The organism is Ideonella lacteola (genome assembly GCF_038066555.1).
GTDB lineage: Bacteria > Pseudomonadota > Gammaproteobacteria > Burkholderiales > Burkholderiaceae_C > Ideonella > Ideonella lacteola.
The window spans coordinates 112,628-501,639 of the sequence record NZ_JBBUTG010000002.1; the positions used below are offsets into that span (position 1 = coordinate 112,628).

At 67.1% G+C, this 389,012-nt stretch carries 352 protein-coding genes, 2 tRNA genes, 1 other RNA gene and 1 pseudogene (1 of these 356 cut by a window edge); 207 read left to right on the forward strand and 149 right to left on the reverse strand.

From position 1 onward, the window contains the following. The 4 genes from sctV to AACH06_RS04015 all read left to right on the forward strand — a co-directional run. A protein-coding gene (sctV, locus tag AACH06_RS04000) for a type III secretion system export apparatus subunit SctV (protein ID WP_341424338.1) crosses the window boundary here: on the forward strand, positions 1-609 show its end. It extends 1,509 nt beyond the left edge of the window; only the last 609 of its 2,118 coding nucleotides appear in the window; the start codon falls outside the window, past its left edge; its stop codon occupies positions 607-609. A gap of 265 nt (positions 610-874) precedes the next feature. Next, positions 875-4,402: an ATP-binding protein gene (locus tag AACH06_RS04005; RefSeq protein WP_341424339.1), complete on the forward strand. Its 3,528-nt coding sequence runs from the start codon at positions 875-877 to the stop codon at positions 4,400-4,402. 527 nt (positions 4,403-4,929) lie between these two features. Then, positions 4,930-6,504 (forward strand): methyl-accepting chemotaxis protein, encoded by a 1,575-nt coding sequence (locus AACH06_RS04010; protein WP_341424340.1) that lies wholly within the window; start codon positions 4,930-4,932, stop codon positions 6,502-6,504. 150 nt (positions 6,505-6,654) lie between these two features. Continuing rightward, positions 6,655-7,572, forward strand: coding sequence for a substrate-binding domain-containing protein (locus AACH06_RS04015; protein ID WP_341424341.1), 918 nt, complete (start codon positions 6,655-6,657; stop codon positions 7,570-7,572). A gap of 200 nt (positions 7,573-7,772) precedes the next feature. Here AACH06_RS04015 and AACH06_RS04020 read toward each other — a convergent pair whose 3' ends face one another. The 13 genes from AACH06_RS04020 to hemP all read right to left on the reverse strand — a co-directional run bounded on the left by AACH06_RS04020 (position 7,773) and on the right by hemP (position 21,235). Beyond that, a complete protein-coding gene (locus tag AACH06_RS04020; protein ID WP_341424342.1) occupies positions 7,773-8,939 on the reverse strand; it encodes a hypothetical protein in 1,167 nt (388 codons plus the stop codon). 389 nt (positions 8,940-9,328) lie between these two features. Then, positions 9,329-10,030: a phytanoyl-CoA dioxygenase family protein gene (locus AACH06_RS04025; RefSeq protein ID WP_341424343.1), complete on the reverse strand. Its 702-nt coding sequence runs from the start codon at positions 10,028-10,030 to the stop codon at positions 9,329-9,331. Continuing rightward, entirely contained in the window at positions 10,027-11,091 is a 1,065-nt protein-coding gene (locus AACH06_RS04030; RefSeq protein WP_341424344.1) for a DUF2157 domain-containing protein, read from the reverse strand. Before AACH06_RS04030 ends, AACH06_RS04025 begins: the two co-directional genes overlap by 4 nt. 8 nt (positions 11,092-11,099) lie before the next feature. Further along, a complete protein-coding gene (locus tag AACH06_RS04035) occupies positions 11,100-11,645 on the reverse strand; it encodes a GNAT family N-acetyltransferase (protein WP_341424345.1) in 546 nt (181 codons plus the stop codon). Positions 11,646-11,743: 98 nt separating this feature from the next. Next, positions 11,744-12,580 (reverse strand): ChaN family lipoprotein, encoded by an 837-nt coding sequence (locus AACH06_RS04040; protein WP_341424346.1) that lies wholly within the window; start codon positions 12,578-12,580, stop codon positions 11,744-11,746. Beyond that, complete coding sequence (locus tag AACH06_RS04045; RefSeq protein WP_341424347.1) at positions 12,577-13,377, reverse strand: ATP-binding cassette domain-containing protein; 801 nt, start codon at positions 13,375-13,377, stop codon at positions 12,577-12,579. Before AACH06_RS04045 ends, AACH06_RS04040 begins: the two co-directional genes overlap by 4 nt. A gap of 14 nt (positions 13,378-13,391) precedes the next feature. Then, the gene (locus AACH06_RS04050) at positions 13,392-14,450 is read right to left on the reverse strand and encodes a FecCD family ABC transporter permease (RefSeq protein ID WP_341424348.1); all 1,059 of its coding nucleotides are present in this window, start codon (positions 14,448-14,450) and stop codon (positions 13,392-13,394) included. Further along, positions 14,447-15,367, reverse strand: coding sequence for a heme/hemin ABC transporter substrate-binding protein (locus AACH06_RS04055; RefSeq protein WP_341424349.1), 921 nt, complete (start codon positions 15,365-15,367; stop codon positions 14,447-14,449). Before AACH06_RS04055 ends, AACH06_RS04050 begins: the two co-directional genes overlap by 4 nt. Beyond that, a complete protein-coding gene (locus AACH06_RS04060; RefSeq protein WP_341424350.1) occupies positions 15,355-16,482 on the reverse strand; it encodes a hemin-degrading factor in 1,128 nt (375 codons plus the stop codon). The genes AACH06_RS04055 and AACH06_RS04060 overlap by 13 nt, the downstream gene beginning before the upstream one ends. 25 nt (positions 16,483-16,507) lie before the next feature. Next, on the reverse strand, positions 16,508-18,784 hold the full coding sequence (locus tag AACH06_RS04065) for a TonB-dependent hemoglobin/transferrin/lactoferrin family receptor (protein ID WP_341424351.1): 2,277 nt from the start codon (positions 18,782-18,784) through the stop codon (positions 16,508-16,510). A 135-nt stretch (positions 18,785-18,919) separates the two neighbouring features. Then, a complete protein-coding gene (locus AACH06_RS04070; protein ID WP_341424352.1) occupies positions 18,920-19,531 on the reverse strand; it encodes a DUF3501 family protein in 612 nt (203 codons plus the stop codon). Then, on the reverse strand, positions 19,528-20,895 hold the full coding sequence (locus AACH06_RS04075) for a DUF2325 domain-containing protein (RefSeq protein WP_341424353.1): 1,368 nt from the start codon (positions 20,893-20,895) through the stop codon (positions 19,528-19,530). Before AACH06_RS04075 ends, AACH06_RS04070 begins: the two co-directional genes overlap by 4 nt. 139 nt (positions 20,896-21,034) lie before the next feature. Further along, positions 21,035-21,235, reverse strand: coding sequence for a hemin uptake protein HemP (gene hemP / locus AACH06_RS04080; RefSeq protein ID WP_341424354.1), 201 nt, complete (start codon positions 21,233-21,235; stop codon positions 21,035-21,037). Positions 21,236-21,479: 244 nt separating this feature from the next. Here hemP and AACH06_RS04085 point away from each other — a divergent pair, with 244 nt between their 5' ends. The 4 genes from AACH06_RS04085 to fabB all read left to right on the forward strand — a co-directional run bounded on the left by AACH06_RS04085 (position 21,480) and on the right by fabB (position 26,033). Further along, positions 21,480-21,602 (forward strand): hypothetical protein, encoded by a 123-nt coding sequence (locus AACH06_RS04085; RefSeq protein ID WP_341424355.1) that lies wholly within the window; start codon positions 21,480-21,482, stop codon positions 21,600-21,602. A gap of 250 nt (positions 21,603-21,852) precedes the next feature. Further along, the gene (locus tag AACH06_RS04090) at positions 21,853-24,060 is read left to right on the forward strand and encodes a TonB-dependent siderophore receptor (protein ID WP_341424356.1); all 2,208 of its coding nucleotides are present in this window, start codon (positions 21,853-21,855) and stop codon (positions 24,058-24,060) included. 186 nt (positions 24,061-24,246) lie between these two features. Then, positions 24,247-24,816, forward strand: coding sequence for a 3-hydroxyacyl-[acyl-carrier-protein] dehydratase FabA (gene fabA, locus AACH06_RS04095; protein ID WP_341424357.1), 570 nt, complete (start codon positions 24,247-24,249; stop codon positions 24,814-24,816). Beyond that, on the forward strand, positions 24,813-26,033 hold the full coding sequence (gene fabB / locus AACH06_RS04100) for a beta-ketoacyl-ACP synthase I (RefSeq protein WP_341424676.1): 1,221 nt from the start codon (positions 24,813-24,815) through the stop codon (positions 26,031-26,033). The genes fabA and fabB overlap by 4 nt, the downstream gene beginning before the upstream one ends. 18 nt (positions 26,034-26,051) lie before the next feature. On the opposite strand, the gene AACH06_RS04105 is transcribed toward fabB, so the two are convergent. From AACH06_RS04105 to nhaR, 3 genes are read right to left on the reverse strand one after another with little or no spacing between them, the layout of a single operon-like run. Then, positions 26,052-28,205: a DUF6630 family protein gene (locus tag AACH06_RS04105; RefSeq protein ID WP_341424358.1), complete on the reverse strand. Its 2,154-nt coding sequence runs from the start codon at positions 28,203-28,205 to the stop codon at positions 26,052-26,054. A gap of 33 nt (positions 28,206-28,238) precedes the next feature. Continuing rightward, on the reverse strand, positions 28,239-30,524 hold the full coding sequence (locus tag AACH06_RS04110; RefSeq protein WP_341424359.1) for a helicase-related protein: 2,286 nt from the start codon (positions 30,522-30,524) through the stop codon (positions 28,239-28,241). 49 nt (positions 30,525-30,573) lie between these two features. Next, complete coding sequence (nhaR, locus tag AACH06_RS04115; RefSeq protein WP_341424677.1) at positions 30,574-31,470, reverse strand: transcriptional activator NhaR; 897 nt, start codon at positions 31,468-31,470, stop codon at positions 30,574-30,576. Positions 31,471-31,579: 109 nt separating this feature from the next. Here nhaR and AACH06_RS04120 point away from each other — a divergent pair, with 109 nt between their 5' ends. From AACH06_RS04120 to AACH06_RS04130, 3 genes are all read left to right on the forward strand, one after another. Beyond that, positions 31,580-32,347, forward strand: a complete 768-nt coding sequence (locus AACH06_RS04120) for a TerC family protein (protein WP_341424360.1) — start codon at positions 31,580-31,582, stop codon at positions 32,345-32,347. 95 nt (positions 32,348-32,442) lie between these two features. Then, complete coding sequence (locus tag AACH06_RS04125; RefSeq protein WP_341424361.1) at positions 32,443-33,147, forward strand: Bax inhibitor-1 family protein; 705 nt, start codon at positions 32,443-32,445, stop codon at positions 33,145-33,147. A 34-nt stretch (positions 33,148-33,181) separates the two neighbouring features. Continuing rightward, the gene (locus AACH06_RS04130) at positions 33,182-33,460 is read left to right on the forward strand and encodes a hypothetical protein (protein ID WP_341424362.1); all 279 of its coding nucleotides are present in this window, start codon (positions 33,182-33,184) and stop codon (positions 33,458-33,460) included. A gap of 106 nt (positions 33,461-33,566) precedes the next feature. On the opposite strand, the gene AACH06_RS04135 is transcribed toward AACH06_RS04130, so the two are convergent. Beyond that, entirely contained in the window at positions 33,567-35,069 is a 1,503-nt protein-coding gene (locus AACH06_RS04135; protein WP_341424363.1) for a DUF4139 domain-containing protein, read from the reverse strand. A 420-nt stretch (positions 35,070-35,489) separates the two neighbouring features. Between AACH06_RS04135 and AACH06_RS04140 the strand changes: the two genes are divergently transcribed. The 9 genes from AACH06_RS04140 (at position 35,490) to AACH06_RS04180 (ending at position 43,651) form a co-directional block, all read left to right on the forward strand. Beyond that, positions 35,490-36,242, forward strand: a complete 753-nt coding sequence (locus AACH06_RS04140) for an energy transducer TonB (protein WP_341424364.1) — start codon at positions 35,490-35,492, stop codon at positions 36,240-36,242. Further along, complete coding sequence (locus AACH06_RS04145; RefSeq protein ID WP_341424365.1) at positions 36,239-36,982, forward strand: MotA/TolQ/ExbB proton channel family protein; 744 nt, start codon at positions 36,239-36,241, stop codon at positions 36,980-36,982. The genes AACH06_RS04140 and AACH06_RS04145 overlap by 4 nt, the downstream gene beginning before the upstream one ends. A gap of 1 nt (position 36,983) precedes the next feature. Next, positions 36,984-37,403: an ExbD/TolR family protein gene (locus AACH06_RS04150; protein ID WP_341424366.1), complete on the forward strand. Its 420-nt coding sequence runs from the start codon at positions 36,984-36,986 to the stop codon at positions 37,401-37,403. Between the two features lie 87 nt (positions 37,404-37,490). After that, the gene (locus AACH06_RS04155) at positions 37,491-39,770 is read left to right on the forward strand and encodes a TonB-dependent receptor (RefSeq protein WP_341424367.1); all 2,280 of its coding nucleotides are present in this window, start codon (positions 37,491-37,493) and stop codon (positions 39,768-39,770) included. Between the two features lie 30 nt (positions 39,771-39,800). Further along, complete coding sequence (locus AACH06_RS04160) at positions 39,801-40,481, forward strand: Fe2+-dependent dioxygenase (protein WP_341424368.1); 681 nt, start codon at positions 39,801-39,803, stop codon at positions 40,479-40,481. Continuing rightward, a complete protein-coding gene (locus AACH06_RS04165) occupies positions 40,466-41,146 on the forward strand; it encodes a PepSY-associated TM helix domain-containing protein (RefSeq protein ID WP_341424369.1) in 681 nt (226 codons plus the stop codon). Before AACH06_RS04160 ends, AACH06_RS04165 begins: the two co-directional genes overlap by 16 nt. A 90-nt stretch (positions 41,147-41,236) precedes the next feature. Beyond that, positions 41,237-41,758: a DUF2271 domain-containing protein gene (locus AACH06_RS04170; protein WP_341424370.1), complete on the forward strand. Its 522-nt coding sequence runs from the start codon at positions 41,237-41,239 to the stop codon at positions 41,756-41,758. A 16-nt stretch (positions 41,759-41,774) separates the two neighbouring features. Then, the gene (locus tag AACH06_RS04175; protein ID WP_341424371.1) at positions 41,775-42,605 is read left to right on the forward strand and encodes a DUF4198 domain-containing protein; all 831 of its coding nucleotides are present in this window, start codon (positions 41,775-41,777) and stop codon (positions 42,603-42,605) included. After that, complete coding sequence (locus AACH06_RS04180; protein ID WP_341424372.1) at positions 42,602-43,651, forward strand: FAD:protein FMN transferase; 1,050 nt, start codon at positions 42,602-42,604, stop codon at positions 43,649-43,651. Before AACH06_RS04175 ends, AACH06_RS04180 begins: the two co-directional genes overlap by 4 nt. Positions 43,652-43,836: 185 nt before the next feature. On the opposite strand, the gene AACH06_RS04185 is transcribed toward AACH06_RS04180, so the two are convergent. Together AACH06_RS04185 and AACH06_RS04190 are read right to left on the reverse strand one after the other, a co-directional pair. Continuing rightward, the gene (locus AACH06_RS04185; protein ID WP_341424373.1) at positions 43,837-44,118 is read right to left on the reverse strand and encodes a hypothetical protein; all 282 of its coding nucleotides are present in this window, start codon (positions 44,116-44,118) and stop codon (positions 43,837-43,839) included. Positions 44,119-44,199: 81 nt separating this feature from the next. Further along, entirely contained in the window at positions 44,200-44,760 is a 561-nt protein-coding gene (locus AACH06_RS04190) for an NADPH-dependent FMN reductase (RefSeq protein ID WP_341424374.1), read from the reverse strand. A gap of 139 nt (positions 44,761-44,899) precedes the next feature. Here AACH06_RS04190 and bfr point away from each other — a divergent pair, with 139 nt between their 5' ends. From bfr to AACH06_RS04235, 9 genes and pseudogenes are all read left to right on the forward strand, one after another. After that, complete coding sequence (gene bfr, locus AACH06_RS04195; RefSeq protein WP_341424375.1) at positions 44,900-45,379, forward strand: bacterioferritin; 480 nt, start codon at positions 44,900-44,902, stop codon at positions 45,377-45,379. A 151-nt stretch (positions 45,380-45,530) separates the two neighbouring features. Next, positions 45,531-45,770 (forward strand): (2Fe-2S)-binding protein, encoded by a 240-nt coding sequence (locus AACH06_RS04200; protein ID WP_341424376.1) that lies wholly within the window; start codon positions 45,531-45,533, stop codon positions 45,768-45,770. 161 nt (positions 45,771-45,931) lie between these two features. Beyond that, on the forward strand, positions 45,932-47,545 hold the full coding sequence (locus AACH06_RS04205; protein WP_341424377.1) for a DUF2138 family protein: 1,614 nt from the start codon (positions 45,932-45,934) through the stop codon (positions 47,543-47,545). Next, positions 47,542-48,246, forward strand: coding sequence for a DUF1175 family protein (locus tag AACH06_RS04210; protein WP_341424378.1), 705 nt, complete (start codon positions 47,542-47,544; stop codon positions 48,244-48,246). Before AACH06_RS04205 ends, AACH06_RS04210 begins: the two co-directional genes overlap by 4 nt. After that, entirely contained in the window at positions 48,243-52,850 is a 4,608-nt protein-coding gene (locus AACH06_RS04215; protein ID WP_341424379.1) for an alpha-2-macroglobulin family protein, read from the forward strand. Before AACH06_RS04210 ends, AACH06_RS04215 begins: the two co-directional genes overlap by 4 nt. Before the next feature lie 5 nt (positions 52,851-52,855). Next, on the forward strand, positions 52,856-54,592 hold the full coding sequence (locus AACH06_RS04220) for a DUF2300 domain-containing protein (RefSeq protein WP_341424678.1): 1,737 nt from the start codon (positions 52,856-52,858) through the stop codon (positions 54,590-54,592). Continuing rightward, the gene (locus tag AACH06_RS04225) at positions 54,589-55,416 is read left to right on the forward strand and encodes a YfaP family protein (protein WP_341424380.1); all 828 of its coding nucleotides are present in this window, start codon (positions 54,589-54,591) and stop codon (positions 55,414-55,416) included. The genes AACH06_RS04220 and AACH06_RS04225 overlap by 4 nt, the downstream gene beginning before the upstream one ends. Before the next feature lie 80 nt (positions 55,417-55,496). Beyond that, on the forward strand, positions 55,497-56,264 hold the full coding sequence (locus tag AACH06_RS04230; RefSeq protein WP_341424679.1) for a YfaP family protein: 768 nt from the start codon (positions 55,497-55,499) through the stop codon (positions 56,262-56,264). A gap of 74 nt (positions 56,265-56,338) precedes the next feature. Beyond that, positions 56,339-57,083 (forward strand): annotated as a pseudogene (locus tag AACH06_RS04235) (transposase). 186 nt (positions 57,084-57,269) lie between these two features. On the opposite strand, the gene AACH06_RS04240 reads toward AACH06_RS04235, so the two are convergent. Beyond that, positions 57,270-57,725, reverse strand: a complete 456-nt coding sequence (locus AACH06_RS04240) for an acyl-CoA thioesterase (RefSeq protein ID WP_423221984.1) — start codon at positions 57,723-57,725, stop codon at positions 57,270-57,272. Between the two features lie 49 nt (positions 57,726-57,774). On the opposite strand from AACH06_RS04240, the gene AACH06_RS04245 reads away from it, so the two are divergent. From AACH06_RS04245 to AACH06_RS04270, 6 genes are all read left to right on the forward strand, one after another. Then, positions 57,775-59,619: an ABCB family ABC transporter ATP-binding protein/permease gene (locus AACH06_RS04245; RefSeq protein ID WP_341424381.1), complete on the forward strand. Its 1,845-nt coding sequence runs from the start codon at positions 57,775-57,777 to the stop codon at positions 59,617-59,619. 21 nt (positions 59,620-59,640) lie between these two features. After that, positions 59,641-60,555: a LysR substrate-binding domain-containing protein gene (locus tag AACH06_RS04250; RefSeq protein WP_341424382.1), complete on the forward strand. Its 915-nt coding sequence runs from the start codon at positions 59,641-59,643 to the stop codon at positions 60,553-60,555. 231 nt (positions 60,556-60,786) lie between these two features. Continuing rightward, the gene (locus tag AACH06_RS04255; RefSeq protein WP_341424383.1) at positions 60,787-61,683 is read left to right on the forward strand and encodes an amino acid ABC transporter substrate-binding protein; all 897 of its coding nucleotides are present in this window, start codon (positions 60,787-60,789) and stop codon (positions 61,681-61,683) included. A 108-nt stretch (positions 61,684-61,791) separates the two neighbouring features. Then, a complete protein-coding gene (locus tag AACH06_RS04260; protein WP_341424384.1) occupies positions 61,792-62,535 on the forward strand; it encodes an amino acid ABC transporter permease in 744 nt (247 codons plus the stop codon). Between the two features lies 1 nt (position 62,536). After that, positions 62,537-63,202 carry an amino acid ABC transporter permease gene (locus tag AACH06_RS04265; RefSeq protein ID WP_341424385.1) on the forward strand — a complete coding sequence of 222 codons (666 nt, stop codon included), beginning with the start codon at positions 62,537-62,539 and terminating at the stop codon, positions 63,200-63,202. A gap of 12 nt (positions 63,203-63,214) precedes the next feature. Next, positions 63,215-63,949 (forward strand): amino acid ABC transporter ATP-binding protein, encoded by a 735-nt coding sequence (locus AACH06_RS04270; RefSeq protein ID WP_341424386.1) that lies wholly within the window; start codon positions 63,215-63,217, stop codon positions 63,947-63,949. Positions 63,950-64,011: 62 nt separating this feature from the next. Here AACH06_RS04270 and AACH06_RS04275 read toward each other — a convergent pair whose 3' ends face one another. Both AACH06_RS04275 and AACH06_RS04280 read right to left on the reverse strand, forming a co-directional pair. After that, a complete protein-coding gene (locus AACH06_RS04275; protein ID WP_341424387.1) occupies positions 64,012-66,090 on the reverse strand; it encodes a putative bifunctional diguanylate cyclase/phosphodiesterase in 2,079 nt (692 codons plus the stop codon). 126 nt (positions 66,091-66,216) lie between these two features. Next, positions 66,217-66,624, reverse strand: a complete 408-nt coding sequence (locus AACH06_RS04280; RefSeq protein ID WP_341424388.1) for a nuclear transport factor 2 family protein — start codon at positions 66,622-66,624, stop codon at positions 66,217-66,219. Between the two features lie 117 nt (positions 66,625-66,741). Between AACH06_RS04280 and pyrC the strand changes: the two genes are divergently transcribed. The 3 genes from pyrC (at position 66,742) to rnpB (ending at position 68,629) form a co-directional block, all read left to right on the forward strand. Beyond that, positions 66,742-67,782 (forward strand): dihydroorotase, encoded by a 1,041-nt coding sequence (pyrC, locus tag AACH06_RS04285; RefSeq protein ID WP_341424682.1) that lies wholly within the window; start codon positions 66,742-66,744, stop codon positions 67,780-67,782. 149 nt (positions 67,783-67,931) lie between these two features. Further along, the gene (locus AACH06_RS04290; RefSeq protein WP_341424389.1) at positions 67,932-68,126 is read left to right on the forward strand and encodes a hypothetical protein; all 195 of its coding nucleotides are present in this window, start codon (positions 67,932-67,934) and stop codon (positions 68,124-68,126) included. 52 nt (positions 68,127-68,178) lie between these two features. Next, an RNA gene (gene rnpB / locus AACH06_RS04295) (RNase P RNA component class A) lies at positions 68,179-68,629 on the forward strand. A 46-nt stretch (positions 68,630-68,675) separates the two neighbouring features. Here the strand turns inward: rnpB and AACH06_RS04300 are convergent. Next, positions 68,676-69,233: a carboxymuconolactone decarboxylase family protein gene (locus AACH06_RS04300; protein ID WP_341424390.1), complete on the reverse strand. Its 558-nt coding sequence runs from the start codon at positions 69,231-69,233 to the stop codon at positions 68,676-68,678. 102 nt (positions 69,234-69,335) lie between these two features. On the opposite strand from AACH06_RS04300, the gene AACH06_RS04305 reads away from it, so the two are divergent. The 6 genes from AACH06_RS04305 to AACH06_RS04330 all read left to right on the forward strand — a co-directional run bounded on the left by AACH06_RS04305 (position 69,336) and on the right by AACH06_RS04330 (position 76,693). After that, positions 69,336-69,638: a winged helix-turn-helix transcriptional regulator gene (locus AACH06_RS04305; RefSeq protein WP_341424391.1), complete on the forward strand. Its 303-nt coding sequence runs from the start codon at positions 69,336-69,338 to the stop codon at positions 69,636-69,638. 32 nt (positions 69,639-69,670) lie between these two features. Next, positions 69,671-70,888 carry a multidrug effflux MFS transporter gene (locus tag AACH06_RS04310; protein WP_341424392.1) on the forward strand — a complete coding sequence of 406 codons (1,218 nt, stop codon included), beginning with the start codon at positions 69,671-69,673 and terminating at the stop codon, positions 70,886-70,888. Positions 70,889-70,967: 79 nt separating this feature from the next. Next, positions 70,968-72,095 (forward strand): carbonic anhydrase, encoded by a 1,128-nt coding sequence (locus tag AACH06_RS04315; RefSeq protein WP_341424393.1) that lies wholly within the window; start codon positions 70,968-70,970, stop codon positions 72,093-72,095. Positions 72,096-72,271: 176 nt separating this feature from the next. Beyond that, positions 72,272-73,924: a methyl-accepting chemotaxis protein gene (locus AACH06_RS04320; protein ID WP_341424394.1), complete on the forward strand. Its 1,653-nt coding sequence runs from the start codon at positions 72,272-72,274 to the stop codon at positions 73,922-73,924. 96 nt (positions 73,925-74,020) lie between these two features. Further along, entirely contained in the window at positions 74,021-75,376 is a 1,356-nt protein-coding gene (locus AACH06_RS04325; RefSeq protein ID WP_341424395.1) for an MBL fold metallo-hydrolase RNA specificity domain-containing protein, read from the forward strand. Between the two features lie 21 nt (positions 75,377-75,397). Continuing rightward, positions 75,398-76,693 carry an MgtC/SapB family protein gene (locus tag AACH06_RS04330; protein WP_341424396.1) on the forward strand — a complete coding sequence of 432 codons (1,296 nt, stop codon included), beginning with the start codon at positions 75,398-75,400 and terminating at the stop codon, positions 76,691-76,693. 94 nt (positions 76,694-76,787) lie between these two features. On the opposite strand, the gene AACH06_RS04335 is transcribed toward AACH06_RS04330, so the two are convergent. Then, positions 76,788-79,460: a bifunctional acetate--CoA ligase family protein/GNAT family N-acetyltransferase gene (locus AACH06_RS04335; protein ID WP_341424397.1), complete on the reverse strand. Its 2,673-nt coding sequence runs from the start codon at positions 79,458-79,460 to the stop codon at positions 76,788-76,790. Between the two features lie 18 nt (positions 79,461-79,478). Next, positions 79,479-80,030: a Rossmann-fold NAD(P)-binding domain-containing protein gene (locus AACH06_RS04340; RefSeq protein ID WP_341424398.1), complete on the reverse strand. Its 552-nt coding sequence runs from the start codon at positions 80,028-80,030 to the stop codon at positions 79,479-79,481. 188 nt (positions 80,031-80,218) lie between these two features. On the opposite strand from AACH06_RS04340, the gene AACH06_RS04345 reads away from it, so the two are divergent. Continuing rightward, positions 80,219-81,013, forward strand: coding sequence for a Crp/Fnr family transcriptional regulator (locus AACH06_RS04345; protein WP_341424399.1), 795 nt, complete (start codon positions 80,219-80,221; stop codon positions 81,011-81,013). A gap of 13 nt (positions 81,014-81,026) precedes the next feature. Here the strand turns inward: AACH06_RS04345 and AACH06_RS04350 are convergent, their stop codons facing one another. The 4 genes from AACH06_RS04350 to AACH06_RS04365 form a co-directional block, all read right to left on the reverse strand. Beyond that, positions 81,027-83,132, reverse strand: coding sequence for a PAS domain S-box protein (locus AACH06_RS04350; protein WP_341424400.1), 2,106 nt, complete (start codon positions 83,130-83,132; stop codon positions 81,027-81,029). A gap of 72 nt (positions 83,133-83,204) precedes the next feature. Continuing rightward, on the reverse strand, positions 83,205-83,942 hold the full coding sequence (locus AACH06_RS04355) for a winged helix-turn-helix domain-containing protein (RefSeq protein ID WP_341424401.1): 738 nt from the start codon (positions 83,940-83,942) through the stop codon (positions 83,205-83,207). Between the two features lie 110 nt (positions 83,943-84,052). Then, positions 84,053-84,409, reverse strand: a complete 357-nt coding sequence (locus AACH06_RS04360; RefSeq protein WP_341424402.1) for a TraR/DksA family transcriptional regulator — start codon at positions 84,407-84,409, stop codon at positions 84,053-84,055. A 34-nt stretch (positions 84,410-84,443) separates the two neighbouring features. Further along, entirely contained in the window at positions 84,444-84,647 is a 204-nt protein-coding gene (locus tag AACH06_RS04365) for a hypothetical protein (protein WP_341424403.1), read from the reverse strand. 224 nt (positions 84,648-84,871) lie between these two features. Here AACH06_RS04365 and AACH06_RS04370 point away from each other — a divergent pair, with 224 nt between their 5' ends. From AACH06_RS04370 to AACH06_RS04415, 10 genes are all read left to right on the forward strand, one after another. Further along, on the forward strand, positions 84,872-87,679 hold the full coding sequence (locus AACH06_RS04370) for a TonB-dependent receptor (RefSeq protein ID WP_341424404.1): 2,808 nt from the start codon (positions 84,872-84,874) through the stop codon (positions 87,677-87,679). Positions 87,680-87,690: 11 nt separating this feature from the next. Next, positions 87,691-88,980: a glycoside hydrolase family 27 protein gene (locus tag AACH06_RS04375; protein WP_341424405.1), complete on the forward strand. Its 1,290-nt coding sequence runs from the start codon at positions 87,691-87,693 to the stop codon at positions 88,978-88,980. 10 nt (positions 88,981-88,990) lie between these two features. After that, positions 88,991-89,914: an EamA family transporter gene (locus tag AACH06_RS04380; RefSeq protein WP_341424406.1), complete on the forward strand. Its 924-nt coding sequence runs from the start codon at positions 88,991-88,993 to the stop codon at positions 89,912-89,914. After that, complete coding sequence (locus AACH06_RS04385) at positions 89,911-91,227, forward strand: D-tagatose-bisphosphate aldolase, class II, non-catalytic subunit (RefSeq protein ID WP_341424407.1); 1,317 nt, start codon at positions 89,911-89,913, stop codon at positions 91,225-91,227. Before AACH06_RS04380 ends, AACH06_RS04385 begins: the two co-directional genes overlap by 4 nt. Positions 91,228-91,267: 40 nt before the next feature. After that, a complete protein-coding gene (locus AACH06_RS04390; protein WP_341424408.1) occupies positions 91,268-92,476 on the forward strand; it encodes an SIS domain-containing protein in 1,209 nt (402 codons plus the stop codon). Continuing rightward, positions 92,460-93,458 carry an N-acetylglucosamine kinase gene (locus AACH06_RS04395; protein WP_341424409.1) on the forward strand — a complete coding sequence of 333 codons (999 nt, stop codon included), beginning with the start codon at positions 92,460-92,462 and terminating at the stop codon, positions 93,456-93,458. Before AACH06_RS04390 ends, AACH06_RS04395 begins: the two co-directional genes overlap by 17 nt. A 174-nt stretch (positions 93,459-93,632) precedes the next feature. Next, positions 93,633-94,679: an amidohydrolase family protein gene (locus AACH06_RS04400; RefSeq protein WP_341424410.1), complete on the forward strand. Its 1,047-nt coding sequence runs from the start codon at positions 93,633-93,635 to the stop codon at positions 94,677-94,679. Then, complete coding sequence (locus AACH06_RS04405; RefSeq protein WP_341424411.1) at positions 94,676-95,518, forward strand: DeoR/GlpR family DNA-binding transcription regulator; 843 nt, start codon at positions 94,676-94,678, stop codon at positions 95,516-95,518. The genes AACH06_RS04400 and AACH06_RS04405 overlap by 4 nt, the downstream gene beginning before the upstream one ends. 60 nt (positions 95,519-95,578) lie before the next feature. Continuing rightward, positions 95,579-96,250 (forward strand): response regulator transcription factor, encoded by a 672-nt coding sequence (locus AACH06_RS04410; RefSeq protein WP_341424412.1) that lies wholly within the window; start codon positions 95,579-95,581, stop codon positions 96,248-96,250. A gap of 4 nt (positions 96,251-96,254) precedes the next feature. After that, the gene (locus AACH06_RS04415) at positions 96,255-97,589 is read left to right on the forward strand and encodes a sensor histidine kinase (protein WP_341424413.1); all 1,335 of its coding nucleotides are present in this window, start codon (positions 96,255-96,257) and stop codon (positions 97,587-97,589) included. A gap of 23 nt (positions 97,590-97,612) precedes the next feature. Here AACH06_RS04415 and AACH06_RS04420 read toward each other — a convergent pair whose 3' ends face one another. From AACH06_RS04420 to AACH06_RS04430, 3 genes are all read right to left on the reverse strand, one after another. Beyond that, positions 97,613-99,178 carry a hybrid sensor histidine kinase/response regulator gene (locus AACH06_RS04420; RefSeq protein WP_341424414.1) on the reverse strand — a complete coding sequence of 522 codons (1,566 nt, stop codon included), beginning with the start codon at positions 99,176-99,178 and terminating at the stop codon, positions 97,613-97,615. Beyond that, a complete protein-coding gene (locus AACH06_RS04425) occupies positions 99,175-99,957 on the reverse strand; it encodes a response regulator (RefSeq protein WP_341424415.1) in 783 nt (260 codons plus the stop codon). Before AACH06_RS04425 ends, AACH06_RS04420 begins: the two co-directional genes overlap by 4 nt. A 109-nt stretch (positions 99,958-100,066) precedes the next feature. Continuing rightward, positions 100,067-100,939 (reverse strand): alpha/beta fold hydrolase, encoded by an 873-nt coding sequence (locus AACH06_RS04430; RefSeq protein ID WP_341424416.1) that lies wholly within the window; start codon positions 100,937-100,939, stop codon positions 100,067-100,069. A 305-nt stretch (positions 100,940-101,244) separates the two neighbouring features. Between AACH06_RS04430 and AACH06_RS04435 the strand changes: the two genes are divergently transcribed. From AACH06_RS04435 to ftsZ, 15 genes are all read left to right on the forward strand, one after another. Next, complete coding sequence (locus AACH06_RS04435) at positions 101,245-101,685, forward strand: division/cell wall cluster transcriptional repressor MraZ (RefSeq protein ID WP_423221985.1); 441 nt, start codon at positions 101,245-101,247, stop codon at positions 101,683-101,685. A gap of 8 nt (positions 101,686-101,693) precedes the next feature. Next, entirely contained in the window at positions 101,694-102,626 is a 933-nt protein-coding gene (rsmH, locus tag AACH06_RS04440; RefSeq protein WP_341424417.1) for a 16S rRNA (cytosine(1402)-N(4))-methyltransferase RsmH, read from the forward strand. A gap of 76 nt (positions 102,627-102,702) precedes the next feature. Then, the gene (gene ftsL / locus AACH06_RS04445) at positions 102,703-103,038 is read left to right on the forward strand and encodes a cell division protein FtsL (protein ID WP_341424418.1); all 336 of its coding nucleotides are present in this window, start codon (positions 102,703-102,705) and stop codon (positions 103,036-103,038) included. After that, on the forward strand, positions 103,035-104,861 hold the full coding sequence (locus tag AACH06_RS04450) for a peptidoglycan D,D-transpeptidase FtsI family protein (RefSeq protein WP_341424419.1): 1,827 nt from the start codon (positions 103,035-103,037) through the stop codon (positions 104,859-104,861). Before ftsL ends, AACH06_RS04450 begins: the two co-directional genes overlap by 4 nt. Before the next feature lie 14 nt (positions 104,862-104,875). Further along, a complete protein-coding gene (locus AACH06_RS04455) occupies positions 104,876-106,390 on the forward strand; it encodes a UDP-N-acetylmuramoyl-L-alanyl-D-glutamate--2,6-diaminopimelate ligase (protein WP_341424420.1) in 1,515 nt (504 codons plus the stop codon). A 5-nt stretch (positions 106,391-106,395) separates the two neighbouring features. Continuing rightward, the gene (locus AACH06_RS04460; RefSeq protein WP_341424685.1) at positions 106,396-107,760 is read left to right on the forward strand and encodes a UDP-N-acetylmuramoyl-tripeptide--D-alanyl-D-alanine ligase; all 1,365 of its coding nucleotides are present in this window, start codon (positions 106,396-106,398) and stop codon (positions 107,758-107,760) included. Then, the gene (gene mraY, locus AACH06_RS04465; RefSeq protein ID WP_341424421.1) at positions 107,750-108,931 is read left to right on the forward strand and encodes a phospho-N-acetylmuramoyl-pentapeptide-transferase; all 1,182 of its coding nucleotides are present in this window, start codon (positions 107,750-107,752) and stop codon (positions 108,929-108,931) included. The genes AACH06_RS04460 and mraY overlap by 11 nt, the downstream gene beginning before the upstream one ends. 106 nt (positions 108,932-109,037) lie before the next feature. After that, positions 109,038-111,056: a UDP-N-acetylmuramoyl-L-alanine--D-glutamate ligase gene (gene murD, locus AACH06_RS04470; protein ID WP_341424422.1), complete on the forward strand. Its 2,019-nt coding sequence runs from the start codon at positions 109,038-109,040 to the stop codon at positions 111,054-111,056. Positions 111,057-111,132: 76 nt separating this feature from the next. Further along, positions 111,133-112,407, forward strand: coding sequence for a putative lipid II flippase FtsW (ftsW, locus tag AACH06_RS04475; protein WP_341424423.1), 1,275 nt, complete (start codon positions 111,133-111,135; stop codon positions 112,405-112,407). Positions 112,408-112,543: 136 nt separating this feature from the next. Next, complete coding sequence (gene murG, locus AACH06_RS04480; RefSeq protein ID WP_341424424.1) at positions 112,544-113,617, forward strand: undecaprenyldiphospho-muramoylpentapeptide beta-N-acetylglucosaminyltransferase; 1,074 nt, start codon at positions 112,544-112,546, stop codon at positions 113,615-113,617. A 58-nt stretch (positions 113,618-113,675) separates the two neighbouring features. Continuing rightward, entirely contained in the window at positions 113,676-115,085 is a 1,410-nt protein-coding gene (murC, locus tag AACH06_RS04485) for a UDP-N-acetylmuramate--L-alanine ligase (RefSeq protein ID WP_341424425.1), read from the forward strand. Beyond that, positions 115,082-116,089, forward strand: coding sequence for a D-alanine--D-alanine ligase (locus AACH06_RS04490; RefSeq protein WP_341424426.1), 1,008 nt, complete (start codon positions 115,082-115,084; stop codon positions 116,087-116,089). The genes murC and AACH06_RS04490 overlap by 4 nt, the downstream gene beginning before the upstream one ends. Positions 116,090-116,094: 5 nt before the next feature. Then, entirely contained in the window at positions 116,095-116,889 is a 795-nt protein-coding gene (locus AACH06_RS04495; protein WP_341424427.1) for a cell division protein FtsQ/DivIB, read from the forward strand. A gap of 13 nt (positions 116,890-116,902) precedes the next feature. Then, positions 116,903-118,135, forward strand: coding sequence for a cell division protein FtsA (gene ftsA / locus AACH06_RS04500; protein WP_341424428.1), 1,233 nt, complete (start codon positions 116,903-116,905; stop codon positions 118,133-118,135). Positions 118,136-118,247: 112 nt separating this feature from the next. Next, positions 118,248-119,486, forward strand: coding sequence for a cell division protein FtsZ (gene ftsZ / locus AACH06_RS04505; protein ID WP_341424429.1), 1,239 nt, complete (start codon positions 118,248-118,250; stop codon positions 119,484-119,486). Positions 119,487-119,632: 146 nt separating this feature from the next. Here the strand turns inward: ftsZ and AACH06_RS04510 are convergent, their stop codons facing one another. The 7 genes from AACH06_RS04510 to cyoA all read right to left on the reverse strand — a co-directional run bounded on the left by AACH06_RS04510 (position 119,633) and on the right by cyoA (position 126,923). Beyond that, the gene (locus tag AACH06_RS04510; RefSeq protein WP_341424430.1) at positions 119,633-120,172 is read right to left on the reverse strand and encodes a response regulator transcription factor; all 540 of its coding nucleotides are present in this window, start codon (positions 120,170-120,172) and stop codon (positions 119,633-119,635) included. After that, entirely contained in the window at positions 120,165-121,508 is a 1,344-nt protein-coding gene (locus AACH06_RS04515; RefSeq protein ID WP_341424431.1) for an ATP-binding protein, read from the reverse strand. Before AACH06_RS04515 ends, AACH06_RS04510 begins: the two co-directional genes overlap by 8 nt. Before the next feature lie 203 nt (positions 121,509-121,711). Beyond that, positions 121,712-122,488: an SURF1 family protein gene (locus AACH06_RS04520; RefSeq protein WP_341424432.1), complete on the reverse strand. Its 777-nt coding sequence runs from the start codon at positions 122,486-122,488 to the stop codon at positions 121,712-121,714. 80 nt (positions 122,489-122,568) lie between these two features. Beyond that, the gene (cyoD, locus tag AACH06_RS04525) at positions 122,569-122,955 is read right to left on the reverse strand and encodes a cytochrome o ubiquinol oxidase subunit IV (protein ID WP_341424433.1); all 387 of its coding nucleotides are present in this window, start codon (positions 122,953-122,955) and stop codon (positions 122,569-122,571) included. A gap of 220 nt (positions 122,956-123,175) precedes the next feature. Continuing rightward, positions 123,176-123,805: a cytochrome o ubiquinol oxidase subunit III gene (cyoC, locus tag AACH06_RS04530; protein WP_341424434.1), complete on the reverse strand. Its 630-nt coding sequence runs from the start codon at positions 123,803-123,805 to the stop codon at positions 123,176-123,178. A 20-nt stretch (positions 123,806-123,825) separates the two neighbouring features. Then, positions 123,826-125,820 (reverse strand): cytochrome o ubiquinol oxidase subunit I, encoded by a 1,995-nt coding sequence (gene cyoB / locus AACH06_RS04535; protein WP_341424435.1) that lies wholly within the window; start codon positions 125,818-125,820, stop codon positions 123,826-123,828. Between the two features lie 53 nt (positions 125,821-125,873). Continuing rightward, entirely contained in the window at positions 125,874-126,923 is a 1,050-nt protein-coding gene (gene cyoA / locus AACH06_RS04540; protein ID WP_341424436.1) for a ubiquinol oxidase subunit II, read from the reverse strand. Between the two features lie 139 nt (positions 126,924-127,062). Here cyoA and AACH06_RS04545 point away from each other — a divergent pair, with 139 nt between their 5' ends. Then, positions 127,063-128,379 carry an MFS transporter gene (locus AACH06_RS04545; RefSeq protein ID WP_341424686.1) on the forward strand — a complete coding sequence of 439 codons (1,317 nt, stop codon included), beginning with the start codon at positions 127,063-127,065 and terminating at the stop codon, positions 128,377-128,379. A gap of 97 nt (positions 128,380-128,476) precedes the next feature. Here AACH06_RS04545 and AACH06_RS04550 read toward each other — a convergent pair whose 3' ends face one another. The 5 genes from AACH06_RS04550 to AACH06_RS04570 form a co-directional block, all read right to left on the reverse strand. Then, complete coding sequence (locus tag AACH06_RS04550) at positions 128,477-128,827, reverse strand: YkgJ family cysteine cluster protein (RefSeq protein ID WP_341424437.1); 351 nt, start codon at positions 128,825-128,827, stop codon at positions 128,477-128,479. Next, the gene (locus AACH06_RS04555; protein WP_341424438.1) at positions 128,824-130,326 is read right to left on the reverse strand and encodes a serine/threonine protein kinase; all 1,503 of its coding nucleotides are present in this window, start codon (positions 130,324-130,326) and stop codon (positions 128,824-128,826) included. The genes AACH06_RS04550 and AACH06_RS04555 overlap by 4 nt, the downstream gene beginning before the upstream one ends. Before the next feature lie 10 nt (positions 130,327-130,336). Next, positions 130,337-131,080, reverse strand: a complete 744-nt coding sequence (locus AACH06_RS04560) for a metallophosphoesterase family protein (RefSeq protein ID WP_341424439.1) — start codon at positions 131,078-131,080, stop codon at positions 130,337-130,339. A 423-nt stretch (positions 131,081-131,503) separates the two neighbouring features. Further along, positions 131,504-132,445: an ornithine carbamoyltransferase gene (gene argF / locus AACH06_RS04565; RefSeq protein WP_341424440.1), complete on the reverse strand. Its 942-nt coding sequence runs from the start codon at positions 132,443-132,445 to the stop codon at positions 131,504-131,506. Positions 132,446-132,462: 17 nt separating this feature from the next. After that, the gene (locus AACH06_RS04570) at positions 132,463-133,668 is read right to left on the reverse strand and encodes an aspartate aminotransferase family protein (protein WP_341424441.1); all 1,206 of its coding nucleotides are present in this window, start codon (positions 133,666-133,668) and stop codon (positions 132,463-132,465) included. 270 nt (positions 133,669-133,938) lie between these two features. On the opposite strand from AACH06_RS04570, the gene AACH06_RS04575 reads away from it, so the two are divergent. Beyond that, positions 133,939-134,274 carry a DUF3579 domain-containing protein gene (locus AACH06_RS04575; protein WP_341424442.1) on the forward strand — a complete coding sequence of 112 codons (336 nt, stop codon included), beginning with the start codon at positions 133,939-133,941 and terminating at the stop codon, positions 134,272-134,274. A 303-nt stretch (positions 134,275-134,577) separates the two neighbouring features. Here AACH06_RS04575 and rpsT read toward each other — a convergent pair whose 3' ends face one another. Next, positions 134,578-134,874, reverse strand: a complete 297-nt coding sequence (rpsT, locus tag AACH06_RS04580) for a 30S ribosomal protein S20 (RefSeq protein WP_341424443.1) — start codon at positions 134,872-134,874, stop codon at positions 134,578-134,580. Between the two features lie 269 nt (positions 134,875-135,143). Here rpsT and murJ point away from each other — a divergent pair, with 269 nt between their 5' ends. Further along, complete coding sequence (gene murJ, locus AACH06_RS04585) at positions 135,144-136,700, forward strand: murein biosynthesis integral membrane protein MurJ (protein WP_341424444.1); 1,557 nt, start codon at positions 135,144-135,146, stop codon at positions 136,698-136,700. 85 nt (positions 136,701-136,785) lie between these two features. Next, a complete protein-coding gene (locus AACH06_RS04590) occupies positions 136,786-137,655 on the forward strand; it encodes a SirB1 family protein (protein WP_341424445.1) in 870 nt (289 codons plus the stop codon). A gap of 53 nt (positions 137,656-137,708) precedes the next feature. On the opposite strand, the gene AACH06_RS04595 is transcribed toward AACH06_RS04590, so the two are convergent. Next, positions 137,709-139,031 carry a GNAT family N-acetyltransferase gene (locus tag AACH06_RS04595; protein ID WP_341424446.1) on the reverse strand — a complete coding sequence of 441 codons (1,323 nt, stop codon included), beginning with the start codon at positions 139,029-139,031 and terminating at the stop codon, positions 137,709-137,711. A gap of 157 nt (positions 139,032-139,188) precedes the next feature. On the opposite strand from AACH06_RS04595, the gene AACH06_RS04600 reads away from it, so the two are divergent. The 8 genes from AACH06_RS04600 (at position 139,189) to AACH06_RS04635 (ending at position 145,973) form a co-directional block, all read left to right on the forward strand. After that, positions 139,189-140,250: an AI-2E family transporter gene (locus AACH06_RS04600; protein WP_341424447.1), complete on the forward strand. Its 1,062-nt coding sequence runs from the start codon at positions 139,189-139,191 to the stop codon at positions 140,248-140,250. Beyond that, positions 140,250-140,924: a DnaA regulatory inactivator Hda gene (hda, locus tag AACH06_RS04605; RefSeq protein WP_341424448.1), complete on the forward strand. Its 675-nt coding sequence runs from the start codon at positions 140,250-140,252 to the stop codon at positions 140,922-140,924. The genes AACH06_RS04600 and hda overlap by 1 nt, the downstream gene beginning before the upstream one ends. Positions 140,925-140,949: 25 nt before the next feature. Beyond that, the gene (locus AACH06_RS04610) at positions 140,950-141,624 is read left to right on the forward strand and encodes a histidinol-phosphatase (protein ID WP_341424449.1); all 675 of its coding nucleotides are present in this window, start codon (positions 140,950-140,952) and stop codon (positions 141,622-141,624) included. After that, entirely contained in the window at positions 141,621-143,246 is a 1,626-nt protein-coding gene (gene pcnB / locus AACH06_RS04615; RefSeq protein WP_341424450.1) for a polynucleotide adenylyltransferase PcnB, read from the forward strand. Before AACH06_RS04610 ends, pcnB begins: the two co-directional genes overlap by 4 nt. A gap of 26 nt (positions 143,247-143,272) precedes the next feature. Continuing rightward, positions 143,273-143,770: a 2-amino-4-hydroxy-6-hydroxymethyldihydropteridine diphosphokinase gene (gene folK, locus AACH06_RS04620; RefSeq protein WP_341424451.1), complete on the forward strand. Its 498-nt coding sequence runs from the start codon at positions 143,273-143,275 to the stop codon at positions 143,768-143,770. Between the two features lie 69 nt (positions 143,771-143,839). After that, positions 143,840-144,202, forward strand: coding sequence for a DMT family protein (locus tag AACH06_RS04625; RefSeq protein WP_341424452.1), 363 nt, complete (start codon positions 143,840-143,842; stop codon positions 144,200-144,202). Between the two features lie 100 nt (positions 144,203-144,302). Continuing rightward, a complete protein-coding gene (locus AACH06_RS04630) occupies positions 144,303-144,950 on the forward strand; it encodes a DUF47 domain-containing protein (RefSeq protein ID WP_341424453.1) in 648 nt (215 codons plus the stop codon). Positions 144,951-144,962: 12 nt separating this feature from the next. Further along, positions 144,963-145,973 (forward strand): inorganic phosphate transporter, encoded by a 1,011-nt coding sequence (locus AACH06_RS04635; protein WP_341424454.1) that lies wholly within the window; start codon positions 144,963-144,965, stop codon positions 145,971-145,973. A 3-nt stretch (positions 145,974-145,976) separates the two neighbouring features. On the opposite strand, the gene AACH06_RS04640 is transcribed toward AACH06_RS04635, so the two are convergent. Continuing rightward, positions 145,977-146,423 carry a TM2 domain-containing protein gene (locus AACH06_RS04640; RefSeq protein WP_341424455.1) on the reverse strand — a complete coding sequence of 149 codons (447 nt, stop codon included), beginning with the start codon at positions 146,421-146,423 and terminating at the stop codon, positions 145,977-145,979. A 20-nt stretch (positions 146,424-146,443) separates the two neighbouring features. After that, positions 146,444-146,989 (reverse strand): GNAT family N-acetyltransferase, encoded by a 546-nt coding sequence (locus AACH06_RS04645; protein WP_341424456.1) that lies wholly within the window; start codon positions 146,987-146,989, stop codon positions 146,444-146,446. Between the two features lie 238 nt (positions 146,990-147,227). On the opposite strand from AACH06_RS04645, the gene rpsP reads away from it, so the two are divergent. The 7 genes from rpsP to AACH06_RS04680 all read left to right on the forward strand — a co-directional run bounded on the left by rpsP (position 147,228) and on the right by AACH06_RS04680 (position 151,579). Then, positions 147,228-147,479, forward strand: a complete 252-nt coding sequence (rpsP, locus tag AACH06_RS04650) for a 30S ribosomal protein S16 (RefSeq protein ID WP_341424457.1) — start codon at positions 147,228-147,230, stop codon at positions 147,477-147,479. Between the two features lie 31 nt (positions 147,480-147,510). Next, complete coding sequence (gene rimM / locus AACH06_RS04655) at positions 147,511-148,128, forward strand: ribosome maturation factor RimM (protein ID WP_341424458.1); 618 nt, start codon at positions 147,511-147,513, stop codon at positions 148,126-148,128. 20 nt (positions 148,129-148,148) lie between these two features. Beyond that, positions 148,149-148,919, forward strand: coding sequence for a tRNA (guanosine(37)-N1)-methyltransferase TrmD (trmD, locus tag AACH06_RS04660; protein WP_341424459.1), 771 nt, complete (start codon positions 148,149-148,151; stop codon positions 148,917-148,919). A gap of 100 nt (positions 148,920-149,019) precedes the next feature. Then, the gene (rplS, locus tag AACH06_RS04665; RefSeq protein ID WP_341424460.1) at positions 149,020-149,373 is read left to right on the forward strand and encodes a 50S ribosomal protein L19; all 354 of its coding nucleotides are present in this window, start codon (positions 149,020-149,022) and stop codon (positions 149,371-149,373) included. A 210-nt stretch (positions 149,374-149,583) separates the two neighbouring features. Continuing rightward, positions 149,584-150,315, forward strand: coding sequence for a CoA pyrophosphatase (locus AACH06_RS04670; protein WP_341424461.1), 732 nt, complete (start codon positions 149,584-149,586; stop codon positions 150,313-150,315). A gap of 21 nt (positions 150,316-150,336) precedes the next feature. Continuing rightward, entirely contained in the window at positions 150,337-150,477 is a 141-nt protein-coding gene (locus tag AACH06_RS04675) for a hypothetical protein (protein ID WP_341424462.1), read from the forward strand. 112 nt (positions 150,478-150,589) lie between these two features. Then, the gene (locus tag AACH06_RS04680; protein ID WP_341424463.1) at positions 150,590-151,579 is read left to right on the forward strand and encodes a CobD/CbiB family protein; all 990 of its coding nucleotides are present in this window, start codon (positions 150,590-150,592) and stop codon (positions 151,577-151,579) included. Positions 151,580-151,604: 25 nt separating this feature from the next. On the opposite strand, the gene rsgA is transcribed toward AACH06_RS04680, so the two are convergent. Together rsgA and AACH06_RS04690 are read right to left on the reverse strand one after the other, a co-directional pair. Next, on the reverse strand, positions 151,605-152,516 hold the full coding sequence (gene rsgA, locus AACH06_RS04685) for a ribosome small subunit-dependent GTPase A (protein WP_341424464.1): 912 nt from the start codon (positions 152,514-152,516) through the stop codon (positions 151,605-151,607). Between the two features lie 18 nt (positions 152,517-152,534). Continuing rightward, positions 152,535-153,797: a M48 family metallopeptidase gene (locus AACH06_RS04690; protein ID WP_341424465.1), complete on the reverse strand. Its 1,263-nt coding sequence runs from the start codon at positions 153,795-153,797 to the stop codon at positions 152,535-152,537. Positions 153,798-153,873: 76 nt separating this feature from the next. Between AACH06_RS04690 and orn the strand changes: the two genes are divergently transcribed. Further along, positions 153,874-154,434 carry an oligoribonuclease gene (gene orn / locus AACH06_RS04695; protein WP_341424466.1) on the forward strand — a complete coding sequence of 187 codons (561 nt, stop codon included), beginning with the start codon at positions 153,874-153,876 and terminating at the stop codon, positions 154,432-154,434. Between the two features lie 70 nt (positions 154,435-154,504). Here the strand turns inward: orn and AACH06_RS04700 are convergent, their stop codons facing one another. After that, the gene (locus AACH06_RS04700; protein WP_341424467.1) at positions 154,505-154,798 is read right to left on the reverse strand and encodes a copper-binding protein; all 294 of its coding nucleotides are present in this window, start codon (positions 154,796-154,798) and stop codon (positions 154,505-154,507) included. Between the two features lie 128 nt (positions 154,799-154,926). On the opposite strand from AACH06_RS04700, the gene argB reads away from it, so the two are divergent. From argB to AACH06_RS04740, 8 genes are all read left to right on the forward strand, one after another. After that, entirely contained in the window at positions 154,927-155,835 is a 909-nt protein-coding gene (gene argB / locus AACH06_RS04705; RefSeq protein WP_341424468.1) for an acetylglutamate kinase, read from the forward strand. A gap of 58 nt (positions 155,836-155,893) precedes the next feature. After that, on the forward strand, positions 155,894-156,811 hold the full coding sequence (locus AACH06_RS04710) for a DMT family transporter (protein ID WP_341424469.1): 918 nt from the start codon (positions 155,894-155,896) through the stop codon (positions 156,809-156,811). Continuing rightward, entirely contained in the window at positions 156,801-157,487 is a 687-nt protein-coding gene (locus tag AACH06_RS04715) for a pyrimidine 5'-nucleotidase (RefSeq protein ID WP_341424470.1), read from the forward strand. Before AACH06_RS04710 ends, AACH06_RS04715 begins: the two co-directional genes overlap by 11 nt. Next, positions 157,487-158,158, forward strand: a complete 672-nt coding sequence (gene slmA / locus AACH06_RS04720; RefSeq protein WP_341424471.1) for a nucleoid occlusion factor SlmA — start codon at positions 157,487-157,489, stop codon at positions 158,156-158,158. Before AACH06_RS04715 ends, slmA begins: the two co-directional genes overlap by 1 nt. Before the next feature lie 41 nt (positions 158,159-158,199). Then, entirely contained in the window at positions 158,200-158,838 is a 639-nt protein-coding gene (gene pdeM / locus AACH06_RS04725) for a ligase-associated DNA damage response endonuclease PdeM (protein ID WP_341424687.1), read from the forward strand. Positions 158,839-159,002: 164 nt separating this feature from the next. After that, on the forward strand, positions 159,003-160,859 hold the full coding sequence (locus tag AACH06_RS04730) for a bifunctional metallophosphatase/5'-nucleotidase (protein WP_341424472.1): 1,857 nt from the start codon (positions 159,003-159,005) through the stop codon (positions 160,857-160,859). A gap of 175 nt (positions 160,860-161,034) precedes the next feature. After that, positions 161,035-161,922, forward strand: coding sequence for an ATP-binding protein (locus AACH06_RS04735; RefSeq protein WP_341424473.1), 888 nt, complete (start codon positions 161,035-161,037; stop codon positions 161,920-161,922). Continuing rightward, a complete protein-coding gene (locus tag AACH06_RS04740) occupies positions 161,919-162,371 on the forward strand; it encodes an NUDIX domain-containing protein (RefSeq protein ID WP_341424474.1) in 453 nt (150 codons plus the stop codon). The genes AACH06_RS04735 and AACH06_RS04740 overlap by 4 nt, the downstream gene beginning before the upstream one ends. Positions 162,372-162,488: 117 nt before the next feature. Here the strand turns inward: AACH06_RS04740 and AACH06_RS04745 are convergent, their stop codons facing one another. Further along, positions 162,489-162,923 carry a hypothetical protein gene (locus tag AACH06_RS04745; RefSeq protein WP_341424475.1) on the reverse strand — a complete coding sequence of 145 codons (435 nt, stop codon included), beginning with the start codon at positions 162,921-162,923 and terminating at the stop codon, positions 162,489-162,491. 146 nt (positions 162,924-163,069) lie between these two features. Here AACH06_RS04745 and hisI point away from each other — a divergent pair, with 146 nt between their 5' ends. The 7 genes from hisI (at position 163,070) to tatC (ending at position 166,277) form a co-directional block, all read left to right on the forward strand. After that, positions 163,070-163,489, forward strand: coding sequence for a phosphoribosyl-AMP cyclohydrolase (hisI, locus tag AACH06_RS04750; protein ID WP_341424476.1), 420 nt, complete (start codon positions 163,070-163,072; stop codon positions 163,487-163,489). A gap of 7 nt (positions 163,490-163,496) precedes the next feature. After that, a complete protein-coding gene (locus AACH06_RS04755) occupies positions 163,497-163,859 on the forward strand; it encodes a phosphoribosyl-ATP diphosphatase (protein WP_341424477.1) in 363 nt (120 codons plus the stop codon). Continuing rightward, complete coding sequence (locus tag AACH06_RS04760; RefSeq protein ID WP_341424478.1) at positions 163,856-164,236, forward strand: DUF4870 family protein; 381 nt, start codon at positions 163,856-163,858, stop codon at positions 164,234-164,236. The genes AACH06_RS04755 and AACH06_RS04760 overlap by 4 nt, the downstream gene beginning before the upstream one ends. Positions 164,237-164,261: 25 nt before the next feature. Continuing rightward, positions 164,262-164,609, forward strand: coding sequence for a histidine triad nucleotide-binding protein (locus AACH06_RS04765; RefSeq protein ID WP_341424479.1), 348 nt, complete (start codon positions 164,262-164,264; stop codon positions 164,607-164,609). A gap of 103 nt (positions 164,610-164,712) precedes the next feature. Further along, entirely contained in the window at positions 164,713-164,949 is a 237-nt protein-coding gene (tatA, locus tag AACH06_RS04770) for a Sec-independent protein translocase subunit TatA (protein ID WP_341424480.1), read from the forward strand. A 63-nt stretch (positions 164,950-165,012) separates the two neighbouring features. After that, the gene (gene tatB / locus AACH06_RS04775) at positions 165,013-165,510 is read left to right on the forward strand and encodes a Sec-independent protein translocase protein TatB (protein WP_341424481.1); all 498 of its coding nucleotides are present in this window, start codon (positions 165,013-165,015) and stop codon (positions 165,508-165,510) included. Continuing rightward, a complete protein-coding gene (tatC, locus tag AACH06_RS04780) occupies positions 165,507-166,277 on the forward strand; it encodes a twin-arginine translocase subunit TatC (protein ID WP_341424482.1) in 771 nt (256 codons plus the stop codon). The genes tatB and tatC overlap by 4 nt, the downstream gene beginning before the upstream one ends. Positions 166,278-166,393: 116 nt before the next feature. Here tatC and AACH06_RS04785 read toward each other — a convergent pair whose 3' ends face one another. Next, positions 166,394-167,575: a Do family serine endopeptidase gene (locus tag AACH06_RS04785; RefSeq protein ID WP_341424483.1), complete on the reverse strand. Its 1,182-nt coding sequence runs from the start codon at positions 167,573-167,575 to the stop codon at positions 166,394-166,396. A gap of 23 nt (positions 167,576-167,598) precedes the next feature. Here AACH06_RS04785 and AACH06_RS04790 point away from each other — a divergent pair, with 23 nt between their 5' ends. Together AACH06_RS04790 and pdxA are read left to right on the forward strand one after the other, a co-directional pair. Next, positions 167,599-168,348 (forward strand): Nif3-like dinuclear metal center hexameric protein, encoded by a 750-nt coding sequence (locus AACH06_RS04790; protein WP_341424484.1) that lies wholly within the window; start codon positions 167,599-167,601, stop codon positions 168,346-168,348. 35 nt (positions 168,349-168,383) lie between these two features. Next, entirely contained in the window at positions 168,384-169,394 is a 1,011-nt protein-coding gene (gene pdxA, locus AACH06_RS04795; protein WP_341424485.1) for a 4-hydroxythreonine-4-phosphate dehydrogenase PdxA, read from the forward strand. On the opposite strand, the gene mscL is transcribed toward pdxA, so the two are convergent. Continuing rightward, positions 169,385-169,816, reverse strand: a complete 432-nt coding sequence (gene mscL, locus AACH06_RS04800; RefSeq protein WP_341424486.1) for a large conductance mechanosensitive channel protein MscL — start codon at positions 169,814-169,816, stop codon at positions 169,385-169,387. The two genes, pdxA and mscL, sit on opposite strands and share 10 nt — an antisense overlap. Positions 169,817-170,102: 286 nt before the next feature. On the opposite strand from mscL, the gene petA reads away from it, so the two are divergent. From petA to AACH06_RS04830, 6 genes are all read left to right on the forward strand, one after another. Continuing rightward, positions 170,103-170,699: a ubiquinol-cytochrome c reductase iron-sulfur subunit gene (gene petA / locus AACH06_RS04805; protein WP_341424487.1), complete on the forward strand. Its 597-nt coding sequence runs from the start codon at positions 170,103-170,105 to the stop codon at positions 170,697-170,699. A 31-nt stretch (positions 170,700-170,730) separates the two neighbouring features. Then, a complete protein-coding gene (locus tag AACH06_RS04810) occupies positions 170,731-172,158 on the forward strand; it encodes a cytochrome b (protein ID WP_341424488.1) in 1,428 nt (475 codons plus the stop codon). A 25-nt stretch (positions 172,159-172,183) separates the two neighbouring features. Next, the gene (locus tag AACH06_RS04815; RefSeq protein WP_341424688.1) at positions 172,184-172,948 is read left to right on the forward strand and encodes a cytochrome c1; all 765 of its coding nucleotides are present in this window, start codon (positions 172,184-172,186) and stop codon (positions 172,946-172,948) included. 130 nt (positions 172,949-173,078) lie between these two features. Then, positions 173,079-173,690, forward strand: a complete 612-nt coding sequence (locus AACH06_RS04820; RefSeq protein ID WP_341424489.1) for a glutathione S-transferase N-terminal domain-containing protein — start codon at positions 173,079-173,081, stop codon at positions 173,688-173,690. A 33-nt stretch (positions 173,691-173,723) separates the two neighbouring features. Further along, positions 173,724-174,284: a ClpXP protease specificity-enhancing factor gene (locus tag AACH06_RS04825; RefSeq protein ID WP_341424490.1), complete on the forward strand. Its 561-nt coding sequence runs from the start codon at positions 173,724-173,726 to the stop codon at positions 174,282-174,284. 91 nt (positions 174,285-174,375) lie between these two features. After that, positions 174,376-174,451 (forward strand) — tRNA-Thr (locus AACH06_RS04830). A 41-nt stretch (positions 174,452-174,492) separates the two neighbouring features. Here the strand turns inward: AACH06_RS04830 and AACH06_RS04835 are convergent. Beyond that, the gene (locus AACH06_RS04835) at positions 174,493-174,822 is read right to left on the reverse strand and encodes a hypothetical protein (protein WP_341424491.1); all 330 of its coding nucleotides are present in this window, start codon (positions 174,820-174,822) and stop codon (positions 174,493-174,495) included. Positions 174,823-174,841: 19 nt separating this feature from the next. Here AACH06_RS04835 and AACH06_RS04840 point away from each other — a divergent pair, with 19 nt between their 5' ends. The 6 genes from AACH06_RS04840 to AACH06_RS04865 all read left to right on the forward strand — a co-directional run bounded on the left by AACH06_RS04840 (position 174,842) and on the right by AACH06_RS04865 (position 183,359). Next, complete coding sequence (locus tag AACH06_RS04840; RefSeq protein ID WP_341424492.1) at positions 174,842-175,882, forward strand: M23 family metallopeptidase; 1,041 nt, start codon at positions 174,842-174,844, stop codon at positions 175,880-175,882. A gap of 515 nt (positions 175,883-176,397) precedes the next feature. Continuing rightward, positions 176,398-179,133, forward strand: coding sequence for a preprotein translocase subunit SecA (secA, locus tag AACH06_RS04845; protein ID WP_341424493.1), 2,736 nt, complete (start codon positions 176,398-176,400; stop codon positions 179,131-179,133). A 7-nt stretch (positions 179,134-179,140) separates the two neighbouring features. After that, positions 179,141-179,284 (forward strand): hypothetical protein, encoded by a 144-nt coding sequence (locus tag AACH06_RS04850; RefSeq protein WP_341424494.1) that lies wholly within the window; start codon positions 179,141-179,143, stop codon positions 179,282-179,284. Next, entirely contained in the window at positions 179,281-179,853 is a 573-nt protein-coding gene (locus AACH06_RS04855) for a GNAT family N-acetyltransferase (RefSeq protein WP_341424495.1), read from the forward strand. Before AACH06_RS04850 ends, AACH06_RS04855 begins: the two co-directional genes overlap by 4 nt. A 110-nt stretch (positions 179,854-179,963) precedes the next feature. After that, a complete protein-coding gene (locus AACH06_RS04860) occupies positions 179,964-181,226 on the forward strand; it encodes an HlyD family secretion protein (protein ID WP_341424496.1) in 1,263 nt (420 codons plus the stop codon). 9 nt (positions 181,227-181,235) lie between these two features. Further along, a complete protein-coding gene (locus tag AACH06_RS04865; protein ID WP_341424497.1) occupies positions 181,236-183,359 on the forward strand; it encodes a peptidase domain-containing ABC transporter in 2,124 nt (707 codons plus the stop codon). Between the two features lie 326 nt (positions 183,360-183,685). Here the strand turns inward: AACH06_RS04865 and AACH06_RS04870 are convergent, their stop codons facing one another. After that, on the reverse strand, positions 183,686-185,914 hold the full coding sequence (locus AACH06_RS04870) for a tetratricopeptide repeat protein (protein ID WP_341424498.1): 2,229 nt from the start codon (positions 185,912-185,914) through the stop codon (positions 183,686-183,688). Between the two features lie 139 nt (positions 185,915-186,053). Here AACH06_RS04870 and AACH06_RS04875 point away from each other — a divergent pair, with 139 nt between their 5' ends. The 4 genes from AACH06_RS04875 (at position 186,054) to argJ (ending at position 189,762) form a co-directional block, all read left to right on the forward strand. Then, entirely contained in the window at positions 186,054-187,688 is a 1,635-nt protein-coding gene (locus AACH06_RS04875; protein ID WP_341424499.1) for a clostripain-related cysteine peptidase, read from the forward strand. 204 nt (positions 187,689-187,892) lie between these two features. Further along, positions 187,893-188,222 (forward strand): hypothetical protein, encoded by a 330-nt coding sequence (locus tag AACH06_RS04880; RefSeq protein ID WP_341424500.1) that lies wholly within the window; start codon positions 187,893-187,895, stop codon positions 188,220-188,222. Then, positions 188,219-188,416: a hypothetical protein gene (locus AACH06_RS04885; RefSeq protein ID WP_341424501.1), complete on the forward strand. Its 198-nt coding sequence runs from the start codon at positions 188,219-188,221 to the stop codon at positions 188,414-188,416. Before AACH06_RS04880 ends, AACH06_RS04885 begins: the two co-directional genes overlap by 4 nt. 113 nt (positions 188,417-188,529) lie before the next feature. Next, positions 188,530-189,762 (forward strand): bifunctional glutamate N-acetyltransferase/amino-acid acetyltransferase ArgJ, encoded by a 1,233-nt coding sequence (gene argJ, locus AACH06_RS04890; protein WP_341424502.1) that lies wholly within the window; start codon positions 188,530-188,532, stop codon positions 189,760-189,762. Positions 189,763-189,843: 81 nt separating this feature from the next. On the opposite strand, the gene AACH06_RS04895 is transcribed toward argJ, so the two are convergent. Genes AACH06_RS04895 through AACH06_RS04915 form a run of 5 tightly spaced genes read right to left on the reverse strand, consistent with a single transcriptional unit; the run spans position 189,844 to position 191,957 of the window. Then, positions 189,844-190,245, reverse strand: coding sequence for a bactofilin family protein (locus AACH06_RS04895; protein WP_341424503.1), 402 nt, complete (start codon positions 190,243-190,245; stop codon positions 189,844-189,846). Position 190,246: 1 nt separating this feature from the next. Continuing rightward, positions 190,247-190,606: a hypothetical protein gene (locus AACH06_RS04900; RefSeq protein WP_341424504.1), complete on the reverse strand. Its 360-nt coding sequence runs from the start codon at positions 190,604-190,606 to the stop codon at positions 190,247-190,249. Next, on the reverse strand, positions 190,581-191,117 hold the full coding sequence (locus AACH06_RS04905; protein WP_341424505.1) for a bactofilin family protein: 537 nt from the start codon (positions 191,115-191,117) through the stop codon (positions 190,581-190,583). The genes AACH06_RS04900 and AACH06_RS04905 overlap by 26 nt, the downstream gene beginning before the upstream one ends. A gap of 50 nt (positions 191,118-191,167) precedes the next feature. Continuing rightward, complete coding sequence (locus AACH06_RS04910; RefSeq protein ID WP_341424506.1) at positions 191,168-191,602, reverse strand: polymer-forming cytoskeletal protein; 435 nt, start codon at positions 191,600-191,602, stop codon at positions 191,168-191,170. 28 nt (positions 191,603-191,630) lie between these two features. Further along, positions 191,631-191,957 (reverse strand): hypothetical protein, encoded by a 327-nt coding sequence (locus AACH06_RS04915; protein ID WP_341424507.1) that lies wholly within the window; start codon positions 191,955-191,957, stop codon positions 191,631-191,633. Between the two features lie 382 nt (positions 191,958-192,339). Here AACH06_RS04915 and AACH06_RS04920 point away from each other — a divergent pair, with 382 nt between their 5' ends. Next, on the forward strand, positions 192,340-193,656 hold the full coding sequence (locus AACH06_RS04920; RefSeq protein WP_341424508.1) for an MFS transporter: 1,317 nt from the start codon (positions 192,340-192,342) through the stop codon (positions 193,654-193,656). A gap of 140 nt (positions 193,657-193,796) precedes the next feature. Here the strand turns inward: AACH06_RS04920 and AACH06_RS04925 are convergent, their stop codons facing one another. The 6 genes from AACH06_RS04925 to ugpB form a co-directional block, all read right to left on the reverse strand. After that, positions 193,797-194,978 carry a choice-of-anchor tandem repeat GloVer-containing protein gene (locus AACH06_RS04925; protein WP_341424509.1) on the reverse strand — a complete coding sequence of 394 codons (1,182 nt, stop codon included), beginning with the start codon at positions 194,976-194,978 and terminating at the stop codon, positions 193,797-193,799. Between the two features lie 200 nt (positions 194,979-195,178). Next, entirely contained in the window at positions 195,179-195,922 is a 744-nt protein-coding gene (ugpQ, locus tag AACH06_RS04930; RefSeq protein WP_341424510.1) for a glycerophosphodiester phosphodiesterase, read from the reverse strand. Positions 195,923-195,961: 39 nt separating this feature from the next. Then, positions 195,962-197,026 carry a sn-glycerol-3-phosphate import ATP-binding protein UgpC gene (locus AACH06_RS04935; RefSeq protein WP_341424511.1) on the reverse strand — a complete coding sequence of 355 codons (1,065 nt, stop codon included), beginning with the start codon at positions 197,024-197,026 and terminating at the stop codon, positions 195,962-195,964. Between the two features lie 14 nt (positions 197,027-197,040). Next, positions 197,041-197,895, reverse strand: a complete 855-nt coding sequence (gene ugpE, locus AACH06_RS04940) for a sn-glycerol-3-phosphate ABC transporter permease UgpE (RefSeq protein ID WP_341424512.1) — start codon at positions 197,893-197,895, stop codon at positions 197,041-197,043. A gap of 12 nt (positions 197,896-197,907) precedes the next feature. Then, on the reverse strand, positions 197,908-198,789 hold the full coding sequence (gene ugpA, locus AACH06_RS04945; protein ID WP_341424513.1) for a sn-glycerol-3-phosphate ABC transporter permease UgpA: 882 nt from the start codon (positions 198,787-198,789) through the stop codon (positions 197,908-197,910). Positions 198,790-198,905: 116 nt separating this feature from the next. After that, a complete protein-coding gene (gene ugpB / locus AACH06_RS04950; protein ID WP_341424514.1) occupies positions 198,906-200,219 on the reverse strand; it encodes a sn-glycerol-3-phosphate ABC transporter substrate-binding protein UgpB in 1,314 nt (437 codons plus the stop codon). A gap of 272 nt (positions 200,220-200,491) precedes the next feature. On the opposite strand from ugpB, the gene AACH06_RS04955 reads away from it, so the two are divergent. The 14 genes from AACH06_RS04955 (at position 200,492) to aspS (ending at position 217,495) form a co-directional block, all read left to right on the forward strand. Then, positions 200,492-204,427: a DUF3683 domain-containing protein gene (locus AACH06_RS04955; protein ID WP_341424515.1), complete on the forward strand. Its 3,936-nt coding sequence runs from the start codon at positions 200,492-200,494 to the stop codon at positions 204,425-204,427. Then, complete coding sequence (locus AACH06_RS04960) at positions 204,427-204,900, forward strand: HIT family protein (protein WP_341424516.1); 474 nt, start codon at positions 204,427-204,429, stop codon at positions 204,898-204,900. Before AACH06_RS04955 ends, AACH06_RS04960 begins: the two co-directional genes overlap by 1 nt. A 38-nt stretch (positions 204,901-204,938) precedes the next feature. Beyond that, positions 204,939-206,309 carry a hypothetical protein gene (locus AACH06_RS04965; RefSeq protein ID WP_341424517.1) on the forward strand — a complete coding sequence of 457 codons (1,371 nt, stop codon included), beginning with the start codon at positions 204,939-204,941 and terminating at the stop codon, positions 206,307-206,309. A 14-nt stretch (positions 206,310-206,323) separates the two neighbouring features. Further along, complete coding sequence (locus AACH06_RS04970; protein ID WP_341424689.1) at positions 206,324-206,737, forward strand: gamma-butyrobetaine hydroxylase family protein; 414 nt, start codon at positions 206,324-206,326, stop codon at positions 206,735-206,737. A gap of 39 nt (positions 206,738-206,776) precedes the next feature. Next, positions 206,777-207,508 (forward strand): bifunctional demethylmenaquinone methyltransferase/2-methoxy-6-polyprenyl-1,4-benzoquinol methylase UbiE, encoded by a 732-nt coding sequence (gene ubiE, locus AACH06_RS04975; RefSeq protein ID WP_341424518.1) that lies wholly within the window; start codon positions 206,777-206,779, stop codon positions 207,506-207,508. Between the two features lie 56 nt (positions 207,509-207,564). Beyond that, positions 207,565-208,551, forward strand: a complete 987-nt coding sequence (locus AACH06_RS04980) for a VirK/YbjX family protein (RefSeq protein WP_341424519.1) — start codon at positions 207,565-207,567, stop codon at positions 208,549-208,551. A gap of 24 nt (positions 208,552-208,575) precedes the next feature. Next, entirely contained in the window at positions 208,576-209,592 is a 1,017-nt protein-coding gene (gene galE / locus AACH06_RS04985) for a UDP-glucose 4-epimerase GalE (RefSeq protein ID WP_341424520.1), read from the forward strand. 115 nt (positions 209,593-209,707) lie between these two features. Beyond that, complete coding sequence (locus tag AACH06_RS04990; RefSeq protein ID WP_341424521.1) at positions 209,708-210,685, forward strand: alkaline phosphatase family protein; 978 nt, start codon at positions 209,708-209,710, stop codon at positions 210,683-210,685. Positions 210,686-210,725: 40 nt separating this feature from the next. Then, on the forward strand, positions 210,726-211,244 hold the full coding sequence (locus tag AACH06_RS04995) for a hypothetical protein (RefSeq protein WP_341424522.1): 519 nt from the start codon (positions 210,726-210,728) through the stop codon (positions 211,242-211,244). 60 nt (positions 211,245-211,304) lie between these two features. After that, complete coding sequence (ubiB, locus tag AACH06_RS05000) at positions 211,305-212,870, forward strand: ubiquinone biosynthesis regulatory protein kinase UbiB (RefSeq protein WP_341424523.1); 1,566 nt, start codon at positions 211,305-211,307, stop codon at positions 212,868-212,870. A gap of 111 nt (positions 212,871-212,981) precedes the next feature. Next, positions 212,982-214,436: a high affinity choline transporter 1 gene (locus AACH06_RS05005; protein ID WP_341424524.1), complete on the forward strand. Its 1,455-nt coding sequence runs from the start codon at positions 212,982-212,984 to the stop codon at positions 214,434-214,436. A gap of 96 nt (positions 214,437-214,532) precedes the next feature. Beyond that, entirely contained in the window at positions 214,533-214,868 is a 336-nt protein-coding gene (locus AACH06_RS05010; protein ID WP_341424525.1) for an FmdB family zinc ribbon protein, read from the forward strand. 27 nt (positions 214,869-214,895) lie between these two features. Further along, positions 214,896-215,570, forward strand: a complete 675-nt coding sequence (locus AACH06_RS05015; RefSeq protein ID WP_341424526.1) for a DUF502 domain-containing protein — start codon at positions 214,896-214,898, stop codon at positions 215,568-215,570. 134 nt (positions 215,571-215,704) lie between these two features. Further along, positions 215,705-217,495, forward strand: coding sequence for an aspartate--tRNA ligase (aspS, locus tag AACH06_RS05020; RefSeq protein ID WP_341424527.1), 1,791 nt, complete (start codon positions 215,705-215,707; stop codon positions 217,493-217,495). A 57-nt stretch (positions 217,496-217,552) separates the two neighbouring features. Here aspS and AACH06_RS05025 read toward each other — a convergent pair whose 3' ends face one another. The 14 genes from AACH06_RS05025 to AACH06_RS05090 are packed head-to-tail and all read right to left on the reverse strand — an operon-like array spanning position 217,553 to position 233,430. Next, positions 217,553-218,857, reverse strand: a complete 1,305-nt coding sequence (locus AACH06_RS05025) for an NAD(P)-binding domain-containing protein (protein WP_341424528.1) — start codon at positions 218,855-218,857, stop codon at positions 217,553-217,555. Continuing rightward, positions 218,854-219,915 (reverse strand): tetratricopeptide repeat protein, encoded by a 1,062-nt coding sequence (locus tag AACH06_RS05030; RefSeq protein WP_341424529.1) that lies wholly within the window; start codon positions 219,913-219,915, stop codon positions 218,854-218,856. The genes AACH06_RS05025 and AACH06_RS05030 overlap by 4 nt, the downstream gene beginning before the upstream one ends. Then, positions 219,908-220,342 carry a cytochrome c-type biogenesis protein gene (locus tag AACH06_RS05035; RefSeq protein ID WP_423221986.1) on the reverse strand — a complete coding sequence of 145 codons (435 nt, stop codon included), beginning with the start codon at positions 220,340-220,342 and terminating at the stop codon, positions 219,908-219,910. The genes AACH06_RS05030 and AACH06_RS05035 overlap by 8 nt, the downstream gene beginning before the upstream one ends. Beyond that, entirely contained in the window at positions 220,339-220,869 is a 531-nt protein-coding gene (locus tag AACH06_RS05040) for a DsbE family thiol:disulfide interchange protein (RefSeq protein WP_341424530.1), read from the reverse strand. The genes AACH06_RS05035 and AACH06_RS05040 overlap by 4 nt, the downstream gene beginning before the upstream one ends. Continuing rightward, positions 220,866-222,812: a heme lyase CcmF/NrfE family subunit gene (locus AACH06_RS05045; RefSeq protein WP_341424531.1), complete on the reverse strand. Its 1,947-nt coding sequence runs from the start codon at positions 222,810-222,812 to the stop codon at positions 220,866-220,868. The genes AACH06_RS05040 and AACH06_RS05045 overlap by 4 nt, the downstream gene beginning before the upstream one ends. After that, the gene (gene ccmE, locus AACH06_RS05050) at positions 222,809-223,303 is read right to left on the reverse strand and encodes a cytochrome c maturation protein CcmE (RefSeq protein ID WP_341424532.1); all 495 of its coding nucleotides are present in this window, start codon (positions 223,301-223,303) and stop codon (positions 222,809-222,811) included. Before ccmE ends, AACH06_RS05045 begins: the two co-directional genes overlap by 4 nt. After that, a complete protein-coding gene (ccmD, locus tag AACH06_RS05055) occupies positions 223,300-223,467 on the reverse strand; it encodes a heme exporter protein CcmD (RefSeq protein WP_341424533.1) in 168 nt (55 codons plus the stop codon). Before ccmD ends, ccmE begins: the two co-directional genes overlap by 4 nt. Positions 223,468-223,473: 6 nt before the next feature. Beyond that, positions 223,474-224,232: a heme ABC transporter permease CcmC gene (ccmC, locus tag AACH06_RS05060; protein ID WP_341424534.1), complete on the reverse strand. Its 759-nt coding sequence runs from the start codon at positions 224,230-224,232 to the stop codon at positions 223,474-223,476. A gap of 4 nt (positions 224,233-224,236) precedes the next feature. Continuing rightward, positions 224,237-224,890 (reverse strand): heme exporter protein CcmB, encoded by a 654-nt coding sequence (gene ccmB / locus AACH06_RS05065; RefSeq protein WP_341424535.1) that lies wholly within the window; start codon positions 224,888-224,890, stop codon positions 224,237-224,239. Beyond that, complete coding sequence (ccmA, locus tag AACH06_RS05070) at positions 224,887-225,579, reverse strand: heme ABC exporter ATP-binding protein CcmA (RefSeq protein WP_341424536.1); 693 nt, start codon at positions 225,577-225,579, stop codon at positions 224,887-224,889. Before ccmA ends, ccmB begins: the two co-directional genes overlap by 4 nt. Further along, complete coding sequence (gene bamD, locus AACH06_RS05075) at positions 225,569-227,794, reverse strand: outer membrane protein assembly factor BamD (RefSeq protein WP_341424537.1); 2,226 nt, start codon at positions 227,792-227,794, stop codon at positions 225,569-225,571. The genes ccmA and bamD overlap by 11 nt, the downstream gene beginning before the upstream one ends. A gap of 14 nt (positions 227,795-227,808) precedes the next feature. Beyond that, positions 227,809-230,742 (reverse strand): hypothetical protein, encoded by a 2,934-nt coding sequence (locus AACH06_RS05080; protein ID WP_341424538.1) that lies wholly within the window; start codon positions 230,740-230,742, stop codon positions 227,809-227,811. Next, positions 230,739-232,538 carry a cytochrome c3 family protein gene (locus AACH06_RS05085; RefSeq protein WP_341424539.1) on the reverse strand — a complete coding sequence of 600 codons (1,800 nt, stop codon included), beginning with the start codon at positions 232,536-232,538 and terminating at the stop codon, positions 230,739-230,741. Before AACH06_RS05085 ends, AACH06_RS05080 begins: the two co-directional genes overlap by 4 nt. Before the next feature lie 7 nt (positions 232,539-232,545). After that, positions 232,546-233,430: a hypothetical protein gene (locus tag AACH06_RS05090; RefSeq protein ID WP_341424540.1), complete on the reverse strand. Its 885-nt coding sequence runs from the start codon at positions 233,428-233,430 to the stop codon at positions 232,546-232,548. 246 nt (positions 233,431-233,676) lie between these two features. Between AACH06_RS05090 and nudB the strand changes: the two genes are divergently transcribed. The 8 genes from nudB to AACH06_RS05130 all read left to right on the forward strand — a co-directional run bounded on the left by nudB (position 233,677) and on the right by AACH06_RS05130 (position 243,815). Continuing rightward, on the forward strand, positions 233,677-234,174 hold the full coding sequence (gene nudB, locus AACH06_RS05095; protein ID WP_341424541.1) for a dihydroneopterin triphosphate diphosphatase: 498 nt from the start codon (positions 233,677-233,679) through the stop codon (positions 234,172-234,174). Next, on the forward strand, positions 234,171-234,983 hold the full coding sequence (locus AACH06_RS05100; RefSeq protein WP_341424542.1) for an endonuclease/exonuclease/phosphatase family protein: 813 nt from the start codon (positions 234,171-234,173) through the stop codon (positions 234,981-234,983). Before nudB ends, AACH06_RS05100 begins: the two co-directional genes overlap by 4 nt. After that, on the forward strand, positions 234,980-236,266 hold the full coding sequence (gene clsB / locus AACH06_RS05105; RefSeq protein WP_341424543.1) for a cardiolipin synthase ClsB: 1,287 nt from the start codon (positions 234,980-234,982) through the stop codon (positions 236,264-236,266). The genes AACH06_RS05100 and clsB overlap by 4 nt, the downstream gene beginning before the upstream one ends. Positions 236,267-236,727: 461 nt before the next feature. Next, positions 236,728-236,970 carry a hypothetical protein gene (locus AACH06_RS05110; protein ID WP_341424544.1) on the forward strand — a complete coding sequence of 81 codons (243 nt, stop codon included), beginning with the start codon at positions 236,728-236,730 and terminating at the stop codon, positions 236,968-236,970. Then, on the forward strand, positions 236,963-238,858 hold the full coding sequence (locus AACH06_RS05115) for an AAA family ATPase (RefSeq protein ID WP_341424545.1): 1,896 nt from the start codon (positions 236,963-236,965) through the stop codon (positions 238,856-238,858). Before AACH06_RS05110 ends, AACH06_RS05115 begins: the two co-directional genes overlap by 8 nt. Positions 238,859-238,950: 92 nt before the next feature. After that, the gene (locus AACH06_RS05120) at positions 238,951-239,481 is read left to right on the forward strand and encodes a class IV adenylate cyclase (protein ID WP_341424546.1); all 531 of its coding nucleotides are present in this window, start codon (positions 238,951-238,953) and stop codon (positions 239,479-239,481) included. 46 nt (positions 239,482-239,527) lie between these two features. Next, the gene (locus AACH06_RS05125; protein ID WP_341424547.1) at positions 239,528-240,094 is read left to right on the forward strand and encodes a polyhydroxyalkanoate granule-associated phasin; all 567 of its coding nucleotides are present in this window, start codon (positions 239,528-239,530) and stop codon (positions 240,092-240,094) included. 127 nt (positions 240,095-240,221) lie between these two features. Next, a complete protein-coding gene (locus tag AACH06_RS05130) occupies positions 240,222-243,815 on the forward strand; it encodes an SUMF1/EgtB/PvdO family nonheme iron enzyme (protein WP_341424548.1) in 3,594 nt (1,197 codons plus the stop codon). Between the two features lie 6 nt (positions 243,816-243,821). On the opposite strand, the gene AACH06_RS05135 is transcribed toward AACH06_RS05130, so the two are convergent. The 6 genes from AACH06_RS05135 to hutC all read right to left on the reverse strand — a co-directional run bounded on the left by AACH06_RS05135 (position 243,822) and on the right by hutC (position 249,131). After that, a complete protein-coding gene (locus tag AACH06_RS05135; protein WP_341424549.1) occupies positions 243,822-244,211 on the reverse strand; it encodes a DUF805 domain-containing protein in 390 nt (129 codons plus the stop codon). A gap of 63 nt (positions 244,212-244,274) precedes the next feature. Further along, positions 244,275-245,669, reverse strand: coding sequence for a formimidoylglutamate deiminase (locus tag AACH06_RS05140; protein WP_341424550.1), 1,395 nt, complete (start codon positions 245,667-245,669; stop codon positions 244,275-244,277). 2 nt (positions 245,670-245,671) lie between these two features. Next, positions 245,672-246,484: an N-formylglutamate deformylase gene (gene hutG, locus AACH06_RS05145; RefSeq protein ID WP_341424551.1), complete on the reverse strand. Its 813-nt coding sequence runs from the start codon at positions 246,482-246,484 to the stop codon at positions 245,672-245,674. Between the two features lie 11 nt (positions 246,485-246,495). Next, on the reverse strand, positions 246,496-247,776 hold the full coding sequence (hutI, locus tag AACH06_RS05150) for an imidazolonepropionase (protein ID WP_341424552.1): 1,281 nt from the start codon (positions 247,774-247,776) through the stop codon (positions 246,496-246,498). Positions 247,777-247,827: 51 nt separating this feature from the next. Then, complete coding sequence (locus AACH06_RS05155; protein WP_341424553.1) at positions 247,828-248,409, reverse strand: HutD/Ves family protein; 582 nt, start codon at positions 248,407-248,409, stop codon at positions 247,828-247,830. Further along, positions 248,406-249,131 carry a histidine utilization repressor gene (hutC, locus tag AACH06_RS05160; RefSeq protein ID WP_341424554.1) on the reverse strand — a complete coding sequence of 242 codons (726 nt, stop codon included), beginning with the start codon at positions 249,129-249,131 and terminating at the stop codon, positions 248,406-248,408. The genes AACH06_RS05155 and hutC overlap by 4 nt, the downstream gene beginning before the upstream one ends. Positions 249,132-249,267: 136 nt before the next feature. Here hutC and hutU point away from each other — a divergent pair, with 136 nt between their 5' ends. Next, entirely contained in the window at positions 249,268-250,980 is a 1,713-nt protein-coding gene (hutU, locus tag AACH06_RS05165; protein WP_341424555.1) for a urocanate hydratase, read from the forward strand. Positions 250,981-251,035: 55 nt separating this feature from the next. Here hutU and AACH06_RS05170 read toward each other — a convergent pair whose 3' ends face one another. Continuing rightward, complete coding sequence (locus AACH06_RS05170; RefSeq protein WP_341424557.1) at positions 251,036-252,202, reverse strand: DUF4185 domain-containing protein; 1,167 nt, start codon at positions 252,200-252,202, stop codon at positions 251,036-251,038. A 32-nt stretch (positions 252,203-252,234) separates the two neighbouring features. Between AACH06_RS05170 and hutH the strand changes: the two genes are divergently transcribed. After that, complete coding sequence (gene hutH / locus AACH06_RS05175; protein WP_341424558.1) at positions 252,235-253,785, forward strand: histidine ammonia-lyase; 1,551 nt, start codon at positions 252,235-252,237, stop codon at positions 253,783-253,785. 737 nt (positions 253,786-254,522) lie between these two features. On the opposite strand, the gene AACH06_RS05180 is transcribed toward hutH, so the two are convergent. The 6 genes from AACH06_RS05180 to AACH06_RS05205 all read right to left on the reverse strand — a co-directional run bounded on the left by AACH06_RS05180 (position 254,523) and on the right by AACH06_RS05205 (position 259,565). Further along, positions 254,523-254,720, reverse strand: a complete 198-nt coding sequence (locus tag AACH06_RS05180) for a hypothetical protein (protein ID WP_341424559.1) — start codon at positions 254,718-254,720, stop codon at positions 254,523-254,525. Between the two features lie 84 nt (positions 254,721-254,804). After that, on the reverse strand, positions 254,805-255,302 hold the full coding sequence (locus tag AACH06_RS05185) for a hypothetical protein (RefSeq protein WP_341424560.1): 498 nt from the start codon (positions 255,300-255,302) through the stop codon (positions 254,805-254,807). An 85-nt stretch (positions 255,303-255,387) separates the two neighbouring features. Beyond that, positions 255,388-255,951, reverse strand: coding sequence for a tetratricopeptide repeat protein (locus AACH06_RS05190; RefSeq protein WP_341424561.1), 564 nt, complete (start codon positions 255,949-255,951; stop codon positions 255,388-255,390). A 320-nt stretch (positions 255,952-256,271) separates the two neighbouring features. Beyond that, positions 256,272-257,474, reverse strand: coding sequence for an IS91 family transposase (locus AACH06_RS05195; protein ID WP_341424562.1), 1,203 nt, complete (start codon positions 257,472-257,474; stop codon positions 256,272-256,274). Positions 257,475-257,484: 10 nt separating this feature from the next. Then, positions 257,485-258,363, reverse strand: a complete 879-nt coding sequence (locus tag AACH06_RS05200; RefSeq protein WP_341424563.1) for a tyrosine-type recombinase/integrase — start codon at positions 258,361-258,363, stop codon at positions 257,485-257,487. Between the two features lie 356 nt (positions 258,364-258,719). Next, positions 258,720-259,565 carry a hypothetical protein gene (locus AACH06_RS05205; RefSeq protein WP_341424564.1) on the reverse strand — a complete coding sequence of 282 codons (846 nt, stop codon included), beginning with the start codon at positions 259,563-259,565 and terminating at the stop codon, positions 258,720-258,722. Between the two features lie 812 nt (positions 259,566-260,377). Here AACH06_RS05205 and AACH06_RS05210 point away from each other — a divergent pair. Continuing rightward, the gene (locus AACH06_RS05210) at positions 260,378-260,581 is read left to right on the forward strand and encodes a thrombospondin type 3 repeat-containing protein (protein WP_341424565.1); all 204 of its coding nucleotides are present in this window, start codon (positions 260,378-260,380) and stop codon (positions 260,579-260,581) included. Between the two features lie 30 nt (positions 260,582-260,611). On the opposite strand, the gene AACH06_RS05215 is transcribed toward AACH06_RS05210, so the two are convergent. Continuing rightward, positions 260,612-261,907 (reverse strand): winged helix-turn-helix domain-containing protein, encoded by a 1,296-nt coding sequence (locus tag AACH06_RS05215; protein ID WP_341424566.1) that lies wholly within the window; start codon positions 261,905-261,907, stop codon positions 260,612-260,614. A gap of 93 nt (positions 261,908-262,000) precedes the next feature. On the opposite strand from AACH06_RS05215, the gene AACH06_RS05220 reads away from it, so the two are divergent. The 3 genes from AACH06_RS05220 to AACH06_RS05230 all read left to right on the forward strand — a co-directional run bounded on the left by AACH06_RS05220 (position 262,001) and on the right by AACH06_RS05230 (position 268,130). Next, positions 262,001-262,615 (forward strand): hypothetical protein, encoded by a 615-nt coding sequence (locus AACH06_RS05220; protein WP_341424567.1) that lies wholly within the window; start codon positions 262,001-262,003, stop codon positions 262,613-262,615. 137 nt (positions 262,616-262,752) lie between these two features. After that, the gene (locus tag AACH06_RS05225) at positions 262,753-266,718 is read left to right on the forward strand and encodes a DUF2339 domain-containing protein (protein WP_341424568.1); all 3,966 of its coding nucleotides are present in this window, start codon (positions 262,753-262,755) and stop codon (positions 266,716-266,718) included. After that, positions 266,715-268,130: a DUF3999 family protein gene (locus AACH06_RS05230; protein ID WP_341424569.1), complete on the forward strand. Its 1,416-nt coding sequence runs from the start codon at positions 266,715-266,717 to the stop codon at positions 268,128-268,130. The genes AACH06_RS05225 and AACH06_RS05230 overlap by 4 nt, the downstream gene beginning before the upstream one ends. A 91-nt stretch (positions 268,131-268,221) precedes the next feature. Here AACH06_RS05230 and AACH06_RS05235 read toward each other — a convergent pair whose 3' ends face one another. Both AACH06_RS05235 and AACH06_RS05240 read right to left on the reverse strand, forming a co-directional pair. After that, positions 268,222-269,259, reverse strand: a complete 1,038-nt coding sequence (locus AACH06_RS05235) for an asparaginase (protein WP_341424570.1) — start codon at positions 269,257-269,259, stop codon at positions 268,222-268,224. Positions 269,260-269,290: 31 nt separating this feature from the next. Then, positions 269,291-269,644 carry a hypothetical protein gene (locus AACH06_RS05240; protein WP_341424571.1) on the reverse strand — a complete coding sequence of 118 codons (354 nt, stop codon included), beginning with the start codon at positions 269,642-269,644 and terminating at the stop codon, positions 269,291-269,293. A 347-nt stretch (positions 269,645-269,991) separates the two neighbouring features. Between AACH06_RS05240 and AACH06_RS05245 the strand changes: the two genes are divergently transcribed. Next, positions 269,992-270,882: an EamA family transporter gene (locus tag AACH06_RS05245; protein ID WP_341424572.1), complete on the forward strand. Its 891-nt coding sequence runs from the start codon at positions 269,992-269,994 to the stop codon at positions 270,880-270,882. 9 nt (positions 270,883-270,891) lie between these two features. On the opposite strand, the gene AACH06_RS05250 is transcribed toward AACH06_RS05245, so the two are convergent. Next, positions 270,892-271,245, reverse strand: a complete 354-nt coding sequence (locus tag AACH06_RS05250) for a DUF1304 domain-containing protein (RefSeq protein WP_341424573.1) — start codon at positions 271,243-271,245, stop codon at positions 270,892-270,894. An 88-nt stretch (positions 271,246-271,333) separates the two neighbouring features. Here AACH06_RS05250 and AACH06_RS05255 point away from each other — a divergent pair, with 88 nt between their 5' ends. The 3 genes from AACH06_RS05255 to AACH06_RS05265 are packed head-to-tail and all read left to right on the forward strand — an operon-like array spanning position 271,334 to position 274,154. Further along, complete coding sequence (locus tag AACH06_RS05255; RefSeq protein ID WP_341424691.1) at positions 271,334-272,548, forward strand: 6-phosphofructokinase; 1,215 nt, start codon at positions 271,334-271,336, stop codon at positions 272,546-272,548. Between the two features lie 50 nt (positions 272,549-272,598). Next, entirely contained in the window at positions 272,599-273,492 is an 894-nt protein-coding gene (locus tag AACH06_RS05260; protein ID WP_341424574.1) for a prohibitin family protein, read from the forward strand. An 11-nt stretch (positions 273,493-273,503) separates the two neighbouring features. After that, entirely contained in the window at positions 273,504-274,154 is a 651-nt protein-coding gene (locus tag AACH06_RS05265; RefSeq protein ID WP_341424575.1) for a hypothetical protein, read from the forward strand. A 43-nt stretch (positions 274,155-274,197) separates the two neighbouring features. Here the strand turns inward: AACH06_RS05265 and AACH06_RS05270 are convergent, their stop codons facing one another. Together AACH06_RS05270 and AACH06_RS05275 are read right to left on the reverse strand one after the other, a co-directional pair. Next, complete coding sequence (locus tag AACH06_RS05270) at positions 274,198-274,638, reverse strand: nuclear transport factor 2 family protein (RefSeq protein ID WP_341424576.1); 441 nt, start codon at positions 274,636-274,638, stop codon at positions 274,198-274,200. Positions 274,639-274,660: 22 nt separating this feature from the next. Then, positions 274,661-276,682 carry an FAD-dependent oxidoreductase gene (locus AACH06_RS05275; RefSeq protein ID WP_341424577.1) on the reverse strand — a complete coding sequence of 674 codons (2,022 nt, stop codon included), beginning with the start codon at positions 276,680-276,682 and terminating at the stop codon, positions 274,661-274,663. A 106-nt stretch (positions 276,683-276,788) separates the two neighbouring features. Between AACH06_RS05275 and AACH06_RS05280 the strand changes: the two genes are divergently transcribed. Then, the gene (locus AACH06_RS05280) at positions 276,789-277,331 is read left to right on the forward strand and encodes a PadR family transcriptional regulator (protein ID WP_341424578.1); all 543 of its coding nucleotides are present in this window, start codon (positions 276,789-276,791) and stop codon (positions 277,329-277,331) included. 79 nt (positions 277,332-277,410) lie between these two features. Here AACH06_RS05280 and AACH06_RS05285 read toward each other — a convergent pair whose 3' ends face one another. After that, positions 277,411-278,433 carry a right-handed parallel beta-helix repeat-containing protein gene (locus AACH06_RS05285; protein WP_341424579.1) on the reverse strand — a complete coding sequence of 341 codons (1,023 nt, stop codon included), beginning with the start codon at positions 278,431-278,433 and terminating at the stop codon, positions 277,411-277,413. Between the two features lie 329 nt (positions 278,434-278,762). Here AACH06_RS05285 and AACH06_RS05290 point away from each other — a divergent pair, with 329 nt between their 5' ends. The 3 genes from AACH06_RS05290 (at position 278,763) to AACH06_RS05300 (ending at position 280,741) form a co-directional block, all read left to right on the forward strand. Next, entirely contained in the window at positions 278,763-279,398 is a 636-nt protein-coding gene (locus tag AACH06_RS05290; protein WP_341424580.1) for a glutathione S-transferase family protein, read from the forward strand. A gap of 64 nt (positions 279,399-279,462) precedes the next feature. Further along, complete coding sequence (locus tag AACH06_RS05295; RefSeq protein ID WP_341424581.1) at positions 279,463-279,816, forward strand: YfeK family protein; 354 nt, start codon at positions 279,463-279,465, stop codon at positions 279,814-279,816. Positions 279,817-279,880: 64 nt separating this feature from the next. Further along, positions 279,881-280,741, forward strand: a complete 861-nt coding sequence (locus AACH06_RS05300) for a DUF5694 domain-containing protein (RefSeq protein WP_341424582.1) — start codon at positions 279,881-279,883, stop codon at positions 280,739-280,741. Between the two features lie 280 nt (positions 280,742-281,021). Here AACH06_RS05300 and gcvA read toward each other — a convergent pair whose 3' ends face one another. Continuing rightward, positions 281,022-282,017, reverse strand: coding sequence for a transcriptional regulator GcvA (gene gcvA, locus AACH06_RS05305; protein ID WP_341424583.1), 996 nt, complete (start codon positions 282,015-282,017; stop codon positions 281,022-281,024). Between the two features lie 288 nt (positions 282,018-282,305). Between gcvA and AACH06_RS05310 the strand changes: the two genes are divergently transcribed. From AACH06_RS05310 to AACH06_RS05320, 3 genes are read left to right on the forward strand one after another with little or no spacing between them, the layout of a single operon-like run. Then, complete coding sequence (locus tag AACH06_RS05310; protein WP_341424584.1) at positions 282,306-282,878, forward strand: GNAT family N-acetyltransferase; 573 nt, start codon at positions 282,306-282,308, stop codon at positions 282,876-282,878. 53 nt (positions 282,879-282,931) lie between these two features. Next, positions 282,932-284,590, forward strand: a complete 1,659-nt coding sequence (locus tag AACH06_RS05315; RefSeq protein ID WP_341424585.1) for a S10 family peptidase — start codon at positions 282,932-282,934, stop codon at positions 284,588-284,590. 43 nt (positions 284,591-284,633) lie between these two features. After that, positions 284,634-286,697 carry an alpha/beta hydrolase family protein gene (locus AACH06_RS05320; RefSeq protein ID WP_341424586.1) on the forward strand — a complete coding sequence of 688 codons (2,064 nt, stop codon included), beginning with the start codon at positions 284,634-284,636 and terminating at the stop codon, positions 286,695-286,697. Positions 286,698-286,801: 104 nt separating this feature from the next. Here the strand turns inward: AACH06_RS05320 and AACH06_RS05325 are convergent, their stop codons facing one another. Continuing rightward, on the reverse strand, positions 286,802-287,257 hold the full coding sequence (locus AACH06_RS05325; RefSeq protein WP_341424587.1) for a GNAT family N-acetyltransferase: 456 nt from the start codon (positions 287,255-287,257) through the stop codon (positions 286,802-286,804). Positions 287,258-287,316: 59 nt separating this feature from the next. Beyond that, positions 287,317-287,754 (reverse strand): rhodanese-like domain-containing protein, encoded by a 438-nt coding sequence (locus AACH06_RS05330; RefSeq protein WP_341424588.1) that lies wholly within the window; start codon positions 287,752-287,754, stop codon positions 287,317-287,319. A 118-nt stretch (positions 287,755-287,872) separates the two neighbouring features. Between AACH06_RS05330 and ftrA the strand changes: the two genes are divergently transcribed. Beyond that, positions 287,873-288,832: a transcriptional regulator FtrA gene (gene ftrA / locus AACH06_RS05335; protein ID WP_341424589.1), complete on the forward strand. Its 960-nt coding sequence runs from the start codon at positions 287,873-287,875 to the stop codon at positions 288,830-288,832. Between the two features lie 34 nt (positions 288,833-288,866). Here the strand turns inward: ftrA and AACH06_RS05340 are convergent, their stop codons facing one another. The 4 genes from AACH06_RS05340 to AACH06_RS05355 form a co-directional block, all read right to left on the reverse strand. Beyond that, positions 288,867-289,229, reverse strand: coding sequence for a hypothetical protein (locus tag AACH06_RS05340; RefSeq protein WP_341424590.1), 363 nt, complete (start codon positions 289,227-289,229; stop codon positions 288,867-288,869). Continuing rightward, positions 289,219-289,506: a hypothetical protein gene (locus AACH06_RS05345; RefSeq protein ID WP_341424591.1), complete on the reverse strand. Its 288-nt coding sequence runs from the start codon at positions 289,504-289,506 to the stop codon at positions 289,219-289,221. The genes AACH06_RS05340 and AACH06_RS05345 overlap by 11 nt, the downstream gene beginning before the upstream one ends. Before the next feature lie 350 nt (positions 289,507-289,856). Then, positions 289,857-292,280 (reverse strand): YgiQ family radical SAM protein, encoded by a 2,424-nt coding sequence (locus AACH06_RS05350; protein ID WP_341424692.1) that lies wholly within the window; start codon positions 292,278-292,280, stop codon positions 289,857-289,859. A gap of 216 nt (positions 292,281-292,496) precedes the next feature. After that, positions 292,497-293,831 carry a M20/M25/M40 family metallo-hydrolase gene (locus AACH06_RS05355; protein WP_341424592.1) on the reverse strand — a complete coding sequence of 445 codons (1,335 nt, stop codon included), beginning with the start codon at positions 293,829-293,831 and terminating at the stop codon, positions 292,497-292,499. Positions 293,832-294,232: 401 nt separating this feature from the next. On the opposite strand from AACH06_RS05355, the gene AACH06_RS05360 reads away from it, so the two are divergent. After that, a complete protein-coding gene (locus tag AACH06_RS05360; RefSeq protein WP_479723918.1) occupies positions 294,233-296,110 on the forward strand; it encodes a PAS domain-containing hybrid sensor histidine kinase/response regulator in 1,878 nt (625 codons plus the stop codon). A 27-nt stretch (positions 296,111-296,137) separates the two neighbouring features. Here AACH06_RS05360 and AACH06_RS05365 read toward each other — a convergent pair whose 3' ends face one another. Continuing rightward, on the reverse strand, positions 296,138-297,220 hold the full coding sequence (locus AACH06_RS05365) for a DUF748 domain-containing protein (RefSeq protein ID WP_341424594.1): 1,083 nt from the start codon (positions 297,218-297,220) through the stop codon (positions 296,138-296,140). Between the two features lie 72 nt (positions 297,221-297,292). Here AACH06_RS05365 and AACH06_RS05370 point away from each other — a divergent pair, with 72 nt between their 5' ends. From AACH06_RS05370 to AACH06_RS05390, 5 genes are all read left to right on the forward strand, one after another. Further along, on the forward strand, positions 297,293-298,153 hold the full coding sequence (locus tag AACH06_RS05370; protein WP_341424595.1) for a DUF429 domain-containing protein: 861 nt from the start codon (positions 297,293-297,295) through the stop codon (positions 298,151-298,153). Next, the gene (locus AACH06_RS05375; protein ID WP_341424596.1) at positions 298,146-300,767 is read left to right on the forward strand and encodes a ligase-associated DNA damage response DEXH box helicase; all 2,622 of its coding nucleotides are present in this window, start codon (positions 298,146-298,148) and stop codon (positions 300,765-300,767) included. Before AACH06_RS05370 ends, AACH06_RS05375 begins: the two co-directional genes overlap by 8 nt. Further along, the gene (locus AACH06_RS05380; RefSeq protein WP_341424597.1) at positions 300,764-301,162 is read left to right on the forward strand and encodes a YkvA family protein; all 399 of its coding nucleotides are present in this window, start codon (positions 300,764-300,766) and stop codon (positions 301,160-301,162) included. Before AACH06_RS05375 ends, AACH06_RS05380 begins: the two co-directional genes overlap by 4 nt. Positions 301,163-301,200: 38 nt before the next feature. Next, a complete protein-coding gene (locus AACH06_RS05385; RefSeq protein ID WP_341424598.1) occupies positions 301,201-301,704 on the forward strand; it encodes a thermonuclease family protein in 504 nt (167 codons plus the stop codon). 183 nt (positions 301,705-301,887) lie between these two features. Next, positions 301,888-304,065, forward strand: coding sequence for a YCF48-related protein (locus tag AACH06_RS05390; protein ID WP_341424599.1), 2,178 nt, complete (start codon positions 301,888-301,890; stop codon positions 304,063-304,065). 6 nt (positions 304,066-304,071) lie between these two features. Here AACH06_RS05390 and AACH06_RS05395 read toward each other — a convergent pair whose 3' ends face one another. From AACH06_RS05395 to AACH06_RS05425, 7 genes are all read right to left on the reverse strand, one after another. Further along, positions 304,072-305,607 carry an ABC transporter substrate-binding protein gene (locus tag AACH06_RS05395; RefSeq protein ID WP_341424600.1) on the reverse strand — a complete coding sequence of 512 codons (1,536 nt, stop codon included), beginning with the start codon at positions 305,605-305,607 and terminating at the stop codon, positions 304,072-304,074. 56 nt (positions 305,608-305,663) lie between these two features. Then, on the reverse strand, positions 305,664-306,617 hold the full coding sequence (locus AACH06_RS05400; protein ID WP_341424601.1) for an alpha/beta hydrolase: 954 nt from the start codon (positions 306,615-306,617) through the stop codon (positions 305,664-305,666). 190 nt (positions 306,618-306,807) lie between these two features. After that, complete coding sequence (gene rocF / locus AACH06_RS05405; RefSeq protein ID WP_341424602.1) at positions 306,808-307,722, reverse strand: arginase; 915 nt, start codon at positions 307,720-307,722, stop codon at positions 306,808-306,810. Positions 307,723-307,804: 82 nt separating this feature from the next. Next, entirely contained in the window at positions 307,805-308,707 is a 903-nt protein-coding gene (locus tag AACH06_RS05410) for an LOG family protein (RefSeq protein WP_341424603.1), read from the reverse strand. An 86-nt stretch (positions 308,708-308,793) separates the two neighbouring features. Further along, positions 308,794-309,558, reverse strand: coding sequence for a HesA/MoeB/ThiF family protein (locus AACH06_RS05415; RefSeq protein ID WP_341424604.1), 765 nt, complete (start codon positions 309,556-309,558; stop codon positions 308,794-308,796). Between the two features lie 85 nt (positions 309,559-309,643). Then, a complete protein-coding gene (locus AACH06_RS05420) occupies positions 309,644-311,080 on the reverse strand; it encodes a S41 family peptidase (RefSeq protein WP_341424605.1) in 1,437 nt (478 codons plus the stop codon). 234 nt (positions 311,081-311,314) lie between these two features. Further along, complete coding sequence (locus AACH06_RS05425; RefSeq protein WP_341424606.1) at positions 311,315-312,394, reverse strand: ABC transporter ATP-binding protein; 1,080 nt, start codon at positions 312,392-312,394, stop codon at positions 311,315-311,317. Between the two features lie 89 nt (positions 312,395-312,483). Here AACH06_RS05425 and AACH06_RS05430 point away from each other — a divergent pair, with 89 nt between their 5' ends. After that, entirely contained in the window at positions 312,484-314,127 is a 1,644-nt protein-coding gene (locus AACH06_RS05430) for an ABC transporter permease (RefSeq protein WP_341424607.1), read from the forward strand. 41 nt (positions 314,128-314,168) lie between these two features. Here AACH06_RS05430 and AACH06_RS05435 read toward each other — a convergent pair. Together AACH06_RS05435 and AACH06_RS05440 are read right to left on the reverse strand one after the other, a co-directional pair. Beyond that, positions 314,169-314,243 (reverse strand) — tRNA-Arg (locus tag AACH06_RS05435). A gap of 30 nt (positions 314,244-314,273) precedes the next feature. Then, positions 314,274-315,047 carry a DeoR/GlpR family DNA-binding transcription regulator gene (locus AACH06_RS05440; protein WP_341424608.1) on the reverse strand — a complete coding sequence of 258 codons (774 nt, stop codon included), beginning with the start codon at positions 315,045-315,047 and terminating at the stop codon, positions 314,274-314,276. Between the two features lie 65 nt (positions 315,048-315,112). On the opposite strand from AACH06_RS05440, the gene AACH06_RS05445 reads away from it, so the two are divergent. Next, positions 315,113-315,736 (forward strand): NUDIX domain-containing protein, encoded by a 624-nt coding sequence (locus tag AACH06_RS05445; RefSeq protein WP_341424609.1) that lies wholly within the window; start codon positions 315,113-315,115, stop codon positions 315,734-315,736. A 115-nt stretch (positions 315,737-315,851) separates the two neighbouring features. Here AACH06_RS05445 and AACH06_RS05450 read toward each other — a convergent pair whose 3' ends face one another. The 3 genes from AACH06_RS05450 to AACH06_RS05460 are packed head-to-tail and all read right to left on the reverse strand — an operon-like array spanning position 315,852 to position 318,665. Further along, positions 315,852-316,826: a PDR/VanB family oxidoreductase gene (locus AACH06_RS05450; RefSeq protein ID WP_341424610.1), complete on the reverse strand. Its 975-nt coding sequence runs from the start codon at positions 316,824-316,826 to the stop codon at positions 315,852-315,854. Beyond that, positions 316,823-317,857, reverse strand: a complete 1,035-nt coding sequence (locus AACH06_RS05455) for an aromatic ring-hydroxylating dioxygenase subunit alpha (protein WP_341424611.1) — start codon at positions 317,855-317,857, stop codon at positions 316,823-316,825. Before AACH06_RS05455 ends, AACH06_RS05450 begins: the two co-directional genes overlap by 4 nt. A gap of 28 nt (positions 317,858-317,885) precedes the next feature. Continuing rightward, the gene (locus AACH06_RS05460; protein ID WP_341424612.1) at positions 317,886-318,665 is read right to left on the reverse strand and encodes an SDR family NAD(P)-dependent oxidoreductase; all 780 of its coding nucleotides are present in this window, start codon (positions 318,663-318,665) and stop codon (positions 317,886-317,888) included. A 272-nt stretch (positions 318,666-318,937) separates the two neighbouring features. Here AACH06_RS05460 and AACH06_RS05465 point away from each other — a divergent pair, with 272 nt between their 5' ends. Further along, positions 318,938-319,393: a MarR family winged helix-turn-helix transcriptional regulator gene (locus AACH06_RS05465; protein WP_341424613.1), complete on the forward strand. Its 456-nt coding sequence runs from the start codon at positions 318,938-318,940 to the stop codon at positions 319,391-319,393. A 37-nt stretch (positions 319,394-319,430) separates the two neighbouring features. On the opposite strand, the gene AACH06_RS05470 is transcribed toward AACH06_RS05465, so the two are convergent. The 3 genes from AACH06_RS05470 to AACH06_RS05480 all read right to left on the reverse strand — a co-directional run bounded on the left by AACH06_RS05470 (position 319,431) and on the right by AACH06_RS05480 (position 321,450). Next, positions 319,431-320,219, reverse strand: coding sequence for a CAP domain-containing protein (locus AACH06_RS05470; RefSeq protein WP_341424614.1), 789 nt, complete (start codon positions 320,217-320,219; stop codon positions 319,431-319,433). A gap of 150 nt (positions 320,220-320,369) precedes the next feature. Continuing rightward, the gene (locus AACH06_RS05475) at positions 320,370-320,576 is read right to left on the reverse strand and encodes a hypothetical protein (RefSeq protein ID WP_341424615.1); all 207 of its coding nucleotides are present in this window, start codon (positions 320,574-320,576) and stop codon (positions 320,370-320,372) included. A gap of 292 nt (positions 320,577-320,868) precedes the next feature. Further along, positions 320,869-321,450: a YgjP-like metallopeptidase domain-containing protein gene (locus AACH06_RS05480; RefSeq protein ID WP_341424616.1), complete on the reverse strand. Its 582-nt coding sequence runs from the start codon at positions 321,448-321,450 to the stop codon at positions 320,869-320,871. Between the two features lie 627 nt (positions 321,451-322,077). Here AACH06_RS05480 and AACH06_RS05485 point away from each other — a divergent pair. Together AACH06_RS05485 and AACH06_RS05490 are read left to right on the forward strand one after the other, a co-directional pair. Next, positions 322,078-323,313 (forward strand): hypothetical protein, encoded by a 1,236-nt coding sequence (locus AACH06_RS05485; RefSeq protein WP_341424617.1) that lies wholly within the window; start codon positions 322,078-322,080, stop codon positions 323,311-323,313. A gap of 195 nt (positions 323,314-323,508) precedes the next feature. After that, a complete protein-coding gene (locus tag AACH06_RS05490; RefSeq protein ID WP_341424618.1) occupies positions 323,509-325,050 on the forward strand; it encodes a methyl-accepting chemotaxis protein in 1,542 nt (513 codons plus the stop codon). Positions 325,051-325,082: 32 nt separating this feature from the next. On the opposite strand, the gene AACH06_RS05495 is transcribed toward AACH06_RS05490, so the two are convergent. The 3 genes from AACH06_RS05495 to AACH06_RS05505 are packed head-to-tail and all read right to left on the reverse strand — an operon-like array spanning position 325,083 to position 332,698. Then, positions 325,083-329,531: a translocation/assembly module TamB domain-containing protein gene (locus AACH06_RS05495; RefSeq protein ID WP_341424619.1), complete on the reverse strand. Its 4,449-nt coding sequence runs from the start codon at positions 329,529-329,531 to the stop codon at positions 325,083-325,085. Between the two features lie 12 nt (positions 329,532-329,543). Continuing rightward, the gene (locus tag AACH06_RS05500; protein WP_341424620.1) at positions 329,544-331,532 is read right to left on the reverse strand and encodes an autotransporter assembly complex protein TamA; all 1,989 of its coding nucleotides are present in this window, start codon (positions 331,530-331,532) and stop codon (positions 329,544-329,546) included. Next, on the reverse strand, positions 331,529-332,698 hold the full coding sequence (locus AACH06_RS05505) for a vWA domain-containing protein (RefSeq protein WP_341424621.1): 1,170 nt from the start codon (positions 332,696-332,698) through the stop codon (positions 331,529-331,531). The genes AACH06_RS05500 and AACH06_RS05505 overlap by 4 nt, the downstream gene beginning before the upstream one ends. Before the next feature lie 347 nt (positions 332,699-333,045). Here AACH06_RS05505 and AACH06_RS05510 point away from each other — a divergent pair, with 347 nt between their 5' ends. After that, positions 333,046-333,966 (forward strand): LysR family transcriptional regulator, encoded by a 921-nt coding sequence (locus tag AACH06_RS05510; protein ID WP_341424622.1) that lies wholly within the window; start codon positions 333,046-333,048, stop codon positions 333,964-333,966. Positions 333,967-334,089: 123 nt separating this feature from the next. Further along, positions 334,090-334,488 carry a RidA family protein gene (locus AACH06_RS05515; protein WP_341424623.1) on the forward strand — a complete coding sequence of 133 codons (399 nt, stop codon included), beginning with the start codon at positions 334,090-334,092 and terminating at the stop codon, positions 334,486-334,488. 30 nt (positions 334,489-334,518) lie between these two features. On the opposite strand, the gene AACH06_RS05520 is transcribed toward AACH06_RS05515, so the two are convergent. Beyond that, positions 334,519-336,522 (reverse strand): S9 family peptidase, encoded by a 2,004-nt coding sequence (locus AACH06_RS05520; protein ID WP_341424624.1) that lies wholly within the window; start codon positions 336,520-336,522, stop codon positions 334,519-334,521. A gap of 221 nt (positions 336,523-336,743) precedes the next feature. Between AACH06_RS05520 and AACH06_RS05525 the strand changes: the two genes are divergently transcribed. Further along, a complete protein-coding gene (locus AACH06_RS05525) occupies positions 336,744-336,965 on the forward strand; it encodes an ATP-binding cassette domain-containing protein (protein ID WP_341424625.1) in 222 nt (73 codons plus the stop codon). A 246-nt stretch (positions 336,966-337,211) separates the two neighbouring features. On the opposite strand, the gene AACH06_RS05530 is transcribed toward AACH06_RS05525, so the two are convergent. The 4 genes from AACH06_RS05530 to AACH06_RS05545 all read right to left on the reverse strand — a co-directional run bounded on the left by AACH06_RS05530 (position 337,212) and on the right by AACH06_RS05545 (position 340,777). Beyond that, entirely contained in the window at positions 337,212-338,231 is a 1,020-nt protein-coding gene (locus AACH06_RS05530; protein WP_341424626.1) for a hypothetical protein, read from the reverse strand. Between the two features lie 44 nt (positions 338,232-338,275). After that, on the reverse strand, positions 338,276-339,082 hold the full coding sequence (locus tag AACH06_RS05535; RefSeq protein WP_341424627.1) for a hypothetical protein: 807 nt from the start codon (positions 339,080-339,082) through the stop codon (positions 338,276-338,278). Positions 339,083-339,264: 182 nt separating this feature from the next. Then, the gene (locus tag AACH06_RS05540) at positions 339,265-339,858 is read right to left on the reverse strand and encodes a GNAT family N-acetyltransferase (RefSeq protein WP_341424628.1); all 594 of its coding nucleotides are present in this window, start codon (positions 339,856-339,858) and stop codon (positions 339,265-339,267) included. 76 nt (positions 339,859-339,934) lie between these two features. Continuing rightward, on the reverse strand, positions 339,935-340,777 hold the full coding sequence (locus AACH06_RS05545; RefSeq protein WP_341424629.1) for an AAA family ATPase: 843 nt from the start codon (positions 340,775-340,777) through the stop codon (positions 339,935-339,937). 97 nt (positions 340,778-340,874) lie between these two features. On the opposite strand from AACH06_RS05545, the gene AACH06_RS05550 reads away from it, so the two are divergent. The 4 genes from AACH06_RS05550 to AACH06_RS05565 all read left to right on the forward strand — a co-directional run bounded on the left by AACH06_RS05550 (position 340,875) and on the right by AACH06_RS05565 (position 346,663). Continuing rightward, positions 340,875-341,528: a c-type cytochrome gene (locus AACH06_RS05550; protein ID WP_341424630.1), complete on the forward strand. Its 654-nt coding sequence runs from the start codon at positions 340,875-340,877 to the stop codon at positions 341,526-341,528. 214 nt (positions 341,529-341,742) lie between these two features. Continuing rightward, positions 341,743-342,999 carry an HD-GYP domain-containing protein gene (locus tag AACH06_RS05555; RefSeq protein WP_341424631.1) on the forward strand — a complete coding sequence of 419 codons (1,257 nt, stop codon included), beginning with the start codon at positions 341,743-341,745 and terminating at the stop codon, positions 342,997-342,999. A 136-nt stretch (positions 343,000-343,135) separates the two neighbouring features. Beyond that, positions 343,136-344,716: an ABC transporter substrate-binding protein gene (locus AACH06_RS05560; protein ID WP_341424632.1), complete on the forward strand. Its 1,581-nt coding sequence runs from the start codon at positions 343,136-343,138 to the stop codon at positions 344,714-344,716. A gap of 69 nt (positions 344,717-344,785) precedes the next feature. After that, on the forward strand, positions 344,786-346,663 hold the full coding sequence (locus AACH06_RS05565) for a hypothetical protein (RefSeq protein ID WP_341424633.1): 1,878 nt from the start codon (positions 344,786-344,788) through the stop codon (positions 346,661-346,663). 45 nt (positions 346,664-346,708) lie between these two features. Here the strand turns inward: AACH06_RS05565 and AACH06_RS05570 are convergent, their stop codons facing one another. Further along, positions 346,709-347,143 (reverse strand): DUF1841 family protein, encoded by a 435-nt coding sequence (locus AACH06_RS05570; protein ID WP_341424634.1) that lies wholly within the window; start codon positions 347,141-347,143, stop codon positions 346,709-346,711. Between the two features lie 363 nt (positions 347,144-347,506). On the opposite strand from AACH06_RS05570, the gene AACH06_RS05575 reads away from it, so the two are divergent. The 4 genes from AACH06_RS05575 (at position 347,507) to AACH06_RS05590 (ending at position 350,299) form a co-directional block, all read left to right on the forward strand. Further along, on the forward strand, positions 347,507-348,037 hold the full coding sequence (locus AACH06_RS05575) for a hypothetical protein (RefSeq protein WP_341424635.1): 531 nt from the start codon (positions 347,507-347,509) through the stop codon (positions 348,035-348,037). A gap of 69 nt (positions 348,038-348,106) precedes the next feature. After that, positions 348,107-348,685: a malonic semialdehyde reductase gene (locus AACH06_RS05580; protein ID WP_341424636.1), complete on the forward strand. Its 579-nt coding sequence runs from the start codon at positions 348,107-348,109 to the stop codon at positions 348,683-348,685. 42 nt (positions 348,686-348,727) lie between these two features. Next, positions 348,728-349,471 carry a sulfite exporter TauE/SafE family protein gene (locus tag AACH06_RS05585; RefSeq protein ID WP_341424637.1) on the forward strand — a complete coding sequence of 248 codons (744 nt, stop codon included), beginning with the start codon at positions 348,728-348,730 and terminating at the stop codon, positions 349,469-349,471. 147 nt (positions 349,472-349,618) lie between these two features. Continuing rightward, positions 349,619-350,299, forward strand: a complete 681-nt coding sequence (locus AACH06_RS05590; protein ID WP_341424638.1) for a hypothetical protein — start codon at positions 349,619-349,621, stop codon at positions 350,297-350,299. Between the two features lie 96 nt (positions 350,300-350,395). Here AACH06_RS05590 and kefC read toward each other — a convergent pair whose 3' ends face one another. Further along, a complete protein-coding gene (gene kefC, locus AACH06_RS05595) occupies positions 350,396-352,282 on the reverse strand; it encodes a glutathione-regulated potassium-efflux system protein KefC (protein ID WP_341424639.1) in 1,887 nt (628 codons plus the stop codon). A gap of 3 nt (positions 352,283-352,285) precedes the next feature. Continuing rightward, entirely contained in the window at positions 352,286-352,912 is a 627-nt protein-coding gene (kefF, locus tag AACH06_RS05600; RefSeq protein ID WP_341424640.1) for a glutathione-regulated potassium-efflux system oxidoreductase KefF, read from the reverse strand. Positions 352,913-353,108: 196 nt separating this feature from the next. Here kefF and AACH06_RS05605 point away from each other — a divergent pair, with 196 nt between their 5' ends. The 4 genes from AACH06_RS05605 to AACH06_RS05620 all read left to right on the forward strand — a co-directional run bounded on the left by AACH06_RS05605 (position 353,109) and on the right by AACH06_RS05620 (position 356,100). Beyond that, entirely contained in the window at positions 353,109-353,729 is a 621-nt protein-coding gene (locus AACH06_RS05605; protein WP_341424641.1) for a nucleotide-binding protein, read from the forward strand. Next, positions 353,726-354,184, forward strand: coding sequence for a MaoC family dehydratase (locus tag AACH06_RS05610; RefSeq protein WP_341424642.1), 459 nt, complete (start codon positions 353,726-353,728; stop codon positions 354,182-354,184). Before AACH06_RS05605 ends, AACH06_RS05610 begins: the two co-directional genes overlap by 4 nt. 44 nt (positions 354,185-354,228) lie before the next feature. After that, on the forward strand, positions 354,229-354,918 hold the full coding sequence (locus tag AACH06_RS05615; protein ID WP_341424643.1) for a response regulator: 690 nt from the start codon (positions 354,229-354,231) through the stop codon (positions 354,916-354,918). 81 nt (positions 354,919-354,999) lie between these two features. Next, positions 355,000-356,100 carry a hypothetical protein gene (locus tag AACH06_RS05620; RefSeq protein WP_341424644.1) on the forward strand — a complete coding sequence of 367 codons (1,101 nt, stop codon included), beginning with the start codon at positions 355,000-355,002 and terminating at the stop codon, positions 356,098-356,100. A gap of 67 nt (positions 356,101-356,167) precedes the next feature. Here AACH06_RS05620 and AACH06_RS05625 read toward each other — a convergent pair whose 3' ends face one another. The 4 genes from AACH06_RS05625 to metG form a co-directional block, all read right to left on the reverse strand. Then, a complete protein-coding gene (locus AACH06_RS05625) occupies positions 356,168-356,965 on the reverse strand; it encodes a segregation and condensation protein A (protein WP_341424693.1) in 798 nt (265 codons plus the stop codon). 62 nt (positions 356,966-357,027) lie between these two features. Beyond that, a complete protein-coding gene (locus tag AACH06_RS05630; RefSeq protein ID WP_341424645.1) occupies positions 357,028-357,231 on the reverse strand; it encodes a DUF3460 family protein in 204 nt (67 codons plus the stop codon). Positions 357,232-357,277: 46 nt separating this feature from the next. After that, the gene (locus AACH06_RS05635) at positions 357,278-358,966 is read right to left on the reverse strand and encodes a SulP family inorganic anion transporter (protein ID WP_341424646.1); all 1,689 of its coding nucleotides are present in this window, start codon (positions 358,964-358,966) and stop codon (positions 357,278-357,280) included. 150 nt (positions 358,967-359,116) lie between these two features. Further along, positions 359,117-361,171: a methionine--tRNA ligase gene (gene metG, locus AACH06_RS05640; protein WP_341424647.1), complete on the reverse strand. Its 2,055-nt coding sequence runs from the start codon at positions 361,169-361,171 to the stop codon at positions 359,117-359,119. Positions 361,172-361,313: 142 nt separating this feature from the next. Between metG and AACH06_RS05645 the strand changes: the two genes are divergently transcribed. The 4 genes from AACH06_RS05645 (at position 361,314) to AACH06_RS05660 (ending at position 365,592) form a co-directional block, all read left to right on the forward strand. Next, positions 361,314-361,805, forward strand: coding sequence for a hypothetical protein (locus tag AACH06_RS05645; protein WP_341424648.1), 492 nt, complete (start codon positions 361,314-361,316; stop codon positions 361,803-361,805). After that, a complete protein-coding gene (locus tag AACH06_RS05650; protein ID WP_341424649.1) occupies positions 361,802-362,158 on the forward strand; it encodes an arsenate reductase in 357 nt (118 codons plus the stop codon). The genes AACH06_RS05645 and AACH06_RS05650 overlap by 4 nt, the downstream gene beginning before the upstream one ends. 195 nt (positions 362,159-362,353) lie before the next feature. Continuing rightward, entirely contained in the window at positions 362,354-364,129 is a 1,776-nt protein-coding gene (locus AACH06_RS05655; RefSeq protein WP_341424650.1) for a DUF1800 domain-containing protein, read from the forward strand. 20 nt (positions 364,130-364,149) lie between these two features. Continuing rightward, complete coding sequence (locus AACH06_RS05660; RefSeq protein ID WP_341424651.1) at positions 364,150-365,592, forward strand: DUF1501 domain-containing protein; 1,443 nt, start codon at positions 364,150-364,152, stop codon at positions 365,590-365,592. A 57-nt stretch (positions 365,593-365,649) separates the two neighbouring features. Here AACH06_RS05660 and AACH06_RS05665 read toward each other — a convergent pair whose 3' ends face one another. Then, the gene (locus AACH06_RS05665) at positions 365,650-367,149 is read right to left on the reverse strand and encodes a Ppx/GppA phosphatase family protein (protein ID WP_341424652.1); all 1,500 of its coding nucleotides are present in this window, start codon (positions 367,147-367,149) and stop codon (positions 365,650-365,652) included. A 77-nt stretch (positions 367,150-367,226) separates the two neighbouring features. Here AACH06_RS05665 and AACH06_RS05670 point away from each other — a divergent pair, with 77 nt between their 5' ends. From AACH06_RS05670 to AACH06_RS05680, 3 genes are all read left to right on the forward strand, one after another. Then, a complete protein-coding gene (locus AACH06_RS05670; protein ID WP_341424653.1) occupies positions 367,227-368,960 on the forward strand; it encodes a galactose oxidase early set domain-containing protein in 1,734 nt (577 codons plus the stop codon). Positions 368,961-369,032: 72 nt separating this feature from the next. Next, complete coding sequence (locus AACH06_RS05675) at positions 369,033-369,923, forward strand: dienelactone hydrolase family protein (RefSeq protein ID WP_341424654.1); 891 nt, start codon at positions 369,033-369,035, stop codon at positions 369,921-369,923. A 66-nt stretch (positions 369,924-369,989) separates the two neighbouring features. Beyond that, positions 369,990-370,763, forward strand: coding sequence for a ZIP family metal transporter (locus tag AACH06_RS05680; RefSeq protein WP_341424655.1), 774 nt, complete (start codon positions 369,990-369,992; stop codon positions 370,761-370,763). Between the two features lie 91 nt (positions 370,764-370,854). On the opposite strand, the gene AACH06_RS05685 is transcribed toward AACH06_RS05680, so the two are convergent. The 4 genes from AACH06_RS05685 to trpS form a co-directional block, all read right to left on the reverse strand. Further along, entirely contained in the window at positions 370,855-371,289 is a 435-nt protein-coding gene (locus tag AACH06_RS05685) for a universal stress protein (RefSeq protein WP_341424656.1), read from the reverse strand. 137 nt (positions 371,290-371,426) lie between these two features. After that, on the reverse strand, positions 371,427-372,287 hold the full coding sequence (locus AACH06_RS05690; protein WP_341424657.1) for a sulfurtransferase: 861 nt from the start codon (positions 372,285-372,287) through the stop codon (positions 371,427-371,429). A gap of 9 nt (positions 372,288-372,296) precedes the next feature. Further along, a complete protein-coding gene (locus tag AACH06_RS05695; RefSeq protein ID WP_341424658.1) occupies positions 372,297-373,199 on the reverse strand; it encodes a DMT family transporter in 903 nt (300 codons plus the stop codon). Between the two features lie 72 nt (positions 373,200-373,271). Continuing rightward, positions 373,272-374,279: a tryptophan--tRNA ligase gene (gene trpS / locus AACH06_RS05700; RefSeq protein WP_341424659.1), complete on the reverse strand. Its 1,008-nt coding sequence runs from the start codon at positions 374,277-374,279 to the stop codon at positions 373,272-373,274. A gap of 129 nt (positions 374,280-374,408) precedes the next feature. Between trpS and purN the strand changes: the two genes are divergently transcribed. Next, a complete protein-coding gene (gene purN / locus AACH06_RS05705) occupies positions 374,409-375,053 on the forward strand; it encodes a phosphoribosylglycinamide formyltransferase (protein ID WP_341424660.1) in 645 nt (214 codons plus the stop codon). Here the strand turns inward: purN and AACH06_RS05710 are convergent. Beyond that, positions 375,046-375,672, reverse strand: a complete 627-nt coding sequence (locus AACH06_RS05710) for a DUF1345 domain-containing protein (RefSeq protein WP_341424661.1) — start codon at positions 375,670-375,672, stop codon at positions 375,046-375,048. The two genes, purN and AACH06_RS05710, sit on opposite strands and share 8 nt — an antisense overlap. A 91-nt stretch (positions 375,673-375,763) precedes the next feature. Between AACH06_RS05710 and AACH06_RS05715 the strand changes: the two genes are divergently transcribed. Together AACH06_RS05715 and AACH06_RS05720 are read left to right on the forward strand one after the other, a co-directional pair. Then, a complete protein-coding gene (locus tag AACH06_RS05715; RefSeq protein WP_341424662.1) occupies positions 375,764-377,026 on the forward strand; it encodes an RsmB/NOP family class I SAM-dependent RNA methyltransferase in 1,263 nt (420 codons plus the stop codon). Positions 377,027-377,150: 124 nt separating this feature from the next. Then, positions 377,151-378,374, forward strand: coding sequence for a DesA family fatty acid desaturase (locus AACH06_RS05720; protein WP_341424663.1), 1,224 nt, complete (start codon positions 377,151-377,153; stop codon positions 378,372-378,374). A gap of 210 nt (positions 378,375-378,584) precedes the next feature. Here AACH06_RS05720 and rpmG read toward each other — a convergent pair whose 3' ends face one another. From rpmG to trxB, 3 genes are all read right to left on the reverse strand, one after another. Next, a complete protein-coding gene (gene rpmG, locus AACH06_RS05725) occupies positions 378,585-378,755 on the reverse strand; it encodes a 50S ribosomal protein L33 (protein ID WP_025564431.1) in 171 nt (56 codons plus the stop codon). 30 nt (positions 378,756-378,785) lie between these two features. Beyond that, positions 378,786-379,019 (reverse strand): 50S ribosomal protein L28, encoded by a 234-nt coding sequence (gene rpmB, locus AACH06_RS05730; protein ID WP_022979438.1) that lies wholly within the window; start codon positions 379,017-379,019, stop codon positions 378,786-378,788. A gap of 207 nt (positions 379,020-379,226) precedes the next feature. Further along, positions 379,227-380,189, reverse strand: a complete 963-nt coding sequence (gene trxB, locus AACH06_RS05735) for a thioredoxin-disulfide reductase (protein WP_341424664.1) — start codon at positions 380,187-380,189, stop codon at positions 379,227-379,229. A 254-nt stretch (positions 380,190-380,443) separates the two neighbouring features. Between trxB and AACH06_RS05740 the strand changes: the two genes are divergently transcribed. The 3 genes from AACH06_RS05740 (at position 380,444) to lolA (ending at position 384,092) form a co-directional block, all read left to right on the forward strand. Beyond that, positions 380,444-381,109: a Crp/Fnr family transcriptional regulator gene (locus tag AACH06_RS05740; protein ID WP_341424665.1), complete on the forward strand. Its 666-nt coding sequence runs from the start codon at positions 380,444-380,446 to the stop codon at positions 381,107-381,109. A gap of 72 nt (positions 381,110-381,181) precedes the next feature. Further along, positions 381,182-383,482, forward strand: coding sequence for a DNA translocase FtsK (locus tag AACH06_RS05745; RefSeq protein WP_341424666.1), 2,301 nt, complete (start codon positions 381,182-381,184; stop codon positions 383,480-383,482). Beyond that, positions 383,475-384,092 (forward strand): outer membrane lipoprotein periplasmic chaperone LolA, encoded by a 618-nt coding sequence (gene lolA / locus AACH06_RS05750; protein ID WP_341424667.1) that lies wholly within the window; start codon positions 383,475-383,477, stop codon positions 384,090-384,092. The genes AACH06_RS05745 and lolA overlap by 8 nt, the downstream gene beginning before the upstream one ends. 69 nt (positions 384,093-384,161) lie before the next feature. Here the strand turns inward: lolA and AACH06_RS05755 are convergent, their stop codons facing one another. Further along, the gene (locus AACH06_RS05755) at positions 384,162-384,710 is read right to left on the reverse strand and encodes a chemotaxis protein CheW (protein ID WP_423221987.1); all 549 of its coding nucleotides are present in this window, start codon (positions 384,708-384,710) and stop codon (positions 384,162-384,164) included. A 163-nt stretch (positions 384,711-384,873) separates the two neighbouring features. On the opposite strand from AACH06_RS05755, the gene AACH06_RS05760 reads away from it, so the two are divergent. The 4 genes from AACH06_RS05760 to AACH06_RS05775 form a co-directional block, all read left to right on the forward strand. Beyond that, on the forward strand, positions 384,874-386,271 hold the full coding sequence (locus AACH06_RS05760) for a replication-associated recombination protein A (RefSeq protein ID WP_341424668.1): 1,398 nt from the start codon (positions 384,874-384,876) through the stop codon (positions 386,269-386,271). Positions 386,272-386,490: 219 nt separating this feature from the next. Further along, positions 386,491-387,420 carry a branched-chain amino acid ABC transporter permease gene (locus tag AACH06_RS05765; RefSeq protein WP_341424669.1) on the forward strand — a complete coding sequence of 310 codons (930 nt, stop codon included), beginning with the start codon at positions 386,491-386,493 and terminating at the stop codon, positions 387,418-387,420. A gap of 105 nt (positions 387,421-387,525) precedes the next feature. Then, positions 387,526-388,617 carry an ABC transporter permease subunit gene (locus AACH06_RS05770; protein ID WP_341424670.1) on the forward strand — a complete coding sequence of 364 codons (1,092 nt, stop codon included), beginning with the start codon at positions 387,526-387,528 and terminating at the stop codon, positions 388,615-388,617. Between the two features lie 21 nt (positions 388,618-388,638). Continuing rightward, positions 388,639-389,012, forward strand: a 374-nt coding sequence (locus tag AACH06_RS05775) for an ATP-binding cassette domain-containing protein (RefSeq protein WP_341424671.1), incomplete at its 3' end; no start/stop codon positions are given.

The following is a 389,012-nucleotide window of genomic DNA, read 5'->3' on the forward strand; positions in this document are numbered from 1 at the left end:
GAGACCGAGCTGCTGCGCAACTGCCAGATGTTCCTGGGCATCCAGGAGGCGCAGCGCTTCCACAAGTGGGCCGACGTTTACCTGCCCGATCTGGGCAAGGAGCTGGGTCGCAGCGTCAGCACGCCGCGCACCGCCGAGATCTTGCAGCGTCTCGCACGTGAAGGGGTCTCGCTGCGCAATGTGCGCATGCTCTTGGAGACCATCCTCGACTGGACGCAGCGCGAGCGTGATCCCGACGTGATCTGCGACCAGGTGCGCATGGCGTTGCGTCGCCAGCTCTGCCACAGCGTGGCCAAGGACGGGTTGATCCAGGCGCTGCTGTTGTCGCCGGACCTGGAAGAGTCACTGCGCGGCGCGCTGCGGCGCACCACCTCGGGCGACTACCTCGATCTCGACCAGGATTCCGAGCAGCGCATCCTCGACCAGCTCGCCCACATGGTGGGCACCGGCGGCCTGGGCCACACCGGCCCGATCGTGCTGACGACGGCCGACATCCGGCGCGCTTTGCGGCGCATGCTGGAAGATGAATTTTTCAGCGTGCCGGTGCTGGCTTACACGGAGCTGTCGCAGCATTTCCGCATCCAGCCCGTGGGGCAGATCGAGGCCTGATCGGGTCATCACCTCGTCGTTTTGAGCGGATCGCGTCGCAGATCCGGACACGCCCAAGGCCTCAGTTCAGGAACCTTTGCACGGTCTAAACGTTTCCAAGGCCGGCGCCGCGAACCGCCGGGTCCCAGGACCTCAGCAATCATGACCAAAGTCACCTCGCTGCGGCGTGGTTGAGGGCCTTGCAGGTCTTTACATGAATCTTTGACAGCGCTATCAGACATGACCACACTCGCGGCCGGATTGAAGGTTTTGTTCGCGATTGTTCATGGTGATTCGGGTCGATTCGGAGGCGCTCCAGATCTGTCTGTTGGCTTCGACGACAGGGCAGGCGCTGGTGCGGGCGGAAGACACGGCCGAGCGTCAGTGCGTGCCGCTGGAGCGCAAGGCGGCGGCGGCCATCTTTCTGGCTGCCACGGGCGCCGCCAGGACGCGTGAGCAAGTGGCGCGCTGGCTGTGGCCCCAGTCGGCCGCGGCCGCAGCGCGCACCAACCTGCGGGTGATGCTGCACCGCCTTCGCGAAACGCTCGGTGCGACCACCTTCGCGGCCGGCAACGACTGGGCGCTGGCGTCGGACGTCCAGTGCGACCTGGGGCCGCTGGAGGCCATCCAATTCGAGCCGGGCTTGGCGCGGCAGCTGTTGCGCAATCCGGTGTTGTCGGCCTGGTCGTTCGACGACTTGCCCGATGTCGAATCGGTGATCGAGCAGTACCGGCGTCAGGCCCAGGCCGCAGCGGTGCAATCCCTGCTCGATCGTGCCGAGCAGGCGGCCGGCCCTCAGGGGCAGCCTGAGTCGGCCATCGCCTGGGCACAGGCGGTGCTCGACATCGACCCGACGCACGAGCGAGCCTTCCGCATCAAGATGAAGGGCCAGTGGGCGTTGGGTGACCGTGCGGGTGCGCTGGCCACCTACGAAGCCTGCCGCACCGTGCTGGCCGAAGAGTTTGGCACGTCGCCGGACCGCGCGACCCGCGCGCTGCAGCTCGACATCCTGGATGCCCATGCGAAGCCGGCCGCACCCGCGTCGCCGCCCGTCGAGCTGGAATTTTCCGCCGAGGCGGCGGCCGCCGAGGCGCCGCCGGTGCTCCGCCTGGTGGGGCGGCAGACCCAGTTGAACCAGATGGAGGCGGCCCTGCGTGCAGGCCGGCACGTCTGGCTGCAAGGCGAGGCTGGCATTGGCAAATCGCGCCTGATCGAAGAGATCGTGAGTCGCCGTTCGACGGTGCGCGTGGCCTGCCGGCCCAACGATGACAGCCGGCCTTACGCACTGATCAAGCGGCTGATCGGTCGCCTCGTGCAAGATCCGGAAGGCGAAGTCCAGATCTCGATGGCCAAGCTGCTGCGCAGCGCCGACCTGGGCGCAGAGCTCGCGGCCGAAGGGGCCAGCATCGGTGAAGTGGATCTGGAAAGCGTGGTCAACAGCACCATCGGCTGCCTGCGCCGACTGCGCCGCGACGGCGTCGAGCTGGTGGCGATCGACGACCTGCACTACATCGATGAAGCGTCTTCGAAAGTGGTGGTCGAGCTGTGCGATGTGCTGGCCGACGCGTCGGTCGCCGAGGCCTCGCCCTTGCCGAGCCTGATCCTTGCCAGCCGCGAGCACCACCAGAACGCGGCGTGCCAGCGCGTCGAAGGCGCGCTCAAGCCGTTCGATCGTTTCGAGCCGGTGCGGCTGCAGGCCCTGACGAAAGACAGCACGCGCGAACTGCTCGATCAGCTGCCGGCTCCGTGGATCGACAAGGAAGAGGTGCTGGAGCGCGCGTGGAAGATCTCGGGTGGCAACCCCTTCTTCCTCACCGAAATCGTGCGCCATGCGCGTTTCGCCGACCAGCCGGATGCACTGGACGTGCAGCCCGACAGCGTGGTGACCTTGCTGGCGCATCGGTTGGGCTCAGCCACGCCCGCAGCGCGCGACGTGGCGGCGCTGGTGGCGCTCGCGGGTGTCGATTTCATGCCCGCGATGCTGCGCGAGGTGCTGCGCCTGGAAGAGCCGAAGTCTTACGAGGCCTGGCGTGAATTGATGCGCCTGGGCCTTTTCAACCATCGGGGCTTCGTTCATGACCTGGCTTGCGCGGCCGCCCAGAGCAACCTGGTCGGCCCGCTCGGCATGACGCTCAGCGATGCGATCGCGCGCTGCCTGCAGGCGGCGGGGGCGGGCGATGAGCGCATCGCCCACCACCTGCTGAATTCTTCGACACCGCAACGGGCCGCGCCGTATGTGTTGCGAGCCGCGGTCACGATGTTCGGCGACAGCCTCTATCCGGAGGCGCTGGCCCTGATCGACCGGCTGTTCGACGCGGTGCCCTCGGTGCCTCAGCTCGAAGAGGCCTTCGACCTGGCCTGGTACCGGCACCGGGCGATGCGCCTGTGCCTGAAGATGGACCGCCTCGAACCCTCGATCGAGCTGCTGGGACGATTGGCCACCACCGACGACCAGGACGCCATCGCCGCGATCGAGCAGTGCCGGTGGGTGCTGCACCGTTGGGACGTGAGCGACGAAGGCATCGCCTTGCTCAAGCGGCACTATCAGACCATCGATCGCCACCACGCGCTGTGGCCGTCGGTGGCATCGTCGTACGCGCTGGCCTTGGTGCTCTCACCGCGCCGCGAGGAAGCGATGCTCGTCTACGAGCAGATCGCCGACATCGACAGTTCGCAGATGCAGCCTGAGTACCGCCACTGGCACATCTCGTACCTCGCGCTGTTCGAGTTGGAGGCGGGCCAGATGCAGCGCGGCATTGAACGCATGCAGGCCTACCGGCAACTGATCTCGGCCGAGCCGGTGCCGCAAGTCATGCGCGTGCAGTGCATGGACCAGCTGACAGTGGCCATGGGTTGTACGGGCCGCCGCGACGAAGCGCTGGCCTTGTCTCGCCAATGCGCCCAGGTGGCGAGCCGCCGCGGGGTGCCGCCCGGGCGCCGTATCGCCGCCACCATGCAGCAGGCGTATTTTCTGGCGCTGGATTCGAGCTGGGGCGCGGCGCCGCCGATCTTCGACGCGCTGGCAGACGCCGTCGCACCGCCATCGATGGTGGCCGAATGGCACGCCGCGAAAGTGATGCAGGCGCATGTCTTCGGGCAGGGGGCGGAGATGCACAAGCATCTGCAGGCGCTGCGCCGCCATGCCTCGCACGTGGGCATCGGCGCTCGGCCCTACACGCTGCTGCTGTCGGCCCAGATGGAGGCACTGACCGGCACGCTCACCTGGCCGATGCTGGAGGAGTACCTGGACGAGGCCTCCGACCGCTCGGCCCGCAATCACTATCACCAGCTGATGCGGCTGCTGCGTTGCGACTTCCTGCCGCCGATGGCAGCGAGCCAGGAGGCGCACAAGGCTTTGGCCTTCTTCGAAGAGACGGACAACGACAGCGGGCGCCTGGTCGCTTGGCTGGAACTGGCGCGCGCCTGCCTCGCCGCCCATTCGCGTGCCGAAGCGCTGGGCCATTTGCGGCGCGCCTTGGAAGTGGCGCCGAGCACCTGCCCCTGCAACTGGCCACGAGTCCAGATCGTCTCGCGCCTGCTGCAGGCCTTGTATGCCGCGGGCCACCCCGAGGCCGACGCGATCCACCGCGGCTGGCGCGACACCTTCGAGCGGCGCCTCGACGGCCTCGACGAGGCGCGCAAGGCCATGGTTCGCGCGCGCCACCCGCTGGTCTTCGGCGGGGCGCCCGAGGGCCGGCCCGCAGCCGACGACGTCACCGTGCCGTGGCCGTCGTTTGGCGAGGAGCGGGTGACGGGCGACCGTTCGGGTCGTGGCGTCGATCCACTGCCGGGCACCGGCCTGGCCGCGAACTGACCCGCCCACGGCATCGCGGGCGCGGCGGGGCGGGTCGGAGATCAGCGGCCTGGCCGTCGGCTTCGGCGATGAGCCCGGCGAACCAGCCGCTGCACGTGCAGGATGATCGGTAAGAGCAACGGAACCATGGCAAGGGAGCCGGAGCGAAGGGGCCGCTGCGGGCCTGCAGCGGCGGATCGGCGGCACCGGTCGGGATGACCGCGCCTGCCCATGGGTGGCAAATGGCCCGCCCATGGTTCGTGGGGAGAGCCGATCAGCCCGGCCTCGTGGGGGCGTCCGCATGCGAACGGCCCCGCCCGAATCCCCGGCGATCCGTGAGAAAGGCATGAACAACGGGCCGATTTCGCCCGACTGTCATCAGTGAGCGGTCAAGAGAATCCTGGCTCGGACCGATATCCGACCGATAGGCAGCTCACCCCAGCCCATCTCTGCTCGGCTGAATCACGGACGACATTGAACCGTCCTGATTCGGCCGCAACGCGAGGATGGTCGAGCCGCTGCGATCGAAGCACTCTGAGGACTGAAAAATGCAAGAACGTGTGTCGACAATGGTGCGTGCGCAGTGGATGGACAGGGTCGGCTCTCGATTGGCCGTCGGGTTCGGTCTGCTGATCGTGCTCATGGTTCTTCTGAGCGGGTACGGCATCCGCACACTCTTCCAGACCACGAGCACGCTGGACAGGCTGTCCCAGCACGAATGGAAGACGGCACAGTTGGCGAGCGAGCTCAAGGCGCTGGTCGAACTGAACGGTCTTCGCATCGCCGCCTCCGCCCGGATGGGGGCGAGCGACTACGCCACGCAGATCCTGGCCGACTACGACGCCGCCAAGAAGTCGATGACCACGGTCGATGCCGCGTTGCGCGAGGCGATCGAGGATCCGGACCTCAAGTCGGCCTATGACGGGCTCGCCGCCAAGGCTTCGCGTCTGGACGGTTTGGTGGTGAAGGTGCGCCAGTTCCAGAGCGACTCGGATTTCGTTTCGCTCGAAACCCTGTTGCAGGGCGACTTCAACTCGGCCAACAAGGAATACACCGGCTCGGTGGTGGCTCTGCAGCGCCTGGCGCAAGAGCATGCCGACGCGGCCGCACAGGCTGCACAAGCGGCGACGCGGGCGGCGGCCGTGGTGACCGTCTCGCTGGTGGCGGTGGGGGTGCTCTTCGCCGCCACGTTCGGCTGGCGGCTGGGGTTGTCGATTGCGCGGCCCGTACGCGCCGCTGCGCAGCAGGCGCGTGCCATCGCCCAAGGCGATTTGTCCGTGGCGGTGACCCGCGACAGCGGGGGCGAGATCGGTGACCTGCAAACGGCGATCTCGGAGATGCAAGGGGGGCTGCGCCACCTGGTGGGTCAGGTTCAACTCGCGAGCGACAGCATCGCCAACGGCAGCACCGAAATCGCCACAGGCAACCAGGATCTGTCGGACCGCACCGAGCGCACCAGCGCCAACGTGCAGCGCACGTCGGCCACGATGAACACGCTGAGCACCAACCTCAGTGACACCACCCAGGCGGCCACACAGGCGAGCGCGCTGGCCTCGCAGGCCACCGACATCGCCAAGCGTGGTGGCCAGGTGGTGGCCCAGGTGGTCGAGACCATGGGCGAGATTCACACGGCCTCCAACAAGATCAGCGAGATCACGGGGGTGATCGACGGCATCGCTTTCCAGACCAACATCCTGGCGCTGAACGCAGCGGTCGAGGCCGCTCGCGCCGGTGAGCAGGGCCGCGGCTTCGCGGTGGTGGCGTCGGAAGTTCGTTCGCTCGCGCAGCGCTCTGCCGAAGCCGCCAAGGAAATCAAGGGGCTGATTGGCGCGAGCTCTTCGCGGGTGGAAGCCGGCACCCGGCTCGTCGAGCAGGCTGGCGAGACCATGAATGAGATGGTGTCGTCCTCCGAGCGAGTCAGCCAGATCGTCGTCGACATCAGCTCCCGAATGAGCGTCCAAATGGGGCACGTGGAAGAGGTCAGCTCTTCGATGCACACGCTGGACGAAGCCTCCCAACAGAACTCTGCGCTGGTGGAACAGTCCGCCGCGGCGGCCGAATCACTGCGCCAGAACGCGATCGACCTGCGTGCCCAGGTCGAGAAGTTCAGGCTCGCCCCCTAGACCGCTTTGCACGTCTGACCCGTTCGCAGGTCTACCCATTCTCCGGGCGCCAAGATCCACGTGCTTCGTGGGCGCCCGTACCGCTTTCTCCGTCGTGATGCGTCTTGCATCGTCACCTGTTTTCAGCCACCCACCCATGAAGGACTCCGCATGAAGATCAGTCACCGTTTCCTGGCATGTGCGGCCCTTGCCGCGTTTCCGCTGCTCAGCGCCGCCGACACCACGGTGGGCTTGGCCAACAGCAACGCTTCCGACAAGTTCCGCTCGATTCTTCAGGAATCGATTGCGACCTACGCCAAGACCAAGCCTGGCGTGACCGTGACCGCCGAAGATGCCAAGGACGATCCCGCCAAACAGTTGGCCCAGGTCAAGGCGATGGCCGACAAGAAGGTGGGCGTGTTGATCGTGATGCCCGTCAACGTGGTGGCCGCGCCGGTGATAGAAGCCACGCGACAGGCCGGCGTTCCGGTCGTGTATCTCAACGTCCGTCCCAGCGAGCCGCTGGGCGAGGGCTCGGTCTACGTGGGATCTGACGAGACCATGGCGGGGCGCATCCAGGGCGACCTGATGGCCAAGAAGCTGGGTGGCAAAGGCACCATCTTCATCCTGAAGGGGCCGTCTGACCACAACGGCGCCATCGGTCGCACCAAGGGGCTGAAGGCCGTGATCGCCGGCCACCCCGACATGAAGGTGTCGGGCGAGGCCATCGGTAACTGGAGCCGCGCGGAAGCGCAGCGCATCGTCGCCGATCTCGTCAAGAAGGGTGATCTGCCCAGCGCCATCGTGGCCAACAACGACGAGATGGCGCTGGGCGCCATCGATGCCTTGTCCGCTGGTGGTGCGGCCGGCAAGGTGCTCGTGATGGGGGTGGACGCGACACCCGACGCGATGAAGGCCGTCAAGGAAGGCAAGCTGACGGCCACCGTCTTGCAGAACGCCAAAGGCCAGGGCCGTGCCGCGCTCGACCTGGCGCTGAAGATGGCGGCCAAGGAATCGGTGCCCAAAGAGTTGATGGTGCCTTTCGAGTTGGTCGTCTCGGAGAACATCGACAAGTACATGGCCAAGTGAGCACCGACAGCGCGTGACCGCATCGGTCGCGCGCTGCCGTCTGGAGACGCGGGTGGCGATCAGGCCACCCGTTTGTCGTTCAGGGCAGCATCGGCGTGGGGTTCTCGGGCGTCAGCCCGTGATGGCCCAGCGTGCGCCATCGGGCAGCTGCCAGCCGGTGATGCGATGTCCCGCTGGACGGTGCGATTCGCCTGCGTGCTTCAGTTGATGCGGGCCCTTTTGGTCGGCGGTTCTCCGGAGTCGTCTGGTGGGGTTGGCTCGAGCCTCATCGGCCGGGTCACCCAGGCCGCCGCATCGGCAGCTTGGTGTTGCGGCCGCATCTGCGGGGTCTCCCGGGCCCACAGTGCTGCCTGGGGCTCGTAGTCTCCCCCGCGGCCGTCTGGCGTCATCGCACTGCGGCGCGGGCTGACGGGCGGAATATCCGCCCGCTGGTGGACAGGAATCTCTTGCACCAGGCGTTCGTGGTTTTCTTTCATGACCTCCCGACGGTTATGCAGATTGGCGGCCAGCTCCGAACGATTGGGTGTCGAGGCGGCCGTTGGCGGCTCGAGTGGGCGTTCATAGTCTCCCGTCGCGACGCTCCCGTGCTGGACGCCCTGGGTGTTGTGGAGAATGAGATTCGGCGTCATGCCGGTGATGTAGTTCGATCGCATGATCTCGGGGCCGGAGGCCGTCGCGTTGATCTGGGCCGCCGTCATCTGCGCGACGGTCACCCGAGGGTCGATCGGTTGCGCGCTTGCCGATGCCGAAGTGATCGACGTGTCGATTTGTGTTCGCAGGCGGTCGTGGGCTGGCGCCTGGCCTCTGGTCCCCCCATGGCGGAAGGTGTTGGTGTGGCCGCCGACTTCCGGGTTGCCGCCGTCCGCTGTGGTGCGGAACATCGTCGCTGAGGTTGACGTGCGGGCGCCCGACATCGTCTGGGCCAACGATTCTCGGATGTTGTCCGGCGCGCGGGCGACCTGGCCCGCGCGATTGGTGGGCACGATCTCGTGAAGACCCGCGCCTCCCACGGTGAGCCCGCTTTGGTGTGCAGGCACGCGGACGTCGTCGTGATGAGGCGTTCTCCCGGCCATTTGGGCGTCGTGCGCAGCTTGGCCGATCATCTCCTGACCGGTCCTCAGGAATGGTTGCAGCGTCGAGTCTGAGGTCTGTGAGTAGGTTTCGCGCGGTGTGGGCGGCGCAAGCCGGACGGTGCGATGCTGGGCGCGCGGGTTGATCGCAACCTGTTCCATGCCCTGGATCAATCCTGTGGGCGTTGCCGCTGGCGTCGGGGTGGTGCTGGGCGCGCCGCTTGCTGTACTTGGCGGATGAGCGTGCGGAGCAGTGGGAACATGGTGGATGGTGGGCCGCGAATTGATGCTGGTCATGTAAGTCTTCCTGGCGGCAAGGTGAACGAACGGGTCTGCCGCGTGCCTCCTCATGGGTGGCATCCAACGCCAGACCAGTTCGGTGGATGCGACTGGGGAAGGTCCTAGGCTAGGGCGTGTTCACACTACGCAGCCCCGTGCGAACGGGTCGTCCAGGGTTGCAGGGCAAGGCGCCCGACGCCGCCCAGGCTGGTGCCTGGGCAAGGTGGGCAACGCCGCCATGCGCCCTGGACGGCCCGTTCCCGAAGGGTTGCCACCAGAACCAGCCGCCCGCGGCGTTGCAAAGCCTCGCCGGGGCCGTACCCCGGCTTCGTTTTGCGCCTTGCGCTCGACCGGTTCTGGTGGCAACGCATCGGGGCTGCGTCGTGTGAACACGCCCTGGGTGGGCTTCAGGCCGTGATGGCCCAGCGTGCGCCGTCCGGCAGCGAGGCGGGGCCGTAGACGATGTGCAGCACCCGGCGTGGGCTGGTGCCACGGGCCTTGGATGACGCGTGCAGCGTCAGCGGGCGCAGAGCCAGCACATCGCCGGGCTCGGCGAGGCAGGTGATTTCACCGCATCGCTCGCGCCATTGCCGGGCGGCCTCGTCATCGAGGCGGCCGTGCAGGTGGCTGCCGGGCACCACCCGCAACGGGCCGTCGTCGATGCCGCACCGGTCCAGGTGCAGGCGCACCGCCAGCAACGAGCCCAGCACCTCGGCCGGGGGCTGGGCGAACCACTGGCCTTCCTTCTCGGCCCAGCCTTGCCAGCCCGGGGCGTCGATGCGGCCCGCCACGGGCACGCTCAGGTCCTGGTGCAGCGTGACGAGCCAGTTCAGGGCTGTCGACTTTTCGAAGTAGGTGCATTGCACCGCCACCAGGCCGGCCAGTGAGGGCTGCAGCGCCGGGTGGTCGCGCAATTGAGCCGCGAGCGCGCGGCACCAGGGCTGCGCCAGCAGGCTGCGGGTGCCAGCGCGGCCGGGCTCGACCTGAGCGTGCGCGGCCAGCTCAGCGATGAGGTCGTCGATCTGCCGTGGCGGCACCGCTGCGCGCCAGTGCGCCGCGCCGTCGCGGGCCAGGTCGAGACCCGGTGCAGGCTCGTTCAGGGGGCTCAACGGCGGCGCGCTTCCACCAGTTCGCGCACGGCGCCGGGCAGCCAGGCTTGCATCGCCCGCTCGATCTCTGCCTCGTGTCGCTGCCACCAGATGCCGATGCCCACCACGCCCAGGCCGATGGCGGTGAGGGCCAGCGGGAACATCAGGCTGTCCTTGAAGACGGTGTACGACAGGTGGCCCAGGTATCCGGCCAGACCGAAGCCTCCCACCACCGCGAAGACGCGGCGTGACAGCGCGGCGCCGATGCCGATGAGCACCACGTTGATGCCGCAGTAGATGAGCTTGCCGAATTCGCTGCCCGAATCCATGCTGCTGAGGGCACCCCAGAATGTGAGCACGCCGAAGAGGTAGAGCCAGAAGGCGAAATCCCGGGTGTGGCGGGTGCGCAGGTCGACCCAGAAGGCCAGCAGGGTCATCGCGACGCCGAACCACAGCGAGACCAGCCGGCCGGTGTCGGAGAAGAAGCTGTAGCCGTCGCCGCCCAGCAGCATCGGCACCAGGTCCATGCTCATGTACCAGAGCGTCACCGCGACCGGCATCACCAGGAAGGGTAGGCGGTAGCGCCACAGCGCCACCGCGGCCGCCGCCAGGGTGGCCAGCTCCATCATCAGCCAGCGCCAGTCGATGTAGCGGTGGTAGTCGCGGTAGGCGCCCGCGTGGCTGCCGTCGCTCCACCAGCCGAAGGCGTTCTGGGCACCGTACACCGCCAGCGGCACCATCACCACCGCCAGCACCGCGGTGATGCCGGCAGGCAGTGCGAGGTGCTTGCGCTCCAGCAGGTACTCGGTGAGCAGCAGTGCGGCCATCGCATAGACCAGCGAGATGACGAGCAGGCCGCCGCCGCCAAAGCTTTCCCAGCCCAGGGTCATGAACAGCGTCATCGCACCGATCGCGATCATGCCGCCCATGTAGTACAGGATGTGGGCCGCCTTGAAGCGGGGCGTGTCGTGCTCTTGCCCGGGCGCGTCTTCGGCCAGGAAGGCCCAGAGTGCGCGGGCCTGGTCAGGGGTGATCAGGCCGCGTCGAGTGGCCTCGCCGAGTTGGTTTTCGGTGATCTGCATGGCGTGTCTCAGCGGGCGTGGTCGGTGTGGATGGGTGCAGGTTTCTTCCCGAGGTCGCACCACATGTGGACCTTGGCGACGAACCCTTCGTCGAGCTGGACGGCCATCGGCTCGGTGCCGAAGGGCACGAACCCGCAGGCGGCGTACAGCGCCTGCGCGGCTTCGTTGCCTGCGGTGACGGTCAACTGCACCAGCAGCGTCTGCGGCCTCTGCCGTGCTTCGGCCAGGGCGGCCTGTACGAGCTGGCGCCCCCGGCCCGCCTGGCGGAAGCGCGGCGGCACATACATGCCGAACAGCGTGGCCTTGTGCCGCGCTCGCTCGCGTACCTCGAAGGACAAGCCTGCCACGCCGGCCAGCTCGTCGCCCTCCCACTGGCCGAGCACGAGCTCGCGTGCATCGTCGCCGGGCTGCAGGCGCTGCTGCCACCAGGTGATCGGCAGATGCCCACGTTCGGTGACGCTGGCGGTGAAGGCTTCGGGGTGGAGCGCGTAGCCCTGCAGCATCAGGGCACGGTAGGGCTCCGCGTCGTCGGGGGTCAGGCGGGCGATGGTCATCAAGCCGCCATCATGCCAAGGGTGCGGCCGAATTCCCGCGCCTCTGCGCTTTTGAAGGCCCGGTGGCGTTGCCAATGGAAGGGCTGCGGGGCGGAGGTTCAGCGTGAGGTCTTGAAGGCCTCGCAGGGGTCGGGCCGGGGCTCGCGCTCGGTGGCTTGCAGACGGTCGAAGGCGCTGGCGGGGGCGTCCATGCCATCGATCTCGACCAGGCCGACGGCGATGATGTCCGTCGCCGCCACACCGGCACCGCGCAGGTAGTGGGGCACGCCGCGATCGCGCCGCACATGGCCGTTGCCGGCGATCAGCACCACCCGCTCGCCGGGGGCCGACGCCAGCATCGCCTGCGCCATGCTGGCGTCGCGAACCCGCTGTGCCAAGGCCATGGGCGCCACCTGGCTGGCGGGCAAGGCGCCGCAATGGCCATCGACGATGTCGGCTTCGGCCGCGGCCTGCAGCGTGGGGCTCCAGCCCGAACGATCGATCAACGCCTGCAAGGGCCCCGGCACTTCCCCTTGGCGGACGACCGCCCGGATCGACTCGCGCGGCAGGTTGCCGCCGGTGATCGTGGCGCCGGCGGCCAGGGCCACGTCGAAGAGCGGCCGGTGCAGGGGCCAGCGCCAACCCTTTTCATCCAGCCCACCGGCGCGCGCGACGGCATCGCTGTCTCTCGGATGGTCTTGGCGGGCGGCCTGCAGCGCACCGTCTTTCGTGGCGTCCAACTGCTCGAACACGACCCGGGTCGGGCGACCATCGGCCAGCAAGGCCCGCAACCACTCGGCGCGCAGCGTGTGGTGGCGGGGGTTGTCGTGCACCTCGCCCAGCAGCACGAAGCGGGGTTGAGCGAGGCCCGGCGGTGGCGGCGCGTCGGGGTGGGCGCAGCCGAGGGTGGCCAGCGCGCCAAACAAGGTGACGATCAGAGGAAGCAGGCGTTTCATGGGACCAGAGATGAAGGGGCGCGGCGCGGTGCCACCACCACGCCGCCGCCGGGCCACGGCTGGGCGTGCAGGTGGACACCATACAGCCGCTCCAGCGCCGGCAGCGCGTTCACATCGGCACGCAGCTGGCTCTCGATCATCCTGCCCTCTTGCACGAGCCACAGCCGGTCGAATGATGACAGCGCCTGGCTCAGATCATGCAGCACCGCCACCAAGGCCAGGCCGCGTGCGAGGGCGTGGGCCTGCAGCGTGTCCATCAACTCCATTTGCAGGGCCGGGTCGAGCGCGGCCAGGGGTTCGTCCACCAGCAGCAGCCCGCGGTTCACATCCCACAGCTGGGCCAGCACCCGGGCCAGTTGCACCCGGGCCTGTTCGCCGCCGGACAGGCTGTCGAACCGGCGGTCGTGCAGATGGCCGGCCTGCGCGGCGCGCAGCGCGTCGCGCACCACCTGGGGCCGGGCGGGATCGGGCTCACGGGCCAGCCGACCCAGGCCCACCACCAGCGCCACCGGCAGACCGAACGCCACGGCGTGCGATTGCGGCAGCACGGCGCGTCGTTCGGCCAAGGCCGCGAGCGACCAGCGATCGTTCGGCTGCCCGTCGATCCGGACTTCGCCCGTGGCGGGTGTCGATTCGCCGGCGATCAGGCGCAGCAGCGTGGACTTGCCGGCGCCGCTCGGGCCGAGCACCGCAATCCGCTCGCCTGACTGCACCGTGGCATCGAAGGGGCCGAAGCGACGCCCGCCCTGCGGCACGATGGCCTGGCGCAGTTCCAGCAAGGGGGCGCGAGGGGACATGTTGGTGCCACCCATCACGCGGTGCCCGCGCGCGTGGCGTTGCGCAGCAAGGCCAGGAACAAGGGGGCGCCCAACAGCGCGGTGAAGATCCCGACCGGTATTTCGGCCGGCAGCGCCACGGTGCGTGCCGCCGTGTCGGCGGCCAGCAGCAGGGCCGCGCCCAACCCGGCCGACACGGGCATCAGGCGGCGCTGGTCAGCGCCGACCCAGGTGCGGGCCAGGTGGGGGGCCATCAGCCCGATGAAGCCGATCACCCCACACCAGGCCACGGCCACGCCGCACAGCACGGCTACCAAGGCGATCACCTGGTACCGCAGGCGGGCGACGTCCAGCCCCACATGGCCGGCCACCGCCTCACCGAGCGCCAGTGCGTTGAGCCCGTTGGCCAGACGCAGGCACCACGGTAGCGACAACGCCGGCAAGGCCAGCAGCAGCGCCGCCATCATCCACTCGCCGCCGGCCAGCGAACCGAGCGTCCAGAAAGTGAGGCTGCGCAGCTGCTCATCGGTGGCGACGTAGGTGCACAGGCCCACGATGGCCATGGTCAGTGCGTTCAGTGCCAGGCCGGTCAACAGCAGGCCTGCGACAGAGCCCGGGGTGAGCCAGCGCGCGAGGCGGTCGAGCATGAAACACACGGCCAGGCCGCCGGCCAGGGCAGCCGACGGGAGAGCCCACGGGCGCCAGGCGGCAGGCAGGCCCGAGGGCGACTCGGCACCGACCGTCAAGACCAGCGCGGCGGCGCAGGCGGCACCACTGGTGATGCCCAACAGGCCCGGATCGGCCAAGGGGTTGCGGAACAGGCCCTGCGTCAAGGCGCCGGCCAACCCCAGCGACGCGCCCACCCCCACGGCCAGCACGGCGCGCGGCAACCGCAACTCCCACAGCACTTGTGCGCTGCCGCTGCGCAGATCGGCCCGCCAGGGCGCGAGCCAGTCGGCCGGCTGGATTGGCATCGCACCCCACTGCACGGTGGCCACCAGCAGCAGCGCGACGAGGGTGAGCACGGCCGCGCCGGCACCGAACCGGGCCGTCTCGGCGTGTGGTGGCCTGCCGAGCGCGTCCATCGGGCTCATGCGGTGGCCTTGGCGCGAAGCGCGTCGGCCAGGGCCACCACCGCCGAAGGCAGCCTCGGCCCGAAGCCCAGCAGCCACAGCGCGTCCAGGCTCACGACGCGCCGCGCGCGGCCCGCGGGTGTGGCAGCCAGGCCGGGGGCGCGCAGCAGGCCCTCTACACCGCCCGCTGCCGCCAGGCCCTGGTCGGTGACCAGCAACACCTGTGGCGCGGCGGCGATCGCCGCCTCGGGGTTCAGTGGCTTGTAGCCGTCGAAGCCCTGCAGCGCGTTGGTCGCCCCGGCCAGGCGCAGCATGGCATCGGCTGCGGTCTTCTGGCCGGCCACGCGAAGCTGGCTCATCGAATGGGCCAGAACAAACAACACCCGAGGCGCCGCGCCCGCGTGGCGTGCCACCCGCTGCGTCGCCTGCTCGAACTCGCGCCGGAATTGATCGTTCAGCGCGCGCGCCGCCTCCTGCTTGCCGATCAAGGCGGCGATCGAGTCGGTGCGTTGCATCACGCCGGTGGCGCTGTCTTCGGCCGCCAGCACATTCACCGGCACACCGGCCGATTGCAGCTGCCGAAGCACCGCGGGCGGCCCCGCTTCATCGCCGGCGATCACCATGTGTGGCGAGAGAGACAGCACCCCTTCGGCGGAGAGCGCGCGGGCATAGCCCACGCTGGGCAGCAACCGGGCGGCGGTGGGATAGAGCGACGTCGTGTCCACGCCGACCAGCGAGGTGTCGGCGCCCAGGGCGTAGAGCGTCTCGGTGATGGCGCCGCCGATGCTGACGATGCGCGGCTGTGCCGCGACGGCCAGTTCGACCGGCGCCGCCAGGCCCAGCGCGAGGGCTTGCAGCACGGGGCGGCGACGCCAGCCCACGGTCGCCGCGTGCGGGCCCGGCGATTGGGTGGATGGCGGGGGGGTCAGGCGGCGCATCCTGCCCCCGCTTCGTTCGCCACGCCGGCGAGCAGGTCGCGCCAGTCGCACCGCTCGGCCTGGCCGGGCTTGCGTTCGCCGAAGAACATGGCCACCGTGAGACCGGCCGCATCGAACACCTCGAGCGAACTGACCAGCCCATCGACGGTGGGCTTGCGCACCAGCCACGCCTGGGCGATGTGGTCTTCGCGCAGGTGCAGGTTGAAGCCCGGGTCGAGCACATTGACCCACGGGCCCATCTGCTCCACCCGGCGCACTGGGCCGCTGTGGATCTGGATCAAGCCGGGGTTGCCGACGAACACCATGATCGGCACGGCTTGCTGGGCCGCACGCACGAGCAGCTCTTGCGCAGCGCCTGGGTCTGCCGGCTGCACGAACTCGGGCGATGCCAGGCGCAGGGCCTGGGTGCGGCTGAGGCCGTGGCGACGCAGCATGCCGAAGAACTCATGGGTGTCGCGCAGGGCCGACCAGTCGGCCTGGAAGGCCGCCACGTCCACCTCGTCATCCGGCTTCTCGGCCGGCCGCGGCGCCGCGGCGTGGGGCGTGAGGCCCGCGACATCGGACGAGCCGCAGGCCACGGCATCCACCAGCCGGGCATAGGCGGCGAGATCGCTGCCGTCGCGCAGAAACACCTTGTGAATCGCCGTGCCTTCGGCATCGAAGAACTGCAGGCTGCGCTGCAGCCCACGCGGCGTGTGCTCTTCCACCGCGAATCCGTGGGCCCAGACGTTGTAGAACACGCGCAGGTCGATGTCCCCTCCCAACACCAGCCCCACCTGGCCTTCGACGCTGGCACCGCGGTAGATGCCCACCTTCTCGTGCACGCACGAGGCGTTGCGCGTCAGCGCCGTCACCTCTCCCAACGTCTCCAGCGCTTCAACGATGGACGGCCACCGCGGCCGCAGGCGCTGGGCACGCAGCGGCGAGTCCCCTGGCGCCACGCCACCGGCATGGGCGGCGATCAACTCGCCTTCCGAGATGCCCAGCTCGTCGGCGATGTCGCGGTGCCGCCGGGCCGGGGGGCGGCGTGCTTCGGCAAAGGCCCGCCGCAACGCGGCAAGCGACTCGGGGGAGGGCAGCGTGCCGGGCGCGCTGGGATCGCTGATGGTGTGCATAGGGGCTTTCGTGGTCAGGGGCGGGTCAGAAGTCGGCGCGCAGGGCGATCTGCACGCTGCGGCCGGGGGCGGTGAACGCGGACAGCGCGGGGTTCGGCTGCCCGCTTCCGCTGGCCGCGGCCACGCCACGCACATCCGACCAGCGCCAGTAGGTCTCGTCGAACAGGTTGAGCACCGCACCGCGCAGGCTCCACGTGGCGTTGAATCGCCACTGGGCGAAGAGGTCGACCACGTCGGCATCCGGCGGCAGGAATTGACTGGCGTCGGAGACGTCCTTGGCGGCTTTGCCGTCGATGTGCTGCCATTGCGCCGAGGCGCTCCAGCGCGGGGCCTCGTAGCGCAGGGCCAGGCGTGCTCTCAGAGGGTTCACCGTGTCCAAGGGCGTGTGCTGGCCATCGGTTTCGCTGGAGCCCTGAGCGCGCGCGAGCGCGAACTGGCCGGTCCACCCGCCGCCGCCTTGCCACTCCAGCTTCAGTTCGCCGCCGCGGATGCGCGCGTGGGCCAGGTTCACGTACTGGAAGACCGCCGGGTCGTTGGGCGTGAAGCTGCCCGACACCATCTCCTGGCTGATGAAATCGCGGTAGCGGTTGTCGAACAACGCGAGCTGCCAGCGCAGCGCATCGAGTTGACCGCGGGTACCGATCTCGATGCTGCGGGCGTGTTCGGGCTTCAGGTCGGGGTTGCCGATCGAGGTGTAGCCGGAGGCGATGTTCGAGAAGCCGTTGTTGACCTGGTCCGGTTGCGGTGCGCGAAAGCCGAGCGCCCATTGCGCGTAAGGCGCCAGACCGGGCGAGATGCGCCAGATGGCCCCGATGCGCGGCGTGACGGCCTGATCACTCAGTGACACGGCTTGCCCGCTGAAGCCTGACGACGAGGTGGGCGACAGGCTGAACCGGTCGAAGCGCAGGGCCGGGATGACCGTGAACGCTTCCCCATCGATTTCGCTTTGCACGAACGCGCCCGCGGTGCGGTAACGGGTGTCCGGGAAGGGCTTGCTCGGGAAGGTCTCTCCGAACGGTGCCACGGTACCGTCGCGCCGGGCTTCGAGCTGCGACTGCGCCAGGTCCATGCCGAAGCTCAGGCGTTGCGGCACCGGCCCTCTCACCAGCGCGGCGCCTTGGGTCGACAGCCCCACGCTGCGTTCTTCGTAGCGGTTGTCGCGTGTGCGATCGGCCGAGAAGGCGCGGTCTTCGGCATGAAACTGGTGGACTTCGGCGTGCTGGGCGTGCAGCTGTGTCTGCCACTGGACGAGGCCGGTTCCTTGCGCATCGTCGTACCGGTGCGTCAGGCTCAGGCGTTCTCGTGACACCTCGTCATCGGCCACGAAGCTCACCGTCTGGTTGGCGTAGGGGTTGGCGGGCGTGGGCGGTTCGGGTGTGGGCGCGACGGCCGTCCAGACTTGCGTGTGCTGCTCCCGCCGGCGGCCTTCCAACGTGGCCTCGAGGCTGTGCCGGGCGTTGAGCTGGTAGCTCAGCGATCCGAGCAGGCTGGTGGCGTGGTGGTCGAGTGGGTTGGGCGAGGTGCGGTTGCTGGAGCGGCTGTCGTTGTCGCCCTGGTTGTCGGTCTCGTGGCCGCGTCGGTGGCTGAGCAGCACCAGACCCTTCAGCGCATCGGTGCCGAGGGCGAGCGCCGCGGTGGTGTCGACCGAGCGGTCTGCGGAGTGCATGCCCAGCTTGGCAAAGCCTGCGAGCGTCTTGCCGCCCTGAAGCAGGTCACCGGCCCGCAAGGTGCGCAAGGACAAGGCGCCGGCGAGTCCATCGCTGCCGTATTGCGAGGAGCTCGGGCCGCGCAGCACCTCGGCGCCGGCGAGGGTGTCGACGTCCACCGTGTCGAGGCGGCCGGTGGAGAAGGGTCCGAAGCTGAACGCGCTCGGCAGGCGGATGCCGTCGATCAGCAGCAAGACCTGGTTGCCTTCGAGCCCGCGGATGTTCAAGCCCTCTTGGCCGGCCCGTCCGCCGGAGGAACTGGCACTGGGTCGCGGCTGGCTGGCGCGCACCGACAGGTCGACCTCGTCGTCGAGCAGGTCCTTGAGGTCGCGTGCGCCGCGCTGTTCGATGGCCTGGCGGTCGTGGCTCGTGACGGTGGCGGGCACGTCATCCAGCGCCCGCTCGGTGCGGGTGGCGGTGACGCTGATCAATGGCAGCGGCGGTTGCTCACGTGGCGCGGCGTCGAGGGCACCGGGGGTCTGGGCGCTGGCCGCGCCGGACACGGCCAGCCCGAGGCTCAGGCAGGCGGCGGCGATGGGGGTGATGCGGGTGCGGGCGAGGCAGGGGCGGGCAGGATGGTTGGAATGCGGCGGCATGGAACGTCGGGGCTCGTCACAAGAAGTGCACGGGCTGGCGACGGGGCTGGCGTGTGCTGGAAGCCGCAGCGGTGTGCTTCGGCGGTTGAAACAGGGGGGGCGCTTAAGGGGGGCTCAACGGGTGCTCAGGCGCGCTCAAGGAGGGCATGGGCGAGGTGCCGGCCGGGGCTGCACCAGATCGCGCAGCAGGCTGGCCAAGGTGCCGCGGGGGATCGTGCGACGCCAGTGGTAGCGATGATGGGTGCAGCCGAGCAGGGCCTCGCCATCGCGCTGGAGGCGTTCGCGGTGGCCGGTGTCGAAGCGGAAACGCAGGAAGTGCACGCCGCTGTCTCGGCCGCGGTGTTGGCAAGGCAGGTCGTCGTTCACCGACGCGGCGACGCGCGCATGGCCGGGCAGCTCCACGTACACCTCTTGCACCGCTTCGTTGAGGATGGGCATCCAGTACTGCCGCTCGGCGGCGTCGGGCAGCTCGATCATCAGCGTGGCCGTCCACTGGCCCCCGTCGGGCACGAGGTGGGCATAGGTGGCGATCTCCTCTCCCACGGCATCGGCATCGTCCGCGCGGCGGTCCATCCAGAGCACTTCCTGGATCTGGTGCCGCACCGTCAGTTCGTCTTCGAACTGCAGTCGCATCTGTGGGCCGAGTGACAGCGTGCGTTGTCGGCGGTGGGCGGCGAGTTTGCGCCGGTGCTCGTGGCGGTGGAGGCTGTAGGCCTGCAGGGTCATCAGGCTGGCTGCGTCGATCATGGCTGGGCCTCCTGCGGCGTGATCGCAACGGCCGCCAGGCTGGCAGGCTTCGAGCCACCGGCCTCGCCCGCAGCCGCGCCCAGGCCCGCCAGGGCGCGCCGCAGGCTGGCGCTGCTCGGGTTGTCGACAAACAGGCACCGCTTGCCGGTGCGTTTGCAATGGTCTTTCACGCGCCAGTAGGCGTTGTGGCTGATGCAGCCGGTCTGGCAGATCACCAGATCGGCCGCCGCCAGCGTGGTGTCCAGCCGAGCCACGTTGTCTTCCTCACCGCCGTCGTGGTGCAGGAAGCGGCCACCCTCGCGTTCGACCAGGCGCCGGTAGGCCGGCAGGCTGGCCGCGCGGCCCCCGACGCACAGCACGGCGCGGTCGATCAGCGGCACGGCGGGCGTTGCGTCGATGATGGGTGGCATGGCATCGCTGGCGTTCGCCGATGCCGCGGCGTGGGCCGCGGCGAGCGCATCGCTGGCGCGGTGCCGTTCGCGTTCGAGCTCGTGCCGCGCCTTCAACAGGGCGCGTTCGAGGTCTTGGATGCGTTCGATCTGCCACGCGACCTGGCGCGTCAACTCGTCGCGGCTGCGCAGCGACGGGACCGCGGCTTCGAGGGCCTGGAGTTCGTCTTGCAGCGTGGCGATGGTGGTGTCGCGGCCGAGCACCTCGGCACGCGTGCGCACCAGCTGAGCGTGCAGTGCTTCCGCCCTGCGGGCGTGGTCGTCGGCCTGCTGGGTGCAGCGCTGCTGCGCTGCGGCCAACTCGCGTCCCAGCACCTCGTTTTCATGCAACAGGGCGTTCAGCCTGGCCAGATCGGCCCGATCGGCCGCGCCGTTCTGGTGCTGGATCATGTGGATGTCCGCCAGCACGGCTTCCTCCAAGGCGAGGTCGCAGCGAGGGTGCGTGAGGGTCGCCCACAGGGCACCGGGCACGTCGCGCCCGTTGACTTGGTGGGCCCACCAATCGCGCAGCGCCTCCGTGGTCTTGAGCGGCCGGCTCTGTCGCAGTGCGTGGGCGTAGCGCTGGTCCAGCTCCTTCTGCACCGCCTCGGCGATCGGGCCGCGTTGGCGGCATTCGGTGTTGACGCCGCAATGCAGCTCGTAGTCGCTGGCCACGGCCTGGCCGCCCAGCGCCTTGTCCACGAGGCGCCGCACGGCGGCAATCGGCAGGCACACGCCGACCACCGGGCAATGGGCATGGCGGCTCAGCTCCCACAGCCGCCGGCGGCGCGAGCCGCGTTGCTCGATGGGCGGCAGGGCGGGGGCATGGCAGCCGCAGAGGGCCGCCAGATCCGAGGCAGCGGCGTGCGCTGAAGCAGGAATGACTGGCGCCGAGGGCGCCGAAGCGGTGGATGCCGCCGCGGGAAGGGTGGGCATGCGCAGGCCTTTCGGTCAACGGGCATGCACGGGCTGGCGGGGCGCTGGCTGGTGCGAGCGAAGAAGGGTGGTCGGAACGTGCCGACGACGATGGGTCGAAGGAGCGCCGGAGGAACGGGCGCCGCGGTTTTCGCCGGGTCTATTTGGTGAGGATCAGCTTGCCGGTGCCGGTGCGCCGCAGCCGGTAGACCTGATCGTTGTGCGTGATCAGGGCCTCATCGGTGCCGGCGAGCAGGTCTTCGCTGCGCCATTGCGGGCCGGTGGCCATCGGCACCGACAAAGTGGCCGGTGCCGGATGGGTGGGCGTGCCCGGCGGAACGGGTGGGGGCGTCGTGATCATGTGTGCATCGTAATACGAGCGATTCGCATTTGCGAGAATAAAGCCCCGAACGGCGAAGGGAATTTCAGTCGCGGGGCGCCTTCTCCATCCGTTCCGATGTGGAAACGGTGCCACAACGTCGCTCCGGCACAGCCTCGATGGTTGTAAATGCGAATGCTTCGCATTAGAGTGTGGATTCGCCCACAGCCAGCCAACGCGCGCCAGGGATCCGAACCACCTGACGATTGCGAAAGGCTTGGGCGCCATGGGCGTCTTGATCCAACGCCCGGTGACCGCCCTGATCGGGGCGCGTGCCGAGCTTTCCGAGCGCGCCACGGCGTCGCCTGACGCCGACTCACGCGCCCGCCGCGCGGCGTGGTGGCCATGAAGCAGCCCCGCCGGAACGAGGCGCGTCGGATGGCGCCATGCGTGTCACGCCTCGAACAACAGCGTCGCGCTGCGCGCCGCTGGGCCTGCGCCTGCTGCGCCGTCGACCCGCAGGCCGTGCCGTTGCGTCCATCGCAGCGGCGCCTGCTGCCCGGCTCGCCCCACGAAGACACGCCCGCAGCACCGCGCGCGGCGGCACGACGCGCCACGTCTGTTTTCCCATTGGACTTATCGAACGAGGACGACCTCCTGTGAATTCAACGCAGTACCCACTCCATCCCCTCTCGCTTGCGCTGCTGGCCGTCTGGCTCGCCTGGCCGGCCACCGCCGCGGCGCAGGCGACGGCGCCGAACCCCGCCGTCACGCCGACGCCATCGCCCGCCCAGCCCGACGCGCCCGACGCGCCAGCGAGTGCGCTGAAGGCCATCGTCGTGAAAGGCCAGGGCGAGAGTGCCGACGCTGCCGAGGGCTATCGGGTGCGCCGCAGCGAAGGCGCCACCGGCCTTGACCTGTCGTTGCGCGAGACGCCGCAGTCCATCAGCGTGCTCACCCGCAGCGTGATGGACGACTTCAAGCTCCACAGCGTGAACGATGCGCTGGCGATGAGCCCCGGCGTCATCGTGGAAAAGGTGGAGACCGATCGCACCTACTACAGCGCCCGCGGCTTCGACATCGTCAACTTTCAGGTCGATGGCATCGGCATCCCCATGACCTTCGGCCTGGTCGACGGCGATCTCGACACGGCGATCTACGAGCGCGTGGAGGTGATCCGTGGCGCGACGGGCTTGTTGGCCAGCACCGGCAACCCGTCTGCCACGATCAACTTCGTGCGCAAGCGGCCGACGGCCGCCTTCCAGGCCTCGGGCAGCCTGCTGTTCGGCTCGTGGAACCAGAAGCGGGTGGACGCCGACGTCTCGGCCCCGTTGAACGAGGCCGGCAGCCTGCGTGGCCGCGTGGTGGTGGCCGCCGAAGACAAGGATTCGTACCTCGATCGTTATCACATGACCAAGGCGGTGTTTTCAGGCACCTTGGAGGCTGACCTCGGCGACAACACCTTGCTCACCGCCGGCCATGTGCAGCAGGCGAACCGGCCGGAGGGCAACAACTGGGGCGCCCTGCCGTTGTGGGACAGCCAGGGCCAGGCCACCGACTACGACGTGTCGGTCAACACCGCGCCGGCCTGGACCTACTGGAATGCCGACATCGCACAGACCTTCGCCGAGCTTCGGCACCAGTTTGCCAACGGGTGGCAACTGCGCGGCACGTTGACGCACAAGTCGATCGATTCGAAAGGCCGGCTCTTCTATGTGTACGGCGAGCCGGATGCCGACACCGGCGCCGGCACCTTCGCTTATCCCTCGCTTTACGACCAGGACAACCACGAGAACATCATCGATCTGCGCGCCAGCGGCCCGTTCCAACTGGGCGGGCGGACCCACGAAGCGGTCATTGGCGCCAGCGCCTCTCGGGCCAGTGTCACCGCGGTCTCGCATTACGGCCGCGGCATCGGCACTGCGCTGCCCGATCTCGCCACCTGGGACGGCGACTATGCGATTCCGCTGTTCGACGCCGCCGTCGACGGCAGCTCGTTCGTCGACCGGCAGCAAAGCCTGTATGGCGCGGTGCGTCTGCGGCCGGCCGACCGTTGGCAGGTGCTGATGGGCGTCAACGCCACCTGGATCGATAGCGAAGGCGTAAGCTACGGCGCCCCGCGGGCGAAAAGCGACAACAAGGTGACCCCGTATCTGGGGACGGTGGTGGAATTGACACCGTCGCTGTCGGCCTACGGCAGCTACGCGGGCATCTTCCTGCCGCAAACGGAATGGCGGGCCGATCGCAGCCGGATGGATCCCGCCGTGGGCACGAACCTGGAGCTCGGCCTGAAGTCGGAATGGTTCGACAAGGCGCTGATGGGCACGGTGGCGGTGTTCCGATCGCGACAGGACAACCTGGCGACCTTCGACACCACCGTGGACGACCCCAACGATCCCAACGACATCCCGTTCTCGGCCTACCGCGGGGTGGACACCCGCAGCCACGGGGTGGAGCTGGAGCTCGCTGGCGCGATCACGCCGACCGTGCAGCTCAGCGCCGGCTACACCTGGCTGGAGGTCGAGGACGCGGACGGCCGAGCGGCCCGCACCTTCATCCCGCGCCAGACGGTCCGCCTGGCCGGCACCTGGCAGGCCTGGCCAGCGTTGAAGCTGGGCGCGTCGATGCGCTGGCAATCACAAATCCACCGTGACGACGTGGCCGCCAGCGGACAGGCGGTGCGCACCCGGCAACCGGGCTATGCCCTGGTCGACCTGATGGCGCGCTACGAATTCAGCCCACGCTGGAGCGCGACGCTGAACCTGGCCAACGTGACCGACGAAAAGTACCTCACCAGCCTGTACTGGAGCCAGAGCTACTACGGCGCTCCTCGCAGCGCCAGTGTGTCGGTCGACTGGAAGTTCTAGCCCGGGGCGGCGTGGCCGGCGCGGGGCCTCTCGTCGCGGGTTCGATCTGCGTCACAACCGCGCGGGTACAGGCCGGGCACAATCGCGGGTTCCATGCCCTGTCGGCCGGGTTGCCCCCGCCGCGGGGCGAGGCTTGCCGCGGCCCGTCCAGCCGCGGCGGGCCGGTCACCCCGACAAGCCCAGAACATGCAGTCCAACGACACGACTCCCGCCGCCGCCACCCCTCGCCAGAGCCAGCGCGATCTTGGCCGTCACAGCTACAGCCGAGAAGATCTGCTGGCCTGCGGGCGCGGCGAGCTCTTCGGCCCGGGCAACGCCCGCCTGCCGCTGCCCAACATGCTGATGATGGACCGCATCGTCCGCATCGACGACACCGGTGGTGACCACGGCAAGGGCATGATCGAAGCCGAGCTGGACATCCATCCCGACCTGTGGTTTTTCGCCTGCCACTTCGAAGGTGACCCGGTCATGCCCGGCTGCCTGGGCCTGGATGCGCTGTGGCAGCTCGTGGGCTTCTGGCTCGGCTGGCGCGGCAACCCGGGCAAGGGACGCGCGCTCGGCTCGGGCGAGGTGAAGTTCTACGGCCAGGTGCTGCCCAAGGTGAAGAAGGTCACCTACCGCCTGGACCTGAAGCGGGTGATCGAGCGCAAGCTGGTGATGGGCATCGCCGATGGCAAGGTATTTGCCGACGGGCGGGAGATCTACTCAGCCACCGACCTGAAGGTGGGCCTGTTCACCTCGACGGAAGATTTCTGATCATGCGCCGTGTCGTCGTCACCGGAGCCGGCATTGTTTCCAGCATCGGGAACAACCTGGCTGAAGTCACCGAAAGCCTGCGCACCTCGCGCTCGGGCCTCGCCTTCAACCCCCATTACGCCGAGCGCGGCATGCGCTCGCAAGTCAGCGGCCGACCGACGCTGAGCCTCGAAGAGGTGATCGATCGACGCACGCTGCGCTTCATGGGCGATGCGGCCTCGTATGCGTTCTTGTCGATGCAGCAGGCGATCGAGCATGCGGGCCTGACCACCGAGCAGGTCTCCCACCCGCGCACGGGTCTGGTGGCGGGATCGGGCGGGGCATCGAGCTTCAACCAGGTCTGGGCCGCCGACACCTTGCGCGCCAAGGGCATCAAGCGCGTGGGCCCCTTCATGGTGACGCGCACGATGGGCAGCACCGTCTCGGCTTGCCTGGCCACGCCGTTCGGCATCAAGGGCGTGAACTACTCGATCACCTCGGCCTGCGCCACCAGCGCGCACTGCATCGGCCACGCCGCGCAGTTGATCGCCTGGGGGCAGCAGGATGTCGTCTTCGCCGGTGGCGGTGAAGAAGAGAGCTGGGAGCTGTCGCTGCTGTTCGACGCCATGGGTGCGATGAGCAGCAGCTACAACGACCAGGCCGACCGCGCGTCGCGTGCCTTCGACGTGAGCCGGGACGGTTTCGTCATCGCTGGCGGCGGTGGCATGCTGGTGCTCGAATCGCTCGACCATGCACAGGCCCGCGGCGCGAACATCATCGCCGAGCTGGTGGGCTTTGGCGCCACTTCCGACGGCCATGACATGGTGGCCCCATCGGGCGAAGGCGCGGTGCGCTGCATGCAGCAGGCCATGTCCACGGTGAAGACGCCGGTGGACTACATCAACGCGCATGGCACCTCCACGCCCGTGGGCGATCTGGCCGAGCTGGGCGCGGTGCGTCAGGTGTTCGGCGAGCGGGTGCCCTTCATCAGCTCGACCAAGTCGATCACCGGCCACTCGCTGGGCGCCGCTGGCGTGCAAGAAGCCATCTACTCGCTGCTGATGCTGCAGAACGATTTTGCTGCCGCCTCGGCCCACATCGAGACGCTGGACCCGGCCGCCGAAGGGCTGCCCATCCTGCGTGAACGCCGCGATGGGGCGTTGAACACGGTGATGTCCAACAGCTTCGGCTTTGGCGGCACCAACGCGACGCTGGTGTTCTCGAAGTTCGCCGACTGAGCTTTCAGGCCGCCGGCCTCAGGCGTCCGGCTCGCTGACCAGCCGGATGGGCACCCGCAGCGCCTGCGCCAATGCCAGGCAGCGGTCGGTGTCCACCTCGGCCACGGCGCCGATCAGGTAGTCGTCGGCCTGGGTGTCAAAGCTGATGAGCGACCAGCCCGCCACGCGCATGTGGGCTGCGAGCGCCTCGAGGCCGTCCTGCATGTCTTCGCCGTTGGCCAGGCCATCCCAGTGGAAGGTTTGCAAGGCCTTGATGTCGGGCAGATGCGCCGCCGCATGAGGCACTTCATCGGCGGCCTTCCAGTCCAGGTGCATCCACACCGAGTGGTCTCGCAGTGCATAGGCGATGGCCCGGAAGAACGGCGTCGCGGGTCCGTCGTCAGGCATGACGTGGAACGAGCTCGGGCCGTCTTCGTCGTCTGCGGCATCACTGTCTTCATCGCTTGAGCCCGCGGCGGCCTCGTCGAGCCAATCGTCCAGCTGCGCCTGCAAGGTGGCGGCGGTGTCGTCCATGCCACGGCACAACAAGCCTATGAGTTCGCGGCAGGCCTCGCGATCGACCTCCCCGGCGAGTGTGCTGGCGTCGGCGGGCTCGCCGCGCTGCCAACGCTGATCGAACTGGCGCTTCATCTCGTCCAGCGTGGCTTGCCGGCTGCCGAGCGGGGCCGACAGCGAGCCATCGGCGTGCAGGTGGTAGAGCAGATCGTCCTGGTGCACCAGCATGCAGCCGTTCTTGTCGAAGGCCCACTGCAGATGCCAGGGGTGCATCGTCGGAGGCACGATCACGCGGCCGTGCTTGTCGGCGATGCCCACCCGGTCGCTGCCATGGATGGCGTTGCCCTCGGCATCGTGTTCCACGGTGAAGATCAGCACGCTGTCGCCGTGGAAGTGGGGCGGCCCGCCGCCGTTCTTCATCGACATCCGGTCGTAGACCATGGGCAGGATGACCTCGCCCCGTGCGTTGATCAACCCCCAGCGGCCATCCCGGGCGGCCATGGCCACCTTGTGGCGCTTGTGGAAGGGCGAGAAGCCGCTGAAGGCGAAGTCCGTCACCCGGCGACCGTCGAAGTCCAGCAGGGCCATCCGGTTGGGGCCATCCATGTCCGCACGCTCGGCCTCGATATAGCCATCGCCTCGGCCGTGGAAGAACCGGCCGCCGAGCTGCTGCTCGATGACCTCGCCGGTGTCGATGCGGCGCAACTCGTAGCTGGCCTCACCGTCGACACCCCGCGGTGAGTCGGGGGCCTGGCAGAGCACCAGCCGGTCTCCCACCGTGCTGACATGGGTGAAGATGGCGGGCAGCACTTCGATGCCGTTCGAATCGAGCAGGCCGTAGCGCTCATCGTTCGGCGAATCGGCTGGCCGCAACAGGGTGATCCACGCGCGTTTGGCGTCGTCGTCGTAGCGGTTGGTCAGCACCCGATGCGGGCCGACCGGCACCAGCCAGCGGCCATACGCGGTGACGGCGCCTTCCTGGTGGGGCTGGCCGCGTTGGCAGCGGCGCACCACGTAGGCGCCCAGCTTGGTGTCGTACTCGGCCGCTGACTTTCCGTCGTCGTACCAGCTGCCGCTGTACTCGGCGAGGAAGTCTGGCAGGTCGTCCGGATACTCGGACGGGTCTTGCCAGCATCCGGTAGCGACTTCCGCGCCCCAGTAGCCCACGGAGGTGACGGGTTGGGCCAACAGAAGTTGCAGCGCAGGTGCCGTCCGGGTCTCGTCGGCCCACTCGGCGGCCAGCGCCGTGGCTTGGCTCTGCAGCTGTTCAAACGCCTTGCGATAGCCGGGCTTGTCGTATTTACGGCCGTGCTCGGCGTGCATCAGCATGGAAGCATCGAACACCAAATGGCCGGTCTGCGTGTCGGCGAACGCCTCGAGCACCCCTTGCAGTGATTGCCGCAAGGCGGCGCCGTCATGGGCGTGCTCGGGGCGTTGCAGGCGTGCCCGCAGTGCCTGCAGGCGCCCAGAGGCTTCGTCCCAGGGGCAGATCAGTGCCGGCGGCTGCGGACCGTCGTTGTACGCCGGCCAGACGCATCGTCGTGGCGTCGGGCCGATCAGCCAAAGGAAAAGCAGGGGCACCGCATCGGACCACTCGGCGATGCCGCGGGTATTGAGCTGGGCCCAGTTCTCAAGGGTGGGCTCGGCTTCGGCCCAGTACAGGTAGACGGGATTCATGGTCGTTCGGGGGGATCGCTGGCGGGGCAGGGGTCAACGGCGCCGTCCGCGCCGCTGCGCCAGCGGTCGCTTGCCTTTGAGTTGTCGCTCAATGCCATCGTTCAGGTCGGCGCGCAGGGCGTGCACCTCGTCGACGTGGCCGTAGATGCCGGGGAAGCGCAGGTCCAGCCAGAGCCACAAGGTGCAGGCCCGCAAGGCCTGCTCCATCGCATCGAGCCGGCTGTGGCCATCAACGTCGTCCAGGAACCACGGAGGGTTCACGCGGCCGTGTCGGGCATGCTGGTGGCTCCAGTCGAGGAATTCCTGTACCTGGCCCTCGGTACGGCTGTCCACGGGCGCCTGGGCATAAATGAAACGATCGCGCAGGCTCAATCGGCCGGCACTGTCGTCGAGCTGCTGGGCCAGCTCGAGCATCACGTCGAGTTCAGCCACCGCGAAGTGCGCATCGTCGAGCTTCAACTGCTCGACGAACACGCCCAGCACCTCGCGCAGCCGGGTCTTGCCGAGGCGGCTGGCGATCGTCTCGACATGCCAGCCGTTGGGGGCCACCGGCGCCTTGAAGTCACGCGGCGCGCGCGGCTGTTTCGGCAGCAGGTCTTTCAGGGCACGGGCGGCGGAAGGCTCGGCTTCCTGCAATACGCCGACATAGCCCTCTTCATGGATGCCGAATCGGCCCGCGCGGCCCGCGATCTGGTGCACCTCGGACACACTCAACTCGCGGTCGGCCACGCCATCGAATTTGTTCATCGTGCTGAACAGCACCCGGCGAATGGGCAGGTTCAGCCCCATGCCGATCGCATCGGTGGCCACCAGCACATGCGACTCACCGCTGGCAAAGCGCTCCGCCTCTCGCCGGCGCACTTCAGGCGGCAGCGCGCCGTAGATCACCGACACCGGGTGCCCGTTCGCCGCGATCTGGTCGCGCAGCATCAGCACGTCGCGCCGGCTGAAGGCCACCACGGCGTCGCCCTTCTTCAGCTCGGAAACAGCCACCGGCTGGGTCAATCGCTCGACGTGCTGCTTGCGCTCGAAACGCTTGACCGTGCACGACTCTCCACACAGGCCCAACAACCGCTCGATGGCCGCCACGGCATAGGCCGAGCAGATGATGATCACCTCCTGGGCCGGTACGGCGACGATCGCCTGCGTCCACGCCCACCCGCGCGAGGGGTCGAAGATCATCTGCGCTTCGTCGATGACCGCCACGTCGATCGGGGTGTGGGTGTTCACCATCTCGATGGTGCTCGACACGACCCGGGCATTGCTGGCTGGCACGTTCTCTTCGCCGGTCAGCAGCGAGCACGGCACACCTCGGCCGACCAGTCGATCGCGCCCTTCGAGGGCCAGCAAACGCAGCGGGGCCAGGTAGGCGCCATCGAGTGCCTGGGCCAGACGCTCGAAGGCCGCATAGGTCTTGCCGCTGTTCGGCGGGCCGACATACAACGTGACGCGTCGCTGCAGGCGGCGAGCCTTCTCGAACGTATCGGGGTAGCCCTGGAAGGCCAGCTCGCTGTTCAAGCGCGCGAGCGTGTCCTGTTCGGCGACATGGTGCTCCCAGCGGTCTTGTGCCCGGCTGCAGGCGGCTTGCAGCTCCGCCAGGGCATCGGGGTCGGTCACCAAGGCCTGTGGGCCGCTGCATTCGGCCTGCAGGCGCGGCAGCAGCGAATCCAGCTGTCCCGGGTTCAAAGCACGGCTGCGTCCCACCAGCGATTCCACATGGGCTACCAGCGCTTCGGCGTGCGGGTAGGGCAGGGGCGGGCCCAGTGCGGCGTGCAGGGCCGGCACATCGCCGGTGCGGTAGAAGGCCCAGATGATGTCCCGGTCAACTGGAACGCGAAACAGCACCGGCAGGCGCCAGCCGGTGCTCGGGATCGTCAACCCATGCCGGATCAGGCGCGTCCACTGGCCGGCGCGCCGGGTGACGGCGGCCGATTCGAGCGCCGCCGTGCGTTCCTGCATCAGCGGGCGTGCTTCGGCGCCGGTGCCCACGGCGTCCAGGTGCGCGAGGGCGGCGTCGATCAGCCCCGGCTCGATCCATCGGCTGGCCCGCAGCCCTGCCGTGGCCTTCTGAAGCAGCACCAGCCCCATCTTGTCCAGGTGCTGTTCGGCCTCCGGACTGTTCTCGGGCAGGTAATCGGCCGGCTTGACCACCTGCGGCAAGGCGTAGGAGCCTTGCCGCAGCCGGTTGAACTCGACCTTGCCGATGTGGGCCGGCAGGCGTGACAGGTGGCGGGGGTTCGGCAGGCTGGGGGTATTGCCGCGGGGCTCGCTCGCGGGGCGCGCGGCTTTGGCTGGCGAAGGCGTGTTCTTGTCGGTCATCGAGACGCAGCCTCGTGGGCCGCACAGGGATAGGGGTGTTGGGCCCGGCTCAGGTGCCCAGCAATTGTTGCTCTGCGCGCTCGGTGATGGCGGCGATGCAGGGGTGGGAGATCTGCCGCTCGACGGTCACCGCATAAAACTCTTCGACCAGCTCCGAGGTGCGCCCGACCACACGGACGCCATATTGCGCAGAAGTCTCCGATTCGAGCACAGTCGGCGTCATGAAGACGCCACGCCCCTCGCCGCCGAACGCTTTCATCAGCGCCGCGTCGTCGAATTCGCCAATCACGTGAGGGCGGATCTTGTGCATGGCCAGCCAGAAGTCGAAGCGTTGACGCATCGCGGAGGTCGAACTCTGCAGCAGCATCGGCGCGCCATCCAGGCACTGCGGGAACTCCCCGGCCAGGCTGCGCTTGAGTGCGGGCGCGGCGAAAAAGCTCATCTCCGTCGAGCCGAGCAGGTGGTTGAAGGCCTTGACGCTGATCTGCCGGCTCATCGGCTCGTCAGCGATGACCAGATCCAGACGGTGGACGGCCAGTTGCCCGAGCAGATCCTGAAACTTTCCCTCGTGGCAGATGAGGCGCACATGCTCGGCCAGGCCGAGCGCCGGCTCCAGCAGCCGGTAGGCGACGGCTTTGGGCACCGAATCGGCGATGCCTACCTGGAAATCCAGGGTGCGTTCGCCACTGCGTGCCTCGCTCAGCTTGGCTTCCAGCTCGGCCGACAGGGCAAAGATCTGATCGGCGTAGCCCAGCACCAGCCGGCCCTCGTCGGTCAGTTCCAGGCCGCGGCCCGCCTTGCGGAAGAGGGCGCAACCGAGGCGGTCTTCCAGGAGTTTGATCTGGCCGGACAAGGTTTGCGGCGAGATGTGCAGTTGCTCGCCCGCCCGGACGATGCCGCCTGCCTTGGCGGCGGCCCAGAAGTAGTGAAGGTGCTTGAAATTCATCGACATCGCCAACGCTTCGCGAAAATCGTACGGTTGGCAAGAATGTTTCGACTGTACGCTAAGTGTCTGTTTGCCTACAGTGCTTGGTTTTCAACCGGAGGCGCCCCCCGTGGAATTCCTGCTCGACCCTCACCTGTGGATTGCCTTCGCGATGCTGACCGCACTCGAAATCGTGCTGGGCATCGACAACATCATCTTCATCTCGATCCTGGTGAACCGCCTGCCCGCTGAGCAGCGGGATTCGGCACGCCGCCTCGGCTTGGGCTTCGCCATGCTCACCCGCGTGATGCTGCTGCTGTCGCTGAGCTGGGTGATGGGTCTGACGGCCGACCTGTTCACCGTGTTCGGGCAGGGCATCAGCGGCCGGGACATCGTGCTGTTGGCCGGTGGCCTGTTCCTGCTCTACAAGGCTTCGCACGAGATCTTCGTCGAAGTGGAGGCCCGTGAAGAGCATTCGCCCGACGAAACGGCCGCGCCGTCGGCGAGCGCCAAGAAGGGTATGTTCTGGGGCGTGATCGGCCAGATCGCCATCATCGACATCGTCTTCTCGCTCGACTCGGTGATCACGGCCGTCGGCATGGTCGACCGCATTGGCGTGATGATCGCGGCGGTGCTGGCGTCGGTGGGCGTGATGCTGGTGGCGGCCAAGCCGATCGGCGAATTCGTCGAGAAGCATCCTTCGGTCAAGGTGCTGGCGCTGGCCTTCCTGGTGATGGTCGGCATGGCGCTCACGGCAGAAGCCTTCGACATGCACGTGCCCAAGGGCTACATCTACGCCGCGATGGCCTTCTCGCTGGCCGTGGAGTCCCTCAACATCCGCTCGCGCAGCAAGCGTCTGGCGCTCAAAGCCGCCGCCAAAGAGGCCAATGCTTCGTAAATGCCGAAGCTGAAGTTCGAAACATTCGACTGTTCACGAAGTGTCTTCGGCCCTAGAGTGACGTCGTCCAACCTGCCTTTTTTGAAGGGACTGCCATGAACCTGCAACAAGTTCGCTCCGACGGCTTCAACGCTGTCGGCATGGGCGTCGCGAGCCCAGCCGAGCGCAACCGGGTGTTGCGCAACACTTACGCCCTGCTGGCGTTGTCGATGGTGCCGACGGTGCTCGGTGCCTGGCTCGGCGTGGCCACCGGCCTGTCCAGCATGATGTCCGGCGGGGTGGGCTTGGTCGCCTTCCTGGTCGGCGCCTTTGGCTTCATGTTCGCCATCGAGAAAACGAAGAACTCGGCGGCCGGCGTGCCGGTGTTGCTGGCGTTCACCTTCTTCATGGGCGTGATGCTCTCGCGCCTGATCGGGGTGGTGCTCGGCATGGGCAACGGTGCCGCGCTCATTGCCACCGCATTCAGCGGCACGGGCCTGATCTTCCTGGGCATGGCGACGATGTCGTCGGTCATCAAGCGTGACCTGAGCTCGATGGGCAAGTGGCTCTTCATCGGCGCCGTGATGCTGCTGGTGGCCGGCATTGCCAACTTCTTCATCCAGAGCAGCGCGCTGATGATCACGCTGTCGGTGCTGGCGATGGGCATCTTCTCGGCGTTCATCCTGTACGACCTCAAGCGCGTCCAGGACGGCTTCGAGACGAACTACATCAGCGCCACACTGAGCGTCTACCTGAGCCTGTTCAACGTCTTCCAATCGCTGCTGAGCCTGCTGGGCATCTTCGGCAGCAGCGACGAGTGACGCATTCCGGCCCACTGCACGAACGGACACTCTCATGAACCACACTTCGCCCGTGACGTCGCCGCTGAGCGGGCTGCTGATGGCGATCGGCCGCGGCCTGCGGCTGGTCTTCGGTATCGCGCTGCTGGCGGGCACCGCGCTGCTCGGGTTGCTGCTGATCGCCGGGTTGTTGCTGCGGTCCCTGTTCCGGGGCCGCCCGCGCGGCCCGGTCTCCCGCATCGACCTGGGGTCGTGGCGCCCGTCGGCGCCACGCCAACGCGCACCGGTCGGCGAGGTGGTCGACATCGAGGCGCGAGAGATCAAGACGAACTGAAGTTCCGCGCTGCCTGGCCCAAGGCACTTGTCACCCGGAGCCGCACCGCATTCGCTGTGCGGCTCTTTCCCTTTCAAGGTGAGGGACGCGTTGCCCGCGTCCGGATTCAGGTGCGCACCAGAACGCGGTACTTCAGCGTGGTGCTGCCACCGGAGGGCACCGCGATGCGCCATTCGGCGGTGCCGGCGGCGGCCTTGGTGTGCGGGTGGGTTTCATTCAGCATCGTCCACTCGGCGGGCACCGGCTCGCGCACGGTGACGGTGACCGGTTCTGACTTGGCGTTGCGCAGCACGATTTCGTAGGCGCTTTCATAGACGTAGCTGGCCCGGTTGGTGGGTTCGCGTCGCTTGAAGTCGGTCTGCTTCTTGTCCGCGGTCACGTCGAAGGCGTCGCCCAGATGCAATCGGACGGTTTCGTTCTTTGGCGTGTGGTCGATGCGGTCTTCGCCCACGAACTGCGCGTTGCCGGCGCTGTCACGCTTGTAGACCCGCACCACCCCCTTGGGCAGCGGCAGGCCAAGACGGGCCGATTCGCGGTTGCTGAACTCCACGTAGACGGCCGCCTTCAGCTTCTGGCCAATGTCGCCCACGCTCGTTTGGTAGTAGTAGTCGCCGCCGCTGAACAGCAATTGTTTGGTCACCGGCACGCCGCTCGCGCTCATCAGTGCGACCTGCTTGGTCTGGTTCTCGGCCAGGGTGGTGGGGCGGTTCAAGGTGTAGAGGTGGTATTCGAAGAGCGACTCCTGCGCCATGGCGTCAGCCATTGGGGCCGCCGCGCCAGCGAGGGCCACTTCCTTGCGCGCGCGACGCACTTCCTCCTGCACCCGGTTCACGTCGCCGGCCACCAACTGCAGCTTGGCGTTGGCGTAGGTGGTGCCGCTCTGGTTGGTGAGCGTGACCCAGCCATTCAGGTCGAGTGAGGCATCGTCGGCGCTCAGCTCGGCCACATAGTCTGCCCGCCAAGAGAGCCCTCCGGTCAGGTAGGACAACTCGATGTCCTGCGGGCCGGCGCGTCGGCTTTGAAGCTCGGTGACCAAGGTCGGCCGGTCGCGCAGGTTGGCCGGCACCCCATCAAAGACGATCCGCCCGGGCGCCCCTGTTTCGATGCGATCGCCGATCTTCAGCACCACACCACTGTTGGCGCTCAGCACCTCGGCGGTCTCGGTGGTCTCGACGCCGGTGTTCGATGCCGTGCGAACGACGCGCACGGTGCGCCCGACGTACTTCTCCAGCAGCTTGGCCGGGGTGAGCAGGTCGAAGTCGAAATTTTGCTCCAGCAGGCTGAACGACCCAGGATTCGACAGGCTTCTGAGCTGGGCGGTCTCTGGACGAATGCGGGCACTCACATCGCGAAGCGCGAGCCGCTGTGCGCCTTCGTCGATGTTCACCTTGCGGGTGTCTTTCACGAGGGCGAGATCCTGGTTGTAGATGGTGATGGCCACCGACTGTTGGTCGTCCAGCGTGCTGCGGCGTTCAGCCCTGGGACCGGTGCCGGCGGGTGAGGACTCGGCGGCCGCCGTGGCGCCACTGAGCACCAGCGCGGCCGTGGCGCCGCTCAGCACCAAGGTGGCCACGGCCGACGTGGAGGAAGAAAGCGAGCGGTGGGGCATGAGGTCTCTCCAGGGTCGCGTCGCGACAGCGAGCGTTCTGAAGGGTTGTACGGGCTGCGCACTGCAGCGGGGTTAGGCCACGCAGAAAAAGTCCCTCGCGGCCAAGGCGGGCATCCAGACGACATCCACCACGTGGTGCCAAACCGACAATGACGCAAATACGAATGATTCGCAATATAATGTGAAGTAGCCAGCCCAGCGCCCGTCTTCGCGACGCGGAACCGTTTTCCCGCCGCCCGCAGCGCCCCGCCAGCCAAGCCCATCACCCCATGGCCCTCCCTGACAAGGGAAGGCCTGCTTGCTGCGCGAGGAGTTGCTCACGTGCCGGATTCGTCCAGCCGACTGCCGAACGAGAAGGTGCCGCCCACGACGGGCGCGGCCGGCTGGGTGTCGCCGTCGACACAGGCTGAGCAAGCTGCCATGCGGCCCACCTGTCCGCAGCCGGTGACGCACGCTGTCCGGGCCGACCGTGGCGAGCCCGCCGTGCCCAGCGCCGCGCTGCGGGGCAGCTCCACCACGCCGTTGCCCCCCTGGGCGCGGCGCACCCTGGTGGGGTTCGTGTGCCTCGCCCACCTGGCCGGTGCCTGGGGGTTGATGCAGATGGCCTCGGTTCGCCAGGCCCTCGCCGAGGTCGCACCCATGGTCGTCGACTTCGTGGCTGCCGCGCCGCCGGTCCCCGAGCCGCCACCACCCCCGCCGCCGCCGGTGGCTCGGCCCCGCCTGCAACCACCCGTTCCAGCCCCGCTGATCGCAGCGGCGCCCTCGGCCGAGACCGCGCCTGCCGCGATGGTGGTGCCGCCCCCCGAGCCCGCGCCGCCGGCCGAGCCGGTGCCTGCGCCAGCGCCAGCGCCTGCCCCCGCCCCGGCGGCCGAGCCGGTGGCCCGCACCATTCCCGCCACCGCGGTCAGCTACCTCGAGCCGCCCGCACCCGTGTACCCACTGGCCTCGCGTCGCCTGCATGAGCAAGGCGAGGTGTTGTTGAAGGTGGAGATCGGCACCGATGGGCGTGCGCGCCAGGTGCTGGTGTCGAGGTCGTCCGGATCCGCGCGGCTCGACACCGCCGCGCTCACCGCAGTGCGTGCGGCCCGATTCAGGCCCTACACGGAAAACGGCGTGCCCTTGGTCGTGTGGACCACGGTGCCCATTCAATTCGAACTGGAGAACAAGTCATGACGGAGCCCAACACCTTGGGGCTGGCCCACTTTCTGGGGCAAAGCGACGCGGTGGGCAAAACGCTGCTCGCCATCCTGGTGCTGATGTCGGTGACCTCGTGGGTGCTCATCGCGACCAAGGGCCTCACGCAGTTCTTTCGCAAGCGCCGCTCGGAAGCGTTCCTGAGCTTCTTTTGGAACGCCACTTCTCTCGACGAGGTGCAGGCCGAGATCACCACCCATGGCGTGCACGAGCCTTTCGCCCATCTCACAGCGCATTCGATGCACGCGAAGGCCCATCACCGCAAGTACGGGGCGGCCAAGCTGGCCGAAGCGGGCAGCGAGCAGGAGTTCCTCACCCGCACCATCAAGAAGGTGTTGGATGAAGAAACCATGCAGCTCGAAAGTGGGCTGACGCTGCTGGCGACGATTGGTGCCACCGCACCGTTCGTCGGCCTGTTCGGCACGGTGTGGGGCGTGTATCACGCGCTGGTCGCCATCGGCATGAGCGGCGCCGGTACGCTGGACAAGGTCGCCGGGCCGGTGGGCGAGGCGCTGATCATGACCGGCCTGGGCCTGGCGGTCGCGATCCCGGCCGTGATGGCCTACAACTGGATGGCCCGCAGCAACCGCGTGCTCACCGCCAAGCTCGATGCCTTCGCCTTCGAGTTGATGTCGTTCCTGACACTGGGCCAGACCCTGCGGCAAGGCGCCGAGCCGAGCGCCAATGTGCACGCGATGCCCGCGCGCGCCGGAGCCTGACATGGCCTTCGCCAGCTTCGATTCACAGCGCGCCGCGGCGCCGATGAACGAGATCAACATGGTCCCGCTGATCGACGTGATGCTCGTGCTGCTGGTGATCTTCATCGTCACCGCGCCGCTGCTCACCCACGCGGTGAAGCTCGATCTGCCGCAGGTCACCTCGCAGCCGAACGAACTCAAGCCGCAGAAGATCGACTTTGCGATCGACGGCCAGGGGCAGCGGTTCTGGAACGGCGAGCCCGTGTCGCGCACCGACGCGGCGCAGCGCTTCGCCGCGGCCGGCCGTCTGCAGCCTGTGCCCGAAGTGCACCTTCGTGCCGACCAGGCCGTGGCGTACCGCGCCGTGGCCGAAACCTTGGCCGATGCCTCGAAGGCCGGCGTTCACAAGATCGGCTTCGTCAGCGAGCCCGAGCCTCGCTGAACCACGCGCTTCATGCCCCCGTTTATTCCCCACTGCCAGCCCTTCGCCAGCCAGGGAAATCGCCAACCTGACGACGAGAGAAGTTTCTTGAACACCCCCACGTCCGCCAACCCGAAGGCACCCCTGTCGACGACGCCGTCGGCCACCACATCGGCCGCCGCCATCCCCTTCAGCCTGCGTGCGGCCACGCTCGCTTTGGTCTTCGGCACGGCCCAGGCGCAAACCGCCCCATCGATGCCTGCGCCCGCGGGTACAGACGCCGCGAAGACCACCGAGTCCAGCCTGCCTCCGGTGAAGGCCACCGCCACTGCCGAGCGCGACAACAGCCGTGCCAGCAGCGGCGGCAAATTCGAACAGGACGTGCGCGATGTGCCGCAATCGATCACGGTGGTCGACCGCAAGCTGCTCGACAGCCAGGCCGCCGCATCGTTGAAAGATGCCCTGCGCAACGTGCCCGGCATCACGCTCGGTGCAGGTGAGGGTGGTGTGATCGGCGACAACATCAACCTGCGGGGCTTCTCGGCCCGCACCGATGTGTACCTCGACGGCATGCGTGACCGTGGCCAATACACCCGCGACGTGTTTGCGCTGCAGGCGGTCGAAGTGCTGAAGGGGCCGTCGTCGATGATGTTCGGCCGCGGCTCGACCGGCGGGGTGATCAACCAGATCACCAAGAAGGCCGAGCTGAAAGACAGTGGGGAGGTGGGTGCCACCGTCGGCACCGACGGCTACACCCGCGCCACGGGTGATTTCAACAAGGCCCTGTCCGGCAGCGCGGCCTTCCGAGTGTCGGCCTTTGGCCAGCAGATCGAATCAACCCGCGATGTCGCGCGGCAGAAGGGGGCGGGCGTGGCCCCGTCGGTTCGCCTGGGCATCGGCACGCCGACCGAGTTCACCGTCGCCGCCCTGGTGCAGCGTAGCCGCGACATCCCGGACTACGGCTTCCCGTTCGTCACCACCGCGGGCGAGGGCACGGTGCGCAAGCCGATCGATGCGCCCGCCCACAACTTCTACGGCTACACCGACGACCAGTTCAACCAGGACGTCAATGTGCTGACGCTGTCACTGCAGCACAAGGCGAGCGCGGCCACCACGCTGCGCACCCGACTGCAGCTGAGCGACAACCGCACCCACGCCCGGGCCAACCCGCTCGGTGCGGTGACGAATGTCAACGGCACGGTGCCGACGCGCCACGACGACCTGAACGATCTCGTCGCTGCCCGTTCCACCCGCGAGCGCCACCTGAAGGACACCTCGCTGATCAGCCAGACAGACGTGGTCACCACCTGGAAGACCGGCACCGTCTCCCACCAGCTGACCGCGGGCGTCGAGCTCGCCCACGAGCGCAACCGCGACGACCGCTACGCCTGGAACACCTCGGTGGACGCGGCCACCATCAACCTCGGCTCGCCCGTCTACACGGGCATCACCGGCTCGCACGCCTTGTCGCGCACGACCACGACCAATGCCGACACGGTCGCCGTGTACCTGAACGATCAGGTCGAACTGACGCCGCAATGGAAGTTGGTGGGCGGATTGCGCAACGAGCGGTTCATGGTCGATTCGAGCCTGGTCAAGTACACGCTGCCCAACGGCTTCCCGGCAGACACCACCGAGGCCGCGGCACCGAAGTCTGAAAGCATGTGGAGCCCGCGCGCGGGGGTGTTGTTCCAGCCCGATGCCTCGCAGAGCTACTACCTCTCGTACGGCACCTCGTTCAACCCGTCCGGCGAGACGGTGTCGCAGAGCGCCAGCACGGCACAACTTGCGGCCGAGCGCAACCGTTCCTTCGAGCTGGGGGCCAAGCTCGACCTGTTGGACGGCGAACTGAGCGTCACTGGCGCGCTGTTCCGCATCGAGAAGACCAACCCGCGTACGCAGGATGCCGCCGGCACCCAGGTGACGGAAGGGCTCATCCGCGTCGATGGCCTGGAGCTGGGCGCCACCGGCCGCCTCAGCCCGCAGTGGGAAGTCTTCGCGGGCTACACCTACCTGAACGGCAAGATCGTCGAGTCGCCGCAGATCGGCAGCAACGCTGACGCTGGCATCGCGGCCGAAGGCAAGACGGCGCCCAATACGCCGCGCCACAACGCCACCGTGTGGACCACCTACCGGCTCACTCCGCAGTGGGAGCTGGGCGGCGGTGCGCAGTTCGCCAGCGAACGCTGGCTGAACAACTACGAAACGGCCAAGGTCGATGGCTACACCCGCTGGGATGCGACGGTGGCCTATCTGCAGAAGACGTGGGAAGTGCGTCTGAACCTGCAGAACCTGAGCGATGCGGTGTACTTCGAAGCCAGCAGCGCCGGCCGTGCCACGCCGGTGCGTGGTCGCACGGCCCTGGTCAGCGCGCTGTACCGCTTCTGATGTGATGAACCCGGCGCGGAGGGCTGGACCATGATCGTGCAGATTCCCGCCGTGCTGGGCGCGGCCCAGGTGCGGGCCGCGCGCGAAGCGCTCGAGCGCGCGCCCTGGGTCGACGGCCTCGCGACCGCGGGCCATCAGGGCGCGCGCGTCAAGCGCAATCGCCAGCTGGCCGAAGCATCGCCGCTGGCTCTGGAGCTGGGCCAGATGGTGCTCGCGGCGCTAGAGCGGCATCCGCTGTTCATCAGCGCCGCCTTGCCCCATGAGGTGTACCCGCCGATGTTCAACCGCTACGAGGGTGGCGAGACGTTTGGCGCGCACGTCGACAACGCGGTCCGGCTGCTGCCCGGCACGGGCCGCAAGTTCCGCACTGACCTGTCGGCCACGTTGTTCCTCACCGACCCCGATACCTACGACGGCGGCGAGCTGCTGATCGAAGACACCTACGGGGCCCACTCGGTCAAGCTGCCCGCGGGGGATCTCATCCTCTACCCGTCGAGCAGCCTGCACCGCGTCGAGCCGGTGACGCGCGGCGTGCGTCTGGCCTCATTCATGTGGGTTCAGAGCATGGTGGCCGACGAGGGGGAACGCAACCTGCTGTTCGACCTGGACACCGCCATCCAGCGCCTGGCGCAAACGAACGCCGATGAAGCCGCGCGCCTGCAACTGACCGGTTGCTATCACAACCTGCTGCGCCGATGGATCAAGGTCTGACCTCCGTGGCGGTGAACCCGCGCCCGTCGGGCGTGGAGGCGGCACAGCGCCGTGCCCGCTGGCTCAAGGCCATCCTGCCGTGGCACTGGATCAGCTCGGCCATCACGCTGGTGGGCCTGCTGGCCTTTGCGCTCACCGGCATCACCCTCAACCACGCCGTCAGCATCGAGGCGCGGCCGACGGTGCGCACCGGCCAGTTCGATCTCTCTGCGGAAGACCGTGCGGCGCTGGGGCGGGGCGCGCCGGCCGCCGAGGGATCGGCGCGTGCGCCTTTGCCGGCGGGATTGACCAGCGCTGTGCAGGAACAGATCGGCCTGCCGTGGGACGCCGCCACCGAAGCCGAGTGGAGCCGCGACGAGATCTACCTCTCGCTGCCCCGGCCCGGCGGCGACGCGTGGCTGCGTATCGATCGCGAGCGCGGCATCGTCGAATGGGAAGACAGCGACCGCGGCTGGATCGCCTGGCTCAACGATCTTCACAAGGCGCGCCACACCGGTGTGGCGTGGCGATGGTTCATTGATGTGTTTGCAATCGCCTGCTCTCTCGCGGCAGTGACGGGGCTGCTGCTGCTGGCCCTGCACGCACGCCGCCGTCCCATCACGTGGCCGCTGGTCATCGTGGGCTTCCTGTTGCCCTGGATCCTGGCGATCTGGGTCGCGCATTGACGGCTCTTCGCCAGCCTCCCAGGCCGGCTGCGATTCCCCTTGTCCCACGGCTCAGCACTTTCTCATCCTGTGTCCACTCCCTCTCGTCCGATGAACTTTCGCTACACCGTTTCGCTCGGGGCCGCCCTGGCCGCGGCACCCTATTCGGCCCAGGCGGCCGAGTTGTCCTTGAAGCTGGAGATTCCGCGCCTGGCGGTGGCCGAGTACCACACGCCCTACGTGGCCGTGTGGCTGCAGCGCGCCAGCGACCAGGGCTTTGCCGGCCACCTGGCGGTCTGGTATGACCTGAAGAAGAAGGACAACGCTGGCGCCAAATGGCTGCGTGACCTGCGGCAATGGTGGCGCCAGGGCGGGCGAGACGCGCAGATGCCGATGGACGGTGTCAGCGGTGCTACTCGTGCGCCGGGCGAACACTTGGTACAGCTTGGCGGCGCGAAGGCGCTGGCGACCTTGCCGGCTGGTGACTACGAGGTCGTCGTCGAGGCGGCGCGGGAGGGGGGTGGTCGCGAGGTGCTGCGTCTGCCGCTGCGATGGCCCATGGCCGGCGTCGCCCAGGCCAAGGCGCAGGGCGAGCACGAGCTGGGTGCGATCAGCCTGCAAGGCAAACCCTGATCGAAAGGACGACGACATGATGCTTCACACGATGACCCGCACCCTGGCGGGTGCTGCGGTCCTTCTTCTCAGCAGCCAGGCTGCGCTGGCGCACCACCCATGGTTGCTGCCGAACCAGACCCTGCTGGACGGCAAGGACGCTGCCGTGGCGATCGACGCGGCTGCCAGCGAGGACCTGTTCGAGTTCGACACCCGCGGCCTGCCATTGGACAGCCTGGTGGTCACCGGGCCGGACGGCTCGAAGATCGAGCCCCGTGCGGTCAACACCAGTTCCCGGCACCGCAGCAGCTTCGAGTTGAACCTCGACCAACCGGGCACCTACCGGGTGGCGAGCGTGAGCCAGGGCGTGATGGCCAGCTACAAGCTCGGCAACGAGACCAAGCGCTTCCGAGGCAGCCAGCAAGACTGGGACAAGGAACGCCCGCCGCAAGCCGAGGAGGTGCGCGTCACCCGCTTGTCCAACCGCATCGAAACCTTTGTGGCCCGGGACAAGCCCAGCGACAAGCCGTTTGCCGCGGTGGGCCAAGGCCTCGAACTCATCCCGCTCGATGCGCCGGTCGATCTAAGTGACGGCGACCGCACCCGCTTTCGCCTGCTGCTCGATGGTCAACCCTTGGTGGATGCAGCGATCAGCCTGATGCGCGGCGGCAATCGCTACCGCTACAAGATGGGCGAGCAGACGCTGCGCAGCGACGGCCGCGGCGAGTTCGCGGTCGCGTGGACCGAGCCCGGCCGCTACTGGCTCGGCGTGAACCACAGCGTGTCGGCCGACGGCGCGGCAACACCCTCGCAAGCGCCTCAGCGCCGCTTCAGCTACAGCGCCACCTTCGAAGTCCGGCCGCGGTGACGGACGCCGCGGCCTCGACGGTGGCAGCGCGGGCGCCCGCGCCTGTGGTGTGGGTGCCGCCAGACGCACCGTGGGTCACTGCACCGCGCGACGCCGTGCTGCACCGCTGGGCGGGCCGCAGCATGGGCACGGTATGGCGGCTGGTGCTGGCCGTGACGCCGCAGCAGCCGGTGCTCCCCGTGCGCGGGGTGGTCGAAGGCTGCCTGGCCGAACTCGTGCGGCAAATGAGCCATTGGGAGCCGGAGTCGGAGCTGAGCGCGTTCAACCGTCTGGCGGCAGGCGAGTCGATGCCGCTCTCACCCGACTTTGCCCACGTGATGCGGATGGCGTTGGAGGTTGCGCATCAGAGTGGCGGTGCCTTCGATCCGACCATCGCCGAGGCGGTGCAGCGGTGGGGCTTCGGGCCGATCGCCCGCTACGACAGCCCGGGCTTCGCGCCCTCGCCACCGGTCGCCCCGCCCGTGCCGGAATCAGCCCCCTGGCGCTCACTGGCGTGGCATGAGGGCAGGCTGCGACAACCCGGCGGCTGCCGGCTCGATCTGTCGGCCATCGCCAAGGGCCATGCGGTGGATGCCGTGGGCGCTGCGCTGCGGGCCCTGGGCTTCGGCAGCTTCCTCTTCGAGTTGGGCGGCGAGCTGCGGGGGGAAGGCCTCAAGCCCGATGGTCAACCGTGGTGGGTGGCGATCGAGCGCCCGCCGGGCGGAGCGCACCTGCCGCCGTTGCGTGCTGCACTGATCGGGCAGGCGGTCGCGACGTCCGGCGACTACCGGCAAGGCTTTCGTGACACGCAGGGCCGTTGGCGCTCCCACACGCTCGACCCGCGACGCGGCTGCCCGGTCGAGCATGATCTGGCCTCGGTCACGGTGCTGCACCGCAGTGCGGCGCGCGCCGATGCGCTGGCCACCGCCTTGTTCGTGATGGGCTGGGATGAAGGACTGGCCTGGGCCGACCAACACCGCGTCGCCGCCTGGTTCACCGCCCGCGATGGTGCCGGCGGCTGGCGCGAGGCGGCCACCGCTGCGCTGAAGGACTGGCTGGACGACTGAGGCTGAGAGTCTTTCGCCGATGCCCGTCTTGACCCCCCAAACGCCCCGGCTCTTCGTTGCCAATGCTCGCCATAGCCCGAGCTATGGCTGTGCTTTGCGCCTCGATCCGGGTCGCCTGGGTGCCTCTTTCGGGCACCGCCGAAAAACGCTCAGCCTCTGAGAACCCCGGCGCGGTGCCGCAGGCCTCACTTTTCGTCGGTCAGCGAGTTCTGTGCGACGAAGACCATGCCGAAGGCGCCCCAGGACAGCGTCTTGCCGTTGGCGGTGGTGTACGAGGCCACGCCGATCGAGTGGTAGTTGGAGACGAAGGCGGTCAAGTGCCCGAGCCCCAGCGCGCCGGCCAGCGGGCTGCGCTCCGAAGTGGCCTGTTTGATAGTTTCGCGGTGCTTGTCGGCGGACGGATTGAGCGCGATCGCGGCCACAAAGGCTCCCGCGGTGACAAGGGCAGAGACAAGAGCGCGCGCCATGATGAGGTGATTTGGTAAAGCTGAAGTCGGCGCAGCATACCCCTGCCTGGCTCGTCGCGCCGTGGGCCTTCGGTGTCGAGGTCAGAGACCGCCGAAGGCCGGGCCCGGTTCGCCGTCCAGATGGCGTTGCAGCTGCAACAGCCCGTCACGAATCGCCGGGGCCACCGTGGACGACGCCAGCATGCCGGCTTCGTCCAGGTGGGCGCCCAGCAGCGGCAAGGTGATCGAGGCGTGCTCCACCAGGTCAGCCGACATGGTCTTCAGCGTTTCGCGCAAAGCGTCGTCGGCGTGGTGGGCGCGAGGCGATGCGTTCCAGACGGCCACCGGCTTGTGGACGAAGTCTTCGAAGCTCACCAGCCAGTCCAGCGCATTCTTGATCGTTCCGGTGACGCCGTGGGCGTACTCCGGGCTGGCGATCAGCAGGGCCGCGGCTTGGCTCACCTGCGCATGCAGGTGCTGCACCGGTTCCGGCGTGTCGGCTTCGAGGTCGGGGTTGAACAGGGGCAACCGGCCGAGGTGGTCGAACACGGCGACCGTCATGCCCTGCGGTGCCAGGCGGCTGGCGGCACGCAGCAAGGCGGCATTGATCGATCGGGCGCGGAGGCTGCCGCACAACGCGAGCACGCGGTGAGGGGGTCTCAAGAGGGGCTCCAGGTGGTGGCGCGCGACCCGCCGAAATGCAAGCGATTCGCGCTCAGACCAAAACTTCGCGGGTATCGTCGGCCAGACGAACCACCGCACAATGCACGTTCGCCCACGACAGACCCCGAAGGAGAAAGCCATGAAAGGCGACGCCAAAGTGATCGAGTATCTCAACGCCCAGTTGAAGATGGAGCTGACGGCGATCAACCAGTATTTCCTCCACGCCCGCATGCAGAAGAACTGGGGTCTGGCGAAGCTGGCCAAGCACGAATACGAAGAATCGATCGAAGAGATGAAGCACGCCGATCGCTTGATCGAACGGGTGCTGATGCTCGACGGCCTGCCCAACCTGCAGGACCTGGGCAAGCTCTATATCGGTGAGAACGCGGTCGAGACGCTCACTTGCGACCTGAAACTGGAGCAGGCCTCTCAGGTGCACCTGAAGGAGGCGATCGCCTTTTGCGAATCGGTGCGCGACTACGTCTCGCGCGATCTGCTCGGCGACATCCTCGAAGACACCGAAGAGCACATCGACCACCTGGAAACCCAGATCGGCCTGGTGGCCCAGATGGGTGAGCAGAACTGGATCCAGTCGGCCGCCGCGGGCGAGGTGGGCTGAGAGGCTGACAGGCAGACAGCCTGAGAGGCAGACAGCCAGTGCGGGGCCGAGGGTGAGATGCCCTCGATACTCAAACGGTAATGAGAAGGATTCCTATTCCGTGTACACTGCGTGTGTCTCGGGGAATCGCCCCGCCGTTGCCAGCTCTGCCATGATCGTTTGCCTCTGCCATCGCGTGTCTGATCGGGACATCCACCGTGTGGTCGGTGAAGGCGTGACCAATTTCGAGCTGCTGCAAGACCTGACGCGCGTGGCGTCGAACTGCGGCAATTGCCTGGACTGCGCGCAGATGATCTTCGACGAGGCTTGCGCGGCGCGCGGCTGCGGTGGCCAGCACGTCCACGCCGGTGGCGCCGGCCAGGCCACGACCGGCCCGGCCCACACGGCCTGACGGTCGCCGTGCCTCGCCCACTGTCTGGCGGCGGCGGGCGAATGTCTCACAACCCCTAAAGCGGGGCCTCTCCCGCGCCGTGTCGGCGCCACTGTCTGGATGCACTGCGGTTAGAGTCGCTGCCCAGCAGCGCGCCGCTGCATGAGTGAGGAGGGGAGCACGTGCAAAAGAAATGGGCCTGGGCCCTGGGGGCGAGCGCAGTGGTCGCCATCGGCGTTGGCGTGGCCACATTCGGCTATGCACGCTACGGTGGCCAGATCAACGCCAAGGGGGTGGACTGGCGGGCGCCAGCGGCCTACCTCGCCACGCCCTCGCTGACGGGGCTGTCACGCGATCTCATCAAGGCACCGGTGCTGCGAGAGCTGCTCACCGAAGACTTCGTCTTCTACTACGAGGCCCATGAAGACCGTCTCGGCGTGGCGGGCGCGATCAAGCGTGTGGCCTTCGAGCACGAGACCACTTTCACCGACGACCTTCTTGCCCTGGTGCTCGACCAGCCTGCCGAGGTGGCGCTGTGGGCCGATGACCGTGGCGCCGCCCGCGATTGGGCGCTGGCGATGTCCCGCAATGCGCTGGCCAAGGTCATCCAGGGGGTGGGTGCCATCGCGGCGAACGACAAGCAGCTGTCGTTGGTGGCCGAGGTGCCCTTGGCGGCCTTCGGCCTTCAGAAGGTGCCGGTTTACGCTCTCACGGTGTCGCCGCGCCGCACACTGGCCATCGCCTCACGGGGCAACCGCGTCGTGGTGCTGTCGGACCCAGGGCTGCTGTTCGACAACGAGCGCCGGGCCGATCCTGAGGCGGCCAAGGTGCTGGCCCAGTTGCTTTCGGGCGACGAAGGCGAGCAAGGGGTGTGGCATCGGCATTTCGGGCTGGGCGCGCCGGGGGCTCAGCACAGCCTGGTGGCCAGCGGGCCGCTGCTGGCGCTTGGGTATCACCGCTTCATGCCCTCGCTGCAGGCCCTGCGCGTGGAGGTGGCGCCCGGTGGTGCCTCGCTACGCAGCTGGATCCGCCAGGGCGCCGGCTGGCCGGCCTCGCCCTGGGCGGCGCTGCCGGCGCAACCTGCGGCCTGCTCGGTGCTGCCGGTGGACTGGACGGTGGCCCGCACCGTGCTGGGCGCAGACGCAGGCGACGCGGCGTCCGCGCTGAAGCAGATGGCCGAGAGCTTCGATGGCCCGGCGGCGGTGTGCTGGTACGGCCAATCGCAGCTGCACACGCCCTTGATGGTGGCGCATGCCAAGGGCCCCGCGCCCAGCGCTGAGGTGCAAGAGGCGTTCATGCGCTGGTGGTTGCCGCGGGGCACCGCCTGGCAGTCGGGCGACAAGGCGGCCGACATCGCCGCGCCTTACGGTGCCCGCAAGCTCGACGATGCGTCGGGCTACCGCGCCGCTTTCCGTCGTGCTGGCGACTGGTGGCTGTTCTCGCCGGACGAGGCCTTGGTGTCTCGCGCCGAGGATGCCATCGCCCGGCGCTACCCCAGCGTGGCCGATACGACCGCCGGTGCCTCGCCGGTGGCGGTGGCGGCACCGGCGCAGATGGCAGAGCTGTTCAAGCGCGAAACGCTCGCCGTGCTGCCGCGCGAACAAGGTGGCATGCGTCAGGCCGCCGAGACCCAACTGCTGCCCCGCCTGGCCGACTTCGGCAAGCTGCCTGCCGCGCAGGCCGTGCCCCAAGGCAAGCCGGATGCGCAGGGCTGGGTCGCGCTGGACTGGCGGCCGCTGGCGGCGAATGCCCCGGCTTCGCCCAAGTCGACGTCCCCCACGCCCGGCACGCCATGAGCCCGTGGGTGCCTTCACGGCGCGAGTGCCTGGCCGGTGCCCTGTCGGCGCTGGCCGTCGGGGCCTGGCCGCAGGCGGCGCATGCCGTCTCCGCTGGGGCGGCGCCGAACGGTGCCGCCTTGCCGGCCAACGCCGACGCGCCACGCCTCAGCCCCGAACAATCGCGCTGCCTGCGCGACTGGATCACCGTGCTGATCCACGCCCAGGTCGAGCAGGGCCCCACCCCGCGCTGGACGCACCGTGACTGCGCCGGGCTGGTGCGCTTTGCCGTGGCCGAAGCGCTGCGCGACCATGACCTCGCCTGGCGGCGCTCCATGGGCCTGCTGGGCCGCCGTCTGCCGCCGGACATCGACCCCGCGGCCGCGGCGCCGTTGCGGCACACCTGGCGCCGCGCCGACGGATCCCAGGGCGCCTTCGTCTCCGCCATCGACCTGGTGCAGGCGAACACCCGCTTCGTGGGCCGGCAATTGGCCCAGGCCCAGAGCGCCGATCTGCTGTTCTACGACTTCGGCGACGACCAGCACCTGATGGTCTGGATGGGCTCGTACATCGCGTACCACACCGGCCGTGTCGACAAGGGCGATAACGGTCTGCGGGCCTTGCGCCCTGCGCAACTCATGGCCTGGACCGACACCCGCTGGCGGCCCGCCACCGACAACCCGAACTTCGTCGGCCTGCACAGGCTGGCGTTCCTCGCATGACTTCGACCCTGCTTCGCCGCGCCTGGCTGGCGTGTGCGCTGACCTTCTCCGTGCTTGGCCCGGCTGCCGTGGTGGCGCAAGACGACCCGCCGCTGCCGAACTACCGCTCGCCTTTCGTCGGTGAGCCGTTCTTCCTGCTGTCCGATGCCACCTTCGGCGGCGGCGAGGCGGCCAAGGTGCGGCTGGAGATCAACAACCCGGATCAGCTGTCGACCGTCGGCGGTGTCGATGTTGTGCTGTATCGGGTGCCCGAGCCGCTGGGTTTCCTGCAAAAGCAGCGCAACCTGCACCGCATCCAGGTCGAGGCCAAACCAGTGGGCGAAGGCCTCGCCAACACGCTGACCCACCTGTGGGACAGCTGGGTCGTCAAGGCCCGCATCGCCTGGCAGAAGCTGTTCAGCGGCGATGCGCGTCGCGCGGTGACCGCCCAGGCGCCTGAGCTGAAGACCTCGCCGCAGCTGACGCGGCCGTCCAACTTCGAAGAGCCGCCGCAGTTCAAGCCCCTGCCAGGCCTGCCCGTGGTCGACCGCTTCCGCTACCCGGTGCATCTGGCCAAGCCGATCGAGCCGCCGAAAGACCTGAAGCTCGCCGGCAGCTCGAGCGAGTTCATCCAGCCCAGTTCCGGCAACGTCTTCATTCCGCTCGGCCCGCAAAAGCCCGGCCTCTACCTCGTCGAGGCCATGGCGGGCCAGCACCGGGCGACGACGCTGGTGTTCGTCAGCGACACGCTCGCACTCACCAAGGTGTCTGGCGCACAGATGGTGGTGTGGAGCGCGCACCGAGCGCAGGGCGCCGCCGTGCCTTCGACCAAGGTCGTCTGGACGGACGGCGTGGGCGTGCTCAAGACCGGCAGCACCGATGCCCAGGGCCTGCTGCGCATGGACCGCCCCGCGGCCCCCGAGCAGACCTACGTCTTCGGTGAAGACCCGGCGGGTGGTGTCTTCATCTCTGAAAACTTCTACTACGACAGCGAGATCTACAACGCCAAGGTCTATGCCACCACCGACCGGCCGCTCTATCGGCCCGGCGACTCGGTGTTCGTGAAAGTGACCGGCCGCGAGTTCAAGAACGCCCGCGAATCCGTGGCCCTGGCCGATGGCGATATCGGCCTGGTGGTGCGCGACCCCGCCGGCCAGGTGGTGGCCACGCAGACGATGAAGTTCAGCAGCGCGAGTGGTGCTGACGGCCGCTTCCAGCTGCCCGACAACGCGGCGGCGGGCGGCTACGAGATGATGCTCACGCTCCGGGGCGACAACTACACCGCCGCCTTCCGCGTGGCCGACTACCAGAAACCCCACTTCGAGATCCAATGGCTGCCTGACAAGGCCGACTTCGCGACTGGCGACGAGGTGGCGGGCGCCATCCAGCTGAACTACCCCGATGGCAAACCGGTGGCCAACGCGCGCCTGTCCTTGAGTGCGCGAGCGCAAGCCCTCAGCATGATCGAAGGTGAGCTCGACTACAGCGGCGCCTTTGCGCTGAAGCTGTCGCAGGACGAGCTGGTCACCGATGGCTCGGGCCAGGCGCGCTTCAAGCTGCCCGCCGCCGAGCAACCCAGCCGCTACGTGCTCACCGTGCTGGCCACCGATGGCGCCGCCTACCGCGTGCGCAGCACCCGCGAGCTGCTGGTCGAGCGGGGCAGTGCAGGCTGGCTGTTGACACCCCAGCGCCAGTTCTCCAAGCCGAACGAGAGCCTGGCTTTCCGCTGGAGCCCCAGCCGCCGCGCTGCCGATGCGACGCCGGGCCAGCCGACGACCTGGGAATGGCTGCGCCTGGAAGACCGCCAGCGCGCCAGTGGCAACCTGGCCGCCGGTGGCAACGCCTCGGGCGGCTCGGTCGACCTGAGCTTCCCTCAACCAGGCTCGTACACCGTGACCTTGCGTGATGCGCAAAAACGCATCGTGGCCGCCACCTCGCACTGGGTGGCCGGCGAAGGCTTGAAAGCGCCGGCCGGCAGCATCGGCATCGTGTTCGACAAGGCGCGCTACAACCCGGGCGAAACCGCCGAAGCGCTGGTGACCTTTCCCGAGCCGGTCGACCAGGCGCTGCTGACGATCGAGCGCGAGCGCGTCGACGCGGCGGCCCTGCTCACGCGCGGCGGCGAAGGGTTCACCACCGAACGCCTTGGCCCCACGCAATGGCGGGTGCGTGTGCCGGTGACGGCCGCCATGAGCCCCAACGTCACGGTTTCAGTGGCCTACGCCAAGCATGGCGACAGCGTGTTCCAGAATCAGGGTCTGAGCGTGGTGCAGCCGCGGGTGGCCATCGAGTTCAAGACCGACAAGCCGGTCTATGCGCCGGGCGAGGTGGTGAACGTCGACGTGAGCACCACGGTGGGCGGCAAGCCCGTGGCGGCCGAGGTGGCGGTGGGCGTGGTCGACGAGATGATCTACGTGCTGCAGCCCGAGATCGCCCCGACCATCGACGACTTCTTCTACCACCCGCGCCGCAACAACGTGCGCACCAGCGTGTCGCTCTCGTTCATCGGCTACGACCTGGCCACGAACAAGCTGGGCGAGCTGCCCGGACGTCGCGGTGAGCCGCAACGGGCGATCAAGGTGCTGGAGCGCCCGCGACGCGACAACGTCGACACGGCCGCCTGGGAGCCGAGGCTGCGCACCGACGCGAGCGGACGCACCCGGTTCAGCTTCAAGATGCCCGACTCGCTCACCCGCTGGCGACTCACCGGCCGCGCTGTCGACGCGCAGGGCCTGGTGGGCCAGCAGACCGCCTGGGTTCGAAGTGACAAGGCGTTCTACGCCAAGTGGACCAGCCCCGACTGGCAGCGCGTGGGCGACAGGGCCGACGCCAGCATCGCTCTGTTCAATCAGGGCCGCGATGCGCAAGAGGTCGAGTGGTCGGCGCAGGGCGGTGGCGTGTCCCAACAGGGCAAGCTGTCGCTGAAGCCGGGGGCCAATTTCGTCACCTTGCCGCTGTCGGCCGAGGCGGCCGGTGCGCTCGACCTCACGGTCACCTTGCGCCACCAGGGCAAGGTGGTGGACAGCCTGTCGACGCCGCTGCAGCGCGTGCCGGTGGCCTGGAGCCAGCCACGCGAGCTGATGCTCGACCTCTCGTCTGGCCCGGCCGCCCTCAGCCTGCCGGCCGATGCCCGCAATGTGCGCGTGACCCTCGCCTCTGACCCAGCGGTCGGCGCCTTCAGCCGCTGGGTGGACGAGCTGGTCGAGTATCCGTATGGCTGCGTCGAGCAGACCGCGAGCCGCATGCTGCCGCTGTCGATCGCCCTGCAAAGCCTATCGGCCGCGCAGCAGCCGCTCGCACCGATGCTGACGCACCGCCTGTCCACGGCCCGGCTGTCGCTGGCGCAGATGGCCGGCCCGCAAGCCCAGTTCGGCTGGTGGGGCCGTGGCATGGCGGACGACCCCTTCCTGACCGCCTATGCGTACTACGCTGACTGGCGGGCCACACAGGCGCTGAAGGCGCCGCTTCCGGCATCCCACTGGCAACGTCTGCTGGACGTCTACGCGAAGGACGGCGCCAAGGCCTCGCTGCTGCAGCGCGCGCTGGCCTTGCACTGGATGCAGGAGATGGGCCTGCCGGTGGCGTCGATGGTCGACGCCCTGGTGGAAGAGCTGGTGGCCGCCAAGCCCGATGAGGCGGCGGCATCGGCCCGCGGCAGTGTCGTGATGCGGGACGAGGCCAGCCGCGACGTCGCGCTGGTGCTGGCGGCCTACACCGCCGGCCCACGCGCCAGTGCGCCACAACGCGCCGAGGCCGATGCGGCGGCAGCTCGTCTCGCGGCGTCGCCTTCGGTGCTGGTGCAGAGCCTGCTGGTGCTGGTGAAGAAGGGCGGCGCCGCCCAGGCGAATGCCTTGCTGGCCCAGGTGCGCGGAGAGCAGCCCACTTTCGACCGTGCCCAGTCGCTGCTGTGGTTGCAGAAGGCGATCGGCGGGACGCCCGACGTGCGTGCAGAGGCAGGCAGCCTGCCGGCACCCTGGGTCGCGGCACGCGGCGGCATCGGTCAACCGGTGTGGACGCTGCCGGCCGGCGCCACCAAGCCCACGACCTTGGCTGCCACCGGCGGCGCGAAGGTGGCGTTCGTTGCATTCGACAGCAGTGAAGCCAGCGCTTCGCCGGCCCTGCCCGTGCAGATCGAGCGCAAGCTGTTCCGCGTCGTGCCCCAGGCTAAGCCGAAGGCCGACGCGGCGTCCACCGGCACGCCGCCGGATGGCCGGATGACGGTGAAGCTCGAGCCGGTCGCTCCGGGCACGGTGCTGGACACCAACACGCTCTACCTGGACGCACTGACCGTGTCCGGCTCACAGCCGCTGCGCTGGGGCCTGCTCGAAGTGGCGTTGCCGCCGGGGGCGGGGGTCGAGTCGGGCACGTGGGGCCTGGACGTGCTGGGCGCCGATGGCGCGCAGTCCACGCCGCTGGAACGCGCGATCCACCAGGCCACTCGCCAGGGTTATGCCGTGCCGGTGGAGAAGCTCGGTGCCGGTGAATCGGTGACCGTGCGCCACCTGCTGCGCTTCTCGCAGCGCGGCCGCTATCAGCTGCCGCCGTCACGCCTGTACCGCATGTACGAGCCTGAAGCCAAGGCGGTCGAGGTGAGGCCGGGCTGGGCGATGCTGGAGGTGCGTTGAGCGTCGTGCCGTCACGCCGCGGAGCCCCCGTCGCCTCGCGCGGCGCCTCCCTCCGGGCCGGCCTCATCCGCGGTCGCGTGGGCTGGGCTGCGCTGGCGCTCGCTGGGGCGAGCGGCGCCTGGGCAGCGCCCACGCCGTCGCTGGTGTGGCGCGCGGCCGATGGTTCGTTGGCGCATGCACCGGCGGGCACCGAGCCCCCGGCCAACGTCCCGCTGGGCAGTGTGTGGAAGGTGTTCGTCTACAGCTACCTGCAGACCACCGGGGCCCAGGAGCCCGCCTACCGCTGCGAGCGCGCGCAGCGCGACCCGGGCGACGAATATTGCTGCGACCCGGGCGAGAGCATTGGCCGGGATGCGGCATTGCAGCGCAGCTGCGGCGCCTACTTCGAGCCCAAGCGCTTGGCCATCAAAGACGCCGATTGGTCGAAGTTCTGGGCCGCCCGCCAGGCGCCGGGTTGGCTGCAGTCTCTGTCGGGCATGCAACCGGCGACTCAGGTGCCAGTGAGCGGCCTCATCGAGGCGCTGAACCGCGTGCCCTACGGTGCGCGCCTGGCCGCTCGCCAGGCGCTGCTGCCCAACACGCTGCGTGAGGTGGGCCTGCTGGGGGCTCTTGGGAGTTCGCCGCGATTCAAGACGTGGTCGTGGTCGGACGCCCAGGGTGAGCGCTGGGGCGGTGCCGCGGGCTGGCTGGCCGATGGCTCGCCCTTCTGGTTTGGCGGCCCCGGGACGGGCCGTGTGGCCCTGCAGCGGCATGCCGATCTGCTGGCATCGGCCTGGTCGGCGCGGGGTTTGCTGCACGCGCCGCCCGATGCGGCCACGCTGCAGGCCCAGCCCTGCGTCGACGTGAAATTCTTCAGCCGCTACCCGCTGGCGGCGGTCACGCGCGACGACAACAAGCCGGCCCCTCTCGGCGCCCTGGTTCCCCTGGCTCGCGGCGCGGCGTACACGTTCCGCTTTGCCAATGGCACGAAGCTGTCGGTGCCTGGCCAACCCGGCTTTCAGCTGACCGGCAGCGAGAAGGCGCCGCGCCTGGAAGCGAGGCTGCCGCTGGAAGAATATGTGGCCCGGGTGGTTGACCGCGAGGGCGATGGGCGCGAGGTCTCGGCGGCCCGAGCGCTGGCGATCGCCGCCCGCAGCTGGTTGAAGCAGAACGCGGCGACGACCCCGGGTGCCGATGGCGCCTGCCTGGATGTGGATGACGACAGCCGCGCGCAGCGGGTGAGCCCGCGCCCACCGACCCAGGCGGCCCGCGCAGCGGCGGCCTTCACCGCCGGTTTGGTGTTGACCGGCTCGCCGGTGCGCTATCAGCTCGACGGCAACGAGCCCCAGGTCATGGGCTGGCGGCAGGCCGTGGCGTCCAGCCGCGCCGGCGTGGGGGTCGAGGCGCTGCTGCGCGATGCCTTCCCGGCCGCTTCGCTCTCGGGCTGGAACGACGAATCCGATTGCCAGCCGCTACCGCGCGCGGTGGCCTGGCTGGTGGAACGCGAGCCACGCTGGCGGCGTGTGTTGCGCGCCGAAGACGGCTACGAGCCGTTGGAGAGCCCGCCACAGGTGTGCCTGCTGGCCCAAGGCGTGCCGCACGCCGATCTGCGCCGTGGGCGCGTCTACGTGCGTGAGTGGACGAGCCGAGAAGGCCGTGTCACGCTGATCCACGAATACCTGCACCTGGCTTTCAGGCGCCATCCCAACGGGCGCGATGAGGCCTTCGTCGAACGTCTCGCGCAGCAACTGGCGGACTCATGATCCAGCACCTTTCCTTCCGCACATCCCTGGCCTTCGCTGCCGCGGGCCTGGCCGCCGTGATGACTGTGGGCGCCGCTGCGCAGGACGCCCCGCGCACCACCACCATCGACACCCCCGCTGGCGGATGGCGCGCCAGCGACAGCACCCAGCGCGACTTCGTCCAGACGGTGAATTACCCCGCATCGAATGTGAACACCGAGGGCCGCAGCAAGAGTGCACTGATCGCCGGTCGTGTGGCGCGGGACATCGCGGGCGCCAGCAAGCAGGGCGGCCGCCAACCGGCTCGGCTGGTGGTCGACGGTGTGGCGCTGCCGCTGGATGTGTCAGAGAGCGGCGAATTCGCGCGGCCGTGGTCGTTCGGGCCGGGGGCGCATGGGGTGTCCGTGCGGCCCGGTGGCAGCGCGAGCGGTGAGCGGCGGGTGCAGTTCTACGAGGCCAACGCCAACCGGGTGTCGCCCAGGCTGCGCGTGGTGCTCAGCTGGGACACCGACATGACCGACATCGACCTGCACGTGGTGTCACCGGATGGCCAGCATGTCTGGTATGGCGAACGCGTCGTTCCCAACGGCGGCGCGCTGGATGTCGACGTGACGACCGGCTTCGGCCCGGAGATCTACGCCCATCCCAGCCCTGCCCCCGGCGTGTACCACGTGTACGTCAACTACTACGGTTCGGGCGAGCGCAACGACATCATCACCGTGGCCCAGGTGGCGGTGATCGAAAACGAAGGCACACCACGTGAGAAGCAACAGGTCTTCCGAGTGCCGCTGCGCAAGCCAGGTGAGCTCACCCTGGTGCGTTCGTTCGTGGTGGCGGGGCGATGATCCGTCGAGCCCTTGCCAGAGTGGGTGGGGCCCGGCTCGCGAGCGCCCTGTGGTGGGCCGCGCTGCCCGCCATCGTCACGATGGCCGCCGCCGCGGCCGAGCCTGCCGCGCCGGAGCGAACGATCCAGCGACCGGCCGGTGGCTGGACGCACAGTGGCGTGCTGCTCGAGTCGAACCAGCGCGTCGAATACGCCTACCCCAACAACCTGATCGACCGGGGTGGCCAGCGTGGTCGCACGCTGATCGAAGGCCGGCTCAAGCAGATCGGCACGCACCGGACTCCGCCGACGCTGGTCGTCAATGGCAACGCCATGCCGCTGTACACCGATGCCGAAGGCCGCTTCGCGAGGCCCTACGCCTTCGGACCCGGCAGCAACGGCATCGAGCTGCGCGGTGCCGACGGGCAGGTCATCCAGCGTGCCCAGTTCTATGAAGCCAACGCGACGAAGACCCGTGCAAGGGTGCGGGTCATCCTGGCCTGGGACGACCCGCAGGCCGAGCTCGACCTGCATGTGCTGACCCCCGATGGGGGCCATGCGTTCTTTGCCAATCCGGTGCTGGCCAATGGCGGCGGGCTCGACGTGGATTCGGTCGACGGTGCGGGGCCCGAGATGTTCTCGCTGGCTGCTCCTGTGGCGGGCGTGTACCACGTCTACGTCAACTATTGGGGCAACTTTGGCGAGGGGGGCTACCACTTCGACGAATCAACGCGCCAGCAACCGGTGATCACCGCACGCATCACCCTCGTGTTCGACGAGAACACCGGGGCCGAACGTCGCGAGACCTTCACCGTGCCGATGCGCAAGATCGGCGACCTGACCCACGTGCGATCCTTCCGCCGTGGCTGAAAGGTCTAGGAGTCTGCGCGGCAGAACCGGGTAGTTCCTGATGCCGCAGGTGGTGGGACATGCGTTGATAGCGCATGGCTGGAAGCTATCGACCCTACGAACCTGACCAAGTGATGCTGCTGCCGGCGGCGCCGCAAGACTGGCTGCGGGCAGGCCACCTGGCGCACTTCATCAACGACATGGTCGACGCGCTGGACCTCAATGCGTTCTGCTCGCGCTACGAGGGTGGCGGTTCGCGCAACCAGCCGTTCCACCCGGCGATGATGGTCAAGGTGTTGGTCTACGCCTACGCCACGGGAGTGTTCAGCTCGCGCAAGATCGAGCGCCGGCTGCATGAGGACCTGGCGTTTCGGATGCTGGCGGCGGGCAACTTCCCCCGCCACCGCACGATCTGCGACTTCAGGGCGTTTCATCTGAAGGAGCTGTCGGATCTGTTCGTGATGATCCAGGCGGTCAAGGACAACCTGGGCGAGCTGCCCGAACTCGGCCTGGCCGACGCGGGCTACCGCAGCGAAGACAACCTGCGCAACGCGCAGATCGAGGTGATGGTGGCGATGGGCCGCGAAGGCAAGGATCATGCAGAGGTCGACGCCCAGCAGTACCCGCATACCGCAGCGATGGCCGCCAAGCTGCGGACCGATCAAGGCAAAGCGGCCTACCGCAAGCGCAAGTGGATCGCCGAGCCGCCCAACGGCTGGATCAAGAACGTGCTGGGGTTGCGACAGTTCAGCCCGCGGGGGGCTGCACCGCGTGCGAGCGGAGTGGAAGCTCGTGTGCATGGCGCTGAACCTACGGCGCATGGCAACGATGACTGCCTGAAAGGCCATAGATGCGCCCAGAACACGCCCGCAATACGCACACAATCGCCTCGCCAAACCCGCCGCAGACTCCGTTCGGCCGAGTCGGCCGCTGACAGCCGTCCCGGAACTCGACCAGATGACTTCACGGCGCCAACAGCGATGTTGCTTAGAGTTCTTCCGCGCGGACTCCTAGAACGACAAGCCTCTAATCTTGCGGCGGTATCTTGCGGGGCTGCCCCTGCATGTCGATCGCGACGTAGGTCAGCTTGGCTTCCGTCACCTTCACCACGTAAAGATCCTGCGGATTGCGCTCGGCGTAGACCTCCACGTGCACCGTGACCGAGGTCGTTCCGATGCGGGTGACGGTGGCGTAGAAGCTCAGCAGGTCACCCACCGACACCGGCTGCTTGAACACAAACTCGTTGACGGCGACGGTCGCGATGCGGCCTTTGGCGATGCGCATCGGCAGCACGGCCCCGGCCAGGTCGACCTGAGCCATGATCCAGCCGCCGAAAATGTCGCCGTTACCGTTGGCATCGGCCGGCATCGGCATCATGCGGAGCACCAACGTCTTGTCGTCGGGCAGGCGCTGCACCAGCGGCTCGGGCACACTGGCATGAGCGGCAGGGCGCGCGTTGGGGTCGGTGTCATTGCTGGCCATGGTGTCCCGTCCTCTCACTTCCTTGTCCATTCCGGGCGATTCTTCCACGATGCGTCGTCAATCACTGCCAGCCGCGGTTTCGGCCCCAACGCCTTCCGGGCAACGTTCACACAGCGATGGCGCCACCCTCAAGCGCTTGCTGCCCTACATCTGGCAGTACCGCTGGCGGGTGGGGCTGGCGCTGCTCTTTCTCGTGGCCGCCAAGGTGGCGAACCTGGGGGTGCCGCTGCTGCTCAAGCAGCTCGTCGACAGCCTGGACTTGCCGGCCGGGGATGCACGCGGATTGCTGGTCGTGCCCGCCGGGCTACTGATCGCCTACGCGGCATTGCGGTTGTCGACCAGCATCTTCACCGAGCTGCGCGAGCTGGTCTTCGCCAAAGCCACCCATGGGGCGTCGCGCCAGATCGCGTTGGAGACCTTTCGCCATCTGCATGCGCTGAGCCTTCGCTTCCACCTGGAGCGGCAGACCGGCGGCATGACGCGCGACATCGAGCGAGGCACCCGGGCCCTGCAATCGCTGGTGTCCTATTCGCTCTACACGATCCTGCCGACGATCGTCGAGCTGGTCCTCGCCCTGGTGCTGCTGGCCACCAAATTCGACTTCGGCTATGTCTGGATCACGCTCGCGGCACTGGCGGCCTATGTGGTGTTCACCATCACCGTCACCGAGTGGCGCACCAAGTTTCGCCATCAGATGAACGAGCTGGACTCGAAAGCGCACACCCGCGCGATCGACTCGTTGCTCAACTACGAGACGGTGAAGTACTTCAACAACGAGGCCTTCGAGGCGCAGCGTTACGACACCGGACTCGATGCCTATCGCCGCGCGCAGATCAAGTCGCAGACCTCGCTGTCGGTGCTCAACACCGGCCAGCAATTGATCATCGCGATGTCGCTGCTGGCGATGCTGTGGCGCGCCACCAGCGGCGTCGTGGCGGGGGCGTTGACGCTGGGCGATCTGGTGTTGATCAACGCCCTGTTGATCCAGCTCTACATCCCGATGAACTTCCTGGGCGTGCTGTACCGGGAGGTCAAGCAAAGCCTGGCCGACCTGGACAAGATGTTCGCGTTGCTCGAACGCGAGCGCGAGGTGGCCGATGCCCCCGGTGCGCGTGACCTGCAGGTGGCCGGCGCCACACTGCGGTTCGAGGATGTGGGCTTTGCATACGACCCTTCGCGCCCCATTCTTCAGGGCTTGAGCTTTGAAGTGCCTGCCGGCCAGACGGTGGCCGTCGTCGGCCCCAGCGGTGCGGGCAAAAGCACGTTGGCGCGCCTGATCTACAGGTTCTATGACGTGCAGGCCGGCCGCATCACGATCGACGGGCAGGACATCGCTCATGTCACCCAGGACAGCCTGCGGCGATCGATCGGTATCGTGCCGCAGGACACGGTGCTGTTCAACGACACCATCGAATACAACATCGCCTACGGCCGCGCCGGCGCCACCCGCGCGCAGGTGGAAGCGGCGGCGAAGGCCGCCCACATCCACGACTTCATCGTGGCCCAGCCCCTGGGCTACGACACGGTGGTGGGCGAGCGCGGCCTGAAGCTTTCCGGGGGAGAGAAGCAACGTGTGGCGATCGCCCGCACCTTGCTCAAGGACCCGCCGATCATGATCTTCGACGAGGCCACCTCGGCACTCGATTCGGCCAACGAGCGCGCCATCCAGGCCGAGTTGAAGAACGCCTCCCGGGGCAAGACCACGCTCGTCATCGCGCACCGCCTGTCCACCGTGGTGGATGCCCACGAGATTCTCGTGATGGAAGCCGGCCACATCGTCGAGCGGGGTTCGCACGCAGTGTTGCTGGCGCAGGGCGGGCGCTATGCTCGCATGTGGCAACTGCAACACGCCGCACAAGACCGGAGGGAACCCCATGCGTTGTCTTCAACTTGACCGATCTGCCGGGCGCCGCTGATGGACACCAAGTGGCTTGAAGACTTCATCAGCCTCGCCGAGACCCGCAGCTTTTCACGCTCGGCCCAACTTCGCCATGTGACCCAGCCCGCGTTCTCGCGGCGCATCCAGGCATTGGAAGCCTGGGCCGGCATCGACCTGGTCGACCGCTCGTCGTACCCGACGCGGCTGACGCCTGCGGGCGAGACCTTTCACGCCCAGGCGCTGGAGATCCTGGGCAACCTGCAGGCCACCCGCAACATGATGCGGGGCCATCAGGTGGCGGGGCAGGACATGGTCGAGTTCGCCGTGCCGCACACGCTGGCGTTCACCTTCTTCCCGCACTGGCTGATGGAGCTGCGCAAGCGCTTGCCGATGCTCAAGAGCCGGCTGATCGCGCTGAACGTGCACGACGCGGTCATGCGGATGACTGAGGGCAGCTGCGACCTGCTGATCGCGTATCACCATCCCACCCAGCCCTTGCAACTTGCGCCCGATCGCTACGAGATGCTGAGCCTCGGCACCGAGAGCCTGGCACCCTACGCCAAGGCGGGGCCCGATGGCGCGCCGCAGTGCAAGCTACCGGGCCGCGTTGGCGCGCCGGTGCCTTTCCTCAGCTACGCCTCCGGCGCGTACATGGCGCGGCTGGTTGAGCAGATCATCAAGCACGCACCGACGCCGCCGGTGCTCGACCCGATCTACGAAACCGACATGGCCGAGGGCCTCAAGGCCATGGCACTCGAAGGCCACGGCCTCGCGTTTTTGCCGGCCAGCTCGGTGCGCAAGGAACTGAAGGCCAGGCGCCTCGTTGCGGCAGGCCCCAGCGACTATGAGTTGACGATGGAAGTGCGCATCTACCGCGAGCGGCCGGAGGTCGCGCGGCACGCCAAAGCCGGCGCCCAGGAGCTGTGGAACTTTCTCCAGACCCGTCAATGACAGGCCCCTGGGTCGACATGGTAAAAACCCGAACTGCCCATGCAAAACAGGCATGGGCCCGCCAACAATCGGCATTGGCTCGTCCGGCGCGTCACCGTTACAGTCCGCGCCCAATGTGAAGGCCAGTCATGCCCGCCTGCAGCCATCGCCAGGCGGTACGGGCTAGCACGTAGTCCCGCGGCCAGTGATTGACGTTACACCTGCACCTTGTTTTCGCTCAAAGGAGTTCGCATGAAGAGATCCCTGCTCGTCCTGGCCACCTTGGCAGCTGTCGGTGCCGCCCACGCGGAAATCAACGACACGTTGAAGAAGATCAAGGACAGTGGCGTGGTCACGATGGGGGTGCGCGAATCCTCGGGCGCACTGTCTTTCACCTTGGGTGATGGCAAGTACGTGGGCTACCACATCGAGCTGTGCCAGCGCGTTCTGGCCGACGTCGAAAAGCTGGTCGGCAAGAAGCTCGAGATCAAGTACCAGCCGGTCACCTCGCAGAACCGCATCCCGCTGGTGCAGAACGGTACCGTGGACATCGAGTGCGGCTCGACCACCAACAATGCCACCCGCCAGAAGGACGTCGCCTTTGCGGTGACCACCTACGTCGAGGAAGTGCGCATCGCCACGCACGCCAGCTCGGGCATCACCTCGATTGGCCAGCTCAACGGCAAGAAGGTGGCCACCACCACCGGCACGACTTCGGTGCAGACGCTGCGCAAGCATGAGCGTGCCACCGGTGTGAACTTCGAGGAAGTCTTCGGCAAGGATCACGCCGACAGCTTCCTGCTGCTCGAATCCGGCCGCGCCGATGCATTCGTGATGGACGGCCAGATCCTGGCCGGCCTGATCTCCAAGTCGAAGGCCCCGAACGACTTCAAGATCGTCGGCGAAGTGCTGTCGGTCGAGCCGATCGCGATCATGATCCGCAAGGATGATCCGGCCTTCAAGAAGGCGGTCGACACCACGCTGTCGGGCTTGATGAAGTCGGGCGAGATCAACAAGATCTACGACAAGTGGTTCATGCAGCCGATCCCGCCCAACAACACCAAGGTGGGGCTGCCGGCTTCGGAAGCCACCAAGTCAGCCTGGGCCACCCCGAACGACAAGCCGATGGAAGACTACGCGAAGAAGTAAGACTTCTCCGCGCAAACACCGTGGCCCCGGGCCCGGTGTTTGCATAGGCTGACGGCGCGGCCGCCCGCAGGTTGCCGCGCCTTTTCTTTGTGCGCGGAGGGGAGTTTCGTGGCGAATTGGGATTGGCAGGTCTTCTGCAAGGACACCATCAGCGGCGAGGTGTCCGGCCGCTGCTTTGGCAGTGGCGGCGATATCACCTACCTGGATTGGATTCTGTCGGCATGGGGTTGGACGCTGATGGTGGCGCTCTCGGCCTTGGTGGTGGCGCTGCTGGTGGGCTCACTCATGGGCATCTTGCGCACCGTGCCCAGCAAGGGGTTGTCATTTCTCGGCAATGCGTGGACGGAGCTCTTCCGCAACGTCCCGCTGCTCGTGCAGATCGTTCTTTGGTACCACGTCATCCCGTCCTTGCTGCCGCCATTGAAGAATGTGCCCAGCTTTGTCCTGGTTGTCCTGGCACTCGGATTCTTCACGTCGGCCCGGATCGCCGAACAGGTGAAGGCCGGCATCCAGAGCCTGCCCAAAGGGCAGCGCTACGCCGGTCTGGCCATGGGCCTGACCCTGCCGCAGACCTATCGCTTCGTGCTGCTGCCGATGGCGTTTCGCATCGTCATTCCGCCGCTCACCAGCGAGAGCATGAACATCATCAAGAACTCGTCGGTGGCTTTCGCGGTGTCGATCGCCGAGCTGACGCAGTTCGCGATGCAGGCGCAGGAAGAAACCTCGCGCGGCATCGAGATCTATCTGGCGGTGACCGGGCTTTACTTCATCTCAGCGTTCGCGATCAACCGGATCGCCAAGGTGATTGAAGGCCGCATGCAGGTGCCCGGCTTGATCGGTGGGGGCAAGTGAGATGAATCTCGACTTTGCCTTCCTCAACTGGGGTGTCATCTCCAGCTTCATCCTCAAGGGCTTGTTCTTTTCGATCCAGCTGACCGTGATCGCCATGATCGGCGGGATCGCGTTGGGGACGGTTCTGGCCCTGATGCGTCTTTCCGGCAAGCCGTGGCTCGTCATGCCCGCGGCCGCCTACGTCAACACGCTGCGGTCGATCCCGCTGGTGATGGTGATTCTGTGGTTCTTCCTGCTGATCCCGATGCTGATCGGGCGGCCCATGGGCGCGGAACTGTCGGCCATCATCACGTTCACGGTATTCGAGGCCGCGTACTACTCCGAGATCATGCGGGCGGGTATCCAGAGCGTGCCGCGCGGCCAGGTCTTCGCGGGCTACGCGGTGGGCATGACCTACCGGCAGACGATGCAGTTGGTGGTGCTGCCGCAGGCCTTCCGCAACATGCTGCCCGTGCTGCTGACTCAGACGATCATCCTCTTCCAGGACACATCACTGGTCTATGCCATCGGCGCTTACGACCTGCTCAAAGGCTTCGAAGTGGCCGGCAAGAACTTCAACCGGCCAGTCGAGACCTATCTCGCGGCAGCCGTCGTCTACTTCATCATTTGCTTCAGCCTGTCCATGCTCGTCAAGCGGCTGCAGCGCAAGATCCAGATCATTCGATAAGAGGTTGCCGCCATGATCGACATCAAGAACGTCTCCAAGTGGTACGGCTCGTTCCAGGTGCTGACCGACTGCACCACCTCCATCAAAAAGGGTGAAGTGGTCGTTGTCTGCGGGCCCTCCGGCTCGGGCAAGTCCACGCTGATCAAGACCGTCAATGCGCTGGAACCCATCCAGAAGGGCGACATCGTCGTTGACGGTACGTCGATCGCCGACCCCAAGACCAACCTGCCCAAGCTGCGCAGCCGCGTGGGCATGGTGTTCCAGCACTTCGAGCTGTTCCCGCACCTGTCGGTGACCGAGAACCTCACGCTGGCGCAGGTGAAGGTGCTGGGTCGCAACGTCGACGACGCGAAGACCCGCGGCCTGAAGATGCTGGACCGTGTGGGCCTGATGGCGCACAAGGACAAGTTCCCGGGCCAGCTCTCGGGCGGCCAGCAGCAGCGTGTGGCCATCGCCCGTGCCCTGAGCATGGACCCGATCGTCATGCTGTTCGATGAGCCCACGTCGGCGCTCGACCCCGAGATGGTGGGCGAAGTGCTGGACGTGATGGTGCAGCTTGCCAACGAAGGCATGACGATGATGTGCGTCACCCATGAGATGGGCTTTGCGCGCAAGGTGAGCCACCGCGTCATCTTCATGGACGCCGGCAAGATCATCGAAGACTGCACCAAGGAAGAATTCTTCGGCCGCCCCGAGGCTCGTTCGCCGCGTGCGAAGGAGTTCCTGTCGAAGATCCTGCAGCACTGATCGCTGCGGCCAGCCTCCACCCACCCGACGTCGCCTGGCCCATGCGCCAGGCGATTTGCCTTTCAGCGGGCTGAAGTGCTGGTGCGTTCGCTCAGCCAGGTGTCCAGCGCCTCAGCGGGCAGCGGGCGGCTGATCAGGTAGCCCTGCAACTCGTCGCAGTGCATGGCGGCCAATGCGTCGCGTTGGGCCGGCGTCTCCACCCCTTCGGCGGTGACCGTGCGCTTCAGGCCGTGGCCGAGCTGCACGATGGCCCGCACGATCGCCAAGGCGCCAGCGTCGTGGGGCAACGCGGTCACGAAGCTGCGGTCGATCTTGATCTTGTCGACCGTCAGCTCGCGCAGGTGGGCCAGTGACGACTGGCCCGTTCCGAAATCGTCGATCGCGATGCGCACGCCCAGCAGCTTCAGCTCGCGCAGCGCGCTTTTCACCGCCTCGATGTCGTCCATCAGCACGCGTTCGGTGAGCTCCAGCTCCAACCAATGGCCGGGCACTTGCTCTTCGCGCAACAAGGCCGCCACGCTGTCGACCAGGTCAGAAGCATGGAACTCCAGGCTGGACAGGTTCACCGCCACCGGCATCACCGCCGAATCTGGCCACTGCGCGCGCCAGGCCTTGGCCTGACGCAGTGCCTGGCGCATCGTCCAGCGGCCGATCCGTTGCATCAGGCGGCGCTGCTCGGCCACCGGCACGAAATCGTCTGGGCCCAGCAGGCCCCGTTCGGGGTGATGCCAGCGGATCAGCGCTTCGAGCGCGACGCACTGCCCGTCGTCGGCGCGCACCACCGGCTGGTACTGCAACTCGAACTCGCCGCGCTCCAGCGCATGGCCGAGCTGGATCTCCAGCAGCAGCGCTTCGTAGGCCACACTGGCCATCGAACTCTCGAACAGCTGGAAGTTCGCACGCCCACGTGACTTGGCCACGTACATCGCCGTGTCGGCGTGCTTGATCAAGGTGCCTGAGTCTTCGCCGTGGTCGGGGAAGAACGCCATGCCAATCGAGGGCGTCACCGAGATCGACTGGCCCTCCATCTCCATCGGCGCCTCGATCGCGCGCAGCAGCTTGTGGGCCACCTCTTCGGCCTCGTGCTGCAGTTGTGCGGTGGGCAGCAGCACCATGAACTCGTCGCCACCGAAGCGGGCGACGAGGTCGCTGGCGCGCAGGCAGTCGGTGATGCGGGAGGCCACCGTCTTGAGCAAGGTGTCGCCCACCAGGTGGCCCAGCGAATCGTTGACACGCTTGAAATGATCGAGGTCCACGAACAGCAGCGCGAGTCGGCCATTGCTTTCGCGCGCGGCGGCCATCAACTGATCCAGCCGCTCCATGAAGGCGCCGCGGTTGGGCAGGCCGGTGAGCATGTCGTGGTGGGCCAGGTGGTGGATGCGCGCTTGCGCGGCGTGGCGATCGCGCATGTCACGAACGATGGTCATGCGGATGCGCTCGCCGTTGCGCAGCATCGTCCGCACGATGAACTCCACCGGAATCTCGTGGCCGTCCTTGTGCAGGATGGCCAGCTCGTAGGCCGTCTCCTGGCCGGCGCTCATCACCGCCAGCACGCGTGCCACATGCTGGGGCGCGATGAAGCTCAGCACATGCCGGCCCAGCATCTCCGGCAAGGAATGGCCGGTCAGCGCCAGGATGGGGGGGTTGGCATCGGTGACGAGGCCATCTTTGTGAAAGACGATGCCTTCCACGCTCGCGTGCATGAACTTGCCGAGCCGCTCTTCCGATTCGCGCACCGCGCGCTCGGCCAGGCGATGCTTGGTGATGTCATTGATCAGCACGAAGGCCGATTGCGGTCGGCCGTCCGGCCCCAGGTGCGGCAGCAGGTTGACTTCCAGCCAGCGCGGCTGGCCGTCGGCGCCCTTGACTTGCCGCTCGTAGTTGACCGCCTCGCGCTTGTCCAGCACGTGGTCGACATACGGCGCGATCTCGCGCGCTGCCTCTTCGCCGATCACCTGGGCAAATGTGCACCCGACGATCGACCGTTCGTCCAGCCCGAAGGTCCGGGCGTACTGCTTGTTGGCGAACTGGCAGCGGCGGGTTTCCGCGTCGTAGCAGGCGATCAGGGCCGGCACGTTGTCGGCCAGCAGCCGAAACTGGTCGGCGCTGAAATCGTCGGCGGGCAGGGCGGGATCGGACATGGCGCGGCGGGCTTTCTTCTCGTCCCTCTGGCCGATCATAGCCCTGGGCCTGCCGGCCGGGAATCCGTACCGGGCACCGGCCCGTCACCTGCTCAGGTGGCGGGATGGGCAGGCCGTGGACCGCCGTCAGCCTCGGGCGGCGGCCGCAGCTTCGCTGTCCAGCATGCCAAAGAACCGGCAGATCCGACCGTCTTGGACCTGCCAAACATGCACCCACGGCGCCTCGAAGACCCCGCCCCGGGGCAGGGCCTGGGTGCGCTCCCAGCCCAAGACCGTCACATGGCCCGGCCCCGCCAGAAACTCGCGCGGCTCGAAAGCTTGAATCTGGTCGACCTGCGCGACCGCCTGGAACCACGCCGCCACCTGGGCGTGGCCCCGCACCTGGCCGGTGTAAGGCGCCTGGTGGTCGCCGACGAACTGCCAGGCCACCTCAGGGGCCATCAACGACAACAGCGCGGGCACATCGCCGCGGCCAAAGGCGGCGTAGGCGGCTTGGACCAGTTCGGTGGGTGAGGTGGGCAGCGCAGCGTCCATCGGGTGCTCCTGAAGGTTCATATGGATCGGCGGCGTTGGCCGCCAGAAACGCATACGCCGTCGGCGACGGGCTGGATGCATCGCAGGCCAAGCGGCGACAATCCCGCCATGTCTTCGCTGCCCGACACCCTGACCCTCACCCGCCCGGACGACTGGCACCTGCACGTGCGTGATGGCGCCGCCCTGGCCGCGGTATTGCCCCACACCGCCCGCCAATTCGGCCGCGCGATCATCATGCCGAACCTGCGGCCGCCGATCACCACCACCGCGCAGGCGATGGCCTACCGTGACCGCATCCTGGCGGCGCGCCCGGAAGGCGCGGGAAGCGACTTCACCCCGTTGATGACGCTGTACCTCACCGATTTGACGCCGCCCGACGAGATCCGCCGCGCGAAAGAGGCCGGCGTCGTCGCGTTGAAGCTGTACCCGGCCGGTGCCACCACCAACAGCGATGCCGGCGTGACCGACATCCGCAAGACCTACGCCACGCTCGAAGCGATGCAGCGTGAGGGTGTGCTGCTCCTGGTGCACGGCGAGGTCACCGACCCCGCGGTGGATGTGTTCGACCGCGAAGCGGTGTTCATCGACCAGGTGATGCGCCCGCTCCGCCAGGACTTTCCGGAGCTGAAGGTGGTGTTCGAGCACATCACCACCCAGGATGCCGCCCAGTACGTGGCGGATGCAGGGGCGCACACGGCGGCCACGATCACGGCGCACCACCTGCTGTACAACCGCAATGCGATCTTCCAGGGCGGGCTGCGGCCTCACTACTACTGCCTGCCGGTGCTGAAGCGCGAGGTTCATCGCCAGGCCTTGCTGAAGGCGGTGGCGTCGGGCTCCGATCAATTCTTCCTCGGCACCGATTCGGCACCGCATGCGTCGGTGATGAAAGAGGCGTCGGTCTGTGGTGCGGGCTGCTTTACCGCGCCGAGTGCACTAGAGCTGTACGCCGAGGCCTTCGAGGCCATCGGCGCGCTCGACAAGCTCGACGCCTTTGCCGGCCACCACGGACCGGCCTTCTACGGCCTGCCGCGCAACACCGGCACGGTCACCCTGCGCCGCGAGCCTTGGGCGCTGCCCGAGACACTGCCGTTTGGCGATGCGCTCATCAAGCCGCTGCGCGCCGGCGAAACCCTGCACTGGCGTCTGTCGGCCTGAGCGACGACGACAGCCTTCTCGGGCCATGGCCGGGCGATGCGCCCGATACTTCTTGTCGCAGTGAAACTGTGTAAAGCCGGCGCCTGACGTCGGCTGGGCACGGCCCCCGGGCGTTGATCAGACATGTTCCGATTCACGGAGATGTTCTGATGCGTTCATACCGCCGCCCCTTGATGGTGATCGCCGCAGCCACCGCCATCAGCACTCTGATGTCGGCTTGTGTCGTGGTGCCTGCCCGCGGCTACTACCGCTACCACTACCGCTATTACGGCGAGGCCAAGCCGGCACAAGTGGTCCCTCAAGCGGCCGCTCCCGAGGCCTCGCGGGCGCCCACCGAAGGCTGATCGGCGATCGGTCTGTCTGGCGCGGTGGTGTCCGTGGGACAATCCGCGTCGTGAAGCAGGCCAGACCGCCGCTGGTGCGATCGCCGAAAGGCGGCACTGGAGGAAGGTCCGGACTGCGCAGAGCAGCGTAGCGGGTAACGCCCGTCCACCGCGAGGTGCGGATCAGAGCCACAGAGACGAGTCTTGTCGGAGCTCCCGAGCATGGGTGTTCTACACGGGGCCGGCGCACGCCGGTCGCCGCCGAGCGTAAGCCGGCGGCTTGGGTGCAAGCCCAAACCGGGTAGCCACCCTTGTCGGGGCGCAGTCCCGACAAGGGTGAAACGCGGCAATCTCTACGCGCAGCAACACCAAATAGGCCGGCATTGAAGCGGCTCGCTGAGCCGGCGGGTAGGTGGCATCGAGCCAGGCGGGCAACCGCCCGGCCCAGAGGAATGGCGGTCACGGCCAAGGTCTCGCAAGAGGCCGAGGCTGCACAGAATCCGGCCTATCGGCCTGCTTCACACTTTCTGGTTGTTTGCCCCGTGCTGCCCGGCACGGCGGCTGTCGCACTCAACACGTGCTGACAGTGAGGACGTCCCGCTGCGGGCGCGTGAGCGCCACCAGCATGGCCGCGCCGGTGTACAGGCCCACGAGTTGCGTCATCTCGATCAAGGTGGGGTCGTCAAAGTGTTCGCGCAGGTGCGAGAACAACGAGTCGCTCACGGCGATGGCGGGAACCAGCGCATCCACCAAGGCCATCGCCGCACGTTCGCGTTCACTCCAGAGGGCAGGATCAGGCGCCGCCGACCGCGTGTCAGCGATCTGTGCGCGGCTCAGCCCCATGCGCTCGGAAATCGTGTCGACGTGCAGGTGCCACTCGTAGTCGTTGCGCGCCGCGAAGCAGGTTCTGAGGATCAGCAGTTCGCGCAGGGCCGGCGGCAGAGCGCGGCGGTCCAGCAGGCCCGTTGGGCCAAGCAGGCCGCTGTCGACCAGGTGAATGAACAGGCCCTCGTTGCGCGCGACCGTGCGGAAGATCGCCGGGGGTGTCATCGAGGGTGGAATCAGCCGGGCAAAGCGTTCGGCCAGAGGGGCCGAGTAGGGCGCGGCCACAGGTTCAATGCGAGGCATGGTGAGCTCCTTCTGATTGCTACGGATTCAGTAGCGAAACGAGCCAATGCTACATTAAACGTAGCATTGGCTCGAGAAGACGAAAACTCGTCACACATCCGAATGGCGTCGACCCCGGAAACCCACAAGCAGGCGATCAACGCTGCGATGGAGCTTCTCCACAAGCGGTGGATGATGCGGGTCATCTGGGAGCTTCGCGGCGGCCCGCTGACCTTTCGCGCACTGCAAGCCGCCTGTGGCGATCTCTCGCCCACCGTGCTGAACCAACGGCTGGGCGAACTCCGCGAGGCGCGTCTGCTCATCAGTGACGAGAGCGGCTACCAGCTCTTGCCGATCGGTCGCGATCTTCTCGAAGCGTTCGCGCCTTTGTCGAAGTGGGCAGTACGCTGGCATCGGCAGGGGTGATCGGGCCTCACCTACACTCGAAGGCTTCCCCGATGAATCCCGAAGCCTCCAAAGTCTGGTCCGGTCCCCGTTGGCTGCTCGCCGCCTTGCTTGCCTGCCTGGGCATGCTCGGGCCGTTCTCGATCGACACCTACCTGCCGGCGTTCAAAGGCATTGCCGACGCGCTCGAAGCGACGCCGCTGCAGATGCAGCAGACGCTGTCGGCCTACCTGCTCGGCTTCGCGGCGATGAATCTGTTCCACGGCGCCTTGGCCGACAGCTTCGGCCGCCGCCCGATCGTGCTCGGCGGGGTGGCCGTCTTCACGGTGGCTTCGGTGGGCTGTGCGCTCAGCGAGTCGATCGCCGCGCTGGTGGCCTTTCGTGCATTGCAGGGCATGTCGGCCGGCGCGGGCATGGTGGTGTCGCGGGCGGTGATCCGCGATCTGTTTCCGCCGTCCGAAGCGCAGCGGGTGATGTCGCAGGTCACGATCTACTTCGGCGTGGCGCCGGCCGTGGCGCCGATCGTGGGCGCCTTCCTGTTCGTGCACCTGGGCTGGCACTCGATCTTCTGGTTCCTGGTCGCCGTGGGCGCGGCCTTGTGGCTGACGATGTGGCGCATGCTGCCCGAGACGCTGCACCCCAGCCAGGTGCAGCCCTTCAGCGCCGGCCACCTGATGCGTGGCTACTGGCAGATGGTGTCGAGCTCCAAGTTCGTCGCGCTGGCATTCGCCTCGGGCGTACCGTTCAACGGCATGTTCCTCTACGTGCTGTCGGCGCCCGTGTTCCTGCACGACATCCTGCACCTGGAGCCCACCCAGTTCTTCTGGTTCTTCTTGTCCACCATCGGCGGCATCATGGCGGGCGCCTGGTGGTCTGGCCGACTGGCAGGGCGGCTGCCCCCACGGCGGCAGATCCGCCGCGGCTTCCGCATCATGGCCACGGTGTCGGTGGTCAACGTGGTGATGAACCTGCTGCTGCCGGCGCATCCGTTGTGGGCCATTCCGTTGATCGGCATTTTTGCCTTCGGCTGGGCGCTGATGGTGCCGGTGGTCACGCTGCTGGTGCTGGATCAGGCGCCCGATCGCCGCGGCATGGCCTCGTCGCTGCAGGCCTGCATTGGCAGCGTGGCCAACGCGCTGGTGGCTGGTGCCATCGCGCCGCTGGTCATGCATTCGGCCGTCAGCCTGGCGATCGCCTCTCTGCTGATGATGGGCATCGGCATCGGCGCCTGGGCGTGGGTCAGGCCGCGCCTGGAACTGCCGCCCGGCTGAGCTGGCCGGCTCAAGATAACTCCACACCGGCCGATATCCAGGCGATGCCCCGGTGCACCGCCCGGCCTGTGGAGTTGCCATGCCCTGGAACCAACCTCTTTCCCGCTTCGTTCGTCCCGTTGCCTTGACCTCGTTGGCGCTGGCCTGTGCCATGACCACCGCCTGGGCGGGCGGCGGTCACGACGAAGAGAAGGCGCCTGCCAAACCCACCGGCAAGGAAGCCCGCCCGGGCAAGGATGCCGCATCCGCCGATGCGATGGACACCTTGCGCCAGCGGCTGGCCGAGAGGCTGGGTGCCCAGAAGCCGCCGGAGAACGGCAACCCCAACGTCGTGCGCGTCGACAACCGGGCGACGGCGGCTCCGGCCGCAGCCGCAGGGGCCGGCGGCAGCGTCGCCAGCTCGCATGCGGTGGCCAGCACGGCCGCCAAGGTCAATGGTCGTCCGCCGCCGCCCGCACCCAGGCGAGCAGAGCGGATCGAGCGCGAGCCCGATCCCCGGCTCGCTGCGCCGGCCGCCCACGCGGCGCCGCATGGTGACCATTGGGACTACAACGGCGAGGTGGGCCCCGACGCCTGGGGCAAGCTGAAGCCCGAATTCAACAAGTGCTCCACCGGCCAGCGCCAAAGCCCGATCGATATCCGTGGTGGCATCGCGGTGCAGTTGGAGCCGATCCAGTTCGACTACCGCACCACTGGCTTTTCGGTGATCGACAACGGCCACACCGTGCAGGTGAATCTGCCGTCGGGCAACTCGATCAACGTGCTGGGCCGCCGCTTCGACCTGTTGCAGTTCCACTTCCACCGGCCCTCGGAAGAGCGGATCAACGGCAAGCAATTCGACATGGTGGCGCACCTCGTCCACAAAGATGCCGAAGGCAAGCTCGCCGTGGTGGCCGTGCTGCTCGACCGGGGCGCGGCCCAGCCTTTGATCCAGGCCGTGTGGAACGCCTTGCCGCTGGAGAAAAACGAGCTGCAGGCGGCGCCCGGCACCATCGACCTGAACAAGCTCTTGCCCGAAGACCGCCGCTATTACACCTACATGGGCTCGCTCACCACACCGCCTTGCAGCGAGGGCGTGCTGTGGATGGTGATGAAGACGCCGGTGCCGGTCTCGCCCGAGCAGATCGAGATCTTCTCTCGCCTGTATCCGATGAACGCGCGCCCGGTGCAGCCTTTGGCGGGGCGTTTGATCAAGGAATCGAACTGATCCTTGCAAGGCGAGCACGGGGCCCGGGCGCCCCGGGGCGCCGCCCAGATCGCGTCCCCGTGCAGAAGCCGACGACGCGCGCTTGACGCGGATCAATCACGACGGCGAAACCGGTTCAAGGCCGGTGGGCGCACTTCCGATAGCTCAGGGGTCATCACGTCAAAACCCCTGCCGGTATGCGCCACAACACACCGAACATCGACGAAGAGTTCGTCTACCCAGAGGCCCAGACGCTGGTCTCGATGACGGATCGACAGGGCCGCATCGTCTACTGCAACCCGGCCTTCGTCGACGTCAGCGGCTACAGCCGCGACGAGCTGCTCGGGCAGCCCCACAACCTGATCCGCCACCCCGATGTGCCGGCCGAGGCGTTCCGTGACCTGTGGGAAACGATCGAACGGGGCCAACCGTGGTCCGGCCTGGTGAAGAACCGGCGCAAGGACGGGCGCTACTACTGGGTGATCGCCAACGTCACGCCCATCCTGGAGCGCGGCGCGATCGTCGGCTATCTATCGGTGCGGGCCCGTCCGGCGGACGAGGCGAAAGCCGCGGCCGAAGCGCTGTACCGCCAGTGGCGCGACCAGACGCGTGCGGGCCGCCGGACGTGGCGCCTGCGCGCGGGCCGTGTCGAGTGGCCCGGTTGGCGCGGCTGGTGGGCACGGGCCGGGCGGCTGCCGCTCGGCCTTCGGCTGGGCGCTGGCATCGCCACCGCGGCGGGCGTGTCGCTGGCGGCAGGTTGGTGGGCGGGCACACAGGGCGGCGGGCCGACGATGGTGGGCGCTGTGGCCGCCTCGGGCGCCGCGGTGGCGGCGGCGGTGTGGGCGATGCGGCAGATGGCCATCCGCCCGCTGCAGGCCGTGCTGCAGGGGTGCCACCGCATGGCGGCAGGCGACCTCGCGCAGCGCCTGAACGCCGACCAGCCGGGGGTGATGGGCGATCTGGCCCGCGGCTTCAACCAACTCGGCATCAACCTGCGATCGGTGGTGGGGGACGCACGGGTCGAGATCGAGAACATGCGGCGGGCCACCGACGAGATTGCCGGAGGCAACCGCGACCTGTCGGCCCGTACCGAATCCCAGGCCGCGAGCCTGGAGCAGACGGCCTCGTCGATGGAGCAGATCACCGTCACGGTGCGCCAGAGCGCCGACGCCGCGGCGCAGGCCGCGCGCCTCGCAGCCGATGCCGGGCAGATCACCCACGACGGCAACCGTGCGGTGGAGACGCTCGCTGCCTCGATGAAAGAGATCCACGACTCGGCCGCGCGCATCGGCGAGATCATCGGCGTGATCGAGGGCATCGCCTTCCAGACCAGCCTGCTGTCGCTCAATGCGGCGGTGGAAGCCGCGCGGGCCGGAGAAACCGGCCGCGGCTTCGCGGTGGTGGCCGGCGAAGTGCGGGCGCTCGCCACCCGCACCGCGGGTGCCGCGAAAGAGGTCAAGCGCCTCATCGAGGGCTCGAACCAGCGCGTGGCGGACGGCAGCGTGCAGGCCGAGCGCGCCCGAGAGACGATCCAGAAGGCGGTGGACGCCGTGTCCCAGGTCTCCGAGATCATCCAGGGCATCAGCCGAGGCGCGCAAGAGCAGCTGTCCGGCATCTCGCAGGTGAACGCGGCGGTGGGGCAACTGGACTCGATCACCCAGCAGAACGCGGGCCTGGTGCAACAGGTGGCCGAATCCGCGGTGGGGTTGCAGGCGAGGGCGGAGACCGTCACGGCGTCGGTGCAGGTCTTCCAGCTGGGGCGTGACGATGACCACATCGGCCAGATCGCCCGCCAGGATGCGGCACAACTGCGGCGAGCCGGCAAGGCGAAGCTGGCAACCGCCCGTTGAGGCCAAGGCGCTTTGGCGCCGATTGACCACCGTCAAGTGGTGATGCCCGGGTGGGGCTAACGTCGGAGCCGGCGACAACCCACACGAAGGCACCGCATGAAGCTCACATTCCTGGGCGGCACCGGCACGGTGACCGGCTCGAAGTACCTGCTGGAGCACGACGGCCGACGCCTGCTCGTGGATGCCGGCCTGTTCCAGGGCCTCAAGCAACTGCGCCTGCGCAACTGGGACGAATTCCCCATCGCGCCGGCATCGATCGACGCGGTGGTGCTGTCGCATGCGCACCTGGACCACAGTGGCTTCATTCCGCGCCTGATCGAGCAGGGCTTTCGAGGCGCCGTGCATGCCAGTGCGCCCACCCGCGATCTGTGTGCGTTGCTGCTGCCCGACTCGGGCCGCCTGCTGGAAGAAGAGGCCGAGTATGCCAACCGGCATGGTTTCTCCAAGCATCACCCCGCGCTGCCCCTGTACACCGAAGAAGCGGCGCGCGCCGCGATCGGCCGGTTCAAAGTGCATCACTTCGGCGAGGTCTTCGAGCCGGTGCCGGGCTTGCAGGTCAAGCTGCAACGGGCCGGCCACCTGCTGGGGGCGGCCAGTGTGCGGGTGGCCTGGGAGGGTGGCACGGCGCTGTTCTCCGGTGACCTGGGCCGCTCGAACGACATGCTGATGCCGCCGCCCATGCCGCCGGAGGCCGCCGACTGGCTGATCGTCGAGTCCACCTACGGCGATCGATTGCACGACGGCGGCGAGCCGCTGGACCTGATCGCCGACATCGTCAGCCGCACCGCGCGCCGTGGCGGGGTGGTGGTGATCCCCGCCTTCGCGGTGGGACGCGCCCAAACCCTGCTGCTGGCCCTGCACCGGTTGCGTCAGCAGGGGCGCATTCCCGGCATCCCGGTCTTCCTCAACAGCCCGATGGCTGCCGAGGCCACCGGGCTGTATGAACGCCATGCGGCCGAGCACCGCATCTCGCCGGCCGAGTTCGAAGCGATGCGCCATGCGGCCCACATCGTGTCGACCGTCGAAGAATCGAAGAAGCTCAACAGCCTGAGGGTGCCCGCGGTGATCATTTCGGCCAGCGGCATGGCGTCCGGTGGCCGCGTGCTGCATCACCTGAAGGCCTTTGCACCGGACGAGCGCAACAGCCTGATCTTCGCTGGCTTCCAGGCGGCGGGCACCCGCGGCGCCTCGATCGTCGCCGGCGCGCCGACGGTGAAGATCCACGGCGAACACATCCCCGTGCGGGCCGAGGTTCATCAGATCGACTCGTTCTCGGCGCACGCCGACCGGCAAGAGCTGCTCGCGTGGGTAGGCGCCATGCCCTCGGCGCCGCGGCAGGTCTTCGTGACACACGGCGAGCCCGTGGCGGCCGATTCATTGCGGCAGGCCATCGAAGAGCGTCACGGTTGGCACTGTCGCGTGCCCGAATACCGCGACACCGTGGCGTGGTGAAGACGATGGCAGGAGTTGTCCGTGTCTGAGCCGCTGTCGCAGGTGGCGGTGGGACTGGCCGCCGCGCTCGGCGTGGGTTGGCTCATTGGCTTGGAGCAGGGCTGGCGCACGCGGGACCAGCCCGACGGCAGCCGGGTGGCCGGGCTGCGCACCTTTTCGTTGATTGGCTTATTCGGCGGCGTGCTGGCCAGCCTGCCACAAGCTGCCTGGGCCTTGCCAGCCGGGCTGCTGGCCATCGGTGTGGTGATGGCGGTGGGCTATCGTGAATCGACACGGCAAGGCCCGTCGCTGAGCGCCACCACCGCGGTCACCGGCCTTCTCACCTCGGCCCTGGGCGCGCTCGCGGCTTCCGGCCATGCGGTGGTGGCCCTCTCGGCCGCGGTCGTGGTGGCGCTGCTGCTGGACTACAAGGCCACGCTGCACGGCTGGTTGCGATTGGTCGAGTTGCGAGAGTGGCGCGCTGCGCTTCAGTTCCTGGTGCTGTCGGTGGTGGTGCTGCCCTGGCTGCCCGATACCGGCATGGGGCCGAATGCGTCGCTCAACCCCTACCGGCTCTGGTGGGCGGTGGTGCTGCTGGCGGGCATGTCCTTTGGCAGCCATGTCGTGATGCGCTTGAGTGGGCCCGAGCGCGGCATGCTCTGGACGGGTGTGCTCGGCGGGGTCACCTCATCCACCACCGTCACCCTCACGCTGGCCCGCCGCGCCGCGCTGGATCGCGCGAGTGTGCCGGTGGCCGCCGCGGGCGCGCTCGCTGCCGGCGGGGTCATGTTCGTGCGCATCGGCCTCATCGTCGCAGTGATGCAGCCTTCGCTGCTGCGCCTGCTGGCGCTGCCGTTGGCGGGTGGCGCGGTGGTGATGTTCGCGCTGTGCGGCTGGCATTGGCATCAGCGGGAACAGGCGGCGCCCGCGGTGGCGGGTGCTCAGGCCGACGCGACGGTCGCTGTGGACGAGGCGGCGATCAAGCCCTTTGATCTGGGCACCGTGCTGTCGTTCGGTGCGCTGCTGGCGGTGGTCACGGTGATGGTCGATGCCTGCAAGGCCTGGTTCGGGGATTCGGGCTTGTACGGCGCGGTGGCCGCTTCGGGCCTGGTGGATGTGGATGCCATCGTGGTCTCGCTGGCCCGGCGGGTGGCGGACGAGTCGTTGGTCGCCTCCGTGGCCGCACGCGGCATCGCGCTCGCCTGTCTGACCAATGTGCTCACCAAGGTGGGCCTGGCCTACGGCTGGGGCGGCCATGCCTTCGGGCGCCGGGTCACCCTGGGGTGGGTCGCCGCCACGCTCGTGGGCGCGGGCTTGTTGCTCGCGGCGGGGGCCTGATGCCGAGGCTGGGGCGCTGAGGCCGGGCGAACGGGCGAAGTCTTGCGCTGCCCGGTCACCGCGCCATCATGCCGAGCCACTCAAGATCCACCGTTCAAGAGGCGCTCGCCTCTCGCGGCGCCTGCAACAGGCGCACCACGCGGATCATCTCGCGGTCCGAGCTGGTGGGGTCGGTGTCGAAGCCCATGCGCCGTGCCATGGCGCGCATGGCGTCGTTCTCACGCAGCACGTTGCCCACCATGCGTTGCACGCCACGGGCCGCCAGGTAGTCTGCCAACTGCTGCATCAGCAACCGGCCCAGGCCCTGGCGGTGTAGGTCGGTGCGCACCACCACCGCGAACTCGGCTTCGATCCCGTCGGGGTCGGTGATCGCCCGTGCGACGCCCAGCGTCTCGGGCGTGGTGCCTTCGCGCACGGCGATGAACGCCATCTCGCGGCCGTAGTCGATCTGCGTCAGACGCGCGAATTCGCGCCGGGGCAGCTCTCGGCGCACGCTGAAGAAGCGCAGTCGCAGGTCGTCGGCCGACACATGGTCGATGAAGGCGCGGTGCTGCGGTTCGTCCTCCGGGCGTATCGGCCGGATGCACAGCGGTGTGCCCTGCCAGTCCACGCGCCGCGCCCAATCGGCAGGGTAGGGCTGGATCGCAAAATGCGCCGGGCCTGCCGGTGCCGATGCCGCCACGCGGATGCGTGCATCGAGTGCGAGCACGCCATGCTCATCGGCCCACAGCGGGTTGATGTCGAGCTCGGCCAGCTCCGGCAGATCGGCCTGCATCTGCGCGACCGCCATCAACACGTCGGCGATGGCGTCGAGCTGCGCCGGTGGGTGATCGCGGTAGCCGGCCAGCAAGCGCGCCACCGCGGTGCGCGAGATCATTTCGCGCGCCAGCACCCGGTTGAGTGGCGGCAACCCGATGACCCGATCGGCTTCCACCTCCACCGCCGTGCCGCCGCGGCCCACCATCACCACCGGGCCGAAGCCCGCGTCGATGCTGGCGCCGACGATCAGCTCTTGCGCATGGGGCCGCTGCGCCATCGGCTGCACGCTGAAGCCGGTCAGCCGCGCGTCGGGCCGGGCGGCGCCCACCCGCTCCAGCATGCGGGCCACCGCGCTGCACAGCGCTGCCTCATCGGCCAGGCCCAGCGCCACGCCGCCTACATCGCTCTTGTGGCTGATGTCGGGCGAGAGGATCTTCAACGCCACCGGGTAGCCGAGTCGGCGAGCTGCCTCGGCCGCGGCGTCTGCGCTGGGCCGTGTGGCTTCGGTGGGCACGGTCGGGATGCCGTAGGCGCGCAGCACCTGCTTGGCCTCGGTCTCGTTCAGCAGCTCGCGCCCGTCGGCCAGCGCCTGGCCGATGAGGCGGCGCGCGGCGGCCACGTCGGGCGGGCCGTATTCGCTGGCGCTGGGCACCTCCATCAGCTGGGCCTGGTTGCGACGGTAGCTCGCCAACATCGCGAAGGCGCGCACCGCTTCTTCGGGCGTCGGGTAGTCTGCGGCACCGGCCTGCTCGAAGATGCGGCGTGCCTCTGCCACGGCAGGGTCGCCCAGCCAGCAGGCCATCACGCGCCCCTCGGCCGAGCGCACCAGCGGTGCGCAGGCCCGGGCAATTTCGTCGCTGCGCACGATGGCAGTGGGCGCGTGCATGAACAGCACCGCGTCCACCTCCGGGGCGGCAAGCAGGGTGCGCAAGGCGGTGTGGTAGCGCGCCACCGGCGCGTCGCCGATGATGTCCACCGGGTTGCCATGCGACCAGGTGCCCGGCAGCGCAGCGTCCAACTCGGCCAGGGTGGCGTCGCTCAGCGTGGCGAGTTCCAGGCCCACTCGGGCGGCCGCGTCTGCCGCCAGCACGCCGGCCCCCCCGCCATTGGTCATCAGGGCCAGGCGGCCTTCGCCGCGTGGTGCGAAGCGGGCCAGAGTTTCGGCGGCGAGGAAGAGATCCTGCAGGGTATCGACGCGCAGCATGCCGGCGCGCCGGATGGCGGCCTCGATCACCACATCCGAGCCCGCCAGCGCGCCGGTGTGCGAGGCCGCGGCCTTCATGCCTTGCCCCGCTCGGCCAGCCTTCACGACGATGACCGGCTTGTTGCGCGCGGCGGCCCGCGCGGCGGACATGAACTTGCGTGCCGCCTCCACCGATTCGAGGTACAGCAGGATGGCCCTCGTGGAGGCGTCGCTGGCCAGGTGGTCGAGCAGGTCGCCCGCATCCACATCCATGCGCTCGCCCAGCGACACGAGGTGAGAGAAACCGATCTGCCGTGCCCGGGCCCAGTCGAGCACGGCGGTCAAAAGCGCCCCCGATTGCGACACCAGTGCCAGCGGGCCCGGCTGCGCATCGGTGTGCGCAAAGCTCGCGTTCAGGCCGATCTTCGGGCTCAGCAATCCGATGCAGTTGGGGCCGAGCAGCCGCATGCGGTGCGGACGCGCTGCGTGGAGTGCCGCTTGCTTTTGTGCAGCGTCGAGGCCGGCTGTCATGACGATGGCGGCGCGCGTGCCGGCTCGGGCCAGCTCGGCGATCAGGCCGGGCACGGTGGCCGGCGGCGTGCACAACAGGGCCAGCTCGGGCACCTGGGGCAGATCGGCCACGCGGGCGTGTACCGGCTCGCCATCCAGCGTCGACAGCCGGGGGTTGACCGCGAAGGTGGGGCCGCGGAAGCGGCTGCGCAGGTTGCGCCACACGGTGGCGCCGACACTGCCATCGCGGTCGCTGGCGCCCAGCACCACCACCGAGGCAGGTGAGAGCAGCGAAGACAGGTGGATGACGCTCATCGCGGCTCGGCCCGGCGATCAGGCCGCGGCCAGCGCGCCCAGCAGCGCGGCCTGCAGCACGCAGCGCCGGTTCAGCCCGCCTTCGGCCTCGTCGCCCAATTCCATGGCCAGCGCAGCGCTGGGGTGATCGTTGCCGGCCAGGCTGTCGAACACCGGCACACCGGCATGCTGGCGGATCTGGGCCACCACCGCCGGCGGCAGCCCCTGGCATTCGAGCGCGGCGTACAGACGGCCCAGCACCCGCGCGGTGTCGCGCACCGCATCCGGGCTGGCGATGTGGGCCACGCTGGGCCGGATGCAGACCACGCGCGCGCCCAGCTCGAGCGCGGCCGCTTGAAACAACGCCGCCTCCCCAGACCCTTCTGATTCGGTGACCAAGCCAAGATTGGTGCCGCGCAGCGAGGGCCGCGGTGCGCCACCGAGCACGCTTTGCTTCAACGCGCGGGCGCTCGCCATCAGGCCGGTGCGTTCGCTGGCGGACAAGGGGGCCGATGAGCCCTGAACGGGAGGAGGCAGGCTGTTCAACATGAAGCGCCGACGCGCCGACGTGGCGCTGTCAGGTTGGGGCAAGCCTACCGGTGGGCGTTCGGGCGGCCTTGATTCAGGTCAACCGCCGCTTCTCGGATTTGTGCTGATACAGATCGATCACAAACCGTTGACTGAGTGTTACCGAGCGACGCACTGCGTTGAACGGCCATTGCCCTGGGCTGCCTACAGTCACCGACAACGAATCGCATCCCACCGCCCAGGAGCCCACCATGCTGACCGCCCACACCGCCGCCCCGCTGGCCCCGCGCACTGCCCCGAACATGGCAGCCCGCGCCGCCGTCACCTCGCGCAGCGACGACGGCGAGACCCAGCGCATGGCCCAGGCGATCGCCGAGACGCTGCGCCTGGTGCAGGATCAGCTCTCACCCCAGCGCCGCGTGGTGCATGCCGGCGACGCGGTCTACCAGGCGGGCCAGCGTTTCAGCCACCTGCACATCCTGAATTCGGGCATGGTCAAGGTGGTGAACCTGTCCAACGACGGGCGTGAGCAGGTGGTGGGCCTGAAGTTCCGCGGTGACTGGCTGGGGTTCGACGGCATCGCCAGCGGCCACCATGCCTGCGACACGGTCGCGATGGACACCGGCGAGGTCTGGAGCTTCCGCTACGACGCCCTGCTGGCCGCCTGCGCCACGCAACCGGCGCTGCTGAAGTTGCTGCACGAGGCGATGAGCCGCGAGATCGCCCGAGATCGCGATTCGCTGATGTCGGTGTGCTCGCTGCCAGCAGACGCCCGCGTGGCCGACTTCCTGCGTTACTGGGCCGAATCGCTCGCCAAGCGCGGCCTTCGCACCGACCAGATCACGCTGCGCATGACCCGCGCTGAAATCGGCAACTACCTGGGCATGACCCTCGAGACGGTCAGCCGCGCGCTGTCGCGCCTGTCCAAGCAGGGCCTGATCTGCTTTGCCGAGAAGGGCCGGCGTGAAGTGCAGATCCCCGATGTGGGGGCCCTCAGCGCCTTCATCCAGCATTGCCTCGCTCCGACCCCGGCCGTGCTGCAGTGATCCCTTCGGGCTGTCAGGCGGCGTCGCCTGGCTTGGTGCGATCGGCCCACAGCCGGGCGATGGCGCGCGCGAGTTCGTGGCGGGTGTAGGGCTTGCGAAGCAACTCCCAGCTGGCGGGCGAATCGCGGTCGGCTTCGATCAGCTCGGACGAGTAGCCCGACATCAGCAGGATGGCCATGGCCGGGAAGCGTCGCTGCGCCTCGGCCGCCAGCTCGGTGCCCCGCATGCCGGGGCCGAGCGCGATGTCGGTCAGCAGCAGGTCGAACGACGCGCCGGGCACCAGGGCCAGCAGCGCTTCTTCACCGCTGCTCGTGCTGTGGGCGCGGCAGCCCAGCGCTTCGAGGAAGGTCTGCACCACCTTGCGGACCTCCACATCGTCTTCCACCAGCAGCACCTTCAGGCCTGCCGGCACGGCTGAAGCATCGCCAGCGTCGTCGTCTTCCGGGAGGGCTTCGTCGTCCCAGGGGCGTGGGATGTAAAGCGTGATCGTGGTGCCGGCGCCGGGTGCGCTGTCGATCGAGATCGTGCCGTTCGATTGTTTGACGAAGCCGTACACGGTGGACAGGCCCAGGCCGGTGCCGCGGCCGGCGCCCTTGGTCGTGAAGAACGGCTCGAAGGCCCGTTCCTTCACGGCCTCGGGCATGCCGGTGCCGGTGTCGGTGATCGCGATGGCGACGAAGGGTTGCTCGGCCGAGCTGGGGTCGTCCAGCTCACCGCGCAGGCCGACCGGCACCTGGGTTTCGGGCACCGCGCGAAAGCGCAGCGTGCCGCCCTCGGGCATCGCATCGCGGGCGTTGATGGCGATGTTGAGCAGGGCCGATTCGAGCTGGCCGGGATCCGCCAGCACCACCGGGCCCTGATCGGGCACCTCGGTCTCGATGCGGATGCGCTGGTCGATCGTGCGGCGCAGCATGTCGGCCAGCGAGACGATCATCGCGCCTGCGTCCACCGTGGTGGTTTGCAGCACCTGCCGGCGAGAGAAGGTCAGCAGCTTGCTGGTCAGCTCGGCGGCACGTCGGCTCGCGCGCGAGGCGGCAGCGAGCAACTGCTGGCCGTAGGCGTCACCGGCCAGCGCCGGCAGCTCTTCGAGCACCTGCAGGTTGCCCTGGATCACCGTGAGCAGGTTGTTGAAGTCGTGCGCGATGCCGCCAGTGAGTTGGCCCACGCTCTCCAGCCGTTGGGCGTGGTTCAGCGCATCTTCCGATTGCGCGCGCTGCAAGCTGGTGGCGAGCAGGCTGGACAACGATTCGAGAAAGCGCAGCTCATCGTCGCCAAAGCGCTGCGGCTGGCGCGAGCGTACGGTGAGCGCGCCGACGCTGCGGCCGCGGTCGAGCAGCGGCACCGCCATGGCACTGACCAGGCCCGCTTCGAGGTAGGCCGGCGGCACCTGGAAGCGCTGTTCGGTGCGGTAGTCGTCGACGATCACCGGCCGCCCTTGGGCCACCACGAAGCCGGGAGGGGTGAGCGGGTGGTTGTCCACGCTCGCGCTCGGTCCCTCCGACGGCAAGGTGCCCACACCGCTGGCCACACGGAATTTCTGCCGGTCGGCACTGAGAAGGAACACCACCGAGGCATCGACCTGCAGTGCGTGGGCCGCGATGGTCGGCACCTGCTCCAGCAGCCTCTGAGGGTGGCGCGTGTCGACCGCCAGGCGGCCGAACTGCGCCAGATGCTCGCTGTAGCGCGCCCGCTGCAACGCCTGCTTCACCCGCGGATAAGCACTGATGTTCCGGATGGCCGCCACCACGAACGGCAGGCCGTGTGATTGCAGTGGGCTGAGGGCGATCTCGACCATCACCTCGCTGCCATCTTTGCGGCGGGCCACGAGATCCATTTGCGTGCCCATCGGCCGGGTGCGCGGGGCATGGCCGTAGGCGTTGCGGTACTCGGCGTGGCGCGGCCGGATGCTGTCGGGCACCAGCGCCTCGACCGACATGCCGATCAACTCATGCGCGGTGTAGCCCAGCACCTGGGCGGCCGATGGGTTGGCCAGGCAGATCTGGCCGTCGCGATCGACCAGCAACAGCGCATCCGGGTAGGCGTTGAACAGCGAGCGGTACACCGCCTCTTCTTCGATGCCGGCGGGCAGGGCGGGCGAGGGGGCGGCGTCACCGGCCATGGCGAGCATTGGCAACGAAGAGCGGCGGCGCTTTGGCGTGCAAGGTGGGCATGGGTGAAGCCTCTCAGCCGCTCAGGCCGCTTTCACGGTGGGCACGAACAGGTAGCCGGCGCCACGCACGGACTTGATCCGCTGCGGATTCTCGGCATCGACCTCGAGCTTCTTGCGCAGGCGGCCCACCTGCACGTCGATCGTCCGGTCGAAGGGCGCCGCTTCACGGCCGCGGGTGTGTTCGAGCAGGAAGTCGCGCGACAGCACCCGGCCCGGGTGCTTGGCGAACGCGCTCAGCAGGTCGAATTCGCCGGCCGTCAGGCTGACATCCTGCCCGGCCGGATCGATCAGGCGGCGGGCGGCCAGGTCGAGCACCCAGCCGTCAAATGTGAGCGCCTCGTGAGGCGGCGCCGTGGGCGCGCCCGTGGCCACCGCGGCGGGCTCGGCGGGGGTGAGGCGGCGCATCACCGCCTTGATGCGGGCGAGCAGCTCGCGCAGGTCGAAAGGCTTGGTCACATAGTCGTCGGCGCCGACTTCGAGGCCCACGATCTTGTCGACGGCGTCACCGCGGCCCGTCACGATGATGAGCCCGCAGCGCCAGTGTTCGCGCAACTGGCGGGCGATCGAGAAGCCATCTTCGCCGGGCAGGCCGAGATCGAGCAGCACCAGCGCAGGTGCGTCGTCGATCATCAATGAGAGGAGTTCCGCGCCCCGGTGGGTCTGCGATACGCGGAATCCCTGTTGTTGCAGGTAGCCCGCCAGCAGCTGGGTGATGTCGGGTTCGTCGTCGAGGACAGCGATGTGTTGTGGAGTGGTCACGGCAGCCGTTGCACCTGGAATCGACCAAGGGTAGCAGCTGACCGTGCCACTTTTCGATTCAGGCTCGCACTAACGGCGCAGATGCGCGGCACGTGATGGTCTCGTCGGCGTCAATGTCGACCCTGGTGTTCGGCGTTGCGCTGGCAAGCGGTGCAACGCATGGCGGTGGGCTGGGCGAGCAGCCGAGCGGGCGAGATCGACTCGCCGCAATCGATGCATTCGCCGTAAGTGCCGTCGGCCAGGCGCTGATGGGCATGCTCGATCAGCTGCAGCTCGGCCAGATGGCGGCGCAGGTCGACGTTGTCGATCTCGGCCAAGGCCTCTTCCGCCGCACCGTCTTTCAAGTCGGTGACTTCCCGCTCGGTTTCGCGTCGCGGCCGCGCGGCAAGGAGCAACTGCTCCAGCTGTCGGGCTCGCTGGGCCAACCGCTCGCGGGCGGCCTCGGTCGGGCGGAGGCGGGCAGACATGTGGACACCCCAGATGGCTTGCTGCATGGCGGCCTCAATCATCGAGGCGGGCGCTGGAAGCCCAGCGGGCCGTCCACTCGTCCCAGAGTTCCTGCTGCATCTGCGTGGCGGCATCTTGCCAGGCGCTCATCGCCTGCCATTGGGCGCCCTGGGCGGCCCACCACATCTGCGAAATGACCCCAAACCAGTCGGCCGGCAGTGCGGCAGGTTGGGGAATCGGCGAGAGCGTCGAAGCCATGGTGATGTCTCCTTGCGGCGGCCAAGTCCCCATCGTCTGCCTGAACCCGGCCGCCGTCAACGCGCAGTGCAACAAGACCAGGCCGGTCACGGCCATGGCCCGCTGGGGCCCGCTGGAATGGCCGCCGAACACCTTCGAATTTATTTCAAACGAAAGTAAACAAAAGCATTGTGCTTGTCATTCGCTTCCCCTTAGCATGAATCCATTCGCAAAAGGAAAGCAGCATGGTTCGAGGGCACTCCGATCTTTGGGCGTTGAGCGGGCTGGCGGCCGCTCTGGCGCTCGCCTGGCCTGCCTGGGCAGGCGCCCAGTCCACGCCCGTGGACGCCGGGGCCGCGGCGCCCAACACGGCGCCCGCGGAACCGGCCGCCTCGATGCCCGCGGCCGATGCCGACACGGCACAGCAGATCACCGTCACCGGCACCCGGGCCAGCTTGCTGAAGGCGCGCGAACTCAAACGCAACTCGGCGGTGGTGCAGGATTCGATCGCGGCCGAGGACCTGGGCCGGTTCCCCGACGACAACGTCGCCGATTCGCTGTCGCACGTGACCGGGGTGACGATCTCGCGCACCCACGGCGGCGAAGGGCAGTTCGTGAACGTGCGTGGCCTCGGGCCGGCGTACAGCATCGTGACGCTGAACGGCCGCATCCTCGCCACCGATGGCGACGGCCGGGACTTCGCTTTCGATGTGCTGCCGTCCGAAACCATCTATGGGGCCGACGTGATGAAGTCCGCCGAGGCCTCGCAGATCGAGGGCAGCATCGGCGGATCGGTGAACCTGCGCTCGGCCCGAGCGCTGGCCAACCCGGGGCGCCATGTGTCGCTGCGGCTGGAGGGGCAGTACAACGATCTGTCCGAGCAGGGAGGCAGCAAGGTTTCGGGCGTGTACAGCGACACCTTCGCCGGCAACCGGGTGGGCGTGGTGCTGGGGGCGGTCGTCGCATCGCAGCGCACGAGGTCGGATTCGGTGCTCGACTTCACCTACAACCCGGATTCGCCAGGCGAGTTCGACGCCAACGGCGACCACCGCATCACCCCCGATGAACAGAACCTGCTCGGGGTGTGCTGCGTGGCCTTCGGTGCCGTCGAGCAGAAGAAGCAGCGCACGGCGTTGTCGGCCGCGGTCGAGTGGAAGCCCACCGACGACTTGAGGCTGACCTTCGATGCGCTGGGCACGCGGCTGGACGCGCCGGCCATCGGCTACCACCAGGCCTATTACGTCGAGCATGCGGAAGACCGCTGGTCGGATGTCAGTATCCGCGACCATCTCGTCACCGGCATGACGATCCACGGGCTGACCCCCGAGGTGGTGACCCGCACCGAAAACCGGGTGGTCGACACGAGCCAGATCGGCCTCAATGGGCAGTGGAAGGCCACGGGAGACCTGACGCTGGAGGCCGATGGCTACGTGTCACGCTCCGTGCGCGATTCGGGCGGCAAGGACACCTGGGTCGTGGCCGGCATCCCGGGCAACCACACCGGCTACTTCAGCGCCAACCGGCACGCGTTGCCCGACATCCGCGTGACGCTTGAAGACGGTCGCGATCTGGCTGCCGCCAGCTCGACATTGGGCAACGATGACTACGCCCTGCACTGGGCCGAGCTGGGGGGCGACGACATCCACGACACCGTCAAGGGCCTGTCGCTGGGCGGCAAGCTGGCTGTGGAGTGGGGCCCGGTCGAGCGGCTGCACTTCGGCGTGGCCGACACCCGCCGGGCGAAATCGCGCCGCACGGTGGACAACCTCGAGAACGCCTGCCAGTACTGCAACTACCACTACACCTTCGCTGACCTCGGGGCCGATGTGGTGCGACCGCTCACGCTGAAGAACTTCATGCGCCATGCGGGAGGCAGCTTCCCCACCACCTTCGTGCGCTTCGACACCGCGGCCTACTTCGATGCACTGAAGGCGCTGGACGGGGTGGAGATCCTCGACGACAACGGCCAGCCGACCGGCACGTATTACGACTCCAGCCTGATGGCGGCGCGCGTCAACCCTGTGCGCTCCTACCGCGTCACTGAGGACACCCAGTCCGCCTACTTCCAGGCCGACTTGTCGGGCGACGATTGGTCGGCCAACGTCGGCCTGAGGCTGGTGCGCACCCAGACCACGTCGCGCACCGCCGTCAACCGCATCATCGCGATCGACGACCCCACGCCCGACGACCCCACCTCGAGCCCGGACGTGACCTACAGCCCGGCAGAGCCCGTGTCGGCGCGAGGCGAGTACACCAAGCTGCTGCCATCGGTGAACTTCGCCTACCGCTTCAGGCCCGATCTGCAATTGCGGCTCGCGGCCGCCAAGGTGATGTCGCGCCCTTCACTCGATCAGCTGGTGCCCACCGCCGAAGACCACACGCTGGACCGAACCTGGCGCATCGACGTGCGCGGCGATGCCAACCTGAAGCCCGTCGATGCCACGCAGGCCGACCTCTCGCTCGAGTGGTACTACACCCGTCGCTCGATGGTCTCGGGCGCGCTCTTCTGGAAAAACATCCGTCACTTCGTCACCTACGCCATCGACGACAACGTCGACATCGGCGTGCCGGGCTACCTCTTCGACATCCAGCACCCGATCAATGGCGACCGGGCTCGGATCCTCGGCTACGAGTTCGGCTTCCAGCACCTGTTCGACAACGGCTTCGGCGTCAACCTGAAGTACTCCGGCACCGACACGCGAGCGCGGGTCAACGGGCGCGAAGCTGGCGATCTCGAAGGCGTGTCGCGCTCGGCCGTGTCGATTGCGCTGCTGTACGAAGACGATCGCCTCAACGCCCAGGTGGCACTCGACCACAGCGGCCGCTACACCGAGGCGCTCGATGCGGTGGGCAGCTACAGCCGCTACGGCGAGCCGCTGACCTGGGTGACCGCATCGGCGGCCTACAACCTGACGCCGGAAATCACGCTGTTCATCGAGGGCAAGAACCTCACCGATGCGTACTACCGCGCCAACCTGGGCCGCCCGGATGCCCTGGCCGGCTTCGAGACCTGGGGCCGCACCTACACGGCCGGATTGACCATCAAATTCTGAAAGGCCAAGCGGTGAGTATTCGAGCGATTGGGGCGTGCGTGGCGATGGTCGTCACCACATCGGTGGCCGCGGCCACCGGGGGCGCGGCTGCGGCCGCCGACAACGGCCTGGCCCGCACGCCGCCCATGGGCTGGAGCAGTTGGAACCAGTTCGGCGAGCACATCGACGAGCAACTGCTGGTGCAGACGATGGATGCCATGGTGGCCAACGGCTTGCGCGATGCGGGCTATGTGTACATCAACCTGGACGACGGCTGGCAGCGCCACAAGGGTGAGCGGCGTCAGCAGCCTCTGGAGGCCGATCCGGTCAAGTTCCCGCATGGCATGCGCTGGCTGGCAGATTACGCCCACCAGCGGGGCTTCAAGCTGGGCATCTACAGCGGCCCTGGGCAGACGACCTGCGCCGGCTTCACCGGCAGCGAAGGCCACGAGCAGGAGGACGCCAAGCTGTTCGCCTCGTGGGGTGTGGACCACCTCAAGTACGACAGCTGCTGCTCGCACAAGGACACCCCGCGTGATGCGCTGCAGCCCATCGTGCGCCGGATGAGCCAGGCCCTGCGCGCCACGGGCCGGCCGATCGTCTACCACGCCTGCCACTGCGGCTGGGCCGACATCTGGGAGTGGGGCGCCCAGGCCGGTGCCAACCACTGGCGCATCGGGCAGGACATCTCCGACGATTTCGACTACCCCGGCAACCGAGAGAAGTACTACTTCGATGTGCTGGACATGCTCGACCGCGGCATCGCGCTCGGCAAGCACACCGGCCCGGGCCACTGGAACGACTTCGACATGCTCGTGGTGGGGCTGAACGGCCGCAGCCGCGAGTTGGTGGGCGCTGGCGCCTCGAATGTCGAGTACCGCACCCACTTCAGCTTGTGGGCTCTGGCTGCGTCGCCGCTGCTGATTGGGGCGGATGTGCGAACGCTCGATCCGTACGCGCTGGAGACCTTGTCCAACCGCGAGGTCATCGCACTGAACCAGGACCCGCTCGGCGCGCCTGCCGAGAAGGTGCGTGATGACGGGCCGTTGCAGGTCTACGCGAAACCGCTGGCCGATGGCCGCGTGGCCGTGGCGTTGCTTAACCGCGGCAGCGCCACCGCCGAGATCACCGTGTCGCCAGGTCGCGATCTGGGCGAGCCTTGGAAGCGCTATCGGGTGCGCGATCTGTGGCGCCACGCCGATCTGGGCGAAGTCGACATTCCCTACACCGCCGAGGTCATCAGCCACGAGGCGCGGGTGCTGCTGCTCACCCCCGTCCCGGGCTCGACCGCGGCTCCGCTGCCTGACAGCACCACCCACTGAGACACGTGGCATGACAACTCCTTCTTCCTCGAACTGGCTGGGCTTCGCCCTGCTCACCATGCTCACCTGGGGCGTGTGGGGCGCCTTCACCGGCCTGCCCACCGAGCATGGCTTTCCGGACACGCTGGTCTACGCCGTCTGGGCGCTGACGATGGTGCCCCCGGCGATCTACGCCTGGCGGCGTGCCGGCGGCGTGGTGCAAAAAGATCGCCGCAGCATCGCGCTGGGCCTGGCCATTGGGCTGCTCGGCGCCGGTGGTCAGATGTTGCTGTTTCGCGCGGTGAAAACCGGCCCGGCGTACCTGATCTTCCCGATCATTTCGCTGTCGCCCGCGCTGACGATCGCCATGTCGTTCGCGCTGCTGCGCGAGCGCACCGGGCGGCTTGGCATGCTGGGCATCGCCTTGGCGCTGCTGAGCCTGCCGCTGTTCGACTACACGCCCGGCGGCCACAGCGAGCTCGGCCCGTGGTTCCTGCTGGCGGTGGCAGTGCTGGTGGCCTGGGGCGTGCAGGCCTACTTCATCAAGCTGGCCAACGCGACGATGAGCGCAGAGAGCATCTTCGTCTACATGACCCTCTCGGCCGTGCTGTCGATCCCGGTGGCGGTCGTGATGACCGACTTTTCTCAGCCGGTGAACTGGGGCTGGAACGGGCCGGGGCTCGCGGCGGTGATCCAGGTGCTGAATTCGATCGGTGCGCTCACGCTGGTGCACGCGTTTCGCCATGGCAAGGCCATCGTCGTGTCGCCGCTGGTCAACGCCGGCGCACCGCTGCTCACCGCGGTGATCGCGCTGCTGGTGGCCGGCGCGGTGCCCGGCCCCTTCAAGATGGCGGGCATCGGCCTGGCGCTGCTGGCGGCGCTGCTGCTGGCGCTTCAGCCCGAGGGCGATGCAGGCGGCTCAACGGGCGCCTCTGGCGAAGGAGCCAGGGCATGAAGGCGCTGCTCGAGTTGGTCGGGCGTCACAAGGCCGGCGAAGCAGTGGGCATCTACGCCCTGTGCTCGGCACACCCGGTGGTGTTGCGGGCGGGCATGCAAGAGGCGCTGCGCACCGGCTCGCCGCTGTTGGTGGAAGCAACCTCGAACCAGGTCAACCAGTTCGGCGGCTACACCGGCATGAAGCCGGCCGACTTCCACGCCTTCGTGATGAGGCTGGCCGACGAGGCGGGCTTTCCGCGCGATCGCCTGCTGCTGGGCGGGGACCACCTGGGCCCCAACTGCTGGCAGGGCGAGTCGGCAGACAGCGCCATGGCCAAGTCCGAAGCGCTGATCGAGCAGTATGTGGAAGCGGGCTTTCGCAAGATCCACCTCGATTGCTCGATGGCCTGTGCCGACGATCCGCCGGTGCTGCCCGAGGCGGTCGTGGCCCAGCGGGCTGCACGCCTGTGCGCGGTGGCCGAGAAGACGCACGCCAGGGTGGGCGGTGAGGCGCCGGTCTATGTCATCGGCACCGAGGTGCCGGTGCCGGGCGGTGCGCATGAAGACCTGCAGGAGCTGGCGGTGACGCGGTCAGACGCTGCGGCGCAGACGATCGCCTCGCACCGCGACGCCTTCGGCCGGTGGGGCCTGGAAGCCGCCTGGCCGCGGGTCATCGGACTGGTGGTGCAGCCGGGTGTCGAGTTCGACCATCACAAGGTCATCGACTACGTGGCACCGAAGGCGAAGGCACTCAGCGCCTTCATCGAGCACGAACCGCATCTCATCTACGAAGCCCACTCCACCGACTACCAGACACCCGCCGCCTTGCAGGCGCTCGTGCGCGATCACTTCGCGATCGTCAAGATCGGCCCTGGGGCCACCTTCGCGCTGCGCGAGGCGCTGTGGGGCCTGGCCGAGATCGAGCGCGAATGGCTCGGCGACGGCGAGGGGTCGCACCTGAAGGACGTGGTGCTGGGCGTGATGCAAGCGCGGCCGCAGCACTGGCAGAAGTACTACAGCGATCCGGCGCGGCAGCGTCTGGACCTGCAGTTCTCGCTGAGCGACCGGATCCGCTACTACTGGGCTCAACCCGAGGTGCGCGAGGCCTGCGCCCGCATGCTGAATCGGCTGGGTGACGGGCCGCTGCCGCTCACGCTGCTGAGCCAGTACCTGCCGCTGCAATACGCCGCGGTGCGCGACGGCGTGCTGCCCAACGCCGTCGGTGCCTTGCTGCACGAAGGCGTGGGGCAGGTGCTGCGGCAGTACGTCGCCGCCTGCACGCCGGAAACCGGCGAGGCGATCACCCGCGAGCCCGATCTGGCCCTGACATGAACCCACTTGCAGACAACAACAGGCCAGGGAGCCTTAGACGATGACTTCACTTCCCCAAGCGACCCCCTTCGATGAGCGCATGCCCCCGGGCGCCAGCTGGACGGTGCGCGAGATCGCGCAGCAACCCGATGTGTGGGCCCGCGTGAGCGCCCTGGTGCAAGCGCAGACCGGCCCGAAGGACATGAGCGAGCCCTTCGTGGCCCGTTGCCTGGCCACGCCAGGCTTGCGGATCGTGCTCACCGGCGCGGGCTCGTCGGCCTTCATCGGCCAATGCCTGGCGCCGGCCCTGATGCGCCACACGGGGCTGCGGGTGGACGCCGTGGCCACCACCGACCTGGTGGCGGGGCCGCACCTGTACTTCCAGCGCGACGTGCCGACGCTGCTGGTGTCCTTTGCCCGCTCCGGCAGCAGCCCGGAGAGCGTGGCGGCGCTGGAGTTGGCCGACCGTTTCGTCGACGACTGCCAGCACCTCATCTTCACCTGCAACCCGGACAGTCACCTGAGGCGGCTGGCCGCCGATCGCGCCAACGCGCGCACCCTGCTGCTGCCAGCCGAGACGCACGACCGCGGCTTTGCGATGACCTCGTCGTTCACCTCGCTGCTGCTCGCGGCGACGCAGGTCTTCGGGCTGCTGGGCGCGGGCGATCCGGCCGCAGCCATCGCGCGCGCGGCCGCGTCGCTGCTGAGCCAGGGCTTGCCCCTGGCTCAGGCGCTGGTCGAGCAGCACTTTGAGCGGGTGGTCTACCTCGGCAGCAACGAATTGCAGGGGCTGGCCCGCGAATCGGCCTTGAAGCTGCTGGAGCTGACGGATGGCCGCATCGTGGCCAGCCACGATTCACCGCTGGGGTTTCGCCATGGGCCGAAGACCATCGTCAACGACCGCACACTGGTGGTGATGTTCGTCTCGAACGACCCCTACACCCGCCAGTACGACCTCGACCTGTTGGCTGAGCTGCGACGTGACCAGCGCGCTGCCCGGGTGCTGGCCCTGAGCGGCCAGCCGATCCTCGGCGACGCTGCTGCAGCGTCCGACGATGTGCAGATCGAAGGGCTCGAGGCCGCCCCGGACCTGGCCTTGGCCTTCCCTTGCGTCGTCTTCGCCCAGCGTTTCGCGCTGCTGCAGTCGATGCACCTCGGGTTGTCGCCGGACAATCCCAGCGTTTCGGGCACCGTGAACCGGGTGGTTCGCGGCGTGACCATCCACCCCTTTCTCGACACACCCGCGGTGACGCATGTTCCTCGGCATTGACGGTGGCGGAACCAAGACCGCCTTCACGCTCATCGATGGGGAGGGCCGCGTGCTGGCCCGGCATGTCGACGGGAGCCTCTATCACCCCGAGGTGGGGCTGGACGCGGTGGCCCAGGTGCTGCGGCGCGGCATCGCAGCGGTGCTGCAGGCGGCCGGTGCCGAGGCGCAGGCGCTGACCTTCAGTTTCATCGGCCTGCCGTGCCACGGCGAAGACAGCCGGCTGCAGCCGCGCCTGGATGCGCTGCCACAGGGGCTCTTGCCTGCAGGGCGCTACCGGTGCGGCAACGACATGGTCTGCGGCTGGGCCGGCTCGCTGGGCGGCCGCGACGGTGTCAACATCGTGGCGGGCACCGGCTCGATCGCCTACGGCGAATGGCAAGGCCGAGAGGCCCGGGCCGGCGGCTGGGGCGAGCTGTTCAGCGACGAGGGCTCCGCCTACTGGATCGCCCGCGAAGGGCTCGCGCTGTTTTCACGCATGAGCGATGGCCGCGCCGAACCCGGGCCGCTGCTGGCGCTGGGACGCGAGCGCTTCGGCTTGCAAGACGACCTCGACCTGTGCGCCGCGGTCTATGGCCCGGATGGTCTGGGCCGCAGCGGCCTGGCGGGCCTCGCACCCTGGGTGGCCGAGGCGGCGCGTTCGGGAGACGCGGGTGCGCGAGCCATCTTCGTGGCGGCGGCTTCGCAGTTGGCCGACATCGTGGTGGCCACGGCCCGGCGTTTACAGGTGCCGGCCGAGGCGGTGCTGCCGGTGTCGTACTCAGGGGGCGTGTTCCAGGCCGATTCGCTCGTGCTCGACCCCTTTCGCCGCCTGCTGGCCGAGAGATGGCCGTCGGCGCAGTTGATGACGCCGCGGTTCAGCCCCACCGTGGGCGCCGCGCTGCAGGCCGCGCGCCTGGCCGGCTGGTCGTGGTCGCCCGAGGCCCTGGAGCGCCTCGGCCACCCCGCCGACCCGGTGCACGCGGCGCCGGTGGAGCAGGGCTGAGCGGTGGGGTCGCGCGCGGCTGGCCCTGCTGGTGGCCAAAAGGGAGCTCGACATGGCTCTGGACAGGGCGTTGGAAAGAGCACCGAAAAGGTCGGGCGGCTGCTGGCCACAGCGGCCCTCCTTCTCGCGGCAGGGTGGTCAACTGCCCGTGCCGCGCCGGGTGATCGCTACACCATGGCCGACTTCGCTCGTGTGCCGAAGATCGATGCCCACGTTCACCTGCATGGCACCTTGCCGCAGTGCTTGGCCACCGCTCGGCGCGACGGCTTCCGGTTGTTGACGATCAACGCCGAAGCGCCGGATTTTCCGGGTCTCGACGAGCAGCAGCGTGACGCGGTCGCCTTGGCCCAGGCACACCCCGAGCAGGTCGCCTGGGTGGTGAGCCTGCCCTTTGAGGGATTCGAGTCCACGACGTGGTGGCTGGCCACCGAGGCGCGTTTGCAGCGGGCCCGCGCGCTGGGCGCACAGGGCGTGAAAGTGTGGAAGAACCTGGGCCTGTCGCTGCGCGACAGCCAAGGCCGAGCGGTGCTCATCGACGACGAGCGCCTTCGGCCTCTCTTCGACCTGCTCGACCAAGACGGATGGGTGCTGCTGGGTCATCAGGCGGAGCCCCGCAATGCCTGGTTGCCGCTGGCGCAGATGACGACACGAGGTGATCGCGAGTACTTCGCCACGCACCCTCAGTACCACCTGGCCCAACACCCCGAATGGCCCGACCAGGCCCGACAACTGGCGGCCCGCGACCACCTGCTGCGGCGCCACCCGAGGCTGCGCTACGTGGGTGTTCACCTGGCCTCGCTCGAATGGAGCGTGGCCCGCCTGGCCGAGTTTCTCGATCGCTTCCCGCAGGCCACGGTCGACCTGGCCGCGCGAATGAGTCACCTGCAGCATCAGGCGATCGACCACCACGACGAGGTGCGCGCCTTCATGCTGCGCTACCAGGACCGGCTGCTCTATGGGACCGACCTGTCGGTGGCCGAGGGCCAGCGCGACGCCGAGGTCGCCGCCGAGGCCCACGCCACCTGGCGGGCCGACTGGCGCTTTCTCGTCACCCGCGAGTGGCAGCGCCACGCCGACCTGCCGGCCCGCTTCCGCGGCCTGGACCTGCCCGCCACCGTGATCGACAAGCTCTACCGACGCAACGCCGAGCGAGTATTCCCCGCCGCCTGGTCGCGGGCTTGGCGCTACGATCGCTCAGGCGAGGAAACCACCCCACGATGACGACGAAGAACGCACCCCGGCCCGGCCATGCAGCGGGCCGCCCGCCCCGCAGCGGCGAGGGCGAGGAAGCGCCGCTGCTGCTGGAAGAGCGCCGGCGGGAGATCCGTGCGCTGATCGAGGAAAAGGGCAAGGTCACCACCGAGCAGTTGGCCGCACGCTTCAATACCTCGTTGGTCACCATCCGCGGCGATTTGAATGCGCTCGCCGAAACCGGCCAGATCGTGCGCACCCATGGCGGCGCGCTGGCCCACCGCGATGGCGAAGAGGTGCCGATCGAGATCAAGCAGAGTCTGCGCCACGCCGAAAAGGTGCGCATCGCCAGCGCGGCGGTCACGATGATCCAGGACGGTGACACCATCTTGCTGGATTCGGGCTCCACCACCGGCGAGATCGCCAAGCAGATCCGCGGATTGCGGTTGCACGCGATCAACGTCATCACCAATGCGCTGAACGTGGCGGTGACGTTGGCCCAGGCGCCGCATGTGCGGCTGGTGATGCTGGGCGGCGTGTTGCGGCCCAATTCGTTCTCGTTGTCCGGCCCCCAGGCCGAAGCCTCGCTGGCCGGCCTGCAGGCCGATCGTCTGTTTCTGGGCGTCGACAGCCTTGATCCGGAAATCGGCCTGATGACGCCGCATTTGCTGGAGGCGCAGCTGAATGCGCAGATGATCCGCGCGGCGCGCCAGGTGATCGCGGTGGCCGATTCTTCCAAGCTGCTGCGCCGCAGCCTGTCGGTGATCGCGAAGGTGGAGCAGATTCACACGCTGATCACCGACGAGGGCGCGCACCCCGACAGCGTGGCTGCGTTGCGCGCGCGCGGAGTGGACGTGGTGCTGGTGTAGCGGCATGTCAAGCCTGCTGGGGTCCAGATGCGCGGGCGTTGCCTGCGCGGAGGCATCGCCGTGAAAGTGCTGCTGATCGAAGACTCGCCGGTGCTGCGCGACAGCCTGGTGCGCGGCCTCACCCGGCTCGGGCTGGTGGTGGAACAGGCGCATGATGGCCCGAGCGGCCTGTGGGCCGCCACCGAGATGCAGCCGGACGTCATCGCACTCGACGTGATGCTGCCGGGCTTCGACGGGCTGGAGCTGCTGCGGCGCCTGCGCGCGCAGCAGGTGCGCACGCCGGTGCTCATGCTCAGCGCCCTGGCCGAGATCGAGGACAAGCTACAGGGCTTCGAGGCGGGGGCTGACGACTACCTGCCCAAGCCCTTCGATTTGCGCGAGCTGGCTGCGCGCTTGAGGGTGCTCGCCGCACGCCAGGCGGCCGACCCCGGTGTGGCGCCGCTGGAAGTGGGCGATCTGCTGATCGACCGCGTGCGGCAGGAAGTGCGGCGCCAGGGCCAGGTGCTGCCCATGCGCCGCCGCGAACGGCTGCTGCTGGAGCTGCTGGCCAGCCAGCGCGGCTGCGTGGTGCGGCGCACCACGATCGAGGCCAAGCTCTACCCCGACGCGAAGGAGCTGCAGAGCAACTCGGTGGAGGCGGCGGTGTCGCAGCTGCGACGCTGGATCGACGAGCCGGGGCAGGCCTCGCGCATCGTCACGCTGCGCGGCGAAGGCTACATGCTGGAGCGCTGACGCGATGTCGGCCAGCGCTTTCGAGCGCCGCTGGCGCGGCCGAATTTCGGCACTGCTGTTTGCCGTGGCGGCACTCGTCTTCGGGGCGGTCTATGCCATCGGGCACGCCGAGCGCGCGGCGGCCTTCGACCGTGCGCTCGCCGACGATCTGCGCACGATCAGCAACATCACCCAGGTCTATGTCGATGGCGACATCTTCGTCAACATCGAGCCCGAGGCGCTGGGGATGTACCTCACCGGCGGCGACCGCATCTTCCAGGTCTGGGACGGCGAGAACGGCGAGTTGCTCGACCACTCGGAATCGCTCGACAGCCTCGGTGCCCGGATGCCCCGGCCCCAGCCGGCGCCGGCCCTGAACGCACCGCCGCATGCCGAGCAGGCGCGGCTGCCGGATGGCCGCACGATCCGCCTGCTGTCGCACCGCATCCGCGCCAACTGGGGCCTGGATGCGGAAACGCTGGAGCGCACCGGCCAGACCATCCAGGATCACGAGGTCGAGGTGATGGTCGGACGTCCCGAGAGCGAGTTGACCGGCTCGCTGGTGCCGCTGGCCGGTGTCTGTCTGCTGGGGGCCATCGCACTGCCGTTGCTGGGCATCGGGGCGCTGCGCTTGGGCACCCGCCGCTTCGATGCCCTGGTGCAACGGATGGTGGTGCAGCGCGAGCGTGAACGGGGCTTTCTCGCCCATGCGGCGCATGAGCTGCGCACGCCGCTGGCCGAGCTGCGTTCGCTCGTCGATCTGGCCGAGCTGGAGGCAGAAGCTGGCGCGCCGGTCCAGCCCGTGCTGGCCGACATGCGCGGCGTGGCCGATCGGATGAACGGCCTGCTGACCGCGCTGTTCCGCTTGGCCCGGGTGCAGCGCGGCCAGGAGGAAGCCGCTGCCCCGCTGGACCTGGTGGCGCTGGCCCGGTCGGCGGTGCAAGCGCAGCAAGGGGCAGCAGCGCAGCGCGGGTTGACGTGGGACGAGGCGGTGCCCGAGAGGCTGCAGACGCTGGCACCGGCGACCTTGCTTCGCGCGCTGCTGGACAACCTGATCGGCAACGCGATCGCGCATGCCCGGTCGGGCAGCCGCATGCAGCTCACCATCGAGGCCCGCCGCGTTGGGGGCATCGGCCGCGTCGGGGGCGCCTGGGGCCCCTGGGTTTTGCGAATCACCAACGAACACGAGCCCCGCCAGCCGGGCACACCCTCGCCCGATCACCTGGGCCAAGGCCTGCTCATCGCGCAGTTGTACGCCCAGGCGAGCGGTCTGTCGCTGCAGACCGAGCCGGGCGTCGACCGGTTCGAGGTGCGCCTGACCCCCTTGGCGGCGGAAGAGGACGATCGGCCCCCGCGCTGAGTGCGCAGCAGCGAACGACCGCTTCAGCTGGCGCTCAGCAGCGTGGCCACCTTGGTGAGCAGATCTGTCTTGGAGAAGGGCTTGTCGAGCGAATCGCAGCCGGTGAGCTTGAGAAAGCCGCTGGCGTCGGCCGAGAGGGTGTCGCCGGTGACGAACAGCAGGCTGCGGCTGAGGCCCGGGTGGCGAGCGCAGACCTCGCGCCACAGCGTGGCCCCGTCCATGTCGGGCATGCGCAGATCACAAACGATGACGTCGAAGCGGGCGAGATCGAGCATCTCCAGCGCCACCGCGCCGGATTCGGCGGTGGCCACGTCGTAGCCTGCGCTTTCCAGCATCTCGCGCATCAACTCGGACAGCTCGGGCTCGTCGTCGACCACCAGCACCCGCACCAGTTGCGATGCGGCCGGCGAGGGCAGGGCCGGTGCGGGGCCGTCGGGCTCGGCGATCCCGCTGATCGGCAAGCTCAGTCGGAAGCTGGCGCCGCCCAGGCTGGAGCCCGCCTCGAGCATCAGATCGCCACCGTGTGCGCGCACCAGTGATCGCGACATCGCGAGCCCGAGACCGGTGCCCAGGCCGTCGGGCTTGGTGGTGAAGAAGGGCTCGAACACATGCTGGCGCACGGCGGCTGAAACGCCCGGACCGTTGTCTTCGACGCGCAGCCAGACACGCGGCTCGCGGTTGTCGCGCCGGGGCTCCACGCCACTTTGCACGCGCACCCGGCGCGGCCCTTCGCGGCTGGCCACGGCCTGCTGGGCGTTGATCAGCAGGTTCATCACCACCTGGCCGATCTCGTCGCTGTCGGCCACCACCGGGGGCAGGCCTTCGCCGAGATCCAGCTCCTGGCTGATGTTGTGGGTGCGGTAACCGTATTGCAGCATGTCGGCGGCTGCGCGCACCATCTCGTTCAGGCTCACCGGCCCGCGCTGAGACGGCTTGCTGCGGGCCATGTTGAGGAAGGTGCGCACGATGCGGCCGCAGCGCTCGGCCGCCTGCCGGATGCGCTGGGCTTCGGCCCGCAGCTCGGGGTCGCGGTCGCATTTCTCTTCGAGAAGGCTGGCCCGCCCCATCACGATGGCCAGCGGGTTGTTCAGCTCGTGTGCCACGCCGGCCAGCAGGCTGCCCATCGCCGTGAGCTTTTCGCTCTGCCGCAAGGCTTCGCGCTGGCGCTCGATCTCCTGCGTGGCGTTGTGGACCTCGGTCATGTCCACCAGCGAGGCCGTGTAGTAGGCGCGCCCGTTCAGGTCGGTGCGCCACATCAGCATCTCGATCGGCAATTCGCTGCCATCGGCCCGCAGGCCATGCAGATGCATCTGGCCCAGTTGCTGAGACGACTCGCCTGCTCGAAGCCGCGCCATCGCCTGCTCGTGCAGTGCGTGGTGGCGCGCCGGCATGACCAGTGCCGCGATGCGCCGCCCGATCGCGCGTGAGCGCGGCTGCTGGAACATCGCCTCGGCGGCGGGATTGAACTCGACGATGCGCCCGCTCTCGTCGCTGACGATCAGCGCGGCGGGGGCCGATTCGGCGATCGCCGATCGAAGCGCTGCACCGTGCCGCAGGCCCGGCAGGTCGGCGCTGCCGGCATCGCTCATGCGTGCGGTGCGGACGGCACGAACACGTAGCCGACGTTGCGCACGGTCTTGATCAGCTCGGGCTTGTCGGGGTTGCGCTCGATCTTGCGGCGCAGCCGCATCACCCGCAGATCGATCGAGCGGTCGAACACATCCCAGCCGCGGTTGTGCGCCTGTTCCATGATCTGGTCACGGTTCAAGGGGCGGTTGGGGTTGCGGGCGAACAGCGCGAGCAGGTCGAACTCGGCAGCGCTGATCTCGATGTCGGTGTTGTCGGCGGCGAGCAGCCGGCGCTCGTCCAGATCGAGCTGGCAGCTGCCGAAGCGCACACGGCGCGGCGTGGTGGCAAGCGGGGCAGGGGTCAGCGTGGGCGCCGAGGCCAGCGACGGGGCGGCGGGAGCGCCGGCGCCGAGTTCGGTGCGTCGCAACACCGAGCGGATGCGCGCCAGCAGTTCGCGAACTTCGAAGGGCTTCGGCAGGTAGTCGTCGGCGCCGACCTCGAGGCCGACGATGCGGTCGACCGCTTCACTGGCCGTGGTCAGCATCACCAGGCCCATGCGCGGGTGGAACTCGCGCAGCCATCGCGCCAGCGACAGGCCGTTCTCACCGGGCATGTTGATGTCCAGCACCGCCAGGGCGGGGGCTTCCTCGGTGACCGCCCGGCGCGCGACGGCGGCGTCTTCCGCGGTGCGTACCCGGTAGCCGTGGCGGCCGAAATACTCGGCGAGCAGCGAGCGCAGCTCGGGCTCATCGTCGACGACCAACAACAGGGGACTGGCGGTGCCCTCGGCCTGGGGCATGACGTTCACCTCGAGATGGTGGAACGCCGAGTTTATCGACAGCCAGGGCGGTGTCGTGACCTCCTCTTGTAGCGGCTCGTGAACGAACCCGTCCAGCCCCATGACGTGCTCAGGCGAAAGCGGCGGCCATCGCGCTGGCGGCGGCCTGTTCCTGCAGGTGGCCGATGATGGCCGCGTTGACCTGGGCTTCGTGGGTGATCGGGCCCATGTGGCCCGCATCGGGCAACTGGCGGCTGCGCAGGCGCGGCAGGCGCGCGTCGGCGATCAACTCGGCCACGCGCCGCGCCGGAGCGCGGGTGTGCTCGCCGTGCAGCAGCAGCGTGGGCATCATCAAGCTGCCCAGCGGGCGGTTCGCCCAACGGGCGGCGAACAGCGCCTCGAAGTGGCGCGGGATCATCGCGATGCGGCTGCGGATGGCTTCGCGCTGGGGGGCGGGCATGGCGTCCCAGGTGCCGGTGCCGCTCCAGTAGTCGATGAAACGGCGAGAGGCGCCGTCCAGGTCGCCGGCCTCGACGGCGATCTCGACCGTCTTGGCGGTGGCTTCGATCTCAGCCAGGCACTCGTCGCTGGGCGCCATGGCGTGGATCATGCCGAACGCCACCGGCTCGTAGAGCGTCAGTGAGCGCACCCACAGTGGCTCGATCAGCGCCACTTGCAGGGCCACGGCCGCGCCGTAGGAGTGCGCCACCAGGTGGACGCCTTCAGGAGCGGGGCCGGCGCGCCGGACCGCGTCGATCACGGCCAGCGCTTCCACATCGAGCGTGTTGGGGGTGATGTCCGGCCAGGCCGGGCTGCGGCCGTGGCCGTGCAGGTCGACGGCCATGGTTTGCCAGTGGTCGCCGAGCTGGTTCGTCAGGCCGCGCCACTGGACGTGGCTGCTGGCGCTGGAATGAAGGCAGACGACGGTGGCCCCCTGGCCCTCTTCGCGCAGGTGCAGCGCGGCGGGCTTGGACAGGCTGTTGAGCAGGCTGATGGCGTTCATTGGGTGTCCCTCCTGGTGCCCGGGGGCACCGTGCCGTCACTGTCGTCAACACGCGTTGCATGACGGCTTCATGGCGTGAGCTTGCTTTGTTTCATTTGTTTTTGTCACGCCCTCGTGCTAGGGAGGTAGCTCACCCATCACTTTGAGAGGCGAACGCAAGTCCTTGCTTTTAAAAGACATTCTGCGCAATGAACTTGACGTTTCTTTGCTAAGTGACTGATTTCATTGAATTTTTCTTCTCATTTCGTTGACCCTGTGGCGCGCGGTGAGATAAAGTGGGGGAAAGTGCAATTTAGTGGGCCATCGTGTCTGAGTTCGTGTTTCAGGGTGAATCAGCCCTCTCGCTGGACGGGAAGGGGCGGGTCACTGTGCCTGCTCGTTTTCGCGACGCGCTGGCAGCCCTGTGCGCGGGTCAGATGACCTTGACCAAGAGCCCTTCGCGTTGCCTGTTGCTGTTTCCCCGCCCGGCCTGGGTCGAGTTCCGCGCCAAGTTGCTGGCGCTGCCGATGGAGGCCGACAACTTCCGCCGTCTCTACCTGGGCAGTGCGATCGATGTCGATATCGACAGCGGGTCGCGTGTCCTGCTGTCGCCCGAGTTGCGCAGCTGGGCCCGGCTGGACAAGGAGCTGATGCTCGTCGGCATGGGCGGGCGGATGGAAATCTGGGATCGCGAGCGTTATCTGGCCAACGAGGAAGCGACCCTCGCCCAGCCGATGCCCGACGCGTTGCGCAACCTGGTCATCTAGAGGCGACCATGGCTTTTGCGCACACCACGGTCTTGTTGAACGAGGCCATCGACGCATTGGTGCTCGATCCGGCGGGCACCTATGTCGACGGCACCTTCGGGCGCGGCGGCCATTCGCGGCTGCTGCTGACCCGACTGGCGCCTGCCGGGCGCCTGTTCGCGTTCGACAAGGATCCGGAAGCCATCGCAGCCGCCACCACAGGAGACGCCGCCATCACCGACCCCCGCTTCACCATCTGCCACGCCAGCTTTGCGCAAATGCGCGACGAGCTGGCGGAGCGCGGTGTCGAACGGGTGGATGGTGTGCTGCTGGACCTGGGTGTCAGCTCGCCGCAGATCGACGATCCGGCACGCGGATTCAGCTTCCGTTTCGACGGCCCACTGGACATGCGCATGGACCCCACGCGCGGCGAAAGCGCCGCCGATTTCCTGGCCCGTGCGGACGAGCGCCAGATCACCCAGGTGGTACGTGACTATGGCGAAGAACGGTTTGCTGCATCGATTTCAAAGGCGATTGTTGCTCGCCGCACGAGCGGGAATCCTGTTCGAACCACTGCCGAACTGGCCCAACTCGTGGCACGCTCGGTCAAGTCCCGCGAGCCGGGCCAGGACCCTGCAACGCGCACGTTCCAGGCTCTTCGGATTCACGTCAATGCCGAACTTGAAGAGCTCGAACAAGGGCTGAGTGCCGGGTTGGCCCTGCTCGCGCCGGCTGGCCGGTTGGCGGTGATCAGCTTCCATTCGCTGGAAGACCGCATCGTGAAGACCTTCATCGCGCACGAAAGCCGCGAAGAGATCGATCGCCGCGCGCCTTTCGCGCCGCCCACCCGCGAGTTGCGTCTGAAGCCGTTGGCGCGCATCAAGCCCAGCGAAGCCGAAATCTCCGCCAACCCGCGCTCGCGGTCGGCGGTGTTGCGGGTGGCAGAGAGGCTGGAGGCATGAGCTGCGCACGGCCGCTCCGAAGCAGCTTGCTCCCCCTCGGGGGGGCGACCCGCAGGGTCTTGGGGGCACCATTGTCATGACCCGCCTGTCCGTGCTGTTGCTGGTGGCGCTGGTCGTCAGCGGGCTTTGGCTCGTCAAGACCAGCTATGAATCGCGGCGCCTGTTCGCCGAGATCGAGCGCGCCAAGGCCGAAGAGACCCAACTCGCCGCCGATGCGAAGCGGCTCGATGCCGAGCGCCGCACCGAGGCCACCCACTTGAAGGTCGAGCGCACCGCACGCGAGAAGCTGCAGATGCGTCTGGCCACGGCCGATGTCACCGTCTACGTGAACGACACCCGTCGCGGTGCCGCCGGGGTGCCCTCGCAAGAAGCGTCGTCAGCCTCTGGCCCGACGGTGGAGGTCGCGCGATGAGAACCGTGCAGCGGCAAGGATCAACCTCGGCGCACTCGGTGCGCGGTGTCAACTATTCGACCAGCCCGCTGCTGGCGTCGAAGACGCCGCCGTGGCGCAGCCGTTTCCTGGTGATGATGGTCGGCCTGGGCTTCCTGGCGCTGTCGGGCCGGGCGCTGTATGTGCAGGTGCTCGAATCTGACTTCTTCCAGAAGAAGGGTGAAGAGCGCTACGCCTCGACCGTGCAACTGCCGGCCAGCCGCGGCCGCATCCTCGATCGCCATGGCCAGATCCTCGCGATCAGCGTCAACGCGCCGACCATCTCCGTCAACCCGCAGCAGTTCAAGGCCAACGACGAGCAGAAGCGCGCGCTGGTGTCGCTGCTGCGCATGCCCGTCAAGGAATTCGACGCCAAGCTGGCCGATGGCGGCGCCTATCTGGTGCTCAAGCGCCAGATCGACGATGGCGTGGCGCAGCAAATCAAGGCGCTCAAGATCAAGGGCCTGACGATCGAGCCGGGCTACATCCGCCGCTACCCCGAGAACGAGGCGGCGGCCCATGTGGTGGGTTTCACCGACATCGAGGACAAGGGCCAGGAAGGCATCGAGCTCGCGTTCCAGCGCCAACTGCAGGGCCACGGTGGCTCGCGTGGCGTGGTGAAGGATCGCCTGGGCCGCATCGTCGAAGAGTTGGGTGAGCCGGTGGACCCGCGCGATGGCCGCGATGTGCAGCTCACCATCGACTCGCAAGTGCAGGCACTGGCCTACCAGCGCATTCGCGACGCGGTGCAGGAGCACCGGGCCAAGGCTGGCAGCGTGGTGGTGCTGGATGCGCAGAGTGGAGAGATCCTCGCGTTGGCCAACTACCCGAGCTACCTGCCCAGCGAGCGACGCAATCTCACGGGGGCGCAACTGCGCAATCGCGCGGTGACCGATGTGTTCGAGCCCGGCTCCACGGTGAAGCCGTTCGTCGTCTCGATGGCGCTGGAGAAGGGCTTTGTGAAGCCCGAGACCGTGCTCGACACCCACCCGTTCAAGGTCGGGCCCTTGTTGGTCAATGATGGCTCGCACGCCCACGATGCGTTGACCGTCGCCCAGGTGATCCAAAAGTCCAGCAACGTCGGCACGGTGAAGATGTCGCAGCGGCTGGACAACAAGGAAATGGGCGAGATGTTCGCCGCGCTCGGCTTCGGCACCAAGCCGCAGATCGGCTTCCCCGGGGCGGCCACCGGCAAGCTTCGGCCGTGGAAGACCTGGAAGCCGGTCGAGAAGGCCACGATGAGCTACGGCTATGGCCTGTCGGCCTCGCTGCTGCAGATCGCCCGCGCCTACACCGCGCTGGCGCGCGACGGCGAGCTGGCGCCGCTCAGCCTCATCAAGGGTGAAGAGGCGCTGCCCGCCGTGCGCATCTTCGAGCCCGAGACAGCGCGCACGATGCGCCAGCTGCTGCGCGGCACGGTCAGCAAGGAAGGCACCGCGCCGCTAGCCCAGCCCGTCGGCTACTCGGCTGGTGGCAAGACCGGAACGGCCGAGAAGCAGGAAGGCCGTGGCTACAACAGCGACAAGCACCGCGCCTGGTTCTCGGGCATCTCGCCGATCGACAACCCGCGGGTCGTCGTGGCGGTGATGATCGACGAGCCCAGCGGCGTCTATTTCGGCGGCCTCGTGGCCGCCCCCGTGTTCAAGGTGGTGGTCGAGCAGGCGCTGCGCACGTTGAGCGTGCCGCCCGACCTGGAAGTGAAGGCACCGACGCTGACGGCACAGGCCGGCAAGCCTGGCCGGCCAGACAAGGGCAAGCCCCTGGCCGTGGCCCGTGCCGACGACGCGGGCCAGCCCACCCATTGAGATTTGAGATCCCCATGCCCCTCACCCACCTGAAAAGCCCCGACGCCGCCGCGCGATGGCTCAGCTCCTGGGTCACTGGTGCGCTGCGCACCGACAGCCGCGAGGTTCAACCTGGCGATGCGTTCATCGCCTGGCCTGGCTATGCCAACGACGGTCGCCAGTACGTGCGCCAGGCGCTCGAGCGGGGGGCGGCCACCTGTCTCGTCGATCGCGATGGTGTCGAGGCCTTCGGCTTCGAAGATGCACGCGTCGCCACGCTGCCGCAGCTCAAGGCCGCCACCGGCCTGATCGCCAGCGCCTACTACCGCCAACCCAGCGGTGCGCTGCGAGTGGTCGCCACCACTGGTACGAATGGCAAGACATCCACCGCCTGGTGGACCTCGCAGTGCCTCACCCAGTTGGGCACACGCTGCGGCGTGGTCGGCACGCTCGGCATCGGCGAGCCCCCCCAGCCGGGCCAGCGCGAAGGGCAGATCCAGTTCACCGGACTCACCACGCCCGACCCGGTCGTGCTGCAGCAAGGCTTCCGCCGCATGGTCGATGAAGGGTTCGGCGCCTGTGCCATCGAAGCCTCGTCGATCGGCATCGTCGAGCAGCGTCTGGCCGGCACCGCGATCGAGGTGGCGCTGTTTACCAACTTCACCCAGGATCACCTGGACTACCACGGCAGCATGGAGGCCTACTGGGCAGCCAAGCGCGACCTGTTCGCCTGGCCGGGCCTGCGCGCCGCGGTGATCAACGTCGACGACCCCCATGGCGCCACCCTGGTGGCCGATCTGGCCGGCAAAGGGCTGGAGCTGTGGACGGTCTCTGCGCAGGACGAAGCCCGCCTGCGGGCCGAGGGCGTGGGCTACCGCGACGGGGGGCTTGCCTTCGACGTGGTCGAAGGCCTGCAGCGTGCACCGGTCGCCAGTGGCTTGATCGGCGACTACAACGTGAGCAACCTGCTCGTCGTGATCGGCGGTCTGCGGGCCCTGGGCGTGCCGCTGGCCGCTGCGGCGCGCGTCGCACAGCGGGTGACGCCGGTGCCGGGCCGCATGCAGCGGGTGGGCACCGATGGGGCTGTCCAGGCGCCGGAAGTGGTGGTCGACTACGCCCACACGCCTGACGCGCTGGACAAGGTGCTCAAAGGCTTGCGCCCGCTGGCCGAGGCCCGTGGCGGCAAGTTGTGGTGCCTGTTCGGCTGCGGCGGCAACCGCGACGCGACCAAGCGCCCGCTGATGGGTGAGATCGCCGCCCGGTTGGCCGACCAGGTGATCGTCACCAGCGACAACCCGCGCCGCGAGCCGGCGGCGGCGATCCTCGACCAGATCATGGCCGGCGTGCCTGCCGCGGCGGCCGGCAAGACCGACATGGAAGTGGACCGCCGGCTGGCGATCCACCGCGCGGTGGCGGTGGCTGACGCGCGAGACGTCATCGTCATCGCCGGCAAGGGCCATGAGGACTACCAGGAGATCGACGGCGTGAAGCACCCGTTCTCCGATGCGGTCGAGGCCTCGCTGGCGCTCGCCCAGAGGAGCCGCGTGTGAAGCCCATGATGACGCTCGCACAGGCCCAGGGCATGCTGCCGGGCGCCCAGGTGATCGGCGATCGGGGTGTGGCGTTCGCACGCGTCCACACCGACACCCGCACACTGCAGGCTGGCGACCTGTTCGTGGCGCTCAAGGGCGATCGCTTCGACGCGCATGATTTCCTGGACGCCGCGCGCGTCTCCGGCGCGGTCGCTGCGCTGGCCTCGCGCGGCATCGCCGAGGCGGGCTTGTCGGGCCTGCAGGTGGACGACCCGTTGGCCGCGCTGCAAGCGTTGGGGGCCGCCTGGCGGCAGCGCTTCGAGCTGCCGCTGGTGGCGGTGACGGGCAGCAACGGCAAGACGACGGTCACCCAGATGATCGCCAGCATCCTGCGGGCGGCGCACGGCGAAGGCGCCCTGGCCACTGCGGGCAACCTGAACAACCACATCGGCGTGCCGCTCACCGTGCTGCGGCTCAATGCCGGGCATCGGGCGGCGGTGGTCGAGCTGGGCATGAACCACCCCGGCGAGATCGCCGAGCTCGCGGCCATTGCGCGGCCCACCGTGGCGCTGGTGAACAACGCCCAGCGCGAACACCAGGAGTTCATGCAGTCGGTCGAGGCGGTGGCGCGCGAGAACGGCTCGGTGATCGCGGCGCTGCCATCCGACGGCGTGGCCGTCTTCCCGGCCGATGAGGTGTACACGCCGCTTTGGCGCGAGATCTCGGGCGAGCGCCGCGTGTTGACCTTTGCCGTCGATGGCCCGGCCGACGTGCGCGCGAGCGCCCACTGGCAGCTGGACCACTGGCAGGTTGGGCTGGACACCTCCAATGGCCGCGTTGATTTCGCGCTGCACATCGCGGGCCGCCACAACGTGAAGAACGCCGCCGCCGCCGCCGCATCGGCCTGGGCCGCTGGTGTGCCGCTGGAGGCCATCGCCCAAGGCCTGGCGGCCTTCACGCCCGTCAAAGGGCGCTCTCAGGTCAAGCCGCTCAGCGTGGCCGGGCAGCCGCGCACGCTGATCGACGACAGCTACAACGCTAATCCCGACTCCGTCCGCGCCGCCATTGATGTGCTGGCCGAGTTGCCGGGCCCGCGCTGGCTGGTGATGGGCGACATGGGCGAGGTGGGCGACCAAGGCCCGGCCTTCCACGCCGAAGTGGGGCGCTATGCGCGCGACCGTGGCATCGAGACGATCTGGTGTGCCGGCGAGTTGATGCGCCATGCGGCGCAAGAGGCCGGCGCACGTCACTTCGAGACAGTCGCCGAGTTGCTGGCTGCGCTGAACGAAGCGCTGCCGTATGCGTCGGTGCTGGTCAAAGGCTCCCGCTTCATGAAGATGGAGCAGGTCGTCGCCGCCTTGCAGTCCGGAGGCACCCATGCTGCTTAGCCTGGCCCAGTGGCTCCAGAGCCTGTACCCCGAGCAGTTCGGGTTCCTGCGCGTCTTTCAGTACCTGACCTTCCGGGCGGTGCTGGCGGCAATGACCGCGCTGCTCATCGGCCTCGTCTTCGGGCCGTGGGTGATCCGTCGGCTGACGGAGCTGAAGATCGGCCAACCCATCCGCGAGTACGGCGTGCAGAGCCACCTGGTGAAAGCCGGTACGCCGACGATGGGTGGTGCCTTGATCCTGATCGGCATCGCGGTGGCCACCGTGCTCTGGAGCGACTGGAGCAACCGCTTCGTGTGGATCACGATGCTGGTCACCTTCGGCTTCGGCGCGATCGGCTGGGTGGACGACTGGCGCAAGGTCGTCTTGAAAGACCCCGAGGGCATGCGCTCGCGCGAGAAGTTCTTCTGGCAGTCGTTGATCGGCCTGGTCGCGGCGATCTACCTCGCGTTCAGCGTGTCCGAAACGTCGAACATCCGGGTGCTCGAGCTGTTCCTTCGCTGGGTACAGAGCGGCTTCTCGAACGATCTGCCCCCCAAGGCCGACCTGATGGTGCCGTTCTTCAAGACCATCAGCTACCCGCTGGGCGTGTTCGGTTTCATCGGGCTGACCTACTTCGTCATCGTTGGCGCCAGCAATGCGGTCAACCTCACCGACGGGCTCGATGGCCTGGCCATCATGCCGGTGGTGCTGGTGGGCTCGGCGCTGGGCATCTTCGCCTACGTCACCGGCAACTCGGTGTACTCGAAGTACCTGCTGTTCCCCTACATCCCAGGCGCGGGCGAGCTGATGATCTTCTGCGCCGCCATCGCGGGCGCGGGGCTGGCCTTCCTCTGGTTCAACGCCTACCCGGCGCAGGTGTTCATGGGCGATGTCGGCGCGCTGGCGCTCGGTGGTGCGCTCGGCACGATCGCGGTGATCACCCGCCAGGAGATCCTGCTGGGCATCATGGGTGGCGTCTTCGTCGTCGAAGCGCTGTCGGTGATGGTGCAGGTGGCGTGGTTCAAGTACACCAAGAAGAAGTACGGCGAGGGCCGGCGCATCCTGCTGATGGCGCCGCTGCACCACCACTTCGAAAAGTCGGGCTGGAACGAGACGCAGGTGGTGATCCGCTTCTGGATCATCACGATGCTTCTTTGCCTGGTGGGCCTGGCGAGCTTGAAGCTGCGGTGATGACGATGAACACACTGCATCCGTCGTCGACCCCAGTGGCTCGTCACCCGCAGGCGGAAGGCCGGCGCTGCCGCGGGCCGAGCGGCCGTCTCCGGGGAGGACAGGCATGAAGCACTTGAAGGATCTGTCGGTGCTGGTGCTGGGCCTGGGCGATTCGGGCCTGGCCATGGCGCGTTGGTGTGCTCGCCACGGCGCGCGGGTGCGCGTGTGGGATTCGCGCGAGACGCCCCCTCAGGCTCAGGCCTTGGCGCTCGCCGCCCCCGAGGCGGTCTTGATCAGCGGCGCTCTGCCCGCCGAGCGGCTCGAAGGGCAGGGCGACCTTGCCGATGTGAAGCTGGTGCTCAAGAGCCCCGGCCTCGCGCCCGCCGATGAGCGCATCGCGGCTTTGCTGAGGGCCGCCCGCGCGCGAGGCCTCGCCGTGCAGGGCGAGCTGGATCTGTTCGCCCGTGCACTGGCCGACCTCAAGGCCGATCGTGGCTACGCGCCGAAGGTGCTGGCGATCACTGGCACCAACGGCAAGACCACCACCACGTCCCTCACCTCGGTGTTGGTGGCTCGCACCGGTTTGCGCGTGGCGACCGCGGGCAACATCGGCCCGACGATGCTCGACACCCTGGCCGCCGCGCTCGACCTGGAGCCGGAAGCGTCCCCACAGGAAGCCGCGGACACGCAGCCCGACGACATCACGCTGCCGCAGGCGCTGCTCGACGAAGTGATGCCGGCGGTGGCCGCTGCGCCGGCGCCCATCGCGACCACCGAGGAAGAGCAACCGACGCTGCCGGGCGCCTTCGTCGACGGGCGCCCGTTGGACGACCGCACCGTGCCGATGCCTCTCGAGGCCACCGGTCTGACGCCCGATTCGATCGATGTGCCGGTGGATGTGACGGGCGTGGCCGACTCGGTCGACCTCGCTGTCGACGTGACCGGCGCCGCGAACCAGGTCGACATGACCACCGATGTCAGCACGGTGGGCAACCAGGTCGATCTCACGGTGGAGCTGAGCCTGCCTGCGGCCGCGATCGACGTGCCGCTGGAGCAGGCCGCCGGCGACGACGAGGCGCCGCTGCAGCTGGCGCCGCCGCCGCCCGCCGCGCCTGTGTTCGAGCACCTGCCCGACGTGTGGGTGCTCGAGCTGTCGAGCTTCCAGCTGGACGGCGTGCAGGGTTTCGAGCCGAGCGCTGCCACGGTGCTGAACGTGACGCAGGACCACCTGGATTGGCATGGCGACATGCAGGCCTATGCCGCCGCGAAGGCGCGCATCTTCGGCGAGCAGGCCCTGATGGTGATCAACCGCGACGACGCGATGGTCGAGGCCATGGTGCCGGCGCCGGTGATGGTCAAGGGTGGCCGTGGCAAGGCGGCCAAGGCCATCACCCGGCCGACGCTGCGCTTCGGCCTGGACGCGCCGCAGCGCCCAGGCGATTTCGGCCTGGTCACCGAAGGCGGCATGGCCTGGCTGGTGCGGGCCCTGCCGGCCGACGAAACCATCAAGCGCCGCAAGGACGAAGACGAAGAGATCCATCTGCAACGGCTGATGCCGGCCGATGCGCTGCGCATCCGTGGCCGCCACAACGCCTCGAATGCATTGGCGGCGCTGGCGCTGGCCACCGCCATCGGTTGCCCGTTGGCGCCGATGCTGCATGGCCTGCGTGACTACCGTGGCGAGCCGCACCGTGTCGAATCGATCGGATTTGTGGGCGGCGTCGAGGCGGTGGACGACAGCAAGGGCACCAATGTCGGTGCGACCGTGGCCGCCTTGAACGGGCTCGGGGCCGATCGCGACAGCGGCAAGCTGGTGGTCATCCTCGGTGGCGACGGCAAGGGCCAGGACTTCGGCCCCCTGGCGGCCCCCGTGGCAAGCCACGTGCGCGCCGTGGCCACCATCGGCAAAGACGCCGAGGCCATCGAGGCCGTGTTGGCGCCCACCGGCGTGCCGGCCCAACGCCACGCCACGCTCGAGGCGGCCGTCCGGTGGTGCTTCGAGCAAGCCCAATCGGGCGACGCCGTACTGCTGAGCCCGGCCTGCGCGAGCCTCGACATGTTCCGCAACTATGCGCATCGGGCAGACGTGTTCGCCCAAGCCGTGCGCGACATCGCTTCCGAGCGGGGCGAGGTGTTGGAATGAGTGGCGCACGGCCGTTCCGAAGCCACTCGCTCCCCCGTGGGGGGATCGGCGCGCAGCGACGCAGGGGGCTCCGCTCATGAGTGGCGCACGGGCCATCACCCCCGGCTGGCGCGAGCGTCTCGCGGGCTTGCTCGCCTGGCGGCCCAGTGCGCGGGCGGCCGGCGAGCGGTTGCCGATTCGGGACTGGGTCTCGGTGGGCAGCGGCAAGCCGAGCGCCGTGTCGGGCTTTGACCAGACGCTGGCCTGGGTGGTGACGGCGCTGCTGGCCCTGGGCCTGGTGATGGTGTATTCGGCCTCGGTCGCGATGCACGACAACCCGAAGTTCGCGAACTACTCGCCCACCTACTTCCTGACGCGCCAGGCGATGTTCATCGCCATCGGTTTCGTCGCGGCACTGGTGACACTGCAGATCCCGATCGCCGTGTGGGAGAAGTGGGCGCCGTGGCTGTTTGCGGCCTCGCTGGCGCTGCTGATCATCGTGCTGCTGCCCTTCATCGGCAAAGGCGTGAACGGTGCGCGCCGCTGGATCCCGCTGGGCGTGATGAGCTTCCAGCCGAGCGAACTGGCCAAGCTGTCCATCGCCATGTACGCGGCCAGCTACATGGTGCGCAAGATGGAGGTGAAGGAGAACTTCGTCAAGGCGGTGTGGCCGATGGCGGTGGCGCTGGGCGTGATCGGCGTGCTGCTGCTGGCCGAACCCGACATGGGCGCGTTCATGGTCATCGCCGCGGTCGCGCTGGGCATCCTCTTCCTGGGCGGCGTGAACGGTCGCATGTTCCTGTTGAGCGTGATGGTGCTGGTGGGTGCCTTCGTGCTGATGATCGCCTTCAGCGAATTCCGCCGCCAGCGCATCTTCGCCTACCTCGATCCGTGGAACCCCGACTACGCCCAGGGCAAGGCCTACCAGCTGACCCACTCGCTGATTGCCTTTGGCCGCGGCGAATGGTTCGGCCAAGGGCTCGGGCAGTCGATCGAGAAGCTTTCTTACCTGCCTGAGGCGCACACCGACTTCCTGCTGGCGGTGATCGGCGAGGAGCTCGGTTTTGTGGTGGTGCTGTCGGTGATCGTGGCCTTCTTCTGGCTCACCCGCCGCATCTTCGTGATCGGCCGCCAGGCGATCGCGCTGGACCGCGTCTTCGCCGGCCTGATGACCCAGGGCATCGGCATCTGGTTCGGCGGCCAGAGCTTCATCAACATGGGCGTGAACCTGGGCTTGCTGCCCACCAAAGGCTTGACATTGCCCCTACTTTCATACGGCGGCTCCGGCATTCTGATGAACCTCGTCGCCCTGGCCATCGTGCTGCGCGTCGACCAAGAGAATCGCCAACTCATGCGCGGAGGCCGCGCATGACCGGCATGTTCCACATGACGGCCGCGCTGTGCGCGGGTGGGCGATTCCGGTGCAGGCTCACATCGCCGCGCGATGTGAAGGCCGCTTGGGCGGCCGGCCGCAACCAACATGGCCAACTCATGCGCGGAGGCCGCGCATGACGCGCCATCTGGTCATCATGGCCGCTGGCACGGGCGGGCATGTCATCCCGGGGCTCGCAGTCGCGCGCGAAATGCAGGCCCGGGGCTGGGCGGTGAGCTGGCTCGGCACCGAAGGCGGCATGGAGAACCGGCTGGTCCCGCCTTCGGGCATCGAGATGGACCGGCTCGCCTTCAGCGGCTTGCGTGGCAAGAACCTGTGGCAGACGCTGACCGGCGGCCTGCGCATGCTGAAGGCCTTTTGGGATTCGGCGCGCATCCTGCGCCGGCGCTCGGCCGACGCGGTGCTGGGCATGGGTGGCTATGTGTGCTTCCCGGGGGGGCTGATGGCCTCGCTGCTGGGCAAGCCCCTGATGCTGGTCAACGCCGATGCGGGCCTGCTGCTGAGCAACAAGGCATTGCTGCCGGTGGCTGACCGGGTGGCCTTCGGTTTCGATGGGCCGGCGGTGTCGAAGGTGAAGCAGGGTCTGGTCACCGGCAACCCGGTGCGCACCGAGATCGAGTCCATGGCGCCACCCGAGGTGCGCTTCGAGGGCCGAAAGGGGCCGCTGCGCATGCTGGTGGTGGGCGGCAGCCTGGGCGCCAAGGTGCTCAACGAGATCGTGCCGGCTGCGTTGGCGCAAATGCCGGTCGACAAGCGGCCGATGGTCATGCACCAGACGGGCATGGCCCACCTCGACGAGGTGCGCGGCCGCTATGCCACGCTGGGCGTGCAAGCCGAGGTGCAGCCCTTCATCGACGACATGGCCAGCTACCTCGAGATCTGCGATCTGATCGTCTGCCGGGCCGGCGCCATCACGGTGAGCGAGTTGTGTGCCGCCGGCGTGGCAAGCGTGCTCGTGCCGCTGGTGGTGAGCACCACCGCCCACCAACGCGACAACGCCCACTGGATGGCCGAGCGCGGCGCCGCGCTGCACCTGCCGCAGACCGAGCTGACCCCGCAGCGCCTGGCCGAAGAGCTGCAGAAACTGGACCGGGAGCAACTGCTGGCGATGGCTCAAAAGGCCAAGCTGCTGGCGCGCCCCCAAGCGGCTGCCAAGGTGGCCGATGAAATCGAAAGGCTCGCGTCATGAACCACGCGGTCACACACGGCACGTTCAAGGCCATGGCGATGGGCAGGAGGTGCGTCTCATGAAGCACGCCGTCAAGCACATCCATTTCGTGGGCGTCGGTGGCGCCGGCATGAGCGGCATCGCCGAGATCCTGCACAACCTGGGCTATGTGGTGTCGGGCTCCGATCAGTCAGACACCGCCACCACCCGGCGCCTGGCCGGCCTGGGCATCCGCATCCACCTGGGGCACGAGGCGTCGTACATCGACGGCGCCCAGGCCGTGGTGATCTCGACCGCCGTGAAGGGCGACAACCCCGAGGTGATCGCCGCCCGCGCACACCGCGTGCCGGTGGTGCCCCGCGCGGTGATGCTGGCCGAGCTGATGCGCCTGAAGAAGGGCATCGCAATCGCCGGCACCCATGGCAAGACGACGACCACCTCGCTGGTGACCAGCGTGCTGGCTGAAGCGGGTGTGGACCCCACCTTCGTGATCGGCGGCAAGCTCAATTCCGCCGGCGCCAACTCGCGCCTGGGCTCGGGCGACTTCATCGTCGTCGAGGCCGATGAGTCGGATGCGTCATTCCTGAACCTGATGCCCATCCTCAGCGTCGTCACCAACATCGACGCCGATCACATGGACACCTATGGCCACGACTTCGCCAAGCTGAAGCAGGCCTTCGTCGATTTCATCCACCGCATGCCGTTCTATGGCGCGGCCATCCTCTGCGGTGACGACCCCGGCGTGAAGAGCATCGTGCCGATGGTCTCGCGGCCTGTCATCACCTACGGCTTCGGTGAAGACGTGCAGGTGCGGGCGGTGGACGTGCAGGCGCTGCCGGGCGGCCAGATGCGTTTCACCTGCCAGCGGCGCAACGGCGTGTCCATGCCGCCCCTGGCCATCACGCTGAACCTGCCGGGCGAGCACAATGTGCGCAATGCCCTGGCGGCGATCGCGATCGCCACGGAGCTGGAGCTGCCGGACGAGCCGATCGTGCGTGCGCTGGCTCAGTTCAGCGGCGTGGGGCGCCGCTTCCAGCGCTACGGTGAGTTGGCCGCCAAGGACGGCGGCCGCTTCACGCTGATCGACGACTATGGTCACCACCCGGTCGAGATGGCCGCGGTGCTGGCCGCCGCACGCGGTGCCTTTCCGGGCCGGCGCCTGGTGCTGGCCTTCCAGCCGCACCGCTACACCCGGACGCGCGACTGCTTCGAAGACTTCGTGAAGGTGATGGGCCAGGCCGATGCGGTGCTGCTGACCGAGGTGTATCCCGCGGGCGAAGCGCCCATCGTGGCGGCCGACGGCCGCGCGCTGGTGCGCGCGCTGCGGGTGGCCGCCAAGGTGGACCCGGTGTTCGTGGATGGTGTGACGGAGCTGCCGGCAGAGATCTGCAGCTTCGCGCGCGATGGCGACGTGGTCATCGCGATGGGAGCCGGTTCGATCGGCGCCGTGCCGGCGCAGGTGGTCGAGCTGGCCGGAGGGGCCGCATGAATCAGATCGACGTGAAGACACTGGGCAAGGTGGCCGTGCTGATGGGCGGCGATTCCGCCGAGCGGCCGGTTTCGCACATGTCCGGCAACGGGGTGCTGGCGGCGCTGCGCTCGCAGGGTGTGGATGCGCATGCCTTCGACCCCTCGGAACGACCGTTGTCCGACCTCAAGGCCGAGGGCTTCTCCCGCTGCTTCATTGCGCTGCATGGCCGCCATGGGGAAGACGGGACGGTGCAAGGGGCATTGGAACTGTTGGGCATTCCCTACACCGGATCCGGCGTGATGGCTTCGGCCATTGCGATGGACAAGGTCATGACCAAGCGCGTGTGGATCGCCGAAGGCCTGCCCACACCGCGCTACAAGCTGCTCGCTGCCGGGCAACACGCCCGCGAAATCGTGCGAACCGTGCCCGACGACCTGGGCCTGCCGTTGATCGTGAAACCTGCACGAGAAGGCTCGTCTTTCGGCGTGAGCAAGGTGGCGGGGTATTCCGGGATGCTCGAAGCGGTCACTCACGCCGCACAATTCGATTCCGACGTGCTGTGCGAAGAATTCATCGACGGCGAGGAAGTCACCTGCCCCGTGCTTGGGGAGGGTGAGGCCGCCGTCGCTCTGCCGGTGATTCGCATCGTGGCGCCTGACGGCAACTACGACTACGAACACAAGTACGTCTCCAACGACACCCGCTACCTCGTCCCGAGCGGCCTGCCCGCACACGAGGAAGCCGAGATCCAGCGCATCGTCGTCCAGGCCTATCGGCTGCTGGGTTGCCGCGGTTGGGGTCGTGCCGATCTGATGATCCGCGCCAGCGATCGCAAGCCCTTCTTGCTGGAGATGAACACGTCTCCTGGCATGACCAGCCATTCGCTGGTGCCGAAATCTGCGGCGGCCACCGGTCTCAGCTACGAGTTGCTGTGCCTGCACCTGCTGGCCGGCGCCACGCTGGACAGCGCCGTTCAACACCAGGCAGCCGCCGCATCGGCTGAACGATCGGGAGGGGCCTGAGCACCATGGCCACCGCTGCCGCCAGCCCACTGCCGCCCGACGTGCGCATGATGAACGCCACCGCGCTGGCGATCATCGTGCTCGCGGGTACGGTGCTGCTCGCGGCGGGGGCGGCCTGGTTTGCGCGCCAGCCGATGTTCGCGTTCCGCTCGATCCGCCTGGAGGGTGAGGTCACGCGCAACAGCGCGGCCACCATCCGGGCCAACGCCGCCCCGCGCCTGGCAGGCAACTATTTCACCCTCGACCTGCAGGCAGCGCGGCGCGCCTTCGAGAGCGTGCCCTGGGTGCGCCACGCGGTGGTCCATCGCGTGTTCCCGAACCGTCTGGTGGTGAAGATGGAAGAGCACCACCCCGTGGCGGTGTGGAAGGGCGACGAAGGCAATGACCGCCTCGTCAACTCGCACGGCGAGGTCTTCGAAGCCAACCTCGGCGATGTGGACGACGACAACCTGCCGGAGTTCGCCGGTGAAGACGATGCGGCTGCGGCTTCGGTGCTGGAGATGTACCGCCGGCTGCTGCCGGTGCTCAAGCCACTCGATCTTGCACCGGCGCGGCTGGCCCTGTCGGGCCGGGGCTCTTGGCAGCTGGAATTGGACAACGGGGCCGAGATCGAGATGGGTCGAGGCACCGACGAAGAGGTGGTGGCCCGCGTGTCACGCTTCGTGCGTACCGTGACCCAGGTCACCGCACGGCAGCGCCGCAACTGGGATCACGCCGACCTGCGCCATGCCGATGGCTACGCGTTGCGCTTGAAGGGCCCGCTCTCACCGGTGGCTGCGGCGAGCGAGGCGAACGAATGAGGGATATGCACTGATGGCCAAGGAATACAAGGATCTCGTCGTCGGGCTCGACATCGGCACCGCCAAAGTGATGGCGGTGGTGGCCGAAGTCATGCCGGGTGGCGAACTGCGCGTCGCCGGGCTGGGAGTGGCCAGCTCGCACGGCCTCAAGCGCGGGGTCGTCGTGAACATCGATGCGACGGTGCAGTCGATCCAGCAGGCCTTGAAAGAGGCCGAGATGATGGCCGCCTGCAAGATCGAACGCGTCTACACCGGCATCACCGGCAGCCACATCCGCGGCCAGAATTCCACCGGCATGGTGATCGTGCGCGACAACCGCGAAGTGACGCCGGTGGACGTGGCGCGCGTGATCGAGACGGCCAAGGCCATCAACATCCCGAACGACCAACGGCTGCTGCTGGTGGAGTCGCAAGAGTTCGTGATCGACGGCCACGAGGTGAAAGAGCCGATCGGCATGAGCGGCAGCCGGCTGGAGGTGAAGGTGCACATCGCCACCGGTGCGCAAAGTGCTGCCGAGAACATCCTGAAGTGCGTGCGGCGCTGCGGTCTCGAAGTCGAGCAACTCGCGCTGTCGCCTACCGCCTCGGCGGCGGCGGTGCTGACGGACGACGAGAAGGATCTCGGCGTGGCGGTGGTCGACATCGGCGCCGGCACCACCGACGTGGCCATCTTCACCGGCGGTTCGATCCGCCACACGGCGGTCATCCCCATCGCCGGCGACCTGATCACCAGCGACATCGCGATGGCGCTGCGCACGCCGACCAAAGATGCTGAAGAGATCAAGGTCGAGTACGGCGTGGCCAAGCAGTTGCTGGCCGACCCGGGCGAGCAGGTGGAAGTGCCGGGCCTGGGCGACCGCGTGCCCCGCATGCTCAGCCGCCAGGCGCTGGCCGGCGTGATCGAGCCGCGGGTGGAAGAGATCTATTCGCTGGTGCACCAGGTGATCCGCGATTCCGGCTACGAAGAGCTGCTCTCCTCGGGGATCGTGATCACCGGCGGCACCGCGGTGATGCCAGGCATGGTCGAGCTGGGCGAGGACATCTTCCTCAAGCCCGTTCGCAAGGGCCTGCCGACCTACTCAGGCGCCCTGTTCGACATGGTGGCCAACCCACGCTCGGCCACCGTGATGGGCCTGCTCGAGGAAGCTCGCCTGGCTCACACGCGAGGCCACAAGGCCGCGCAGCAGGCCGGCTCGGTGAAGACGATGTTCGGCCGGGCCAAGGACTGGCTGCTGGGAAATTTCTGATGTTCTTTCAAACGACCTGAAGCGAAGACGAGAGCCCTGAACACGGGGCCGTGATCTTGGGAAGCAAACGGTAAGTAGTACGGCAACTGCAACATAGACGACGGAGGTTCAAATGCCCATCGAGATGATCGAAGAATTCGACCAAGGCACGCAGATCAAGGTGATCGGTGTCGGGGGTGGGGGCGGCAATGCCGTCGAGCACATGATTGCCCAGGGGGTGCAAGGCGTGGAGTTCATCTGCGCCAACACCGATGCCCAGGCGCTGAACCGCAGCGCGGCCGGCACGCTGGTGCAACTGGGCCACTCCGGCCTGGGTGCAGGCTCGAAGCCCGACGTCGGCAAGTCGGCCGCTGAAGAGGCGGTGGATCGCATCCGCGAGGCCATCGACGGCGCCCACATGCTGTTCATCACCGCCGGCATGGGCGGTGGCACCGGCACCGGCGCTGCACCAGTGATCGCCCGTGTGGCGCGCGAAATGGGCATCCTCACCGTCGGTGTGGTGACCAAGCCCTTCGATTTCGAAGGCGGCCGCCGCAGCAAGCAAGCCGATTCCGGGGTGGCCGAGCTCGAAGCCAACGTCGACTCGCTGATCGTGGTGCTCAACGAGAAGCTGCTCGAAGTGCTGGGCGACGACGTCACCCAGGACCAGGCCTTCGCGCATGCCAACGACGTGCTGAAGAACGCCGTCGGCGGCATCAGCGACATCATCCACATCCCGGGCCTGGTTAACGTCGACTTCGAAGACGTGAAGACGGTGATGAGCGAGCCGGGCAAGGCGATGATGGGGACCGCCATCGCCAGCGGGCCAGACCGTGCCCACAAGGCCGCCGAAGCCGCTGTGGCCTGCCCGCTGCTGGAAGGCATCGACCTCTCCGGCGCGCGTGGCGTGCTGGTGCTGATTGCGGCGGCCCGCTCGACCTTCAAACTGGCCGAGAGCAAGAACGCGATGAACACCATCCGCCGCTACGCTGCGGAAGATGCGCACGTGATCTACGGCACCGCCTACGACGACAGCCTGGGCGACCAACTGCGCGTCACGGTCATCGCCACCGGCCTGTCGTCGATCCGCCGCGCCCAGGCCCCGCTGACGGTGGTGCAGAGCCAGCCGGCCCTGCGCACCGGCACCGACAACCTGCCGCTGCTGAACAACCCGGTGGGGCACCCGGGCGCGATGGGAAGTGCGTCGACCGTGGCCCAGCCGGCCATGCCGCAACAGGACTACAGCCAGCTCGCCACGCCCAGCGTTTGGCGCACCGGCCGTACCCAAGCCGCAGCGAAGGTCGAAGCGCTGTCGAGCAACGGCATGGACGAGATCGAGATCCCGGCGTTCTTGCGCAAGCAGGCTGATTGATTAGGGCCCCACGGCCCCTCCGGGGGCCTGCCCCCGTGGGGGCCCGCGCGGCGGACCGGCGGAGCCGGATCCGCGCACGCCGCTTGATGCGAAAAGGGGCCACCCCAGCGGGTGGCCCCTTCTCGTTTGACCTGCGGCCTGACGGTCTACTTGACGCGTTGCTTTTCCAGCTTGCGGGCCAGCGTGCGCCGGTGCATGCCGAGGCGCCGGGCGGTTTCGGAGATGTTGAAGCCGGTCTCCGCCAGCGTTTCGTGGATGCGCTCCCACTCGAGCGTCTTGATCGAGGTGGTGCGCTCGGTGAGCTCGACCTCGGTGTCGCCCTCGGCGCGTGAAAAGGCGGCCTCGATGTCGTCGGTGTTGGCCGGCTTGGCCAGGTAGTGGCGGGCGCCGAGCTTGATGGCCTCGACGGCGGTGGCGATGCTGGCATAGCCGGTCAGCACCACGATCACCAGGTCCTCGTCGTGCTCGTGCAGCAGCTGCACACACGCCAGGCCAGAGCTGCCGGCGGCCAGCTTCAGATCGACCACCGCATAGCCCGGGCGATGCTGGGTCAGCAGCGCGCGCACGCTTTCCAGGTCGGTCGCGCGCAGCACCCCGTAGCCCCGCCGCTCGAACGAACGGGTCAGCGTGCGGGCGAAAGCATCGTCGTCTTCGACGATCAGCAGTTGACGGGCTTCATCACTCATTCGGTGTCCACTCCGCCGGCATCAACGAACTCAAAGGCAGGCTGATGATGACCTCGGCGCCGCCCTCCGGCAGGTTGTGCGCGGCGATTTGTCCGCCCAGCATTCGGGCGACGTTGACCGAGAGGAACAGGCCCATGCCGCCACCGGGCCGGTTCTTGCTCGATTGATAGGGCTTGCCAAAGAATTCGAGCATCGGTGCTGCAAAGCCCGGTCCGTGGTCTTGCACGGCCAAGGTCAGCGTGTCGTCATCACAGCGCACGCTCAAGGTCAGTGGCGAGCTGGGCGCTGCCTCTCGGGCGTTGTCCAGCACGTTGTCGATCATCTGCTTCAAGGCCACGTCGGAGATCAATGGCAGGTCCGGCACACCGTGGCGCACGTAGCGCAGCTCGTTGCCCGAACGGGTGCTGCGCCAATGCTGCACCAGGTCGTCCAGGAATGCGTGCAACGTGGTTTCCACCGGCGCTTCGCCCCGAGTGCGCCCGGCGGACATGAGGATGCCGCTGACGATCGTCTTGCAGCGTTGGATCTGCACCTGCATCTCTTCGATCTCTTCGCGCAGCTCGGGCTCGCCGGCAAAGGGCGCCATGCGTGCCCAGTCGCCCAGGATGACCGACAGCGTGGCCAGCGGCGTGCCCAGTTCGTGAGCGGCGCCCGTGGCCAGCAGGCCCATCCGGACGATGTGCTCTTCTTCGGCGGCGCGCTGTCGCAGGGCGGCGAGGCTGGCGTCGCGCTGTCGCAGGTTGCGGCTGATGCGACCGATGAAGATCACCAGCAGCGAGGCCGTGAGCAGGTAGCACAGCACCAGGCCCGCGATGTACTGCGATGACAGCGCCGGGTTGACCAGGTGGGGCACCGGCAATGGGCGATGCCAGCGTGTGAGCAGCACGAACCCCAGGCTGGTGGCGGCCACGATCACCCACACATAGCGGGGCCGCAGCAGCACCGAGCTGACGGCGACCTGCAGCAGATACAGGTAGATGAAGGGGTTGGTGATGCCGCCTGAGAAGAACAACTGCGCCGTCAGCACGCCCACGTCCACCAGCATGCCGGCGAACAACTCACCGTGGCTCACCGGCAGCGACAACCGGCTGCGCTGCAGGCTCGCGAGGTTGAACAGCACCAGCGAGCCCAGCAGGGTGAGCATCGGCACCAGCGGCAGATCCACGCCCAGCAGGAAATTCACCGCGAGGATGGTCACCAACTGACCGGCGACCGCCAGCCAACGAAGCTGGATCAACTGCAGCAGGTTTTTCCGGCCAGCCAGGCGCTCTGGCACCTTGCTGACTTCACCCAGCGGTGGCTGGCCAGTAGCGTCTTCAGCGTCTGCAGTGGCCAAGGCAGGGGTCTCCGGGCTTCATGGTCGGGGCGGGTGGGGGGCGGACGAAAAGCCGAATGCGACGATGCAGGTTGGGGCCACCGATCGCCCTCGTCGGTGCCACCTCACCGGGTAGGCAACCCAAGCCGACAGTATCGGCCGACTTCGGTGAAGCCGGCGATGTCGCTGAGGGTCCGAGATGGGGCCGGGCCCGTGCTCGCCGATCAGCGAGCCAGGCTTCTCAGACGCCGCTCGTCCAGAACGAGGTAGGCAAACGCGCAAGCGGCCATCGCGGCCAGGGCGAACCAGGTGGCCGCGTAGATGCGGTGGTTGTTGCTGAATTGCACGACCGTCATGCCTGCACGGGGCCATTCCCGGGCGCCGGCCGGAGCGGGCGCATGCGCCGCTGCGTGCGGGGCGACCTGGTCGATGAAATAAGGCGCCACCACGGGCCCCAATTGCAGCGAGGCCGCCAAGGCACCCACGTCACGCGAGTACCAGCGGCCCGATGCTGCGTCGTTCTGCCTCAGGAAGGCGCCGCCCGGCTCGGTGAAGCGCAGCAGCCCGATCACGTTCTCGTCGCCGTTGGCGGTGGCGTCATTCACCACCGATTCACGCCGGTCTACTGGCACGAAGCCGCGGTTGACCAGCAGCCAACTGCCGTCTTTTCGCAGCAGCGGAGTCAGCACCCAGTAGCCGCTGCCCAGCTCGGTGGTGGCGGTGACGAGCGTGCTGCGTTGGTGATCAAAGCGGCCTTCGACAACCACGCGGCGGTACTCATCGGCTTCGCGGGTGAGATGGGCCCAGGCGTCGGGCCCCGGCGCGGGTTGGGGCTTGGCGTGGCGATGCTGCTCGACGCGGGCGATGAGGCCTTCCTTCCAGGCCAGCCGCTGCACCTGCCACACGCCCAGTGCCACGAAAACGGCGAACGCCAACGCCAACGCCGCCGACCAGGCGGCCAGGCGGCGCAATGAGCGAGGGGAGGGGATGTGACCGTACACGGCAGAAACAGCCCCTGACCGGAGGCCCGCCCCGTCCATCAGGGGCCGGGCCCCTTCGGACGTCCGGGCGGGGCTGAGGCTCATGGCATGTTACGCATCACCTGCGGATCGGCCGCCGGCATCATGTTGGTGTTCAGGTGATACATCACCCAGATCGACCCGGACAACATGATCACCACCAGCGCGGCGGTGAAGGTGAGGGCCAGCAGCGACCAACCGCCCTCGACCTTGGCGTTGAGGTGCAGGAAATAGATCATGTGCACGACCATCTGCACCGCGGCAAAGCCGAGGATCACGAAGGCCGTCACCTTGGGCGACGACATCACATTGCCCATCACGAGCCAGAACGGGATCGCCGTCAGCACCACCGACAGCAGGAAGCCGACCAGGTAGCCCTCGACAGTGGCGTGGTAGCCGCCGCCGTCGTCGTCGTGGTGATGATCGTCGTGGTGGATGTGTTCGCTCATAAGAGTCTCAAAAGCTGCGCTGTCCATCGCGGCGCTCCGCTGGAGCCGCCGCCCATCAAGTCGCTTGCGCCGGGCCGGCTTGGCCGGTCCGCTGCAAGAGCCCCCTTGAGGGGCTTCGCCCGGACATGAACAGTCCTGAAGACTGTTCGTGCCTGGCGGAGGGCCGAGCCTCTGGATCGGCGCGGCCTGAAAGGCAGTCCCCGGAAGGGGGCGTGGGGGCTCACAAACTCCCCATCAGGTAGACGAAGGTGAACACGCCGATCCAGACCACGTCCAGGAAGTGCCAGAACATCGACAGGCACATCAGGCGGCGCTTGTTCTCGCGCGTCAGGCCCAGCTTGCCCACCTGCAGCATCAGCACCACCAGCCAGATGCAGCCGAAGGTGACGTGCAGGCCGTGGGTGCCCACCAGCGTGAAGAACGACGACAGGAAGGCGCTGCGCCAGGGGCCGGCACCTTCGTGAATCAGGTGGTGGAACTCGTACAGCTCCAGACCCAGGAAGCCCAGGCCGAACATGCCGGTGATGGCCAGCCAGATCAGCACGCCCGTCTTGCGGTTGTGCTGCATCGCGATCATCGCGAAGCCGTAGGTGATGGACGAGAACAGCAGCAGCGCGGTGTTCGCCGCCACCAGAGGCAAGTTGAACAGGTCGGCACCCGAGGGGCCCGCGGCGTAGTTGCGGCCGAGCACGGCGTACACGGCGAACAGCACCGCGAACACCAGGCAGTCGCTCATCAGGTAGAGCCAGAAGCCCAGCAGCGTGCCTTGCTGCGGATGGTGGCTGCCGTCGTCGTAGAAGACCGGCGCGGTGCCCGCGGCAGTGGCCGGGGAAAGCGTGGTTGCAGTCATGGAATCGATGCTCCGGCGCGTCAGCCCGCCGACAACGCCGTGGTGCGGGCGTCTTCGCTGCGAGTGACCTCATCGGCCGCGATGTGGTAGTCGCGGTCGTAGTTGAAGGTGTGGACGATGGCGGCGATGACGGTGGCCGCGAAGCTCAGGCCGGCCAGCAGCCACATGTGCCAGACCAGCGTGAAGCCGCAAGCGGTGGCCAGCATCGCGATCACGAAGCCGGCTGCCGTGTTCTTCGGCATGTGGATCGGCTTGAAGCCTTGCGTCGGGCGCTGGTGGCCACGCTGCTTCATGTCGTGCCAGGCGTCCTGCTCGTGCACGACCGGCGTGAACGCGAAGTTGTAGTCGGGCGGCGGCGAGGCGGTCGACCATTCCAGCGTGCGGCCTTCCCAAGGATCGCCGGTCACGTCGCGCAGTTGCTCACGCTTCATGAAGCTGACCACCAGCTGGATCAGGAACGAGCCGATGCCGAAGGCGATGAGCACGGCGCCGAACGCGGCGATCTGGAACCAGATCTGCAGCGAGGGATCGTCGAAGTGGCTCATGCGACGGGTGACGCCCATCAGGCCCAGCACGTACAGCGGCGTGAAGGCGACCCAGAAGCCGACCAGCCAGAACCAGAACGAGCACTTGCCCCAGAACGGATCGAGCTTGTAGCCGAAGGCCTTCGGGAACCAGTAGTTGATGCCGGCGAAGATGCCGAACACCACGCCGCCGATGATCACGTTGTGGAAGTGAGCGATCAGGAACAGGCTGTTGTGCAGCACGAAGTCGGCTGCCGGCACGGCGAGCAGCACGCCGGTCATGCCGCCGATCACGAAGGTGACCATGAAGCCCACCGTCCAGAGCATCGGCACTTCGAACTTGATGCGGCCGCGGTACATCGTGAACAGCCAGTTGAAGATCTTCGCGCCGGTCGGGATCGAGATGATCATCGTGGTGATGCCGAAGAACGAGTTCACGCTGGCACCCGAGCCCATCGTGAAGAAGTGGTGCAGCCACACCAGGTACGACAGGATCGTGATCACCACCGTGGCGTACACCATCGACGCATAGCCGAACAGGCGCTTGCGCGAGAAGGTGGAGACCACTTCCGAGAAGATGCCGAACACCGGCAGCACCAGGATGTAGACCTCGGGGTGGCCCCAGATCCAGATCAAGTTCACGTAGAGCATCGCGTTGCCGCCGAGGTCGTTCGTGAAGAACGCGGTGCCCAGGTAACGGTCAGCGGTCAACAGAGCCAGCGCCGCGGCCAGCACCGGGAACGTCGCCACGATCAGCACGTTGGTGCACAGCGAGGTCCAGGTGAAGACCGGCATCTTCATCATCGCCATGCCGGGGGCACGCATCTTGATGATGGTGGCGATCAGGTTGATGCCGGACAACGTGGTGCCGATACCGGCCACCTGCAGGGACCACAGGTAGTAGTCCACCCCCACATCCGGACTCTGCAAGATGCCCGACAGAGGCGGGTAGGCCAGCCAGCCGGTCTTGGCGAACTCGCCGATGAACAGCGAAATCATCACCAGCACGGCGCCGCCGGTGGTCATCCAGAAGCTGAAGTTGTTCAGGAAGGGGAAGGCCACGTCGCGCGCGCCGATCTGCAGCGGCACCACGTAGTTCATGAAGCCGGTGACCAGCGGCATCGCCACGAAGAAGATCATGATCACGCCGTGGGCGGTGAAGACCTGGTCGTAGTGGTGCGGGGGCAGGAAGCCGGCCTGGTCACCGAAGGCGATGGCCTGCTGGGCTCGCATCATCAGCGCGTCGGCGAAGCCACGCAGCAGCATGACCACACCCAGCACGATGTACATGATGCCGATCTTCTTGTGGTCGATGCTGCAGACCCAGTCTCGCCACAGGGGGCCCCAGAGGCGGAACTTCGTCATGACCGCCAGCAGCGCGAGGCCGCCGAGGGCGACCATCGCGAAAGTGGCCACGAGGATGGGCTCGTGGTAGGGCACGGCCTCCCAGCTGAGGCGGCCGAGGATCAGATTGCTCGAGTCGGTGGACATCTTGGCTCTCGTTGCCGGCGGCGCCCGCTCGGGGGCGCGCGCGGCTCACAGGATCAGGGCTTGGCGGTGGGCAGCGGCTCGCCCAGCAGGTTGGTCGGCGTGCACAGGCCCGCGACCACCAAACGTTCTTCATCGCGCCACGGCTGGCGCATCAGGCCGGCGATGCCGGGCTTGCCGGTGCCGCCCTCGGCATCGATGGCCATCATCTGGTGCATGCACATCTTCTGGCCGTCAACGCAGCGGTTAACGATGGCGCCAAACAAGCCGGCCTCGACCGTGCCATATCGGCGGACGGGATCGCCCTCGCTCGGTTGTTCGAGTTGCTGATAGATGCCGCCGTCCAGCTTGCTGCCTTGCTCGCGGTTGGAGGCCACCCACTTGTCGAAGTCGGCGTCCGACAGGCCCAGAAAGCGGAAACGCATCTTGGAGAAACCTGCGCCACTGTAGTTGGCCGACAGGCCTTCGTAGTCGCCGGCCTTGTTGATCACCGCGTGCAGCTTGGTCTCCATGCCAGGCATCGCGTACACCATGCCGGCCAGCGCCGGCACGTAGAACGCGTTCATCACATTCGAAGACGTGATGCGGAACTGGATCGGGCGGTCCACAGGCGCTGCCAGCTCGTTGACGGTGGCGATGCCTTGCTCGGGGTAGAGGAACAGCCACTTCCAGTCGAGCGCCACCACCTGCACCACCAGCGGCTTCACGTCGGCCGGCAGCGGGCGCTCGGCATCGATGCGATCAAGCGGGCGATAGGGGTCGAGCTTGTGGGTGCTGATCCAGGTGATGGCACCCAGCGCAATGATGATCAGCAGCGGCGCGCCCCAGATGATCAGCTCCAGTCGGGTGGAGTGGTCCCAATCGGGGGTGTAGGTCGCTTCCGTGTTGGATTGGCGATAACGCCAAGCGAAGAACAAAGTCAACGCGATCACGGGTACGATGATCAGCAACATCAGCAGCGTCGAGGTGACGATGAGTTGCGCTTGTTGGACAGCAATGTCGCCGTGCGGCTTCATCACCACCGTGTCGCAGCCGGTGAGGCCCAGCGCAAGGCCGGCCAGACCCAGGCGGGCCGTGGTGCTGGAAAGTGAGCGTAGGAGATACATCAGGGTTACCGAGCGCGCGGGAAAACGCTAGTTGCGCAGCGGCACGGAATCTATCCTGATTGACCCAAATCAACGATTGGACAATTTGTCCCAGGTGCCCGTGAACCAGCCGTTTGCCGCCCCCTCTTCCGCCGCCGTTTTGCCAACTTTTCACGGTCCCTCCAACTCCTCCTCCGGTGCCAGCCGGCCGGCCGATGCGGATGTCGCTCCCGGCGACATCGCGGTCGGCGTGGTGATCGGCCGGGCGTCTGAGTATTTCGATTTCTTCGTCTACGGCATCGCCTCGGTGCTGGTGTTCCCGCCGGTCTTCTTTCCCTTCGCCGACCGTCTGCTCGGCACGCTGTATTCCTTCGCGCTGTTCGCCGTGGCCTTCGTGGTGCGGCCGGTCGGCACGGTGGTCAGCATGCAGATCCAGCGCCGGTTCGGGCGCAGCGCCAAGCTGACGGTGTCGCTCTTCCTTTTGGGCAGCTCGACGGTGGGCATGGCGTTGCTCCCCGGCTACGAACAGGCCGGTTCGGCGGCGATCGCGCTGCTGATGTTGTGCCGGATTGGCCAGGGCCTGGCGCTTGGGGGCTCATGGGACGGCCTGCCCTCGCTGTTGGCGCTGAACGCGCCGGAGCACAAGCGCGGCTGGTACGCGATGCTCGGCCAGCTCGGCGCGCCGATCGGCTTCTTCGTGGCCTGCGGGGTGTTCGCCTACTTGTGGGCCAACCTGAGCGCGCCGGATTTCCTCACCTGGGGCTGGCGCTACCCGTTCTTTGCCGCGTTCGCGATCAACGTGGTGGCGCTGTTCGCCCGCCTCCGCCTGGTGGTCACCCATGAGTACGAACGCCAGCTCGAGCTGCACGAGCTGGACCCGTGCGACGTTGGCGAGCTGTTTGCCGAGCAGGGCCACAACGTGGTGATTGGCGCGTTTGCCGCCATGGCCAGCTATGCGCTGTTCCACCTGGTCACGGTCTTCCCGCTGTCCTGGATCATGCTGTACTCCGAGCAGTCGGTGGGCCAGTTCATGGCGATCGAGCTGGTGGGGGCGGTGCTGGCGGCCGCGGCGATGCCGCTGTCCGGTTGGGTGGCCGACCGTGTGGGCCGCCGTCGCACGCTGGGCGGTCTCGCCGTGCTGATCGGGTTGTTCAGCTTGGTGACGCCCGCGTTGCTGGGCGGGGGTATCGCCGGTGAAGACACGTTCATCCTGATCGGCTTCGTGCTGCTGGGCCTGTCCTACGGCCAGGCGGCGGGCGCGGTGACCTCGAACTTCCTGCCGCACTTCCGCTACACCGGTGCGGCCCTGTCGGCGGACTTGGCGTGGCTGGTCGGCGCCGCGTTTGCGCCGCTGCTGGCCTTGGGCCTGGGTGCGAAATTCGGCCTGATTGCCGTGAGCCTGTACCTGATGACAGGCGCGATCTGCACCTTGCTGGCCCTGCGCGCCAACAAGGCCCTGTCGGCGGTGCGCGACTGAGGCCGCCCAACCTCCGACGGGCCTTCCTGGCTCCGACTCACACGTGAGACCGGCTTCTGGCCGGTCTTTTTCATAGGTGACGCGGGATGCGCTCGGCCTACTCGGGCAGGGGGGCCAGGCCGTGGCGGGCTCGTGCCCGCGCGCAGGCAGCGTCGCCGCGGCCGAGGGGCGCCAGCACCCCGAATTCGCGGCAAGGGCCGGGGCGCCACTCGTAGATGCCGCAGCGGGCGTTTTGGCCCACGCGCCCGGTCAGGGCCGCGCAGCGGGGCGAGGCGTGGTCGGTACCCCGCATGCGACAGGTGGCGGCCGTCACCTCCACGGCCAGCCCATCGGGCACCGTACCGCCGTTGCTCTCCAGCTCATCGCGGGCGAAGTCCACCCGAAAACTGGCGCAGCAGGCGCCGCACCTGATGCAGGGGTTGCCGGTTTCGCCTTCCGTGGCGCTCATTCGGCTGTGGCGCTTGGTTCGGCCGCCCGCACCACGGTGACGGTGCAGTCGGATTCGGCCACCACCTGCGACGAGACGCTGCCCAGATAGCGGCGCAGCGCCGAATTGCCGCGGGCGCCCATGACGATGTGGTCGATGTGGTTGCGGCGCGCGAAGTCGACGATCGCGGTGGCCGCATCCGGGGCCTCCAGCACATGGAACGTGAGCCGGCCTTCGTCGAGGTTGAGTGACTTGCTGATCGGCCGGGCCCAGTGCTTCAGCGCGACCAGTTGCTTCACGTGCAGGCTCTGGCCGTGCTCGTCGGTGAGCTCATCCATGCCGATGCGGGCGGTTCGCATCACGCTGACGCAGGCGAGCCGGGCGCCGGGCTCGGTCAGCACGATCCGCCGAACCGTTTCGCGCAGCTCTTCCAGCAAGGTGGCACTGGCGGATTCGACATCCACCGCGGCCATCACGATCGGGCTTTTCTTCACCACTTCGGTCGCGTTGGTGGGACGGGCATCGGGCTCGGCCCCCAAGGCGAAGAACCAGCGCTTGAAGCGCTTGAACGCGCTGCTGCGCTGCAACTTCGCCGAGCGTTTGGTCAACGGGACCTGTGCCGGATCCTGCAGCGCCAGCGCCAACTGAGCGGCACTCTGGTAGCGGTTCTCGGGCTTCACCTCCAGGCACTTGAGGATCACCTCTTGCAGCCAAGGCGGGCAATCGGCGCGAAGCGCTCGCGGCGGCACCGGGTCAAGGTAGAGACGCCGACGCAGGCCCTGCACCGATTCCGGCGCGCCGAACGGCCGCTCGCCGGTGGTGAAGTGGTACAGCATGACGCCCAGCGCAAACAGATCGCTGCGGGGGTCATGGCGCACGAACTGCACCTGTTCGGGCGACATGTAGGGCCCGGTGCCCATCGGCAGGGTGAACTCTTCGTCCAGCAGGTCGGGCAGGTGATCGTGGCGCGACAACCCGAAGTCGATCAGCACCGCCGTGCCGTCCGCGCGAAAGAGGATGTTGCTGGGCTTGATGTCCAAATGCACGACATGCTGCCGGTGCAGATCGTGCAGTGCGTCTGCCACGCGCGAGCCGATCTCCACCACCTCGTCGAGCGCCAGGGGCGCGTCGTCCAGGCGCGGGCGCAGCGAGGGGCCCGGGATGTGCTCCATCACGATGTAGGGCTGCCGCGTGAAATCGCCCTTGGCGACGAACTTCGGCACGTGCGGGCCGCTGAGCATCGGCATGATCATCCGCTCGACCTCGAAGCCGACGATCGTGGCCGGATCTTCGCCACCCTTGATGCGCGGGACCTTCATGATCAGCGGTGTGTCGGCCGTCACCGGCTCGCCTTCCGCGTCGAGGGGGGTGACGCGCCACAAGGTCGCCATGCCGCCCTGGTGCAGGGACTCTTCCAGCCGGAACTGGTCGATCACCTGACCCGCGGCCAAAGGGGGGCGGGGCGCCGAGGCTGGGGGCAGCGGGGGCGCTGGCGGCAAGGGGGGCGTCGGTGCGTTCAACGTGGCCTCGTCATTCGCCGTGCGCCAGGCGATCGGCCAGCACCGATGGCAAGCCTGCTTGACGGATCTTCTGCGCGGCGGCTTCATGGTCGTAGGGCACCCGGTGGAAGGTCAGCGTCTGCGCCGGGCGGTCGAACATTGCGTAGCAGGCGGCCGGGTTGCCATCCCGCGGTTGCCCGGCGGAGCCGGGGATCACCAACCACTGCCGGTGCGGCGGCACGGGGATGGGCACGGCCGGTGTCGGCACGAATTCACCCGCCTTGCCGGTGCCCGACAGATGGAACAGCTTGGGCTCGTGCATGTGCCCACAGAAGGTGTAGTGGCAAGGGGTGGCGTGCAGGCTGCGCACCGCTTCGATGCGCCCCTGGATGTACTCCCACTCCGCCGGCGCAAAAGCGTTGGCGTGAACGAACAGCATGTCGTCGTCCACCTTGGACAACGGCAGCTCGCGCAGGAACGCCAGCTGATGCTCCTGCAGCTGCTGCTGCGTCCATTCGATCACCCGTCGTGCGTCGACGCGCATGTTCGGCGAAGGGCCGCGGGTTGTGCCGGCGTCATGGTTGCCGCCGACGGCGATCGCCCCCTCCTTGACGTGGGCGATGACCGTATCGACCACCCATGCCGGATCGGCGCCGTAGCCGACGTAGTCGCCCAGAAAGGCGTAGCGCTGGGCTCCTTGCGCTTTGGCATGGTCCAGCACCGACTGCACCGCCTCGCGGTTGGCGTGCAGGTCGGTGATCAAGGCGAGTTTCATGGCCTGATTGTCTCCAGCCCGGCATCTTGCCGAGCAGGGCTGACGTCAGGCTGAGGCGCGGTGTGCCTGGACCACCACACTGGCGGCTGAAAGTCAGGCTATGCGCCAATCCGGCCGAGCAGAAGGTACTCCATGAGTGCCTTCTGCACGTGCATGCGATTTTGGCTGCGGCCCGCGGCCTGAAGGCCGCTTCACATCCGCAAGCGGACGTGAGCCTGCACCGAAACAGGATGCTGGCCCTGAAGGGCCACCGGCCTGGCCTTCAGCCAATCCGGCCGAGCAGAAGGTACTCCATGAGTGCCTTCTGCACGTGCATGCGATTTTGGCTGCGGCCCGTGGCCTGAAGGCCGCTTCACATCCGCAAGCGGACGTGAGCCTGCGCCGAAACAGGATGCTGGCCCTGACGGGCCACCGGCTTGGCCTTCAGCCAATCCGGCCGAGCAGAAGGTACTCCATGAGTGCCTTCTGCACGTGCATTCTGTTTTCAGCCTCGTCCCAGACGACGGATTGGGGGCCGTCGATCACTTCGGCGGTGACTTCTTCGCCGCGGTGGGCCGGCAGGCAATGCATGAACAGCGCGTCGGGCTGGGCGACGGCCATCATGTCGGCGTCAACGCACCAGTCGGCAAAGGCCTTGAGGCGGGTTTCGTTCTCGGCTTCATAACCCATGCTGGTCCACACGTCGGTGGTCACCAGGTGGGCGCCACGGCAGGCCTCGATCGGATCATTGAAGACCTTGAAGCAACCCGTGCTGGAGATGCCAGCCACCTTGGGATCGACCTCATAGCCGCTGGGTGTGCTGACATGCACCGTGAAACCCAGGATCTCGGCCGCTTGCAGCCAGGTGTTGGCCATGTTGTTGCCATCGCCGACCCAGGCGACCACCTTGCCCTTGAGGCTGTCCATCTCGAAGCCGCGAGCGCCGATCGGGGCGCGGTGCTCGAGATAGGTGAAGAGGTCGGCCAGGATCTGGCACGGGTGGAACTCGTTCGTCAGGCCGTTGATGACCGGCACCCGCGAGTGCGCGGCGAAACGCTCGATCTTGGTCTGCTCGAAGGTGCGAATCATCACCAGGTCGACCATTCGGCTGATCACGCGCGCGGAATCCTCGATCGGCTCGGCACGGCCCAACTGGCTGTCGCCGGTGGTCAGGTGCACCACCGAGCCACCCATCTGGTACATGCCCGCCTCGAAACTGACGCGAGTACGGGTGCTGGCTTTCTCGAAGATCATCGCCAACGTGCGATCGACCAGCGGCTGGTACTTCTCGTAGTTCTTGAAGCGCTGCTTGATGACGCGCACACGTTCGAACAGATAGGCGTATTCCTCGGCCCGGAAATCCTTGAACTGGAGGTAGTGCTTCATGAGGCTGTAGCCCGGTTTCATGGCTGTGGGGTGGGGGCGCTTTCGGCCAGGAAGGCCTTCACCAAGGGGGCCAGGAGGGCGACGATCTCGTCGGCTTCGGCCACGCTCAAGATGAGTGGCGGGACCAGGCGGATCACGCTGTCGGCGGTCACGCTGAGCAGCAGGCCGGCTTCCATCGCCCGCGACAGGATCACGCCGCAGGGGCGGTCCAGCTCGATGCCCAGCATCAAGCCTGCGCCGCGGATCTGCTGGACCCCTGGCACGCCGGCCAGTGCGGCTTCCAACGCGCCCTTCAGATGGGCGCCCACCTGGGCCGCGTTGGACAGCAGGCCATCGGCGATCATGATCTCCAGCGTTTCGATGCCCCCGCGCATCGACAACGGGTTGCCGCCGAAGGTGGTGCCATGGTTGCCTGGGCCCAGCACGTTCTTCGCACGCTCACCCACCACGATGGCGCCCACCGGAACACCCGAACCCAGGCCTTTGGCCAGCGGCATGACGTCGGGCTTGATCCCGGCCCATTGGTGGGCAAACCATTTGCCGGTGCGGCCGACACCGCATTGCACCTCGTCGAGCATCAGCAGCCAGTTCTGCTCATCGCACAGCTGTCGCAGGCTGCGCAGGTAGTCCCATCTCGCAGCGTGGATGCCGCCTTCGCCCTGGATCGTCTCCAGGAACACGGCGACGACGTTCCGGTTGTTGGCGGCGACGGCCTTCACCGCATCGATGTCGTTCAGCGGCACCCGAACGAAGCCCTCGACCAGGGGCTCGAAGCCGGCCTGCACCTTCGGGTTGCCGGTGGCCGATAGCGTCGCGATCGATCGGCCATGGAAAGCCTTCTCGAACACGATGATCTCGGGTCTTGCAATGCCTCTGTCGTGGCCGAATTTGCGCGCGATCTTCAGCGCGCCCTCATTGGCTTCGAGGCCGGTGGAGCAGAAGAACGCGGCCTCCAGCCCGGACAACTCGCACAGCATCGCGGCCAGGCGTTCCTGCAACGGGTTCTCGTAGTAGTTCGAGCAGTGGATCAGCTTGCCGACCTGATCCTGCAGTGCGGCCACCAGCTTGGGGTGAGCGTGGCCCAGCGTGTTGACAGCGATGCCGCCCAGGCCGTCGAGATACTGTTTGCCGTTGGTGTCCCAGACTCGGCAACCCACCCCGTGCGACAGGGCGATCGGCAGGCGGCCGTAAGTGTTCATCACGTGCGGCATCGAAGCGGTCATGGGGGCATCTCCAATGGAAAAAGAGAAGGGCTGGACGCGTCAGCTTGCTCACGCGCCAGCCCTCGATCGATTCTAAAGGTGGCCTCGTTCGCTCCGCGAAGCGGGTGTCGTCTCGGCGGCCTGGCCTGCATTCAGCCAGCCGAATGAGGACGTCTCGCTCAGTGTGAAAGGGTTTGTTCTGGCCTGATGCTGCGGCGCAACAACTCAGGGCACAATACGCCTTTCGCCGTTGACGCCTCCCTGTCGAGCAGGTGTCGACCAGTCCCGCCGATGTCTTTGCCCAAGCCCCGCGAAGTTTTCATCCAAGGCCTCACGCAGGAAGGCCGTACGTTCCGGCCCAGCGATTGGGCCGAGCGGTTGGCTGGCGCCATGTCCTGTTTCAGGCCCGGTGGCGTGGTGGGCGGGCCCGGTGCCCACATCGGCTACTCACCCTATTGCGTGCCGCGGGTCATCAACGGCATCAAGTGCGTGATCGTCAACGAGGCGTTGCGCGAGATCGAGCCGATGGCCTGGGATTTCGTGATGAACTTTGCCCGTGACAATGGCCTGCAGGTGGCAGAGGCCTGCCTGCTGCCCGATCCTCCGCGAGCACGCCCGGGTCTTTGACGCGGCGATGCCTCACCGGATGCCGGTTGAGGCCTTCCGGCCTGAATGGGCGGGGTCGACCATCGGCAACGAGCCATGGTCCACCAACGGCCTCTGATCAAGACCAGGTGGGAGTGCTGAGCGAGCAGACGGCTGGGCTTCCCGGCTTGGCCGAGGGATGTGAGGTGGGCAACCGCAATGCGCGCCAAAGAGAAGACTCAGCGCGCGCCCCTTGTGCGGGGCTCGATCGGCACTGCGGCGCGGGCAGATGGACGCAAAAAAGGGCTCGCAAGCGAGCCCTTTGCATTCCCACCAGGAATAATCTCAGGCGGCCAGCGCCTTGACTTTGGCCGACAGGCGGCTCTTGTGGCGAGCAGCCTTGTTCTTGTGGAAGAGGCCCTTGTCGGCGATCGAGTCGATCACGCTTTGGGCGGACTTGAACATCTCGGTGGCCTTGGTCTTGTCGCCAGCGGCAACCGCCTTCAGCACGTTCTTGATCGAGGTGCGGAACTTCGAACGCAGCGACGAGTTGGCGGCGTTCAGCTTGACGTCTTGGCGGGCGCGCTTGCGGCCCGAGGCCAGGCGCACGGTGCGCTTCTTGGCTTTGGATGAGGTGGCCATGGGTGTATTGGGATTTCCGGTGGGAAAAGACCGTCGAGTATAGCATTTCGTCAGCAGCTGCCGCAAGTTCGGCGATCCCCGGGCGGATGGGGCGGCTGTGTGCCGCTGGCTAGAATCCGCCGCCTTCCGTCCTGCCGCGCGGGCGTCCCGAGCCGATTCGGGTGCATCCGCAGGGGCTGTCTGGCCGCCTTCGCCAGCCCAGGTGCGCCCGACGGAACGCGCCCCACCTGCCTCCCTCAGCCCAATCTACTGCCTCGCCGCTACCTCCCATGAATCTGTTGAAGGCCGCGTCGACAGTGTCGTTGTGGACGCTGATGTCCCGGGTGACGGGTTTGGTGCGCGACCAGCTCATCGCCAGCCAGTTTGGGGCCGGCGCCCTGACCGACGCGTTTCAGGTCGCCTTTCGCATTCCCAACCTGCTGCGCCGGCTGTTCGGTGAGGGGGCCTTCTCGGCAGCCTTCGTGCCCATTCTGGCCGGCACCCGAGCCAGCGACGGCGATGACGTCACTCGCACGCTGATCGATGCGGTCGCCACGGTGCTGTTCTGGGCCCTGCTGATCACCTGTGTGGTGGGTGTGGTGGGCGCGCCCTTTGTCGTCTGGATGTTTGGGGCGGGCCTGGAAAAGCTCGATCTGGCCGTGGTCATGACGCGGTGGATGTTTCCGTACATCGGCTGCATGTCGCTGGTGGCCCTGTCGGCGGGCATCTTGAACACCTGGCGCCGCTTTGCCTTGCCTGCTGCGACCCCGGTGCTGCTGAATCTCTCGATGATCGGGTCGATGTGGCTGCTGGCCCCGGTGCTCCAGCGGCACGGCATGGAGCCGATCCACGCGCTGTCGGCCGGCGTGATGATCGGTGGGGTGTTGCAGTTGGCGATTCAGATCCCCGCACTGCGCGCGATCGGCTGTCTGCCGCACATTGGCCTGGGGCCGTCGGCCTGGCGTCGGGCCTGGCAACACCCAGGCGTCCACCGGGTGCTGCAGCAGATGGGGCCTGCCTTGCTCGGGGTGTCGGTGGCGCAACTGTCGCTGCTGATCAACACCCAGATCGCGTCACATCTGGGGGCGGGGGCGGTGTCGTATCTGTTCTTCGCAGATCGCCTGATGGAGTTTCCAACCGCCTTGCTCGGGGTGGCGCTCAGTGTGGTGCTGATCCCGGGGTTGTCGGCAAAGCGGGCGCAGAACGACGATGAAGGGTATTCGGCGCAGCTGGATTGGGGCCTGCGCCTGGTGGTGTTGCTGGCGTTGCCCTTTGCGGTGGCGATGCTGGTGTTCGCCCAGCCTCTGGTCGCGACGCTCTTCCACTACGGCAAGTTCAGCGAGAACGCGGTCACCATGACGGTGGGGGCACTGCGAGGCTACGGCTGCGGCTTGATGGGCATCATCGGCGTCAAAGTGCTCGCGCCTGGCTTTTTTGCCCAGCAGGACATGCGAACGCCCGTTCGGATCGCAATCGCGGTGCTCGTCTGCACCCAATTGATGAACCTGCTGTTCGTGCCGTGGCTCGGCCACGCCGGCCTGGCGCTGTCCATCGGCCTTGGCGCGATGGTGAACGCCGCCTGGCTGCTGTGGGGCCTGCGTCGGCAAGGCCATTACCGGCCCGCACCCGGCTGGCTGGGATTTGTCGCACGGGTGCTGCCTGCCAATGTGCTGATGGGCGCCGGGCTGTACCTGGCCTCCGCCGAGCTCGATTGGCTGGGCATGCAGGCGCAGCCCGGTTGGCGGGCGGGGTGGCTCGCGGGGGTGATGGTGGCGGCCGTCGTGTCGTACTTCGGCGTGCTGAAACTGAGTGGCGTCGACCTGCGCCAGTTCGCCCGGCGGGCCTGAACGCGCGAGGGCGGTTGGAAGGCCTCTCAACCTATGAGGGGCCGGCCCCTGACGGCAGGGGCGTCAAAAGTCCTACACTCAGGGCATGAGTTTCCCGCTGCGCCTGGAAGCCATCAGCCCGCTGGAGTATTTCGCCTCGCTGGTGGCAGAGGACGATCATTTCGCGCTGCTGGAGGCCGCCATTTCGCTCGGCCAGGATGTCGAGCCCGGCCTGGATACCCAGTCGGTGATCGACGAGATCGAGGCGTTGGGCGAAAAGCTGCGCCGTCGACTGCCCGCGGATGCCAGCGCCATGCACCGGTTGCGCACGCTCAACCGCTACTTCTTCCGTGAACTGGGTTTTGCCGGCAACGTCAACGACTACTACGACGCGGGCAACAGTTACGTGCACCAAGTGCTGGCCAGCCGGCGGGGCATCCCGATCTCGCTGGCGGTGGTCTACATCGAACTGGCCGGACATGCCGGGCTGGTCGCGCGCGGCGTGTCGTTCCCTGGCCACTTCCTGGTCAAGCTGCGTTTGCCCAACGGCGAGGCGGTGATGGACCCGTTCAATGGCCGGTCGTTGTCACGCGACGAGCTCGAAGAGCGCCTGGAGCCCCTGCGCCGCAAGCAGGGGCTGGTGGGTGATTTCGAAGTGCCGCTGGGGTTGTTCCTGCAATCGGCGTCGCCGCGGGACATCATCGCGCGCATGCTGCGCAATCTGAAGTCGATCCACCAGCAGGCCGAGGACTTCCCGCTGTTGCTGGCTGTGCAGCACCGGCTGGTCTGTTTGCTGCCGGACGCGTGGGACGAGCGCCGCGACCGCGGCCTCACCCTGGCTGAACTCGGGCAGCCCGACGCGGCGGCCGACGACTTGGCCGCCTATCTCGACCACCAGCCCGGTGCGGCCGATGCCGAGCCCATGCGGCGGATGCTGGCCGAGTTGCGCGACATGCCCCGGCCACTGCTGCACTGATCAGCCACCGGGGCCCGCCGAGAGGGCCGGCCACACCGGGCCCCGCGCCGCCGTCAGGCCGCTTCGGCCTTGTCTTTCTTGAACGGGCTGCGCTGGGGAGGTTCGTCGTGCGCGGCGGTGCGCACCAGCGCACTCACCAGCAGATTGAGCGCAGACACGCGATGGCGCACGGCGCAGGCCAGGGGCTCGGGCTGGCAGCCGAGCTTGGCCTTGGGCTCGAGCGCGGTGCGGCCGAGTGACAGCCGCTTGGCGCGGAAGGTGATGGCGTCTTCCACCGTCGATTGCAGCAGGGTCAGATACACCGGTGCCTCACCATTGGTGGCCCGGTCGTAGCCAATGTAGTAGCCCACCGCGGTATCGCCATCGGCCACGCTGGTGACGAAGCCCACCAGACGGCCATCTTGCTCCGCCACCCGGCACACGAAGCGATCCCCCAGCATCTCGGCCAAAGCCGGCAGGTAGCCGGGCGACAGCGTGGCCAATCGCAGCGACTGGCCATGGTGAACCTGCTCGTACAGCGCGTGCAGTTCATCCTGCCGGGCTTGCATCTCGGCCACGTCGATCAGCCGCATTGAGATGCCCGCCGCGGCGCAGTCCTTCTGCAGCTTCTTGGCGCTGCTTCGGTAACCCGAGGTGAGGCTGGCCAGATAGTCGTCGAAGCGGTTCCACTCTGGTTTGAGCTGGAGAACCATGTCGGGTTCGGTCTCGACGCTGCGGTAGCCCAGCAGGCGCAGCGACTCTTTCGTCACCGAGGCGCCTGCCGCATAGTCTTTGATCATCACGACGTCGGATTCGCCGAGCAGCTTGTCGGCGCGGCGCAGCCGGTAAGCCGCCTCGCCCACGCCCTGCCACACCAGCGCCAAATCCACCCCCGGTGCCAGTGCGATCGACCGGGCGCCCCAGACCAGCAGATTGCCGCAGAGCAGCAGGTGTTCCTGCAGGCCGGCGATCGGTTTGTCGAGCAGCCGGCGCTGCGAGGTCGGTTTCCTCAGCCGATCGCCCCCCACCTTGACCCGCTGGAACAGCATGATCGCCACAGGGCGGTGGTCGCTGTCGTACGCCATGGCGTATCGCGGCTCCACGTTGTCCGGGCCATGGTCTTCAAGCACCTTCAGATAAGGGCGCGAAAGGAAGACCGTCTGGCTGGCCAGCGCATCCCAGTGTTCGGGGTGGACGAAATCGATCCGGTCCGACAGCACCAGCCGAAACCCCGAAGTGGTGCGGCGCGCCTGGCGACGCTCTTTGAAGGTGGCAACGGCGGCCGAGGGGCTGGGTGGATCGGTGCGCAGTCTTTTCAGGGCGGCACCGGTTCGTCGAATCGAGCCCATCGCGCTGCGAAGGCTCTTTCGGGCGCGGCTGGCGGGAGCGTCGGACATGAAAAAGCAAGAAATGATTCAGACGGCGTGGAATCTACCCGAAGCGACGCACAGGGCGGCTGTGGCTGGGCGGCGCCCGGCCGCACCTAAAATCGCGCCCGCCGAACCGGGTGACCCGGAACGATCCCTCCTTGGCGCTTCAACGTCCACTCCGCCCATGACCCTGAATCCCGCCCAGCGCCAGACCCTGAGCTGGTTGCTGATTGCCGCCGCGGCGTTGGCGGTGCTGTGGGCGCTGTCGCCGGTGCTGATGCCCTTTGTGCTCGGTGCCAGCCTGGCCTATGCGCTGCATCCGGCGGTCGAGCGGCTGGCGGGGCGGCGGGTGCCGCGGGTGCTGGCTGTCTCCCTGGTGGTGGTGGCCACGGTCGTCGCCGTTCTGGCGGTCTTGCTGCTGGTGGTGCCCATCCTGGCCAAAGAAGTGCCTTTGCTCAAAGCGCAGATTCCGTTGCTGGCCGACCGGCTGAACCGCGGGCTGTCGCCGTGGTTGGCGCAGCACGGCATCCACGTCGCGCTCGACGTGGCCGGCATCAAGGCCATGGTCCTTGATGCCCTGGACGGGAACTTCGAGGAGTGGATGCGCACGCTGCTCAGCTCGGCCCGCATCGGGGGCAGCATCGTGCTGGCCATGCTCGGAACCGCGCTGTTGGTGCCCGCGGTGCTGTTTTACCTGCTGATGGACTGGCCGCGCCTGATCGCCCGGACCTTGTCGCTGGTGCCGCCGCGCCACCGACCGCAGGTTGACAGCTTCTTGCAAGAGTGCGACGGCGTCCTGGGCCAATACCTGCGTGGGCAGGCCCTGGTGATGCTGATCCTGGCGGCGTACTACGCGATCGCCCTGGGTTTGGCCGGCTTCGAGCTGGCCCTGCCGGTGGGCGTGTTCACCGGTTTGGCCATCTTCATCCCCTACCTGGGCTTCGGGCTGGGCATGGTCATGGCGCTCGTGGCAGGGGTGCTGCAGTTCAGCGGCTGGTACGGCGTGATCGTGGTGGCGGCGGTCTACGGCGTCGGCCAGATCATTGAAAGCTTCATCCTCACGCCCCGGTTGGTGGGTGAGCGCATCGGCCTGCCGCCGCTGGCGGTCATCTTCGCCCTGCTGGCGTTTGGCCACTTGTTTGGATTTGTCGGCGTGCTGGTGGCGCTGCCGTTGGCCGCGGTGGGTCTGGTGGCCGGCCGCCGCATCACGGCGGCGTACCTCAGCAGTGCCCTGTATCGAGAATGATGAAACAGATCCCGCTGCCGATCGGCGTGGACGCGGAGCCCGATTTCGACAATTTCGTGGCTGGCGACAACGCAGCGGCTGTCGACGCCCTGCGGCGTTTGGTGATTCCGTCACCGCCGGTGTACCTGTGGGGCCCCGCCGGGGCCGGCAAGACCCATCTGCTGGCCGCATTGGCCAGGCAGTTGCGGGCCGAGGGCGCGCGCGTGGGCTGGTTTGACGCCGAGACGCCGCTGCCCTGGGAATTCGACGAAGGGTGGTGGCTCGTCGTCATCGACGGGGCAGAGCGCCTGGATGCCGAGCGCCAGCACGCCGCCTTCGCATTGTTCGTGGAATCCGCGACCCACGGGGCGCAGATGGCCGCCGCCGGTCGGCTGCCGCCCGTCGATCTGCCGGTGCGCGACGACTTGCGCACCCGGCTGGGCTGGGGCCAGGTGCACGCCATCAAGCCGCTCACCGAGGCCGGCACCCGGGCGGCGTTGCGCCGCGAGGCCGACCGGCGAGGCATCTTCCTGTCCGATGATGTGATGGACTACCTGCTGACCCGGTTCGCCCGTGATCTGGGCTCGCTGATGACACTGCTGGGTCAGCTGGACCGCTTTTCCCTGGCCGAACGGCGGGCCGTCACGGTGCCGCTGCTGAAGAAGATGATCAACGAAGAAAGTGGGCACGCATGAGCGTCCGGTACCTTGGGGGACGCCTGTGAAACTGGCGCTTTTTGATTTGGACGGCACCTTGCTGCCCAACGACTCGGACCACGCTTTCGCCGAGTTCATGGTGAGGATCGGATGGGTCGATGGGGCCCAATGGCGCGAGCGCAACGACGTCTTCTATCAGCAGTACCAGGCGGGCACCCTGAATCTGGCCGAGTACCTCGATTTCGCCACGTCCGCGTGGCGTGTGCGGTCGCCGGAAGAGGCCGAGGCCGCGAGGCAGCGCTTCATGCACGAGGTGATCGAGCCCGAACTGCATGCAAGTGCCCGTGCGCTGGTCGACGCGCACCTGCAGGCGGGAGACCTGGTCGCGGTGGTCACCGCCACCAACGAATTCGTCACCCGGCCGATCGCCACGGCCTTTGGGGTTCAGCATCTATTGGCCGTCGAACTGGAGCGCGACGACAATGGCCGCGTCACCGGCCGCGCCAAGGGCGTGCCGACTTTCCGCGAGGGCAAGGTCGTGCGCGTGGAAGCGTGGCTGCAGGCGATGGGCCATCAATGGGGGGACTTTGACGACGTGCTGTTCTACAGCGACTCGACCAACGACCTGCCGCTGCTGGAGCGGGTTCCCACCCCGATCGCGACCAACCCCACGCCGGCGCTCGAAGCCATCGCGCGTGAGCGGGGGTGGCGCATCCTGAAACTCTTCGAACCCTCATGATCCGCAAATTCATCGACAAGCTGCTGGGCAAGCCAGCCGCCGGCGACAAGGCCGCCACCAAGGGCGCCCGCATTCCGCTGGGCAAGCGGGTCGAAGTCCCGGCGAGCGAGCACGGCATCGATCCATCTCTGCTGGATGAGCGTGCCGTGCGGGTCGTCACCACGCTGCAGGATGCGGGCTACGAGGCCTACATCGTGGGCGGCGCGGTGCGAGACCTGCTGGTCAGCCGCCGCCCGAAAGATTTCGACGTGGCCACCAACGCCACGCCCGAGCAGGTCAAAGGCCTGTTCCGCCGTGCCTTCATCATCGGGCGGCGTTTCCGCATCGTCCACGTTATCCACGGCCGGGGGCGCGACCACGAGGTGATCGAAGTGTCGACCTTCCGTGCCTACATGGACGCCTCGGCAGCGGAACAGGTCGAGGGCAACGAGAAGACCTCGAAAGAAGACATGGCCGGCAAGAGCCATGTGGTCGATGCCAGCGGCCGGGTGCTTCGGGACAACGTCTGGGGCCCGCAGATCGAGGATGCCGCTCGGCGCGACTTCACGGTCAATGCGATGTACTACGACCCCCGCAGCCAGATCGTGGTGGACTATCACCAGGGCCTGAAGGACGCGAAGGCCAAGACGCTGCGCATGATTGGCGACCCGGAGACCCGCTACCGCGAAGACCCGGTCCGCATCATCCGGGTGATCCGCTTTGCCGCCAAGCTCGGCTTCACGATCGAGCCCAAGACGCTGAAGCCGCTGCGGACCATGTCGAGCCTGCTGGCCAACGTGCCCGCCTCGCGGTTGTTCGACGAGATGATCAAGCTGCTGCAGACCGGCCACGCGCTGGCCAGCTTGGCCGAGTTGAAGAAGCAGGGCCTGGATCGGGGCGTCTTCCCGGTGCTGGATGCGGTGCTGGCCCACGCCACCGAGGGCAGCGCGCGGGAGAAATTCGTTCACCTCGCGCTGGCCGACACCGACCGCCGAGTGGCCGAAGGCAAGGCCGTCGCGCCGAGCTTCATGCTGGCTTGCATGCTGTGGCATGACGTGGAAGCCAAATGGGTCAAGCTGCGTGAGCAGGGTGAGCATCCCATGCCGGCTCTCGGCCAGGCCATCGACGCCGTGTTTGACGCTCGCATCGGCGACATTTCGGGCCGCGGCAAGCTCGCGACCGACATGCGCGAGATCTGGCTGATGCAGCCGAGGTTTGAGCGCCGCAACGGCAACGCGCCCTACGCGCTGGTCGATCAGCCGCGGTTCCGCGCTGGTTTCGACTTCCTGCGCCTGCGCGCCGATGCGGGCGAGGCGCCGGCCGACCTGGCCGAGTGGTGGGAAGACTTCTCCCTCGGCACCGATGCCGAGCGGGAGGCGCTGATCGAGGCGGTCCGCGAATCGGGGCGCCCCCGCCGAGGCGGTGGAGCGCCACGACGCGCCGCGGCCGCTGGAGCCACTGCGCCGCAGGCCGACGCGGCTTCGGACGATGCGCCCGGTGGTGATGAGGCCGCGCCTTCGTCAGAGGGCGGTGAGGCCCCGCGCAAACGCCGCCGCCGCCGTCGCAAGCCTTCGGGCAGCCGCGGCGGCGACAGCGCTGGCGCGCCGACCCCCACGTCTTCGCCGGGCCACGACGTCGATTGAATCCGGGCTGCACAGGCGAACCGCGCATGCCCTCTGATCGGACCACCGCCTTCATCGGCATCGGGGCCAACCTGGGCGACGCGGTGGCTCAAGTGAAAGCGGCGTTCGATGCTCTGCGGGCCAGCCCCGGAACGGACGACGTGGTGTGCTCATCGCTGTATCGCACCGCACCGGTCGACGCCGGTGGCCCTGACTATGTGAACGCCGTCGCGGCCGTGCGGACGACTCTGGCGCCGCGGCCCCTGCTGCAGGCCCTGCAGTCGATCGAATTGCGTTTCGGCCGAGAGCGCCCGTATCCGAATGCGCCCCGCACACTCGACCTGGATGTGCTGCTGTACGGCGACGTCGTGCTGACGGACCCTGAGCTGACGGTGCCCCATCCTCGACTGCACCTGCGGGCCTTCGTGCTGGTGCCGTTGGCTGAACTGGCGCCGGACCTGGTCGTGCCCGGCCGCGGGCCGGTGCGCGATTTGCTCTCGGGCGTGGCGGGGCAGGGCGTGGCCCGCCTGGCATCGCCTGGGTAGTGCCGGCAACGCTGGTGGGGCCGGCGGTGCCGTGACGGTTGGGCGCTCGTCCGCCCGGGAGTTTCTTGCATGAATCAGATCACCGCATTGCCGGTTTCAGTGCAGGCGTTCGGCCTGCTGGTGCTGTCGAACATCTTCATGACGTTCGCCTGGTATGGGCACCTCAAGCATCAGGCCGGGCAGGCGTGGTGGGTGGCGGCGCTGGTGAGCTGGGGCATCGCGCTGTTCGAGTACCTGCTGCAGGTGCCAGGCAACCGCATCGGCTATGCCGGCGGCTTGAGCCTGGCCCAGCTGAAGATCGGCCAGGAGGTGATCACCTTGTCGGTCTTCGTGGTCTTCGCGGCTGTGTACATGGGTGAGCCTCTGAAGCTGGACTACCTCTGGGCGGGGCTTTGCCTGGTGGGAGCCGTCTATTTCATCTTCCGAAACTGAACCCGAGCTGGGGCTGCCTACAATCCCGCCCGGACACACCGATGACGCTTCGGTGACATTTCAGTGACGGCGTGATCGGCGCCACCACGAGGAGACCCGAATGCTTTTCGGCAAACTGTTGCCCAAAGACGGCAACTTTTTCGAGTTGTTCAACGAGCACGGCAAGTACATCGCTGAAGGCGCTCGTTCCTTCATGTCGATGCTGCAGTACTACAGCACCAACGACCTGCGTGAGAAGTACGCCAGCGAAGTCGACGCCGCCGAGCGTGGTGCCGACAAGGTGACCGCGGAAGTCAACCGGCTGCTGCATCGCACCTTCATCACGCCGCTCGATCGCGAGCAGATCCATGGCCTGATCAACTCCATGGACGACATCCTCGACCTGCTGCAGGATTCGAGCGAGGTGATGGCGCTGTACGACGTGCGCCACGTCACCGAAGATGTGCTCCGCCTGGGCGAGATCTCGGTCAAGTGCTGCGAGCGGGTGCAGCACGCCGTGTCGCTGCTGCCGCGTCTGAACAACGCCGAGGTGGCCGAGGCTGCGATCAAGACCTGCGAGGAGATCGACCGCCTCGAATCTGACGCTGACCGCGTCATGCGCAGCGCGATGTCGCGTCTGTTCCGTGAGGAAGAGGATGTGCGCGAACTGATCAAGCTCAAGGCGATCTACGAGCACCTGGAAACCATTTCCGACCGCTGCGAAGACGTGGCCAACCTCATCGAGGGCATCGTCCTCGAGAACTCCTGACCCCCGCGCGACATGGATGCTGTATCCATTTCGTTCTGGGTCGTCGTGATCCTGGTGATGCTGGCGATCGCGTTCGACTTCATGAACGGGTTTCACGACGCGGCCAACTCGATCGCCACCGTCGTCTCCACGGGCGTGCTGAAGCCCCAGCAGGCGGTGCTGTTCGCGGCCTTTTTCAACGTGATCGCGATCGCGGTCTTCCACCTGAGCGTGGCGAAGACGATCGGCAAGGGCATCGTGCAACCTGGCGTGGTCGATCACCACGTGGTGTTTGGCGCCCTGATCGGCGCCATCACCTGGAACGTCATCACCTGGTGGTACGGCATTCCATCGTCCAGTTCGCACGCGCTGATTGGCGGCATCGTGGGGGCCGTGATGGCGAAGGCGGGTGGCTCGAACCTGATCGCTGCCGGCATCATGAAGACGGTGGCCTTCATCTTCGTGTCGCCCGTGCTGGGCTTCGTGCTCGGCTCGCTCATGATGGTGTTGGTGTCGTGGATCTTCCGGCGAACGTCACCGCTGCGGGTGGACCGGTGGTTCAGGCGCTTCCAATTGATATCGGCCGGGCTGTACTCGCTGGGTCACGGCGGGAACGACGCTCAGAAGACGATCGGCATCATCTGGATGCTGCTCGTGGCCTCGGGTTATGTGGCGGTGGACGCCACGGCCCCGCCGGCCTGGGTGATCTGGGCCTGCTATGTGGCCATCGGGCTGGGCACAATGTTCGGTGGCTGGCGGATCGTCAAGACCATGGGGCAGCGCCTGACCAAGCTCAAGCCGGTCGGTGGCTTCTGTGCTGAAACCGGTGGCGCCATCACACTCTTTATTGCGACGGGTCTGGGCATCCCGGTGTCGACCACTCACACCATCACAGGCGCCATCCTCGGCGTGGGTTCGGTGCGCAGTGCGTCGACCGTGCGCTGGGGGCTGGCCGGCAACATCATCTGGGCCTGGATCTTCACGATCCCGGCAGCGGCCTTCGTGGCAGGCGCCTTCTACTGGCTCAGCCTGTCGCTGTTCTGAGCGTCAGGGGTGTGCGGCGGCGGCTTCGTTCTGCTGCTGCCACTCGAAATACTTCTGGCCGCCAAAGGCGATCGTGCCCATCAGCACGGCCCCGCCGATCATCAACGCGGCGATGACCCCCAGCACCGCGCCCCAGCCGCTCGGCTGGCCGACGCTGCCATCGCCATGGCGCGCGGCCCAGCGCTCGTCCGGTGTCAGGCCGATGACGATGGCGCTGAACATCGCTATCGAGAGCGAGAGGCCCAGCAGCGGGATCAGCGCCCAGGATGTCATGTCATCCTGGCCCAGATCGCGCATGCGCAGTACCCCCAGCCATCCGATGAGGGTGGACGGCCAGAACGCCCAGGCCCAGGGGTCACGCGGGCCATGCAGGTAGAAGCGGTGGGCCCCCAGGCTCCCGCCCAGCAGCGCCAGCCAGGTGGCGAGTGTTTTCGATTTCGGTGGCGTCATCAGGCTGAGCGATCGGGTGTTCAGCGCCCGGCGTCGGGCGCTTTGCCGTCACCTGGCCCGAGCGAGCGTTGCATGATCACCACGTCGAGCCAGCGGTCGAACTTCCAGCCTGCGCTCTTCATGACGCCGACGTGCTCGAAGCCCAGGCGACGGTGGACACCGATCGATCCGGCATTGGCGCTGTCGCCAATCACCGCCAGCATCTGCCGCGCGCCGGCGGCCTCGCAGCGGCCGATCAACTCGGCCAACAGCAGGCTGCCCAGGCCGCGGCCGCGCGCGTCGCGGTGCAGGTAGATGGAGTCCTCCAGGCAGAAGCGGTAGGCCAGGCGGGGCCTGAAGTGGTTGGCGTACGCGTAGCCCAGCACCTGGCCATCTACCTCTGCCACCAGCCAGGGCAGCCCCTTGCTCAGCACATCGTCTCGGCGCCGCGCCATCTCCGCTTCGGCGGGCGCCTCGAGTTCGAAGGTGCCGGTGCCGGTGAGCACCGCGTCGGCGTAGATGGCGGTGATGGCGCTCAAATCGGCGGCAGCGCTGGGGCGCAATAGCGTGGCAGCGTTGGCGGACATGTCAGGCAGCGGAGGTCGGCTCGCGCCCAGGCGCTTGCCGCGGAATGATTGCAAGCGCTTATAATCGCATGTTTCGGTCACGGTCGCGGCTGGGTTTGCAGGCGCGGCGTATCTACGGGACCGGAGTGCGCTCGCCAGGCAAGCATTGAGTTTGCAGGTGCAGCAAGCAGGCCGGCTGGCCCAGCAGTGTCTCCTGGGTAAGCACAGCGGTCGCCCCCATTGATCCAAGGAACGACAAATGGTCGTGATTCGTCTGTCCCGTGGTGGTGCCAAGCACCGTCCTTTCTACAACATCGTCGTTGCCGATTCGCGTGAGCGTCGTGACGGCCGCTTCATCGAGCGCGTGGGCTTCTACAACCCGGTGGCTGGCGAAGGCGAAGAGGCTCTGCGCGTCGCTCAAGACCGCGTGACCTATTGGGCTGGTGTGGGTGCCCAGCTGTCGCCGACCGTCAAGCGTCTGGTCGACACGGCCAAGGCCAAGGCCGCCTGAGCTTCGCGGTCGCCAGCGGAGTAGCGTCGTCGTGTCCCAAGGTTCGCCGGTCGTCCCGGCCGCGTCGTACGACGATTCCCCCGCCTGGCCCGACGACGCTGTTGAAGTTGGCCGCGTCGTCGATGCCTGGGGCATCCAGGGTGGTTTCAAGATCCAACCCTTTTCTGCCGATCCCCAGGCTCTCTTTTCTTCTCGCCGCTGGTTCCTGAAGCCTCCGGCCGGGCCAGCGCCCAAGGGCACCACGGCGGCCCGCTTGCCCCGTGTCCTCAAGATCACCCAGGCGCGTGAGCAAGGCGACCTGATCGTGGCCACGGCTCAGGATATTGCGGATCGCAATGCCGCTGAGGCGCTTCGGGGCGCACGGGTCTTCATCTCGCGCCAAAGTTTCCCCACCGCCAAAGACGGTGAGTACTACTGGATCGACTTGATCGGCCTGTCGGTGGTCAACCGTGAGGGCGAGCCCCTGGGCACCGTGACCGATCTTCTTGACACCGGTGCCCACTGTGTCTTGCGCGTCCAGCGGCCCGATGCCCCGGCGGATGCCAAACCGGACGAGGCGGAGCGGCTCATCCCGTTCGTCGATGCCTATGTCGATGAGGTCGATCTGAACGCCCGGCGCATCACCGTCGACTGGGGTGTGGACTACTGACGTCCGCTTGCGCTGCGGCCATGCGATTCGACGTCATCACGCTCTTCCCGGAGCTCTTCGCACCATTCCTCACCCATGGGGTGACGAGGCGCGCCTTCGAGTCACGCCAGGTGGATGTTCGCCTGTGGCCGCTGCGCGAGCATGCTGAAGGCAACTACCGCCGGGTGGATGACCGGCCCTTCGGCGGAGGGCCGGGGATGGTGATGCTGGCCGAGCCCCTGGAGCGTGCGCTCACGGCTGTTCGGGCGGATCGCCCGGGTGCCGCGCCGCTGATCCACTTCAGCCCGACGGGCCAGCCCATCGACCAAACCGTGCTTCGTGGCTTGGCCGGCGGGCCCGGCGCAATTTTGCTGTGCGGGCGCTACGAGGGCATCGATCAGCGCTTTCTGGATCGGCATGTCGATCTGGAGCTGAGCCTGGGTGACTTCGTGCTCTCTGGCGGCGAGTTGCCTGCATTGGCCTTGCTCGACGGCATCGCGCGCCTTCAAGAAGGCGTGTTGTCCGATGCTCGCTCCCATCAGCAGGACAGCTTCGAGGACGGTCTGCTGGACTGTCCGCACTACAGTCGGCCTGAAGTGCTGGACACGGCCGACGGGCCGATCCCGGTACCACCGGTGCTTCTGTCAGGGCATCACGCGGACATCGCCCGCTGGCGGCGTGAGCGCTCACTCGAACTGACCGCAAGTCGTCGACCCGATCTGATTGCCGCCGCTCGGAAGGCTGGGCGTCTGTCCGCAGCCGACGAGCGTTTTCTGTCCGGCCTGGCACCCGGGATCGCCCCTAAGTTATAATCGAAGGCTTTTCGATCCTCTGCTGGGCATTTGGGGCCGCGTTCTGCGGGCCTCAACTTACTCCAAACCCCGCGCCGGCACGATCATCTTGGAGAAACCTGTGGATCTGATCCAAACCCTTGAGCAAGAAGAAATTGCTCGTCTGAACAAGACCATCCCGGCGTTCGCCCCTGGCGATACGGTGATCGTGAACGTGAACGTCGTCGAAGGTACCCGCAAGCGTGTGCAGGCCTACGAAGGCGTGGTGATCGCCAAGCGCAACCGCGGCCTGAACTCGAGCTTCATCGTTCGCAAGATCTCCAGCGGCGAAGGCGTCGAGCGGACCTTCCAGCTCTACAGCCCGCTGATCGCGTCGATTGAAGTCAAGCGTCGCGGCGATGTCCGCCGTGCCAAGCTGTACTACCTCCGCCAGCGCTCCGGCAAGTCCGCCCGAATCAAGGAAAAGCTGGCCTGACCCACGGGTCAACTTGGCGCATTCCAGCGCCAGATCGCGCGTCAGCGCGAAGCCAGCTTGGGGAGGCGGCGGCACCACGTGCCGGCGCTTGCCAAAACAAAGCCGCCCCAGGGCGGCTTTGTCGTTTCCGGCGGACGGCGAAGCCCCGCGTGTCGTCGGGCCTCGAAGGTGGCGAGCCCCGGTTGGCCGTCCTGGCGTAAGCTCGTTGCCATGCCCCCTGACGAGCCTCCCATCGCCGTTTCCCGGCCCGCTCGAACGCCGATTCGAGATCCCCACGCGATTCCGGTCGTGGGCCGAGACTCCCATCTTCCTCGGGTACCTCCAGAGCGCTTGAACCCGCATGCCCTGCGCGAGCGGCTGGCGGCGTTGCAGGATTGGCGGCCGCCCATCCACGGCGACGGCGCGGCGGTGGAAATGGCGGATCGTCCCGCGACGGCGGCTTCGGTGCTTGTCCCACTGATCGAACGCCCCGGCGGGCTGCATGTGCTGTTGACACGGCGAACCGATCATCTGCACGACCATGCCGGCCAGATCAGCTTCCCCGGCGGGCGAGCCGAACCCAGCGATGCCGATGCGGTGGCCACGGCGATGCGAGAGGCCGAAGAAGAAGTGGGCCTTCGCCCAGACGCGGTCGAGGTGCTGGGGCAACTGCCGGTCTACACCACGGTCACGCGTTTTGTCGTGACGCCCGTGCTGGGCCTCGTGCGTCCAGACTACGTGCTCACGCTCGATGCATTCGAGGTCGCCGAAGCCTTTGAGGTGCCGCTGCCATTTCTCATGGATCCGGCCAACCACCAGCACCATGAGTTTGAGTTCGGCGGGGCGCGCCGCCGCTTCCTCTCGATGCCATGGCGACCGGGCCACGGCGACCCGCGCGAGTACTTCATCTGGGGCGCGACCGCCGCCATGCTGCGCAACTTCTACCATCTGCTGGCCGACTGAAAGGCTGAGAGTCCTTCACCCATGCCCGCCTTGCACGCCAAAGCGCCACCGCTCGTCGTTGCCAATGCCCGCCATGGCCCGGGCTATGGCGGGCATTGGCGCTTCGACAAGCGCCGCCGTGGCCTGCCCTTCGGGCAAGTCCGAAAAACTCTCAGCCTCTGATTCCGTGAGCGGGCGGCCGCCTTGGCGCCGCGTGTCGGGTGGGCGACACACCGATCTGCTCGCCTTGCATTGCGACACGTGATCATCACCCTGCTGGGTATCATCGTTGGCGATGAGTTTCTTTGCTGTCCTCTTCGCGCTGATGATCGAGCAGGTCAAGCCCCTGCCGCGCGACAACTGGGTCCACGACTCGCTCGCCGAGTGGGTCGGCTGGACGGGACGCAATTTCGACGCGGGCAAGCCCCAGCACGCTAGGGTGGTGTGGTTTGTGACCGTGGTCGTCCCAGCGCTGGTGGCATGGGGTATCCACTTCGCCATCGCGCAGTTCAGCTTGGTAGGCGCCCTTGCATTCGATGTCGCCGTCATCTACTTGACGCTGGGGTTCCGCCAGTTCAGCCACTATTTCACCGACATCCGCGAGGCGCTGGAGCGTGGTGACGAGGATCAGGCCCGTCGGCTGCTGGCCGAGTGGCGCCACCTCGATGCGAGCGAGTTGCCGCGCACCGAACTGCTGCGGCATGTGATCGAGCACGCGCTGCTGGCGGCGCATCGCCATGTCTTCGGTGTTTTCTTTTGCTACGTGGTGCTGGCGGCTTTCGGCCTGGGCCCGGCCGGCGCAGTGGCCTATCGGATGGCCGAGTTCGCCAGCCGCTACTGGGCCTTCAAGAGCCGCTCGCTCGGCGTGGCGGCAAATGAGAACCTGAAAGACCTGTCGCAGCGCGCCTTCGGCTTCATCGACCACGTGCCGGCCCGCTTGACGGCGTTCGGCTTCGCCGTCGTAGGCAACTTTGAAGAAGCGGTCGCCGGTTGGCGCCGCGATGCAGAGCTCTGGAAGCACGCCAACGAAGGCATCATCCTGGCGGCGGCGGCTGGCGCTGTCGGTGTTCAGCTTGGCGGCGGCGCAGCGCCGGGCGTGACGCCGGACCGCTCCAAGACCTTTGCGCAAGGCAGCGACGCCGATGCCGTGGGCTCGGCGGGCTCTACGCCGGGCATCCCACCACAACTGGGCCATTTGGGCAGCGTGGTGGGCCTGGTGTGGCGCTCGGTGGTGCTCTGGATGCTTCTGCTGGCCCTGCTGAAGCTTGCCAACCTGCTGGGGTGATCAACCCTGGCTGTGGCCAGGCTTGTCAGCCTTTGCGCTGGCCGGCTTCCAGTTCGTCCCACAACCCTTCATAGAGGCGAACGCGGTTGGGGGAGATTTCCCCCCGCTCGGCCGCCGCGCGTACGCCACACCCGGGCTCATGCCGGTGGGTGCAGTTGTAGAAGCGGCACTGGCCCAGGTGAGTGCGCAGGTCCGGCATCAGCTCGGCCAGGCGCTGCGGCGCGATGTGCATCAAGCCGAATTCTTGGAAGCCCGGCGAATCGAGCAGCGCGCCAGACTTGGCGTCATCCAGCCAATACCAAGTGGTGGTGGTGGTGGTGTGGCGGCCCGCATTCAGGGCCTGTGAGATTTCGCCGACCTGGGCATCGGCGCGCGGCACCATCAGGTTGATCAACGTGCTCTTGCCCATGCCACTGGGGCCGAGCACGAGGGTGGTCTTGCCTGCCAGCAGCGCCGCCAGTGTGCGCCGGGAGGCGGCGGGGTCGGCCTTCAGCGCCGACTCGACGACAGCGACACCCATTTCGCGATACGGCTTCAGACGTTCTCGCGCCACCGCCGCGGCGGGCAAATCGATCTTGTTCAACAGCAACGTGGCCGCGATGCCGGCGTCTTCCGCGGCGATCAGGGCACGTGTCAGCTGCGATTCGCTGAACATCGGCTCACCCGCCAACACCACCAGCAGCAGGTCGATGTTGGCGGCAAACGACTTGGTGCGCCACTCGTCTTGCCGCGCCAGCAAGTTGCGCCTCGGCTCCAGGGCTTCGATGACCGCTTCGTCGCCCGCCGCCTGCCAGCGAACCCTGTCACCCACCACGCAAACGCTCTTCTTGCCACGGGGGTGGGCGATCAGTCGACGGCCTTCGGGTGTTTCGATCATCACATGGCGCCCATGGGCGCCCACGACAAGACCGATGTCCAGATCGTTGTGGCGGCTCATGGGCGATTCATGGCCGGCTCACGCTGCCAATGCCGCCAGCCGTTCGCTGGCTGGAGGGTGCGAGTAGTAGAAGCGTGCGTACACAGGGTCTGGCGTCAGCGTGCTGCCATTGTCCTCATGCAGCTTCAGCAGCGCCGAAGCGAGGTCGGCGCCGCTGGTCTGCGCGCGGGCGTAGGCGTCGGCCTCGAACTCATTGCGGCGGGACCAGCCCGCGGACAGCGGCGACAGGAAGTAGAGGAATGGGGGAGCGGCCAACATGAAAAGCAGCAGGGCGAGCGCATCGTTGGCCGCTTGCATGTTGGGCTGCACGCCCAAGCCTGCGTAGAACGCCGGCTGACGTGCGAGCCAACCCAACACGGCGAAGGCCACCAAGGTCCCCGCGAAGCTTCGGATGAGCATGTACAGCACGTGCTTGTGGTGGAAATGACCCAACTCGTGGGCCAGGACCGCCTCGACCTCGTGGCCACCCAGGCGCTTGAGCAAGGTGTCGAACAGCACCACGCGCTTGCTCTTGCCCATGCCGCCAAAGTAGGCGTTGACGTGGCTGGAGCGTGTGCTGCCATCCATCACGAACAGCCCCTGGGCCTTGAAGCCGCACCGGGCCATCAGCGCTTGCACACGTTCGACCATGGCGCCGTCGGCCAGGGGCTCGAAGCGATTGAACCAAGGCGCAATCCAGATCGGGAAGACCACTTGCATCAGCAGCGCGAAGCCCACCCACAGAGCCCAGGCCCAGAGCCACCACAGGTCGCCCGCGGCCCGCATGACCCACAGCACCACCGCGACCAGCGGCAGGCCGATGGCCACCGACAGCACCGTGCCCTTGAGCAGATCGGTGAAGAACAGGCGCTGCGTCATGCGGTTGAAGCCGAAGCGCTGCTCCAGCCGGAACACACGGAACCACTCGAGCGGAACGTCGATCAGCCCGCCTATGACGGAGAACGCAGCCATCAGCCCCAACTGGTAGGCCAGGTCGCCGTAGCTCGGCTGAAGGCCATCACGCACCCAGGTATTCAGCAGGTCCAGGCCACCAAGCAGTGTCCAGGCGAGCAGCAATGCCGCGCCAACGGTGTCGGTGATCAGGCCGAACTTGAGCCGGGACAGGGTGTAGTCCGCTGCGCGCTGGTGGGCGCTCAGCGAGACGTGGTGGTCAAAAGGCGGGGGCACGGCCCCCCGGTGGGCTTGAACGCTGCGTGCCTGGCGCCCCGCGAGCCAGAATTTCACGGCTTGCGAAGCGGCGAGCGCAGCGACCAGAGATAGCGATACGGTCAACGCCTGCATGGCAAACAGTGTATGTTGTCGCACAATCGCCCACCCTCCCCACACCACCCTCCTTTTGCCTGAGCGGGGCCAAGCCATGAGCGCCACCATGCTTTCGAAGAACGACCAGAACCTGATCTGGATCGACCTGGAAATGACCGGCCTGAAGCCGGATTCAGACCGCATCATCGAAATCGCCGTCGTCGTGACGGATCCGCTGTTGACGGTGCGCGTCGAAGGCCCGGTGTTTGCCATCCACCAGACGGACGCCACGCTCGACGGCATGGACGCCTGGAACAAGGGCACGCATGGCAAAAGCGGGCTGATCGACCGGGTGAAGGCGTCGACGATCGACGAGGCCGAGGCCGAGGCCCGGGTGATCGAGTTCCTGGCCGCGTACGTGCCGGCACGCAAGAGCCCGATGTGTGGCAATTCAATCTGCCAGGATCGGCGCTTTCTGGCGCGCCACATGGCAGGCCTGGAAGCCTTCTTCCACTACCGTAACCTGGATGTGTCGACGCTGAAGGAACTGGCACGCCGGTGGAAGCCAGCCGCCCTGGAGGGCTTCAAGAAAGCCCAGGCGCACACCGCCATGGCGGACATTCACGAGTCGATCGACGAGTTGCTGCACTACCGTACGCAGCTGCTGAACGTCTGAATGTCTGGACTCCCTCGGATCGGGGGCGCCCGCGTCGCGCGTGGGGCGGTCAGGCCGCCGCGCGGCTCGATCAGCGTGTCTTGCGGATGGCCGTCACCACGTATTGCCCATCGACCTTGTCGGCAGTGAAGTCCACCCGGTCGCCCACCGCCAGCCCCTCCAGCAGCGTGGCCGGCTTGGCGCGGTAGGCCATCGTCATCGCCGGCATCTGCAGGTTCTTGATCTCGCCGTGCTTCAGCGTGATCTTGCCCTGGGCCGCATCGATCTTGCGCACCTCGCCTTCCGTGGCGCGCGCGGGCGCGGCGGCCAGGGCCAACGTGGTGGCGATGCTGGCAAACGCGATGGTGAGGGATCGGCTGTGCATGTGTCGTGTCTCCGTGACACCCCTTCAACTCTTCGGGCGCCCCGTTGGATGACCGCCCAGGGCTGGAGGTGGTTCCCTAGAATGCGCCGGTCGCCCATTATTCACACCTTGACTCTCCACCGCCTGCCATGAGCCACGCCACCGCGCCTGCCAATATCGACCACATTCTTCCGCGCGAGAAGGCCGAAATCCTGGCCCAGGCGCTGCCGTACATCCGCAAGTTCCACGGCAAGACCCTGGTCATCAAATATGGCGGCAACGCGATGACGGATCCGGAGCTGCAGCAGGACTTCGCTGAAGATGTGGTGCTGCTCAAGCTGGTCGGCATGAACCCGGTGGTGGTCCACGGCGGTGGGCCTCAGATCGACGAAGCGCTGAACCGCCTGGGCAAGAAGGGCACCTTCATCCAGGGGATGCGGGTGACCGATGAAGAAACCATGGAAGTCGTCGAGTGGGTGCTTGGCGGCGAAGTGCAGCAAGACATCGTCGGCCTGATCAATGCCGCCGGCGGCAAGGCCGTGGGCTTGACGGGCCGTGACGGCGGCATGATCCGCGCCCGCAAGCTGAAGATGGTCGACAAGGACGACCCTACCAAGGAACACGACGTCGGCCAGGTCGGCGAGATCGAGTCGATCGACCCCAGCGTGGTCAAGGCGCTGCAGGACGACCAGTTCATTCCGGTCATCAGCCCGATCGGTTTTGGTGAGAACAACGAGAGCTACAACATCAACGCCGACGTGGTGGCCGCCAAGTTGGCCACGGTGTTGCGGGCCGAAAAGCTGCTGATGCTCACCAACATTGCTGGCGTGCTGGACAAGCAAGGCCAATTGCTGACCGACCTGACCGCGCGCCGCATCGACGAGTTGTTTGCCGATGGCACGATTTCCGGCGGCATGCTGCCGAAGATCGCCGGTGCGTTGGATGCCGCCAAGAGCGGCGTCAATGCGGTGCACATCATCGATGGCCGGGTGCCGCATGCGATGCTGCTGGAGATCCTCACGGATCAAGCCTACGGCACGATGATCCGGTCGCACTGATGGGGCCACCCCGGAGCGCCTCCGGCGCTCCCCCTCATCGCCTTGAGCGCGCTGCGTGGTGAGCCCCCGTTCATCGTCCGCCGCCATGGCCGCGGCTTGTGGTGCCGCGTTCCTCTGGGGGACGGGCGCGCTTGTCGTCAATCTGCTGATTGCCCGGTTCGGCCTCAGCCCGGAGAGCATCTCGTTCTGGCGATTTGTCGTCGGCGCGGTGCTGCTGCTGGCGCTGTTCGCCCGTCCGCTGGTGTGGCCCAAGGTGCGCCAACAGGCGCTGCTGCTCGTCGGGGCCGGCGCTTGTATGGCGCTCTACGTGCTGTGCTGGTTTCTCGGCATCGCCCGGATCGGCGCGGCCATCCCGACTTTGATCGCCTTGTGCCTGCCGCCGGTGCTGGTCACCCTCGTGTCGGTGGTTCGCGGCCGAGAGGGGCTGGATCTCAGCTTGGTCGCCACCCTCGGGGCCGCGCTCGGTGGCACGGCGCTGGTGGTGGTGAGGCATGGTGGCGTGTCTGCGGGCACCGATGCGGCCACCCTCATCGCAGGCGTGTTGTTTTCCGTGGCGTCGGCGGTGCTGTACGCTGGTTTCACGCTCGTGAGTGGGCGCTTGTCTCAAGCACTGGGCGCGGGTCCCGCCACGATGGGCTTGACGGTGGTGGCAGCGGCGGTGATGGGCTTGAGTGCGCTGTACGCGCCGCTGGCTTGGCCGGGTGACATTCCTCCGGAGGCGTGGCTGCTGTATCTTGGCCTGGTGACGGCTGCGTTGGCCCTGTTGGCCTTCAGCTGGGGCGCTGCACGCCTCAGCCCCACCGCATTGACGGTGGCTACGTTGGTGGAACCGCTCACCGCGGTGCTGCTCGCCGCGGTTTTGCTGGATCAGTCACTGTCTGCCTCGCAATGGTTGGGGGCGTTGCTGATGCTGGCCAGCATCGCCGCCCTCGGCCGCCGTGACGCACGGCGCACCGCTCAGGCCCATGGCGGCTGAAAAGGTTTGGCTGTTCGACCTGGACAACACGTTGCACAACGCAGCGGTGTCGTCGTTTCGCTGCCTGGACGGTGCGATGAACGAGTACATCGCCCGAGAACTGCAGGTCAGCGCCGAAGAGGCCGATCGTTTGAGAGGCCACTACTGGCATCGCTATGGCGCCACGTTGCTGGGCTTGATGCGGCACCACGGCGTTCGTCCCGCGCATTTCCTGCACCACACCCACTTGCTGCCGACGCTGGAGCAAGACGCCGCCACCGACCCGCACGATGTGGCCGCGCTTCGGCGTTTGCGCGGGCGCAAGTACATCCTCACCAACGCGCCGCTGGCTTATGCCGAAAGGGTGCTCAGGCGCCTGGGCATGTTGAAGTATGTCGATGGCGTGATCGGCATCGAACAGATGACGATGTTTGGCCACTGGCGGCCCAAGCCCGATGCTCGGATGTTTCGATCGCTGGTGGCGCGGCTGGGTGTTCCGGCCGGCCGCTGTGTGCTCGTTGAAGACACCCTGGTTCACCAAAAGTCGGCGCGGGCGGTGGGCATGCGCACCGTGTGGATGCAGCGCTGGGTGAAGCGAGGGGCGCACGGCCCGGAAGTTGGTGTTTACCTGCACCGGAGGCCGGCCTATGTGTGTGCAAGAATCTCTTCGCTACAACAGTTGCGCCGTTTGCCGTGATGCCTGACCTGCCCGAAGAAACCGAAGCGGCCGAGGCACCGCAACCCGAAGTGGCTGCTGAGCCGGCCGCTGCCGCCACCGATACCCCCACCCGCAAACGCCCCAAGCCTGGCGAGCGCCGTGTGCAGATTCTGCAGACGCTGGCGTCCATGCTGGAGCAACCCGGGGCCGAGCGCATTACCACCGCCGCACTTGCGGCGGCGCTGTCGGTGAGTGAGGCGGCGCTCTATCGTCATTTCGCCAGCAAGGCGCAGATGTTCGAAGGGCTGATCGAGTTCATCGAATCCAGCATCTTCGGGCTCATCAACCAAATCGTCGAACGCGAATCCAGCGGCTCCGTCCAGGCTCAGCGCATCACCCAGGTGGTGCTCCAGTTTGGCGAGAAGAACCCCGGCATGACGCGTGTGATGGTCGGCGATGCGCTGGTGTTCGAAAACGAGCGCCTCACGGCCCGCATGAACCAGTTCTTCGACCGGGTCGAGTCGCAACTTCGCCAGAGCCTGCGCCAAGCGGCCGACGAGGCCGGATCGAACACGCCCACCGTCGAAGCCAACGGGCGCGCTTCGGCGCTGACTTCGTTCATCGTCGGTCGCCTGCACCGTTATGCCCGCTCGGGCTTCAAGCGCAGCCCGACCGAGCAGCTCGACATCGCGCTGGGCCTGCTCACCTGAACCCTTGAGGGTGTCTCACTCTGAGCGCCTCGTCCATCGAGCTGGCGTGGGCCGGCAGTCGTCTCTGGCTGTGTCCTGACCGGGCTGCGTTCTGGCCCGAAGGGCGTGTGTTGCTGGTGGCCGACTTTCACCTGGGCAAGGCCCACAGCTTTCGACGCTGGGGTGTGCCTGTGCCCGGCGGCACCACCCAGCAGAACCTCGCTCGGTTGGGCGCACTGATTGACGAGTGGCAGGCCGAGGAAGTGGTGTTCCTCGGCGACTTCCTGCACTCCGCCAGGGCGCGCACCGGCCCAGGCGTGGCCACGTTTGCCACTTGGCGGGCGGCGCGGCCGGCGCTGCGCTTGACGCTGGTGCGCGGCAACCACGACGAGCGCGCTGGCGACCCGCCTGATGAGGCCGGGCTGCAGGTGGTGGATGAGCCTCATGCTTGCGGCCCGTTCGCGCTCAGCCATCACCCGAAGCGGTTGGCGGGCACGCACGTGGTGGCCGGGCATTGGCACCCCGCGGCCGTGGTGGGTGGCACCGGTTTCGACCGCCTGCGCTTGCCGGCATTTCATCTGCACCAGGATGTGCTGGTGCTGCCCTCTTTCGGTGAATTCACCGGTCTCAAAGTGATCGCTCGGCAGGCCGGTGATCAGTGTTTCGTCACGGATGGTGTGCAGGTGTTACGCCTGCCTTGAGAGCCCCTCCTGACCGTGACATTCGCGAATTAGGGGGGGCCCGTGGGGGCTTCATCCAAAGGACACCATTCGCGATTCCAATACGACACTTTTCGGCGCGAGGGCCGGCCATGCCTGTGCTGCTTGCGGTCGTTTCTTCCAACCTTTCCGAAGCGAGTTCCGAGATGCCTTCACATTCCGCCCGCCATGCGTTGACCGCCATTGCCATGGGCGTGGCCCTGATCGGCTGCGCCAGCGCCGCCGCGCCGTCGAACGACGCCAAGACCGGCAAGCCCACCACCGGGGTCGTCAAGATCCTGGCCTTGAACGACTTCCATGGGCAGCTCGAATCGCCGGGTACCTTCCGTGCCAACGTCGATTCACCCGCCGTGCCTGCGGGCGGTGCCGACTACGCGGCGGGCTACATCGCCGCGGCGAGAGCCGCCAATCCGAACACCATTGTCGTGTCGGCGGGCGACCTGATCGGTGCCAGCCCCCTGGTCTCGGCCCTGTTCCACGACGAGCCCACGATCGAAGTCATGAACCGGGCGGGCCTGGATTTCAACGCCGTGGGCAACCATGAGTTCGACGATGGCAAGGACGAGCTGCTGCGCATGCAGCGCGGTGGCTGCCACCCGACGGACACCGCGAACAGCTGCCGCGGTGCTGATGTGGGCACGCCCGTGCCCTTCGAAGGCGCGAAGTTCCGCTTCCTGGCCGCCAACGTCGTGCACAAGAACAGCGGCCGTACGCTGTTCGCGCCCTACGGCATCAAGAAGCTCGACGTGAACGGCCGGTCGGTGAAGATCGCCTTCATCGGCATGACGCTGAAGGACACCCCGCAGATCGTCACGCCCTCGGGCGTCAAGGGCCTGGTGTTCAACGATGAAGCGCAGACGGTGAATGCGCTGGTGCCGCAGCTGCGGGCGCAGGGCGTGGAATCGATCGTCGTGCTCATCCACCAGGGCGGCGTTCAGACGGCACCGTCGCCGGTGGACATCAACGGCTGCGTGGGCGGCCTGGAAGGCTCGCCGATCAAGACGATCGTCGGCCAGCTGGATGGTGCGGTGGACCTGGTTGTCACCGGCCACACCCATGCCGCGTACAACTGCCAGTTGCCGCTGTCCACCGGGCGCCTCATTCCAGTCACCAGTGCCAACACCCAGGGCCGGGTGTTGACCGACATCGACCTGACGATCGACACCAAGACGCGCGACGTCACCCAGACCGTGGCCTTGAACAAGGTGGTCGACCGCAGCAACGTGGGCATCACGCCCGATGCGCAGATCGCCTCGATCGTCGCGGCCTACAAGACCTTGTCGACCCCGATCGCCAACCGCGTGATTGGCAGCATCGCCCGTGATGTGCTCAACACCCGTGACGCCGCTTGCAACATGCCAGCGGGCGATCTGATTGCCGACTCGCAGTTGGCCGCGACGGCCGCGCCCGATTTTGGTGGCGCCCAACTCGCGCTGATGAACCCGGGCGGCGTGCGCAACCCGGGCTTCATCTACGCCAACAGCCCGGCCAACGAGGGTGATGGCAACGTCACGTACGGCGAGTCGTTCACTGTCCAGCCTTTCGGCAACAGCCTGGTCACGATGACCTTGACGACCCAGCAGATCCGCGATGTGCTCGAGCAGCAGTTCCCGAACTGTTTCGGCCAGACGACGTTTGCACGGGTTCTGCTGCCGTCCAACGGCCTGCGCTACGAGTGGGACCACAACCAAGCCTGCGGCGCCAAGGTGCGCCAGGCGACGTTGACGGTCGGCGGCGTCACGGAGACGCTGGTCAGCAACGGCGAGGTCGTGCAGGGCAGCCGCACCTGGCGGGTGACGGTGAACAACTTCCTGGCGGACGGCGGTGATGGCTTCACGGTGCTAAAGGGCGGCACGAATCGCCTGGGTGGCGCGCAGGACATCGACGCGCTGGAGCGCTACCTGACGGCGTTCAAGGCGCCGAACCCGCCGTACGACCCGCTCGACGCCAACCTGGGCAAGCCCCGCATCGTGCGGCTGGACGGCGGCACCGCCTGCCCCTGACGAGGTCGGTGCGCTGGCATGGCGGGCTGCAGGGCGGCTCGCTCGGCTTGTCATGGGCTCGTCATGGGCTGGTCATGGGCTGGTCATGGGCCGCCATGCCACTGCCTCAGGCGGGCCTATCCGTGGTCCGGCGGCCGTGCCGTGAGGCCGGCGCCGTTCACTACACTCGGCGCCCATGGATTCCGCGAAGATTGACGCCTTGCTGGACAAGGTCGATCGCCTGATCGACCGGCTCCAGGCCACGCTCGCTCGCCCCCTGGCTGCTCCGGATTGGTCGGCCTCGGTGGCGTTTCGCTATCGAAAGCGCGCTGGCGCTGGCGTGCTCGAACCCGTTCGGCACGTGGCCGGCATCCGCCTGGCCGACTTGAAAGAGGTTGACGCCCAGAAAGAGCGTTTGGCGCGCAACACCGAGCAGTTCGTGGCGGGCGCATCGGCGAACAACGTGTTGCTCACCGGTGCGCGTGGCACGGGCAAGAGCTCGCTGATCAAAGCGTGCCTGAACGAATACTCCGCGCGCGGCCTTCGCCTGATCGAGGTGGACAAGGCCGATCTCGTCGATTTGCCTGACCTGGTCGACCTCGTCGCCGATCGGTCAGAGCGCTTTGTGGTCTTTTGTGATGACCTGAGCTTTGACGAGGGCGAGCCGGGCTACAAGGCGCTGAAGTCCATGCTCGATGGTTCGGTGGCGCAGGCTTCGGACAACCTGCTGATCTACGCCACCAGCAACCGTCGCCACCTGCTGCCCGAGTACATGAAGGACAACTTGAGCTACCAGCACACGGAGGACGGCGAGGTCCATCCCGGAGAGGTGGTGGAAGAAAAGATCTCGTTGTCCGAGCGGTTCGGCTTGTGGATCAGCTTCTACCCCTTCAGCCAGAACGAATACCTGGCCATCGTGGATCAATGGCTGCGGCATCATGGCTTGACCGCCGAAGAGATCGACGCGGCGCGCCCGGAGGCGCTGGTGTTTGCGCTGGAGCGGGGTTCTCGCTCCGGGCGTGTGGCCCATCAGTTTGCCCGCGATCTGGCCGGGCGGTGGGCAGTGGCGGGGAAGGGCGCATGAGCATGCCAACGGAAGAGAGGACGCCCGTCGACGTGGCGGTGGGCGTGTTGGTCGAGCGTGATGCGCAGGGGCAGGAAGGACGCTTCTTGCTGACATCACGGCCCGAGGGCAAGGTCTACGCTGGCTACTGGGAGTTCCCGGGTGGCAAGCTCGAAGCGGGTGAGACGGTGCATGCGGCGCTGGCGCGCGAGCTGCACGAGGAGCTGGGCATCACCATTGGCGACAGCTATGCGTGGCAGGAGCTTGTGATGGACTATCCCCACGCGCGGGTCCGGCTGCACTTCCGCAAGGTCTACGAATGGTCGGGGCCGTTCGAGATGCGTGAAGGCCAGTCCATGGCCTGGGAAAGCCTGCCGGTGGACAGCGCGCCGGTGTTGCCAGGCACCATCCCGGTGTTGCAGTGGTTTGCCGCGGAGCGCGGCCACGTCGGGCCCACCCACCGCGATTGACGCGGCGGCCTTCGGGGCCGATGGGTCGGCCGCACCGTTCGGCCATTGGCTGCGGCGGGCCGGAAACGAACAAGGCGGCCTCGCGGGCCGCCTTGGGTCTTCAACCTGCCGAGACGATCAGCGCTGCGCGCCTTGGCCGGGTGCCGAGGTCGGGACGGCTTCAACGGTGCAGGCGACGAACTTGCTCTCCTGGCCGCCATAGCCGGTGTTGTAGTACCACGCAAACTTCGGGTACTTGCCCTTCAGCATGAACGGGCCAAAAGTGCAGCTGGCGTTGGCCGTCGCGTTGGCGAAGGTGATGGCTTGCTGGCGCTTGTTGAAATCAGAGCCGGAGTAGCTGCCGACGATGGGCCACTCGTCGCCGCCGCACTGGGCCATCTTGGCCGTGCCGGTGATCGAGAAATGCGTCGTGTCGAAGGTCAGGTTGTACTGGTTGCCATACTGATCCTGGATGCAGTCGGCCATGCTGGGCAGGGCGACGCCGGAGATGCCGGCGACGAGGGCGGCCTTGGCGAGGCAAGATGCGGTGCGACGGATGCTGGTGCTCTTCATGGGTTGTCCTTTGTGACTACGGGTGCGCCGGACTCATCCAGCGCGGGCGAGAGGATCGCGCTCGCCGGCTGGATGGCCTAGCCTGCTCACTAGGGGGGCTTGTCCCGCAAACTGGGGAGGCGCCGCGTCACCGCTACACTGACCGCATGGAATGGCTGGATCGTGTTCGCTGGGACGGGCAGGGCTTGGTGCCGGTGATTGCCCAAGAGGCCGGCACGGGTGACGTGCTGATGTTCGCGTGGATGAATCGCGAGGCCCTGGCACAGACGGCGCAACTGCGCGAAGCGGTCTATTTCAGCCGCTCGCGCCAACGGCTGTGGCACAAGGGTGAAGAGTCGGGTCACATCCAGAAGGTGCACGAGATTCGGCTCGATTGCGACCAGGATGTGGTGCTGCTGAAAGTCACGCAACTGGGACATGATCCCGGCATCGCGTGCCACACCGGGCGCCACAGCTGCTTCTTCGAGCGCCTGGATGGCGACCGATGGACACCTGTGGACCCTGTGCTGAAGGATCCCACCCACATTTACAGCCAGGGCCCATCGGGCCACAGCCCGCGAGAGTGACGGTTCGATGTCTGCTTCTCCCAGCTCCAATGACACCTTGCGTCGCCTGGCCGAGGTCATCGACAACCGGCGCCAGGGCGACCCTGACAAAAGCTATGTCGCGCGCCTGTTCCACAAGGGCACGGATGCCATCCTGAAGAAAATCGGCGAAGAAGCCACCGAGACGGTGATGGCCGCCAAGGACGGGGATCGACAGAAGATCGTCTATGAGGTGGCGGACTTGTGGTTTCACTCGATGATCGCGCTGGCCCAGTTCGGCCTCACCCCGGCGGATGTGCTGGCCGAGCTGGAGCGGCGCGAGGGTCTGTCCGGGCTGGAAGAGTTCGCGGCGCGCAAAGCGCAGCAGCGTGAGCAAGGAGAAGCGCAATGAACGAGGTGACCACCATCGATACCAACCGCGAGGAGTCTCTACGCACCCTGGGCCATGTCAGCTATGCGTTGCATGCGGTGGTGGCCATCGGCGCGGTGTTGCCGGGGGCGCAACCGGGGGTGCTGCTGCTGTTGGTGGCCTTCATTCTCGACCTGGTCAAGCGCGAGGATGCGGCGGGCACCTGGCAGGAGAGTCACTTCCGCTGGCGCATCCGCAGCGTGGTGTGGGCGGCAGGCCTGTACCTGCTCACCGCGCCGCTGTGGGCGCTGTTCGTGCTGCCAGGGTGGATCGCCTGGACCGGCATCTCGATCTGGTTCCTCTACCGCGTCGTTCGCGGCTGGCTGGCGCTGAACGACCGCCGGCCGATGCCGGTTTGACGAAGCAATCCAGGAAGAGCACCCGATGAGCACAGACCCCAACTGCATCTTCTGCAAGATCATTGCCGGGCAGATCCCGTCGAAAAAGGTCTTCGAGGACGAGGATGTGATGGCCTTTCACGACATCAACCCGTGGGCGCCGGTGCACCTGCTGGTCATTCCGAAAAGGCACATCGTCAGCATGGAATCTGTCACCCCGGACGATCGCGCCTTGATGGGCAAGATGATGGTGCTTGCTCCGAAGCTGATGGCGGATGCCGGTGTCACAGGCGGATTCCGGCAGGTGATCAACACCGGGCGCGATGGCGGGCAGGAGGTTTTCCACCTCCATATGCACGTTTTTGGCGGCCCGCGCCCGTGGGCCAAGGGCTGAACGCCTTCACCATCCGTCTTCACAGCGGTGCCGACGCTGCGGGTTGAACCCGGCGAGGCCGACCGCACTCTTACAATCCATCGTTGGTCTTTGGAGATACGTCATGGGATCGTTCAGCATCTGGCATTGGCTGATCGTGCTGCTGGTCGTGGTGCTGATCTTCGGCACCAAGAAGCTCAAGAACGTCGGCTCTGACCTGGGCTCGGCCGTCAAGGGCTTCAAGGATGGTGTCAAGGGCGGAGCCGAGTCCGGCGAGCCGCTGCCGCCGTCTCAGCAGGTCACGTCCAGCAAGGCGAACGACGCCAACACCGTCGACGTCGAAGCCAAAAACAAGGTTTGAGCTGGTTTCGCGCCTGAACCGGGCTGCCGCCGGCAGCCTGGGTGATGGTGCGGCTTGCGACGCATGATTGACTTCGGATTCGACAAGATTGCCCTCATCGGCGCCGTGGCCTTGATCGTCATCGGCCCCGAGAAGCTGCCTCGCGTGGCCCGCACGGTGGGCCATCTGGTGGGCAAGGCGCAGCGCTATGTGGCCGAGGTGAAAGCCGAGGTCAACCGGTCTATCGAGCTCGAAGAACTGCAGAAAATGAAGTCGCAGTTCGAGACCGCCGCCCGCGACGTGGAGACCACGGTGCGCACTGAGGTCCATGACGCCACGTCCAGCTTGTCGCAGAGCTGGAACGAGGCGTCCGCTGCATTGAATGGCCCCGCCGCGGACAGCCACGACGCCTGGACCCCGGCTCCGCCCGTCTATCAGCATCCCCGCAAGAACTGGCGCATCAAGCGCGGTGCGGTACCGGCTTGGTACAAGCAACGCGAAGGCGTGCGCCGGCATGTGCAATCGGGCGCCGCGCGCGTGGCGCGATTCCGGCCGCCAACCTCTGGCGGAGCGGCTCGATGAGCGCGGAACCCAAGGACGAACTCGAAGGCACCGAAGCCCCTTTCGTCTCCCATCTGATCGAGTTGCGCGACCGGCTGGTGCGCGCCCTGATCGCCGTGGGGGTGGCGTTTGGTGCCTTGTCCTTCTTCCCTGGTCCGGCCGGTCTGTACGACCTGTTGGCGGCGCCGCTGGTCTCGACGCTGCCGCAAGGGGCGACGATGATCGCAACCAATGTGATCTCGCCGTTCCTGGTGCCACTGAAGATCACGCTGATGGCCGCCTTCCTGCTGGCGTTGCCCTTTGTGCTGTACCAGGTCTGGGCCTTCGTGGCGCCGGGGCTGTACAGCCACGAGAAAAAGCTGGTGCTGCCCTTGGTGGTGTCGAGCACGCTGCTCTTCTTTGCCGGTGTGGCGTTTTGCTACTTTTTTGTCTTCGGCAAGGTCTTCGCGTTCATCCAGAGCTTTGCGCCCAAGAGCATCACCGCCGCGCCCGATATCGAGGCCTACCTGGGCTTCGTGCTGACGATGTTCGTCGCTTTCGGTGCGGCTTTCGAAGTGCCGATTGTGGTGGTGGTGCTGGCGCGCATGGGGGTGGTCAGCGTCGACAAGCTGCGTGAGTTCCGCGGCTACTTCGTCGTCGTGGCATTCATCATCGCCGCGGTCATCACGCCGCCGGATGTGGTGTCGCAGCTGGCGCTGGCCATACCGATGTGTCTGCTCTACGAGCTGGGCATCTTTGCTGCCGGGTTCTTCATCAAGCACACCCAGCCGCCCGCTTCAGACGATTGACTCGCACCGGGCCTGCCTCCGCCTTGGCGAAGGCGAAGGCGAGGCCATTTCGCCATGATGGCAGGCGGGGTGCACGACGAGGGCGACGTCGGCACTACGACGTTGTGCTCCGGGGGTCAGTCCGGGTTGCGTTGCGCCGCGCTCGACTGCGGGCGCTGAGCCACGGTGACCTTGAGCTCCAGCGCCTGGTCGCCGCGCTGAACACCGATCACCGCTTGCGATTGGGGCTGGAGCGCCGCCACCGCGTTCATCAACTGCGCCGTGTTGCGCACGCTCTTGTCGCCGATGCGTACGACGACGTCGCCCGGCTTCATGCCGGCTGCGCTGGCCGGGCCGTCTTGCAGCACGCCAGTGATCAGCACGCCCTCATGAACGGGCAACTTGAAGCTCTGGGCGAACTCCGGGTCGAGATCGCGCGGTTGCACGCCGATCCAGCCGCGGGTGACTCGGCCGTCGCGCACCAGGCCTTCCATCACCTGCCGCGCCAGATCGATCGGGATCGCGAAGCCGATCCCCATGCTGCCACCCGAGCGTGAGTAGATGGCGGTGTTGATGCCGATGAGGTTGCCGTTCACGTCGATCAGCGCACCGCCCGAATTGCCGGGGTTGATGGCGGCATCGGTCTGAATGAAGTTTTCGAAGGTCGAGAGCCCCAGGCCCGTGCGACCCAACGCGCTGACGATGCCCGAGGTGACCGTCTGACCCACATTGAATGGGTTGCCGATGGCGAGTACCGAGTCGCCGACCTGCAGCTGTTCGATGTTGCCCAGGGTCACGGTGGGCAGCCTGTCCAGCTCGATCTTCAGCACCGCGACGTCGCTTTCGGGGTCGGTGCCCACCAGTTTGGCCTGCGCTTCACGCCCGTCTGACAGCCGAACCTGGATGTCGTCGGCGCCGTCGACCACGTGGTTGTTGGTCAGCAGATAGCCTTCAGGCGACACGATCACGCCTGAACCCAGACCGATCTGCGGTTCCTGGCGCTGCGGCTGTTGCCCGAAGAAAAAGCGGAACCAGGGGTCTTGCGCCCGCGGGTCGTTGATTGCCGCGGGTGCCTTGCTGGCGGTCACGCTGACGATCGCTGGGGCGGCTCGTCGCGCGGCGGCGGTCAAGGGCTGGACCGGTCCGGCGGTGGTCGCCATGGCCACCGGCACATTGCCGTCCGAATTGGAGACGGCGCGTGTCGCGACACCTACGAGCGAGCTCCGCTGCAGCCATTCCGGCTTGAAGGTGCCTACGACGAACATCACGGCGACGGCCACGGTGACCGTCTGTGAGAATACGAGCCAGATTCTGCGCATGACGCTGAAGGAGTGAATGTCCGATGGCAACACGGGCCGAGGTCGATGGCTTTTTGCAGCAGTTGCTGGCACCGGAACGGTTCAAGGATTATGGGCCGAACGGTCTGCAGGTGGAGGGCCGCGACCAGATCCGCAAGGTCGTTTCCGGCGTGACGGCGAGCCTGGCGTTGATCGACGCGGCAGTTCAGGCGCAAGCCGACATGATCTTCGTCCACCACGGTTTGTTCTGGCGCGGGCAGGATGGGCGCCTGACGGGCTGGCTCAAAGCCCGCGTGGAACGATTGATGGTCTCCGGCGTCAATCTGTTTGCCTACCACCTGCCACTGGACGCCCATCCGACCTTGGGCAACAACGCCCGACTCGGCGCAGAACTGGGGCTGCAGTCTGATCGCCGCTTTGGCGATCAAGATCTGGGGTTCATCGGTGATGCAGGTGCAGCGGTGACACTGTCGGATCTGGCAGCGCAGGTTGACTCACGTTTGCGTCGCGCGCCGGTGGTGGCCCCGGGAGATGGCCGCACGTTGCGCCGTATCGCCTGGTGCACGGGCGGAGCGCAGGGCTATTTCGAGTCGGCCATTGCCGCGGGCGCCGACGCTTTCATCACCGGGGAAATCTCGGAACCGCAGATGCATCTGGCGCGCGAGACGGGCGTCGCGTTCCTGGCCTGCGGACATCATGCGACTGAGCGCTACGGCGCGCCAGCTGTCGGGGCGCGCCTGGCCGAAGCGCTGGGGTTGGCGCACGAGTTCATCGAGATCGACAACCCGGCATGAGCGCTGCAGTGAGTCAAGCTCCCTTGCTCGTGACCATGGGCGATCCCTGTGGCATCGGGCCTGAAATCATCGCGAGTGCCTGGCACCGGGGTGATCTGGGCGATGCGGTGGTCTGCGCCGACGCGCAGGTCATGCGCCGTGCGATGAAGGTGCTCGGGCTGGATCGTCTGTTGGCCAGTCTGGATTCGCCAGCCGACCTCGACTTGGTGCCCAACGGTGTGATGCCGGTGTGGCAGCCGCCCGGCCTGCCGCGGGGATTGGGCGACTTGCCGTGGGGGCAGATCAGCGCGCTGGCGGGTCAGGGCGCCGCAGCATGCATCAGAGCTTCGGTGTCGGAAGTGGCCTCTGGCCGCGTGGCTGGCATCGTGACGGCCCCCATCCACAAAGAGGCGCTCGCGGCGGCTGGTGTGGATTTCCCGGGCCACACCGAAATGCTGCAGGCACTGGCGACCCAGCAGTTCGGCTTGGCCGAGCCGCCGCCGGTGCGAATGATGCTCGCCAACGAAGAATTGCGGGTGGTGCTGGTCACCATCCACGTCTCGCTGCGCCGTGCCATCGACATGCTGGACGAGCCGGGCATCTTGCAGACCCTGCGCATCACGCACGAGGCCGCGCAGCGCTTCGGCGTGCCGCAACCGCGCATCGCGGTGGCCGGGCTCAACCCCCACGCAGGCGAGGGGGGGCTCTTTGGGGATGAAGAGATGCGCATCATCCAGCCCGCCATCGACCGCGCCCGTGCCGAAGGTGTGGATGCCCGCGGCCCCTATGCGCCGGACACGGTGTTCATGCGGGCGCGCCATGCGCCTGGGCATACCGGTGAATTCGACTTTGTGGTGGCAATGACACACGACCATGGGTTGATCCCGGTCAAGTATCTCGGGGTCGAGCAGGGGGTCAACGTGACGCTGGGGCTGCCCTTCGTTCGCACCAGCCCGGATCACGGCACCGCCTTCGATCTGGCGGGCACCGGCCGCGCCGATCCGTCCAGCCTGATCGCGGCGGCACGCATGGCCCGCCGCCTGGCGGGCCCACAGCGTCAACGCTGACGAAGCGAGTCGCGAATTTCGCGCAGCAGCACCACGTCTTCCGGGGTCGGGGGCGGCTCAGCCGGCGCGGCCGGGGCCGTCTCGGTGGAATGGCGCTTCAGCCGATTGATCTGCTTGATCATGATGAAGATGATCAGCGCCAGAAGAATGAAGTTCAGCGCCACCGTGATGAAGCTGCCGTAGGCGAACACGGCCCCTGCCTTCTTCGCGTCGGCCAAGTTGGTGGCCGTCTGCCCGGCCAGCGGAATGAAGTAGTTGGAAAAGTCCAGCCCGCCGAAGATCACGCCCACCAGCGGCATGATGAGATCGGCGACGATCGAATCAACGATCTTGCCAAATGCGCCGCCGATGATGACGCCGACCGCCAGGTCGACGACATTGCCCTTCATCGCGAATTCCTTGAATTCCGTCGCGAACCCCATGTGAGAACTCCTTTTGGTTGATTGGAATGCACCCTCCGCCTCAGGTGGCTTTCAGCCGCATCCGGGCGCAGTATGCCGCCGCGCCAGGCGTGTCAGCCGCCCCGCGCCCGCCAGCCCTGGGTTTGCATGGGCGCTGAGTCAGGTCGGGAGAGGGTGTCTTGTCCGCTAAAATGCCGGATTGCCCGAGATTGCGACCCTTGCTCGGCGCCAAATCCGGTGCTGGCTGACGCGCAGTGAAGGGCACGCAGCGTCTCCCCAGTCTTCTAGAGCTCCAAGAAGGACCCCCATGAGTGATAACGCGGTGGACCAAGGCAAGCGCACGTGGCTGATCACCACCAGCTGCGCAGGTGCCGTGGGTGGCGTGGCGGCGGCCGTGCCCTTTGTCAGCACCTTCGCTCCGTCCGAGCGGGCGAAGGCGGCGGGTGCCCCGGTCGAGGTCGATATCGGCGACCTGAAACCCGGCGAGAAGAAGACCGTCGAGTGGCGGGGCAAGCCGGTGTGGATCGTGCGCCGCACGAAGGAGCAGCTGGAAAGCCTGAAGGCCAACACGGCCAGCCTCGCGGACCCCAACTCTGAACGCAAGGCTTATCCGATTCCCGAGTACGCGAAAAACGAAGGCCGCTCGATCAAGCCGGAGTACCTCGTGGTGGTCGGCATTTGCTCGCACCTGGGCTGTTCGCCGTCCGACAAGTTCGCCACCGGCGCGCAGCCTTCGCTGCCCGACGACTGGAAGGGCGGCTTCCTGTGCCCCTGCCATGGCTCGACCTTCGACATGGCCGGCCGGGTGTTCAAGAACAAGCCAGCGCCCGACAACCTGGAAGTGCCGGAGCACATGTACCTCTCCGACACCAAGCTGCTGATCGGCGTGAGCAAGACGGCCTGAACGGCGCGACAGGACCCCAAGAAAGGCAACCATGGCTGAATTCAAAGTCGCGCCGGCCGACGCGCCGATCGCTCAGAAGGTCTCCCTCTGGTTCGAGAACCGCTTCCCGACGGCGTTCGACGAGTACAAGAAGCACATGTCGGAGTACTACGCTCCGAAGAACTTCAACTTCTGGTACTTCTTCGGTTCGCTGGCGCTGCTGGTGCTGGTGATCCAGATCGTCACCGGCATCTTCCTGGTGATGCATTACAAGCCCGATGCGAGCTTGAATGCTGCCGGTGTCCCCGTGGCATTCGCCAGCGTCGAGTACATCATGCGAGATGTGCCGTGGGGCTGGCTGATCCGCTACATGCACTCGACCGGCGCGTCGGCGTTCTTCGTCGTCGTGTACCTCCACATGTTCCGGGGTCTGCTGTACGGCTCGTACCGCAAGCCTCGCGAGCTGGTCTGGATCTTCGGCTGCGCCATCTTCCTTTGCCTGATGGCAGAAGCCTTCATGGGCTACCTGCTGCCGTGGGGGCAGATGAGTTACTGGGGCGCGCAGGTGATCGTGAACCTGTTCGCCGCCGTGCCGTTCGTCGGCCCTGATCTGGCGCTGCTGATCCGCGGCGACTACGTGGTGGGTGATGCGACGCTGAACCGCTTCTTCAGCTTCCACGTCATCGCGGTGCCGTTGGTGCTGCTGGGCCTGGTCGTTGCCCACCTGCTGGCCCTGCACGACGTGGGGTCCAACAACCCCGATGGCGTTGAAATCAAGGCCAAGAAGGATCCGAAGACGGGCATCCCGCTCGATGGCATCCCGTTCCACCCCTTCTACACGGTGCACGACCTGCTTGGCGTCAGCGTGTTCTTGATGATCTTCTGCGCGATCATCTTCTTCGCGCCGGAGCTGGGGGGCTACTTCCTCGAGTACAACAACTTCATCCCGGCTGACCCGCTGAAGACGCCGCCGCACATCGCGCCGGTCTGGTACTTCACGCCGTTCTACTCGATGCTGCGGGCCACGACCGACGACATGATCAAGGTCCTCAGTGCGGTGGTCGCACTCGGTGCGGTCGCGACCGTGCTCAAGGGCCGGATCGGTGGTGCGGCCAAGGTGGGCGTGCTGGGTGCCGCAGTGGTTGGCATTGCCTTGCTGAACATCTTCGACGCCAAGTTCTGGGGTGTGGTGGTGATGGGCGGTGCCGTCGTCATCCTCTTCTTCCTGCCCTGGCTGGACCACAGCCCGGTCAAGTCGATCCGCTATCGTCCGACCTGGCATTCGTACCTGTACGGTGTGTTCGTCGTGTTCTTCCTGATCCTGGCGTATCTGGGCATCCAGCCGCCGTCGCAGATCGGCACGATCGTCTCGCAAGTGGGCACCTTGTTCTACTTCGGCTTCTTCCTGTTGATGCCATGGTGGAGCCAACTGGGCACGTTCAAGCCTGTGCCCGATCGTGTGACCTTCCACCCGCACTGACATCACCGGCAGGAGCTTTCAAATGATCAAAAAACTCATTGCCGGCTGGATGGCTGCGCTGTGCCTGGCCGGCGGCGCGATCGCTTCGGAAGGCGGCATGCAGTGGGACAAGTTCCCGACGGAGCGCATGACCGACATGGCGTCGCTTCAGAATGGCGCCAAGCTGTTCGTCAACTACTGTCTGAACTGCCACGGCGCTTCGTTCGTTCGCTACAACCGGATGCGCGACCTGGGGCTGACCGACGAGCAGATCAAGGACAACCTGATGTTCCCCGCTGAAAAGGTGGGCGAAACGATGCGGGTGGCGCTTGACCCGAAGCAGGGCAAGCAGTGGTTCGGCGCGGCGCCTCCTGATCTGTCCGTCATTGCGCGTTCGCGTGCTGGTCAAGGGTCGGGTGCTGATTACCTCTACACCTACTTGCGCAGCTACTACCGCGATGAGTCCACGGCGACCGGCTGGAACAACCTCGCGTTCCCGAGCGTGGCGATGCCTCATGTGCTGTGGGAACTCCAGGGCCAGCAGCGCGCCGTGTTCGAAGAAGTGGCGGATCCGCACGATCACGAGAAGAAAGTTCACCGCTTCAAGGCCTTCGAGCAGGTCACCCCTGGCAAGCTGACTACGGCGGAGTACAACCAAGCCGTGGCCGATCTGGTGGCCTTCTTGCAGTGGATGGGTGAGCCCGCCCAGGGCCAGCGTGTTCGCCTTGGTGTTTGGGTCTTGATCTTCCTGGCGGTGTTCACCGTGTTCGCCTGGCGCCTGAATGCCGCGTACTGGAAAGATGTGAAGTAACTCTGGCCCGGCGGTGTCAGGCGCCGCCGGGATGGACCGCGCAGTGCGCGCCCCATGGCGCCACTGCGTTTTGCGTTTCTTGCCGTTCGCGGCAGCTGTTCGACTTGCTCTTTGAAGGGAGCCCACGCCCATGATGGTGCTTTACTCCGGAACCACCTGCCCCTACTCGCACCGTTGCCGTTTCGTCCTGTTTGAAAAGGGCATGGACTTCGAGATCCGCGACGTCGACCTGTTCGCCAAGCCGGAAGACATCGCGCTGATGAACCCGTACAACGAGGTGCCCATCCTCGTGGAGCGCGACCTGATCCTGTACGAGTCGCACATCATCAACGAGTACATCGACGAGCGATTCCCTCACCCGCAGTTGATGCCCGGCGACCCGGTCGCACGCGCACGCGTCCGTCTGTTCCTTTTCAACTTCGAGAAAGAGTTGTTCGCGAACGTGAACATCCTCGAGGGCCGCGGCATCAAGGGGACCGACAAGCAACTGGAGAAGGCGCGGGCTCAGATCCGCGACCGGTTGACCCAGCTCGCGCCCATCTTCCTGAAGAACAAGTTCATGCTGGGCGATGACTTCTCGATGCTGGATGTGGCCATCGCCCCCTTGCTGTGGCGACTGGACTATTACGGTATTGACCTGTCCAAGAACGCGGCGCCGTTGCTGAAGTACGCTGAGCGCATCTTTTCGCGCCCAGCCTACATCGAGGCACTGACCCCATCTGAAAAGGTGATGCGCAAGTAAGCTGGCTGTGCCCGCCCGCCAAGCTCCTCGACGATGACCGACACGCCGCCCCAATCGCCGTCTGGCCCTGACAACCAGGGTACGTCCACTCGCCCCTACCTCGTTCGGGCCTTGCACGACTGGTGCACGGACAACGGCTTCACCCCGTACTTGGCGGTCTTCGTCGATTCGAGCGTGCAGGTTCCGACGGAGTACGTGAAGAACAGCGAGATCGTTCTGAACGTGGGCTTCGAAGCGACCAGTGGCCTGAAGCTGGGCAACGACTTCATCGAGTTCAAGGCACGATTCGGCGGCGTGGCGCGCGAAATCATCGTCCCGGTTGATCATGTGGTTGCGATTTACGCACGCGAGAACGGCCAGGGCATGGCGTTCCCGATGCCCGCCGGCGCCGCTGACGGTGCCGCCGCGGCCCCGCCATCGGCGGGCTCCGACCACCAGCCGGCCGGCGCCGATCGTTCGGGTCGCGGCCTGAGGCTTGCGCGGTCTGAACCGGGCACGCCACCCGCCGCGGCGACGCCCGCCCCGTCTGCAGACGCAACGGATGGTGACGATCCGCCACCGCCGCCGCGCCCCGCATTGAAACGGGTGAAGTGATTCCGCGTACGCGGGGTCCTGGGCAGCCACCCGGTCTCACGCGGCGGGAAGCGCGCCCACAAAAGCGCCTAAAATCAAGTGTTTAGGAAGTGCCGGCTTAGCTCAGCTGGTAGAGCAACCGCCTTGTAAGCGGTAGGTCACCTGTTCGATTCAGGTAGCCGGCACCAACCGTTCCAGCCCCATCAGACGGCCTGTCCCGCCCGGGACACTAGGACCGCTCTGATTGAACCTTCACCCGGAGTGAAGTAGGCTTCCACCCCCGCACCAGCAGCGCCTGCTCAATGGCCGGCAGGCACTGTCGCAACTTGGCGGCCACTGCGCCGTTGGGCACCAGCAGGTTCCACCCGGTCTCGTCCAGGGCGCCCGAGCGCACATGGGCACGCAGCCCCGGTGGCAACGCTTCCCGCACGGTGACCAGTCGCGCTTCAGCCTCTTTAAGCCGCTGAAGCAGGTTGGCCAACGTGGCGTTGGCGTCGAGCGCTTCGGTGATCGGCCGCGTGTGTGGGCCGCCAGCCTGGGAGGGGGGCGGGTATGTCATCAGGCCAAGGAGTTTACCGATGCAGATCCTCATCACCCACGGCGGCCTGGCGCGCACTCGCGTGCTCAGTTTCAGCTGGCTGCAGATCACGATGGCGCTGTGTGCACTGGTGGTGAGCCTGCTGTCGTTGTCCGGCGCGGTTTACCACTTCATCTTTCTCAAGGCGGCCCGCGAAGGCTGGCCCGTGGTGAGCCAACTGGTGAAGCTGGTGGTGCGCGACGAAATCGCCCAACGTGACAAGGTGCTGCGCGACAACCTCGACGCGATGGCGCGCAAAGTGGGCGAAATGCAGGCCCGAATGGTCAATCTCGAAGCCATGGGCGAACGTGTGACAGGGCTCGCGGGCGTCAAGCCAGAGGAGTTGAAATCTCTCCAGCGGGTCGGAGCTACTCCGGATCGGTCAGGCAACCGGCCCACAGGGGGACAAGGCGGGCCCTACGTGCCCCTGGAGCACCCCTCGCTCGAGCAACTCGACAAGACCTTGAGCGAGCTGGAACTGCTGGCCGACCAGCATGGCGACGTTCTGACGCTGGCGGAGTCGCGCTTGTTCGAGTCGCGCATGAAGGCATTGCTGGTGCCGAACTCGCGCCCTGTGGATGGTCCCGTCGGCTCTGGGTTCGGCTTCCGCACCGACCCGATCACCGGTCGCGCAGCGCTGCACACCGGCCTGGATTTCTCAGCCGACCCGGGCACGCCCATCCTGGCTGCTGCGGGCGGGGTGGTCACCTCCACCGACTTTCACCCGCAGTACGGCAACCTGCTTGAAATCGACCACGGCAATGGCTTGACGACGCGGTATGCCCACGCGCAGAGGATCCTGGTCAAGGCGGGCGACCTGGTCAAGCGCGGCCAACAGGTGGCGCTGGTCGGGACGACCGGACGCTCGACGGGGCCTCACTTGCACTTTGAGGTGCTGGTCGATGGCTCCATGCAAGACCCGGCCAAGTTCCTCAGTGCCGCGCCTGCGCCTACAGCGATGTCGACCACGGCGCCTGCTGCGGGCGCCAACTCGGCCGCAGCCGCCATCGCGCCGACGGTCTCGCCGACCCTGCGCCACTAGGGCGTGTTCACACGACGCAGCCCCGTGCGAACGGGTTGTCCAGGGATGCAGGGCAAGGCGCCCGACGCCGCCCAGGCCGGTGCCTGGGCCAGTTGGGCAACGCCGCCATGCACCTTGGACGGCCCGTTCCCGAAGGGTTGCCACCAGAACCAGCCGCCTGCGGCGTTGCAAAGCCTCGCCGGGGCCGCACCCCGGCTTCGTTTTGCGCCTTGCGCTCGACCGGTGCTGGTGGCAACGCATAGGGGCTCCGTAGTGTGAGCACGCCCTAGAGGGAGACGCCAGCAACCCGGGTGCTAAACTCCCGCGCTTTCGCGCGCGCTGTTCGTGCGGTCATTTCGTGGCTGCACGGGCCACGCGTGCAACCAACAGACCACATCTGTCGACTTCCCTTCTAGGGGGCGAACCCGCGCTTGCAATGCCCGTGTCCGGCCCCAATTCAGTCGGCACCGCGCGACGTACCAGTGGGTGCGAAGCGCGGGCCGATAACCACCGCCCGACACGAATCGCAGCGCCGCATGTTGCCCAAGCTCCTGACCCAGATTTTCGGCAGTCGCAACGACCGCCTGCTTAAAGGCTATCGACGCACGGTCGAGCAGATCAACCAGCTGGAAGCCACCTTCTCGAAGCTGGATGACGCCGCGCTCCAGGGCAAGACCGCCGAGTTCCGGGATCGCCTGGCCAAGGGTGAAACGCTGGACGCATTGCTTCCAGAAGCCTTCGCCGCGGTGCGTGAAGCGGGCAAGCGCACCCTGAAGATGCGCCACTTCGACGTGCAGCTCATCGGCGGCATGTCGCTGCACGCGGGCAAGATCGCCGAAATGCGCACCGGTGAAGGCAAGACGCTGATGGCCACCTTGCCCGTGTACCTGAACGCCCTGCCCGGCAAGGGCGTGCACGTGGTGACGGTCAACGACTACCTGGCTCGACGCGATGCCGAGTGGATGGCCCGCCTCTACAACTTCCTCGGCCTCACCGTCGGGGTCAATGTGCCCGGCATGGACCGCCGGGAGAAGCAGGCGGCGTACGCGGCGGACATCACCTACGGCACCAACAACGAATACGGCTTCGACTACCTGCGCGACAACATGGTCCATGAGGTGGGCGACCGGGTGCAGCGTGGGCTGGCCTACGCCATCGTCGACGAGGTGGACTCGATCCTGATCGACGAGGCGCGCACGCCGCTGATCATTTCCGGCCAGGCGGAAGACCACACCGAGCTGTACCGTCAGATCAACGCGGTCGTGCCGAAGCTCACCAAGCAGATCGGCGAACTCGATCCGCGCACGGGCGAAGGCGTCGAGGTCCCAGGCGACTTCACGGTGGACGAAAAGAGCCATCAGGTCTTCCTCACCGAGGAAGGCCACGAGAATGCCGAGCGCATCCTCTCGGAAGCGGGCCTCCTGGTCGAAGGTGCGAGCCTGTACGACCCGGCCAACATCACGCTGATGCACCACGTGTACGCGGCGTTGCGGGCCCATCATCTCTACCACCGCGATCAGCACTACGTGGTGCAAAACGGTGAAGTGGTCATCGTCGACGAGTTCACCGGCCGTCTGATGACGGGCCGCCGCTGGTCCGATGGCCTGCACCAGGCTGTTGAAGCCAAGGAAGGCGTGCAGATCCAGAGCGAGAACCAGACGCTGGCCTCGATCACCTTCCAGAACTACTTCCGGATGTACGGCAAGCTGGGCGGCATGACCGGCACCGCCGACACCGAGGCCTATGAGTTCCAGGAGATTTACGGCCTGGAAACCGTGGTGATTCCGCCGAACCGTCCGACCATCCGCAAGGACGAGCTGGATCTGGTCTACAAGACCGCTCGCGAGAAGTACAACGCGGTGGTCGAGGACATTCGCGACTGCCACGAGCGCGGTCAGCCGGTGCTGGTGGGCACTACCTCCATCGAAAACTCCGAGCTGATTTCCGGCCTGCTGAAGAAGGCCCGACTGCCGCACGAGGTGCTGAACGCCAAGCAGCACGCCAAAGAGGCCGAGATCGTGGCCCAGGCCGGCAAGCCGGGCGTGATCACCATCGCCACCAACATGGCCGGTCGGGGTACCGACATCGTTCTCGGCGGCAACGTCGAGAAGCAGACACAGTTCATCGAGGCCGATGACTCGATCCCGCCAGAAGAAAAAGCCAGCCGCATCCAGAAGCTGAAGGATGAATGGCAAGGCTTGCACGATCAGGTCAAGGCCGCCGGCGGCCTGCGCATCGTGGCCACCGAGCGGCACGAAAGCCGACGCATCGACAACCAGTTGCGCGGCCGTTCCGGCCGGCAGGGCGACCCGGGCGCTTCTCGCTTCTACCTGTCGCTCGAAGACCCGCTGATGCGGATCTTCGCCGGTGACCGCGTCAAGGCGATCATGGAACGCCTGAAGATGCCCGAAGGCGAAGCCATCGAAGCCGGCATCGTCTCTCGTTCGATCGAGTCGGCCCAGCGCAAGGTCGAGGCGCGCAACTTCGACGTCCGCAAGCAGCTGCTCGAATACGACGACGTGTCGAACGACCAGCGCAAGGTGATCTACCAGCAGCGTGCCGAGATCCTCGAAGCCGAATCGCTGACCGACCAGATCGCCAACCTGCGCCGCGCCACGATGACGGATGTCGTGCGCAGCTTCGTGCCGGCCGAAAGCGTTGAAGAACAGTGGGACCTGCCCAGCCTGGAGAAGACGCTGCGCGACGAATGGCAGCTAGAAGTGCCGTTGCAGCCCATGGTGCAGGCCAGCGATTCCATCACGGATGACGAGATCCTGGAGAAGGTGTTGGCCAGTGCCGATGCGGCGTTCCAGGCCAAGCTGGATCTGGTCGGGGTCGAGCAGTTCACGCCCTTCATGCGAATGGTGCTGCTGCAGTCGCTGGATTCGCACTGGCGCGAGCACCTGGCCGCGCTCGATTACCTGCGCCAAGGCATCCACCTGCGCGGCTACGCGCAGAAGAACCCGAAGCAAGAGTACAAGCGCGAAGCCTTCGAGCTGTTCTCGCAGTTGCTCGACGTGGTCAAGATGGAAGTCACGCGCACGCTGATGACGGTGCGCATCCAGACCCAGGAGCAGGTGAGCGCGGCGGCCGAGGCGATGGAAAACCAGGCCGAGCGCATTTCCAACGTCACCTACACGCACCCAAATGAGGATGGCAGCGTCAGCCAGGAGGCCGATCTGTCGTCGGAGGTGCCGCGTGTCGGCCGCAATGATCCGTGCCCTTGTGGCAGCGGCAAGAAGTACAAGGCTTGCCACGGTCAACTGGCCTGATGCCACCATGGGCCAAGCCGCTTCGTCCAGCGCTTGGCCCGCCACCTGGGGTGAGGCTGCCGGCATCTGGATGCGTCTCGTGTGGCCCACGGACATGACCGACGCTTCGGCATCGGTCATTGCCAACTACTGCATTGCAGGCGGCGCATGAACCGCCAGACGCTGATCGACGCGCCCCGGCGATTGGGCTCTGAACGTCTGGTTCTCGAGGCGCCGTGCACCGCGCACGCGCCCGCTTTGCACGAGAGCATCAACGCCAGCCTCGAGACACTGTCGTTCATCGCCTGGGCCCAGTCGCCCTGGACGATCGAGCGCGCGGTGCGCTTCTGCGAAGGCGGATTGGCGATGGTCGAAGATGGCGAATGCCTCATCTTCAACGCCTTTCGTAAATCCGATGGGGCCTTCGTCGGGCGGGTGGATCTGCACACCTTTGACTTCGAAGCCCCTCGCGCCGAGATCGGCTACGTCGGCGACGCGCGTCATGCTGGTCAAGGGTTGATGCGAGAAGCCGTGCTCACCGTGGTGGCGGCGGGCTTCGAGCTGGGGCTGGCGCGCATCGAGGCGATCTCCGAGGTTGACAACCTGCGGGCGCTCCATTTCGCCGAGAAGGCGCTGGGCTTCCGTTGCGAAGGCCGGTTGCACCATCGTGAGCGCAATGCCCGAGGCGAGCTGTGCGACCAACTCATGTTCGCTGCCTTTCCCCCGATCGCGCCGCCCTGACGCGCGACGGTTTGCCGCGCGCATGGCACGTGGCAAACTCGTCGCGGCCCGCTCCTCGGTCGACCACGCGTTGACCCCACGCTGGCATCCCGCACGCAGCACACTCGTCCATGAGCGATCTGTTCCGAGTCGAGGCAGTGGATCACCAGCGGCAGCGCTTCCATGGCACTGTCGTGCTCGCGCGGCCCTGGTCGTTCGCCGCATTGACCACGCTCCTTGTCCTGCTGCTGGCCGCGCTGCTCGTGTTCGCATGGAACTTCGGCTTCACTCGAAAAGAAGTGGTGAGCGGTATGGTGGTTCCCGATCGGGGACTGATCCGCGTCGTATCGCCCATCGAGGGCCAGGTGGTCGAGGTGCGGGTGGCCACGGGCGATGCGGTGCAGGCCGGTGAAGTGCTGTTCGTCGTCCGCCGGGATCGCACCACGGCGATGGGTGTCGACCAGTCCACGATCAGTCGCACGTTGAACAGCCGCCTGCAGCGCTTGGAGTCTGAAGTGGCGCAGCAGGCCCGGCTCGCTCGGCTGCGCGAGCAAGAGTCGGCGGCGCGTGCGCATGGCCTGGCGTTGAGCATCGAGCAGCTCAGCCGTGAGCGTGGGCTGCAGCAGCAGCGGGTGCAAGTGCTGAAAGACATCGCCCAGCGCCACGCCGAGCTGGCGCGCGAAGGCATGATGACCCAACTGGCGGCTCAGACCAAGGCGGCCGAGGCGTTGGAAGAGGAGGCGAAACTGGCCGCGATGGACCGCGCCCGCGCTGATGCACAGCGCGAGCTAGAGACCGTGCGCGCGCAGCTGGCGCAGATTCCGGTCGAGTCGGCACGCCAGCAGTCTGAATCGCACCGCGACATGGATGAGGTGCAGCAGTTGCTCACCGAGAGCGAACTCTTGCGCGAGGTGAGTGTGCGAGCCGCGAGTGCGGGCGTGGTGGGCGCACTCTGGGTGGAAAAGGGTCAGCCGGCCAAAGAGTCGGGCGAACTGGCCACCCTGGTGCCCAGCGACGCCACACTGGAGGCAGAGCTCTACCTGCCCTCGCGGGCGGTCGGCGACTTGCGACCAGGGCAAGTCGTGCAACTGCGGTTCGAGGCCTACCCTTACGAGAAGTACGGGCTCATCCCTGGTCGCCTTCGCACCGTGTCCATGAGCCCCGTGCCTGCGGCTGAGCTGGCGGCGGGGCTGGCCCCGCCTGAAGTGGCCGGAACGGCGCGTGCGCTTTACCGGGCGCGGGTGGCGGTCGATGTCGCAACGCTCAGCCGACGCACCGGCAGTCCGCGGCCCCTGAAGCCCGGCATGCTGCTGAGCGCCAGCGTCGCGCTGGAGCACCGCAGCCTCGTGGAATGGGCCCTGGCGCCTCTGTGGGGCCTTGGCAAGACCTTGTAGCGGGCACGCATGTTCGACACCCTCTTTGCGGGCGGACGCTACCGGCTGCCCGTCTTCATCCAGACCGAAGCCACCGAATGCGGGCTGTGCAGCCTGGCCATGGTGGCCAACTACCACGGCTACCGCACGGACTTGGCCAGCCTGCGGCTTCGCTTCTCGATCTCGCGCAAAGGCGCGACGCTGGAAGCGCTGATGCGCATCGCCGAGGCCTTGCGCCTACAGACGCGGGCCCTGCGGTTGGACATGGAGCACCTGCCCCAGCTGCAACTGCCCTGCGTGTTGCACTGGAACATGAATCACTTTGTGGTGCTGAAGGCGGTCGACACCAGACACGCGGTGATCCACGACCCGGCGGTGGGCGAGCGGCGCCTCAGCCTGGCCGAATTCGCCAAGCATTTCACCGGGGTCGCGCTCGAAATCTCGCCCAGCCCGGAATTCACCGGCCAGGCGCGGCCGACCCGCTTGTCGCTCAAGGGCTTGATGGGCCGCGTCACCGGCCTGACGCGTGGGCTGGTCCAGATCGCCGTGCTGGCCGTGCTGCTTGAGCTGATCGCGATGGCATTGCCGTTCTACCTTCAGTGGGTGGTCGACCATGTGCTCGTCACGGCGGATGCCGACATGCTGTTGGTGCTGGCGGGCGGCTTTGCACTGCTGGTCATCGTTCAGGCCGTGATCTCGGCGGCCCGAGGCTGGTTCGTGGTCGTGCTCAGCACCAGCCTCAACTTCCAGTGGCTTGGCAATGTGTTCGCGCATCTCGTTCGGCTGCCGCTGGAGTTTTTCGAGAAGCGGCACATCGGCCAGATCCTCGCGAGCTTCGGTTCGGTGGGCGCCATCCAGCGAACCTTGACCACCCAGTTTGCCCAGACCGTCGTCGATGGATTGATGACGCTCGGGACGCTCGCGATGATGCTGCTCTACAGCCCGGCGCTGGCTTCAGTGTCCGTGGTGGCCGTGCTGCTGTACGGCCTGCTGCGCTGGGCGGTTTTCCGGGCGCTGCGTGAGGCCAGTGCCGAGCAGATCATCCATGCCGCTCGCCAACAGACGCACATGATCGAGACCGTCGGCGGCATTCAGAGCGTGCGCCTGTTCGGCAAGGCCGATGTGCGGCGCGCCGGCTGGCTCAACATGCTGGCCGATCAGTTCAACGCCGACCTGCGCATTCAACGCCTCGGTGTCACCCAGGACACCGCGCGCCAATTGTTGAATGGGCTGGAACGCGTGGTGGTCGTCTGGCTGGCCGCCAGGCTGGTGCTGGCGCATCAATTCACGGCCGGAATGCTGTTCGCCTACATGGCCTACCAGTGGCAGTTCTCCACGCGTGTGTCGGCCCTGGTCGACAAGCTGGCCGAGCTGTCGATGCTGGAGCTGCATGGTGAACGCGTCGCCGACATCGTCTTGCAGCAAACCGAAGGAGACAGCCAGCACCTGCCTGCCGAGATGGACCTGACCCGGCTGCCGATGTCCGTCGAGCTTCGCAACGTGAGCTTTCGCTACTCGCCCACCGAGCCCTTTGTTCTTCAGGGCGTCGACCTGCGCATCGAGCCGGGCGAATGCGTGGCGATCACTGGCCCGTCGGGCTGCGGCAAGACCACGCTGGTCAAGGTCATGCTGGGGCTGCTGCAGCCGACCGAAGGCGAAATCCTCGTAGGCGGCATGCGCCTTGGGCAATTGGGCTTGGCCAACTATCGCCGATTGATCGGCACCGTGATGCAGGAAGATCGCCTCTTCTCCGGCTCGATCGCGGACAACATCTGCTTCTTCGACCCCGATCCCGACCTGGAGCGCGTCGTCGAGAGCGCGCGACAGGCCGGTGTCGAGCGCGAGATCGTCGAGATGCCGATGGGTTTCCACACATTGACTGGTGAGTCCGGCATCGGCCTGTCTGGGGGGCAGAAGCAGCGCATCCTGCTTGCCAGGGCGCTGTACCACCGGCCCCGCATGCTGGTGCTGGACGAAGCGACCAGCCACCTGGACGTTGGCAATGAACGATCGGTGAATGCCACGGTGCAGGCCCTGGCGCTCACACGCGTGATCGTGGCCCACCGCCCCGAGACCATCGCGATGGCGGGGAGGGTGGTGGTGCTGGAAGAGGGGCGGTTGGCCGAGGCACCCCCCAGGAATCAGCGGCTCTGACGCTCTTTGTCGGGTGGGGGTAGGCCCAGACCCGGGAAACCTGCCGGACCGCCAGCCACCAATCGCAATTCAGTAGCGCTGAGTTCTCGCATACCTCTGAACTGCTCGGCAGACTTCAAGGTGATTTGGGGATTTCTCGTGGGCGCTCCTTGGCTGTGGAGCCTGGACACTTCTGCTCGAACTGTGGACGTCATTGCGTTCTCCCGGTGTTTAAACATGTAGCGACTGGGTGCCGTAGCACTCGCGGCGTCCCCGTCGCCGCAGCTATCGTCGTTGACGGGCCAGTAACTACACATCCCCCTGAAGAGCGATGGCTTCGAGGTTAGTCAGTTCAACGAGTCGGGTAGCAGGTAGCGCGTGCTCGGGCCCTTGCCCGTTTGGACGAGCAGGCCTCGGTCCGCGAGCAATCCAAGGTGCTTGGACGCGGTCGCCAGGCTGACGCCGCAGACTTCGGCGTAGCCGCTCTTGTTGATGGCGCCGGAAGTCATCAGCCGTCTTAGCGCAGCGTTGCGCTGCGCCGGCTGGAGAAGCTCGCTGGCGCCTTGTTGCCAACGTGCGTCCCATTGCTGTTCACGTGTCAACTCGCGCTCGAAAGAACGGCGCAACTCGTCGAGATCGGCACTGAAGTCGTCGCTGACTTGATGACGAGCTGCAATCGCCAGAGCCGTCTCGCGCTCCTTGGTAGCGATGTTCACGTAGGCACGCGCGATTGCCAAATGGGTTCGAACTTGCTGCGCCGGTGATTGGGGGCTGGCCAGGCTGAGTCGCAGTCTTTCTACTTCAGCCATCTCGGCGAAGTGTGCTGCATGCTCTGCGGGCAACAGTCGGTCTGGCCCGTCGCCCGTGCCGAGCACTTCCCGCTTCAGTGCTCGCGCGGCATCGGCCTGTGCATGTGCTTTGTCCTCCGTGCTCAGCCGGGCTGCGGCCGCGGCGTAGAAGTCACCGTTGGATTCATCTTCAGGATCGCCGCGTTGCTTGAATCGCTCGAAGTGCGCTTCTGCAAGGTTGTACTGAACGATGATTTGGTGAGCACGCAGACCGGCCTGCTGGGATATGCCGATCGCCTGGCGGTAGAAGTTGATGGCTTGGTCGAGTTCCCCCAGGCTGAAATAGGCGACTCCCAGATTAATGCATGCACCGGAAAGCACTTCGGGTTCAATTGGAAGTGCGGTGGCCGCCTCCAGCACCTTTTTTCCATACTCGATGGCCAGTTCGTACTGCTTCGCGTCGCTGTAGATAAGGCTGAGGTTGCGGTAGGTGTTGAATATGGATCGCTGGTGTCCCAGACGCTGGAAGATGACGAGTGCCTTGTGATGGTGTTCGAGGGATCGCAATGGATTTCCCATACACCGCCAATACTCGCCCCAAGTCTGCTCAAGAGCTGCCAGTGTCTCCTCGCCAATCGAATGGTGTCCATTGATGTTCAAGACCTGATCTAACAGGGCTTTGGCGCGAGGGTTGTTTCGTCGCAGGTAGAGCCACGCCAGATGCACGACGCATGACGCGTACTCATCCACCGCGCGCGACCGATCGCCGTCGCTTCCGCTTTCGATGACAACTCTGAAGCTGGCGATGCTTTGTTCGAAGCAAGCCATCGCACGGTCGCGATCACGCTCCTCCAGGAACTGACCCATCGCCGCGTGGGCGACGCCGACCTGCAGCGGATGGCCGGCACCCTGAGCGTACCGAATGGCCGCAGAGATGGCCTCGCCCTCTCTTTCTACCTCATGTCTCAGGTGCCACAAGTTGGCGCGACGAAGACTGAGCTCGACCTGTTCAACTGCATTCACCACATCGGACGCAGACAGCGCTTCGAGCATGCAGTCGATTTGCCCGCTTCCTGCGGCCTCGGTTCCGTAACGTTTGAGCGCTGCCAGGAATGCTGGTGTATCGGCTGAACGAAACAGATGCCACAGGCCGTCTAGGGCACGACCGGCAACGAAGCTGGCATCTGCCTGGCGCGCATGCCAGCTTGAGCCGTCCAGATCCACGAGCCCTCGCGCCGACAGCCATGTGTCGCAGTACTGCCGAAGAGTGAAGATATGAGTTCCCGTGGTTGGGGATTCGGCAAACAGGTCGACCAATTGACGCTTGGCTTTGTCGAGGTATCGATATAGGGTGCTGGGGCCCACCGCCCACAGCCCGCACAGGTTCTCGACCGGGGCTTCCTGCAGATGTCGTCTGTAGCGCGCGGGAAATGCTGGAACAGTGAGCAGGCCGTGATGGCACGCGAGGGCGAGCAGCGGGCGCCAACTCGTGCTGTGAAGCCATGCGTTGTCGTCGATGCCGTCCAAGCCGACTTTTCCGTCAGGACGTAGCCGGGATATGGCCCAAATGAGTGCCAGTTGAACGGCTTGCGTGACCCTTTCTGGGGGCGGCACCGCATCGCCAAGGGTGCCGATGACCGCATTGAGCCAGTTGTGCCAAATCCATTGCCGCAGTCGCGGATGCCTAACGCCGAAATCGGCCAGCCCGTCCCGGCGCTGCGCCGCCAGCGCGGCATTGACGACTGCTTCAACCGCGCGACGAGATGGAAAACTCCGAGGGGAGGTCATTCGGCCTACAACTTCAAGCTAGGGGGGCGGGAAGCGCCCGGGGGACCATCGTCCAGTGATCGTCTAGCGTACCGCCCGATACCGGTGGCAATCATGCATGGGGATGCTAGTAGCGACCGTGTAACGTCTCGCCCCACCCATGGCGATGCTGATCAAGATCGCCTTACGACTTTGCATCTGGAGGACAGCCGTGCACCTGCCTATTCTTTCAAACTCATTCGACAAGTCCGAGAGCGTCGTGCTCGTGGTTTTTGCGCCGTTCGGCACCGACGAGGTGCTTAGCGAATACCCGGATGGGCTGACGACGTCTGTTGCGATGCACCCGCTCTTGGTGGCACTCAAGGGGGTTGCCGCCGCAGGTACCCATGTCGTAGCGCTGGTTGATCGCGTTGAAGACAACACTTGGCTGATCGAGATTCCTGCCGGCCAACCTGACGCAGCGAAGCTGGACTCGCGCTGGAAGCAGGACATGACATCCGAACGAACTCTTGCGGGCTTGCTGGCTCAGGCGCACCAGCGTTTCCCGAGATCCAGCCTTGTCCTGTCGATCGAGGGGCACGGTGCAGGCTACCTGCCAGATCTTGATCGGCGACAGCTGACGTGGAGGAACGTCACGGAGCAGGGGAAGTTCGAGTGGCACTTTTCGGAAACCGACTGTGCGCCTGTGCACGCCGACGGCAGCCCAGTCCTTCCGATGGGCTGCCCTGGCTTGCCAATGGGTTGCCCTGGTCTTCCGGTGAACAGGACATTCATGTCGACACGCCAATTGGGTGAAGCGCTGCGCCTTGCCCGAGAGTGGGGGGCGCCCAGGCCGGCGGTGATTCACTTCAACAATTGCTTCAACATGTCGGTCGAGGTGCTGCACACGGTGGCACCGCATGCAGACTTTGCCACCGGCTACCCGAACTACAACTTCTTTACTGCCGGCGAGGCCTACCCCGCCGTGTTTCAGCGCCTGCAGGTTGCTGGCAGCGCAACTTCAGAGCAATTGGCCCATTGGTTCGCTGAGGAGAATCACAAAGCGCTCGCTGCCAAGCCCCGCCATCCCACCGTCGGTGGTGTGGTGCAGTTGTCGCGGATGTCAGAGATCGTGGACGGCGTGGATCGCCTGTCAGATGCATTGATCAAGGCCCTTCAGGGAGCGTCGCTCCTCGACCGGCCAAAGGTGATCGGGATGGTCCGACAGGCCATTTTCGATGCCCAGCAATACGATTCCCAGCCGGGCTGGGAACTCGAAGCGCCCGATCAACTGACCGATCTGTGCAGCTTGGCGGCATCGTTGCAGAAACACCTGGTTGGGTTCCCACTGGTGCAGTCGGAGGCTGCGACCTTGATGAAGCTGCTGAGCGGTATCAAGGCCTACGGTGACAACGACGTACCTTGGTTGGACGAGACCGACAAGATCCGGTGGGACTTCCGTGCTGAGACCTTGGCCATGAACATATTCCTTCCGGATCCATTGCTTGATGGCGTGTGGGATTGGCGCTCCAGCTACTACGTCGATGTGAACCCCGACAAAGACGTTCAGCGCGGTGTCATTGACTTCCTGACCAACACGACATGGGTCGACTTCCTCAAGGAATACCACCGGGAAGTACCGTTCAAGTCGTTTCACGTCGGTTCGATCCCGCCCTTGCCGGGCTTTAACCGTCGTGCGGAGCCAGTGCCGGAGCGCGCGGGCGACACCTGTGGAACTCCGCGTAAACCCTGGCCCTTCGGTCCGATTGCCCGCCGCCTGCTGGCCCTGATCGCTCGCCACGGGGATCGAACTTAGGGGGGTGATCGTCCGGTGTGTCCGGATGGATCGTCTGCGATTCGTCTCACACACCGGGCTCATCGACGTGCGGCGTGCGTCGAAACGGGAATCGTGACGCGGTGCAATGCATCCCGTGCCGGAGACGAAAGGATCTGGCGCTCCAAGCCCGGTGTCGGCATCGGCACCCTGAACAGCACCGCACAGGACAGGAAGGAGTTCCGGATGAATACGCTTGAAGACATGCTGCTGGCTGAACAAGCTCGTTGCCGCCAGTTGGCCCGTGAGTACAACGAGTTGGGTACCGCCGCCGCCTTTGCCCGCGCGCTGATTGAGGACTGCCTGCGCAGTGCCGAAGACGCGCTTCAGAACCGTCAACTGGTGGCCATGCAACGGGCTCTGGAGCGACTGCTGCGTTTCCAGACTCTGAATCACCTGGCCATTCAGATTTCGCACGGCGTGACGACTTCGCCGCGGCGATCGGCGCCGGCACCGGTGATGCGCGCCAAGCTGCCGCCGCCGGAGCAGTTTTTCACCTGGACGAGGGCGGCGTGAACGCCTTCGTCACGGCCGAAATGGCGGTTTGGGTGCCAGAAGACCTGCCGGCTCGCGCGGCCCCGGTGCCGTCGCCCGAGACCGCGCTGGCTGCACTCGACCTGCAGGGCCTTCGGCTGAGCGCCATGGTCGTGGCCGTGGCGATGCTGTCCGCGGTGGCAGCAGGGGTGATGTCCGCTTTCGGAACGATTTGAACGACGCTGTCAGTGGAGGACGGGCGAGCGGCCGGCATCTGATGCCGGCCGCTTTTCCTTGAGTGGTGCGTCCCTACAATCCGGGCCTCCCGATCGACCAAGGACCTGTCGCCATGCCCGTCAACCTCACCGCCCCCGATCCCGCGCAACTGGCTCCCGTCGCCGGCGTGACCCTGGGCATTGCCGAAGCCGGCATTCGCAAGGCGAATCGCAAAGACCTGGTGGTGGTGAGTCTGGACGAGGGGGCGGCCGTGGCTGGGGTGTTCACCACCAACCGCTTCTGTGCGGCGCCGGTGCAGATCTGTCGCCAGCATCTGGCCACCCATGCCGGCTCGGTGCGCGCGATCCTCGTCAACACGGGCAACGCCAATGCGGGCACGGGGGCCGATGGCCTGGCCCGCGCCCGCCGCAGTTGCGAGGCGCTGGCGGCCCAGCTCGGGATCCAGCCTGAGCAGGTGCTGCCGTTCTCCACCGGCGTGATCATGGAGACCCTTCCGGTGGATCGCATCGAAGCAGGGCTGCCGGCAGCGCTGGCCAACCGCTCGCCTTCGAATTGGGCGCGTGCGGCCGAAGGCATCATGACGACCGATACCTTGCCCAAGGCGGCGTCGCGCACCGTGGCCATCGGTGGGCGCGAAGTGCATGTCACCGGCATCTCCAAGGGTGCGGGCATGATCAAGCCCAACATGGCGACGATGCTCGGCTTCGTGGCCACCGATGCGGTGATCGATCCCGCCTTGCTGCAACCCTTGGTGAAAGCGGCTGCCGACGCATCGTTCAACCGCATCACGATCGACGGCGACACCTCGACGAACGACTCGTTCGTGCTGATCGCCACCGGCAAGGCGGGCCACGCACCGATCCAATCGTTGACTTCGCCGGAAGGTCTGGCCCTACAGCAGGCGGTGTTCGAGGTGTCGCGGCAGTTGGCGCAAGCCATCGTGCGCGATGGCGAAGGCGCCACCAAGTTCATTGCGGTCCAGGTCGACGGCGGGCGCAACGAAGACGAGTGCCGCCAGGTGGCCTATGCGATTGCCCACTCTCCGCTGGTCAAGACGGCGTTCTTCGCCAGCGACCCCAACCTCGGCCGCATCCTGGCCGCGGTGGGCTACGCCGGCATCGCCGATCTGGACCAAGGCCTGATCGATCTCTTCCTCGACGATGTGCATGTGGCCCGCGAAGGCGGCCGACACCCGGCCTACCGCGAAGAAGACGGGCAGCGGGTGATGAAGCAATCGGAAATCACCGTGCGCGTGGACTTGCATCGCGGCCCGGCGACGTCGACCGTCTGGACCTGCGACCTCTCGCACGACTACGTCAGCATCAACGCCGACTACCGCTCCTGAGTCAACGGCCCCTCGTGAGATACGGGGGGGGGTGTTCAGGCGGGTGAGGCGAGCACTTGGTCGCGGACTGCGCGGCGGTGGTCACTCCACATCGCCACGGTATTCAATCTTGCCGCGCAAGCGGGCGCGCGGGTGCACGTCGAGCAATGCGTCGTAGTGCGCATCACCCAGCAACGTGGCCGAGCCGGTGATCTCCAGCGTCTTGCGGGCGATCACGGTGCCGCGCACCTTGCCTTCGATCAGCACGTGATCGGCCTCGATCGTCGTGGCTTCGACCACACCGGTGGCGCCCACGTGGACGGTGCCACCGTTGTCGAGGTGAATGTCGCCCTTGAGCAGCCCGTCCACCTTCAGACCCAGATCGACCTTGGCGCTGAACGTGCCTTCGAATTGCGCACCCTCCGCGACGAGGCTCGAGATGGCGTTGAGTTGTTCGGCGGGCACCAGACGAGCCGGTGCGCGATGGGTGTCTTGGCCGTTCACGTCAAGGTTCTCCCGTGGGGTTGCTGGCGCCGGGCGCCGCAGAGGACGGCGATTGTGCCTGAGGGGGCGTGGTCGGGGCGATGCGGTTCACCAACGCTTGCAGATCGGGTGGCAGCCCTCCCAGCCAGGCGGGTGGCACACCGTGGTCGCGTCCCCAGGCGGCCCACCAGCCGGCGCCGGCCAGCAGCGCCGCAGCGGCGAGTTGCAAGAGCTTGATCAGCGCCCAGATCCACCATCGGCGTCGCACGCGCTGACGGGCAACCAGCGCATTGCGCTGCGCAGATCGCGCCAGCGCGGCACGGCGCAGTTCGTCGCTGGTGGCGACTCGGCGAGGCTCAGGAACGATCGGCTCTGACGCCATCGCCTTCCGGGCGCACGCGCTCCAGCTGGGCGTTCAGATCGGCGCCGTTGACCTGCAGGTGGGTGTAGCGGATGCGGCCAGACACCGAAGCGGTGTCATGCAGCGACACCCGGCCGCCTGCTGCGTCGAGCGTGCCCACCGTCTGCCCCAGGACGGAGATGTTGCGGGCACGGATATCGCCCACCACCGAGCCGGTCTGCGTGACGGTGACGTGGCCGCTGCCGTGGCCAGCCAGCTCGATGTCGCCTTGCACGGTGCCCGAGACGGTCAGCGAGCCATCGATGCGGGCCGATCCAACGAAAGACAGACCAGCGCCGAGTGTCGACACATTGGCGCCCCCGGCCCGCGGTGCGGCGATGGCTTGCACGGAGGTCAGCAGTGTGGGCAGACGATGGGTTTCGGGCATCGCCAGGCCCATCGGGATCGTCGGGATGTCGGCCGGAGGCGGTGGCGCCGAGGGTGATGCGGCCGCCGGTGTCAGGGCCGCGGCGTCAGGCTGGTCGTTGTCCATGGGCAGGCGTCGCGTTGAAGGGTGATGCGAAGGGGCCTGCGCCGGCGGCCTCAACCGCCGTGCAGCACCGGCAGGGACTGCGCGTTGCGCAAGGTCCTGAACGGCCCCTGGAGGACCGCCCCATCATACATGCGCAACTTCGCGGCGATCAGAGTGCCCGTGCTGACGCCGGTGCTCGCGACATAGGCCGTTCCCTGGCACTCGATCTCGGTCTGGTCATCGACTTCGTCATCTGTTTCGGTGGCCTCGCCAAGCTGTCCCAGCAGGTACAGATCACCCAGCACCCGAAAGCGCCCGATGAGCCTGGCGTCGTGCCACACGACCAGGCGCCCCGCGATTTCACCGACCCCCTGCAATGTGCCTTGCAGCAGCAACCCGCCCTTGAAGAGAAAGTCGCCAGCGAGCACCGTGTCCGCGGCGATGCGGTTCACGATGTTCATCTTCACCGGGTCGATGACCAGGGTGTCCTGCGTCTTGTCCAGCAATGGAAGGGCCCTCGGGTCGGTTGGCGTTTCAGTGAGCCACATGCAGAAAGATCCACCACAGCGCGGCAGACCACAGAGCCAGGATCGTCACCAGCGCGCCGACGAGCACCCGCCGCCGCGCCCGCGCCAGCGCGATGGGCGACACCGGCCGGCCCAGGCCGTCGTCGGCCTGAAGCGGTGAGACCAGGCCACGCGCGGCCTGTGCGAGCAGCTCGACCTGGCCCTCGACCAGATGCAGCTTCAAGCCATGCGACGGCTCGCGCCGCACGCCCACGCTGGGCCCCATGGAGATGACCATGGGCTCACCCACCACCTGTTCGGTGAAATAGCGGTCGACGGCCTCGCGATCCTGCATGTTGCCGAAATTATCCGTGATCGAACCCCGCGAAAGGGGGACAACGGCGCCTCGGTGCTCACTCGGGGGTTGCGTCGATCTGCAGCGCGCTGCTACGATGACCGCTCGCCTTCCAACACGCCTTGAACTGATTCCGATGAAGCCCTCTGCCTCCATTGCACGACGTTGCACCGGTCACCGACCGGCAGCACGCGTTGCCATGGCGGGAGGCGTCCCGCACTAGCGGTCACTCGGCCTGTTGCGCCCGTTCCCAGGGGCGCGCCGCCGGGTCTCCTCGGCGGAAGAATCGGAATCACGGCCCTTCCTCTTTCGTCGCATTTCTTGTCACGGCTGGCCCGCTTGGGGCTGGTGTGATGCGTGGCCGAGAAAGAAGAAACGACCCATGAGGTCTCTCATCGTTTCCCTGCTGAACCGGTTCAGGCTCAAGCCTGACGACCTGCTGCGCGACGCCGTCTACCGACGTCTGTGGACCTCCATCCTGATCAGCTCCCTCGGCGGGCAGGTGACGATGTTGGCGCTGCCGCTCACCGCGGCGGTGTTGCTCGAAGCCAGCCCCACGCAAATGGGCTTCCTGACGGCGATGGAGATCGCGCCATTCATCCTCTTCTCATTGCCGGGTGGGGTGTGGCTCGATCGCGTTCGAAAGCTGCCTGTCTACATCGCCGGCGAGACCATGCTCGCCTTGGCGGTCGCGAGCGTGCCCCTGGCTTGGTGGATGGGATGGCTGTCGATGCCTTGGTTGTATTCGGTGGCCTTCTTCATTGGCACGGTGTTCACGGTCGCGGGCTCGGCGGCGCAAGTGGTGCTGACACAGGTGGTGTCTCGCGAACGGTTGGTCGAGGCGCATGCCAAGAACTCGCTGGCCAGCTCGGGCGCCGAAGTGGCCGGGCCGGGCGTTGCCGGGGCGTTGATCCGCCTGCTGGGTGCGCCGGTGGCGCTGCTGGTCGATGCGTGCGCGCTGCTGGCCTCGGCGCTGATCCTGCGCGGCATCCAGGTGAACGAAAAGCGTGATGCCGCCCCCGGCGCCACGGCCTTCTGGACCGATCTGGTGGCCGGCCTGCGCTTCGTCGCGCATCAGCGCTTGCTCGTGGCTTTGGCGGTCTGCGTGGGCGCGCTGCAGATGTGTCACCACGCGGCGCTCGTCGTGCAGATCCTGTTCGCCACGCGCACGCTGGGCATGAGCGAGCAATCGATTGGCCTCAGCTACGTGGGCCTGGGTGTGGGGACGGTGGCTGCCAGCTTGCTGGGTGATCGCATCAGTCGCCGGATCGGCCCCGGCCCCTGCCTGGTGCTGGGCTTTGCGATCACGGGCAGCGGCTGGTCTCTGTTGTCGGTTGCACCGGTGGGGCCCTGGGGGGTGGCTGCTTTTGTCGCGATGCTGGGGTTGTTCGGATTCGGCGCGGTGTTGGTGTTCATCAACTTCCTGGCGCTGCGCCAGGCGGTGACGCCCGAGCCGCTGCTGGGCCGCATGACCAGCACCATGCGCTGGTTGACGCTCCTGGCCGCAGGTCCGGGCGCCTTGCTGGGCGGTTGGCTGGGCGATCACTGGGGGCTGCGGGTGGCGCTGGCGTTCTCCGGCGTCACCGCCTTGCTGCTGGCGGTGGTGGCGTGGCAGTGGGGCACCATCCGCGGTGTGCGTGCGCTGCCGAAGACCACCCATGTGCATGCGGGCGAGGCGCTGGCCGAAGGGTCGGTTTGACCGCGCCTGAGCTGGCCCGGGCCTCGAGGGGGATGAGGCAACCGGGGCGGCCTGGCGTCTTCTCAGGTGCCGGGATGCGCGTGGCGTGATCCGCGGTGGATGCTTCGGCTTGCACCGCGGCGCGCTGGGGAGACGCCAGTTCAGCGCATGGACAGCCGATACAGGGCGCCCAGCCCTTGCGCACCGCTTTGGGTGGTGCCATACAGCTGCCCGTCAGGGCCGACGCACAGCGACCCCGTGGGCGTGCTGCCGTCGGCGCCGTTCTCGGTGAAGCGGTGGATCAGCCGCAAGCGGCCGCGCGGGGTGATGCGAAAGACTGTGCCGTAGCTCTGCGGCGAGCTGCCGCCTTCGAGCGTGGTGCCGTACAACGCACCGTCCGGCCCGGTGATCAGGCCACCATCTGGATAGGCACCATCGTTGTCGCCGCCGGCGAAGTGGTGCAGCACGGTGTATTGGCCCGAGGCGGAAAGTTTGAAGACCACACCCCGGTCCCAGGCGCCACCACTGGTCGTGCAGCCGTAGAAATGCCCGTCGGCAGCCAGCAGCAACGGCGCGCGCACGTCGCCCCCGTCGGTCTTGCCATCGAAGGCCTTCACGACCTCGAAGGCCGAACCGTCGGTGTTCAAGCGGAAGATGGTGCCCTGGCCCTTCGGGCCGCGCATCATGTTGCTGCCGTAGAGCTTGCCGTCCGGCCCGAAGATCAGCGGGGCGCGGCTGGACGCCCCATCGGTCTTGGGCTTGAACCGGTGCAATTGCTTCAATTGACCGCCGGCGCCGCTGCTGAAGCGGAACACCGATTCCGCCGTGGTGCCGTAGAACTGCCCGGCTGAGCCCTCCAGCAGCGCGGCCTGCGGCATGCGCATGCCATTGAGCTGGCCGAACTCGCCGCGCACGGTCATCGCGGCGTCGGTGGACAGCGTGTAGATCGTTCCTGCGAACTGCGCGCCGCCGAACAGGCTGGTGCCCCACAGCAGGCCGTCCTGTCCCACGATGAGGCCGGATTCGGGCTCTGCGGGTTCGTCGGTGGCGTAGTCCAGGTGGTGCAGCACTTCATAGCCACCCTCTGTCGACCAGCGGAAGAGGGTACCGAGCCCGCGTTCGCCACCCATGGCGTGGACTCCGTACAGCAAGCCGTCCGGCCCGAAGACCAGGCCGCCCACGGCACGCGAGCCATCGGTGCCAGTGAATGCGCGCAAGGTCTCGCTGCGCCACGCCGGGGCGGCGAGCGCGGTGCCCGGCAGCCCGAACAGCGTGCTGCCGCCGGCAGCGGCCAGGCCCATGAGCACGCGGCGGCGGCTTGGCAATGAAGGGTGTGAAGTCATGGGAGTGCCTTTCTCGTGCGAGGGGGAGCGAGGAGGTGGGAGGGGGAGGTGGGCAGACGAGTCGCGATGCTCGGACTGCCCTTACCCTCGCTCCATCCCTAGCGAGTCCTTTGGCCTTCCCTAAGGTCGATGCAACCTTTTGCGCCCGTTCGGGCACGCGGGGACGCGCCTGTGGGTTCAGTGCGCCCCGCCGCGGCGTTTCAAACGCCGGGCGAGAAGGCGTCCACCGCGTCGGTGATGATCCCGTCGATGCCCATCGCGAGCAGTTGCTGCGCCGGTGCGGGGTCGTTCACCGTGTAGACCAGCGCCCGCAGGCCGCAGCTGCGCAAGTGCTGGATGAGCGCCGCATCCATCAACTGATAGTTGGTGATCGCCGCCACGCAGCCCAGGTGCTGCGCCACCGTCACCCAATTGGGCCAGTGCGTGTCGACCAGGAGGGCACGGGGCAGCTCAGGTGCGACATGGCGTGCACCGACCAGGGCCTCGGGGCGGAACGATGAGAGCAGGGGCGGTACCGGATCGCCCGCCCACAAGCGTTGCACCTCGGCGGCCACGAGCCGCCCGGTCCGCTCTTCGTCGCCGGGCGTGGGCTTGATCTCCAGATCGAGCCAGTACCCGTTGCGGCGCAGGAACGCGGCCAGCCCTTCGAGGCTGGCCAGGGGCTCGCCCGCGTAGGCTCGGCTGTGCCAGCCTCCGGCGTCTAGCCGCGAAAGCTCGCTCCACGAGAGATCGGCTGCGCGCCCGCGCTGGTTGGTGGTGCGGTTCAACGTGCTGTCGTGCAGCAGGAAGGGCACGTTATCGGCCGAGAGCTTCACATCGCATTCGAAGGCTCGGTAACCGTATGACGCCCCCAGCCGAAAGGCGGCCAGCGTGTTCTCGGGGGCCAGCTTGCCTGCGCCGCGGTGGGCAATCCAGCGCGGATGGGGCCAGTCAGGAAGGGTCATCGCTTCGGGCGTGGGGTCGAAACAAGGTTGCCCGAGTCATCATGTCACACGCCGGCCTGAACCGCTGTCGAACCAGTGAAGATGTTCAGGCGATGCGGACAGCATCAACCGGTCGCCCACCTTGGGCGGGGTCAGCGTGCTGGCCATGCGCAGCGTGAAGGCGGCGCCGCCGAGCCGGCCATGCACCAGGCGCTCGGCGCCCAGCATCTCGACCAACTCCACCTGCAAGGGCCATCCGCCCGCCGAAGCAGGCTCGGCGTGTTCGGGTCGTACGCCCAGTGTGATGGCGCCCGCCCGGGGCGCAGGGTGGGGCAAGGGCAGAACCGCGTCGCCCACCTTGAAGCCATCGCCATGGGCTTCGCCCTGGATCAGATTCATGGGCGGCGAGCCGATGAAGCTCGCGACGAAGGTGGTGGCCGGCCGTGCGTAAACCTCTTCAGGGGTGCCAATTTGCTCCATCACGCCGGCGTTCATCACGATCATTCGTTGGGCGAGGGTCATGGCCTCGACCTGGTCGTGCGTCACGAACAGCGACGTCACCTTCAGCTCGCTGTGCAGTTTCTGGATCTCCAGCCGTGTCTGGGCCCGCAGCTTGGCGTCGAGGTTGGACAGCGGCTCATCGAACAAAAACACCTGCGGCTGGCGCACGATCGCCCGCCCCATGGCCACCCGTTGACGCTGGCCCCCAGAGAGCTGGCGCGGCTTGCGTTCGAGCAACTGCGTCAGCTCGAGAATGCGTGCTGCCTTCTTCACCCGCTCGTCGATCTCGGCCTTTGGGCGCTTCGCGATCTTCAGGCCGTAGGCCATGTTGTCGTACACGCTCATGTGGGGGTAGAGCGCGTAGTTCTGGAACACCATCGCGATGTCGCGCTCGGCCGGCTCGAGCTGGTTGACCACACGCGGCCCGATCGCGATCTCGCCGCCGGTGATCTCTTCCAGCCCGGCCACCATGCGCAGCAGGGTGGATTTGCCGCAGCCCGAGGGCCCGACGATCACGATGAACTCGCCATCGGCGATCTCGGCGTTGACGCCGTGGATCACCTTGTTGATCTGGGCGCCTTGGCCGTAGCTCTTCTCGACCTTGCGCAGGGAAATGCTTGCCATCGTTTGTCTTGTCTCTATTTCTCGGAGTCGACCAGGCCCTTGACGAACCATTTCTGCATCAGGATGACCACGATCGCCGGGGGCAGCATCGCGAGGATGGCCGTGGCCATCACCACGTTCCACTCGACATACACCTCGCCGAAGATCGCCCGCTTGATGCCGAGCACGACCGGGTACATGTCTTCGCTGGTGGTCACCAGCAGCGGCCACAGGTATTGGTTCCAGCCGTAGATGAACTGGATGACGAACAGGGCGGCGATTGAGGTGCGCGACATCGGCACCAGCACGTCCTTGAAGAACCTGAGCGGGCCGGCCCCGTCGATGCGGGCGGCTTCCACCAGCTCGTCAGGCACGGTGAGGAAAAACTGCCGGAACAAGAAGGTGGCCGTGGCCGATGCGATCAGCGGCACCGTCAAGCCCGCATAGGTGTTCAGCATGCCCAGATCCGACACCACCGCGTAGGTGGGCCCGATGCGCACCTCCACCGGCAGCATCAGCGTCACGAAGATCATCCAGAACACCAGGCCGCGCAAGGGGAACCGGAAGTAGACGATCGCGAAGGCCGAGAGCAGCGAGATCGCGATCTTGCCGATGGCGATGGTGAGCGCACAGACCAGGCTGACCCACAGCATCGGCGCGACCGGCGCGATGGTGGCGCCACCGCTCGTCTTGCCGCCGACCAGGGCCAGCCGGTAGGTCTCGATCAAGTGGCCGCCCGGGACGAGCGACAAGGGGTGGCTGCTGCTGATCTGCTCGGCCGTCTGCGTTGAGCCGACAAAGGCGATGTAGACCGGGAACACCACGATCAGCACGCCCAGGGCGAGCACGAGGTGCGACAGCAGCGTGAGGGCAGGGCGACGTTCAACCACGTGACCTCCGCCTCAGTACTGCACCCGCTTCTCGACGAAGCGGAATTGCACGATCGTCAGCGCGACCACGATCAGCATCAGCACCACTGATTGGGCAGCCGAGCCGCCCATGTCCAGCGCCTTGAAGCCGTCGTAGTAGACCTTGTAGACGAGGATCGCGGTGTCTTTGCCGGGCCCGCCATGGGTCGCGGCATCGACGATCGCGAAGGTGTCGAAGAAGGCATAGACGATGTTGATCACCAGCAGGAAAAACGTGGTGGGCGTGAGCAGCGGGAAGACGATGGTCCAGAACCGTTGCCAGGGCGAAGCGCCGTCGATGGTGGCAGCTTCCACCAGCGACGGCGGGATGGACTGCAGCCCGGCCAGAAAGAACAGGAAGTTGTACGAGATCTGCTTCCACACCGCGGCCATCACGATCAGCGCCATGGCGTGGTTCGAGTTCAGCAGGTGGTCCCATGGAACGCCCGCCGCCTTCAGTGCATAGGCCAGCACGCCGTAGGGCGACGCGAACATCATCAGCCAGAGAACACCGGCCACGACCGGCGCCACCGCGTAAGGCCAGATCAGCAGCGTGCGGTAGACCAATGCGCCGCGAACCACCCGGTTGGCCATCACCGCCAGCAGCAGGGCGATGCTCAAGCCGGACACCGCCACCAGCAAGGAAAACACTGCGGTCGTCTTGAACGATTCGAGGTAGCTGCCGTCGGCAAACAGCCGCTGGAAGTTCTCGGCGCCGACGTATTCGACGGAGGTGCCGAAAGCGTCCTGCTGCAGAACGCTTTGGTACACCGCTTGGCTGGCGGGCCAGAAGAAGAAGACGAGCACGATGGCCATCTGCGGTGCGATCAGCACCCACGGCAGCCAGCGTGATTGGAAGCGAACGCGCTTTTCCATCGATCAACAAACCGGTAAAGCCCCCGACGCCGGGCGGCAGACGTGCCGCCTCGCCTCACGCTGCCGTGGCAGCACGGTGAGGCGAGCCGGTCGCCGCCGCTGGCGCGGCAGGCTGATCACATCTTGGCGGACTTCTGGAAACGCTCGAGTTGCTCGTTGCCGCGCTGGATGGCGGCGTCGATGGCCTCCTTGGCCGTCTTCTTGCCCGACCAGATGCCCTCGAACTCCTCGTCGATGATGGTGCGGATCTGCACGAAGTTGCCCAGCCGTACACCGCGCGATTTGTCGGTGGTCTTGCGGATCATCTGCGTCACTGCCACGTTGGTGCCCGGGTTGTCTTTGTAGAAGCCCGACTTGTCGGTCAGGTCGAACGAGGCGGTGGTCACCGGCAGGTAGCCCGTTCGCTGGTGGCTCTTGGCGGCCACGTCCGCCTGCGACAGGTAGTTGAAGAACGCGGCCACGGCCTTGTACTCCGGCGCCTTCTTGCCGGACATCACCCACAGGCTGGCGCCCCCGATGATGGTGTTCTGCGGAGCACCGGGCACATCCGGGTAGTAGGGCAGGGTGCCGATGCCGGCGGCGAACTTGGCGTTGCGCTTGATGTTGCCGTAGAGCGCCGACGAGCCGGTCATCATGGCGCACTCACCCGAGACGAACACCGCATCGGCGGCGTTGCCGCGTCCCTTGTAGACGAACAGGCCTTGTTTGGCCATGTTGGCGAGGTTTTCGATGTGACGCAGGTGCAGCGGCGTGTTGAAGGCCAGGCGTGCATCGAGCCCGCCGAAGCCGTTGTTCTTGGTGGCGAACAGGGTGTTGTGCCAGGCCGAGAAGCTCTCCAGCTGCGTCCAGCTGACCCAACTGGTGGTGTAAGGGCACTTGTGGCCGCTGGCCTTGAGCTTCGCGGCGGCCAGCGCCACTTCGGGCCAGGTGGTGGGCGGCTTCTCGGGGTCGAGGCCGGCCGCCTTGAAGGCATCCTTGTTGTAGTGGAAGACGGTGGTGGAGCTGTTGAACGGGAAGCTCAGCATCTCGCCGCTCGGCGCGGTGTAGTAGCCCGCCACCGCCGGCACGTAGGCGTTCTGGTCGAACTTCATGCCGGCGTCCTTCATCACCTTGGCCACCGGCACCACGGCGCCCTTGCTGGCCATCATCGTGGCGGTGCCCACCTCGAACACCTGCAGGATGTGCGGTGCGTTGCCGGCGCGGAAGGCAGCGATCGCGGCCGTCATCGACTCGTCGTACGAGCCTTTGAAGGTGGGAGTGACCTTGTAGTCTTTCTGGCTGGCATTGAAATCCTTGGCGAGGTCGTTGACCCACTCGCCCAGGGCGCCGCCCATCGAGTGCCACCACTGCACTTCGACCTGGGCCTGGGCCGGCACGGCGGCGAACAGGGCCGACAAACCGACGGCAAGGGTGACTCGGCTCAAACGCATGACATCTCCTTCATGAGGGTTCCAACGGCCAAGCGCGCCGGAACGAAAACAAACAGCAGACAAACGCGCCAGTTTCTGGCCTCTTTGTGACAGTTGCGTTTTGTGGCATGTCGGCTCGCCTGCCGACATGGGGGAATACCCCGCAGGCCATGCCGCACAGCCCGCCTCGGGTGGGGGTTTGTTGCACTGCGGTACGATGCGCCCTCACGTGCCCCGACAGGCGACCGCGTGGCCTGTTGTGCCTGCCGCGCGTGCCGTGCCTGTGCCGCCCCATGAATGCACCGCTGCCCGCCGCCACCTTCCAGACGAGCAACCATGAGGCCCTTGATGCCTCGTCCTCCTCGCCGCGGCTGCGCGAGATTCCGTACAACTACACCTCGCTGTCCGACCGCGAGATCGTGTTGCGCCTGCTCGGCCCGAAGGCCTGGGCGCTGCTCGATCGCCTGCGCGAAGAGCGCCGCACCGGTCGTTCGGCCCGCATGCTCTACGAGGTGCTGGGAGACATCTGGGTCGTCCAGCGCAACCCGTACCTCGAAGACGACCTGCTCGACAACCCCAAGCGCCGCCATCTGCTGATCGACGCGCTGCACCACCGTTTGTCGGAGGTGGAAAAGCGCCGCACCCCCGCCGACGACCCGGAGCGCGATGCGCACGTCGGCGAGTTGCTGGCGGCGGCGAGTGCGGCCGTCGAGCGGTTCGCGAAGCGCTTTTCCGAGACTTGGGACCTGCGCCAGCGCACCCGCAAGGTGTTGGGCAAGCACACGGCCAAGGACAACATCAAGTTCGACGGGTTGTCGCGCGTGTCGCACGTCACCGACGCGACGGACTGGCGTGTCGAGTACCCCTTTGTCGTGCTGACGCCCGACACCGAAGCCGAAATGGCCGGCCTGGTGAAGGCTTGCATCGAGCTGGGGCTGACCATCATCCCGCGCGGGGGCGGCACCGGCTACACCGGCGGCGCCGTGCCGCTGACCTGGAAGAGCGCGGTCATCAACACCGAGAAGCTCGAGGCGATGACCGAGGTGGAGCTGGTCGCCCTGCCCGGGGTCGACCATCCGGTTGCCACCATCTGGACGGAAGCGGGTGTGGTGACCCAGCGCGTGGCCGATGCGGCCGAGCGAGGCGGACATGTGTTCGCCGTCGACCCCACGTCCGCCGAGGCCAGCTGCGTGGGCGGCAACATCGCGATGAACGCCGGCGGCAAGAAGGCCGTGCTGTGGGGCACCGCGCTCGACAACCTGGCCAGCTGGAAGATGGTGACGCCCGAGGCCACCTGGCTGGAGGTGGTTCGGCTGAACCACAACCTCGGCAAGATTCACGATGTGGAGGTGGCCAGTTTCGAACTGCGCCACTTCGACGCCAGCGGCAAGAAGCTCGAACGCACCGAGCGCCTGGACATCCCTGGCCGAGTCTTCCGCAAGGAGGGCCTGGGCAAGGACGTGACCGACAAGTTCCTGGCCGGGCTGCCGGGTATCCAGAAAGAGGGCTGCGATGGCCTGATCACCTCAGCGCGCTGGGTGGTGCACCGCATGCCGGCCCACACCCGAACGGTGTGCCTGGAGTTCTTCGGCAACCCGAGGGACTGCGTGCCTTCGATCGTCGAGATCAAGGACTTCATGTTCGCCGAGATGAAGCGCCCGGGCGGTGCCATCCTGGCGGGCCTGGAACACCTGGACGACCGCTACCTGAAGGCCGTGGGCTACGCCACCAAGAGCAAGCGTGGCACGCTGCCCAAGATGGTGCTGATCGGCGACATCGTCGGGGACGACCCCGACGCGGTGGCCCGGGCCACCAGCGAGGTGATCCGGCTGGCCAACGGCCGGTCGGGCGAAGGCTTCGTGGCCGTGTCGGCGGATGCACGCAAGAAGTTCTGGCTGGATCGCAAGCGCACCGCGGCAATCAGCAAGCACACCAACGCCTTCAAGGTGAACGAAGACGTGGTGATCCCGCTGGAGCGCATGGGCGAGTACACGCTGGGCATCGAGCGGATCAACATCGAACTGAGCCTGCGCAACAAGTTGGCGCTGGTTGACCGGCTGGAAGAATTCTTCCGCCAAGGCCGGCTGCCCCTGGGCAAGACGGACGATGCCGGCGAGATCCCGAGTGCCGAGTTGCTGGAAGACCGGGTGCAGCAGGCCTTGTCGCTGCTGCGTGAGGTACGCGGCCTGTGGTCAGGCTGGCTGCAGGGGCTCGATGTGGTGCAGGCCGATGCACAGCGCAGCTTCTTCGATCAGATCCAGGACGGCTCGCTGCGCGCCTCGTGGAAGCGCCAGATCCTGAAGCCGCTGCAGTCGCTGTTCGCTGGGGCGGCCTTCACGCCGTTGTTGGACGAATGCCGGCGCATCCACAAGGAAGTCTTGCGGGGCCGGGTGTGGGTGGCGCTGCACATGCACGCCGGCGACGGCAATGTGCACACCAACATCCCGGTGAACTCGGACAACTACGAGATGCTGCAGACGGCGCACGAGGCCGTGGCACGCATCATGGTGCTGGCGCGTTCGCTCAACGGCGTGATCTCTGGCGAGCACGGCATCGGCATCACCAAGCTCGAGTTCTTGCACGACGACGAACTGGCCAACTTCGCGGCCTACAAGCAGCGGGTCGATCCCGAAGGCCGGTTCAACAAAGGCAAGCTGCTGCGGGGCGAGGCGCTGCAGGCACTGGGCGATACGGATGTGCACGCCGCCGACCTCAGCCACGCCTACACGCCCAGCTTTGGCCTGATGGGGCACGAGTCGCTCATCATGCAGCAGAGCGACATCGGCGACATCGCCAACTCGGTGAAAGACTGTCTGCGTTGCGGCAAGTGCAAGCCGGTCTGCGCCACCCATGTGCCGCGGGCCAACCTGCTGTACAGCCCGCGCAACAAGATCCTCGCCACCTCACTGCTGGTCGAAGCCTTCCTCTATGAAGAGCAGACCCGCCGCGGCGTCTCGATCAAGCATTGGGAAGAGTTCGAGGACGTGGCCGATCACTGCACGGTGTGCCACAAGTGCGCCTCGCCGTGCCCGGTGAAGATCGACTTCGGCGACGTGTCGATGAACATGCGCAACCTGCTGCGCAAGATGGGGCAGAAGAGTTTCAGGCCGGGCAACGCCGCCGCGATGTTCATGCTCAACGCGACGAATCCGCAAACCATCAAGCTGGCCCGCACCGCGATGGTGGGGGTGGGCATGAAGGCCCAACGGATGGCGCACGACGTGCTGAAGCTGGCCGCTCGCCGCCAGACGAATGCGCCACCGGCCACGGTGGGCGGCGCGCCCATCCGCGAGCAGGTGATCCACTTCATCAACAAGAAGATGCCGGGTGGTCTGCCCAAGAAGACGGCCCGGGCCTTGCTGGACATCGAAGACAAGCACTACGTGCCGATCATCCGCGACCCGAAGGCGACGACCAGCGACACCGAGGCCGTCTTCTATTTCCCGGGCTGTGGTTCCGAGCGGTTGTTCAGCCAGGTGGGTCTGGCGACCCAGGCGATGCTGTGGCACGCGGGCGTGCAGACGGTGTTGCCGCCGGGCTACCTCTGCTGCGGCTATCCGCAGCGCGGGTCGGGTCAGTTCGACAAGGCCGAGCAGATCATCACCGACAACCGGGTCTTGTTCCACCGCGTGGCCAACACGCTGAATTACCTGGACATCAAGACGGTGGTGGTCTCCTGCGGTACCTGCTACGACCAGCTGCAGGGCTACAAGTTCGAGGAAATCTTCCCCGGCTGCCGCATCGTGGACATCCACGAGTACCTGCTCGAGCGGAGCATCACGCTGCCGAAGGCGGATGGGGCCACCTACCTGTACCACGACCCCTGCCACAGCCCCATGAAACTGCAGGAGCCGATGAAGACGGTGAAGGCGCTCGTTGGGGAAGGCGTGGTCAAGAGTGAGCGGTGCTGCGGCGAATCTGGCACCTTGGGTGTCACCCGCCCGGACATCGCCACCCAGGTGCGTTTCCGCAAGGAAGAAGAGTTGCGCAAGGCCGAGGCGCAGTTGCGTGGTTCCGGGGCGGTGGGCCCGAAAGACGATCTCAAGATCCTGACTTCCTGCCCCAGCTGCCTGCAGGGTTTGTCGCGCTATGGCGGCGATTTGCAGAATGGCCTGCTCGAGGCCGACTACATCGTGGTCGAGATGGCCCGCAAGATTCTGGGTGCCGATTGGATGGAGCGCTACGTCGAGCGCGCCAATGCCGGTGGCATCGAGCGGGTGCTGGTCTGATGGCGCCGGTGGCAGGCTGCGAGTTGTGCGCCGAGCGCACCACCTCGGCATGGACCGAGGTGGTGGCCGATGCCAGGCTGCGGGTGGTCCGCGTTCTGGATGCGCCAGATTTCCCTGCCTTCTACCGGGTGATCTGGCGCGACCACGTGGCCGAGCTGAGCGACTTGTCCGACGACGACCGAGCCCACTGCCTCGCGGCGGTGGTGGCGGTCGAGGCCGCTTTGCGGGCTGCACTGGCGCCGACCAAGATCAACCTGGCCGCGCTGGGCAACATGGTGCCGCACTTGCACTGGCACGTCATCGCCCGGTTCGATTGGGACAGCCACTTTCCGCAGCCGATCTGGGGGGCGCGCCAACGTGATGTTGTGCCGCCAGCGGGCGAACGCATGCGCCTCCCCCTGAACAAGCTTGATGAGTTGGTCCGCCAGTCGGTGGAAACACGGGTGTTCGGGTTGGGTAGGATCGGGGGCTAACGGCGGAGTTGACCGCCGTTTTCACATTGACCGCCCACATGATCATTCGCCACACCCCCAGCCTTCTGCTCGCCCTGACTTTGGCCGCCTGTGGCGGCTCGGACGGCACCACCGACGTGGGTGACAACGGCGATATCGCCGTGCACAACAGTGGTGCCGATGAGGTGACTGCGGGGGGCACGCTCACCTTCACGGCCACGGTGACCAACGAAGGCCCCGCAGCGGTCGGCGACGTCCAGCTGACCCACCATCTGGACGGCCCGGGTACGGTGGCGTCCATCACCTGCAGCGCCACCGGCGGGGCCGTCTGCCCTGCGACGCCGGGAGCCGACATGTCGGTGCCCAGCATGCCGGTGGGCGGTGGGCTGGTGTTCACCATCAGCGTGACCACCACGGCCGATCAAATTGGTGCCGTGACAAGCGCGCTGATCGCTACCTCTGAGGCGGACGATGACACGGCCAACAACACGGGCGAAGCGACCACCATCGCACTGGATGGGCGCAACGGCGACTACACCGTCTATGGCAGCAATGGGCGGAAGTACACGCTGACGCTGAACTTCAACCAGATGACGTACGAGATGAGCGGCCAGCAAATGACCCGCTCAGGCACCTTCACGCGAGATGCAGACGGCGTGGGGTATGTCTTCGGCGGCACGGCGCGCTTCCGGATGGCCCAAGACATGGTCGTCGGTGGTTTTGACTTCGACCTCGAAGGCAGCGAGCACCCGTACGACAAAGGCGTCCGGCCGATCGTTGGGGCTCGGGTCTTCAGCACCGATCTGGCCGCCCTCGCCGGAAAGAGCTTCAATTTGCTGGGCTTGAACCTGCGCCGCAATGACATGCTGGAGTCGGTGGTGTATCCCTCGACGATCGCCAATGGCGAGCTCCGCAGCTGCCGGGCACCTGTGCCGGTCCGCTTCGATCAGTGCCCTGAAAACTTTCGCTATGTCTATGCGCTGTCCGTGGTCGGCTCCGAGTTCAAGGGGACTGATGCCACTCACAAGGACGTGATCCACTTCCGTGTCGCCCGATCGGGTGACACCGTGGTCCTGCTGCGGGCCGAGGACGCCGCCGATGCCACCGGGCGCCATTTCCGCGTCGGGTTGGCCGAGACGGCGGGCCTGGCCGGCGGTACCTTCGGCACCAGCAGTACCAGCTCGGCTTGGGGTGCCACGGTGCTGACAGACACCCGTTACAGCTTCTCCGGCACGCTGACGGACGGCACCGCCTCTAACTTTGCCGCCTACCTGGTCCCGTTGACCGACGTCGGCCCCGACGGTTTGCGCAAAGGCAACCGGGTGGCAGGTGATGCGCCGATCTATCTCGGCCAGAACGGCGGCCTGGTGGTGATGCTGGGCGCGGCCGACGGCGGAGCCGAAGGCCAGATCGATCTGGGCCTGCGTTGAGCCGCGGCGTCACGATGGCGGCCCCTTTACCCCCACCTCAGCCGACGGCACTCACGCTGCACCAAAGCTCGAAGGTGCTGGAAATCACCTTTGACGACGGGCGCAACTTCCGCATTCCGTTCGAGCTGATGCGGGTTTACTCTCCCTCCGCCGAAGTGCAGGGCCATGGTCCCGGCCAGGAGGTGCTTCAGACGGGAATGCGCAACGTAGGGATCGACTCGATCGAGCTCGTCGGCCACTATGCGGTGCAGCCGCGCTTTTCAGACGGGCATGACAGCGGTATCTTCACGTGGGAACTGCTATACCGTCTGGGTGCGCAAGAAGCCGAGCACTGGGCGCGCTACGAAGAACGACTGAAAAAGGCTGGGTTGGAACGCGACTTGCCAATGTCCCCCAAAGGTGGCGGCGGCACATGCGGACACCATTGACCTGATTGGCAGTGCCAGCATCCGTGCTGGAGGGAACAGATGTCTCAGACCCATTTCGGTTACCAAAGCGTCGACGAGAGAGAAAAGGCGAAGCGCGTCAAAGGCGTCTTCGATTCCGTGGCCTCCAAGTACGACGTGATGAACGACCTCATGTCGATGGGGCTTCATCGCGCGTGGAAGTCTTACACCGTTGCGGTGGCGAACCTGCGCGAAGGCGACAAGGTGCTCGACATCGCGGGGGGCACTGGCGATCTGGCGAAGGCGTTCGCACGGCGCGTCGGGCCCTCTGGACAGGTGGTTCACACCGACATCAACGAGGCGATGCTGCGCACCGGACGCGACCGGATGCTCGACGATGGCTTGGCGCTGCCCACCACGATTTGTGACGCTGAGCAACTCCCGTTTCGGACGGGCAGTTTCGATCTGGTCAGCGTGGCCTTCGGCCTGCGCAACATGACGCACAAGGAGCGGGCGCTGGCTGAGATGGCCCGCGTGCTGCGCGATGGCGGTCGCCTGCTGGTGTTGGAGTTTTCCAAGGTGGCGCCGCCGCTGCAGAAGACTTATGACTGGTATTCCTTCAAGGTGCTCCCCAAATTGGGGCAGTGGGTGGCGGGCGATGCGGACAGCTACCGCTATCTCGCGGAATCGATCCGCATGCATCCGGATCAGCAGGCCCTCAGGGCGATGATGAAATCGGCAGGCTTCGGCCATGTCGATGTTCACAACCTCACGGGTGGTGTGGTCGCGCTGCACGTCGGCATCAAATGTTGACGCCCCGCGATAGCCGATCTCAGGCCGGCTTTGGCGGTTGGCGAGCCCTGGGTTTGATGTCGGCCTTTGCGCCGAGCGAGTTGGGTGCGATGCCGAACTTTGCCGAGCCCGCTGTGGCCGTCTGGAAGGCCATTTGGCGCAATGCCCGGCAGGTCTATCCGAGTTCTCACCCGATGTCGTGGGTGCGGCGGGCCCGCTTCTGCGCCAATGCCTGGATGTGCCGCCGCGAGTGGCGGGCGCTGCGTCATGTGCCGCCGCAGTCCGAGCTGGGCAAGATGATGCAGGCGCGGCGCGACATGGCGCACATCCTCGCCTGGCCTTATCTTCACCGGGCCTGGTCGATTCGCCATCGTGTCGAGACGGTGGTGGCGCACTATCGCCACGTCGAGCGTCATGCCTGGTTGCAGATTCCCCTGGGCACGCGCCAGTTGCTGGCCCATGTCGGGCCCGCCGAAGAGGGCCTGACGCTGCAGCTCGACCAGCCGGAATGGATGTCGCAAGAGGGTGAACTGACCCTCAGCCTGTTCGAGGGCACGATGCGCCTGTACTCGGTGGCGTTTTCGATCGGCCGCCGCAAGGGTCGGCCCACGCTTTACATCGGTGCCATCCAGGGGCGGTCCACCAAAGGAATCACCGAACGCTATGCCGAGCTGACAAAGCGCCTGCATGGTTGTCGTCCCCGAGATCTGGTGTTGCTCGCCACGCTGTTCCTCGCCGAGGCGATGGACATCGAGAGGGTGTACGCGATCAGCGACTACTACCGCCACTACCGCCATGCGCGGATGCTCGCCCGCCTTGACAAGAACGTGCCGACGGCCGATTACGACGAAATCTGGCGCGACCGGGGTGGCGTCGAGACGGTGGACGGTTTTTTCGCCATTGAGACGGCATACCAGCCGCGACCTCTGGAAACCGTGGCGACGAAGAAGCGCGCGATGTACCGGCGTCGCTACGAGATGCTGGGGGCGGTGCGCGAATCGCTGCATGGCGCCGCCCGTGCCAACCAGCCTCCTGCACAATTGCAGCACGAGCCGGCACTCTGATCTTTGGCCGGGCTCGCCCGACCCATGACCACTGTCCTCCTGACCGGCGCTACCGGCTACATCGGCTCTCACACCTGGCTGGCGCTGCAAGCGGCTGGCTTCTCGGTGGTGGGCCTCGATGATTTTTCCAACAGCTCATCCGAGGTGTTGCACCGCATCCAGGCACTCGGTGGCCAGACGCCCCAATTCGAGCGGGCGTCGGTCACAGATGCTGCGGCGTTGGACAGCGTGTTCGAGCGCCACCGCATCGATGCGGTCGTCCACTTCGCGGCCTTCAAGGCGGTTGGAGAGTCGGCCGAGCAGCCCCTGGCCTACTACGCCAACAACCTGGGCGGCTTGGTCGCCACTTGCGATGCGATGCGCCGTCATGGCGTCAAGGCGATGGTGTTCAGCTCCAGCGCCACCGTGTACGGGCCGCCTCAATATCTGCCGTACGACGAAGCACATCCGTTGTCGGCGATGAATGTTTACGGGCGCACCAAACTGTTTGGCGAGCAGATACTGCGCGACCTGGAGGCCTCCGACCCCTCGTGGAAGATCGCCTGGCTGCGGTACTTCAACCCGGTGGGTGCCCACGAAAGCGGCCGCCTGGGCGAGGACCCGCGCGGCGTGCCGAACAACCTGATGCCGTACGTCACCCAGGTGGCGGTGGGCCGGCGCGAGTTCCTGCAGGTGTTCGGCGGCGACTACGAGACGGTCGATGGCACGGGCGTGCGCGACTACTTGCACGTCGTCGATCTCGCCGAGGGGCATGTGGCCGCTCTGCGCTACTTGCTGGATCAACAGCAATCGCTCACCGTCAACCTCGGTGCCGGCCGCGGTACCAGCGTTCTGGAATTGGTGCGCGCGTTTGAGCGAGCCAGTGGGCGGCCGGTGCCCTACCGTATCGTGGACCGACGCGTGGGCGATCTACCAGCGTTCTGGGCCGACGCCACGCGAGCGCGCGAAGTGCTGGGGTGGCAGACCCGCCGCGACCTCGACACCATGTGTGCCGACAGCTGGCGTTGGCAACAGGCCAATCCCCACGGATTCGGCTGCTGACAGTTCTGACGTTTTGAGGCTGGTGGGCGCGCAACGCCGCAGCCCAGAATCGCGGCCACCTGCCGCCGGCGGGCGCTGCTTCGGCAGCCTCATCCCTTTGCATGGAGAGTTGCGCATGGCTCACAGACTGCAAGCCGCCGCCCTGGCCTTGACCGTCGCGCTCGTCACGTCCGCGTCAGCCCAGCCCGCCGACGACCCCGCCATCCAGCCCGTGGGGCCTGCGGCATCGGCCATCAAGGTCATCTTCGTGATTGCCTTCGAGAACCACGACTCGAAGCAGATCTACGGCAACACCGCGGATGCGCCCTACATCAACAACGTGTTGATGCAGAAGTACGCCTATTCGACGAACTTCGGCGACGTGTTGCCTTCGTTGCCGAGCGAGCCCCACTACGTGTGGATGGAGGCGGGTACCAACAAGTTCTCCGACCACACCTTCACTGGCGATGGGGATGCGACCGCCAGCAACAGCACCGGCAGCACCGCGCACCTCGTCACACAGATCAAAAATGCGGGTACGGGCATCAGCTGGATGTCCTACCAGGAAGGGTTGAACAAGCGCACCGGCCGGTGCCCGATCGCCTCAGACGGCTACTACGCGGCCAAGCACAACCCCTTCGTGTTCTTCCGCGATGTGTCGGGCAACCCGCCGTCGAAGACCAACACGTACTGCGCCGATCACCACAAGAACTACAAGGCGCTCGCTGACGATCTGGCCAATGCACGCGTGGCCACCTTCAACTTCATCACGCCCAACCAGTGCAACGACATGCACGGCGACATCGGTTGCCCGAACAGCAACGAGATCCGCGCCGGCGACAACTGGCTGAAGAAGAACCTGCCGCCGATCATCGACTATGTCAATGCTCACCAAGGCGCGATCTTTCTCGTCTGGGACGAGGGCAGCAACACCAATCTGATGCCGTTCATCGCCGTGGGGCCGGGCGTCAAGAAGGGGTACGCCAGTTCGGTGAAGCTCGACCACAGCTCCTTGCTGAAGTCGGTGGAAGAGATCCTGCAGCTGCCTTTGTTGGCGACCGTCAGCGGGGCGACTGATTTCGCCGATCTGTTCCAGGCGGGCCAGTTCCCCTGACGATGCGCCGTGTCATGGGCCGCCTCCTACAATCCGGCCCATGGCAAACCCCGTCACGGATCTGCTGCTTCCCGCGGCGACCGACCGCTTCATCCTGCTGGCCAACCATGTGCTCTCCGCGGCGCCGGCTGCCACCGAACGGCTTCGGGCCCATGCGGGCCGTGTGCTGCGCGTGGAGGTCGAGAACTGGCGTGTGCCCTTGCCGCCGCCCCCGCCACTAACCTTGCGCATTTCGCCGGCCGGCTTGTTCGAGGACGCGGGCGAGCAGGGCACGGTTACCGAGCCCGACCTCAGACTGCGTGTCGATGCGTCCCACCCGATCGACGCAGCCCGCCGGGTGGTCACGGGCGAGCTGCCGGCGTTGCAGGTCGAGGGTGACGTGGCACTGGCTTCGGACATGAACTGGGTGGTGGCCAATGTCCGATGGGACATTGCCGCGGACATCGAGCGCGTGTTCGGTCCTCTGGTGGCAGGGGGGCTGGCTCAGGTGGGCGGAAAGCTCGCCAGCACCGCTCGAACGCTCGCCGAGGGCGCCGCCAGCGTCTGGCGAAAGCCTTGATGGCTCGGCTCCCCGTGGTTGTGGCTGCGGCGACCCGCTGCGGCTTCTGAGGCCTGCGCCATGCGTTTCGTACTGCGGCTCGTCCGCATCGTCATCACGCTGCTGAGATACGGCATCGACGAGTTGGCGCTGTCGGGCTTCCGGCAACGGCGGTTGCGTGCGCTGTCCGGTGTGCTGACACTCGGGCGCCGATTTGATCTGCCCCGTGGCGTGCGTCTGCGCATGGCCCTCGAGCATCTGGGGCCGATCTTCATCAAGTTCGGGCAAGTGCTGTCCACGCGGCGCGACCTGATGCCGCTGGACATTGCCGACGAACTGGCCAGGCTGCAAGACCGCGTGCCGCCGTTCCCGGCAGACCAGGCGCGGCGCATCATCGAATCCGAGCTGCGCCAACCTATCGACAGCCTTTTTGCGCATTTCGACGAAGTGCCGGTGGCCAGTGCTTCGGTGGCCCAGGTGCATTTCGCCACGCTGCTGGATGGCCGTGAAGTCGCCGTGAAGGTGCTGCGCCCGGGCATGCTGGCGGTGATCGACGACGACTTGGCGATCCTGCACATGCTGGCGCGGTGGGTGGAGCGCATGTCGGCCGACGGCCGCCGCCTGCGCCCGCGCGAAGTCGTCAATGAGTTCGACACGTACCTGCACGACGAACTCGATCTGGTCCGCGAGGCGGCCAACGCGGCACAGCTTCGCCGCAACATGGCCGATTTGCCGCTCATCCTGGTGCCCGAGATGCACTGGGACTTGTGCACCCGCAACGTCTGCGTGATGGAGCGTATGAAGGGGGTGCCGATCAGCCAGGTCGATCGGCTGCGCGAAGCGGGCGTGGACATCAAGAAACTGGCTCGCGACGGTGTCACCATCTTCTTCACCCAGGTGTTCCGGGACGGTTTTTTCCACGCCGACATGCACCCGGGCAACATCCAGGTCAGTCTCGATCCCGCCACCTTCGGCCGCTACATCGCGCTGGATTTCGGCATCATCGGCACGCTCACCGAGACGGACAAGGAATACCTCGCGCAGAACTTCATCGCGTTCTTCCGACGCGACTACAAGCGAGTGGCCGAGCTGCACGTCGAGTCTGGTTGGGTGCCGCCGACGACTCGGGTGGATGCGCTCGAAGGCGCCATTCGTGCCGTCTGTGAGCCGCAGTTCGATCGACCGCTGAAGGACATTTCACTGGGCCAGGTGTTGATGCGCCTGTTCCAGACCTCGCGGCGCTTCAACGTGGAGATTCAGCCGCAGCTCGTGCTGCTGCAGAAGACCTTGCTGAACGTCGAGGGCCTGGGCCGTCAACTCGACCCTGACCTTGACCTGTGGACCACCGCCAAGCCCTTTCTCGAGCGCTGGATGGACGAGCAGATCGGCCCGCGAGCCTTGTGGCGCCGCCTGAAGGATGAAGCGCCCCACTACGCGAAGCTGTTGCCCGAGTTGCCGCGGCTGCTGCACGACGCGCTGGCCCGTCGCCACGCGTCGTCGCCAGACGACCAGAGCGTCTTGCTGGCCGAGCTGTTGCGCGAGCAGCGCCGCACCAACCGGCTGATCAGCGGCCTGAGCTGGGGGCTGCTGGGCTTCCTGGCGGGGGCCGTGCTGGCACGCTTGGTGCTCAGCTACCGAGGCTTCTGAAACCGGGCCCTCTGACACCGGGCGTTCTGACACCGGGGCTGCCCCGGGTCAGGCCGGCCACCAGCGGCCCGATAATGCCGCGCGCTGTTCCGCTCGTTTCACGGTCGACTCATGAACTCCATCCTGATCACCTTCGTCGTGCTGTACCTCGTGGGCACGTTGGCCTTGGGCGTCTGGGCCGGCACGCGTATCAAGACCACCAGCGATTTCGCGGTGGCCGGTCGCAGCCTGCCCTTGGTCATGGTGATCACCACCACCTTCGCGACCTGGTTCGGCGCCGAAACCGTGATGGGCATCCCGGCCAAGTTCGTGCAGGGCGGCCTGAACTCGATCATCGAGGATCCGTTCGGCGCCGGCATGTGCTTGGTGCTGGTCGGTGCGTTCTTCGCCACCAAGCTCTACCGCCAGAACCTGCTGACCATCGGCGACTTCTACCGCAAGCGCTTTGGCAAGGGCATCGAGGTGTTCTGCTCGTCCGCCATCATCCTCAGCTACCTGGGTTGGGTGGCTGCCCAGATCACCGCGCTGGGGTTGGTGTTCTCCGTGCTCACCAACGGCGTGGTGGACGAGACCGCCGGCATGATCATCGGTACGTTGGCTGTGCTGGTGTACGTGGTGGTGGGCGGTTTCGTCGCCGTCGCCTGGACCGACTTCATCCAGATGATCGTGCTGGTCATCGGCCTGACTGTCATCGCCATCTTCTCTGCCGACCTGGCAGGGGGCAGCGACAAGGTCTTGGCCATGGCGCACAACGCTGACCTGTTCCGCTTCCTGCCGCCGCCCACTTTCACCGAGGTCGCCATGTTCATCGGGGCAGGCCTGACGATGATGCTGGGCAGCATCCCGCAGCAGGACGTGTTCCAGCGCGTGATGTCGGCCAAGGACGAGCGCACCGCCCGCAACGGCGCGATGATCGGCGGCTTCAGCTACATCCTGTTCGCGGCGGTGCCGATGTTCATCGTCGCCAGCGCGGTGGTGGTGATGGGCGACAAGGCGCTCGACATGGCGCAGAACGACTATCAGCGCCTGTTGCCCACGTTCGTGCTGACGCAGATGCCGCTGTTCATGCAGATCCTGTTCTTCGGTGCGCTGCTGTCGGCCATCAAGAGCACCTCGTCGGCGACGCTGTTGGCACCTTCGACCAGCTTCGTCGAGAACATCCTGAAGAACCTGCGCCCCGGCATGAAAGACCGTGAGCAGTTGCTGGCGATGCGGGTCACGATCGTGATCTTCGCGGGCCTGGTGCTGCTGTATGCCATCGCGATGCGAGGCACCACCATCTACGAACTGGTCTCCGCCGCTTACCAGATCACCTTGGTCGGGGCGTTCGTCCCGCTGGTCTTTGGCCTCTACTGGAAGCGCGCGACGACCCAGGGTGCCATCGCCTCCCTGGCGTTCGGCATTGGCACCTGGCTGATCTATTTCCCGCAGATCTCGACCTTCGGCGAGCATTTCCCTGGTCAACTGGCCGGGCTGCTCGCTGCCCTGGTCGGCATGGTCGTCGGGTCGCTGGCGCCGCAGGTCCTGAAGAACCGCCACGAGGCTGTTCACACCTTGAAGGCTTGAAAAATCGGGGCTTAGTACCCAGCTGGGCAGTGCACCGCGGGTGGGCGCCGCAGGGCGTCCGCTTATAATTTCCTGTTTTGAATCAAGGGTTTGGTCATGCCTATTTACGCTTATCGCTGCGCCGCCTGCGGCCATTCGCGTGATGTGCTGCAAAAGCTGTCCGATGCGCCGCTGACGCAGTGCCCGGCCTGTGGGGCCGAGCAGTTTTCCAAGCAAATCACCGCGGCCGGCTTTCAGCTGAAGGGCTCGGGCTGGTACGCCACTGACTTCCGCAACAACGGCGGCAGTTCGTCCACCTCCGGCACCGCTGCGGCCGCAGCCAAGTCCGATGGCACCGCCTCCTCTGGTGCCGACAGCGGTTCGAGCTCGGGCGGCTCCGAGTCGGCCAGCAGTGGCGGCACGCCGTGCGGCGGCTCCTGCGCCTGCCACTGATTCGCCGCGCGAAACCCGGGACACCGCTTGAAAAAATACCTCATCGCCGGCCTGCTGACCTGGCTGCCCCTGGCCATCACCATCTGGGTGCTGCTGTGGGTGCAGGGCTTGCTGGATGGCATGTTCAAAGGCTTCCTGCGTCTGGCGCAAGCGGTGGTGCCAGGCAGTGCCGAGAGCCTCAAGGCCTTGGGCGAATGGCCCGGCCTGGGCGTCGTCGTCATGGTCGCGTTGATGCTGTTCACCGGCATCTTCGTGACCAACCTGTTCGGCCAGTGGTGGCTGAAGCAATGGGATGCGTTGATGAACCGCATCCCGATCGTTCGCTCGATCTACAGTTCGGTCAAGCAGGTTTCCGACACCTTGTTCTCCAGCAATGGCAACGCCTTTCGCGAAGCCGTGCTGGTGCAGTATCCGCATGCCGGCTCGTGGACCATCGCGTTCGTCACCGGCAAGCCCAGTGGTGAGGTGGCCGACAAGCTGCCATCCGAGCACGTCAGCCTGTACGTGCCCACCACCCCCAACCCAACGTCAGGCTTCTTCCTCATGATGCCGCGCGCGGCCGTGCAGCCGCTGGACATGAGCGTCGACGAAGCGTTGAAATACATCATCTCGATGGGCGTGGTGGCGCCTCCGCCCACCGCCGTGCCCCCGGCAAGCCGAGTGGCTTTGCCGGAGGGGGCCGACCCCAATCGGGGGGGCTGAGTCGCCGAGAGCGTCCGGCACTCAGTCCTGAGGGTTGACCACCCCGCCCCGACAGCCTACCAATCCGATTCACGCGCGCGGCGGCATTGGGCCCGCCAGCGCCACCCCACATCAAGAAGCACTGGAGTGCACACATGAGAACAACGTACTGCGGCTTGGTCAGCGAAGCGCTGGCCGGCCAGACCGTGACCCTGATGGGCTGGGCCCATCGTCGCCGTGACCATGGCGGCGTGATCTTCATCGAACTGCGCGACCGCGAAGGCCACGTGCAGATCGTTTGCGATCCTGACCGTCCCGAGATGTTCAAGATCGCCGAGAGCGTTCGCAACGAGTTCTGCCTCAAGGTGATCGGCAAGGTCCGCGCGCGGCCTGCCGACAAGGAAAACGCCAACCTCGCCAGCGGCAAGGTCGAAGTTTTGTGCCACGAACTGGAAGTGCTGAACGCCTCGGTCACGCCCCCGTTCCAACTCGACGACGAGAACCTGTCGGAAACCACGCGCCTGACGCATCGCGTGCTGGACCTGCGTCGCCCGCAGATGCAGAAGAACCTGATGCTGCGCTACCGCGTGGCGATGGAGGTGCGCAAGTTCCTCGATCACAACGGCTTCGTCGACATCGAAACCCCGATGCTGACCAAGTCCACCCCCGAGGGCGCGCGCGACTACCTCGTGCCCAGCCGCGTGCACGATGGCCACTTCTTCGCGCTGCCGCAGTCGCCCCAGTTGTTCAAGCAGCTGCTGATGGTGGCGGGGTTCGACCGCTACTACCAGATCACCAAGTGCTTCCGCGACGAAGACCTGCGCGCCGATCGGCAGCCTGAGTTCACCCAGATCGATATCGAAACCTCGTTCCTGAACGAGGAAGAAATTCGCGGCATGTTCGAAGGCATGATCCGCACGGTGTTCCGCAACGCCATCGGGGTCGACTTGCCGGGCTACCCGGTGATGACCTATGCCGATGCGATGCACCAGTACGGCTCCGACAAGCCCGACCTGCGCGTGAAGCTCAAGTTCACCGAGCTGACCGACGTGATGAAGGACGTCGACTTCAAGGTCTTCTCCACCCCGGCCACCGCCCCAGGTGGCCGCGTCGTCGCGCTGAAGGTGCCCGGCGGTGGCGACATGAGCCGCGGCGAGATCGACGGCTACACCGAGTTCGTCAAGATCTATGGGGCCAAGGGCCTCGCCTGGATCAAGGTCAACGACGTGCAGAAGGGCCGTGAAGGCCTGCAGTCGCCGATCGTGAAGAACCTTCACGACGCCTCCATCGCTGAAATCATTGCGCGCACCGGCGCTTGCAATGGTGACCTGATCTTCTTCGGCGCCGACAAGGCCAAGGTGGTCAACGATGCCATCGGCGCGCTGCGCGTGAAGATCGGCCACAGCGAGTTTGGCCGCAACCACGGGCTGTTCGAAGACAAGTGGGCACCGCTGTGGGTGGTGGACTTCCCGATGTTCGAATACGACGAGGAAGAAGACCGCTGGAACGCCGTTCACCACCCCTTCACCAGCCCGAAGGATGGCCACGAAGACCTGATGGACACCGACCCCGGTGCCTGCATCGCCAAGGCCTATGACATGGTGCTCAACGGCTGGGAACTGGGCGGTGGCTCGATCCGTATCCACCGCGCCGAGGTGCAGAGCAAGGTGTTCAGCGCCCTGAAGATCACGCCCGAAGACGCCAAGGTCAAATTCGGCTTCCTGCTGGATGCGCTGCAGTACGGCGCCCCGCCGCACGGTGGCCTGGCCTTCGGCCTGGATCGCCTGGTGACGCTGATGACCAAGGCCGAGTCGATCCGCGACGTGATCGCCTTCCCCAAGACCCAGCGCGCCCAGTGCCTGCTGACCGGTGCACCCAGCCTGGTCGACGAAAAGCAACTGCGCGAGTTGCACATCCGCCTGCGCAATGCGGCGGTGGCCGGCTGAACGCGGCTGCGATCTCCCGCCGATGCACCCAGGGCCCTTCGGGGCCCTTTTTCTTGGTCACGCCGTACCGTGCTTGGTCTCGAAGCGGATGCCGATGTCTTTCAGCAAGGGCGTGGGCAGTTGGCCGCCGGCGCAGACGATCACGGCGTCGTTGCGCAGCGTCAGTCGCTCGCCGTCGGGAAGGCGCAGCGTCACGTCGGCTGGGGAGATGGCTTCAACCTCGCTGCGCAGACGCACACTGAGCCGGCCCTCGGCTTGCAGGCGCTGCAGTCGCTCGCGGTTCTTCGGCTTGACGCGTGAAAAGGCATCGCCCCGGTATGAGAGCGTCACCTGCGTGGCGGGCACGTCGGCCATGGCGATCGCCGCTTCGAGCGCGCTGTCGCCGCCGCCCACCACCAGCACCGCCTGGCCAGCGTACTGCGCCGCATCGACCAGCCGATAGGCGACTTTCGGCAGGTCTTCGCCCGGCACGCCCAGCGTGCGGGGTGTTCCCCGCCGCCCGATCGCCAGCAGCACCGATCGGGTGTGCAGCGTGCCGCGCGAGGTCGAGACGACCAGGCTGTCGCCAGCCGGCGTGATGGACTGCATCCGTTCGCCAAACTGTATGGCGAGGCGGAACTTCAGCACCACGCCGTGCCAGAACTCCAGCAGCTTTTCCTTGCTCACCTCGTTGAACCGCACCTGGCCGACCAGCGCCAGCTTCACCGGTGCCGTCATCGCCACTTTCTGGCGCGGGTAGTGGAAGACCGATCCGCCGAGAGAGTCTTCCTGCTCGATGATGCGGTAGCGCAGCTTTTTCTCGATGGCGGCCAGCCCGGCAGACAGGCCCGCGGGCCCCGCGCCCACAATCACCACGTCGAGCTGGTCGGCGTCGCGGGCGCGGCCCCGGGCGGCGATGGCCTCCATCGCCTGGCGCCCCTGCTCTGCGGCCTTTCTGATGAGCCCCATGCCGCCCAGCTCGCCCGCGATGAAGATGCCCGGCACGTTGGTCTCGAACTGCGGTGTCAGCAATGGAATGTCGACGCCGCGCTTCTCAGTACCGAAGACGAGCGAGATCGCATCGAACGGGCAAGCGGCCTGGCAGGCGCCGTGGCCGATGCAGGCGGAGGCGTTGATCAGCGTCGCTTTGCCGCCCACCATGCCCAGCGCCTGTTCGGGGCACGCGCGAACGCAGGTACTTGAGCCGATGCAGCGCGCCGGGTCGACCACCGGGTGCAGTGACGCTGGCTCATTCAAGCCGGCTGCCTGGGCCTCGGCCCATTCTTCGGCATGGTGGCGCTCGCGCCGGGCCCGGCGCCAAGGATGCCCACCGACCGCTGCCAGCAGCAGCAGCAGGTAGGGCCACGCCGTTGCCCAGCTCACTTCACGACGTCGGCAATGACCAGCGCCACGCCCTGCGCGCCCGGCGCCACTGGGGCAGACAGGCCTTGCAGATCGCCGGGCTGCGGCATCGCCTGGCCAGATTTGGACACCCTCGCCCCGACCACCACCTGCGCAGACTGGCTCAGCCGCGCCTGTGGGCTCATGGCGAGGCTGTCGTCGAGCGTGAACTCGAAGGGCAGGTCGCGCACCCGCTTCTTCAGGATCGCCAGCGGCATGCGTGCGCCCTCTGACGGTCGCGCAAACACGAACACCGTGTCGTCGGGCCCCGCCTGGTTGGCGAGCGCGGGCGCGAGTTCAACGCGGCCCCGTATCGCCTCGCCACCGGCTGCCGGCGTGTCGTTGGCGGGTGCGGGCATGCCGGCCAACTGCCGCGCTTCGGCCAAGTTGGCCCGAGCCTGCTGCACCAGCCCGTTGTCAGCCGGGCCCGCTTGCGAGGCCTGCTCCCAGTGGCGCACGGCTGCGGCGTAGTCCTTTTTTTCGAAGGCGATCGTGCCAGCCAGCAGCAAGGCCTTCAGCTGCTTGGGGTCGACCGCCAACGCCTGCTCGATCAGCTGCGCCGGCTCGCCATCGAAGTTGCCACGCAGCACGGCCAGGGCATCGGCCAGGTCAGCCAAGGCCTGCGCATGCTGGGGCTGCCGTTCCAGCACGTGACGGTAAGCCGCCACAGCCGGCTCGAACCGGCCCAGCACCGCGTAAGAGCGGCCGAGCATCAGCCAGCCTTCCACGTTGTCGGGCTCCTTTTCCATGCGCGCGGCGAGCGTCTGCACCATGCCCTGGATGTCGCTGCTGGTCATCGAATGGGGCGAAGACGCGCCATCGTTTGCGGGGGCGGCGGCCACCGGAGGGGCGGGTGGAAGGGCGCCTGGTGCCGTGTTCCAGCCTTCGCGGCTGCCCAGCCACCAGGTGCCTGCGACGCCGAACGCGGCCACGAAGGCCACCAGCCCCATGACCATCCGTCGCGATGGGCGGGTGCCGGCACGTTGCTGGGCTTCGAGTTCGCGCAGCCGCGCCCGCAGTTCTTCTATCGATTCAGTCATCGGTGGGTTCGGGTTCAAAAGCGTCGTCGGGCATTCGGCTTCGGCGGCGCAGCACCACGATCAGGGCGATCAGGCCGCCCAGCATCAGGACGGCCGGGCCAAACCACAGCAGCGCCGTGCGCTCGTTCACCGGTGGCCGATACAGGACAAAGTCGCCGTAGCGGTCGGTCATGAAGCGGCGCACGTCGTCCGGGCTGCGGCCGGCCTGGAGCTGTTCGCGGATTTGCTGGCGCAGATCCGAGGCCAGCTCAGCGTGGGAGTCGGCAATCGTCTGGTTCTGGCAGACCAGGCACCGCAGCTCGGCGGCGATCTCCATCATCTGGGCCTCGAGCGCCGGGTCGGCGGCGGCAGGGCGGGCCGCCTGGCCATGAGCGGTGCCCGCGATCAGGGCCGCCACGGCCCATGCCATCCAAAGCAGGCGTTTCATGACGACAGCCTCGCCAGAAGCGGCTCGATTTTCTCGCGCAGTGCCTGCGGCGTGATCGGCCCGATGTGCTTGTAGCGCACGACGCCCTGGCGATCGATCACGAAGGTTTCCGGTACACCGTAGACGCCGTAGTCGAGCCCGATGCGGCCCTGCGGATCGAACAGAGAATCGGCGTAGGGGTTGCCAAGGCTCTGCAGCCAGGCCTTGCCGGCCTCGCGCTCGTCCTTGTAGTTCAGCCCGATCAGGGTGACATCCGGCCGCTGCCGTGCGAAGGCCACCAGCACCGGATGCTCGTCGCGGCAGGCGCCGCACCACGATGCCCACACGTTCAAGATCCACACCTTGCCCAGCAGCTCTTGCTGGGTGATGCGGCGCGCCGGATCGGCCAGCGTGGGGGCCGCAAAGGTCGGTGCCGGCTTGTCGATCAAGGGCGAGGGCACCTCGCGTGGATCGAGTTTCAGGCCCAGGCCCAGGAATATGGCCAGCGCGATGAACAGGCCCAGCGGGATCAGTGTGCGGGCCTTCATGCGACGGCCCCTTGAACGTTGGCCGATGGCGCGACGGCGGCACGGCGGCGGTAGCGCCGGTCGCTGGCTGCGAGGCCACCGCCGGCCGCCATGATGAGGGCGCCCAGCCAGATCCAGATCACCAAGGGCTTGTGCTGCACACGCAGCGTCCACGAGCCGTCGGCCTGCTCGTCGCCGAGCGAGACATACAGGTCGCGCCCCAGGTTGCTGTCGATCGAGGCCTCGGTCATCGGATTGCGCTGCACGCGGTACACCCGCTTCTCGGGCGTCAAGGTGGTCACCGCCGAGCCTTGCCGGGTGACCTCGACCCGCGCCTGTGCGGCGCGGTAGTTGGGCCCGGTCACGTCGTTCACGCCGAGGAAGCGGAACACGTAGCCGCCCACCTCGGTGGTCTCGCCTGGCTGCATGCGCACGTCGCTTTCGCTGTCGTAGGTCCGCACGGTGGTCACGCCGACGATGAATGCGGCCACGCCCAGATGGGCGATCCACATCCCGGCTTGCGCGCGGGTGATCTGGCGCCACTGGCGGCGCCACCCGGCGGCGTCGATCGCCACACCGGCGGCCACCCAGGTGCCCAAGGCGTAGCCGGCCACCGACCAGGGCGAGGCGCGCCCGGCCGTGGCCGCCACGGCCACCGGCACCAGCACCGTCACAACCGCCGCCCAGCGCAGCCGTCGCGCCAGCGAAGGCACTTCGTCACCCTTCCAGCGCGCCAGCGGGCCGACGCCGACCAGCACCACCAGTGGTGCCATCAACCATCGGAACACCGTGTCGAAGTAGGGCGGGCCGACTGAGATCTTTCCCAGGCCGAGCGCGTCCAGGAACAAGGGGTACATCGTGCCGAGCAGCACGGCGCCGGTGGCCGTCATCAGCAGCACGTTGTTCAGAAGCAGCGCGGTTTCCTTGGAGACCAGTGCGAAGCGTTGGCCCAGGCCCACGGCCGATGCGCGCCAGGCGTAGAGCGTCAGCGAAGCGCCGACGACCACCACCAGGAAGGCCAGGATGAACAGGCCGCGGCGCGGGTCGGTGGCAAAGGCATGCACCGATGACAGCACGCCCGAGCGGACCAGGAAGGTGCCCAGCAGCGACAGCGAGAACGCGCAGATGGCCAGCAGCACTGTCCAGGCCTTGAAGCTGCCGCGCTTTTCGCTCACCGCCAGCGAATGCATCAGCGCGGTACCCACCAGCCAGGGCATGAACGAGGCGTTCTCCACCGGGTCCCAGAACCACCAACCGCCCCAGCCCAACTCGTAGTACGCCCAGGCGCTGCCCAGCGCGATGCCGATCGTCAGGAAGATCCACGCGGCAATCGTCCATGGCCGTGACCAGCGGGCCCAGGCCGCATCCAGCTGGCCGCCCAGCAGCGCGGCGATCGCAAAGGCGAAAGCGACCGAGAAGCCCACATAACCCATGTAGAGCATGGGCGGATGGAACACCATGCCGGGATCCTGCAGCAGCGGGTTCAGGTCGCGGCCATCCATCACCGGGGGAAGCAGGCGCTCGAACGGGTTCGACGTCAGCAGCATGAACAGCAGAAAGCCGGCCCCGACCATCGACATCACGGCCAGCACCCGGCTCACGAACACCATCGGCAGGCCGCGGCTGAACCAGGCCACCGCCTGCATCCAGACCACCAGCATCGTCACCCACAGCAGCAGCGAGCCCTCATGCCCGCCCCAGACGCCGGCCAGCCGGTAGGCCAGCGGCAGCGCGGTGTTCGAGTTCGAAGCCACGTACAGCACCGAGAAGTCGTGCCGCACGAAGCTGGCTGCCAGCGCGGCAAAGGCGGCCAGCACCAGCAGCAGCTGGATGCGGGTCAGGGGCCGCATCAGGCCCATCCAGTCGGCCCGTTCACGGTGCGCGCCGGCCAGCCCCAGCGCGCTCTGCGCCAGCGCCACCGCCAGCGCGAGGATGAGGGCGATTTGTCCAAGCTCGGGGATCATCGGTTGTTCTCCACGAGTGTGGGGGCGGGCATGGGGCCGTGCGTGGCCGGCACCGGGCCTGCGGAGGCCGAGCCCGCCTGGGCGCGCTTCAGCGCCTCGGCGGCTTCGGGCGGCATGTAGTTTTCATCATGCTTGGCCAGCACCTCCCGGGCGGCGAAGACGCCATCAGGGCGCAGCGTGCCCTGGGCCACCACGCCCTTGCCTTCCTTGAACAGGTCGGGCAGCAGGCCGTTGAAGTCGACCGGCACATCGCGCTGCGTGTCCGTCACCACGAACCGCACCTGCACGCCGTTGCGCTGCACGCTGCCCTCCCGCACCAGGCCACCCAGGCGGAAGGGGCGCTGCTGTGGCGCCTCGCCCGAGGCCACCTGGCTCGGCGTGAAGAAGAACACCAGGTTGCTGTTGAAGGCGTTCAGCACCAGCGCCGTGGCGGCGGCCAGGCCCGCCAGCACGCCGCCTGCGATCGCGAGCCGTTTCTGACGCGGTGTCATTCAGCCTCCTCGGCCTTGCGTTCGGCGGCTGCCCGGCGCGCGCGGGCCACCCGCGATCGCACCAGCCAGGCTTCGATGCCCAGCAAGGCCAAGCAGGGCAGCCAGGCTCCCCAGACGAAGATGCCGTGCCCATCCAGCGTGAGAAGGCGACTGAACTGTTCCATCGTGGCTCAATGTGCGTCGCTGGCCCAGCCAGCGTCTTGTTCTTGCTCAAAGCTGAGGGCGCGGGCGCGCGTCAGCGAGGCGGCGATGGCGTGGGCCCAGAAGGCCACCGTGCACAACGCCAGTGCCAGCAGCATCTGCCGCGCCATCGTCGGCGCTGCCGTCATGCTGATGGAGGCGCCTTGATGCAAGGTGTTCCACCACTTCACCGAAAAATAGATGATCGGGACGTTCACCGCGCCCACCAGCGCCACCAGGGCACCGGCCTGGGCCGAGCGCCGATCGTCGTCGATCGACTCCACCAGCGCGATATAGCCCAGGTAGAGCAGCAGCAGGATCAACTCCGACGTGAGCCGCGCATCCCACACCCACCAGGTGCCCCAGGTGGGTTGCCCCCACAAGGCGCCTGTCCACAGCGCCATCGCCGTGTAGAGCGCCCCGGACGGCGCCAATGCACGCGCCAGGCGCGACGCCATCCGGATCTTGAACACCCAGCCCACCACGGCCCAGAAGGCCACCGCCAGGTAGCACACCATCGACAGCCAGGCCGCGGGCACGTGGATGAAGAGGATGCGATAGGCCTCGCCCTGGGTGGCATCGGTGGGGGCGACCACGAACCCGACGTAGAGCCCGGCCAGGCCGGTGACCAGGGCGATCACCCAGCACCAGCGCGCCACCACTGGCGCCAGGCGCTCGAAGCGGGCGGGCGAGGCGAACATCGTCCAGCGGCGCGGTGCCGTCGGGGCGGAGGAGGCGGCGAGAGTCATCGCGCTATTCCATGGCGATGCGCAAGGCGGCCGCCGTGAGCGGCGGCGCGCCCAGCGCAGTGAGGATCAACAAGGCGGCCTGCAGCGACAAGCCCGCCTCGGCAGGCTCGCCATTGAGCGCGGCCAGCACCGCACCACTGCCGAACACGAGGGTGGGCATGGCCAGCGGTAACACGAGCAGGAAGACCAGCGCGCTGCCGTGGCGCAGCCCCAATGCCAACGCCGCACCCAGCGCACCCAGCAGTGCAGTGACCGGCGTGCCCAGCAGCAGGCTGAGCATCAGCGTGCCGGCGGCGGGGCCCGGCAACCCGAAGGCCAGACCGGCCAGCGGCGCCAGGCACACCAGCGGCGCACCGCCCAGGAGCCACTGTCCCAGGACCCGCTCGGCGACCAGCCGCGTCATGGAGCGCTGGCCCAGCAGCATTTGCTCGAGCGAGCCGTCGGCGAGATCGGTGCTGAACATGCCCTGCACCGCCAGCAGCATCGCCAGCAGCGAGCACGCCCACACCACGCCCGGCGCCACCCTTCGAAGCAGGGCAGGTTCGGCACCGATGCCCAGCGGAAACAGGCTCACCGAGGCGACGAAGAAGGCCAGCGGCAGCAGCCAGCCGATCCGGTGTCGGGCCGCGGCGCGCAGATCGCGCGCAAGCAAGTTCATGGACCGGGTGCCTCATGGGGCGCTGGCGTCGGGCCGGGCACGGGGTTCAGATCGAAGGGCAGGATCCGCGGGCTGTTGAACGCCACATGGCTGGTCATCAGCAGCGAGCCGCCGCGGTCCAGGTGCACGGCAACCCAGGCTTCGAAACGCGCGCTGCCGTGGGCATCCAGCGCTTCGAGCGGCTCGTCGAGCAGCCAGGTGCGCGGCTCATCATCGAGCATCAGGCGGGCGAGCGCCGCCTTGCGCCGCTGGCCCTGGGAGAGCGTGCCGACGAATTGGTCGAGCTTGCCGGGCAATCCCACCTGCTCCAGCGCGTGCGCCATGCGCTCGCGCAGGGCGCCCGGGTGGTGCGGCGCTTCGGCATGCAGGCCTGCCAGGAAGCCCAGCGCTTCGCCCACGCGCAGCTCGCTCTTCAATGCGTTGGCGTGGCCGATGTAGCGCAGCCGGCCGCGCTGCAGGGGCGTGAGCGCACGCACCGGCGTGCCGTCGAACGAGACCTCGCCCTCCGCCGGCGGCACCAAGCCGCACAGGATGCGCAACAGGCTGGTCTTGCCGCTGCCGTTGGGCCCACGAAGCCAGAGCGCCTGGCCGGCTTGCAGGCGAAGGTGCAAACCGCGGAAGAGCCGTCGCCCGCCGCGCCGGCAGGCCACGTCCGAGGCGATCAAGCCGCTGTTGCCTTCAGAAATCAAGTCGGTACCCCAACGAGTAGTACAGGCGAGTCGAATTCTCGTTCTGTTGTGCGCTGCGAGTGTGGCTGAACTCGAAGTTCATGTCGGATTCAAGCACCCACTTCGGGCCGCCGCGCCAGGTGACGCGCAACCCCGGAGAGCCCCGCGAGGTGCGCACCCCATTCGGGCCGCTTTGCTGGTACCAGCGCAGCGAGGGTTCCACCTGCCACCGTTCGGCCAGCACCGACAGGTGGTTGTACGAGGCCAACCAGCCGTCGTAGTCTGGCCCCTTGACGGCGGTCAGGTTGAAGACGTGGGTGTCTCGTTCCGAATACAGGTTGGTGCCGATCGCCTGCAGCGAGGCCGTCCAGATGTCACCCGTGGCCGGGATGCCCTGCGGCAGGATGCCCGGCACCGGCGCGATCGCGCCCACGTTGGTCAGGCGCAGGTCCGCACCCAGTTGCCAATGCGGGTTCAGCGGCGAAGTGATGCCCAGCAGCCCCTGCGTCGCATACGCGGTGGTGGCCAGCACCTGCTGCCGCAGCAGATCGAGCGTTGATCCGGCGGCCAGCAGATCGGTCAGGCGCCGGGGTTGCGAGGTGGCATTGGGGTCCGCGGGGAAGAACAGCGCATTGCCGAGCATCAGCATCGGGGTGGCGCGGCGGTCGTACAACACGTTGACGACGGTGTTGTCTTCCGTGGTCCAAGTGCCCTGGACCGAGGCGATGTTGGAGCCCTTGAGCGTGGTGTCGTACTCGTACTGCGAGAACACTGACACCCCGGGCTGGAAGAAGCGCAGGTCGGCGCCGATCGCGCGCCGATCGACTTCGCCATCGATCGTCTGCTGGATGGCGTAGAGACTGCCGCCCAGCCCCGGCAGCAGGCCCTCGGCATCGATCGAGGTGCCGTAGAAGCGGCGTTGGGTGTCCAGCAGCTTGTCGGTGGGTTGCCCAGCCACCAGGTTGAGCTTCCACTTGGGCAGGAACGACCAGCCGAGCAGCCCCCCGTCGAAGCGGCCCAGCACGCCACCGCCCAAGCCCGACTGGCGCCCCAGCCGCATCGAGAGGCCGGGGCGGGTTTCCTTCCAATCCACGTAGAGCGCGGTCAGCTTGTTCTCATCGGGCCGATCGGGCATGAAATCGGAAGTGAAGTTGTCGCGGAAGACGAATCGCAGATCGCGGTCGTCGTCCTTCATCCGCCAGTTCAGGTCGACGCTGGAGAGCAACTGCTTCTGGTCCACCGCCGCCAGCGTTTCATCCGAGATGACCACCGGGATCTGGCCGTCGAGCGGCGTGTCCTTCAGCTGGGTGCGGGTCTTCGAATTGCCGCCGTAGTAGTACTGCGACACCGCACCGATCAGCGTGGTCGTCTCGCGGGGCCGCTCTGCCGTGGCGGGCGTCGTGCCGCCGGCCACGCCGGGGGCCGAGCCGGATGAGGGCAGGCCCGCCAGCGCCATGCGGGCCTGGTCGGCATCCGGGCCTTCGGGGTACAGCTTCAGGAACACCTCCAGCTCGCGGCGGGCGCCGTCGACATCACCGGCCGCCAGGCGAGATTGAGCGATCAACGCCTGGGCTTGCCGGGTCTGGCTGTTGGGCGGCAGGTTCAGCGCTTCGTTCAGGCTTTCCACGGCCAGCGCGGCTTGGCCCTTGACGAGGGCGTCTCGGGCCTGGGCCATCAGTTCGGTGGCGCGTTGTTCGACCTGCGCATCGAGCGACGCCGGCGATGCCACGGCGGGCGACGCCAAGGCAGACGCCAGCGGCTTGGCTGCCGCCTCGGGCCGGGTGGCTGCACCGAAGGCGACTTCGCCGAGACCGTCGAGCACCACCTCGATGCTGCGGCGGTCGCTGCCGCCCTTGACCTTGAACTTGGTGGGCGGCGCGAAGCGGATCACCAGGCGTCGATCCAGCTCGCCATTGCCTCCGTCTTCGGTGATCGTCAGCCTGGGGATGCCGTCGCCGCCGATGCTGCGCCGCTCGCCATCGATGAAATTGGGCTTGGTGCGGCTGGGCACCACGTCGTAGACGATCTGGACCAGGTCGTTCGAGCGCGACGACACGGCGCGGCGGAACTGCACCGGCACGTTGAAGCGCACCACCACCACCGCGTCGGCGCCATCGCGGCGCAACTCCACGTCCTCCATCACCTGGCCTTGGGCGCCGGTGGCGACGAACGCCAGCGCCACGAGGCTTGTCCATCGAGCGGGCCTGAACGCTCCGGTCGTGCTGATGTGTGTCATGTGCGTCCCTCGCTTCAATCCCATTCGACGTAGGTCTTGCCCTTGGTGCCCAGCGGGCGGTGGCAACCCGACTCGGAGCAGTCCAGCGGCGTGCGACCGCGCGCTTCGTGCGTGAGCGACTTGCGCTCCATGTCACCGAGGTAATTGGTGCCGCTGGCATGGCAGCTCTTGCACCAGCCCGCGCCGCCGCCCAGGCTGCCGTTGTGGTTCATCCGCATCGACGACCAGCTCGTGGTGGTGGTGTGGCAGCTGTTGCAGTCGAGCGCGCTGCCGTTGAGCAGCTGGGCTTCCGGGATGTGGTTGCTCGGCTTGACCTGAAGGCCCTGGCTGGCATAGGTGGACACGTGGCAGCTCTTGCAGGTCTGCCCGGCCAGCAGCGAGTGGTTGGTGGTCACGGCGGTGGCCCACGACGCCTGCGAGCGATGGCAGCCGTCGCACTTCACGGCCGGTGATTGCACGGGGATGTGGTTCGCCGGTTTGCCGTCGGCTGTCTTGCCGTTGTGGCAGGTGTCGCAGGTGCCGGAGCCCACCTGGTTGTTCGGCGCGTGCTGGTACTGCACGTTGGTCCAGCTGCTGGTGGACTTGTGGCAGCTTTCACAGGTGGTGACGCCGGTGTGGATGGCGTCTGCCGGCTTGCCTAGCGCACCGAGGAACGCACCACTGTGGCAGGTGGCGCACTGTGTGCTGATGCTGTAGTACGGGTGCACCTTGCCAGGGTTCCATGAGGTGTAGCCACTCTTGTGGCAACCATCGCAGTTCGCCGCAGCGGTGGCGGTGACCAGCGCATAGGGCACGTGGTTGCCCGGCTTGCCGTCGGCGGGCGGGTAGCCACCGGTGTGGCAGCTGGCACACTGCCCGGTGACCGTGACCTGGGTGTGGTTCCACTTGGTTGGCTTCCACGCGTTCACGCCATGGCAGGCATAGCAGTTCGTCGAGCCCACAGGGATGTGGGTGGCTGGTTTGCCGGGGGCCGAGCTGCCGTTGTGGCAGCGGGTGCAGTCGGTGCTCTGGTTGAAGCCCGAGTGATCGACGTTGGCGTTGGTCCAGCTGGTGGTGTTGTGGCACTGTTCGCAGGCGGTCACGCCGTTGTGGATGGGCGTGGCCGGCTTGCCGCGCGCGGCCAGATAGCTGCCGGTGTGGCAGGTGGAGCACCAGGTCGAGACGTTGTAGTAAGGGTGGAAGCGCCCGGGGTTCCACGACGCGTAGCCGGCCTTGTGGCAGCTGTCGCAATTGGCCGAGGCCGAAGGCGGCACCAGGGCGTATGGGATGTGGTTGGCCGGCTTGCCATCGGCCGGCGGGTAGCCCCCGGTGTGGCAGCTCGAGCATTTGGCGGTGACGACCACCTGGGTGTGGTTCCACTTCGTCGGTTTCCAGGCCGTGACGCCGTGGCAGGCGTAGCAGTTCGTCAGCCCCACGGGGATGTGGGTGGCGGGCTTGCCCGGAGCGTCGCTGCCGTTGTGGCAACTGGCGCAGTTGGTGGTCTGGTTGAAGCTCGAATGATCGACCTGCGCACCGTTCCACGAACGCGTGTTGTGGCAGTTCTCGCAGGTGGTGGCGTTGGCATGCGTGGCGTCTGCCGGCTTGCCTCGGGCGGCCAGGTACGAGCCGTTGTGGCAACTGGCGCAGTTGGAGGTCACCGTGAGGTTGGCATGCAGCGCCCCGGGGACCCAGGTCGAGTAGCCGCTCTTGTGGCAGGTGTCGCAGTTTGCCGATCCACCGCCTGGTACCTGGGTGTACGGGATGTGGTTGGAGGGCTTGCCGTCCGCGGGCGGGTATCCGCCGGTGTGGCAGCTGGCGCACTGGGCGGTGACGACCACCTGGGTGTGGTTCCACTTGGTGGGCTTCCAGGCGGTCACCCCGTGGCACGCGTAGCAGTTGGTCGCGCCCACCGGCATGTGGGTGGCGGGCTTGCCGGGTGCGGTGCTGCCGTTGTGGCAACTGGCGCAGTTGGTGGCTTGGTTGAAGGTCGAGTGGTCGACTTGCGCGCCGGACCAGCTTCGCGTGGTGTGGCAGCCCTCGCAGGCCGTCACGTTGGCGTGGAGTGAGTCAGCCGGTTTGCCGCGAGCCCCCAGGAAGCTGCCGTTGTGACAGCTGGCGCAGTTGCTGCTCACGCTGAAGTTCGCATGCAGCAAACCCGGGTTCCAGCTGCTGAAGCCAGACTTGTGGCAGCTGTCGCAGTTGGCCGATCCGGCGCCGGGAACCTGCGTATAGGGGATGTGATTCGCCGGTTTGGCGTCGGCCGGCGGGTAGCTGCCGTTGTGGCAGCTCGCGCATTGGGCGGTGACCACGACCTGGCTGTGGTTCCAACTGCTCGGCTTCCAGTTGTTCACGCCGTGGCAGGCGATGCAATTGGTGGCGCCCACCGGCATGTGCGTGGTGGGCTTGCCGCTGGCGGTGCTGCCGTTGTGGCAACTGGCGCACTGGGTGGCCACGGTGAAGCCGCTGTGGTCGGGCCGGGCACCGTTCCAGGTGCTGGTGTTGTGGCAGGTGTCGCAGGAAGCGGTGGTCGGCAGGTGGTCGCGCGGCTTGCCGCTGGCGGTGTTGCCGTTGTGGCAGCTTTGGCAAGTGCTCGGGGCGATGCCGGCATGGCTGAAACGGGCGCCGGCGAAGCGCCGCGTGTCATGGCAGCTGTCGCAGGCCGCCGCCGTGGGCACGTGCTGCTGCGGCATCACGGTGTTGTTGCGGGCCAGTCGAGCGCCCGCGGTGTGGCAACTGGCGCAGTCTTTCGGCGTGCCTTTGAACACGCCGTTCACGTGGCACGACTCGCAGCGCTCATTGGCGTGCGCCCCGGTCAGCGGATAGCCGGTGGTGGTGTGGTCGAACTGGCGCTTGGCTGAGGGCTGGGTCCCGGTCTGAGCCTGGGCGGGCCAGGCCAGCATCAGCGCCAGCCACAGGGCGGCGAGCAGCAGCCAGCCGGCCGCTCCCACGAGGATCAGACGTTGCTTCACGGTCGGTCTCCGGGGGTGGCAGGCGCCGATGGGCGGCGGGCTCGCAGCGACTTCCAGTCGAGCGTGGTGTGGCAGGTGTCGCAGCGGGCACCGAAGGCGCCGTCATGGGGGTCGTCACGGCGATGGCAGGCGACGCATTCGCGCCCGACCTCGGCGATCGCGCGGCCTGCGGGCGCCGGTGCGTTGTGGCAGGCCTGGCAGCGCACCTTCCCATGGGCGCCATCCAAGCGCCAGCGGCCGTCGCGCTCGTGATCGAACCGCACCAGCGGCCAGGCTCGCGCGTTGTGGCAGCTGTCGCACCGTTGGCCGAGCGCGCCACGGTGGGTGTCGTCCTGGCGGTGGCAGCCGGCGCACTCCCGAGGGGCATCGCGGTAGCGCGCGTTGCGGTGGCAGGCGCGGCATTCCACGGCCAGGTGCGCACCCACCAGCGGGAAGCGGGCGCGTGCATGGTCGAACCGGGTGCTGCGCCAGCTTTGCTCCTGGTGGCAGGTTTCGCAGCGCTCCCCCAGCTGGCCTTCGTGCTTGTCGTCGCGACGGTGGCAGGCCAGGCAGGTGCTGGGTGTGTCGCGGTAGTGCGTGGCGTCGGCGTGGCAGGCCGTGCAGGCTGCCTTCAGGTGACCCCCCCGCAGGGGATAGCGGGTCAGGCTGTGGTCGAAGCGCGGGATCTTCCAGGTACGCTCGCCGTGGCAACTGCCGCAGGACTCGCCGAGCGTGGCCTGGTGCCGATCATCGGCGCGATGGCACCCGATGCAGGTGGACGGCACCTCGCGGTACGCCGCACTGCGGTGGCAAGCCTTGCACGTGGCCTCGGCGTGTCGCCCCAGCAGCGGGAAGCGGCTCTTGTCGTGGTCGAACTTGCCTACGCTCTTCCAGCCGGACTCCTGGTGGCAGGTGGCGCATTCGGTGCCCAGGCTGCCGCGGTGGGTGTCATCGGCCCGATGGCAGGCGATGCACGCGGTCTGCAGCTTCTCGCGGTAAAGGGGGCCGGTATGGCAGGCCTCGCACCGGGCGGCGCGGTGCTTGCCGCGCAAGGCGTAGTCGGTGTCGGCGTCGTGGTTGAAACGCGCCGGCCGCCAGGCCTTCGCGTCGTGGCAGCTGTCGCAGCGGTCGCCGAAGCGGCCCTTGTGCCCTTTGCGGAAGTCGTCGTCCTTGTGGCAGCCCTGGCAGCTGTCCGGGGCGCTGGTGTAGGGCTGGCCGGGGCGGTGACAGGCGGTGCACTTGGCCGAGGCATGCTGGCCCGAGAGCGCGAAGCGGGTGGTCGAGTGATCGAAGCGCGTGTCGGCCCATCGGGTCTCGGTGTGGCAGTCGGCGCACTTGGCGCCCAGCTGCCCCTTGTGCACATCGTCTCGGCGGTGGCAAGCCGCGCAGTCCTGCGGGGCTTCCCGCCAGCGCTGGCCTGCGACGTGGCATTTGGCGCAGTCGTTCACCCGGGCGTGCGCCTCGCGCAGCGGCCAGTCGGTGCTGCGGTGGTCGAAGGCCTTCCGGTCCAGTGGGGCGATCTGCATGTCACGCCCCTTGTGGTCGGTGTGGCAGCTGCGGCAGGGCTGCGGCTTCTGCCGGCCGTGCCAGCCGGTGTGGTTCTTCAGATCGGCTGCCACGTCCTTGTGGCAGTCGAGGCAGCGGGCGTCCTGTCCGGCGCGGTCGAAGCGCACATGGCAGCTGGCGCACTGGTCTTCCCATTTCGCGTGGCCACGGATCACCGGGCCCGGCGACAGGGCCGATTCCAGCCCTTGCGCCTGGCCAGAGAAGGCGGCCAGGCTCAGCAGCAGGGCGAGTGCGATGCGCAGCCATGCCATTGCGTCGTCAGTAGGCGTGCACGGCGACGACGTGCACCACGGCGCAGGCCACCATCAAGTAGACGAACGGCAGGTGCAGCACGTGCCAGAGCGAGAACAGCTTCTCCCAGGTACGCAATTGCACGACGCTCAGCGTCTGGGCGATGTGCGATGAGGCTTGCTCGCGCCACAACCGTCGGATGCGACGGCGCCGATCGGCGTCCAGGCCCGGCGGGGCATCGGCCAGCGCCTCGTCGATCAGCCGGCGGACTTCGCGCCGGGTGTCCCGCGCCGCCCGGTTGCTGGCCCACACCCAGGCGAGGCCACGGCGCTGCGATGCCGCGGCGAGGGCGGTCTCCTCGAAGGCGAACAGGCGCTGGCGCACCCGCGGCGCCAGGGCCAGTGACGCCGCGAGCTTGTCGTGGGTGGTGTGCAGGCGCTGGCGCAGCTCGGCCAGTTCCGCCCGGCGTCCGTCCAGCCCCCGGTGGACGTGGACGTAGAGAAAGCGGCCGATAACCCCGCTGCCCGCCACGACCAGCATCGACACCAGCGCCACCGCCGCATTCAGTGAGCCGATTCGGAAGCTGCAGTGCACCAGGATCAGCCAGGGCCCCAGCGCGCCCATCAGCATGTGGAACACGAACCAGTGCCGGGTGGCACCCAGCCGGCGCATCGCCGCCAGCCGCTTGCGCAATGGATAGAGGAACAGCGCCAGCATGGCGCTGCCGCCGGCCACGCCGATCCAGTAGCCGGTGTCGGAACCGGCCTCGATCGACAACAGCCGGCTGGCCAGCCAGGCCGAGGCCACCACCGCCGCGGTCCAGACCACCGACTGGGCCACCCGCCAGAAGCGGCGCAGCGCCGCCTGAGCGACGGCGGCACGCCCGTCGGGGGCGTCCAGCGCTCCGGTCATGGAAGAGGGGGGGATCACGGCAGACACGGTCTCGATAAAATGTGCGACTTGCACATTTATAACATGCGTCGTATCGGCCGCGGTGATGAAAAACGTAGGGCGAAGGCCTGCCAAACTGTGTCGGAGTGTTCTGGTCGCGGGCGGCGAGGGGGGCGGCGGTGGTTTCGGAGGGCTTCGTCGAAGCCGGTGGCGGGTCGGCCACGGTGTCGGTGCGAAGGGCTTGGGGGGCTGCACTACCATCCCCGCATGTCCAGCTCATCCGATGTGGCGACCCGCCCGTTCAAGATCCCCGAGTCGGTGCTTGTCGTCATTCACACGCCGGCGTTGGAGGTGCTGCTGATCGAACGCGCCGACGCGCCGGGCTATTGGCAGAGCGTGACCGGCTCGAAGGACTCGGCCGACGAGGCCCTTCACCTGACCTGCACCCGCGAGGTGGCCGAAGAGACAGGTATCCTCATCGGCAGTCCCGGGGTGCCGCCTTCGTCCCTGGCGAATTGGCAACTCGCCAACCACTACGAGATCTACCCGCGCTGGCGCCACCGCTACGCCCCCGGCGTGACCCACAACACCGAGCACGTGTTCGGGCTGACGGTGCCCGCGGGGACGCCGGTGACGCTGTCGCCGCGCGAGCACACGGCCTATGCCTGGCTGCCCTGGCGCGAGGCAGCGGACCGATGCTTCTCGCCGTCGAACGCCGAGGCGATCCTGCTGCTGCCTCGCTTCATCGCCGGAGGCGCCGCATGAACAGCCGCGTCACCCGACCCGCCGGCTTCGCCCCGAGCACGGTCTACTCCACGCAGACGCTGCGGGTGGCCACCTACAACATCCACAAGGGGGTGCGAGGGGTGGGGCCGCGCAAGCGCCTGGAGATCCACAACCTGGGCCTGGGCATCGAAGCGCTCGATGCCGACCTCGTCTTCCTGCAGGAGGTGAGGCTGTTCCATGCGCGCGAGGCGCGTCGCTTCGATCACACCTGGCTCGGCTGGCCCGAGGGTGGGCAGGCTGAGTTCCTCGCACCTCAGGGCTACGAGTCTGCCTACCGAACCAACGCAGTCACCCGCCACGGCGAGCATGGCAATGCGCTGCTGTCGCGCTGGCCCATCGGCGACATCGGCCACCACGACGTCTCCGACCACCGTTTCGAGCAGCGCGGCCTGTTGCATGTGCCGGTCACCTGGCAAGGCTTGAAGCTGCACGCGGTGGTCGCGCACTTTGGCTTGATCCACGCCAGCCGGGTGCGCCAGGTGCAGCGGCTGGCCGATTTCGTGTCGGCCGAGGTGCCCGCGGGCGAGCCGGTGTTGGTGGCTGGAGACTTCAACGACTGGGGCGAACGGCTGGATGGCCTGATGGCCGAGGCCGGCTTGCAGCGTGCCGTGGCGCCCCCGGGCCAGCCTGGCGCGCGGGTGACCTTCCCGTCGCGGGTGCCGGTCTTCGCGCTCGACCGGGTCTACATGCGCGGCTTCCGTTGCCTGTCGACGATGGTGCCTCGCGGCTCGGCGTGGGCGCGCATGTCCGACCACCTTCCCCTTGTCGTGGAGCTGGAGCAGGCGTGAACACGGCCAGCGACGTCCGCTCGGCCCACCCGGCCGCCTGGTACGCGCTGCCCCAGCCCCAATACCTGGGCGGCAACGACACGCAGTTGCTGCGCGGCGGTGACGAGTACTTCCCCGCGCTGATCGCCCGCATCGATCGAGCCACCCATGAGGTCTGGCTGGCCACCTACATCTTTCACCATGACACGGCCGCCGAGGCGGTGGCTGCGGCACTCGCCCGGGCGGCGCGACGCGGCGTGAGGGTGAGGGTGGTGGTCGATGGCTTCGGCACCCACAAGGCCCTGCCGCAACTGCAACGCTGGCTCGATGGCAGCGGGGCGTCGCTGGTCATCTTCCGTCCGCTGGAGCGCTGGTGGAACTGGCTGCAGCCAGGTCAACTGCGGCGGCTGCACACCAAGCTGTGTGTCGTCGACGGCAGCTTCGGCTTCGTGGGCGGCATCAACATCATCGACGACCGCAACGACCTCAACCATGGGCTCAGCGAGGCGCCTCGGCTCGACTTCGCCGTCTCGCTGGCCGGGCCGGTGGTGGCGCCGATCGAGCAGACGGTGCGCGCGATGTGGACACGCGCCGCCTTCGGGCACGACTGGCGCGCCGAGGTGGCCTCGATGGCACGCAGCGCCGAGCCTTTGACGCAGGCACGCCGACTGTTGAGGCGCCTGCGCATCCTGCCCGCATTGCCGCCGGCCGAGGGCGCGGAAGGCCGCCCCGTCCGCGCTGCCTTTGTGGTGCGCGACAACCTGCGCCAGCGTCGCTCCATCGAGCGGGCGTACATCGAGGCCATCCGGGGGGCGGCAAGGCGGGTTGACATCGTCTGCCCCTACTTTTACCCCGGCCGCGCGTTCCGGCGAACGCTGATCCGGGCCGCCCGGCGTGGCGTGCGGGTGCGCCTGCTCTTGCAGGGCAAGCTCGACTACCGCATGGCCGGCCTCGCCGCCCGCGTGCTGTACGACGAGTTGCTGGCCGAGGGGGTGCAGATCTACGAATACCAGGCTGCCTTCCTGCACGCCAAGGCGGCGGTGATCGATGACGAGTGGGCCACGGTGGGCAGCTCGAACATCGACCCCTTGTCACTGCTGCTCAATTTGGAGGCGAACGTCGCCATCCACGACGAGGGGTTTGCCGGCGAGCTGTTGCATGCGTTTGAGACGGCATTGACGCAGTCGCAGCAGATCACCGTGGCGCCGTACCAGAAGGGTGCGTGGGCCGTGCTGGGCCGCGGCTTCGTGGCCTGGGCTGCGCACTGGTACCTGCGCATGGCGGGCCTCAGCGGGCGCTACTGAACCTCGCGCTGAGCCCGGCCAAGAGTGGGCCTCGACCGCGCTGCCCCGGCAAGTTGAACGCCCCGAGCGCATGAGGCACACGCGTTGGATCATCGCAACGCGACGCCGTGCTCGCGCTTGCGCGACGCGGCCGGCACCTGCATCATCTGCCCCCTGTTGCTGAAGGCGCCCACGACAGCGCCCGCATGACGGAGATCCCTCCTATGTCCCACCTGTTCATTTCGACGTTCGACTGAACACGGTTCCCGTGCCCCGGCTGAACCGTGTTGAATCCACACACGGCCTTCACGCCGCGCGGCCAGCAAAGCCCCGCTGCATTGACGCCCTCGAGCCCGACGACCTGATCGCCGGCCGCTGAGGGCCTGCGCCACCCACTGCGACTGAGCAACCCCTCGGGTTCCAGCCGCGTGGCGCAGCTGCGTCCACTTCAAGAGCCGGGGCGTTTGCTTTTCGGAAACCGAATGAGTGCACAACACCGTTCCCGCGACCTGGAGAAGGGGCGGGTCAAGGCTTTGCGCCGCATGAAACAGCCCATGGCACTGGTGCTCGAATCGAGCGCCCGCCCACGTGATCCCGTGGCGCGCGCCCTGGGCCAGCGTGGCATGCAAGGCGCGGGCCAACACATTCAAAGCCGCGGTGCTCAGCGCCGCGCAGACCGGGTGGCGCTGCAAGCGCTGCTGCGAAGAGAGGATTGGGATGAGTGAACCCCACGACCTGCGTGCCCAACTGGCGCAGAAGAATCGACAGTTGCAAGACATCGCCGCCCAGCTCAAGACCGAGCTGTTCGGGATCGACCCCATCATCGACCGCGTCATCGATTCGATGCGCGCCTGGTACCTGTTGCCTGAGCTGGTCTCAAGGCCCGTCATCGTCTGCCTCTGGGGCCTGACGGGCACCGGCAAGACCCAACTGGTGCGGCGCCTGGCGCAACTGCTGGGCTTCTACGATCGCTTCGTCGAGGTGCAGATGGATGGCTTCTCGAACGGCGCCGGCTGGCGCGGTGCGAACAGCATCTCGGGCATGCTGGCCCAGTCCGGCGTGCGCGAGGGCGAGCCGGGCATGCTGGTGCTCGACGAGTTCCAGCGCTTTCGCACCATCGACAAGGACCGGGCCGAGGTGCGTGTCGAGCGTTACCAGGATGTGTGGGCGCTGCTGTCCGACGGCCGCCTGCCGCCCGCGCTGTCGCTGCTCGGCGATATCGAATCGTCGCTTGCAGAGTCCGCCTTCGATGCCGAGCGCGCCGATGCCGGCGAGAGCCAGAAGCGCTTCAAGCTGAGAAGCTGGGAGGCGCAAGAGCTGCAGCGCAACCTCAAGCTCGACGAGCCGTTGCTCGAGGTGATGGCCTGGACGCCCGAGCAGATCCAGGAGCGCCTGCGCGCGTTTCGAGACAGCGGCCAACAGCAGTGGGAGACGGACTACAGCCGGCTGCTGATCTTCGTCTGCGGCAACCTGGACGAGATGTACGAAGAGCTCGCCACCAGCGTGGACGACTGCGACAGCGACGCTGACCTTTTCCATGGCCTGACGCGCAAGCTGAGCGTCATCGACGTGAAGCGGGCGCTGAACAAGCGATTCAAGCCCGAGCAGGTGGCACGCCTGGGCAACGAGCATGTGGTCTACCCGTCGCTGTCACGCCGCGCGTACGAGCAGTTGATCGAACAAGGCTGTCACCGCTATGCCAGCGAGACCGAGGCCCGTTGCGGGCTGCGATTCGAGTTGGCCGACAGCGTGGGACGGCAGATCTATGCCAATGCCGTCTTTCCGGCGCAGGGCACCCGGCCGCTGCTGTCGTCGCTGCACGCCATCCTCGGCACCGGCTTGTCCAAGGCCGCCTTGTGGGCGATCGAGCACGGTGCGCAGCCGGGTGAGACCGTGTTTCTCAGTGCCGATGGCCGCAGCCTCATCGCCCAGTGGAAAGATGAGTCGTACCCGATCGCGGTGCCCTTCGACCTCACCCGGCTTCGTCAGCGCAACAACGCCGACTTTCGCGCGCTGCTGGCCGTGCACGAGGCTGGGCATGGCTTGGTGCATGCGTTGCTGTTCGGCCGTGCGCCGCAGGAGATCAAGATCCACGTCGCCAGCTTCGAAGGGGGCTACAACGTCTACAGCTCGCGCAAGAGCTGGTCACGTCGCAACCTGCGCGATTCGATCTGCACCAGCCTGGCCGGACGTGCGGCCGAACTGCTCGTCTTCGGGCCCGAGCTGATTTCAAGTGGGGCCGAGAGTGACCTGCGCAAGGCCACCGAAACGGCATCGCGCATGCTGCGCTTCCTGGGCCATGGCGCGCGCATCGGCCGCACCGATGTGTCCACCGACGGTCTCGACCACGTCTGCACCGATGTCGAGACCACCAATGGCCCGATGGAAGCCTTGCTGCAAGCCGAGCACAACCGCGCCACCCGGTTGCTCGACAGCCATCGCGACGCCCTGCTCGCGCTGGTGGACGAGCTGATGCGCCACGGGGAGGTGACGCCGGCACGCTTCGCCGCCCTGGTCGATTGGCCGCTCGACCAACCCGAGGATGCCCTCGACCCCTACGCCCAGCGCCTCATCGAATTCCGCGAAGCCAGTGCCGAACGGCTGGGGGCATAGCCGCGTCGCCAGAGGCGTCGGTGGGTAGACTGCCGTTGCACTTCCTCTGTGGCCGGGCCTGGCTGCCCGGCAACCTTGACAACTTCATCACCATGCCCCGAAACATCGAAATCAAGGCCCGCATCGACAGCGTGGCGTCGCTTCTGGCTCGCGCGCAACCTCTGGCGGGTGGTCAGGCGCCGGTCGAGATTCGGCAGGACGACACGTTCTTCCAGTGCCCCCAGGGGCGCCTGAAGCTGCGTGCGTTTTCTGCCGATTCAGGCGAGCTGATCTACTACCGTCGCGCCGACCAGGATGGGCCGAAAGAGTCGTTCTATGTGCGCACGCCCACCAGCACGCCGGACAGCCTGCGCGAGACGCTGACGCTCGCCTGGGGCGAGGCCGGGCGGGTTCGCAAGCGGCGGCAGTTGTTGCTCGTCGGGCGCACCCGAGTGCACCTGGATGAGGTCGAGGGATTGGGCGACTTCATGGAGCTGGAGGTGGTGCTGCAAGATGATGAGCCGGCCGAGGCAGGCGAGCGCGAGGCCCAGGCGTTGATGGCGCAGTTGGGCATCGAGCCTTCGCAGCTCGTCTCGACCGCCTATGTCGATCTGCTGGCCGCCGCGTCGAAGCCGCTTCGCTGACACCGGATGGCCTCGAGGCGCAACGTGGCACCGCCGCACCCCCGCCATGCCGCAACCGGCTGAGCCCGCGGCAGGCGCCGTGCCGGCGTGGCTGTTCGAGACGCCGCGGCTGCGCATTCGCCGCATCCAGACCGGCGGACTGACGGGCACGGCACTTGCCCTGCCGTGGTGGGGGCTTCGAGCCCTGATCGTTTCACCTCGCCCTCGGGCGAACGATGCCTCCGGAGATGCCATGGCCCGACGCCGAGTTCCCCCCACCCATTCACTGGCTGCGCAAACGGTCGCCTTGGCACTCGCGGTGCCGCAGGTGGTCAGCCACCGCCTGGGCCGCATGGCGCTGGCGGGGCCCCAACCCTCGGCCCGTGATCAGCGCGAGTTCATGCGCATGGGCCACGAGAAGACAGCGGCCTTCTTCGAATCGTGGTGGGCCATGGGTTGGCAGGTGATGCGCCTGCAGCAGCAAGCCTGGATGTCGATGTTCGGCGTCGGCCGTTCGCCCTGGGCTGGCCAAGGTGCGCAGCGGGCCATGGCGGGCATCCTGGGCACCGGCCTGGCGCCCGTCAGCCGGCGTGCCGTCGCCAACGCCAAGCGCCTGTCGAAGACTCGGCCCTGAGCGGGCGCGCCATCCCGTAAGCGCTGTCCCCAGGGCCGGAAACTAGGGGTGGAGTGCCCATTGTGGTGGCCCGCCTGCGCTCTCAGAATTGGCGCCGTGCCCGTCGACCGTGCGGGCGGGAGTCGCCATGCAGGCAGCAGCGTCGTCGCCCTCGGGGCCGGCCGTCACCGAGTCGGAACCGCGCGACTGGCTGGGCTACCAGCGCTATGCCGATGCGCTGTGGGGGCGCGTGGTCCACAACTTTGCGCTCGATGCCGATGCACGCAGCGCTGCGCGCCATCGCTCGGCTGAATCGAGCGGGTTGCCCACCGGTGATCCGTTGGTCGTCGGTGTCTATGGCGAATGGGGCGTGGGCAAGAGCCGGTTGTTGGAGCTGATGTACCAGCGCGCCGCCCGGCAGAACGCGGAAGACTGCCTCCAGCGGGCGCGCGACCCCCATGCCTTTGCGGCCAGCCCGGCCCTGAGGCTCACCGTGCCGGTGTGGTTTCACCCCTGGAAGTACGAGCACGAGCCGCACCTGGCGGTGCCGTTGCTGATGCACTTGGCCGAGGCGGTGCAACGAACGCTGGGTGACGCGGCATCGTTTGGCGATCAGGCGCGGCAGTTGTTGAAAGACCGGCAGGAAGACGCGAAGGCCGTGGCCGGCGAGCTGGCCAAGGTGGCCAAGGGTTTCCAGGCTGCGGCGAAGGTGGCCCACAAGATCGCTGGCAACGGCCTGGTCAAGACGACGGCGAGTCTGGCGGGTGGCTATTTCGGTTTCGGCGCAGTCGCCGAGCGCACGCTGGGCTGGGTGGAAGAAACGGCAGCCCGCTTCATTCCGCCGGAAGAGGGCGGCAAGACGGCGGGCCCACCTGCCGACCCGGCATCGCCGCCGCCAGCGCCGGCCGGCCATGCCACGCCGACCGCCAGCGCCGACGGCCGCTACTACTACAACGTTCATCGCTACCTGGCCGAGCTGTCGCACATCACGCCCGGCGATGCCAAGCGCCTGGGCTACACCACGCTGCGGCAGGATCTGCATCTGAACTTCGTCATTTTCGTCGACGACCTGGACCGCTGCCTGCCGGAAAAAGCGGTCGAGGTGCTCGAAGTCATCAAGACGGTGCTCAATGTCGACAGCTTCGCTTTCGTGGTGGCGCTGGACGACGAGGTGATCGAGCGCGGCATCAGCTACCGCTACCGCGACTACCGCATTCAGCACCTGAAGCCGGACATGCCCATCACCGGCTTCGAGTACCTGGAAAAGATCGTGCACCTGCCGTTCCGGTTGCCGCAGCTCACGCGGGCGCAGGCGGTCGAGTTTCTGCGGCGCCAGGAAGACCGGCTGCTGGCGCCTACCGCGAGCGACCCGGTGCCGGCGGGTGGCGTGCCGACGCGCCTGTGGTTCGTGCCCGATCCGTCGACCGGGGACCTGGTGCCTTCGACCCTGGTTCCGCTGCTGCTCGACAGTTTCGATGCCTTCGTGCCCCGCAAGCTGGCCCGTACCTTGGAGCTGATGCACCAGTTCCAACAGGTGTTCATCGCCAAGGGCTCGCCGCTTCAGCCCCCGCCCGTGAGCTTCAACCCGACCGGCCAGGCCGCTGATGCGCGCATGGTGCTGTGCTGCGTGTTGCTGCAACTCTTTGCGCCCGAGATCTTCCGGCTGCTGCGCCGGCGGCCCGAGCTGTTCGGCCACTGGATGCGGGCCTACCTGGTGCAAGAGTCGGCACGCGAGCCGGTGTTCATCTGGCGCAAGAGCGCGGCTGATCAGTTGATGACCCTCGAAGTGTCCGATGCCGATCTGTACCGCTGGGTGGCGCTGGGGTCGCAGGCGGGCGCATCCACCCAGCCGGCGACACCGAATATCGCAGTGGAAGAGGGCGTGCCCTTCAGCCCGATGCGCGAATCCTGGGGCCCTTACCTGGGCGGCGCCGGCTTGTCGGCCAGTGACCGTTACTCGGTGGAGCAGGTGCGGTTGCCCCTGGCGGCGGCGCTCAGCGGCTTTCGCGAGATGCAGCGCCATGCCTTTGCGCCGCTGCGGCTGGGCGGTGCCATGGCCTATGCCACCGGCTGGACGTCGGGCGCGGTGCCGCTGCTGCGTGACTACCTGAACCTCTTCAGCGACCAGGTGTTGCCCGCCACGGGTGGCGCCAGCGCCACCGCAGGCGCGCCTGCCCCTGGCGTGGTGCCACCACCGCCCTCCGTGGCCACCAAGACGGCAGCGCCGGCGCCCGTCGTATCGCCGGGGGGGATGTCGCCTGTTGCCTCACCGGTGATGCCACCGCAGGTGCCGTCGCCGCCAGTTCAGGTGTCTCGCCCCGCGCGCCCGGTGCAGCCGGGCCAGTTCATGGAACTGATGCGCAGCTCAGATGCCTCGACCCGGGCTTCGCTGGTCGAACGCCTGGGTCTGCAGCCGGGCGAGGTGGTCGATACGCCGTCGTTGGCGCGGTTGGCGGCAGCTCTGCACCAGGAGACGTCGCTGGACCCTCGCCGCCTGCTGGAAGCGCTGGCGGTGCTGGCGCCCTTCCTCGATCCCGACAGTGTTGAGAAGTCGCGGCCCTGGCCCGCGTTTGCCGAACCGCCCGAGTTGGCCTCGATGCCGATGCCGCCCGAAGCGTGTCTCGACCTGTGCCGCCCGTATGCGGTGCTGGCCAGCTACCGGCTCGACACGCCGCTGGGTCTGGGGGTGGTGATGCGCCGCTTGCAGAAGCCGCTGGCGGCCCTTGTCGGTGATGCGGCCACACCGCTGCCGCTGCGTGCCGCGGCGGCGGACCAATTGGGCGCCATCGGAGATCCGGTGTTCGAGTTCGACTCAGGCCTCGCCTGGCTGCCGCGGCGCCGCGCCCGGGTGGTGCCTGCCGATGGCAATGGGTGGCAAGACAGCACACCCGAAGAAGAACCGGTGCCCGGTTTCGTTCGCACGCCGCCCGATGGCAACGGTGCGCCAGCGGTCTACCTGGGCCGCACGCTGGTGACAGTGCGCCAGTTCGAGGCCTTCATCGACGACGGCGGTTATGCCCAAGACCAGCTCTGGGACGCCGATGGCCTCGCTTGGCGCATGGGGGCGTTCGATGCGGTGGCCCACGCATCGATCAACCCCTCCTCGATGCGGGCGCTGGCCACCCGGCAAGTGCCATGGCGCTGGAGCGAGCAGCGGGCCACGCCGGGGCGCCCGGTGGTGGGCATCTGCTGGTACGAGGCCCGCGCGTATGCGGCGTGGCTGTCGCTGCGCCTGCACAAGCAGTTGGAGATGGCGGGAATCGGCCGTCACCGTGTTCGGCTTCCGACCGAGACAGAGTGGGCGCGCTGCGTGCAAGCGCGCAATGTGGATCATGTCGACGCACGCGAATGGCCATGGGGCGGCCCGGGAGCGTTGTCCAACTGGGCCGCCTCGCCCTTGGCGAATGTCGACATCACGCGCCTGGGATCCACCTCGTCCGTGGGCCTGTTTCCACCCGGCCCGCTGGGCGTGTTCGATCTGGCCGGCAACGTCTGGGAGTGGATGGACAACCTGCTGCCGCCCGTCGGCGGCGAGGCCCGTCGCATCGACAGCGCGCGGCCGATGCGATACGCCGAAGAGGGTCTGCGGGACTACCCCGGCGTGTCGTTGCGCGGCGGCTCGTGGCAACACTCGCTGGACGCCGCGAAGTGGGATGTGCGTGTCAGCCGCATGCCGTGGGAGCACGACGACACGGTGGGCTTGCGAGTGGCTCTGGTCGACGTGGCGCCGAGCCCGGCGTGACGGCCTTCAGCGCTGCGGCGCCGGGCCGAATCGGTTCTCGCCCGGCGTGCCCCGCAGGAAGCCGTTGACCACCAGCGCGATCAATTGCCCGACCACCGGCAACAGCAGCAGCAGGGCCAGCCAGCCCGAGAGATTGCGGTCGTGCCAGCGCTTGGCTGAAATGGCCAGCAGCGGCCACACGATCAGCAGGTTGGCGGTGGCCTCTGCCCGCTCGGGCGCCATGCCGGCAATCTCGAACAACGCCATCGCCACCAGGCTGAACACCGTCAGCCCCAGCACCCCGTGCAGCCAGAAGGATCGGCGAGTCAGCCGCCCGTTGAAGCCCAGATAGAGTTGTGCGAGGGTCGAGTCGCCGCTCAGCAGGTACGGCGAGGGGGCAAAGGCCAGCGCGAACATATGAAGCCAGTATTCCACGCCGGGCGCGGCGTTGCTTGAGCGAGGTCAGGCGCCGCCCCGCGTTCAGGCCCCCTCGGCCCACAGCTGTTGCATCGCCGCCTCGAACTGCGCCTGTCGTTGCGCGCTGCCACGTTGCTGGTGGCCCTGCACCACCCAGTGCCCGGCCACCATCACGTCGCGCCACGGCCGGCCGGGGCTGGAGAAGACCAGCGCATCCAGCACCCGCGACGGCGGGATGCCCGCCAGGCTCGCATCGCCGAGATCCACCACCAGCAGGTCGGCCCGCGCCCCCGGGTGAATGCCCCACACGACTTCGCCGCAGGCGCGGGCGCCACCGGTGAGGGCGCTTTCCCACAGGCGTTCGGCGGTGGCCGGGCGTCCCGCCTCGGGGGCAGCGGCGACATTGCGGCATTGGCGAACCAGCCGCTGGCCGTAGTCCAGCCAGCGCAGCTCTTCACGCCAGGCGCGGGTCACGTGGCTGTCGGAGCCGATCGCCAACGGCACGCCCGCCTTCAACCAGCCCGGGATGTCGGTCAGCCCGTCTCCCAGGTTGGCCTCGGTGGTCGGGCAGATGACGGCGGTGCTATGGTGGCGCGCCACCGCGTCGACTTCTTCTGGCGTGACGTGCGTGGCGTGGACGAGCTGCCAGCGGGCGTCCAACAGGCCCTGCGTGGCCAGCCACTGCACCGGCCGTGCGCCGGTTTCCGCCAGGCAATCGCGCACCTCGGCAGGCTGCTCGGCCACATGGATGTGGATCGGGCCGCCGAAGGCCTCGGTCAGCTGCCGAAGGCGCTGGATGGACGTCGGCGCCGCGGCCCGCAGCGAGTGGATGGCCACGCCCGCGTTCAACCTCGCGTGCGCCTGGGCCTGCACCGCCTGGCTGGCCGCCCACACGGCGTCGGCGTCGAGGTGAAAGCGGGCCTGATCGGGCCGCAGCTGCGGTTGGGTGAAGCCCGCACGTTCGTACAGCACCGGCAACACGGTGAGGCCGATGCCCACGTCAGAGGCGGCCTCGACCAGCGCCTGGATCATGGTGTGGCGCTCGGGGTAACGCGTGCCGTCGGGCTGGTGCTGCACATAGTGGAACTCGCAGACCTGGGTGTAGCCGCCGCGAAGCAGCTCGCCGTACAGCTGCGCGGCGATCGCGCGCAGCATGTCAGGAGTCACCGCACCGGCCACGCGGTACATGCGATCGCGCCAGCTCCAGAAATCATCGCCCTCGGCTTCGCGCCGTTCTGCCAGGCCGGCGAAGGCACGTTGGAACGCATGGCTGTGGGCGTTGACCAATCCGGGCAGCACCGGCCCGGCCAGCTTCACCGCGCCCTCGGGCGGGGGGGTGTCGGGCTGCACGTTCTGCCAACGTCCCTGGTGGTCGATTTCGAGCAGCACGGCGTCGCGCCAGCCACCGGGCAACCACGCGCGAGCGGCCCAGTACAGGCGGGAATGGGGGTCGGCCATGCTCATGCCTCCGGTGTCCAGTTCAAGGTGGTCTCCAGCAGCGCCTGCAGCACCGGCTGCAACTTGGCTGCCCGTGCCGGATCGATCAGGTAGGGCGGCGCTTCCTCCATGTAGGTGGACCAGCACATTTCCAGCTGCACTGCGTGCACGCGCTGAGCCGGCTGCCCGTAGTGGCGCGTGATGTGCCCGCCCTTGAAGCGGCCATCCACCACCTGGGTGAAGGTCGACTGCGACTGCAGCACCGTGGCCAGCCGCTGACGCAACACCGGGTCGCAGCTGCGGCCTTCGGCGGTGCCCAGGTTCAGATCGGGCAGCTTGCCCTCGAAGAGCCACGGCAGGCGGCTCTTGATGCTGTGGCCATCGAACAGCACCGCATGGCCGTGCTCATGCGACAGACGATCCAGCTCGGCCCGCAAGGCATCGTGGTACGGCTGCCAGTAGGTGGCGCGGCGCTCGTCGATCTGTGCGGCGCTGGGGGCGCAGCCGTCGCGGTACAGCGGATCACCGGTGAAAAAGCGTGTGGGGCACAACTCGGTGTTGTTGGCGCCGGCGTACATCGGCGTGTTCTCGGGCGGCCGGTTGAGGTCGATCACGAAGCGCGAGCAGCTCGGCACGATCAGGCTCGCGCCCAAGGCCTTGGCGAATGCGTACAGCTCGTCCAGATGCCAGTCGGTGTCTTCGACCTGCAGCGCCCGCTCGGCGTACAGCGGCTGCAGCGCCGGGGGGATGTGGCGACCCACATGCGGCAGGCTGACCAGCAGTGGCCGGTGACCCCGGTGCAGTGTGTAGATGGACGGATGGGTTGAAGCGTTCATGGCAGGGGGATTCAAGACGAGAAGCGTCGCCCACCGATCACGGTGCCGCGACAGGCCCGGTCACCGAAACGGTAGGCCAGTTCGTTGGGATGGCCCACCTCCCAAAGCGCGAAGTCGGCCCGGAAGCCGGCGCGCAGTTGCCCGTGACTCGCGCCCAGCCCCAGCGCCGTGGCGGCATGCCGGGTGGCGCCGGCCAGGGCCTCTTCGGGGGTGAGGCGGAACAGCGTGCAGGCCATGTTCAGCATCAGCGACAACGACAGGGTGGGCGAGGTGCCGGGGTTGTGATCGGTGGCGATCGCCATCGGCACGCCCGCGGCACGCAGTGCGGCGATCGGCGGCAGCTTGGTCTCGCGCAGGTAGTAGTAGGCACCGGGCAGCAGCATGGCGACGGTGCCGGCGGCCGCCATCGCGGCGATGCCGGCGTCGCTGAGGTATTCGAGGTGATCGGCGCTGAGGGCGTTGAATCGGGCGGCGAGTGCGGCGCCGCCCTGGTCGCTCAATTGCTCGGCATGCAGCTTGACGGGCAAGCCCAGCGCCTGCGCGGCGCGGAACACCCGCTCCATCTGCGCGGCGCTGAACCCGATGTTCTCGCAGAAACCATCGACCGCGTCGAGCAGGCCGTCGGCATGCCAGCGCGGCAGCCAGTCGCAGATGGCGTCGATGTAGGCGTCCGCGCGGCCATCGAACTCGGGCGGCAGGGCATGGGCGGCCAGGCCGGTGACACGCACCGTCAGGCCGAGCGTGTCGCCCACCCGCCGCGCCGCCCGCAGGCACCGTGCCTCATGCTCGAAGCTGAGGCCGTAGCCCGACTTGATCTCCATCGTGGTGACGCCATCGGCCACCAAGGTGCGGGCCCGGCCCAGAGCGCTGGCCACCAGCTCGTCTTCGGTGGCGGCCCGCGTGGCCGTGACGGTGGAGCGGATGCCGCCGCCTGCGCGCGCGATCTCCTCATACGTCGCGCCCTTGAGCCGCATCTCGAACTCGTTCGCCCGCAGCCCCCCGTAGACGAGGTGGGTGTGGGCGTCGATCAGGCCGGGGGTGACCAGCAGACCATGCAGGTCGGTGCTGCCCAAGAGATTTCGCTCATCAGCGGGCAGATGGGCCTGCAACGCCGCTTCCGCCTGTTCACTGGCCCCCACCCACACGATGCGATCGCCGTGGGTCAACAGGTCACCCTGTGGGCACCAGCCCCAGGCCGGGCTGCCGGGCTCGTCGGACATGGTGGCCAGCTTGGCGTGGCGCCACCAGTGCCAGCCAGTGGATGGGGTGGGCGTCGAGGGGGCGTGTGTCATGAGCGAAAGAGGTGGAGTCGAGGGGCTGCCGCTGGGGGTGCAGTCTCACATTCAATCGTGCGCCGTGAGGCTCATCCACCAGGCGGTGCAAGACGCGTTCTCCGAATCGAGCCGCCAGGTGGGGGTGGCCGTGCCGGCACCCCAGGCCAGGCTGCGCGCAGGCAAGGGCAGAGGCTCACCCCCGTCGGCGCGCAAGATGGCTGGCGACTCGGTGTACAGCCCCCACCACGCCGCCCGGGCAGGCACCGTGTCGCCAGGCTGGGCCATCCACATGCGGGCCCGGCCGGCGCGGGCCGCCGCCATCAGGTTGAGGTCGCGCGTCGGGCCTTGGATCAGCCTGCAACCGGGGGCAGCCTCGCCGTCGAAGGTGATCGGCGCCGAGCCGGGCCGAAGCACCCGTTCGACGTCGGAGAACGCCAGCACGACGCCTTCGCCTTCCAGCACCGTGAAGCAGCGTTCGATGCCTGGGAAGGGCGAGAACGGGCCGTCGCGTTCGATGTCGGCCACGCTGACGCGCACCGACCATTCACTGCCCGACCCGGCCGGCCACGTGAGCAGTTCGCGCGTGACACCGCCGCCGTTGCGCCACGGCTGGGGCACGGTGCGGGCGAGTTCGATCACATGGGGCATCATGGTGTGAAGTGGCCCTCCAGGCCGTAGCGTTGGCCCGGGTGGACGAGCCGGGCCAAGGTGATGGCGCTGTCCGTCGAGAAGGTGCGGCGAACGATGATCAGGCAGGGATCGGCCGGCGCGATGCCGAGCAGGCGTGCTTCGTCCTTCGTCGGCCGGCCGGCCTCGATCGAGTACTGGGCTCGCCACAAGGCGGTGACCTCGAACAGATAGTGCGTAGGCGTGGTGCGGGTGAAGTCTTGCGCCAGGTAGTCGGGGGCACAGGCCGGGTTCACGTAGCGGTCTTCGCATTGCAAAGGAACGCCGTTTTCCAGGTGCACGATCAAGGTGTGGAACACCGGTGAGCCGGGCGGCAGGCCGAGCTGACCAGCGAGCCCATCGGTGGCTGGAACCGTCTCTTGCGCGATCACCCGGGCCTCGTGAAGATGGCCCCGCTCGGCGATTTCTTCGTGCAGGTCGCGCAGCGTCAACGTGGACGAGACCTTGTGCAACTGCGCGGCAAACGTGCCCACGCCTTGCACCCTTTCGATCAGCCCCTCGGCCTGCAACTCGCGCAGTGCCCGGTTCACCGTCATCCGGCTCACGCCGAACTGCGACACCAGCTCAGCCTCGGAGGGCATCAGCACACCCGGCGGCCAATCGCCCGCGGCCAGCCGGCCCTTGAGGTACTGCTTGACTTGGGCGTAGGGGGCCATGCGCGGCGATGGCGGCTTGGTGGAAACCATGGACCGGATGCTACTTGCCTAAACTTGTCTAGACAAGTAGGATGCGACCCCAATGCGGCCAGGCGCCAGGCTTTGGCGCCGCCGCGGCCACCAGTGCACCACTGTCCACCCTCGCTGTCTGCCCAGGAGCCTTGCTATGACCGACCTGTCCCAGCCCACCCGTCGTGCCACCTCTTCGGCTCAGGCCCGCCCGGTGAAGGCGCCCACCGGCAGCACGCTGCACTGCCGCAACTGGCTGATCGAGGCCGCCTACCGCATGATCCAGAACAACCTGGATCCGGCGGTGGCTGAAAACCCGGATGCGCTGGTGGTCTACGGCGGCATCGGCAAGGCGGCCCGCGATTGGGACAGTTTCGAGGCCATCCTCGACAGCCTGAAGAAGCTGGGCGAAGACGAGACGCTGCTGGTCCAGAGCGGCAAGCCGGTGGGCGTATTCCGCACGCATGCGGATGCGCCGCGCGTGCTGCTGGCCAACTCGAACCTGGTGCCCAAGTGGGCCACCTGGGAGCACTTCCACGAGCTCGACCGCAAGGGCCTGATGATGTACGGCCAGATGACGGCCGGCTCGTGGATCTACATCGGCAGCCAGGGCATCGTGCAGGGCACCTACGAGACCTTCGTCGAGGCCGGCCGCCAGCACTTCGGCGGCTCACTCAAGGGCAAGTGGATCCTGACCGCCGGCCTGGGCGGCATGGGCGGTGCGCAGCCGCTGGCCGCCACCTTTGCCGGCGCCTGCTCGCTGAACATCGAATGCCAGCAATCGCGCATCGATTTCCGCCTGCGCTCGCGATACCTCGACGAGCAGGCCACCGACCTGGACGATGCGCTGGCCCGCATCCAACGCTACACCGCCGAAGGCAAGGCGATCTCGATCGGCCTGCTCGGCAATGCGGCCGAGGTGCTGCCCGAGCTGGTCAAGCGGGCCCAGGCCGGCGGCGCGAAGCCCGATCTGGTCACCGACCAGACCTCGGCGCACGATCTGGTCAACGGCTACCTGCCGGTGGGCTGGAGCGTCGAGCAGTGGCGTGCCGCACAGGCCGATGCCTCGCAGCATGCCGCGCTGCGCGACGCGGCGGCCCGCGGCTGCGCCGTGCATGTGCAGGCCATGCTCGCCTTCCAGCAGATGGGCATCCCCACGGTGGACTATGGCAACAACATCCGCCAGGTCGCCCTGGACCAGGGCGTGAAGAACGCGTTCGACTTCCCGGGTTTTGTGCCGGCCTATATCCGCCCGCTGTTCTGCCAGGGCAAGGGGCCGTTCCGCTGGGTGGCGCTGTCGGGTGATCCGGAAGACATCCGCAAGACCGACGCCAAGATGAAGGAGCTGTTCCCCGAGGACAAGCACCTGCATCGCTGGCTCGACATGGCCGGTGAGCGCATCGCCTTCCAAGGGCTGCCGGCGCGCATCTGCTGGATCGGCCTGGGCGAGCGCCATCGTGCGGGCCTGGCCTTCAACGAGATGGTGAAGAACGGTGAGCTGAAGGCACCGATCGTGATCGGCCGAGACCACCTCGACTCCGGCTCAGTGGCCTCACCGAACCGCGAGACCGAAGCCATGAAGGACGGCAGCGATGCGGTGAGCGACTGGCCGCTGCTCAATGCGCTGCTCAACACGGCCGGCGGCGCCACCTGGGTCAGCCTGCACCATGGTGGTGGGGTGGGCATGGGCTACTCGCAGCACTCGGGCGTGGTCATCGTCTGCGACGGCACCGATGCCGCGGCCAAACGCATTGAGCGCGTGCTGTGGAACGACCCCGGCACCGGCGTGATGCGCCACGCCGATGCGGGCTACGAAGACGCCATCGCCTGTGCCAAGGCCCAGGGCCTGAACCTGCCGATGATCCGCTGATCGCGACCGATGCTCCGTGTCGTCACCGCTGCAGCGCGGCCGACGCCGGGTGTCGTCACAACGGCAGCTTGATGAAGCGCGGGCGGTAGATGTCCTTGCCGCCGGCGCTGAAGTTCTCCCAGAAGTCGAACGTGTTCACGTGGTAGCTGATCAGCAACTCGCCAGGGGCCGAAAGGTGCGGATGCGCCTTCGCGCCGTACACGAAGGTGTCCGGCGTCAGGTTGTCTTCAGGGCACAGCCAGACCGGAATCGGCTTGCCGAAGGGGCCGACCGGCGAGGCGCCATAGCGCACCACCACCGTGCCGCTGAGCGTGTCCAGCTGGTGCACGACGAGGAAGCGGCCATCGGCCAGCGGCGTGACGCTGATTTCGGCCCCCATACGGTTGGCCACCGGCGCGCTGTCGTTGATGTCGCTGACCCAGGCCGTGCCGTTCCAGAAGCGGTAGCTGCCAGGCTTGGTCATCTGATCAGGTTTCACGCGGGCGACCAGCAACTTCTTGTTGAAGTCGTCCGAGCGCACGCCGTAGACGTAGAGAAATCCGTCCGGGTTCGGTGCGCCGGCCTGCACGGTCAGCGGCATCGTTGCAATGCCGAAGGCGATCTCGCCGAGTTGGCCGTTGCGCGGTGCGAACAACGGCAGCTTCAGTCGGTTGTAGCTGCCCAGGAACGGCGCGTCGTCGCTGGCCGGGGCGGTCAGCAGATCGACCCCCACTTGCTTGAAATTGAAGTCGCCCCCGTCGCCGGTGGCCATGCGCGCGGCGAACATCCGCACCTTGCCTTTCCACACCAGCGCGTCGCCCGGCCAGTACCACTGGCCGGCTTGCGTCGGCACCACCATCGAGATGGCCTTGCCGGCCGCGTCGCGGCGCACGTTGAACTGCAGCGCCGAAGGGGTGGGCGTGGCGCCGCTCAGCATCGCGCTGGTGTTGTTGACCATCACCGTGCCGCCGATGCGGCTGCCGTCGGGGTGGGTGCCGCCAACGAAGCTGTCCGAGAAGAGGATCAGCGTCTTCGTGGCGCCACCGCTGCCGAAGCGCTCGTCGCCATTCATGGGGATGGTGTAGACGCCGTCGGCACCGCTCCAGCCATCGTTCACGCCGTACGGCGCGTCGAACAGGGCGGTCCATTCCGGCGCGGCCACCGCGCTGTAGGGCGTCACGTCGGCTGCCCACCCGAGGCTCGTGGCGCTGAGCAGCGCCAGGGTCGATAAAAACGTTTTCATCCAGCCATCCTAAATCCGAGGAACCGCCGATCATGTCCATGCTCACCCTGACTCCTGGCCAGCTGACGCTGGAGCAGCTGCAAGCCATCCACGCTGGCGGCGTGAAGATCGCCCTGGCCGAATCCTCGAAGGCGGCAATCGCCGCCAGCGCGGCCATCGTGCAGGCCGCGGCGGCTGGCGACGCGCCGGTCTACGGTGTGAACACCGGCTTCGGCAAGCTGGCCAATCAGCGCATCAGCGCGGCCGATCTGGCCTTGCTGCAGCTGAACCTGATTCGCTCGCATTCGGTGGGTGTGGGCGAACCGCTGTCGCCCCCGGTGTTGCGGTTGATGCTGGCGCTGAAGGCAGCGAGCCTGGCCCGCGGTGCTTCGGGTGTGCGCCAGGTGGTGGTGGACACGTTGATCGCGGTGTTCAACGCCGGCCTCGTGCCTTATGTGCCCAGCCAGGGCTCGGTGGGGGCTTCGGGCGACCTTGCGCCGCTGTCGCACATGACGCTGGCGCTGCTGGGTGAAGGCGAGATGCTGGTCGATGGCCAGCGCATGCCCGCCGGGCCGGTGCTGGCCGAGCACGGCATCGCGCCGCTGACGCTCGAGGCCAAGGAAGGCCTGGCGCTGATCAATGGCACGCAGACCAGCGCATCGCTCGCCTTGCACGGCTTCCTCAGTTTCGAGCCGGTGCTCGAATCGGCGCTGGTGGTGGGCGCGCTGACGGTCGATGCCGCCCGCGGCAGCGATGGCCCGTTCGACCCGCGCATCCACGCGCTGCGCGGCCAGCCCGGCCAGATCGACGTGGCGCAGTACTACCGCGCGCTGCTCAAGGGCAGCGCGATCCGCGCGTCGCACGAAGAAGGCGACGACCGGGTGCAAGACCCGTACTGTCTGCGCTGCCAGCCGCAGGTCGTCGGCGCGTGCCTGGACCAGTTGCGCCACTCGTCGCTGGTGCTGGTGCGTGAAGCCAACGCCGTGACAGACAACCCGCTGGTCTTCGCTGACGACGGGATGATGATCAGCGGTGGCAACTTCCACGCCGAGCCGGTGGCGCTGGCCGCCGACGCGATGGCGGTGGCCATCGCGGAGGTTGGCGCCATCGCCGAGCGCCGCATCGCGATGCTGATCGACACCGGCGTTTCGCGCCTGCCGCCGTTCCTGACCAGCAATGCCGGCCTGAACAGCGGCTTCATGATCGCCCACGTGACGGCCGCCGCGCTGGCCAGCGAGAACAAGAGCCTGGCCCACCCGGCCAGCGTCGACAGCCTGCCGACATCGGCCAACCAGGAGGACCACGTCTCCATGGCCACCTTCGCGGCGCGCCGCTTGCAGCCGATGATTCGCAACGTGGCGCACATCATCGGCATCGAGCTGCTCGCGGCCGCCCAAGGCATTGAGTTCCTGCGCCCGCTCAAGAGCTCGGCCGCGCTGGAAGAAGCGCATGCGCTGCTGCGGGCAAAGTGCCCGTCGATCGAGGTCGATCGCTACCTCGCGCCCGACATCGAAGCTGCGACCGCGTTGGTCACCGACGGTGCCCTGTCGGCCGTGTTCCGCGCACTGCCCGGCCCGCTGCCCACGCTGTGGGTGCCGGTGTGAGCTGAGCGCGGCCGAGGGCTGGAGGGCGCCCGGCCCTCCCTGCCGGGCCCCTTCGCTGGACAAGCCCACTTCTCTCAACCTCTCAAGGGGGCCTGCCGAGGTACGGGTCAAACTGATACGCATCCCTCTTGCCGTGCGTGCTTCAACCCAACGGGCAAGCACGGCATGAGGCTCGCCCCTTCGACCTTCGGTTGACCATCACCGTACGGGCACCCCACCTTCGCGGTCAGCGACGGGGCGAGCTGCGGGCCGCCAGAAGGCGCAATTGATCGACCCTGGCCTGCCATCAGCTGTCAGTGACCGGGCTCGGCCGAGGGGCAAGTCAAGACTGGGGCGGTCGTTGGTTGGCGGCGGCCAGAATGTCAGCGGGGTTGATCACCTGTCATTCGTCGACCGGCTCCGTGAGCGGCCGCTGCACCTGGGCCCCCGGTCGCTCGGACGTGGTTGCAGCGGGTGGCGAGCGAGCGACCTTATCTGCTGGCTGTGGCCGGCGGCGCCCGACCCTTCGAAGACATTTGAGTCCTGCTAGCCGGCGCCCAAATGCAGCCTTAGGCGGCACTATGCAGCGCTACGCGTTACAGATCTTCGACGATCCGAGCCGTGAGGACGACATCCTTGGCGTTTGACCACGCCCAAGCCGTCAGTTGTAACTTTTCCGGATCGGATGGGTCCAGCACGATCCGGCCGAGAACCTCACAGAACTCCGGTGTACCGGGCTTAGTCAACTCACTACGCAGCTAGGCCGTCACCCTGTGCAGGACCTCGTTCACCTTGCGCAGCAGCTGCGGCTTTGTCAGGTCCTTCGTACCCGGTCGATAGCTGTCGCGCCCGGCAATCGTCAGTTCGTGCGCGAGGACCGCGAGAAACAACTTCCTGTCGTCGCTTCCTAGCGAAGCGAACCATTGTCCCTCGATGTTGGGCAGATCGACGTCCATAGCCGATTCTCGCGCTCCCGGGATCAACGTCGTACCGTCGCGATTCTCTCGCGACCGGCCGCTTGTGGCCGCAAGCTTCGGCAACTACGCCTTGCACGCCCAGCTATGCACGTCCTGCCCGTTCTTCCGTAGGAGCGCCGATCGAAGGCGATCCGACTCGCGGAGCCGCTTGAAAAGCGCCTGGTAAGCAAGCTCCAGCTGTTCCCAGTCGTCAAATTCAGTCGAAGTGCCGCCGTCAGCATCACACCAGAGATGTCCCTTTGCTTGTCCGGCATATGGCCTGTCATTCCACGACCCAATCAGTGGCGCACGCCAGTCCACGCCTTCGCTTGAGCCAAGCACCTGAACCTTGTGCTCGTCCGGAATGAAGGCGTGGAGTTCGCGCGAGGCGTCCTCGACGTAGAGGCGGCCGCATTGCGGGCACTGATAGGACAGACGCACGAGTGACGAGTCAATCCTCCCCTTTGACTCCGACGCATCGACGAAGTCTTCCCAATCCCGGTCGGCGACAACATACGCCTTGTAAGACAGGAAGTCAGTCTGGTCGACGATGACAGCGCCGCAGTGACACGCGATCTTCATTCTTGGATGCCGAATAGTTCAGGTTCGACTAGACAGCCAACCGGATGCCCGCCTCTCACGAGCTACCGCTCCTGTCCGACTGCTGTCACCACCTTCCCGAGGCGGGTGGCTTGAGTCGGGTCTTCAGGAACTCGAAATACTTTGGATCTTCTTGGCTGAAGATCTCTTGCCCTGCACCCATGTAGGCTCGTGCAAGTTCGTCCGCAGCTCGATCTACGTTCCCGATCTCGAATTGGCATTGGCCCAGCCGGAGATGAAGGAATGGGCTACCGATCGCGCCTGCGCAGTGCATCGCGTCGCTGAGTACTTCCTTGCCCTGCACATAGCTCTTCGCCTGGAAGTAGACGTCACCCAAACCAGCAAGGATGCCCGCTGTCGCCAAGTACGCTTCCTTCGGCTCCGGAACGAGTGAGAGGGCCTCGGAGAAGTTCTTGAACGCGTCTTGCAGCTCGCCCATCCCAATGAGCACATCGCCTTCATCGCAGATCTCCTTGACCTGCGCCGCCAAACTGCTCTCCAACTCCATGGCTACGCCCCTCGCGTTCTGGATCTCGGAAGTTCCCGCGCGGCTGGTGAGCCAGCTTGCGATCCCATCAGGCAAGAGCCAGTCTATCGTGAGAGTCCGCTCCTGTTTAGGGTTGTCGGACACCTGCCCGCGTGTGCAGCGAGCTGTCGATCTGCACCGGTCGGAGGGCAGGTGTCGGACAAGCCTCGGGGGAGGAAACCGCGGCGCACGCCACGGTGGTCAGTGAACGCGCGATTGCTATGGCGATAGCGGACGCGCCGCTTGTGTCGGAGTCGGCAATCGCGGCGTCCGCTGTGAGGCCGACGGCCGGCAATGCCGACAGCGAGCCACGCTGCGGCGGCGGTTCTGGCGAAGCCTGCACCGAAGACGCGCGTCGCGCGTGGGTCGGCGCGAGGCGGCCCGGCCACCGTCGGACGGTGGACGTCTGTGTTTGCTCGCGTTGGTCATACGGCAAACCTGTGGGGCGGTGCCCGGATAGCAGGGTCGGGCTCAAGCAGCCGCACGATCAGCATCGGCTTGCCACAGTGCCGGCACACGAACGTGGGCGGCGCTGCGGCCTGCTCGGTGTTGGCCTGCGCTTCATCGCAGCCGGCGCTCGTGGTGCTGGCGTGCGGCACGAGCAGGCTGCGAATCGTCGCGAGGTTGTGGCGCCGGTTGCCATTGGCCAGTAGCCCGTAGTGCCGGATGCGGTGGAAGCCGCTGGGCAGCACGTGCAGCAGGAAGCGGCGCATGAACTCGTCGGGGGCGAGCGTCATGGCCTTGTGGCGAGTGCGTCCCTTGGCTCGGTAGTCCTTCCAGCGGAAGGTCACGCCACGCTCGTCCAGCGCGAGCAGGCGGCTGTTGGAGATCGCCACGCGATGGGTGTAGCGCGACAGGTAGGCCAGCACGGCCTCGGGTCCGGCGAACGGTCGCTTGGCATAGACCACCCACTCGCATTTGCGCATCGGTGCCAGCCATCGCTTGAACACCTGCGCATCTGCCAAGCCCTCGTGCTCACCGAAGAACCGCAGCTTGCCCGCCAGATGCAGCTGCTTCAGCTCTTCGAGGAAGCGGCGCCGGAACAGTCGTGACAGCACCCGCACGGGCAGGAAGAACCCGGGCCGGCACGCGACCCAACGCCCACCGTCCGCGGACAACCCACCGCCGGGCACGATGCCGTGCACATGCGGATGATGGGTCAACGCCGAGCCCCAGGTGTGCAGTACCAGTGTCGCGCCGATGCGCGCTCCGAGATGCTTGGGGTCAGTAGCGATGGTCTGCAACACCTCGGCGGCGACGTCGAACAGCAGCCCGTAGATCGCGACCTTGTTCGTGTACGCGATGTCGGCGAGAGGTGCCGGCAGCGTGAAGACCACGTGGTAGTACTCCACCGGCAGCAAGTCGGCCTGCCGTGCGTCGAGCCAGCGTTGGGCCGCTGCACTCTGGCATTTCGGGCAGTGGCGGTTGCGGCAGGAGTTGTACGAGACCTGGTCGGCTCGGCAGCCTTCGCAGCGCAGCACATGGCCTCCCAGCGCCGCCGTGCGGCACTGGGTGATGGCCGACATCACCTTCAGCTGCGCCAGGCTCAGGTGGCCGTGCTGGGCTTCGCGCCAGGCCGGGCCGTGTGCGCGGAAGATGTCGGCGACCTCGAGGGCGGGCCGCCCCACGGCGCCTACCTCACGACGAGGGCGGCACCTGCTCCAGCGGACCGAGCACCTCGCGCAGCAGGTCGGTGGCCACGTGGGCGTAGATCGATGTGGTCTCGAGCTTCTTATGGCCCAGCAGGACCTGGATCACGCGGATATCGACCTTACGCTCCAGCAGGTGGGTGGCGAAGGAATGGCGCAGCGTGTGCGTGGTCACGCGCTTCGCAATGCCCGCGGCCGCGGCGGCGTCATGCACAGCGCGGTTGAGCTGTCGTGCGCTCAGCGGTTCCATCACGTCCAGCCCCGGGAAGAGCCAGCCGCCGGGCAGGATCTTGCCCTGCGCATGGCCGATGCGCCACCAGGCGCGCAGCCGCTGCAGTACCACCGGGCTGAGCATGGCGTAGCGATCCTTAGCGCCCTTGCCCTGCTCGACGCGCAGCGCCATGCGCTCGCTGTCGACATCGCCGACCTTGAGCCGGCAGACTTCGCTGGCGCGCAGACCCGCACCATAGGCCACCGACAACGCCGCCTGGTGCTTGATGTTGCGCGCCGCGGCGATCAGCGCCGCAGCCTCTTGCATGCTCAGCACGACGGGCACGGTGCGGGGTAGCTTCACCGGCTGCATCCTGGCCATCAACTCGGCGCGGCCCAGTGTGATGTCGAAGAAGAACCTCAGCCCGGTCAGCGTCGCGTTGAGCGTGATGGGCGAGGTGCCGGTGTCGACCAGGTGCAATTGGAAGTTACGCAGATCCTCGACCGTGGCGGTGTCAGGCGAACGCTTGAGGTACTCGGTCAACTTGCGAACGGCGCGGATGTAGCCTTCCTGCGTCCTGGGCTCCAGCTTGCGCATGCGCATGTCTTCGATCATGCGTTGCCGCAGCGGCGAGACCTTGCGGGTTGTCGTGTCCATGGTTGCTGCTCCGTTGAAGAACGAGGCGAATTGCCTCGCCCGTCAACTTCGCAGAACCCGCAGCACAACGAGTCGCCGCGACATCTCGGGACCGCCTACCGCGAGAGCGGTTTAGTCCACTGGTCATTATGGATAGCTATTCATAACGGCCAGGAGCTGCAGTTCGCAACCGGCGACTCTCCGGACTTGACAGTGTTGACGTCCGACGCATTGACCTATTGCGACGCTAGTTGTTCGTCGACGTCGCGACGACTGGATCGAGGTCCGTGCGAATAGGACTTATCTAGGCATCAACAGGTAACCGCTGAAGTCGACCGAGACGCTGCTGGGCCGGCGGACCGGATTTCAGGCTTCGCCTACTTCGCCACTCGAATCTCATCTGCCATGAATGCGTATTGCCGCGCGTTGATGGCCTTGATGGCCGGCAGCGTGGCGGCAATGCGTTGCACAAGCTGGCATTCTTCCTGACCACTCTTGGGCTTGCTGCTGATGACACGCATCAACTCCTGCACGTAGGGCTGCTTCTCGCGCTCGAAGGCCATGAACTTGGGTGAGGCCATAACTTGCATCCAGACCTGGCCTTGCTTCTCCTTGCTCCAGGACTGCGCTGTCGCGCGCGCCTGAGCCACGCGGTCCACCTCTGCCTGGCGCTGCTTTTCGTCAGCTCGCATGTCGGCGAAGGTGGCTTCGATCTGGCGCTTCACGTCCTTGGCGCCGGTGGCCGAGCTGCAGGCTACATCCGACGGCTGCGTTGACGACGCTGGCGTTTGCGGGGGCCGAGGCAGCGGCGAAGGAGTCCGGTTGTCGCAGACCTCGCGGAACTGCGCGGCACGCTGATCGTTCACATTCGCCATCGCCGTCAACACCGATCCCATCTGCTCATGCCGCTCGACCAGCTCGTTGTTCTTGCCGATCTTGGCATTGAGTGCCTGCATGGCGGCACTGTCGCGGCGATCAATCGTCGCCGTCTCCTTGTCAAGTTCCGCGCGCAAAGCCTTGATTTCGGCCTCCAGCGCCTGGATCTCGTCCACCTTCGCGTTGTAGGTGTGAACACCTTGGTTGACCTCGATGAGCTGAGCCTTGCATTGCTCTCTTTCGACTGCCGTGAGCGGGCCTTTGGCCGGTACGGCATCGGCGCATTGCGCATGCGGCGATAGCGTCAGCAGGACCGCGCCAATCGCCGACAGCCTGAATCCCTTCATCTTTCTCATCCTTGCCCCACTTGTACAACGCGGTGAGTGTCGCATCCCTATGGCGCGCGCAGGATGCACATTGGGTCACGCAAACCTTGCCAAATTCGGGTGCGAGCCGCACGTGCAATGTGGAGGTGAAGTTCTCGAACTATCAGGCCGCTCCGGACTCCAGCAGGTGCCCGTGCTGAAGGCCGAAGGCCAACTTTGCGGTAACCAGTCCAGGACGACGCACGACTCTTCAGGGTCGAGTTGAGCCGGCCGGCCTGTCAGTGACCGGTCGTTCGCCCCCCAGCCCAACAACTTGGCGACCCAGGTGGCCGCTGTCCATCGCTTCGCTGACATTGACTGCGTCGCCGGCGGGCTGGCTGATCGGCGGCTTGCTGTCGGTCAGCGTAAGGTCGCCCCACCAGAGCCACCGACTCCAACCGCTGCATAGCCGACGTCCACCGCATCGGGCCCTACGTCGGCAGCGTGGCGGCCGCGGTCGTCCAGACAGGCGTGCTGGCGGCTCGCCACTCACCCCATCGCTGACCGCGAAGATGCGGTCGCAGTGCGGTGAGGTCAACCAAGGTCGAAGGAGCGAGCCTCATGCCGTACTTGCCCGTTGGGCTGAGGCATGCACGGCGAGGAGGATGCGTATCAGTTTGACCCGTATCTCGGCACGCCCCGCTCAACCTTTGTCGGTTCGCGGCGCTTACATCTCGTGCCGTGGGGTGTCGTGAACGACCGTAGGCTCCTTCCTACATGACTTCGCTCCTGGGGCCGATTCCGCACTGGTTGGCGGGCCGGCACATTGAGGGCGTCTTGAAGGAGCTTTCACCATGTTCAAACGAGTCACCCTGATCGCCGCCTGCGCGGCTGCCCTCGTCACCAGCCTGAGCGCCTGCGTGGTGGCGCCTGCCCATCCGCGCTATGTGCACGATGCCGATCGCGATGGTGTGCCGAACCGCTACGACCGTGACCGCGACAACGACGGTGTGCGCAACCGAAACGACAACCGACCGTACAACCCGTACCAGCGCTGATCGGTCCGGCCCTTCTCAGGCTGGCGCTTCTCAGACTCGGGTCGACAGCGTCCTGTAGACCTGGGCCAGAAGCGCGCGGCCGATCGGGTGATGTGGCAGCCAGTCGGCGTGCGCGGGATCGCGCAGCACCATGGCCAGCATCCCGCAGCGTTCGTCATAGGCGCGCTGCAGCAGCTCGGCCGCGCGATCGACTTCCCCTAGGGCCGCCAGCGGTGCCGCATAGAGCGTGGCCTCGCCGGTGGTGGTGCGTGAGCAGATCAACGTGGCATCGATGATGTCCAGCGCGGCCTCGCGTCGCCCCAGACGGGCCAACACGAACGACAGCACCGTCCACACAAAAGGCGGCGTGTCGGCCCCTTCAGACAGGCGCCAGGCCGGCGCCTCGATGTCGTCGCTGGGGGCCACCATCGCGCGGATGGCCAGTTTGAAGGCCACCATCAACAGCTGCCCTGGGTTCTCCGCCGACGCAGCGTCTGCCTCGGCGAGCCCATCCGCGCCACGGCCCGCCTGGATCAACGCCCGCGACAAGGTCATTCGCAGCAAGGGCGTGTGAGGCGACAGCCGCAGCGCGGTGCGCAACTGTTCCACCGCCTCGTCGGCCTGGCCGGTGAAGAGCAGGTGGCGGGCGTACACCAGCAGCGAGTCGGCATCCTGCGGCCCATGTTGCATCGCCTGCGCATGGGCCTGCGCCGCCTCATCGAAGCGCCAGGCCATGTCGAGCAGGGTGCCGCGCGCGCCGGCCAGCCCGGGCGTGGACGGATCCAGGCGCTGTGCCTGGTCCAGCACCTGCAGCCCTTCCTCCACCGACGGGTCGGTGGGCACTTGCCCCCAACCGATGGCGGCAGCTAGGGCCTCGGCCAGCGCCACCCCGGCGGGGGTGTAGCCCGGCTCGCGCTCAATCAAGGTGCGCAGCAGTTCAATGGCGCGACCCACGGCTGCCGGCGTTCGCTGGGCCGCCAGCTGCCGTGCATGTAAATAGGCTTCCAGCGTGGCGGGCGAGGCCTGCGTGGCCATCACCAGGCGGGAAGGTGGTGGCGTGGTGCTCGCGCCACCATCGAGCCGATAGCCTGTTCCGTAGACCGAATCGATCGTCAGCCCCAGCGGTGCGAGCGCGCGCCGCAAGCGGCTGATGCTGCGCGCCAGGCTTTCGTCGGACATGGCCCGGCCCGCCCAGGCTGCGCTGGCGAACTCTTCTTTGCTCACCACGGCGGGGCGCCGTTGCAGCAACAGGGCGAGCACCGCGCGCTCTTTGGGTGCAAGGTCGAGGGGGCGTCCGTCGGCGCTGGGAAAGCCGGCGGCGTCGAGCGTCAGCGCGGCGGTAGGCATGGGCGGTCCATCGGCAAGTGTTGATCAGGATTCGGTCAAGCTTGCCACAGCCACGCGCCCTAGCATCACGCACTTCTCTGAGGAGCACACGACATGAACCTTCGCACCCCCCTGCTGGCCACGCTGGTGGCCACCGCTGGCCTGGCCGCCGGCCCCGCCGTGGCCGCCGACACCACGGGCTGGACCAAGACCGTGCCGATCGTCGACACCCCGGGCCCGGGTGGGATCTTCGGTGTCAATGGTTTCGATGTGTTTGCCGATCAATCGGTCGCGGCCCGCTTCACCGTGCCGGCCAACGGCGACATGCGTCTGGCGCGCATCGGCCTTTGGTTGATGAACAACAGCGAAACGCTGCAAAAGAAAGTTCGCCTGACGCTGGAGACCGACGCGCTGGACGAAGGCGGCAGCGCCAGCATGCCCAGCGGCGTCGAGCTGGAGCGCTGGACGGCACCGGTGGCCACCCTGGGCTGGAACCCGGTCGAGCAGTTTTTCGAGACCAAGAAGGGCCCGCATCTGGTGGCTGGCCGGTCGTACTGGGTGGTGGCTGCGTCCATGTCGCCGATGTTCGTCGACCCGGTGTGGACGTTTGCCAAGCGGGGCTCGATGATCACCACCACCACCTTCAATGGCGGCTGGCAGCCGGCCGGCACCGAGGGTTCGGCGTTGACGCTGCGCGTGGACGCGCACCCTGTCAAGACCACGCCGTGAGGCTTTGACGAAGTCGCCCGCGGCGATACCGTTCGCCGCGTGGCGCGCTACTGCACGGGATCACCCGTCACGGGCCGGCTGCGCCGGCTCGCATAATCGCCGCCACCTCTGCCAAGAGGAAATGAGAGGGTGGCGAGATGAAATGGTTCTTCGGCCTGCTAGGCGCCGTGGTCGGCGGGCTGCTAGGCGATTTTGCGGGGGTCCTGGTGGGCCTCATGCTGGGTGTGGGGGGGGCGGCGCTGATCCAGTCGAGCGCGCGCCGCGACAAAGAAGACGAGCCGGACGAGGCCAGCAGCGACAAGGCGCGGCCCTCCGGGCCCCGGCCGGTGCGCTTGACGCTGGACCAACGACTCGCTGCCCTTGAGCAGCAGGTGCGCCAACTGCAGAGCGAGGTGGCCCGCCTGAGGGCCTCTGCCGCCGAATCGGCCGCCGCACTCGCGGCTGCCCGTGTCGCCCCCGGCGCGGCGCGCTCGCCAGGCGCGGATGCACCCGTGCCATCGGCCGCGTTGACCCGCCGCGAAGAGGCGCCCGATGTGGCATCGGTGCCACTGCGGGTGCCGCCGGCCCCGATGGTTCCGGCCATTCCCGAGGCCGTGACGGCGGCGCCCATCGCGGCCGAGCTTCGCCCGGCCGACGCGCTTTTGGATGAAGCCCTGGCCCGCGTGACCGCCGAGGCTACGCCGGCGGCCGCGGCGATCCCCAACGACACCGCCACCCCGATGCGGGCCGTGCCGGACGAGGCGGAAACCCCGTCCCCATCGATGGCCGCCCCGGCCGAGGTCGACATCGCGATCGATGTGCTGGCTGCTTCCGCGGCCGAGCCGGCGGTCGCCGCGAAGGCGCCGGCCACCCCGCCCGCACCACCCCCGCCGCCCGCGGTGCCGCTGCGCGACCGCCTGCCGCCCGTGGTGCGTGACTGGATCTTCGGTGGCAACACCATCGTCAAGGTCGGCGTGCTGGTGCTGTTCCTCGGCCTGGCGTTCCTGCTGCGCTATGCCGCCGAACGCATCACCGTGCCGCCCGAGTTGCGCTACGCGGGCGTCGCGCTGCTGGGCGTGGGCCTGCTGGGCCTGGGCTGGCGCCTGCGTGACCGGCGCGATGCCGCCGGTGGCACGGGATATGGGCTGATCCTGCAGGGCGCGGGCATCGGCGTGCTGTACCTCACCACCCTGGCTTCGCTGAAGCTCAACGGCCTGATCCCGCCGGAAGCGGCCTTCGTCTTCCTCTTCGCGGTGACGGTGCTCAGCGCCGTGCTGGCGGTGGTGCAGAACGCGCCATGGCTGGCCTACGTGGCCGTGGCCGAAGGCTTTGCCGCGCCGGTGCTCGTTTCCAGCGGCGGCGGCCACCATCACGTGCTGTTCAGCTACATGCTGGTGCTGGACATCGGCGTGTTCCTGGTGGCCTGGTTCAAGGCCTGGCGACCCTTGAACCTCGTGGCATTCGTCGGCACCTTCACGCTCGCCAGTGGCTGGGCGCAGGGGCGCTACGAGCCCACGCTGTACACCGGCGTGCAGGTCTACCTGATCCTGTTCTTCCTGCTTTTCACCGGCATCGGGCTGCTGTTCGCACGCAGAGCGCTGGCGGCCAGCGATCTGCCCGACGGCGCCGACCCGCTCGCGCGCCGTGCGATGCAGGCGCTGGCTCAGGTGGGCCGGGTCGACAGCGCCCTGGTGTTTGGCGTGCCCCTGGTGGCATTCGGCCTGCAGTACCTGCTGGTCCAGGACTGGGCCTACGGCCCGGCGTGGGCCGCGCTCGGCTTCTCGATGTTCTACCTGTTGCTGGGTGGTTTGACGATGAAGCGTGGCGGCCCGCGCTACGCGCTGCTCGGCGAGGCCTATGTGATCGTCAGCGTCATCTTCGGAACGCTCGCCATCCCGCTGGCCCTCGAAGGCGTGTGGACGGGGGCCACCTGGGCCATCGAGGCGGCAGGCATGTACTGGTTGGGCGTTCGCCAGCACCGGCCCTACGCGCGGGCCTTCGCCTTGCTGGTGCTCTTCGGCGCAGCCGTCCGCACCTTCAGCTCCTTGGGCGTCGATGAATCGCCGGGCACACCGTGGCTGACGGGTTCGGTGCTCGGCATGGCATTGCTCGCAACAGGCGCGTTGGCCATGCACGCCGTCAGCCTGCGTCGGCGCGCGGCCGAGCCGTCCGTCGCCGAGGCGGGGCAGCCGGCTGCAGCCATGGCGGCTTGGGAGACCCTCGGCGAGGCCGTGCAGTGGGCGATTGGCGTGGCCGCGTTGACCACCATCGCGTGGATGCTGCTCGTGCCGACCTGGGCCTCGGTGGTCACCTCGGGCCTCGCCTTGGGGCTGGCCTTGTGGCCTGAACGCTGGCGCAGTGCCGCCCAACCGTGGTCGGTGGTTTGCTTGCAGGCCGTGGCCTTGTGTGGCTTCCTGGCCACCTTGCAGGTGCTGCATGGCCAGGCGATGCTGGGCAATGGTGGGTCTGGCTTGGTGGCCGCGGTGTTGATCGCCGCCAGCTTGATGGCCTGCGCGTGGCTGGCGTTGCCGGCCAGCCTGCGCGCCCGTTGGCGTGAGCTGCAGGACGACACCGCAGCCAGCGCCGAAGTCGCCCGTTGGCCGCTGGGCGTGACCATTGGCTGGCTGGTGGGGGTGGCCGCGCTGGGGGGCAGTCTGCTGTTCGTGATGCCGGCCGACCAGGCCGCGCGCGTGTGGCCGGCGGTGGGCCTGGCATGTCTGTGGCTGGGGTTGCGGTTGCGGCACGACCCGTTGGTGATCACGGGCTGGGGTTGGCAGGTCGTGTCCGGGGTCTGCGCGCTGGTCTATGGTGAGCCGCTGTGGTCCAGCACGGTGGCCGGCATGACGCTGTGGACGCCATGGCTGCTGACGCTGGCGGGCCTGATCGCGGGCGACATGCTGCGGCGCGAAGCGGGCCGGCAGTTCACCCGGAACTGGCTCAAGAGCCCGGTGGCCCAATGGGGCTTGGTGGTGTGGGTGTTGTGGTGGTGGTCGCAGGTGCTGCCGCCCGAGGTCTGGCGCGGTCTGTCGCAACGCGGCGGCGACGCGATCGATTGGTGGATGCCGTTGCTGCTGGCGTGGGTCACGCTCAGCTCGGCCTTGCTGACGGCGCTGGCGCGCTGGCGTCAATGGCAGGTGGTCGGCCAAAGCACCTGCATCACCGTGCCGGGCTGGATTCTGCTGGCCTGGACCAGTCTCGCCGTCTCAGGCGATGCCCCGCATGCCCATGCCGGCTGGCTGATCTGGCCGATGAGCCTGGTGTGGCACCTGGTGCTGTTGCGCCAGCAGGCCCGTTGGGTGCCTGAGCGGCTGCAGTCGCCGCTGCATGTGCTCGGCTTCTGGCTGTTCGCCATCGTGGCGGCCCGCGAAGGGCAATGGGCTTTGGCACAGGTGGGGGCACCCGAGTCGGCCTGGCCGGCCTTGGGCTGGGTGGCGATGCCAGCGGCCGTGCTGGCGCTGCTCACGCGGCCGGCCCTGCTGCGCCGTTGGCCTCTGAGCGCCTTCCGCGACGCGTACCTGCTGGCGGGCGCGGCGCCGGTGGCGGCCTACCTGCTGCTGTGGGTGTGGTTCAGCAACCTGCTGTCGGGTGAGGCAGCGCCTTTGCCGTACATCCCGCTGCTGAATCCGCTGGAGCTGGGCCATGGCCTGGTGCTGTTGTCGCTGTTGCTGTGGTTCCGTGCCCTGCCTGATTCGGCACAGCGCTGGCTGCCGCGCGATCTGCGCGTGCTGGCCCTGGGCGCCACCGCCTTTGTGCTCTACACCGGCTTGTTGCTGCGCACCTGCCATCACTGGGCGGCGGTGCCGTGGGATGGGGGCTCGCTGTTCGCCTCCACCCTGACGCAGGCCACCTTGTCGGTCGCCTGGGCCCTGCTGGGTGTGGCGCTGATGGTGCTGGGCCACAAGCGCGTGCGACGCGCGGTGTGGGTGGCGGGTGCGGCATTGCTGGCGGTGGTGGTGCTGAAGCTGTTCTTCATCGAACTGGCCGACCATGGCGGGCTCTACCGCATCGTTTCCTTCATCGTCGTCGGCTTGCTGCTGCTGGTGGTGGGCTACTTTGCCCCGGTGCCGCCGCGACGCGAAGAAGCCGCCGAGGCTGCCGCAGCCACCAACGAGGCCGCGGCATGAGATGCGCCTGGATGATGTGGATGGCGCTGGCGGCGGTGTCGGCCAGCGCGGGTGAGGCGCCGCTGAAGCTGCAGGGCGAGGGCGCCTACTACACCCTGCGATTGCCGCTCGGCGTGCGTGCCCAGGCCAAATCGGCAGACCTGTCGGACCTGCGGGTGCTCAACGGCGCCGGCGATGCGGTGCCCTATGCGTGGGTCGATGATGAGGCTGCGACGGTGGCCACGCCCAACCGCCAGTCGGTGCCGCTGTTCAAGGCACCGGCCGCGGCTGGTGTTGCGTCCCAGCCGGCGCCGGCTCTGCAGGGCGGCTGGATCGTCGACCTGCGCGCCGTCAAGGGCCTGGTGCAGGAGCTGCAGCTCGACATCACGCCCGAGGCCCACGGCATCTACCCGTTCATGCTGGAGGCCAGCGACGACCTGCAGCGCTGGCGCATGCTGCAGCCCGAAGCACAACTGGTCGCGCTGCAGCACCAGGGCTTGCGTCTGGAGCGCAGCAGCTTCGAGCTGGCCGGCACCGACGGCGGCGTGTCGCGCGCGGGCTACCTGCGCTTGCGGCCGATACCCGGTGCCGAGCCGCTGCCGCTGAAGGGCGCCCACATCGTCAGCCTGGCGCACCGCACCGATCTGCCGGACTGGCAATGGAGCGAATCGCTGTCGCCGGCTGAATGCACCGAGACGCACTGCGACTATGTGCTGCCACGCCACCTGCCGCTGCAGCGTGTGGAGTTCGAGCTGGCCCAGTCCAACACGCTGGCCCAGGTGCAGCTGCTGGTGCAAGCCGATGACGAGCCGCACCCGGAGGCCCCACGCGCGCACGGCCACCGGGTGCGGGATCACCTGCGTGGCCTTCGCCACAAAGAGGCCCCGGTCGCGCCACGCCAGGATGAATCGTTCTGGCCTCTCGCCAGCGGCACGGTGTATGCGCTGAACCTGCAAGGCAGCGCGGTGCGCTCGACGGTGATGACCGTGTCAGGGGGCCTGTATCGCAAGCTGCGGGTGCAGCCCACGGGGGGCATGGCGCAGTTGGGGGCGGTGGCGCCCAGGCTGCGTGTCGCCGGGCGTGCCGCGAACCTCGTCTTCCTGGCGCGGGGGCCAGGGCCTTATCGCTTGGCGTGGGCGCAGACCTCACCACCGGTGGCCATGTCGCTCGACCAATTGATGCCCGGGCGTCGCGCGGACGACCCCCTGCCGCAGACCACGGCAGAGCTGGCGCCCGCCACGGTGGCGTCGACCGCGTCGCCGACGCCGCCCGCACCGAGCACGGCCTCGGCGCCCACCGCCGACACCGCGGGCTCGAACCACAAGCTCTGGCTGTGGGCGGCCATGGCGGGGGCCCTGCTGCTGATGGGTTTCATGGCGTGGACCTTGCTGAAACCCGGTGCGGCACCGAGGGGTGATCCGCCCACGGGTTGATGCTCTGCCAGTAGCCCCAGTTGGCCCAGTTGGCGCGGCGCAAATCCAATGACGGCCCCCTGGCCTTTGGGCCAGGGCAGGCGGCGCCGCTTCAGTGGGCGATGAGCAGGTCGGCCGCGGTTTCGAGTTGGCCGACCTCGATGCCGTTCCAGTTCTTCAGCGGCACGCGCACCAGGTCCCCCAGCGCGGCGGCATCTGCATCGTCGCGCTGCACCAGGGCCCCGATCACGCGGGCCATCACCACCTCGGCGGCGCGTGCGGTGTTGCCGTCATCCACCTTGATCGCCACACCCAGCCCCCGCTCGGGCAGCGCGGCACAGTAGACACCTTCGGCACCGACCTTGCAGAACACCCGCTCGCCGAAATGCTGCATCACCCGTGTGTCGAAGCGGCCGGTGCCGGCCACCATGAAGGGCTCCTTCGCCACCGCGCGGCGCAGCCGCCGGGCGGCCTCGGCGTGGCCCGGAGACAACCCCAGGCCCGTGGCCAGGCGCGCGAACCCATGGGCCAGGTGGCGCAGCGGGATGCCGAAAGTGGGGATGGAGCAGCCATCCACGCCCTGCGGCGCGTGGGCCAGGTCATAACCTGTGGCGGCCTGCAGCGCGGCGGTGACTTCTCGCATCACCGGGTGGGTGGCGCTCACGTAGCCGCGCACGAAGGCCTCGGGCTCGCTGCCGGCCTCACGTGCCATCAGGCAGCCCAGGCACACGAAGCCTGAGTGCTTGCCGGAGCAGTTGTTGTGCAGGGCATTGGGCTCTGCGGCCTCGCGAGCGAGAAGGCGGCTGCTGGCCTCGTGAGAGGGCCAGTGGGTGCCGCACTCGAGGACGCGGGCATCCAACCCCACCTTCGCGAGCACGCCGGCGGCGGTGGCCACATGCCCCGGCTCGCCGCCGTGCGACGCGCACGCGAGGGCGAGGGCAGCGTCGTCCAGGCCGAAATGCTCGGCCGCGCCGCTGGCCACCAAGGGCAGGGCCTGAAGCGCCTTCACCGCCGAGCGCGGGTAGACCGGCCGGTCGATGTCGCCCAGCACGGTGTGGACATTGCCGTCGGCGTCCACGATGGCAATGGCCCCGCGGTGAAACGACTCCACGGCGGTGCCGCGCCGCAACTGCACGAGCACCGGGTTCATCGCGCCCTCTCGCGACACTCGGTGCGCGGTGTCAACGCTGCGCGCCCGGTTGGGTGGCCGAGTGCTTGACCGCTTTGTGGGCCTTGCGATGCGCGGCCTTGGCCTTCTTCACCTGCTTGGCCGATTTGCTGGCGTGGCCGGCCTTGCTGGCCTTGGCGTGGGCCTTGGCCTTCGTGTGGTGCACCTTGGAGGCCGCGGCGCGCGGGGCGGCCGGGGCAGGGGCCGCTGTGGGCGCGGGCATGGCCGCTGGCGAAGGAACAGCCGGGGCGGCCGGCGCCGCGGGCAGGGCCGGAGCGGTCTGGGCGCCGACGCCCGCGGACAGGCTCACCAGGGCCAGGCTGAGCGCAGTGACGGTGAGGCGGCGGGCGGTGCGGATCGGGGACATGGGGCTTCTCCTGTCGATGAGGTGCAGTCGATGGGCTAGGGCGTGTTCACACTACGGAGCCCCAATGCGTTGCCACCAGAACCGGTCGAGCGCAAGGCGCAAGACGAAGCCGGGGTGCGGCCCCGGCGAGGCTTTGCAACGCCGCGGGCGGCTGGTTCTGGTGGCAACCCTTCGGGAACGGGCTGTCCAGGGCGCATGGCGGCGTTGCCCAACTTGCCCAGGCACCAGCCTGGGCGGCGTCGGGCGCCTTGCCCTGCATCCCTGGACGACCCGTTCGCACGGGGCTGCGTAGTGTGAACACGCCCTGGTCGCAGATATTGTGCGCCTGTCGGCACAATGGGCCGCACATGTCATGGTTTGCTCTGGCCTTGGTGCTGGTGGCTGCGTTGCTGCACGCGGCCTGGAACGTGGCCGCCAAGAAGGCCGGCGGCAATCACCACTTCGTCTTGATGGGGGCGTTGCTCATCGTCGTGATCTGGGCCCCGTTGGGGGTGTGGGTCGCTTGGGATGTGGTACCGGCCTGGGGCCTGTTCGAGTGGGGCTTGATCATCGCCAGCGGCATCACCCACCTCGTCTACTTCAATGTGCTGCTCAAGGGCTATCGCGAGTCGGACCTGACGGTGGTCTACCCCGTCGCGCGGGGCACCGGGCCGCTGTTGAGCTCGGTCGGCGCGATGCTGCTGCTGTCCGAGTGGCCCAGTGCCATCGGCCTGATGGGGCTGGCCGGCATCGTCGGCGGTATCTGGCTGATTGCCGGCGGACCGGCGTTGTGGCACAAGGCCCACGAAGTGCAGGACCCGGTGCAGCGCGCCCGGGTGCGCGCGGGCCTGGGCTGGGGTGCGCTGACCGGCGTGCTGATCGCCGGCTACACGCTGATCGATGGCTATGCGGTCAAGGTGGTGCTGATCTCGCCCATCCTCGTCGACTACTTCGGCAACCTGGCGCGCATCCCGTTCATGTTGCCCTCGTACTGGAGGGACCGTGCGGGCTTCCGCGAGGCCTGGCGCTCGCAGTGGCCCTACGCCCTGGTGATGGCCACGATCAGCCCGCTGGCCTATGTGCTGGTGCTCTACGCGGCCCAGCACGCGCCCTTGTCGCATGTGGCGCCGGCTCGGGAGGTGTCGATGCTGTTTGCTGCCCTGATCGGCGGCCGGCTGTTGGGCGAGGCCGACCGTGGTTGGCGTCTGGCCGGCGCCGGTCTGATGGCGGCCGGCGTCATCGCGCTGGCCGCCGGCTGACTCAGCCTCTTACAGGCCCGCCCAGATGGCGGCCAGGGTCACGGTGGCCGGAACGGCTTGCACGAACAGGATCTTGCGCGATGCGGTGGCCGCGCCATACACACCGGCGACCAGCACGCACAGCGCGAAGAACACCTTCACCGGCCCGCCGGCGGCACCCAGCGACAAGCCCCAGAACAGGCCCGCGGCGAGAAACCCGTTGTACAGGCCCTGGTTGGCCGCCAGCACCTTGGTGGCGGCAGAGAACTCGGGTGTCAGGCCAAAGGCCTTGCGTCCACGGGGGGTGTCCCACATGAACATCTCCAACACCAGAATGTAGACGTGGAGCAGGGCCAGCAGGCCCACCAGCACGTTCGCGATCATCAGGGCTCTCCTCGGATTGGTGGTACGCGGATGATGCCGCACAATGCCTCGCCACCTTTGTTTTCGGACCTCAGGAGATCTGCAGATGCTGAACAACGGCAAAGTCCTCGTCGCCCAGGGCGGCGGGCCCACCGCAGTGATCAACCAGTCGCTGGTTGGCGTGGTGCTCGAAGCCCGGCGCCATCCCGGCATCGAGCGGATCTACGGCGCGCGCCATGGCGTGCGCGGCATCATCAACGAAGACTTTTACGACCTCACCCAGGAAACCAGCCACAACCTGGAACTCGTGGCCGGCACGCCGTCTTCCGCCCTGGGGTCGACACGAGACAAGCCCGATCTGGCCTATTGCCAGAAGATCTTCCAGGTGCTTCAGGCCCACGAGATCGGCCACTTCTTCTACATCGGCGGCAACGACTCGTCGGACACCGTGCGCATCGTCAGCGAGCAGGCGCGCGCCGCGGGCTATCCGCTTCGCAGCATCCACATCCCGAAGACGATCGACAACGATCTGGTGGGCAACGACCACACGCCGGGCTTCCCGAGCGCTGCGCGCTTCGTGGCGCAGGCCTTTGCGGGGGCCAATCTCGACAACGCAGCGCTGCCAGGGGTGTACGTCGGTGTGGTGATGGGCCGCCATGCCGGCTTTCTCACCGCCGCATCGGCGCTGGGCAAGAAGTTCCCGGATGACGGGCCGCACCTGATCTACCTGCCCGAGCGGGTGTTCGAGCTGGAGAAGTTCCTGGCCGACGTGCGGGCCGCCTATGACCGGCATGGCCGCTGCGTGATTGCGGTGTCCGAGGGCATCCACGACGCCAGCGGCAAGTCGATCGCCGAGCAACTGGCGAAGAACGTCGAGCGCGACGACCACGGCAACGTGCAGCTTTCCGGCACCGGGGCGCTGGCCGACTTGCTGTGCGACCAGATCAAGAGCCGTCTGGGCATCAAGCGGGTGCGCGGCGACACCTTCGGCTACCTGCAGCGCTCGTTCATCGGCTGCGTGTCGGATGTCGACCAACGCGAAGCACGTGAGGTCGGTGAAAAGGCCGTTCAATACGCGATGTGGGGTGACCGCGACGGCTCGGTGGCGATCAAGCGGACCGGCTTCTATTCGGTGGACTACGAGCTGCAGCCGCTCGAAGCGGTGGCGGGCAAGACGCGGGTGATGGACGATGCCTTCATCAACGAAGCCGGCACCGACGTGACCGACGCGTTCAGGCTCTATCTGCGGCCACTGCTGGGGTCGGGCATGCCCGACGCCTTCCGGTTGCGGCGGCATGTGGTGGACAAGCGGCTCAATCCTTGACGGGGCCGTGAAGCGCCCCAGAACATACATCAACACACGAGGAGGGACAGATGGAATTCACGGATGCAGACCGGCGGGTGCGCTGGCTGGGCAGGGGGCTGCTCTTTCTGGGGGCGGCGGTGGTGCTGGTGTTGCTGTGGCCGTTCTACTCAGTGCCCACGGGCAGCCGCGGTGTGGTCACGCAGTTCGGCCGCATCGTCGGAATCGAAGGTGAGGGCCTGGCGGTGTTGCCGCCCTGGCAGAAGCTGCACAACTTCAGCATCCGTGCCGAGAAGGCCGACATCGAGAACGCCGAGGGCAGCACCAGCGACACGCAGCCGGTGAAGGTGAGCATGACGGTGCGCTACAGCATCGCCACCGATCGGGTGGCCGAGGTGTTCGAGAAGTATTCGCACGATGGTGACCTGTCGTCCTATGTGCAGACCGCGACGCAGGAAATCTTCAAGGCGGTGACGGCCAAGTACACCGCGCCTGACCTGATCGCCCAACGCGCCAAGGTATCAGCCGACATCAATGCGGCGCTGCGCGAGAAGCTGTCGCTCTACGGGGCGCAGGTCATCAACATCGACATGCGCAACTTCGCGTTCTCCGAGTCGTACATGCACGCCATCAACGACAAGGTGACGCAAGAGCAGCTTCGCCTGGCGGCCGAGAACAAGTTGCGCACCGTCGAGGCCGAACAGAAGCAGAAAGTGGCCGTGGCCGAAGCCGAGGCGAATGCGCGCAAGGCCGAGGCCGACGGTGAGGCCTATGCCAGCCTCGCCATCGCCAAGGCCCAGGCCGAAGCGCTGCGCGTGCAGAACGCGGCACTCGCCCAGAACAAGGATGTGCTGGAACTGCGGCGCATCGAGGTCGAGAAGGTCAAGGCCGAGAAGTGGAATGGTGCGTTGCCGCAGGCCATTTACGCTGGCGCGCCGGTGCCTTTCCTCAATGTCAGCAAGTGAAGGCGGTGTCTGTGTCGAAATCCAATGTCTTTCGTGTGGCCGCCGGGCTGGTGGGGTGTGCGGCGTCGCTGATGCTGGGCGCGTGCGCTTCGAATGGGGGCGGCAGCGGCACCGCTGCGCCGGCATCGCACGCCACGGCCACCACGTCGGGCAGTGAGCCGGCCAGTGCCGAAGCGCCTCGTGCCGCTGCCTCTTCCGCATCGGCGGGCGCCGATGCGGTGGCCAAGGCGGTCACCTCGCCGCTGTCTGACCTGAATCTGGTGAATGCGCCGATCCCGCCGGTGCTGCGCAGCGCGCTGAAAGCGCCCTATGCCGCGCCGGCTGAGGCGGGCTGCGACGCGCTGGCCGCCAACGTACGTGCCCTCGACGAAGTGCTCGGCGCCGATCTCGACACGCCGCCATCCCCCAACAATCCGGGCCTCGTGGAGCGTGGCTCCAAAGAGGTGGGCAATGCGGCGGTCGGCGCGATCAAGAGCGCCGCGGAAGGCTTGGTGCCGTTTCGCAGCTGGGTGCGCAAGCTCAGCGGTGCCGAGCGCTACTCGAAGGAGGTGGCGGCCGCCATCGCTGCCGGCACCGTCCGGCGTGCGTACCTGAAGGGGCTCGGCGAATCGCGTGGTTGCGACGCGCCGGCCTCGCCGCTGCGCAGCGAACGCGCGGGTTAGGTGCCCCGTGGGCCGCTGGCCCCCGGGAGTAAGACATTTGGCCTCAAGCCTTGTGCTTGAAGCCGGGCATCACCTGGCCCAGCCGCGCACCCATGGCCGCGCCCAGTGCCTGCAGTGCATTCAGCGGGCGGATCATGACCTCGAACTCGACGATGCGGCCGTCATCGTCGAAGCGGATCATGTCGATGCCCTTGAGCTGCTTGCCGTCGACCACCGCGCTGAATTCGAGTACCACGTTCAATCCATCGTCGCTGCCGAACTGGCGGTGGTACGTGAAGTCTTCGAAGATTGTGATCACCGTGCGCAGCGCCAGCAACAGGGCCGGCGCCGGTCCGTACGGGTTGTAGGCCATCGGCGACCGGAAGACGGCCTGCGGGTGGACGATGTGTTCCAGCGCATCCAGATCGCGCCGCTCGACCAGCGCGTGCCACTGTTCGAGTGACCGGGCGACGGCCGGGTGAAGATGGGTGGGGGCAGGCATCATCGGGTGCTCCTTGTCGCGGGGGTCACAGGCTCGCCGCCAAGCGGGTGCCTTGTGCGATGGCGCGCTTCGCATCCAGCTCGGCGGCCTCGTGGGCGCCGCCGATCAGGTGCACCCGTTGGCCGGCTGCCTGCAACTGGTCGTGCAGCTCACGCAAAGGCTCTTGTCCGGCGCAGATCACCACGTGGTCTACCGGCAGTGTCTTTTCCACGCCGTGCACGCTGATGTGCAGGCCGGCGTCGTCGATGCGCTGGTAGCTCACCGACGAGGTCATGCCCACGCCGCGGGCTTTCAACCCCGTGCGGTGGATCCATCCGGTGGTCTTGCCCAGCTGATCGCCCACCTTGGAGGCTTTGCGCTGCAGCAGGTGCACCTGGCGTGGGGGCCGCTCGGGTTGCGGCTTGCGCAGCCCCCCTGCCGTGGCGTAGCTGGTGTCCACGCCCCACTCGGCAAAGAACTTCGCCGGATTCTGGCTGGCGCTGTCGCCGGTGTGCGTCAGGTACTCGGCCACATCGAAGCCGATGCCACCCGCGCCCACGATCGCGACATGCTGCCCCACGTCACGGCCATCGCGCAGCACATCGAGGTAGCTCAAAGCCTTCGGATGGTTCACGCCTTCGATGGCCGGTTGGCGGGGCACGATGCCGGTGGCGATCACGATCTCATCGAAACCTTCGGCCGCCAGTGACTCGGCCGTGGCTCGGGTGTTCAGGCGCAGCGTCACCCCCTTCAGCTCGATCTGGCGCTGGAAGTAGCGCAGCGTTTCGTAGAACTCTTCTTTGCCCGGGATGCGCTTGGCGATGTTGAACTGCCCGCCGATCTCGGAGCCAGCCTCGATCAGCGTCACCGCGTGGCCGCGTTCGGCGGCCGTCACCGCGCAGCTCAGGCCCGCGGGGCCGGCGCCGACCACGGCAACCCGCTTGGGTTGTTCGGCGGGGCGGATGACCAGCTCGGTTTCGTGGCAGGCGCGGGGGTTCACCAGGCACGAGGTGATCTTCCCGGCGAACGTGTGATCGAGGCAGGCCTGGTTGCAGCCGATGCAGGTGTTGATTTCGTCGGCTCGTCCCTCCCGCGCCTTGCGCACGAACTCGGCATCGGCCAGGAAGGGGCGCGCCATCGACACCATGTCGCATTGGCCTTCTGCGAGCAGCTTCTCGGCCAGCTCGGGCGTGTTGATGCGGTTGGTGGCGACCAGCGGGATGCCGACCTGGCCCTTGAGCTTCTGGGTGACCCAGGCGAAGGCGCCTCGCGGCACCTTGGTGGCGATCGTCGGGATGCGCGCCTCGTGCCAGCCGATGCCGGTGTTGATGATCGTGGCCCCGGCGCGCTCGATGGCCTGGGCCAGTTGGATGACCTCGTCGAGCGTCGAGCCCCCTTCGACCAGATCGAGCATCGACAGGCGATAGATCAGGATGAAGTTCGGGCCGACGCGCTCGCGCACGCGGCGCACGATTTCGATCGGGAAGCGAATGCGCTGTTCGTAGCTGCCCCCCCATTCGTCGCTGCGGTGGTTGGTGCGCGCAGCGATGAACTCATTGATCAGATAGCCCTCGGAGCCCATGATCTCCACGCCGTCGTAGCCGGCGTGCTGCGCCAGCGCGGCACAGCGGACGAAGTCGTCAATGGTGTCTTCGACCTCGTCAGTGCTCAGCTCATGCGGCACAAAGGGGTTGATCGGCGCCTGCAGAGCGCTCGGTGCCACCAGGCTGGGCTGGTACGAATAGCGCCCGAAATGCAGGATCTGCATGGCGATCTTGCCGCCCTCGGCGTGCACCGCCGCGGTGATCGGCAGGTGGCGATTCGCCTCGTCTTCGTTCGTCAGCATCGCGCCGCCATGCATCGGACGGCCACGCTCGTTCGGTGCGATGCCGCCGGTGACGATCAGACCCACTTCGCCGCGAGCGCGCTCGGCATAGAAGGCGGCCATGCGTTGGAAACCGTGGGGCGCCTCCTCGAGGCCGACGTGCATCGAGCCCATCAGGACGCGGTTGCGCAGCGTGGTGAAGCCGAGGTCGAGCGGGCGGAACAGGTGGGGGTAGGGCGTCATGGTCCTCAATGCAACTGGTTGCATAAACGTTCTCCCGACTATGCAACCAGTTGCATAAACGGCAGACTGGGGCAAACCCTGTGGCTCACCGCGCTAACCTTCACCGATGTCTCTTCCGCACGCATTGCTCACCGCATTGGCCGAGCGCCCTGGTTCTGGCTCTGAACTGGCGGGGCGATTCGACAAGTCGATCGGCTACTTCTGGCAGGCCACGCACCAGCAGATCTACCGCGAACTGGCGAGGCTTGAAGAGGCGGGGTTCATTGAGTCGCTGCCCGAAGAATCGACACGCGGCCGCAAGCGCGCCTACCGCATCCTGGCTGCCGGTAGGCGCGAACTCAAGCGCTGGATCGTTCAGCAGCACGAGCCGGCCGGCATGCGCGACGAATTGATGGTGCGCATCCGGGCCGAGGCCGCGGTCGGCCCCACTGGGCTGGACAAACTCATCCGCGAGCGGCTGGCCGCGCACGAACAAAAGCTGGCGCTCTACCGCGGCATCGAGGCCCGCGATTTCAGCGCCGACACCGACGACCGCGAAACCGCGCTGCGCCACCTGGTGCTGAAGGCCGGCATCCGGTTCGAAGAGAACTGGATCGAATTCCTCACCGACGCACTCGCGGTGTTGGCGCGGCCGGCTACGCCGCGCTGAGAGAGCAACGGCCCAGGGGAGCGCCCGGGGCCGTTGCGATGGCGCGATCTCGCCGAAGCAAGATCAACGGCGAGAGTTGTCAACGCAACGGCAAGTTCAACACCTTCGGGCAGATCGGCTTCGGGTTCGAGCAGCTGACCGTCGAGATGTTCGCCACGCCTGAATCGGCGTGGCTCACGCTGTTGTCCGAGCAGACCTTGTTGCCGGTGCCGGAGGTCGTGATGTAGAAGCCGTAGCCGGTGGACTGCAGGTCGACGGTGTTGGCCTGGAAGATATTGTCCTTGCCGTAGCCGGTGTAGGCCACGTGGGTCTGGAATCCGTCCTTCAGCACCTTGGTGCGGCCGGGGTTGCTGACTTGGTTGCCGTAGATGTGATAGCCGTTGCCCTTGGCGTCGATGAAGCTGTCGCCATAGTTCTCGCCCGAGATGCCGGTGGCGTCATAGGTGTTGCCGACGACGATGCCGCCGGTGGTGCCTTCCTTCAGATCGATGCCTTCAGCCGTCACGCCCGGGCCAATGTGGTTGTTGGCGATGCAGTTGCGGTCGCTGGTGTCGGGTTTGCCGTCGGTGTAGACGTCCCAGTTGGACACGGCCGAGCCCGCATAGACACCTTCGCCGTAGCCCGGAGTGTCCTTGCCGGTGTCGCGGACGGTGCTGTTGCGCAGCACGTTGTCACTGCTGAAGGTGCGGAAATGGATGCCTTCGCCGCCGACGTTCTTCACCGTCAGCTTGTCCAGCAGGTTGTTGCGCGCGTTGTCGAGCACGATGCCTTTGGACGCGCCGTCGACGGTGAAGCCCGTGAGCTTCCAGTAGTTGGCCTTCAAGCTGAAGCCGTAGCCGCTGTTGGTGAGCACGGCGCTCGATGGCCCCTTCAGCGTGATCGGATTGCCCTTCGCCCCGCTGCGCGTGGCCACGAAGCTGCCGCGGTAGGTGCCTGGGGCCAGCACGATCACATCGCCGGGCACGACCTTGCCGAGGGCGGACAGCAGGCCATTCGCATCGCTCACCTCGTACTTGGTGGCATGCGCGGCCGCCGAGGCCATCAGCATCGTCGCGGCGGCCGTGACGGTGAGCCAGGCATGTGGGTGGACGTTCTTCGTCATAGGGTCTCCTCGTCTGCTGGGATGGGTATTTCGCAGGTGGTACCGGCTGGCATCGTGTGGTGGCCGGCGGCGGCTGTGCAGGCGCGATCTTCGATGCGGCACCTGCGGCCGGCCATTCGCCAAACTACCCAAACACCCCGGCACTTCTACCAAGAATGGCAAGCACATGTTTCCGTGCCGATGGGTGAACCCCCGAGCACACTTTGGTATCAGGGTTGGGCACTGGACAGCATCGGCACCACGTACAAAGATGGGCCGGTGGCAAAGGGGCGGCTGATTCCCGGGCGGCCCGTCCGGATGCTGCCTTCATTCATCCACCAGGAGCAGTCATGCAACTCATCGGCATGTTGGATTCACCCTATGTTCGCCGTGTGGCCGTATCGCTCAACTTGATGGAGCTGAGGTTCGAGCACCACAACCTGTCGGTGTTTCGCACCTTCAAGCACTTTGCCGAGATCAACCCGGTGGTGAAGGCCCCCACCCTGGTGTGTGACGACGGCGAAATCCTGATGGACTCATCGCTGATCCTCGACTACGCCGAAGCCCTGGCCGCGCCCGAGCGCCGCTTGATGCCCCCCTCGTTGCCAGAACGGCAGCATGCCCTGCACCGCATCGGGCTGGCGCTGGCCGCCTGCGAAAAGGCGGTGCAGATCATCTACGAGCGTCAACGGCCGGCCGACCGGCAGCATCAGCCCTGGCTGGACCGCGTGGCGGGTCAGCTGCATGCCGCTTGCCAGAGGTTGGATGATGCGGTGGGGCGTCATCCCTTCGCAGCGCCCCCCGCGCGTGTCGACCAGGCCGGCGTGACCACCGCCGTGGCTTGGCACTTCATCCAGCGTATGCTGCCGGACGTGGTGCAGGCCGAGGCGTTTCCGGCGCTGCAGGCCTGGTCAGCCCGGGCCGAGCAGATGCCCGCCTTTCAGGCTGCACCCCACGGAGAGGGATTGGTTCTGAAGCATGCGTGATGGTGGAATGAAGTCGGGCCGGCGAGTGGCGCTGGCCCTGGTGGGTGCTTGGGGGTGTGCCGTGATGGCACCGAATGCCTGGGCCGGTGCGACGCCGCCACCGGTGCGCGCCGAGATCAACGCGTTGATGGGGCGGCTCGAGAGTTCGGGCTGCCAGTTCTTGCGCAACGGCGATTGGCACAGCGCCTCCGAGGCCAAGGCGCACTTGCTGAAAAAGCTCGAAGCGATCGAAGGCAGCACCACCGTGGCCAAGACGGAACAGTTCATCGAGCTGGCCGCGACCCGCAGCAGCATGAGTGGCCAGGCCTACCAGGTTCGGTGTGGGCAGGCGGCGCCGGTGCCGAGTGCCACCTGGCTGGGCGCCCAGCTGCAATCGATCCGCTCATCCACGGCATCCGACGGTTCATCGCATCGCTGAGACAGCGGCGAATACCGCGCCTAGATTGCCCAGCGTGGCGCCACGGTGGCGCCGAGGAGGGGCGATGAAGGGTGGATCGGTGATGCAGCAGGGGGGCCGCACGGCGTGGCGGATCGGGCGGCAGCTCATGGCGTTGGCCTCGGGGCTGTGCGTGGCCGCCATGGCCTGGGCCGATGGTGCGCCGGCACAGCCGGTGCAGGTGATGGTGCTGGGCACCTACCATTTCGGCAACCCGGGTCTGGACGTGGCGAACGTGAAGGCCGATGACGTGTTGCTGCCCGCGCGCCAGGCCGAGTTGCGTGCGGTGGCCGATGGCCTGGCGCGCTTCCAGCCCAACCGCGTGGCGGTCGAGGTGGCGGCAGACGACCGACCGGGTCGGGCCGTGCCGACGTACGCCGCTTTCATGGCCGGCGAGCGCCGCGATCAGCGCAATGAAATCGACCAGATCGGCTTCCGGCTGGCGCGGCAGCTGGGCCATACGCAAGTGTTCGGCGTGGACGTGGACGGCGACTTCCCGTTCGAGGCGCTGCAGGCCTATGCCACCGCTCAGGGGCAGGGGGCGGCCCTGCAAAAGATGCTGGACGAGCTGACGGCCCGGCTGCGCGAGTTCGAGGCCTCGCAGGCCACCTCGACCATCGGGCAGCTGCTGCGCCGGATCAATGAGCCCGAGGCGATACGGCAAGACCACCACTGGTACATGGGCGTGTTGCCGTATGGCCAGGCCGCCCAGCAGCCCGGCGCGTCGCTGGTGGGCAGCTGGTACGCCCGCAACCTGGGCATCTGTGCGCGGCTGGTTCAGCTGGCGCGGCCGGGAGATCGGTGGGTGGTGGTCTATGGATCCGGGCACAGCTACCTGCTGCGCCACTGCGTTCAGGCGATGCCAGGCTGGCAACTGGTCGAGGCCAACGACTACCTACCCCGTTAGGGCGTTAGGGCGTGTTCACACCACGGAGCCCCGATGCGTTGCCACCAGAACCGGTCGAGCGCAAGGCGTAAAACGAAGCCGGGGTGCAGCCCCGGCGAGGCTTTGCAACGCCGCGGGCGGCTGGTTCTGGTGGCAACCCTTCGGGAACGGGCCGTCCAGGGTGCATGGCGGCGTTGCCCAACTTGCCCAGGCACCAGCCTGGGTGGCGTCGGGCGCCTTGCCCTGCATCCCTGGACAACCCGTTCGCACGGGGCTGCGTCGTGTGAATACGCCGTAAGCCTCAGCCTGTCGAGGCGGCGGTTGGCGCGGCTTCGACAGGCAAAGACTCGGGCCGGGATTCGGCCAGGAAATCGGCCGCACGGGACCGCCTGGCCTCGTCAAGCAGCCACTGCTCCAGCGCTCGCACGGCGGGCCGGTGGCGCGCGGTGGGTTCGATGATGAGTTGGTAGGCGCGAGGTGAGGCCAATTGGCCTTCGAAGGGCGCCACCAGCTGGCCCGACTCCAGCAGGCCGTCGACCAACGGCCGGCGACCCAGTGCCACGCCCTGGCCGGCGACTGCCGCCGTGATGGCTTCGGCGTAGCTGGTGAAGCTCAGCCGCGCGGCGGGCTGCAGGTCGGCCAGGCCCCAGCTGGAGAACCAGGCCTCCCACTCGATCGGCAGCCCGCTGTGGTCATCCGTCATCGCCATGTGCAGCAGCGTGTGGCGGGCCAGATCGCTGGGCTGGCGCAGGGGCACGTCGAGTTCGCTCAGCAACCGTGGGCTGCATACCGGCAGCATCGATTCGCTGAACAGGGCCACGCCGCTGGCGGGGTGGACTTTGGCATAACGGATCGCGACATCGAAGCCCTCTGCGGCCAGCCGCCGGTTGTCGAGCGTGGCGTCCAGGCGCACATCGATGCCGGGGTGGGCGCGGGTGAAGCCAGTCAGGCGAGGGATGAGCCAGAGTGCTGCGAAGCCCGGTGTGGTCGTCAACGAGAGCACCTCTCGGCGGCGCGGCTCGCTGATCTCGCGCACCGCGCCGCGCAGCGTTCCAAGTGCTGTGGTGCAAGCCTGCAGCAGGCGCTGGCCATCTGGGGTGAGCACGAGCGACCGGTGATGGCGGGTGAAGAGCGCCACCCCCAGATCCTCTTCGAGCGCGCGGATTTGGCGACTCATCGCCGATTGGGTGACAAACCGTTCGGTCGCGGCGCGCGTGAAGCTGAGATGGCGGGCCGCAGCCTCGAACGAGGCCAGCAAGTCCAGCGGGGGAAGTCGATCGGCAGGTCGGTTTCGCATGCGTGCAGGGAATGCAAGGCATGCGCAACCATCGTTTGTCAGCGCACCGCCCGGGCAGCGAATATTCCGCCCGGCGCCTGACAAAAGCAAGCGCACTTGAAAGCAAGCGCACTTCGCTGGCCGCTGCCTCATGCGCCAACCGCATGCCAAGCCGGACCACCCACCGACGCTTCGAACCGGAGCCCTGCCATGTTGAACCCATCGCCCGAGCCGTGCGGGCTGCTGAACGAAAGGTGGCCCGCCGATGCATGTCGCCGCCCATCTCTGCCCGGCCCTGTTGGGGCGCCCATGGGGCCGCATGCGGAGCGCGTGGCCCTGCCGGGGCGGCGCAACGTGCTGCTGCGCCCCATCCAGCCACAGGATGCCGAGGCCGAGCAGGCGTTCGTCGCGGGCTTGTCGCTCGCTGCGCGCCACTTTCGGTTCCACGTGGGCCTGCGCCAACTCAGTCCGGCGATGTTGCGGCAGATGACGGAGATCGACCACCGCGACCATGTGGCTTTGGTGGCCGTGGCCGATGCGCCCGCCGAGCCGCGGCGCATCGTGGCCGATGCGCGATACGTCCGCCTGGCCGATGCACCCACTGAAGCCGAGTTCGCCATCGCGGTGGCCGACGATTGGCAGAGCCTGGGGCTGGGCCGCACGCTGATGGACCGGCTGGCGCGTCACGCCCGGGGCCAGGGCCTGCACGCCCTGGTGGGCGACGTGTTGCCCGAGAACCGCCGCATGCTGGTGCTGATGCGCGGTCTGGGCGCCACCACACGGCCACACCCCGATGGGCCGCAGATGGTGCAGGCGGTCTTTCCGCTTCAGTCGGGCATGCCGCAGGAGATTCGGCCGGCATCGCCATCACCGAGTTATTGACGGCGACAACTGCGCGATGATGCCGGCCTCCCATCCAAGCCGGTCCTGGTCCCATGCCTGTTTCGCTGCTGCACCGTCGCTTCGTTCTCGGCCTCGTGCTGTCTGCCCTGGCGCCGATCGCCGCCGCCGCGGGCAAGCCCGCCGAATCATCCTCTCGCGCAGCCTCGTCGGCCTCGTCCGCCGATGACGCCGACCTGCGCACGCCGCCCGCGCTCGACCCGCGGCTGCGTGAACGCCAGCGCGAGACGCAGGGCAGTGTGCAGATCGGTGGCCAGCGCATCGAGTACCGCGCGATCGCCGGTTTGCTGAGCATCGAAGACAGCAAGGACGAGCCCGGCGCCACGATGTCGTACGTGGCCTACTTCAAGCGCGGATCGGCCGGGGCGGTGCGTCCGGTCACCTTCCTGTACAACGGCGGGCCGGGCTCGGCGACGCTGTGGCTGCACATGGGTGCATTTGGCCCCCAGCGTGTGCTCACCGCCAATGGCCAGCGCGGTCCGGCGGCGCCCTATCAGCTGGTCGACAACGAGTTCTCGCTGCTCGATGTCAGCGATCTGGTCTTCATCGACGCGCCCGGCACCGGCTTCGGTCGTGTGGTGGCTGTCGACAAGGACAAGGAGAAAGAGCGCGAACAGCAGAAGGAGATGGAAAAGGAGTTCTTCGGTGTCGACCAGGATGCGCGGGCCTTCGCCCGGTTCATCCACAAGTTCCTCACCCGCCACCAGCTGTGGAACGCGCCGAAGTATCTGTTCGGGGAGAGCTACGGCACCACCCGCAGTGCGGTGCTGGCCGCGCATCTGCAGGGGGAAGAAGAGATCGACCTGAACGGCGTGATGCTGCTGTCGCAGGTGCTGAACTTCGGCCTGTCGATCGACGAGGCCCAGTTCAACCCCGGTATCGACCTGCCCTATGCGCTGGCGTTGCCCACCTTCGCCGCGACCGCGTGGTATCACCGCCGCCTGCCGGCCTTCCCGCGGGAGACGAGTTCTCTGGAGTCGCTGGTGGACGAGGTGAAGCGATTCGCGCTGGGTGACTACCTGAGCGCCCTGCAGGCGGGCAGTGGCCTTGCAGCGGGGCGGCGCCAGGAGGTGCTCGCCCAATTGGCGCGCTACACCGGGTTGAAGCCGGCTTACCTGGACCAGGCCAACCTGCGCGTCAATGGCGGCATGTTCTCGCAGCGCCTGCTGGAAGACGAGGGCAAGATCGTCGGCCGCTTCGACACCCGCTACGCCGGGCCCGCGCTCGACCGCACCAGCCAGGAGGCCGACTACGATCCGCAGTCGGTGGCCATCGGGCCCGCTTACGTGGCCGCGATGAACCACTACCTGCGCGCGACGCTGAAGTTTGGTACCGACCTGACCTACAAGCCCGGCATCGAGGTGTGGCGCCATTGGGATTGGAAGCACAAGCCGCCCCATGTCGACATGCCGCTGTCGCAAACCGTGAACGTGATGCCTGACCTGGCCTTTGCGATGAAGGCCAATCCGCGCCTGAAGGTGCAGATGTACGCCGGCTACTACGACCTGGCCACCACCTTCCACGCTGCCGAATTCGAGCTCGATCACCTGCCGCTGCCGCCCGAACTGCGCGCCAACATCGAGGTCAAGCACTACCCGGCGGGGCACATGATGTACGACGATCCGGCGTCGCTGAAGCGCCTGCACGACGACGTGGCGCGCTTCATTCGCGGAACCGACAATCTGCCCGATTGAGGTTTCGCCGCGGGGATGCGGCGCGGGGCGGGGGGTATCGATGATGACGACAACAATCGGCCGCCGGCGTGGCTGGGTGGCGGTGGCCTGGGGCTTGGCGCTGGGGCTTCAACTGGGGTTGCCGCTGAGCTTGCACCAGAGCGCGCGGGCCGCCGAACCTGCGGCTTCGGCTGTGGTGGCGCCGGCGCCGCCGCTGCCGCTGGAAGCCTTCGCGAACCTGCCACTGATCTCGTCGATGGCGCTGTCGCCGGACGGCCGCCGCTTTGCCGCGCTCGTCAACAGTGGCGATGCCACGGTGCTGGCCGTGCGCGAGGTGTCGGGCGGCCAGAAGTTGCAGCCGCTGCTTCGAACGGACAACAAACAATTCCGGTTCCGCTGGATCCGATGGGCCAACGATGAACGCGTGCTCGTCAGCATCGTCTACCCCAGCCAGCGCGGCTGGACGGATGTCTCTGAAACGCGCCTGATCTCCATCCACCGTGACGGTGGCGACCCGGTGAATCTGGTTCGGCGCTCTGGATTCGCCTCCTCCGACATGCCGGCCCAGTTCCAGGATCGGGTGATCGATTGGTTGCCTGAGGACGGTCAGCACGTGTTGATGGAGATCGACGAAGACAGCATCGCCGAACCCAGCGTCTTCAAGGTCAACGTGACGACCGGCCGCCGGCAGGCGGTGCATTGGGGGCGACGTGGCGTCGAGCAGTGGCTCACCGATCGGTCGCACCGGGTTCGCGTGGGCATCCGGCGCGACGGCCTCGACATGGAAGTGCTGGTCTGCGACCCGGATGGCACCCGCTGGCGCACCGCGTGGAAGTACCGCTTGTTCGAACGCGGCGCGGTCGAGCCCCTGGGCTTCGGCGCCGACCCGAACCAGTTGTTCGTCGAGGCCGATCACGAAGGCCGGCGAGCGATCTTCTCGGTCGATCTCGTTGACCCTTCGTTGCCGCGCAAACTGCTGCTCAGCGACCAGGACTTCGATGTGGGCGGAGAATTGATGCACGACCCCAAGACCGGCGCCGCCGTGGGGATCGTCACCGGTGTGTTCGGGTCGTCGGGTGAAGGCTTCTGGGACGCGGGTTACCGGCAGTTGGCACGCGGAATCGACCAGGCCTTGCCGGAGCGCCACAACCGGATCATGCAGTTCAGCGCCGACGGCTCGCGCTACCTGCTGCATTCGAGCGGCAATGGTGTGCCCGACCAGTTCCTGCTCGGCTCGCGTGAGCGCGGCGAACTGACCTTGCTGGCAGATGCCTATCCCGCCCTGTCCGGCCGGTCACTGCCACGCAAGCGCGGCGATGTGCTGCGGGCGCGCGACGGCATGGAAATCCCTCTGCTGCTGACATTGCCCCTGGGCCAAGCGCCGAACCGCCTGCCGATGGTGCTGATGCCGCATGGCGGCCCGATCAGCGTTGACTCGTTCGACTTCGACCCATGGGTGCAGTTTCTGGCCGACCGCGGCTATGCGGTGCTGCAGGTGAACTTTCGGGGTTCCTCGGGTTTGGGGCATGAGCACATGGCGGCCGGGCTCCAACGCTGGGGCCTGGAGATGCAGGACGACCTGAGCGATGCAGTGCAGTGGGCGATCGACCGCGGGACCGCCGACCCCCGCCGCATCTGCGTGGTGGGCGCCAGCTACGGCGGCTATGCGGCGCTGATGGGCGCGGCCAAGACGCCAGACCTGTATCGGTGCGTGCTCAGCTTCGCTGGCGTGTCCGACCTGATCGAGCTGGCCGCCCACCAGCGCCACTTCGCCGGCGGTTCGGCGGTCTTCGAGAAGATGGTGGGCTCGGCCTGGTCCGACCGCGACCGGCTCAAGGCCACGTCCCCGCGCCGGCTGGTGTCGCAGATCCAGGCCCCCGTCCTGCTGATTCACGGCACCCTCGACCGCAGCGTCCCATTCGAGCAAGGCGAGATGATGGCCAACGCCCTCAAGGGCGCCGGCAAGCGCTACCGTTTCATCGTCCAGGAAGACGGCGACCACCACCTGAGCCACCAGGCACACCGCACTCAGTTCTTCCGCGAGATGGAGGCGTTTCTGGCGGAGCACATCGGAACGCCTGCCCCGGCAACGGGGGGCGTGTCACCCCCTTTATCGCCAACTCGTTGAGGGCAAGCGGAGGCGGGCGTCGGTCGCGGTGCCGCGTGGGCACAGATGGTCGGACGGCTCCAGCATCGGCAGCCAGCGAACTGCGGCGCCACGGTACCAAGCGATCACGCGCTCGGCCGCCACGACCATCGTTCCCACGCGGTGACAGGTGCGCCACCGCATCGCCGGTAGAACGCCTTGGCGGACTCGTTGTCGGGCAGCACGTCCCAGACGAGTTCGCTCGCGTTGCGTGCGCGGGCATGCTCCAGCACCACCTCCATGAGCGCTGATCCAACGCCTTGGCCGCGCGAGGCCGTGTCCACGTACAGTTCCTTGAGGAGCAGCGAGGGCCGAAGATCGAAGGTGAACGATCGCTCGACGACCACGGCCATGCCCGACAGGCTGCGATGATCGCGCCCTGCTTCGGTGACGAAGGCGGTGAACTGCGGCGCGCCGGCCACGCCGATCGCCCCAGCCATCTCACCTGCATCATCCGCGGCATTGAGTCCTCTGGAGAGCAAGGCGTCCTCGGTCACCGCAAAGCGATCGGCGTACCCTTCAAATACCGCCAGCGCGCGCATCAGCCTCAGCAGCTCTGGGGCATCAACCGCCGTCGCACGGCGAGCATTGAGCCCAGACATCATCCGGGCGCCCGCCCGGCGCCAGCCAGCACACTGCCGGGCTCATTGCCGGTGGCCAGGGTGAAGCCTTCGTCCAGCCAGCCTGTGATCCCGCCGATCATCAGCTTGACCGGGCGTCCCAGGCGCGCCAGGCGGATCGCGCCGCGGTGGCCGCCGTTGCAGTGCGGGCCTGCACAGTAGACAACGAAGATCGTGTCCGCGGGGTAGCCCGCGAGCTTGCCCTCGGTGAGTTTGCCGTGGGGCCAATGGATGGCGCCGGGCACATGGCCGCGGGCGTAGAGCTCGGCGCTTCGCATGTCGAGCAACACGAAGTCGGCACCTTGAGTCATGGCGTCGTGGACGTCCCAGCAGTCGGTTTCGAATCGCATTGCCGCTTCGAAATGGGCCAGGGCTTCGTCCGAGGCAGCCGGGTCGATGGCGGTGACGGCGGTGGTCATGGCGGGAGGGCTCCGTTGGTTGAGTGGTGATGGCATTGTCGAAACGAAGCCGGCCTGATCACAGTGGCCGCAGCGACATGTATCGGTAAGATTGCGACATGAAGGATCACCTCGCGAAATGAAAGATCACTGCGTTGTGGCGCTCGCCTACGACGGCTTGTGCACCTTCGAGTTCGGCTGCGTGGTCGAGATGTTCTCGCTCGAACGGCCGGAACTGGGCGTCGATTGGTATCGCTTCGCGGTGTGCGCGTCGGAGCGTGGGCCCTTGAAGGCAGCGGGGGGCATCCAGGTGGTTGCGCCGCATGGGCTGGCGATGCTGGCCCGGGCCGACACCATCGTCATCCCCGGCTGGCGTGGTGCCGATGTGCCGCCGCCCGAGCCTTTGCTGCGCGCGCTGCGCCGCGCGCATGACAGGGGGGCACGGCTGGCCAGCATCTGCTCTGGCGTCTTTGTGCTGGCTGCGGCAGGTGTGCTGGATGGCCGGGCAGCCACGACGCACTGGCGCTATGCCGACAAGCTGCGCGAGCGCCATCCGACGATCGACGTGCGCCCGAACGAGCTCTACGTCGACGAGGGCCAGGTGCTGACGTCGGCCGGCTCGGCGGCCGGCCTCGACATGCTGCTGCACCTGGTGCGCCGCGACCACGGTGCCAAGGTGGCGAACCAAGTGGCTCAGCGGCTGGTCATACCACCGCATCGCCTGGGCGACCAGGCGCAGTTCGTGCCCAGGCCGATGCCGTTGGACGAGGCAGCGCGTTTGTCGCGGCTGATGGACTGGGTGCGGGCGCATCCCGCGCAAGCGCACACGCCCGCCTCGATGGCCAAGCGCGCGGCCGTGAGCGTGCGAACGCTTCAGCGGCAGTTTCAGGAGACGGCAGGCATGACACCCTTGGCGTGGGTCACGCGCGAGCGCGTGGCGGCGGCGCGTGAACTGCTTGAAGGCTCACGCCGACCCATGGCCGACATCGCCGAGCGCACCGGCTTCGGCTCCGAAGAATCGTTCCGCCGGCACTTTCGGCAGATCACCGGCGTCAGCCCGGCGACTTATCGGCGGCAGTTCGCGGAGCGGAGCGCCTGAGGAGGCGCACCGTCGTCGACTCAGCAACCGGGTTCTATGTGGCGCCGCAACGCGCTGCGGCCTTCCGGAGGCGGTCAGCCAGGCTCCTGGCATCGCCGACCGACGCGCTGTCGAGGCTCACGGTAGCGCCGTTGCGCGCCACAGTGATCTGGATTCGGCGCTCTCCGCTGCGCACGGCCTCCACCACGTGGACGTCGATACGTAGTGCGATCAGTCGCGAATGGTCAGCACGGCGGACGGCCTGGAGCGAGCCCACACGCTGCACCCGCTGATCCTGCTTCGCGACCTTGCTGCGACTTTGCCGGCGCAGCAGCACTCCGATGAGGATCAGGCCGGACAGGCATGCGATGGCCAGCAGCACCCCCACCGGATGGGGTTGCAGCGCATCAGTCGTCATCGGGAGGGCTCTCGGCGTTCGAAGGCGCCTCGCACAGCCGGGCGGCCTCGTCCAACAGGGTGGCCAGTGCGAACGCTTCGTGCGGTTCGATTCGGTGGTCACAACCCCGATTAAGGGCCACCCGGTCCGGCTGACCGGCTTCCTTCACGACGGCGATGCGCCACAAAGCTCCGCTGCCGATTCTGGCGATCTTCGGGCGGGGTTGACCGAGGGCCAGCCACGCCACGATCACCAGGACCACGGCTGGGACAACTATCTGCAGAACCCCCACATCCATGACAGCTCCTCCCGGTGGACGTCGAGACCAACGCGAGGGCGGTCTCGACGTGATTGTCGGGGCGGCCCAATGTGCATGCCGTCAGGACAAGCCAGCGATACGGCATCTTGCTCGATGTGGCGCCTCCCCTGCGCTCAATCGGACCTCTGCGATGAGGCGAAGCGATTTTCCGACCGGCTCGGTCATCGTGGGCGTGAGGGCCACCTGCCTGAGGAAAAGTCAGAGCGTCGCCTCAGCCGCGATGAGCCGTGCCGGGAGGGAGCCGGACGGCAACTCTGTGGCGATCTCGCACACGCCTGTCCGCCGGAGTGGGGCCCGCGCTGCGAGCACCACGGCGGAGTAGTCGTGCACTAGCGAGCGCGCGCCTTGCGTGCAGCGGTGGCGCCGGGTCTCGCCGGTCGGCCTTCAGCGTTCGGCCTGGCGGGCCGACTGCCGTTGTCCCGTGGCGGCAGGCCTGTGTGCTGGGTCAGGATGCGCCCCTTCACCGGCGCGGTACTTTTCGTCGCGACGCCCTTCTTCGCCGATGGTGCCGGCGTCGAGTTGGTGCGGCGGGCGCTCTGGTAGCTGCCGTCGGTGGCGGGCTGCCAGGTCGGGATGAGGTGGTGCTTGCCGTTGCCGATGAGGTCGGCACGGCCCATGTCTTTCAGCGCCTCGCGCAGCAGCGGCCAGTTGTTGGGGTCGTGGTAGCGCAGGAACGCCTTGTGCAGCCGCCGGCGGCGCTCGCCGCGGACGATGTCCACCGTCTCGCCGCCGCGCTTGGGATCGCGGTGGATGCCCTTGAGCGGGTTGCGGCCGCTGTGGTACATCGCGGTGGCCGTGGCCATGGGGCTGGGGTAGAAGGTCTGCACCTGGTCGGCACGGAAGCCGTTGCGCTTGAGCCAGAGCGCGAGGTTCATCATGTCCTCATCGCTGGTGCCTGGGTGCGCCGCGATGAAATACGGGATGAGGAACTGCTCTTTGCCGGCCTCGGCGCTGTACTTCTCGAACATCGCCTTGAACTGGTCGTAGGCGCCGATGCCCGGCTTCATCATCTTCGACAGCGGGCCGTTCTCGGTGTGCTCGGGCGCGATCTTCAGGTAGCCGCCCACGTGGTGCTGCACCAGTTCCTTCACGTACTCGGGCGACTTCACCGCCAGGTCGTACCGCAGTCCTGAGCCGATGAGGATCTTCTTGACGCCCTTGAGCGCACGCGCCCGGCGGTACATCTTCACCAACGGTGCGTGGTCGGTGTTGAGGTTGGGGCAGATGCCGGGGTAGACACAGCTGGGCTTGCGGCAGGCGGCCTCGATCTCCGGGCTCTTGCAGGCCAGGCGGTACATGTTGGCCGTCGGGCCACCCAGATCCGAGATGACGCCGGTGAAGCCCTTGACCTTGTCGCGGATGTCTTCGATCTCGCGGATCACCGAGTCTTCGGAGCGGCTCTGGATGATCCGACCTTCGTGCTCGGTGATCGAGCAGAAGGTGCAGCCACCGAAGCAGCCGCGCATGATGTTGACGCTGAATCGGATCATTTCCCACGCGGGGATCTTGGTCGCGCCGTCGTGGCCGCCCTTGTCGTCTGCGTAGGCCGGGTGCGGCGAGCGGGCGTAAGGCAGGTCGAACACATGGTCCATCTCGGCGGTGGTCAGCGGGATGGGCGGTGGGTTGATCCACACCTCGCGCGCGGTCTTGCCCTCGCCGTGGCGCTGCACCAGCGCGCGGGCGTTGCCAGGGTTGGTTTCGAGGTGCAGCACCCGGTTGGCGTGCGCATAGAGCACGGGGTCGCTCTTGACCTGCTCATAGCTGGGCAGCCGGATGACCGTCTTTTCGCGCGGCGGCATCACGATGCGGCCGCTGTGGGCGGCTCGTCGGCTCGTCGGCATCGCCACCACCGCCGGGGCGGGGGTTTCGCTGGACGCAGGCGCTGCCTCGGCCGCTGGCGGCGCGGCGCCCCCGGCCTCGCGGGCGCAGTCGCCGCCCGAGGTATCCCAGCCGTAGGGGTTGATGTGGTCGTCGATCCGGCCCGGCATGTCGACCTCGGTCGAATCGATCTCGAACCAGCCGGCAGCGGTGGGATCGTCGTGCCGGCGGATGAAGGCGGTGCCGCGAACATCGGTGATGCGCTCGACCGGTTCGCGTGCCGCCAGCCGGTGCGCGATTTCGATGATGGCCCGCTCGGCGTTGCCGTACAGCAGCAGGTCGGCCTTGGCATCGACGAGGATCGATCGGCGGACCTTGTCCTGCCAGTAGTCGTAGTGTGCGATGCGGCGCAAGCTGCCTTCGATGCCACCGAGAACGATGGGCACGTCGTTGTAGGCTTCCTTGCAGCGCTGAGCGTAGACGAGGCTGGCGCGGTCGGGCCGCTTGCCGCCCACGTTGCCCGGCGTGTAGGCATCGTCGCTGCGGATCTTCCGGTCGGCGGTGTACCGGTTGATCATCGAATCCATGTTGCCGGCGGTCACGCCGAAGAACAGGTTGGGCTTGCCAAGCGCCTTGAATGGATCGGCCGATTGCCAATCTGGTTGCGCGATGATGCCCACCCGGAAGCCTTGGGCCTCCAGCGTGCGCCCGATCACCGCCATGCCGAAGCTGGGGTGGTCGACGTAAGCGTCGCCGGTGACGATGATGATGTCGCACGAATCCCAGCCGAGCTTGTCCATCTCGGCACGGCTCATCGGCAGGAACGGCGCCGTGCCGAAACGTTTGGCCCAATAGGGCCGGTAGGCCGTGATCGGCTTCGGCGAGGGCGCTTTGGCGCGCGGGGCGTCGGACGTGGTGGGCGCAGCGGGGCGCAGGGTGGCGTTGGTCGTGGTCACGGGCGGGGCCCTGTCAGACGGCCGCCGGAATGCACGGCCGGCGAGCCGGGCGCCGGGCGGCGCCAACCGGCTATTGTCCCTGGCTTGCCGCCGCCCCGCCATCTTCAAGGGCTTGCGGCCTCGCCCCGGAGCGGGAAAAACCCCGCAGGCGCCCGCCGGGTGCTCGCGGCCGGCCCGTCGGGCCGGCGCGATGGTTCAGGGCGCGGCGGGGCCGTGATCGCTGCCCAGCTCGACCGCGTAGGCCAGCGCCAGGCGGGCGAACTTCAGAGCGTGCGCGGCCGAGTTGCCGATCTGGCTGAGCGTGTCCTTCGTGGTGTGGATGCGCGGGTTGTCTTCGCCAAAGGCGGCCTCGAAGGGGAACGATGCGGCGTAGCCGTTGGCTGTCCATGAGGCGTGGTCCGAGCAGGCATAGCCGCACACATCGCGCACCACCTTCAGCTCAGGCAGATAGCCGGCGGCCAGCGCCGCCACGAAATCGTCCTGAGGGGCGTTGGTGTAATCGGTGATGAGGGTGATGTCGCTGCTGGAACCCTTGTAGTCGGTCATGTCCAACTGAAGCGCGCCCATCACATTGCGCCCCTGGGCGGCGTAGGCCTTGGCGATGTCCTTCGAGCCGAGCAGGCCGGCCTCTTCGCCGGCATAGCCGATGAACTGGATCGTCCGCTCGGGCTTGTAGCCGCTTTGCAGCAGCACCCGCATCACTTCTTGCAGCGTGGCGATGCCGGAGGCGTCGTCATCCGCGCCGGGCGCGCGACCGCCTGGCCGCAGCACGGCCTGCGGGGTGATCGAATCGAGGTGACCGCCGATGACGATGATCTCCTCCGGTGCCACCGTGCCGCGGATCTCGAGAATGACCGACTTCTGCACGAAATTCGGGTGGTTGAACTGGCTCACCGTCACATCGGTGCGCCCAGGAGCGAGGGCTCGCCAGCTGTCGGCCAGCTCGTTGGACGCACGCGCGCCCACGTTGTGGCGGTAATAACGGTTGGTGTAGGACTGCAGCTTGGAGATCGTCGCGAGGATCTCGCTTTCCTTCAGCTGGGGCAGCAGCGGGTTCACTTTGGACTGGTCGTTCAATCGGTAGTCCGGCACCGTCGCCTGGGTGGCCATGCGGCCCTGGCGCAGGTGGCGATCGGCCGCGGCCACCGCCTGGCGGGCCTCTTGCCGGGACTCGTGCACCATGAAGCCGCCGCAGCGGTGCAAAGCCTGGTGTGCCGCGAGTGAGAGGCGGGCCAGGTCGTCTTCTTCGGCTTGCAGAATGACCAGCGCCTCATGGCCCGGGCGGCTGAGGCGCTCTGTTGAAGCGGGCAGCGCATGGCGCTCCACCTCGGTGTGGGCGATGCGCTGGGCTTGCAGCACCTGGAAGGCGGCCTCGTCCATTGAAACCCACACCGGCGCAGCGTGGGTGGCGGCGGCCCCGCTCAGCAGCAGCGCGGCCGCTGCGGCCAGGCGATGAACAGGGCGCAGGTGGTGGAGAGGGCGGATCGAACGATAGGCGGCGTCAGCGGGGCGTCGTGCGGCGGTGGTCAAAAGGGTCTCCTGCAGGAATATGCGGCCGCGCAGCAGAAGGGGCAGGTGCGGCCAAGGCGGCAGACCTTACAGTGCGCCGCGGCGCGCCACGCGGTGGCGCACTCAACAATCCTCATGTGAACAACAGGTGCATGCCGGCCGGCTCTGCTCGGTGGCGATGATCGTTCGCACCACGTGCGACGCTTTCATGCCCTTGGCGTTCGCGCCCGAAGCGAAGGGCCGGGAACGCGGTTTGCCGCGGCGTCTGCCACGCCCGAAAATGCGCGGACAACGTCCCGCCGTCTCTGGCGGTGCTTCTGCGACAACGTGACAGCCCCCAGCAGCCCTTGAACCCCGCCACGATCTCCATCCCGGCCGCCGATCAGACCCCGACCGAGAGCGCGGCATCGGAGGTGCCACCGATGTCGGAGGAGAGCTTTCGGCTGCTGGTCGACAGCGTGACCGACTACGCGATCTTCATGCTCGACCCGCAGGGGCGCGTCGTCACGTGGAACGCCGGGGCGCAACGCATCAAGGGGTATCGGCCCGCCGAGATCATCGGCCACTCGTTCGAGCGCTTTTACCCGGCCGACAAGGTGGCTTCCGGCTGGCCCGCAGAAGAGCTTCGTCTGGCTGCGCTGCATGGCCGCATCGAGGACGAAGGCTGGCGCCTGCGTCAGGACGGCACGCGCTTCTGGGCCAGCGTGGTCATCACCGCATTGCGTGATCACGACGGGCAGCTCAAAGGCTACGGCAAGGTCACCCGCGATCTCACCGAACGGCGCCTGCAGGGCGAAGTGCTGCGCCGCAGCGAAGAGCAGTTCCGCCTGTTGGTCGAGGGGGTGAAGGACTATGCGCTCTACATGCTCGACCCCGAAGGGCATGTGCTCACCTGGAACGCCGGGGCCGCTGCCATCTCCGGCTACAGCGCCAGCGAAGTCCTGGCCCGACACTTTTCCATGTTCTTCAGCGACGCTGATGCGGCAGCGGGATTGCCGGCGGCGGAGCTGGCGTTGGCCTTGTCCACTGGCAGGGCCGAGTTCGAGGGCCAGCGCCGCCGCAAAGATGGCAGCCTCTACTGGACGCATGTCGTGATCACCCCGCTGTGGGGTGCCGAGGGCATTCACCGCGGCTTTGCCAAGGTCACGCGAGATCTTTCACCGCAGCGCCGCTTGCTCGAGCTCGAGCAGGCCTGCCGCCGGATGAATGAGTTCATTGCCGTGCTGGCGCACGAGCTGCGCAACCCGCTGGCGCCCATTCGCAATGCCGTCAGCGTCATTCGGATGCAGCCCGATCTTCCCGAGCCCGTCCGCAAGCTGGCGGGCATGGCCGATCGCCAGGCCTTGCACCTGGCGCGGCTCGTCGACGACCTGTTGGACGTGGGCCGCATCGTCACCGGCAAGTTGTCGTTGCACCACGATGAGCTGGACCTGCGGGAAATCGTGCTGTCCAGCGCCGATGCCGTCCAGCCGCTGATGGATGCGAAGCACCATCGGCTTCGGGTCGAGGCGCCTGAGGGCCTGCATGTGCGTGGCGATGCCACCCGCCTGGCGCAGGTGCTGCACAACCTGCTCGTCAACGCCGCCCGCTACACGCCGCCTGGCGGGGAGGTGTCGATCACCACGCGACGCGACGGGGCTCGCTGCATCACCCAGGTCCGTGACAACGGCCAGGGCATCGCGGCGGGGTCTCTCGAGCGCATCTTTGGTCTCTTCGAACAGGAGGACGCCGGGGCGCGCGATCCTTCCGACAGCAGCTTGGGCATCGGCCTGACCCTGGCCCGGACGATGGCCGAGCTGCACGGCGGTGCCCTGACGGCCCACAGCGAAGGGCGAGGTCGCGGGGCCATGTTCGAGTTGGCCTTGCCATGCCAGCCGTCCGAGCCTCTGGCCGACGCCACGTTGGGCCAGGCCGCGCCACGCCCCCATTACCTGCGCGTGCTGGTGGTGGACGACAACCGCGATTCGGCCGATTCGATGGTGATGCTGCTCGACCAGCTCGGGTACGAGGCCTACGGAGCCTACGATGCGGACGATGCGTTGCGGCTGGGGCAGGAGGTGGCCCCCACGCTGGTGCTGCTCGACCTGAACCTGCCCGGCCGCGACGGGTTCGAAATCATCGGGGCGCTGAGGCAGCAGAGGCCCCAGCCGATGTGCATCGTCGCGATGACCGGTCACGGCCAGCGCGGCGACCGCGAGCGAACCCGCGAAGCCGGCTTTGACGAGCACCTGACCAAACCCATCGAGCTTGACCAGTTGCTCGCCGTGGTCACGCGGGCCTCGGAGCTGATCGGTCGCTGAAGCGGCGCCCTGCGGGCACCCACGCATTCAGCGGCCGAACAGGCCCTTGACCATGTCACTCACCCCTTCGACGACGCCCGAGACGCTGACACCCAGCGATTCCGCCAGGCCGCTCGCGAAGCGGCGGGCGAGGCTGTCGTTGATCGAGAACGAAGGGTCGTCGAGCCGCCCTTCGAGCGTGAATTTCATGTCGATGCGGCCCTGGCGCTCCAGGCCCGCCAGCACCGCCTGGCGAGAGAGCCCGGCGAATCGGTCCATCACGCCAGCCCCACTGGCCAATTGCAGGCCGGTGATCACCACCTCGCCGGGGGCGCGCAACTGTTGGTGCTGGACCTTCGCATCGAGCGACAGATCGAGCAATCCCTTTTTGATGCCGCTGTCGGCGACCTTCAACAAGTAGGGCTGCAGCGCGAGCAGGTCGGCGCCTTGCAGACGGATCTTCAGATCGGCCTCTCGGGTGGCGGGTGTCAGGTCGCCATCAACGGCCAGGCGGCCGTCTTGCGTGGGCCCCTTCAGCAATGCGGTCAGGGTGATCGCCAGTGGCTCATCGAACGAGGGCGCCACCAGGTGATCGAGTGTGGCATTCAGATCGGCCAGTTGCACGTGGTGCGGCGCCCGCTGCTGCGGCAGGCTGGCGTCGTACAGATCGACCAGCACCTGCTTCAGCTGCAGGTGGTCGACCACGATGCGCAGTGGCGCCGCAGGTGCCGGCGCGCTGGGCGCTGCGGGCGCCGTCGGCTTGGGTTGATCGAGCACGCCGGGCAGCACGCTGAGCTTGCCGTCGCGCCGGCGCAGCAGCACCACCCGCGCCTCGTCGATCTCGATGCGTTGCACACGCCAGCCGCCGAACAGGCTGGACAGATCCGGGCGCACGTGCACGCGCCTGGCGTGCAGCTCTTCATCAGCCGGCCAGCCCGGTGCGGCGCCGATGCGCAGGTCGCGCACCGTGATGCCCGACCAGCCCAGCTCGATGGCCCCTACGCTGGCCCGGGGGCCGAGCGCCGACATCAGCGCGCCGTTGAGCCTCAGAACAGCCAGGTGGTAGGCCGCGACCACACCGGCGAGCAGCATGGCGGCGGCGACAAGAAGCGTCTTTCTGCGATGGAACATGGTCAGATTGTCCTGCGGCCCGAAGCCCCCAGCGCCGCGCATTCGCACGCTCACGGCGAGAATCGTCACGCCATGTCCGCGTCTCCCGCCTTGCCCGATCCTGCCCTGCCGACGCCTTTGCTGCTGGGCGTCGATTTTTCCAGCGCACCGCGTCCGGCCAAGCCCATCGTCGCTGCGTGGGGCAGGCGCTCGGGGGCGGTTCTCAAGCTGGATTCGATCGAGGCGCTGCCCAGCCTGGAGGCCTTCGAGGCCTTGTTGCGCACGCCGGGGCCTTGGGTGGGCGGCTTCGATCTTCCGTTTGGGCTGCCGCGCGAGCTGGTGGAGCACCTGGGCTGGCCCACCGACTGGCCGACGTTGATCCACCACTACGCTGGCTTGAGCCGCGACCAGATCCGGGAGACCTTCGCGGCCTTCTGCGCGGCACGGCCCGTGGGTGCCAAGTTCGCGCATCGAGCCTGTGATGGCCCGGCTGGCTCGTCGCCGAGCATGAAGTGGGTCAATCCCCCAGTGGCTTTCATGCTGCATGCGGGCGTTCCTCGGCTGAGGGCCGCGGGCGTTCATCTGCACGGCCTGCAGGCGGGCGACGAACAGCGCGTGGCGTTGGAGTCGTACCCGGGCCTGTTGGCGCGCGAGCTGCTAGGGTCGCGCTCTTACAAGAGTGACGACAAGGCCAAGCAGACGCCCGAGCGCCTCATCGCCCGAAAAGACCTCGTCGAGGCGCTGGAGCAGGGCCGCAGCCGCCTGGGCCTGCGCTTGAAACTGAGCCATGCGCAGCGCGATGCACTCGTGGCCGATGCATCGGGTGATCGGCTGGATGCGGTGTTGTGCATGGTGCAGGCGGGCTGGGCGAGCACCCAACCCAACTTTGGCCTGCCGGCTCGGCTCGATCCGCTGGAAGGCTGGATCGTCAGCGCGGTGCCAGCCGATGCCTGACACGGCGGACGCTTGGTTCGCGCGCCGCGGCTGGCGTCCGTTCGAGTTCCAGCGTGAGGTCTGGGCCGCGGCGGCTCGTGCCGACAGCGGCCTGCTGCATGCGACCACCGGTGCCGGCAAGACCTACGCGGTGGCCTTTGGGGCCATCGAACGGATTCCGCAAGGCGGGCAGGGTGCTCCCCCGCTGTCGGTGTTGTGGATCACGCCCATGCGCGCGCTCGCGGCCGACACGTTGCGCGCCCTCCAGGCGCCGCTGGCCGATCTGAGGCCGCGGGCCACGATCGGCCTTCGCAGCGGAGACACCCCGTCGGCAGAGCGGGCCCGGCAGGATCGGCGCTGGCCCACCGTGCTGGTGACCACCCCCGAGTCCTTGAGCCTGATGCTCACCCGCGCTCAGGTGGCCGACGAGCTCGCATCGGTGCAAACGGTGATCGTCGACGAATGGCACGAGCTGATCGGCAGCAAGCGGGGTGTGCAGGTGCAACTCGCGCTGGCGCGGTTGCGGCGTTGGAACCCGCACCTCATCGTCTGGGGCCTTTCTGCCACCTTGGGCAACCTGCAAGAGGCGATGCACACGCTGCTCGGCCATGAGCAAGGGTGCCTGGTGCGCGGGCGCATCGACAAATCGCTGGTCATCGACACGCTGTTGCCCGATCAACCCGGGCGCTTCACCTGGGGTGGCCACCTCGGGGCGCAGATGCAGCCCGCGGTGGTGCGGGAGATCGAGGCGAGCACCGGCACCACGCTGATCTTCACGAACGTTCGCTCACAGGCCGAGATCTGGTATCAGCTGCTGCTGGAGGCCCGGCCGGATTGGGCCGGACAGATCGCGCTACACCATGGATCGCTGGACAAGGAAGTGCGCGAATGGGTGGAGGCGGGCCTGAAGGCTGGCACGCTGAAGGCGGTGGTGGCGACCTCTTCGCTCGATCTGGGCGTGGATTTCCTCCCGGTTGAGCGGGTGCTTCAGATCGGTTCGGCCAAGGGGATCGCGCGGTTGCTGCAACGGGCGGGCCGATCGGGCCACGCGCCGGGCCGGCCGAGCCGCGTCACGGTGGTGCCCACCCACACGCTGGAGTTGGTGGAGGCCGTGGCCGCCCGTGAGGCGGCGTTGGCCGGTCGCGTGGAAGAGCGCTGCTCGCCAGACAAGCCGCTGGACGTGCTGGTGCAGCACCTGGTCACTGTGGCGCTCGGGGGCGGCTTCACCGCCGACGAACTGTTCGACGAAGTGCGCAGCGCCCCGGCCTACGCGGCGCTGACCCGCGAAGAGTTTGACTGGGTCCTGGCCTTTGTGGAACGTGGCGGCCACAGCCTGCACGCCTACCCCGAGTACCACCGCATTCGCTGGGTGGAGGCGGAAGGCCGGTACCGCGTGGTGGACCGCGGCATCGCTCAGCGCCACAAGCTGCAGATCGGCACGATCGTGGGCGATACCGCGATGAAGGTCGCCTGGCTGTCGGGCGGCTCGCTCGGCACGATCGAGGAGAGCTTCATCGCGCGCCTGTCGGCTGGCGATTGCTTCGTCTTTGCCGGCCGCGTGCTCGAGTACGTTCGCACCCGCGAGATGACCGCGTATGTGCGCCTGGCGGCGCGGGCCACGGGCCGCGTGGTCGTATGGAACGGGGCGCGTATGGCGTTTTCGAGCGCGATGGCCGACGCCGTACGCGCGGTGATCGAACGCGCGGGTTCAGGGCCCGGGGGGGCGCTGGTGCTCGACAGCCCCGAGCTGCGGGCAGCGGGCCCGATGCTGGAGACCCAACGGAGCCTGTCGCGCCTGCCCGAACCCGGCGAGCTGTTGATCGAGCGTTACCGCTCGCGCGAAGGGCATCACCTCTTCATCTATCCGTTTGCAGGGCGCCATGTGCACCTGGGTCTGGCGGGCCTGCTGGCCTGGCGACTGGCCCGTCACGAGCCCAATACCTACTCGCTGGCCTTCAGTGATCTGGGCTTCGAGCTGCTGGGCGCCAAGCCTGTCGATCTCGCTGCGTTGCTCGATGGCAGCGCGTGGTCGGTGGAAGGCCTGCTGGATGATGTGCTGGCCAGCTTGAATGCGCGTGAGCTGGCGCAGCGCCGGTTCCGCGAGATTGCGCGCGTGGCAGGCTTGATCTTCACCGGCTACCCTGGCGCGCACAAAGGGTTGAAGCAACTGCAGGCCTCGTCTTCGCTGTTCTACGAGGTTTTTCGCAAGTACGACGCGGGCAACCGCTTGCTCAGCCAGGCCGAGAACGAGGCACTGTCGCAAGAGCTGGAGCTGAGCCGGCTGCGCGAAGTGATGCGTGACCTGGCTGGCCGCCGCGCGCGATTGGTGGATCTGCGGGCCGCCAGCCCTTTCGCATTGCCGCTGATGGTGGAGCGCTTGCGCGAGCGACTGAGCAACGAGAAGATGCAGGACCGCCTCGCCCGCCTGTTGGCCGAAGCCCAGCAGCGGCTGGACGCTTCGCCCGCGGCGCCGGCCCCAGAGCCCGTGGCATCGCCGTCGGCCGAAGCAGCTCGGCCGCCCCGCGCACGGCGACGACCGATACGGCCCATCCCAGCGCCTGCCGAAAGCGCTGCCTACAATTTGGCGCCTGCGCCGCCCACCGGGCCACCTGACCGCGACGATTCCTTGACATGAGCCTGTTTGGCAAAGCCTGGCAACTGGGCCGCAAGGTGCGGCTGGCCACCTACCTGATCGCACTGTGGAAACTGGTTCGCCACCGTGAGACGCCGCGCGCCGCCAAGTGGGTCGCCTGGAGCGTGCTGGCCTATGCGCTCAGCCCGATCGACCTCGTGCCGGACTTCATCCCCGTGCTCGGGCAGCTGGACGACATCATCCTCATTCCGCTGGGCGTGGCGCTGGTGGTGAAGATGGTGCCGGCGACGCTGTGGCAACGGTGCCTGGACGAGGCCGAATCGCATGCGGGTCGCCTGCCCAGGCTGTGGTGGGGTGCCCTGCTGATTGCGCTGGTGTGGCTGGCCGTCCTGGGCTTGCTGGGTTGGGCGGCGTACACGGCCTTCTTCGCCTCATGAGAGGGCGTGGTCTCTTGCGTGGCCCCGGGCGCGGCGTCATGCGCGGCCTGGCGAGCAGCTTGTGGGCCGGGCTGCTGATCAGCCTGTGCCCCGGTGCCGCGTGGGCCTTGACCGGCACGGCCAGCCACGTCAGCGATGGCGACACCCTGTGGCTGCGGCCCTCAGGTGGGGGCAAGCCGGTCAAGCTTCGGCTTCAAGGCCTGGATGCACCAGAGATCTGCCAAGCCGGTGGCGCCGCGGCGCGTGCGGCACTGGATCGACTGGTGGCCCATCGCACCTTGCAGGTCGACACCCTGGGCCGCGACGCCTGGGGCCGAACCCTTGCACGCATCTCGGTCGATCAGCACGACCTGGGGGCACGACTGGTGCTCGAAGGCCATGCGTGGAGCGACCGCTTTCACGACGACCCCGGCCCCTACGCCGCCGAAGAGGCCACCGCGCGCCGCGGCCACCGCGGCCTGTTCGCTCAGCCCCGGCCAGAGCGCCCGCGGGATTTCCGGCAGAGGCATGGGCCGTGTGAGCCTGGCAGCGGGCTGCATTGAGAAGGCGGCCGATCTCACCCTTGTATGATTATTGGTTACTTAAAACACAACTTGCGAGGGAATAGAGGGATGGATTGGCGTCACTCTGGCTGGATCGGCTCGTTGAGCCTCTGCCTTTTCTTGGGTGCCTGCGGCGGGGGCGGAGGGAGCGATTCTGACCCTGTGGTCGCGCTGCCTGACACGGTGACCATCAGTGGCACCGGTACCGTCGATACCGAAGCGACGGTGACCTTTGGCAGCGATGTTCCCAATGCGGAAGGCCTGACATTCCATTGGGACTTCGGAGATGGCTCGTCGAGCAGCGATTCGGCTCCTGGCCATCAATTCGCCCAGCCTGGCGAGTATGAGGTCACCCTCACGGTCAGCAACGCGGACGGAGCGACCCGAGAGGCGAAATTCAAGGTGACCTCGGGGCGCTTCTCGCTCGTCAAGGACCTCACTTGCGCCGGAGGGGCCAGCCAGGGTTGGTGTTGGCAGCGTCCTTTGCCCGTCGGCAACGAAATCCGGGATGTGGCCTTTGTGGACACCAATACTGGCTGGGCGGTGGGCGACGCCGGGCAGATTCTGAAGACATCCGATGGTGGGCAAACGTGGGTGCAGCAGGCATCCAACGTGACCGCAACCCTGACGCACGTACGCTTTGCCGGTACGAGCACCGGTTGGATCCTCGGCTACGGGGGCACCATCCTCCACACCACCGATGCCGGGGCGACATGGCGCCAACAGGCCCCTCAGGCAGATTTCGGTAGCTCTCCGCGGGATCCAGGGCTCGTGGTGCTCGACGAGTCGCGTGTCGTGGCTGACATCGGTAGCTATCGACTGCGCGGAACACTGGACGGAGGTGAATCCTGGGCCGTAGGGCAATTGGATGGGGCCGATGACGTGACGGACGATGGGGTGGTCTGGAGAGCCTCATACGGTGCGGTCTACAAGTCTGGGCACATGGGGACCGATGAACTGGTGACATCGTTCGGGAGCTCCGACGGCGGTCGGTACATCGAGCTGTTCGGAATGGGCGACGCGCGCTCGGGCCTCTTGCGCTACGCCGTATGGACGTCAGGCCTGCACTCTTACTCTTGGGTTCGAACCGCTGATGGTGGAGCGTCGTGGGTGGCTTTCACCCCCGCAGGGCTACCGGAAGACATCAGCTCGCTACATCCCTTTGGCGAGAAGACGATTTGGGCAGCGGGTTACGAGGGGTTGTTTCGTAGCGTTGACGCTGGCTCCAATTGGTCCAAGGTGGTGCTGCCTCCGGATGTCTATCCCTCGCAGCCGGCCTATTCGGGCCAGGCCGTGGATGAGCGCACCTATTGGTTTTTCGAAGGGAGAGGTGGCTACGTCACCACCGATGCCGGCGCGCACTGGACGCATTTCGGGGTAGATGCCGAGCAGAGCGCATGGCCCAGCAGATTCGTCATGAATGCGGGTGGGTGGTGGTTGAGCTACGGCGACCGGGTCTACTGCTCGCGTGATGGCGGTCGATCTTGGCGGCAAGTCTTTGGCTCGGCGGTTGGCGAAGACTCGGCCGGATTGAGCGCCGTTTGGTTTTTCGATGCCAAGAAGGGGTTGGCGGCAGGAACAGGCGGATCGTTGCTGGAGACGGCCGATGGTGGCCGGACTTGGACGCAGAAGACGCTCACAGGCAACAGCAGTGGGCTGTTCAGCCGACTGCAGTTCATTTCGCCGACGACCGGGTGGATTTCAGGCGACTGGGGCATCAGCAAGACCACCGATGGCGGTGCCACATGGTGGACACCGCTGCTGAGCGACGCCATGAGCTACCCCTACGACTTTCACTTTGCTGACGCGTCGCACGGCTGGGCGATCTCCGAAGGGCGAGACATTTACGTCACCAGCAACGGTGGCGATACGTGGCAACGCCAAACCGAGGGCGAATCCAGCAGCTTGTGGGGAATTCACTTTCTTGATTCGAGGGTGGGCTTTGTGGTGGGAGCCCTCGGCGTTCAGCGCACGGATGACGGTGGAGCCACCTGGAGTGTCAGGCCCACCGGGCAGTTCAACTCGCTGTCCGCGCTGACGTTCAGCGACGCGACAACCGGATGGGCCGTGGGGTGGGATGGAACTGTCATCAAGTCGACCGACACCGGGCTCACCTGGAGCAGAGTTCCGGTGCCGACCCGCGACACGCTCAACAGCGTCACATTCACCGACGCGATGCACGGCTGGATCGTCGGAGATCAAGGCACGGTCCTGTCCACTGTGGACGGAGGCAAGACTTGGGCTGTACAGCCAACCGGAACGGTCCGTGCGCTTCGGAGCGCATTCTTCCTGGACGGATATACCGGCTGGATCGTCGGCGAAAACGGCACGGTGCTGGCTACAGCAACTGCTGGGCGATGACGCCACTCACTTCACGCTGACCCACCGCAGCTCGATCGTGTCGTTGGCCCACTGCACGGCTTGCACGTTCTTGGCCATCGCCCAGGTCAGGGTGCGGCGGTAGAGCGGGATGACCGGCAGGTCGTCGCTGGCCAGGCGCAGGGCGGTGCCGATCAGGGCCCGTCGACGTGCGAGGTCGGGCTCGATGCGGATGGCGTCGATCAGCGCATCGAGCTGGGGGTTGCTGTAGCGCCCGGCGTTGAAGGTGCCGCTGCCGGGCGCCTTGCTGCGGAACAGGGCGTTCAGCGTGGTCCAGGCGTCGGGCTGCGGTGTGAAGCCGAATTCGATGAGGCTGGCGCTGGCCTGGCTGAGCTTGGGGAAGAACTGATTGGTGGGTGACGAGCGCAGCTTGGTGCGGATGCCCACCTGGGTGAGCATGGCGGCCGCGGCCTGGCAGACGTTTTCCCGAAAGGCGATGTTCACGCAGTCCAGCGTCACCGAGAAGCCCTGGGGGTAGCCCGCTTCAGCGAGCAGGCTGCGCGCCTTGGCGGGGTCGTAAGGCAGGCGTTTGTCCAGTTCGCCTGGCGAGCCGTCGAGCATCGGCGACAGCAGAGCGCCTGTGGGGGCGCCCTGGCCCCGCAGCACCTTGGCCACGATCAAATCGACGTTCAGTGCGTGGTGGATCGCCCGCCTCACCCGCAGGTCCTTGAACGGGTTTTTGCCCTTCAGGTCGCTCTCGGCCAGCTCGTCGTTGGCCTGATCGAAGGTGAGGTACTGCTGGCCGATGTCGGTGGTTTGCATCAGCTTGACCCGGCTGTCCCGGCCGAGGCGCTCGACATCCTGGAACGGCGGGTCGAGCACCAGATCGATCTCGCCCGATGTCAACGCGGCCAGGCGTGTCGCGTCGGAGCGAATCGGCACGAAGTGCACGTCGTCGAGGTTGCCGTTGCGTGGGTCACCACGCCCCCACCACTGCGGATTGGCTTTGAGCACCGCCCGTACGTCGGGCTCGTAGCGATCCAGCATGAAGGGGCCGGTGCCGTTCGCGTGGCGTACCGCATAGGTCTCTTGCTGGCCGTTGAAATCCTGGGCCTTGAGCACGCCGTGCTTCTGCGCCCAGGCGCGGCTCATGATGCTCCAGTACTGCAGCTTCTCTGGCAACACCGCGTCGGGTGCCGAGAGCAGCAGATCGACGGTGAGCGGGTCCACGGCCCTCGCACCGGTGACCCCCTGCAATTGGAACGCGCGTTGGGACGGAGGGGCGAGCACCCGTTCCACCGAGAAGACCACGTCGTCGGCGGTGAACGGCGTGCCGTCGTGGAACTTGACGCCGGGGCGCAGCTTGAAGCGCCAGGTGGTCGGGTTGGGCTGGCTCCAGCTCAACGCCAGAGCGGGCTCGAGCTTGAAGCGGGCGTCGCGGCCGACCAAGGATTCATAGACTTGGTAGACGACGCGCGAGTGGTACAGCAGCGCGATGGCATGGGGGTCCATCGACTGGGGATCGAAGCCGCTGGCCACACGCAGCGTGGCTGCGGAAGCGGGCACCAGGCTGAGGGTGCACAAGGCGGCGGCCAGGCCGCCTGTGAAAATGCGCCGCCCGAGGCGGCGCCATCGGGCGATCAGATCACCGAGAGATTGAGACGGGCCCAGAGGAAGTCGCGGACGGTCGGCCACCATTTGCTGTCGATCCCCAGAGGCACGGTGTGCGGCGCATCGGGTGTCGGCACGGTGGTGCAGCTGTTGCCGGACGCATTGATGCGGGATTGAGTCGGCACCACGTTGCCATCCCAGGTGGCCCCGGTCGTCTGGTCTTGCGGGGTGGCGTGGAACAGCAGCACCGGTGCGTCGGCTCGATCGTAGTTGAGCAGTGCATCCGAGTCGAACATCGGGTCGATCAGCGTTGCGCCGGTGGACACGGACGCCGCCACGTCCGCCGAGACCCCTGGGTAGTCCGACGAGGTGCCCGCCAGCGGCACGGCATCACCCCCTTCGATGGCACCCACCAGCGACAGCCCCCCGCCGGCCGAAGTGCCGACGATCGCGATGCGCGAGGTGTCGACGTGGTAGACGCTGGCGTTCGCCTTCAGATGGCGCACCGCGTTCATCAGGTCGTCGCTGGCCTGGATGATGGCCATGGTGCGCAGGTCGGCGCTGTCGGTGTTGTCGGGGGTGAGCCGGTAGTTGATCGATGCGGTGACGAAGCCGGCGCGGGCGTAGCCGCTCGCGTCGTCGGCACGCTCTTCCTTGCCGCCTTGCACGTAGCCGCCACCGTGGACGAAGACGACCAAGGGCATCGGGGTGGCCGAGGTGGCGTTCGGCGGCACCCACACGTCCATCTTCAGCGTCAGCTGATCGGTGCCCAGTTCCTGCGATTTGCGTGAATCGGAGGTGTATTGCACGCCGTTCCAATTCGGGCGGCGCGAGTAGGTCACATCGCTGTAGACCCGCAATTCGGCGGCGCCGTAGACGGTCGTCTGGAACAGGTCAACGGCTTGGCTGGATTGCCCGCCGCCGCCGCAGGCAGCCAGCAGGCTCAAGGAGGAGAGGGCCAGAGCAGACAGGTAGGAGCGCATGGGCAGAGGCGACATCAAAGCCGGATGGGAAGCTGGCGGATTCTCGCCAGCGTGAGCAACGCGCATGCCGGCTGTTTGGTTGTCAGTGGTGAGCAGGTGTTACGCAGCAAAAAGCCCCGCTGGCGTGGCCAAGCGGGGCTGGGGTGCTTCGAACTGGCGGCGAGGAAGAGCTTCCGGCCGCAGCAGGCGCTCACTTGCGCATCAAAGTGCTCTTGCCGAACAGGCTTTCGATCAGGTCCACCGCCACCATCGCGGTCTTGTTGCGCACGTCGAGGGCGGGGTTCAGCTCCATCACGTCCAGGCTGGCGAGGCGGCCGGTGTCGGCGATCATCTCCATGCACAGCTGGGCTTCGCGGTAGGTGGGGCCGCCGGGAATGGTGGTGCCCACGCCTGGTGCGATGTCGGGGTCGAGGAAGTCGACGTCGAAGCTGACGTGAAGGTGGGTGTTCACGTCCATCGTGGCCAAGGCCAGCTCCATCGTGTGCCGCATGCCCATCTCGTCGATGTAGCGCATGTCGTACACCTCGAGGCCCACCTCATGCACCAACTTCTTTTCGCCGGGGTCGACCGAGCGGATACCGATCTGGCGAACCCACTTGGGGTTGATGGCCGGCACCTGCCCACCGATCTCGATCAGCTCTTTCGGGCCATGGCCGCACAGGCAGGCCACCGGCATGCCATGTATGTTGCCGCTGGGCGTCAACTCGTTGGTGTTGAAGTCGGCGTGGGCGTCCAACCAGAGGATGCGCAGCTTCTTGCCGGCTTCACGGCAGTGACGCGCCACCGCGCTGATCGAGCCGAGGCCCAGGCAATGATCGCCACCCAGCAGGATGGGCATGCGGCCGTCTGACAGCTCGGTGTACACGGCATCGTGAACGAGCTGGTTCCAGGCGACGACTTCGTCGAGGTGACGGTAGCCGTTGGTGGGTGGCAGCCACGGGTTGGAGGGGCCGATCAGGTTGCCCCGATCCAGCACTTCCAGACCATGGCCTTGCAGGATGGGGCCGAGGTTGGCCACGCGCATGGCCTCGGGGCCCATGCTGGCGCCGCGCGCCCCGGCGCCGATGTCGGTCGGCGCGCCGATGAGGGAGACTTTTTTCAGCATGGGTGCGTATTGTCAGGGGTTCAGGGCCGAGAAGGATGCGTCCAGGAGCCTGGCTGGCCGGATTTTCGGCGGCGAAAAGCGCTCAGATGCCGCTGCCGTAGTCGCCGTTGCCGTCTTCGCCGGTGTCCAGGCCGTAGTCCTGCGCCAGCACGTCCCAGGCTTCGTCCGCGCTTTCGACGAAGCGGAACAGCGTCTCGTCGCCCGGGCTGATCATGCCTGTTTCGATCAGGAATTCGAAGTCGATCAGGCGCGTCCAGAACTCTCGCCCGAACAGCAGGATGGGGCGGCGCCGGCACTTGCCGGTCTGCATCAGCGTCATGGCTTCAAACAGCTCGTCCAGCGTACCGAAGCCGCCGGGGAAGCAGACCAGTGCCACCGAACGCATCAGGAAGTGCATCTTCCGCAGCGCAAAGTAGTGGAACTGGAAGCACAGCTCCGGCGTGATGTACGGGTTGGGCGCCTGCTCGTGGGGCAGCACGATGTTCAGGCCGATGCTCTTGCCGCCGGTCTCGTGGGCGCCGCGGTTGCCGGCTTCCATGATGCCCGGACCGCCCCCCGTGCATACATAGATCGGCCGTGCCAGGCGGCGTGAGCGCTCGGTCACCAAGGTGGCGAACAGCCGGGCTTCTTCATAGAAGCGGCTCATCGACAGCTGCGTCTCGGCGCGCCGAATGGCCGCGGCGTCACCCACGGCTTGGGCATCGTGGAGGCGGGCCTGCGCCACATCCGCGGGCACGATGCGGGCGCTGCCAAAGATCACCACGGTGCTGCGGATGTCCAGCTCTTGCTGGACGAGCTCGGGTTTGAGCAACTCGAGCTGCATGCGCACCGGGCGCAGCTCGGGGCGAACGAGGAAATCGGTGTCCGTGAAGGCCAGGCGGTAGCTGCTTTCAGGCCCGTCGTAGCGCGGCGGCGCGGTCAGCGCCTGCGCCTCTTCTTCGGCGCTGGGGAAGTTGCGGGCGGTCAGGTCGATCGGCTTGTCCATCCGGCGGCAGGTGTTGAAACTGGGGCAGTGAGCTTACCCCTGCCGCACCGTGCTGGCGCGCGACGGTGCACCAAGCACAGGCGCAATCAGCGGCGCTGCGACCGCACCGAGGCGCAGACTGGGCAATCGGCCTGGCGGGCCAGCCGGATCTCGTCCCAGCGCATGCTGCGCGCATCCAGCATCAACAGCCGTCCTGCCAGCGATTCGCCCACGCCAGCCAGCAACTTGAGGGCTTCGGTCGCCTGCATCGTGCCGATGATGCCCACCAGCGGCGCCAGCACGCCCATCAACGCACAGCGCGTTTCTTCGGTCGTCGCGTCCGGCGGAAAGAGGCAGGCATAGCAGGGTGCCGTCGCCTGGCGGGTGTCATAGACCGAGATCTGGCCATCGAAGCCGATCGCGGCGCCGGCCACCAGTGGCTTGGCATGCCGGACGCAGGCGGCGTTCACCGCATGGCGGGTCGAGAAGTTGTCGCTGCAATCGACCACCACGTCGGCCTCGGCCACCAGTTCATCCAGGGAGGCGGCGTCTGCACGCTGGCAGATGGCCCGCACCTGAAGCGTCGGGTTGATGGCCAGCATCGCGGTGCGGGCCGATTCGGCCTTCGGCGTGCCGATGCGCGCCATGGTGTGGGCAATTTGCCGCTGCAGGTTGGTCAGGTCAACGGCGTCATGGTCGACCAGCGTGATCTGCCCCACCCCGGCCGTGCCGAGGTACAGCGACACCGGTGAGCCGAGACCGCCGGCACCGATGATCAGCGCATGTCCGGCGGCGAGGCGGGCCTGGCCTTCGATGCCGATCTCGTCCAAAAGGATGTGACGCGAGTAGCGCAGCAGGTCGTCGTCGGTCATCGTGGCAAGTGCCAAGAAGAAGCGCCGCGAGCCCATGCGGGCCGGCGGCGCTCGTGGGTGGATGGCGTGCGTGGCACGCTGTCGATCAGTGGTCGGTGTCGGTGTCGAGCGGCCGCTCGGTCATGGTCTTGCTCACCATCACCGGCCGGTTCTTCAGCCGGTTGAGGGCCTGGGCCAGTTGGAAGTCTTCAGCACTGCCGAATTCGGGCAGCGGCTTGATGGAGCCGTCCTTGATCTTCTCGGCCTGCTCTTCGAGCTTCTTGCGGGCTTCCTCGCGCGCCTTCTCGCGAGCCTCGTTTTTCTCTTCGCCGTTTTGCAGGTGCTTTTCGAGGTCGGCTTCGCGCATGCGCAGCGCGGCGAACACATTGCCCTCGGCGGTTTCGTCCAGCCACACGTCGGGCACGATGCCCTTGGCCTGGATCGAGCGGCCGCTGGGCGTGTAGTAGCGCGCGGTCGTGATCTTCAGTGCGGTGTCGGCCGACAGCGGGCGGATCGTCTGGACCGAGCCCTTGCCGAAGGTCTGCGCGCCCATCACCACGGCACGGTGGTGATCCTGCAGTGCGCCGGCGACGATCTCGCTGGCCGAGGCCGAGCCCTCGTTGACCAGCACCACCAGCGGCACCGTCTTCACGGCAGCCGGCAGGCGCTTGAGCGGGTCGACGCCGCCGCGGCGCATGTAGTTGTCAGGCGACGCATGGTAGGTGTACTTCGAATCGGCGATCTGGCCATTCGTGCTGACCACCACCACATCGCTGGGCAGGAAGGCTGCCGACAGCGCCACCGCGCCTTCGAGCAGGCCGCCCGGGTCGTTGCGAAGATCGAGCACCAGGCCCTTCAGGTTGGGGTCTTGCTTGTAAAGCTCTTCCAGCTTGCGGCTGAAATCGTCGATCGTGCGTTCCTGGAACTGGGTGACGCGCAGCCAGGCGTAACCGGGTTCGACCACCTTGGCGCGCACGCTTTGCACCCGGATCTCTTCGCGGGTGATCGTCAACGGGAAGCTGCGGTTCTCCGACTTGCGGAAGACCGTCAGCACAACCTTGGTGTTCGGGTCGCCACGCATGCGCTTGACGGCCTGTTCCATGCCGAGGCCCTTGACGGGCGTGTCGTCAATCTTCGTGATCAGGTCGCCCGACTTGATGCCGGCGCGGAAGGCCGGCGAGCCTTCGATCGGGGAGACGACCTTGACGACGCCGTCTTCCATGCCAATTTCGATACCGACGCCGACGAACTTGCCGGTGGTCGATTCGCGGAATTCCTTGAAGCTCTTCTTGTCGAAATACTGCGAGTGCGGGTCCAAGCCAGAGACCATGCCCGCCAAGGCATCATTGATCAGCTTTTTCTCGTCGACCGGCTCGACATAGTCGCTCTTGAGGATGTCGAACGCGCGAGCGAGCTGCTGCATTTCTTCCAGCGGGATCGGCGCGTAGTTGTTCCGTGCGATGGCTGTCAGTTGCATCGTTGTCAATGCACCTGCCACCGCACCCAGGGTCAACAGACCCGCCACTTTCAGTTTTGCACCCATCGTGTCTCGCCTTGAAACGCTCGCAAACGCATGCGAGCCAAGTATAGGTCTGCGTGGTTTGCAGGAGTTCCCGGGAAAACCGAAAAGTTGTTTGCGCGACGTGGCAAATGTCGTGAGCGGGTGCTCACAATTCTTCACGTTTCCAGGGGCATTTCGGGTGCCTGAAAACTGCTCGCGGCGGGTGGAAAAGGGCATGCGGGGCGCGCGATGCCGATTCGACGGTTCGTTGCGGATTCAGTTTTCGCGTGGAAACGTCACCACGTGGTCGACCTGGGGACGGATACCGATCCATTCGCCCAGCTGGTGGTCGTGGTGCGAGGGCACATGGGCCAGCACCTGTTCGCCGGTGGCCAGGCGAAGGGTGTAGAGAAACTCGGACCCGCGGAACGCCTTGCGCTCGATGCACGCCTTCACCGTCGCTTCGTCGTCATGGACGATGTCGTCCGCCCGCAGCAGCACATCGCACGCCCCACCGGGGTAGGCCTCGGGCAGCAGGCATTCGTCGACATCCGCCAGCTCGCCTACCGCGGTGCGCACCCGCGGCCCGCCGGGGTGGGCCACGATCTGGCCCGGCGTGAACACCCCGTGGCCGATGAAGCCCGCCACAAAACGGGTGGCCGGGCGGTGGTACAGCGCATAGGCGTCGTCCCACTGGTCGAGTTGCCCGTGCTGCATGACGCCGATCAGGTCGCCGATCGCAAAGGCCTCCAACTGGTCGTGGGTGACGAAGAGTGCGGTGGCATCGATCTGCTTCAGGATCGCCCGGACGTCGTGGGCCAGTCGCTCCCGCAGGTCCACGTCCAGGCTGGAAAACGGCTCGTCCAGCAGCAGCAGGCGGGGGCGTCGGGCCAGCGCGCGGGCCAGCGCGATGCGCTGCTGCTGGCCGCCTGACAGCTGGTGCGGCGCCCGTTTCGCGGCATGCGCCAGGCCGACCAGATCCAGCATCTCGGCCACCCGGGTATCGCGTTCGCGGCGCGGCAGGTGGGCCAGCCCGAAGCCGATGTTGTCCGCGACGCTCAGGTGCGGGAACAGTGCGTAGTCCTGGAACACCATGCCGATGCCGCGGTGTTCCGGCGGCACGTTCACGCCGCTGGCGTGGTCGCTGAGCAGTTCGCCGCCGAGTCGCACGGCGCCTGCGGCAACGCGCTCCAGCCCGGCCACGGCCCGCAGCAGCGAGGTCTTGCCGCAGCCGGATGGCCCGATCAAAACGCCGATCTGCCCGCGGCCCAGCGACAGCGAGGCGGCCGACACCGCGGCTTTGCCTTGGCCCGGCCGGCCATAGGCGACGCTCACGCGATCCAACTGCAAAAACATGGCGCTTATGATACCGGCCCAATGGAAATGAGCATCGTTCGTATTTGCTGTGCATCAAGGCGGGCTCGGGCCGCCTTCCGGGGCGCTGAATGAGGGGTTTGTTGGTCGCTCTGGCTGTCGCCCTGACCTTGCCGGTGCTGGGCGTTCTCGGAGCCTGGACGGCGATCGATGCCGGTTCGCTCGACGTGCTGCGACAGCAGTTCGAGACGGTACTGCCGGGTTATGCCCAGCAGTCGTTGCTGCTCGTGGTGTCGGTGGCGGTGGGCGTGGCCGCCGTGGGCGGCGCCACGGCGGCGGCGGTGACCTTGTTCGAGTTTCGCGGCCGTCGCGTCTTCGAGTGGGCGCTGTTGCTGCCGCTGGCGATGCCGGCCTATGTGCTGGCCTATGCCTACACCGATGCCCTGAATTACAGCGGCCCGCTGCAGGTGGGGCTGCGGGCGCTGACCGGCGCCAAGGGGGCGCTGTGGCCGGATGTCCGCAGTCTGGGCGGCGCGGTGGTGCTGTTCGTGGCCTGCCTGTACCCGTACGTCTATCTGCTCGTCCGCACGGCGCTCGCGGAACAGGCCGCGCCGATGATGGAGGCCGCCCGTTTGCTGGGTGCTTCGCTGCGACGGCGAGTGCTCGAAGTGGCGCTGCCCATGGCCAGGCCGGCGCTGGCGGCGGGGGTGGCGCTGGCGTTGATGGAAACGCTGGCCGACTATGGCGTGGGCTCGTACTTCGGGCTCACCACCTTCACCACCGGCATCTACAAGGCCTGGCTGGTGATGGACGACCACCTCGCCGCGGCCCAATTGGCGAGCGTTCTGCTGGTGGTGGTGGCCGCGCTGTTGTGGGCCGAGCAACGCGCGCAGGCTCGCATCCGGTTCGCTGGCAACCGCCCCACCGCGCACGCTGGTGGCGTGGCATCGCGCCCCTTGCGCCTGCAAGGGGCTCAACAGGCCGTCGCATGGATCGTCTGCGGCGTGCCGATTCTGGTGGGGTTCGTGGCGCCCGTGGTGTGGCTGGTTCGGCTGCTCTGGCGCGAGACAGGCGGCGGCGATGACGGTGCGGCGGCATCGCCCATCTTGTCGGCGGGATACCTCGCGCGATTTGCGGGCTGGGCCGTGTCCAGCTTCCAGTTGGCGGCGGCCGCAGCGGCCGCCGCGGTGTTCTTCGCGCTGTTGTTGGCCTTTGCCTTGCGACGCTCTCAGGGCCGGCGGGCGGCCTGGCTGCACGGGGCGGCGCGCATCGTCTCGCTGGGCTATGCGGTGCCGGGGGCGGTGGTGGCGATCGGCATCCTGCTCTGGGCGGGGGCTCTCCAGGCCTGGCAACCGCAGTGGGGCGCGGCGGCGCTGGTCACGGGCACGATCGCCGGCTTGCTCTACGCGTACATGGTGCGCTTCTCCGCTGTGGCCCTGCAATCGGTTCAGGCCGGCTACGCACGGGTGCCGCCTTCGATCGACGAATCGGCCCGCTTGCTCGGGGCCGGGCGGCGGCGCACCTTCTTTGAGCTGCACCTGCCGCTGCTGGGACGCACCACCATCGCAGCGGCGCTGCTGGTGTTCGTGGACACGATGAAGGAGCTGCCGGCCACCCTGGTGCTGCGCCCCTTCGGCAGCGACACCTTGGCGGTGGTGGCGTATCAGTTTGCCCGTGACGAGCGCTTGGCCGAAGCCGCGCTGCCTTCGCTCGCCATCGTGGCGGTCGGGCTGATTCCCGTGGTGCTGTTGTCGCGCGCGCTGCGCGCGGGCTGATTCCACCCTCGAGCGGGCCTCTTCGGCGCCCAGGCAAGGCCTGGCGCCCCCGGCAGGAATCGAACCTGCATCTGAGACTTAGGAGGTCCCCGTTCTATCCATTGAACTACGGCGGCAAGGGGCGCGATTTTGGCATGGGTCGGCGGTCATGCACGGGCAGACGGTGTCGGCCGGCTGGCCGTGGCGCCTGCCGAGCGCAGCGCCTTGAGTGTTCGCTCGGTGGTCGCGGCCGGTACGACGATGGACGTGGCCTCTTTCAGACCGCCCACGACAAAGGGTGAGGCGGCCATCAGCTTCTCGGCCGATGCCAGCACGATGGTGTCGGCGGCGCGCTCGTGCAGCGCGCGCTTGACCGCGGCCTCTTCGGCATCGCCAGTCGTCAGCCCGGCCTGCGGGTGCACGCCGGTGACGCCCATGAAGTAGAGGTCGGCCCGCAGTTGCGCGGCGGCGGCGATCACCCCGGCGCCGATGTTCACCATCGAGTGACGGAACAGGCGCCCGCCGAGCATCAGGATCTCGACGTGGGGATGGGCCGAGGCCGCCACCGCCACCGTGGGGCTGTGGGTGACGACGGTGGCCCGAAGCGCCGGATCGAGGTGGCGGGCGATCTGCACGGCGGTGGTGCCGCCGTCGAGGATCACGACCTGCCCCGGGCGAATCAGCGATGCGCCGTACCGACCCAACTCCGTCTTGTCTTGCGGCGAGAGCTGCTCACGCACTGAAAGATCGCCCGCGGCGGCGGCCACGGGCAAAGCGCCGCCATGCACGCGCTGCAGGCGGCCGGCTTGAGCCAGCTCCCGCAGGTCGCGGCGGATGGTGTCTTCAGAGGTTTGCCACTCCTCGGCCAGCACCTTGGCCACGACCTGACCGTCGCGGGCCAGGCGATCGAGGATGGATTGCTTGCGTTGGGTCGTCAGCATGCCGGCCTTGCGGTGGAACGACAGGGCCTCTATGATTGCACGAAACTGCACGAAATATCATGAACATGCACGAATCAGAAATCTTCGTTCCAGCTTGCCGGCCGCGCATCCGTGTTGTCGAAGAGCGCCTGCTGTCGGACGACTGGTTTGTGCTGAAGAAGACCACCTTCGATTTCCAGCGGCGTGATGGCAGCTGGCAGCGCCAAAGCCGCGAGACCTACGACCGCGGCAACGGTGCCGTGCTGCTGCTGTTCAATGCCGAGCGCGGCACGGTGGTGTTGACGCGCCAGTTCCGCTTTCCGGCCTATGTCAATGGATGTGCCGACGGGATGCTGGTGGAGGCCTGCGCGGGCCTGCTCGAAGGCGAAGCACCTCAGGATGCGATTCGGCGCGAGGTGGCCGAGGAAACGGGCTTTGAGGTGCGCGCGCCGCGCAAGGTGTTCGAGGCTTACATGAGCCCGGGCTCGGTCACCGAGAAGCTGCACTTCTTCGTGGCCGAGTACGACGAGCGTGATCGTCGCGGCCAGGGGGGTGGCGATCCCGGCGAGGGCGAAGACATCGAGGTCGTCGAGCTGCCGCTGGACGAGGCGATGCGGCAGGTGGCCGATGGCCGCATCCAGGATGGCAAGACCATCATGCTGCTCCAGCACGCGGCCTTGGTCGGGTTGCGGCAGTTGTCTGCCACTTGAAGGCGCCAGGTAAAGGCGCAGGTTGCAGGCTGTCGGCCCGCTGCCCTCACCGGAAGGGCCGGCTCTCTCATGCGTCCCGCAGGGGGGAGGTTGGGCGCTGCCCGGCTTGCCTCGCTCAGACGGACAGATCAATCACCAGCCGCGTGGAGCGTGCCCGCGAGCAGCAGGGCAGGAACTGGTCGTTCGCGGCCTGTTCTTCCGGGGTGAGGTATTGGTCCCGGTGATCTGGCTCGCCAGACACCACCCGTGTGAGGCAGGTGCCGCAGACGCCTTGCTCGCATGAGGTGAGCAGGGGCAGGCCGGCCGTTTGCAGCGCCTGTGCGGCGGTGCAGCCCACCGGCACGCTGACGATCTGGCCGCTGCCGGCGATCTCGATCTCGAACGCACGATCGGCGCCACTGTGGGTGACCGGCTCCGCGCCGAACAACTCGCGGTGCAGTCGGCTCTCGGCCCAGCCTTGCTCTCGCGCCGCTTGCAGAGCGGCGTTCATGAACCCAGCCGGGCCGCACACATACAGCTCGCTGCCGGCAGCCTGCGCCGCGATCACCTCGGCCAGGTCGATGCGCTCGCCCTGGTCGCCCGCGTAGAGGCGCGTTCGCGCCGCCAGGGGGCCCGAGCCAGTCAGGACGTCGGTGAAGGCCATCCGGTCGTTGCTGCGTGCCGCGTAGTGCAGTTCGAACGAGCCGCCTTCGCGCGCCAGCTGCCGCGCCATGGCCAGCAGGGGCGTGATGCCGATGCCGCCGGCCAGCAGCAGCTTGTGGGCTGGCGTGGCCTGCAAGGGGAAGTGGCAACGCGGCGGGCTGGCCTGGAGCGTCTGGCCGACTTCGAGCCGATCATGCACGGCCAGCGAACCCCCGCGGGACGCGGGTTCACGCAGCACGCCCAGCACGTAGCGGTGGCGCTCGGCGGGATCGTTGCTCAGGGAATAGGGCCGCAGCAGCCCGCCGGGCAGGTGCAGTTCGAGGTGCGCACCGGCCTCGAACGGTGCCAGGGTCATGCCGGGCAGGGGCTCGAGCGTGAGTTCGCACACGTCTTCCGCGGCCACCCGCTTGGCGGTGACGCGCAGCGTCTGCAACGGGCCGGCGTTCATGCCGCCGCCTCGGCAGCCGCGAGGCGGTCAATGATCTTGCGTGATTGCACGCCGCCGCTGTCGATGTTCAGCATCAGCAACTGGCGCTGCGGGTAGGCCAGCAGGTTCGCCTGCTGCCGCTCCAGCATTTCCTGGTCTTCGGCAAAGATGCGGCCCTGGCCCTCGCGAATCTGCGCGGTCAGTTGCGCATCTTGCGGCTTGAACTTGCGGGCCATGCCCCAGAAGTAATGGATCGACGTGGGCGTCTCGGGGGTGATGAAGTCCACCACCCAACTGGCCGCCTTGACATCGTCGGGTGCCGCGTAGCCACCGTGCCCCTGCAGCGCCACCCCCACCTCGATCATGATGTGGCTGGGTGGGGTGAAGTGGCAGATCTGCCAGCGGTCCACCGGCTGGTCATCGGGCAGCCCGTTCATGCGCAGCGCCATCTTCCAGAATGGCGGGGCTTCGATGCCCTTCATGAAGCGCTCGGTGATCACGTGCTCGCCGTCCACGCGGGTCTGGCACGGTACTTCGTCGATTTCCTTCTGGCCGATGCTGGTGGAGTGCACGTAAGTCTCGTGCGTCAGGTCCATCAGGTTGTCGATCATCAGCCGGTAGTCGCAGGCAATGCGGTAGAGGCCGCCGCCATAGCCGAAGGCCGGGTTGCCCATCCACTCGAACTGGGGCAGCAAGGCCAGGTCGGCGCGCGCCGCATCGCCAGGCCACACCCACACGAAGCCGTGGGCCTCGTGCACCGGGTAGCTGCGGATGGCCGGGAAGCCTCGCACGCGCTGACATGGCATGGAGACAGTCTTGCCGTCGCAGCCCATCGCGAGCCCGTGGTAGCCGCAGACCAGGGTGTCGCCCGAGACTCGGCCCAGCGACAGGGGCGCGCCGCGGTGCGGGCAAAAATCTTCGACGGCGGCGACACGGCCGCTGCTGTCGCGGAAAAAGGCGATTGGCAGGTCGCAGATGCGCCGCCCCAGCGGCCGGTCAGCCGGGATGTCCTCGCTGCGCGCCGCGACGTACCAGGTGTTCAGAATCCACATCGAAGCCTCCTTGCCCAGGGTGGTGTGATCAACGAGGGGCCATGCGCAGTGCGCCATCAAGGCGGATCACTTCGCCGTTGAGATGGCCGTTGGTGGCGATGTGCACCGCCAACGACGCAAACTCTTCCGGGTGGCCGAGCCGCTTCGGGAACGGGATCGATTCGGCCAGCGATTGCTGCACCGCTTCGGGCAGCTCTTTCAGCAGAGGGGTGGCAAAGATGCCCGGCGCGATGGTGCAGACGCGAATGCCCCACTGCGACAGATCGCGCGCCAGCGGCAGTGTCATGCCCGCCACGCCCGCCTTCGACGCGGCGTAGGCCTCCTGCCCCACCTGCCCGTCGAACGCCGCCACCGAGGCGGTGTTGACGATCACGCCGCGTTCGCCATCTTGCAGCCCTTCAAGCTTCGCGGCCCTCGCGGCGAACAGGCGCACCATGTTGTAGGTGCCGATCAGGTTGATGCGCAGGGTGCGCTCGAAGTCTTCAAGGGGTGCGGGTGAGCCGTCGCGCTGAATGACCCGCTTGGCACCACCGACGCCCGCGATGTTCATCAGCACGCGCGCCTCGCCGTGGCTCGCGGCAGCAGCTTCGAGGGCAGCCTGGGCCGAGGCCGTGTCGCTGATGTCGCAGCGCAGCGCCAGGGCCTTTTGGCCGACGGCGCGGATCTCGGCGGCCACCCGTTCGGCGGCCGGCAGGTTGATGTCGAGCACCGCGACCAGGGCCCCAGCCTGGGCCAGTGCCTTGGCCACGGCTTCGCCCAGGCCGGAGCCGGCGCCGGTGACCAGGGCGGCTTGTCCATTCAGTTGCATCTGCGTCTCCTTCGTGGCCGACTCGGCCGGCGCCGCACGGAGGCAGGGCCGTGCGGAGTTCCATCTAATTAGCGTGGCTAACTATAAGGTGTGGTCCCTATTTTCGTGAGTCAGCGATAACCCTAGTCTTGTGACCTGGATCGAGCCCGCGCCCGCGGCCCGACTTGCAGCAGGGTCAATGCCCGCTGAAGTGGCCATAAGATGCCCGCCCATGCACAGGAGATGGAATGCCTCGGCCCCCACGTGAAGACCAAGAAGGCACGCCTCGCGCAGTGAAACGACCGCCGCGTGCAGCGCCGCCCGCGCCCGACCGCCTCGATTTCCAGAGCGATGCGCTGGGCTACAAGCTGAGGCTGGCGCAAGTCCGTGCCTTCGATCTGTTTTTCAAGGCGATGGAGCCATTGGACCTGTCGCCCGCGAGGGTCACGGCCTTGTCGATCATCGCCATGCAGCCGGGCATCAACCAGGTCACGCTGGCCAAGGCGCTGGATGTCGCGGGGCCCAGCGCCTTGAAGCTGGTCGACGCGCTGGAAGATGCGGGCTGGATCCGGCGCATGGATGTCGAAGGCGACCGCCGCCGCTACTCTCTCGGCCTCACCGAGCGGGGCCTGGCACAGCTCGAGATGCTGCGCGACAAGCTCGATGCTTATGAAGCGCGCTTGTCGTCGGGCCTCACCGCTGCAGAACGCGCCCAGTTGATGGACCTGCTCGACCGCGTGGCGCGCTGAGCGCCCCCGCTTGTGCGGGCCGATGTATGCCGGCCGGTCAGCGCGATTCGGTGATACGCAGGCCGCGATCCGCGCCCTCGATGCGGTATTGGGTGCCGCTGGTCGGTTCAAGCGAGGTGGCACGGTCGTTGCCGGGCAGGCGCACCGACAAGGCCGGTGTGCCGCATTGCTCGTGCGTCCGCGTCACGCCAGGTGGCAACTGGTAGCCTTTGTCATCGAGCTGGTAGCCCACCGCCGTTCGGCTGCGGTTGCTGAGCGAGAAGCTCCACCGCAGTCGGGCAGGTCGGCCGAACAGCTGCACCGCGTAGAAGCGGCCGCTGCTCGCGCTCTGGGCCACACCCAACCCGATGTCGGTGGCCTCTGCCGCCAGCAGGTTGCGCCGGTGGCCCGGTGAGTGGATCCAGCCTTGCACGAAACGGGTGGCGAGATCCACCGTTTCGAAGCCGGCCGAGCTGTACAGCATCGCGATGTTCTCGGCCACCATGCAGTAGTCATAACCTTGCGCCCGCGCACGTTCGCCGGGCTGGCGCCCATCGGCCTCGTGGCCGTACTGATCGGTGCGTGCCATGTAGGCCGCAAAGGTCTGGGCGGCGGTGTTCAACGCGCGGTCGGTCGACAGCGCTGGCAGCCCTTCCGCCCGCCGGAAGCTGTTGCTCTGCGCGAGGATTTCGCTGGCGGCCCGGTCCCACTGCGGCACGGGTGTGGCCGATTGAGCGGGCAGTGCGGTCATGCCGAGCAGCAGCACGCCAGCGGCGGCCCGTGCCCGCCACGGCGATGGTGCTTGAGGGCGGGGCGACGGGATGCTGCTGGGAGTTTGCGGGGGCATCAGTGGCACGGACACTCGGTCGGTTGGCGCCGACCGCCCCCATCACGGATGCGTCTGTCGGCGCCGATCAGCCATTGTCCGCCCGCTGCGGCCGTGGCTGCGATGGGGCCACCATTCACCCGGGGGCGCGAGGCCGCCGGCGTGGGGCGGTCAACCGCGGCGCAGGCGGCTGGCTTGGACGACGACCACTTGGGTCGGCGCCTCGTCAGCTTGTGCCATCAGCGCGTTGTCGTACTGCCGATCGGCCAGCTGCCCCATGGCGGCGACCAGCCCCATCGTCAGCACCAGGGCGAGACCCGCGGCCAGGCGGCGTACGGTGGTCTCTTCGGCGGCGAAACGGGGTTGGGCGGCGTTCATGTGGTGCTCCTGAAAGGCCTGTCGGCGTTGTTGCGATGGGTGCACTGTAGGCAGCGGCCAGCGGTGCCGCCATGCGGGTGCGACCAGCCGACGGCGCAACCGCATGAACTGCGTCCCAGCGCGACGAACTGCGGGGGAACCCTGATCAAAACATGCGGGTTAGCCCTGGGTTTCCGGCCGAATCGGCGGAAAACCAGTGCCAGGGCGGGCACCGACGGGCGGGCGGCAGCCCGGCACACGGGGGCTCAGCAGGCGGTCGGCTGGGCCCTTATGCGGGCCTTGATCCCGGCCCCTATGCCAGGCGTGTCACCCGGGCGTGTCGCCCAGGCGCGGCGGCGTTCGGGGCCTCGCACTCCAGCGCGGTGAGCCACAGCCGGGTGTCGAACTCCAGCTGGTGATAAGCCGGCTCCATGTGGGTGCACAGCGCATAGAAGGCCTTGTCGTGCTCGCGCTCGCGCAGGTGCGCCAGCTCGTGCACGACGATCATCTGCAAGAAGGCGGCGGGCGCTTCCTTGAACAGGCTCGCAATGCGGATCTCGCGCTTGGCCTTCAACTGCGTGCCCTGCACCCTCGACACCATGGTGTGCGTGCCCAGGGCCTGCTGAAGGATCTTCAGCTTGCTGTCGTAAGCCACCTTCGACAGCGGCGGTGCGTTGCGCATGTGGCGGTTCTTCAGCGCCTGCACATGCTCATACAGCGCGTTGTCGCTGCGCAGTTCGTGCGGCTCGGGGTAGCGGCGTCGCACGCTGTCGCCGAGCCGGCCTTCGTCGATCAAGGCCTGGGCCTGGGCCACCAGCGCAGCGGGATAGCCCACGAGATACCGCAGACGCGGGGCTGTCAAGGCTGAAACGGGGTTGGGGCGGGCCGCGGGCATGGGCTGAATTGTCGTCGCCCGGCGCTCGTCGGCGTCCCCGATTTCCGCTTTGGCGCGCAGTGCCCGATTCTTGGGCAATCCAAGCTTGTCATCGATCTGTCAAAGACTTGGCGCAACTGGGCATAGCTTGTCCACAGGCTTGTCCCCGACAGACGGGGACAACCGCTGTGGATAAGAAGCTGTCCACACCCCTTGACAAGGGGCGGGGCGTTCTGATTGAGATCATTTCAATGGCTATGGTAGACACCAGGGCGGGCGTCAGCGACCGCCCAGACGGGCTGCGATGGAACGCTGCGCCCACTGCAGTTGATTCATGCATTTTCGAAGTTAGGGTGTCGACGTTGACCAGCACAAAGTGGGGGCAAGCCTGGGAGAAGCGCCGGTGCCGGGGCAAGGCGATCTCGCGCCAGCGGCTTTGCGCTGGGCGAGTGGTCCTGGGGGCCCCTGCGCGTCTTGTCACCATCCCATCGCCTGCGCGTTGGTGGCAGGCCATAGACTGCATCGGCGACTGGATCAACTCGGGGCCCATCTGAGGAGCGTTCACTTCGACCGATGCGGCAAGCTTTTGCGGATGACCCGACCCCTGAAATGTCGCGGGCTGTCTTTCTCACTCTCCAAACCAAACTCATGAACAAGACCTTGACTCACTCATGTCGCTGGGGCCGTTGGGCCGCCGCCTTGATGGGGACTTGCTGGTGGGTGTCAGCCCTCGCCGCGGATGGCCTGTGTGATGGGCTGGTCCAGGACAAGATGGCGCACCCGATGACCGCATTGGCCAAGCCCAAGTTGGGCAAGGCGGTGACGGACCCGGAATTCGGGACCCGCATTCGTCGCATCAGCAAGGCTGGCAGCGGCCACCAGATCGTTCCGGCCTACAGCACGATCCCCGCCTGGAATGCCGACGAGAGCTTGCTGGTGCTTTACCACCGCGGTAATGGGGTGCCGCACGGCAGCGGACACCACCTCTATGACGGTCGCACCTACGCCTATTTGCGTCCACTGGCGATCGATCCGCCCGATATCGAACAGTTCTTCTGGCACGCCACGGATGCCCGGCTGATGCTTTACGTCGACGCCAAGAATCGCTTGATCCAGCTTGATGTCACCACCAACACCAAGACGGTGCTGAAGAGCTTCAGCTGCGGCGGGCGGGTCTCTGGCGGCGGTGATGTGATGTACACCTCGTGGGATTCGGATGTCATCGGCCTGAGTTGCCAAGGCAAGGGCTTCTCTTATCGCATCAGCACCGGTTCAGAAGGTGCGCGGGTGCCCGTCAGTGGCGGTCTGTCGCCCACGGCCTCGGCCAGCGGACAGTGGCTGTTCGTGCCCATGGGGCAGCAGGCACAGGTTCGCGATTTGTCGATGGGGCTGCTGCGCACGATCGACGTCCGCGCAGGAGAGCATGCTTCCCTGGGCCGGCTTCCTGACGGCACGGACACCCACAACTCGGTGCAGTTCGATGGAGGCACTGTTGGAACGCTGGTGGTGTCCGACATGACGGGAGCGGCTGCGCCGCGGGTGGTCGTGGGCCCCAAGACGGGCTATCCGTACCCGCCGACCGGCACCCATGTGTCTGCGGTGGCGCTTCAGCGTCCCGGCTGGGTGGCCGTGTCCGTGGTGGGCGCCACATCCGGCAAAGGGGTGCTTGACCAGGAACTGCTCCTGGCCGACACCGCCGCTGGTGGCAAGGTCTGTCGCGTTGGTCATCACCGATCGTGGGCCGATCATGGCCAGCACGACTACTGGGCCGAGCCCCATGCAGTGATCAGCCCGAGCGGCACGCGGGTGTTGTTCGGCAGTGATTGGGGCAATGGCAATTCGGTCGATACCTACGTCGTGGAGCTGCCCAGCTACCGGCGCTGAGCTGTTTCCGCTTCCGCGCAGCCGGTGAGGCGGGGCCGGCAGTCGCAGGCGTGAAAACTGTCCCGGTTTTCGCGCTCAATTCCGCGACTGACCTGCCGACCGAGGGGGCTACATTGCCTCGTGTCTCCCCTTGGCGTGAATAGGGGACTCACCCTTTACGGCGGGGCACGCTGGCCTGCACCGAGGAGTCGAGCCTTGAACAACCTGAAGATTTCTACCCGTTTGAAGTTTGCACTGGGCTTTCTTGCCGCGCTCCTGATTGGGGTTGCCATGCTGGCGATGTGGCAGATGGGTGCCATGCGCCAATCCACGACCGAGCTGGCGACGAATTGGCTTCCCAGCGTCGAGCGGGTCAACCAGATGAACACCGCCACGTCCGATTTTCGGATCTCGGAGTTCCAGCACGTGTTGAACACCGACGCCGCGGCGATGGCTGCCATCGAGAAGACGCTGGCCGAGGTTCTCGCCGGATTCGAAGACGACCGCCAGGCGTACGAAAAGCTGATCAGCAGCGACACGGAACGCAAGCTCTACGACGAGTTCATGGCCGAGTGGAAGCAGTACCTCCAGATTCACGAGAAGATGCTGGAGCTGTCTCGAAAGAATGAGACCGATCAGGCCAAGGCGCTGCTGGAAGGTGATGCACGAAAGCTCTTCGATAGCTCGAGTGCGAAGCTGATGAAGCTGGTGAACCTGAATCACGAGGGCGGTGTCGCCGAAAGCAATGCCAGCGACGAGGTCTACGCTTCAGCCCGAACCACGATGATCGCGGCGGCCGTGCTGGGGCTGGCCCTGGCCGCCGTTGCATCGGTGTGGCTAGTTCGCTCGGTCATGGGCCCGCTGAACCAGGCATTGGCTACCGCCGACCGTGTCGCCTCGGGAGACCTGACGGGTCGGGTGACGATCACCTCCAACGACGAGGCCGGCCTTGTCTTGCGGGCGCTCGAGCGTATGCAGAACAACCTGGCGCAAGTGGTGCACGACGTGCGCGAGAACTCTGAGAGTGTGGCCACGGCGAGTGCGCAGATTGCGCAAGGCAACCAGGATTTGAGCCAGCGCACTGAGGAACAGGCCAGCGCGCTGCAGCAGACGGCGGCGACGATGGTCGAGCTGGGCACGACGGTTCGCAACAACGCCGACAGTGCCAAGCAGGCCAATCAGCTCGCGCAGGGCGCGTCCGAGGTGGCCGCCCGCGGCGGCGAGGTGGTCGGCAAGGTGGTGAGCACGATGCAGGGCATCAGCGACAGCAGCCGAAAGATCGGCGACATCATCGGCGTGATTGATGGCATCGCCTTCCAGACCAACATCCTCGCGCTGAACGCCGCGGTGGAAGCGGCCCGAGCGGGCGAGCAGGGGCGCGGCTTTGCGGTGGTGGCGGGCGAAGTCCGCACGCTGGCGCAGCGCAGCGCCGAGGCGGCCAAGGAAATCAAGGCGCTCATCGAACGCAGCGTTGAACAGGTGGAGCAAGGCACCGTGCTGGTCGACGAGGCGGGCCAGACGATGGGTGAGATCGTTGGCTCGATTCAGCGCGTCAGCGACATCGTGGCCGAGATCACCGCGGCGAGTGCTGAGCAGAGCTCAGGCATTTCGCAGGTGGGCGATGCGATCGGCCAGATGGATCAGGTGACTCAGCAAAACGCGGCCCTGGTGGAAGAGGGGGCCGCCGCAGCCGAGAGCCTGAAGGACCAAGCGCAGCAGCTGGTGCAGGCCGTGGCGGTGTTCAAGCTGGCTTCATGACCGCGTGACCGCGCCCACGGGGCGACCGGGGTTCAGTTCCAGCGCCATGACCAGATCAGGTCGAGTGCGCTGTCTTCGCCCGACTGCGCTCGCAGCGTGAAGCGCTGGGCGATCCGGTAGATGAGCTGCCAGGTGCCGGTGGTGGCGTTGACGCTGCGTTCGTAGCCCACGTACCAGCGTCGCGTCAGCTGCTTGCCGACCGAGACCACCGTGGTCTGCTCCGAACCTTCGCCTTGTTGTCGCACGCCGAAATCAGACAGGCCGATGTTGGCGAGGAAGGCATCTGTGGGGCCTTCGCCTTCACCGGCCAGCAGGGCCATGGCGGCACGCTGCAGCAGCGCTGAATCGGCGCGGCCCAGCCCGTCGGGCGCGCGGCCCAGGACCAGCCAACTCAGCTTGTCGGTGTCGCTCATCTCCGGGTCGCTCGCCAGCCGCACGCGCGGATTCAAGGCGGTTCCGGTCACGGCGACGCCCACCTTCACATCGAGGTTAGGCCGGATCGCCAGGATGTCGAGCCGTGGGTCGTCGAGCGGCGCGGTGAAGGCCAGCAGCCCGCGTTCAATCTCCAGCTTCTGGTTGTAGGCGCGGTACGTGCCCCGCTCGGTGCGCACGTCGCCGCGCACCGCAAACTGCTTGCCGGGGTTGGACAGCTGCAGCGTGCCGCGCAGCAGGGTGTCGAGCCCGCGCCCCTTGATGCGCAGCGAGGGGCCGAGGTCCAGGGCCAGATCGAGCTGGTTCTCGAAGTCGGTGCCGGCCGGTGCGGTGGCGGGGGCGCTGGCGTCGACGGGCGCCGGGGCGCCCGGGGCGGGCTCGCTGGCCGCGCGGCCGACCACGCGCACGTCGTCATCCAGCGCCGGGGCGCCGCCGCGGCTGAAGTCGATCAGACCTTCGTCGATCTTGAGCCGGCCGTTCAAGCGGGCCAGGTTGGGCCGCAGCGCCAGCGCGGCTTCACCGGTGGCGACGATGCGCCGGTCAACCCGGCCGAGCAGCCGCAGGCTGTCGGCCTTGATCTGCAGATCGGCTTCGGGCCGGCGCCCGAGCGTGGCGTCGCCGCTCACGCGCAGCGTGCCGTCGCCACCTTGCCATTCGAACTGTTCGATGGTGGCGCGGTCGCCCTTCAAGTTGATGTCGACCTTGCCGTTCGTGAACTGCACGCCTTGCAGGCCGTTGCGCACCTCCAGCTGGCGGCCCGTCAGGCGGCCGCTGAACTCCGGGGCGCCCCAACGCCCCCCGAGGGTGGCGGCGCTTTGCAGGTCGCCGCCCAAGCGCCATCCGGGCGGCACCCAGGCGCCCCAAGCCGAGAGCTTCGACACGTGCAGCTGGAACACGCCATCCAATGGCGCTTCCGGCCCGGGCCAGCGCGATTGCGGGGTGGTGCGCGCGGTGGCCACGCCGGCCATCTCGCCCAACTGCTGCCCCGCCAGGCCCAAGGTGAAGTGCCAGATGCCGTCGTGCGCGGCCATGCCCAGGCGCAGGTCCGACAGGCCCAGCGCACGGTGCACGGTGGACGTGTCGCGGACATCGTCCGCGACGCTGAGGTCGCCGCGCAACCGCTCGAACACCACATCGGCATCCACCCAGTCGCTGGCCTGGAGGCGGATGTCTCCGCCCAGGACCAGGTCGCCCTTCCATCCCAGCTCGGGCTGTGCTCGTGCCAGCAACGGCGCCAGCTCGAAGGCCTCCAGCTTGGCGGTCAGCGCCAAGGTGCCGGGCGCTTCGCCGCTGCCGGCCCGGAAGCGGGCTTCCGTCCACTGCAGCGCGGTGCCGGGCAAGGCCACCCGGCCCGGGTCGGCGTAGGCCTCGGTGAGGTGGCCGTCGTCGTCCCAGGCGATGCCGAGGCCCAGGTCTTTCGCGGCGAGCCAGGGTTGACCCGAGCCGTCGCTGGCGCGGCCCTGGAGCTCGTCCAGCTTGCCCGACCATCGCCCGGCGCGCCAGACGGGCTCGCCTGGCGTGGCGGGCTGCCATCGGCCGCTGGCACCGAGCTGCAGCCGTGTGCCACTGCCCGTGCGGGCGTTCAGCACTTGCTCGACCCAGGCCGGCGGGCGCACCGGGCTCAGCACCTGCAGGCTGAACTGGTGCTCACTCAGGCTGCCCTTGATCTCGGCGCGCAGTGTCTGGATCTGGGCCTGCTGCCAGGCCATGCCATCGCCCGACAGCGTGCCGCTGAGGGGGCCGTCGCCCAAGCCCAGGCCTTGCACGTCCGCGTCAATGCGGTCGGCATGCCAGCTGGGATGGACGAGTTTGCTGCCGCGCAGCTTGCCGCGCCACTGTGCATCACTTTGCCCGACAGGCCATTGGGCTTCGGCGCGGGCTTGAACCGCGCCTTGGCGGGGCAGCCAGGCGGCCGGGTCACGGGCCCCCAGGCTGGCGAGCCAAGGGGCCAGGGACGACAGGGCGGGTGCATCGATGGCCACATCAAGGTGCCGTGGTGCGCCGCCGCCATCTTGCGCCTGGGCCGACACGCGGTTGCCGCCGCCGTCCACCTGGGCTTTCAACTGGGCCACCCCTTGGGCCGTGCGACTGGCGTTGATGTCGCCCTGGAGCGGCATGCCGGCCCACTGGCTGGGCAGCAACGCGACGGAGAGTTGGCCCACCAGGCCGTCCACCGGCGAGGCACCCGATCGCGCGGGCGCCTGCCAGCGCCCATCGCTGCTGAGCGTGGCATTGAGCTGGTTCGCGCCGCGTGGTGCGGCGGGTGTTGAACCCGGCCACCACAGCAAGGGGTCGAAGCGGGCCAGCTCGCCGCGCGCCTGCCAGGCCCAGGGCGTGGCGCTGTCGCCGAGAGTGAGTTCACCCTGGAGCGTGGCCTGCGCATCACCGGCACGCGCCAGCGCCTGGGTGAGTGTGAGGCGGCCTCGGTCCAAGGCCGCCTGCAGTGTCAATTGCACCGCCGGCCCCGATGCGCTTGCCACTGCCGTCGCGGCAGGCGCAGGGGCGGTTGGGGCAGGTGCGGCCTTGCGGCCCGCAGCGGTGGGGGGGCGCGCGCCGGCGCGCGGCGCGGTGGGCCTGCTGTCCACGCGCCCTTCGAGCTGCGCGTCGAGCTGGGCATGCCAACGGCCGATCGAACCGTTGTGGCTGGCCGCCGCCGACGCTGGGGCGGCGGCCCGGGCCGCCAGCTCAGGTGTGTGCTTGGCAGCGGGCGCACGCGTGCCCGATGCCGCCGGGGCAGGGGCCTGCGCTGGCGCGTCGGCTGCGGGGCTGTCGATTGCGGGCAGGCCATCAATCTCGAGCGTCAGCGGGCCCGCCAGGGTCATCGCCGGCAGGCGTTGGTCCAGCGCCGATGGACGCAGGCCATCGAGGAGCAGCTTCAGCTGAAGGCGTTCGGCGCCTCCGGCAGGTTGCAAGGCGCCGCTGCCGCGCAATTGGCCGCCAGTGGTGTCTGACCCGAGGTCCAGCTCCAGCGTTTGCAGTTGCAGATCGCCCAAGGCCTGCGGCTGGCCCCGGGCCACGACATGCAGGCGCTTCAGCGGCAACTGGCCCTCGTCCCAGCGCCCGGCTTCATCGTTGAAAAGCGTGGCTTCGACATCGGCAGGCTGGTCGAGGCCGGTGCTCCGGATGTGCGCCTCGCCGCGCAGCCTTGTGCGAGGGGCATCGCCGTGCAGCGCCGACAGGTCGAGCCCTTGGGTGCGCAGGTTCAGGCTGGCGAGCGGCCAGGCGGCGAATGGCGTGACGGTGGCCTCGGCGTCGAGCGCCGGGCCCTGACCGGTGCCACTGGCCAGGTGCGCATCGGCACGCAGGCGGGCCAAGGGCCCGTTCAACTTGGCGCTGGCCTGCCAGGGCATCGCGGCGTTGTCGGCACTTCGGGCTTGAGCCTGGAGCTGCACCTCCAGATCGCCTCCGGCCGCGATGGCGCCTTGCAACTCGGCGCCCCATTTCTCGGTGCGAAAACGCAGCGCATGGACGGTATGGCGGCTGCCATCGGCGTCGCCCAGGGCGAATCGCGCATCGATGTCCCGCAGCACGGGCGCCGTATCGGCCTGCAATTGGCCGATGTGCGCCGCAGCCACGTCGAGGGCGACCGGCAGGTGCAGGTCCGTGAGGGCGGTGGTCGGGGAAGCGCTGGGCGGGCCAGAGCGCCACGTGGCCTGGTCGGCCGACAGGCGTGTCAGTTGCAGGCGCACCCATGGCTGCCCGGGGGCTGGACGGGTTGTCCAACTCCCGGTCAATCCCGCCAGCCGGACGTGATGCAACTCCAGGCGATGGCCATCGAATTCGTAGCGCAGCAGATCGGCCGACAGCTCGTCGCCCAGCAATGCACCCCGCAGGCCCTCGACGTGCAACCCCGGCACCTGCTGCAGCAGCCAGGCACTGCCCGGCTCACTGCGGCTGAGCCATGCGCCCGTGCCCACCAGCGCCGCGGTGCCCACCGCAAGGCCGCCCAACAGCCACGCGGCGATGCGGCGGCCGGGCCGCGGCCTGGCGCGCGTCAGGGCCGGTGAGGCCGGCGAGGGCGGGGAGGATGGGGGCGGATCGTCAGCCATCGATCGAGGGTGTCAGAAGGCGATGCCCACGCTCAGGTGCACGCGCCACTGTTTCAGTTCCTGCCCATAGGCGAGGTCAAGCTTCAGCGGCCCCACCGGGCTGCGCCAGCGCGCGCCCACGCCGTAGCCGAACGCCGGGTTCAGCTCTTTCACGCTGTCGGCGGCGCGGCCCGCGTCGACAAAGGCCGCCCACCAGACCGAGGGCAAGTCGCGCGACACCGGGTGGGCGATCTCCGCGCTCGCGGTGAACAGCAGCTTGCCGCCGGTGACGCCGCCTTCGGCCGTTTCCGGGGCGAGGGTGCGGTAGTCGTAGCCTCGCACTGAGTCATCTCCGCCAGCCCGAAAACGCTGTGAATCCGGCACGACGACCTCGTGCTTGGTCAGCACGCCGCCCAGCTCCAGCCGCCCCTCGCTGAAGAAGCCGTTGGGCAGGGGCTTGTAGCCAGTGACCCGGCCGTACAAGCGCGTGAACGGGCCGGATTCGGGGCGGTCGGCAGCCGGCAGGGTCGGCGCCAGGCCTGTGGCCCAGCCCGCGCCGACCTGCACGTTCAAGGTGGTGCCGCGCGTGGGCAGCACCGCGTTGTCCAGGCGCCGCCAGGTATTGTGCAGGTTGGCCGATGCAGCCTTCAACGTCAGCGGGTCGACGCAAGCGCCGCCGTCGTAGCTGCATTCGTTGCTGCGCTCAAACTCGATGAACGCGAGGCGCTCACGCTGCGGCAGGTCTTCCGAGCGGCCGAAGCGCAGGCGTTGGGAGATGACGCGGTCTTCGCTCGTCTTCAGCAACTCGTAGGTGCCGCCCACGAGGTAGCGCTGCATCAGCGCATTCGGGTGCGATGAAATCTCGCCGTCCCAAGCTTTGCGATCACGGCCCACTTCGAACTTGTTGCGCGCGGTGGCGGCCCAGCCGAAGACCCGGCGATGGGTGTATTCGAGCGTGGCTCGCGGCCCGGTGGTGGTGCCGTAACCCAGGCCGGTGGTGGCGTTCTGCAGCGGCGCCTCTTTCACCTGCACGAGCACGCGCGACTCGCCCTGCATGGCGGCGTCGGGGTCGAGGCTGACAGCCGCCTGGTCGAACAGGCCCGTGCGAAGCAAACGCTCCTGGTAGTCGAGCAGGCGGGTTTCCGTCAGTGCGGCGCCTTCTTCGAAGCCCGCCAGGGCGCGCACCCGCTCGGCGTCGTGGTAGTTGATGCCGGTGATGCCGATCGACCCTTCGCCACCCGCGCGGAACAGCGGGCCGGTGTCGACCACCGCGAAGATGCTCACCTTTGGCGCCTCGGTGCTGGCCGGGTCATCGCCTGTCATCACCTCGGCGCTCGTGCCGCTCCAGGTGGCCGCGGCGTAGCCCTCGGCACGCAGCCGCGCGATCACGGCGGTCTTCGCATCCGACCAGTCAGAGTTTCGAAAGGCCGCGCCCACGGGCAGCGCCCAACGGTCCATCAGCTCGTCGTGCAGCTCACGGGCCTGGCGATCGCGGCGCTCCAAAGCCTCGGCCAGCTCGCCTTGGAAGTCGACAACCAACTGGCCGACGCGCGCGATCGGGCCCGGTTCGAGCGTGAGCCGAACGATGCGGCCATCGCGTTCGACCTGCGCCTTCGCGGCGAAGTAGCCCTCGGTTTGCACCAGCGACTTGGCCTGGCCCGGGGCCGCCGCGATCAGCCGTGACCATTCGACATCGCTGATGCCGATGCCGGAGTCGCTGGTGGTGTTCTCTGCGCCTGCGGCCGAGTCGGCGCCAGCGGTATCGCTGCTGGGGCTCGATGAGGCCGGCGCGGCGCCCTGCTGATCGGCGATGGCGCGCGCCAGATCGAGGTGACGCTCCAGCAGCTTGCGCAAGGCATCCGGTGCGATGACTTGCAGCTCAGGCGTGCGGGACGTGGTGGCCGCCGAGGTGGTGGGCTCGGGCCTTGCGGGCTCGGCCGCCGCATCTTGCGCGCGCACCGGGGCCGCACCGGCCGCCCATGCGACCAGGGCCAAGGCTGGCAACCAGCGTGCCGCGCTCATTTGCTGAGCAGGCGCATCGCTCCTTCGAGCCCGGCGAGGGTGAGCGGATACATGCGCTGATGCATCAGCTGCTCCATGATCGCGATGCTCTGCCGGTACTGCCAGACGCCTTGCGGCTCGGGGTTGATCCAGGCGTACTTCGGGAAGGCGTGGGTGAGCCGCTGAAGCCATTCGGCGCCGGGCTCCTCGTTGTTGTATTCGACGCTGCCGCCGGGCTGCAGGATCTCGTAGGGGCTCATCGTGGCATCGCCGACGAAGATGAGACGCCAATCCTTGTTGTACTTGCGGATCACGTCCCAGGTGGGCGTTTTTTCGGCGAAGCGGCGTCGGTTGTTCTTCCACATGTAGTCGTAGACACAGTTGTGGAAGTAATAGAACTCCAGGTGCTTGAACTCGCTCTTCGCCGCCGAGAACAGCTCTTCGACACGGTGGATGTGCTCGTCCATCGTGCCGCCCACATCCATCAGCAGCAGCACCTTGACCTTGTTGTGCCGCTCGGGCACGAGCTTGATGTCGAGCATGCCCGCGTTGGCGGCCGTGGCATGGATCGTGTCGTCGAGGTCGAGCTCCAGCTCCGAGCCTTCGCGCGCAAAGCGGCGCAGCCGTCGAAGCGCCACCTTGATGTTGCGCGTGCCGAGCTCGAGCGAGTCGTCGTAATCCTTGTAGGCGCGCTGATCCCAGACCTTGACCGCGCTCTTGTTGCGGCCGGGCCCGCCGATGCGAATGCCTTGCGGGTTGTAGCCACCGTGCCCGAACGGGCTGGTGCCGCCGGTGCCGATCCACTTGTTGCCGCCTTCGTGGCGCTCTTTCTGTTCTTCGAGACGCTTCTTCAGCGTCTCCATCAGTTCGTCCCAGCCCATCTTCTCGATGGCCGCCTTTTCCTCCGGGCTCAGCTCCTTCTCCAGCACCTTCTTCAGCCACTCGAGCGGAATTTCCTTCCCGAAGTCGGTCAGCAGTTCCACACCCTTGAAGTAGGCCGAGAACGCGCGGTCGAATTTGTCGAACAGCGCCTCGTCTTTCACGAGGGTGGTGCGGGCGAGGTAGTAGAAATCGTCGATCGACGGGCCGATCACGCCTTCCTTCAGCGCTTCGAGCAGGGTCAGGTATTCCTTGACCGACACCGGCAGCTTGGCGGCGCGAAGTGTGAAGAAGAAATTGGTGAGCATGGGACGTCGACGCGGGAGCAGGGGAGCCCAGACGGTGTCGCAGGGCCCGGCGCCATGGTGCCACATTGTGCGTTGCCGTATCGTTGCCGGACGTACCATCTCGAGCCTGTGGGGTGGACTGGGTTCGGTGTGCTGCAAGTCTGCCCGGCCGCCGCCTCGGGTCCACGATGGCCGACACCGGGCTTTTCCATCGCATCGTCGGGGCTGCGGTCGGGGACCTTCTGGGGGCCATGTCACGCGCCCATCTTGTGGGCCAGTCTCATGAGCCAATCTCATAGGCACTCCCGTGGGCAAATCGCCTGCCTGCCGTTCGCCCGCCAACCAGCGGCAGGGCTACTGGAGATTTCATGGACCGATTCGACGCGCTCCAGGCCTTTGCACGGGTGGTGGAGGCTGGCAGCTTCACGAAGGCCGCGGCGACCCTGCATCTGAGCAAGACCACCGTGACGCAGCTGGTGCAGCAACTCGAGGCTCGCCTCAGGGTGAAGTTGCTCCATCGCACGACGCGCAAGGTGTCGGTGACCAAGGAGGGGGCCGAGTACTACGCGCGCGTCGTGCGGGTGCTCGCTGATCTGGAGGATGCGGACGCCGAGGTGACCAGCGTTTTGGGCGCCGCCCGTGGGCGCTTGCGGGTGGATGTGCCGAGCCCGTTCGCCCGGTTGGTGCTGATGCCGGCGCTGCCGGCGTTTCACCGACGCTACCCGGACATCCAGCTCGACATCGGCGCCAGTGATCGTGTGGCAGACGTCATCGCCGACAACATCGATTGCGTGCTGCGCGGTGGGGAGGTGACCGTGCCTTCGTTGATCGCCAGACGGGTCGGCGAGCTGCAGCTGGCGGTCTACGCTTCATCCGACTATGTGCGCCGCGCGGGGCGGCCGGCGGTGCCGCAGGACCTGGAGGCGCCCGGGCATCAGGTCGTCGGTTTTCTTCGGTCGAGCAGCGGCAAGGTGGCGCCGATGGTGCTGTACCGGCGCGCAGCGCGATCGGAAGAGTCGATCGAGGTCCGGGGGCGATGCGTGGTGTCGACCGACGATGGCAATGCCTACCTGGCGGCGGGCTTGGCGGGCCTGGGCGCCCTGTGGCTGCCCTGCTACATGGCAGCGCCGCATGTGGCCCGAGGTGAACTGGTGCCTGTGCTGCCCGATTGGCAAGTGCCCCCCATGCCGATGTACCTGGCCTACCCGCCAACGCGCAGCGTCAGCCCCAAGCTGCGCAGCTTTGCAAGTTGGATCGACGAACTGATGGCGGGCCTGGCGTCGGCGTGAGGTCGCTGCGCGCGCATTGTTTGGCCGCGGCAAAAAGTGATTGTGCGAACGGCCTGTTTATCCGAGACGGTCGACGACCTAGATTGGCGGCATCAGCAACCGATCTTCCAAGGACCCCCTTCGATGACCCCACGCGACGTCGTGACGCCGCCCGGACGGCACGCCCTGTACGACCTGCATCGCTATTCACCCGCGATCCGCGTCAATGGCCTGCTGTTTGTCTCTGGACAAGTGGGCAGCCGTGCCGACGGCAGCCCTGAGCCGCAGCTCGAAGAGCAGGTGCGGCTCGCGTTCCGGAATCTCAATGACATCCTTGCCGCCGCCGGCTGCAGCTTCAGCGACGTGATCGACGTGACGGTGTTCATGGTGGACCCCGAGCAGCATTTCGAACGCGCTTGGGCCGTCGCCGCAGAGTACTGGGGCGAGGCACCGTATCCCACCGCGACCGCGGTGGGTGTCACGTGGCTGTCTGGCTTTCAGTTCGAGATCAAGGTTGTGGCGCGGTTGCCGAACCCTGCATGACGCGAGGGGGGCCAAGGCCCCCGGCGCCCCTCACGCCTTCTTCTTCGGCCCCGGGTCGTGCGCAGCCAGCCAGCCGAAGAATTCTTCGTGCCAGAGCTTGGAGTTGCGCGGCTTCAGGATCCAGTGGTTCTCGTCAGGGAACCAGAGCAGTCGTGCCTCCACCCCGAGCGCCTTGAGGGTGTTGTAGTAGGCCAGGCCCTGCTGGTCGGGCACGCGGTAGTCGAGCGCGCCGTGGATCACGAGGGTGGGCGTCTTCATGGCGCCGGCGAAAGCGTGCGGGCTCTGGGCGTTCACCTTGGCCTGGTCGTTCCAGTACCAGGCGCCCAGCTCTTTGGCGTGCCAGGCGTAGGCGTCGTCGGCGAACATGGCTGTCCAGTCGTAGCAGCCGGCATGGCAGACATAGGCGGCGTAGCGGCCCGGCTTCACGTGGCCGTTCATCCACGCAACCATGTAGCCGCCATAGCTGCCGCCGGTGGCGAATACGCGGCGGCGATCCGCCCAGGGTTGTTTCAGCACCCAGTCGGTGGCGGCTTCGATGTCTTGCAGCTCCAGCTCGCCCCAACGGTGGGTGATCGAATCGAGGAAGGCGTTGCCGAAGCTCGACGAGCCGTGGTAGTTCACGTTGATCACCACATAGCCTTGCGACGCGAAGAGCTTGTAGTTCCAGCGGTAGTGCCAGTGGTCGCCCGGCGCGGTGTGGGGGCCGCCATGGATGGTGTGCAGAACCGGGTACTTTTTCTTTTTGTCGAAGCCCGGTGGGTAGAAGACCCACATCTGCACCTTGTCACCCAGCGCGCCGGTGATCCAGCGCTCTTCGTGCGCCCCGAAGGCGTAGCCGCCCAGCAGCGCGTCGTTGAAGCTCTCGATGCGGCGCGGGGCTTCGCCCGGCAGGTGGGCGTGCAGGCGGGACGGGTGATCCGCCGTGTCGCCCAGGGTCACGAGCGTGCCGGCCGTCTTGTCGAAGCTCGACAGCGTGCCCCCTTCGACGACGATCTCGGCGCGCCGATCCGGCAGGTCGAAGCGCCACAGGTGCGAGCGGCCGCGTTGCTCGGCGATGAACAGCACGGCCTGGCCGTCCTCTTCCCAATGCAGCGGGCCATCGACCTCGTGGTCCCACTCGGCGCTGACGACATCCCAGCGGCCTCCACTGCGGGGGCAGACGGCCAGTTGCCGTGGCATGGTGTGCTTGCGGCCCTGGTGCGACGCGGTGAAGGCCACGTGGTCGCCGTCGGGGCTGTAGCGTGGGTGGCCGAAGTCCCACTCGGGATCGCGGGCCACTTCGGTGAAGCGGCGGCTGCGCAGATCGATCTCGGTCAGGGCCAGGCGGGCATCGACGGGTTTGAGCGGCGAGGGGTCCTGCGCGAAGACGATGCGTCGTCCATCGGGCGAAATGTCGAATGCATGCGCGTCAGGGTCGCAACGCGTCAACTCGTAGGCCGTGCCTTCGAACAGATCGGTGGTCTTGCCGGTGGACAGGTCGAGCACCAGCAGGTGCGGTACGCGGCCTTGCGGGATGAAGTGGTCCCAGTAGCGGTAGGTGGCCTCGCTGGTGGCGTAGCCGGTTTCCTTGCGGGCCTTGAAGGCCTTGTGGGCTTTGGCCTGGGCCGCGGCGCCTTTCAGCTCAGGGCGTACCCATGAGATCAGCGCCACACGCTTGCCATCGGGGAACCACTTGAACGCCTCGACGCCCGTGGCCACATGGCCCACGCGGCGGGCTTCGCCACCGTCGGGGGGAATGACGTAGAACTGCGGTTCGTCGTCTTTGCGACCTTCTTGTTCGCGCTTCGCGACGAAGCCGATCAGGTCGCCGCGGGGAGAGAAGCGTGGTTGGGCGTCTTTCTCGCCGGCATGGGTGAGGGCGCGCGGCTGTCCGCCGAGGGTGGACAGCAGCCACAGCGATGTCTGGCCCTTGTTCTCGGCCATGTCGTAGCGGCTCAGCGCACAGACAGCCTGCGCACCGTCGGGACAGAGGCTGGGCGCGCCCAGGCGCTCGACCTTCCAGAGCGCGTCGATGTTGAACTTCTTCTTGGCCATGAGAGCTCCGGTCAAAAGCGGTGTGGCGGGATGGCGGACCGCTGAGCCCACGAGTATGACTTGACCGCGCGTCTGGCAGCGGGCCGGTGGTCACAGATGATGCGAGATGCCCACGCCCATGCCCACACCCCTTGCATGCCGGGCCGTTCCGCCCAGGCCGTGCCGAACGATCCCGCGGCGCAGGCGAAGGCTCAGCGGGGCCGTGCCCGCTGGTATTCGAGGTGGGCCCGTCGGGATGCGGCAAGTCCACGCTGATGAACGTCATCGCCGGCTTCGAGAATCCCGGCGCAGGCGCTGTGAGGATCGACGGCGCGCCCCTGGCCGGCCCGAGCCCCAAGGGCATCGTGTTCTTGCAGCATGGCTCGGTCTTCCCGTGGCTGACGGTGTGCCAGAACCTGATGCTCAGCCTGAACGGCGAGCGGCACGACACCAGCCCCGGCTGAGCGTGCAGCGCCGGCCGATCACTACGCTGCAATGGTCGGCCTCAGGGGCTTCGAAGGGCACACCCGCACGAGCTGTCGGGCGAGATACTGAAGCGCGTAGAGCTGGCGCGCGCTTTCATCGTCAAGCCCGGGCTCCAGGCTAGCTTCGAGGTATCGCTGCCGCATCCGCGCCGGCTGGCGAGCCCGCAGGCGCAGGTGCTGCGCGAGGCGATCCTGAAGGAGCTCGGGCGGTAGACCGGCGCTGCTTCAGGACGGCTCGTCGAACTTGACGGTGAACGAACCGAGCCGGGTCGCGTGGCCGTCGCGCGGGCCGGCGAACCGGGTCTCGGGTGCGAGGATCTCGCGGATGGGCCGTGACAGCGAGTGCATGGGCCCATCATCCTGGCTTTGCGTGATGGCGAATTGCTCGATGCGTACCGACATCGAAGGCGACCAGCGCTGGCCGGGCGGCAGCGTGATGGTGGCGGTGAAGTAGGCCGAGAAGCTCCCGGGCAGCCAGGAGGTCGCGGTGATCTGGCTCCTGTCGCGGCCGGTGGCCTCGCCGCTGGAGTCCACCGGCGGTTGGGGCCCGGTGGCGGCGCAGAACATCTGCATCAATGTGTCCTTGGGCAGCTTCTCGCCTTCGAGGATGAAGAGAAACTCGCGCTGCCGCGTCTCGAGGTTGGTCATGACGAAGTCGCCCTGGTAGGCCGGTGGCGATTGCGTCGAGACGACGTCGATGTTGCGCCAGCCCAGCGCCGGGTTGTCCGCCACCCACTTCAGGTAGGCGTTGTAGTCGGCGAAGCGCTCGGGCAGCGGATTCGGATGGCTTTCGGTGCTGAGCTGTGCAATGAAGCAGTAGTGCGCGAGCGCCTGCGTTTCGGGCGGTGTCCAGACGAACGCGGTGTCGCCGACGACGACCTCGCCACGCTGGGCGTCCAGCTTGACGAAGTCCTGCCCGGCGATGGCGGTGCCTATTCTGTTCTCGCGCCACGCCTGGATGTCGACGACCGTGCCGCCGGGGGCGTAGTACAGGCGGACCTCCCCCTTGCGCGACCCCGGGAACAGGTTCTTGGCGCGCACGTAGACATAGTTCTTCTGCCCCCTGACCGGGTTGCGATACCAGGTCTGGCCGTAGCCCTCGGACAGCACCCGACGGGCATCGGGCAGTGGGTCGACGCCCCAGCAGATGATGTCCGGGCTGAACATCAGGGTGGCCGACTGCGTCGGGTACTGGCCCGACTCGCCCAGCAGGTCGCGGATGTAGAGATCGTCGTACATGGGCATGGCCGGCCTCCGTTGAGTTCACGCGTCGTCGTGTGTCTTCGCGGTCAAGCGTTGCGCAGGCGGGCGCGCACGTGGTCGGGCAGCTTGTCGAAAGAGGTCAGCTCGCGCTTGGACAACAGCGCGTTGAAGTTGGCTTCGTCGGTCTCCAGCGTCACGCTGAAATTGGTCAGTAGGCCGGTGGTCAGGCCGACCGCGTCGGTGTTCAGCGTGTACGCATTGACCAGCACCCCGTCCTTCATGACGCTCTGCTTCTCCAGGTCGGCGCTGAAGTGGATGTCCTGCCCGTTCTGGGTCTTGTAGTCGAACTTGACGTTCTTCAGGTTGCTGTCGCTGGTGATCATCCAGCGGTCGAAGCGCTTGCCGCCTTCCTCGACAGTGCTGCGCTCGAAGCCGATCTTGCCGCCGAAGGCGCTGAAGGCCGCGGTGGCCAGGAACGGCAGCGACAGCATGGCGAAGCGCGCGCCCGGGCCGGCTGTGATGCCGACGCCGTCGGCGTAGTTGGCGCAGACGACGCCGCTGTCCGAATTGACCTCGACGTCTCTGGTCACGTCGGCCGCGTTGCGCGGTGGCAGCGGAAAGGTTTCGCTTTGCGGTCCGATCGCGCCGCCAATGTCGACGTTGTTCTGGAACGTGACGGCCAGGGTGCGGGAGGTGTTGTTGGCGGCGAAGACCTTCTGCTGCTGTTCATCGCCGACGAAGTCGATCAGTGTGTTGCTGATCGGGGGAACCGGTGGCGCATCGCCGACGGCTGTGCGCCGTTCGCCTGCCCCCAGGATTTGCGGCAACACCTGCGCCGCGATCTTGGCCACGGGCAGGGCCGCGGAAATGATGCTTGACAGAAAAGGCAGCATGACGGTCTCCTTGAGCTGAATGTGGGCGGCCTGGTTCAGGGCCGGCATTCACTCTAGGAACCGGAGGCGGGCGTGGCCATTACAGCCGATTACTCGTCATTACGGCGCATGACACCGATGTCGGCCCATGGCTGTCTGCTGCGCGCACCCGGTAAGACGGCAGGCGAAATCGCGGCACTCGCTCAGCGCGGCTTGCCGAGCTGGTACTCAAGGTGAGCGCGCACCTCGGGCCACTCGCCCGCAGCCAGGCTGTACATCACCGTGTCGCGCACCGTGCCATCTCGACGGACGGCGTGGTGGCGCAGCACGCCATCCTTCCTCGCCCCGAGCCGTTCAATGGCGCGTTGCGAGGCGAAGTTGTAGTTGTCGGTGCGCCAGCCCACCAACTGGGCGCCCAGCGTGTCGAAGGCGTGCTGAAGCAGCATCAGCTTCGCGGTGGTGTTGACGGCGCTGCGCTGGACGCTTTGCGCGTACCACGTCCAGCCGATTTCGAGCCGGTCGATCGCTGGAACGATGTCGTGATAGCTGGTGCTGCCCAGCACGCGCCCGGTGCCCGCATCGAGCACGGCGAACGGCAGGCGGTGCCCGGCGGCTCGGTGCTCCAGTGCGGTTTCGATGTAGGCGCGGGTCTTGGAAGGTTCGGGCACCGAGGTGACGCGGATGTTCCACAGCTCACCATCTGCAGCTGCGGCTTTCAGCCCCTCTTCATGCTCCAGTGAAAGGGGCACCAGCCGGACGGGGTGGCGTTCCAGGGTGACGGGTTGGACGTTGATCATCGCAATCGCAGCTCTGTGGGGCAGGCTCGCCATGAGCGGGCCTGGGGCACGCGGTACGGATGGCCGCCGGGGGATGTCAGCGGTTGTGGCGCTGCATGAAGACGAGCTTCTCGAACAGCGTCACATCCTGCTCGTTCTTCAGCAGTGCACCCACCAGAGGCGGCAACGCGACCTTGTCGTCCTGGCTGCGCAGCGCCTCGATGGGGATGTCCTCGGCCACCAGCAGCTTCAGCCAGTCCAGCAACTCGGAGGTCGAAGGCTTCTTCTTCAGACCCGGCAGGTTGCGCACGTCGTAGAAGCTCTTCAGTGCTGCGGCGAGCAGCTCCTTTTTCAAGTTGGGGAAGTGCACGTCGACGATCTTGGTCATCGTCTCGGCGTCCGGGAACTTGATGTAGTGGAAGAAGCAGCGGCGCAAGAAGGCGTCGGGCAGCTCTTTCTCGTTGTTCGAGGTGATGAACACGAGGGGACGGTGTACCGCGCGGATCGTCTGCCGCGTCTCGTACACGTGAAACTCCATGCGATCGAGTTCGCGCAGCAGATCGTTCGGGAACTCGATGTCGGCCTTGTCGATTTCATCGATCAGCAGCGCCACCGGTTTGTCGGCGGTGAAAGCCTGCCACAACACACCTTTGACGATGTAGTTGTGAATGTCCTTGACCCGCTCGTCACCTAATTGGCTATCGCGCAGCCGGCTGACCGCGTCATATTCGTATAAACCCTGGTGTGCCTTGGTGGTGCTCTTGATATGCCATTCCAGCAAAGGCATACCCAGGGCGGCGGCCGCTTCCTCAGCCAGCATCGTCTTGCCGGTGCCGGGCTCGCCCTTCACCAGCAGGGGGCGTTTCAGAGTGATGGCGGCGTTCACCGCGAGCATCAGGTCGGGGGTGGCGACGTACTTGTCGGAGCCTTCGAATTTCATGGGAACAGATTCGCCGGGAAAAGCTGCGTTGGGGTGCTCGAGACAGTATAGGCGCGCCCCTATAATCCTTGATCCGCTCGAATCACCCCAACAGGCGATGAACTACATCAAGGCAATTTCCCTGTGCGTGACATTGGCAGCCGCATCTTCGTTGGCCCAGGCGCAAGTCAAGGGCGACGCAAAAGCTGGCGAGAAGAAGAATGCGATGTGCATCGGCTGCCATGGCATCGAGGGCTACCAAGCGAGCTTCCCGCAAATTTACCGCGTGCCGAAGATCTCCGGTCAAAACGGCAAGTACTTGGTCTCGGCGCTCGAGGCCTATCGCAAGGGTGACCGCCAGCATCCGACGATGCGCGCCATCGCCGGCTCGCTGACCGACCAAGACATCGCCGATCTGGCCGCTTTCTACGAAGGCCATGGCAAGGATGCGGCTGCGGCCGCTGCCCCGGCGCAGGTCGAGTTGCCGGCCGATTTGAAAGAGAAGATGGCCGTGTGCGTGACCTGCCACGGCACCAACTTCAACAACACCACCGATCCGGCCAACCCGCGCCTGGCAGGCCAGTACGCCGATTACCTCACGGCGTCGCTGCGGGCCTATCAGAACGACACCAAGCACCTGGTCGGCCGCAGCAACGCGACGATGGGCGCCATGGCCAAGCCGCTGAAGGACACCGAGGTCGAGCAGATCGCCAAGTTCCTCTCCGGGCTGCAAGGCGACCTGCGCACCGTGCCGAACGCGAAGTTCCGCTGAGAGCCTGACGCCCTATTCCCTACAGTGCGTGGCCTTCCGCGGGCCGCGCAGCGAACGAAGCCGCTGTCATCCAGCGGCTTTTTCTTTGGGCGCAACGGCTTGCACAGCCGTTCGCGTGGCCGGGCTTCACTGCCCGCGAGTTCGGCCGATAACCCGTCATACGCACGGCGCCATGGCAGCCGCAGAAGGACGAGGTTCAAGTCACACCCAGGCCATGCTGAAGAAGATTCCTGTCGACCAGGTGCGCGTGGGCATGTACCTGCACGCGCTGGATGGCCCGTGGATGGATCACCCATTCTGGAAGACGCGCTTCGTCATCCGGGACACGGCCGTGCTTGCCAAATTGCGCGCCAGCGGCCTGCAGGGCGTATGGATCGATGTGAGCCAAGGGCTGGATGTGGCACCGCCCGCCGAAGTCAGCGTCACCGCGCCGCCGGCGCTGGCGGTGGTTGCCACTCCGCCACCCGCTCGGGCGCTCGCCCCGTCGCCGGCTCCGGCAATCGCTCCGCCGCCGCCCACTCGCACGCTTCAGGATGAACTGCGGCAGGCCGCGGCGCTGTGCCGCGAGGCCCATCAGCAGGTCAAGACGATGTTCGGCGAGGCTCGATTGGGCCGCGCCGCGGATGCAGAGCGCTGCCTGCCGCTGGTGGCAGACATCGCCGATTCGGTCTACCGCAACCCCGGCGCGCTGGTGAGCTTGGCGCGCCTGAAGACGCAGGACGACTACACCTACCTGCACTCGGTGGCGGTGTGCGCCCTGATGGTGGCCCTGGGGCGCGAGCTGGGCCTGGCCCCGGAGGTGTGTCGAGAGGTGGGTCTGGCGGGGTTGATGCACGACCTGGGCAAGGCCGCCATGCCGCTGGACGTGTTGAACAAGCCGGGCAAGCTCACCTCGATGGAGTACGAGGTCATGAAGACCCACCCGCTGCGCGGCCACGAAATGCTGGTCGAAGGCCGCGGTGCCGGCGAAGCGGTGCTCGACGTGTGTCTGAACCACCATGAGCGGATGGATGGCGCCGGCTATCCCCATGGCCTGCCGCCCGATCGCATCAGCCTGGTCGCGCGGATGGGCGCCGTCTGCGATGTGTACGACGCCATCACCTCGGACCGCCCCTACAAGAACGGTTGGGACCCGGCTGCTTCGATCGCCGCCATGGCCACCTGGAAGGGACACTTCGATCCGACGGTTTTCAAGTCCTTCATCAAGGGCGTGGGCATCTACCCGATCGGCTCGTTGGTGAAGCTGCATTCAGGGCGCCTGGCGGTCATCGTGGAGCAGAACGCGCAGAGCTTGGGCACCCCGGTGGTGAAAGTGTTCTTCTCCACCAAGTCGAACATGCCCATTCCGGTGCAGGTGCTCGATCTGAGTCGCGGCACCGACAAGATCATTTCGCGCGAAGACCCGAAGGCGTGGCGCTTCCCGCACCTTGATCAGCTGTGGGCCGGAGAGCAGGCGCCTCGGCGCCTTTGAACCGCAGCTCTGAGCGCTGCCTGCGCTTGAGTGACGCCGACCCGGGTCGACGGGATATCCCCTCGCTTGCACGGGCCCGGGGCTTGCCTACACTGCGCCGGTCGCCCCGCCCACAGGGGCTCGAGGAGAACCGACCATGTCACGCACCCTGGTGGCCGCGCTCTCGGCGCTGGCCCTGCTCGCCGGAACCGCCGGCATCGCGCAAGCACAGACCTTCAAATGGGCCAGCCGCGGCGATGTCCAGACGCTCGACCCGGTTTCGCAGAACGAGCTGTTCACCAATGCGATGAACGCGCAGATCTACGAGTTTCTGGTCGCCCGCGACAAGCAACTGAAGATCGTGCCCTCGCTGGCCACCGAATGGAAGCAGGACGGCCCGCTGAAGTGGACCTTCAAGCTCCGCAAGGGGGTGAAGTTCCACGACGGACGACCTTTCACGGCCGACGACGTGGTGTTCTCGGTGAACCGTGCGAAAGAGAAGACTTCGCAGATCGCGAACTATGCCAATGCGCTGGGCGAGCCCAAGAAGATCGACGACTACACCGTCGAGTTCAACCTGAGCCAATTCGACCCGATCTTCCTGGAGCACCTGAACACCGTCTACATCATGAGCAAGACCTGGTGCGAGGAGCACAAGGTCACCAAGCCGCAGGACTTCACCAACAAGGAGGAGACCTACGCGGTGCTGAACGCCAATGGAACGGGGCCCTGGGTGCTGGTGTCGCGCCAGCCCGATGTGAAGATCATCCTCAAGCGCAACCCCGGTTACTGGGGCAAGGTCGAAGGCAATGTGCAGGAGGTGATCTACACCCCGATCAAGAGCGATCCCACCCGGGTGGCGGCGCTGATCTCGGGCGAGGTTGATTTCGTGCTCGATCCGCCATCGAACGACCTGGAGCGGTTGCGCAACACCGACGGCGTGCGGGTCATCGACGGCCCGGAAAACCGGGTCGTCTTCATCGGCCTGGACCAGGCCCGCGACGAACTACTGTATTCGAGCGTCAAGGGCAAGAACCCCTTCAAGGACGTGCGGGTGCGCCGCGCGCTGTACCAGGCGGTCGACATCGAATCGATCAAGTCCAAGCTGATGAAGGGCCAGGCCAGCCCCACCGGCGCGGTGATGCCCTCACCGTTGGGCACCTTCAACGATCCCGAGGTGGAAAAGCGCCTGCCCTATGACCTGAACGCGGCGCGCAAGCTGATGGCCGATGCGGGCTATGCCGAGGGCTTCGAGGTCACGCTCGATTGCCCGAACGATCGCTACATCAACGACGAGAAGATCTGCGTGGCGCTGGCGGGCATGTGGGAGAAGATCAAGGTCAAGGTGCGCGTCAACTCGATGCCCAAGGCCACCTACTTCCCGAAGATGGAGAAGCTCGACGTGTCGATGTACATGCTGGGTTGGGGCGGCTCGATCACCGATGCGGAAACCACCTTCACCTCCATCTACCGCAACCGTGCCGAGAAGGGCGTGGGTGAGTACAACCGGGGCAACTTCAAGGATGACGAGCTCGACGCCACGGTCGCTGCGTCGAGCAAGGAGCCGGATGTCGAGAAGCGCAAGGCACTGATCAAGAAGGCCCTGTTGCGCCACAACGAGCAGGTGCACCACATCCCGCTGCATCGCCAGTTCATTCCGTGGGCGGCACGCAAGAATGTCAACGTGGTTCACCGGCCGGACAACTGGCTCGAGCTGCAGTGGGTGACCGTCAAGTAGCGCGCCGCCAAAGTACGACAGACAGAGCCCGCGCACTGAACATGGTGCGCGCGCTGGGAGGGACAAGGCATGAGCTTCACGCTGCAGCTGTGGCAGAAGCCGGACGATTGGCCGTGGCCGTCGTCCTACAAGGAGGCCGACGGCCAGATCAGCCGCTTGTTCGCGCAGGGTGCGACGGGCCAGAACCCGCGCTTCATCGAATTCGGCAAGGGCTTGTACGAACGGTTCCCCGAGGAGACGGGCGTCTGGCTGGACGGCAGTGAGGCGGGTGAGACCGACGAGGCCGTGCTGGTGTTCGGCATCTCGACGCGCCACGATGATTTCACGCCGGCCTACCTGTGGGCGGTGGAGGTGGCGGGCCGATTGGGGCTCGTCATCACCGACCCGCAGACGGGCGACACCTTCTTGCCCGACGGGCGTCGCGTCGACGACCGCGGACAGGTGACACCCACGCCGCGACCGGCACCGTCGGCCGCCGCGGCCGGCGGGATCTCTTCGGTGCGTGAGCTGGGTTGGGAAGCCCTGCGGCAGGCGGCGGCGAACCGGCAGCCCGGGGCGGTGTTCGAGCTGGGCCGCCGGCTGAGGTATGGCGTGGATGGGCAGCGCCGCCACCTGTGGGTCTCGTACGCCTTGCTGCGCCTGGGCGCGCACGACGAGGCATCCCGGGCCGAAGCCGACGAGCGCTGGGGCCTGATCGGCGAGAGTGAGCAACCGCGGCTGCGCGCCATCCATGATCGATTGGCTGCGGCCGCAGGCCCCGCCTTGCTCGCGATCGTCGATGAGGAGCGGCGTGCTCTCGACGAGCTGTTCGCCCGCGGCCAGCGCGAGATGATGGACAACCGAACCTGGAAGGCCGGTCTCGATCATGTGCACGACGCAGCGGCGGCGGGGCACGAGGTGGCGGCCTACTGGGTGGCGTTTTGTGCGATGAGCACCCACACCCCGCCGGTCTGGAAGTCTTTCGACACCTGGAGCCGCGTCTCGGCCGAGTGGGACCACGGGCCAGCGAAAGAGTTGCGGCACCACGTGCTGCTGCGTGGGATCGGCCAACCCGATGAGCGCCCCGACGCGGCCAAGGCGGCCTGGTGGCGCGAGCAGCTCGCGGCGCCACCTCGCGAGTGGCCCCGCGAGGGCCAGCCACTGGCACAAGTCACCGCCTGGTTCGCGGGCGACGGCGTGCCGTTCGCGCTGCTCACCCAGGGGGCTCAGTTCGAGAGGGGGCGCGCGGGGCTGAAGCCCGATCTGCTTCGAGCGTACGACTGCTATGTGCGCGGGGCCGAGGCCGGCGACGCCGACTGCACGTACAACGTCGCCGTCCTCATCGAGCGTTGGCGGGCCCCACGCCCGCTGGTCATCGCCCTGTTCATGATTGCCCACAGCCGGGGTTCTCAACAGCGCGCGGAGGGCCTGAAGGTGGGGGCCGACGAGAAAGAAGCGGCGCGCGCTCTGATGCGAGACCTGCTGCGGCCCGGGCTGATGCGGTCGGTGATCGAATCGCAGGTGCGCCTGCCGTCGCCCGATGCGTTGGCGGCCTCGCCATCGTCATCTCCATCGTCATCGGCAGCGCCGGGATCGGGGGCTTCACGCTCCAGCGCGTCGACCGGCAACGCCAGCGTGTCGAGGGAGTCCCTGGCACGCCGCCGGCGGGAAGCGCAGGAAGACGATGCTGCCGATCATGTGGGCGCAGACGGCTCGGGTGCAAGCCGTCTGTGGCTGGGCCTCGGGCTGGTCGTGGCGCCCTTGATGATGGCCATGGCCCGGCCCGGCCTGGGGTTCCGCATGGCGATGCTGCTGGGCGCGGCGTTGGGGGCGTGGGGGGTGTGGCGCTTCACGGCGCGCGGCGAGTGGTCGTGGCCGATTCGCCTGGTGCTGGCCGCCGCGGCCGCCTTTCCTGTGGGTGGCCTGCTGGTCAGCGGCTTGCTGCTGGCGCGCAGTTTCCGCACTTGAACCGGGCGGGCGCCTGGCCCTGGCGCCCGTGGCGACCCTGAACCGTCAGTCGCGCGTGGCCCGCTGCCGCACGCGGTCGAGGTAGGCCAGGCCATCCGGCGGGCGGCCGCTGCGCTGGGATTCCCAGATCATCTCGCCCAGGCACTCCATGACTTCGTGGTGGGCGTCGTGCAGTGAGTTGCGCTTGGCGGCCAGCAGCTCCACCGCCTGCCGGATGCCGCGTGGCTGATCGATCGAGCATTGCTCGCTGACAGTGATGTGCATCGACAGGTGCAAGAAGGGGTTGGTGCGGCCCCCTTCAACCGTGTATGTGGCGGCCAACGCCGCGTCCACATCGACCAGGTCGGTGGCGTATTCCGGGTGCTCGTCGATCCAGCCTGCAGCCAGCGCCTCGATCGGCGCGAGCGGCTGTTGCTGCTTCTGCTTGGCTGCGACTTCGCAGAAGAAGCGGCGCACATCGTGTTGTGAGGGTTGGAACATGGGGCTGCATTCTGTCTGGATCGGCCACGCCCCTATCTTTCAGGGGGTTCGCGCGGGGTTCATGGGGTGGTCACCGCCATCCGGCGCTCCGCAGAATCGTCGCGTCGATCGGCTGATTGATGAACCTCGGAACCATCGAGCGCCAGGCTTTCGGCGGTGTCCGAGTTTCAGCCAGAACCGTGTTCTGTGGAACGGGGGCCCAAAGGTCCTGCGGGGCCTGTCGGACCTGTCGGCCCCGTTGGGCCTGTGGGCCCGCAAGGGCAGCAAGGGCCGCAGGGCATGGCGGGCCCGGTGGGGCCCGTCGGACCGCAGGGGCCGCAAGGTCCGCAGGGCCAGCAGGGCCCGCAAGGCCCAGGAGGAACCTTGCTGGCGCGAGACGACTACGGTGACATTCCCAACGACGTGTTGACTCCGACGCTTTGCAATTCGCACCTCGCCCTGGCCCCGCTGGCGGTGAGTGCGCCGGTGACGGTGGCTGCAGGGCAGGTGGTGGTGTTTCATGCCGATCTGATGTTGGGCACCAGCTATGCAGATGGCGCGCCGGAATTGATGGTCTTTGCCTGCAGGGTGTATCCCACTGGGGAGAGCACTCGCTTTGGCATGGAGGGCCTCGGGTACGGCTTGACGGCTCCGGGCCGTGTGGCCATCAGCCGATCCCAGATTTACTTGTCCAGCAGTGCGCAGACGCTGCAGGTCGGCGTATGCGGGTGTGCCGACAGCAGCAACGGGCACAAGTGGAACGACAACTACATCTTCCATGTGTCCACGCAGCTGCTGCCGGTGGGCACGCCCTACGCGAGTGCAACGGTGGTGCTGCCCAAGGCTCCCCCCGATGGCTTGGCGGGCGCCAAGGGCCGCACGGCCAAGGTGCCGCCGCGGGGTCTCCAGCGCTGAGCGCTGATCGGGCCGGGGCCTCGGCGGGGCGCGACAATCGTCCAGTCGCCAACCGAATCCGGCCCTCCGATGCAAACCAGCACCGAGCAACTCTTCACCGAAGCCCGCACCGCCCGCGGATACCTGCCCTCCAGCGTGTCGGATGACACCCTTCGCGCGCTCTACGACTTGGTCAAGTTCGGCCCCACGGCTGGCAATTGCACGCCGTTGCGCATCGTCTTCGTGCGCACCGCCGAAGGCCGCGAGAAGCTGGCCCAGTGCATGAACCCTGGGGGTAACCAAGCCAAGGTGCGGGCCGCTCCGGTCAGCGCGATTCTGGGAACCGACCTGCTCTTCACGCAGCACCTGCCGCGCCTGTTTCCCAGTGCCGATTCACAGTCCTGGTATGCCGGCAACCCGCAGAAGACCACCGACGCGGCGATCCGCAATGCGCACATCCAGGTGGGTTACTTCATCGTCGCGGCCCGCGCCTTGGGGCTGGACGCCGGGCCGATGGGTGGGTTCGACGCGGGTGCGGTCGATGCCGCCTTCTGGCCGGGCTCGCCCAAGCGCAGCATCGTCGTCTGCTCTCTCGGCCAGGGAGACGCCAGCCGACTGCACCCGCGCGATCCGCGGTTGAGTTTCGACGAGGCCTGCACGCTTGCCTGAAGACAGCGTTGCAGTGGCGCGTCGCCCGTGTGACGTGACAGCGTGATCACCGACCCTTGGTTCTACGCCGCCGCGATCCCAGCGGTGGTGTTGATGGGCCTGTCCAAAAGCGGCTTTGGTGCCGGTTTTGGCGCCTTGGCGGTGCCACTGATGGCCCTGGCTGTTCCGGTGCCGCAGGCCGCCGCAATCATGCTGCCCTTGCTCGCGATCATGGATCTGATGGGGCTGGCGGCCCTGGTGCGTGAACGCGACAAGCCGCTGGTGCGGCTGCTGCTGCCTGCCGGGCTGGTCGGCACGCTGGTCGGCACCGTGCTGTTCGGTGTGCTGTCATCCAAAACGGTGGCGGGCATCGTCGGCGTCATCACGCTGGCCTTCCTGCTGATTCGCGTCGTGTGGCCGCCTCGGGCCGATGCGCCGCCACCCCCACGCTGGCTGGGGTGGGTCCTGGGCGTGACTTCAGGGTTCACCAGTTTTGTCGCCCATGCGGGCGGGCCACCGGTGAGCTTCTACCTGTTGCCTCAGAAACTGACGCCCGTCGCGTTCACGGCCACCATGGCCGTGATCTTCGCGGCCATCAATGCCAGCAAGTGGGTGCCGTATGCCTGGCTGGGCCTGATCGATCTGCGCAACCTGTCGACCTCGCTGGCGCTGGCCCCCTTTGCGCCATTGGGTGTGTGGCTCGGCTTGAAGGTGGTGCGGCGCATCGACACCACCTGGTTCTACCGGCTCTTCCACATCGGCATGGCGCTCACGGGCTGCAAGCTGGTCTACGACGCTGTTCGTTAGCTTTCCGTGCCAGCGGGGCCCTCGCAGGCCTTGCGATGGCTGCTTACATGGTTCACGAATGGACGCGCCATTTGTAGGAGGGGGCTCACAGTCAATCCACCTTTCGTCTCATGGAGATCGAGAAAGGGCGGGCTCAAGCTGTGAGCCATGGACCATCCGAACTTCACTCCGACCCGCCCCGTCCATCCCCACCGCGATGACGGATCCCTCGACAATGCGCTGTGGCAGCCGCCTTCGGCGGTCAACGGCGCGATTTCGGCCGCGGCCCAGCAGTGGGGCTCCGCGACGTCCAACGCCAAGCGTGTGGTACCCGCCGTGGTGATCGGCGTCGCGGTGGTGGCGTTGGTGGTCGGCATGAACTACAAGTTCAAGCACAAGGATCACGTCACCACGCTGGCTCAGGGCCAGGCGGTGGAGACGGTGATCGATGAGGCGCCACCGGCGGCCGGCCCTGCGCCGACGCCCGCGCCGGAACCCTCTGCCGTGGCCGCACCGCCTCCCGAAGCCGCGCCGCCGCAGACGACCGAGGCGCTGACTGCCCCGGTCTCGAAGCCTCGCGTCGAAGCGCCTGCGCCGCGCGTCGAAGCCCCTGCGCCGCGCGTCCCCACGCCACCGCCGCCGCGCGCGGTGGTGCGCAAGGAAGAGGCGAGCACGGCGCCCGCCGTCCCTCCGGCGGCGATGCCCTCAGTACCCGCCGCGCCCGCAATCCAGCCCGAAAGCGGCGCCATCCCGGCGCCGGCGATGCCGCCGGCCGCGCAGCCTGACACGGCACCTCAGACGCCGCCCACCACGCCCGCAACGCAGCCGGAGCCCGCTCCGTCGAACTGATGCGCCGAGGCACGCACCCATCTTGGCCTGGAGGCCGGGACGGGTGCGGGCTGTCTGATCAGGTCGTTGTCGCTGGCTCGGTCGCGAGCAACGGCCTCAGAGGCCCTGTCGCGTGGGGCTGTCAGGGGCCGAGGGCGGATCACTGGGCATGGCGGCGTGATCGTCCGCATGCCAGCCGGTCCCGCCGGATTGGTCGGCCCGCTGCGCACGGTCTCGGGCGAACATCTCTTCCAACTGCTGGCGCCCGGCCTTGGCGAGCGCCATCAGCCGCGCCCGATCGCCTCGGTGAGGCGCCAGCTCATGCAACTGATCGATGTTGTGCCGCCTGAACTTCAAGGCCAAAGTTCGGGCGTGATGGGGTTCGAAACCCAAGGTTTCCAGCACGCTGCGCGCCGACATCAAGGCCGAGTCGAAGGTCTCGCGCTCGATATGAACGACCCCGCGCTTGTGCAGTTCGTACCAGTGCTGGGCGTTGCGCGCGCGGACTACCAGCGTCAGCTGCGGGAAGTGGGCCTGCGCGAGATCGACCACCTGAAGGCTTTGTTCGACGTCGTCGATCGCCACCACCATCGCCTTGGCGCTGCCTGCCCCCGCGATGCGGAGCAGATCGAGCCGGGTGGCATCGCCGTAGTACACCCGCCAGCCCCATTTGCGCAGGCTCTCAACCTGCTCTGCCGAGTGCTCGAGCACGGTGGCCGCCAGCCCATTGGCAAACAGCAGGCGTCCGACGATCTGCCCATAGCGGCCAAATCCCGCGATGATGATCGGTGCATTCTGCGCCTCTGAGATGGGCGCGATCCCCGGCGTGGTCGAGCGGCCCGCCATGCGACGCGCCCACCACCGATCGGTGATCACCAGCAACAGCGGCGTCAGCAGCATCGAGATCGCGACCACCGCGACCAGAAGCGACGAGGTCTGCGCTTCGATCACGCCCGCTTGGGCGGCCGCCTGGAAGACCACGAAGCCGAACTCGCCTCCTTGGGCCAGCAGAATGATGAACACCGGTTGCTCGGCCAGCGGGATCGGCATCAGCCGGGTCATCACCCACAGCACCACCGCCTTGAGCACGAGAAAGGCTGCCACCAGGGCCGCCACCCACCCAGGGTGGGCCAGCACGGCGCCGAAATCAATGCTCATGCCCACGGCGATGAAGAACAGGCCCAGCAGCAGCCCCTTGAACGGCTCCAGGTCGGTTTCCAGCTCCCGGCGGTACTCGCTTTCAGCCAGCAGCACCCCGGCGAGGAAGGCCCCCAGCGCCATCGACAGGCCCACGGTCTGCATCAGCGCCGCGGTGGCCACCACCAGCAGCAGCGAGGCCGCGGTGAAGATCTCCGGCGTGTTGCTGTGGGCAATCCAGCGCAGTGCCGGGCGCAGCAGCAGCCGGCCGCCAAGAACGATCGCCGCGATCACCGCCACCGCCTTCAGCGCGCCGACCCAGCCTCCGCCCTGGCTGCTTTCGCCCGCCAGCATCGGCACCAGCGCAAGAATGGGAATGGCCGCGATGTCCTGAAACAGAGCGACGCTCAGCACGCTCTGTCCGGACGTCGTCGACATCAGGTTGCGCTCAGCCAACACGCCCAGGCCGATCGCGGTGGAAGACAGGGCGAGGCCCAGCGATGCCACCAGGGCCAGCCGCCAATCCACACCGAAGGCCACGGCGGCGCCGCACATCAGGGCGGCTGAGCCGAGTGTCTGGAAGCTGCCCCAGCCGAAGATGGGGCGCCGCAAGGCCCACAGCCGTTTGGGCTCGAGTTCCAGCCCGACAAGGAAGAGCATCAGCACGACGCCGAATTCGGCGAAATGCAGCATCGTCTGTGCATCAGTCACCAGCTTCAGGCCCCAGGGGCCGATGACGATGCCCGCTGCCAAGTAGCCGATGATGGAGCCCAGGCCCGCCAACCGTGCGAGCGGCACGGCCAGCACCGCGGCGCTCAGGTAGATCAGGCTGGTCAGCAGCCAGCTCGAGGAATGTGCTTCTTCCATGCGTCAGTCTTCGGGGCGGTCGGTGGCCGGCACGATGCAGGCCGAATCGGCTTCCAGCTCGGCCAGCTCAGGCCAGGCGGGGTATTGGGCCAGTCGGTCGGCATACAGCGCGGCGTGGGCGTTCACGGTGGCGTCGTCGACGCGGTGGGCAGCATGCAGCACCAGCGGGGGCAGGAACCTCATTCCAGCCAGGGCGGCGGTCTGCTCGGCGGGGGGCCAGAAGGCGTCGATGAAGTGGCGGTTGTGGCCGCTGGGGTGGTAGGCCTCTTCGCCACCGCCTGTGCTGACGGTGAGCCACAGGTCTTTGCCGCGCAGCGCATCGCCGCCCGGCCCATAGGCCCAGCCGAAGCCGAACACCTCGTCCAGCCACAGCTTCAGCAGCGGCGGCAGCCCGTACCAATGGAAGGGGAACTGCCAGACCAGCAGCCGCGCAGCGGCCACGGCCCGGCGCTCGGCGTTCACATCGATGAGGTAGTCAGGGTACAGGCGATAGAGGTCGCGCACCTGCACGCGGTCGGCGGGCAGCGCCTGGGCTGCGGCCATCAGGCGGCGATTGACGCGCGAATGCTCCATGCGCGGATGGGCCACCAAGACGACGATGTCGGGCGCGGCGGGGTCGGAAGTGGGCATGAAACTCAGGGCAAATGGCTGGCGGTGAGGTGGGCGGTGAAGCGGGCTGTGAGGCGGGCTGTGAGGCGGGCTGAGGGGGGGAGCGCATTGGCGGCCGCCGGGCTTCCCCGGGTCGGGCGCCGGCCGGCCGGCCGTTACCATACCTTTGATTTCCGTGGCACGGGCCCCATCGGGCCAAAGCAGGAGACCACAGCGCATGCCGGTGATCGCGATCGCAAATCCCAAGGGGGGCGTGGGCAAGAGCACCCTGGCCACCAACTTGGCGGGCGCATTGGCACGCCAAGGCCATGCGGTGATGCTGGGGGACCTGGATCGCCAGCAATCCGCCCGCCAATGGCTGGCGCTGCGACCGCCCGCCGCGCCTCGCATCGCCCCGTGGGAGATTCGCGCGGAGACCGGCCAGGTGCGCCCACCCAAGGGCACCACCCACGTCGTGATCGATGCCCCGGCCGGTCTGCACGGCAAGAAGCTGGGTGCGTTGCTCAACGTGGCCGACATCGTGCTGGTGCCGCTGCAGCCCAGCCTGTTCGACATCCAGGCCACCCATGGTTTCCTGGCGGAGCTGCAGTCGCACCCGCGGGCGCGGCAGATGCGGGTCGGGCTGGTGGGCATGAGGGTGAAAGACCACACCATTGCCCAGGAACGCCTGCAGGAATACGTGGCCACGCTGCCGGCGCCGATGGTGGCGACCATTCGCGACACCCAGAACTATGTGCATCTGGCCGCCCACGGGCTGACGCTGTGGGATGTGGCGCCCAGCCGCGTGGAGCGCGACATGGCCCAGTGGCAACCCCTTCTGGAGTGGATCGCACCATGACCGTGGTCCACATCCCCCGGCTGGCAGATCTGGCGCAGCGGGTGGGCGAGGAACTGGCCGTCACCGACTGGCTGGATATCGACCAGGCCCGCATCGACCGCTTCGCCGAAGCGACCGGCGACCACCAGTGGATCCACGTCGATCCAGCCCGGGCGGCGTCGGGGCCGTTTGGCACGACCGTGGCCCACGGGTTCTTGACGCTGTCGCTGTTGTCGTGGTTTTTCGAACACGGTTTCGTGGTGGACGACACCCGCATGGGCCTGAACTACGGCCTCAACAAGGTGCGCTTTCCGGCCCCGGTGCCGGTGGGCAGCCGGCTGCGCGCCCGCTTCAAGCTGACGGCTTACGAGCCGATCGAAGGCGGCGCCCAGTTGCTGGTCGAAGCCACGATCGAGCGCGAGGGCAGTGCGAAACCAGTGTGCGTCGCGGAGTCATTGACCCGCCGTTACGTTTGACGGGCTACGATCACATCCCGAGATCGAAAAAGCCACGAGCCTTGATGAAAGTCCTGCTGGTCGACGACCACCCGCTGATCCTGTCCGCCTTGAAGGCGATGATCGAGAACCTCAGCCCGGGCGTGGTCGTCAACGCCGTGTCCAGCGCCCGAGAGGCGCGCTTCACGCTGGGCGTGCAGAAGGACCACGACCTGATGCTGCTCGATCTGCAGCTGGGCGATGCCAACGGCTTCGACCTGCTCACCGAGGTGCGCCAGACCGACCCCGAACTCTCGGTGGTCGTTCTCAGCTCGTCCGACCGCGCGAGTGACGTCATCCATGCGATCGATCTCGGTGCGATGGGCTTCCTGCCCAAGCGCATGACCACCGAAGACTTGGCCGAGGCCTTGCGCCTGGTGATGGCCGGTGGCATTTACGTGCCGACCATGACCGTCAACCCCGTCCGCGATGCCGACGAGCCGCCCCCGGCGGCCGAAGCCCCCGCGCCGGCGACGGGCGAGAGCCTGCCGTCGTTCGAAGAGCTGGGCATCACCCCCCGCCAGGCGGATGTGCTGACCCTCCTGCTGCAAGGCAAGTCCAACAAGGACATCGCACGCCGCCTCGGCCTGTCGGTCGAGACCATCAAAGACCACGTGCAGGCGGTTCTGCGCGCGCTCGGTGTCAGCTCACGCACGCAGGCGGTGCTGGCGGTGGGGCAGATGACGCAGAAGCGGCGGGGCACGGCTTCGCGTTAGAGTCCGATAAGGTCCCGATAAAGCACGGGAAGCGGTCTGGTCGTTCGAGCCGGCGACGAGCAACAAGTCCACGAAGCAAGCATGAACAAGTTCAACACGTGGGGCCGCAGCCTCGGGATTCTGCTGGCGGCGGGGGCGTTTGCCATCGGTGCGTGCGCTGGCGAATTGCCTCGCTACAGCTGCGAAAAACTGGAGGGGGCCGATCTGGACGGCCAACAGGCCTTCACGGGGGCCATCAACGACAGTGGCGATGTCGTGGGCCTGGGCTTTTTTGCCAGGCGCCTGAATGTCATGACCGGAGCGCACTGGGATGCCGCTGGTCACGTCAGCTACTTGTTTCGAAGCCGACGGTTGCATTCCGGTGCCTATGGCATCAATGACGCCGGCCAGGTCGTGGGTTTTGCACAGCTGCGTGATGGCGGCGACCACCCGGCCGTCTGGGTCAACGGTGAGCCGTCACCGCTGCCATCGCTGTCGGGCGACGAACTCAGCGTGGGCAATGCCGTTTCCATCAACAACGAGGGCCAGATCGTCGGCTTCACGGACGTTGGCACGGGTCCCCAGACGCACGCCACGTTGTGGGATCAGGGCCGGGCGATCGATCTCGGTGCCCTCGACGGCGGCTACAGCAGCTTCGCCGCGGCGATCAATGACCACGGCGTGGTCGCTGGAGTCAGTGATGCGCCGACCGGTGGTCGCCATGCCGTGCGCTGGACCCACGGGACGATTCAGGACCTGGGCACCCTGGCCGGCGGCTTTCGATCGGAAGCGACCGCCATCAGCCTTCGCGGCGTGGTCGTGGGCCACAGCGATTCCGCTGAGCACCCCTATCGTCTGCATGCGGCCGTTTGGCGTGGGGGCGAGGTGATCGATCTCGGCGCGTTGCCGGGAGATCTGATGAGTGAGGCGCACGCCATCAGCGCGGATGGCTCGGTCATCTTGGGCCAATCAAGGGCCGACGAAGGTGAGCTGGCGCGCGCCGTTGCGTGGTTCGGCGACAGCACCGCGCCGGTGGCGCTGGACGATCTGGTTGTGGGTGGATGCCGCGACGGAAAGGGTCACCTGCGTTCACTGACGGCGGCGTCAGGCGTCAATGCTCGCGGCGACATCGCGGCCACGGCTGCCAACTACGGGCCCCATGGAGCGTTCCGGGTGTCGGCGTTCAAGCTGAAGCGGCTGTGATCAACCGGCCAGCGCTCGCCGCACGGAAGGCGGGCGCCCGGTGCGGGCCTGCCACGGGCTCAGGCGCTCAAGCCGGCGTGTACGCCAGCCGGACGTAGATCGGCGCGAACGCCTCGGCCTGCGTCAGCTCCAGCAGCCGCTCGCGTGCCAGTTCGAGCATCGCGATGAAGGTGACCACCATCACCGGGGCGCCGCGGGTGACATCGAAGAGATCCTGGAACTCGACGAAGCGCTCGCCTTGCAGGCGCTTGAGCACCACCGTCATGTACTCGCGCACCGACAGTTGCTCGCGCGAGATCTTGTGGTGTTGGTGCAGCTTGGCGCGCTTGAGGATGTCGGCCCATGCTTCGCGCAACTCGTCCACCGAGACATCGGGGAAGCGGGGCGTCAGCGATTGCTCGACCGTCACCTGGGCCCGCAGGAAATCTCGGCCCAGCTGGGGCAGCGCGTCCAGCCGCGCCGCAGCCAGCTTCATCTGCTCGTATTCGAGCAGGCGACGCACCAGTTCAGCCCGCGGGTCTTCCGGCTCGGCACCGTCGTCGGTTTTCTTCGGCGGCAGCAGCATGCGCGACTTGATCTCGATCAGCATCGCGGCCATCAAGAGGTAGTCGGCGGCCAGTTCCAGGTTGTGCTTGCGAATCTGGTCGACGTACTGCAGGTACTGTCGGGTGACATCCGCCATCGGGATGTCGAGGATGTTGAAGTTCTGCTTGCGGATCAGGTAGAGCAGCAGATCCAACGGGCCCTGGAAGGCTTCGAGGAACACCTCGAGCGCGTCGGGTGGGATGTACAGGTCGGTCGGCAGCCGGAAAAGCGGCTCGCCATACAGGCGCGCGACGGCAATGCCGTCGATCGCCTGCGGCATGTCCACGTCCGGCGAGGCCGGCGGCAGGCCGGCGGCGTCAGTGTGCGCCGCCGTGTTGTCGCTCACTTCGGCTGCGTCTGGTAGACGTAGGCCTGCTGGCGCACGCGCGCGGCGTCGTACTCTGACTGGGCTTCGCGGTCCTGGGCGCGATCCCACAGCAGCGCGCGGCCCGCACGTTGCTCGGCCTCCAGCGTGGGACGCTTGGCCTTCAGCTCATCGATGAACTGGGTGACTTCGGACTTGTAGGGTTTCCAGAACAGCGGCATGGCTACGCCTCGGCAGGCAAGGACAGGTTGGGGCTAACCCACCATTTTAGCCGCCGGGCCCGTGAGCCGGGGCATCGGCCAACCGCACATCCGCGACGGTGGGCACGATGTTTTCCGCCCCCAAGGTGGCTTCAAAGCCGGAACGGCGCACCAGTCCGAGTGGTTGGGGGTTCACGTTCGCGAGCACCAAGGCGATGCCGCGCCGATGCAAGGCGAGGTGCAACTGCTCCAGCGCATCCAGGCCAGACGTGTCCAGCGAGATCAGCCGGTGCATTTCGAGCACCACCGCCCGGGTGCCATCAGGTACCTGTGCCTGCAGCGCCTCGATCTTGCCCACCGCACCGAAGAACAGTGAGCCGAACAGCTCGAACACCTGCACGCCGGGCTGCACCTCGCCAGCTTCGAACGGTGTGACCCGGAAGAGGGTGCTCATCCGGTAGATGAAGAACGCACACGCCGCCAGCAGGCCCAGTTCCACCGCCACCGTCAGATCGAAGACGACGGTGAGCACGAAGGTGCCCACCAGCACCACCCGGTAGGGCAGCAGAAAGTGCCTCAACCGCGCAAATTCACGCCATTCCCCCATGTTCCATGCGACGAACAAGAGGATGCCCGCCAGCGCGGCCAGCGGCACGTGCAGGGCCAGCGGGGCGGCCGCCAGCACGATGGCCAGCAGCGTGGCGGCGTGCACCATGCCCGCCACGGGGCCGGTGGCGCCTGCGCGCACGTTGGTGACCGTGCGCGCGATGGTGCCGGTGGCGGGGATGCCGCCAAAGAACGGCACGATGAAGTTGGCCACGCCCTGCGCGATCAACTCCTGGTTGGGATCATGGCGGGGCCATTCGGTGAGGTTGTCGGCCACGCGAGCGCACAGCAGCGATTCGATGGCACCGAGCAGCGCGATGGTCACCGTGGGGATCACCAGTTGCTTCACCGTGGCCCACTCGAATCCGGGCAGCTCGAAGGCCGGCAGAGCCTGCGGGATGCCACCGAATCGGCTGCCGATCGTCTCGACGGGCAAGGCAGCAAAGTGGGCGAGCAACGTGGCCAACACCAAGGCCACCACCGTGCCTGGCACCTGGGCAGCATAGCGGCGCACATGCTGCGCTGGGCCTTGGGGGGCCATCGGCATCGTGTAGCTCTTGGGCCAGAGCACGACGACGCCCAGGCTCAAGGCACCCAGCGCCAGGGCCCAGGGGTTGAAACTGTCCAGGTGGCGCCCCAGCGTGGCGATCTGGCTGAAGAAATCGCCGGGCATCTTCTCGATCGACAGGCCCAGCAGATCTTTCAGTTGCGACAGGCCGATCAGCACCGCGATGCCGTTGGTGAAGCCGATGACGATGCTCACCGGGATGTAGCGCACCAGCGCTCCCAGCCGCAGCAGGCCCATGGCGAACAGCAGCACGCCGGCCAGCGAGGTGGCGATCAGCAGATTCGCCAGGCCATAGCGCTCGACGATGCCGTAGACGATGACGATGAAGGCGCCCGCGGGGCCGCCGATCTGCACGTTCGAGCCACCGAGCGCAGAAATCAGGAACCCGGCGATGATGGCGGTGAACAGCCCTTGTTCAGGCTTGACGCCCGAGGCGATGGCAAAGGCCATCGCGAGCGGTAGCGCCACCACCCCAACGGTGATGCCGGCGCCGACATCAGCAACGAGGTGGGGGCGGTCGTAGCCTCGCAGCGCGTCCAGCAGGCGCGGGCGAAAGCGGTGCAGGGTGATCGGCAATGACATGGGTCCTCCGGGAGATGCAAGACGCGGCGGCGGCGAGCCGCGTCGGAGGACCGCAGTGGTGGACCCGCGCGAGGAATCGGCGGCGGGGCGACAAGCCAACGACCTGCGACGCCTGGCGTCGCAGGGCCGATGGCTGGCGCCACAGGGGCATCAACGCACCCGCATGCCGGGCTGAGCACCCGGGAAAGGCTCGAGCACGAAGATGCCGGGATTCGCCTTCTCGTCGGCATGGCTGGCGGCCAGCACCATGCCTTCGGACAGGCCGAACTTCATCTTGCGCGGGGCCAGGTTGGCCACCATCACCGTCAGCTTGCCGATCAGGTCTTCGGGGCGATAGGCACTCTTGATGCCGGAGAAGACGTTGCGCGTGCGGCCTTCACCCACGTCCAGCGTCAGCCTCAGCAGCTTGTCGGAGCCCTCGACATGCTCGGCGTTGACGATCTTCGCGATGCGCAGATCGACCGCGGCGAAGGTGTCGATCTTGATTTCCGCGGCGATCGGTTCGCCGCCAGGCAGGGTGGGTGCCGCCTGAGGGGCGGGGGGCGCCTCGAACAGGGCTTCGAGCTTCTTCTCGTCGACCCGCTGCAACAGGTGCGTGTAGGTGCCGATCGTGTGCACACCCAACGCGCGTGCCGCGTCGGCGAACGCCAGCGGCTCCACCCGCAAGAAGGCTTCGACACTCGCGGCCAGCGCAGGCAGCACGGGCTTCAGGTAGATGGTCAGCAGCCGGAACGCCTCGATGCAGGTGCTGCATACGTCATGCAGCGCCGCGGCGTTGTCGGTGTTCTTGGCCAGCTCCCAGGGCTTGTGCTGGTCCACGTACTCGTTGACCTTGTCGGCCAGCGCCATGATTTCGCGCAGGGCCTTGCCGTACTCGCGCTCCTCGTAGAGCTGCTCGATGGCCTGCCGGTGCGCGCGCAGCGTTTCCAGCAGGCTGGAGCCCTCCACCCCCAGGTCACCCGACAGGGTGGACTGAAAGCGTTTGGCCAGGAAGCCCGCGGCGCGGCTGGCGATGTTGACGTACTTGCCAACGAGGTCGGAGTTCACCCGAGCCGAGAAGTCTTCGGGGTTGAAGTCGATGTCCTCGACGCGCGAGTTCAGCTTGGCGGCGATGTAGTAGCGCAGCCACTCCGGATGCAGCCCGAGATCGAGGTACTTCAAGGGCGAGATGCCGGTGCCGCGGCTCTTGCTCATCTTCTCGCCGCCGTTGACGGTGATGAAGCCGTGCACGAACACGTGATCCGGCACCTTGCGGCCCGAGAAATGCAACATCGCCGGCCAGAACAGGGTGTGGAAGGTGGTGATGTCCTTGCCGATGAAGTGCACCTGCTCGAGCGACGGGTCGGCCAGCAGGCTCTCCATGCTCAGGCCCTTCTTGCCGCAGTAGTTGGCGAGCGAGGCCAGGTAGCCGATCGGCGCATCGAGCCACACGTAGAAGTACTTGCCCGGCGCATCGGGGATCTCGATGCCGAAGTAAGGCGCATCGCGGGAGATGTCCCAATCGCCCAGCGCCGTCTTGCCCGTCTCGTCGGTGACGAACCATTCCTTGATCTTGTTCAGCACCTCGGGCTGCAGGCGGCCCGGCTCGTTCATCCAGCCCTGCAGGAATTCGACACAGCGGGGGTCGGAGAGTCTGAAGAAATAGTGCTCGCTGCTCTTGATGACGGGCGTGGCGCCCGATAGAGCGGAATACGGGTTCTTCAGGTCGGTGGGCGCGTAGACGGCGCCGCAGTTCTCGCAGTTGTCGCCGTACTGGTCTTTCGTGCCGCACTTCGGGCACTCGCCCTTGATGAACCGATCCGGCAGGAACATGCCCTTTTCCGGATCGAAGAACTGCTCGATCGTCTTGACGTCGATGAGTTCGTTCTTGCGCAGCGCCAGGTAAACCTCCTTGGCGAGCGCATGGTTCTCGGGGCCATCGGTCGAATGCCAGTTGTCGAAGGCGATGTGGAAGCCCTCGAGGTACTTGGCGCGGCCTGCCGCGACTTCGGCCACATAGGCTTGCGGCGTCTTGCCTGCCTTTTCCGCGGCGATCATGATCGGCGCGCCGTGGGTGTCATCGGCGCAGACGAAATGCACCTCCGAGCCGCGCATGCGCTGGAACCTCACCCAGATGTCCGCCTGGATGTACTCCATCATGTGCCCGATGTGGAAGGGCGCGTTGGCGTAGGGCAGGGCGGTGGTGACGAAGAGCTTGCGGGTCATGGTGTTTTGAACCAACGGCGCCGGCAGAGCCGCACGCCTCAGGGTAAAACACGATTCTAGGCGTGGCCCATGCGCAGCGGGCCCCCTTTGAAGCCGTCGAGGCTTGCCAAGGGTGGTCGACGGGGCTGCGCGAGGAGACTGAATGAGATTCCATTTCGCGGTGCCGGTGGCCCTTGCGTTGGCCGGCTGCGCCAGCCTTCGCTATGCGCCAGCCGACCTGCCGGCCGGCGCCTCGATGCAGCAGGTGCAATCCCAATTGGGCGAGCCCACCGGGCGCTACCCTCGGCCCGAGGGCGGTGAGCGCCTGGAGTTCGCACGTGGCCCGTACGGCCGGCACACCTACATGGTCGATCTCGATGCCGGTGGGCGCGTGCTGCAGTGGACGCAGGTGCTGCGGGAGGACGTGTTCAATGAGGTGGCGCCAGGCCTCAGTGCCAGCGACTTGCGCTACAAACTCGGCCGGCCTGCCAAGCAGTTCGGTATCTGGCGCGGCGCGACCGTCTGGGCGTGGCGGTATGAAACGCCCTTTTGCCAGTGGTTCATGGTCACCGTGGAGCCGAGCGGCGTGGTGCGTGACGCTGGCTACGGCCCTGACCCCATTTGTGAAGTGAACGAGAAAGAAGAGACACGATGACGCTGCGGTTGCACGGCATTCCCAACTGCGACACCGTCAAGCGGGCGCGCGCATGGTTGACCGAACAGGGTCGAGCCCACGAGTTCATTGATTTCAAGAAGGCGGGTGCCAGCCGGGCCGACTTGGAGCGCTGGGCAGCCGCTGTCGGGTGGGAGAAGCTTCTCAATCGGCAGGGCACCACCTGGCGCAAGCTGGCACCCGAGGTGCAGGCCGGGGTGACCGACGCTTCCAGTGCTGTCCAACTGATGCAGGCCCAGACCAGCGTGATCAAGCGGCCGGTGGTCGAATGGCCTGACGGCTCCGTCACTGTCGGGTTTTCCCCAGAGGTCTGGCAAGCGAAGCGAGCGGGCTGAGCACAGTCTGCTCGCCTGTTTGTTACACGGCTTAGCAGCCGGGCGCGGCGACGACGGGGTAGGCACGCCGTTTGCCGTTGCAAACGGTTTCGAATCGGCTCCCAAGTGGGAGCTGGTGGCGCTTCATCATTGCGGTTGGGATTGACAGGCAGGCCGTACTGTTCATTCGAACAGGCAGTTCCGCCCACCACGACGATGATGCGACACCATGAGCGGGAGGGCCGCGCCGAGCGGCGTTGGTTGGCAATGGCCGGCGCCGCCGTGCTGGCGCTGGCCGGGTGCGGCGGCGGTGCGGAAGACAGCACCGCCACGGCCGAAGAAGGGCAGCAACGTGCCTCGGCCCTGGCCAGCGACGTGCGGGCCGAGGGCACCCAGGCCTTCGTGACGAGCCAGATGGACGCGGTGCGCCTGGCCCATCAGGCCACATTCGGGCCGTCGGAGTCTCTCGTCAATGAGATCCGCACCAAAGGCCCCAAGGCGTGGATCGTCAGCCAACTGGGGCTGTCGTTGTCCCGCTACAAGCTCGGCGGCGACAACTCGCCCGACAAGAACACCTCGACGACCGAGTTCTGTCAGCTGCCCGATCAGGTCAAGAACCCGAACTGCTGGCGCGATTACTTCTCGAGCGAGCCGTTGCTGTGGGATTTTTACCGCAATGCGGTTCGCAACAACGACCAGTTGCGGCAGCGGGTGTCCCTGGCCCTGAGCCAGTTGCTGGTGATCAGCAACGTGGACGTCGACGGCACCTACGGCCTGCGCCTGTTCTACAACAACATGATCACCGGGGCCTTCGGCAACTACCGTGATCTGCTGCGCCAGGTTGCGGTGTCGCCGATGATGGGCGAGTACCTCAACCATGTGAACAACGATCAGGCGGCGCCGAACGAAAACTTCGCCCGCGAACTGCTGCAGTTGTTCACCATCGGCCCCTGCAAGCTGAACATGGACGGCACGCTGGTGGGCGGCCGTTGCGCGGCCACCTACGACAACGACCGCGTCCGCTCTTACGCCTATGCGCTGACCGGCTGGACCTACCCGCCCGGTGGTGCTGACCGGTGGGGCTGCCACCCCGACGGCGCCAATTGCAAGTACCTCTACGGCGACATGGTGCCGGCGGCAGGCACGTTGCGCGACACCAAGCAGCGCAGCCTGCTGTCGAACGTGCTGGTGCCCGCGGGTACCCCTGCACCCAAGGCGCTGGAGAAGGTGTTGGACAGCTTGATGAGCCATCCCAACATCGCGCCGTACGTGGGCAAGCACATGATCCAGCAATTGGTCACCAGCAACCCGTCACCAGAGTACGTGACGCGTGTGGCCAAGGCTTTCAACACCGGCAAGTACGACGACATCGGCACCGGCAAGAAAGGTGACATGGCCGCGGTGACGGCCGCCGTGTTGCTCGACAAGGAAGCCCGCAACGAGAAGCCAGGCGCGCAATTCGGCCGCCTGCGCGAGCCGATCCAGTTGTTCACGGGTGCCATCCGCGCCATCGGCGGGGACACCGATGGCAACGCGCTGGGTTTTTGGCAGGGCGAAAACCTGAGCCAGCACACCTTCCGCTCGCCGACGGTCTTCAACTACTACTCGCAGGATTTCCCGCTCAGTGGCAGCAAGTTGATCGCCCCGCCGTTTGGCATCCACAACGCGAGCACGGCCCTCAATCGACTGAGCTACCTGACGATGCTCTTCGACTGGGGCGGGGCCGATCCGCAGAAGGATGTGCCTGGGGCTGTCGGCACCAAGCTGAACTACGACGCGTGGCTGACCGACGCCGCGGACGCCACCAAGCTGGTTGATCGCATGAGCCGCTTGGTGCTGGGCGAAAACCTGCCTGAGCCAGCCCGCACGAAGGTGATCGAGGCGGTGGCCCACTTCGACAACGACAACTACCCCGGGGAATGGCGCCGTCAGCGCGTTCAACGGGCCGGCTGGCTCGTGCTGAGTTCCCCCCAGTACCAGATCGTGCGCTGAAGACGCAGCAGAGTTTCAAGATGACCCGCAATTCCTCTCTCCCCTTGCGTCGCCGCGATTGGTTGCGTCTGGCCGGTGGCTCGATTGGCCTGGCCGCCGTGGGCGGCGCCGGTGCGCTGCTCGGCCCTCGCATGGCCGTGGCAGGTGACTACAAGGCGTTGGTCTGCATCTACCTGGTGGGCGGCAACGACGGCTTCAACATGCTGGTGCCCACCGATTCGCGCTATGCCCAGTACGCCAGCGCCCGCGATTTCCTGGCCTTGCCGAAGACGTCGCTGCTGCGACTGACGGGCACCGATTACGGTTTCCATCCTTCGATGAAGTCGCTGATGCCGATGTGGTCGGACGGTGTGCTCGCGCCCATCGTCAACGTCGGGCCGTTGGCGGTGCCGCTGACCAAAGACGACTACGTCTCGGCCGGGCCGGATTCACCGCTCATCCCGGAAAGCCTGTTCTCTCACTCTGACCAGCAGCGTGCTTGGCAGTGCGCCAGCAACAGCGGGATGGAGCGCACCGGTTGGGGGGCGCGTACCACCGAAACGATGGCGCTGAATTACCCGGTGATCTCGCTCGGCGGCAACAGCCGTTTTGGAACCGGCGAAAAGGCGCCAGCACTGGTATTGCCCGGCCCGGGGGCGGCGTTCGCGACGGCAGGCCTGGCCCCGGGCGACATCAAGTACCCCGCAGATCAGAAGCGAAAGGCCGCGGTGGATGCGCTCTACGCGCCGGGCCAGAAAGGCGACATCGCCGAGATCTACGCCAGCATTCAGCGCGACGCATTCGAGATGTCCGACCGTCTTTTCGACCTGGTCAAGGGCGTGCCGGGCGACGACAGCGTGCCGGCCGCGATCGACAACGCCTTCGCACCGCTGATCGATGGCCAGGAGGTCACGACTGAATTGGGCGCCCAGCTCTACCAGATCGCCAAGTTGATCGCCGGTCGGCAGCAGGTGCAGGGCGACCGTCATGTCTACTTCGCGAGCCTGGGCGGTTTTGACACCCACGCCAATCAGATCGCCGACGAAGACAGCCGCACCGGCACCCACGCGGACTTGCTCACCGAGGTGGCCACCGCGATGGCTTGCTTCCACAATGCGATGGTCAAGCTCGGCTTGAGCAAGCAGGTCACCGCGTTCACCAGCAGCGATTTCGGCCGCACCTTCCTGCCCAACCGGAGCCGGGGCTCCGACCATGCCTGGGGCAACGTGCAGTTGGTCTGTGGAGGCTCGGTCAAGGGCAACGCCACCTATGGCGCCTACCCCAAGCCGGTGCTGGGTGGGCCAGACGACGTGGGCGTCGAGGAATGGGAAAAGCAGGGCCGCTGGATCCCGACGTCGAGTGTCGACCAGTACGCCAGCACCTTGTTGAAGTGGTTTGGCGCGACTGGCCCGCAGATCGACGCCATCCTGCCGAACCTGACATCGTTCCCCGACCGAACGCTCGGTTTCATGCAGGCGGGTTGATCGGCCGCACGTTGGCCCGCCGCCTTCGCGACGATCCTGTCGCCGCAGGCTGGTCGGTCAGGGCAGTTCCAGTGTCAGCACATCGCTGCGCGACCACGCGTCGGCTTCCTCGCGCAGCAGGTGCAGGGCACGCGGGTGCTGGTCGGCCCAGGCGCGCGACCAGCGCAGACCGGCCGTCTGCCCCCGCCGCTCGATGTTGATGGCCTCTTCATCGACCGGCCCGCGTGCGTGACACTGGATGACGGCGAGCCGAAGGCAGAGAAGTTGCCAAGCCACGTCGGGCCGTGTGGCGACGTCGATCTTGCGCAGCCCGCCGCGTTGACCGAGCACCAACTCCGCCACGCGACGCTGCTGGCTCTGTGAAAAACCGGCGGCGTCCACATTGGCGACCAGGTACGCGCTGTGCCGGTGGTGGTCGTGGTGCGAGACCATCAGCCCCACCTCGTGCAACTCGGCAGCCCAGCGCAGCTCGTGCTGCCTTTCAGCGTCTTCGCTCGGCTCAACCTGCGCAAACCAGCGCAGTGCCAGATCGCGAACCCGTCGCGCCTGTTCCCGGTCGACGGCGAACCGCTTTTGCAGCCGTTGCACCGAGTCGTCGCGCAGGTCATGGCCACGGGCCAGGTGCCGTGCCATCAGCCGATCATGCAGGTCGACGATCACCCCCTGCCGCAGGGCGCCACGGGCCGGCAGCAGTTCGGCGATCTTGAAATGCGTGGCCAAGGTGTAGAGGATGGCCAGCCCGCCCGCCAGCACCGCACGGCGTTCAGGCTTCAAGCCCGGCAGTTGGATCCGTTCGACCGAACCGGCGGCGATGCATTCAGTGATCAACCAACGCAATGCGTCCGGGGTGATGCGCCCATCGGTCTTTCCGCAGGCCTGCAGCACCTCAGACACCGCGCCGGCGGTACCGGATGACCCAAGAGCCTCGCGCCAGCGCTCGGGGGTGTAATCGGCCAGCGCCTCTTCCAGCTCTGCGCCGGCGGCCACCTGGGCGGCCCGGAATGCCGCGGCGGTGTAGCGCCCGTCGGGAAAGTAACGCATCGACAGGCTGACGCTGCCGACACGGAACGACTCGGCCTGCACGGGCTGCCGACCCTGGCCCAGGATCATCTCGGTGGAGCGCCCGCCGATGTCGATCACCAGCCGGCGCTCGTCGGAGGGCTGCAGGTAAGAGACCCCGGCGTAGATCAGCCGAGCCTCTTCCCGCCCCGAGATCACTTCGATCGGCAGGCCGAGCGCCGCTTGAGCGCGCTCCAGGAAGGCGTTGCGATTGCGCGCCTCGCGCAATGTCTGGGTGGCCACGGCCCGCACCTGAGCGGGCGCCAGGCCCGACAGCCCATCACGGAATCGCTTCAGGCACGCCAGCCCGCGCAACGCGGCCTCTTCGGTGAGCATGCCATCCACATCCAGGCCGGCGCCCAGGCGCACGGTTTCCTTGAGGTACTGGTGGCGCTTGTAGCGGCCTTCTCTGATCTGGCCGATTTCCAGTCGGAAGCTGTTCGACCCCATGTCGATGGCCGCCAGGGGGCCAGAGGGGGAGGGCAAAGTTAGGGGCATGGCCACGAATTGTGCAGGCGAACCCGGGTGGCAACGGGCAAAATTCAGAGCAAACCCGAATATCTGGAGGTACGTCCGTGTCCCGTCCGTCCGTCGTTGAGAAGAAGTCCCCCGTTTATCTGACCTACCGCACGGGGCGCCACGCCCTGAAACTGGTAGCGATTGCTGCGTTGGCGAGCTGCGGTGGTTCGGTATCCCCGGATGCCTCATCGCTGACCGAAGAAGATCGGCGCGGCGCGATGGCTGAGGCTCCCATCGACTACGGCGCTGGCCCGGGTGTGGCGGTCGACGACGATCAGGCGGATGGGCGCGAATCGGCGCTCGGAGTCCAAGGGGCGCTGGCCATCAGCGTGCCGACTGGCCCGTCGGACGCACACCTCAAGGGTGTTTTCGGCGCACCGTTCAGCTGGCCCATCATCCCGCTGCACACCGTGCTGCTGCCCGATGGGCGGGTTTTCAGCTTCGGCAGCAAGCCCAGCGGAATCCAGGGTGCCCTGCTGAACTATGCGGTGTGGGATCCGGCGCTTGGCATGGGCTCCAAGGCCAAGACGCTGTTGACCAACAGCACCGGAACCGACATCTTCTGCGCCGGTCAGGCATTGCTGCCCGGTACCGGCAATGTGCTGCTGGTGGGGGGCGATCGCATCGTCAACGGCCAGCGCAACTACGCCAACAACGACGTCAATGTGTTCGCCCCGGCGACCAACAGCCTGACCAAGCAGTCCCAGTCGATGGCGTACCAGCGCTGGTACGCCACGGTCATCACCACCGCGTCTGGTGAGCAGGCGGTGATCGGCGGCCGAATCGACCGCTTCTACGAAGGCGACAGCCAGTACCCGCCGACGCCCGACACCTACGCCAGCACGCCCGAGGTGTACAACGCCGCCACCGGCTGGCGGACCTTGACCACCGCCAACAGCGATGCTGCCTATGGCGCGCGTGTGCAGGCCTGGAATTACCCGCGCGCCTGGTGGGCGCCGCAGGGCAACGTGATCACCTTCAACCCGATGGGAGAGATCTGGTCGCTGGATGTCAACGGAACCGGCGCGGTCACGCAGTCTTCGGTGACGATGGCCAGCGGCGCCCCGACGCTGCCCGCCGCCATGTTCCAGCCCGGCAAGATCCTGTCGGTGCGCGACGCCGGCCAAGCGGTGGTCGTCGATATCAACGGTGCGGATCCGGTCGTGTCATCGACGGCGCCGCTGGTGGGCGATCGTCAATACGGCAACGCCACCATCCTGGCCGATGGCAAGGTGTGGGTGAACGGTGGGTCGTCCACCGGCAACGACCTGGTCGGCGCCTTCTACGATTCGGAAACCTGGAACCCGGCCACTGGCACATGGACGGTGGGCGCGACCGCCCAGAAGGCACGCCTCTACCACAGCATCTCGATGCTGATGCCCGACGGCTCGGTGCTCACCGGCGGTGGCGGCGCTCCTGGCCCGGTCACGCAGCTGAACGCGGAAATCTACTTCCCTCCGTACCTGTACAAGACGGATGGATCCGGCCTGCCGGCGACCCGCCCGGGCATCGTGACCGCGCCCACCGCCGCTACCTGGGGTCAGAACATCGCCGTGGCGATGAACAACAAGAATGCTGTCGCCCGCATGACGCTGGTCCGTTTCGGCGCGGTGACGCATGCGTTCAGCAACGAGCAGCGCTTCCAGGACCTGAGCTTCACGCAGACGGGCAAGAACATCAGCGTCACGCTGCCCTCTGCCGCCAACGTCGCGCCCCCGGGGTACTACATGTTGTTTGCGATCGACGCCAACGGCGTCCCGTCTAAAGCCAAGATCCTGCGCGTGGGCTGACCCTGTCGCGCGCCGGGGATCGGCGCGCTTCCTAGAATCCGCCGCGTCGACAACTTTCGTGGGGCACGAGCCATGGCGGATTCTTCCTGGGTCGGTGACGTGAACGCGCTGCTGCCGTCCAAAGACTTTTCGCGGCGGGACTTCGTTCGAGGGTCGATCGGCACAGGCTTCGCTGCCGCCGTGCTGCCGATTGCGGCGCAGACGGTGATCAAGACGGACAGCGCTGGTCTGGTGGCCGGCCCGGTGTCGATCCCGGTGGGCGCCGACTTCAAGCTGCCGGCGTACCGTGCTGCGCCCGAAGGCAAGACCCAGCTGCCTGTCGTGCTGGTGGTCAGCGAGATTTTTGGTGTGCACGAGCACATCGCGGACGTGGCACGGCGCTTCGCCAAGCTCGGGTACTGCGCGATCGCCCCGGAGCTGTTCGTGCGCCAGGGTGATGCGTCGAGCTACACCGAGATCGCCAAGCTCGTCAGCGACATCATTTCCAAGACGCCGGACAGCCAGGTGATGACGGATCTTGACGCCACCGTGGCGTGGGCGAAGAGTCAGGGCATGGACACCGGCCGGCTCGGCGTGACGGGTTTTTGCTGGGGAGGCCGAATCACGTGGCTGTACGCGGCCCACAACCCGGCGGTGAAGGCTGGTGTGGCTTGGTATGGCCGCCTGGTGGGTGCGCCGAGCGACGTGAACCCGAAACACCCGTTGGATCTGGTGGGCCGACTGAACGCGCCAGTGCTGGGCCTGTATGGCGGGCAGGACCAAGGCATACCGCTTGACACTGTTGATAAGATGAAGGCTGCCTTGGCTGAAGGGAGCGCGGCGGCGCGGAAGAGCGAATTCGTCGTCTATCCCGATGCGCCCCACGCCTTTCACGCCGACTACCGCCCCAGCTACCGCCAGGGCCCTGCGGAAGACGGTTGGAAGCGTTGCCTGGCTTGGTTCAAAGCGCAAGGCGTGGCCTGACCGCGATCTCGGCGTCAGCCCCTGACACCGCGCCCACGATGGGCGCGGTTTTGTTTCCGACCCAAGATGACCCTGCTCTATATCGTTGCTGCCACGCTGATCGGTGGGGTCTTGTCGGTGGTGATCGCGGCGTCGATGACTTTCGCCGTGCTGGGCAAACTGGTCAAGCACCTGGTGAGCTTGTCCACCGGGGTGCTGCTCGCCACAGCCCTGCTGCATGTGCTGCCCGAGGCATTCGAGGCGCCAGGGACGGATGCCCACGCCTTGTTCACCACCTTGCTGGTCGGATTGCTTTTCTTCTTTCTGCTGGAAAAGGCGGAGTTGTATCGCCATGCCCATCACCACGAAGGTGACGGTCATGAACACCACCATCACTTCGATGCCGAGCAGGCCGGTCGGGGTGGGTTCAGCGTGCTGGTGGGCGACAGCATCCACAACTTTTGCGACGGCATCATCATCGCGGCAGCGTTCCTGGTGAGTCCGGAACTCGGGGCCACCACCTCGCTCGCCGTGATCTTGCATGAGATCCCACAGGAGGTGGGCGACACGATCGTGCTGATCAATGCCGGCTTCAGCCGTCGCAAGGCTTTGCTCTACAACGCCGCCTCAGGGTTGACGGCGGTGGTGGGCGGTGTCCTGGGCTACTTTGTGGTCGGCGCCTGGCAGGAGTTGTTCCCGTACCTGTTGGTGGTGGCGTCCAGCAGCTTCATCTACGTGGCGGTGGCCGATCTGATCCCTCAGATGCAACGCCACCTGCCTTGGCGGGAGATGCTGGCCCAAATCGCCTGGATTGGTGCGGGCCTGCTGCTGGTGTCGTCAGCCACGCACCTGATGCATTAGGGCCTGTTCACACTCCGGAGGGATGCTTGCCGTAGTGTGTGAACGGGCCCAAGCCGCTACGCCGGCTGGTGCTGTTCGTTGCGGCCCTGGCTTACTTGATCACCAGGATCGGCACGGCACAGTGCGTCAAGACCTTCTGGGTCTCGCTTCCCAACAGCAACGCGCTCACACCTCGCCGGCCGTGCGACGCCATCACGATGAGGTCGCACTCCTGCGACTTGGCGTAGTCCGTGATCGCTTCCCAGGGGTGCAGTGCCTCGACGGTGTGGCCCTCACAACTGAGCCCTTGGTCGGCAGCCGCTTCGATGACCGCCTTCACCCGCGAGGCCGCAATTCGCTCTTGCGCGTCGTAGAACTCTTGCGGCGGCACCGGCTGCATCTCTGAGATGGCGCTGTAGGGGAAGGGCTCCTTCACGCTGATCGTGGACAGCTTCGCGCCAAATGTCTTGGCCAGCGAGATGGCGGTCTGCACGGCCTTGGAAGTGATGTCCGAGCCATCGGTCGGCACCAGGATGTTGCGGTACATGCTGCTCTCCTTCGTGGGGTTGCCGGAACTGTCCGGCCCAAGCTGAAGTGTTGCGCGTTCACCGCCGGCTGTCTTGATACCAGTCAAGCCCTCGTGGTGTCAGGCACGACGCCGCTGCGCCGCGACATGGCCCCGTTTCAGCCTCGCGCCACCGGCCGGGTCGGGTCGGCTGACCATTCGCTCCACGAGCCTGGATACAACCGGGCTCCCGCCATGCCGGCTGCTTCCATGGCCAGCAGGTTGTGGCAGGCGGTCACGCCCGAGCCGCACTGGTGGATGACGTTGTCGGCAGACACGCCCAAGGCGGCGAACGCATCGCGCAATTCGCTGGCGGGCTTGAACCGGCCGCTCGCATCCAGGTTGTCCTTGAAGAACCGGTTGCGGGCGCCGGGAATGTGCCCCGCTTGGGCGTCCAGCGGTTCGACATCACCACGAAAGCGCTCGGGTGCTCTCGCGTCCACCACGACGGCCGAGCCCAGCGCGGCGAGCACTTCACCGGCCGTCACCGTCGGCATTCCAGGGGCGCGGTGAGGATACGGCGTTGACTCCGCCGGGCTCACGAACGGCAGGGTATCGATCGGCCCACCGGCGGCTTGCCAGGCGGCCAAGCCGCCATCCAGCACGGCCACATCGCGATGGCCCAACCAGCGCAGCAGCCACCATGCGCGCGCTGCGTAAGGCCCGCCGTGTGCGTCGTAGGCGACGACTGGGGTGTCCGCACCAATGCCCCAGGAACCGAGTGTGGCGGCAAAGGCCTCGGGCGTCGGCAGCGGATGCCGGCCGCCATCGATCGAGCCGCGCGCTGTTTTGGGGCCGGAGAGGTCGCGATCCAGGTGGGCATATCGGGCGCCAGGCAGATGACCGGCGGCGTATGCGCGCTCACCCGCCTGGACGTCCGTCAGATCGAACCCGCAATCCAGCAGCACGGGCCGCGTGGCCGAACCGTTCAGGCGGGCCAGCAAGTCTTGAGCGCTGATCAGTGCGGTGGGCAAGGTCATGGTGGAACCTCAGGATTCGAAGGTGGAAGATTCGCCAGCCGCGGGCGCACTGCGTTGCCGCAGGCGGGTGGCGGCCACGCCAGCGCCGATGATCAGGACCATGCCTGCCATGGCGGCCAGCGTGACGGGATCGTCGAATATCACGACGCCGAAGATGAAGGAGAACGCGATGCCCAGGTACTGCAGGCTGGCATTCTTCAAGGCCCGGCCGATGGCATAGGCGCGGGTCATCATCATCTGGGCGACGGTGGCCAGCACGCCAGTGGCCAGCAACAGGGCGGCGCCGTAGGGCGTGTGGGCGTGAACGCCGCCCGTGAGCATCAGGCATGCGCCAGCCACGATGCCGCCCAGCGAGAAGTAGAAGACCACGCGGTATTCCGGCTCACCCACCCGTCCGAGCGCGGTGACCTGCATGTAGGCCAGCGCGGCGCCCAGGCCGGACAAGAGGCCTGCGAAGGCGCCATGGAACTGATCCTGGTCGAGCGTGGGTTGCAGCACCAGCGCAACGCCGATGAACCCGGTCAACACCGTGGCAACCAGGCGTGAGTCGACGCGCGCCGCCCCGAACATCACCGCACCGCCGATCAGAAACAAGGCCATCCACACCGAACTCATATAGTTCAGCGTGATGGCAGTGGCCAGCGGCAGCTTGCCAATGGAGTAGAACCACAGTGACAAAGACAGCACGCCAATCGTGCTGCGCCAGAAGTGCATCCCCGGCACCTGGGTGCGCAGACTGCCACCGCGAACGGCGGTCAGTGCTCCGATGAACAAGGCCCCGACCAGGCTGCGATAGAGCACGATCTCCCCGGCGCTGTAGTAGGCCGAAGCGAGCTTCACGCACACGCCCATCATCGAGAACAACAGCGATGCCGAGAGCATCAGCAGCGGTGCGGACAGGCGGGAGGTCACGAGGAGGCGGCGGCAGGTTTGAGGGGATGAGCGTTCGGGCCTCTGGGGTGGGCTCGAACAACGGCCTGTGACTCAGTAGGCGAGGCCGACCGCTTCTCGCACGTCCTTCATGGTCTGGCGCGCGATGGTTCGAGCTCGCTCGGTGCCCATCTCGACGATCCAGTGCACTTGCTTGGGGTTGGCGAGGTAGGTCTCTGCCCGTTCGCGCCAGGGCTCTTGTTCGCGCTGGATGGCTTCGATGACCGGCTGCTTGCAATCCAGGCAGCCGATGCCCGCGCTGCGACAACCTTGCTGCACCCACTGCTGGACGTCGGACGGCGAATACAGCTGATGAAACGGCCACACCGGGCAGCGGCTGGGGTCGCCAGCGTCGCTGCGCCGCACCCGTTGAGGGTCGGTCGGCATGCGACGGATCTTGTTCGCCACGGCTTCCGGCTCTTCTCTCATCTCGATGGTGTTCTCGGCGCTCTTGCTCATCTTCTCCCCATCGAGGCCGGGCAGCTTCGAGGTGTCGGTGAACAGCGCTGCCGGTTCAGGCAGGATCGGTTCGGCCTGGCCCCGTCCGTACAGGTGATTGAAGCGGCGGGCGACTTCGCGCGTCACTTCCACGTGCGCAGCCTGGTCTTCCCCCACCGGAACGAAGTTCGCGCGGTAAATGAGGATGTCAGCGGCCTGAAGCAGCGGGTAGCCGAGGAAGCCGTAGGTGGCGAGATTGCGGTTGGGCTGGGTGGTGATCTGGTGCTTGTAGCTCGGCACGCGCTCCAGCCAACTGAGGGGGGTGCCCATCGCGAGCAGCGTGAACAGCTCGGCGTGCTCCGGCAGGCGGCTCTGGATGAACAGTGTGGCCCGCTTGGGGTCGACGCCTGCCGCGAGCCAATCGACCACCATGTCGTACACATTGCGCTCGATGACATCCCGCTCTTGGTAATGCGTGGTCAAGGCATGCCAATCGGCCACGAAGAAGAAGCAATCATGCTCATCCTGCAGGCGCACCCAGTTCTTCAGTGCGCCGTGGTAGTGGCCCAGATGCAGTGCGCCGGTGGGGCGCATTCCAGACAGAACGCGGGGTCGCGTGACCATGTTGGCGGGTTGGCCGTGCAGGCCCAGTGGAGCGGCTGGTGATTCTCTCAGAGCTGGCGTGGCGCGCTGCCAAGCCGGGCCGGAGGCAGCCGCTCGCCTGCCGCCATTGGCTTAGACTCCCGCGCTTCTATGAAGCGAATCGTGATCCTGCTGTCCGGCCGTGGCAGCAACATGCAGGCCGTGGTCGAACGGTGCGAGGCCGAGGGCTGGCCGGCTCAGGTCGTGGGCGTGGCCAGCAACAAGGCCGATGCGGGTGGGCTCGAGTGGGCTGCGCAGCGGGGCATTGCCACCGCCGTGGTCGACCACAAGGCCTTTGCCACGCGAGACGCTTTTGATGCCGAACTGGCGCGGGTCATTGACCGCTGGTCACCCGATCTGCTCGTGCTGGCGGGCTTCATGCGTATCCTGGGCGCCGAGTTCGTTCGCCACTACGAAGGCCGGATGCTGAACGTGCATCCCTCGCTGCTGCCGGCGTTCACCGGGCTGCATACCCATCGCCGCGCCATCGAGGCGGGCTGCAAAGTGGCAGGGCTCACGGTCCACTTCGTGACCCCCGAGCTGGACCACGGCCCGATCGTGGCCCAGGCGGTGGTGCCTGTGCTGCCGGGCGACGATGAAGACACGCTGTCGGCCCGGGTGCTGGCCCGCGAACACCAGTTGTATCCCTTGGCGGTGCGGTGGTTTGTCGAGGGCAAGCTGCGGTTGCACGACGGCGTCGTCGCCCACACGGACGGGGAGTCCCAGGTGCTCTGGCCGGGCGTGGGCGTCAGCTGAGCGACGGCAGCAGCCCGGCAGCGATATTGATCGCCAGGGCCAGGATGGCGGCGTTGAAGCCGAACGACAGCACGGCTTGCAGCAGCGCCAGGCGCCGCATCGGCCGGCTGGTGATCGAAACATCCGCCGTCTGGGCCGCCACGGCCATGGTGAACGCGAAGTACAGAAAGTCGACGTAGTTCGGCTGGAAGTCTGGCTCTTCATCGGGAAACTTCAGCCCGCCCGGATGCGACCGGTGGTAGTAGCGGCTGGCGTAGTTCAATGTGAACGCGACGGGTAGCAGCAACCAGCCGCCCACCAGGGTGCTGACAGCCAGGCCCATGTGGGCCCAGGCACGAGGCGAGCCGTCACCTGCGCGGGCCCAAGCCAGTTCGGCGGCGATGGCGACGACGCTGGCCACGCTGGCCGCGATCACCAGGCCCAGCACCACGGCGGCGCCTTCCGCGTGGGCCAGCGAATGACGCTGCAACTGGCGGTGATCGGCCCGCGCCATCATCAAGCCCATCATCACCAGGTAGAACCAGATGCCGACGTTCCAGCCGATCAGGGCCTGGCTCACGGGCGACGCCACCGGCGCGAGCAAACCCGCGACGATGCCGACGCCCAGTGCGAGCGACATGCGCGGCCGGACGGTGAAATGCTTCCAGACCCGTTTCAAGGGCTGAGCGCCGCACGTTCGCGGCGCAGCGGTGCGCAGGGATAATCCACCCATGCATCCTAATGCCCTGCTGGACCTGGCGACTGAGCTGTTGCGCCAGGTGCTCAAGCTCGATCAACCGGCCGACGCGGTCGTCTCGGCCTTCTTTCGCAAACATCGGGGCCTGGGCCCACGTGAGCGCCACAGCCTGGCCGAAACCACGTACGCCGTGCTGCGCCAGCGGCTGCTGTTTGCCCACCTGGCCCAGAGTGGCAGCGGTGCCCTGGAGCGGCGGCTTGCCGCCTTGGCCTGGCAGGGCAGTGACAACTTCCTGCGTGGCGCTCTCGGCACCCAAGAGCAGAAATGGTTGGCCGAGGTTCAGTCGATCGACCGTGCCGGCCTGCCCGAAAAGCTGCGCCACAACTTTCCCGATTGGCTGGCCTCCGCGCTGAAAAACGAGCTGGGCGACGGCTTCTGGCCGCTGGTCGAAGCGATTGAAAAGCAGGCGCCGCTGGATCTTCGGGTCAACACGCTGAAGGCCAAGCGAGACGACGTGCGCGCCGCCTTGGGCGAAGCAGGCATCGAGGCCGAAACCACCCCGTATTCGCCGTGGGGCCTGCGCATCGACGGCAAGCCCGCCCTGCAGAAGCTCGACTTGTTCATTCGCGGTGATGTCGAAGTGCAGGACGAGGGCAGCCAGTTGCTGGCGGCCCTGGTCGCCCCCAAGCGGGGTGAGATGGTGGTCGACTTTTGCGCGGGCGCCGGGGGCAAGACCCTGGCCCTGGGTGCACTGATGCGCAATACCGGTCGGTTGTACGCGTTCGACGTATCGGCTCATCGTCTCGATTCGCTGAAGCCGCGCCTGGCTCGAAGCGGCTTGTCAAACGTGTATCCGGCCCTCATCGCCCACGAGCGCGACGATCGCATCAAGCGCCTGGCTGGCAAGATCGACCGGGTGTTGGTGGATGCGCCTTGCTCCGGGCTCGGCACATTGCGCCGAAATCCTGATTTGAAATGGCGCCAGTCGCCCAAGGCGATCGAAGAACTCAACGCCAAGCAGCGTGACATCCTGGCCAGCGCAGCCCGGCTGCTGAAACCCGGCGGGCGCCTCGTTTACGCCACCTGCAGCCTGCTGCGCAGCGAGAACGAGGCCATCGCCGAGGCTTTTGGCGAAGCGCACCCGGAGTTCGAGCCGTTGGCCGCCGGGCCGGCGTTGGCGGCATCGCAGGCCGAGCGGGTCGACGAGTTGGTGACCGAGGCCGGGCATTTGAAACTTCGGCCGCACCAACACGCGACCGACGGATTCTTTGCGGCCGCGTGGCAGCGGCGCGCTTGATTCTGCGCACGCTGCCCAGACTTGGCGACTACTGGCGTTTTCCTGCGTAATTCCGCAGGTGCCGGGCGCCTTATCGTTACTACAATTTCCAGATGGCCTGAATACTGGGCGCCTGGGCACTCTCATGACCGATTTGCAAGCGATCTTTTCCGCGGTTCTCGACTGGGCCGCTCACGGGCTGGTGAACGCCAGCTGGTGGCAACTGGTCCTTCTGACCCTGGTTCTGACCCACATCACGATCGCTTCGGTCACCATCTTCCTGCATCGCGCCCAAGCGCATCGAGCGTTGGAGCTGCATGCCATTCCTTCGCACTTCTTCCGGTTCTGGCTGTGGATGACCACCGGCATGGTCACCAAGGAGTGGGTGGCCATCCACCGCAAGCACCACGCCAAGTGTGAAACCGCAGAAGACCCGCACAGCCCGGTGGCGCACGGCATCAAGACCGTGCTGTTCACGGGCAGCGAGCTGTACCGCGCCGAAGCGAAAAACCAGGAAACCCTGAAGAAGTACGGCCACAACACGCCGGACGACTGGATGGAGCGAAACGTCTACACCAGGCACAGCGCGCTGGGTGTCAGCCTGATGCTCATCATTGACGTGGCCCTGTTCGGTGCCATCGGCGCCACGGTGTGGGCTGTTCAGATGCTGTGGATTCCGATCACCGCAGCCGGCATCATCAACGGGCTGGGGCATTGGTGGGGCTACCGCAATTTCGAGGCCGCCGACGCCTCTACCAATGTCTCGCCCTGGGGCGTCATCATTGGCGGCGAAGAGCTGCACAACAACCACCATACCTATCCGACCTCGGCCAAGCTCTCGGTCAAGCCGTATGAGTTCGACATCGGCTGGGGCTATATCCGTGCCTTGGAAATGATGGGTTTGGCCAAGGTCCGAAAGACTGCACCGCAGCTGGTCCTGGGCTCGGTCAAGCCAGTCGCCGACTCGCAGACGCTGGAAGCCATCATCGCCAACCGCTACGAGGTGATGGCGAACTACGCGCAGCACCTTCGTCGCAGCTGTGCGGTTGAGTTGGCCAAGTTGAAGGCCGAGGGGGCTGCCAAGACGGCCACCTGGACAAACCTGCGTGTCGCTGAGCGTTGGCTGCATCGCGATGCCGAGAAGATTCCCAGCAACTTGCGCACCCAGCTCGACAGTGCAATGGATTCCGCGCCGGTGCTGAAGAAGCTCGTGACGATGCGCGAAGAGCTGCGCCAGTTGTGGACACGCACCAACGTGTCTGCCGAGCAACTCGTGGCCGATCTGCAGGACTGGTGCCGTCGTGCCGAGGAGAGCGGTATCGCCGCGTTGCGTGAGTTTTCGATGCAACTGAGGGCGGTGCGCGCCTGAGCCGCTTCAGCCCCTGTTTCGTTCACCTGAAAGCCCCCTTGGCGGGCTTTTTGCTGCCCGCTCCATCTCGAATGGGGCAAGACGAAGACGCCCCGCCCCGCGCTCGGCCGTGCACGGGGGAACGCCACGAGACTGGACGCGCCGGAGCGAGCGCCCATGAAAAAGCCCACCGCTGAGGGTGGGCTTTGTCGGTGAAGTGCGCCGAGAGGCTTACTTCAGCTTGATTTCCTTGTACAGCACGTGCTTGCGTGCCTTGGGGTCGAACTTCATGAATTCGAGCTTTTCGGGCGTCGTCTTCTTGTTCTTGTTCGTGGTGTAAAAGTGGCCGGTGCCCGCGGTGGACTCCAGCTTGATCTTTTCGCGGCCGCCTTTGCTTGCCATGATGTCGCTTCCTTGTTCAGTGAATCAGGATCAGGCCTGACCGCGGGCACGCAGGTCGGCCAACACGGCGTCGATGCCCTTCTTGTCGATCAGACGAAGGGCGGCGTTGCTGATGCGCAGGCGCACCCAGCGGTTTTCGCTCTCGACCCAGAAACGACGGTATTGCAGGTTCGGCAGGAACCGGCGCTTGGTCTTGTTGTTGGCGTGGGAAACGTTGTTTCCCACCATGGGCTTCTTGCCCGTGACTTCGCAGACGCGTGCCATGAGGACACTCCGATATTGTCAACTGGCGGAGCACTTGGCGGGGTTGTGCAACCCGTGCCAGCCACTCGGCCTCACCTCGCCAAAAAGGGTGGCGGTAACCCGTCCTTGCACAATGCTGGCCGCTTCGAAGCAATTGCCCTAAGCGGCGGTCTACGCAAGAGAACTCTAGATTCTAGCAGATCCGGCTTCGGGCACACCGCCAGGAAATCACGCGCCTTCTTGCTCGAGGAAGCGTTGGGCGTCCAGCGCGGCCATGCAGCCGGTGCCAGCCGAGGTGATGGCCTGGCGATAGACATGATCCTGCACGTCGCCCGCCGCAAAAACGCCCGGCACGCTGGTCATCGTGGCGAATCCGGCTTGGCCGCTGCGGGTGTTGATGTAGCCATCCTTCATCTCCAGTTGTCCCTTGAAGATGTCGGTGTTGGGCTGATGGCCGATGGCGATGAAGCAGCCTTTGAGAGCCAATTCGGTGGTGGCGCCGCTCATGGTGTCCTTGATGCGAACACCCGTCACGCCGCTTTGATCGCCCAGCACCTCGTCCAGCGTCTTGAACACGTGCAGCTCGATCTTGCCGGCAGACACCTTGTCCATCAGCTTGTCCACCATGATCGGCTCGGCGCGGAACTTGTCGCGGCGATGGATCAGATGCACCTTGCTCGCGATGTTCGACAGGTACAGCGCCTCTTCAACTGCCGTGTTGCCCCCGCCCACCACGCAGACCGTGTCACCGCGGTAGAAAAAGCCGTCGCAGGTGGCGCAGCCGCTCACGCCCCGTCCCATGAAGGTTTCCTCGGAGGGTAGGCCGAGGTATTTGGCAGACGCCCCCGTGGCGATGATCAAGGCGTCGCAGGTGTAGCTGCCCGAATCGCCTTTGAGCTTGAAGGGGCGTTGGGATAGATCGACCTCGTTGATGTGGTCGAACACGATCTGAGTCTGGAATCGCTCGGCGTGTTGCTGGAAGCGCTGCATCAATTCGGGGCCCTGCACGCCCATCACGTCCGCCGGCCAGTTGTCGACGTCGGTGGTGGTCATCAGTTGGCCACCCTGTGCCATGCCAGTGACCAGCAGCGGCTTCAGGTTGGCGCGTGCCGCGTAGATGGCGGCCGAGTAGCCGGCCGGGCCGGAGCCGAGGATCAATACTTTGGCGTGGGTGACGGTCGATGTGCTCATGGCGTGCAGATGAGGGCGCGTTGTCGCGCTTGCAATGGGCCGGCCTGGAGGCCGGAGCCGGTGGGCCGAATGTGGCGCGAAGGCCACCATGGGGCCACCGTGCCCGGCCGAGGGAAACCGATATGCTCGGGCCTGCGCAAGAATAGGGTCGGCCGCATTCTAATGAGCGGCCGACATACCCAGCGCTGCTGCGGGATTGACGCAGTCAGCGCTCTTCACGCCACCTGCACGGGCCAACAAAGAGGGGATCACTGATGTCGATGCTGTCCAACCTGGACCTGATTCGCCGTGTGCCGTTGTTCTCGATGCTGACCAACGATCAGGCCCGAGCGGTGGCCGATGGTGTGGTGAAGCGCCGTTACCGGCGCGGTGAAATCGTCGTCGAGCAGGGCAAGAAAAGTAACGCGTTGTTCATCCTGCTCAACGGCCGAGCGCGTGTGCTGACCTCTGATTCCCGCGGCCGCGAAGTCATTCTGGCGGTGCTCGAAGCCGGTGATTACGTCGGTGAGATGAGCCTCATCGACAACCAGCCCCACTCCGCGACGGTGCGCTGCGAAGTGCAAAGCGACATGCTCATCTTGGGGCGGCCCGAGTTCGCGCGCTGCCTGCCGGAGAATTCCAGCCTCTCTTACGCGATCATGCGGGGCCTGGTCACCCGCCTGCGCAGCGCCGATCGCCAGATCGAGTCGCTCGCGTTGCTGGATGTCTATGGCCGCGTGGCGCGTACCCTGCTCGACATGGCCGAAGACGTCGATGGCGAGAAGATCATCCGCGGCAAGGTGTCGCGTCAGGACATGGCCAAGATCGTCGGCGCCTCGCGCGAAATGGTCAGCCGCGTCATGAAGGATCTGGAAGAGCGGGGGGTGATCGAAACGCTGGAAAGCGGCTCGGTCGTGCTGAAGAACCGAATGCCTGAATGATTGTTGTCTCTCCGTTCCCGATTCCGTTTGGCCCGCGCCCATGCCGTGGCGCTTGTTTGAAGTTGCGGCGCGATGTGGCGTAACGCCACCCTCCCGGGTACCGGCGCGGGCGTGCGTCCCGCTGCACCGCCGATTCACCCGCTACGCCAGCGGCTTCGCCTCTCCCTGCTGACACTGGCGTGGCTGGCGCTCAGCCTTGCGCTGTTCAGCCGGCGCGCTGACGACCCAGGCTTTTCCACCAGCGGCCAAGGCGGCCCGGTCATGAATTGGCTGGGCATGCCGGGCGCGTGGGTGGCCGATGTGCTGCTCGTGTTGTTCGGCTTTTCCGCCTGGTGGTGGGTGGTGGCCGGCGGGCGGCAGTTGTGGGTGGGCTGGCGGGCGCTGCAACGCGGCGAGGCGCTCGAGCCCTGGCCGCGCTCAGCCCGCATGGGCGGGCTCGTGCTGCTGCTGGCCGCGAGTTGCGCGCTCGAGTGGACGCGACTGTATGGGTGGGAAGCCAGGCTGCCGGGGCACTCCGGTGGCGTCATTGGCTTCTGGCTGGGGCCCCTGTCGATGAAGCTGGGCTTTCTGGCCTCGGGGGTGCTCTGGATCAGCTTGCTGGTCGTGGCTTTGCCACTGGCGCTGCGCTTCTCGTGGTTGCGCCTGGCCGACAGCCTGGGCGCGTGGGTCGAGGGCTTCCGCGAACGGCGTATCGAGAAACGCGAGATCGCCGAAGACGTGCGCCTCGGGGAACTGGCCCAGCGTGAGCGCGAGATCGAGGTCGAGGAAGAGCGCGAGGTCTTCGAAGAGCACGTACCGCTGGTGATTGAACCGCCGGTGCTCGAGGTGCCGAAATCCGAGCGTGTGCAGCGCGAGCGCCAGAAGCCGCTGTTCACCGAGCTGGCCGACAACAAGCTGCCGCAAATCGACCTGCTCGACAAACCCCCGGCGCGTGTCGAGACGGTCACACCCGAATCGCTGGAGATGACCAGCCGGCTGATCGAGAAGAAGCTGTCGGATTTCGGTGTCGAGGTGCGCGTGGTGGCGGCCCAGCCTGGCCCGGTGATCACCCGCTACGAGATCGAGCCTGCCACCGGTGTGAAGGGCTCGCAGATCGTCAACCTTGCCAAAGACCTCGCGCGCTCGTTGTCGCTGGTGTCGATCCGTGTGGTCGAGACGATCCCGGGCAAGAACCTGATGGCGCTGGAGCTTCCCAACGCCAAGCGCCAGACGATCAGGCTGGCCGAGATTCTGGGCTCGCAGGTCTACAACGACGCCGGTTCCTTGCTGACCATGGCGCTCGGCAAAGACATCATCGGCGCCCCGGTGGTGGCCGATCTGGCCAAGATGCCCCACTGCCTGGTGGCCGGTACCACCGGCTCAGGCAAGTCGGTGGGTATCAACGGCATGATCTTGAGCCTGCTGTACAAGGCCGAGCCGCGCGATGTGCGGCTGATCATGATCGACCCCAAGATGCTCGAAATGAGTGTCTACGAAGGCATCGGCCATCTGCTGTGCCCGGTCGTCACCGACATGAAGCAGGCCGGCAACGCGCTGAACTGGTGCGTCGGCGAGATGGAGCGCCGCTACAAGCTCATGAGCAAGATGGGCGTGCGCAACCTGGCCGGCTACAACAAGAAGATCGACGATGCCAAGGCGCGAGGGGAGCTGATTCCCAACCCGTTCAGCTTGACGCCTGAAGAACCCGAGCCGCTGGAGCGGCTGCCGTTCATTGTCATCGTGATCGATGAATTGGCCGATCTGATGATGGTGGTCGGCAAGAAGATCGAAGAGCTGATCGCTCGCCTCGCTCAGAAAGCCCGTGCCGCTGGCATCCATCTGATCCTGGCCACGCAGCGCCCGAGTGTCGATGTGATCACGGGCCTCATCAAGGCCAACATTCCCACCCGTTTGTCGTTCCAGGTCTCCAGCAAGATCGACAGCCGCACCATCCTCGATCAGATGGGCGCCGAGGCGCTGCTGGGCATGGGTGACATGCTCTACATGGCGTCGGGCACAGGACTGCCGGTGCGGGTGCATGGCGCCTTTGTCTCTGATGACGAGGTGCACCGCGTGGTCGAAGCCCTGAAGCTCCAGGGCCCGCCGAACTACATCGAGGGCATCCTGGAGGGGGGCACCCTGGACGGGGAAGGGGGCGATGCCGGCGATGGCGGCGGCGGTGCCGGCGGCGGCGAAGCCGACCCGATGTACGACCAGGCCGTGGCCATCGTGCTGCAGCACCGCAAGGCGTCGATCTCGCTCGTCCAGCGCCATTTGCGCATTGGCTACAACCGCGCGGCGCGCCTGCTGGAACAAATGGAGCAATCCGGGCTCGTAAGCTCCATGTCCACCAATGGCAACCGGGAGATCCTGTTGCCCAAGCGTGATGAATAGTTTCCGCTTCGTGGCGCCTGTCGCCTTGCTGCTGGGTTGTAGCGGTGCAGCCTGGGCCGATGCCGCCGAATCGCTGCGTGCGTTCGTGCGTGATGTGAAGGCCGGCCAGTCCGGCTTCACCCAGACCGTGACCTCGCCCGATGGCAAGAAGCAGAAGGTGTCGTCGGGCCAGTTCAGCTTCTCCCGGCCCAACAAATTCCGGTTTGACTACGCCAAGCCCTATGCGCAAACCATCGTCAGCGATGGCGCAAAGGTCTGGTTCCACGACCCCGACCTGAACCAGGTGACGATTCGTCAGATGGGCGATGCGTTGGGCAACACGCCTGTGGCCTTGCTGACCGGCAGCTCAATCGAAAAGAACTTCGAGTTGAAGGCCCAGCCAGACAAGGATGGACTCGAGTGGGTACAGGCCACGCCGCGCGAATCGGGGGGCACCATCCAATGGCTGAAAGCCGGCTTCAAGGGCAAAGCCTTGGCTGCCGTCGAGATCTCGGACAGCTTCGGTCAGCGCTCCTTGCTGAAGCTCGACAACCTGACGACCGACACGACACCGCCGGCGTCGACCTTCAGCTTTGCGATCCCGCCTGGCGCGGATGTCTCCGGCCCGTAGCCCGCGGTTCGGCCAATGCAAAAAAGGGCGCATCGAGCGCCCTTTTTCGTGGCCGATTGGCGCCGACGTTCAGTGGAACGCCGCGTCGGAATCGATCAGTCCCATGTCGGGGGCAGTCATCATCAGCTCGATGTCCATCAGGATCAGCATGCGCTCCACATCGCCGTTCTTGATGGTGCCCAGCCCGGTGATGTAGGCCGCATCAATCGCGCCGTTGAATTCCGGGGCCGGTTTGATCTGGCCGGGTGCCAGTTCCAGCACGTCGCTGACCGAATCCACCACCATGCCCACCGTGCGGTTGCCGATGTTCAGGATGATCACGACGGTGAAGCTGTTGTACTGCACATCCGGCAGGCCAAAGCGCAGCCGCATGTCGACGATGGGGACGATCACGCCGCGCAGGTTCACCACGCCCTTGATGAAGTGCTGGGTGTTGGCGATGCGGGTCGGCGGCTCGTAGCCGCGGATTTCCTGCACGCGCAGGATGTCGATGCCGTATTCCTCGCTGCCCAGCTTGAAGGACAGGTACTCGCGCGGCGTGCCGGACATCGCCGTGGCGGCGGTGGCGGCTGCGGCAGCAGCGGCAGGGCGATTCTCGGCGGAGGGGGTGGCGCTCATGGGCGTAACTCCTTGGTCTTCCGTGGCAACGAGGCCGTCGACGATGGGGCAGCAGAAATGATGTAGCGAACAGGCAGCAGTGTGCGAGCCGCCGGGGGTGGTTCAAAGCCCGAATAGAGGGCGACGCACGGGCCAATTCGCCGCTTGGCGCCACAATCGGCGCATGCCCCGGCAAGACGCCTTGTTCGACGACGATCCCCTGCCCGACGCCCTGCCGAGTGCCGCCTTGCCGGCGGGCCCGGCCACGGCTGCAGGTGCACCGCTGGCAGAGCGCCTGCGGCCCCGACACCTCGATGACGTGATCGGCCAGGCCCATTTGCTCGGGGGGGGCAAGCCCCTGCGGGTGGCGTTCGAGCAAGGGCGGCTGCACTCGATGATCCTCTGGGGCCCGCCGGGCGTGGGCAAGACCACGCTGGCCCGTCTGGTGGCCGGGGCTGTCGATGCCAAGTTCATCGTGCTCTCTGCCGTGTTGTCTGGCGTCAAGGAGATTCGCGAAGCGGTGGCGCAGGCCGAACTGGCTCGCGCACAGGGCCGGCGATCCATCGTCTTCGTCGATGAGGTGCACCGCTTCAACAAATCGCAGCAGGATGCGTTTCTGCCCCATGTCGAATCGGGCTTGTTCACCTTCATCGGCGCCACCACCGAGAACCCGTCGTTCGAGGTCAACTCGGCGCTGTTGTCGCGAGCCACCGTGCACGTGCTCAAGGCGATGGAAGGCGCCGATCAGTTGCAACTGCTGGCGCGTGCACGCGAGGCGCTGGGCGCTCCCGCGCTCAGCGACGCGGCGGCCCAACGCCTGATCGGCTATGCCGACGGTGACGCCCGGCGCCTGCTCAACGCCTACGAAAACCTGGTGGCCCAGTCGGCGGGCCAGGGTGACGTCATCGACGAGCCGATGCTCGAACGCTCGCTGGGAGAACAACTGCGTCGCTACGACAAGGGTGGTGACCAGTTCTACGACAGCATCTCCGCGCTGCACAAGTCGGTGCGCGGCTCCGACCCCGACGCTGCGCTTTACTGGTTCGCCCGCATGCTCGATGGTGGGGCGGATCCGCGCTACATGGCTCGCCGGCTGGTGCGCATGGCCAACGAAGACATCGGCAACGCCGATCCACGGGCTTTGCGCCTGGCGCTGGATGCGGCCGAGACCTACGAACGGCTGGGCTCACCCGAGGGCGAACTGGCACTGGCGCAGGCGGTGGTGTACTTGGCCGTTGCGCCGAAGTCCAACGCCGTGTACAAGGCATGGAATGCGGTGCGCGCGTTCGTCAAGCAAGACCAGAGCCGCCCGGTCCCGGCGCACTTGCGCAATGCGCCAACCAAGCTGATGAAGTCGTTGGGGCATGGCCAGGGTTACCGGTACGCCCACGATGAAGAGGGCGGCTTCGCCGCCGGTGAACGCTATTGGCCCGACGGGTTCGATGATCCGCCCCGGTTCTACGAGCCAGTACCTCGGGGCCTCGAGCTTCGCATCGGCGAGAAGCTGGCCGAGTTGCGGCGCCTCAATGACGAGGCGCGCGATGGCGGCTCTCTCGATGCCGGCGATTCGGGCGGGTCATGACATCGCGGCGCCGTGGCCGAATCGGCGCCGAGCCCAGCCATGGCAGCGGCCGTTGATCCGTTCCATTTCGCATCCGTGTTGCGTCCGGCGATCGGGCCGCTGTTCAGCACGCTCCGTCCAGGGGGTAAAGCCCGAGGGGGGAGTGTGTAAGCGGTTCCTACAATCGCCGCGATCCAGGGTCAGCGTGGCTGGCCGTATCAATCCCGGGAGACCTGCTCGATGGACATCTTCGTACAACAGATCATCAACGGATTGGTATTGGGGAGCATGTATGCGCTGGTGGCGCTGGGCTACACCATGGTGTACGGCATCATCTCCCTGATCAATTTCGCACACGGCGAGATCCTGATGGTGGGCGCGCTCACCAGTTGGTCGGTGGTTCAAGCCCTTCAAGGTTCTGGCATGCCAGGGTGGGTGATGCTCGTGATCTCGCTGATCTCTGCCATCGTCATCTGCTCGGCCTTGAACTTCGCGATCGAGAAGATCGCGTACCGGCCGCTGCGCAACGCGCCGCGCTTGGCGCCGCTGATCACCGCCATGGGCATGAGCCTGCTGCTGCAGACGCTCGCCATGATCGTGTGGAAGCCGAATCCCAAGCCTTATCCGCCGCTGCTGCCGCAAGACCCGATCTTCCTGTGGGAAGCCGGCCCGGTGATCACGCCGACGCAGTTGCTGATCTTGGCGACCACGGTGGTGGTCTTGGCCGCGCTGTTGTGGCTGGTCAACAAGACCAAGCTCGGCCGAGCGATGCGCGCCACCGCCGAGAACCCGCGGGTGGCCGGCCTGATGGGCGTGCGGCCCGATCACATCATCTCGGCCACCTTCATCATCGGTGCCACGCTGGCGGCGATCGCCGGGATCATGTGGGCGATGAACTACGGCACGGTGCAGCATTCGATGGGCTTCCTGCCAGGCTTGAAGGCCTTCACTGCCGCGGTGTTCGGTGGCATCGGCAACCTCACCGGCGCGATGGTCGGCGGTGTGCTGCTGGGCCTGATCGAAGCCATTGGCGCCGGCTACCTGGGCCAACTCACCGGGGGGGTTTTCGGCAGCCAGTATGTCGAGATCTTCGCCTTCCTGGTCTTGATCCTCGTGCTCACGCTGCGGCCCTCCGGCCTGATGGGCGAGCGCGTGGCGGACCGGGCATGACGAGAGGCGCTCGCGCATGTTGTCGCGAGCGGTTTCTACGCCAGTTGAAGACGGCCGCGCTGCGCGGGCCGCGAGGGAAACAACGAGGTATCGTCAATGAATGAGATGAACAAGCAAACCAAGATGGCGGTCTTCCTGATCGCTGCGGTGGCGTTGCTGGCGCTGCCGCTGGTGGCGGCGCAGTTTGGCCAAGGCTGGGTGCGCATCATGGCGCTGGCCTTGCTGTACGTGATGCTGGCGCTGGGCCTGAACATCGTGGTGGGCTATGCGGGCCTGCTGGACCTGGGCTACGTGGCCTTCTACGCGGTGGGCGCCTACATGTTCGCGCTGCTGGCTTCGCCGCACCTGTCGGACAACTTCGAGTGGATCAAGGCCGCATTCCCCAACGGCTTTCACACGCCGATCTGGCTGGTGATACCGCTGGCGGCGTTGCTGGCCGGGACGGCCGGCGTGATCCTGGGCGCACCGACGCTTAAGCTGCGCGGTGACTACCTGGCCATCGTCACGCTGGGCTTCGGCGAAATCATCCGGGTGTTCATGAACAACCTGGAGTACCCGATCAACATCACCAACGGCCCGCGCGGCATCAGCCAGATCGATTCGATGAAGGTCGCGGGGGTGGACTTCGGCAAGGCGCTGGAGATCGGTGGCTTCTCGATCCCGTCGGTGGCCCTGTACTACTACCTGTTCCTCGCGCTGGTGGTGGCCACGGTGGTGATCTGCAAGCACCTGGCCGATTCGCGCATCGGCCGCGCCTGGATGGCCATCCGCGAAGACGAGATCGCTGCCAAGGCGATGGGCCTGAACACCCGCAACCTCAAGCTGCTGGCCTTCGGCATGGGCGCCACCTTCGGCGGCGTCTCCGGCGCCATGTTCGCCGCCTTCCAGGGCTTCGTCTCGCCCGAGTCGTTCTCGCTGATGGAGTCGGTGATGATCGTGGCGATGGTGGTGCTGGGCGGCCTGGGCCACATCCCCGGCGTCATCCTGGGGGCGCTGCTGCTGTCGGCGCTGCCCGAGGTGCTGCGCTACGTGGCCGGCCCGCTGCAGCAGATGACCGACGGCCGGCTCGATGCGGCCATCCTGCGCCAGTTGCTGATCGCGCTGGCGATGATCGTGATCATGCTGCTGCGCCCGCGTGGCCTGTGGCCCCAGCCGGAACACGGCAAGGCCGCCCCGACGCCGGTGTCGGGCAAGTAAGCGAGAACAAGGAGAACAGCAATGAGCACCTCGGTTCTCAAAGTCAAGGGCGTGTCCAAGCGCTTCGGCGGGCTGCAGGCCCTGTCGGACGTGGGCATCACCATCCAGCCCGGCCAGGTCTACGGCCTGATCGGCCCCAACGGCGCGGGCAAGACCACCTTCTTCAACGTGATCACGGGGCTGTACACGCCCGATGGCGGCACGTTCGAGCTCGGTGGCAGCCCCTACACCCCCACCACCGTGCACGAGGTGGCCAAGGCGGGCATCGCGCGCACCTTCCAGAACATCCGGCTGTTCGCCGAGATGACGGCGCTCGAGAACGTGATGGTGGGCCGCCACGTGCGCACCCAGTCCGGCCTGCTTGGGGCGGTGTTCCGCACCCCCTCGTTCAAGAA

Coding starts and splice junctions, on each gene's coding strand:
- AACH06_RS04005 (WP_341424339.1), top strand. CDS start 875: ATGGTGATTCGGGTCGATTCGGAGGCGCTCCAGATCTGTCTGTTGGCT.
- AACH06_RS04010 (WP_341424340.1), top strand. CDS start 4,930: ATGCAAGAACGTGTGTCGACAATGGTGCGTGCGCAGTGGATGGACAGG.
- AACH06_RS04015 (WP_341424341.1), top strand. CDS start 6,655: ATGAAGATCAGTCACCGTTTCCTGGCATGTGCGGCCCTTGCCGCGTTT.
- AACH06_RS04020 (WP_341424342.1), bottom strand. CDS start 8,939: ATGACCAGCATCAATTCGCGGCCCACCATCCACCATGTTCCCACTGCT.
- AACH06_RS04030 (WP_341424344.1), bottom strand. CDS start 11,091: ATGCAGATCACCGAAAACCAACTCGGCGAGGCCACTCGACGCGGCCTG.
- AACH06_RS04035 (WP_341424345.1), bottom strand. CDS start 11,645: ATGACCATCGCCCGCCTGACCCCCGACGACGCGGAGCCCTACCGTGCC.
- AACH06_RS04040 (WP_341424346.1), bottom strand. CDS start 12,580: ATGAAACGCCTGCTTCCTCTGATCGTCACCTTGTTTGGCGCGCTGGCC.
- AACH06_RS04045 (WP_341424347.1), bottom strand. CDS start 13,377: ATGTCCCCTCGCGCCCCCTTGCTGGAACTGCGCCAGGCCATCGTGCCG.
- AACH06_RS04050 (WP_341424348.1), bottom strand. CDS start 14,450: ATGAGCCCGATGGACGCGCTCGGCAGGCCACCACACGCCGAGACGGCC.
- AACH06_RS04055 (WP_341424349.1), bottom strand. CDS start 15,367: ATGCGCCGCCTGACCCCCCCGCCATCCACCCAATCGCCGGGCCCGCAC.
- AACH06_RS04060 (WP_341424350.1), bottom strand. CDS start 16,482: ATGCACACCATCAGCGATCCCAGCGCGCCCGGCACGCTGCCCTCCCCC.
- AACH06_RS04065 (WP_341424351.1), bottom strand. CDS start 18,784: ATGCCGCCGCATTCCAACCATCCTGCCCGCCCCTGCCTCGCCCGCACC.
- AACH06_RS04070 (WP_341424352.1), bottom strand. CDS start 19,531: ATGATCGACGCAGCCAGCCTGATGACCCTGCAGGCCTACAGCCTCCAC.
- AACH06_RS04075 (WP_341424353.1), bottom strand. CDS start 20,895: ATGCCCACCCTTCCCGCGGCGGCATCCACCGCTTCGGCGCCCTCGGCG.
- hemP (WP_341424354.1), bottom strand. CDS start 21,235: ATGATCACGACGCCCCCACCCGTTCCGCCGGGCACGCCCACCCATCCG.
- AACH06_RS04085 (WP_341424355.1), top strand. CDS start 21,480: ATGGGCGTCTTGATCCAACGCCCGGTGACCGCCCTGATCGGGGCGCGT.
- fabA (WP_341424357.1), top strand. CDS start 24,247: ATGCAGTCCAACGACACGACTCCCGCCGCCGCCACCCCTCGCCAGAGC.
- AACH06_RS04105 (WP_341424358.1), bottom strand. CDS start 28,205: ATGAATCCCGTCTACCTGTACTGGGCCGAAGCCGAGCCCACCCTTGAG.
- AACH06_RS04110 (WP_341424359.1), bottom strand. CDS start 30,524: ATGACCGACAAGAACACGCCTTCGCCAGCCAAAGCCGCGCGCCCCGCG.
- nhaR (WP_341424677.1), bottom strand. CDS start 31,470: ATGAATTTCAAGCACCTTCACTACTTCTGGGCCGCCGCCAAGGCAGGC.
- AACH06_RS04125 (WP_341424361.1), top strand. CDS start 32,443: ATGAACCTGCAACAAGTTCGCTCCGACGGCTTCAACGCTGTCGGCATG.
- AACH06_RS04130 (WP_341424362.1), top strand. CDS start 33,182: ATGAACCACACTTCGCCCGTGACGTCGCCGCTGAGCGGGCTGCTGATG.
- AACH06_RS04135 (WP_341424363.1), bottom strand. CDS start 35,069: ATGCCCCACCGCTCGCTTTCTTCCTCCACGTCGGCCGTGGCCACCTTG.
- AACH06_RS04140 (WP_341424364.1), top strand. CDS start 35,490: ATGCGGCCCACCTGTCCGCAGCCGGTGACGCACGCTGTCCGGGCCGAC.
- AACH06_RS04145 (WP_341424365.1), top strand. CDS start 36,239: ATGACGGAGCCCAACACCTTGGGGCTGGCCCACTTTCTGGGGCAAAGC.
- AACH06_RS04150 (WP_341424366.1), top strand. CDS start 36,984: ATGGCCTTCGCCAGCTTCGATTCACAGCGCGCCGCGGCGCCGATGAAC.
- AACH06_RS04160 (WP_341424368.1), top strand. CDS start 39,801: ATGATCGTGCAGATTCCCGCCGTGCTGGGCGCGGCCCAGGTGCGGGCC.
- AACH06_RS04165 (WP_341424369.1), top strand. CDS start 40,466: ATGGATCAAGGTCTGACCTCCGTGGCGGTGAACCCGCGCCCGTCGGGC.
- AACH06_RS04170 (WP_341424370.1), top strand. CDS start 41,237: ATGAACTTTCGCTACACCGTTTCGCTCGGGGCCGCCCTGGCCGCGGCA.
- AACH06_RS04175 (WP_341424371.1), top strand. CDS start 41,775: ATGATGCTTCACACGATGACCCGCACCCTGGCGGGTGCTGCGGTCCTT.
- AACH06_RS04185 (WP_341424373.1), bottom strand. CDS start 44,118: ATGGCGCGCGCTCTTGTCTCTGCCCTTGTCACCGCGGGAGCCTTTGTG.
- bfr (WP_341424375.1), top strand. CDS start 44,900: ATGAAAGGCGACGCCAAAGTGATCGAGTATCTCAACGCCCAGTTGAAG.
- AACH06_RS04200 (WP_341424376.1), top strand. CDS start 45,531: ATGATCGTTTGCCTCTGCCATCGCGTGTCTGATCGGGACATCCACCGT.
- AACH06_RS04210 (WP_341424378.1), top strand. CDS start 47,542: ATGAGCCCGTGGGTGCCTTCACGGCGCGAGTGCCTGGCCGGTGCCCTG.
- AACH06_RS04215 (WP_341424379.1), top strand. CDS start 48,243: ATGACTTCGACCCTGCTTCGCCGCGCCTGGCTGGCGTGTGCGCTGACC.
- AACH06_RS04225 (WP_341424380.1), top strand. CDS start 54,589: ATGATCCAGCACCTTTCCTTCCGCACATCCCTGGCCTTCGCTGCCGCG.
- AACH06_RS04230 (WP_341424679.1), top strand. CDS start 55,497: ATGGCCGCCGCCGCGGCCGAGCCTGCCGCGCCGGAGCGAACGATCCAG.
- AACH06_RS04240 (WP_423221984.1), bottom strand. CDS start 57,725: ATGGCCAGCAATGACACCGACCCCAACGCGCGCCCTGCCGCTCATGCC.
- AACH06_RS04245 (WP_341424381.1), top strand. CDS start 57,775: ATGCGTCGTCAATCACTGCCAGCCGCGGTTTCGGCCCCAACGCCTTCC.
- AACH06_RS04250 (WP_341424382.1), top strand. CDS start 59,641: ATGGACACCAAGTGGCTTGAAGACTTCATCAGCCTCGCCGAGACCCGC.
- AACH06_RS04255 (WP_341424383.1), top strand. CDS start 60,787: ATGAAGAGATCCCTGCTCGTCCTGGCCACCTTGGCAGCTGTCGGTGCC.
- AACH06_RS04265 (WP_341424385.1), top strand. CDS start 62,537: ATGAATCTCGACTTTGCCTTCCTCAACTGGGGTGTCATCTCCAGCTTC.
- AACH06_RS04270 (WP_341424386.1), top strand. CDS start 63,215: ATGATCGACATCAAGAACGTCTCCAAGTGGTACGGCTCGTTCCAGGTG.
- AACH06_RS04275 (WP_341424387.1), bottom strand. CDS start 66,090: ATGTCCGATCCCGCCCTGCCCGCCGACGATTTCAGCGCCGACCAGTTT.
- AACH06_RS04280 (WP_341424388.1), bottom strand. CDS start 66,624: ATGGACGCTGCGCTGCCCACCTCACCCACCGAACTGGTCCAAGCCGCC.
- AACH06_RS04290 (WP_341424389.1), top strand. CDS start 67,932: ATGCGTTCATACCGCCGCCCCTTGATGGTGATCGCCGCAGCCACCGCC.
- AACH06_RS04300 (WP_341424390.1), bottom strand. CDS start 69,233: ATGCCTCGCATTGAACCTGTGGCCGCGCCCTACTCGGCCCCTCTGGCC.
- AACH06_RS04305 (WP_341424391.1), top strand. CDS start 69,336: ATGGCGTCGACCCCGGAAACCCACAAGCAGGCGATCAACGCTGCGATG.
- AACH06_RS04310 (WP_341424392.1), top strand. CDS start 69,671: ATGAATCCCGAAGCCTCCAAAGTCTGGTCCGGTCCCCGTTGGCTGCTC.
- AACH06_RS04315 (WP_341424393.1), top strand. CDS start 70,968: ATGCCCTGGAACCAACCTCTTTCCCGCTTCGTTCGTCCCGTTGCCTTG.
- AACH06_RS04320 (WP_341424394.1), top strand. CDS start 72,272: ATGCGCCACAACACACCGAACATCGACGAAGAGTTCGTCTACCCAGAG.
- AACH06_RS04325 (WP_341424395.1), top strand. CDS start 74,021: ATGAAGCTCACATTCCTGGGCGGCACCGGCACGGTGACCGGCTCGAAG.
- AACH06_RS04335 (WP_341424397.1), bottom strand. CDS start 79,460: ATGAGCGTCATCCACCTGTCTTCGCTGCTCTCACCTGCCTCGGTGGTG.
- AACH06_RS04345 (WP_341424399.1), top strand. CDS start 80,219: ATGCTGACCGCCCACACCGCCGCCCCGCTGGCCCCGCGCACTGCCCCG.
- AACH06_RS04350 (WP_341424400.1), bottom strand. CDS start 83,132: ATGGCCGGTGACGCCGCCCCCTCGCCCGCCCTGCCCGCCGGCATCGAA.
- AACH06_RS04360 (WP_341424402.1), bottom strand. CDS start 84,409: ATGTCTGCCCGCCTCCGCCCGACCGAGGCCGCCCGCGAGCGGTTGGCC.
- AACH06_RS04365 (WP_341424403.1), bottom strand. CDS start 84,647: ATGGCTTCGACGCTCTCGCCGATTCCCCAACCTGCCGCACTGCCGGCC.
- AACH06_RS04370 (WP_341424404.1), top strand. CDS start 84,872: ATGGTTCGAGGGCACTCCGATCTTTGGGCGTTGAGCGGGCTGGCGGCC.
- AACH06_RS04380 (WP_341424406.1), top strand. CDS start 88,991: ATGACAACTCCTTCTTCCTCGAACTGGCTGGGCTTCGCCCTGCTCACC.
- AACH06_RS04385 (WP_341424407.1), top strand. CDS start 89,911: ATGAAGGCGCTGCTCGAGTTGGTCGGGCGTCACAAGGCCGGCGAAGCA.
- AACH06_RS04390 (WP_341424408.1), top strand. CDS start 91,268: ATGACTTCACTTCCCCAAGCGACCCCCTTCGATGAGCGCATGCCCCCG.
- AACH06_RS04395 (WP_341424409.1), top strand. CDS start 92,460: ATGTTCCTCGGCATTGACGGTGGCGGAACCAAGACCGCCTTCACGCTC.
- AACH06_RS04400 (WP_341424410.1), top strand. CDS start 93,633: ATGGCCGACTTCGCTCGTGTGCCGAAGATCGATGCCCACGTTCACCTG.
- AACH06_RS04405 (WP_341424411.1), top strand. CDS start 94,676: ATGACGACGAAGAACGCACCCCGGCCCGGCCATGCAGCGGGCCGCCCG.
- AACH06_RS04415 (WP_341424413.1), top strand. CDS start 96,255: ATGTCGGCCAGCGCTTTCGAGCGCCGCTGGCGCGGCCGAATTTCGGCA.
- AACH06_RS04420 (WP_341424414.1), bottom strand. CDS start 99,178: ATGAGCGATGCCGGCAGCGCCGACCTGCCGGGCCTGCGGCACGGTGCA.
- AACH06_RS04425 (WP_341424415.1), bottom strand. CDS start 99,957: ATGCCCCAGGCCGAGGGCACCGCCAGTCCCCTGTTGTTGGTCGTCGAC.
- AACH06_RS04430 (WP_341424416.1), bottom strand. CDS start 100,939: ATGAACGCCATCAGCCTGCTCAACAGCCTGTCCAAGCCCGCCGCGCTG.
- rsmH (WP_341424417.1), top strand. CDS start 101,694: ATGGCTTTTGCGCACACCACGGTCTTGTTGAACGAGGCCATCGACGCA.
- ftsL (WP_341424418.1), top strand. CDS start 102,703: ATGACCCGCCTGTCCGTGCTGTTGCTGGTGGCGCTGGTCGTCAGCGGG.
- AACH06_RS04450 (WP_341424419.1), top strand. CDS start 103,035: ATGAGAACCGTGCAGCGGCAAGGATCAACCTCGGCGCACTCGGTGCGC.
- AACH06_RS04455 (WP_341424420.1), top strand. CDS start 104,876: ATGCCCCTCACCCACCTGAAAAGCCCCGACGCCGCCGCGCGATGGCTC.
- AACH06_RS04460 (WP_341424685.1), top strand. CDS start 106,396: ATGATGACGCTCGCACAGGCCCAGGGCATGCTGCCGGGCGCCCAGGTG.
- mraY (WP_341424421.1), top strand. CDS start 107,750: ATGCTGCTTAGCCTGGCCCAGTGGCTCCAGAGCCTGTACCCCGAGCAG.
- murD (WP_341424422.1), top strand. CDS start 109,038: ATGAAGCACTTGAAGGATCTGTCGGTGCTGGTGCTGGGCCTGGGCGAT.
- ftsW (WP_341424423.1), top strand. CDS start 111,133: ATGAGTGGCGCACGGGCCATCACCCCCGGCTGGCGCGAGCGTCTCGCG.
- murG (WP_341424424.1), top strand. CDS start 112,544: ATGACGCGCCATCTGGTCATCATGGCCGCTGGCACGGGCGGGCATGTC.
- murC (WP_341424425.1), top strand. CDS start 113,676: ATGAAGCACGCCGTCAAGCACATCCATTTCGTGGGCGTCGGTGGCGCC.
- AACH06_RS04490 (WP_341424426.1), top strand. CDS start 115,082: ATGAATCAGATCGACGTGAAGACACTGGGCAAGGTGGCCGTGCTGATG.
- AACH06_RS04495 (WP_341424427.1), top strand. CDS start 116,095: ATGGCCACCGCTGCCGCCAGCCCACTGCCGCCCGACGTGCGCATGATG.
- ftsA (WP_341424428.1), top strand. CDS start 116,903: ATGGCCAAGGAATACAAGGATCTCGTCGTCGGGCTCGACATCGGCACC.
- ftsZ (WP_341424429.1), top strand. CDS start 118,248: ATGCCCATCGAGATGATCGAAGAATTCGACCAAGGCACGCAGATCAAG.
- AACH06_RS04510 (WP_341424430.1), bottom strand. CDS start 120,172: ATGAGTGATGAAGCCCGTCAACTGCTGATCGTCGAAGACGACGATGCT.
- cyoD (WP_341424433.1), bottom strand. CDS start 122,955: ATGAGCGAACACATCCACCACGACGATCATCACCACGACGACGACGGC.
- cyoC (WP_341424434.1), bottom strand. CDS start 123,805: ATGACTGCAACCACGCTTTCCCCGGCCACTGCCGCGGGCACCGCGCCG.
- cyoB (WP_341424435.1), bottom strand. CDS start 125,820: ATGTCCACCGACTCGAGCAATCTGATCCTCGGCCGCCTCAGCTGGGAG.
- cyoA (WP_341424436.1), bottom strand. CDS start 126,923: ATGTATCTCCTACGCTCACTTTCCAGCACCACGGCCCGCCTGGGTCTG.
- AACH06_RS04550 (WP_341424437.1), bottom strand. CDS start 128,827: ATGAGCGCCACGGAAGGCGAAACCGGCAACCCCTGCATCAGGTGCGGC.
- AACH06_RS04560 (WP_341424439.1), bottom strand. CDS start 131,080: ATGAAACTCGCCTTGATCACCGACCTGCACGCCAACCGCGAGGCGGTG.
- argF (WP_341424440.1), bottom strand. CDS start 132,445: ATGAAGCACTACCTCCAGTTCAAGGATTTCCGGGCCGAGGAATACGCC.
- AACH06_RS04570 (WP_341424441.1), bottom strand. CDS start 133,668: ATGACCGCTTCGATGCCGCACGTGATGAACACTTACGGCCGCCTGCCG.
- AACH06_RS04575 (WP_341424442.1), top strand. CDS start 133,939: ATGTCTTTGCCCAAGCCCCGCGAAGTTTTCATCCAAGGCCTCACGCAG.
- rpsT (WP_341424443.1), bottom strand. CDS start 134,874: ATGGCCACCTCATCCAAAGCCAAGAAGCGCACCGTGCGCCTGGCCTCG.
- murJ (WP_341424444.1), top strand. CDS start 135,144: ATGAATCTGTTGAAGGCCGCGTCGACAGTGTCGTTGTGGACGCTGATG.
- AACH06_RS04590 (WP_341424445.1), top strand. CDS start 136,786: ATGAGTTTCCCGCTGCGCCTGGAAGCCATCAGCCCGCTGGAGTATTTC.
- AACH06_RS04595 (WP_341424446.1), bottom strand. CDS start 139,031: ATGTCCGACGCTCCCGCCAGCCGCGCCCGAAAGAGCCTTCGCAGCGCG.
- AACH06_RS04600 (WP_341424447.1), top strand. CDS start 139,189: ATGACCCTGAATCCCGCCCAGCGCCAGACCCTGAGCTGGTTGCTGATT.
- hda (WP_341424448.1), top strand. CDS start 140,250: ATGAAACAGATCCCGCTGCCGATCGGCGTGGACGCGGAGCCCGATTTC.
- pcnB (WP_341424450.1), top strand. CDS start 141,621: ATGATCCGCAAATTCATCGACAAGCTGCTGGGCAAGCCAGCCGCCGGC.
- folK (WP_341424451.1), top strand. CDS start 143,273: ATGCCCTCTGATCGGACCACCGCCTTCATCGGCATCGGGGCCAACCTG.
- AACH06_RS04625 (WP_341424452.1), top strand. CDS start 143,840: ATGAATCAGATCACCGCATTGCCGGTTTCAGTGCAGGCGTTCGGCCTG.
- AACH06_RS04630 (WP_341424453.1), top strand. CDS start 144,303: ATGCTTTTCGGCAAACTGTTGCCCAAAGACGGCAACTTTTTCGAGTTG.
- AACH06_RS04635 (WP_341424454.1), top strand. CDS start 144,963: ATGGATGCTGTATCCATTTCGTTCTGGGTCGTCGTGATCCTGGTGATG.
- AACH06_RS04640 (WP_341424455.1), bottom strand. CDS start 146,423: ATGACGCCACCGAAATCGAAAACACTCGCCACCTGGCTGGCGCTGCTG.
- AACH06_RS04645 (WP_341424456.1), bottom strand. CDS start 146,989: ATGTCCGCCAACGCTGCCACGCTATTGCGCCCCAGCGCTGCCGCCGAT.
- rpsP (WP_341424457.1), top strand. CDS start 147,228: ATGGTCGTGATTCGTCTGTCCCGTGGTGGTGCCAAGCACCGTCCTTTC.
- trmD (WP_341424459.1), top strand. CDS start 148,149: ATGCGATTCGACGTCATCACGCTCTTCCCGGAGCTCTTCGCACCATTC.
- AACH06_RS04670 (WP_341424461.1), top strand. CDS start 149,584: ATGCCCCCTGACGAGCCTCCCATCGCCGTTTCCCGGCCCGCTCGAACG.
- AACH06_RS04675 (WP_341424462.1), top strand. CDS start 150,337: ATGCCCGCCTTGCACGCCAAAGCGCCACCGCTCGTCGTTGCCAATGCC.
- AACH06_RS04680 (WP_341424463.1), top strand. CDS start 150,590: ATGAGTTTCTTTGCTGTCCTCTTCGCGCTGATGATCGAGCAGGTCAAG.
- rsgA (WP_341424464.1), bottom strand. CDS start 152,516: ATGAGCCGCCACAACGATCTGGACATCGGTCTTGTCGTGGGCGCCCAT.
- AACH06_RS04690 (WP_341424465.1), bottom strand. CDS start 153,797: ATGCAGGCGTTGACCGTATCGCTATCTCTGGTCGCTGCGCTCGCCGCT.
- orn (WP_341424466.1), top strand. CDS start 153,874: ATGAGCGCCACCATGCTTTCGAAGAACGACCAGAACCTGATCTGGATC.
- AACH06_RS04700 (WP_341424467.1), bottom strand. CDS start 154,798: ATGCACAGCCGATCCCTCACCATCGCGTTTGCCAGCATCGCCACCACG.
- argB (WP_341424468.1), top strand. CDS start 154,927: ATGAGCCACGCCACCGCGCCTGCCAATATCGACCACATTCTTCCGCGC.
- AACH06_RS04715 (WP_341424470.1), top strand. CDS start 156,801: ATGGCGGCTGAAAAGGTTTGGCTGTTCGACCTGGACAACACGTTGCAC.
- slmA (WP_341424471.1), top strand. CDS start 157,487: ATGCCTGACCTGCCCGAAGAAACCGAAGCGGCCGAGGCACCGCAACCC.
- AACH06_RS04730 (WP_341424472.1), top strand. CDS start 159,003: ATGCCTTCACATTCCGCCCGCCATGCGTTGACCGCCATTGCCATGGGC.
- AACH06_RS04735 (WP_341424473.1), top strand. CDS start 161,035: ATGGATTCCGCGAAGATTGACGCCTTGCTGGACAAGGTCGATCGCCTG.
- AACH06_RS04740 (WP_341424474.1), top strand. CDS start 161,919: ATGAGCATGCCAACGGAAGAGAGGACGCCCGTCGACGTGGCGGTGGGC.
- AACH06_RS04745 (WP_341424475.1), bottom strand. CDS start 162,923: ATGAAGAGCACCAGCATCCGTCGCACCGCATCTTGCCTCGCCAAGGCC.
- hisI (WP_341424476.1), top strand. CDS start 163,070: ATGGAATGGCTGGATCGTGTTCGCTGGGACGGGCAGGGCTTGGTGCCG.
- AACH06_RS04755 (WP_341424477.1), top strand. CDS start 163,497: ATGTCTGCTTCTCCCAGCTCCAATGACACCTTGCGTCGCCTGGCCGAG.
- AACH06_RS04760 (WP_341424478.1), top strand. CDS start 163,856: ATGAACGAGGTGACCACCATCGATACCAACCGCGAGGAGTCTCTACGC.
- AACH06_RS04765 (WP_341424479.1), top strand. CDS start 164,262: ATGAGCACAGACCCCAACTGCATCTTCTGCAAGATCATTGCCGGGCAG.
- tatA (WP_341424480.1), top strand. CDS start 164,713: ATGGGATCGTTCAGCATCTGGCATTGGCTGATCGTGCTGCTGGTCGTG.
- tatB (WP_341424481.1), top strand. CDS start 165,013: ATGATTGACTTCGGATTCGACAAGATTGCCCTCATCGGCGCCGTGGCC.
- tatC (WP_341424482.1), top strand. CDS start 165,507: ATGAGCGCGGAACCCAAGGACGAACTCGAAGGCACCGAAGCCCCTTTC.
- AACH06_RS04785 (WP_341424483.1), bottom strand. CDS start 167,575: ATGCGCAGAATCTGGCTCGTATTCTCACAGACGGTCACCGTGGCCGTC.
- AACH06_RS04790 (WP_341424484.1), top strand. CDS start 167,599: ATGGCAACACGGGCCGAGGTCGATGGCTTTTTGCAGCAGTTGCTGGCA.
- pdxA (WP_341424485.1), top strand. CDS start 168,384: ATGGGCGATCCCTGTGGCATCGGGCCTGAAATCATCGCGAGTGCCTGG.
- mscL (WP_341424486.1), bottom strand. CDS start 169,816: ATGGGGTTCGCGACGGAATTCAAGGAATTCGCGATGAAGGGCAATGTC.
- petA (WP_341424487.1), top strand. CDS start 170,103: ATGAGTGATAACGCGGTGGACCAAGGCAAGCGCACGTGGCTGATCACC.
- AACH06_RS04810 (WP_341424488.1), top strand. CDS start 170,731: ATGGCTGAATTCAAAGTCGCGCCGGCCGACGCGCCGATCGCTCAGAAG.
- AACH06_RS04820 (WP_341424489.1), top strand. CDS start 173,079: ATGATGGTGCTTTACTCCGGAACCACCTGCCCCTACTCGCACCGTTGC.
- AACH06_RS04825 (WP_341424490.1), top strand. CDS start 173,724: ATGACCGACACGCCGCCCCAATCGCCGTCTGGCCCTGACAACCAGGGT.
- AACH06_RS04835 (WP_341424491.1), bottom strand. CDS start 174,822: ATGACATACCCGCCCCCCTCCCAGGCTGGCGGCCCACACACGCGGCCG.
- AACH06_RS04840 (WP_341424492.1), top strand. CDS start 174,842: ATGCAGATCCTCATCACCCACGGCGGCCTGGCGCGCACTCGCGTGCTC.
- secA (WP_341424493.1), top strand. CDS start 176,398: ATGTTGCCCAAGCTCCTGACCCAGATTTTCGGCAGTCGCAACGACCGC.
- AACH06_RS04850 (WP_341424494.1), top strand. CDS start 179,141: ATGGGCCAAGCCGCTTCGTCCAGCGCTTGGCCCGCCACCTGGGGTGAG.
- AACH06_RS04855 (WP_341424495.1), top strand. CDS start 179,281: ATGAACCGCCAGACGCTGATCGACGCGCCCCGGCGATTGGGCTCTGAA.
- AACH06_RS04860 (WP_341424496.1), top strand. CDS start 179,964: ATGAGCGATCTGTTCCGAGTCGAGGCAGTGGATCACCAGCGGCAGCGC.
- AACH06_RS04865 (WP_341424497.1), top strand. CDS start 181,236: ATGTTCGACACCCTCTTTGCGGGCGGACGCTACCGGCTGCCCGTCTTC.
- AACH06_RS04870 (WP_341424498.1), bottom strand. CDS start 185,914: ATGACCTCCCCTCGGAGTTTTCCATCTCGTCGCGCGGTTGAAGCAGTC.
- AACH06_RS04875 (WP_341424499.1), top strand. CDS start 186,054: ATGGCGATGCTGATCAAGATCGCCTTACGACTTTGCATCTGGAGGACA.
- AACH06_RS04880 (WP_341424500.1), top strand. CDS start 187,893: ATGAATACGCTTGAAGACATGCTGCTGGCTGAACAAGCTCGTTGCCGC.
- argJ (WP_341424502.1), top strand. CDS start 188,530: ATGCCCGTCAACCTCACCGCCCCCGATCCCGCGCAACTGGCTCCCGTC.
- AACH06_RS04900 (WP_341424504.1), bottom strand. CDS start 190,606: ATGGCGTCAGAGCCGATCGTTCCTGAGCCTCGCCGAGTCGCCACCAGC.
- AACH06_RS04905 (WP_341424505.1), bottom strand. CDS start 191,117: ATGGACAACGACCAGCCTGACGCCGCGGCCCTGACACCGGCGGCCGCA.
- AACH06_RS04915 (WP_341424507.1), bottom strand. CDS start 191,957: ATGCAGGATCGCGAGGCCGTCGACCGCTATTTCACCGAACAGGTGGTG.
- AACH06_RS04920 (WP_341424508.1), top strand. CDS start 192,340: ATGAGGTCTCTCATCGTTTCCCTGCTGAACCGGTTCAGGCTCAAGCCT.
- AACH06_RS04925 (WP_341424509.1), bottom strand. CDS start 194,978: ATGACTTCACACCCTTCATTGCCAAGCCGCCGCCGCGTGCTCATGGGC.
- ugpQ (WP_341424510.1), bottom strand. CDS start 195,922: ATGACCCTTCCTGACTGGCCCCATCCGCGCTGGATTGCCCACCGCGGC.
- AACH06_RS04935 (WP_341424511.1), bottom strand. CDS start 197,026: ATGGCAAGCATTTCCCTGCGCAAGGTCGAGAAGAGCTACGGCCAAGGC.
- ugpA (WP_341424513.1), bottom strand. CDS start 198,789: ATGGAAAAGCGCGTTCGCTTCCAATCACGCTGGCTGCCGTGGGTGCTG.
- ugpB (WP_341424514.1), bottom strand. CDS start 200,219: ATGCGTTTGAGCCGAGTCACCCTTGCCGTCGGTTTGTCGGCCCTGTTC.
- AACH06_RS04955 (WP_341424515.1), top strand. CDS start 200,492: ATGAATGCACCGCTGCCCGCCGCCACCTTCCAGACGAGCAACCATGAG.
- AACH06_RS04960 (WP_341424516.1), top strand. CDS start 204,427: ATGGCGCCGGTGGCAGGCTGCGAGTTGTGCGCCGAGCGCACCACCTCG.
- AACH06_RS04965 (WP_341424517.1), top strand. CDS start 204,939: ATGATCATTCGCCACACCCCCAGCCTTCTGCTCGCCCTGACTTTGGCC.
- AACH06_RS04970 (WP_341424689.1), top strand. CDS start 206,324: ATGGCGGCCCCTTTACCCCCACCTCAGCCGACGGCACTCACGCTGCAC.
- ubiE (WP_341424518.1), top strand. CDS start 206,777: ATGTCTCAGACCCATTTCGGTTACCAAAGCGTCGACGAGAGAGAAAAG.
- AACH06_RS04980 (WP_341424519.1), top strand. CDS start 207,565: ATGTCGGCCTTTGCGCCGAGCGAGTTGGGTGCGATGCCGAACTTTGCC.
- galE (WP_341424520.1), top strand. CDS start 208,576: ATGACCACTGTCCTCCTGACCGGCGCTACCGGCTACATCGGCTCTCAC.
- AACH06_RS04990 (WP_341424521.1), top strand. CDS start 209,708: ATGGCTCACAGACTGCAAGCCGCCGCCCTGGCCTTGACCGTCGCGCTC.
- AACH06_RS04995 (WP_341424522.1), top strand. CDS start 210,726: ATGGCAAACCCCGTCACGGATCTGCTGCTTCCCGCGGCGACCGACCGC.
- ubiB (WP_341424523.1), top strand. CDS start 211,305: ATGCGTTTCGTACTGCGGCTCGTCCGCATCGTCATCACGCTGCTGAGA.
- AACH06_RS05005 (WP_341424524.1), top strand. CDS start 212,982: ATGAACTCCATCCTGATCACCTTCGTCGTGCTGTACCTCGTGGGCACG.
- AACH06_RS05010 (WP_341424525.1), top strand. CDS start 214,533: ATGCCTATTTACGCTTATCGCTGCGCCGCCTGCGGCCATTCGCGTGAT.
- aspS (WP_341424527.1), top strand. CDS start 215,705: ATGAGAACAACGTACTGCGGCTTGGTCAGCGAAGCGCTGGCCGGCCAG.
- AACH06_RS05030 (WP_341424529.1), bottom strand. CDS start 219,915: ATGACTGAATCGATAGAAGAACTGCGGGCGCGGCTGCGCGAACTCGAA.
- AACH06_RS05035 (WP_423221986.1), bottom strand. CDS start 220,342: ATGAAACGCCTGCTTTGGATGGCATGGGCCGTGGCGGCCCTGATCGCG.
- AACH06_RS05040 (WP_341424530.1), bottom strand. CDS start 220,869: ATGAAGGCCCGCACACTGATCCCGCTGGGCCTGTTCATCGCGCTGGCC.
- AACH06_RS05045 (WP_341424531.1), bottom strand. CDS start 222,812: ATGATCCCCGAGCTTGGACAAATCGCCCTCATCCTCGCGCTGGCGGTG.
- ccmE (WP_341424532.1), bottom strand. CDS start 223,303: ATGACACCGCGTCAGAAACGGCTCGCGATCGCAGGCGGCGTGCTGGCG.
- ccmD (WP_341424533.1), bottom strand. CDS start 223,467: ATGGAACAGTTCAGTCGCCTTCTCACGCTGGATGGGCACGGCATCTTC.
- ccmC (WP_341424534.1), bottom strand. CDS start 224,232: ATGACTCTCGCCGCCTCCTCCGCCCCGACGGCACCGCGCCGCTGGACG.
- ccmB (WP_341424535.1), bottom strand. CDS start 224,890: ATGAACTTGCTTGCGCGCGATCTGCGCGCCGCGGCCCGACACCGGATC.
- bamD (WP_341424537.1), bottom strand. CDS start 227,794: ATGACACACATCAGCACGACCGGAGCGTTCAGGCCCGCTCGATGGACA.
- AACH06_RS05085 (WP_341424539.1), bottom strand. CDS start 232,538: ATGGCATGGCTGCGCATCGCACTCGCCCTGCTGCTGAGCCTGGCCGCC.
- AACH06_RS05090 (WP_341424540.1), bottom strand. CDS start 233,430: ATGACCGGAGCGCTGGACGCCCCCGACGGGCGTGCCGCCGTCGCTCAG.
- nudB (WP_341424541.1), top strand. CDS start 233,677: ATGTCCAGCTCATCCGATGTGGCGACCCGCCCGTTCAAGATCCCCGAG.
- AACH06_RS05100 (WP_341424542.1), top strand. CDS start 234,171: ATGAACAGCCGCGTCACCCGACCCGCCGGCTTCGCCCCGAGCACGGTC.
- AACH06_RS05110 (WP_341424544.1), top strand. CDS start 236,728: ATGAGTGCACAACACCGTTCCCGCGACCTGGAGAAGGGGCGGGTCAAG.
- AACH06_RS05115 (WP_341424545.1), top strand. CDS start 236,963: ATGAGTGAACCCCACGACCTGCGTGCCCAACTGGCGCAGAAGAATCGA.
- AACH06_RS05120 (WP_341424546.1), top strand. CDS start 238,951: ATGCCCCGAAACATCGAAATCAAGGCCCGCATCGACAGCGTGGCGTCG.
- AACH06_RS05125 (WP_341424547.1), top strand. CDS start 239,528: ATGCCGCAACCGGCTGAGCCCGCGGCAGGCGCCGTGCCGGCGTGGCTG.
- AACH06_RS05130 (WP_341424548.1), top strand. CDS start 240,222: ATGCAGGCAGCAGCGTCGTCGCCCTCGGGGCCGGCCGTCACCGAGTCG.
- AACH06_RS05135 (WP_341424549.1), bottom strand. CDS start 244,211: ATGTTCGCGCTGGCCTTTGCCCCCTCGCCGTACCTGCTGAGCGGCGAC.
- AACH06_RS05140 (WP_341424550.1), bottom strand. CDS start 245,669: ATGGCCGACCCCCATTCCCGCCTGTACTGGGCCGCTCGCGCGTGGTTG.
- hutG (WP_341424551.1), bottom strand. CDS start 246,484: ATGAACGCTTCAACCCATCCGTCCATCTACACACTGCACCGGGGTCAC.
- hutI (WP_341424552.1), bottom strand. CDS start 247,776: ATGACACACGCCCCCTCGACGCCCACCCCATCCACTGGCTGGCACTGG.
- AACH06_RS05155 (WP_341424553.1), bottom strand. CDS start 248,409: ATGATGCCCCATGTGATCGAACTCGCCCGCACCGTGCCCCAGCCGTGG.
- hutC (WP_341424554.1), bottom strand. CDS start 249,131: ATGGTTTCCACCAAGCCGCCATCGCCGCGCATGGCCCCCTACGCCCAA.
- hutU (WP_341424555.1), top strand. CDS start 249,268: ATGACCGACCTGTCCCAGCCCACCCGTCGTGCCACCTCTTCGGCTCAG.
- AACH06_RS05170 (WP_341424557.1), bottom strand. CDS start 252,202: ATGAAAACGTTTTTATCGACCCTGGCGCTGCTCAGCGCCACGAGCCTC.
- hutH (WP_341424558.1), top strand. CDS start 252,235: ATGTCCATGCTCACCCTGACTCCTGGCCAGCTGACGCTGGAGCAGCTG.
- AACH06_RS05180 (WP_341424559.1), bottom strand. CDS start 254,720: ATGGACGTCGATCTGCCCAACATCGAGGGACAATGGTTCGCTTCGCTA.
- AACH06_RS05185 (WP_341424560.1), bottom strand. CDS start 255,302: ATGAAGATCGCGTGTCACTGCGGCGCTGTCATCGTCGACCAGACTGAC.
- AACH06_RS05200 (WP_341424563.1), bottom strand. CDS start 258,363: ATGGACACGACAACCCGCAAGGTCTCGCCGCTGCGGCAACGCATGATC.
- AACH06_RS05205 (WP_341424564.1), bottom strand. CDS start 259,565: ATGAAGGGATTCAGGCTGTCGGCGATTGGCGCGGTCCTGCTGACGCTA.
- AACH06_RS05210 (WP_341424565.1), top strand. CDS start 260,378: ATGTTCAAACGAGTCACCCTGATCGCCGCCTGCGCGGCTGCCCTCGTC.
- AACH06_RS05215 (WP_341424566.1), bottom strand. CDS start 261,907: ATGCCTACCGCCGCGCTGACGCTCGACGCCGCCGGCTTTCCCAGCGCC.
- AACH06_RS05220 (WP_341424567.1), top strand. CDS start 262,001: ATGAACCTTCGCACCCCCCTGCTGGCCACGCTGGTGGCCACCGCTGGC.
- AACH06_RS05225 (WP_341424568.1), top strand. CDS start 262,753: ATGAAATGGTTCTTCGGCCTGCTAGGCGCCGTGGTCGGCGGGCTGCTA.
- AACH06_RS05230 (WP_341424569.1), top strand. CDS start 266,715: ATGAGATGCGCCTGGATGATGTGGATGGCGCTGGCGGCGGTGTCGGCC.
- AACH06_RS05235 (WP_341424570.1), bottom strand. CDS start 269,259: ATGAACCCGGTGCTCGTGCAGTTGCGGCGCGGCACCGCCGTGGAGTCG.
- AACH06_RS05240 (WP_341424571.1), bottom strand. CDS start 269,644: ATGTCCCCGATCCGCACCGCCCGCCGCCTCACCGTCACTGCGCTCAGC.
- AACH06_RS05245 (WP_341424572.1), top strand. CDS start 269,992: ATGTCATGGTTTGCTCTGGCCTTGGTGCTGGTGGCTGCGTTGCTGCAC.
- AACH06_RS05250 (WP_341424573.1), bottom strand. CDS start 271,245: ATGATCGCGAACGTGCTGGTGGGCCTGCTGGCCCTGCTCCACGTCTAC.
- AACH06_RS05260 (WP_341424574.1), top strand. CDS start 272,599: ATGGAATTCACGGATGCAGACCGGCGGGTGCGCTGGCTGGGCAGGGGG.
- AACH06_RS05270 (WP_341424576.1), bottom strand. CDS start 274,638: ATGATGCCTGCCCCCACCCATCTTCACCCGGCCGTCGCCCGGTCACTC.
- AACH06_RS05275 (WP_341424577.1), bottom strand. CDS start 276,682: ATGACGCCCTACCCCCACCTGTTCCGCCCGCTCGACCTCGGCTTCACC.
- AACH06_RS05280 (WP_341424578.1), top strand. CDS start 276,789: ATGTCTCTTCCGCACGCATTGCTCACCGCATTGGCCGAGCGCCCTGGT.
- AACH06_RS05285 (WP_341424579.1), bottom strand. CDS start 278,433: ATGACGAAGAACGTCCACCCACATGCCTGGCTCACCGTCACGGCCGCC.
- AACH06_RS05290 (WP_341424580.1), top strand. CDS start 278,763: ATGCAACTCATCGGCATGTTGGATTCACCCTATGTTCGCCGTGTGGCC.
- AACH06_RS05295 (WP_341424581.1), top strand. CDS start 279,463: ATGGCACCGAATGCCTGGGCCGGTGCGACGCCGCCACCGGTGCGCGCC.
- AACH06_RS05300 (WP_341424582.1), top strand. CDS start 279,881: ATGAAGGGTGGATCGGTGATGCAGCAGGGGGGCCGCACGGCGTGGCGG.
- gcvA (WP_341424583.1), bottom strand. CDS start 282,017: ATGCGAAACCGACCTGCCGATCGACTTCCCCCGCTGGACTTGCTGGCC.
- AACH06_RS05310 (WP_341424584.1), top strand. CDS start 282,306: ATGGGGCCGCATGCGGAGCGCGTGGCCCTGCCGGGGCGGCGCAACGTG.
- AACH06_RS05315 (WP_341424585.1), top strand. CDS start 282,932: ATGCCTGTTTCGCTGCTGCACCGTCGCTTCGTTCTCGGCCTCGTGCTG.
- AACH06_RS05320 (WP_341424586.1), top strand. CDS start 284,634: ATGACGACAACAATCGGCCGCCGGCGTGGCTGGGTGGCGGTGGCCTGG.
- AACH06_RS05325 (WP_341424587.1), bottom strand. CDS start 287,257: ATGCGCGCGCTGGCGGTATTTGAAGGGTACGCCGATCGCTTTGCGGTG.
- AACH06_RS05330 (WP_341424588.1), bottom strand. CDS start 287,754: ATGACCACCGCCGTCACCGCCATCGACCCGGCTGCCTCGGACGAAGCC.
- ftrA (WP_341424589.1), top strand. CDS start 287,873: ATGAAAGATCACTGCGTTGTGGCGCTCGCCTACGACGGCTTGTGCACC.
- AACH06_RS05340 (WP_341424590.1), bottom strand. CDS start 289,229: ATGACGACTGATGCGCTGCAACCCCATCCGGTGGGGGTGCTGCTGGCC.
- AACH06_RS05345 (WP_341424591.1), bottom strand. CDS start 289,506: ATGGATGTGGGGGTTCTGCAGATAGTTGTCCCAGCCGTGGTCCTGGTG.
- AACH06_RS05360 (WP_479723918.1), top strand. CDS start 294,233: ATGTCGGAGGAGAGCTTTCGGCTGCTGGTCGACAGCGTGACCGACTAC.
- AACH06_RS05365 (WP_341424594.1), bottom strand. CDS start 297,220: ATGTTCCATCGCAGAAAGACGCTTCTTGTCGCCGCCGCCATGCTGCTC.
- AACH06_RS05370 (WP_341424595.1), top strand. CDS start 297,293: ATGTCCGCGTCTCCCGCCTTGCCCGATCCTGCCCTGCCGACGCCTTTG.
- AACH06_RS05375 (WP_341424596.1), top strand. CDS start 298,146: ATGCCTGACACGGCGGACGCTTGGTTCGCGCGCCGCGGCTGGCGTCCG.
- AACH06_RS05380 (WP_341424597.1), top strand. CDS start 300,764: ATGAGCCTGTTTGGCAAAGCCTGGCAACTGGGCCGCAAGGTGCGGCTG.
- AACH06_RS05385 (WP_341424598.1), top strand. CDS start 301,201: ATGCGCGGCCTGGCGAGCAGCTTGTGGGCCGGGCTGCTGATCAGCCTG.
- AACH06_RS05400 (WP_341424601.1), bottom strand. CDS start 306,617: ATGCGCTCCTACCTGTCTGCTCTGGCCCTCTCCTCCTTGAGCCTGCTG.
- rocF (WP_341424602.1), bottom strand. CDS start 307,722: ATGCTGAAAAAAGTCTCCCTCATCGGCGCGCCGACCGACATCGGCGCC.
- AACH06_RS05410 (WP_341424603.1), bottom strand. CDS start 308,707: ATGGACAAGCCGATCGACCTGACCGCCCGCAACTTCCCCAGCGCCGAA.
- AACH06_RS05415 (WP_341424604.1), bottom strand. CDS start 309,558: ATGACCGACGACGACCTGCTGCGCTACTCGCGTCACATCCTTTTGGAC.
- AACH06_RS05420 (WP_341424605.1), bottom strand. CDS start 311,080: ATGGGTGCAAAACTGAAAGTGGCGGGTCTGTTGACCCTGGGTGCGGTG.
- AACH06_RS05425 (WP_341424606.1), bottom strand. CDS start 312,394: ATGTTTTTGCAGTTGGATCGCGTGAGCGTCGCCTATGGCCGGCCGGGC.
- AACH06_RS05430 (WP_341424607.1), top strand. CDS start 312,484: ATGAGGGGTTTGTTGGTCGCTCTGGCTGTCGCCCTGACCTTGCCGGTG.
- AACH06_RS05440 (WP_341424608.1), bottom strand. CDS start 315,047: ATGCTGACGACCCAACGCAAGCAATCCATCCTCGATCGCCTGGCCCGC.
- AACH06_RS05445 (WP_341424609.1), top strand. CDS start 315,113: ATGCACGAATCAGAAATCTTCGTTCCAGCTTGCCGGCCGCGCATCCGT.
- AACH06_RS05450 (WP_341424610.1), bottom strand. CDS start 316,826: ATGAACGCCGGCCCGTTGCAGACGCTGCGCGTCACCGCCAAGCGGGTG.
- AACH06_RS05455 (WP_341424611.1), bottom strand. CDS start 317,857: ATGTGGATTCTGAACACCTGGTACGTCGCGGCGCGCAGCGAGGACATC.
- AACH06_RS05460 (WP_341424612.1), bottom strand. CDS start 318,665: ATGCAACTGAATGGACAAGCCGCCCTGGTCACCGGCGCCGGCTCCGGC.
- AACH06_RS05470 (WP_341424614.1), bottom strand. CDS start 320,219: ATGCCCCCGCAAACTCCCAGCAGCATCCCGTCGCCCCGCCCTCAAGCA.
- AACH06_RS05475 (WP_341424615.1), bottom strand. CDS start 320,576: ATGAACGCCGCCCAACCCCGTTTCGCCGCCGAAGAGACCACCGTACGC.
- AACH06_RS05480 (WP_341424616.1), bottom strand. CDS start 321,450: ATGCCCGCGGCCCGCCCCAACCCCGTTTCAGCCTTGACAGCCCCGCGT.
- AACH06_RS05485 (WP_341424617.1), top strand. CDS start 322,078: ATGAACAAGACCTTGACTCACTCATGTCGCTGGGGCCGTTGGGCCGCC.
- AACH06_RS05495 (WP_341424619.1), bottom strand. CDS start 329,531: ATGGCTGACGATCCGCCCCCATCCTCCCCGCCCTCGCCGGCCTCACCG.
- AACH06_RS05500 (WP_341424620.1), bottom strand. CDS start 331,532: ATGAGCGCGGCACGCTGGTTGCCAGCCTTGGCCCTGGTCGCATGGGCG.
- AACH06_RS05505 (WP_341424621.1), bottom strand. CDS start 332,698: ATGCTCACCAATTTCTTCTTCACACTTCGCGCCGCCAAGCTGCCGGTG.
- AACH06_RS05510 (WP_341424622.1), top strand. CDS start 333,046: ATGGACCGATTCGACGCGCTCCAGGCCTTTGCACGGGTGGTGGAGGCT.
- AACH06_RS05515 (WP_341424623.1), top strand. CDS start 334,090: ATGACCCCACGCGACGTCGTGACGCCGCCCGGACGGCACGCCCTGTAC.
- AACH06_RS05520 (WP_341424624.1), bottom strand. CDS start 336,522: ATGGCCAAGAAGAAGTTCAACATCGACGCGCTCTGGAAGGTCGAGCGC.
- AACH06_RS05530 (WP_341424626.1), bottom strand. CDS start 338,231: ATGCCCATGTACGACGATCTCTACATCCGCGACCTGCTGGGCGAGTCG.
- AACH06_RS05535 (WP_341424627.1), bottom strand. CDS start 339,082: ATGCTGCCTTTTCTGTCAAGCATCATTTCCGCGGCCCTGCCCGTGGCC.
- AACH06_RS05540 (WP_341424628.1), bottom strand. CDS start 339,858: ATGATCAACGTCCAACCCGTCACCCTGGAACGCCACCCCGTCCGGCTG.
- AACH06_RS05545 (WP_341424629.1), bottom strand. CDS start 340,777: ATGAAATTCGAAGGCTCCGACAAGTACGTCGCCACCCCCGACCTGATG.
- AACH06_RS05550 (WP_341424630.1), top strand. CDS start 340,875: ATGAACTACATCAAGGCAATTTCCCTGTGCGTGACATTGGCAGCCGCA.
- AACH06_RS05555 (WP_341424631.1), top strand. CDS start 341,743: ATGCTGAAGAAGATTCCTGTCGACCAGGTGCGCGTGGGCATGTACCTG.
- AACH06_RS05560 (WP_341424632.1), top strand. CDS start 343,136: ATGTCACGCACCCTGGTGGCCGCGCTCTCGGCGCTGGCCCTGCTCGCC.
- AACH06_RS05565 (WP_341424633.1), top strand. CDS start 344,786: ATGAGCTTCACGCTGCAGCTGTGGCAGAAGCCGGACGATTGGCCGTGG.
- AACH06_RS05570 (WP_341424634.1), bottom strand. CDS start 347,143: ATGTTCCAACCCTCACAACACGATGTGCGCCGCTTCTTCTGCGAAGTC.
- AACH06_RS05580 (WP_341424636.1), top strand. CDS start 348,107: ATGCAAACCAGCACCGAGCAACTCTTCACCGAAGCCCGCACCGCCCGC.
- AACH06_RS05590 (WP_341424638.1), top strand. CDS start 349,619: ATGGACCATCCGAACTTCACTCCGACCCGCCCCGTCCATCCCCACCGC.
- kefC (WP_341424639.1), bottom strand. CDS start 352,282: ATGGAAGAAGCACATTCCTCGAGCTGGCTGCTGACCAGCCTGATCTAC.
- kefF (WP_341424640.1), bottom strand. CDS start 352,912: ATGCCCACTTCCGACCCCGCCGCGCCCGACATCGTCGTCTTGGTGGCC.
- AACH06_RS05605 (WP_341424641.1), top strand. CDS start 353,109: ATGCCGGTGATCGCGATCGCAAATCCCAAGGGGGGCGTGGGCAAGAGC.
- AACH06_RS05610 (WP_341424642.1), top strand. CDS start 353,726: ATGACCGTGGTCCACATCCCCCGGCTGGCAGATCTGGCGCAGCGGGTG.
- AACH06_RS05615 (WP_341424643.1), top strand. CDS start 354,229: ATGAAAGTCCTGCTGGTCGACGACCACCCGCTGATCCTGTCCGCCTTG.
- AACH06_RS05620 (WP_341424644.1), top strand. CDS start 355,000: ATGAACAAGTTCAACACGTGGGGCCGCAGCCTCGGGATTCTGCTGGCG.
- AACH06_RS05625 (WP_341424693.1), bottom strand. CDS start 356,965: ATGCCGCAGGCGATCGACGGCATTGCCGTCGCGCGCCTGTATGGCGAG.
- AACH06_RS05630 (WP_341424645.1), bottom strand. CDS start 357,231: ATGCCGCTGTTCTGGAAACCCTACAAGTCCGAAGTCACCCAGTTCATC.
- AACH06_RS05635 (WP_341424646.1), bottom strand. CDS start 358,966: ATGTCATTGCCGATCACCCTGCACCGCTTTCGCCCGCGCCTGCTGGAC.
- metG (WP_341424647.1), bottom strand. CDS start 361,171: ATGACCCGCAAGCTCTTCGTCACCACCGCCCTGCCCTACGCCAACGCG.
- AACH06_RS05645 (WP_341424648.1), top strand. CDS start 361,314: ATGAGATTCCATTTCGCGGTGCCGGTGGCCCTTGCGTTGGCCGGCTGC.
- AACH06_RS05650 (WP_341424649.1), top strand. CDS start 361,802: ATGACGCTGCGGTTGCACGGCATTCCCAACTGCGACACCGTCAAGCGG.
- AACH06_RS05655 (WP_341424650.1), top strand. CDS start 362,354: ATGATGCGACACCATGAGCGGGAGGGCCGCGCCGAGCGGCGTTGGTTG.
- AACH06_RS05660 (WP_341424651.1), top strand. CDS start 364,150: ATGACCCGCAATTCCTCTCTCCCCTTGCGTCGCCGCGATTGGTTGCGT.
- AACH06_RS05665 (WP_341424652.1), bottom strand. CDS start 367,149: ATGCCCCTAACTTTGCCCTCCCCCTCTGGCCCCCTGGCGGCCATCGAC.
- AACH06_RS05675 (WP_341424654.1), top strand. CDS start 369,033: ATGGCGGATTCTTCCTGGGTCGGTGACGTGAACGCGCTGCTGCCGTCC.
- AACH06_RS05680 (WP_341424655.1), top strand. CDS start 369,990: ATGACCCTGCTCTATATCGTTGCTGCCACGCTGATCGGTGGGGTCTTG.
- AACH06_RS05685 (WP_341424656.1), bottom strand. CDS start 371,289: ATGTACCGCAACATCCTGGTGCCGACCGATGGCTCGGACATCACTTCC.
- AACH06_RS05690 (WP_341424657.1), bottom strand. CDS start 372,287: ATGACCTTGCCCACCGCACTGATCAGCGCTCAAGACTTGCTGGCCCGC.
- trpS (WP_341424659.1), bottom strand. CDS start 374,279: ATGGTCACGCGACCCCGCGTTCTGTCTGGAATGCGCCCCACCGGCGCA.
- purN (WP_341424660.1), top strand. CDS start 374,409: ATGAAGCGAATCGTGATCCTGCTGTCCGGCCGTGGCAGCAACATGCAG.
- AACH06_RS05710 (WP_341424661.1), bottom strand. CDS start 375,672: ATGTCGCTCGCACTGGGCGTCGGCATCGTCGCGGGTTTGCTCGCGCCG.
- AACH06_RS05715 (WP_341424662.1), top strand. CDS start 375,764: ATGCATCCTAATGCCCTGCTGGACCTGGCGACTGAGCTGTTGCGCCAG.
- AACH06_RS05720 (WP_341424663.1), top strand. CDS start 377,151: ATGACCGATTTGCAAGCGATCTTTTCCGCGGTTCTCGACTGGGCCGCT.
- rpmG (WP_025564431.1), bottom strand. CDS start 378,755: ATGGCAAGCAAAGGCGGCCGCGAAAAGATCAAGCTGGAGTCCACCGCG.
- rpmB (WP_022979438.1), bottom strand. CDS start 379,019: ATGGCACGCGTCTGCGAAGTCACGGGCAAGAAGCCCATGGTGGGAAAC.
- trxB (WP_341424664.1), bottom strand. CDS start 380,189: ATGAGCACATCGACCGTCACCCACGCCAAAGTATTGATCCTCGGCTCC.
- AACH06_RS05740 (WP_341424665.1), top strand. CDS start 380,444: ATGTCGATGCTGTCCAACCTGGACCTGATTCGCCGTGTGCCGTTGTTC.
- AACH06_RS05745 (WP_341424666.1), top strand. CDS start 381,182: ATGTGGCGTAACGCCACCCTCCCGGGTACCGGCGCGGGCGTGCGTCCC.
- lolA (WP_341424667.1), top strand. CDS start 383,475: ATGAATAGTTTCCGCTTCGTGGCGCCTGTCGCCTTGCTGCTGGGTTGT.
- AACH06_RS05755 (WP_423221987.1), bottom strand. CDS start 384,710: ATGAGCGCCACCCCCTCCGCCGAGAATCGCCCTGCCGCTGCTGCCGCA.
- AACH06_RS05760 (WP_341424668.1), top strand. CDS start 384,874: ATGCCCCGGCAAGACGCCTTGTTCGACGACGATCCCCTGCCCGACGCC.
- AACH06_RS05765 (WP_341424669.1), top strand. CDS start 386,491: ATGGACATCTTCGTACAACAGATCATCAACGGATTGGTATTGGGGAGC.
- AACH06_RS05770 (WP_341424670.1), top strand. CDS start 387,526: ATGAACAAGCAAACCAAGATGGCGGTCTTCCTGATCGCTGCGGTGGCG.